General features: G+C 59.6%; 379 protein-coding genes, 3 tRNA genes, 1 other RNA gene, 4 pseudogenes and 1 riboswitch (1 of these 388 only partly in view). Of the genes and pseudogenes, 221 read left to right on the top strand and 166 right to left on the bottom strand.

Annotation, left to right across the window (positions count from 1 at the left end; all coding sequences use genetic code 11):
* A protein-coding gene (locus tag AA105894_RS06495; RefSeq protein ID WP_267311050.1) for an NtaA/DmoA family FMN-dependent monooxygenase crosses the window boundary here: on the bottom strand, nt 1-840 show its 5' portion. It extends 582 nt beyond the left edge of the window; only the first 840 of its 1,422 coding nucleotides appear in the window; the start codon lies at nt 838-840; its stop codon lies beyond the left edge, outside the window.
* 71 nt (nt 841-911) lie between these two features.
* A complete protein-coding gene (locus AA105894_RS06490) occupies nt 912-2,105 on the bottom strand; it encodes an acyl-CoA dehydrogenase family protein (protein ID WP_267310972.1) in 1,194 nt (397 codons plus the stop codon).
* Between the two features lie 270 nt (nt 2,106-2,375).
* On the opposite strand from AA105894_RS06490, the gene AA105894_RS06485 reads away from it, so the two are divergent.
* Nucleotides 2,376-3,779, top strand: coding sequence for an aminotransferase-like domain-containing protein (locus tag AA105894_RS06485; protein WP_267310971.1), 1,404 nt, complete (start codon nt 2,376-2,378; stop codon nt 3,777-3,779).
* Between the two features lie 399 nt (nt 3,780-4,178).
* Nucleotides 4,179-4,415 carry a hypothetical protein gene (locus AA105894_RS06480; RefSeq protein WP_188424577.1) on the top strand — a complete coding sequence of 79 codons (237 nt, stop codon included), beginning with the start codon at nt 4,179-4,181 and terminating at the stop codon, nt 4,413-4,415.
* 43 nt (nt 4,416-4,458) lie between these two features.
* On the opposite strand, the gene AA105894_RS06475 is transcribed toward AA105894_RS06480, so the two are convergent.
* The 8 genes from AA105894_RS06475 to glgA form a co-directional block, all read right to left on the bottom strand.
* Nucleotides 4,459-5,550 (bottom strand): glycosyltransferase, encoded by a 1,092-nt coding sequence (locus tag AA105894_RS06475; RefSeq protein ID WP_267310970.1) that lies wholly within the window; start codon nt 5,548-5,550, stop codon nt 4,459-4,461.
* Entirely contained in the window at nt 5,547-6,479 is a 933-nt protein-coding gene (locus tag AA105894_RS06470; protein WP_267310969.1) for a galactosyltransferase-related protein, read from the bottom strand. Before AA105894_RS06470 ends, AA105894_RS06475 begins: the two co-directional genes overlap by 4 nt.
* The gene (locus AA105894_RS06465; RefSeq protein WP_267310968.1) at nt 6,476-7,609 is read right to left on the bottom strand and encodes a hypothetical protein; all 1,134 of its coding nucleotides are present in this window, start codon (nt 7,607-7,609) and stop codon (nt 6,476-6,478) included. Before AA105894_RS06465 ends, AA105894_RS06470 begins: the two co-directional genes overlap by 4 nt.
* Nucleotides 7,606-8,982 (bottom strand): glycosyltransferase, encoded by a 1,377-nt coding sequence (locus tag AA105894_RS06460; protein WP_267310967.1) that lies wholly within the window; start codon nt 8,980-8,982, stop codon nt 7,606-7,608. The genes AA105894_RS06465 and AA105894_RS06460 overlap by 4 nt, the downstream gene beginning before the upstream one ends.
* Before the next feature lie 217 nt (nt 8,983-9,199).
* Nucleotides 9,200-11,833 carry a malto-oligosyltrehalose synthase gene (gene treY / locus AA105894_RS06455; RefSeq protein WP_267310966.1) on the bottom strand — a complete coding sequence of 878 codons (2,634 nt, stop codon included), beginning with the start codon at nt 11,831-11,833 and terminating at the stop codon, nt 9,200-9,202.
* Between the two features lie 5 nt (nt 11,834-11,838).
* Nucleotides 11,839-13,593 carry a malto-oligosyltrehalose trehalohydrolase gene (gene treZ, locus AA105894_RS06450; RefSeq protein ID WP_267310965.1) on the bottom strand — a complete coding sequence of 585 codons (1,755 nt, stop codon included), beginning with the start codon at nt 13,591-13,593 and terminating at the stop codon, nt 11,839-11,841.
* A 24-nt stretch (nt 13,594-13,617) separates the two neighbouring features.
* On the bottom strand, nt 13,618-15,834 hold the full coding sequence (gene glgB / locus AA105894_RS06445) for a 1,4-alpha-glucan branching protein GlgB (protein WP_267311049.1): 2,217 nt from the start codon (nt 15,832-15,834) through the stop codon (nt 13,618-13,620).
* A gap of 51 nt (nt 15,835-15,885) precedes the next feature.
* The gene (glgA, locus tag AA105894_RS06440) at nt 15,886-17,529 is read right to left on the bottom strand and encodes a glycogen synthase GlgA (protein WP_267310964.1); all 1,644 of its coding nucleotides are present in this window, start codon (nt 17,527-17,529) and stop codon (nt 15,886-15,888) included.
* Nucleotides 17,530-17,734: 205 nt separating this feature from the next.
* Here glgA and glgX point away from each other — a divergent pair, with 205 nt between their 5' ends.
* Nucleotides 17,735-19,867 (top strand): glycogen debranching protein GlgX, encoded by a 2,133-nt coding sequence (gene glgX / locus AA105894_RS06435; protein ID WP_267310963.1) that lies wholly within the window; start codon nt 17,735-17,737, stop codon nt 19,865-19,867.
* Nucleotides 19,868-19,907: 40 nt separating this feature from the next.
* Here the strand turns inward: glgX and AA105894_RS06430 are convergent, their stop codons facing one another.
* A complete protein-coding gene (locus AA105894_RS06430; RefSeq protein ID WP_267310962.1) occupies nt 19,908-20,357 on the bottom strand; it encodes an Lrp/AsnC family transcriptional regulator in 450 nt (149 codons plus the stop codon).
* A gap of 117 nt (nt 20,358-20,474) precedes the next feature.
* Here AA105894_RS06430 and AA105894_RS06425 point away from each other — a divergent pair, with 117 nt between their 5' ends.
* Nucleotides 20,475-21,932 carry an aminotransferase class V-fold PLP-dependent enzyme gene (locus tag AA105894_RS06425; protein ID WP_373316739.1) on the top strand — a complete coding sequence of 486 codons (1,458 nt, stop codon included), beginning with the start codon at nt 20,475-20,477 and terminating at the stop codon, nt 21,930-21,932.
* Nucleotides 21,933-21,938: 6 nt separating this feature from the next.
* Here AA105894_RS06425 and crcB read toward each other — a convergent pair whose 3' ends face one another.
* Both crcB and AA105894_RS06415 read right to left on the bottom strand, forming a co-directional pair.
* Nucleotides 21,939-22,373, bottom strand: a complete 435-nt coding sequence (gene crcB, locus AA105894_RS06420) for a fluoride efflux transporter CrcB (protein ID WP_188424596.1) — start codon at nt 22,371-22,373, stop codon at nt 21,939-21,941.
* A gap of 44 nt (nt 22,374-22,417) precedes the next feature.
* Nucleotides 22,418-24,124 carry a glycoside hydrolase family 32 protein gene (locus AA105894_RS06415; protein ID WP_267310961.1) on the bottom strand — a complete coding sequence of 569 codons (1,707 nt, stop codon included), beginning with the start codon at nt 24,122-24,124 and terminating at the stop codon, nt 22,418-22,420.
* A gap of 490 nt (nt 24,125-24,614) precedes the next feature.
* Here AA105894_RS06415 and AA105894_RS06410 point away from each other — a divergent pair, with 490 nt between their 5' ends.
* The 4 genes from AA105894_RS06410 (at nt 24,615) to AA105894_RS06395 (ending at nt 29,821) form a co-directional block, all read left to right on the top strand.
* On the top strand, nt 24,615-26,840 hold the full coding sequence (locus AA105894_RS06410) for a TonB-dependent receptor domain-containing protein (protein ID WP_267311047.1): 2,226 nt from the start codon (nt 24,615-24,617) through the stop codon (nt 26,838-26,840).
* 191 nt (nt 26,841-27,031) lie between these two features.
* Nucleotides 27,032-28,069, top strand: a complete 1,038-nt coding sequence (locus AA105894_RS06405; protein ID WP_267310960.1) for an NAD(P)-dependent alcohol dehydrogenase — start codon at nt 27,032-27,034, stop codon at nt 28,067-28,069.
* Nucleotides 28,070-28,094: 25 nt separating this feature from the next.
* Nucleotides 28,095-29,054: an AraC family transcriptional regulator gene (locus AA105894_RS06400; protein ID WP_267310959.1), complete on the top strand. Its 960-nt coding sequence runs from the start codon at nt 28,095-28,097 to the stop codon at nt 29,052-29,054.
* Nucleotides 29,051-29,821 (top strand): SDR family NAD(P)-dependent oxidoreductase, encoded by a 771-nt coding sequence (locus AA105894_RS06395; RefSeq protein WP_267310958.1) that lies wholly within the window; start codon nt 29,051-29,053, stop codon nt 29,819-29,821. The genes AA105894_RS06400 and AA105894_RS06395 overlap by 4 nt, the downstream gene beginning before the upstream one ends.
* A 123-nt stretch (nt 29,822-29,944) precedes the next feature.
* Here the strand turns inward: AA105894_RS06395 and AA105894_RS06390 are convergent, their stop codons facing one another.
* Nucleotides 29,945-31,732 (bottom strand): thiamine pyrophosphate-requiring protein, encoded by a 1,788-nt coding sequence (locus AA105894_RS06390; RefSeq protein ID WP_267311046.1) that lies wholly within the window; start codon nt 31,730-31,732, stop codon nt 29,945-29,947.
* 279 nt (nt 31,733-32,011) lie between these two features.
* Between AA105894_RS06390 and AA105894_RS06385 the strand changes: the two genes are divergently transcribed.
* The 4 genes from AA105894_RS06385 to AA105894_RS06370 all read left to right on the top strand — a co-directional run bounded on the left by AA105894_RS06385 (nt 32,012) and on the right by AA105894_RS06370 (nt 37,488).
* On the top strand, nt 32,012-33,214 hold the full coding sequence (locus tag AA105894_RS06385) for an alpha-hydroxy acid oxidase (RefSeq protein WP_267310957.1): 1,203 nt from the start codon (nt 32,012-32,014) through the stop codon (nt 33,212-33,214).
* A 113-nt stretch (nt 33,215-33,327) separates the two neighbouring features.
* Nucleotides 33,328-34,284 carry an SIS domain-containing protein gene (locus AA105894_RS06380; protein WP_267310956.1) on the top strand — a complete coding sequence of 319 codons (957 nt, stop codon included), beginning with the start codon at nt 33,328-33,330 and terminating at the stop codon, nt 34,282-34,284.
* A gap of 72 nt (nt 34,285-34,356) precedes the next feature.
* Complete coding sequence (locus AA105894_RS06375; RefSeq protein WP_267310955.1) at nt 34,357-35,442, top strand: catalase family protein; 1,086 nt, start codon at nt 34,357-34,359, stop codon at nt 35,440-35,442.
* 231 nt (nt 35,443-35,673) lie between these two features.
* Complete coding sequence (locus AA105894_RS06370; RefSeq protein WP_267310954.1) at nt 35,674-37,488, top strand: porin; 1,815 nt, start codon at nt 35,674-35,676, stop codon at nt 37,486-37,488.
* Between the two features lie 36 nt (nt 37,489-37,524).
* On the opposite strand, the gene AA105894_RS06365 is transcribed toward AA105894_RS06370, so the two are convergent.
* The 7 genes from AA105894_RS06365 to exbB all read right to left on the bottom strand — a co-directional run bounded on the left by AA105894_RS06365 (nt 37,525) and on the right by exbB (nt 43,262).
* Nucleotides 37,525-38,091: a PqiC family protein gene (locus tag AA105894_RS06365; RefSeq protein ID WP_267310953.1), complete on the bottom strand. Its 567-nt coding sequence runs from the start codon at nt 38,089-38,091 to the stop codon at nt 37,525-37,527.
* Nucleotides 38,088-39,050, bottom strand: coding sequence for an MlaD family protein (locus AA105894_RS06360; protein ID WP_267310952.1), 963 nt, complete (start codon nt 39,048-39,050; stop codon nt 38,088-38,090). The genes AA105894_RS06365 and AA105894_RS06360 overlap by 4 nt, the downstream gene beginning before the upstream one ends.
* Nucleotides 39,047-39,817, bottom strand: a complete 771-nt coding sequence (locus AA105894_RS06355; protein WP_188424628.1) for an ABC transporter ATP-binding protein — start codon at nt 39,815-39,817, stop codon at nt 39,047-39,049. Before AA105894_RS06355 ends, AA105894_RS06360 begins: the two co-directional genes overlap by 4 nt.
* A gap of 3 nt (nt 39,818-39,820) precedes the next feature.
* On the bottom strand, nt 39,821-40,978 hold the full coding sequence (locus tag AA105894_RS06350; protein ID WP_267310951.1) for an MlaE family ABC transporter permease: 1,158 nt from the start codon (nt 40,976-40,978) through the stop codon (nt 39,821-39,823).
* 198 nt (nt 40,979-41,176) lie between these two features.
* Nucleotides 41,177-42,076, bottom strand: a complete 900-nt coding sequence (locus tag AA105894_RS06345) for an energy transducer TonB (protein ID WP_267310950.1) — start codon at nt 42,074-42,076, stop codon at nt 41,177-41,179.
* Nucleotides 42,073-42,507 carry a TonB system transport protein ExbD gene (exbD, locus tag AA105894_RS06340; protein WP_188424630.1) on the bottom strand — a complete coding sequence of 145 codons (435 nt, stop codon included), beginning with the start codon at nt 42,505-42,507 and terminating at the stop codon, nt 42,073-42,075. Before exbD ends, AA105894_RS06345 begins: the two co-directional genes overlap by 4 nt.
* 2 nt (nt 42,508-42,509) lie before the next feature.
* Nucleotides 42,510-43,262 (bottom strand): tonB-system energizer ExbB, encoded by a 753-nt coding sequence (gene exbB, locus AA105894_RS06335; RefSeq protein WP_229719461.1) that lies wholly within the window; start codon nt 43,260-43,262, stop codon nt 42,510-42,512.
* Between the two features lie 140 nt (nt 43,263-43,402).
* Between exbB and AA105894_RS06330 the strand changes: the two genes are divergently transcribed.
* The 3 genes from AA105894_RS06330 (at nt 43,403) to AA105894_RS06320 (ending at nt 45,815) form a co-directional block, all read left to right on the top strand.
* Entirely contained in the window at nt 43,403-44,086 is a 684-nt protein-coding gene (locus AA105894_RS06330; protein ID WP_188424632.1) for a Fe2+-dependent dioxygenase, read from the top strand.
* Nucleotides 44,087-44,175: 89 nt separating this feature from the next.
* Complete coding sequence (locus AA105894_RS06325) at nt 44,176-44,388, top strand: DUF3311 domain-containing protein (RefSeq protein WP_188424634.1); 213 nt, start codon at nt 44,176-44,178, stop codon at nt 44,386-44,388.
* Complete coding sequence (locus AA105894_RS06320; RefSeq protein ID WP_267310949.1) at nt 44,385-45,815, top strand: sodium:solute symporter family protein; 1,431 nt, start codon at nt 44,385-44,387, stop codon at nt 45,813-45,815. Before AA105894_RS06325 ends, AA105894_RS06320 begins: the two co-directional genes overlap by 4 nt.
* Here the strand turns inward: AA105894_RS06320 and AA105894_RS06315 are convergent.
* Genes AA105894_RS06315 through AA105894_RS06300 form a run of 4 tightly spaced genes read right to left on the bottom strand, consistent with a single transcriptional unit; the run spans nt 45,759 to nt 52,696 of the window.
* Entirely contained in the window at nt 45,759-46,508 is a 750-nt protein-coding gene (locus AA105894_RS06315) for an ABC transporter permease (protein ID WP_267310948.1), read from the bottom strand. The genes AA105894_RS06320 and AA105894_RS06315 overlap by 57 nt on opposite strands.
* Entirely contained in the window at nt 46,505-47,287 is a 783-nt protein-coding gene (locus AA105894_RS06310) for an ABC transporter ATP-binding protein (RefSeq protein WP_267310947.1), read from the bottom strand. The genes AA105894_RS06315 and AA105894_RS06310 overlap by 4 nt, the downstream gene beginning before the upstream one ends.
* The gene (locus AA105894_RS06305) at nt 47,284-48,654 is read right to left on the bottom strand and encodes a glycosyltransferase (protein WP_267310946.1); all 1,371 of its coding nucleotides are present in this window, start codon (nt 48,652-48,654) and stop codon (nt 47,284-47,286) included. The genes AA105894_RS06310 and AA105894_RS06305 overlap by 4 nt, the downstream gene beginning before the upstream one ends.
* Complete coding sequence (locus AA105894_RS06300; RefSeq protein ID WP_267310945.1) at nt 48,617-52,696, bottom strand: amino acid adenylation domain-containing protein; 4,080 nt, start codon at nt 52,694-52,696, stop codon at nt 48,617-48,619. Before AA105894_RS06300 ends, AA105894_RS06305 begins: the two co-directional genes overlap by 38 nt.
* A 453-nt stretch (nt 52,697-53,149) precedes the next feature.
* On the opposite strand from AA105894_RS06300, the gene dhaL reads away from it, so the two are divergent.
* From dhaL to AA105894_RS06275, 5 genes are all read left to right on the top strand, one after another.
* A complete protein-coding gene (gene dhaL, locus AA105894_RS06295; RefSeq protein ID WP_267310944.1) occupies nt 53,150-54,982 on the top strand; it encodes a dihydroxyacetone kinase subunit DhaL in 1,833 nt (610 codons plus the stop codon).
* Between the two features lie 28 nt (nt 54,983-55,010).
* Nucleotides 55,011-56,138 carry an MDR/zinc-dependent alcohol dehydrogenase-like family protein gene (locus AA105894_RS06290; RefSeq protein ID WP_267310943.1) on the top strand — a complete coding sequence of 376 codons (1,128 nt, stop codon included), beginning with the start codon at nt 55,011-55,013 and terminating at the stop codon, nt 56,136-56,138.
* Between the two features lie 516 nt (nt 56,139-56,654).
* Nucleotides 56,655-57,986 (top strand): carbohydrate porin, encoded by a 1,332-nt coding sequence (locus AA105894_RS06285; RefSeq protein ID WP_267310942.1) that lies wholly within the window; start codon nt 56,655-56,657, stop codon nt 57,984-57,986.
* Nucleotides 57,987-58,302: 316 nt separating this feature from the next.
* Entirely contained in the window at nt 58,303-60,576 is a 2,274-nt protein-coding gene (locus AA105894_RS06280; protein WP_267310941.1) for a TonB-dependent receptor, read from the top strand.
* Nucleotides 60,577-60,721: 145 nt separating this feature from the next.
* A complete protein-coding gene (locus AA105894_RS06275) occupies nt 60,722-61,231 on the top strand; it encodes a tetratricopeptide repeat protein (RefSeq protein ID WP_267310940.1) in 510 nt (169 codons plus the stop codon).
* 42 nt (nt 61,232-61,273) lie between these two features.
* Here AA105894_RS06275 and AA105894_RS06270 read toward each other — a convergent pair whose 3' ends face one another.
* The 5 genes from AA105894_RS06270 to AA105894_RS06250 form a co-directional block, all read right to left on the bottom strand.
* Nucleotides 61,274-61,558, bottom strand: coding sequence for a hypothetical protein (locus tag AA105894_RS06270; RefSeq protein WP_025823789.1), 285 nt, complete (start codon nt 61,556-61,558; stop codon nt 61,274-61,276).
* Between the two features lie 236 nt (nt 61,559-61,794).
* Nucleotides 61,795-63,543 (bottom strand): AMP-binding protein, encoded by a 1,749-nt coding sequence (locus tag AA105894_RS06265; RefSeq protein ID WP_267310939.1) that lies wholly within the window; start codon nt 63,541-63,543, stop codon nt 61,795-61,797.
* Between the two features lie 38 nt (nt 63,544-63,581).
* Complete coding sequence (locus AA105894_RS06260; protein WP_267310938.1) at nt 63,582-64,940, bottom strand: autotransporter strand-loop-strand O-heptosyltransferase; 1,359 nt, start codon at nt 64,938-64,940, stop codon at nt 63,582-63,584.
* A gap of 1 nt (nt 64,941) precedes the next feature.
* Nucleotides 64,942-66,093: an autotransporter strand-loop-strand O-heptosyltransferase gene (locus tag AA105894_RS06255; RefSeq protein ID WP_267310937.1), complete on the bottom strand. Its 1,152-nt coding sequence runs from the start codon at nt 66,091-66,093 to the stop codon at nt 64,942-64,944.
* Between the two features lie 33 nt (nt 66,094-66,126).
* On the bottom strand, nt 66,127-67,092 hold the full coding sequence (locus tag AA105894_RS06250) for a glycosyltransferase family 4 protein (protein WP_267310936.1): 966 nt from the start codon (nt 67,090-67,092) through the stop codon (nt 66,127-66,129).
* Between the two features lie 641 nt (nt 67,093-67,733).
* Here AA105894_RS06250 and AA105894_RS06245 point away from each other — a divergent pair.
* The 4 genes from AA105894_RS06245 to AA105894_RS06230 all read left to right on the top strand — a co-directional run bounded on the left by AA105894_RS06245 (nt 67,734) and on the right by AA105894_RS06230 (nt 80,686).
* Nucleotides 67,734-69,980, top strand: a complete 2,247-nt coding sequence (locus AA105894_RS06245; protein WP_267310935.1) for a Hint domain-containing protein — start codon at nt 67,734-67,736, stop codon at nt 69,978-69,980.
* A 496-nt stretch (nt 69,981-70,476) separates the two neighbouring features.
* Nucleotides 70,477-72,690, top strand: coding sequence for a Hint domain-containing protein (locus AA105894_RS06240; RefSeq protein ID WP_267310934.1), 2,214 nt, complete (start codon nt 70,477-70,479; stop codon nt 72,688-72,690).
* An 87-nt stretch (nt 72,691-72,777) separates the two neighbouring features.
* Nucleotides 72,778-74,241 carry an AMP-binding protein gene (locus AA105894_RS06235; RefSeq protein ID WP_267310933.1) on the top strand — a complete coding sequence of 488 codons (1,464 nt, stop codon included), beginning with the start codon at nt 72,778-72,780 and terminating at the stop codon, nt 74,239-74,241.
* Between the two features lie 97 nt (nt 74,242-74,338).
* Entirely contained in the window at nt 74,339-80,686 is a 6,348-nt protein-coding gene (locus AA105894_RS06230) for a type I polyketide synthase (RefSeq protein WP_267310932.1), read from the top strand.
* A 77-nt stretch (nt 80,687-80,763) separates the two neighbouring features.
* Here the strand turns inward: AA105894_RS06230 and AA105894_RS06225 are convergent, their stop codons facing one another.
* Complete coding sequence (locus AA105894_RS06225) at nt 80,764-82,032, bottom strand: MFS transporter (protein WP_267310931.1); 1,269 nt, start codon at nt 82,030-82,032, stop codon at nt 80,764-80,766.
* Between the two features lie 442 nt (nt 82,033-82,474).
* Between AA105894_RS06225 and AA105894_RS06220 the strand changes: the two genes are divergently transcribed.
* The 3 genes from AA105894_RS06220 (at nt 82,475) to AA105894_RS06210 (ending at nt 87,252) form a co-directional block, all read left to right on the top strand.
* Nucleotides 82,475-83,242, top strand: coding sequence for an EAL domain-containing protein (locus AA105894_RS06220; protein ID WP_267310930.1), 768 nt, complete (start codon nt 82,475-82,477; stop codon nt 83,240-83,242).
* A 143-nt stretch (nt 83,243-83,385) separates the two neighbouring features.
* Nucleotides 83,386-84,606, top strand: a complete 1,221-nt coding sequence (hemA, locus tag AA105894_RS06215) for a 5-aminolevulinate synthase (RefSeq protein WP_267310929.1) — start codon at nt 83,386-83,388, stop codon at nt 84,604-84,606.
* A 207-nt stretch (nt 84,607-84,813) separates the two neighbouring features.
* A complete protein-coding gene (locus tag AA105894_RS06210) occupies nt 84,814-87,252 on the top strand; it encodes a mechanosensitive ion channel family protein (RefSeq protein WP_267310928.1) in 2,439 nt (812 codons plus the stop codon).
* Nucleotides 87,253-87,376: 124 nt separating this feature from the next.
* Here AA105894_RS06210 and AA105894_RS06205 read toward each other — a convergent pair whose 3' ends face one another.
* Complete coding sequence (locus tag AA105894_RS06205) at nt 87,377-90,931, bottom strand: PAS domain-containing protein (RefSeq protein WP_267310927.1); 3,555 nt, start codon at nt 90,929-90,931, stop codon at nt 87,377-87,379.
* Between the two features lie 141 nt (nt 90,932-91,072).
* Nucleotides 91,073-91,840: an SDR family oxidoreductase gene (locus tag AA105894_RS06200; protein WP_267310926.1), complete on the bottom strand. Its 768-nt coding sequence runs from the start codon at nt 91,838-91,840 to the stop codon at nt 91,073-91,075.
* 162 nt (nt 91,841-92,002) lie between these two features.
* Here AA105894_RS06200 and cysG point away from each other — a divergent pair, with 162 nt between their 5' ends.
* The 4 genes from cysG (at nt 92,003) to cysC (ending at nt 96,898) form a co-directional block, all read left to right on the top strand.
* Nucleotides 92,003-93,406: a siroheme synthase CysG gene (gene cysG / locus AA105894_RS06195; protein ID WP_373316738.1), complete on the top strand. Its 1,404-nt coding sequence runs from the start codon at nt 92,003-92,005 to the stop codon at nt 93,404-93,406.
* A 94-nt stretch (nt 93,407-93,500) separates the two neighbouring features.
* Nucleotides 93,501-94,184 carry a phosphoadenylyl-sulfate reductase gene (locus tag AA105894_RS06190; RefSeq protein WP_267311044.1) on the top strand — a complete coding sequence of 228 codons (684 nt, stop codon included), beginning with the start codon at nt 93,501-93,503 and terminating at the stop codon, nt 94,182-94,184.
* Between the two features lie 35 nt (nt 94,185-94,219).
* Nucleotides 94,220-95,014: a sulfate adenylyltransferase subunit CysD gene (cysD, locus tag AA105894_RS06185; protein ID WP_188425364.1), complete on the top strand. Its 795-nt coding sequence runs from the start codon at nt 94,220-94,222 to the stop codon at nt 95,012-95,014.
* Nucleotides 95,015-95,017: 3 nt separating this feature from the next.
* Entirely contained in the window at nt 95,018-96,898 is a 1,881-nt protein-coding gene (cysC, locus tag AA105894_RS06180; protein ID WP_267310925.1) for an adenylyl-sulfate kinase, read from the top strand.
* A 197-nt stretch (nt 96,899-97,095) separates the two neighbouring features.
* Here cysC and AA105894_RS06175 read toward each other — a convergent pair whose 3' ends face one another.
* Nucleotides 97,096-97,461: an ArsR/SmtB family transcription factor gene (locus AA105894_RS06175; protein WP_267310924.1), complete on the bottom strand. Its 366-nt coding sequence runs from the start codon at nt 97,459-97,461 to the stop codon at nt 97,096-97,098.
* Nucleotides 97,458-98,093 carry a peroxiredoxin gene (locus AA105894_RS06170; protein ID WP_267310923.1) on the bottom strand — a complete coding sequence of 212 codons (636 nt, stop codon included), beginning with the start codon at nt 98,091-98,093 and terminating at the stop codon, nt 97,458-97,460. Before AA105894_RS06170 ends, AA105894_RS06175 begins: the two co-directional genes overlap by 4 nt.
* Before the next feature lie 113 nt (nt 98,094-98,206).
* Between AA105894_RS06170 and AA105894_RS06165 the strand changes: the two genes are divergently transcribed.
* From AA105894_RS06165 to AA105894_RS06150, 4 genes are read left to right on the top strand one after another with little or no spacing between them, the layout of a single operon-like run.
* The gene (locus AA105894_RS06165) at nt 98,207-99,133 is read left to right on the top strand and encodes an MBL fold metallo-hydrolase (RefSeq protein ID WP_267310922.1); all 927 of its coding nucleotides are present in this window, start codon (nt 98,207-98,209) and stop codon (nt 99,131-99,133) included.
* 51 nt (nt 99,134-99,184) lie between these two features.
* Nucleotides 99,185-100,786: a bifunctional protein tyrosine phosphatase family protein/NAD(P)/FAD-dependent oxidoreductase gene (locus AA105894_RS06160; RefSeq protein WP_267310921.1), complete on the top strand. Its 1,602-nt coding sequence runs from the start codon at nt 99,185-99,187 to the stop codon at nt 100,784-100,786.
* A gap of 9 nt (nt 100,787-100,795) precedes the next feature.
* Nucleotides 100,796-101,566 (top strand): sulfite exporter TauE/SafE family protein, encoded by a 771-nt coding sequence (locus AA105894_RS06155; RefSeq protein ID WP_267310920.1) that lies wholly within the window; start codon nt 100,796-100,798, stop codon nt 101,564-101,566.
* A 12-nt stretch (nt 101,567-101,578) separates the two neighbouring features.
* The gene (locus tag AA105894_RS06150) at nt 101,579-102,040 is read left to right on the top strand and encodes a GAF domain-containing protein (RefSeq protein WP_267310919.1); all 462 of its coding nucleotides are present in this window, start codon (nt 101,579-101,581) and stop codon (nt 102,038-102,040) included.
* 270 nt (nt 102,041-102,310) lie between these two features.
* Here AA105894_RS06150 and AA105894_RS06145 read toward each other — a convergent pair whose 3' ends face one another.
* Nucleotides 102,311-103,072, bottom strand: coding sequence for a class I SAM-dependent methyltransferase (locus tag AA105894_RS06145; RefSeq protein ID WP_267310918.1), 762 nt, complete (start codon nt 103,070-103,072; stop codon nt 102,311-102,313).
* An 89-nt stretch (nt 103,073-103,161) separates the two neighbouring features.
* Here AA105894_RS06145 and AA105894_RS06140 point away from each other — a divergent pair, with 89 nt between their 5' ends.
* Complete coding sequence (locus tag AA105894_RS06140; protein WP_267310917.1) at nt 103,162-103,968, top strand: helix-turn-helix transcriptional regulator; 807 nt, start codon at nt 103,162-103,164, stop codon at nt 103,966-103,968.
* Between the two features lie 93 nt (nt 103,969-104,061).
* On the opposite strand, the gene AA105894_RS06135 is transcribed toward AA105894_RS06140, so the two are convergent.
* The 3 genes from AA105894_RS06135 to AA105894_RS06125 all read right to left on the bottom strand — a co-directional run bounded on the left by AA105894_RS06135 (nt 104,062) and on the right by AA105894_RS06125 (nt 107,187).
* On the bottom strand, nt 104,062-105,165 hold the full coding sequence (locus tag AA105894_RS06135; RefSeq protein ID WP_267311043.1) for a purine nucleoside permease: 1,104 nt from the start codon (nt 105,163-105,165) through the stop codon (nt 104,062-104,064).
* 11 nt (nt 105,166-105,176) lie between these two features.
* The gene (locus tag AA105894_RS06130; protein WP_267310916.1) at nt 105,177-106,724 is read right to left on the bottom strand and encodes an adenosine deaminase family protein; all 1,548 of its coding nucleotides are present in this window, start codon (nt 106,722-106,724) and stop codon (nt 105,177-105,179) included.
* 184 nt (nt 106,725-106,908) lie between these two features.
* The gene (locus AA105894_RS06125; protein WP_025840521.1) at nt 106,909-107,187 is read right to left on the bottom strand and encodes an HU family DNA-binding protein; all 279 of its coding nucleotides are present in this window, start codon (nt 107,185-107,187) and stop codon (nt 106,909-106,911) included.
* A gap of 187 nt (nt 107,188-107,374) precedes the next feature.
* Between AA105894_RS06125 and xdhA the strand changes: the two genes are divergently transcribed.
* The 4 genes from xdhA (at nt 107,375) to AA105894_RS06105 (ending at nt 112,750) form a co-directional block, all read left to right on the top strand.
* Nucleotides 107,375-108,832 carry a xanthine dehydrogenase small subunit gene (gene xdhA / locus AA105894_RS06120; protein WP_267310915.1) on the top strand — a complete coding sequence of 486 codons (1,458 nt, stop codon included), beginning with the start codon at nt 107,375-107,377 and terminating at the stop codon, nt 108,830-108,832.
* A 67-nt stretch (nt 108,833-108,899) separates the two neighbouring features.
* A complete protein-coding gene (xdhB, locus tag AA105894_RS06115) occupies nt 108,900-111,200 on the top strand; it encodes a xanthine dehydrogenase molybdopterin binding subunit (RefSeq protein WP_267311042.1) in 2,301 nt (766 codons plus the stop codon).
* Complete coding sequence (gene xdhC / locus AA105894_RS06110) at nt 111,197-112,000, top strand: xanthine dehydrogenase accessory protein XdhC (RefSeq protein WP_373316744.1); 804 nt, start codon at nt 111,197-111,199, stop codon at nt 111,998-112,000. Before xdhB ends, xdhC begins: the two co-directional genes overlap by 4 nt.
* Before the next feature lie 72 nt (nt 112,001-112,072).
* Nucleotides 112,073-112,750 (top strand): HAD family hydrolase, encoded by a 678-nt coding sequence (locus AA105894_RS06105; protein ID WP_267310914.1) that lies wholly within the window; start codon nt 112,073-112,075, stop codon nt 112,748-112,750.
* Between the two features lie 157 nt (nt 112,751-112,907).
* Here the strand turns inward: AA105894_RS06105 and AA105894_RS06100 are convergent, their stop codons facing one another.
* The 3 genes from AA105894_RS06100 to AA105894_RS06090 are packed head-to-tail and all read right to left on the bottom strand — an operon-like array spanning nt 112,908 to nt 115,246.
* Complete coding sequence (locus AA105894_RS06100) at nt 112,908-113,096, bottom strand: hypothetical protein (RefSeq protein WP_188424721.1); 189 nt, start codon at nt 113,094-113,096, stop codon at nt 112,908-112,910.
* Nucleotides 113,093-114,964, bottom strand: a complete 1,872-nt coding sequence (feoB, locus tag AA105894_RS06095) for a ferrous iron transporter B (protein ID WP_267310913.1) — start codon at nt 114,962-114,964, stop codon at nt 113,093-113,095. The genes AA105894_RS06100 and feoB overlap by 4 nt, the downstream gene beginning before the upstream one ends.
* Before the next feature lie 6 nt (nt 114,965-114,970).
* Nucleotides 114,971-115,246, bottom strand: coding sequence for a FeoA family protein (locus tag AA105894_RS06090; protein WP_267310912.1), 276 nt, complete (start codon nt 115,244-115,246; stop codon nt 114,971-114,973).
* A gap of 692 nt (nt 115,247-115,938) precedes the next feature.
* On the opposite strand from AA105894_RS06090, the gene AA105894_RS06085 reads away from it, so the two are divergent.
* Nucleotides 115,939-117,528 (top strand): NAD(P)/FAD-dependent oxidoreductase, encoded by a 1,590-nt coding sequence (locus AA105894_RS06085; RefSeq protein ID WP_267310911.1) that lies wholly within the window; start codon nt 115,939-115,941, stop codon nt 117,526-117,528.
* Nucleotides 117,529-117,598: 70 nt separating this feature from the next.
* Nucleotides 117,599-119,299, top strand: coding sequence for an adenine deaminase (ade, locus tag AA105894_RS06080; RefSeq protein WP_267311040.1), 1,701 nt, complete (start codon nt 117,599-117,601; stop codon nt 119,297-119,299).
* Nucleotides 119,300-119,336: 37 nt separating this feature from the next.
* Here the strand turns inward: ade and AA105894_RS06075 are convergent, their stop codons facing one another.
* The 4 genes from AA105894_RS06075 to AA105894_RS06060 form a co-directional block, all read right to left on the bottom strand.
* On the bottom strand, nt 119,337-120,740 hold the full coding sequence (locus AA105894_RS06075; RefSeq protein ID WP_267310910.1) for a carbohydrate porin: 1,404 nt from the start codon (nt 120,738-120,740) through the stop codon (nt 119,337-119,339).
* A 303-nt stretch (nt 120,741-121,043) separates the two neighbouring features.
* Nucleotides 121,044-122,162, bottom strand: a complete 1,119-nt coding sequence (gene nagA / locus AA105894_RS06070; RefSeq protein ID WP_267310909.1) for an N-acetylglucosamine-6-phosphate deacetylase — start codon at nt 122,160-122,162, stop codon at nt 121,044-121,046.
* A gap of 4 nt (nt 122,163-122,166) precedes the next feature.
* Complete coding sequence (gene gluP, locus AA105894_RS06065) at nt 122,167-123,447, bottom strand: glucose/galactose MFS transporter (protein ID WP_267310908.1); 1,281 nt, start codon at nt 123,445-123,447, stop codon at nt 122,167-122,169.
* 56 nt (nt 123,448-123,503) lie between these two features.
* The gene (locus AA105894_RS06060) at nt 123,504-124,412 is read right to left on the bottom strand and encodes an ROK family protein (protein WP_267310907.1); all 909 of its coding nucleotides are present in this window, start codon (nt 124,410-124,412) and stop codon (nt 123,504-123,506) included.
* Between the two features lie 291 nt (nt 124,413-124,703).
* Here AA105894_RS06060 and AA105894_RS06055 point away from each other — a divergent pair, with 291 nt between their 5' ends.
* The 3 genes from AA105894_RS06055 (at nt 124,704) to AA105894_RS06045 (ending at nt 128,833) form a co-directional block, all read left to right on the top strand.
* Entirely contained in the window at nt 124,704-125,840 is a 1,137-nt protein-coding gene (locus AA105894_RS06055; RefSeq protein ID WP_267310906.1) for an ROK family transcriptional regulator, read from the top strand.
* Between the two features lie 13 nt (nt 125,841-125,853).
* The gene (locus tag AA105894_RS06050; protein WP_267310905.1) at nt 125,854-126,603 is read left to right on the top strand and encodes a copper homeostasis protein CutC; all 750 of its coding nucleotides are present in this window, start codon (nt 125,854-125,856) and stop codon (nt 126,601-126,603) included.
* A 67-nt stretch (nt 126,604-126,670) separates the two neighbouring features.
* Nucleotides 126,671-128,833 carry a beta-N-acetylhexosaminidase gene (locus AA105894_RS06045; protein WP_267310904.1) on the top strand — a complete coding sequence of 721 codons (2,163 nt, stop codon included), beginning with the start codon at nt 126,671-126,673 and terminating at the stop codon, nt 128,831-128,833.
* Between the two features lie 79 nt (nt 128,834-128,912).
* On the opposite strand, the gene nagB is transcribed toward AA105894_RS06045, so the two are convergent.
* Nucleotides 128,913-129,680 (bottom strand): glucosamine-6-phosphate deaminase, encoded by a 768-nt coding sequence (gene nagB, locus AA105894_RS06040; protein ID WP_267310903.1) that lies wholly within the window; start codon nt 129,678-129,680, stop codon nt 128,913-128,915.
* A gap of 390 nt (nt 129,681-130,070) precedes the next feature.
* On the opposite strand from nagB, the gene AA105894_RS06035 reads away from it, so the two are divergent.
* Together AA105894_RS06035 and AA105894_RS06030 are read left to right on the top strand one after the other, a co-directional pair.
* Nucleotides 130,071-132,449 carry a TonB-dependent receptor gene (locus tag AA105894_RS06035; protein ID WP_267310902.1) on the top strand — a complete coding sequence of 793 codons (2,379 nt, stop codon included), beginning with the start codon at nt 130,071-130,073 and terminating at the stop codon, nt 132,447-132,449.
* Nucleotides 132,450-132,542: 93 nt separating this feature from the next.
* Nucleotides 132,543-133,496 carry an N-acetylglucosamine kinase gene (locus AA105894_RS06030; protein ID WP_267310901.1) on the top strand — a complete coding sequence of 318 codons (954 nt, stop codon included), beginning with the start codon at nt 132,543-132,545 and terminating at the stop codon, nt 133,494-133,496.
* Between the two features lie 114 nt (nt 133,497-133,610).
* Here the strand turns inward: AA105894_RS06030 and AA105894_RS06025 are convergent, their stop codons facing one another.
* Nucleotides 133,611-135,878 carry a glycoside hydrolase family 3 C-terminal domain-containing protein gene (locus tag AA105894_RS06025; protein ID WP_267310900.1) on the bottom strand — a complete coding sequence of 756 codons (2,268 nt, stop codon included), beginning with the start codon at nt 135,876-135,878 and terminating at the stop codon, nt 133,611-133,613.
* A gap of 323 nt (nt 135,879-136,201) precedes the next feature.
* Between AA105894_RS06025 and AA105894_RS06020 the strand changes: the two genes are divergently transcribed.
* Entirely contained in the window at nt 136,202-137,002 is an 801-nt protein-coding gene (locus AA105894_RS06020) for a deaminated glutathione amidase (RefSeq protein WP_267310899.1), read from the top strand.
* Nucleotides 137,003-137,449: 447 nt separating this feature from the next.
* On the top strand, nt 137,450-138,955 hold the full coding sequence (exaC, locus tag AA105894_RS06015; RefSeq protein ID WP_373316737.1) for an acetaldehyde dehydrogenase ExaC: 1,506 nt from the start codon (nt 137,450-137,452) through the stop codon (nt 138,953-138,955).
* Nucleotides 138,956-139,085: 130 nt separating this feature from the next.
* Here exaC and AA105894_RS06010 read toward each other — a convergent pair whose 3' ends face one another.
* The gene (locus AA105894_RS06010; RefSeq protein WP_267310897.1) at nt 139,086-141,038 is read right to left on the bottom strand and encodes a Hint domain-containing protein; all 1,953 of its coding nucleotides are present in this window, start codon (nt 141,036-141,038) and stop codon (nt 139,086-139,088) included.
* Between the two features lie 769 nt (nt 141,039-141,807).
* On the opposite strand from AA105894_RS06010, the pseudogene AA105894_RS15940 reads away from it, so the two are divergent.
* Together AA105894_RS15940 and AA105894_RS06005 are read left to right on the top strand one after the other, a co-directional pair.
* A pseudogene (locus tag AA105894_RS15940) lies at nt 141,808-142,005 on the top strand (helix-turn-helix domain-containing protein); the annotation flags it as partial.
* Between the two features lie 102 nt (nt 142,006-142,107).
* Entirely contained in the window at nt 142,108-142,731 is a 624-nt protein-coding gene (locus AA105894_RS06005) for a LysR substrate-binding domain-containing protein (RefSeq protein WP_267310896.1), read from the top strand.
* Between the two features lie 99 nt (nt 142,732-142,830).
* On the opposite strand, the gene AA105894_RS06000 is transcribed toward AA105894_RS06005, so the two are convergent.
* Nucleotides 142,831-144,330 (bottom strand): S10 family peptidase, encoded by a 1,500-nt coding sequence (locus tag AA105894_RS06000; protein ID WP_267310895.1) that lies wholly within the window; start codon nt 144,328-144,330, stop codon nt 142,831-142,833.
* Nucleotides 144,331-144,672: 342 nt separating this feature from the next.
* Between AA105894_RS06000 and AA105894_RS05995 the strand changes: the two genes are divergently transcribed.
* Nucleotides 144,673-146,271, top strand: coding sequence for a hypothetical protein (locus AA105894_RS05995; protein ID WP_267310894.1), 1,599 nt, complete (start codon nt 144,673-144,675; stop codon nt 146,269-146,271).
* Nucleotides 146,272-146,472: 201 nt separating this feature from the next.
* Here AA105894_RS05995 and AA105894_RS05990 read toward each other — a convergent pair whose 3' ends face one another.
* The 4 genes from AA105894_RS05990 to AA105894_RS05975 all read right to left on the bottom strand — a co-directional run bounded on the left by AA105894_RS05990 (nt 146,473) and on the right by AA105894_RS05975 (nt 152,429).
* Nucleotides 146,473-147,876 (bottom strand): class II fumarate hydratase, encoded by a 1,404-nt coding sequence (locus AA105894_RS05990; protein ID WP_267310893.1) that lies wholly within the window; start codon nt 147,874-147,876, stop codon nt 146,473-146,475.
* Between the two features lies 1 nt (nt 147,877).
* A complete protein-coding gene (locus AA105894_RS05985) occupies nt 147,878-149,530 on the bottom strand; it encodes an NAD-dependent malic enzyme (RefSeq protein ID WP_267310892.1) in 1,653 nt (550 codons plus the stop codon).
* Nucleotides 149,531-149,808: 278 nt separating this feature from the next.
* Complete coding sequence (locus tag AA105894_RS05980) at nt 149,809-150,918, bottom strand: P1 family peptidase (protein WP_267310891.1); 1,110 nt, start codon at nt 150,916-150,918, stop codon at nt 149,809-149,811.
* 377 nt (nt 150,919-151,295) lie between these two features.
* The gene (locus AA105894_RS05975; protein WP_267310890.1) at nt 151,296-152,429 is read right to left on the bottom strand and encodes a type III PLP-dependent enzyme; all 1,134 of its coding nucleotides are present in this window, start codon (nt 152,427-152,429) and stop codon (nt 151,296-151,298) included.
* Between the two features lie 624 nt (nt 152,430-153,053).
* On the opposite strand from AA105894_RS05975, the gene AA105894_RS05970 reads away from it, so the two are divergent.
* Nucleotides 153,054-154,025, top strand: a complete 972-nt coding sequence (locus tag AA105894_RS05970; RefSeq protein ID WP_267311039.1) for a YihY/virulence factor BrkB family protein — start codon at nt 153,054-153,056, stop codon at nt 154,023-154,025.
* Between the two features lie 111 nt (nt 154,026-154,136).
* Here AA105894_RS05970 and AA105894_RS05965 read toward each other — a convergent pair whose 3' ends face one another.
* Nucleotides 154,137-154,778, bottom strand: coding sequence for a septal ring lytic transglycosylase RlpA family protein (locus AA105894_RS05965; RefSeq protein WP_267310889.1), 642 nt, complete (start codon nt 154,776-154,778; stop codon nt 154,137-154,139).
* A 329-nt stretch (nt 154,779-155,107) separates the two neighbouring features.
* On the opposite strand from AA105894_RS05965, the gene aroQ reads away from it, so the two are divergent.
* From aroQ to AA105894_RS05945, 4 genes are read left to right on the top strand one after another with little or no spacing between them, the layout of a single operon-like run.
* The gene (gene aroQ / locus AA105894_RS05960; RefSeq protein WP_023979560.1) at nt 155,108-155,563 is read left to right on the top strand and encodes a type II 3-dehydroquinate dehydratase; all 456 of its coding nucleotides are present in this window, start codon (nt 155,108-155,110) and stop codon (nt 155,561-155,563) included.
* Nucleotides 155,560-156,009, top strand: coding sequence for an acetyl-CoA carboxylase biotin carboxyl carrier protein (locus tag AA105894_RS05955; protein WP_188424776.1), 450 nt, complete (start codon nt 155,560-155,562; stop codon nt 156,007-156,009). The genes aroQ and AA105894_RS05955 overlap by 4 nt, the downstream gene beginning before the upstream one ends.
* Before the next feature lie 26 nt (nt 156,010-156,035).
* The gene (accC, locus tag AA105894_RS05950; protein ID WP_188424778.1) at nt 156,036-157,382 is read left to right on the top strand and encodes an acetyl-CoA carboxylase biotin carboxylase subunit; all 1,347 of its coding nucleotides are present in this window, start codon (nt 156,036-156,038) and stop codon (nt 157,380-157,382) included.
* A 24-nt stretch (nt 157,383-157,406) separates the two neighbouring features.
* Complete coding sequence (locus tag AA105894_RS05945) at nt 157,407-157,976, top strand: NIPSNAP family protein (protein WP_267310888.1); 570 nt, start codon at nt 157,407-157,409, stop codon at nt 157,974-157,976.
* Between the two features lie 139 nt (nt 157,977-158,115).
* On the opposite strand, the gene AA105894_RS05940 is transcribed toward AA105894_RS05945, so the two are convergent.
* The 3 genes from AA105894_RS05940 to ccmA form a co-directional block, all read right to left on the bottom strand.
* Complete coding sequence (locus tag AA105894_RS05940) at nt 158,116-161,406, bottom strand: S41 family peptidase (RefSeq protein WP_267310887.1); 3,291 nt, start codon at nt 161,404-161,406, stop codon at nt 158,116-158,118.
* Nucleotides 161,407-161,478: 72 nt separating this feature from the next.
* Nucleotides 161,479-162,144 carry a heme exporter protein CcmB gene (gene ccmB, locus AA105894_RS05935; RefSeq protein WP_267311038.1) on the bottom strand — a complete coding sequence of 222 codons (666 nt, stop codon included), beginning with the start codon at nt 162,142-162,144 and terminating at the stop codon, nt 161,479-161,481.
* On the bottom strand, nt 162,141-162,782 hold the full coding sequence (gene ccmA / locus AA105894_RS05930) for a heme ABC exporter ATP-binding protein CcmA (RefSeq protein ID WP_267310886.1): 642 nt from the start codon (nt 162,780-162,782) through the stop codon (nt 162,141-162,143). Before ccmA ends, ccmB begins: the two co-directional genes overlap by 4 nt.
* Before the next feature lie 116 nt (nt 162,783-162,898).
* On the opposite strand from ccmA, the gene acnA reads away from it, so the two are divergent.
* The 3 genes from acnA (at nt 162,899) to AA105894_RS05915 (ending at nt 167,974) form a co-directional block, all read left to right on the top strand.
* Nucleotides 162,899-165,592 carry an aconitate hydratase AcnA gene (gene acnA, locus AA105894_RS05925; RefSeq protein WP_267310885.1) on the top strand — a complete coding sequence of 898 codons (2,694 nt, stop codon included), beginning with the start codon at nt 162,899-162,901 and terminating at the stop codon, nt 165,590-165,592.
* Nucleotides 165,593-165,662: 70 nt separating this feature from the next.
* Nucleotides 165,663-166,355, top strand: a complete 693-nt coding sequence (locus AA105894_RS05920; RefSeq protein ID WP_267310884.1) for an amino acid ABC transporter ATP-binding protein — start codon at nt 165,663-165,665, stop codon at nt 166,353-166,355.
* 176 nt (nt 166,356-166,531) lie between these two features.
* Entirely contained in the window at nt 166,532-167,974 is a 1,443-nt protein-coding gene (locus tag AA105894_RS05915) for an ABC transporter substrate-binding protein/permease (RefSeq protein ID WP_267311037.1), read from the top strand.
* A gap of 58 nt (nt 167,975-168,032) precedes the next feature.
* On the opposite strand, the gene AA105894_RS05910 is transcribed toward AA105894_RS05915, so the two are convergent.
* From AA105894_RS05910 to AA105894_RS05895, 4 genes are all read right to left on the bottom strand, one after another.
* Nucleotides 168,033-168,638, bottom strand: coding sequence for a DUF7010 family protein (locus AA105894_RS05910; RefSeq protein ID WP_267310883.1), 606 nt, complete (start codon nt 168,636-168,638; stop codon nt 168,033-168,035).
* 242 nt (nt 168,639-168,880) lie between these two features.
* On the bottom strand, nt 168,881-169,834 hold the full coding sequence (locus AA105894_RS05905; protein WP_267310882.1) for a hypothetical protein: 954 nt from the start codon (nt 169,832-169,834) through the stop codon (nt 168,881-168,883).
* 21 nt (nt 169,835-169,855) lie between these two features.
* Nucleotides 169,856-171,124 (bottom strand): AAA family ATPase, encoded by a 1,269-nt coding sequence (locus tag AA105894_RS05900; RefSeq protein ID WP_267310881.1) that lies wholly within the window; start codon nt 171,122-171,124, stop codon nt 169,856-169,858.
* Nucleotides 171,121-171,762, bottom strand: coding sequence for a hypothetical protein (locus AA105894_RS05895; protein WP_267310880.1), 642 nt, complete (start codon nt 171,760-171,762; stop codon nt 171,121-171,123). Before AA105894_RS05895 ends, AA105894_RS05900 begins: the two co-directional genes overlap by 4 nt.
* Nucleotides 171,763-172,011: 249 nt before the next feature.
* Here AA105894_RS05895 and rimP point away from each other — a divergent pair, with 249 nt between their 5' ends.
* From rimP to AA105894_RS05845, 11 genes and pseudogenes are all read left to right on the top strand, one after another.
* Nucleotides 172,012-172,638, top strand: a complete 627-nt coding sequence (gene rimP, locus AA105894_RS05890) for a ribosome maturation factor RimP (protein WP_267310879.1) — start codon at nt 172,012-172,014, stop codon at nt 172,636-172,638.
* 67 nt (nt 172,639-172,705) lie between these two features.
* A complete protein-coding gene (gene nusA / locus AA105894_RS05885) occupies nt 172,706-174,250 on the top strand; it encodes a transcription termination factor NusA (RefSeq protein ID WP_267310878.1) in 1,545 nt (514 codons plus the stop codon).
* Entirely contained in the window at nt 174,210-174,932 is a 723-nt protein-coding gene (locus AA105894_RS05880; protein WP_267310877.1) for an RNA-binding protein, read from the top strand. Before nusA ends, AA105894_RS05880 begins: the two co-directional genes overlap by 41 nt.
* Nucleotides 174,929-175,466: pseudogene (locus AA105894_RS15935) on the top strand (IF-2-associated domain-containing protein); the annotation flags it as partial. The gene AA105894_RS05880 and the pseudogene AA105894_RS15935, both read left to right, overlap by 4 nt.
* Nucleotides 175,467-175,573: 107 nt before the next feature.
* Nucleotides 175,574-177,727 (top strand): annotated as a pseudogene (gene infB / locus AA105894_RS05875) (translation initiation factor IF-2); the annotation flags it as partial.
* The gene (gene rbfA / locus AA105894_RS05870; RefSeq protein WP_188424804.1) at nt 177,724-178,152 is read left to right on the top strand and encodes a 30S ribosome-binding factor RbfA; all 429 of its coding nucleotides are present in this window, start codon (nt 177,724-177,726) and stop codon (nt 178,150-178,152) included. The pseudogene infB and the gene rbfA, both read left to right, overlap by 4 nt.
* Before the next feature lie 15 nt (nt 178,153-178,167).
* Nucleotides 178,168-179,121, top strand: coding sequence for a tRNA pseudouridine(55) synthase TruB (gene truB / locus AA105894_RS05865; RefSeq protein WP_267310876.1), 954 nt, complete (start codon nt 178,168-178,170; stop codon nt 179,119-179,121).
* Nucleotides 179,105-179,374 (top strand): 30S ribosomal protein S15, encoded by a 270-nt coding sequence (gene rpsO, locus AA105894_RS05860; RefSeq protein WP_127102740.1) that lies wholly within the window; start codon nt 179,105-179,107, stop codon nt 179,372-179,374. Before truB ends, rpsO begins: the two co-directional genes overlap by 17 nt.
* Before the next feature lie 247 nt (nt 179,375-179,621).
* On the top strand, nt 179,622-181,775 hold the full coding sequence (pnp, locus tag AA105894_RS05855) for a polyribonucleotide nucleotidyltransferase (RefSeq protein WP_188425376.1): 2,154 nt from the start codon (nt 179,622-179,624) through the stop codon (nt 181,773-181,775).
* Nucleotides 181,776-181,834: 59 nt separating this feature from the next.
* Nucleotides 181,835-183,265 (top strand): NAD(P)H-dependent flavin oxidoreductase, encoded by a 1,431-nt coding sequence (locus AA105894_RS05850; RefSeq protein WP_188424814.1) that lies wholly within the window; start codon nt 181,835-181,837, stop codon nt 183,263-183,265.
* 31 nt (nt 183,266-183,296) lie between these two features.
* A complete protein-coding gene (locus AA105894_RS05845; RefSeq protein ID WP_267310875.1) occupies nt 183,297-185,315 on the top strand; it encodes an FUSC family protein in 2,019 nt (672 codons plus the stop codon).
* Here AA105894_RS05845 and AA105894_RS05840 read toward each other — a convergent pair.
* From AA105894_RS05840 to AA105894_RS05820, 5 genes are all read right to left on the bottom strand, one after another.
* A complete protein-coding gene (locus AA105894_RS05840; protein ID WP_267310874.1) occupies nt 185,253-185,675 on the bottom strand; it encodes a DUF1489 family protein in 423 nt (140 codons plus the stop codon). The two genes, AA105894_RS05845 and AA105894_RS05840, sit on opposite strands and share 63 nt — an antisense overlap.
* Before the next feature lie 2 nt (nt 185,676-185,677).
* Nucleotides 185,678-186,763: a nucleoside hydrolase gene (locus AA105894_RS05835; protein ID WP_267310873.1), complete on the bottom strand. Its 1,086-nt coding sequence runs from the start codon at nt 186,761-186,763 to the stop codon at nt 185,678-185,680.
* A 146-nt stretch (nt 186,764-186,909) separates the two neighbouring features.
* Nucleotides 186,910-188,067: a radical SAM family heme chaperone HemW gene (hemW, locus tag AA105894_RS05830; RefSeq protein ID WP_267311035.1), complete on the bottom strand. Its 1,158-nt coding sequence runs from the start codon at nt 188,065-188,067 to the stop codon at nt 186,910-186,912.
* Entirely contained in the window at nt 188,064-190,052 is a 1,989-nt protein-coding gene (locus AA105894_RS05825) for a potassium transporter Kup (RefSeq protein WP_188424822.1), read from the bottom strand. The genes hemW and AA105894_RS05825 overlap by 4 nt, the downstream gene beginning before the upstream one ends.
* 128 nt (nt 190,053-190,180) lie before the next feature.
* A complete protein-coding gene (locus AA105894_RS05820; protein ID WP_267310872.1) occupies nt 190,181-190,858 on the bottom strand; it encodes a YggS family pyridoxal phosphate-dependent enzyme in 678 nt (225 codons plus the stop codon).
* 78 nt (nt 190,859-190,936) lie between these two features.
* Between AA105894_RS05820 and AA105894_RS05815 the strand changes: the two genes are divergently transcribed.
* From AA105894_RS05815 to AA105894_RS05800, 4 genes are read left to right on the top strand one after another with little or no spacing between them, the layout of a single operon-like run.
* Nucleotides 190,937-192,199 carry an RsmB/NOP family class I SAM-dependent RNA methyltransferase gene (locus tag AA105894_RS05815; protein WP_267310871.1) on the top strand — a complete coding sequence of 421 codons (1,263 nt, stop codon included), beginning with the start codon at nt 190,937-190,939 and terminating at the stop codon, nt 192,197-192,199.
* A gap of 31 nt (nt 192,200-192,230) precedes the next feature.
* Nucleotides 192,231-192,905, top strand: a complete 675-nt coding sequence (rpe, locus tag AA105894_RS05810) for a ribulose-phosphate 3-epimerase (RefSeq protein WP_188424828.1) — start codon at nt 192,231-192,233, stop codon at nt 192,903-192,905.
* A gap of 26 nt (nt 192,906-192,931) precedes the next feature.
* Nucleotides 192,932-194,743, top strand: coding sequence for a heparinase II/III family protein (locus AA105894_RS05805; protein WP_267310870.1), 1,812 nt, complete (start codon nt 192,932-192,934; stop codon nt 194,741-194,743).
* Nucleotides 194,740-195,897, top strand: a complete 1,158-nt coding sequence (locus tag AA105894_RS05800) for a glycosyltransferase family 4 protein (RefSeq protein WP_267310869.1) — start codon at nt 194,740-194,742, stop codon at nt 195,895-195,897. Before AA105894_RS05805 ends, AA105894_RS05800 begins: the two co-directional genes overlap by 4 nt.
* Here AA105894_RS05800 and AA105894_RS05795 read toward each other — a convergent pair whose 3' ends face one another.
* The 5 genes from AA105894_RS05795 to AA105894_RS05775 form a co-directional block, all read right to left on the bottom strand.
* Nucleotides 195,898-196,512 (bottom strand): response regulator transcription factor, encoded by a 615-nt coding sequence (locus AA105894_RS05795; RefSeq protein ID WP_267310868.1) that lies wholly within the window; start codon nt 196,510-196,512, stop codon nt 195,898-195,900.
* Complete coding sequence (locus tag AA105894_RS05790; RefSeq protein WP_267310867.1) at nt 196,509-197,603, bottom strand: sensor histidine kinase; 1,095 nt, start codon at nt 197,601-197,603, stop codon at nt 196,509-196,511. Before AA105894_RS05790 ends, AA105894_RS05795 begins: the two co-directional genes overlap by 4 nt.
* The gene (locus AA105894_RS05785) at nt 197,600-198,193 is read right to left on the bottom strand and encodes a hypothetical protein (protein ID WP_267310866.1); all 594 of its coding nucleotides are present in this window, start codon (nt 198,191-198,193) and stop codon (nt 197,600-197,602) included. The genes AA105894_RS05790 and AA105894_RS05785 overlap by 4 nt, the downstream gene beginning before the upstream one ends.
* A 187-nt stretch (nt 198,194-198,380) precedes the next feature.
* The gene (gene tyrS / locus AA105894_RS05780; protein ID WP_267310865.1) at nt 198,381-199,637 is read right to left on the bottom strand and encodes a tyrosine--tRNA ligase; all 1,257 of its coding nucleotides are present in this window, start codon (nt 199,635-199,637) and stop codon (nt 198,381-198,383) included.
* Between the two features lie 158 nt (nt 199,638-199,795).
* A complete protein-coding gene (locus tag AA105894_RS05775; protein WP_025841477.1) occupies nt 199,796-200,461 on the bottom strand; it encodes an alpha/beta hydrolase in 666 nt (221 codons plus the stop codon).
* 457 nt (nt 200,462-200,918) lie between these two features.
* On the opposite strand from AA105894_RS05775, the gene AA105894_RS05770 reads away from it, so the two are divergent.
* The 7 genes from AA105894_RS05770 to AA105894_RS05740 all read left to right on the top strand — a co-directional run bounded on the left by AA105894_RS05770 (nt 200,919) and on the right by AA105894_RS05740 (nt 206,344).
* A complete protein-coding gene (locus tag AA105894_RS05770; protein WP_267310864.1) occupies nt 200,919-202,022 on the top strand; it encodes a cysteine desulfurase family protein in 1,104 nt (367 codons plus the stop codon).
* Complete coding sequence (locus AA105894_RS05765; protein WP_267310863.1) at nt 202,019-203,167, top strand: cysteine desulfurase family protein; 1,149 nt, start codon at nt 202,019-202,021, stop codon at nt 203,165-203,167. The genes AA105894_RS05770 and AA105894_RS05765 overlap by 4 nt, the downstream gene beginning before the upstream one ends.
* Before the next feature lie 23 nt (nt 203,168-203,190).
* Nucleotides 203,191-203,505, top strand: coding sequence for a ferredoxin family 2Fe-2S iron-sulfur cluster binding protein (locus AA105894_RS05760; RefSeq protein WP_188424847.1), 315 nt, complete (start codon nt 203,191-203,193; stop codon nt 203,503-203,505).
* 56 nt (nt 203,506-203,561) lie between these two features.
* On the top strand, nt 203,562-204,626 hold the full coding sequence (gene mnmA / locus AA105894_RS05755; RefSeq protein WP_267310862.1) for a tRNA 2-thiouridine(34) synthase MnmA: 1,065 nt from the start codon (nt 203,562-203,564) through the stop codon (nt 204,624-204,626).
* 6 nt (nt 204,627-204,632) lie between these two features.
* Nucleotides 204,633-205,301: a glutathione S-transferase family protein gene (locus tag AA105894_RS05750; protein WP_267310861.1), complete on the top strand. Its 669-nt coding sequence runs from the start codon at nt 204,633-204,635 to the stop codon at nt 205,299-205,301.
* Nucleotides 205,302-205,787: 486 nt separating this feature from the next.
* Complete coding sequence (gene dksA / locus AA105894_RS05745) at nt 205,788-206,201, top strand: RNA polymerase-binding protein DksA (RefSeq protein ID WP_188424860.1); 414 nt, start codon at nt 205,788-205,790, stop codon at nt 206,199-206,201.
* A 68-nt stretch (nt 206,202-206,269) separates the two neighbouring features.
* A tRNA-Thr gene (locus tag AA105894_RS05740) sits at nt 206,270-206,344 on the top strand.
* Between the two features lie 130 nt (nt 206,345-206,474).
* On the opposite strand, the gene AA105894_RS05735 is transcribed toward AA105894_RS05740, so the two are convergent.
* The 3 genes and pseudogenes from AA105894_RS05735 to AA105894_RS05725 all read right to left on the bottom strand — a co-directional run bounded on the left by AA105894_RS05735 (nt 206,475) and on the right by AA105894_RS05725 (nt 207,520).
* The gene (locus AA105894_RS05735; RefSeq protein WP_267310860.1) at nt 206,475-206,870 is read right to left on the bottom strand and encodes a type II toxin-antitoxin system HicB family antitoxin; all 396 of its coding nucleotides are present in this window, start codon (nt 206,868-206,870) and stop codon (nt 206,475-206,477) included.
* A 20-nt stretch (nt 206,871-206,890) separates the two neighbouring features.
* Nucleotides 206,891-207,013: pseudogene (locus AA105894_RS05730) on the bottom strand (type II toxin-antitoxin system HicA family toxin); the annotation flags it as partial.
* Between the two features lie 378 nt (nt 207,014-207,391).
* Nucleotides 207,392-207,520 (bottom strand): hypothetical protein, encoded by a 129-nt coding sequence (locus tag AA105894_RS05725; protein ID WP_267310859.1) that lies wholly within the window; start codon nt 207,518-207,520, stop codon nt 207,392-207,394.
* A 417-nt stretch (nt 207,521-207,937) separates the two neighbouring features.
* Here AA105894_RS05725 and AA105894_RS05720 point away from each other — a divergent pair, with 417 nt between their 5' ends.
* Complete coding sequence (locus tag AA105894_RS05720) at nt 207,938-208,330, top strand: type II toxin-antitoxin system HicB family antitoxin (protein ID WP_267310858.1); 393 nt, start codon at nt 207,938-207,940, stop codon at nt 208,328-208,330.
* Between the two features lie 1,324 nt (nt 208,331-209,654).
* Here the strand turns inward: AA105894_RS05720 and AA105894_RS05715 are convergent.
* Together AA105894_RS05715 and AA105894_RS05710 are read right to left on the bottom strand one after the other, a co-directional pair.
* Entirely contained in the window at nt 209,655-210,455 is an 801-nt protein-coding gene (locus AA105894_RS05715; RefSeq protein ID WP_188424861.1) for an SDR family NAD(P)-dependent oxidoreductase, read from the bottom strand.
* 129 nt (nt 210,456-210,584) lie between these two features.
* On the bottom strand, nt 210,585-211,376 hold the full coding sequence (locus tag AA105894_RS05710) for an SDR family NAD(P)-dependent oxidoreductase (RefSeq protein WP_267310857.1): 792 nt from the start codon (nt 211,374-211,376) through the stop codon (nt 210,585-210,587).
* Between the two features lie 686 nt (nt 211,377-212,062).
* Here AA105894_RS05710 and AA105894_RS05705 point away from each other — a divergent pair.
* The 6 genes from AA105894_RS05705 to AA105894_RS05680 all read left to right on the top strand — a co-directional run bounded on the left by AA105894_RS05705 (nt 212,063) and on the right by AA105894_RS05680 (nt 216,485).
* Entirely contained in the window at nt 212,063-213,004 is a 942-nt protein-coding gene (locus AA105894_RS05705) for a methylenetetrahydrofolate reductase (protein ID WP_373316736.1), read from the top strand.
* A 60-nt stretch (nt 213,005-213,064) separates the two neighbouring features.
* Complete coding sequence (locus tag AA105894_RS05700) at nt 213,065-213,337, top strand: putative hemolysin (protein WP_267310856.1); 273 nt, start codon at nt 213,065-213,067, stop codon at nt 213,335-213,337.
* 234 nt (nt 213,338-213,571) lie between these two features.
* The gene (locus AA105894_RS05695; RefSeq protein ID WP_267310855.1) at nt 213,572-214,276 is read left to right on the top strand and encodes an HAD family hydrolase; all 705 of its coding nucleotides are present in this window, start codon (nt 213,572-213,574) and stop codon (nt 214,274-214,276) included.
* A 650-nt stretch (nt 214,277-214,926) separates the two neighbouring features.
* A complete protein-coding gene (locus AA105894_RS05690; protein WP_188424867.1) occupies nt 214,927-215,667 on the top strand; it encodes an HAD family hydrolase in 741 nt (246 codons plus the stop codon).
* A 129-nt stretch (nt 215,668-215,796) separates the two neighbouring features.
* Nucleotides 215,797-216,009, top strand: coding sequence for a hypervirulence associated TUDOR domain-containing protein (locus AA105894_RS05685; RefSeq protein WP_188424869.1), 213 nt, complete (start codon nt 215,797-215,799; stop codon nt 216,007-216,009).
* Nucleotides 216,006-216,485 (top strand): DUF3465 domain-containing protein, encoded by a 480-nt coding sequence (locus tag AA105894_RS05680; RefSeq protein ID WP_267310854.1) that lies wholly within the window; start codon nt 216,006-216,008, stop codon nt 216,483-216,485. The genes AA105894_RS05685 and AA105894_RS05680 overlap by 4 nt, the downstream gene beginning before the upstream one ends.
* Nucleotides 216,486-216,539: 54 nt before the next feature.
* On the opposite strand, the gene clpA is transcribed toward AA105894_RS05680, so the two are convergent.
* Together clpA and clpS are read right to left on the bottom strand one after the other, a co-directional pair.
* Entirely contained in the window at nt 216,540-218,876 is a 2,337-nt protein-coding gene (gene clpA, locus AA105894_RS05675) for an ATP-dependent Clp protease ATP-binding subunit ClpA (protein ID WP_267310853.1), read from the bottom strand.
* A gap of 120 nt (nt 218,877-218,996) precedes the next feature.
* Complete coding sequence (gene clpS / locus AA105894_RS05670) at nt 218,997-219,425, bottom strand: ATP-dependent Clp protease adapter ClpS (RefSeq protein WP_267310852.1); 429 nt, start codon at nt 219,423-219,425, stop codon at nt 218,997-218,999.
* A gap of 178 nt (nt 219,426-219,603) precedes the next feature.
* On the opposite strand from clpS, the gene AA105894_RS05665 reads away from it, so the two are divergent.
* From AA105894_RS05665 to AA105894_RS05625, 9 genes are all read left to right on the top strand, one after another.
* On the top strand, nt 219,604-220,722 hold the full coding sequence (locus AA105894_RS05665) for a D-alanyl-D-alanine carboxypeptidase family protein (protein WP_373316735.1): 1,119 nt from the start codon (nt 219,604-219,606) through the stop codon (nt 220,720-220,722).
* A gap of 122 nt (nt 220,723-220,844) precedes the next feature.
* Nucleotides 220,845-221,642, top strand: coding sequence for a type I methionyl aminopeptidase (gene map / locus AA105894_RS05660; protein ID WP_188425381.1), 798 nt, complete (start codon nt 220,845-220,847; stop codon nt 221,640-221,642).
* Nucleotides 221,643-221,751: 109 nt separating this feature from the next.
* On the top strand, nt 221,752-223,476 hold the full coding sequence (gene ggt, locus AA105894_RS05655; protein ID WP_267311032.1) for a gamma-glutamyltransferase: 1,725 nt from the start codon (nt 221,752-221,754) through the stop codon (nt 223,474-223,476).
* A 57-nt stretch (nt 223,477-223,533) separates the two neighbouring features.
* Nucleotides 223,534-223,630, top strand: an RNA gene (gene ffs / locus AA105894_RS05650) — signal recognition particle sRNA small type.
* A gap of 32 nt (nt 223,631-223,662) precedes the next feature.
* Nucleotides 223,663-225,717 (top strand): DNA polymerase III subunit gamma/tau, encoded by a 2,055-nt coding sequence (locus tag AA105894_RS05645; protein WP_267310851.1) that lies wholly within the window; start codon nt 223,663-223,665, stop codon nt 225,715-225,717.
* Between the two features lie 18 nt (nt 225,718-225,735).
* A complete protein-coding gene (locus AA105894_RS05640; RefSeq protein ID WP_188424879.1) occupies nt 225,736-226,059 on the top strand; it encodes a YbaB/EbfC family nucleoid-associated protein in 324 nt (107 codons plus the stop codon).
* 25 nt (nt 226,060-226,084) lie between these two features.
* On the top strand, nt 226,085-226,684 hold the full coding sequence (gene recR, locus AA105894_RS05635) for a recombination mediator RecR (protein WP_229719471.1): 600 nt from the start codon (nt 226,085-226,087) through the stop codon (nt 226,682-226,684).
* Nucleotides 226,681-227,442 carry an SDR family oxidoreductase gene (locus tag AA105894_RS05630; RefSeq protein WP_267310850.1) on the top strand — a complete coding sequence of 254 codons (762 nt, stop codon included), beginning with the start codon at nt 226,681-226,683 and terminating at the stop codon, nt 227,440-227,442. Before recR ends, AA105894_RS05630 begins: the two co-directional genes overlap by 4 nt.
* 22 nt (nt 227,443-227,464) lie before the next feature.
* Nucleotides 227,465-229,366 (top strand): glycosyltransferase family 2 protein, encoded by a 1,902-nt coding sequence (locus AA105894_RS05625; protein ID WP_267310849.1) that lies wholly within the window; start codon nt 227,465-227,467, stop codon nt 229,364-229,366.
* Nucleotides 229,367-229,391: 25 nt separating this feature from the next.
* Here AA105894_RS05625 and AA105894_RS05620 read toward each other — a convergent pair whose 3' ends face one another.
* Both AA105894_RS05620 and AA105894_RS05615 read right to left on the bottom strand, forming a co-directional pair.
* The gene (locus tag AA105894_RS05620) at nt 229,392-229,832 is read right to left on the bottom strand and encodes a hypothetical protein (protein ID WP_267310848.1); all 441 of its coding nucleotides are present in this window, start codon (nt 229,830-229,832) and stop codon (nt 229,392-229,394) included.
* Nucleotides 229,833-229,954: 122 nt separating this feature from the next.
* Nucleotides 229,955-230,281, bottom strand: coding sequence for an FYDLN acid domain-containing protein (locus AA105894_RS05615; protein ID WP_267310847.1), 327 nt, complete (start codon nt 230,279-230,281; stop codon nt 229,955-229,957).
* 183 nt (nt 230,282-230,464) lie between these two features.
* Between AA105894_RS05615 and aroA the strand changes: the two genes are divergently transcribed.
* From aroA to AA105894_RS05580, 7 genes are all read left to right on the top strand, one after another.
* On the top strand, nt 230,465-231,808 hold the full coding sequence (gene aroA, locus AA105894_RS05610; protein WP_229719472.1) for a 3-phosphoshikimate 1-carboxyvinyltransferase: 1,344 nt from the start codon (nt 230,465-230,467) through the stop codon (nt 231,806-231,808).
* Entirely contained in the window at nt 231,808-232,440 is a 633-nt protein-coding gene (gene cmk, locus AA105894_RS05605; protein ID WP_267310846.1) for a (d)CMP kinase, read from the top strand. Before aroA ends, cmk begins: the two co-directional genes overlap by 1 nt.
* A 344-nt stretch (nt 232,441-232,784) precedes the next feature.
* Nucleotides 232,785-234,479: a 30S ribosomal protein S1 gene (gene rpsA, locus AA105894_RS05600; protein ID WP_188424894.1), complete on the top strand. Its 1,695-nt coding sequence runs from the start codon at nt 232,785-232,787 to the stop codon at nt 234,477-234,479.
* 197 nt (nt 234,480-234,676) lie between these two features.
* A complete protein-coding gene (locus AA105894_RS05595) occupies nt 234,677-238,033 on the top strand; it encodes a glycosyltransferase family protein (RefSeq protein WP_267310845.1) in 3,357 nt (1,118 codons plus the stop codon).
* Between the two features lie 20 nt (nt 238,034-238,053).
* Nucleotides 238,054-241,020 (top strand): glycosyltransferase, encoded by a 2,967-nt coding sequence (locus AA105894_RS05590; protein ID WP_267310844.1) that lies wholly within the window; start codon nt 238,054-238,056, stop codon nt 241,018-241,020.
* A gap of 59 nt (nt 241,021-241,079) precedes the next feature.
* A complete protein-coding gene (locus tag AA105894_RS05585) occupies nt 241,080-242,093 on the top strand; it encodes a CgeB family protein (protein ID WP_267310843.1) in 1,014 nt (337 codons plus the stop codon).
* Between the two features lie 132 nt (nt 242,094-242,225).
* Nucleotides 242,226-243,122: a hypothetical protein gene (locus AA105894_RS05580; RefSeq protein ID WP_267310842.1), complete on the top strand. Its 897-nt coding sequence runs from the start codon at nt 242,226-242,228 to the stop codon at nt 243,120-243,122.
* Nucleotides 243,123-243,125: 3 nt separating this feature from the next.
* On the opposite strand, the gene AA105894_RS05575 is transcribed toward AA105894_RS05580, so the two are convergent.
* The 4 genes from AA105894_RS05575 to carA form a co-directional block, all read right to left on the bottom strand.
* Nucleotides 243,126-244,337: a threonine ammonia-lyase gene (locus AA105894_RS05575; RefSeq protein WP_267310841.1), complete on the bottom strand. Its 1,212-nt coding sequence runs from the start codon at nt 244,335-244,337 to the stop codon at nt 243,126-243,128.
* Nucleotides 244,338-244,392: 55 nt separating this feature from the next.
* Nucleotides 244,393-244,866: a transcription elongation factor GreA gene (gene greA / locus AA105894_RS05570; protein ID WP_025841509.1), complete on the bottom strand. Its 474-nt coding sequence runs from the start codon at nt 244,864-244,866 to the stop codon at nt 244,393-244,395.
* A gap of 443 nt (nt 244,867-245,309) precedes the next feature.
* Nucleotides 245,310-248,564 carry a carbamoyl-phosphate synthase large subunit gene (gene carB / locus AA105894_RS05565; RefSeq protein WP_267310840.1) on the bottom strand — a complete coding sequence of 1,085 codons (3,255 nt, stop codon included), beginning with the start codon at nt 248,562-248,564 and terminating at the stop codon, nt 245,310-245,312.
* A 3-nt stretch (nt 248,565-248,567) separates the two neighbouring features.
* Complete coding sequence (gene carA / locus AA105894_RS05560; protein WP_267310839.1) at nt 248,568-249,920, bottom strand: glutamine-hydrolyzing carbamoyl-phosphate synthase small subunit; 1,353 nt, start codon at nt 249,918-249,920, stop codon at nt 248,568-248,570.
* Between the two features lie 166 nt (nt 249,921-250,086).
* Here carA and AA105894_RS05555 point away from each other — a divergent pair, with 166 nt between their 5' ends.
* The 9 genes from AA105894_RS05555 to AA105894_RS05515 all read left to right on the top strand — a co-directional run bounded on the left by AA105894_RS05555 (nt 250,087) and on the right by AA105894_RS05515 (nt 260,468).
* Nucleotides 250,087-250,539: a GatB/YqeY domain-containing protein gene (locus AA105894_RS05555; protein ID WP_267310838.1), complete on the top strand. Its 453-nt coding sequence runs from the start codon at nt 250,087-250,089 to the stop codon at nt 250,537-250,539.
* A gap of 14 nt (nt 250,540-250,553) precedes the next feature.
* Entirely contained in the window at nt 250,554-252,362 is a 1,809-nt protein-coding gene (gene dnaG / locus AA105894_RS05550) for a DNA primase (RefSeq protein ID WP_267310837.1), read from the top strand.
* Nucleotides 252,363-252,610: 248 nt separating this feature from the next.
* The gene (rpoD, locus tag AA105894_RS05545; RefSeq protein ID WP_267310836.1) at nt 252,611-254,560 is read left to right on the top strand and encodes an RNA polymerase sigma factor RpoD; all 1,950 of its coding nucleotides are present in this window, start codon (nt 252,611-252,613) and stop codon (nt 254,558-254,560) included.
* 2 nt (nt 254,561-254,562) lie between these two features.
* Nucleotides 254,563-255,153 carry a GNAT family N-acetyltransferase gene (locus AA105894_RS05540; protein WP_267310835.1) on the top strand — a complete coding sequence of 197 codons (591 nt, stop codon included), beginning with the start codon at nt 254,563-254,565 and terminating at the stop codon, nt 255,151-255,153.
* Nucleotides 255,154-255,341: 188 nt separating this feature from the next.
* The gene (gene rpsF, locus AA105894_RS05535) at nt 255,342-255,806 is read left to right on the top strand and encodes a 30S ribosomal protein S6 (RefSeq protein ID WP_188424928.1); all 465 of its coding nucleotides are present in this window, start codon (nt 255,342-255,344) and stop codon (nt 255,804-255,806) included.
* Between the two features lie 5 nt (nt 255,807-255,811).
* On the top strand, nt 255,812-256,093 hold the full coding sequence (gene rpsR / locus AA105894_RS05530) for a 30S ribosomal protein S18 (protein WP_023977644.1): 282 nt from the start codon (nt 255,812-255,814) through the stop codon (nt 256,091-256,093).
* 10 nt (nt 256,094-256,103) lie between these two features.
* Nucleotides 256,104-256,682: a 50S ribosomal protein L9 gene (rplI, locus tag AA105894_RS05525; protein WP_267310834.1), complete on the top strand. Its 579-nt coding sequence runs from the start codon at nt 256,104-256,106 to the stop codon at nt 256,680-256,682.
* Nucleotides 256,683-256,819: 137 nt separating this feature from the next.
* Nucleotides 256,820-258,019, top strand: coding sequence for an SAM-dependent methyltransferase (locus AA105894_RS05520; protein WP_267310833.1), 1,200 nt, complete (start codon nt 256,820-256,822; stop codon nt 258,017-258,019).
* Nucleotides 258,020-258,383: 364 nt separating this feature from the next.
* Entirely contained in the window at nt 258,384-260,468 is a 2,085-nt protein-coding gene (locus AA105894_RS05515) for a TonB-dependent receptor (protein WP_267310832.1), read from the top strand.
* 294 nt (nt 260,469-260,762) lie between these two features.
* Here the strand turns inward: AA105894_RS05515 and AA105894_RS05510 are convergent, their stop codons facing one another.
* The 14 genes from AA105894_RS05510 to AA105894_RS05445 all read right to left on the bottom strand — a co-directional run bounded on the left by AA105894_RS05510 (nt 260,763) and on the right by AA105894_RS05445 (nt 273,891).
* The gene (locus tag AA105894_RS05510) at nt 260,763-260,969 is read right to left on the bottom strand and encodes a cold-shock protein (protein WP_188424936.1); all 207 of its coding nucleotides are present in this window, start codon (nt 260,967-260,969) and stop codon (nt 260,763-260,765) included.
* 165 nt (nt 260,970-261,134) lie between these two features.
* The gene (gene rsmA, locus AA105894_RS05505; protein WP_267310831.1) at nt 261,135-261,953 is read right to left on the bottom strand and encodes a 16S rRNA (adenine(1518)-N(6)/adenine(1519)-N(6))-dimethyltransferase RsmA; all 819 of its coding nucleotides are present in this window, start codon (nt 261,951-261,953) and stop codon (nt 261,135-261,137) included.
* A complete protein-coding gene (locus tag AA105894_RS05500) occupies nt 261,950-263,437 on the bottom strand; it encodes a peptidylprolyl isomerase (RefSeq protein ID WP_373316734.1) in 1,488 nt (495 codons plus the stop codon). The genes rsmA and AA105894_RS05500 overlap by 4 nt, the downstream gene beginning before the upstream one ends.
* A gap of 10 nt (nt 263,438-263,447) precedes the next feature.
* Nucleotides 263,448-265,760, bottom strand: a complete 2,313-nt coding sequence (locus AA105894_RS05495) for an LPS-assembly protein LptD (protein ID WP_188424940.1) — start codon at nt 265,758-265,760, stop codon at nt 263,448-263,450.
* Nucleotides 265,760-266,911, bottom strand: coding sequence for an LPS export ABC transporter permease LptG (gene lptG, locus AA105894_RS05490; protein ID WP_267310830.1), 1,152 nt, complete (start codon nt 266,909-266,911; stop codon nt 265,760-265,762). Before lptG ends, AA105894_RS05495 begins: the two co-directional genes overlap by 1 nt.
* Complete coding sequence (lptF, locus tag AA105894_RS05485; RefSeq protein ID WP_267311030.1) at nt 266,901-268,043, bottom strand: LPS export ABC transporter permease LptF; 1,143 nt, start codon at nt 268,041-268,043, stop codon at nt 266,901-266,903. The genes lptG and lptF overlap by 11 nt, the downstream gene beginning before the upstream one ends.
* 73 nt (nt 268,044-268,116) lie before the next feature.
* Nucleotides 268,117-268,470, bottom strand: coding sequence for a hypothetical protein (locus AA105894_RS05480; RefSeq protein WP_229719474.1), 354 nt, complete (start codon nt 268,468-268,470; stop codon nt 268,117-268,119).
* A 123-nt stretch (nt 268,471-268,593) separates the two neighbouring features.
* Nucleotides 268,594-269,328, bottom strand: a complete 735-nt coding sequence (gene ccmI, locus AA105894_RS05475) for a c-type cytochrome biogenesis protein CcmI (RefSeq protein WP_267310829.1) — start codon at nt 269,326-269,328, stop codon at nt 268,594-268,596.
* Complete coding sequence (locus AA105894_RS05470; protein ID WP_267310828.1) at nt 269,325-269,798, bottom strand: cytochrome c-type biogenesis protein; 474 nt, start codon at nt 269,796-269,798, stop codon at nt 269,325-269,327. The genes ccmI and AA105894_RS05470 overlap by 4 nt, the downstream gene beginning before the upstream one ends.
* Complete coding sequence (locus tag AA105894_RS05465; protein WP_267310827.1) at nt 269,795-270,355, bottom strand: redoxin family protein; 561 nt, start codon at nt 270,353-270,355, stop codon at nt 269,795-269,797. Before AA105894_RS05465 ends, AA105894_RS05470 begins: the two co-directional genes overlap by 4 nt.
* Nucleotides 270,352-272,358, bottom strand: a complete 2,007-nt coding sequence (locus AA105894_RS05460) for a heme lyase CcmF/NrfE family subunit (protein ID WP_267310826.1) — start codon at nt 272,356-272,358, stop codon at nt 270,352-270,354. Before AA105894_RS05460 ends, AA105894_RS05465 begins: the two co-directional genes overlap by 4 nt.
* The gene (gene ccmE, locus AA105894_RS05455) at nt 272,355-272,870 is read right to left on the bottom strand and encodes a cytochrome c maturation protein CcmE (RefSeq protein ID WP_267310825.1); all 516 of its coding nucleotides are present in this window, start codon (nt 272,868-272,870) and stop codon (nt 272,355-272,357) included. The genes AA105894_RS05460 and ccmE overlap by 4 nt, the downstream gene beginning before the upstream one ends.
* Before the next feature lie 68 nt (nt 272,871-272,938).
* Nucleotides 272,939-273,106, bottom strand: coding sequence for a hypothetical protein (locus AA105894_RS05450; RefSeq protein ID WP_267310824.1), 168 nt, complete (start codon nt 273,104-273,106; stop codon nt 272,939-272,941).
* Nucleotides 273,103-273,891 (bottom strand): heme ABC transporter permease, encoded by a 789-nt coding sequence (locus AA105894_RS05445; protein ID WP_267310823.1) that lies wholly within the window; start codon nt 273,889-273,891, stop codon nt 273,103-273,105. The genes AA105894_RS05450 and AA105894_RS05445 overlap by 4 nt, the downstream gene beginning before the upstream one ends.
* Before the next feature lie 178 nt (nt 273,892-274,069).
* Here AA105894_RS05445 and AA105894_RS05440 point away from each other — a divergent pair, with 178 nt between their 5' ends.
* The gene (locus tag AA105894_RS05440; protein WP_267310822.1) at nt 274,070-274,486 is read left to right on the top strand and encodes an EVE domain-containing protein; all 417 of its coding nucleotides are present in this window, start codon (nt 274,070-274,072) and stop codon (nt 274,484-274,486) included.
* A gap of 30 nt (nt 274,487-274,516) precedes the next feature.
* Here the strand turns inward: AA105894_RS05440 and pdxR are convergent, their stop codons facing one another.
* Nucleotides 274,517-275,953: a MocR-like pyridoxine biosynthesis transcription factor PdxR gene (pdxR, locus tag AA105894_RS05435; protein ID WP_267310821.1), complete on the bottom strand. Its 1,437-nt coding sequence runs from the start codon at nt 275,951-275,953 to the stop codon at nt 274,517-274,519.
* 100 nt (nt 275,954-276,053) lie between these two features.
* Between pdxR and AA105894_RS05430 the strand changes: the two genes are divergently transcribed.
* Nucleotides 276,054-276,692, top strand: coding sequence for a pyridoxamine 5'-phosphate oxidase family protein (locus AA105894_RS05430; RefSeq protein WP_267310820.1), 639 nt, complete (start codon nt 276,054-276,056; stop codon nt 276,690-276,692).
* A 5-nt stretch (nt 276,693-276,697) separates the two neighbouring features.
* On the opposite strand, the gene AA105894_RS05425 is transcribed toward AA105894_RS05430, so the two are convergent.
* Nucleotides 276,698-277,768, bottom strand: coding sequence for a LacI family DNA-binding transcriptional regulator (locus AA105894_RS05425; protein WP_267310819.1), 1,071 nt, complete (start codon nt 277,766-277,768; stop codon nt 276,698-276,700).
* Nucleotides 277,769-277,910: 142 nt separating this feature from the next.
* On the opposite strand from AA105894_RS05425, the gene AA105894_RS05420 reads away from it, so the two are divergent.
* Nucleotides 277,911-279,107 carry a phytanoyl-CoA dioxygenase family protein gene (locus AA105894_RS05420; RefSeq protein WP_267310818.1) on the top strand — a complete coding sequence of 399 codons (1,197 nt, stop codon included), beginning with the start codon at nt 277,911-277,913 and terminating at the stop codon, nt 279,105-279,107.
* 36 nt (nt 279,108-279,143) lie between these two features.
* Here AA105894_RS05420 and AA105894_RS05415 read toward each other — a convergent pair whose 3' ends face one another.
* The 4 genes from AA105894_RS05415 to AA105894_RS05400 all read right to left on the bottom strand — a co-directional run bounded on the left by AA105894_RS05415 (nt 279,144) and on the right by AA105894_RS05400 (nt 282,606).
* A complete protein-coding gene (locus AA105894_RS05415) occupies nt 279,144-279,965 on the bottom strand; it encodes a siderophore-interacting protein (protein WP_267310817.1) in 822 nt (273 codons plus the stop codon).
* Nucleotides 279,962-280,573 carry a PadR family transcriptional regulator gene (locus tag AA105894_RS05410; RefSeq protein WP_267310816.1) on the bottom strand — a complete coding sequence of 204 codons (612 nt, stop codon included), beginning with the start codon at nt 280,571-280,573 and terminating at the stop codon, nt 279,962-279,964. Before AA105894_RS05410 ends, AA105894_RS05415 begins: the two co-directional genes overlap by 4 nt.
* Before the next feature lie 162 nt (nt 280,574-280,735).
* Nucleotides 280,736-282,118, bottom strand: coding sequence for an NAD-dependent succinate-semialdehyde dehydrogenase (locus AA105894_RS05405; protein ID WP_267310815.1), 1,383 nt, complete (start codon nt 282,116-282,118; stop codon nt 280,736-280,738).
* A 5-nt stretch (nt 282,119-282,123) separates the two neighbouring features.
* Nucleotides 282,124-282,606: a hypothetical protein gene (locus AA105894_RS05400; RefSeq protein ID WP_267310814.1), complete on the bottom strand. Its 483-nt coding sequence runs from the start codon at nt 282,604-282,606 to the stop codon at nt 282,124-282,126.
* Between the two features lie 215 nt (nt 282,607-282,821).
* Between AA105894_RS05400 and AA105894_RS05395 the strand changes: the two genes are divergently transcribed.
* The gene (locus AA105894_RS05395) at nt 282,822-283,658 is read left to right on the top strand and encodes an EcsC family protein (protein WP_188424966.1); all 837 of its coding nucleotides are present in this window, start codon (nt 282,822-282,824) and stop codon (nt 283,656-283,658) included.
* A gap of 161 nt (nt 283,659-283,819) precedes the next feature.
* Here AA105894_RS05395 and AA105894_RS05390 read toward each other — a convergent pair whose 3' ends face one another.
* Nucleotides 283,820-283,984 (bottom strand): hypothetical protein, encoded by a 165-nt coding sequence (locus tag AA105894_RS05390; RefSeq protein ID WP_267310813.1) that lies wholly within the window; start codon nt 283,982-283,984, stop codon nt 283,820-283,822.
* A gap of 40 nt (nt 283,985-284,024) precedes the next feature.
* Here AA105894_RS05390 and aat point away from each other — a divergent pair, with 40 nt between their 5' ends.
* The 10 genes from aat to AA105894_RS05340 all read left to right on the top strand — a co-directional run bounded on the left by aat (nt 284,025) and on the right by AA105894_RS05340 (nt 295,945).
* Entirely contained in the window at nt 284,025-284,771 is a 747-nt protein-coding gene (gene aat / locus AA105894_RS05385) for a leucyl/phenylalanyl-tRNA--protein transferase (RefSeq protein ID WP_373316733.1), read from the top strand.
* Between the two features lie 20 nt (nt 284,772-284,791).
* Nucleotides 284,792-285,424 (top strand): DUF4412 domain-containing protein, encoded by a 633-nt coding sequence (locus AA105894_RS05380; protein WP_267310811.1) that lies wholly within the window; start codon nt 284,792-284,794, stop codon nt 285,422-285,424.
* Between the two features lie 2 nt (nt 285,425-285,426).
* Complete coding sequence (locus tag AA105894_RS05375; RefSeq protein WP_267310810.1) at nt 285,427-286,023, top strand: hypothetical protein; 597 nt, start codon at nt 285,427-285,429, stop codon at nt 286,021-286,023.
* 169 nt (nt 286,024-286,192) lie between these two features.
* Nucleotides 286,193-286,561 (top strand): hypothetical protein, encoded by a 369-nt coding sequence (locus AA105894_RS05370; protein ID WP_188424977.1) that lies wholly within the window; start codon nt 286,193-286,195, stop codon nt 286,559-286,561.
* Between the two features lie 21 nt (nt 286,562-286,582).
* Complete coding sequence (gene bcp, locus AA105894_RS05365; RefSeq protein WP_188424979.1) at nt 286,583-287,044, top strand: thioredoxin-dependent thiol peroxidase; 462 nt, start codon at nt 286,583-286,585, stop codon at nt 287,042-287,044.
* 15 nt (nt 287,045-287,059) lie between these two features.
* Nucleotides 287,060-290,272 (top strand): AsmA-like C-terminal region-containing protein, encoded by a 3,213-nt coding sequence (locus AA105894_RS05360; RefSeq protein WP_267310809.1) that lies wholly within the window; start codon nt 287,060-287,062, stop codon nt 290,270-290,272.
* A gap of 78 nt (nt 290,273-290,350) precedes the next feature.
* Nucleotides 290,351-291,736 carry a replication-associated recombination protein A gene (locus tag AA105894_RS05355; RefSeq protein ID WP_267310808.1) on the top strand — a complete coding sequence of 462 codons (1,386 nt, stop codon included), beginning with the start codon at nt 290,351-290,353 and terminating at the stop codon, nt 291,734-291,736.
* Nucleotides 291,733-292,728, top strand: coding sequence for an RluA family pseudouridine synthase (locus tag AA105894_RS05350; RefSeq protein ID WP_188424985.1), 996 nt, complete (start codon nt 291,733-291,735; stop codon nt 292,726-292,728). Before AA105894_RS05355 ends, AA105894_RS05350 begins: the two co-directional genes overlap by 4 nt.
* Complete coding sequence (locus AA105894_RS05345; RefSeq protein WP_267310807.1) at nt 292,725-295,217, top strand: AsmA family protein; 2,493 nt, start codon at nt 292,725-292,727, stop codon at nt 295,215-295,217. The genes AA105894_RS05350 and AA105894_RS05345 overlap by 4 nt, the downstream gene beginning before the upstream one ends.
* The gene (locus AA105894_RS05340; RefSeq protein WP_267310806.1) at nt 295,214-295,945 is read left to right on the top strand and encodes an ATP12 family chaperone protein; all 732 of its coding nucleotides are present in this window, start codon (nt 295,214-295,216) and stop codon (nt 295,943-295,945) included. The genes AA105894_RS05345 and AA105894_RS05340 overlap by 4 nt, the downstream gene beginning before the upstream one ends.
* A 410-nt stretch (nt 295,946-296,355) precedes the next feature.
* On the opposite strand, the gene AA105894_RS05335 is transcribed toward AA105894_RS05340, so the two are convergent.
* Nucleotides 296,356-297,519, bottom strand: coding sequence for a bifunctional 2-C-methyl-D-erythritol 4-phosphate cytidylyltransferase/2-C-methyl-D-erythritol 2,4-cyclodiphosphate synthase (locus AA105894_RS05335; RefSeq protein WP_267311029.1), 1,164 nt, complete (start codon nt 297,517-297,519; stop codon nt 296,356-296,358).
* Nucleotides 297,520-297,622: 103 nt separating this feature from the next.
* Nucleotides 297,623-298,969 carry a sugar porter family MFS transporter gene (locus AA105894_RS05330; protein WP_267310805.1) on the bottom strand — a complete coding sequence of 449 codons (1,347 nt, stop codon included), beginning with the start codon at nt 298,967-298,969 and terminating at the stop codon, nt 297,623-297,625.
* A gap of 536 nt (nt 298,970-299,505) precedes the next feature.
* Between AA105894_RS05330 and AA105894_RS05325 the strand changes: the two genes are divergently transcribed.
* Together AA105894_RS05325 and AA105894_RS05320 are read left to right on the top strand one after the other, a co-directional pair.
* Nucleotides 299,506-299,721, top strand: a complete 216-nt coding sequence (locus AA105894_RS05325) for a hypothetical protein (protein ID WP_267310804.1) — start codon at nt 299,506-299,508, stop codon at nt 299,719-299,721.
* Nucleotides 299,722-300,393: 672 nt separating this feature from the next.
* Nucleotides 300,394-302,772 (top strand): ligand-binding sensor domain-containing diguanylate cyclase, encoded by a 2,379-nt coding sequence (locus AA105894_RS05320; protein ID WP_267310803.1) that lies wholly within the window; start codon nt 300,394-300,396, stop codon nt 302,770-302,772.
* On the opposite strand, the gene apaG is transcribed toward AA105894_RS05320, so the two are convergent.
* Nucleotides 302,732-303,205, bottom strand: a complete 474-nt coding sequence (gene apaG / locus AA105894_RS05315) for a Co2+/Mg2+ efflux protein ApaG (protein WP_267310802.1) — start codon at nt 303,203-303,205, stop codon at nt 302,732-302,734. The genes AA105894_RS05320 and apaG overlap by 41 nt on opposite strands.
* 36 nt (nt 303,206-303,241) lie before the next feature.
* Nucleotides 303,242-304,429 (bottom strand): O-succinylhomoserine sulfhydrylase, encoded by a 1,188-nt coding sequence (metZ, locus tag AA105894_RS05310; protein WP_267310801.1) that lies wholly within the window; start codon nt 304,427-304,429, stop codon nt 303,242-303,244.
* Between the two features lie 64 nt (nt 304,430-304,493).
* Nucleotides 304,494-304,573, bottom strand: a riboswitch (SAM riboswitch).
* A gap of 102 nt (nt 304,574-304,675) precedes the next feature.
* On the opposite strand from metZ, the gene AA105894_RS05305 reads away from it, so the two are divergent.
* Nucleotides 304,676-304,749: transfer RNA gene (locus tag AA105894_RS05305), tRNA-Gly, on the top strand.
* 26 nt (nt 304,750-304,775) lie between these two features.
* Here AA105894_RS05305 and AA105894_RS05300 read toward each other — a convergent pair.
* The 5 genes from AA105894_RS05300 to AA105894_RS05280 form a co-directional block, all read right to left on the bottom strand.
* Nucleotides 304,776-305,339: a hypothetical protein gene (locus AA105894_RS05300; RefSeq protein WP_267310800.1), complete on the bottom strand. Its 564-nt coding sequence runs from the start codon at nt 305,337-305,339 to the stop codon at nt 304,776-304,778.
* 72 nt (nt 305,340-305,411) lie between these two features.
* Nucleotides 305,412-306,170: a 2OG-Fe dioxygenase family protein gene (locus tag AA105894_RS05295; protein ID WP_373316731.1), complete on the bottom strand. Its 759-nt coding sequence runs from the start codon at nt 306,168-306,170 to the stop codon at nt 305,412-305,414.
* Nucleotides 306,171-306,196: 26 nt separating this feature from the next.
* Nucleotides 306,197-307,432, bottom strand: a complete 1,236-nt coding sequence (locus AA105894_RS05290) for an NAD(P)/FAD-dependent oxidoreductase (RefSeq protein WP_267310799.1) — start codon at nt 307,430-307,432, stop codon at nt 306,197-306,199.
* 283 nt (nt 307,433-307,715) lie between these two features.
* Entirely contained in the window at nt 307,716-308,951 is a 1,236-nt protein-coding gene (argJ, locus tag AA105894_RS05285) for a bifunctional glutamate N-acetyltransferase/amino-acid acetyltransferase ArgJ (RefSeq protein ID WP_267310798.1), read from the bottom strand.
* A 121-nt stretch (nt 308,952-309,072) separates the two neighbouring features.
* Complete coding sequence (locus AA105894_RS05280; RefSeq protein ID WP_267310797.1) at nt 309,073-309,990, bottom strand: peptidylprolyl isomerase; 918 nt, start codon at nt 309,988-309,990, stop codon at nt 309,073-309,075.
* Nucleotides 309,991-310,352: 362 nt separating this feature from the next.
* Here AA105894_RS05280 and secA point away from each other — a divergent pair, with 362 nt between their 5' ends.
* From secA to thiD, 16 genes are all read left to right on the top strand, one after another.
* Nucleotides 310,353-313,079, top strand: a complete 2,727-nt coding sequence (gene secA / locus AA105894_RS05275; RefSeq protein WP_267311027.1) for a preprotein translocase subunit SecA — start codon at nt 310,353-310,355, stop codon at nt 313,077-313,079.
* Between the two features lie 31 nt (nt 313,080-313,110).
* On the top strand, nt 313,111-313,860 hold the full coding sequence (locus AA105894_RS05270) for a YebC/PmpR family DNA-binding transcriptional regulator (protein WP_267310796.1): 750 nt from the start codon (nt 313,111-313,113) through the stop codon (nt 313,858-313,860).
* Nucleotides 313,857-314,363 carry a crossover junction endodeoxyribonuclease RuvC gene (gene ruvC / locus AA105894_RS05265; RefSeq protein WP_025823960.1) on the top strand — a complete coding sequence of 169 codons (507 nt, stop codon included), beginning with the start codon at nt 313,857-313,859 and terminating at the stop codon, nt 314,361-314,363. The genes AA105894_RS05270 and ruvC overlap by 4 nt, the downstream gene beginning before the upstream one ends.
* On the top strand, nt 314,360-314,965 hold the full coding sequence (gene ruvA, locus AA105894_RS05260; protein ID WP_267310795.1) for a Holliday junction branch migration protein RuvA: 606 nt from the start codon (nt 314,360-314,362) through the stop codon (nt 314,963-314,965). The genes ruvC and ruvA overlap by 4 nt, the downstream gene beginning before the upstream one ends.
* An 88-nt stretch (nt 314,966-315,053) precedes the next feature.
* The gene (gene ruvB / locus AA105894_RS05255; protein ID WP_373316730.1) at nt 315,054-316,112 is read left to right on the top strand and encodes a Holliday junction branch migration DNA helicase RuvB; all 1,059 of its coding nucleotides are present in this window, start codon (nt 315,054-315,056) and stop codon (nt 316,110-316,112) included.
* A complete protein-coding gene (gene ybgC / locus AA105894_RS05250) occupies nt 316,099-316,512 on the top strand; it encodes a tol-pal system-associated acyl-CoA thioesterase (RefSeq protein ID WP_188425392.1) in 414 nt (137 codons plus the stop codon). Before ruvB ends, ybgC begins: the two co-directional genes overlap by 14 nt.
* A 146-nt stretch (nt 316,513-316,658) precedes the next feature.
* Nucleotides 316,659-317,327: a protein TolQ gene (gene tolQ / locus AA105894_RS05245; protein ID WP_371869809.1), complete on the top strand. Its 669-nt coding sequence runs from the start codon at nt 316,659-316,661 to the stop codon at nt 317,325-317,327.
* Nucleotides 317,328-317,332: 5 nt separating this feature from the next.
* Entirely contained in the window at nt 317,333-317,767 is a 435-nt protein-coding gene (tolR, locus tag AA105894_RS05240) for a protein TolR (RefSeq protein WP_188425012.1), read from the top strand.
* Nucleotides 317,768-317,784: 17 nt separating this feature from the next.
* Nucleotides 317,785-318,780, top strand: a complete 996-nt coding sequence (locus tag AA105894_RS05235; protein WP_267310794.1) for an energy transducer TonB — start codon at nt 317,785-317,787, stop codon at nt 318,778-318,780.
* A 29-nt stretch (nt 318,781-318,809) separates the two neighbouring features.
* Nucleotides 318,810-320,168 (top strand): Tol-Pal system beta propeller repeat protein TolB, encoded by a 1,359-nt coding sequence (gene tolB, locus AA105894_RS05230; protein WP_373316728.1) that lies wholly within the window; start codon nt 318,810-318,812, stop codon nt 320,166-320,168.
* A gap of 266 nt (nt 320,169-320,434) precedes the next feature.
* Entirely contained in the window at nt 320,435-320,911 is a 477-nt protein-coding gene (gene pal / locus AA105894_RS05225; RefSeq protein WP_267310793.1) for a peptidoglycan-associated lipoprotein Pal, read from the top strand.
* Between the two features lie 233 nt (nt 320,912-321,144).
* Nucleotides 321,145-321,999, top strand: coding sequence for a hypothetical protein (locus tag AA105894_RS05220; protein ID WP_267310792.1), 855 nt, complete (start codon nt 321,145-321,147; stop codon nt 321,997-321,999).
* A 41-nt stretch (nt 322,000-322,040) separates the two neighbouring features.
* Complete coding sequence (gene tilS, locus AA105894_RS05215) at nt 322,041-323,252, top strand: tRNA lysidine(34) synthetase TilS (protein WP_267310791.1); 1,212 nt, start codon at nt 322,041-322,043, stop codon at nt 323,250-323,252.
* A 144-nt stretch (nt 323,253-323,396) separates the two neighbouring features.
* Nucleotides 323,397-325,319 carry an ATP-dependent zinc metalloprotease FtsH gene (ftsH, locus tag AA105894_RS05210; RefSeq protein ID WP_267310790.1) on the top strand — a complete coding sequence of 641 codons (1,923 nt, stop codon included), beginning with the start codon at nt 323,397-323,399 and terminating at the stop codon, nt 325,317-325,319.
* 114 nt (nt 325,320-325,433) lie between these two features.
* Entirely contained in the window at nt 325,434-326,801 is a 1,368-nt protein-coding gene (glmM, locus tag AA105894_RS05205; protein ID WP_267310789.1) for a phosphoglucosamine mutase, read from the top strand.
* Nucleotides 326,801-327,595, top strand: coding sequence for a bifunctional hydroxymethylpyrimidine kinase/phosphomethylpyrimidine kinase (gene thiD / locus AA105894_RS05200; RefSeq protein WP_267310788.1), 795 nt, complete (start codon nt 326,801-326,803; stop codon nt 327,593-327,595). Before glmM ends, thiD begins: the two co-directional genes overlap by 1 nt.
* Here the strand turns inward: thiD and AA105894_RS05195 are convergent.
* Complete coding sequence (locus AA105894_RS05195; RefSeq protein ID WP_267310787.1) at nt 327,580-328,323, bottom strand: response regulator transcription factor; 744 nt, start codon at nt 328,321-328,323, stop codon at nt 327,580-327,582. The two genes, thiD and AA105894_RS05195, sit on opposite strands and share 16 nt — an antisense overlap.
* Nucleotides 328,324-328,767: 444 nt before the next feature.
* On the opposite strand from AA105894_RS05195, the gene AA105894_RS05190 reads away from it, so the two are divergent.
* Complete coding sequence (locus AA105894_RS05190) at nt 328,768-329,112, top strand: hypothetical protein (protein ID WP_267310786.1); 345 nt, start codon at nt 328,768-328,770, stop codon at nt 329,110-329,112.
* A gap of 57 nt (nt 329,113-329,169) precedes the next feature.
* Here the strand turns inward: AA105894_RS05190 and AA105894_RS05185 are convergent, their stop codons facing one another.
* From AA105894_RS05185 to AA105894_RS05155, 7 genes are all read right to left on the bottom strand, one after another.
* Nucleotides 329,170-329,586: a hypothetical protein gene (locus AA105894_RS05185; RefSeq protein WP_267310785.1), complete on the bottom strand. Its 417-nt coding sequence runs from the start codon at nt 329,584-329,586 to the stop codon at nt 329,170-329,172.
* A gap of 19 nt (nt 329,587-329,605) precedes the next feature.
* Nucleotides 329,606-330,109: a hypothetical protein gene (locus tag AA105894_RS05180; protein ID WP_267310784.1), complete on the bottom strand. Its 504-nt coding sequence runs from the start codon at nt 330,107-330,109 to the stop codon at nt 329,606-329,608.
* Nucleotides 330,109-331,350, bottom strand: a complete 1,242-nt coding sequence (locus AA105894_RS05175) for an aminopeptidase (protein ID WP_267310783.1) — start codon at nt 331,348-331,350, stop codon at nt 330,109-330,111. Before AA105894_RS05175 ends, AA105894_RS05180 begins: the two co-directional genes overlap by 1 nt.
* 59 nt (nt 331,351-331,409) lie before the next feature.
* Nucleotides 331,410-331,694, bottom strand: a complete 285-nt coding sequence (locus AA105894_RS05170; protein WP_267310782.1) for a hypothetical protein — start codon at nt 331,692-331,694, stop codon at nt 331,410-331,412.
* Nucleotides 331,695-331,823: 129 nt separating this feature from the next.
* A complete protein-coding gene (locus tag AA105894_RS05165) occupies nt 331,824-332,891 on the bottom strand; it encodes a pyridoxal phosphate-dependent aminotransferase (protein ID WP_267310781.1) in 1,068 nt (355 codons plus the stop codon).
* Nucleotides 332,888-333,403: an ankyrin repeat domain-containing protein gene (locus AA105894_RS05160; protein ID WP_188425049.1), complete on the bottom strand. Its 516-nt coding sequence runs from the start codon at nt 333,401-333,403 to the stop codon at nt 332,888-332,890. Before AA105894_RS05160 ends, AA105894_RS05165 begins: the two co-directional genes overlap by 4 nt.
* A gap of 111 nt (nt 333,404-333,514) precedes the next feature.
* Nucleotides 333,515-334,525, bottom strand: coding sequence for an MBL fold metallo-hydrolase (locus AA105894_RS05155; protein ID WP_267310780.1), 1,011 nt, complete (start codon nt 334,523-334,525; stop codon nt 333,515-333,517).
* A 387-nt stretch (nt 334,526-334,912) separates the two neighbouring features.
* On the opposite strand from AA105894_RS05155, the gene tkt reads away from it, so the two are divergent.
* The 10 genes from tkt (at nt 334,913) to AA105894_RS05105 (ending at nt 348,474) form a co-directional block, all read left to right on the top strand.
* Nucleotides 334,913-337,033 carry a transketolase gene (gene tkt / locus AA105894_RS05150; protein WP_267310779.1) on the top strand — a complete coding sequence of 707 codons (2,121 nt, stop codon included), beginning with the start codon at nt 334,913-334,915 and terminating at the stop codon, nt 337,031-337,033.
* Nucleotides 337,034-337,188: 155 nt separating this feature from the next.
* Complete coding sequence (locus AA105894_RS05145; RefSeq protein WP_267310778.1) at nt 337,189-340,056, top strand: bifunctional transaldolase/phosoglucose isomerase; 2,868 nt, start codon at nt 337,189-337,191, stop codon at nt 340,054-340,056.
* 91 nt (nt 340,057-340,147) lie between these two features.
* Nucleotides 340,148-341,143, top strand: coding sequence for a phosphogluconate dehydrogenase (NAD(+)-dependent, decarboxylating) (gene gnd / locus AA105894_RS05140; protein WP_188425057.1), 996 nt, complete (start codon nt 340,148-340,150; stop codon nt 341,141-341,143).
* Between the two features lie 132 nt (nt 341,144-341,275).
* Complete coding sequence (gene zwf, locus AA105894_RS05135; RefSeq protein WP_188425059.1) at nt 341,276-342,823, top strand: glucose-6-phosphate dehydrogenase; 1,548 nt, start codon at nt 341,276-341,278, stop codon at nt 342,821-342,823.
* A gap of 29 nt (nt 342,824-342,852) precedes the next feature.
* The gene (locus AA105894_RS05130; protein ID WP_267310777.1) at nt 342,853-343,716 is read left to right on the top strand and encodes an HAD family hydrolase; all 864 of its coding nucleotides are present in this window, start codon (nt 342,853-342,855) and stop codon (nt 343,714-343,716) included.
* A 17-nt stretch (nt 343,717-343,733) separates the two neighbouring features.
* Complete coding sequence (gene pgl / locus AA105894_RS05125) at nt 343,734-344,483, top strand: 6-phosphogluconolactonase (protein ID WP_267310776.1); 750 nt, start codon at nt 343,734-343,736, stop codon at nt 344,481-344,483.
* Nucleotides 344,476-345,192 carry a ribose-5-phosphate isomerase RpiA gene (rpiA, locus tag AA105894_RS05120; RefSeq protein WP_267310775.1) on the top strand — a complete coding sequence of 239 codons (717 nt, stop codon included), beginning with the start codon at nt 344,476-344,478 and terminating at the stop codon, nt 345,190-345,192. The genes pgl and rpiA overlap by 8 nt, the downstream gene beginning before the upstream one ends.
* Entirely contained in the window at nt 345,189-345,713 is a 525-nt protein-coding gene (locus tag AA105894_RS05115; RefSeq protein ID WP_188425068.1) for a gluconokinase, read from the top strand. Before rpiA ends, AA105894_RS05115 begins: the two co-directional genes overlap by 4 nt.
* A gap of 262 nt (nt 345,714-345,975) precedes the next feature.
* Nucleotides 345,976-346,878 (top strand): DUF4349 domain-containing protein, encoded by a 903-nt coding sequence (locus AA105894_RS05110; protein ID WP_267310774.1) that lies wholly within the window; start codon nt 345,976-345,978, stop codon nt 346,876-346,878.
* Between the two features lie 102 nt (nt 346,879-346,980).
* Nucleotides 346,981-348,474 carry an MFS transporter gene (locus AA105894_RS05105; protein WP_267310773.1) on the top strand — a complete coding sequence of 498 codons (1,494 nt, stop codon included), beginning with the start codon at nt 346,981-346,983 and terminating at the stop codon, nt 348,472-348,474.
* 43 nt (nt 348,475-348,517) lie between these two features.
* On the opposite strand, the gene gloA2 is transcribed toward AA105894_RS05105, so the two are convergent.
* The 3 genes from gloA2 to cysS are packed head-to-tail and all read right to left on the bottom strand — an operon-like array spanning nt 348,518 to nt 351,040.
* Entirely contained in the window at nt 348,518-348,898 is a 381-nt protein-coding gene (gene gloA2, locus AA105894_RS05100; RefSeq protein ID WP_188425072.1) for an SMU1112c/YaeR family gloxylase I-like metalloprotein, read from the bottom strand.
* A 10-nt stretch (nt 348,899-348,908) separates the two neighbouring features.
* Nucleotides 348,909-349,688, bottom strand: coding sequence for an RNA methyltransferase (locus AA105894_RS05095; RefSeq protein WP_267310772.1), 780 nt, complete (start codon nt 349,686-349,688; stop codon nt 348,909-348,911).
* On the bottom strand, nt 349,685-351,040 hold the full coding sequence (gene cysS / locus AA105894_RS05090) for a cysteine--tRNA ligase (protein ID WP_267310771.1): 1,356 nt from the start codon (nt 351,038-351,040) through the stop codon (nt 349,685-349,687). The genes AA105894_RS05095 and cysS overlap by 4 nt, the downstream gene beginning before the upstream one ends.
* Before the next feature lie 96 nt (nt 351,041-351,136).
* Here cysS and AA105894_RS05085 point away from each other — a divergent pair, with 96 nt between their 5' ends.
* Nucleotides 351,137-352,564: an MATE family efflux transporter gene (locus AA105894_RS05085; RefSeq protein WP_267310770.1), complete on the top strand. Its 1,428-nt coding sequence runs from the start codon at nt 351,137-351,139 to the stop codon at nt 352,562-352,564.
* A gap of 10 nt (nt 352,565-352,574) precedes the next feature.
* On the opposite strand, the gene AA105894_RS05080 is transcribed toward AA105894_RS05085, so the two are convergent.
* Entirely contained in the window at nt 352,575-353,045 is a 471-nt protein-coding gene (locus AA105894_RS05080; protein ID WP_188425081.1) for a LysM peptidoglycan-binding domain-containing protein, read from the bottom strand.
* A gap of 355 nt (nt 353,046-353,400) precedes the next feature.
* Between AA105894_RS05080 and rpsD the strand changes: the two genes are divergently transcribed.
* Together rpsD and AA105894_RS05070 are read left to right on the top strand one after the other, a co-directional pair.
* Nucleotides 353,401-354,018, top strand: a complete 618-nt coding sequence (gene rpsD / locus AA105894_RS05075; protein ID WP_023978552.1) for a 30S ribosomal protein S4 — start codon at nt 353,401-353,403, stop codon at nt 354,016-354,018.
* 107 nt (nt 354,019-354,125) lie between these two features.
* Nucleotides 354,126-355,688 carry a peptide chain release factor 3 gene (locus AA105894_RS05070; RefSeq protein WP_267310769.1) on the top strand — a complete coding sequence of 521 codons (1,563 nt, stop codon included), beginning with the start codon at nt 354,126-354,128 and terminating at the stop codon, nt 355,686-355,688.
* A gap of 154 nt (nt 355,689-355,842) precedes the next feature.
* On the opposite strand, the gene AA105894_RS05065 is transcribed toward AA105894_RS05070, so the two are convergent.
* The 3 genes from AA105894_RS05065 to aroB form a co-directional block, all read right to left on the bottom strand.
* The gene (locus tag AA105894_RS05065; RefSeq protein WP_188425085.1) at nt 355,843-355,986 is read right to left on the bottom strand and encodes a hypothetical protein; all 144 of its coding nucleotides are present in this window, start codon (nt 355,984-355,986) and stop codon (nt 355,843-355,845) included.
* Between the two features lie 183 nt (nt 355,987-356,169).
* On the bottom strand, nt 356,170-357,309 hold the full coding sequence (locus AA105894_RS05060) for an OmpA family protein (RefSeq protein WP_267310768.1): 1,140 nt from the start codon (nt 357,307-357,309) through the stop codon (nt 356,170-356,172).
* A 310-nt stretch (nt 357,310-357,619) separates the two neighbouring features.
* Complete coding sequence (aroB, locus tag AA105894_RS05055) at nt 357,620-359,302, bottom strand: 3-dehydroquinate synthase (protein ID WP_267310767.1); 1,683 nt, start codon at nt 359,300-359,302, stop codon at nt 357,620-357,622.
* Nucleotides 359,303-359,448: 146 nt separating this feature from the next.
* Here aroB and AA105894_RS05050 point away from each other — a divergent pair, with 146 nt between their 5' ends.
* The 3 genes from AA105894_RS05050 to AA105894_RS05040 are packed head-to-tail and all read left to right on the top strand — an operon-like array spanning nt 359,449 to nt 361,625.
* Nucleotides 359,449-359,685 (top strand): hypothetical protein, encoded by a 237-nt coding sequence (locus tag AA105894_RS05050; RefSeq protein WP_267310766.1) that lies wholly within the window; start codon nt 359,449-359,451, stop codon nt 359,683-359,685.
* Between the two features lie 32 nt (nt 359,686-359,717).
* The gene (locus AA105894_RS05045; RefSeq protein ID WP_267310765.1) at nt 359,718-360,623 is read left to right on the top strand and encodes a tyrosine recombinase; all 906 of its coding nucleotides are present in this window, start codon (nt 359,718-359,720) and stop codon (nt 360,621-360,623) included.
* 45 nt (nt 360,624-360,668) lie between these two features.
* A complete protein-coding gene (locus AA105894_RS05040) occupies nt 360,669-361,625 on the top strand; it encodes an acetyl-CoA carboxylase carboxyltransferase subunit alpha (protein ID WP_188425095.1) in 957 nt (318 codons plus the stop codon).
* 78 nt (nt 361,626-361,703) lie between these two features.
* On the opposite strand, the gene AA105894_RS05035 is transcribed toward AA105894_RS05040, so the two are convergent.
* Nucleotides 361,704-362,456: a competence/damage-inducible protein A gene (locus AA105894_RS05035; RefSeq protein ID WP_267310764.1), complete on the bottom strand. Its 753-nt coding sequence runs from the start codon at nt 362,454-362,456 to the stop codon at nt 361,704-361,706.
* Nucleotides 362,457-362,561: 105 nt separating this feature from the next.
* Between AA105894_RS05035 and AA105894_RS05030 the strand changes: the two genes are divergently transcribed.
* Nucleotides 362,562-363,464: an SMP-30/gluconolactonase/LRE family protein gene (locus tag AA105894_RS05030; RefSeq protein ID WP_267310763.1), complete on the top strand. Its 903-nt coding sequence runs from the start codon at nt 362,562-362,564 to the stop codon at nt 363,462-363,464.
* On the opposite strand, the gene AA105894_RS05025 is transcribed toward AA105894_RS05030, so the two are convergent.
* Together AA105894_RS05025 and AA105894_RS05020 are read right to left on the bottom strand one after the other, a co-directional pair.
* Nucleotides 363,456-364,418 carry a bifunctional GNAT family N-acetyltransferase/(deoxy)nucleoside triphosphate pyrophosphohydrolase gene (locus tag AA105894_RS05025; protein WP_267310762.1) on the bottom strand — a complete coding sequence of 321 codons (963 nt, stop codon included), beginning with the start codon at nt 364,416-364,418 and terminating at the stop codon, nt 363,456-363,458. The two genes, AA105894_RS05030 and AA105894_RS05025, sit on opposite strands and share 9 nt — an antisense overlap.
* Nucleotides 364,419-364,426: 8 nt before the next feature.
* Nucleotides 364,427-365,485, bottom strand: a complete 1,059-nt coding sequence (locus tag AA105894_RS05020) for a Rieske 2Fe-2S domain-containing protein (protein WP_371869820.1) — start codon at nt 365,483-365,485, stop codon at nt 364,427-364,429.
* A 427-nt stretch (nt 365,486-365,912) separates the two neighbouring features.
* Here AA105894_RS05020 and AA105894_RS05015 point away from each other — a divergent pair, with 427 nt between their 5' ends.
* Nucleotides 365,913-368,429, top strand: coding sequence for a TonB-dependent receptor plug domain-containing protein (locus AA105894_RS05015; protein WP_267310761.1), 2,517 nt, complete (start codon nt 365,913-365,915; stop codon nt 368,427-368,429).
* Nucleotides 368,430-368,544: 115 nt separating this feature from the next.
* Here AA105894_RS05015 and AA105894_RS05010 read toward each other — a convergent pair whose 3' ends face one another.
* Nucleotides 368,545-369,387, bottom strand: coding sequence for an ATP-binding protein (locus AA105894_RS05010; RefSeq protein WP_267310760.1), 843 nt, complete (start codon nt 369,385-369,387; stop codon nt 368,545-368,547).
* 122 nt (nt 369,388-369,509) lie between these two features.
* Between AA105894_RS05010 and yajC the strand changes: the two genes are divergently transcribed.
* Nucleotides 369,510-369,824, top strand: coding sequence for a preprotein translocase subunit YajC (gene yajC, locus AA105894_RS05005; RefSeq protein WP_267310759.1), 315 nt, complete (start codon nt 369,510-369,512; stop codon nt 369,822-369,824).
* A 75-nt stretch (nt 369,825-369,899) separates the two neighbouring features.
* Here the strand turns inward: yajC and AA105894_RS05000 are convergent, their stop codons facing one another.
* From AA105894_RS05000 to AA105894_RS04985, 4 genes are all read right to left on the bottom strand, one after another.
* A complete protein-coding gene (locus AA105894_RS05000; RefSeq protein WP_267310758.1) occupies nt 369,900-370,508 on the bottom strand; it encodes a superoxide dismutase in 609 nt (202 codons plus the stop codon).
* 108 nt (nt 370,509-370,616) lie between these two features.
* A complete protein-coding gene (locus tag AA105894_RS04995) occupies nt 370,617-371,507 on the bottom strand; it encodes an NAD(P)-dependent oxidoreductase (RefSeq protein WP_267310757.1) in 891 nt (296 codons plus the stop codon).
* A 73-nt stretch (nt 371,508-371,580) separates the two neighbouring features.
* The gene (locus AA105894_RS04990; protein WP_267310756.1) at nt 371,581-372,042 is read right to left on the bottom strand and encodes a uracil-DNA glycosylase family protein; all 462 of its coding nucleotides are present in this window, start codon (nt 372,040-372,042) and stop codon (nt 371,581-371,583) included.
* Between the two features lie 32 nt (nt 372,043-372,074).
* Nucleotides 372,075-372,680, bottom strand: a complete 606-nt coding sequence (locus tag AA105894_RS04985) for a LabA-like NYN domain-containing protein (RefSeq protein ID WP_267310755.1) — start codon at nt 372,678-372,680, stop codon at nt 372,075-372,077.
* Nucleotides 372,681-372,965: 285 nt separating this feature from the next.
* Between AA105894_RS04985 and rpoZ the strand changes: the two genes are divergently transcribed.
* The 19 genes from rpoZ to gloA all read left to right on the top strand — a co-directional run bounded on the left by rpoZ (nt 372,966) and on the right by gloA (nt 391,451).
* On the top strand, nt 372,966-373,364 hold the full coding sequence (gene rpoZ / locus AA105894_RS04980; protein ID WP_188425112.1) for a DNA-directed RNA polymerase subunit omega: 399 nt from the start codon (nt 372,966-372,968) through the stop codon (nt 373,362-373,364).
* Between the two features lie 91 nt (nt 373,365-373,455).
* A complete protein-coding gene (locus tag AA105894_RS04975) occupies nt 373,456-375,711 on the top strand; it encodes a RelA/SpoT family protein (RefSeq protein ID WP_267310754.1) in 2,256 nt (751 codons plus the stop codon).
* A gap of 9 nt (nt 375,712-375,720) precedes the next feature.
* Nucleotides 375,721-376,131: a holo-ACP synthase gene (acpS, locus tag AA105894_RS04970; RefSeq protein ID WP_267310753.1), complete on the top strand. Its 411-nt coding sequence runs from the start codon at nt 375,721-375,723 to the stop codon at nt 376,129-376,131.
* 43 nt (nt 376,132-376,174) lie between these two features.
* Nucleotides 376,175-376,969 (top strand): signal peptidase I, encoded by a 795-nt coding sequence (gene lepB, locus AA105894_RS04965; protein ID WP_188425115.1) that lies wholly within the window; start codon nt 376,175-376,177, stop codon nt 376,967-376,969.
* A 9-nt stretch (nt 376,970-376,978) separates the two neighbouring features.
* The gene (gene rnc / locus AA105894_RS04960) at nt 376,979-377,728 is read left to right on the top strand and encodes a ribonuclease III (protein WP_267310752.1); all 750 of its coding nucleotides are present in this window, start codon (nt 376,979-376,981) and stop codon (nt 377,726-377,728) included.
* Nucleotides 377,725-378,615 (top strand): GTPase Era, encoded by an 891-nt coding sequence (era, locus tag AA105894_RS04955; RefSeq protein WP_267310751.1) that lies wholly within the window; start codon nt 377,725-377,727, stop codon nt 378,613-378,615. Before rnc ends, era begins: the two co-directional genes overlap by 4 nt.
* A gap of 87 nt (nt 378,616-378,702) precedes the next feature.
* A complete protein-coding gene (gene pyrH / locus AA105894_RS04950) occupies nt 378,703-379,431 on the top strand; it encodes a UMP kinase (RefSeq protein ID WP_267310750.1) in 729 nt (242 codons plus the stop codon).
* Nucleotides 379,432-379,482: 51 nt separating this feature from the next.
* Nucleotides 379,483-380,049, top strand: coding sequence for a ribosome recycling factor (gene frr, locus AA105894_RS04945; protein ID WP_188425119.1), 567 nt, complete (start codon nt 379,483-379,485; stop codon nt 380,047-380,049).
* Between the two features lie 9 nt (nt 380,050-380,058).
* Entirely contained in the window at nt 380,059-380,826 is a 768-nt protein-coding gene (gene uppS, locus AA105894_RS04940; RefSeq protein ID WP_267310749.1) for a polyprenyl diphosphate synthase, read from the top strand.
* A complete protein-coding gene (locus AA105894_RS04935; protein ID WP_373316743.1) occupies nt 380,820-381,695 on the top strand; it encodes a phosphatidate cytidylyltransferase in 876 nt (291 codons plus the stop codon). Before uppS ends, AA105894_RS04935 begins: the two co-directional genes overlap by 7 nt.
* Before the next feature lie 19 nt (nt 381,696-381,714).
* The gene (gene dxr, locus AA105894_RS04930; RefSeq protein WP_267310747.1) at nt 381,715-382,917 is read left to right on the top strand and encodes a 1-deoxy-D-xylulose-5-phosphate reductoisomerase; all 1,203 of its coding nucleotides are present in this window, start codon (nt 381,715-381,717) and stop codon (nt 382,915-382,917) included.
* Nucleotides 382,910-383,995: an RIP metalloprotease RseP gene (gene rseP / locus AA105894_RS04925; RefSeq protein WP_267310746.1), complete on the top strand. Its 1,086-nt coding sequence runs from the start codon at nt 382,910-382,912 to the stop codon at nt 383,993-383,995. Before dxr ends, rseP begins: the two co-directional genes overlap by 8 nt.
* 233 nt (nt 383,996-384,228) lie before the next feature.
* Nucleotides 384,229-386,628, top strand: a complete 2,400-nt coding sequence (gene bamA, locus AA105894_RS04920) for an outer membrane protein assembly factor BamA (RefSeq protein WP_267311025.1) — start codon at nt 384,229-384,231, stop codon at nt 386,626-386,628.
* A gap of 72 nt (nt 386,629-386,700) precedes the next feature.
* Nucleotides 386,701-387,615: an OmpH family outer membrane protein gene (locus tag AA105894_RS04915; protein ID WP_267310745.1), complete on the top strand. Its 915-nt coding sequence runs from the start codon at nt 386,701-386,703 to the stop codon at nt 387,613-387,615.
* Between the two features lie 6 nt (nt 387,616-387,621).
* Nucleotides 387,622-388,683, top strand: a complete 1,062-nt coding sequence (gene lpxD / locus AA105894_RS04910) for a UDP-3-O-(3-hydroxymyristoyl)glucosamine N-acyltransferase (RefSeq protein WP_267310744.1) — start codon at nt 387,622-387,624, stop codon at nt 388,681-388,683.
* Between the two features lie 216 nt (nt 388,684-388,899).
* A complete protein-coding gene (gene fabZ, locus AA105894_RS04905; RefSeq protein ID WP_025841234.1) occupies nt 388,900-389,319 on the top strand; it encodes a 3-hydroxyacyl-ACP dehydratase FabZ in 420 nt (139 codons plus the stop codon).
* 22 nt (nt 389,320-389,341) lie between these two features.
* Nucleotides 389,342-390,193 (top strand): acyl-ACP--UDP-N-acetylglucosamine O-acyltransferase, encoded by an 852-nt coding sequence (lpxA, locus tag AA105894_RS04900; protein WP_267310743.1) that lies wholly within the window; start codon nt 389,342-389,344, stop codon nt 390,191-390,193.
* Nucleotides 390,190-391,032: an LpxI family protein gene (locus AA105894_RS04895; RefSeq protein WP_267310742.1), complete on the top strand. Its 843-nt coding sequence runs from the start codon at nt 390,190-390,192 to the stop codon at nt 391,030-391,032. The genes lpxA and AA105894_RS04895 overlap by 4 nt, the downstream gene beginning before the upstream one ends.
* Before the next feature lie 23 nt (nt 391,033-391,055).
* On the top strand, nt 391,056-391,451 hold the full coding sequence (gene gloA, locus AA105894_RS04890; RefSeq protein WP_267310741.1) for a lactoylglutathione lyase: 396 nt from the start codon (nt 391,056-391,058) through the stop codon (nt 391,449-391,451).
* A 40-nt stretch (nt 391,452-391,491) separates the two neighbouring features.
* Here gloA and AA105894_RS04885 read toward each other — a convergent pair whose 3' ends face one another.
* Nucleotides 391,492-391,707: a hypothetical protein gene (locus AA105894_RS04885; protein WP_267310740.1), complete on the bottom strand. Its 216-nt coding sequence runs from the start codon at nt 391,705-391,707 to the stop codon at nt 391,492-391,494.
* Between the two features lie 149 nt (nt 391,708-391,856).
* Between AA105894_RS04885 and rpmH the strand changes: the two genes are divergently transcribed.
* The 6 genes from rpmH to argB all read left to right on the top strand — a co-directional run bounded on the left by rpmH (nt 391,857) and on the right by argB (nt 396,075).
* On the top strand, nt 391,857-391,991 hold the full coding sequence (rpmH, locus tag AA105894_RS04880; protein WP_023978518.1) for a 50S ribosomal protein L34: 135 nt from the start codon (nt 391,857-391,859) through the stop codon (nt 391,989-391,991).
* Between the two features lie 8 nt (nt 391,992-391,999).
* Nucleotides 392,000-392,341, top strand: coding sequence for a ribonuclease P protein component (gene rnpA / locus AA105894_RS04875; RefSeq protein ID WP_267310739.1), 342 nt, complete (start codon nt 392,000-392,002; stop codon nt 392,339-392,341).
* A complete protein-coding gene (gene yidD / locus AA105894_RS04870) occupies nt 392,341-392,571 on the top strand; it encodes a membrane protein insertion efficiency factor YidD (RefSeq protein WP_267310738.1) in 231 nt (76 codons plus the stop codon). Before rnpA ends, yidD begins: the two co-directional genes overlap by 1 nt.
* Before the next feature lie 140 nt (nt 392,572-392,711).
* Nucleotides 392,712-394,481 (top strand): membrane protein insertase YidC, encoded by a 1,770-nt coding sequence (gene yidC, locus AA105894_RS04865; RefSeq protein WP_267310737.1) that lies wholly within the window; start codon nt 392,712-392,714, stop codon nt 394,479-394,481.
* Nucleotides 394,478-395,155, top strand: coding sequence for a ribosome biogenesis GTP-binding protein YihA/YsxC (yihA, locus tag AA105894_RS04860; RefSeq protein WP_267310736.1), 678 nt, complete (start codon nt 394,478-394,480; stop codon nt 395,153-395,155). Before yidC ends, yihA begins: the two co-directional genes overlap by 4 nt.
* Nucleotides 395,152-396,075, top strand: a complete 924-nt coding sequence (gene argB / locus AA105894_RS04855; protein WP_229719484.1) for an acetylglutamate kinase — start codon at nt 395,152-395,154, stop codon at nt 396,073-396,075. The genes yihA and argB overlap by 4 nt, the downstream gene beginning before the upstream one ends.
* Here argB and AA105894_RS04850 read toward each other — a convergent pair whose 3' ends face one another.
* The gene (locus AA105894_RS04850; protein ID WP_267310735.1) at nt 396,076-397,107 is read right to left on the bottom strand and encodes a diguanylate cyclase domain-containing protein; all 1,032 of its coding nucleotides are present in this window, start codon (nt 397,105-397,107) and stop codon (nt 396,076-396,078) included. It lies immediately after the preceding gene.
* 215 nt (nt 397,108-397,322) lie between these two features.
* Here AA105894_RS04850 and dapD point away from each other — a divergent pair, with 215 nt between their 5' ends.
* From dapD to AA105894_RS04835, 3 genes are read left to right on the top strand one after another with little or no spacing between them, the layout of a single operon-like run.
* The gene (dapD, locus tag AA105894_RS04845) at nt 397,323-398,153 is read left to right on the top strand and encodes a 2,3,4,5-tetrahydropyridine-2,6-dicarboxylate N-succinyltransferase (RefSeq protein ID WP_267310734.1); all 831 of its coding nucleotides are present in this window, start codon (nt 397,323-397,325) and stop codon (nt 398,151-398,153) included.
* A 2-nt stretch (nt 398,154-398,155) separates the two neighbouring features.
* Nucleotides 398,156-399,286 carry a succinyl-diaminopimelate desuccinylase gene (gene dapE, locus AA105894_RS04840; protein ID WP_267310733.1) on the top strand — a complete coding sequence of 377 codons (1,131 nt, stop codon included), beginning with the start codon at nt 398,156-398,158 and terminating at the stop codon, nt 399,284-399,286.
* Entirely contained in the window at nt 399,283-399,912 is a 630-nt protein-coding gene (locus AA105894_RS04835) for a hypothetical protein (RefSeq protein ID WP_267310732.1), read from the top strand. Before dapE ends, AA105894_RS04835 begins: the two co-directional genes overlap by 4 nt.
* 5 nt (nt 399,913-399,917) lie before the next feature.
* Here AA105894_RS04835 and truA read toward each other — a convergent pair whose 3' ends face one another.
* From truA to def, 3 genes are all read right to left on the bottom strand, one after another.
* Nucleotides 399,918-400,661, bottom strand: coding sequence for a tRNA pseudouridine(38-40) synthase TruA (gene truA / locus AA105894_RS04830; RefSeq protein WP_267311024.1), 744 nt, complete (start codon nt 400,659-400,661; stop codon nt 399,918-399,920).
* Between the two features lie 85 nt (nt 400,662-400,746).
* Nucleotides 400,747-401,661 (bottom strand): methionyl-tRNA formyltransferase, encoded by a 915-nt coding sequence (gene fmt, locus AA105894_RS04825; RefSeq protein WP_267310731.1) that lies wholly within the window; start codon nt 401,659-401,661, stop codon nt 400,747-400,749.
* 4 nt (nt 401,662-401,665) lie between these two features.
* Nucleotides 401,666-402,211 (bottom strand): peptide deformylase, encoded by a 546-nt coding sequence (def, locus tag AA105894_RS04820; RefSeq protein WP_267310730.1) that lies wholly within the window; start codon nt 402,209-402,211, stop codon nt 401,666-401,668.
* A 187-nt stretch (nt 402,212-402,398) separates the two neighbouring features.
* On the opposite strand from def, the gene AA105894_RS04815 reads away from it, so the two are divergent.
* From AA105894_RS04815 to AA105894_RS04805, 3 genes are all read left to right on the top strand, one after another.
* Entirely contained in the window at nt 402,399-402,896 is a 498-nt protein-coding gene (locus tag AA105894_RS04815) for an Hsp20 family protein (RefSeq protein WP_188425137.1), read from the top strand.
* A gap of 98 nt (nt 402,897-402,994) precedes the next feature.
* The gene (locus tag AA105894_RS04810) at nt 402,995-403,249 is read left to right on the top strand and encodes a DUF1150 family protein (protein WP_188425138.1); all 255 of its coding nucleotides are present in this window, start codon (nt 402,995-402,997) and stop codon (nt 403,247-403,249) included.
* Nucleotide 403,250: 1 nt separating this feature from the next.
* The gene (locus AA105894_RS04805) at nt 403,251-403,613 is read left to right on the top strand and encodes a RidA family protein (RefSeq protein ID WP_188425139.1); all 363 of its coding nucleotides are present in this window, start codon (nt 403,251-403,253) and stop codon (nt 403,611-403,613) included.
* 25 nt (nt 403,614-403,638) lie between these two features.
* Here AA105894_RS04805 and rpoN read toward each other — a convergent pair whose 3' ends face one another.
* The 7 genes from rpoN to AA105894_RS04770 all read right to left on the bottom strand — a co-directional run bounded on the left by rpoN (nt 403,639) and on the right by AA105894_RS04770 (nt 409,563).
* A complete protein-coding gene (gene rpoN, locus AA105894_RS04800) occupies nt 403,639-405,066 on the bottom strand; it encodes an RNA polymerase factor sigma-54 (RefSeq protein WP_267310729.1) in 1,428 nt (475 codons plus the stop codon).
* 6 nt (nt 405,067-405,072) lie between these two features.
* On the bottom strand, nt 405,073-405,849 hold the full coding sequence (gene lptB / locus AA105894_RS04795; protein WP_267310728.1) for an LPS export ABC transporter ATP-binding protein: 777 nt from the start codon (nt 405,847-405,849) through the stop codon (nt 405,073-405,075).
* Nucleotides 405,846-406,835 (bottom strand): LptA/OstA family protein, encoded by a 990-nt coding sequence (locus tag AA105894_RS04790; RefSeq protein WP_267311023.1) that lies wholly within the window; start codon nt 406,833-406,835, stop codon nt 405,846-405,848. Before AA105894_RS04790 ends, lptB begins: the two co-directional genes overlap by 4 nt.
* Nucleotides 406,835-407,602: an LPS export ABC transporter periplasmic protein LptC gene (gene lptC / locus AA105894_RS04785; protein ID WP_188425142.1), complete on the bottom strand. Its 768-nt coding sequence runs from the start codon at nt 407,600-407,602 to the stop codon at nt 406,835-406,837. The genes AA105894_RS04790 and lptC overlap by 1 nt, the downstream gene beginning before the upstream one ends.
* A complete protein-coding gene (locus AA105894_RS04780) occupies nt 407,599-408,600 on the bottom strand; it encodes a KpsF/GutQ family sugar-phosphate isomerase (protein WP_267311022.1) in 1,002 nt (333 codons plus the stop codon). Before AA105894_RS04780 ends, lptC begins: the two co-directional genes overlap by 4 nt.
* A gap of 159 nt (nt 408,601-408,759) precedes the next feature.
* The gene (locus AA105894_RS04775) at nt 408,760-409,407 is read right to left on the bottom strand and encodes a ribonuclease D (RefSeq protein ID WP_188425144.1); all 648 of its coding nucleotides are present in this window, start codon (nt 409,405-409,407) and stop codon (nt 408,760-408,762) included.
* 69 nt (nt 409,408-409,476) lie between these two features.
* Nucleotides 409,477-409,563, bottom strand: a tRNA-Leu gene (locus AA105894_RS04770).
* Nucleotides 409,564-409,676: 113 nt separating this feature from the next.
* Between AA105894_RS04770 and AA105894_RS04765 the strand changes: the two genes are divergently transcribed.
* From AA105894_RS04765 to AA105894_RS04740, 6 genes are all read left to right on the top strand, one after another.
* Entirely contained in the window at nt 409,677-410,624 is a 948-nt protein-coding gene (locus AA105894_RS04765) for a complex I NDUFA9 subunit family protein (RefSeq protein ID WP_267310727.1), read from the top strand.
* Between the two features lie 177 nt (nt 410,625-410,801).
* Nucleotides 410,802-412,262: an NAD(P)-dependent oxidoreductase gene (locus tag AA105894_RS04760; RefSeq protein WP_267310726.1), complete on the top strand. Its 1,461-nt coding sequence runs from the start codon at nt 410,802-410,804 to the stop codon at nt 412,260-412,262.
* 5 nt (nt 412,263-412,267) lie between these two features.
* Nucleotides 412,268-416,788, top strand: a complete 4,521-nt coding sequence (gene gltB / locus AA105894_RS04755; RefSeq protein WP_267310725.1) for a glutamate synthase large subunit — start codon at nt 412,268-412,270, stop codon at nt 416,786-416,788.
* A 223-nt stretch (nt 416,789-417,011) separates the two neighbouring features.
* The gene (locus tag AA105894_RS04750; RefSeq protein WP_267310724.1) at nt 417,012-417,947 is read left to right on the top strand and encodes a Gfo/Idh/MocA family protein; all 936 of its coding nucleotides are present in this window, start codon (nt 417,012-417,014) and stop codon (nt 417,945-417,947) included.
* A 158-nt stretch (nt 417,948-418,105) separates the two neighbouring features.
* A complete protein-coding gene (locus AA105894_RS04745; protein WP_267310723.1) occupies nt 418,106-423,121 on the top strand; it encodes an alpha-2-macroglobulin family protein in 5,016 nt (1,671 codons plus the stop codon).
* Between the two features lie 74 nt (nt 423,122-423,195).
* The gene (locus tag AA105894_RS04740; RefSeq protein ID WP_267310722.1) at nt 423,196-425,139 is read left to right on the top strand and encodes a transglycosylase domain-containing protein; all 1,944 of its coding nucleotides are present in this window, start codon (nt 423,196-423,198) and stop codon (nt 425,137-425,139) included.
* 8 nt (nt 425,140-425,147) lie between these two features.
* Here AA105894_RS04740 and AA105894_RS04735 read toward each other — a convergent pair whose 3' ends face one another.
* The 4 genes from AA105894_RS04735 to AA105894_RS04720 form a co-directional block, all read right to left on the bottom strand.
* Entirely contained in the window at nt 425,148-426,548 is a 1,401-nt protein-coding gene (locus tag AA105894_RS04735) for an efflux transporter outer membrane subunit (protein WP_267310721.1), read from the bottom strand.
* Entirely contained in the window at nt 426,545-427,705 is a 1,161-nt protein-coding gene (locus AA105894_RS04730) for an HlyD family secretion protein (RefSeq protein ID WP_267310720.1), read from the bottom strand. Before AA105894_RS04730 ends, AA105894_RS04735 begins: the two co-directional genes overlap by 4 nt.
* Nucleotides 427,702-429,156, bottom strand: coding sequence for a hypothetical protein (locus AA105894_RS04725; protein ID WP_267310719.1), 1,455 nt, complete (start codon nt 429,154-429,156; stop codon nt 427,702-427,704). The genes AA105894_RS04730 and AA105894_RS04725 overlap by 4 nt, the downstream gene beginning before the upstream one ends.
* 311 nt (nt 429,157-429,467) lie before the next feature.
* Nucleotides 429,468-429,830 carry a DUF6525 family protein gene (locus AA105894_RS04720; protein WP_267310718.1) on the bottom strand — a complete coding sequence of 121 codons (363 nt, stop codon included), beginning with the start codon at nt 429,828-429,830 and terminating at the stop codon, nt 429,468-429,470.
* A gap of 93 nt (nt 429,831-429,923) precedes the next feature.
* Between AA105894_RS04720 and AA105894_RS04715 the strand changes: the two genes are divergently transcribed.
* The 3 genes from AA105894_RS04715 to AA105894_RS04705 all read left to right on the top strand — a co-directional run bounded on the left by AA105894_RS04715 (nt 429,924) and on the right by AA105894_RS04705 (nt 434,663).
* A complete protein-coding gene (locus AA105894_RS04715; protein WP_267310717.1) occupies nt 429,924-431,372 on the top strand; it encodes an AMP nucleosidase in 1,449 nt (482 codons plus the stop codon).
* A 108-nt stretch (nt 431,373-431,480) separates the two neighbouring features.
* Nucleotides 431,481-433,292, top strand: coding sequence for a M3 family oligoendopeptidase (locus tag AA105894_RS04710; protein ID WP_267310716.1), 1,812 nt, complete (start codon nt 431,481-431,483; stop codon nt 433,290-433,292).
* A gap of 3 nt (nt 433,293-433,295) precedes the next feature.
* Nucleotides 433,296-434,663 carry an ABC1 kinase family protein gene (locus AA105894_RS04705; protein WP_267310715.1) on the top strand — a complete coding sequence of 456 codons (1,368 nt, stop codon included), beginning with the start codon at nt 433,296-433,298 and terminating at the stop codon, nt 434,661-434,663.
* Between the two features lie 202 nt (nt 434,664-434,865).
* On the opposite strand, the gene AA105894_RS04700 is transcribed toward AA105894_RS04705, so the two are convergent.
* Nucleotides 434,866-436,233, bottom strand: coding sequence for a cytochrome P450 (locus tag AA105894_RS04700; protein ID WP_267310714.1), 1,368 nt, complete (start codon nt 436,231-436,233; stop codon nt 434,866-434,868).
* A 75-nt stretch (nt 436,234-436,308) separates the two neighbouring features.
* Here AA105894_RS04700 and AA105894_RS04695 point away from each other — a divergent pair, with 75 nt between their 5' ends.
* Both AA105894_RS04695 and AA105894_RS04690 read left to right on the top strand, forming a co-directional pair.
* Entirely contained in the window at nt 436,309-436,980 is a 672-nt protein-coding gene (locus tag AA105894_RS04695; protein ID WP_267310713.1) for a TetR/AcrR family transcriptional regulator, read from the top strand.
* Nucleotides 436,981-437,201: 221 nt separating this feature from the next.
* A complete protein-coding gene (locus tag AA105894_RS04690; RefSeq protein WP_267310712.1) occupies nt 437,202-437,477 on the top strand; it encodes a hypothetical protein in 276 nt (91 codons plus the stop codon).
* 20 nt (nt 437,478-437,497) lie between these two features.
* Here the strand turns inward: AA105894_RS04690 and AA105894_RS04685 are convergent, their stop codons facing one another.
* Together AA105894_RS04685 and AA105894_RS04680 are read right to left on the bottom strand one after the other, a co-directional pair.
* Nucleotides 437,498-438,550, bottom strand: a complete 1,053-nt coding sequence (locus tag AA105894_RS04685) for a TlpA disulfide reductase family protein (RefSeq protein WP_267310711.1) — start codon at nt 438,548-438,550, stop codon at nt 437,498-437,500.
* 80 nt (nt 438,551-438,630) lie between these two features.
* The gene (locus tag AA105894_RS04680; RefSeq protein WP_267310710.1) at nt 438,631-440,253 is read right to left on the bottom strand and encodes an ABC-F family ATP-binding cassette domain-containing protein; all 1,623 of its coding nucleotides are present in this window, start codon (nt 440,251-440,253) and stop codon (nt 438,631-438,633) included.
* Nucleotides 440,254-440,420: 167 nt separating this feature from the next.
* Between AA105894_RS04680 and AA105894_RS04675 the strand changes: the two genes are divergently transcribed.
* The 3 genes from AA105894_RS04675 (at nt 440,421) to purU (ending at nt 443,067) form a co-directional block, all read left to right on the top strand.
* Nucleotides 440,421-441,494 carry a zinc ribbon domain-containing protein gene (locus AA105894_RS04675; RefSeq protein ID WP_267310709.1) on the top strand — a complete coding sequence of 358 codons (1,074 nt, stop codon included), beginning with the start codon at nt 440,421-440,423 and terminating at the stop codon, nt 441,492-441,494.
* A gap of 11 nt (nt 441,495-441,505) precedes the next feature.
* Nucleotides 441,506-441,925 (top strand): GNAT family N-acetyltransferase, encoded by a 420-nt coding sequence (locus AA105894_RS04670; protein WP_267310708.1) that lies wholly within the window; start codon nt 441,506-441,508, stop codon nt 441,923-441,925.
* Between the two features lie 257 nt (nt 441,926-442,182).
* Nucleotides 442,183-443,067, top strand: a complete 885-nt coding sequence (gene purU, locus AA105894_RS04665) for a formyltetrahydrofolate deformylase (RefSeq protein ID WP_188425164.1) — start codon at nt 442,183-442,185, stop codon at nt 443,065-443,067.
* A gap of 111 nt (nt 443,068-443,178) precedes the next feature.
* Here the strand turns inward: purU and AA105894_RS04660 are convergent, their stop codons facing one another.
* The 3 genes from AA105894_RS04660 to AA105894_RS04650 are packed head-to-tail and all read right to left on the bottom strand — an operon-like array spanning nt 443,179 to nt 446,110.
* Complete coding sequence (locus tag AA105894_RS04660) at nt 443,179-443,739, bottom strand: YagU family protein (protein ID WP_267310707.1); 561 nt, start codon at nt 443,737-443,739, stop codon at nt 443,179-443,181.
* Nucleotides 443,736-444,887, bottom strand: coding sequence for a major royal jelly family protein (locus AA105894_RS04655; protein ID WP_267310706.1), 1,152 nt, complete (start codon nt 444,885-444,887; stop codon nt 443,736-443,738). The genes AA105894_RS04660 and AA105894_RS04655 overlap by 4 nt, the downstream gene beginning before the upstream one ends.
* Entirely contained in the window at nt 444,884-446,110 is a 1,227-nt protein-coding gene (locus AA105894_RS04650) for an SMP-30/gluconolactonase/LRE family protein (RefSeq protein ID WP_267310705.1), read from the bottom strand. Before AA105894_RS04650 ends, AA105894_RS04655 begins: the two co-directional genes overlap by 4 nt.
* Nucleotides 446,111-446,536: 426 nt before the next feature.
* Between AA105894_RS04650 and AA105894_RS04645 the strand changes: the two genes are divergently transcribed.
* Complete coding sequence (locus AA105894_RS04645) at nt 446,537-447,076, top strand: RNA 2'-phosphotransferase (RefSeq protein WP_267310704.1); 540 nt, start codon at nt 446,537-446,539, stop codon at nt 447,074-447,076.
* 121 nt (nt 447,077-447,197) lie between these two features.
* Here AA105894_RS04645 and AA105894_RS04640 read toward each other — a convergent pair whose 3' ends face one another.
* Nucleotides 447,198-447,494, bottom strand: coding sequence for a putative quinol monooxygenase (locus AA105894_RS04640; protein WP_188425168.1), 297 nt, complete (start codon nt 447,492-447,494; stop codon nt 447,198-447,200).
* A gap of 115 nt (nt 447,495-447,609) precedes the next feature.
* Here AA105894_RS04640 and AA105894_RS04635 point away from each other — a divergent pair, with 115 nt between their 5' ends.
* Nucleotides 447,610-448,467, top strand: coding sequence for a LysR family transcriptional regulator (locus AA105894_RS04635; protein WP_267310703.1), 858 nt, complete (start codon nt 447,610-447,612; stop codon nt 448,465-448,467).
* A gap of 131 nt (nt 448,468-448,598) precedes the next feature.
* Here the strand turns inward: AA105894_RS04635 and glpK are convergent, their stop codons facing one another.
* The 4 genes from glpK to AA105894_RS04615 form a co-directional block, all read right to left on the bottom strand.
* Complete coding sequence (gene glpK, locus AA105894_RS04630; RefSeq protein ID WP_267310702.1) at nt 448,599-450,095, bottom strand: glycerol kinase GlpK; 1,497 nt, start codon at nt 450,093-450,095, stop codon at nt 448,599-448,601.
* Nucleotides 450,096-450,160: 65 nt separating this feature from the next.
* Entirely contained in the window at nt 450,161-451,057 is an 897-nt protein-coding gene (locus AA105894_RS04625) for an MIP/aquaporin family protein (protein ID WP_267310701.1), read from the bottom strand.
* Between the two features lie 47 nt (nt 451,058-451,104).
* Complete coding sequence (gene glpD / locus AA105894_RS04620) at nt 451,105-452,673, bottom strand: glycerol-3-phosphate dehydrogenase (RefSeq protein ID WP_267310700.1); 1,569 nt, start codon at nt 452,671-452,673, stop codon at nt 451,105-451,107.
* 108 nt (nt 452,674-452,781) lie between these two features.
* The gene (locus AA105894_RS04615) at nt 452,782-453,561 is read right to left on the bottom strand and encodes a DeoR/GlpR family DNA-binding transcription regulator (RefSeq protein WP_267310699.1); all 780 of its coding nucleotides are present in this window, start codon (nt 453,559-453,561) and stop codon (nt 452,782-452,784) included.
* Between the two features lie 79 nt (nt 453,562-453,640).
* Here AA105894_RS04615 and uvrB point away from each other — a divergent pair, with 79 nt between their 5' ends.
* From uvrB to gshB, 4 genes are all read left to right on the top strand, one after another.
* Entirely contained in the window at nt 453,641-455,857 is a 2,217-nt protein-coding gene (uvrB, locus tag AA105894_RS04610; protein WP_188425403.1) for an excinuclease ABC subunit UvrB, read from the top strand.
* Complete coding sequence (locus tag AA105894_RS04605; protein ID WP_267310698.1) at nt 455,854-456,747, top strand: aldose 1-epimerase; 894 nt, start codon at nt 455,854-455,856, stop codon at nt 456,745-456,747. Before uvrB ends, AA105894_RS04605 begins: the two co-directional genes overlap by 4 nt.
* Nucleotides 456,740-457,234, top strand: a complete 495-nt coding sequence (greB, locus tag AA105894_RS04600; protein ID WP_267310697.1) for a transcription elongation factor GreB — start codon at nt 456,740-456,742, stop codon at nt 457,232-457,234. Before AA105894_RS04605 ends, greB begins: the two co-directional genes overlap by 8 nt.
* A gap of 158 nt (nt 457,235-457,392) precedes the next feature.
* Nucleotides 457,393-458,373 carry a glutathione synthase gene (gene gshB / locus AA105894_RS04595; RefSeq protein WP_267310696.1) on the top strand — a complete coding sequence of 327 codons (981 nt, stop codon included), beginning with the start codon at nt 457,393-457,395 and terminating at the stop codon, nt 458,371-458,373.
* 12 nt (nt 458,374-458,385) lie between these two features.
* Here the strand turns inward: gshB and AA105894_RS04590 are convergent, their stop codons facing one another.
* Nucleotides 458,386-458,619 carry a hypothetical protein gene (locus tag AA105894_RS04590; RefSeq protein ID WP_267310695.1) on the bottom strand — a complete coding sequence of 78 codons (234 nt, stop codon included), beginning with the start codon at nt 458,617-458,619 and terminating at the stop codon, nt 458,386-458,388.
* Between the two features lie 252 nt (nt 458,620-458,871).
* Here AA105894_RS04590 and AA105894_RS04585 point away from each other — a divergent pair, with 252 nt between their 5' ends.
* The 3 genes from AA105894_RS04585 to AA105894_RS04575 form a co-directional block, all read left to right on the top strand.
* Nucleotides 458,872-459,594 carry a class I SAM-dependent methyltransferase gene (locus AA105894_RS04585; protein WP_229719488.1) on the top strand — a complete coding sequence of 241 codons (723 nt, stop codon included), beginning with the start codon at nt 458,872-458,874 and terminating at the stop codon, nt 459,592-459,594.
* A gap of 101 nt (nt 459,595-459,695) precedes the next feature.
* Nucleotides 459,696-460,904 carry a cbb3-type cytochrome c oxidase subunit I gene (locus tag AA105894_RS04580; RefSeq protein ID WP_267310694.1) on the top strand — a complete coding sequence of 403 codons (1,209 nt, stop codon included), beginning with the start codon at nt 459,696-459,698 and terminating at the stop codon, nt 460,902-460,904.
* A partial coding sequence (locus AA105894_RS04575; RefSeq protein ID WP_267310693.1) for a UbiA family prenyltransferase occupies nt 460,901-461,373 on the top strand: 473 nt, incomplete at its 3' end. The genes AA105894_RS04580 and AA105894_RS04575, both read left to right, overlap by 4 nt.

Below are 461,373 nucleotides of genomic sequence, written 5' to 3'. Positions count from 1 at the left end.
TGCCTCTTCTTCCGTACGGCCAGCGATCAGACCGGCCATCACATAGAATTTCAGCTCGGCAGGATCTCGGCCCTGGGCTGCGGCTTCTGCTCTTGTCCGGGCAATATGAGAGCGCACCTCTTCCTGTGTGCGTCCGCCTATGAAGATCGCTTCGGCATGGCGCGCAGCTGTCTTGAGGCCGCGTGATGAGCCGGTCGCCTGAAACAGAACCGGCGTACGCTGGGGGGTGGGCTGAACCAGATGCGGCCCCTCGACACGAAAATGCGCCCCCTCATGGTTGATATGACGGACACGCGAGGGATCGGTGTAGCGGTCTGACTCGCGGTCCTGAATCACCGCGTCTTCCTGCCAGCTCCCTTCCCAGAGCTTGTAGAGAACATCGAGATATTCATCGGCGCGATCATAACGGCTGTCATGCTCAAGCTCGCCATCGAGCCCGAAATTGCGGGCAGCGTTGGGGAGGTAGGAGGTGACGACATTCCACCCCACGCGCCCGTTGGTCAGCAGATCGAGCGTGCTCATCCTGCGGGCAAAGGCGAAAGGCGGCTCATAGGTGGTCGAAAATGTGGCGGCAAAGCCCAAAGTCTCGGTAACGGCAGCCATGGCCGGAATCAGGGAGAGCGGATCGAGATTCGGGATCTGCAGCCCAAGCCGTAAAGAGGCATCGAGCCCGCCAAAACGGTCATAGATTCCGATCACATCGGCCAGAAAGATCGCATCCATTCCGGCGGCTTCGGCGCGTCTGGCTGTATCGAGCCAATAGCCCATCTCGCCAAAGCGGTGACGGTTATTGCTTTCCTCGCGCCACATGCCATGCACGATATGGCTCACACAGGCCATTTCGAAGAGATTGACGTGCAGGGTCTTGAGGGTGCCGCTCTTGGAATGAGAGGGCTGGCGCGAGGAAGAGGTCATGCGGCTTCTCCGGCGCGACGGGTTTCGGCCAATCGGCGCAGACCGTCGCGATAGGGTGTCCAAAGTCGTGTGCCGTTCAGCGCCACATCGCCAAGCTCGCGCTGGCGCTGTGCGGCGGGGTTGTGCGAGGCAAGGGTGCGGGCATTGCGCCAGTGGCGGTCGAGATCGAGCGATTCAGACGTGGCAGAGGCGCCACCCACCTCGAAAAGCGTCGTTGCTGCCTCGAGTGTCTGCTGGGTGATGATCTGCTGCGCCTTGAAGATCTGCTCCTGCGCCTGCTCGATGGCATCGTCGTCATGCGCGCCCGCCAGAAAGAGCGGTTCGATGGCTTCGAGGGCTCTTGCGCCCTGATCGGCCAGAACAGCAGTGGAATAGGCGAGGGAAGACAGACGGCCGACCACGCTCTGAACGATAGGGTCATGTCTTTGGCTGACCTTGCCCGGCACGCCAAAAACGCGTTCGCGCGGGCGAACAAAAGCCAGAGCATCCTGCAACACAGCCTGGGCAATGCCTGCCAGGGTCGTGTTGTGGAATTGCTGATAATACGCACCCAGAAAAGGCTGGCTGGGGGGCGTATCGGCAGGGGCCCGCTCGACGATCTGGTCGGGGGTGAGGGCGACCTGATCGAACAGGGTCGTGCCGCTGCCGGTCAGGCGCTGGCCGAAACCATCCCAGTCATCCAGCCTCGTGACGCCGGTTGCCGTGGCGGGCACCAGAACACGCACTCTGTCGCCGCCCAATGTCGCCCAGACAATGATCCAGTCGGCATAAAGTGTGCCGGTCGAATAATATTTGCGGCCATTGAGCACGAGACCGTTCAGTCCGTGGGTCACCTCGGTCGTCACGCTGGTTTCGTTGGCACGCTCGGCCATGGCTGCGCCGAAGATTCTGTTGTCACGGACAAGGCCCTGCCAGGTTTCGGCCTGGGGCAGGCCGGCGCGCAGTGTTTCGACAAAGGCAAAATGGGCGCGGAAAATCTGGGGTAGATTCGAATCCGCACGCGCCAGTTCGCGCAGTTGCACGAAGCTTTCCGACAGGCTGAGCCCGTAACCGCCTTCGTTCCTGCCAAGGCGCAACCGGCCGAATCCTGCCTCAGCAAGGGCGGAAACGGCATCGTAGGGGCGTGTTCCCTTACGGTCACGATCTGAAGCGCTCTTGCCTATATCACTAAAAATATTGGTAAAACTCATCGGGCGACTTCCTTGCGAAATGTGGTGTGAAGACGATTCCACATCGTCCGAGCGTTGTTATTCTTTTATAACAAATCAATATGTGGGTGCATGTCAACGTGAAATGCGTTGATTTGAAAATACAACTATGAATTATAGTTAAATAAGGCATGACAACATTTCTGTCCCGGAGTGATCCTGGTTGCAGGAATGTCCGCAGACGGGGCCATTTCAGGCCGGGCCAAGGGGCGCTAGAAGAGCGGGATAGGCGCTAAGGGAGAGAGAAGCAGCATGGCGGCCGAAGCCTGTCTCGAAGGATGGAAAATCGCGATCAGCCGCGATACGGGCGCGCTTTATCTCGCGATTGTCGAAGCCATTGCTCAGTCCATACGCAAGGGCGAGTTGCAGGAAGGGGAAAAACTGCCGCCACAGCGTGTGATCGCCACCCGTCTTGGCACCAATCTCAGCACAGTCACGCGCGCCATTGCCGAGGCGCAGAAGCGCGGCCTGCTCGATGCCACTGTCGGTCGTGGTACTTTTGTCAGGATCAATGCAGGCGGTAGTTCCTGGCGCGTTGCGGGAGGAAGCGTTCTTGACCTGACCATGAATTCGCCGCCTCTGCCCCAGGATCCGGGCATTCAGGCCATGATCCAGGGTGAAATTGGCGCCATCTTCAAACAGCAGGATGCGCAGTCGCTCATGTCATATCGCGTGACGGGCGGTACGTTGCAGGACAGGCAACTGGGCATGCAGTGGCTGGCGCCGGTTCTGGGCAGGCGGCGTGCCAGTGAAATGCTGATCGTGCCCGGCGCGCAGGTGGCTCTTTCGGCCATCATGAGTTCGCTCATGAGACCGGGCGAGGCCATTGTAACCGATCTCTTCACCTATCCCGGCATGCGCTCGATCGCCGCCCAGTTCGGCTATGTGCTGCTGGGCGTAGAGCAGGATGAGGAAGGGATGATTCCCGAGGCGCTGGAAGAGCTTTGCGCCCGGCATCGCCCGCGTGTGCTCTACTGTACGCCAACACTGCAGAACCCCACGACGGCAACATGGTCGGTGCCTCGCCGTGAGGCCATTCTGGCCATTGCGCGACGCTTTCAGATGAGCGTCGTCGAGGATGATCCCTATAGTCTTCTGCTCAAGGCACCTCCACCGACGCTGGCGATGCTCGACCCGACAAGGGTGATCTATGTCGCCACCATGTCGAAGGTTCTGAGCCCTGGTCTGCGCACGGCCTATATCGTGCTGCCGGGGGCAGAAATGACCCGGCGCATCACCTCGGGAGTGAGAGCTATCTGTCTGGCCAAGGCCGGTATTCTCGACGCCATCGTTTCACGCTGGATCGAGACCGGCCTGGCACAGCACTGCCTGCGCAGCATTCGCGATGAGCTGACACAACGCCACATGGTCATGCGCCAGATACTTGGTACGCGGGCGCCCGACAAAACACCGAGCCCCCATGTCTGGCTGCCTTTGCCAGAATGGTGGAGCAGTGCCGATTTCGTGGCTTTCGCCCGCCGTCAGGGTCTGGCCCTTGTGCCCAGCTCGGTCTTTACCGTGAGTGGTGATCCCCCGGCTGCGGTGCGCATGGCGCTGGGTAGCGCGTCGGACCTCTCCGAATTGCGGGATTCGCTGACCAATCTGCGCTCTGTGCTGGAATATCGCCCGGCAGAAGGATTTTCGGACGTTGTCTGAGGGGGCCTGAGGCGAGGAACCGGCCTTTGAAAAGACTGGCTTACCGCGAATTCATCTGAAACATCCCGAGCAGACGATCACGAAAAAGAGAGAAAATAATAAAGCCAGAACAATAACTTACTTGGTTTCGTGGCGATTGTTTTTTCACATGGGTCATATTGTATGCATTTGTATGAGCTGAATTGATCGAGAATACGATAAAGATTTTTTTGTATGGTTTTTCGTATCCATACAATTTCTTGCGCCGAGGGTCAGAACTCCCCATAGAATAGGGCACCAGCCGCTTTTGCCCCAGCTGGATGTCTCTCATCGGACATGCAGGGCAGGCGGCGTTGCTTATCAAGCTTGGCGCCGCGGACGCACCATTCACCGCCGACGCCTCTCTCAAGGAGAGTCAGGATGAACGCAGAACTCGCTAATCCCTCGCTGGCCGCACAGGAAGAATCCGCCCAGCGGCGCCTGCGCTATCGCATGATCGCCATGGTGGTGGGTGTGCTCATGTTCCATGTCTGCCTTGCCTGGGCCGTTGCAGGAACGTCGGTCGATCTGGAAGATCATTTCCACACCAATTACTGGGCATTGGGCGGTACGCTCTTCTGGGCCATGTTTGCCGTCTATAACATGAGCGTTTCCTGAGCACAGAAGCCTCACCGGCGCTTTGAAATCTCAGGCTTGAAGGTCAGGCAGCAGCGTGCGTCCGTGTGTGGCACGCGATGACCTTCTCATAGAGTGCTTCATACCGGTCGACCATGCGTGAGAGGCTGAAATGCTCCTCCACGCGACGCCGGGGAATGATCCGGTCGATTTTGAGGGCCTCCAGGGTGGCCGCAGCCAGGGCAACAGGGTCATTGGGGGGCGCAAAACGTCCGGCTTCTTCGCCGATGATCTCACGTGCAGCCCCCTGGTCGAAAGCTGCAACGGGCAGGCCACTGGCCATGGCTTCAACCGCCACAAGCCCGAACGGCTCATCCCAGCATGGCGTGAAGAGCAGCAGGGCGGCCTCGCGCATCTGTACTGCCAGCCCTGCGCCGTCCAGCACGCCCCCATAGACGATCTTCTCGTCCAGTAGCGGGGCGATTTCCCTGTCAAAATAGGCGTCATCTTCCTTGACGCCGAAAAGCCTCAGCCCAATGCCGCATTGACGCGCAGCTCTTATCGCGTGGTGCGGGCCTTTATTTGGCGTGATCCGGCCACACCACAGAGCCTGATCCCCGCCTTTCCCTGACCATGGCCAAAGGGCGAGATCGATGCCGTTATGAACGATTTCGGCTGTGTCGGGCGTTCCCTCGGGCCACCAGCACAATGTCTGTCGCTGTGATGTGACCGTGGCCCGGTGGGTAGGGCTGAGACTGTCACGCACCACCCCGTGAATGGCTTCGAAAGGTGGCACATGCAGGGATGTGACGCAGGGAAGACCGCTCTTTTTGGCGCCCTGCATCACGAAACGATGGAGAGAATTATTGTGCACGACGTCGAAGGCATCGCTGAAAATGCGCGGACACGCCGAGGCGAAGGCCCTGTCGAGAACAGGATAGAGCCTGGGGTCAGGCCGGGCATTCTCCCAGGGGAAATCGCGATCGTAATGGACATCCAGAACAGGATCGATCGTAAAGCGCGCATCGCTGTCACCAGCCGCGAACAGGGTGACATCGTGCCCCCGTGCGATCAGCCCTTTGGCGAGATGAAAACTATGGGCTTCCATCCCGCCCTTGAAGGGTTCTGCGATCGGGTGACGCGGATGCGCGACGAGCGCAATGCGCAGAGGGCTCATTCTGCCGCAAGGCTCTGGGTGAGGGGGGCGGTGCGCTCTTCCAGGATGCGAATGACCGAAGCTGTATTGGCATAGGGCTGATGGCTCTGCTGCCCGGTCAGGGTAAAATCTGCCTCATCGGGTTGGCGCAGAATGCGGATAGGGCGCCCTGCAGTATCGTCTATCAGACCCATGAGACGGAAGGCATGCAGCCAGTGGCCCATAGTGCGATAGCCCCATTTGCCCTCGAAACGCTCTGCGTTTTTGACCACCGTCTCCAGATGATGCACCGGTGGCATGTGATGGGCATGGTGCTGGTGATAGACAAGCGCGCCTTTGAGCCAACCCAGCATCCCGCCGGAGAGGGTAAAGCCTTTGGCGTAGTCCGTATCCTCACCACCATAGCCGACATAGGTTTCGTCAAAGCCGCCCGACGCCATGAAGCTGTCCCGTCGTATGGCGAAATTCAATGACCAGAAACAGCGATAATCCGAGCAGATTTCAACGCCTTCTGCTGGCGGTCCGCGCCTGTCGGAGTGTCGGGCACAATTCTGTTCGAACCCGGCATATGTCCAGCCCGGCCGGGATGCGCCTGCCGGGAGGTACATGACTTCGCCCATCAGAAGCCCGTCACATTCTATGAGGCCTTTCTGATAGTCTCTCAGGCAATCAGGGGCCGGGATGCAATCGATATCCAGAAAAACCAGTGCCTCGCCGCTGGCGAGTGACGCGGCGCGGTTGCGGGCAGCCGATAGACGCAGGGCAAGAGGATCGATTTTCACCTGCCTTACCGGAAAAGGCATCTCGGGCAGATTGTCGTAGAGCGTGTCCTGCATGACCGCGATGATGAACTCGTGTGGCAGAACGCTCTGCCGTGCGAGCCCGAGCATCATGTTGACCAGATGCGCGGGCCGTCCTTTTGCGAGGGTCAGAACAGACAGGGTTTTCATGGAAGGAGAGTCTCACGGACAGGGGTGGGGTGGTCATTCCAGAAACGGGCGATCAGGCCTTCGATCCAGAGCGCGGTGCGTTCTGCAGGCTGGTCGTCGATGGCGGCGCGCTGGGTTTCAGGGGTGTGGCGGCTGTAGGTTTCGGTCAGCGCGCGCGACCAGGCCTGGGCGGAGCTGGGGAGATGCGGGCGAATGGTCGCCATCCCGGCGGCGGCGAGGCATTCCGCCTTGCGATGCTGCTCGTCGAAATACCGCCATTCCGGCACGGCGAGCCAGGGTTTGCCAGCCGCCAGGATTTGCTGGCAGGTTGTATTGCCTGTGCTGGCAATGATGCAGTCAGCTGCGGCGATATAGTCTGCGGCCTGCTCGACCCAACCATGATGGACCAGATTGCCCGGTTCCGTAGCGTGCCAGTCGCGCGCCATGGGGCCGATCGTTATCCAGAGCGCTTCAGGCCTTGTGCGCGCGCCGACGGCGATAGGGGCTGCGGTGAAGCCGGTGCCGCCTCCGCCTGCCATGACAAGAATGATTTCGCGCGTGTCATCGAGTCCAAGGCGTCGGCGGGCGACCTCCCTTTCCGGAAGGCTGTCCGCCTTGCCAAGACCGCCTGCAAAAAAAATCCGGTTGCGCAGCGCGCCACACCACTCAGGCTGGGCGAGCTTGCCGGAAAACGGTGCCAGCACGCCAATCGCGCCGTCATACGCTGCCTGATGCCCCTCATCATCGCGATCACCATGCTGGAGGATCTTGATATGAGGCACGCTGCATAATCTGCTGAGCTGAGCGATTTCGGCCGAAACGTCGCAGATCATTAGAGCGGGATTGGCCTCGACAAACCATGCGACGATCTGCCCCATTGCCTTGCGTATCCCCGGCCAGCCCAGAGGCGCGCAGTGAACGGTGCGCGGGGTCGGAATGTCTGCCAGCGCCTCATTTTCGTGTCCGTCTGCCTCGAAGAGCGACGGGATCCGTATCAGCTCGGCATGAGCCGGCAGCGCGGGGAAAAGATCATCGCGTGCGCAGAATATCGTGACCGGTCGCGACGACGGCAATGCGTTGATGATCGACAGGCATCTCTCGGCATGCCCGCGCCCCTGATGATGGACGAAATAACCGATAGGTCTGGTCATATGACGGTTCCTGAAAGGGCGGCGTGACCGGGTTCAATGAGGGGCAGGCCAGAACCGGTCGCAAAGCCGCGAGGCGCCAGATCGTGTTTTTTCCGGGCAAGCGAGCGGTAGACTGCGATCGAGGCGCGGGCATAAGCCTCCCAGTCAAGCAGAGGGGCTGCGCGTCTTGCCGCTGTGGCGAGGTGCTGTCGGAGTTCTGGCCTGTCCAGCAGACGATGAAGCGCCAGCCTCAGAGCGTCTGGCGAGTCAGGTGAAACAAGAAGGCCATGGCCAAGCCGGTTGAGAATATCCACCGGACCACCCTGGTTTGTGGCTATGACAGGAAGGCCTGCTGATGCGGCCTCCAGTAGGGTCAGACCGAAGGGTTCATGACGTGCGGGATTGACGAAAACACCCCCCGATGCGGCAGCATGCCGATAGAGCCCCGCGACATCATCGGGGCTATGGCTGGAGGGAAGCGCGAAGCAGCCATCGAGACTATAACGGGCCCGCATCTGCTTGAGCTTTGACACGACCCCGGCTTCTTCCGTTCCCGGATGGAGAAGCGTGTGTTGCCCGCTCAGAATAACGAGATTGGCCTTGCGCTGAAGGGCTGTGTCCTGCGCGTATAGCGTCGCAAGGGTAGCTAGATTTTTCTTCTCGACAGGGCGCGCAATGGCAAGGATGAGGGGCCGCTCCGGATGCGTCAGCTTCCCTTTTAGGAAGCCTGCGCCGTGTTCGGCATCCACGTCATTCAGAGCGGGAACCCCAGGGGAGATAATGTGTGTTTTTCCCCTCGCTGTTGAGACGCCGTAGCGTGGGATCTGGCAATCGGCCTCATCTCGTGTCGAGACAATCAGGGCGTCAGTGTCACGAATGGCGCATGTCTCAAGGGCAATCCTGTCATACAGTGCCGGAGATGCCGCCCCGCCAGAGTGGAGCTTGTCGATACCGAGCGCATGAGGCGTATAGACGACCGGAATGCGCTCGCTTTTCGGCACGGAGAGCGCAAGAGACGCGGCATCTGCAAAATGCACATGAGCGACGTCAGGGCGGTAGTCGGGTCGGGCCAGAAGCCGCCGCAGGGCATATGAAAGCGCAGGGAGCTGGGCGGAGAGCGCCTCCTTTTCGCAATAGGGACCACCCGGCGCACCTAATCTGACAATCGTGATCTTGTCGGAAACAGGTTCGATTTCCTGATCATGAACCGCGCCAAGACGCTCATTGCTGAACCGTCTTGTTACGATAGTAATCCGATCGACCTCGGGGCAGCGCTCCTGAGCGAGAGCTGCCCCGAGCACATACGCAATATGGCCGCCGGTATCGGGGGTGATGCCATAGGTGATAGGAGGAGCGCGGAGGCAGCCGCCAAGCGCAATATGGAGAATATGCACGCGTCACCTCATCTATGGGGCGATAGAACGCCACCTTATGAGAGGCAGTTTCTAATGCGGGTGATCGAAAATCGCATTGATGCAAAATGATGCTGAAATGGAACAGATGGCCGATTGTGGGCCATTCTTCACCCGGCCTCGGGAACCGGACCGGACTCATCAAAAAAGGGGAGAGGGTTGCCCCATCTCCCCTTTTCTCTCGCGGGTGATTTGTTGTCTATTTTTTGAAGAGAACATCGATTGGTACGGCACGATCAAGATAGGCGAGAGAGAATGCCTCGCCCTTCGTGCTCGTGTATTGGTGGAGCAGACTCTCCCATTCGCCCTCAACCGCAAGATGAGTCTCCGCCCAGCCGGAATGGACGGTGCTCAGATCATTATTGGGGGAGAGGGCCATGGTCAGGCGCGGTGCGATGACCAGATAAGCCCCCTCGGGGCTTTCACGTTCAAAGGCTATCACATGCTCTGAAAGCGGTCCCGTGACAGCCACAGGCAGATACCGCCCGGCTTCGAACAGATTTGGCTGCCTTAGCCGTAGGCCCAGAACTGTCTCGATAAGGGCCTGCTTGGCGCGTCCCGTTTTCCAGTGATGGCAACTCTCAGCGAAACCTTCGCCCTTCTCCAGATCCTGCGACAGTTTTGCGTAATCGACCGGGCGGCGGTTATCGGGGTCGACGAGGCTGAAATCCCACCCCTCTCGACCCTGATACAGATCCGGCACCCCTGGGCTGGTCATGCGCAGCAATGTCTGGGAGAGGCTGTTGAGGGCAGCGCTGTTTTCCAGCCGATTGATATAGGTGGTGAGTTCCTCGCTGAACTCACCCCCCACGCACGCCTTGGCAAAGGTCAGACAGGCCTCTTCATAGGCCTCGTCGGGCGTACTCCATCCCGTGCGCTCGCCTGCTTCCCGCAGTGCCTTGGTGAGATAGGCCTCCAGTCGCTCCGGGTAGGCAGCCATCTCGCTCTTTTCCAGCGGCCACGAGGAAATCAGCGTCTGGAAAATGAAATAGGCATCTGCCGGAACCGGTGACGGACCGTGAGAGGTCTTTTCGAGAAGGGATTCTGTGTGGGCCAGCCAGTGTCGTGCTGTATGCGGCCATTCGGCCTCAGGCTCGCTCAGCACCATCAGTCTCGCACGGCCATCCTCACCCCGTTTGTGGTCATGGGTTGCTGTCGTCAGCAATGCCTGAGGATGAGTGGCAAGGCGCTCCTTGTTCGATGTGTGAAACTGGAGCACTGAGGCGGCAAACCGGTCAGGGCTACAACCGACATCATTACGGGAGAGCAGACGGGCATAGCGATAAAATGCCGTGTCTTCGCCTGCCTTTGCGGTGAGCGGTGCTGTCAGATGTTCGAAACGCTCGAGAATGTCCTGACGCTCTGCTGTATCGATGCGTGCATCGGCAAGATACTGACAGATCTGGTCGAGAATATTGTGCTGATAGGCGGGCAGCATGTGCTGGGCCGCAAGGCGCGCCCGATCGATTGCGCGGAAATCGGCGCCTGAATCGCCCCCATCGGCAAAATAGCTGCGATAGACCGGAAAGGCGGTCAGAACCGCACGCAACGCTGCGCCAAGGGCATGGGGTGTGAGGTCGCGCTCCTGCGGAAATTCCTTTGCAAGCAATGCGACCAGGGTTTCGAATTCGCCGACGAAAGAGGTGTCGAGCTTCTCGTGGCGTGCGGTCTGCTCGACTTCCTCGAAATCGGCCGGGCCGAATGCCGACCAGAGTTCGGTGATCGGTGTTTCACCTTTGGGATGGTGCAGCAGGAGATCGACCTGCTCGAGAAAATCATAGCCGGTCGTTCCTGTGACGGGCCATTCGAGGGGGAGGATCTCGTTTCGCTGCAGTATTTTCTCGACGAAGAACGGCGCCTGCTCCTGCAAGGATTCAGGGCGTTCGCGACGCAATGTATCCAGCCGTGCGCGCAGGCGTGTGCAATATTCGGCCGGACGGGCAAGACCATCGACATGATCGACGCGCAATCCGTCGATCAGCCCCTCGCGATACAGATCGAACACCAGACGATGCGCGTCATCGAAAACGACACGCTGGTCCATACGCAACGCGACGAGGGAGGTCACATCGAAAAAGCGCCGCCAGTTGATGAGATCACCGGCAACGCGCCACCAGGCAAGGCGGTAATGCTGGGCATCGAGGAGTGTACGCAGACGCGCCCGCCCGGCCTTGGTGTGATGGTCCAGCAATGTCTTGAGGCGGTCCAGAACGGCTTCGCCTGCAGCGGAATTCGGAAAATCTGCGTCGACAGGACGGCCATTGTCGTGACCGGCCTCTTCGAGCAGTGTTTTCTCGCTTTCCGGCGAGAGCGGAAAACGCTGATCGCTGTAATGCAGTACCGCGTGATGGCTGGCTGCGTCGAAGCCGAGCGTCAGCTCGCCTGAATGGATAACGTCACCGAGGGGCGCCCCCAGGAAAGGGAGAAGCACCTTGTGATGCAGGCTCACATCCGCCGGGCGCCAGTCGATGTCGAAATGCTGGGCATAAGCGCTGCGCTGGCCGAGACGCAGAACATCCATCCACCAGCCATTATCGGGGCCGACACCCATATGATTGGGAACGATGTCGAGAATCAGCCCCATGCCTTCCTGACGCAGCCTTGCCACCAGTCGGCGCAGCCCCTCTATGCCGCCGCGGTCGGGGTCGATGCGATGGCAGTCGATCGTATCATAGCCATGCATTGAGCCAGGTGTGGAAGCGAGAAGCGGTGAAGCATAGATATGACTTATCCCCAGCTTCCTGAAATACGGAACGAGAGGGATGGCCTGATCGAAAGTGAACTCGCGATGAAATTGCAGTCGAAGTGTAGCGGTAAGGGGGAGGGGGTTCATGTGCATTACTCCAGACCGGCGACGAGACTGCCAGGAGGAAGTTCTTCTACTGCTCGTCTGGTTGCAGAGCTATAGAGAAGCTTGCCCGGCTCACTGATCCTGCATGTTTCGTGATCGGAGAGATTGAGGGCGATGGTCAGGATGGCACCGTTGTCGAGTTTCCACCGGGCAAGCACGGATTTGTCGCCTATGACAGTCGCATTCAGGCTATGTGCCTGGGTCAGATACGGTGCGAGCCAGCGTTGGCGCAATGCCAGCAGGCTGCGCGTACGATCGAGCCAGATACGGCCTTCAAGCGTATTTCTCTCTTCCCGATCGGGCCGTGACGTGTCGAAGGTCGAAAGCGCATTGGGGTCAGGGATGGTCTTACGCTTTTCCGGATCCTGAAACGCCGAGAACTTCGCAAATTCCTTGCGTCTGCCTTCGCGAACGGCATCTGCGAGATCATCATGAAAATCGCAGAAGAAGAGAAAGGGCGAACGACATCCCCATTCTTCTCCCATGAACAGCATGGGTACCATCGGGCTCAGAAGCAAAAGCGCAAAGGCAGCGTGCAGCGCATCGGGCGAGGCAAGCGAAATCAGGCGCTCACCCAGAGCGCGATTGCCCGTCTGATCGTGGTTCTGCAGGAAGAGGATGAATTTCGATGCGGGCAGATCACCGCTCGGCATGCCACGCTTTTTGCCGGAATAGGGGTTGATCTCGCCCTGATAGGCGAAACCCTCATGCAGGACCCGGGCCAGTATGCGTGTTGGGTGTTCGGCAAACATCTCGTAATAGCCCTCGGTCTCACCCGTGAGCATGACATGCAGCACATTATGCCCGTCATCATTCCACTGGGCGGTAAAGCCGTCGCGCAGCAGGCCCGCATCGTTGTTCTCGTTTTCGAGAATCAGATGGACATGGCGCCCCTGTTCGACTTGCGAGGCAACGCGCTCGCGCAGTTTGCCGAACCAGGCATGGTCGGTGATCGCCGAGGCGGCGTCGATACGAACCCCGTCGAAGCGGAATTCCATCAGCCAGTAGAGCACATTATCGATGAAAAAATCGGCCACCTGTGGTTTGGCAAAAGCGATGCCTGTGCCCCAGGTGGAATTATTCTCGTGGTCGAAAAAATCCTTTGCGTAGTCGTGCAGGAAATTACCGTCAGGGCCGAAATGGTTGTAGACCACGTCGAGAATGACCATCAGGCCTTTATGATGCGCGGTATCGATAAGTCGCTTGAGGTCATCGGGCTCGCCATAGGCATTGGTGGGGGCGTAGGGCAGAACGCCATCGTACCCCCAGTTCCGTGTGCCGCCGAAGCTGTTGATCGGCATGATCTCTATGGCAGTAATGCCAAGTGTCTTGAGCTCGTCCAGCCGGTTGCGCACGCCCTCGAAGCCACCGAGCAGCCCTGCATGAAGTTCGTAAATGACAGCTTCACACCAAGGGCGTCCCTGCCATTGTGGCGTCTGCCAGGCATACTCTGCGGGTGCGGTGACGACGCTCGGGCCGTGAACGCCCTCCGGCTGGCTTTTGCTGGCGGGGTCCGGGACGGCTAGATCATCGCGCACCCGATAGCGGTAGCGCGCGCCTGACGGGCACTCTGTCACAAGAGTGAAAGTGCCTTCCTCGTCGCGCGCCATGGCACGCGGCGTGTCATTTTCGATTTCAAGAGAGACCGCCTGGCACGAAGGCGCCCAGAGCGAGAAACGTGTCGTTCCGTCGCTCTGAAGATTGGCACCGAACCGGGTCTGGTAGAAGAAATCTTTCTGCATCGGTGCCTTCCTGCTGAGGGAAACTCAGCGTCGCTTGGGGGTAAGATAGAGCACTGCGAGGGGAGGAAGTGTCAGAACGAGAGAATGTTCCATCCCATGAGCAGATTCCTGCTTTGCAAAGATGGGTTTTTCGAGGCCGATGCCCGAACCGCCGAACTCCGTGCGGTCTGTATTGAGGCGCTCTTCCCACTCACCGCCAAAAGGTACACCAATGCGGTATTCGTGGTGCACCACTGGCGTCATGTTGCACACGACGAGAACAGGGGGGGCGTCGGGCGCTTCACGCAGCCACGCGAAAACAGTGTTTTCGGTGTCGTCAGCAATGATCCAGCGGAAACCATCGTGATCGAAATCACGGGCGGAAAGCGCAGGTTCATGCTGATAAAGCGCGTTGAGCGTGCGCACCGTGTCGTACACGCCGCGCCCCAGCGTGTCGTGCATTCTGTGCCAGGCCAGCTCGCGGTCATTATGCCATTCTTCCCACTGGGCGAACTCGCCGCCCATGAAAAGCAGCTTCTTGCCGGGATAGGCCCACATCAACGCATAATAGGCGCGCAGATTCGCATGACGACGCCAGTCATCGCCCGGCATGCGTGACAAAAGGGAGCCTTTGCCATGCACCACCTCGTCATGAGACAGGGGAAGTACGAAATGCTCGGAATAGGCGTAGACCATCCCGAAGGTGATGTCCGAGCCATGATAGCGCCGCCAGAGCGGGTCCTGCTGCATGTAGCGCAGCGTGTCATGCATCCAGCCCATGTTCCATTTGAAACGGAAGCCAAGCCCCCCCACTTCGGGAGGAGATGTGACGCCCGGCCAGGCTGTGGATTCCTCAGCGATGAGAGCAGCATCCCGACAATAATCCCGGACGATGCCCGATAGCTCGCGCATGAAGCTAACCGCTTCAAGATTTTCACGCCCGCCATAGATATTGGGGCACCACTCGCCATCCTTGCGGCTGTAATCCCGATACAGCATCGAGGCGACGGCATCGACACGCAGTCCATCCAGATGGAAGTTTCTTAGCCAGTAGAGTGCGCTGCCCGTGAGGAAATTGCGCACTTCGGTACGACCGAAATTATAGATCAGGGTGTGCCAGTCCTGATGATAGCCTTCTTTCGGATCTGAATGTTCGTAGAGATGGGTCCCGTCAAAAAGAGCCAGCCCGTGGGCGTCGGACGGAAAATGGGCAGGCACCCAGTCCATGATCACACCGATATTGGCCTGATGGCAGCGATCGACAAAACGGGCGAACTCGGCGGGCGTGCCGTGGCGTGAGGTGGGCGCGTACATGCTGAGCGGCTGATAACCCCAGGACCCCGAAAAAGGATATTCGGTGATGGGCATCAGCTCGATATGGGTGAAACCCAGCTCGGTGATATAGGGGATGAGCTGATCGCCCAGATCGTTCCAGCTGATATAGCCTGTCGGGCTGTTGCGGCGCTGCCATGAGGGCACATGCAACTCATAGATCGAGATTGGCGCCCCCAGGGCCTGTCTCTCAGCGCGTTTCGCCATCCATTCCTGATCATGCCAGTCATGTTCCAGCGGTGGTGCAACGATAGATGCAGTCGCCGGTGGCAGTTCGGCATAACGGGCATAGGGGTCGGCCTTGGCAGGCAGGATCACGCCCCCCTGCGCCATGATCTCGAACTTGTAGCGTTCGCCGGAGCCGATGCCTGGCACGAATAATTCCCAGATACCGGCGCTGTGCCGCAGGCGCATCGGATGACGACGCCCGTCCCAGATATTGAAGTCACCGACGACCGAAACACGGTGGGCATTAGGCGCCCAGACGCTAAATCGTACTCCTGAAACCCCGTCGATCTCGCAGATATGCGCGCCCATGATCTGATCGATATCGCGATGGTTTCCTTCGGCGAAAAGATACAGATCAAGATCGCCGATCAGTGTGCCAAAGCTGTACGGGTCGTATGTCTCCTGCCAACCATCGGCCCATAAAATCCGCAGGCTGTAGCGCGTCGACTGAGCGCTTATCGAGGCGGTATAAATGCCGCGCTCGTCGATGCGGTCCATTTTCTTCTCGAGCGAAGGCTTGCCTTTGCGCTCAGCGACGAGACGCACTTCGACGGCATCAGGATAGAAGACACGCACGACGCCGCTGCGTCCTGCGCGGTGTCGGCCGAGATAGGAAAAGGGGTCATGAATGCGCCCTTCGACGATCTCGTCGATCAGAACTCTCTCCTGAGGCTTGAGAGCTTTTTGTGGCGTCAAAGCCATGTCGGTTTCGGTCATGGAGAACTGCGTTTCGCCTCAGAGTGAGAAATCGTGTCAGGACGTTGTGCCAAAACGGGGCAGATCCGTTTTGCCGAGGCCGGGATTGCGCGGGCGGCTTTGAGGCATTCTTGCCGTCCGCGTGAAGGAGGCATTCGGAGAGAGAGGCATACCCATATCGCTCAGTCTTGGGGCAATTTCGCCTTCACCGATGCTCCAGGCCGGGGCGCGCCCTGCCATTTCCAGAAGAAGCCGCGCGTAATGCGCCGCCTTTCCGTGCCAGGAGACATCATGCAGCGAGCCATTGCGCTGCAAACGAGCCCAGATCGACTTCTGTTTGAATAGTTTCTTGCCGTGCTTGATCGCCCGATAGAGAGCGTCGCCCTGCGTCGGGGCGAAGAGGATGCCATTGGCGACACCCTCCTCGATGGCTGCGGTATTGGCATCGACGATCGTATCGGTCAGGCCGCCAACACGGGCGGCGATGGGAACCGAGCCATAGCGCAGTGCGTGAAGCTGGGTCAGACCGCACGGTTCGAAGCGCGACGGAATGAGTGAGGCATCCACGGCGGAGTGGAGGCGATGACCGAGAAGCTCGTCATAGCGCAGATGGCAGACCAGATTACGTGGATAGGCAAGCTGCAGCGCACGGAATGACTGCATGATGTCGGCATCGCCCACCCCCACCACGGCAAGCTGGATATTGGTCTTGAAAAGGCGCGGGGCGATTTCGGCAAGGATATCGACCCCTTTCTGTCGGGTCAGGCGGCTGACGATCCCCAGCAGCATGGCATTCGGGTCCTGAGGTAGACCGAACTCAGCCTGAAAGACCCTCTTATTGGCTCGCCGCCCCGCGATATCGCCTATGGCATAGGGGAAAATAACCGCAGGGTCTGTCAATGAGTTCCAGTCATGCAAATCAATCCCGTTGAGAATGCCGTGTAGATCGGCAGCACGGCTGCTCAATAGGCCTTCAAGGCCCATGCCGTTTTCCGCGGTCTGGATCTCTTCAGCATAGGTTGGAGAGACGGTGATCAGGCGGTCGGCAATCTGCAGCCCCGCCTTGAGGTATCCGATTTTGCCGTAGAATTCGACGCCATCGAGGGTGAAAGCATGCTCGGGCAGCCCGATGCGGGATAGAATTTCACGTGGAAACAGACCCTGGAACGCCATGTTGTGAATCACGTGAGCCACAGGCGGCGCCGGACGCTCGTCATAACGAAGATAGGCAGAAACCAGCCCAGCTTGCCAGTCATGGGTCATGACGACATCAGGGCACCATTGAGCAAGACAACCCTGTGCGATGCAGGCCGCTACTCTTGAGAGTACGGCGAAACGCATGTCGTTATCGGCCCAGTCGCGGCCATCCGGCCCCAGATAAGGGCCGCCAGACCGTTCATAGAGTTCGGGTACGTCGACAACATAAAGATGGTGACCATGGGCTGCGCCTTCCCACACCGTAGCGCGATAACCAAGCATGTCCTGAAAGACATAGGCCTGCGTTTTGTTGGTGAGGGCCGACAACACAGACGGATAGCCAGGCAGGATGGTGCGCGTACGCACACCATGATGGCGCAGCGCCGTCGGGAGTGAGGCCGCGACATCACCCAGCCCGCCCGTTTTCACGAACGGAAACATTTCCGCCGTGACTGAAAGGAGCTGCAGATCCGTTGGAAGTGCAACGATCTGGTCTGTAGGCATGGCGGGCCTCGTTTTTTACAGGAAGCCGCAAGAAATGACGGCACCGAGATAATGGTATTACTTGTGAAACGCCGGGAAGCTAAAATCGTTATCACCTCGCGTTTATGTTATCAGCCCTTTCTCCTGCCTGCGCCGTTAGGCGTCTCGTTATCCCAGCCAGGATTGCGAAAACGCTGGGATATCGGGTCAGGATGGAAAGAAACCTATGAGTGATTCTTTTGAAAAACGCCTGAAAGAGGGAAGCCCGACGGAACGCGGCGCAGTCTATGATGGCAAGGGCGTCAATTTCGCGGTTTTCTCTGCCAATGCCGAGGCGGTCGAGATCTGTTTGTTCGACCAGAACGGAGAGAAGGAAACCGACCGGATCAGATTGCCGGAATACACCGATCAGGTTTTCCATGGCTGGGTTCCCGACCTGCGCCCGGGGCAGCTCTATGGTTACCGCGTGCATGGTCCCTATGAGCCGAATGAGGGGCATCGCTTCAACCCCAACAAGCTGCTGCTTGACCCGTATGCGCGCGAGCATTTCGGCGAAATCACCTGGAATCCTGCGCTTTTCGGCTATCAGCTCGGTCATGCCGACAAGGATCTGAGCTTCGATGATCGTGACAGCGCGGCTTTTATGCCCAAATGCGTCATCACCGATCCGGCCGCGCAGAATCTCCGCCCGCTTAAGACGCGCTGGACCGACACTGTGGTCTATGAGACCCATGTGCGCGGCTACACCCTCAACCATCCGCGCGTGCCTCGCAGGCTGCGGGGTACCTATGCCGGACTGGGCAACCGTCACGTCATCGAGCACCTGAAATCGCTTGGTGTCACCACCATCGAACTGCTGCCGATCCAGAGCTTCGTGGCTGACGAATATCTCGTGGATAAGGGCCTGACCAATTACTGGGGCTATAACACGATCGGCTATTTCTCGCCTGATACGCGCTATGCGGCTGATCAGGATGATGCGCTCTCAGAGGTGCGCCGCATGGTGGCGGCCTATCATGAGGCGGGCATCGAAGTGATCATGGACGTTGTCTATAACCACACGGCAGAGGGCAACGAGCTTGGCCCGACCCTGTCGTTCAAGGGACTCGACAATGCTTCCTATTACCGGCTCATGCCGGAAAATAAACGATTCTATATTAATGATACCGGCACGGGTAATACGTTTAACCTGACCAAACTGGCGCCAATACAGTTCGTTGCAGACAGCCTTCGTTACTGGGCGAACGAGATCGGTGTTGACGGGTTCCGGTTCGACCTCGGCACGATTCTGGCGCGCGAGCTCGATGGCTTTGACAGTGAGTCAGGCTTTCTCAGGATCTGCCGTCAGGATCCGACCCTGACGCATCTGAAGATGATCGCCGAGCCATGGGATATCGGCCCTGGCGGATATCAGGTGGGGCATTTCCCGCCGGGCTGGGCAGAGTGGAATGACAAGTTCCGCGATACGGTGCGCGATTTCTGGCGTGGCGAGGCCAAGGCCGATGTGCTCGCGCCCCGTCTGCTGGGCAGCCCGGACATGTTCAACCATTCGGGTCGGCAGGCCTGGGCGAGTGTGAACTTCATCACGGCGCATGACGGGTTCACTCTGCTCGATTGCGTCTCCTATAACGAGAAGCACAACGAGGCGAATGGCGAGGATAACAAGGACGGTACCTCTGATAATCGGTCCTATAATTACGGCGTCGAAGGGCAGACAGACGACGCAGAGATCAATGCGGTACGCTGGCGTCAGTGCCGGAACATGCTCGCCACCCTGATCTTCTCGCAGGGAACGCCGATGATTCTGGCCGGTGACGAGTTCGGTCGTACCCAGGGGGGCAATAACAATGCCTATTGCCAGAACAACGACATTTCATGGGTCAACTGGAGCATTAGTGAAGAGGGTGCACGGCTCTCCAAATTCACCACGCGGCTTCTGGCCCTGCGTCGGCGTTTCCCCATTCTGCGCCGCTCGCGTTTCCTGACCGAGGCTTACAACCCCGATCTCGATGTAAAGGAATTGAGCTGGATCAGCGCCTCGGGTGGCGTGATGCAGCAGGATGAATGGTCACAGGCCCAGTGTTTCGGTCTTATGCTCGACGGGCGCGCCCAGCCGAGCGGCATCATGCGCCGTGGCGCCGATGCGACCCTGCTGCTCATTCTCAACAGCTGGCATGACGTGGTGCAGTTCACCCTGCCCAAGGCGGAAGGGGAGGAGTGGAAGCTGCTTCTCGATACCAACCGGCCGGATGACGGCGACACGCTCGAGCAGGAGCTTTTCGCGCAGGAGAAGGTCTATACGGTTACAGGCCGATCGGTTCTGCTGTTCGAACTGATCACCCAGCCCGAGGCCAACTGATCAAATAAGGGCGGCGGCCATGTGTGGCCGCCCTTGAGTTTCAGACAGGCATATCCCTGTTATTGGCGATGGCCTCCATCGAGAGATAGGAGGTCACTGTATCGAGTTCGACCTTGCCGATCAGGGTCTGATAGATCGTGTCAAAGGCATTCATGTCCTTTGCGACGATCTTGAGCATATAGTCGTAATCCCCCGCCAGTCGGTGGAAATCGACGATATGCGGAATCGAGAGAATGGCCTCGCGAAACTGGCCGAGCCATTCGCGCGAATGATAGCGCGTGCGCACCATCACGAACACCGTCACGCCAAGACCGATCGCCTCCTGGGAGAGGCGTATCGTCTCGCCCTGAATGACCCCTTCAGCCCTTAGCTGGTTGAGGCGGCGCCAGCAGGCATTTTGCGACAGCCCAACCTTGTCGGCCAGTTCGCGCTGCGAGAGCGAGGCATCGTTCTGCAGCGTGCGCAGGATCGCCTTATCGATTTGATCCATAAAACCTCTGAAAACAGATCATTTGATAGAAAGATACCGCGTATCGTGAGGAAATAGGAGGAGTTTTCGCAGGGGAGTCGCAGTAATCTTTCCGCACTGCCACTTGGAGCCGCGTTCATGTTCACTCCCGAGACCTGTCTTGCCGATTTCGCCCATTCCCTGAGCATGCCCGAGGGGTTCGAGGCGCTGCGCAAGGGCGTGATTGGTGAGGGGGTGCCGGTGCCCGGACCGTTCGGCGATCATCCTTTGCTCTATGCCGATTACGTCGCATCGGGGCGGGCCCTTCTGCAGGTCGAGAACTTCATGCTCACGCAGGTGCTGCCCTATTACGCCAATAGTCACACCCAGGCGTCCTATTGCGGCCGCATGATGACCCGTCTGCGCGCTTCGGCGCGCGCCCAGATCGCCCGGCTCTGTCAGGCGCCTGCAGGCTTCAGCGTGGTCTTCACGGGCTCGGGCGCCACATCCGGAATCAACCGTCTGGTCAGTCTCATGGGCATCGGCGCAGCGATCGCAGCGGGTGAAACCCCGCTCGTGCTGATCGGCCCCTATGAGCATCATTCCAATATCCTGCCCTGGCGTGAGAGCGGGGCCGAGATCATCGAGATCGAGGAAGGACCAAAAGGCGGTCCCGATCTTGAAAGCCTTGAAAGGGTTCTGGCAGCGGTCAAGCCGGGGCGTCTCGTCGTCGGCGCTTTTTCGGCTGCCTCGAATGTGACGGGCATCCTGACAGACGTGGAGGCCGTGACGCGTCTGCTCAATGCTCATGGCGCCCGCTCGGTCTGGGATTATGCCGGAGGCGCCCCCTATCTCGCCATCGACATGAAGGCTGGAACCGAGGCTCAGAAAGACGCGGTTGTCATTTCGCCTCATAAATTCATCGGCGGGCCGGGCGCTTCGGGTGTGATGATCGTACGAGATGCGGCAGTAGCCATCACGCGCCCCAGCCTGCCGGGGGGCGGAACGGTGCGTTTCGTCTCGCCATGGGGGCATGACTATTCTGCCTGCATCAGCGATCGTGAAGAAGCCGGGACACCCAATGTCGTGGGCGATATCCGCGCCGCTCTGGCGTTTCTGGTCAAAGAGGCCATCGGGCAGGATTTCATGGATGCCCGTCACGCCACCCTGCGTCAGCGTGCGCTTGATGCGTGGCGCTCTGTCCCTGAAATCGAGCTGATCGGTACGGCGAAAGATGCGCCGGCACTCCCGATCTTCTCAATGCGCATTCGCGATCGCCAGCGTGGTGGCTATGTGCATCAGCAGCTCTTCACGCGGCTCCTGTCTGATTGCTACGGCATTCAGGCGCGAGGCGGCTGCGCCTGCGCCGGGCCTTATGCCCATCGCCTGCTTTCGATCGATGCCCCTGCTTCAGCCCTGCTGCGTCAGGCCATTCTCTCGGGGCAGGAAATCGAAAAGCCGGGCTGGACGCGACTGAATTTCAGCGTGCTGATGAGCGATGAAAAGGTCGATCGCGTCATCAATGCCGTCACGACACTTGCGCGCCAGCCTTACCCGATGGCCGATTTCTATCGCTGCGATGAGCAGACGGCGCGTTTCGAGGCGCTCTCGGCCTGACAGAACTCAGGCGTCTTCTTCGGTTTCGTTCTGCGCGATCTGGAAGGCGCCTGCATTGAGTTTCGAGGCGGCCTGATGGCCGAGCGAAACGGCACCGAGGCAAAGCAGAGCAGAGAGCGCGATATTGAGCATCGCCCGCCCCCAGGCATCAGCACGCAACAGATCGAGGGTCTGCAGGCTGAACGACGAAAACGTCGTATAACCGCCGCAGATACCAACCATCACGAACAGGCGCATGTTTTCAGAGACAGGAAAGCGCCCATGCGCCAGGGTCAGTGTTCCAAAAAACCCGATGATGAATGACCCGACCGTATTGATGGCAAGGATCGTTCCCCAAGGCATGGCGCGGCTATAGGGTGCTGTTGCGAGCGTCACCAGATAGCGTCCCAGCGTGCCCAGCGCACCACCGAGCATGACAAAAAGGCAGGTCGTAAAAGACATCAGGTCAGGATACTCCGCTTGGAACCATCAGGATTGCGGCCTTATCACAACGCTGTCTCACGCGGCATGACTTTCTTGAGGCGATAGAAGCTCAGGGTCTCGATCGTCGCCCCGGCGCCCGTCGCTTCGAGCTTGAGAAAGCTCAGCGGGTTGGCGGGGAAGAGCAGGGCGGTGCCAACCGAAAGACCGCCATTGGCAAAAACTTCGAGCGTGCAGGCGTCCAGCACGATCCTGACATCGAAATTGCGGTCATCGGGGTTGAGGGCGGTTGAAAACTGACCGGTAAAGAAAGGCTGCTTGAAGCCATTGAGGTCGCCTCTGTCTATCCAGAGCTGCCCGCTGAAAGCATCGAAGCCGATGGTCAGATTCTCACTCAGATCATTGCCGAACACGATGACAAAGCGCCCGGTACGTCCCTTGTCGCCCAGCGGCAGATCGGGGGTCATCTGATCGACCGTGACACTGAGCGTCAGTTCCAGCGCGGTGCCAAGCGGTAGCGGCACAGAGGCGCTCGCCCCGGCAGCCAGTTTCGGGCAGGCGAAGGGGATAGGCGCCTCGCGCAGGGCTTCGAGCCCTCTCGGTGCTTGCGCCAGACGCAGCCACCCTGCTGAGTCGTGCCGTAATGTCATGAGCCGTGGCAGTGTCATGCAGCCGCGCCAGCTCTGGGTCGGCAGTTCCTGGCAATATTGCCAGTTGCCCAGCCAGGCGATGGAGACAGCCTCATTGCCCGGCATGTTCTCATAGCACTGAAGGGCATAGGCATCCTTGGCGAAATCGGTCAGGCCGATCACCGTGTCGTCCGGCGTGAAGCGACTGCCATCGAAAGTACCCACAAAATACTGGGTCGTGCTGCCACCCGTCGGAGCGCCGGGATTGACCGAGATGAACAGAACCCAGCGCGACCCGCCACCCTCAATGGGGATCTCGATCAGGTTGGGGCATTCATAATCGACACCGAACAGTCCCGAAGGGCCAAAATCGCTGGTGTGGGTCCAATGCTGCAGGTCGGTCGAGGCGTAGAACGCGATCTGATGCAGGCGAGCCTTGGCCACGACCATGACCCATTGGCCGGTGGGCTTGTGAAAGATCACCTTGGGGTCACGAAAGGAATTGCTGCCGATGTCGAGCACCGGGTTATGCGCGATATCCTTGAAGCTCTTGCCCTGGTCATCGCTGATCGCGAGAAACTGCGTCTGTTTTTTCGGGGTTGCCCGCGTATAGAGCGCTACGAGACCGCCTTTGCCTGAAGGAAAGAGGCTGGATGTGTTCTGGGCGTCCAGCACGGCGCAACCCGTGAAAGCCTCGCCCTCTGGCGTTTCGCTCAGGGCTATGGGCTGATCTTCCCATCCCAGAAGATCGGTGCTCGTCGCATGGCCCCAGTGAACGCGCCCGGCATAGGGGGCAAAGGGGTCATATTGATAATAGAGATGATAGACCGTGCCGTCATGGATCAGTCCATTCGGGTCATTCATGAAGCCGCGTTCGGGCGAGTAATGGATAGTAGGGCGATAAAGCGCGTCGGCCTGTGTGCGAATGACCGGATGCGAGGTCACATCCGGCTGGTCAGCGGGTGAGGGGTGAGAGGCATTGGGCTCTGACTTGCGCTCGCCCTCGGGTGCGCGCGGCGGAGCCTGGGGGCCGGGCTCAGACGCCTGCGCGATCGACAGACCCACGACGCCTCCACCAGTGGCGAGCAGCGAAGCAAGTGCCGTGCGTCGGCTCAAACCGGGGGCGGTGGGGCGCTTGGCCATGCAGATCTTCCTTATCTCTCTTCAGGAAGGGGCAGCATAGGCTTGAGATTGCAGCAGCGCCAAATCGGTCTTTGCCCGTTTTGGGCAGTTCAATGCCTTCAATCCGATTACAGGCCCCTCTCAGCCGGGATATGTAACGGTTCTTGCATCCATACTTTGTCATATTTAGCGTAATGATAACGATACGGCATCATTCCTGTATCGGAACAAAATGTGCGGAGGTCAGCTCGATATGCATCATGATGGCAAGGGGCGACGAGCCCCGAACGCAAGGCAGATCCTGATCTGTGCTTCTGCCCTTTACTGCGTTTTTCAGCTTGCCTTGTCGCGATCTGCAGCAGCTGAGGCGAAACCAGTCGGCAAACAGAACTCAGTTTCGGCAGATACTGCAAAAAAGGCGCGTCACCACACCGCCCCCAGAGGGAGTGAACCGGGAACGCATACCCGTCATGTGCCGAGGCACGATGTCGAGGCCCGCTCTGGCGAGGCCATGGTGATCTCTGCCCATCGCATTGCCTCTCACGGTGCGACAGAAATGGTCACACGCCAGACGATGGATCATTTTACCGCTGGCACGAGCCCCATGCAGATCCTGGCGCTTACGACACCGGGCGCCAATTTTGCGTCGGACGATGCGTTCGGTCTCGATACAGTCGCGAACACGCTCTATATCCGTGGCTTCAACCAGTCGCAGCTTGGCGTTTCCATGGACGGTATTCCGATGGGTACGCAGGGCTTTCATAACTGGAACGGTCTGGGCGTCGACCAGATGGCGATTCAGGAAAACATCGCCGGCATGACGCTCACGCAAGGCGCAGGCGCGGTGGAAATGCCCTCTGCCCAGACGCTCGGGGGTGCGATTACCTTCACGACGGATGATCCGCAGGACAAGGCGGGCGGGCGAGTCAGCCAGACCTTCGGCAGCTTCGACCTGTTTCGCACCTTTGCCCGCGCCGACAGCGGCATCCTGAATGCGACCGGCACGAAATTCTACGCCTCCTATGCACGTACGGCTCAGGATCTTTGGAAAGGTTTTGGTGACCAGCAGGAGCATCAGGCCAATTTCAAGCTTGTGCAGCCCGTTGGAGAGCACGGGAAAATCACGGCGATCTTCGATTATTCCAATTTCGACCAGTATAATTTCATGAGCCTTACCAAAAACATGTGGCGCCTGCTGGGGCGCAACACGACCTATCTCAAGCCCGATTATGAAAAGGCCAAGCAATACGCCTATTATGCCCAGAACGGCGGTATCCCGCCCGGACTACCCGCCGGGATCACCAATGACGAGGTGGGGGATTTTGCCTATGACGGCACGCAGGAGCAGCGCAATTATCTCTCGGCGGTTCGGGGTGATTTCGATCTGGCTTCCAATATCACCTCGCACACATTGGCCTATGGCCATATTTCCAACGGCGTCTATCAGGGCACCAACCCCTTCCTGATTTCACCAAATTCGGGCGTGTTGATGGCCGATCAGGCGGGGCACCCTGATGTGCGTCGGCTTGGCATGACCCAGAGCTTCGACATCAAGCTGCGTCACCACACCATCCAGACCGGCCTCTGGTATGAGAATGACCGCTTCAATTATCCGATGCGTTTGTACGAGGACGGGCAGGATGCGGCGCATAATTCTAAGAGCGATTATTATGCCTATCAGGCGACCACCTGGTATGCCGATTCATTCAATACCAACACGTTCCAGTTCTATATCCAGGATGTCTGGCACCTCACCAAAGGCATGACCCTTACGGGCGGATTCAAATCGCTCACCCAGACGACGCATGGCGGGACGAGCTTCGACCAGACCGGCGCGCTCGCCGATAGCTGGGGCACCTATTACAGCCATCCGGCCTCAGGCAGCCTTACCGCGTCGAATGCGTTTCTGCCGCATTTCAACTGGGACTGGCATTTCGGGAATCATCATGAGCTTTATTGGGATATCGCCGAAAACATGCGCGCCTATGATTTCGGGGCGCAATCGGGATCTGGCAATCCCTGGGGTGGGCTGGGCTCGTCAGCCAACCCGGCACAATCGGTGTTTGATGCCAGCAAGAAAACACTCAAGCCCGAGCGCACCTGGAATTACGTGATTGGCTATCGCTTCAATTCGGAATTTTTTTCCGGCAGCGCCGATTTCTATCACACGGATTATATCAATCGCCTTGCGGCGATCACCAGCGGCCCGACCAATAATGTCTATGCCGCCTTTCTCAATGTCGGGCACGAGACCATGAACGGTGCCGATGTTCTGGGCACGATACGTCCGTTCAAGGGGCTAGAAATCACGAACAGCTTCAGCTGGAATAACGCAACCTATGAGGATTCAGCCCTGCCTTATAATGGCACGACAATCAGCATAAAGGGAAAGCACCAAGTCTATTATCCGAAATTCATGTACAAGGCGAACTTGACCTATACATGGCGTCACGCCAGCTTCAATTTCAACACGACCTATACCAGCCGTCGTGCCATGACCTATACGAATGATGAATATATTCCGGCCTATTGGACGTCCAATATCAATGCCAGCTACGATTTCGGCAAGATCCTGTTCGCGCGTGGCATGAAATTGTCGGTTGGCGTCACCAACCTGTTCAACAGCGACTATATCGGTGGCGTCTATGGCGCCGCCTCCGTTTCCGGAGACGATAATGCCAATCTCTTTGTGGCGGCCCCACGGGAGTTTTTCGGCACGATAGCCGCGCAGTTCTGACAAGGTCGGGTGGGGGATGCGTCCGCCGCCCGACAATCCGGACCCACATTCACATAGTAGTGTTCTGCGAACGCAAAAAATCATCGGTTTTTGTTAAGAACCAACCTATTTTATGAGATATAGTCGTTATATCTAACAGAAGTCGCTTGAAGAGAGGGTTCTTCAGGCGTCTCTGAAAGGGAAACGGCACAATGGCACAGGCCCTGGTTCTTGAAGAGCGCGGTGTTCTGTCACTGCGGGAAATCGCGCTCGACGAGGCGCTGGGCCCGGATGATGTGCGTATTGCCATCCATACGGTCGGTATCTGTGGCAGCGACGTGCATTATTTCACCCATGGTGCCATAGGCCCTTTTGTCGTGCGTGAGCCCATGGTCCTGGGTCATGAGGCTTCAGGGACGATCACCGAGATCGGTTCTGCCGTGACGGATCTCAGAGTCGGTGATCGTGTCTGCATGGAGCCGGGTATTCCCGACCCGCATTCACGTGCCACACGCATCGGTCATTATAATATCGATCCTGCCGTGCGCTTCTGGGCAACACCCCCTGTGCATGGCTGTCTGACCCCCTCGGTCGTTCATCCGGCGGCCTACACTTTCAAACTGCCCGATCAGGTAAGCTTTGCCGAAGGGGCGATGGTGGAGCCTCTCGCCGTCGGGGTTCATGCCTGCGTCAAGGCCCGTTTGCAGCCGGGGGATGTCTGTCTTGTAACCGGGGCAGGGCCGATCGGTATCATGACGGCGCTTGCCGCTCTGGCCTCAGGGGCAAGCCGCGTTTTCATCAGCGATTATTCTGCCCCGAAACTGGCCATAGCCGGAGCATATCCCAATATCGTGCCCATCAATCTTGGCGAAGGCAGTCCTGCTGCAATGATCGGCGCGTATTGTGGGGCAGGTTGGGGAGTGGATGTCACATTCGAGGCGAGCGGCTTCGAAGGCGCCTATCAGGATGCGCTCGACTGCACCCGCCCCGGTGGGCGTCTGGTTCTGGTCGGTATGCCGCCAAAGAAGGTCGCGTTCGATATCGTGGCAGCCCAGGCCAAGGAACTGACGATAGAGACGATCTTCCGCTACGCCCATGTCTATGACCGGGCGATTGCGCTGATCGCGTCAGGCAGTATCGATCTCAAACCACTCGTTTCGGCCAGTTTTCCTTTTCAGGAAGGCGTGGCGGCGTTCGAAAGAGCGGCTGAGGGGCGTCCTGATGACGTGAAAATCCAGATCACGCTCTGACGCACTGCGGGGAGGGGCAGCATCTATGGTGGCGACCCGTGAACACAGGAATGACAGGCGACGTGGCGGGCGCATTCCCGCCATTCTGGAGCTGTTTCCCGAACAGAAGGTCGAGAGTTTTCGTTGGCATCGCCATAATTATCCCGCGCCGATTGCCCGCTGGAATTATCATCCGGAATACGAACTTCACCTGATCACGCATGGCGCAGGTCGTGTCATGATTGGTGATCATATCGGCCCGTTTGAGGCGCGACAGCTGGTTCTCGTCGGGCCGGATCTGCCCCATGCCTGGTTCAGCCCGCTCGGTGAGGGAGAGGTGATGGCAGGCCGTGATGTCGTGCTGCAATTCAGCCAAAGCTGGATTGACGGTCTGATCGGTCTTTGTCCTGAGCTGGCCGGGCTAACGCGGCTGCTTGCAGAGTCCCGTCACGGTCTCGAATTTTTGGGCGAGCAGGCATTGCGCTTTGGCGCCATGCTGGAAGAGCTGGGTGAAAGAACTGGCGGCGCGCGTCTTGCCGGAGCGATTGCCCTTCTGGCTGATCTCACAAGCTGTTCCTGGCGCCGTCTTGCCACGCGGCATGATCCGGAGACGCCGGAGACGACAAAGGGAGGGCAGATCGCGCGTCTGGTGCGTCAGCTGCTTACGGCAGATCCGGCGGAGATCCGCCACCAGAGGATTGCCGCATCGCTCGGCATGACCGCATCGACCTTCTCGCGCCAGTTCCGCGCGCTCACTGGCGAAAGTTTCATGGGCTTTCTTCAGAGGCTGCGCATCGGTCACGCCTGCCATCTGCTGACAACCACTCCTCTGGCCGTGACGGATATCTGTCGCGCCTCCGGGTTTGGCAATCTCTCCAATTTCAACCGGGCATTTCTCAGCCTGCGCGGTTGCACGCCCCGTCAGTTTCGTCAGCAGGCCCGGCAGATCGCGATGGCTGAAACGTGTGCTGCTGTCGTCCCATCAGGAGGTTTGGTTCTCTCATGACCCGTCTTTCCGAACGCTTTTCCCTTTCCGGTAAAACAGCCGTCGTTACAGGTGCCTCTCGCGGCCTTGGCGTCACGCTATGTGATGTCCTGAGCCAGGCCGGCGCGGATATCGTGGCTGTAGCGCGCGATGAAGCCTTGCTGGCCGAGACACAGTTGATCGTCTCGAAGAATGGGCGCCGTTGTCTTTCCATCGCTGCCGATCTGCTCGACGCCAGCGCTGCTGACACGGTGAAAGTGCGCATCGAGTCCGCATTCGGCACTCCCACTATTCTCGTCAATAATGCCGGGATGAGCATTCCCAAAACCCTGATCGATCAAAGCGTCGAGGAGTGGGATTCCATACTTGCCCTCAATCTGCGGGCTCCATGGCTGATGGCCCGCGCCCTGGCACCGGGCATGATCGAGGCGGGGGGCGGCAAGATCATCAATATCAGTTCGATGGCCAGTTCTGTCGCCCTGACGGAGCATGGTCCCTATGTCGCGTCGAAAGCCGGATTGAACGGGCTCACCAAGGTGATGACGGCGGAATGGGGGCCCCATAACATTCAGGCCAATGCCGTATGCCCGACAATTGTCTGGACCCCCATGGGCGAGCGCGTCTGGGGCGTTGGCGACAAGCTGACCCGTTTTCTGGAGAAAATTCCTTCGGGTCGCGTCGCAACCCCCGAAGAAGTTGCCGATCTCGTGCTCTATCTCGCCTCTCCTGCCTCGGGGATGGTGAACGGGCAGGAGATCTTTGTTGACGGGGGCTACACAGCGCTCTGAGACGACAGATCGCGCGCCCTTGTCGGGCGCTCTTCTTCTGTACGAGGCGCGCGACCACCAACGAGGCCCTTATTGGCGAGATCGGCGGTCAGACGCATCGACAGGGCGATGAGAGTGCCTTGATCAGGATTTCTTCGAAGGCAGGAAAGTCGCAAGCATTTCCTTCGCCGATCCCCGGATCACATCGAGCAGTTCCGGCTCGTTGCGCAAGGATGAGAGAAAAGCCTTTGCCTGTTGCAGGGTGATATGCGGCGGGAGGGGTGGCACATCGGGGTCGGTACGTGCTTCCAGAATGACCGGGCGATCGGCACTGAGCGCTTCTTCCCACGCCGCACCAATCTGATCAGGATGGTCGACCAGAATACCCTTCAGATCGAGCAGTTCGGCATATTTATGATAGGGGAAGTCCGGGATGGATTGCGTGGCGGTCGTCTTGCCCTCACCGAGCTGAACGCGCTCTTCCCAGGTCACCTGATTCAGATCCCGGTTGTTCAGAACCAGCACGATCAACTTTGGATTATCCCATTGCTTCCAGTATTTGGAGATGGTGATCATCACGTTCAGCCCGTTCATCTGCATCGCCCCATCGCCCATGCAGGCGATGACGGTACGCTCGGGAAAGGCCATCTTGGCAGCAACGGCGTATGGCGTTCCTGCACCGAGCGAGGCAAGCCCACCCGAGAGCGAGGCCTTCATGCCGCGACGGATTTTCAGATCGCGGGCAAACCAGTTGGCGACCGAGCCTGAGTCAGCGGTAATGATCGCATTGTCTGGCAGGCGCGGTGACAGTTCCCAGAACACGCGCTGCGGGTTGACCGGGTTGGCGTCGGTCATGGCACGGGCTTCGAGCACCTTCCACCATGTTGCGACTTCCTTTTCGATCTGCTCACGCCAGCTGCGGTCTTCCTTGCGCTTGAGCAGCGGGATGAGCGCGCGCAGGGTCGCGGCACTATCGCCCTGAAGACAGAGCTCCATCGGATAACGCAGCGACAGATTGGCTGTGTTGATGTCGATCTGGACACCACGCGCCTGACCGGGGTCGGGCAGGAATTCGCTGTAGGGGTAGGCAGAGCCGACCATCAGGAAGGTATCGCATTCCTTCATCAGATCCCATGAGGGCTTTGTGCCGAGCAGACCGAGCGATCCTGTGACATAGGGCAGCTCGTCAGGCACGGCGGCCTTTCCCAGCAGGGCCTTGGCGATGCCGGCGCCAAGCAGATCGGCAATGGCGATCAGCTCATCCGTTACATCCAGTGCCCCTGCACCGGCGAGAATGGCGACCTTCTTGCCGGAATTGAGGATATCTGCTGCAGCCTGAAGCCCATGAGCTTCAGGCACTGGACTGATAATGGTCTCGCCGATGCCGGTATGGGTAAAGCCATGGGCGACGGGGCCATCCTTGTAGGGAAGTTCCTGAAGATCGTTCGGCACGATGACAACCGTCGGCGCGCGCTTGTCTCTGGCAATGCGCACGGCACGATCGATGGCGTGGCGCATCTGGGAAGGCTCGGTGACGGTCACGATATATTCCGACCCGACATCCTTGCAGAGCGATTGCAGATCGACTTCCTGCTGGTAGTTCGAACCGAGGCAGCTGCGCGCCTGCTGACCCATGATCGCAACCACGCCCATATGGTCGAGCTTGGCGTCATAAAGCCCGTTCAGAAGATGAATGGCGCCCGGTCCGGAGGTGGCAAAGCAAAGCCCAACCTGACCCGTGAACTTGGCATGGGCCGATGCCATGAAGGCGGCCATCTCTTCATGGCGCACCTGCACATATTCCATGCGCCCACTATCGATCTCGCGCTGAAGCGCCACGTCGATGCCACCGGCCCCGTCGCCGGGGTAGCCATAGGCCCGTTTCAGCCCCCATTCCTGAAGGCGTTTCCACATGAATTCACTGACATTCATGGACATGGCGTCGATGCTCCGGTGGGTGGCTTTGTGCTTCAGCAACGTCGCGTCAACCGGATCTGTTCAGCCCATTCTCCGATAAAATTATTTTATGTTCATAAATCAGAATGATTATTTCATAGTTTGTCGAGGTTTTTCAGTGGCTGATGCGGCGGTTCCCATAAGGGGGAGTTCTTCACATTAACGTGAATGACATGATTGCCGAAAAAAGCCCCGTCTGGCTCGTTCTGTTGGCGTTGGCATCTGGCCTGCATTTTTCAGCCCCGGAGTTTCTCGATGTCCATGACGGCAAAGCGGCGTTTGCACGATATCTATCAGCTCACCGATTTTGAAAAAGCCGTGAAGCGCTATTTGCCCAAGGCGGTATATGAATATGTCCGCAACGGTGCCGGGGCGGAACTCAGCCTGCGGCGCAACAGGGCGATCTTCCAGCGTTATCTCTGGCGTCCCTATCGCCTGCGCGACGTCTCATCCCTGAATACGAAAATCACCCTGTTCGGTGAGGAATATGCCCAGCCTTTCGGTCTGGCACCGACAGGGGGGGCGGCCATGACGCGCTACGATGCCGACCGCATCGAGGCGGCTGCCGCACGGCGACATAATCTGTTCTATGCGCTCTCGGCCAATTCGCTGACACCGCTTGAAGAGATTATCCGCATTAACCCGCGCGCCTGGTTTGCGGCCTATCTGCCGAGCGATCTCGGCGTGATCGATGGCATGATCGACCGCGTGCAGAAGGCCGGATATCCCGTATTGCTGATTACCTGCGATGTGCCGGTTCCGGCGCAGCGCATTGCCGAGACCCGTGCGGGCTATTCCATGCCCATACGCCCCAATCTGAGGGCGACGATCGGTGGCATTCTCAACCCGGGCTGGACATTCGGCACGCTGGGCCGCACCATTCTGCGCGACCGCAATCCGAAAATCGTGAATATCAGGCCCAAGGGCGGGCCGGGTCTTTTCTCGAACGAGATCGCAGCAGTCGGTGGCTCGCCCCATTTCACCTGGGATCATATCCGCCATATCCGCAGACGCTGGAAAGGCAAGCTGATCCTCAAGGGTATCCTGCGTCCCGAGGATGCCGAGGAAGCGGCAAGGATCGGTGTCGATGGTATTGGCATTTCCGATCACGGGGCCCGTCTGCTCGATTCAACCGTCTCTCCGCTCGAGGTGCTGCCCGAAATCAGGAAAGCGGCAAGGGATATGAGTGTCGTGATCGATAGCGGCTTTCGCTGTGGTGGCGACGTACTCAAGGCCATGGCGCTCGGGGCCGATGCCGTCATGCTCGGGCGGCCTTTCCTTCAGGCCTGTGCGCTGGCGGGTAGCGCCGGGCTCGACAAGGCCGTCTCCATTCTCAGCACCGAAGTCAATCGTGACCTCGCCCTGCTTGGCGTGACAGATCTGGCATCGCTCGATGCCTCCCTGCTCAGAGATCTGGGGACGATGTCATTTGCAGAGCGCGCACCCGAGACCACCTGACAGGAGCGAACCTGACCGAAGAGAGGAGATTTTACCGCTCTCCTCTCGGAAGCAGGGAAAGCTTGTGTCATGATCGAACGAATAATGCCCATCTGCAGAGGAAAGCCAGGCTGATGAATGCGACCGAACGGGGAATACGAGAGCAGTTTTCGTTCTGGAGGGCGCTGACCAGACCGCAATCCAGCCCGCAGAAAGGGCAGATGCACGCCATTATCGGTTGTGGCACCTCCGTTCATATTGCCGACAGCATTGCCTGTGCCCTGAATGAAGCGGGTTTTCTGGCGCGCGCTGTTCCGGGGAATGAATGGACACGTCGTGCCTCATCCTACGTGCCTTCGGGTACGAAGACGCAGCTTGTGGCGCTTTCCCGCAGTGGGGAATCAACCGAGACGGTTGCCGCTGCCGCAGCGGGGCTTGAGGCCGGTCACGAGGTTCTGGGCGTTACCTGCGCTGCCGGCAGTGCATTGACGAAAATGTCTTCTGAAGTGTTCGAGGCGGAGACCCACCCCGAGGAAGGCATCGTGATGACGGCATCGGCCAGTCTGATGCTTCTGGCGGGGCTTCGTTATGCCGGTCGCATGATCGGTCCGGCCAGTATTGCTGCGGCAGAGGCCCTGCTTGAAGAGGCGGATACGCATCTGGTTGCCCTGTTGCGTGGGCGTTCGCATTTCGTGTTTCTGGGCGGTGGCGCGCTTTACGGTGTCGCTCGTGAGGGCGCTCTGAAAATGCAGGAAATGAGCCTCAGTCAGAGCGAGGCCCATCATCCACTCGAATATCGCCATGGCCCCATCAGCCTGATCGACGAGCGGTCATTCGTCGTCATGCTCTATCATCCTGACACGCGTGAGGAAGAGGCCCTCGTGGCGCGCGACGTGATGGAGAAAGGCGCTGTCGTGCTGGGGCTCGGCGGTCCAGGCACAGTCTCGCTGCCTGTCGAGGGCGATCACGGAGCAGAGCCTCTGATCTGTCTGCCTGTGTTGCAATTGCTTGGTGAGTATGTGGCACGCGCCCATGGGCTCGACACACTCGCCCCGCGTCATCTCACGAAAGTCGTGACGCTCAAGGGCTGAGCGGAAACTCTCGCAGCGGGGGCGGGTTGGAGGGGATCGAAAAATCGTCTTTCCCCTTCCTGGAGCAGCGTGATGCGTCCCCCTGTCGCCTATGATGACTCACTCGAAAAGCTGCGTTCCGACGAAGAGGCTGTGAAGGCGGGGCTCAGGAAGACCTTCCGCAAGATCATTACCGCAACAAGGCGCGATCTCGGCCATGCCTCCCGAGGGGTTCACGCGAAAAGCCATGCCCTGCTTGAAGGCACGCTTCATGTCAGGTCGGGTCTGCCGCCCGAACTCGCCCAGGGGCTCTTTGCCAGACCGGGTTCATACCGCATCACGGCCCGGCTTTCGGCCATTCCAGGCGATCCGCTGCGCGATGGCGTTTCAGGGCCACGCGGGTTTGCGCTCAAGATCCATGACGTGCCCGGCGATCTGCTTGACGATACGCAGAGTGTTGCGGTGCAGGATTTCCTGTTTGCCAACGGCCCGGCCTTCGGGGCCCCCCATGCAGGGGTGTTTCTGAAAATGCTGCGCCTGCTCGCTCTGACGACCGATAGGGCAGAAGGGGCCAAGGCGCTGCTCTCGCGTGTCCTGCGGTTCGTGCAGGACGGCCTTGCGCGCTTTGCCCGGCGTAGCGCGGCGCTTGATGCGCTGGGCGGTTTTGCGCCGACTCATCCTCTTGGCGATCGCTTTCACTCCCAGGTGCCCTCGCGCTACGGCGATTACGTCGCAAAATTCGACATTGTTCCGGAGTCGGAAAGTTTTCGTCGTCTGACAGGGCGTCGCATCGATATTGATCATGACCCGATCGCGATACGGCGCGCTGTGGGGCGTGTTCTGGCTCAGGAGGGGGGAAGCATGAGCCTGCGCGTGCAGCTGTGTCGCGATCTTGCCACCCAGCCCATCGAGAATGCCCAGCTTGCGTGGAGCGAGGAGACAAGCCCGTTCCAATGCGTGGCCAGTCTCGATTTCCCTCCCCAGAAAAGCTGGAGTGAGGAAAAGTCACGGCAAGTCGATGACAGCCTGTCTTTTTCCCCCTGGCATGGTCTGGTCGCGCATCGGCCCCTCGGAAACATCATGCGTGCCCGTCGTGTCGCCTATCCATTTTCCGCAGCATTACGTGCCGGATTGAATGGCTGCCCGATGCGCCTTCTGCCCGAGAAGAACCGTCTTTAGAAGATGCAGGGGCTGCTCTGGCATTCTGTGCCGGGTAGCCCCGCTGCATCCCGCCATATAGAAGGGCGTGGCAAAGAATTCGAAAAGTAACCGCCCATCATGACAAAACATTTCATTCCCCCAAGGCTGAGAAACTGCACTGAGGTCATAAATTGTCATATGATTGACTTATACGCTCGTTTATAGCAGCGCGCAGTTAGTTCAGATCAGAGTTTTGTCGAACCTATGCGCGTGCGCCATTTCACGACCATGCTGCTGCTTTGCGGCACCACGATTCCTGCTTCGGCCTTCGCTGCCAGCCAGTCGGACGACATCGCCGCCCTGCGTCGGGAAATGCTGGAAATGCGCGCACAGATGCAGGGGCAGATTACCGATCTCAGGCACGAACTGGCGAAAGAGCGCGCCTTGCGCCGCAAATCGGAGCTGGCACAGGCGCAGCCCGCCCGTGAGGCGACAGAGGGCGCAGCAGGCAGAACGCATGCGTCCCGTCATGCTGCCCCCACACCGGCCCATGCAACGCGTAGCGAGCCTGCAACCGCTGTTGCAAGCACCGTGTCGGCACCCGGAGGAAAGCCTGCGACTGACGTGACACCGGTTCAGCCGCACACGGTGCCCTCGACATCGGGACCGGTGCAGTTGGCGTCGGCCTCGGTCAGGGACGCAGGCAAGCCGTCGAACCCGCAAGTCGCCTATGACACCCATCTCATCCCGCCGCCTGATCATGGTCTGAACATGTCCCTGGCCGACTTCCGTCGCGCCTCACGTACGGCCGAGACGGTTGATATTGGCGGGATCAGAATTGGTTTTCCGGCCGGACGTCCGACCATCGCGTCAAGTGACGGGCTCTATGCCTTCTCGGTCGGTCTCGTCATGCATCTCGATCTTGGCGGGTTTCCGTCTTCGGGTGGCGCGGCACAGGGGCAGACGGGTCGTTTTCCGAAAATGAACGAGAATGCCCGTCGCCTGCGTCTGCCGCTGACATGGCGCTATGGCAATCTTCTGGCCAACCTCACCCCGGAATGGGGCCGTACAGTCGATGGAACGGCAGGGCTGTATGAGGCGAATATCGTCTATAGCGGCATCCATAATTCGCAATTCACAGTAGGCTATTATCAGCCGCGCGTGACCATGCAGGATTCTGAATCCTCCAACGGCTTCATCCTGATGGAACGCGCGTCGATTTCAGAAGTCGTGCGTCAGATCGCTGCGGGCGATACGAGACTGAGTGTGGGAGGGCGCACGCATCAGAAACGCTGGTATCTGGGGGCTTATCTGACCGGCCAGACCTATGGCGACCGAACAGCCGACCCGACTGTCTCGGACAGCCAGATGGGCGGGCTTCTGCGCGTTGCCGGGCGGCCTGTCGCGACGGAGAATGTGGATCTGCATCTGGGCATGTCCTCCACGATGTCCTTCAAGCGTAACCAGACCGCGCAGGGGCGTGTGCTGTCGATCAGCGACCGCCCTGAAATCCGCCTGACCAATGAGCGTCTCGTGTCGAGCGGCACGATTGCTGATGTCGGCAAGGTCTGGGCTGTCGGGCCGGAACTAGCCCTGCGCTACGACAAGGCGGTGCTTCAGGCCGAATATTATCATATCGGAGTAGACCGGAATGCCGACGCCCGCAGCAAAGGCCCGGCACCTAATCTCGGGTTCGACGGCTACTACGTCGCTGGCAGCTATACGCTGTTCGGCCAGCCACGCCGCTACAGCCCCAAGGATGCGGCGTTTTCCGCGCCAGCGCCAAAGGAAGATGTCGATTTCTGGAACAACCAGTGGGGTGCGCTCGAGCTGGTTGGACGCTGGAGCGTCATGGATTTCAACAGCGATATCATCAAGGATATGCCGGCCTCTGCCACGGGAGGCGTACGCGGAGGCGTGCAGACCGTCTGGGCAGGTGGGTTGAACTGGTACATCAACCGCCATTTCCGCATTCAGCTGCAATACAGCCATATCAACGCCACACGTTCGCAGACGGTAGGCAGCGTCAATACCAAGGGCCGTTCGATCGATGCGCTGGGCAGCCGTATTCAGGCTGCCTTCTAAGCCGGGGCATCGCGGAATTGATCCCGCGATGCAGTTTTAGCGCGTGGCGAGACTTGCTGCGATCTTGTCAGCCAGCTGCTCGAAAAGCTTCTGCAGCAGTGCTGCCTTGGCGGCATCGTCTGTTACGCTACCCTGCACGCTGACAGAAGCGCGGCCCTGACGCGGCGGGCTGTTTTCGTCTCGGGGCAATTCGGTCCATGAAGCGATCAGTGTTGCCTGACCCTGCTGAAGCAGGTCCATACGCTCAATGGTGATCCCAAGGCGTGACTCGGGCGTGTCGAGCGGCGGATAGGCCGTGACCATGCGTTGGGGCCAATCCTGCGACAGTCGTGCCACGATCAGATCGGTCGCGGATTGCGACAGGCGGCTCGCCCAGCGTCCATTGCTGCTGCGAACGAGACGACTGCCATCACGCACCAGGATATCCTGCGTATCGAGATAATCGGGCATCGACACAGGCGGCACGTAGGTGACAGGCGCGTTTCTGGGGGCGAGCGTGATGTCGCTCGCAGTCGGGGCGATTGTGTAGAACTGGACCGGTGCCGAGGCGCAGCCCGAGAGCAGCCCCAGAGCGAGCACGAAGAGAAGGGGGCGCGGGCTCATTGGCGGCGTCCTGTCAGCAGAAGTTGCGGATTGCGCTCGACGTCATTGGCAAAACCACGCAGCGCAGCGGCGGCAGCGGCGATATCGCGCAGGCTCGACTCCAGATTGGCGCGGTCGATCGAGCGCGGAGACGTCATGCCCTGCAGATTGGCCATGGTCTTGTTGGCGTTGGCCATGGTGTCACGGCTCGTTTGAAGCAGGGTGTGCAGCTCTTGACCGCGCGCCGAAAGCTGATCGCTGCCGGTGGAGGCCAGGCGATCAACACTTTGCAGCGTGTGCAGCAATTGCGGTTGCAGGGCCACGATCATGTCGTGAGCGGCATCAACCGTGGCGCGGCTGTGGTCCGATGTCTGCTGCACGCTGTCGACAAGCGCCGGCAGGCGCTGGTCGAGCGTATCGGCAAGGTGATGAATGACTGCCAGCGTGGCAGCAGCATCATCGCTGATCTGGCGCAGTGGCAGATGGGTCAGCGTATTGGTGATGGCCTGAATTGACGACTGACGCGTCGGAATCTCGATTTCGTTGGTCAGATTGGGATGAAGCACGGCCGGTGTATTTGGAGAGACATCGAGATCGATCTGGGATGTGCCGGTCACGAAGCTCTTCAGATTCATTTCACCGCGCAGTCCGTGCGCAACGAGATCGCGCAGATCGGGCACATGGGCGTGTTTCTGCCCAGCGACCAGAATATCGTCACGGCGTACGGTCACATAAACCGGGATAAAGGCTTCGCGTGTTTTGGGGTCGTATTCGATGGCGATGCGATCCACGGCCCCGACCTGAACCCCGCGGAAATTGACAGGGGCGCCGACCGAAAGCCCGTTTGTAGAGCCGCGGAAGATCAGCACGGCCCGATCTGTATGGGTGAAGGGGTGAAAATTACCGAAAAAGACGAAGGCGCCGACCATGAGCGTCAGCCCCCCCAGAACGAACGCACCGACAAGCGCCTGTCTGTTCATGATGCAGTTCCTTCTTCGTTTCGTTGTCTGTTCATGAAGGCATGAACCTGAGGGTCGGTGCAGTGATCGCGCAATTCGCGCGGTGAGCCAGAGGCGATGGGACGCTTGGTGATGGCATCGAGAAAAATACCGTCATCGGCAATGGTGAACAGGCTGGGCAATTCATGACTGACAATCACAATGGTCGCACCGAGCCCGTCGCGCAGATTGAGAATAAGGTCATCCAGCCTTGCAGAGGTAATGGGGTCGAGCCCTGCGGAAGGCTCATCGAAGAACAGGATATCCGGGTCGAGTGCCAGCGCGCGCGCGAGGCCGGCGCGCTTGCGCATGCCACCGCTGATTTCGGACGGGGTAAGGTCGATTGCATCCAGAAGCCCGACAAGCGCCAGCTTGAGTTCGACCAATCGCCTGATGGCGCGCGGGCCGAGATTGGTGAACATCTGCAGTGGCAGGGCGACATTCTCGCCAACGGTCATCGAACTCCACAGCGCGCCACTCTGGAACAGCACGCCGAAACGATGATTGAGTTCGGTGCGCTGTGCATCGGTGCCTGCCCAGTAATCCTGGGTGCCGACATGAAAACTGCCTGTTCTGGGGCGCAGCAGGCCGATCATACTTTTGAGCAGGGTCGATTTGCCGCAGCCCGACCCGCCCATGACGGCAAAAATACTGCCACGTTTGACCGAGAGCGAGATGTCGGACTGGATCACTTTTGGCCCGAAAGCCAGAGTGACATCCTGCATGGTCATGATGGAATCCTGCGCCATGGCTCAGATCCCCACGCTATTGGCAATAATGGCAAACAGGGCATCGAGTGCAATCACACCCACGATGCCGATCACGACGGCATGTGTGGCGGCAATGCCGACATCAGCGGCAGAGCGTCCAGCCTTGATGCCAATGCGGCAGCTGGTCAGCCCGATGAAGGCGCCAAAAACGATGCTCTTGATGAAGCCGAAGATGAACTGGCCGATACCGAAGGCAATGATGGTCTGATGGAAATAGCCCAGGCTCGTGATGTCGAGCATCGAGATGGCCACGATATAGCCGCCCAGCATGCCTATCAGACAGCCATAGAGATAGAGAAACGGCATGGTGAACACGAGCGACAAAACGGCAGGCAGAATGAGATAGGACGAGACCGATATGCCGAAAACCTTCAGGGCGTCGATTTCCTCATTGCCCTGCATGGTCGAGATGCGGGCGGCATAGGCCCCACCCGTGCGGCCTGCCATGATGATGGCGGTCATGACCGCAGCCATCTCACGCACCGTGGCAATGCCGACAAGGCTTGCCACATAGATACCTGCGGCAAATTTCTGCAGTTGTACCGCGCCGACGAAAGCCAGAATGGCCCCGACCAGAAAATTCACGACCCCGACAATCACGAGGGCGGACGGCCCGGCATTGTAGAGATCGCTCAGCAGATCACTGCGTCTGAGGCCGGCCTTGCCGAAAAGCGAACGATAGGCAGCCAGGCAGGTACGGCCGGCGAGTCCTGCCACGATGCCGATCTCTGCAAGGGTGGCGATGGATCTGACGCCCACTCTCTCGAGAAAGGGAAGCTTCTTGCTGCGTGTCGGCAGAGCCGGGGCTGCCTTGTCTGGCAGAAGGTTGAGCAATTGCTGCATCGGATGCGGCAACGAGCCGATATCGAAGACCTTGCCTGCCTCGTCGCAGGCGCGTCTGACATCCCACAGGAAGGCAATCAGCCCCGTATCCCAGTTGGACACATTCCGCGTATCGCAGGTGAGCGTGGTGCCGACGCTGGCGATATCACCGGAGAACTGGGGAAGTGCTGCGTCATGGCTCAGCCATGATCCGGACAGGACAAGGCAAGAAATGCCTTCGCTGGCATCGATACGCCAGTCCGGCGGCGTGTCAGAGGCCGCGGCGCCATGAGAAGCTGGGGTCTCTGTCAGGACCATGAAGGAGGCTTTGCGTGCGATGCGGTCATGTTTGTGTATTCTGATCGCATGCGCGGGGTCTGGCAAGAATGAGCCCCCTCAACAGGGGGTATTCACGCAAGCTTTGATCGCAACAGCTCGGAATGTCGTCCAGATCGAGCCCGCTTGCAGTCAATGGTGCCAGTCTGTGTGCCTCGCTCTAGGTCAGAAGGCGCGCGATCAGTGTGTTTCGAGATAGAACTCGACTGGCACAGTCAGGGTAAGCGTGGCTCCCTCGATCGTATCGGGTGGCTCGGGCAGGGGCTCGGCGCGGCGGACGAGAGCCAGTGTCTCCTCATCGAGAAGCGTATAGCCCGTGGGGCGCACGATAGAGGCGGCCAGAACATGGCCCTTGCGGTCCATGGTAAAGCGCAGCATCGGCGTCCCTTCCTGATGCTCGGCCTGTGCCTGGGGCGGGTAGCGCTTGAACCGCTCCAGACGCGCCAGAAGCTTGCCTTGCCAGCTTTCCTTGGCCTGAGAGGCCTCGCGCGACGACGGTGCTCCCTTGGCATTGGTGGCCGAAACGGTTGAGGGCGGCGCCTCCGAAGGCGAGGGTGCCGTGTCGGCAGTCGACTGGGTAGGGATTGGCGGCGGCAGATGCTTTGGCATCGGCGGCGAGGGAGCCACCTTGCGATGCACCGGCACGACCTTGATCTTTTGTGGGACCGGTACGGGCGGCAGAGGTGTAGGGGAAGGCGGGGCCATCACCTCGGGTGGTTTCTCCGGTGCCGGGGGCTCGGGGGTTGCCATCTGCGGGGGGCCGGGCGGGCGTTCCTGCGGTGGGGCAGGCACACTGGCGGGTTCAGGCGCGAGATCGATCGCAATGGCTGCGGGTGGTGGCGAGTAAGGGGGGGGAGAACTTGACGGGACCATTGCCACCAGACCCAGCGCCAGCCCCGCCACCAGAACGACAGTGGCAGCCGAATAGCCTCCGCAGCGACGGCGCAATGCGGCCTCGCGTTGCAGATGCATTTGATAGGCCTGCCGGAACGGCATGAAGGCTGCCTGCCCTGAGGCGGTCAGGGCAGGGGAAGGGGCAGGGCTTGCAGGCAGGGAGGGACGCAGGTCGCGAGCCGTCACGGTTCGTCACCCTCCTCCTGGCCTTGCAGATTGACCAGTGCGACCTTGAGAAAACCGGATTTGCGCAGGAGATCCATGGCCTTCATGAGCGTCTCGTAATCGACGGTCTTGTCGGCGCGCAGGAAGATGCGCTCATCCTTGTGGCCGTTGGTGAGAGCCATGAGTCTGGCGGGCAGCGCGTCATTGCTGACATCGTCTTCACCCAGGGCAAGGCTGTGATCGGCCTTGACGGTCACGAAGATCGGATTGGCCGGTCGCGGGGCGGGCTTCTGCGTGGAAGAAGGCAGATCGACCGGCACGTTCACGGTGCTGAGGGGCGCCGTCACCATGAAAATGACCAGTAGCACGAGCATGACGTCAATCAGAGGCGTGACGTTCAGCTCGTGGGCATCGAGTGCGGTGTCATCCGCATGGCGCATACGCAGGGCCATGATCAGCGACCGGCCTGCTCGGCGCGCGGCGTGGCAAAGCGCAGCACCTGTGCGCCATGGCTCTGCACATGAAGCCGGCTCAGATCGCGGGAGACAAGGCGCAGGATGAGCGCGGTAAGGTCACCCACCTGGGCCTTGCAGCCAAGGCACTGGCGGGAGAGATAATTATAGATGACGACGGCCGGAATGGCTGCGACGAGTCCGAGCGCTGTCGCCAGAAGGGCCTCTGCGATGCCCGGAGCCACCACGGCAAGGCTCGTGGCCTTGGTGGCCGCAATGCCGGTGAAGGAGGTCATGATGCCCCAGACTGTGCCGAACAGACCGATGAACGGTGCCGTCGCACCGATCGTGGCCAGAATGCCCGTGCCGCGCATGAGGCGTCGGCCCTCGGCGGATTCCAGACGTTCGAGATGCAGCATGATGCGCTCTTTCAGACCTTCGCGATCCTCGAGCACATCGGCAGAACGCGTCCACTCATTCGACGCCGCGCTCAGCAGCGCCTTGGCAATGCCGATATCGGGGCAGAGCGTATGGGCGGCTTCAAGCGATGAGGCGTCTTCGAGCGTGATTTCGGTTCTGGTGAGCGCCGCCCTGACGCGGATCATCTCGACAACCTTGGCCGCAAAAACCGCCCAACTGACCACGCAGGCCGCAATCAGCAGCAGCATCACACAGCGCACGACGAGACCGGCACCGAGAAACATCTCCCACGGCGTGAACGGAAGTGAGGCGAGATCGCCGACGGGCGTAGCCATGGGGCTCTCCTGTTTTTTCTGGTGCCGCAACCCGCGTGCGGGCGCTTTCAGTTCTTGTTACCGGGTGTAACCGTGCGGCCCTGATGTGTTAATCAGATTCATTCTCAATTACAAGAACTCGATTCCAAAGGAGAGCGCCCATGCTGGTTCATATTCCCAACGTCCTGACCGCAGATGAACTGCGCTATTGCCGTGAGACGCTCGAACGGGCGGCATGGCTCGATGGCAAGGTTACGGCGGGCCAGCAATCGGCAAAGGCAAAGAACAACCTGCAGGTGCCGCAGGATTCGGCGGAGTCTCGCGAACTGGGTGAAATTGTCCTGCGTGCGCTGGGTCGTAACCCGACCTTCAACAGTGCGGCCCTGCCGCTGCGCGTTTTCCCGCCGCTCTTCAACCGCTATGACATCGGCATGAAGTTCGGCGCTCATGTCGACAATGCGATCCGTCCTATCCCCGATAGCGGTTTTCGTATTCGCACCGATGTTTCTTCGACGCTCTTCATCACCGGTCCGGATGAATATGATGGCGGCGAACTGGTCATTCAGGACACGTATGGCGAGCAGAGGGTCAAGCTGCCTGCGGGCGACATGGTCGTTTACCCCTCGACCAGCCTGCACAGCGTAAGCGAGGTGACACGAGGCAGCCGCTGGGCGTCGTTCTTCTGGAGCCAGTCCATGGTGCGTGACGACACGAAGCGCGCGCTGCTTTATGATTTCGATCGCTCGATCATCGAAACACGCAAGACCCTGCCTGACGATCATCCCGGCGTTCTGGGGCTGACCTCGACCTATCATAACCTGCTTCGTCAATGGGCCGAGCTGTAAGGCTCAAGATTAATCCATTCCAGGCTGGCATCGTGGCGGGGCTTGGCTCTATGCCGGGGCTCTGACTTTCCGATTTCAGAGTGCCTGCCATGTCTGTCTCCTGTTCTGGCATCCGGCTTCGGCACGGTTTTCTGGCCCTGCCATTCTGCCTGGTGCTTCTGCCACTGCCGTTTCTCTACGGCGCGTCCCTGCGTGTCATGGGTGTGCCGCTTGCGCTGGTCTGGCTTTTCGCCTGCCTGCCCCTGACGACACTCTGTCTCGCTCTGGCCGTCAGGCCGGGTGAGCGAGAGACCGATCGATGATGCTGGGTGCCTTTCTGGCCGTTCTGGTGCTTGCGCTCGCCCTCTCTCTCATTTCGGGACGGGGGGAGGCGGGTCAGGACCCGAAGCGTTTTTTTGCGGCACGCGGACAGTTCGGGGCGGTCCTGTTCTTTCTGCTGTCGGTTGGCGAGACCTATTCCATCGGCTCGGTTCTCGGATTTCCGGGGGGTATTGCTGCCAGTGGCTCGATCGACGTCGCGCTATGGTTTGTCGGCTATATCCTGCTCGCCTTTCCTGTCGGCACGATACTTTATCCAAGGCTCTGGCAGCTCGGGCAGCGTTTTGGCGCGATTACCCTGCCCGATCTTCTGGGGGGATATTTCGACAGTCGTCTGGTCTCCTGTGTGAGCGGATGCGTTCTGGTGGTTCTGATGCTTCCGCTCGGTACCATGCAGTTCATCGGGCTTGGTGCCGTGTTTTCCGCGCTCGCCCTGCCGGTCTCGACAGTCGTTCTGTCTTCTCTGGCGGCCCTGCTGGCTTTTCTGTTTGTCGCAAGTGCCGGGTTGCGCGGTGCGGCGCTGACGGCAGCGCTCAAGGACTCACTGATCCTGATTGCCATATTCTGCGTTGCGCTGGGGGCTGTGTTCCACTGGTCGGAAGGGGCAAGGATGCCGCTCGCTGCAGTGCTTCATGGCGCAGGCGCGCGCCCCTTATCCTCTTGCACCATGATCATCACGACCATTCTGACACAGGCGGTCGGTTTCTGCATTGCACCGCAGACAGCGGCAGCGGTCTTTTCGGCACGCAGTATTGCGACGATCAGACGTGCCCAGATCTGGATGCCGCTTTACATGGTGCTGTTTCCCCTGCTCGCGGTCGTGGCCTTTTACGGGCTGACCCATCCTTCTGTCATGACGCACCCTGACAGGGTGTTTCTCTCTGTGGCCGCAGCCCTGCTTCCTCCCTGGATGGCCGGTCTGGTTGCCGGGGCCGTTGCCCTCACGGCCCTTGTCTGGCTTGGCGCTGTCTGCCTGAGCCTCGCCGCCATCGTGACACGCTCGATCGTGCCGCATGTGCCGCCCGCTGCCCAGAAACGAATGGGGCTCGGCATCATCATCGCCTATCTTGCCCTGTCGGTGGCCATTGCCGCCGTGCAGACGACGCTGATCGTCACACTCAACCGACTGTTCTATGTCGGGCTGGTGCAGCTCCTGCCTGCGGTGCTGCTCTGTGTTTGCGGCTATCGCGTCACACCCACCCGTCTGCTGACGGGGCTCGCTGCCGGTCTGGTGACAGGGGCAGGATTGTTTCTGTCAGGCGTGTCTCTGGGTGGCGTCAGCCCCGCTCTGCCAGGACTTGCCGTCAATCTTCTGGTTCTGCTTCAGGGCGGAAGACCTGTCAGAGACAGCGTCTCAGGGGCGAATACGCGAGAAGGCGATTTGCGCCACGCCAGCAGCGAAGAGCGTTGAGAGAGACAGCACGAAAAACGAGAGTGTCGGGGGAATGACGTAGTGCCCGCTGAGCGCGCCTCTCATGCCGTCAATGCCGTAGGTAAGCGGATTGCAGAAGGCCATCACCCTAATCGCGCCTGATTGCCCTTCGAGAGGAAAGACCGCGCCCGAGAGGTAGAAAACAGGTGTGATAATGAAATTCACGATCTGCGAGAAGCTCTGGGCATCGCTCATTACCGACCCCAGAATCGAGCCGAAAAAAGCGCAGAGCACCGCGATCAGCAAGGCGAAGAGAAGAAAAAGGGCAAGGGCTCCGGGGGAGGGTAGAGAGGCGCTGAAAATGAGGCAGATTGCCCCGACGATTATCGCCTGAATCATCGCCACGCTTGCAACGCCCAGTGCCCGCCCCAGCAGGATCCAGTGTCTTGAAACAGGGGCGACAAGCGTCTCCTTGATGAAGCCGAATTGTCGGTCCCAGAGCAGGTCGGCGCCTGAGTAGACAGCATTGAACAAGATTCCCGCTCCAATGACGCCCGGCGCGAGAAAGGCGAAATAATCGCCTTCTCCTGCCTTGCGGAAAACCGGGGCAAAGCCCAGCCCAAGGGCAATCAGGAACAGGAAAGGCTGTGACAGGGCGGAAAACACCCGACCGCGCGCGCGCAGGAAACCCCTGACCTGTCTCAGCCAGAGAGAGAAGAGGACATCGATCATTTGGCTGCCCCGTCTTCGGCTGCCCCGTCTTCGGCTGTGAGTGACAGGAAACTGTCTTCCAGAGAGGCATGTGCGGTGTGGCTGATAATTGCAGCGACAGCGCCCTGCGTCACGATCCGTCCTTTCTTGATGACGGCAACGGTCTGGGCGTAACGCTCGACCTCATCCAGATAATGGCTCGTCAGAAAAATGGTCGTGCCATGGCGCGCTTGCAAAAGCTGAAGATGGTCCCACAGAGTGCGTCGGCTTTGTGGATCGAGCCCCAGTGTCGGCTCGTCCAGAAAGATCAGGGCCGGTTGATGAAGCAGAGCGCGCGCGATTTCGACCCGTCTTTTCAGCCCGCCGCTCAGCGTGCTGACGATGCTGTCACGTCGATCCGTAAGTGCGAACAGCGCTAGCGCATGGGCGATGCGTTCCGGCCTTCGGGCGCGCGGAATGCAATAGAACGCACAATGCATCCAGAAATTCTCCCGAACCGTCATGGCCGGGTCGAGCGTGCAATCCTGAAACACCACGCCAAAATGGCGACGGGCCTCCATCGGGTCGGTGGCCAGATCGATGCCATTCATGAGGATGCGCCCCTCATCGGGCGGAAGCAGGGTCGTCAGCATCTTGATGGTGGTGGTTTTGCCAGCGCCATTGGGGCCAAGAAAGGCGAAGATCTCTCCTGGGCTGACCGAGAATGAGAGACCATCGACCACATGCTTGCCAGCATATTTCTTGGCCAGATCCTGTACGGCAATGACGGGGCAGGGCGCTTGTGGCGATGTCTGGTTCACGCTGCTCCTTCTGCCTCCGCAGACCTGCCCGAAGGGTTTTTCTCACCGAGAAGGCCCCAGTCCGAGAGCGTCTCTATCGCACGATCAACGCCATGTTCGGCGTTGATCAGCGAGCCGAGCGCATGGGCGGCTGTGGTAATCCTGAGCGTGCCTGCCCGCCCGATAGCCAGCGCGAGCGTCTCTGGTGTGAGGTGTTTGCGGGAAAGGATCGTCGGGCTGATGCCAATCTCATGCAGGCGCCAGCTCCAGTAAAACTGATCCGCCAGAAACGGAATCACGATCTGCGGTAGACCTGCGCGTGCCGCTGCGGCCACCGTGCCCGCGCCGCCATGATGAACGACCATGGACATGCGTGGAAAGAGCCAGTCATGGGGTGCATGGTCGATGAAGAAGAGGCCGTCTTCCTCGTGACTGGCCTGATTTTTCAGCGCGCCCCACCCTGTTGCTATGACGGCGCGTCTGCCCGTCAGCCGCAGGGCCTTGAGGATGAGTTGGGTAAAAGCCTCGGGATTGCCGCACATCATGCTCCCGAAACCGACATAAAGGGGCTTTGGCCCCGCAGCGAGAAAGGCTTCCAGCGCGGGCGGGGGTACCCAGTCATTTTTTTGGTCGTAGAACCAGTTTCCCGTCACGGCGATCCGGTCTTTCGGCCAGTCCGGGGGCTGCGGTTGCAGGTGGCGGCTAAAGGCGTAGAGTAGATAGCGCTTGGATCCGTTGACGTCTTTTTCCGACCAGGGGCCAGTCCATGCTATTGGTGGTAAAGAGAGTTCACGCCGCATGATTGCGACAGGTGAGGACATGAATCGCCAGATCAGCACCCTTGCGCAATGGGTCAGGGCGAGATTGAGCACTCCCGGCAGCCGCAGCCGCGGGTTGGGCCAGAGCGGCGGTACGCTTCGTGACGGGGTCATGGGCATGAACTGCGCCTGCACGAAGGGCAGGCCGCGCTTCTCGGCAATCGAGGCGCCAAGCACCGTTCCTGAACCCGAGCCGATAATCAGATCGGCATCTTTCGTCGCTTCGAGTGCCTGCGTCACCCAGAGGGGCATCCAGTCGCAGAGCGCCTTGCTCATCTGACGCCCGACACGCAACTGGTTGCCCTTGTCCATAGCGGCATGTTCCTGCGCCATGAGATCTGCAAAATCGGACTCGATCGGGGCGAAGGAGAGCCCACCGCCTAGAATGAGCGGTTTGTGCCGTTCCGATGTGACGATGCAAACGTCATGGCCATGGGCGACGAGCCCTTGGCCAAGCGCGACAAACGGGCGGGCATCGCCCTGGGTGCCGATGGTGAAGATCACGATTTTCATGGGCTGGCTCGGTACAATTTCAGGCGGCAGACAGGTCGGCACAAACAGGCTGGCCAAAGGCAGGGTGGCTCCTGATCAGGCGCGCTACCATTTCAACATGACCGGGTAGCAGCATATCGCCATGGCGACAGGGCAGATCATGAATCGTGATGCGGCCAGAACTATGATTGGCCCAGGACCGAGGGTCGTCAGTCACGCTGATCTGGCCCGTCATGTCGCCCTTGTCTGCAGCGCGCAGGAACAGGATATCCGTCTCTCCATGGGTTGGGCGGTGAGTTATGAGCATCTCGATATTGCGTCTGGTGACGAGGCGCAGCTTTTCAGCGAGCCCCATCAGATCGCCGAGATCCTGTGTCGGCAAGTCAGGGAGCAGGGTCGTATCGAGTGTTGCCAGAAAAAGATCGGCCAGTGCCTCCAATGTCTGGGGGAGAGGCGTCTCATTATCCAGTGGCATCTTCAGAAAACCCAGAGCCGCCCTTATGGCCTGCGGGCTGTCAGGGTCATCAAGCAGCCCTTCCGATGCGCCAGAAGGGGAGCAACCGGGTTCCGTCAGGGTTGGATAGGAATCCAGCATCGCCAGCAAGGCGACGTCTTGACCCTCACGGCGGAAAGCGGCGGCAATTTCATGAGCAATGACTCCGCCCATTGACCATCCAAGCAGGTGATACGGCCCGTGCGGCTGGATGGCCCGGATCTCCTGCACATAATTGGCTGTCAGCTCGTTGAGCGTGCGTGGTGGATTGGCGCCGAGCAGCAGCCCGGCATCCTGAAGGCCGTAGACCGGGCGTGTGTCAGGCAGGAGCGGTGCAAGCGTGTTGAAACTCCAGCTCATGCCAATGACCGGATGCACGCAGAAGAGAGGCGCTTCGTTTCCGTGGGGCCTGATGGCAAGACGTGTGGCGAGCGGATCGCAGGTGATCGGACCGCCTTCGAAAAGCGGCGCGAGAAGGGCGATGGTCGGGGCCGCGAATATCTGCCCGACCGGTAAGGCGTATCCCTGTTCGGAAAGGAGAGAGATCATTTGCACGACCATGATGCTGTCGCCGCCCAGATCGAAGAAACTAGCATGGATGTCGATTTTTTCGACTCCGAGCAGGTCACTCCAGAGTGCCGCAAGCATTTTCTCTGCTGGGGTGCTGGCATAAACAGCGTCGGTTGCGATCGTCTCTTCTTTCATGGCGCGCAGGGCGGCGCGGTCGAGCTTGCCACTTGTCAGGCGCGGAAGGGCGTCGACACACACGATACGGACCGGGATCATCTGTGGGGGGAGCAGCCCTAGCAGGGTGCGCCTTATCTGGGCGGCGTCGAGTCTGAAACCTTCTGTTGCGGGTACGAGATAGGCCGCCAGAAGAGGCTGATCCCGTGTCGCTGCTTCTTCGATCATGACGGCAGCCTGCAGGATCTCCGGCAGACTGAGCAAAGTGCTCTCTATCTCGCCGGGTTCGATCCGCATGCCGCGTATCTTGATCTGACAATCGGCACGACCGCAAATGCTGAGCACGCCCGCTGAATCGATGGCAGCACGATCGCCCGTGCGATAAGCCAGAGCTCCGTCTATGCCCTCCGGATCGGGTGTGAAGCGGCTTTCGGTCAGCTCAGGGCGATTGAGATAGCCGCTCGCCACACCGTCACCGGCAATGACCAGCTCACCGACAACGCCATCCGGCAATGTCTGGCCGAACGGGTCGACCACATAAAGGCGTGTATTGGCCAGAGGCAATCCTGCTGGCGGAGAGTCGGGCTCGTATGCCGTCAGGCGGCTGGCCGTTGACCAGATCGTGGTTTCGGTTGGGCCATAGAGATTATAGACCGCCCGTCCGAGATGGCCCATCTGCCGCGCCATATGGGCGGGCATGGCCTCACCGCCGCTCAGGAGTAGCAGACCGCGCAGGCTGCTGCTTTCTGCCGTGCCGAGCAAGGTCTGCCATAAAGTGGGGGTGGCCTGCAGGACCGTCACGTCATGCTGGCGGATCAGCGCGCAAAGGCGCCCGGGATCTCGCACGTCTTCCGGTGTCGCAATGACGCAGCGACCGCCCGAGACGAGCGGCAGGAGCATCTCAAGCACGGCGATATCGAAAGTCCAGGCGGTGACAGCGAGGAGCGTTTCCCGTTCTGAAAAATCCAGAATGTCGCGAATGCTGTGCAGAAAATTCAGAAGGGCCTTTCGGGGGATGATGACCCCCTTGGGGCGTCCCGTCGTGCCCGAAGTATAGGTGACATAGGCTGTATTCTCAGGGAGACGTGACGCCGATAGGGGGGCAGTTCCGGTGCGCGGCGCAGCAGGAGCGAGCGGTCGAAGCACCAGTGTTGCCGCGTCCATCTGCCAGGCCTCGTGGCCGCAGGCCCAGGCGATATGATCAGCGTCAGGCAGGATCACCAGGGTCGGACAGGCGTCTTCGAGGATCAGCCGGGCGCGAGGCTGAGGGGCATCGACATCGATCGGCAGCCACGCCGCGCCGGTAGCGGCCACCGCAGCCACGCAGAGAAGCATGCGTCTGTCTCTGGGCAGGGCAAGGGCGACAAGCGTGCCAGGTCGCGCGCCTGCCGCACGGAGTTGCGTCGTCAGTTGATGCTGATGCCTCTGGAAGTCGTCTCGTGTCAGAGCGCCTCTATGGTCCTGCACCACCTTATCCGGTCCGGTCCCTATGCCTGCGGTGATGAGTGACGACAGGGAGATATCGGGCCAGCTTCGCTTTGTTGCAGCGTTGCGCGCGCCCTGAGCTTGCCGGGCTTCCTTAGTAAGGAGTGGAATAGAGCGGAGCGGCGTTTCCGGCGAGGCAAGAAGCTGATCGGTCAGAGTCAGGATGCGCGCCAGATGGGCGTCAAGTTCATCCTCTGTGTAGAGCGCCGGATTGGCATCGCATTGGATACAGAGACCGCCTCCGTCGCATCGGTCGAACACGAAGAGGGTCAGATCTTCCATGGCGCCGTTGCTGAGATTTTCATTGCGTGAATGGGCTGGCCCAAAAGAGAGATTATAGTCGAAAGGCTCTATATTGATCCCAATCCGGCTGATCTGGGTGGTATTGCTGAACATACCCAGATCGCGGCGCATGTCCTCATAACGATATTGCTGGTGACGCAGGGCGCTGCGCATGGCGCGGCGGGATTTGACGATCAGCTCGGCAAAGCTCGTTTCGGGCGACATCGTGAAACGCAGCGCAACGGCATTGGCGACCATGCCCGGCGTCTGGCGCAGAATGCGGTTGGCTCTTGCACTGACCGGCATGCCTACAACGAGATCCGACTGTCCGGTGAGACGATGCAGATAGCTGACGAGAAGGGCAGTCAGGGTCTGGGGAAGGCTCGACTCATGCGTGCGACCGAGCGCCCTGAGTGCCTCAGCGCGCGCTTCGCAAAGTGTGGTCGCACGCGTTATCGCGCCGCCAAAATCACCGGTGGTTACCCGGTGGGGCCTGAGCGAGAGTGATACCGGCTCGGGCGCATCCTGAAGGGTTTCGCGCCAGTACGCCTTGTCGATCTTGAAACGGGGCGAGGCCCGATAGGCTTCCTCCTGCTCGTGAAGGGTTGCCAGGGGGAGAAAACCGGGGGCTGGCGCGTCGCGTCCCTCGGTCAGGGCCGTATAAAGCGCAGAAACACGAGCAACGATCATGCCGCCGGAAAAACCATCGAGAACGGCGTGATGGCAGCAGTGAAACCATATCCAGTGCGTGGAGGTGACACGGAGAAGGGCATTCTGCCAGAGTGGGTCCCGCTCCAGATCGAGAGGAGCCTGAATGCGTTCCCGCATCCATTTGCGGGCGACAAGAGATGGATCGGCCTCGTCGCGACAGTCAAGAACGGGACAGTCGGGCGTTGATGGCGGTCGGATTGCGTACACCGGTCCGTCATCTGTTCTGATAATGGCTGTGCGCAGTGTCTCGGCTTCGGCCTGCACAGAGGCCAGAGCTTTCCTGAAGAGAGACTCATCCACGATCCCGTGCAGATGGATCGCCTCGGCAATATTCAGGCTCGACCCCTTGGGGGCAAGAAACTGGGTCATCCAGAGGCCGCGTTGGGCGGTGGTCAATGGCAGCGTCACAGCGCGGTTTTCCTGCAGGCTGTATTCGGAGGCGGCGCCTGTTATGTGGTGCGGCATGCCGAATTGTTTCTTTGTTTTTATATTCAGTGACGATTTTGCATAACAGAAATTTACTAATCAATGTGATAAACTATACGAAATTATTGTTTATATATATTCTTTTTTCTTTGTTGTTCTTTTTATTCTAGATGGCACCGTTTTGGGTGGCCACGCAGTCCCGCGAAAGGGAGACATAAAATATAACATTTGTTCAGTTTGGGCTCAGAAGCGCTCCAAATATATTTTTTAAGATATGGAAGAGGAGGTATTAATTTAGATCGTTGTTTGTAATGGATTTTATCAAGGGTGTTTCCTCGTGGGAGGGGTATCCCGTGAAACAGGAGCGCTCAAATCCTACATATTAGGTCACGAATATCACTCTCGTTAGTGTGATTTTACGCATAATGCCTGTTACGGTTAAGACGATTGGGCACACAGGGTGTTTTCCCGGCATTCAGTATGGGGCCCATTATGGATCGTTCTCTCGTTTACGCAGCGCATACCGGCCACGGCGATGGCGCTTCGTCCCAGTCTCCCGCATCACGTCCCAAGCTGGACCGTATCTTCAACGACCCCGATGGCGTGGTTGAAGACGGCGTGCGCGGCGCGCTTCTTGCTCATCCCGATATCATCGTTGAGACCGCCAACCCGCGTGTCGTCAAGCGCGCCAAGACCACGGGCCGTCGCAAGGTCGGTGTGATCACGGGTGGTGGTTCGGGTCACGAGCCTGCTTTCCTTGGCTATGTCGGTACGGGTCTGCTGGATTCTGTTGCGATCGGTGAGATCTTCTCTTCGCCGACAGCCGTGAGCTTCCTCGACGCCATGAAGGAAGCCGATATGGGCGCAGGCGTTGCCTGCCTCTTTGGCAACTACGCCGGTGACACGATGAATGTCCGCATGGCAGCGCGCGATGCGCAGCAGGCAGGCATCAAGGTCGAGACGGTAGTGGCGACCGATGATGTGGCCTCTGCTCCGGCCAGCGAAGCCGAGCGTCGTCGTGGCGTTGCCGGTGAAATCCTGATGTGGAAAGCCGCTGGTGCCCGCGCTGAAGAAGGCGGATCGCTGGATGAGGTGATTGCTGTGGCCCGCAAGGCTATTGCCAATACCCGTTCCATCGGTGTCGGTCTCACGCCCTGCACCATTGTTGCCAATGGTCATCCGAATTTCTCGATCGAGCTCGGCACCATGGAAGTCGGCATCGGCCATCATGGCGAGCCCGGCGTCTCGGTTCAGGAGCTTGGCCGCTCGCGCGATATCGCCAAGCTGATGCTCGAGCATATCCTGCCCGATCTGCCCTTCACGAAGGGTGATCGCGTGACGGTGCTGCTCTCGGGGCTTGGTGCAACACCGATCATCGAACTCTATGTGCTTTATGCCGATGTGGCCGATCTCCTGAAGGAGAAGGGCATCGAGGTGGCGCATCGCTTCGTTGGCAACCTCTTCACCTCGCTTGAGATGAAGGGTGCGACCCTCACCATCATGAAGACCGATGAAGAGCTGGACCGCCTGATGGGCGCCCCGGCTGAGTCCATTGGTCTCGTGCGTGTCGGTGTCGGTGCCGCCGCTGCTCCTGCCGCTGAAGCGCCAGCTGCAAAGGCTGATCCGGTCGAGGCTCTGGTCAAGACGCCGACAGGTGAGAAATACGTGCCCAAAAGCGGCGTGCCTGTTGGCGAAACCACCAAGGTCATCCCGGCTCTGGTCGATGCCATCGTCAAGGCACGCGACTGGCTCAGCGAGATCGACGGCAAGATCGGCGATGGCGATCATGGTATCAACATGGCCAAGGGCTTTGCCCGCTGCGGTGAGGCTCTGGGCGCCAACCCGCCGGTCATGGAGAAGGGCCTCGACGCGCTGTCAGACTCCCTGATGGCCGGTATCGGTGGCTCGATGGGTCCGCTTTATGGCCGTTTCTTCGAAGGCATGGCGATCCCGCTGCGCAATGTCGAATTCCTCGACGGCAAGCTTTTCGCCCAGATGCTTGACGGAGCGCTGGCGGGTATCAACAGCCTTGGCAATGCCCGTGTTGGCGACAAGACCCTGGTCGATACGCTGCAGCCTTCGGTTGAGGCCTTCCACAAGGCTCTGGATGACGGCAAGTCGTTCGAGCAGGCCCTGATTGCGATGTCCGAAGCGGCGGAGCGCGGTCGTGACTCCACGATCGACCTGGTGGCCCGTATCGGCCGTGCCAGCCGACTGGGTGAGCGTTCACGCGGCGTGCTCGATGCCGGTGCAACCTCCTGCTGCCTGATCCTGCAGACCATCGCGAAAGAACTTGAGGCCCCGGCGCGCAAGTACAACGCCTGAACTGCCTCAATCCTGAAAGATCAAGACCATGAACAAGATCGTCACCCCTGATCTGGGCGCCCTGCAGAAAGAAGCAGCCAGCGTTGCCCTCCCGGCAAAGATGAATGCCGTTGTTGCCTACGAACCCGGCGATTATCGCTGGGAAGAGGTGGACGTGCCTCGCGCTGGCCCCGATGACATCATCATCGAAGTCGAGGCAGTCGGCATCTGCGCCGGTGATATCAAGTGCTTCCTGGGTGCACCGTCCTTCTGGGGCGACAAGGAGCAGCCGCGCTACGTCAAGCCGCCGATGATCCCGGGCCATGAATTCGTTGGCCGTGCCGTTGAGGTGGGTGAAAACCTGCGCAGCCAGTACAAGATCGGCGATCGCCTGATCAGCGAGCAGATCGTCCCTTGTGATGATTGCCGCTACTGCAAGGGTGGTCAGTACTGGATGTGCGAACGTCACGACCTGTACGGCTTCCAGAACAACACCAATGGCGCCATGGCGAAGTATATGCGCTTCCCCAAGACGTCGCGCACCCATCGTGTTCCCGAGAACATGCCGCTTGATGCAGCCGCTCTGATCGAGCCCTATGCCTGCTCGGTTCATGCCGTCAACCGCGCCAATATCCAACTGGATGACGTGGTGGTTCTGGCCGGTGCCGGTACGCTGGGTCTGGGCATGGTGGGCGCTGCCCGCCTGAAGAACCCGAGCAAGCTGATCGTGCTCGACACCAAGCAAGACCGTCTGGACCTGGCCAAGAAGTTCGGCGCGGATATCGTCATGAACCCGCTCGAAGAGGATGTGGTCGCCAGGATCAAGGAACTGACCGGCGGCTATGGTTGTGACGTCTACATCGAAGCAACCGGCCATCCTTCCAGCGTCCGTCAGGGCCTGCACATGATCCGCAAGCTTGGCCGTTTCGTTGAGTTCAGCGTGTTCGGCGATGAAGTGACCTGTGACTGGTCGATCATTTCCGACCGCAAGGAACTGGACGTTCTGGGCTCGCATCTCGGACCGTATTGCTATCCCTTCACCATTGCAGCCATCGCCGATGGTCGTCTGCCGGTCGAAGGCGTGGTGACCCACACCCTGCCGCTGGACCAGTGGAAGGAAGGTTTCGACCTGATGAAGAAGGGCGACAAATCCATCAAGACGGTTCTTATTCCGTAAGATCTGTCGGCTTTCTGCTTGAAAAGGCGGCTCCGGGAGGAGCCGCCTTTTTTCGTTCAGAGCGGGGTCGTGTTCGCGATGCCACAGGAACGATGTCAGCAATTCAGATCGCGGCATGGGCGCCAGCACTGCGCCTTACATGCCTTAGGCGCCGCACAAACAGGGAGTCACCTGGCGGGCAAAAGAGACGCCGCAACAGGAGGCGCCCGGCGTCATCGGGAGCAGCAGGACGGGTCGCTTTTCCCAGATTTATGCCAAAGGCGCTGTGCATCATGACGCCATGGCTCATGTGATCAGCGTTGGTGGGTATAGCTGAGGCGCGAGTGCTGGGCGCCTTATGCTGCCAGAAAGGCGTGGAAGCAGAGTGCCTTGTCGCACCACTAATCTGCCGCCAGTCGGTTAAAAATTCCGGGGTCGAAACAGACAAAACGTTTCAGGACTTTCCAGCGCTGAAAAATGCCACAAACCGTCGCGATAGCCCCTGCAACGCCGGAAAACGGGAGGAAATCAGACGCAATGACATGTCATGCCCGTATCGAGCTGAAAATGTTCTGGTTGACCCTTCTGGCTGTTGCTCTGTCGACGCCATCCGCGGTTGCGGGCAAGATGCTGACAGGCCTTCCGGCCCTGCGCGATAAAGGTGTGGCCTTTCACGTGCAGAATACCAACGAGATGCAGGCCATGCTGAACGATCCCGCGCCGTCGCATGAAAAAGGCGTCGGGAATGTCGGGATTGTGACTTATGGCAGCGATATCGATTGGGAGCGTCTGGCCGGGCTTTCCGGCGTCTCGACCCATATCGTCCTTGCGAGCGGCTATGGTTCGCCCACAAGCCGTAAATTCGGCGATCATCTGACTCCAAGCCAGGCAACCTATGGCGGGGTGGGCAATGTCGTGATCCACCTTGTTTCCGCCTATATCGAGCGGTCGATGTTTTATGACCGTCTCAATGCGGCTGTCGGGCGGATGACGTTTCTATCTGATTTCTCTGCCAATCCGCTCTACTGCAATTTCATGAACGCGGCGTTCTGCGGCAACCCAAGGGCGGCAAGCGATAATACGGCTCACGCGGCATTTCCTACTGCAACCTGGGGCGCGCGGTTTCGTGTGCAGATCAGTGAGGCATTGCAGCTCCAGTCAGGCGTCTATTTCACGCAGGCCGCATCGCAATATGCGCTGGCGCAGATGCGTAGCGGCTTCAAGTTCAATGGCGCGACAATTGACGGCGAAGCCATTCCACTCGAACTCGCCTGGGAGCCGCATGCGGGCAGAGGCGGCACTCTGCCGGGGCATTACAAGCTGGGCGCTGTTTACGACACAGCGCCGCATAGCAGCCTGTTCGAAGATCATGATGGTGAAGTTCTCGGGCTGACAGGTGCCCCGGCGCGCGTGGTCAATGGCTCCTGGTCGGCCTGGGTGCTGGCCGACCAGCAACTGCTCCCCTTTGCGGGTCGTGGTCCTGATGCGGGTCTCACGATACTGGCAAGCGCCTATTGGAATAACCCGCGCACAGCACTCAGGGCGGCTCAATATTCTGTCGGTTTCATGATTCGGGGTCTGATGCGACAGCGCCCTCAGGACATGATTGCTATCAATCTGGCGTACACCCGCATCGCCCATCATGTAACCCGTGCGCAGCGACTCCGGGCGGCGCTGCAGAAACCCGGTGATGGCTCACCGCTTCCGGTCCAGCGAGACGCCTTGATCATCGAGGCGCTTTACCAGATCCATCTGATACGCGGCGTCACGGTGGCGCCCGATGTGCAATATTACATTCACCCCAACGCGCAGCATGATTTGCGCAATCAGTGGATGCTTGGGGTCAAGACTCAGATCGAATTCATCTGAGCGCCGCCCCAATTTCTCCCTGGGCATCGCGCTGCGTGACACAAAAGGCACAGTTCTGGTCCGAGTTAAGAAAGATTTTAAGAATCGTTTGCATCTTCTCGTAACATGACGGTAACACGGCCGGCGAAGACACGCCCGATCTCTTGAAGGTAATGATTGGTCATTTCTCTCTTTTGAAAAAAGGAGTCTTAATGATGACAAAACATTTCAAAGTTATCGGACGGAGATCTTTCGATTTGAAACCGAAAAAGTGGTGAAATCTATGCCAGAAGATTACGGATGCCGTTCTGAACATCAGCCATCTCATGAAGAAACAGTGTTTTCGTCTCGTGACGTGGCGAAGAAACAGAAACGTCTTCTTCTTCTGGCGCTCACGGCTGGGGTTGGTCTGGGTGGTGTTGAAGAGGCCGATGCCCAGGAAAAGGCTTCGGGAGACGCAAAGACGACCGAAAGCTCGGCCATGCAGCTTCCTGCGGTCAAGGTGCGCGCCGCGACGCCGGTCAACACCATGAACACCAATACGACCACGCTCGATATCGGTCGTATGCCCGCGACCGTGCGTGAAACACCACAGACGATCAGCGTCGTGCCCAAGCAGCTCATTGAAGAGCAGCGCGTCTTTACCCTCGATCAGGCTCTGTCCAACGTGCCCGGCATCACGATGTCGGCCGGTGAGGGCAATGGCGGGATGAGCGGCGACCAGTTCCGTATTCGTGGTCAGCAGGCGCGTGGCGATATCTATGAAGACGGTCTGCGCGATTTCGGCAATTATGTGCGCGATGTCTACAACACCGAGAGCGTCGAGGTCGTCAAAGGCCCGTCAGGTCAGTATTTCGGCGCGGGCAATGTGGGCGGTGTGATCAACCAGACGCTCAAGAAGGCGCATCTGGGCAAGTCTTTCGGTGCCGATCAGTCTTTCGGTAGCGGCATGCAATATCGCGGCTCGGCCGATGCGAATTACGAGATCAATTCCCGTACCGCGCTGCGCATGAACGGCATGTACAACCAGCAGATGGTCGCCGATCGCAACAACGTACGCACCGACCGTTATGGCGCTGCTGCCGATCTCGGCGTGGGGCTAGGCACGAAGAATACCTGGCATCTGAATTATCAGTGGCTCGGCAGCCGTGGCCGCCCTGATTATGGCGTGCCTATGATTCAGACCGGCACGACATTCCGTCCGATCACCGAGCGCGGCCTGGCGCGTGACACCAACTACTCGCGCAATTTCGATCGCGACCGTGGCAATGTGCATATGGTGACGTCCAAATTCTCGTCGCAAATTGCAAAATGGCTGACCCTGTCAAACGACACGCGCTATTCGCATTACACGCGTAATTTCGCAGCGACGACACCGGCTGCCTGCTCTGGCGCGTGCGCAACCGCGTTTCTGGCTGGTAGAAATCCGTCCCTCACTTATGGCGCCGGTGGTGGCATGGCCTATGATCAGGCGGGTTGGGGCGTGCAGAACGTCACCATGGGCCACTCGAATTTCAAGACGGGTTTCCTGCGTCATGATGTGCGCGCCGGTGTGGATATCAACTATACCAAGGACGACCGTATCTATGGCACTTACATAAACCGTGTAAACAATCAGCTGATCCGTACGCCGCAATTCGAATATCCAGGCACGCAGGTGACCTTCCCGGCAACGGGTGGACGGACGTCCGATTTCCGCGATCTCGGCCTCTTTTTGGCTGACAAGATCAACCTGACCAAGCAGCTCTCTGTCTATGGTACGGTGCGTTGGGACAGCTATCGCTCGACCTATTGGAGCGCCGCTGCTGCCGCGCAGGGTCTGCAGAAGCAGAGTTCGAACAAGTTCAGCCCGTCTGCCAGCCTCATGTATGATCCGCTGGACAACATGACGTTCTACTTCACCTTCGCCCAGTCCTATAAGCCGGTCGGAACCGACGTCTCGTCTCTGACGGCCAGCTCGACAAGCATCAGCGACGTTGCGACCAACGGCCGCGATCTCAAGCCGCAGCGCAGTGATCTCTACGAACTCGGCGGCAAGGCCGATTTCCTGAACAAGAAGCTGGGTGTCACGGCTGCGATCTTCCAGATCGAGCAGAACAATTCGTTCACCTATGATGATTTTGGTCAGATCATCACCGGTTTCTCCGATGCCGGTTCGGGCCGACGCATTCGTGGTCTTGAAGTAAGTGCGACAGGCAAGATCACCAATGAGTGGGAAATCTTTGCCTCATACTCCTATATGGGCGGCAAGGTGACGCACAGCACCGCCTATCGTGGCAACAAGGCACCGCAGCTGCCCAATAACAGCCTGTCAGTGTGGAGCACCTACAACCTGTCGCGTTTCCTGCTGAAGCCCAGCCAGGGCAAGCTTTCTGCAGGTGGTGGCGTTCAGTATTCCTCGGGCTACTGGTCCAACGAGGCGAATACGGGTCGTATGCCTGACAATGTGTCGCTCAACGCCATGCTGTCTTATGACTACGAGCGTTATCATGTGCAGTTCAATGCGAATAACCTGACCAACCATCTCAACTACGCCTCTGCCTTCTCGTCATCCCGCGCTGTGCCGCTTTCGGGCCGCACCTTCCTCGGGTCGATCGGGCTGCGCTTCTGAGACACCGGGCGCGGTTCGAAACGTGCCCGGGCATGGCACGGAAGGGGAAAAAGGCTCCCTTTCCGTGCCTTTTCTGTTGTCCCGGCTGTTTTCATGTCTGAAGCCGGGCGTCTGAGCCTTGTGAGATCTGCGGAGTTCTCTCCCGATGCCGATGCCTCCCGCAATGCCCGCACTTGATGAACGTCTCAAGGCAGAGCTCTATCTGGCGCAGTGGCATCTCGATCGTGGCGCCGTTCAGGAAGCCTGTCGTCTGTTCACCCAGGCGGCTCAGTCACGGCACCCGACGGCTCTCAACATGCTGGGTCGCGTTTATGAGCGGGGCTGGGGCGTGGCGCGCGACGTCGAACTGGCACGTACCCTGTTCGAGACGGCCGCAGACGGCGGCGAGGGATGGGCTTTCTATAATCTCGCCGATTTCTATCTGACAGGCGACGGCGTGCGATGTGACAAGGCCTATGCCCACGCCCTCTATGTCGAGGCGGCAAGGCGTGGGGTCAGCAAGGCCTTCAACATGCTGGGCCTGCTGCATGAAGAAGGCTATGGCGGGGGTGCTGCCAACCTCGATTACGCCCGCCATTACTTTGAAGCCGGAAGCGCCTGCGATGACGCCGACGCCACGGCCAATCTTGCCAGAATGCAGCAAACCATCCGCTGATGGGCGATTGACTGACGAGATCGCTGCCGCAACCGGTTTCGTCTAGTTGACGGAAGCTTCCTTGCGTTCACCCATGGCAAAAGCCTTCAGAATGGATTCCGCGAGCAGTTTGGCGGCCTTGGGTGTCAGGCGCAGATGCGCCGTTGGCGCAATGACGATCTCATTGCCATGAGGTCGCTCGGCTGCGAGCGTCACCGTGATAATGCCGCCGACATGGCCATAGACCGGGACGTTATCGGCGAAAATGATCGGCGCTGATTCGGCGTTGAGTGATGCTATGCCCTGTGCAATCTGGTGCAGGATCTTGTCTGAATTATTGTCTGCCATTTGCAGAATGCCTCTGGATATTTGAAAGGTGCAGCCTGATCGAGCCGAAGATGTCACAACGAGGCGAGGCTCACAAGTTTTGCGGTTGTTTAACGGATTTCAGGAATTTCCTCCGCAGCCTTGCTCATTGTGCATACGTGACTGGTCCGGTGTCCGACAAGACCAAGTTGGAGGAGTATCCATAATGTGAGCATGTCGGACCATTATGGTCCGCTAGGTTGAGTGTCTCGTGCTGCCTAGATTATCAGGCTTGCGCTTGTCGCGACGGGGGAATGGGTATCTCCGGACAGAAGAATGGATGTCTTTTCTGTCAGAATATTCGCGAGTGTCAGATCGGCGCGCTGCTTGCCACTCGGAGTGCGAATCACGAATCCTTTGCGAATGGCGTAGTATTCGAAGAGCTGGATTCTGTAGCGCTTCATTGTCTCGACTATGGCCGCGCGTAACGCCAACGCGTCTGGCGTATTCTCGCATTCGATGATCAGGACCGGAAGGGCGCGTTCGGGCAAGGAGGGGGGAACCACCATGCAAAGAGCGCCTGAAAGAGCCTGGCTGAGCGAAAGGGCGATGTCGTTTGTATAATAGACATTGCCGTCATAGCTGAATTTCTCGCTCAGACGACCGACATGAAACAGTTCCTGCTTGTAGAGAAAGCCGAAATCCTGTGTCCGCAGATAGCGCCTGTCTTCAATCGTGATAAAACTGCGCGCGTTGCGGAGCGGGTTGTTCAGATAGCCGATGCTGACACTTGGGCTGTCGATCCAGATTTCGCCGATGCAGCCTTCCGGCAGGAAGGCGTGTGTTTCGGGGTCGACGATATGAACGTGCTGGTCTTCATGGGTGGTTCCGCAGCTTGCGAGGGTCGTCGTGTCCTGAGACGAGCCTGCGGTCGCGGGCAGGGCTTTGCCCTGGGTGAGGGCAAGGCGGTCGAATGTCCAGAGCTTCACTCCTGCCCCTTTGACCCCTGACGTCACGAGAAGGGCATTTTCGGCAAGGCCGTAGCAGGAATAGAAAGCCTCTTTTTTGAAGCCGTGACTTTTGAAAGTGTTGAAAAAAGCGTCCAGCGTCTCGGGGTTGATGCTCTCCGAGCCGTTGAAGGCTATTTTCCAGCGGGAAAAATCCCAGCCTGGTGCGATATCTCCCGGTGAAAGACGGGCAGCGTAGCGATAGGCAAAATCAGGGCCACCAGAGATGGTTGCGCCGTAGCGATGGATCGCCTCGAGCCAGCGCGAGGGCTTTTCGATGAATTTGTCGGGGGCCATGAAATAGAAGGGGTTACCGGCTGCGAGGGCCGGAAGAACGGCACCGACAAGGCCCATGTCATGGGTGAAAGGCAGCCAGCTGAGGCCGGTATCATCATCCTGATATTGAAACGAAATGAGCTGCGCATGAATGTTGTGGCAGATATTCCGATGCGACAGGCAGACCCCTTTGGGCTCTTCTGTCGATCCGGATGTATATTGCACCAGAGCAAGCTGTTCCGAGGCAGAGGCGACAGGTTCGATTTCGCGTGACGATTTGAGCGCGCTCTCCAGTGGAATCCATTTGACGGGGCGGGTCGTATCGCCATCTGCATGGAAAAGATGGAGCGTTTCCTTTTTGCCGAGCACCGCCTGCGCCTGGCTGTCTTCCAGAATGTAGATGAAGCGCTCACGTGCGCCGATTGCGCTCGGATAGACCCCCGAGACGGGCACATGACCTGCATAGAGGCAGGCAAAAAAGCCGATGATATATTCCAGCCCGTTTTCGAACAGCAGAACGACGCGCGATCCGGCGGGCAGGGTGCGTGCGAGATGGGCGGCGCCGCGTGACGCCTGGCGATGCAAGGAATCGGCACTCAGGCTGCTTGTAACGCTTTCCCCATCACCGAGAAAAAGGAAGATCGGATTGTCGCCTTTGGTCAGGCGTCTGAAATGCAGCAGATCAATGAGACTGCGCTCTTTCCAGGCCTGCGCGCCGACCAGCGCCTGTTCTTCTTCATACATTTGGCAAGACCTGTGATGTGACGGCTTGGGGAGAAACTTCAGCCCTCAGGAGAAGGGCTGGGCTGCAGGTGCTGATGCAGGGCATCGCAATAGGAGATGACGTGCTCGGCTGTAATCAGGCGCGTGCATTCGAAATGGCGCGGTGTGTTGGCGTGACGCGGGCAGAAAAGCATGTTCCCGTGCTCGAATGGCGTGCGCACATCGTGCCAGCAGCTATTGCAGACATGGGGATTGAAGACGCGATAGGGTGTCTCGAACTCATTCGAAGGATGCGTGAACCCGCTGATCAGAACCACAGGGGTGTGTGCGGCCCAAGCCAGCCAGGAAAGGCCGCTCGACAGGCCAATGAAAAAAGCCGCATGGCGCAGCCAGTGTGCCCGTTCCGAAAGCGGGCGATCGCCCGTTTCGTCGCGTGTCCCGTGCGGAATGAAATTCCAGTGGTTGCGATGGCCTGCGACGGGGCTCTTGTCGATGCATACCACTTCATAACCGAGCGTATTCAGATGTCTGATGACGCTCGACCAGCCGTAAGGGTTGTTCCAGTATTTGCACTGGCTTGATGCCTGCGTGGCGATGACGACATAGGGGCCTTCGATCGGACGCTTCTCATCGGGCCATGAGACCATGCGTGGCGGGATTTCTTGGGCGTTGACGTCCAGAATGCAGGCAGCCGTGCGGTGCAGCCCGACGAGACGAAAATCGGAGGGCTGCCAGTCATGGGATTCGTCGTGGAAAAAAAGGCCGATATGATAGGTCGCATAAGAGAGGTGCTTGATCTCTTCATATTCGGCGAAAGTGCAGCATCTGACGCCGGGATACTGGCCTGCAAAGAGCTTGCAGGCATCGGGATTCATGGCGACCGTCAGATGGCATTGATGCTTCTGCTGGAATTTGACGGCGTAGGAAAACCAGCCGATCGCATCGCCCAGTGTTCCCCCGGGGAGGAGAATGGCGACATTGCGCTCCCGGCAATCATAGTCGTGAATGAAATGCACGGTATCCGTATCAAGCGAGCGTACCTCAAGGCGCGTACGGATATAGTATTTCTTGGAGCCAAGAACCGTGCAAGCGCCGGTTTCTGAAGCATACAGGCAGACATTGCGGTCGAGATCGGTCAGGCTGACGTGCCAGCGTCCTTCCGGCAGGGTGATGCGGGCCCCGTAATTGAAGTCATAGCCTATGCCAAAATCCCCGCTCTGGGTTGCAAAGAGCGAGGGGGCTGGAAAGGCCCCGGTATCAGCCGTCGTGGCCACGGCCGAAGTGGCTGATACCGCTGTTTGCAGAACAGTATCGTCGCCCGATGCGGCACTCGTCTCAGCAGGGGGGGGCTGATTGTCGGTATTGGCCGTACCTGAAAAATTCAGGATTGAGTCGATGATGGAATTGATATCGCTCATTCTAGACGCCACCCTGCCCATCGCTGATCAATTGCCGGATGGTTTGCTCGACATGGCTTGGCGAGATCAGCTTGGTGCATTCGAAGTCACGCTCTGTTTCAGCGTGGCGAGGGCACCACATATAGTTCGTTCGCTCGAAATCGAGCGTTACATCGTTTGAGCAGCCATTGCAGACATTGCGATTGATCACCCGATAGGGGGTCGCAAACTCGTTATAAGGCTCTGTAAATCCGCTTATCAGCACGACCGGACATTCTGCCGCCCAGGCAAGCCATGACAGGCCACTCGACAAGCCAATGAAAAACGAGGCATGGCGCAGCCATCGGGCACGCTCACTGAGCGGTATCTGACCGGTCATATCCTCTGCGCCATGAGGGATATGATGCCAGATTGTGCCGCTGCCCGAAACGCGGTCGCGGTCGATGCAGATCACGCGATACCCCTGTTCCTTGAGAAAAGGGATGATTGTCTGCCAGCCTGACGGGTTGTTCCAGTATTTGTTATGCCCTGTCGCCTGGGTGGCGATGCAGACATATTTATCTGCGATCGGTCTTCCGCCTTCGGCAATTCTGATCGCGGGGCGTCGGTCCTGGGGCGAAAGGCCAAGAATATAGGCACCTGACACCCCAAGACCGACCTGCCTGTAATCGGTCGGTTGAAAGTCGCGATTGATATCGTTGAAGAAGATCAGCACCTTGTAACGTGCGTAATAATTGCGTTCCAGAAGGGCAGGGTCGTCGCTGACCGTCACACTGTCATTTCCGGTCTGGAAAAGCTCTGCCAGACCCGGTCGTACAACACAGGTGATCTGGCAGCCATGCAGCGTGGCAAAGGCCTCGACATGACCCATCCAGGCAATATGGTCGCCCACACCACCCAAATGCATGTCGATGAGCACCTCCTGGTCACGCAGGGTCATGACATGGTCGAGAATGACCCGGTCGCCACTTTTGACGCGAAGCGAAAAGGGAACAAAATACTTCTTGGTGCTGGCGATGAAGCCGCCCTTGCTCTCTGCTGCAAACAGAACGCTCTGGGTAAGCAGATCCTTGATTTCCAGGTGCCACGCCCCATCGGGAAGGCTGACGCGGCAGCCATCCTGAAAATCAAACCTGATCCCTTCGGGGCCGATCTGGCTCGGCGTGCTGTCCATGGGTTCGTGCTCTTCGTGACTATACCTGGCGGGTCAGGCAGCAGTTCGCGCAAGTATATCGCCATAGACCTGCGCTACGGCCTGAAAGGTGCCATTAACAGAATATTGCTTTGCTGTCTTCTCTGCCGCGTCGAGCATTCTGTCAACGTGCGGCGCCCCGTGAGATATGTCGAAAAGTAGCGTTGCAATACAATCGACAATTTCTTCGCATTGTTCCGGCGAAAACCAGTGGCCGTTGAAGGGGGTGGCGTAGTCCTTGCCGCCTGTTCCCTGCAGGCCCACGACCGCACAGCGCGATGCCATGGCTTCCAGCGGTGTCAGGGGAAAGGCTTCCTGGCGTGATAGGGCCAGAAATACAGGCGCTATCCCCATGGTTTCGGCAACCTCGTACTGCGGTCTGTCCTCCAGCGCGATCCAGGGCACATCTTTCGTATGGGGATATTTAAGATGGAGCATCGTCGCTATCAGATTTGCGAGGGCTGAATTCCCTTTTGCTGCAGGCCATTTGCCGGGGTTGGTTGCAATGCAGAGCTGCTTGGTGCGTGGGTAGAACAGATTGGTGTCGACCGAGTTCGGAATGACATGGATGTTGTCCAGGCCCAGAACCGAAGAGAGAGAACGTGCTGTTTCGGGGCCGGGGACGATGAAATGCTCGAACCCCATTTCCTTCAGCTCATTTCCGTTCAGCCTGAAGCTGTAGAGGTAGAACTGATTCTGGCAGAACATGATTTTGGTGCCGGGGAGTGGCGTACGCGCCAGATCGAGCATGAAGTCTTTCAGCGTCTCAGGAAAGACAATGAGACCTCCTTCTACGGGCTCAAACTGATCGCAGACCGTGACACGATTTGAAACGTCTAGCCAATCCGGTTTGCCGGCTGGCTGAAAGACTGAAACATCATGTCCCAGTTTCGCCAACATCCCCGCATGTTGATACGTGACCTTGATCCCGCCCGAGATGGCTTTGGGGTCGTAGGGGTTGAGAAACACAATTCTGCTCATGATGCGTTGGTCCACCAAGGGGAATGTCCTGATCTGCTATCATGGCTTCAATAGTCTCTCGGATCAACTATACACGCGCAAAGCTCGCTATATTTCGGCGTCCATCAGGGATCGAGAAAATTTATTCAATATAAAAATGTAAAACTTCAAATTTTCTTATCTAGTATTTTGTGGACGCTTTCTTTGGTGCGCTGGATATATCCTGCATCGTGAGATTTCTTCCCCTGCGGGTTATTGACGTTTACTTAATGAAAACGTCAATAACCCGCAGGGGAAGGCGTTTGCGTTGAAAACGTCAGCGAAACCAAATGATCGATCGTCTTCGGATGAGGGAAAGGTCAAGTTTTTGTCTGGAAAAATCTCGATATATTCAATGTGTTACATTGGGAGGGGGAGATAATCATGTCTGATCGTTGCTGTATGACGATCTATACCGAAAACGTGATCCACCTTCGTCAATGAGTGGTCATTGTATTGTGTGGCGTGATATGCGAGGAGTGTTAGCTAATAGATAACAGGAGTCGACGATGTGGCGGCTTCATATGAAGATTCGGCTGATTGCGCGATAAATCATGTAACGATTCTGCTGGGACTCTTGGTGGAAAAGTAATCGTGCCGGTCCGGTAATTTGGGGGTGATAAATGGCAATCAATTCATCGGGCTCGGCGAGCGGTGCAACGATCGTCAGCAGTGGCGGTAAATACTCGATTCTGAGTGGTGCAACGCTTGTTGTACAAGGCGCGGGAACGTCCATAACGGGCGCGCTCGTCTCTGGGTTTGGTAACGGCCCTAACAACTCGGGCTCCATTCCGGGACAGTCAGGCGGCACGAACTACCCTGCGCTGCTCATCGCTTCCGGTGGCGGTGTGGCTTCTGGCGCAACGGTGGGCTTCGGTGGCGTTGTGATGGGGGCCGATGGCGGTATCGTCTCGGGCGGTTCGGCATTTAACAGTGGTTCCTTTGTTGCGGCCAATAACGGGTTTGTTAATGGCGTGACAGTTGGATCCAATGGTGGTGTGCTCGCCTCAATGATGCCCGGTTACGGTGGTAATGCCGGAATCGTTAGTAACGTTCATGTAGAGGCTGGTGGTTATGGGCTCGCTGGTGGTGGTTTCACCATCAAGGGCCAGGTATTCGCAGGGTCGGGGGTTATTTCCGCCAGCCAATTCGATGTTGGCTCGACTGAAATGATTGTTTCGGCAGGTACAGATGTCGGCAGCCTTATTGGCGGTACGCAGATTGTAAGTTCGGCCGGCCTGTCCATGCGGTCGATCTTCAGCGCAGGAACGCAGATTATTATGTCGGGGGGCGTGGCGAGTGGGGCCACGGCTTCGGCGGGTGGCTTGATTTCAGTCAGTGGCGGTGTGGCCTCTGCTGTTGTGCTTGGGTCGGGTGGCAGCTTGCAGGCGACGGCGGGCGCCCGGGTCAACGGGCTGCAAATTCAGGCGGCAGCAGCAGCCTCTGCGGATTCAGCTGCGGTATTGAGTAGTGTTGTCATTTCAGGTGGTGGGACGCTGACGCTCAACTCAGGGGCGACGCTCATCAATGCCGTCGTCTCTGGGATTACATCCAGTGGTGGCGCTGGTGGTCTTCTCGTACTTCATTCCGGAGCTGTGCTCAGCGGCGTAACGTCCATGGGCTTCAAAAGCCGGCTTGATATCGATAGTATTCAGTATGTTTCCGGTGCGAAGACATCCTATAATGGCACAACACTGACGATCAGTGATGCGTCGGGAAATGTTATCTGGTCTGGGTCTATTGCTGGTATTCCCACTGGCGCGACGAGTAGTGACTTCCATGTCGAGCGTGATTCAACCGATGGAAGCATGATCATCGTTTACGACAAATGCTTCCTGCGCGGGACGATGATTCGCATGGAGCATGGTGAGTGTGCTGTTGAGGATATCCAGGTCGGTGACAATGTCGTTGCCTGCGTGGACGGTGCGGACGTGCTGCGTCAGGTTATCTGGGTCGGTCGTCGTACGGCAACAGTGCGGTCTGCGCACTATGATGATGAGGCTGGCTTCCCTGTACGTATCCTTCAGGGCGCACTTGGAGACAACGTTCCATACAAAGACCTTCTCGTAACTCCCGAACACGCGTTGTTTCTTGATGGAGCGTTTGTACCTGCGCGTATGCTGGTCAATGGGCGAAGCATTTTCTTTGACCGCACCATGACGCAATTCGACTACTATCATATCGAGACAGATGAACATTCTGTTCTCTGGTCGGATGGAGCGCTGAGCGAAAGCTATCTGGATACCGGAGATCGAACCGCGTTTTCCCAGGGCGGTCCGGTTGTTCGTCTGATGAACGCGCCTGCCAAGACATGGGCGGACCATGCGGCAGCCCCTCTGCGGGTGGAGCGCAGTTTTGTCGAGCCCCTGTTCGCAGCACTTTTGGAGAGAGCTACGACGCTCGGGCTTGGGGCCGAAATGTCTCCGCAGGTCGTGACAGAGGATGCCGATCTTCATCTGATTGATGATAGCGGCAGGGAAATCCGTCCGCTGCGGACCATCGGACAAGCGTTTATTTTCATGATCCCGACCGGGGTGAGGAGTCTTTTTCTTGCTTCCCGTTCTGCGCGCCCCACGGATATCATAGGGCCGTATCATGATGACCGTCGTCAACTCGGGGTGTTGGTAGGTGAGATTCAGGTCTGGGAAGCAGGTCAGACGCGCCAGATTGATGCGCATCTGACTTCCTCCACACTCGCCGGGTGGTCGAATTGCGAAGAGGGCCGTTGTCGCTGGACGACCGGTCATGCTGAACTCCCCCTGCACGACATGACGCCCGATGCTATTGCCATGCTATCAGTCGAAGTGCTGGCTGGTGGCCCTTACGAGGTGGAAATTCCCAGCGATGTGGGAGCTCTCGACGTCGGGTGAGTTTCTCTCAAGCGCGCGTGCAATTCTATGAGTCTTTGACCCCGGAAGAGCAGGCGCGCGGTTTTCCAGATAAGTGTCGACATGCGGGTATATAAATGAATCTTCTTCAAAACTATTTTTTCAAATAAATATTGCTTCCTAAATTCATAAATTTTGCAAAAAAAATCAGAGGCTATGCTCGATAGGGGGCGTGTAGGAACGAATGCCCTAGCACAAAAAAAAGATGCATTGACAATAGGTTAATGTATTTTGGAGTAGTTGTTTTCAATGTAAAAACAACTAACAGATACTATCTATAGAAATTATCTATACAAATAGCGATTGATGGTAGAACCTCTATGTGTCAGTAAAAATCGTATTAACCAATTGTAAGCGAGTATAGTCTGCATTTTGAGGTTTGAGTGCTGTGTTCAGGCGTAATGTGGCATGCCATTGCTTCATTGCCAGCTCCGCAGTGCCTCGGTGCGTGCTCGTATATCCTTGCGGGAGCTGGCATATGGGTATTACTTCTGACGGTATGAGCGGTGCAGCGTCTATCAAGAAGACGGGCCCCAATAGCTACAATATCCTGAGTGGCGCCACGCTGATTACCACAGGTCTGGATTCAACAACCATTGGCAGCTACATCGCGGGCCTTGGCGCAGGCGGGACGAATAATCCTGCCATGCTTATCGCCTCTGGTGCCGCCGTGGCGTCCGGAGCGACGGCGGTCTCCGGTGGTGTTGTGTTGGCAGGTGGTAACGGCTCGGCAGTTGGCGGCACAGCCTTCAATAGCGGCGGGTTTGCGGCCATCAATGATGGTGTTGTCAGTGGTGTGACGGTCGGCGCTCTCGGTGGGGTCCTGGCGAGCAAGATGCCCAGCTATGGCGGGGGCCCGGGTATTGTCATGGATGCCCATGTCCAGACCGGTGGTTATGGCGTCGCGGGTGGCGGGTTTACGCTCAAAGGGCAGACCTTTGCTGGTGCCGGCGTGATTTCCGGTAGCAAGTTCGATGTGGGGTCGACCGAAATTCTGGCGAGCGCCGGAACGGACCATGGCAGTCTTATCGGTGGTCTGCAGATTGTAAGCTCAGGCGGTACGGCGTTGAGCACCATCTTCAGTGCAGGGACGCAGCTGCTCGGCGCGGGGGCTCAGGCGATCAGCTGTGTGGTCTCCTCGGGCGGTCTTACGGAGATTGCGAGCGCAGCTGTCACCTCCCGTCTGACTGTTGGTGCTGGTGGCAGCGCCCATGCACAGGCAGGAGGCAAGATCAATCTGGCGAGTATCGCAGCCAATGGTCATATCTCCCTTGATGCGCAGGCTTACGCCAGTGGTGTGACGGTTGAGCGCGGCGGCACTCTGACCGTCAATTCCGGCGCAACCCTGACGGGTGTCATGATTTCAGGCATCAAGGAGGGAAGCGAGGGGGCTGGCGGTCTGCTCGTCGTGCAGTCGGGCGCAGTGCTGGATGGGGTGCGTATCGGTTGGAAGGGGCGTATCGACGTCGATACGCTTGGATGGACCGAAGGGCAGCGTATCGTTTACAGCAGCACCCAGATCAGCATCGTCGATGCTTATAACCGGGTTCTCTGGACGGCGCCGGTCAGAGGGACGGAAGCCATGTCGACCGCTGATTATCATCTTGAAAAAGATCCAGTCGATGGCAGCACGGTCATCGTTTATGACAAGTGCTTCCTGAAAGGCACCATGATCCGCACGGATCTGGGGGAGATCGCAGTTGAGGCACTCAAAGTGGGTGACCGGGTTGCGGCTTATGTCAATGGCGATGAGGTTTTCCGCGAGATCATCTGGCTCGGTCATCGCACCACCATCGTGCGTACCTGGCTTGATGATGATGAGGCCGGTTATCCTGTTCGCATTCTGCGCAACGCACTGGGCGAGAATATTCCGCACAAGGATCTCCTGGTTACCCCAGAGCACGCTATGTTCCTGAACGGTGCATTCGTGCCGGCCCGCATGCTCGTGAATGGACGGAGCATTTTCTATGACCGGACAATCACGCATTTCGATTACTACCATATCGAAACAAATGAGCATTCGGTTCTCTGGTCTGATGGCGCGTTGAGCGAAAGCTATCTCGATACGGGTGATCGCAAGCGTTTTGCCCAAGCCAATTCCGTTGTGCATATCCTGAATGCGGCTGATCGGACCTGGGAGAGCGATGGTGCAGCGCCTCTCTGCGTCGAGCGTCGTTTCGTCGAGCCGCTGCATGCGTCTCTTGCGCACCGCGCCGCTGCGCTTGGGCTTGGTGAAGTGAAACACGAACCTGCGATTACAGAAGATCCTGACCTGCATCTCGTTGACGACCGGGGTCGTATCATGCGCAAGATGCGTACGGTTAATCGCTCCAGCGTGTTCATGTTGCCGCCGGATGCAAAGCGTGTCCGTATTGTTTCACGTGTTTCGCGTCCTGCTGACGTTATCGGGCCGTTCCATGACGATCGCCGTCATCTCGGTGTTCTCGTGGGTGACATTCAGATCTGGGAGTCCGACAAGACCCGTCATATCGGGGCTCATCTGACCGATGACACACTCGAGGGTTGGGCCAATATCGAGGATGGGCGTCAGCGCTGGACAACGGGTGCTGCGGTTCTCGACCTGAGTGACCGCCAGTCGGACGCGGTTTGCATTCTCGCCATCGAAATTCTCGCTGGCGGGCCGTATCTGGCAGAGTCTTCGACGACGCTGCTGGGAGCCCAGGCGGGGTAGGGTTGGGGCTTCATTCTCGACCCGTATTTTGTGGGTAAACAGGGCGGCTGTCATGGCCGCCCCATTTTCGTTTGGGGATTGATCTGAATGTTTCACGTTATGGCGTTGCGTCACGCACGACAGAACCCGCAATCCCTTGCCTTTGACAGTCTCTCGCAGGATTGGACCTTTGTTCAACTCGACCGCGACGTCATGGCGGTGGTGGCTGCACTCAGCAAGCTGCGTGAGGCAAAGCCGAAACTTGTCGGTATCCACTGCGGTAATCTTTACTGGCATTGGGTCTTTATTCTGTCGCTTGCATCGCTGGGTCTGGCGAGCGCATCTCTTCCCGAAAGCTCGAATCCTTCGTTCCTGCGCGATGTTCAGCTACTCGGCCCAGATGTCGTTCTGTCCCTGGGTGGGCTGTCACTTCAGGATCTCCAGGTGCTGGAGGTCAACGGGGCCTGGTTGAGCCGTGTGCGTGAAACGGAGCCGCAGCCGATCGATGTCGTCATCGATTGCGACGCGATCTGCCGTTATGCCATCGCGGCAGGTACGGATGCCGAGCGTCGCCCTCTGGCAATGACCTATCGTCAGGCTGAGATGGCGATCATGCATATGATTTTTCAGGAGCAGATCATGGGCGGGGTTACCACCGAGACGCCCCATGTCCTCTCGACGATCGGCGTCATTTCGCTCACCGGGTTTATCGTCGGGTGCAGCGCCCTGTGCGGCGGCTCACCGCTGAATTTTGTCAGTCATACCGATATCGGCATTCTGATTGCCCGTAGGATTCCGACAGTGGCTGTCGTTACGCCCGGTCATCTGGCCCATATCATCGAGGTGCTTCCGCCGGGCATGCAGCCGCTCGATACGCTGAAGCTGATCGTGACAGGTGGCAAGCTGAGCCGTACGCTTCGAGACAAGACACTCGCGAAGCTGACCCGCCGTGTCACAGCCGCCTATGGTACGGACGAGGCGGGCGCCATTGCCCTTGGCGATGCCGCGACTTTCGAAGACGACCAGACTGTTGGAACGGCTCTGCCCTGGGTCACCCTGCAGATTGTAGACGCTCAGGGGAAGAAGCTGGCCGCAGGCGAAGAAGGCGTGGTGCGTATCAGAAGCACAGGTCTGCTCGACGGCTACGCCGATATCCAGGAAAAGCAGTCCCGTCATTTTGCGGAGGGATGGTTCTATCCGGGCGATCGCGGCCTGCTCGATGCCGGGCAGCGCCTGCATATCACGGGACGTGTTGATGATCTTGTCTCACTGGGTGGAGATAAATTCGATCTCGGCATCGTGGATGATATCGCGCGCAATATGCTCGGACAACGCGAGCTTGGCAGTTTCCTCTCGCTTGATGAAGCAGGCCGGGAGAGGCTGAATATCGCGCTCGCATCAGACAAGGGGTTCAATGCCGATCATCTGGCTCAGGCGCTTCGGGCTTTTTATCCAACCTTGCCCCCGGTCTGTGTGATGACGGTTGATCATATCCCCTGGTCGCTGGATGGTCGCGTTGACCGCGAAAGGCTCTCCAGAGCATTCCAACGCTCTGAAACCAGTGCTCACTGAAGTCGAAAAAGGGTAGGCAAGAAATTGTCACGCGTATTATGCGGATTATTTCTATAGTCTTCCCAGATGCTGATTATAATAAGGTTCGGTTGTCGTTATGTCGCGCAAGAAAACTGCTGATATCGCCATCATTGGGATCGGTTGCCGCCTGGCACCCAATATCAGAAATGTCGATGAACTCTGGTCGTTTCTCTGTGCGGAGGGTGAAGCGGTCACGGATATTCCCGAGGAGCGCTGGAGCGTCAAACGCTTCTACGCCGAGGAAATCGAAGCCCCTTCGAAAACCTATATGCGCAGGGGCAGTTTTCTTAAGAGGAACATCCACGAATTCGAGCCGCTCTTTTTCGGAATTTCTCCGAGAGAAGCGCAGATCATGGATCCGCAGCAGAAATTGCTGCTCGAAGTCACGTGGGAGGCGATGGAGAATGCCCGTGTTGTGCCTGCGAGGCTGGCAGGACACAAAACCGGTGTCTTTATCGGCATCTTCGCCGTCGATGCGCATGCCCATACGTCGAGCCCCTATAATCTTCCGACGGTGCGCGACCATTTTGCGGCGACGGCAACACCGTCAACCATGCTCTCTGCCCGACTGGCGCATGTCTATGACTTGCAGGGCCCTTGCATGTCGATCGACACGGCCTGTTCCTCATCGCTTGTGGCACTGCATCAGGCCTGCCGCAGCCTGAATGAGGGCGAGACGGATGTAGCCATCACGGGTGGCGTCAGTCTCATGATCTGCCCCCAGACCTCGATTTTCATGTCCAAGGGGCACTTCATCGCCCGTGACGGACGCTCGAAGAGTTTCGATGCTGCTGCAGACGGCTATGGCCGAGGCGAAGGCAGTGTGGTCTTCATCCTCAAGCGCCTTGAGGATGCAGAGCGCGATGGCGATACCATCCACGCCATTGTCAGTTCCACTGGCGTGAATTCGGATGGCCGTACGCAGTTTCTGACCTCACCCGATGCCGGGGCTCAGTCGCGTCTCATGACCGAGGTTCTGGAGGCGGCGCAGGTTGATCCCGGCGACGTCGCCTATGTCGAAACCCACGGCACCGGCACGCCCGCCGGCGATCCGATCGAAACCTATGCGCTGGCGCAATCCATAGCCCGTTTCAAGGATGAGAAGCTGGTTATCGGGGCGATCAAGGCCAATCTGGGTCATACCGAAGCAGCAGCAGGCGCGCTCGGCACGCTCAAGGCGGCCTTGTGCCTGCGCCATCAGGAAGCGCCCCCGCAGCCGCGGCTACAGAACATCAACCCGTCCATCCACCTCGATGAATGGAATCTCGATGTGGCACGTGGAGGCATGCGGTCGCTCGCGACCACGAAGCCCGCGCGCTATGCTGGCGTCAATTCTTTCGGCTATGGCGGAACGAATGCGATTGCCCTGCTGCGTCGTCCCGAGACGAAAAAGAAGGCCACGGGCCGTAAAGGCGCAGCGCAGCGGATCAACGGCAAAATCCCTTTTCTGCTGACGGCCTTTTCCAAAACGTCATTGCCTCTCATGGCGGCAGCCTATCGTGAGCGTCTGGACGCCAGCCCGGCACCTGCCCTGGGTGATCTGGCTTTCAGCCTGGCGACATCGCGTACGCTGTTTCGCAACCGTCTTCTCATCATGGCGCGCGATGAAAAGGATCTGGGTGCAAAGCTCGATTCCTATCTGCAGGATCAGCGTCAGGACGATGTGTTCCAAGCCAGTGTCGAAGCACAATCCGGGCGTGGTATTGTCTTTGTCTATTCTGGCGTGGGGCCGCAATGGTGGGGTATGGGGCGCTATCTGCTGCACCACGCGCCAGAGGCGGTTCTTGCCAAGGCACGACGCTGCGATACGATTTTCAAGGCGATTTCAGGCTTTTCGATTATCGATGAAATCCTGAAAGAAGCAGAATTCACACGTATCGATAATACGGCCATCCTGCAGCCTGCCATCTTCGTGATTCAGGTTCTGGTGACCGAATATCTTGCCCAGCAGGGTATTCTGCCAGATGCGGTTCTGGGTCACAGCATGGGCGAGGTAGCCGCTGCCTATGTGGCCGGTGCATTGAGCCTCGATGACGCCGTCACCGTCATCTATTATCGCAGCACGTTGCAGGGCACGCTTGATGGTACGGGACGCATGCTTGCTGTGGGTCTGTCTGCCGAAGCTGCGCAGGAAGTCATTGCCGAACAGGCGCCCGAACTCTGTGTGGCGGCAATCAATGCGCCCAACACCTGCACCCTTGCCGGACCGGAAGAAGCAATCAGGACGCTTTCTGCCCATCTGTCGCAGAAGGGGCTGTTCAATCGCATTCTGAATGTCGACGTGCCATTTCATAGTGCCGTCATGGATCGTATCGAAACCGATCTGAAAACGGCACTGAGCGATCTTTCGCCCAAAGCGGCGACCACGCCATTCTATTCCACCGTTCATGGCGCACTTACAGTAGGCGAGCATCGCGTCGATTCCGACTACTGGTTCAAAAATGCCAGACAGCCGGTTCTTTTCGCGTCTGCTGTCGAGGCCTGTCTCGCTGACGGCTTCACGCAATTTGTCGAAATAGGCCCGCATCCGGTCATCGGGCGGTCTCTCAAGTCGGTGGCAGACAAGCAGCAGGCCAAGCTGAGCGTCATCAGCACTCTCAATCGTCAGGAAGACGAGGCCAAATGCCTCGAAAATGCCGTCGCGAACATTATCCTTCAGACGGCGCGTCTCGACTGGCAGGCCATCACGGCGGGTGCGCTGATCGATCTGCCATCCTATCGCTGGTCGCGTGAGGAGTGCTGGATCGAAAACGAGCGCGAGAAGCGTTTTCGACAGGGCGGCAACGGTCATCCGCTGATCGGCTTTGGCGCCATGACACCGGGAAAATCCTGGGTGGTCGATCTGACAGAGCTTGGCGTACCCTGGCTCAAGGACCACTGCATCGACAATGTGATCCTGCTGCCTGCGGCCGGGTTCATCGAATCCGCCCTCGCGGTGGGTCATGAGGTCGAGGGTCAGACCGGCATTGTGCTCGCGAATTTCGAGATCCTCGCGCCTCTGGTCGTGCAGACTGGCGATAACCCGGTCATGCATCTTGTCTATGACGAGTTAAAAAATACCCTGCGCTTTTTCAGTGCCAAGGAAGAATACAGCGAGATGTGGCTCGACCATGGACAGGTCGATATCCTCTCTGCTGCGCCCTGGCCCATGCCGGTCATCGACAGGGAGGAAGCGCGTGAATGCCTTGCCCAGGGTCATGACGGGGCGGCCCTGTATGAGAAGATCCGCGCGCATGGTTTTCATTACGGGCCGAGCTTCCAGACGCTGCAGCGGTTTGCCGTGCAGGGACGTGTTGCCTATGCAAGGATAGGGTTGAACGAGGCAGAGCAGGGAGATGCTGAGGCCTATCATCTGCATCCGGCCTTGCTCGATGGCGCCATGCATGCCCTGATCGGTCTGGTGCCTGAAAGCTTCTCTGACCACATGTATGTGCCGGTCGGTTTCGAGCGTCTGAGTTGTTTCGCCAAGGGGCTGAGTGAGATCGTGGCCCGGGTCGAGATCACGACCATCAGTCAGAGCCTGATCGAGGCGACACTGCGGCTTTACACGACCGAAGGGATGCCCGCTGCCGAAATCAGGGGGCTGCGCCTGGCCGAGGTGCCCCGTGTACGCAAGGAAGCCGCCAAAGCGGTTGAGACCCAGCAGTATTTCACCAAGTGGACCGAGACAGAGGCCTCGATCCTCTTCGCGGAACCCAAGACCCTCCTCATTGCCGGGCATAAAACGGCCGCAGTCAAGAAACTTGCTGCGCTGCTCGAGGAGAATGGTGTCACTGTACTGTCGGTGCCACGGTCGGGTGCCATCACAGCAGAGACGATCGGACTTGAACCCGGTCTGACGCTCGATGCCGTTCTCTATAGTGCAGACACTGCGCGGGATAACGCGTTCGATGCGATCATCGATCAGATCAATGCGCTGGTGAAGTTCGGCAACCGTCTTTCGCTCGAAAATGGCGAAAAGCAGCCAAGACTGATTTTTGTGTCGGAAAACTCCCTGTTTTTCGATCCTGAGGACGTGCTTGCCAAAACGGCCCGTGTGAATGCCGATGGCGCGGCGCTTGTGGGTTTCTTCAAGGGGCTGGTCGATGAGCGTCCCGATTTCCGGGGCAAGGTGATCGATGTCGACACACTGTCCACGCCCGATGCATTGACCGCTCTGGCCGCTGAAATCCTGAATGAGGATTCAGAAGCCGAAGTGGCCCTGCGCGAAGGGCGGCGTTTCGTGCCGCGTTTCATGCCGGTTGAGGGGCAGCCTGACAGAAATCTGGCCCAGCTGCCCGGTACCCCCGGCATCAAGCTGCAAAAGAGCCGGACGGGCACACTGGATGGTCTTTATTACAAGGCTTTCGACGTGCGTCCTCCGGGGCGTGGCGAGATCACGATCCGCATCCTGGCGACCTCCCTCAATTTCAAGGACATGCTCAAGGGCATTTCGGTTCTGCCCGAGAAATTCCTGCTCGACACCTATCATACGGTCGAAATGGGCATGGAATGCTGCTTCGAGGTTGTGGCGGTCGGCAAGGGGGTCAAGCGCTTTGAAGTCGGCAAGCGCTATCTGACCTGCCATCCGGGTTGCTTTGCCTCGCACATGACGCTGCCGGTCAAGGGCTTTCGTGTCATGCCGCTCGACCTGTTCGAAACGGCTGGGCGCCCCCTTACCGTTGCCGAAGCGACGGGTCTGCCCATTGCGATCGCAACCGCACTTTACTGCCTGCACGATCTTGCCCATCTCAAGAAGGGTGAGATCCTGCTTGTGCATTCCGCAGCAGGCGGGGTCGGGCTTGCCGCAATCGAAATCGCTAAGATTATCGGTGCCCGCATCTTTGCCACGGCGAGCAATGACGAAAAGCGTCAGATCCTGCTCGATCGTGGCTGCGAGGCCGTATGGGATTCACGCAGTCTCGCTTTCTATGAGGGCATTCTGGATGTGACCGGCGGCAAGGGTGTCGATGTCGTGCTCAACAGCCTGCCTGGTGAGATGCAGGCTCATAGCCTTGCGCTGCTGTGCAATACCGGGCGTTTCGTTGAAATCGGCAAGAAGGATATCTGGGAAAAGCGCGATCTTTCCCAGTTCAGCTTCAACGGCAATGTCTCGTTCCACAGCTTCGATCTCGATCTGATGATGGCCAATGACCATCGCAAGGCCGTGTCGATTTTCGATCGTATCCCCTATCTCTCGCGCAAGTTCGACACGGTCATATTGCCTCACAAGGTCTATCCGGCATCCGAAGTGCGCGAGGCCTTCAAGTTCATGTCGTCGGCAAAGCATATCGGCAAGATCCTCGTTTCCTACGAGGATCTTGCTGATGTCCGTGCCCAGCGTCAGCCTGTCAGGCCGATCGATCCTGAAGGGGCTTATTTCGTGACGGGTGGACAGGGCGGGCTGGGTCTTGCAACTGCCGCCTGGCTTGCCGCCCATGGTGCGCGCCATCTCCATCTGATGGGGCGCAGCAAACGTGATGACGCTGAGACACTGGCAAAGATCAAGGCGCTGAAAAAGGCTGGTGCCCGTGTCACGCTGCATTATGGCGATGTCGCCATTCTGGAGGACCTGACGCGCATCAAGGCCGCCATTCTGGAGGCAGGTCATCCGCTGAAGGGCGTTTTCCATGCAGCCGGTGTGCTCGATGACAGGCTGGTGTCGAAATATAGCGAAGAGAGCCTACGTCGGGTGCTCGCCCCCAAAATTCTCGGCGGCCGTCATCTCGACGAACTGACGCGCGACTGCCCGCTCGATTATTTTGTGCTGTATTCATCCATTGTCACCGTGACGGGCAATATCGGTCAGAGCAGCTATCTTGCCGCCAATACCTGGCTCGATGCGCTGGCCAGCGCGCGACGCAAGGCGGGATATCCTGCGCTCTCGGTGCAATGGGGGCCAATTGCCGAAATCGGCATGCTGGCGCAGGAAGGCAGCGTCGTGCAGTTCTTTGAAACTGCGGGCTTCCGTCTCCTTCAGGGCGAAGAGGCCTTGTCGCTTCTGCCGGATCTGCTCAATCGCGACCGCGATACTGTGGCGGCGCTCGCAATCGATTGGGAGACCTGCTTTACCCAGCACGGGGGCATTGAGCGCAACCCGAAATTCGCGCTCATCCGCCGTGAAAAGAATGATCGCAATTCCTCAGCACAGAAACTCGCCCATCTTCAGGCACTTTCACCGGAAGAGCGGTATGATTTCGTTCTGGAGAATGTGAAGACCATTCTGGGCAGTGTGCTGAAAATGGCGCCTGACAGCATTGATCCAGGGGCTCGTCCCAATGAGCTGGGGGTGGATTCCCTTGCCGGCGTCGAGATTCAGACGGCCATCAAGACCGAGTTCAATGTCGAGATTTCCCTGCTGGTGCTTTCACGCAATGAACCCATCCGGGAAATCGCGAAAAACGTGTTGCGTCAGATCAGTCTGAACGCTCTGGCCTCTGCCTGAACTCATCGAGCCAGGTACGCAAAAAGCCGGGAGGATCTCCTCCCGGCTTTTGTTGTTTTCGACGATGGCTGCTGATGTCAGTCGTGCTCGATTTCCATCGTCTCGCCGGGCAATTCCTTGGGTTCGATCCACGCGATTGCGCCAACCACGACGCTCGATCCGATGACGAAAAGCTGGGCCGAGAGAGGCAGGCCAAGCGAACGCCCGCAGACAGGCACGAGCTTGCCCGCCAGACCTTGCCCGAGCGACCCGATGGCATAGCTCAGCCCCATGCCGAAGCTGCGCGTATCTGAAGGAAAACGCTTTGCCAGATAATGCGGCACAAGAGCGAAAACGCCTGAAGCCGCAAGCCCCATGATAACGGCGGATATCAGCAGCACCGGATAGGCACTGGCGCTCAGGAATGGATAGATCGTCAGCACGACCACGATCAATGTGCCGATAATGACGCGCAGATCGCCAAAACGGCTGGCAAGCGCCCCGCAGCCGAGCTTGCCGACAAGCGAACCGATGCAAAAGCAGCCGATGGGCCAGAAGACCATGGCCGGGCTCAGATGGTGAACACTCCGCAGGATGGTGGGGTAAAGGCTGTAGATCGCCGCTTTCTGGAACTCCAGAAACGACATGAGGGCGATGGCCTGTACTGCCGCCATGGTCAGGACGAATTTCACCTTTGGCGCAGGCGCAGCCTCGGTGGCGTTGAGACGCTGTTCCTGCTTCAGTTTCCAGACCGGGCTCTCCTGCACGCCGATACGGATAAAGAGGGCGAGCAGGGCAGGGGCGAGGCCGATGAAGAAAAGCAGACGCCACGAGTAATGTGGCAGGATGATCGCCTGTGCCGCGGTTGCTGCGAGAAAGCCCAGTTCATAGCCCGACATCATGATGGCCGATGCCATGGCGCGGCTTCGACCCGGCACGCTCTCCATCAGCAGGGCAGCTGAAGCCGTCCACTCGCCGCCAAAGCCGATACCGAACAGAAACTGGATGACGATCATGCTGATCAGGCCGTTGGAAAAGCCGGTCGCAGCCGAGAACACGCCAAACCAGAGCACCCCCAGAAGGAAGGCGAGCCGACGTCCGTAGCGATCAGCCAGCCAGCCCCATCCCGTATTGCCTATGGCCCGACCGAAACTCTGCGCCAGCAGGACCGACCCCAGAGCGCTGATCGTCACCCCGAAATCATGAGAGATGTCAGGCAGTGTCAGAAGCAGGGCCGTCTGGTCGAAAGCGTCGAGAAACCAGCCGAGAAAAGCCGCAATCGTGACGCGCCAATAGGGCTTGAGGGCGACGAGTGGCGGGTAGGCAAGAAGATGTGACAGGGGCGAAGGGCGGGCGGAGGCCGACATGGTCTCGTCCTTGAACAGAAAGGAAAACGAAGGGAGAGCGACGTAAGCGCGTCAGATAGCGGACCGTTTCACTCCCTATTCTGCATTGCCGTTTCTGAAAAATCGAGTCCTGATCTCACGAGCGCGTGTGCTGCGGGTGGTAATGGCAGTATGTTTGGTGATGGTTAACAGCTTGTTAGAGGTCTGCTGTTAGCGTCTTTCCCTGTGCCATAATGGGGAAGAGCAGATGCATGACACGGGGCAGTCCGGATTTGTCCCGGGTTCAGGCGAACGGGACTCCGATCGGGTGGGTCCTGTGTCTTTCTCGCATGAAAACCATACTCCGTTGCCCAGCGCCCCTCCTGCCCCTGCAAAGGGAGTGGCAGGAAAAGGCGCACGGGGCCCAAATGCCTCCGGCTCTCGTCGAATCCGCACCGGGGCAAAAACCAGGGCACGCCTGCAGGTGCCTGAAACGCGCTGGATAAGTCGTTTCGGCCTGCGCGACGACGCCGTTCATCAGATCGGATGGGAAGCAGAGCCTGATATTTCTGCCATTGTCAGGCATAGACGCCAGGGCGAGATGCGACCGCGCCCTCAGGGTTCAGGCGTTGCCGAAACGGATCTGACGCGACTGCATGAGATCTGTCGACAAACGGCCCCACTCGTGACCTCCGCAAAGACGGCACACTCAATCACCATGACACTCGCCGACCCGATGGCACCTGACAATGATTTCGTTTCGGCATTGCAGAAAATCTTCGCAGAGACGGCGTTTCCTCCCGGAGCGTTGCGACTCACGCTTCATGAGCAGCGTCTCGCTGCCGATAATCGTGATCAGGCTCTGGCTCTTGCCATTCTCATTGACTGGGGGGTCGAAATCTGGGTGACGCGCTTTGGGCAGGATCCTTCCAGTCTGAGTCTGCTTCGAGAGCGCGCCGCATCTGGTCTTGTCTCAGGCATCAGCATGGATGCCGCTCTTGTCATGACACCCACCGGGTTGTGGCGCCCCCTCGATCCCAATCCCCCTCCCGACAGGCTCGACCCGGTGGCGACGCGGTTTTTCGCTGCAAGCTGCGAGGCAATGCATGCTCTGGGTATCAAGACCCATCTGGGCCGGATCACCTCTTCGGCGCAGTTCGCCTTTGCGCTTTCCGCCGGGTTTGACGAGATGGGGGGACATTGCCGCGAGCTTGACCGTATTGCGTCTCGTGAGGCACTGCCCTGTCCCTGACGCAGGGCTCACGGGCCTGATTGCAGGGCATGTCTGGCGTGGGGTGTCGTCCTCTCTTCGGGGGAGCGCCCATAACGTGAGTTTAACTTGCCCTGCAACGACTTAACCTGTTCTGCGCTAGGTGCTGAAGAGAAGGAGAAGAGATGGCGCAGGCAGATGCGGTCTATGACCGGTATTTCCAGACAGCCCTTGATGGGCTCAAGGCAGATGGCAGCTATCGGCATTTCGCCGAGCTCGAGCGTCATGCAGGCCAGTTTCCTCATGCCTATCATCATGGGTTGAAACGCGACATCACGGTCTGGTGCTCCAACGATTATCTCGGCATGGGTCAGCATCCTGAGGTGCTCAAGGCCATGCATGAGAGCCTCGAGCGCAGCGGCGCCGGGGCTGGTGGCACACGCAACATCTCCGGCACCAATCATGAGCATGTGGCGCTCGAAGCCGAACTGGCCTCGCTGCATGGCAAGGAAGCGGCGCTGCTGTTCAATTCCGGCTATCTGTCGAACTGGGCGACGCTCGGGACGATTGCTGCCCGTCTTAAGGGCTGCGTCGTGCTCTCCGATGCTGCCAACCATGCGTCGATGATCGAAGGCATACGCCATTCCCGTGCGGAAAAAATGATCTTCCGCCATAACAACGTGGCCGATCTCGAGGAAAAGCTGAAGGCGATTCCTCTGGAGACACCCAAGATCGTGGCATTTGAGTCGGTCTATTCGATGGATGGCGATATCGCGCCTATCGAAGAGATCTGCGATCTGGCCGACCGGTACAACGCCCTGACCTATCTCGACGAGGTCCACGCTGTAGGCCTGTATGGCCATCAGGGTGGTGGCGTAGCCGAAGAGCGGGGCATAGCGCATCGGCTCTCGGTCATCGAGGGGACGCTCGGCAAGGGCTTCGGCGTTGTCGGTGGGTATATCACCGGCACAGCGGCACTTTGCGATTTCGTGCGCTCTTTTGCCTCAGGGTTTATCTTCTCCACGGCGTTGCCGCCGATGGTGGCCGCAGGCGCGCTCGCCAGCATCCGCCATCTGCGCCAGAGTCAGGCCGAGCGTTCGGCGCACCGTCAGGCCGTCGCCTGGCTACGCGAGAGCCTTGATCGCGCCAATATCCCCCATCTGGCCAATCCGTCTCATATCGTGCCGGTCATGGTAGGAGATGCCACGCGCTGCCGGGCGCTTTCCGACGCGTTGCTGCAGCGCTTTGGTCATTACATCCAGCCGATCAATTATCCGACCGTTCCCCGTGGAACAGAGCGCCTGCGCATCACGCCGGGCCCGCTGCACAGTCGCGAGGATATCGACTCTCTCGTATCGGCGCTTTCGGTTCTGTGGCGTGAACATCGTCTGACCGAAGCGGCCTGAGTGGCATCGGGGGTGTCCTGCACCCCCGCTCCCGCTCTCGCCTGAGATACTGACAGCGCTGGTGCTGCAACGATCGCGGCGGTGCCCGCGTTCCGCCTGGTGCCATGTCGATGCGTGCAGCTTGCGCTTCTGCGCATTGCCCGGCCTGCCTGTCCTGTTATAGGCAAAGGCCTTCATCCCGATCCGTCTCCCGCAAGGAAGTCTCCGATGCTGCCCATTTCACGAGCACCATCGTGCCGCGCCCTGTTCGCGGCGCTCATGATTCTGATGTCCGGTCTCTTCGCCGGTATGGTGCACCCTGTCCAGGCGCAGACGGCGCCCGCGACCACGGCGGCGCCCCATATTACTGCCGAACAGGCCAGACAACTCGCCTCGGTTCTCAATGACGAGACCAGACGCAAGGAATTTCTCACCACCTTGCAGAATCTGACCCAGGCGCAGCAGGGCGGAACCCAGGGAGCGAATGGCCCCTCGAAACTGAAGCCGGACGGGTTGGGCGCCGAGATACTTGGCAGCGCGACCGACTGGAGCCGCCTTGCCAGTGCGCAGGCACATTCGCTGTTGCGGACGGTTGTCGATGTCCGTGCGATTGGCCCCTGGTGGCGCCATATGCGCAACAGCGAAGCCGATCGCAAGGAGTCCCTGAAGCTTCTCCTGCGGGCGCTGGGGCTCGCTTTTGTCAGTACGGGCCTGTTCTATGCGCTACGTTTCCTGCTGCGTGGTCCTCGCGGGCGGATCGAGGCCATGGCCCGTATCAAGGGGCGCGCAGCCCTGATCAAGGGAGAGGATGATCGTCAGGCGGCCGAGGAAGCGGTTGAACGTGAGGCCGCCTCGACACCCTCCGAAGCCACCGGAGAGACAGAAGAAGGGCAGGACAAGGAGCGTCTGTCGCGCTTGCGTCACCAGGGGGCACTGGCCCGCCTCATGCTGGTGCTCAAACGTCTTCCCTATAGTCTGCTCTGCCTGATTCTCGACAGCCTGCGTGTGCTTGTTGTGCCGTTCATTGCGCTGCTGATCATCGTGGTCGACCCCGATGCCGATGAAGCAACCACGGCACTGCTGCGTGCGCTCAGCATAACGGCCCTGATCGCCGGTGGGCTGATCGTGGCCGTCAGGACTGTTCTGGCGCCCAGGCGCCCCTGGCTGCGCCTTGCCCTGCTTTCTGACTCCGCTGCTGTCTTTCTGTTCGACTGGACGCGGCTCCTCGTGATCACCACGGGCATCTCGGCGGCAGCGCTCGAGACGCTCGATGATTGCGGCCTACCGGATCGTGTCGTCGAGGCCCTGCTCAAGATCGTGACGCTGGTGCTGCATCTGATGGTTGCCGTCATGATCATGCGCAGCCGTCCACGCGTTATGCGTCTGTGTGACCGGGGCGACAGGCGCGGCGTCGGCGCCAGCGCACTCCATCTGTTCGGCCGCGTCTGGTGGGTTGTCGCGTTGTTCTTCGACATGGGGCTTTGGCTGGTCTGGGCAGCCGAGATCCATCATGGCTATGCTGCGATCTGGAAGCTCTTTCTGCGCAGTGCGGCAGCGCTGGTTCTCATGCGCTTTGTCAGCATCATCCTTTATGGCGTGCTCGAGCGCGTGTTCCGTACCGCACCGGGTTGGGTGGCGCTCAGCGAGGATACCCAGACCCGTTTCAGCCGTTATTATGCACCTGCCCAGCGTGTAACCTCTGTCGTAATCGTTGTGCTGACGGTTCTGGCTCTCGCCAGCGCCTGGGGGGCTCCGGTCAAGGCATTGTTCGGCGTCGGAGGGCTCGGCTACAGGCTGATCTCGTCTTCCATGACTGTTCTGATCGCGCTGTTTCTTGGCGTGCTGGTATGGGAAGCGACAAACCTCACGCTTGAGCGCTATGCCCGCAAGGTCGGGGCGCTTGAAGGAGGGGCTGCCCGTCTTGCCCGTGTGCGGACGCTGCAACCGATGATCCGTATCGTGCTTCTGGTCCTGCTGGTGGCTGTCATTGGCCTGACGATTCTGAGCGAAATCGGTGTGAACGTGGCACCGCTTCTGGCAGGGGCCTCGATTTTCGGTGTGGCGCTCGGTTTCGGATCGCAGAAACTGGTGCAGGATTTCATCAACGGCATTTTCCTTCTGATGGAAAACGCCCTGACGGTTGGCGATGCCGTTACCCTCAATGGCACTTATGGCGTGGTCGAGCATCTGTCGCTGCGTACTGTGCATGTGCGCGCCAATGATGGCTCGATGAATATCTTTCCCTTCAGTTCACTCGGCCAGATCATCAACTACAATCGCGATTTTGCCAGAGCGATCATCATTGCCGAGACGGGCTATGAGACCGATACGGATGACGTGGTGGCAGCCATCAATGAGATCACAGCAGAGATGCGTGCAGATGAGCGTTTTGGTGCGCTCATCATCGATGATTTCCAGATGTGGGGGGTGGACGCGCTCAACCAGACCTCTGTGACCGTGCGCGGTACCCTGCCGACTACGACGGCGGGGCGGTGGCCTGTTCAGCGCGAGTTCTATCGCCGCATGAAAAAGACCTTCGAGGCGCATGGCATTCATCTGCCTTATCCGACCCGCTTTGTTGAGGTGAAGGGGCTCGGTCCCGTGCCGCAGAAAGAAGAGACGGCCGAGCTATCACCGGGCCAGAACACGCAGGAGGCAGGCGCCTGATAGCGCCGCCTCTGGTCAGACAGGAAAAGCCCTGGGGCCCCAGACAGATTGAGACTTGTGCTGGTGCCTTAAACGGCGAGCAAGGCTGAAAAGCATCTGGATTATCGTCAGCGAAAGGGAAGGCTCAGGCGTCGCGCAGGGCGCTTCTGAGCTTTTCCTCAAGCACTGCCGAGGTGAAGGGCTTGGGCAGGATGTTAATTTTTTCGTCGGTTTCCTGTCGGCTGAAGAGTGCCTGCTCGGCATAGCCGGTAATGAACAGCACCGTCAGACCGGGGCGCAGGACACGCGCGGCATCGGCAAGCTGACGGCCATTCAGGCCCCCCGGAAGCCCGACATCGGTGATCAGCACATCGAACAGGCGCTCCTGATCGTTGAGCAGGGCAAGGGCCGCCGTGCCATCGCCAGCTTCCTGAACGAGGGCTCCCCAGTCTTCAAGCGTCTCGCGCATGGTGAAACGCAGCGTTTCCTCATCATCGACAAGCAGCACCCGCAAGTGACGGAGAGTTTCATCGCCACGCGAATGTTCCGGCTGTTTGGCCACTGCGGGAAGCGTGGTCGCATGGCTCGGAAGCCAGATATGCACGGATGTGCCGGAATTGGGTGTCGAGGCAATGCTGACGCGACCGCCTGATTGCCGGGCAAAACCATAGATCATGCTCAGCCCAAGCCCCGTTCCCTTGCCGATCGGCTTGGTGGTGAAAAACGGGTCGAAGGCACGGGCCATGACATCGGCGCTCATGCCTACACCGGTATCCGTGACCGAAAGCACGAGGTAGCGGCCGGGGCGCAGTCCCCATTCTTCTGCCTGGAGAATGCCGAGCTTTGCATAGGAGGTTGCGATGCGCAGTGTGCCGCCATCGGGCATGGCGTCTCTGGCATTGATCGCCAGATTGAGCAGGGCATTTTCAAGCTGGTTCGTATCGACCAGAGCCGGGCCTATGGCCTGATCCAGTTTCAGTTCGAGTACGGCACCGGGGCCGATCGTGCCGCTGATCAGGTCCTGCATGCCCAGAATGAGCGCATTGATATCGGCGGGCTGCGGGTCAAGCGTCTGACGGCGCGAGAAGGCAAGCAGACGATGGGTCAGGGCAGCGGCCCGATCGGTCGCGCCTCTGGCGGCCACAATATAGCGATCCAGCCCGTCGGTACGCCCCTGCTCAAGCCTGCGGCCCAGCAGGTCGAGGGCGCCGCCGATGCCAGCCAGAATATTGTTGAAATCATGGGCAAGGCCTCCGGTCAGCTGACCGACGGCTTCCATTTTCTGCGACTGGCGCAGCTGGTCTTCAAGCGCGATACGGTCATTGACGTCACGCCCGATCAGATAGATGTCGTCACCCTCGGTGGAGCCGGACCAGTTGAATGTGTGCCATTCTCCATCCTGATGCAGAAAGCGCAGATCAATCCCGTGTTCGAGCTGCCCGGCGCGCAACATGGTGAGGGCTTCAGCAGCGCGTGCCATATCGGCCGGATGCACGAGTTGCTCGATCTTGCTGCCCATCCAGCTCAGCGCCTTGGGGCCGAAGCAACGCTCCCAGCTGGGATTGAGATAGCGCAGCTTGCCATCACGATCTGTCAGTGCGAGCAGATCGGCGCTGATGGCCCAGAGACGGTCACGCTCACGGGTGCGACGCAGAACCTGCTCTTCGAGCGTCTCGTTCATGCGGCGCAGGGCTTCCTGAGCGCGTACCTGCCTGATGGCTGCCCAGCTTCGGTCAGCGACGGTTCTGACGAATGAGAGTGTGATTTCGTCCCAGCAATGGGGGTGGGCGAAATGCACGATGATTACGGCACGCAGCGTCTCGTTTTCCATGATCGGAACATTGAGAAGCGCACTGATCCTGAGGGGCGCGAAAGCCTCGGCCTGTTCGGCAGTCAGCGGGTCGGTGCGCACGTCGTCGATTGCGACGCATTCGCCGCGTTGCAGCAATTCGATATAGGAGCCGTAGGCCCGGAAAGCATAGAGCCCGGAAACATCGGGAAAACTGGCATTCCGACGCCAGCTATCGGTCACATGCGCCAGTTCGCGCTCCCGATCGACATCGGCGAACCCGGCGCGATCGGCCTCTATGGTGAGGCCCAGCGTGCGCGACGTCAGTTCGACAATCTCTGCCTCGCTGGTCAGCGCGCGTAGTTCATCACCAAAAACGACAAGGGCTTCGCGCTTGAGCGTCTGCCGCTTGGGGCCGTCGATATCAAGCAGGATACCAGGGAAATTGCTGATCTCCCCCTGCGGATCATAGGTGCACGAGCCGTTCGCCTCAAGCCAGCGTGCAGGGCGTGTGCCGTCATCGAGCAATCTGAATTCACAGCGAAACTGCTTGTTCTCGCGCAGGGCGACGTCGAGCGCTGCCTCGATATCAGGTCTGTTTTCCGGAGCGGCATGCTGGAGCAGGCGCTCGAAACTGACGCCTTCGGCCAGCTCGTCGGGCGGCAGGCCGAGTGTTTCGGCCATACGAAAATCGCCGCTCACCAGCTTTCTCTTGGCGTCCCACAGCCACATACCGACAATCGTACCAGCGGCGAGAGCAAGCTCTAGGCGTTCATGCTCCTGATTGGCGAGAGTCATGTCGCGCGAGATGCCAAGAATGCGCTCGGGCTTGCCATCGGGCCCCAGAATGGGCGCTACAACGACGTCCCACAGGCGTTTTCGCCCGTCGGCGGTTTCGACGTAATCCTGAAAGTGGCTGGTTCGGCCGGCGCGCGCGGCCTCAATGACCTCAAGCGCCAGAGCGCGGCCGCGCTCCTGCCAGACATCGGGCCAGTAAACGCCGATCATATCTGATGGTGCACACAGATTGAGCACGAGAACGGCGCCATGATTGACGAAGGTAATGACGCCATCGAGGTCGAGAATTTTTACGCAGTCATTCGCACTGACCAGCATCGCATTGATGAAAGCCTGGCTTGTTCTCAGGGCGAGTCTGTCGTCATGGCCGATATCGATCAGCGTGCCGGTGCAATCCTGACCATGGGGTTGTGCACTGATATGGACACGGATCGTCTCATTATCAGCGCCCCGCAGGCGCACGCCCGCCTGCGGGGCGCTGAAAAGCCATTCGACCGGTGACAGATGAGGAGATGGGCGATCATCCTCATGAATGCAGGCAATGAAATCAGGCCAGGTCACACCCAGCCGCAATGCCTCGCGGGACAGACCGCAAAGAGAGGCCATGCGCGGATCGCCTGTGAGCTTGCCGGTCTCGGCACTCCACAGAAAGAAGCCCAGCTGTGCCAGGGGGCTCTTTTCAACATGCGAGGCGGGGTGCGTCTGCACGGTGGTGACTGTCCGGGCAGGGAGGGCATGGTCCCCCCCATAAAGGGCGCCGAGCAGCAGCGCATGGGCGTGGATCGTGCGATCATGACGGCGCTCCATCTGTGAGCGTCGGGCATTGATGGCGATCGCTCCCGAAACCGGGACGCCAAAAGGATAAAAGGACCAGCCGGAAAAGGACTGCACGCCCTCTGAGGGGGTATTGCGCGCCCAGTCATGCTCCTGCCAGAACGCAAGATCGGGATAGCCATGCCTGTTGGGATCGACATGGACAGGTTGCCCCTCACCAATCCGGAGAAGCGAAAAACAGATATCTGGAAAGGCCTCGCGCAGAGGCTGAAGGGCGTGATGGTGGAGCCCGCCGTCGCCGCTCGACGGGTCTGCCCCTGCGTGCTCCATAAGCATCATGATGATCGCCCCCCGCTTTCAGGCACCCCGGCATTCAGGGGGAGGGAGGGCGTCTTCGGAAGGAATGCCGACGGGCCCGCTCAACCAAGACGAGTCATAGCGTCAGAAGCATCAATACGTAAACACGGAATTAAGGACGGCTCAGACTGACGCCGTCAATCCACCGTCAACTGTCAGTATATGGCCGTTGACGAAGCTGGAAGCATCCGACGACAGGAAAACTGCCGCGCCAACCAGTTCTTCTGCCTTGCCCCAGCGCGCGGCAGGGGTGCGCTGACAGAGCCAGGACGAGAATTTCTCATCGGCAACCAGAGCTGCATTCATCTCGGTTTCGAAATACCCCGGTGCAAGGCCGTTGATCTGAAGGCCGTGGCGGGCCCAGTCTGTTGCCATGCCTTTGGTCAGCATCTTCACCGCGCCTTTTGTGGCCGTATAGGGGGCGATGCCGGGACGGGCGAGTTCGCTCTGGACCGAGCAGATATTGATGATCTTGCCACGATTGCGGGCAATCATGTGACGTGAGACCGCCTGGGCAACGAAAAAGACCGAGCTGAGATTGGTCGAGATCAGGCGGTCCCATTCATTGCGCGGAAACTGGTCGAGCGGCGCGCGGAACTGGATACCTGCATTATTGATCAGGATATCGATCGGTCCTTGCTTTTCGACCGCTTCGATACCGGCAATGACCTGATCCTGATCGGTCACGTCGAACACGGCGCCCCGTGTTGCGATTCCTTCCTGCTCGAGCTTGGCGCGGGCGGTGTCCAGCGCGTCAGCCTTGCGCCCGTTGAGAATGATCTCGGCCCCAAAACTGCCCAGACCTTGCGCCAGGGTAAAGCCGATCCCGCGTGAAGCGCCGGTAATCAGGGCGCGTCGACCCTTGAGGGAAAACAGAACAGGGTCGGACATCGCGAATTCCTTCAGGTCGGGGCTCATCTTGTGGGTATGCTAACAGGCTTGCCGAACCTGCCCAGCCGACATTTTCGTGTGGTTTCTTACAAGACAGGGCCCCACGTCGTTTTGTTGCCGCCCCGGCATCTTGGCGATTGTCCGAGCGCACGCCATACAGGGATGATGACCAAGGAAGCGACCTATCTCCCCATTGCCATGCGTCTGGACGATGCACGCGCACTCGTGATTGGGGGCGGGCAGGTGGCCGCCAACAAGCTGCGGCTTTTGCTGGGCCGCTGCTCTGACATCGCGGTGCTGGGAAGGGTGGATGACCCTGAGATCGCACAGGCTGTCGCATCTGGACGGGTGACCCATCTTGGTGATTCCATCACCCTGGAGGCCTTGCCAGCGCTCCTGCCGGAAATGCGGCTGGTTTTTGCCGCGACCGATGATTTTGCGCTCAATCGGGCCATTGCCGCTGCGGCAAGAGAATGGCGCGTGGCGATCTGCGTGGTCGATGATCCTGATCCCTCGACCTTCATAACTCCTGCCATCATCGACCGGACGCCGGTCCAGATTGCGATATCGACCAATGGCGCGGCGCCGGTTCTGGCGCGTAGGCTGCGTATGCAGATCGAGGCGCTTCTGCCCGAGGGGCTGTCTCGTCTCTCCCGTTTCATGCAGGCCCAGCGTAACTGGATCAAACAGGCTCAGCCTGACACGCTCATCCGTCGTCGCGCCTGGGAGAACTTTGTCGATGGTCCCGGTGCCGAGCAGGCGTTGCGTGGTGAGGACGAGGCCGCACGGCGCAGCCTTGAGGAAGCGCTCAGCGGCGTGCCCCGGCAGGGCGAGGTGTGGCTTGTGGGGGCAGGGCCTGGCGATCCGGATCTGCTGACGCTGGCGGCGTTGCGCCTCATGTCAAACGCCGATTCCGTCCTGTACGATCAGCTTATTCCGCCTGCGATCATGGATCGCGTACGCCGCGATGCCGAGCGTGTTTTCGTCGGCAAGAAACGCAGCAAGCACAGTCTGCCACAGGATGGCATCAATGAAGAGCTGATCCGGCGCGCCAGGGCAGGCGAGCGTGTGCTGCGCCTGAAGGGGGGCGATCCCTTCATTTTCGGTCGTGGTGGTGAGGAAATGGAGGCGCTGGTCGATGCGGGCGTAACCGTTCGCGTCATACCGGGCATCACGGCGGCCAGTGGCTGCGGAGCCGCAGCGGGTATTCCACTGACCCATCGCGACTGCGCCCAGAGCTGCGTTTTCGTGACAGGTCATGCGCGCGCGGACGGCACGCTCAATCTCGACTGGGCGAGCCTTGCGAAAAAAGGTCAGACGCTTGCCATCTATATGGGACTCGCGCCCATGGCCGATCTCTGCGCGCAGTTGATGGCTCATGGCCTGCCGCCCGAATGGCCTGCGGCGGTCATCGAGCATGGCACAAGGCATGACCAGCGCGTGCATGTCGCAACATTGGCCACCCTGCCTGCGTTGGTGATCGAACGACAGGTTGTCAGTCCTGCCTTGACCCTGGTGGGTGAGGTGGTCAATCACCGCCGCATAATTCACCATCAAGAAACGTGAAGTTCGTAGATTACCCATTGCACGACGCAGTCTGAGCCATTATGTCGGGCATATTGTCGCAATGAGCGATCAATTGGTGTGGATTTATTCAGTCATGGCCCTGACCCAGACAGAACGGCAGATCCTCGAAAAGACCCCTGAAGACAGGCTGCTGGCACATGCCATGGAACTGCTTCACGGGCGCGTTGCGCTCGTCTCGTCTTTCGGTGCCGAATCCGCCCTGCTGCTGGCCATGATTGCCGAGATTGACGCCGATTTTCCGGTCTTTTTTCTGGAAACGCGCCGTCATTTTCCCGAAACGCTGGCCTATCGTGATGAGCTTGCGGGGTTTCTGGGCCTGACCAATCTGCGTTCGGTCGGGCCGAGCGACAAGGCGCTGCATGACCGTGACCCTCAGGACATGCTGGCCGATTTCGACCCCGATGCCTGCTGCGCCCTGCGCAAGGTCGAGCCGATGGATGCGGCTTTAAACGACTTTGATGCGTGGATTACCGGACGCAAACGCGGACAGGCTGCGACCCGCGCTGCCATGCCGGTATTCGAGCCGCTTGATGACGGGCGCGCCAAGATCAACCCTCTGGCTGCCTGGACCGGCGAGCGCATCGAGGCGGAAATGACCCGCCGTGCGCTGCCTCGCCATCCTTTGACCGCCCTCGGCTTTCGTTCCATCGGCTGTGCTCCATGCACGCGTGCCGTGGCGGAAGGCGAAGACCCGAGAGCCGGTCGCTGGGCCGGTCAGACCAAAACAGAATGCGGCATTCACCTGCCTGCGCGATAACGGAGCATAACATGAGTTTGGCGTCCCCCCGCGTCATGGACGATCTCGATCAGCTCGAGGCGCAGAGCATTTTCGTGCTGCGTGAAGCCTATCGCAAGCTTCGTCCGCTTTCGCTGCTCTGGTCTCTGGGCAAGGACAGCAATGTCATGGTCTGGCTGGCACGCAAGGCCTTCATGGGCCGCGTTCCCTTTCCGGTCATGCATGTCGATACCGGCAAGAAGTTTCCCGAGATGTACGCCTTTCGCGAAGAGTACACGAAGAAATGGAATCTCGACCTGATGCTGGGCGATTGCCCGCCGGTTGAGGAAATCGATCCCTCCCTGCCTCCCGCTGCACGTTCTGCCGCCCGCAAGACGGCCGGTCTGGCGAGTCTGATCGAAAAGCACAAGCTGCGCGGCGTGATTGCCGGCATCCGTCGCGACGAGCAGGCAACGCGCGCCAAGGAGCGTGTGTTCAGTCCTCGCGGTGCAGGTCATCGCTGGGACGTACGCAACCAGCCCCCCGAATTCTGGGACCAGTATGCGACGCCTTATGAAGACGGCATGCATATTCGTGTGCATCCGCTGCTTTCCTGGCGTGAGATCGATATCTGGCGTTATATCGAGCGCGAGAACATTCCGCTGGTCGATCTGTATTTTGCCAAGAACGGCAAGCGCTACCGGTCGCTTGGCGATCAGGACATCACAAGCCCCATCGACAGCAATGCCTCGACCTTGGCCGAAGTCATTGCCGAGCTGGAAAACAGCAAGACCTCCGAGCGCGCCGGTCGCGCCATGGACCATGAATCCGAAGACGCTTTCGAGCGTCTGCGCGTTGCGGGCTATCTCTGAGCTATGGGCGATACCATGACCACCAACGACCTTCCCGCCTCGCTGCGGGCCGCCGCCACGCCGATCGTCATTGTCGGCCATGTCGATCACGGCAAGTCCACGCTGATCGGGCGTCTGCTCTACGACACAGACAGCCTTCAGGATGGCAAGCTCGCGCAGATAGTCGAGAGCAGCCGCAAGCGCGGTCTCGCTGTTGAATGGAGCTTCCTGCTCGACTCCCTTCAGATCGAGCGCGATCAGGGCGTGACTGTCGATTCCACGCGTATTCCGTTCCATCTGGGCGGGCGTGAATTCGTGATTGTCGATGCGCCAGGCCACCGTCAGTTCCTGCGCAACATGATCACGGGTGCCGCCGACGCCGAGGCCGCCGTGCTTGTGGTCGATGCGCTCGAGGGCGCTCAGGAGCAGACGCGTCGTCACGCCATGCTGCTGCGCCTGATCGGTATTCGCCACGTCATCGTGTTGCTGAACAAGTCGGATCTGCTCGATTTCGATCAGGCGAAGATCGCCCAGGCCGAGATCGATGTGCGCGATCTGCTCGGTCGTCTCGAAATCACGGTCGAGGCTTTTGTTCCCGCTTCGGCACGCGATGGCGATAATATTGCCAGCCGTTCTGAGCGTGCACCCTGGTATACTGGCCCGACCCTGGTTGAGGCTTTGGCAGCCGTCCCGGCGCCTGCGTCACGCCTTGCGCTGGATTTCCGTATGCCGGTGCAGGACGTCTATCGCTTCGACGATGTGCGCTATGTTGCCGGGCGTATCGAGCGCGGTGTGGTCCGCGCCGGCGATCGCATCATGATCGGCTCGCAGGGACAGCAGGCAACGGTCGCTGAAATCTGCCGTTGGCATGCACCGGCAAATCCGGTGGCCGGGGCAGGTGAATCGATTGCCCTGCGTCTGGAGCCCGATCTGGTGCCAGATCGCGGCGATCTGCTTTTCCCGGCCCATGAGACCGGAAACGCTCCGATCCGTGCGGCCCGCATCCGCACCCGTCTGTTCTGGCTGCGCGGCGAGCCTTTGCGCGTGGGTGAGAGCTTTACCCTGCGATTGGCAACCGCCGAGCATGATGTCACTGTGGCCTCGATCGACGCCGTGGTGAACCTTGATGATCTGACGCTGTCAGCAGCAGACGAGGTGCCGCCGGACGGCTTTGCCGAAATCACGCTGGCAACATCCCATGCCATTCTGTTCGATCCGTTCTCACCGGGTTACAGCGATGGTCGCGGTGTTCTGGTCGATCGCTTCCAGCGTATTGTCGGTGGTGCGCCGCTGCTTGGTGCGGCTGAACTGCCGGATGGCACGCATGCCATCCATCCGACAGCAAGCAAGGTGAGTGCAGGCGAGCGTCGTGCGTTGCATGGTCATGAAGGGGCCGTGTTCTGGCTGACCGGCTTGCCCGGTTCGGGCAAGAGCACCATCGCACGGGCCGCCGAGGCCGAACTCGTGGCTCAGGGGCTTCGCACAACGGTTCTCGATGGCGATACGCTACGGGCGGGTCTGTGCAGCGATCTCGGCTTCTCGCCGGAAGATCGTCGCGAGAACATTCGTCGCGCCGCACATGTCGCGCGCATTCTGGCCGAAAGCGGTCAGGTGGTGATCGTGGCGCTGGTGTCACCGCTGGCTGAAGATCGTGCTCAGGCAGCGCAGATCATCGGGCAGGGCTTCCATGAAGTTCATGTGGATGCGGCTCTCGAGCTATGCGAGCAGCGTGATCCCAAGGGGCTTTATGCGGCGGCACGGGCAGGAAAAATCCCGGAATTCACGGGTGTTTCCGCGCCTTACGAAGCGCCTGATGCGCCAGCACTCCGCCTGGCGACCGAAGACGAACTCAACGGTACGGTACTCGTTTTCCGTAACTTCGTTCAGGGCGTGGTGACACGCTGAATTCTGCCGGGTTCCGGCGCGATAATTCGTCGTGCCGGAACCTGTCCGAATTTTCCTTCAGGACCTGTTGAGGGCGTATTATTTCCCTTTGGCATATGAACCGCCAAAGGGGCGGGGCCGTATCTGGCCGATCCCTGGATGGCCCTGCTTTCTCACAACAGTCTTCAGGGCGATCAACGAAACACCCTTCGGTGGGCTCAGTCGTCCAGAATGGATGCGAACTGGGCGCCAACATGTCCGGCGGATGGAGCCGGGTGCTGTCGTGGTTCCGGGTGAGTGATGAGCAGGGAGAGGATCGTCTCCGCCCTCAGTTTTTCAGTGGGTGTCGCGAAATCATAGGTGACTTCGCGGGACTCGCGTCGGGCAGCGATCATGCCTGCCCGTCTCAATTCGCCGAGTTGCTGTGACAGGGCCGGTTGGCCGATCGCTGTTTCCCGTTCGATCTCGGAAACCGAACGGGCCCCTTCGCAGAGACAGGAGAGGATCAGCAGGCGCTGAACCTGATTATAGAGGCGCAGGCGCTCGAGCAGAGGGGCAAGGCTTTCTCTGGCTTCGGGTATCATGCCTCATCCTCCCTCAGGCGATAGAACCATAAGGGCGAATTCTGCTCGGACACGCTTTCGGTCGTCAGGGATGCCGGGTCAAAAACGGCCTGGCCCGGCTGCCAGCCTTCAGGAGTCAGAGCGCCGCCCTTCGCGGTGCGCTGCAGGGCCTTGAGCGTGCGCATTATCTCACTCACCGAGCGTCCCACTGAGAGCGGGTAGGTCAGAATGGCCTGCACGATACCCTCCGGGTCGATAATGAAGGTCGAGCGGACCGTGCTGCTGTTTTCTGCGGTCTGGTCGAGCATGCCGTAGGCACGGGCAATGGTCATTGAAGGGTCTTCGATGACGGGGAACCCGATCGTGACGTTCAGCTCTCTTCTGATCGCATCGAGCCATGCCAGATGCGAGGGCAGGCTATCGACCGAAAGCCCAAGCAACTGGCAGCCGAGCGCGTCAAAATCACCCTGTGCCTGAGCGAAAGCCACGAACTCACTCGTGCAGACGGGGGTGAAATCGGCCGGATGAGAAAAAAGCACGATCCAGCGTCCGCGATAATCGCCCAGAGTCATCATGCCCTGCGTGGTGCGCGCACGAAAATTGGGGGCTTTCGATCCGAGTTGAGGGGGCAAGCTGGGCGACGCGTCCTGCACGAAAAATCCTCACCTATCTTTAAGAAAGCGTTTCTTGACGCCATCACCTATCATAGTTACACAAACGACGAAATATCATATTCATGAAATATGAAATAATCAGGAGTGGCACCATGAATGACGTGCACATCGCCCATGCGACGAAGCTTGTAAGAGAGACGCATGAGGGCGCGCTGCCCCGGCCGGTCGTCAAAAGCTTCTTTGATGAGCCGACCTATACAGCGTCACACGTGGTGTATGATCCCAAAACCAGAGAAGCTGCCATTATCGACAGCGTGCTCAATTACGATCCTGCTTCCGGTCGCACGTCCTGCGAGAGCGCACAGGCTGTTCTCGATTTCATTAAAAATGAAAATCTCACGATCGTCTGGCAGCTGGAGACCCATGCCCACGCCGATCATCTCTCGGCGGCGCCCTGGTTGCAGGAGCAGCTGGGTGGCAAGCTGGCCATTGGTGCCGAGATTACCCGTGTGCAGGAGGTCTTTGGCAAGATCTTCAACGCAGGTACGCGTTTCGCGCGGGATGGATCGCAGTTCGACCATCTTTTCAGGGATGGTGATCGTTTCATGATTGGTGAAATCGAGGCCGTGGCCCTGCATGTGCCGGGACACACGCCTGCCGATATGGCCTTCGTGATCGGTGATGCCGCGTTCATCGGGGATACGCTGTTCATGCCCGATTTCGGCACGGCGCGCGCCGACTTTCCCGGTGGTGACGCAAGGCAGCTTTATCGCTCGATCCGGCGCCTGCTGTCGCTTCCTTCCGAAACACGGCTTTTTCTCTGTCACGACTACAAGGCACCGGGGCGCGATTTCTATGCGTGGGAAACCACGATCGGTGCTCAGCGCGAGAGCAATCTGCATGTGCATGACGGAGTGAGCGAAGACGAATTCGTCGAGATGCGCACGAAACGTGATGCGACATTGTCGCTGCCCAATCTCATCATGCCATCGGTCCAGATCAATATGCGCGGTGGGCGCCTGCCGGAACCCGAAGAGAACGGAACGCGCTACATCAAGATACCACTCGACACGCTCTGAACGCTCAAGACCCTGGCAAACAAGACAGTCTGACAAGAGAAAGGCACGCTCATGTCCCTTCGTTTTCTTACAGCGCATTTCGCCGTATCGCCCCAGATCCGCGTAGAGGATCTGCCCGCCCTCAAGGAGCAGGGCTTTACGGCCATTATCTCGACCCGTCCCGATGGCGAAGAGAAAGACCAGCCGAGCGTTGCCGATCTCGGTGTCGCCGCCGAGAAATGCGGCCTGGCCTTTGCCTATATTCCTGTCCGCATGGGCGCCACGCCCGATGCGCACAGCGTGACGGTCATGCGTCGCACCCTGGCCGAGATGATCGGGCCGGATAACACGGGCAAGGTTCTGGCCTATTGCCGTTCAGGCCGCCGCGCATCCGATCTGTTCGAACTGGCGTCGGCCCAGACGGAAGAGCCCGCACCGAAGAGCCAGCGTTTCGATGTTGTGGTGGTGGGCGGCGGCGCGGGTGGTCTCTCCTGCGCGGCAAGCTTGCTGCGCCGTAGGCCCGAACTGCTTGTGGCCGTCATCGAACCTTCGACCGAGCATTATTATCAGCCTGGCTGGACGCTGGTCGGTGGTGGCGTGTTCAAGGCAAGAGACACGCAGCGCTCTGAAGTGGGGCTGATCCCGGCACGGGCGAACTGGATCCGTCAGGCCGTGACAGGCTTCAAGCCCGAGCAGAACCGTGTCGAACTCGGCGATGGCAGCGAGATCCTGTATGACGCGATGATCGTCGCAACCGGCATCAAGCTCGACTGGGCGGCCATTCCCGGCCTGAGCGAGACACTGGGCAAGAATGGCGTCACGTCGAACTATCGCTACGATCTGGCTCCTTACACCTGGGAGCTGGTGAGCAAGCTAGAAGAAGGTACGGCGCTCTTTACTCAGCCGCCCATGCCTATCAAATGCGCTGGCGCACCTCAGAAGGCGATGTATCTGGCCTGCGATGCGTGGCGTCGCAAAGGCGTACTGGGTCGCGTTCAGGTCGCCTTCGACACGGCAACGCCCAGCCTGTTCGGCGTGGCTGATTTCGTGCCTGCTCTCATGGATTACATCAAGGGCTACAGCATCGACCTGACGCTCAAATCGCGTCTCGTTGCGGTTGATGGCGAGAAGAAGATTGCGACTTTCGAGCGCACGACCGACAAGGGCACAGAGCGCGTCGAGCGCAAATTCGATATGCTGCATGTGGTGCCGCCCCAGACCGCGCCGGATGTCATCAAATCTTCCCCCCTGGCCGGTCAGGATGGTTTTGTCTCCGTCCATCCCGACACGATGCAGCATACTGTCTTTCCGAATGTTTTCGCGGTGGGCGATGTGGCGGGCACGAGCAATGCCAAGACGGCAGCCGCCGCTCGCAAGCATGCGCCAGTCGTGGTCGAAAACCTCATTGCACAGCTTTCGGGCCGCAAGCTCGATTACGCCTATGATGGCTATGGTGGCTGCCCGCTGACGGTCGAGCGCGGCAAGATCGTGCTCGCCGAGTTCGGCTATGGTGGCAAGCTGCTCCCCACCCTGCCGGGCTGGATACTGGACGGCAAGAAGCCCACGCGCCTGGCCTGGTTCCTCAAGGAAAAGATCATGCCGCGGCTTTACTGGGATTTCATGCTGCGCGGTCGTGAGCTGTTTGTGCGTCCTGCCAAGAAGCACGAAGGCTGATCCACAATCATGGTTGCGACCCCTTTTCTGCCTGCCCTTGCGTCAGGCAGCCTTGTCGGGCTGGTTCTGGGCCTGATTGGTGGGGGTGGCTCCATCCTCGCCGTACCGCTCCTGATTTACGCGGTAGGGGTGCGCAACCCGCATATCGCCATTGGCACGAGTGCCTTCGCTGTGGCGGTGAATGCGCTGGCCGGTCTGGTGAGCCACGCGAAGGAACATACCGTCAAATGGCGCTGCGCGGGGTTCTTCGCCCCAGCCGGTATGCTGGGTGCCGCGCTCGGGGCACAGCTTGGCAAGGCCGTCGATGGCCAGCGTCTGCTGTTGCTCTTTGCTTTCCTCATGGTTCTGGTTGGCGTGGCCATGATCAGGGGGCGTCACGACGAGGGTATCCCGGGGGCGGCCTGCAATCGCGATAATGTCTGGAAGGTAGGGCTGTTCGGCCTGTGCACAGGCGGATTATCCGGTTTTTTCGGCATTGGTGGCGGTTTTCTGATCGTGCCCGCCCTCATGGCGGCCACGCATATGCCGGTGCTCAATGCGGTCGGGACCTCTCTGGTCGCGGTTGCCGCTTTTGGCGTCACGACAGCCATCAGCTACGCGCTGTCGGGTCTTGTCGACTGGCCGCTCGCCGGATGGTTCATCGCAGGGGGAATCATCGGCTCTCTGGCTGGCACGTCTCTGGCACGCAGACTGGGCAAAGGCTCAGGGGCCACGTTGAAACTGGTTTTTGCGGGTCTCATTTTCGTCGTGGCGGGGTATATCGTCTTTCGGAACTTCTGAAAGTGAAACCCCATGAGCGCCCCTGACCAGAAACTGACCCAGGACGATATTCTTTCTGCGGTCGAAGGCCTTGTTGCCGCCGAACGCGATCTCATCGCGAATATGGCCAATATCTCTGCAGTTCTGTTCGAGGCGCTGCCGCGCATCAACTGGGCCGGTTTCTATCTGCACAAGGAAGGCGAACTGGTGCTTGGTCCCTTTCAGGGGCGCGTCGCATGCACCCGTATTGCGATAGGGCGTGGCGTCTGTGGCACCGCAGCCGCAGAGCGTCGTACCCAGCGTATAGACGATGTGCACAGCTTTCCGGGCCATATCGCCTGCGATGCGGCCTCTGCCTCCGAAATCGTCCTTCCCCTGATCCGTAACGGTGAACTTCTCGGCGTGCTCGATATCGACAGCCCCGACCCCGCCCGTTTTGGCCCCGAGGAAGAAGCCATGCTGACAAAGCTGGTAGGTCTTCTCCTCAACGCCTGAAGCTGCACGCTCGAGCAGGGAGCTGGCGTCCGGCGGCGCCTGATCTCCGGGCGGAAGCGGTATTGTACCACCCCCGTTCTGTTGCATCCCGTTTGCTCAGGACCAGCCCGGAGCCCGGATTGATCGGTAAGCTCACGCCCGGTCCGGACTGTCCTGTCGAGGCAGACCGATCTGCAATTGCCGGTCGCGTTCTCACACGCGGGACGGAGCTGTGCGCTATCGTGGCGCCTGCGCCGGGCTGCCTTATACCCACATAAAGAGGGAGGACCATCAGGCGCTGTTTTTGCGCCAGACAATGATCGAGATCGGGAAGAAGAATCCTATGCCGTCATCGGCGTGGAAGGCCCCCATGCCGAGGCGATCTGTGCCACTGGTGATGTCCTCGGTGAAAAGGGCCTCAAGGCTGGCGCGGTCTTCAGGAGCAACCTGATCGTTGAGTCGCGATTCCAGGCGATAGGCGTGGGTCAGGATCGGGACAAGCCCTGCCTTTGCTCCGAGGTCCAGAAGCTGCGCCCGTGTCAGAGCAGAGGTGTGGGACGGATCTCGCAGTTTCTCAGCCTGATCATAGCCCTGCTGACATGCCGGGTCGGGGGTAGCGTCGATGACAATGAGGCGCCCATCGGGGCGGCAAACGCGCGCCATCTCGATCAGACAATCCAGCGGATTCTGCATGTGATGGAAGCTGTAGCGTGTCACGACCCTGTCGAACCCTCCCTCTTTAAAGGGCAGATCAAAAGCATTGCCGCAGCCGAAGGTGACGGAAAGCCCGCGCTGCGCGGCCAGCTGGCGCGCCTGATCGATCATGGCTGGGGTCAGGTCGAGACCCGTCACGTCTGCGCCCTGCGCCGCCAGAGCGCATGAGACAATGCCCGGACCGCAGGCGACATCAAGCACGCGCATCCCGGGACTGACATCGCAGGCAGCGAGGGTCTGTGCCATGCTCGTGGCCTCGGCATGGAGAGGCAGGGCAGCGAAGCTGGCCGCCCAGCGCGTGAATTGCTCGATGATTCTGGTGTCATGCGAGATCGACATCCTCATTCCTTTCCTGTTTCAGGCAGGATAGGAGGGGAGAGGCTGGCCGTCTGACGCGGTGCGGTCAAAAAAAGGCGGATATCGGCCAGATGAAGATCCTGACTGTCGAGGAAACACAGGCTGTCCTGAAAGAGAACCATCTTGATCAGGTGCAAGCTGTCGGGCTGGCGCGAAAGGAAGCGAGCGAGGCCCTGTTCTATGCCTGGCACGCGCACCCCACACATCAGATCCTGTTTGCCAGAAAAGGGACGACGCAGGTTGAGGGGGAAGCGGGTCGCCATCTTCTTCCGGCGGGACACGCCTTGTGGATTCCCGCGCAGATGCGTCACCGCACGATGATCCGTAATCTGGATGGTGTTTCGCTCTTTCTTGCCCCCGAGGAGGTGGAGACAGATTGCCGGTCCATTCGAGCTTTTCCGGTATCGCCGCTGATTCAGGAAATGCTGTTTTACGCCCTCCGCTGGTCAGAGGGTGTGGGTGATCGCGAACCATTGGCAAAGAGCTTTTTGCAGACACTCGTCCTGCTGTTGCAGGAGGCGATCCAGGCAGCCGGAAAGCAGGACTTCGTATTGCCGAAAGCACGGCATCCTTCGCTTCAGCGCGCTATGGACGCTGCCCTGCTGGACCCCGGAGCCGCCAGCCTGGCCATAGTGCTACGTGAAGCGGGTATGTCTGAGCGGAGCTTTCGACGGTATTTCGACAAGGAGACCGGTATGAACTGGCAGCAATGGATCACCCAAGCCCGGCTTTTTCACGCTGCTACGTCACTGGCCCGGGGAGAAAGCGTAACGCAGGTAGCTGCCGAGAGCGGCTATGCGTCCCAGAGTGCTTTTGCCAAGGCTTTCACGCGATTGCTCGGCTGCTCTCCGGCACGATTTCGCAGCCAGTCAGGCTAGTACTTGCTCCGTCACGGGTTCACGAGGGGCGACTGGCTTTCTGCGAGGCAGTCGACAGCGCCCCGCATTGTGAGTCAGTCCCCCTCACGCGCCTTATTTGCCGGTAGCGGGGATCGTGTTCTCATACCGGTCCCAATGCGAGGCGAGCTCGCGTACCACCACGCTGCCAACCTGATAGGCCGCGTTGACTGATGGAATGAAGGCTGAATAGCCCTTCTCATTGGCTTCATCGGCAAGAAGCTGGGCTGCGGTCTGGCCCGGTGGCGGCATGTCGAAATTGCTCGATGTGCGAAGCACGAGGGCGCGCTCGGGATCGACGCGACCGGCTTTGGCCTGAAGGGCGAGCGCCTGACAGAAGGCAACATCTTCTTCGGCGGTGGTGGCCATGACGCCCTGATTATCGGTCCAGTAGCGCACCCAGCGTTCGGCCCAGCGATTCATGAGTTTGCCGACCCAGAAGGTCTCCCCCGAGATGGTGTCACCCATCATGACCGAAGGTGGTTTCTGGGCGGGGGCATAGCCATGATAGCGGGCCCGGCTCTGCTTCATGCCGTCGCTGTCGGGCAGGGAGATCGCCTTGGTGAGGTCGAAGGCCCATCGGGTCAGGCCGGGGTTGAGGGTGTACATCATGTCGCCCGAGAGCGAGTGCAGCGGCGGGCGGGGCGTTTCGTCCGGGCGGCTGCCCTGAACGGGGGTGAAGCCGTCGGGCCAGTCCCTGGGGATTTCACGCGGGTCGACCAGATGGGCGAGGCCGCCATTGATGACGCGCGGTGCCCAGACGGCCGCCCCGATCGTGCCGAAATTGGGATCGATGCCGGCAATGCCCGCAAGCACGAAATAGCTGTGACGCAGATCGAAACGTGGGTCGAGAATAAGCGCAGTCATGGCGGAGGCCATATGCTCAGGCCCTTCACCGCTGGCGATAGCCAGAACCTGCAGATCGGGGTTGTAATGCATGACGCCATGATCGGTGCCGGGTGCTGGCAGGGTCTGGGCGAGCGGAAATTTCTCGATCCAGTTCTGATACTCGCCCGGTGTGTCGCCTGTATCCTTGCCGATTTCGAAGGTCGTCACGACGACCACACGCACCGGAATCTTCGCTGTGGCTGGGGCGGTTTCGGCTGCCAGAACGGGGGCTGGAGCAGAAACGGCCGCGCCGGTGAAAGAGAGCGCGGTGAGGGCAAGAAGGCGTTTCATCATGGGAGACTTCACTGGAAGAGGGGGGCGTGGCTGATCGTGTTTTCGAAGGTCGCGAAATTCTGCTCGAGCTGAAGCTGCAGACGGGCCTTTTCGCTTTTCCTGAGGAAATCGGCGCAGGCAAAGCTCTGGGGGGCCTTGCAGAGCGTGGTGATATGATCCCCGTCCCACAGGCTGGTGCCGGGGATGAAGGCATAGGTCAGGCTGTTGCGAGACAGGGTCTTGAGATCGGCATAGCTCAGACTCGTCGTTGAGAGGGCCCTGAGATAATCGAGTGTCAGATTGCTGCGCGACACGCCCTCATCATCGGTCGAGAGCACGACAGGCACATGGGCGCGGCGGTAGAGATTGAGGGGATGGGCGCTGCCGCTCACATCCAGAATTTCAGCATTGCTCGTCAGGTTGATTTCCACCGCGACGCGTCGCTCGGCCATTTCATTGAGCAGGCGGATGGGATCTTTCTCCCACAGGATATCGACGCCGTGGCCAATACGCTCTGCCCCCGCAATCTCGACCGCGTCGCGTATATGACTTTGCAGCCCGCTCGCCGGGACAAGGGCGGGGGTGAGCTCGCCCGCATGCAGGCTCAGCCGCACATCGGGATAGAGCGCGCCAAGCTTGGCGAACATCTGCATATGCAGGCTGTAATCCGCCATGGCGACAGCATTGTCTTCGGGGGCCACGAAATTCAGCCCGACGAAACGCTTGTCGTCATGGGCGAGCTGATAGCCCGCATCGAGCTGGGTAAAGACCTGCGCGGGCGTCATGGTGCGTATGGCCTGAAACAGATAGCGCACGGTCACGGCGCAGCCCGGATGGGCGGCGGGGGTGTCGCATTGCATGATATCGCGCGCGTCATGCTCCATCTCGTCCGTGTCATGGCGGGCTTCTGCGACAAGGCGGGGGCGTTCTTCTGCAAGCGCTTCGTGAGCCGCCGCGAGGTCGAGATCATGCAGCGGATGCTGGTCTCCAGCCTTCACCATGGCGCCCAGTCCTGGCGAGATCATGAGCTCGAGATAGACAACATGATCGGCGGCGGCCTGGTCGCGCGCCTGGGCCAGCATGGCTCCCTGATGGGTTGCGAGAACCGGTGCGAAGCGTCCGAAAGTCGAGAAAAAGTGATCGTGTCCGGAGCGATCTGTGGCGGAAGGCACGAAATCATGCATCGACAGGGAATCGATCATGACGGCGCGAGCCTCGTCATGCGCCTTGAGCTGGGCTGCCGGAATATCGCCCGGTGTGGCAAGGCGGCATTTGGTCGGAAGGATGCGCCCCTGCGACAATGACACGCACAGACCATCTTCGCTGGCCCAGTCCAGAAAGCTCTCTGCCGGTATGGCGCCTGCAAGATGGTTATGCAGATCGCCCCCTTTCGGGAAGCTGCGCATGAACAGGGTCAGGCGTGTCGGATCGCTGCGGATATGATCGAAAACGCGCGCGGTCGCCTGAGCCTCGGGCGTTTCGGCCTGGGCAGACAGGATCGGGAAAGCGACGAGAAGAGCGGGTAAAAAGCGGGGCACCATGTCGCGGAACGTGACGAAACCCGGTCGCTTTTGCAAGCATCCCTGCGGGGATATGGATGCTTTTTACAGGTATTTCCTGTTTGTGCCGCAACGGGTTGGCGAACCGTGCCGTGGCGGGTCGAAAAGGCAGTCCCAGCCTCCCGTAAGAAGCCGGGGCGCTGCCTGATCCTGAGGCGTTGCGGCGCGGCTGATCGCTGCTGCCCACAACGCCTCGATCGGCTTACTTGCCGGTCAGAGCGTCCTTGACGTTCTTGGCCGGGGAGTAGCTGAGCTTCTTGGAAGCTGCGATCTCGATCGTCTCACCCGTCTTCGGGTTGCGGCCCTGACGTGCTGCGGTCGAACGGACCTGGAACTTGCCGAAGCCCGGAATGGAAACTTCGTCGCCCTTTGTGGCGGCGTCGATGATGCTGGCCCAGACCGTGTCGAGGGCGGTCTTGGCGTCGGCCTTGGTGCCACCGGTTGCGGCGGCGATGCGGTCGATCAGATCAGTGGATTTCATTGTGATCCTCTTGCGTTTGGAATGGCCGTGGAGCCTTAGGCGCAGTTCGAAGCGAGAACAAGGCAGGAAATGCAATATTCCTGATTGTTCTCTGCCGTCGAATCTCCCAATCATACAAGAGTTTCGGGAAATGGCGAAGGGGCCGCCCCCTCTCATTCCTCTGTTTCCACTTTTTGAAGGGGGCTTCATGCGTCAGTCGGTACGGTTCTATCTGGGGGAGCGCCTTGTCAGTCTGGACGATGTTGCCCCTGAACAGACCCTGCTCGACTGGCTGCGTCACGAAGGCCGCACAGGCACGAAAGAGGGATGCAACGAAGGTGATTGCGGTGCCTGCACGGTCGTAGTCGCGCGGCTGCGCGGTGATCGCGTGGTTTTGAGGGCTGTAAACGCCTGCATCCAGCTTCTGCCGATGCTCGATGGCGCTGCCTTGTTCACCATTGAGGATGTCGGCAGCGCCGGGGCGCTTCACCCCGTTCAGGAGGCGATGGTCACTTTCAATGGTGCGCAATGCGGCTTCTGTACGCCGGGTTTTGTGATGTCGATGGTCGCCTATCGCAATGCGGATGAGCGCCCGGACGATGACGCGGCGATTGATTCGGCTCTTTCGGGTAATCTCTGCCGTTGCACCGGCTATGCGCCCATCGTGCGCGCCATGAAGCAGGCCCTTGCCGCTCCGGATAGCCCCTTTGAAACGGCGCTTCCAGCGCTGGGAGCAAAGCTCGAAGCGTTGCAGGACGGCGAGGATGTCGCGATTGAGACCTCACATGGCGCGATCTTCCTGCCTGCCAGCGCGGCCTCGCTGGCACGCTATCTGCAGGAGCATCCTGAAACATTGATCGTGGCAGGGGCCACCGATGTGGGGCTCTGGGTTACCAAAGCCATGCGCCCCCTGCCGCGCGTGGCCTTCATCGGACAATGCCCGGATCTGATGCGGCTCGAGTGCGATGATGAGGGGCTCCATATCGGGGCAGCGGTCACCTACGATGCTGCACGTGAAGCATTGGCTGCGCTGCTGCCTGATTTTGGCGCGCTGGTCGGGCGCATCGGCTCGACGCCCATACGCAACAGCGCGACGCTCTGTGGCAACATCGCCAACGGCTCGCCCATCGGTGACGGACCTCCGGCACTGATAGCCGCAGGGGCGATGCTTCACCTGCGCCGTGGGGCGGAAAAACGTGTAATTCCCCTTGAGCGGTATTTTCTGGCCTATGGCAAGCAGGACCGGCAGGCAGGCGAGTTCGTGGAAGCTGTCACCATTCCGCCGCTCGCCGAGGGGACGTTCTATCGCAGCTACAAGATCTCGAAACGCTTCGATCAGGATATCTCGGCCGTGCTCGCTGCCTTTGCGCTGCGTGTCGACAAGGAGGGGATCGTGCAGGAGGCACGTCTGGCGTTTGGTGGCATGGCGGCAACGCCGTGTCGGGCCGAGCGTGCCGAGGCGGTCCTGATCGGTGCGAAGTGGCATGAGGCCACGCTCGAGGCCGCACGTCTGGCGCTGGCCGAGGATTTCACCCCGCTGAACGATATGCGCGCGAGTGCCTGGTATCGTCAGACCGTCGCGGCCAATCTGCTGACGCGTTTCTTCGAGGAAAGCCAGGGCGAGACCATGCGCCTCGCCAAGGCCGGAGGGCTCGCTCATGTCTGATACCATTGCGTCACCCGTTGCGCCGGATGGTCTGTCGCCCTCCGCTTTGGCGGAGCCGACCCGCAACATGAAGCATGAAAGTGCCGTACTGCATGTCACCGGACGGGCGCTCTACATTGATGATCTGCCAGAGCCCAAGGGGCTTTTGCATGTGGTGCCGGGGCTGAGCGAAAAGGCGCATGCGCGCATCGTCTCGATCGATCTTGCTGCTGTACGTGCCCTGCCGGGTGTGGTGCGCGTGCTCACCGCACAGGATATTCCCGGCGAGAACCAGACCAGCCCTGTTCATGCCAATGACGAGCCGCTTCTGGCACAGGATCTGGTGCAGCATGTCGGCCAGCCGATCTTTGCGGTGGTCGCAACAGAGCGCGCCATCGCCAGACGGGCGGTGAAGCTGGCGCGTATCGTCTATGAAGAACTGCCTGCCATTCTCGATATCGACAGCGCAAAAGCCAATGGCAGTGCCGTGGTCTGGCGCCCGCTCACCATGGCGCGTGGCGATGTGGAGCCCGCGCTTGCGAAGGCGCCAAGGCGGCTCCAGGGCACGCTCACCATCGGCGGTCAGGAGCATTTCTATCTCGAGGGGCAGGTGGCGCTGGCGCAGCCCGGCGAAGCAGGCGAGATGCGTCTGTGGTCTTCCACGCAGCATCCTTCCGAAACGCAGCACCTCGTGGCCAGTGTGCTGGGCCTGCCCCATCACCTTGTGACCACCGAGATCAGGCGTATGGGGGGTGGGTTCGGCGGCAAGGAGTCACAGGCCAATGGATGTGCCTGTCTTGCAGCGCTCGCGGCCTCACTGACCGGGCAGGCCGCCAAGATGCGCCTCGATCGTGATGACGACATGGTCATCACCGGCAAGCGTCATGACTTCAAGGTGAGCTATGAGGTCGGCTTTACCGATCAGGGTGATATCCTGGCTGTTGACATGGAGCTTGCGGCTCGATGCGGCTGGTCGGCCGATCTCTCCGGCCCTGTAACCGATCGCGCGCTTTTTCATGCCGATAACGCCTATTTCTATCCTGATGTGCGGTTTCGCTCTTTGGCCCTGAAGACCAATACGCAGTCCAACACGGCGTTTCGCGGGTTTGGCGGGCCTCAGGGCATCATTGCCGCCGAGCGCCTCATCGAGGAAATTGCCCATGCCACGGGTATGGACCCGCTGGATGTGCGTCTGCGCAATGTCTATGGCACGGGCGAACGCGATGTGACGCCCTATCACATGGTGGTCGAGGATTCGATCACCGATCTGGTCATGACACAGCTTGCCGAGCGCTGCGATTATCGCAGGCGCCGTCAGGCTCTGCGGGATTTCAACAGCACGAGCCGGACCCTGCGCAAGGGCATTGCTCTTGTGCCCGTCAAATTCGGCATCTCCTTTACGGCCACCCATTACAATCAGGCCGGGGCGCTGGTGCATGTCTATACCGATGGTTCCGTGCAGGTGAATCATGGCGGCACGGAAATGGGGCAGGGGCTGCACACCAAGATGGTGCAGATCGTGCGGCACGAATTTGCCCTGCCTGCCGAGAGTGTCCGCATTACCGCGACCACAACGGGCAAGGTGCCCAATACCTCTGCCACGGCTGCCTCTTCGGGGGCCGATCTAAACGGCATGGCGGTGCTCGATGCTGTCAACCAGATCAAGGGGCGTATGGTCGCCTTTGCTGCAGAGAAATGGCAGGTCCCGCCGGAGCAGATCGCTTTCACGCAGGAAGGCGTGCGCATTGGTGATGAGATCGTCTCTTTCCGCGATCTCGTCTGGCAGGTCTATTTTGCCCGCATCTCGCTCTCGGCCAGCGGGTTCTACAAGACACCGAAGATTTCGTGGGATGCGGCAACAGGAAGGGGGCGACCCTTCTATTATTTCGCCTATGGCGCTGCCTGTGCCGAGGTGACGCTCGATCTGCTGACCGGTGAGAATACGATTGATCGCGTCGATATTCTTCACGATGCGGGAGAGTCGCTCAATCCGGCAATCGATATCGGACAGATCGAGGGTGCCTTTGTTCAGGGGGCTGGCTGGCTGACCACAGAAGAGCTGGTCTGGGATGGTCAGGGTCGTCTGCGCACCCACGCCCCAAGCACGTATAAAATTCCCGCCTGCTCGGATCGGCCGCGCATTTTCAACGTCACATTGCTTGAAGATGCCCCCAATCGCGAGGCAACGATCTATCGCTCGAAAGCCGTGGGTGAGCCCCCGCTCTGTCATGGCGTGGCCGTGCTTCATGCGCTGTCTGACGCCATTGCGAGCCTTGACGCCTATCGTTCCTGCCCGTCGCTCGATGCCCCGGCGACGCCTGAGACCTTGCTTCGAACGATCATGCGTGTGCAGGAGCGCGTGCGGCGTAGTGATGGAGCCTCCGCCTGATCGATTTCGATCTGATCCGCAGCTGGCAGCGCCAGGCTGTGGCTGTGCTTCGCGTGGTGGTTGCCGATGCAAAAGGCTCGACCCCGCGCGAGTCGGGCGCCTTCATGCTCGTCACCGAGACAGCCCAGACCGGTACGATTGGCGGCGGTCAGCTCGAGTGGGATTCGCTGGCGCGGGCGCGCCAGATCCTGCGTGGCGAGGCCGGGCGGGAGGAGAGCCGTTTCGTTCTGGGGCCGCAGGCCAATCAATGCTGTGGCGGTGTGGTGGTCATCCGCTACGAGCCGGTTTTCGATCTCGATGCCGAACTGCGTGCGATCAGGGCGCATCGCCTGTCCTGGCCGGTTCTGGCGGTGTTCGGGGCCGGCCATGTCGGGCGTGCGCTCATTCAGGCGGCATCGCTCCTCCCGCTATCCCTGCGCTGGATCGACCCTCGAGCAGATGAGTTCGGTACCGTGCCCGAAGGGGTAAGGGTCTGCGTTACCGATGATTGGGAGCGCGAAATCGCCAGTCTGAAACCCGGAGACGGGGCGCTGGTCATGACGCCCAGCCATACGCTTGATGCGCTGATCGTGGCCGCAGCCCTCGAGCGGGGGGATCTGGCCTATGTCGGGTTGATCGGCTCCCGCAGCAAACGGCGGCGCTTTGAGGCGGGTTTTCGGGATATCGGGCTCAGCCAGGCGCAGATTGATACGCTGGTTTGCCCCATCGGGGCACAGGGGCTGCGTGACAAGCGCCCCCAGATCATTGCCGCCTTCGTTGCCGCAGAACTGGCTGCACGGTTGGTCTCTCGGTCCGATTAGGGCAAGGTGAGGGGCGGTCGGAGGGCAGTCGCATTTCTGCGGCGGCATTCCGACGGCGCAAGGAGAAATTGAATGACCGGACCCGGGCCGATAAGCGGTATCCTGTTCGATATGGATGGTGTGCTGCTCGATAGTGAGTCGCTCTCGCTCGAGGCGTTTGTCATGGCGGCGCGTGATCTGGGCCATGACATGCCTCTCGCGTTTGCCCGCCAGATGATCGGCCTGCCCGGCGATGCCTGCGCGCGTCTCGTGGTCGAAACCTACGGGCCTGAGGTCGATCTCGGGGCACTCTTTCGTGCACAGGACAAACGCCTGCACGATCTTGTCGAGGCGGGCGGGCTGATCCTGAAGCGGGGCGTTGAGCCGCTTCTCGATTATCTCGATGCGCGCAAATTGCCGCGCGCCATCGCCACCTCATCGAGCCGGGTGCGCACGGAGACCCATCTGCGCCATGTCGGCATCTATGAGCGCTTCGATGCAATCATCACACGGGACGACGTGACACGTGGCAAGCCGGACCCCGAACCCTATCTGCGCGCTGCGGCCGCGATCGGTATAGAGCCTGCCTATTGTCTGGCGATTGAAGATTCCCATAACGGCGCCCGCGCCGCGCACGCAGCGGGTATCAGGGTGATCGTCGTGCCTGATCTCATGGCGCCGAATGAGGAAATCATTTGCAAGGCGCATGCGATCATGGACGATTTGCATGAAGTCCGCGACTTCATTGAGCGCGCCGATAGCGCAGCCTGACCTGACGAAGGGCTGGTTTTGTGCGGCTGCCCTTGCAAACACGGGGCAGCAAGAGTGCTCGATACCGATCAGGCATTTTGCGCCGCCTTGTCAGCAGCACGCTGGATAAACGACTGCCTTTTGAAACGCCCGGCGTGATCCGTGGCTTTCAGAGGGCCTAGTGGCAGCCGCCGCCCTTGCAGCCGTCACAGCCAGCACAGCCCTTCTTGGGAGCTCCACCGGGCGCGGTCTGCCGGGCAATCCCGAGCTGGGCCTTGAGGCGCGCCGCGTGAACAGGGAAGAGCCTGTTCAGCCAGAAAAGCAGGGCGACCACGACGAGGGCAATGACAATCAGGCTCTGGATCATGAGGGGGCTCCTGTGAGGGCGCGTGTCACATGATAGGTAAGCAGCGCAGCCACGTAAGCAAGACCGAACAGATAGGTGGCGGCGCCCAGAACGACCTTGAGCGAGCGCGTCTCGCGGCGCATGACCGCCAGGGTCGAGATGCATTGCGGCGCATAGACATACCAGGCCAGCAGGGAAAACGCGGTGGCCATGCTCCAGTGGGCGCTGAGCAGGGGCATGAGCTGGCTGGCGGCCGTGTCGTCATTGGCGCCCAGAGCGTAAACGGTAGCGAGCGCACTGACAGCGACTTCGCGCGCGGCGAGGCCAGGAATCAGCGAAACACAGATCTGCCAGTTGAAGCCGATAGGGGCGAAGATCGGCAGCATCCAGTGGCCGATCATGCCCGCAAGGCTGTAATCGATGGCGGCCCCTGTGGCATTGGCCGGTGGCGAGGGGAAGCTCGAGAGCGCCCAGAGCAATACATTCAGCGAGACGATGATGGTACCGACACGCGACAGGAACATCACTGCGCGCTGCCATAGCCCGAGCGCGACGCTCTTGAGATTGGGCGTGCGATAGGGGGGGAGTTCCAGCATCAGGGGATGCTCTTCTGACTCCACACCGCGCGTCATGAGGCGCGCCGCGATAATGCCGCTCACGATGGCCACGAAATAGAGACCAAACAGCACCAGTCCCTGCAGCCCCAGAAAGCCCAGCACAGTGCGATGCGGCACGAAGGCCGCTATCAGAAGCGTATAGACAGGCAACCGTGCCGAGCAGGTCATGAGCGGCGCGATCAGGATCGTGACCAGACGGTCGCGCGGGTTCTGGATGGTACGCGCCGCCATGATGCCGGGAATGGCACAGGCAAAGCTCGATAGCAGCGGGATGAAAGAGCGCCCGCTCAACCCGGCCAGCGCCATGATCCTGTCGAGCAGAAAGGCGGCGCGTGGCAGATAGCCGGTTTCCTCAAGGGTCAGGATCCAGAGGAACAGGATCAGGATTTGAGGCAGGAAGACGATCACCGTGCCTGCGCCCGCAATCACCCCATCTGCCAGCAGGCTGCGCAGCAGCCCCTCAGGCAGAGGCGAGACGAGCATCTGGCCAAGAGAGGTGATCCCGGCTTCAAGCGCATCCATGATCGGCTGTGCCCAGGCGAAAACCGTCTGGAACATGAAGAACAGCACGACCAGAAGAATGATCGGCCCCCATACCGGGTGCAGAAACCACCTATCGAGCTTGTCGGCCATTCTGTCGCTCTTGAGCGACGATTCATTGGTAAAGCGTGCGATCAGCGACCCGACCAGAGCGTGCAGATCGACGCCCTCCGGCAAGGCCGGGGGGAAAGGGAATTCGGGCTTTTCGAGCGCTTCGAGCAGATGGGTCACGCCGCTCTTGCGCAGGCTGATGGTCGGTATGATCGGCACACCAATAGCGGCGGCAAGGCCGGGCACGTCGATCTTGAGGCCAATACGGGCGGCCTCGTCCATCATGTTGAGCACGACGAGCATCGGGCGGCCGAGCTGCACCAGTTCCAGCAGGAAGCGCAGATGCAGGCGCAGATTGCTGGCCGAGACGACGCAGATGATCAGATCGGGCTGCTTCTCGACCGTATGGCGCCCCATGCAGACATCGCGCGTGACATCCTCATCGGGGCTGGTGGCGCTCAGGCTATAGGCACCCGGCAGATCGAGCAGCCGAACCGCCCGGCCTTGTGGGGTGGTGAACCGCCCCTCCTTGCGTTCGACCGTCACACCGGCATAGTTGGCGACTTTCTGCCTGCTGCCGGTCATCTGGTTGAAAAGCGAGGTCTTGCCGCAGTTCGGATTGCCGACAAGCGCAGCCCTCAAAGGCCTTGTGGCCGTTTCCGGCGGGGTGATCGCATTCATCAGGCGTCAGAGATCGTGTTCGAGCGTAATACGCGAAGCTTCACCGCGGCGCAGGGCAAAGCAGGTGGACCCTAGACGGACAGCTATCGGATCATGGCCGACCGGGCCTGTCGCCACGATTTCGACCGGCGCACCAGGAATGAAGCCTAATTCGCCAAGGCGCATCGCAATCGGATCATCTTTCATGCGCGCGACGACCTGGCTGATGATCGCGTGAGCCCCTTTAGGCAAGGTGTCGAGTGTCATGGGTAGGCCCACCTGAGCAAGATCATGGCGTTCCATGAGAACGCTTCTCACTTGCCAAGATAGGGCTTCACGAATTCTTAGGGAAGAGGGACGGGTATGAAACCTCGGCAAGCACGCTTCATGTCATCGGCTTTTGTGCGGACCGGCGTTGTGCCCATATAGGCAGGAGCGATCTTGGCTGGTTGGATGAAGGCTGCGCTTGTCTGGGGGTTGTTTTGCCGGCAGGAGGCACCAGTTTATGTCACGACAGGACCGCCCGCTAACTGCGCCTCTTGCAATGTTCGACCCGTGAAGCGTCGGAGAAGGCTCTGTAGGGCCCTATCCCGAATAATTCGGTTGCCCCTCTGCTGTTGAGAAGAAACTGACTGGGTGACCCTGTGAGGGCCATGAGTCTGGCAGTCTTGTCGTCTGCCAGCGCAGGCGCGTCTGACGGAAGAAGCAATCCGGGTGATCGCGGCGGGAGAGTGAGCTCAGCCGTTTGGCCCTTTCGATGTGACTGTCAGCGCTGGAGACTGAAGTGTCAGGAACATACGAGCGGCTGTTATGTGACGTAATTTTTCAGTTTCGTTTCTCTCTGTTTGAATTAACGAAAATTATTTTTTGTAATCAATCTATAACGTGGTTGTGATTTTGCCTATGTGAGGGAGCGGGAATAGGTAATCGACCCCCGTCTGTTATCCATTCGGCTGATTTCCTGCAAAATAATGACCTCAATAGAGGGCGGTGTCTTGTCTGATAACGTATCGAATACATCCCATGATGTGCTGATCATAGGAGCAGGCCTGGCTGGCCTCACCTTGGCGCAGCAATTGCTGATGGCAGATCCGGGCCTCGATATCTGCATCGTGCATAACCGCAGATTTCCCAATCCCGAACGTATTCACAAGGTTGGTGAGTCAACGGTCGAGATCGGCGCGTATTATCTTGCCGAGACGATTGGCTGTGCGCAGCATTTGCAGGACCATCACATACGCAAGATGGGGCTTCGGATCATCCAGACTGAAGGTGTCGCCGAAGATGATCCCTATCGCGAACTGGGTCTGAGCTTCTATCCGCGGCACGCCACTTATCAGATCGACCGGGGCAAGCTCGAAAATTACCTGCTCGGACTGGTAAGGCCGTCGATTACGCTGCTCGAAAACAATCGGGTTCTCGATTTCGAGCGCAAGGATGGGGTCAACGCTGTGGCTGTCAGAGACCATGACGGCTGTATCAAAAAGCGGAATGCCCGCTGGGTGGTCGATGCTTCCGGCCGTGGCCGCGTTCTGATGAAGAAGTTCGGACTGCAGAAGGACTCAGGCATCAATCATTCTTCTGTCTGGTTTCGTGTCGGTGGCAACGTCAACATCAACGAATTTCTGGCGTCGCGTGACCCTGCCAACTCGTTTCTCGACTCAAGCGAGAGATGGCACAGCACCACCCATCTCGTGGGGCGTGGTTACTGGGTGTGGATCATCCCGATCAATGAGGAAACAACCAGTATCGGGATCGTTTTCGACAATGCGGTGCATAAACTCTCTTCCATGAGTTCGCACCCGCTCGCCATGTCCTGGCTGCAGCAGCATGAGCCGCGTCTTCAGTCCTATCTGGAGGCAAAAAATTTCGACGTGATCGATTTCGTCATGCTGCGGAATTACTCCTATCTTTCGGAGCAGTATATCTCGGCCGATGGCTGGGCGCTTACCGGAGAGGCCGCCGGTTTCGTCGACCCGATGTATTCGAACGGCACGGACGTGATCGGTCTGGCGAACACGATGATCACAAACCTTGTCACCAAACCTGAAGGGCCTCTCTTCATCAATCAGATGAACGGCTTGCTCAGTGAGGCCTATGCGGGCTTCGTCGATACGCATCGTCATTCCTATGACGGTTTCGGCGACTGGAACTACATGTTCGTCAAGACGAACTGGGACACGACTTTCTATTTCCTGTTCATGTGCGTTCTCTTCATGAACGGAAAATTCGATAGCGTGGCCTATATTGAGTCGATCCACGGCAAAATTGCCGCCTTTTATGGCCTTCATCACAAGGTTCTGGAGTATCTCAAGCAACCCGGATCGGTCGCGAAGGACTACGAACTGGCGGATTTCATCAATCTCGCCGGCTCGATTCAGGAATATGCGAACGGCGCCATCATGGCTGACGACAAGAGCGATGAGGGTATTTCAGCCCTGCTCGATTATCATATGAAAATTCTGGAAGAGCTGGCTGCGTCGATCATGGAAACGAAGACGTTCGACAGAAATTTCTATGGAATGAGAGAGCGCCTGATGGCTGAAGAGGCCATGGCCCGTGCCGAGTGCCTGTGCCCGGCCTGAGTCCGGTGTCTGTTTGAAAGCCATGATCGCTCCGCCTATATAGTGGGATCAAACCGGCGGGGAGATCATGATGCGCCAGCTTATCGAACAGCGAATTCAGCAGGGTGGTGGCAAGGCGCCTGCGGATCTTGTCATACGCAATGTCGGGCTGTTCGATCTGGTCACGGGGGAAATCCTGCCGGGCGATATCGCTATCTGCGGTGATCGTATCGTTGGCACGCTGGATCGTTACGAAGGCAGGCGTGAGATAGATGGCACGGGCAAGATTGCCGTGCCCGGCTTTATCGACACGCATCTTCATGTCGAATCCTCTCTGATCACCCCGTTCGAGTTTGATCGCTGCGTCTTGCCGCATGGTGTGACCACCGCCATTTGCGACCCGCATGAAATGGCCAACGTGCTTGGCGGGGAAGCCTTCGATTATTTTCTGGGCTGCGCCAGCCGCACGATCATGGATCTGCGGGTCAATCTGTCGAGCTGCGTGCCCGCGACGCCGGTCGAGACATCGGGCGCCATTCTCGATGCGGCGTCACTCATCGCCTATCGCGATCGTCCCAAGGTCATCGGTCTGGCCGAATTCATGAATTTTCCGGGGGTGCTTTCCGGTCAGCCCGATTGTCTCGATAAGCTGGCGGCTTTCGCCGGGGGGCATATCGACGGTCATGCGCCGTTGCTGCGTGGCAAGAAACTGAATGGCTATCTGTCTGCCGGTATCTCGACCGATCATGAGGCGACCGCCGCTGAAGAAGCGCTGGAAAAAATCCGCAAGGGCATGACGATCCTTATCCGTGAAGGGTCCGTCTGCAAGGATCTTGAGGCACTTGCCCCTCTTCTGACGCCTGAGACCTCCCAGTTTTTTGCTTTCTGCACCGATGATCGTAATCCGCTCGAAATTGCGCATGAAGGCCATATCGATTTTCTCATTCGCAAGGCGATCGGTCTCGGCGTGAAGCCATTGGCAGCCTATCGCGCGGCCTCGCTCTCGGCCGCACGGGCTTTCGGGCTGCGCGACCGTGGCCAGATCGCGCCGGGAATGCGCGCCGATATCGTTCTGCTGGATGATCTTGAGACCTGCCAGGTCGCACAGGTCTTTTCAGCAGGGCGTCTGGTTGATGACGCTCTTTTTGACAGTCGCGACCTTGTCCAGCCCACCGGATACGGCTCTGTCAGACTGGCGGCGCCCATCACAGAGCAGGATTTCGTGGTAGCGGGCTCGGGCGAGCAGCGCGCGGTGATCGGTATTATCCCGGGGCAGATCATCACGGCATTCAGGCGTTTCGATCTGCCGAGCGTCGATGGTCGGGTCTTGCCAGATGTGGCGCAGGATGTTGCGAAGATCTGTGTCATTGCGCGCCATGGCAAGAACGCCAATATCGGGCGCGGTTTCGTGCAGGGTTTCGGTTTGAAGGAAGGCGCGCTGGCCTCTTCAGTCGGGCATGACAGCCATAATCTTTGCGTTGTCGGCATGAGCGATGCCGATATGGCGCTGGCCGTGTCACGGTTGACTGAACTGGGGGGCGGTTTCGTGGCGGTCGATGGCGGCCGGGTGATTGCCGAACTTAGTCTGCCGATTGCAGGCCTGATGAGCGATCAGCCCTTCGAGACGGTACGCGACGATCTTGAAGCCCTGCGCCGTGCGGTAGGCGGCATGGGCGGCACACTGGAAGAGCCATTCCTGCAACTGGCGTTTCTGCCTCTGCCCGTCATCCCCCATCTCAAGATCACCGATCTTGGTCTGATTGATGTCGATACCATGACCCTGGTGCCCTAGGCGCCCGGTTCCGCCCCGGTTGGGGCGGGAAGGGGGGTTAGAAATTCGTTGTCAGCTGGCCACCCAGAATGGCGGCGTCCTTGAATGTCGTCGTGGCGCCGGGATGCTGCAGATACTGGAAGTCGAATTGCAGCGAGGTCGCGGGCAGGACATGCAGGCTGTAGAAGGCCTCATAGACCTGCTCCCAGTTCTGCACGCCATAGACATTGCCCCACTGGTTGGAAACGAAGGGCAGGCCGAGCGCTACGGAAGATTGTTGCTGAAGGCGGATCGAGCGGCTCATGTTCATATGCTGGAACATGATGCCGACTTCATCGAGCGGACGATGCCAGGGTGAGCCACTTTGCAGCAGGCCGATCCATTCATGGTCGCGCATGGCAACGACATTGCCTTGCGCATAGCCAACGCCACCGATCACGATCAGACCATCTGCAATGCCCTTGCCGCTTCTGACCAACATCTGGTCGAACATGAACCAGCTCGACCACATGCCGGATTCCTTGCGGGCGGCCAGTCCGCTTGCCTGATAGGACCCGCCATACCGGTCTTCATAAAGATTGGGATAGCGCGAATTGTCGTAATAGAAGCCGATCTTGTAGTGGCCGAGCAGCTTGTCCTTGCCAAAGGCTGGGTCCCAGCCGGTCTCGAACTGCGAGCTGAGTTTGCCCAGCCCGTCCTGAGCCAGTGCCCAGCCTGAAACGCCGCCATTGAAGGCATGCGGGCTGACGGCAAAAAGACCGCCCATGATATAGGTGCGCTCGGTCGGTCGCACGCGCAGCACCGCGCCGATATTGGCAGAAGGCCAGTCGCGACCGCCGGGTGCATATTTGCCCGGTGCGAAATTGCCGCAGACACTGACATTCATGAAATTACAGGCGAGCGCGTCAAAATCGAAAAACGTGCCCGTGGGAATGACACCAGCCGAGAGAATCACGCGGTCATGCAGAAAGGTCTTGTCGGCATACATCGAGACGAGATGCGCCACGACATTGCCGCGCGAGCCGTAGATCTGCTCAGGATTGGAGACGTAATCGCCCAGTGTCGAACTGAAGTTACGGCCATGACCGTTCACGACCAGAAGATGGGTCCAGAAGCCCTGAAAACCCGCGAGCTTCTGCCAGTCGATGTCGAGTTCAGCGGCGACCTGACCCGCCAGCACGTTATCGCGTGTGCGGCCGCCCGTCACATTGCCCATATATTCTTCGTTGAGCGCGATATTGAGGAAGATGCCGCGTTTCTGCATCCAGCTTTGTGCGCCGCCCCAATCACCGAAAAGATGCGGATTACCATACAGGGAAGGGACTAGCGGTCCGATCGGCACTGCCCCCTGTCCTGCGATGGGGAAGCCGATGGCAGTGTATTGATCGGTGTCGAGTGTTCTGGCCGTTTCTGACTGTGCCCTGGCGATTGAGGGTATTTGCGGGGCCGCCAGAAGTGCCATTGTAAAAGCGACCCCGAGGCCACGTCGTGTCTTTGGTCGTTGCCTGGCCGGGTTTGCCGGAGAAGAGGCATTGTCTCGGAGGGACATCAGGTCGGGTTTGCTCGTCACGTTTCTCAATCCAAATAACCATCGGGCAAATTAATCATCGGGTCGACGCCTCTTCGGTAGATTTTCTGAAAGCGACGTCGATAATGGTGATGGCATTAACAGAAAGTCATGACGGGAGCACACGGAAGACGACTACAAAATTTCGTGTTATTTTGTTATAAACCAGTGATTAATTTGATCATAATGTAACGGGCATCAGGCATGCGCGAAGGTTTTGCGTCCTCCTACCCAGACTTCCTTGATGGCCAGATGACGGTCCAGCACGACCATGTCAGCCAGCTTGCCCGTCTCGATGGCGCCACGATCGGTGAGGCCCAGATAGGAAGCCGCGTTGCCGCTGACCAATCGGCTTGCCTCGCTGAGTGAGGCCCCATGAGTCACCGCATTACGCAAAGCCTGATCGAGGTTCAGCACACTCCCTGCGAGCGAGCCATTGGGCAGACGGACGACTCCCCCCTCGATCATGACATCCTGTCCGCCCAGCGTGCTCGGGCCGTCAGGTTGACCCGCACCACGCATGGCATCGGTCACGAAAAGCAGACGGTTGCGCATGACACGCGAAGCAAGACGGAAACTGGCGGGGTGGACGTGATGGGTGTCGAAAATCATTTCGGCATAGCTCGCGTCATGACACATCAGAGCCGTGACAGGGCCAGGTTTGCGTCCCTCTATCGGAGACATGGCGTTGAAGAGATGCGTGCCACCGGCGATGCCTCCACAGGTGCAGATGGTGGCAATCGTGTCCATGGCTGTCTCGTAATCGGCGGTGGTGTGGCCGATGCTGATACGTACCCCGGCTTCTGCCAGACTCGCAATGGCAGTTCTGGCGTGCTCGAGTTCCGGGGCGAGGGTGACGACCCTTACGCAGCCAAGAGAGAGAACTTCCGAAATCTTCTCAGGCGAGGGAGCGATCGCGAAAGGGGGCTGGGCACCAAGCTTGTGAGGACTGACGAACGGCCCTTCGAGATGCGCGCCGTGAATGCGCGGCCCGTCGGGATCTGGGCTCTGCATGACCTCCGCAACGGCCTTCAGGGCGGTGATGACATCTTCCCACGGGCGGGTGATGGTGGTCGGCAGAATGGTCGTCGTCCCATGGCGCATATGATAATGCGCCAGACGCCTTATCGCTGCAGCGCCATCCATCGTATCTGCGCCGTCACCTCCATGCACATGGCCATCAATAAAGCCCGGCAGAATGTAATCGTGCGGCGCGGCGCCTCCCGTTTCGATTTCCCGAATATGCGTGTCGAAGCGTACCGTGCCGGCAAGAAGGCGGTCAGCCAGAACAATCTGGCCTGTCAGTGTCTGTGTCATGAAATCAGTCCTGTTCGGTCAGTCCGACGCGGCCATAACGGCGTGAATAGGCCAGGATGACCAGATAGGCGGGAATGACGATCATGGCGAACATGCCCTGAAACCCGAAGACGGGTTTGAGCCAGACATAGAACTGCGGCACGACCGCGCCGCCACTATAGGACATGACCATGACGGCTGAGGCCATGGCTGTCATGTGGCCAGCGCCGCGAATGGCAATGGGGAAGATGGTCGGCATGATCATGGCATTGGTAACGCCCAGCAGGGCCACACAGAACACCGAATGATACCCTTGGGTCAGAACGGCCAGAACGGTCAGAACGCAGCCCACCGCGCAGGAAAGCTGCATATAGACTTCCTGCTTCATGAAGCGCGGTACGATGATGAACCCCATGATGTAGCCCAGAAGCATGCCAGTCAGGGTGAGCGCGGTGAAGAATTTGGTTTCGTCCAGCGGCAAACCGAAACCTTGGCCATAAGTGCCGATGGCATCGCCTGCCATCACCTCAATGCCGACATACAGGAACATGGCGATAAAGCCGAAAACGAGATGAGGCTTGAAAAAGCGATGCTGTGAGCCCTCACCGGAAGAAATGACGGGTGCTTCGAGATTGGGCAGAGGCGCGAAGGCTACCACGATGGCGATCAGGACCAGTATGCCAGCCATGCCGAGATAGGGGGCATAAAGCGCCTGAACAAAATTATTGAGCAGCGCTTCGCGTACGGCCGGGTCGGTTGCCGATTGCGCCTTTTCAGCAACGGCACCGATATTGCGCATGACCAGAAGCCCCAGAACGATAGGCGCGAGAATGCCTGCAGCCTTGTTGCAGATGCCCATGATCGAGATACGCTGGGCGGCACGTTCTGGCGGGCCAAGCAGGCTGACGAGCGGGTTGATGACGACCTGCATGAGAGAAATACCGGCGCCAAGAATCAGCAATCCTGTGAGGGCTCCAGGATAGATACGCCAGGCGACGAATTGTCCGAAGACAGCAACGCCCAGTGCCGAAACCAGAACAGACAGGGTGAGACCCGTTTTCAGCCCCAGTCGTCGCGCGATCAGAGAGGTCGGAATGGAAAAAAGGAAAAACGAGAAATAAAACGCAAGCGGAATGAAGAAAGCGCTGAACTCGCTGAGCGAGAATGCGACGCGCACGAAGGAAATAAGCGGGCCGTTTAGCCAGGTGACAAAGCCCATGGCAAAGAAGATCAATGCAGAGACGGCCAGCGCGGAATAGCCGTAAGGGCCGACCAGTCTGTTCTGGGTACAGGGGACCTTGAGCATGGTAAACACGTCCTCAGGCAAACGGGGAATTTATTTTAATAAATAAACTATGTGGATTATAGGTAAGACGCCCCGATCAGGCCAGCATCATTTCCAAGTTTCGCTTTCACAATAATCGGAGTGGCCGTTTCGCAGAGACATTTCTTGCGTACCGCCCGATCCAATGCCTCGATAAGGTCATCGACTGCGCTCAATCCGCCACCAGCGGGAACGCAGCTTGCACCCGTGACATTGATCATGATCGCCAGAGCATCCGAAAGAAGGTCTATATAGCGCTCCATCGTCCGTTGGCAGGATGGCTCGCCCGACAGCCAGCCTGTCATGATCTCGCGGCTGCTGCGCGTTTCTTCGCAACGCCAGAAATGGAATTTTTCCAATCCTCGCGCGCCGCCGATCGTATCCAGACAGCCGGACTGGCCACATCCGCAGGCAAGATAGGGATAATCCCTGTCGCCACGTCGCAGCAGAGGGCCATGCCCCCATTCGCCGGTAAGCCCCTGCCTTCCAACGATAAGTCTGCCGTTCTGCACAAGGCCGCCCCCGACGCCTGTTCCGAGAATCATCCCGAACACATTGTCATGGCCCATTCCTGCGCCTGCTCTGGCTTCGGCCAGCGCAAAGCAATCTGCGTCATTGGCGATCCGCACTGTCATGCCGAGTTTCTGGCTCAGAAGGGGGGCGAGAGCGATGCCGCTGATGCAGGGAATATTGGCAGCCTTGCACTCGGCAGTTTCAGGGTCCTGCAGACCGGCGAGGGAGAGGTGGATTGCCTTGATACCAACCGGGGATTGGTGGACCATCTGTGAGAAGGCGTCGACAAAAAGCGTCAAATCATGCCCGGGAGTAGCAATCTGGCTGCGCTCAACGAGATGCAGGTCCGGGGTGACCCGGGCAATACGCATGTGAGAGCCGCCGATATCGGCGCAAAGGAGCGTTGGGGCGCGCGTGTTCATCTGCTTTGCCATTGAGTGCCTTCAGTATGTTTTTGTTTTTTATTTTAGGTCGTTTAGCCGGTTTTTGAGGGATGACTTAATCATTTCATAATCTTGCCTGATCATATTATGGTCGCCAGATGTATTGGGCGATACAGCATTATAATTTTTTACTGTCGCTTATGGACAGTTTAACGCGTGTGTCGCTACTATGAAATCTGACTCCTGAGCCAAACAATGGCGGGCCGGTGTTGGTGCTGCTCTTCGAGAGCACGGGATGAGACCGTAAGGTGGGTTTAATTAATTTAGCAAATGAAATAATTCATGTTCTCTACAGGTCATCATCGTATACTGAGCGTGCTCAGCCGTTCCGGTCCGCAGAGCCGTACCGATCTTGCCCGTATCCTCAACCTCAGCAAGGCCAGTGTCACGGCACTGGTGAGGGAGTTGATCGAGCAGAATATTCTCGATGAGCGCGAGCGTGTGTTCGGTTTCGGGCGGCCAGCTGTCATGCTGGGGCTTCGACAGGATGCCGCGAGTTTCATCGGTATTTCGTTGCAGGCCGATCCGGCGCATATCGTTCTGACCGATCCGCATGGCAAGATTCACAGGCAGTTCACCATGCCTCTTGTCACCGATGTCGAGGCCTGTCTTGCTGCCATGGCGGGTGCCGTGCAGGATATCAGAGATACCTATCCCGACAGTATTGGGGCATTGGCCGGGATCGGCGTGGTGATTGCCGGAATTGTTTCAGGGAACAGTCAGATATGTCTGGCCTCAGCCACGCTGGGGTGGACTGATGTCGATATCGGCCCGCGTCTTGCCGAGATGACAGGCTTGCCGGTTTTCGTCGAGAATGATGCCAATGCTCTGATCATTGGTGAGCAGCTTTTCGGCAATTCCGGAGAACTGGACGACTTCAGCCTCGTCTTCGTCAGCGAGGGTATTGGCGGTGCTCATATCATCAACCGGCATTTGCACCGGGGTCATCACGGCGGGGCGGGCGAAATCTCCCATTCTCCGATCGCGATCGATCTGGAGGCCCTGCCGTGCCGATGCGGCAATCGTGGTTGTCTTGAAACCGTTGCCGCCCTGCCTGCCATATTGGGGGCTGCGCGTCGCTCAGGGTTGCCGGGCGATATCGGGCAGATTGTCGAGCTCGCGACTGAGGGGCAACCCGAGGCGCTGGCTATTCTGCACCGCGCTGGCACGGCGCTGGGGGTGTCTCTCTCTCAGGTCATCCAGTTCATAGACCCGTTACGCATCGTCGTCAGGCTTGATCCGCATCTTGTCGAGAGCGTGTTTGCGAGGGCGTTGAAGCAGGCTGTCGAGGCGCATGTGTTGCGTCGTGAAAGCTATCAGACTGAACTCGTTCTCGGGCCGCTCTATCCGAACGATTTCGCGACAGGTGCGGCAAGTCTGGCGGCGCAGCGTTTTCTGTTCGGCAATACCAGTCTCTGAAACGAGGCGCGTCATGAATGCTGCCGATACGCGCGACGACATCAGTCTGGAAATCTGCGTCGATGACGCGCAGGGGCTCTTTGCGGCCCAACTCGATTGTGTGTCGCGTATAGAATTATGCGGGGCTCTGGATCTGGGCGGTCTGACGCCAACGCCGGGACTGATCGCCCTGGCCCGACAATCGCAAATTCCTGTTTTTGCTATGGTCAGGCCTCGCTCCGGGCATTTTGTCTTTTCTCCGAATGAGGAAGCACAGATGCTCGGCGATATCGCGGCCATACGCCAGGCAGGTCTCGCCGGTGTCGTGCTGGGGGCGGCCTTGTCTGATTCACGGCTCGATGTGGCGATGCTGGCACGCTTGTCTGAGGCATGCGGTCCTTTGCGCCGTCAGTTGCATCGCGTTTTCGATCTCGTGCCAGATCCTTTCGAAGCACTTGAACAGGCGATCGCGATGGGTTTCGAGCGTATTCTGACGTCTGGTCTGACGCCCAGGGCGCCCGATGGCGCCGATATGTTGCGGCAATTGCGTGAACGAGCCGCCGGACGCATCGATATCATGGCGGGTGGCTTTGTTCGTGCTGATAAAGTTACTACACTTTCTAAAATATCTGGGGTGAAATCCTTCCACGCCTCTTGTCGTCAGAAAACAGCAGTGCAGGATGAACGTCTGCTTCAATTCGGATTCGCGGCGGATCATGCCGTGACATGCCCGGTGGAGATCGTGCGGTTGTACCAGGCAGCCTGCGCGGCACAGCACGGCTAACCGTTTCAGGAAAAGAAGGTCGAACGCCATGGTCCTTTCCCGCCTGTCAATTCGTTCCGGTTTGGCATTGAGTGCGTTATTGCTCTCCTGTGCTGCGACCGACAGGGCGCACGCGGCCCCCCTGACGCCTGTTTTCATGCCAGAGCCGGCGCAGGCTTCGTTGCACGGGCAGGCTATTGCCCTGTCCGCGCTGCCAGAGGTGGTGTGGACTCACGCACCTTCGCCCCTGCTCAAACGCGCGCTGGCCCGTTTCGAGTCAAGGCTGGGCCAGCTTGGCATCGCGTCGGGGAAAAAAGGCGCAAAATCCGGCGTTCTGCTCAAAATCTCGGTGGGAAAAGACCCTGCCTATCTCTCGCTTGATGCTCGCGAGGGATATACGCTCGATGTGTCGTCGAAAGAGATCGTGCTCAACGCAGATGGTCCTGCCGGGGTGATACACGGCTTTGCCACGATCTTGCAGATGATCGATACGCATGGCGCTGTGCCGGTCCTGTCGCAGGGGCATATTGTCGATGCGCCGCGCTTCAAGTGGCGTGGGCTGATGATGGATGTTTCGCGCCATTTCCAGTCGCTCGATACGCTCAAGCGCCAGCTTGATGCGATGGAACTGACCAAGCTCAATGTGATGCACTGGCATCTGAGCGACGGCACGGGTTTTCGGGTGGAAAGCAAGCGCCTGCCACTTCTGCAGCAACTCGGCGGGCACAGCAGATATTACACGCAGGAACAGGTAAAAGAGCTCATTGCCTATGCAGCCGATCGCGGCATACGAATCGTGCCCGAATTTGATGTGCCCGGGCACACGCTGGCTATTCTCACGGCCTATCCCGATCTGGCGGCACAGCATCCTGTGCCAACGGTTCAGGACTGGCAGCAGGATTGCCGGGTCGCCTCTAGCAATGACGAGGTGACAACCCATTGCACGAAACATCCAGATCTCAATATGGCGGCCATGGACCCCACCAGCGACAAGGTGCTGGGTTTTGCCCGAACGCTGTTCGGTGAAATGGCCGCGCTTTTCCCGGATCGCTATTTCCACACCGGTGGCGATGAAGTCGTGGCAGGGCAGTGGAACGATAATCCGCTGATTGCGGCCTATATGAAGGCCCACGGTTTCGCCGATGCCCCTGCGCTTCAGGCGGCCTTTACGGCGGAGATCGAGAAGATCCTGAGTGCCGATGGCAAGATCATGATGGGGTGGGACGAGGTCAGTGAGGCGCCCATCCCGAAAAATGTCGTGGTCGAGGCCTGGCGTGGCTCCAAATGGGTCGGAACGGCAACCAGGCTTGGTCATCCGGTTGTGGTGTCCTCGGGCTATTATCTCGATCTGTTGACACCCTCATCGACGCATTATGCCGTCGATCCTTATGATACGCGCGCCGATGGTCTGGCGTTCAGGGCGCCAGCGAAGAATGAAAAGCCGCTGCATGAAGCGTTCATGCGCGATCCGAATGCGCCGCCTCTCGACGAAGCGCAGAAAAAACTCGTGCTGGGTGGCGAGGCGCCGCTCTGGACCGAAATCGTCTCGGATGAAATGGTCGATGAGCGGCTCTGGCCGCGCTCGGCGGCCATTGCAGAACGGTTCTGGTCGCCCCAGTCAGTTACTGACAAGGATGCACTCAACCGACGCCTGCCCGAGGTGCTGAACACACTCGAGCATTTCGGTCTTGAGGCATCTGACCACCAGGCGCGCATGATCGCGCGTCTGACGCCGCAGAATATTGTGCCTCTGACCCAGCTTGTCGCCCTGACCGTGCCTGTGCGCAATTACGCCATCAATCGACTAGCGGATCGTAAGGGCGAGGCCATACTCCTATCGCCAGCCGCCATCGCGTCTGCCGATAGTTTCGAGGGCAATGCGTTCAATGCGCTGGCGGCGCGCTATGCAGGGGGTGATCGCAGTGTCGTTGTGTCACTGCAGGAAAAACTGGCGCGTTATGAAGCCAATAATATCGCGTTCCAGGCGCTACCGGGCCCCGACTGCGTGAATGAAGCCAAGCCCGTGTCGAGCCAGATCGCGGCTCTGTCGAGGCTGGGTCTCGAGGCCCTGCAACCAGGGGAAAAGAGCCGCGAATGGCATGATCATGCCAATGCGCTTCTGGCAGAGCAGGACAAGGCCTACGCGGCGAGCGCTGATCATGAGGCATCGAGCGTTCAGCCGCAGCCGCCAAGCGGGCTGCTTATCGCGATCGTGCCCGGCATCCGGTCACTGGTCTCCGCAGCGAAATGAGGGTCGTTCATCGGGGAGTATTTGCTCCCCGATGAGGTTCATCTCCGCAGGTTAGATAAAAAATCGGCCGTCTTCAGCGTCAGTTCGCTTGGAAAAGTGCCTGTCCGCGCGTCTCGGCGCTGAGTGCTGAAGCGCTCGCTTCATCGAGAATGACCGTGCATTGCCTGTGCAGGCGGATCGCCGAGGCGCTGACCTGCGGCCCGACCGGGCCTTCCAGCGCCTTGGCGATGATGGCGGCTTTCGATTGCCCGAGGGCCAGAAGCAGTAACTGGCGGGCTTCCAGAATGGTGCCGACACCCATGGTGAGGGCGCGTGTCGGCACGGCGTCGGGGTTGCCTCCGAACATCGCTGCATTCTGGATGCGTGTCTTCTGGTTGAGCGTGACGCAGCGTGTGCGGCTGTCAAACGGCGAGGGGGGCTCGTTGAAACCGATATGCCCTGTATCGCCAATACCGAGCAGTTGCAGATCGATGCCGCCACTGGCCCTGATGGACTCCTCATAGGCCGTGCATTCGGCGTCGAGATCGGGGGCATCTCCTGCGGGGAGATGGATGGCGTCGGGCCTGCTGTTCACATGGTTGAAAAGCAGGGCATTCATGTAATGATGATAGGAGCACGGGTCGGCTGCGCTCAGTCCGACATACTCATCCAGATTGAAGCTGGTCGTGGTTGAAAAATCGAGACCTTCTTCGCGATGCATTCCGCACAGGGCGCGATAAACCCCTTCCATCGTCCGCCCTGTCGCCAGGCCAAGCACGGGATTCGGGCGCTCTATCATCAGGCTGGCTATCTCATTCGCAGCGAATCGTGTGGCGGAATGCGGGTCTGGCATGATGAAGAGGCGCATGAAACTGCATGATCCTGTCAAAAAGAGCGGTAGGAAACCGTCAGGGAATATGGGGCTCTGCCCTCCCTTTAAAAAGGCTCACTTAGTTTATCGAGACAAATTAAACTGTAAGGCATGGTCATCACGCAAAATCGTTATTGGGCATGCTTTAAATCAGGAAAATTTCCAGATTCTCGGGAAAAATACTTAATTCTAATAATAAACAATTGCAGGGCGGAAATTTGCCGTCTAACGTTTTCTGATACAGTGGAACAATGCGGTAAAGAAACGAATTCTCCTGCAAATTCCACGTCACTTCAAAATCAAGAGCCCAACCGGCGGGAGTTGACCATGCGGCATATGAGACGCGATCTACTTCTTTTTTGTTCCGCAATCGGAATAAACTATGCAATGGGAAATCTGTCGGCATTTGCGGCACCTGCGGCAGGCGAAGAGCACAAGCCTGTTTCATCCCGGCACAAATCCGGCAGTGCTACTGAGGGCTCGGTCCTGGGGGCGAACCCTCAGGCCGAGGAAATTTCCGTCAAGGCTGCGGGCCGACATGCCGATGGCACCAGCAACACCACGCCGGGCGGCGGTCTTATGCCAAAACAGACCGCGCCGCGCTCGCAAAGCGGTGTGACGCGTGATTTCATCGCCAAGCAGGCGCCAACGGGCAATATCTCTTCAATGATCGCCAATCTGCCGGGCGTCGTTTATGCCAATCAGAGCCCTCTTGCGACGGCGGGCGATAACATCACCATGCGCGGCATGAACCAGAGCCAGATCGGGTATCTGTTCGAGGGCGCGCCTTTGGCCGACCCCATCAATTATGAACCCTATACGGCCATGCTGGTCGATACCGAAAATCTCGGTTCGGTCACGGTATCTCAGGGATCACCCGATCTGAACGCGCCGACATTCAATGCTGTCGGCGGGCAGATCTCGGCAACGGCCATGAATCCGTCTCACAAATATGGCGGCTTCATCAATCTGATGGGCGGCAATAAAAGCGCCAACAAGGAATTTCTGCGTCTCGACACGGGCGATATCGGTAAAACGGGCATTCGCGGCTTCATGTCGTTTTCGCATCAATCGAATAATAACTGGCGTGGCCCCGGCGGGCTCAAGCGTTACCATGTCGATGCGAAATTCCTGAAGGAATGGGGTGATGGCAATTCGGTCACGGCCGTGTTCGGCTATAACCGTCAGGAGCAGACGCCCTTTCGCTCGCCGACCGCCGCACAATGGAAGCAATGGGGTGAGGGTCTGAGCTACAGCGACCATTATACGCCGGGTGATGCCAATTATTACAAGCTGCAGCTAAGCAACCTGAACTCGCTCGACGTGGTGGTACCGACGCATTTCACGCTGGCGCACGGTCTCAAGCTCAGGGTCACCCCCTATTTCGTGCATCAATATGGTCCGGCTGTGGGCGGTGAGAATATTCCCGCATCGGGCGGCACATTCGGCACTCAGGTCTATGGCGATCTGAACCAGCCTTATGTCACGAATGGAAAGATCACGACGGTGGCCGTTGACCCGTGGAACCAGAAAGTGGGCGCGGTCAATACGTCGCTGGACTGGACATCGGGGCATAACACGTTGTCGGGCGGCTACTGGTATTCCTACGCCATGCATGAGGAGCATTCGACCTTTGCGACGGTCGATTTCTCGGGGAAGGCAGCCAATTCCTACGGGGCCTATGGTATCAGGGTACCGGGAGGGGCGCTTCTGAGCGGCTATAATCTGAACTTCATGCAGCAGACCAATGCGCTTTACATCGCCGATACGCTCAAGCTGCTGAATGACAGGCTGACGCTCAGCGCGGGTTTCCGCACCGTCATGGTGTCGCGTCAGGGCACGAATGACGTGCCGGGGGCCGATCCCTACAAGACGGTACGCAATTATTTTGCGCCACTGCCCCAGGTGGCAATCAGTTATTCACTGACCTCCAAAGACCAGATCTATATCAATGGCACGACCTCGTTTCGCGCTCCCGCCTCGGTGCAGGCCTATAGCCAGATATTCGATCCCAACTCGGTGGGCGCGACCTCCCAGCCGGGGAATCTGAAGGGAGAATACGGCATTGGAGAGGAAATCGGCTATCGCCATAATGGCACGCTGATTCATTTTCAGGTTTCGGCCTTCAATATGAACCTGACCAATCATCAGGTCAGCTCGACCTCTTATATTCCTGGCACCAATACGCTTGTCTCCATGCCGATCAATGTCGGTGGCGAGACCATACGCGGCATTCAGGGCGAGTTCGGTCTCAAGCCCTGGCATCATGTGAGCCCTTATGTCTCGGCGCAGTATCTGCATGCGACAACCGATAACAACCTTCCGGTCTCGGCAACCAATGCAGCCGGTCAGTCAGTTATCGATTATCTTCCTACCGCAGGCAAAACCATGGTGGCCACGCCTCATGTGACGGCGTCGGTCGGGCTTGCCTATGACGATAACAAGCGGTTTTTCGGCAATTTCAGCCTGCGTTACATCAGTTCGCAGTTTTCGAGCTTCATGAATGACCAGCGCATGCCTGGTTATGTGTTGTCAGATATCACTCTGGGCTACAGACTGCCGCATGTGCCCCATCTGAATGGACCGAAGATCCAGCTCAATCTCGTGAATGTCGGCAATAATCTCTATCGCTCCGCACCGGCGAGTTTTGTCACCAGCACCCAATCGCGAACGGGAATCTACGGGAATACAACCAAGGCAGGATCGCCGATCTATCTTGTGGGCGGCAATTTTGCGGCACTGGTCTCACTCTCGACGGGATTTTGACACTGGTGTGAGTCCAGGCATCCCCTGCTTGACTCGATACGCGCGCCCGGAGAAGTTCCGGGCGCGTTTCAACGGTTTAAAGACGGAACCAACGTGCAGAAAACCGAGATAGTCGCCATTGATGGCGGCGGTACGAAAACACTGCTCCTGCGCGTGCGTCAGGATGGGACCATAGCAGCGTGGCGCAAGGCAGGTGGGTCGAACCCGTTCGACGTGCCCGAATGGCGCGCAGTCCTGACGGGTCTCATGATGGGGCAGCAGCAGAATCTTGCCGCAGCCGCTTTCGGTATGGCTGGATTTGGCGAAAGTGGCCGGTTGAGCCGTGAACTGACCGAGACGCTCGCAACCCTTTGCCCGGCGCCTCACAGTATCCACAACGATGTCGATATGGCCTGTCGTGGTGCTTTTCTGAACGGGCCAGGCATTTTGCTGCTGTCTGGCACCGGATCGATGGCCTGGGGCATGGGCGAGGATGGGCAGACCGCCCGTGTCGGTGGCTGGGGCAGTCTTTTTGGCGATGAAGGTAGTGCCTACTGGATTGGTCGTCTTGCGCTGGCGCGCCTATCTCAATGTCTGGATGGTCGCGTGGAAGATAAATCCGGCTTTGTCTCGCGCTTTGCCGCTCTGCAGGGATGGCCGGAAGATGCAGCGCTTTGTGGCAGCGCCCTTCAGGAATGGTATGCCAATCTCGTTGAGATACGCCCCTCGGTAGCCGCCCTCGCTGTCGAGATCGGGAGATTTGCCGAACAGGGCTGCGAGATCGCGCGTGAGATTTTTGCCGAGGCAGCAGAGGCGCTCGCCTGTCATGTGCACGGTTTGCGTCACCGGCTGAGTGGTGAAACCCTTCGCTGGAGTTATGCGGGGGGCACCATGCGGAGCGCGATCCTGCGTGAGGCGCTGTCTCGGGAATGTGGCGCGCCTCTGGCTCCCGGTCTGCCGCCTATCGGTGGCGCTGTTCTTGTTGCAGCCTCGCTTGCGGGCTGGCAGACCGATGAGCGTTTTATCGCGCAGCTTGCCGTTTCGCTCGAGGCCGAGGGGCTTTCCTGAAAGGCGCTGACGGTTTTTGGGTACCCACCGCCTCAAGGAGGCGGGTACCAAAGGGCATAGCTTGTTGGCACTCTTTGCCGGTAGAAGTCACCGGCAAAGAATAGGCCGCAGACATCACTCAGAGCGCGGTTCGGTGCCAGCAATCGTGGTGCCCTTGAGCAGGATCGCGCTGGTCAGGCCTTCCTCTGCGGCGGAATGGGCAACACGCAGCTGATAGCTGCCCGGTGTGACATGCCAGCGATTATCGCTCTGGGAGAAGCGGGCAATGGTCTGAAGATCGACCGGTATTGTCACGTCCCGGCTTTGATGGGCAGGCACGGAGACGCGCTGCCAGCCAACGAGACGGCGCCCGATGCCCTGACCTTCGGCATAAAGCTGCACAACGTCGCAGCCATCGCGGTCTCCGTCATTGCGTATCGTCACCGATGCGGAAGGCGCGCGCTCTGCCTTGACGACGAAATGGTCGTAAGTGAAGCGGGTGTAGGACAGGCCGTGGCCGAACGGGAACAGCACTTTCCTGTCTGTGCGGGCGAACCAGCGATAACCGACATCCGCACCTTCATCATAGGCGATCTGGAAACTGGCCGGGCGCCCCTCGGTGAGAGGCGGTGCAACCGGCAAAGCCGGACGCGGCAGGTCGTTCTCCGAAAGCGGGAAGCTGAGCGGCAGATGGCCCGACGGATTGACATCACCAAACAGGATTTGCGCGATGGCTTCGCCCCCGGCACTGCCGGGATACCAGGCCTGAACGACGGCGCGCACCTGATCCAGCCAGGGCATTAGCACCGGCCCCTCGGTTTCAAGCACGACGGTCACATTCGGATTGGCACGCGCAATGGCTGCGATCAGCTTGTTCTGGGCATCGGTAAGTGACAGCGTGGCGCGGTCACGCCCTTCTGTTGACCATTGGGCGATGAAAAGCACCACGGCATCGGCGCTCTTTGCCGCCTGCTCGGCCTTCGGCAGGTCGGTTTCTTCAGTAAAGGAGATGGCAGCCTGCGGTGCCAGACGGCGCATGTAGGTGAGGGGCGCAGAGGGGTCCCAGACCTGCTGCGACATGATCTGCTCGCCTTTTTGCGGGATCGCATTGCCGCCAAAGGGCAGAACCGTGGGAGAGCCGCCTCCTGAGATCACCCCCTTGTCAGCATGGCCACCAATCACGGCAATCGATCTGATCGATTTTGACAGAGGGAGGGCAGATTTCTCGTTCCTGAGCAGAACGATCCCTTGCTGGGCGGCCTCAAGGGCTGTCTTGTAGCCCTCAGCCCGATCGACTGGCTTTTTCTCAATGGGTTGTTCGGCACCTGTGGCGAAGAGACCGTAGAGGATGGGGCGCGCCATGGCGCGCAGGGATTCGTCAGACACGACAGAAGCGAGCTGTCCGGGGGCGTAGAACGCCTGAGCGAACAAGGTGCCATTCTTTATGGCCGCGGCGATGCGGCTGGTAGTCTCTGCCGAGAGGGGCGTGTCCTGCAGCATTCCCGTGCCGCCAAGCCCGATTGCCGTGTCGATCTCAGCGCCGGATTCCTGGTTGAGACCGGCTTCGGCCGACTTCTCTGTGCTGTGAACGGCGCCCCAGTCGGACATGACATAGCCGGGATAATGCCACTGACGACGCAGGATGTCGGTCAGGAGCGGTTTGCTCTCGCAGCTATAGGCACCCCAGACCATGTTATAGGCACACATGACGGCGCCTGGCTTGCCGATGCGCAAGGCGATGTTGAAGGCGAGCAGATCGGATTCCATTGCCGCCTCACGCGGGATCGACACGTCATATTGCGTGCGGCCTGTCTCGTAATCGTTCAGGGCGAAGTGCTTGATGGTGGCAAGGATATGGTTCGACTGAGCGCCTCTGGCATAAAACCCGGCAAGACGTCCAACCAGAAGCGGATCTTCACCCAGATATTCGAAATTGCGCCCGCCACGCGGGTCGCGTGTAAGATTGGTTCCTCCCGAGAGCAGGATATTGAAACCGCGATCACGCGCATCACGCCCGACCGAACGGCCAAGGGCCTCGAGCAGGGCGGGGTTCCATGAGGCGGCGCTGGCGAGGGCCGCCGGATAGGCCGTGCTCTCATAGCGTGAATCCTGGATGCGGGCACCTACGCCAATCGTGCCGTCTGTCTCGGTAATGGCGGGAATGCCGTGCTCGGGCATGGCGGGTGACCACGCGGCTGCATGTTGCGCATCACCGGCAGCGGCAGGGTTTTGCATCATTTCGGGAATATGGGTGACGATCAGCGCTTCGAGCTGCGCGCGGTCGAGTTTGGCGAGTGTGGCATCAACACGCTCATCGAGCGCAGATCTGGCTTCGGCAGAACTCAGCAGCGGAAGCGCACAGAGCGCTGTTGCGAGCAGGCCAGCTTTCAGACGGGAGGACATGATCTTTTTCTCCTCAGGCATGGAGAGATAAAATCTCTCTCATCCTGTCAAACCAGATCCCCTCGCGTTATGTGGAAAAGGTGAAGAAGAGAACTGGTGGTCAACCAGATATTTCTATCGACCCGCAGCGAGGAATGGTTGCCGAGATCACGGTTATTTTTGTCTCTTCTGTCTCTAGGAACGGGATGGCGCGTAAGTTCTTACTGGTTGTTTCAGATCTGCCCGCAGGTCCGGTAGGTACTTGTTACGAATGGAAAATGATTTGACCGTGATAAGGCAGGGGTTAGTCTTGCGGGCAGCAGGATGAAGAGGGGAGGACACTCATGCGCGTGGCGCTCGGGCAATTTGCGGTATCGCCTTCATGGGAAGACAATCTGGCGCTCTGTCTTGCGCAGATTGCCGAGGCGAAAGCCGGTGGGGCGCGGCTCGTCGTGCTGCCGGAAGGAATACTGGCGCGTGATCCGTCAGACCCCGACCACGTGCTGCGCACCGCGCAGCCATTGGATGGCCCTTTTGTATCGGGGCTTCTCCCTGCGAGCGAAGGCATCATGCTCGTCTTTTGCGTCAACGTGCCCGATGGGGCAGGGCGGTTTCATAATACGCTGGTCGTGATGCATGATGGCCTCTGCGTTGCGCTTTATCAGAAGCTGCATCTCTATGACGCCTTTGCCATGCAGGAATCGCGGCTGATCGCACCGGGTCATGAGTTGCCTCCTGTCCTGACTCTGGATGGCATGAAGATCGGGTTCATGACCTGCTACGATGTGCGCTTTCCCGAAATGGCGCGTTATCTGGCGCTGGCGGGGGCTGACATTATCGTGGTTCCGGCGGCCTGGCTGCGCGGGCCAGCCAAGGAGCGCCATTGGGAGATCATGCTTGCGGCGCGGGCGCTTGAAAATACCTGTTTCGTGCTGGGGGCCGGGGAATGTGGCCCGCAGAATATCGGCAACAGCATGATCATCGACCCACTAGGCGTAGTCATCGCGGCACGCGGCGCCACGCCTGGTCTGGTATTCGAGACACTTGACCCTGCCAGCTTGCAGAAGGCGCGTCAGACTCTGCCGGTTTTGCAAAACCGTCGTTTCGCTGCTCCTGTGCTGAGCCCATCCTCTGGTAAGACATGATGGCGGGGCGTTCAGCCGCCTTTCGTGACCTGTTCCCAGTCCAGACCGAAACGGGCGAGATATTTTCGCAACCTGTCTGAGTCGTTCTGGCTGGTCTTCCCCTGTCGCGAGACGGCGAATAACTGCCGCCCTGCGATAGTAAGAGGAGCACAGGTTTAGTCTCTGCTCTGCTTTACGCAGATGACTCAGAAAATTTCCGCTCCACTTGTTTTGCGACATTGGCGCTTTACGCGCCAACGTCCCCCTCTTCAGGCGGGACCTGTTTTTCACGAAGCAGTGACCTCGCGCGAGGGTGAGTAACCCTGTTCCGGTATTCGTGGTTCTCTCACAACCGATGTTAACTGTAACGTCAGTTTGTTTCGAGGCGGTGCTTGCGGGGTCTTTCCTGGCGCTCATGCGCTACAAGCCCCCTGAATCGGTATCGCCATCAGCAAGAGGATTATGGTCATGTCCGGCTTGAAGGCTGCGCCCCCTTTCCGCGAACGCTATGGCAATTTCATTGGAGGGCAGTGGCGCGAGCCGATCGCCGGCCAGTATGTCGATAATCACTCTCCTGTTGATGGCCGTGTGCTTTGTCAGGTGCCGCAATCGACCCCGGCAGATATCGACCAGGCGCTGGATGCCGCCGAGCAGGCGCGCGCGGCCTGGGGGAAGACTTCCGTTGCTGATCGCGCCCTGCTTCTGCTCAAGGCCGCTGATCGGATGGAGGCCAGTCTCGATCTGATTGCCCGCGCTGAAACCTGGGATAATGGCAAGCCGATACGTGAGACGCTCAACGCCGATATTCCGCTCGCCATCGATCATTTCCGTTATTTCGCCGGCTGTATCCGCGCTCAGGAAGGCAGTCTGGGTGAAATCAACGACACGACTGTTGCCTATCATTTTCATGAGCCGCTCGGTGTTGTCGCACAGATTATTCCGTGGAATTTTCCCATCCTGATGGCCGCGTGGAAGCTCGCCCCGGCGCTGGCGGCGGGTAATTGCGTGGTCATGAAGCCCGCCCAGACCACGCCAGCCAGTATTCTGGTGGTGATGGATATTATTGGCGATCTCTTCCCACCCGGTGTGCTGAATATCGTCAATGGCACCGGTCGTGAGGTGGGCGATTATCTCGCCAGGAGCCCGCGCATTGCCAAGGTGGCGTTTACGGGTTCGACGGGTGTGGGCAAGACCATCGCCCATGCGGCGGCAGAAAGCCTTATTCCGGCGACGCTCGAACTCGGGGGCAAATCGCCGAATATCTTCTTTGCCGATGTGATGGATCGAGATGATTCCTATCTCGACAAGGCGATAGAGGGTTTTGCCATGTTTGCGCTCAATCAGGGGCAGATCTGCTCCTGCCCGAGCCGCGCACTGGTGCATGAATCCATTTTTGACCGCTTCATGGAAAAGGTTCTGCCCCGCGTCCGGGCCATCAAACAGGGTGACCCGCTTGATCCCTCAACCATGATGGGCGCGCAGAATTCGCAGATGCAGCAGGATAAGATCCTGTCTTACATCCAGATCGGCAAGGGGGAAGGTGCCGAGGTGCTGACGGGTGGCAATGCGGCGAAACTGGGTAATGGTCTCGAGAAAGGCTTTTATATCGAGCCGACGGTTTTCAAGGGCCATAACAGCATGCGGATTTTCCAGGAGGAAATCTTCGGCCCCGTTCTGGCTGTGACCACGTTCAAGACGGAAGAAGAAGCGCTCGCTATTGCCAATGATACCGAGTTCGGGCTCGGTGCGGGCGTGTGGAGCCGGGATGCGAATATTTGTTATCGCATGGGGCGTGGCCTGCAAGCCGGTCGTGTCTGGATTAATTGCTATCACGCCTATCCCGCCCATGCGGCCTTCGGCGGCTACAAGAAATCAGGCATCGGCCGCGAGACGCACAAGATGCTGCTCGACCATTATCAGCAGACAAAAAACCTGCTTGTCAGCTACAGCGAAACAAAGCTCGGTTTCTTCTGATACACAGGAGACGGAAAGCGCTCGATACCCGTCCGCCCTGTATCTGGTGTGGTGCGCGCTCCGCTCTATCTTCAGGTCAAGCTAGGTTTAGGGCATGTTGAGAGGGACGGTCCCTCTCAACATGAAAAATCTAGAGAGCGTGCCTGTTTTGTGTCTGGAGTGCTCGGCCTGTCGTGGCTGAGATAAATACGACAACGGGCCCGTTAAGCTCGGCCTTGCCCAGCGGAATAAGTGCTTTGCTTTTCGTCCAACGCTGCGTCTGAGCTTCGATTTCGTGCCAGCCCGTCCTGGTCCCGCTGATACTGTTCGGATGGATATCGAGACAGTTTTCTGGCGTAAAGACTTGAATTCCTTTCACCAGAATCCCTAATTCGCGGCGATCGTCCAGAAAAGGGCCGATCGTGTCACAGGGCCTGCGTGTCCGAGCTCGTAGATAGACAGCCTGCCCTTTAGGATGAAAGCGGAACACCCAGCCATCCTCGTGCTCGCGGGAGGGCAGAATAGTCCGTCCATCCAACGTCTCGAGAGCGATTTCCTCAGACGGACAAGGGGGGTGATCATTACCCGCCGAGGTGCCACAAAGCGCCGCTAACCTGCGCCAGACGGGCTCGACAGAACTCTGATCCGTGGTTAGCGGCGCTGCGGCATCCTGCTGCCATGATTGGGTTCTGCCCTTCGAAGGGGCAAGAAACGGTAATGTCGTCTGGAAACCGAAAATGATGCGGTTGCCGGTATCGAGAAAGCTCTCGCTCAGCGCGCCATTGGCGAAGATCAGGCCGTGGCGTTCCAGTTCGATATGATGATAGCTGTAAGTGGAGAGAGTCTCCTCATAGGTAATTGAGTGCCCATTTACCAGCATTCGGGCGGGAATGAGCCCGCCATCGAGATAGAGGCAATGCTCGGAGGTTACGAGTAGGTCTTCATGGGGCAGCGCATCGCCGAGCGCACCGGCCTTGATGCGGACAGGAAAACCTGCCAAATCTTTATGGGGAGTCATGCGTGTTGTGCAGACACCAGATCCGGACCAGATGATCTTTTCAGAAACGATGGCGCCCTTGCGCAGAACGAAAATTTCATCACCTGCGTTCAGGGTTTCAATCGCTCTATGTCCTTGCGGTGTAGCGATGAGTGTGCCGGGAAGATAGCAGACCTCGCTGACGGACGTGCCGTATTTACGTGCATCGTACCAGAGATCCGTCGTATTCTTGCCCGAGGTCTGAACGGTGGCGTTACCGCTCGCGGTTTTAGTCACGAGGTTCAGGATGTCTCCCGACGATGTCGGGATATAGTTCCAGCGCGCATTTGCCCCGGGCGGATTTTGCGTGAAGATCCAGAGTTGGCCTTGGTCATCGGTAAAGGCCAGTGTTGGAACACCGATCGACATGGAAGAACCGCCATCGACCAGAAAGGTCTGATTGATTGTCCCCGTGGTCTGGGTGCCGTCAGTGGCCTGATAGGTATAGCGCCGATTGGGATAATCGATAAAGAGCGTGCCGCCATCGGTATTCACGAGAGGCCCGGTCTGCGATGTGCCATTGAGCTGAATCGGACCACCACTCATATAGCCGGTCCATTTGATGATTCCGACCGGAGGTGGCTGAACCGCGTATTTCTGCTCGCTATACCAGAGATCGGATGAGGCTGAACCACTTAATTGCAGGCTTCCGCTACCCGGATTGGTCGCGACGACAACCAGTATACCGCCGCTCGTGGCGTAATAAGTCCAGCGCGAATTGGCTGCTGCGGCGTTTTGGGAAAAAATCCAGAGTTTTCCCTGTTCGTCGGTAAAGGCGAGGGTGCCCCCTCCCAGAGAAGTATTGGCAGCGCCGCCGAGGGGGAAGGTTTTGTCGATCGTACCGGTCGTGATGGTTCCGTCAGCAGCCTTGTAAGTAAAGCTCCGATCGTCATAATTGACGGTGAGGCTCCCTTTATCCCCGCTGTAAAGTCCGCCGGACTGAGTGCCGCTCGCGGGCAAGTCCGTAGGACCTGACGAAAGGTACCCTTCCCACACACCGATATTATTGCCGGTGGTTCCGCTGCTCGTGGTGTCGTCTGCCGTTTTTTGAACTGTATCGACCTGCATAATATCCCTGCCTTTCCGGGCGCAATGCATAGACGATGACTTGAGGCGAATCTGATCAGTACATTCACGAATAAATAAACATATGTCTATTTTTTATTCATGGTTGTTCATGATTTCTTTTGTCAAAGCCTTAACTGCGCATATTTTTATTATTTTGAATTTGTCGGCTTCCAAGGTTTGTCTACCGATAACTCAGCGTTTCTCCTCTGGAGCAAAAAAAAAGCGTTAGAAACCGAAATCTGCTTCACGGGATTCAACGAAAAGTTAAAGCTCCTTCGGTCGAATAAAGCGGGAAATAATGTGTCACGAACGGGCGGGTCTTATGGAGCACGTCCGGTGTCTCCCTGCGCTGCAAGCCCTCTGGTTACTGCGATCCATACGCGTATGTCTGCGAGCGTCTTGTGACAGGAAAAATATCGGAAAGCAGTAAATACGCCCGCCAAATGGCTATTTCCCCGATTGCGGGTGGTGTCGATGCCCTGAGCGCATCGGCGCATCTGACGGCTGGCACAAGGACGAAAAATGAAGGGGGCATTTTGCAGTCACGGGTAAGTGATCTGCGTTTGACGCAGAGGTGCTCTGAGCAAAACGCCTGAACGCGATGGGTGGGTTCTATGGAGCGATGAGGATGAACTGGCGCGTTTGTGAACAGAGCAGTCGGGATGCTGATGGTGCCACGAAGAGCCATGGGGCTGAGCGAAATCTGTGCGCGGCAATTCCTATCCTCATCAAGCATGAAGCCAGCTCATGATTTTGAAGGAAGCAATGTGTGAAGAGTTTGAACGAGCAGGTGATCAGGAAGATCAAGCTCAGATATCTCCATTTCATCGATGTTATTTGTGAGACGCAGTCTCTCGTGGGGGCTGCGGCGAAGCTCAATGTGACACCGGCAGCGCTTTCGAAATCCTGCCTGGAGATCGAACGCATACTGGGAGTGCAGCTTTTCGTGCGGTCCCATCAAGGTATGCAGCCGACGGAGATATGCTCCCTTATTGTGGAATCCAGCCGCTCTATTGGCCACGAGCTGGATAAACTCGTTAAAACAGTCAATGAATATAAAGAAATCGAGTTGGGTCCATTGACGATCGGTATGCAGGCAATGGGGCTCGAAACCCGCATCATGCACGGCATCGCGAAGATCAAGAAGGGCGACCCGGATCGAACCATTCGCATCATTCACCGCGAGCGCGATCATCTGATCGATATGCTCAATCGGCGAGAGCTTGATCTGATTTTTATCGATTCATTCCAGATGGACAGGCAGAGCCATGTCTCGTTTCATCCCATGTTGCACGCCGGATGTGTGGCCGTGTCGCCGCATGGCGTCAGGACGATGAGGGAGGTCGTCGAAGGGTGGGCTGGATATTGCGACGATATCTGGATATTGCCGCAGAAGGGCATCGCCATTCGCGACAGGTTCGACGCAGTGCTTTATGCGCGCGATCTTGAGCCCCCTGCGCGCCTGATAGAATATAATGCATCGATCGGCCTGAGCGCGCTTTTTCTGCAATGTGAGGGCTGGGGCATCATCCCGACATATGCGCTATCTGCCGCTACGGCGTATATCGAAGTCGCGCCGAGCTATGAAACCATGGACGAGATGCAGCTGGAAAGCGGGCTCGCATGGCTGGGTGCCTTTCCGCAGAAAAAATATGTCGAGGACGCGATTGAGGTCTTTAAGACGGCCACTTGAGAAAAGCAGTGCGAAAGACTCTGTCGGATTGCTAATTTATGCGTTCGTTCACAAGACTTTCATGGCGTGGCAGGAGCACTGCCACGCCATGGAGCATCGTTATTTCGACGTGTCGTTGTAAAAGGCGCTGACGTCACGCGTGAGCGCGGCGCGGCTGGCGGGGCGGGTATAGAGCATATGGCCGCCTTCATAGAGATGCAGCGCGATACGATCGGCGCCGACCGGTATATGGTCCTTGGTCCAGCGCGTGGTGCCGAACGGGCAGGCCATGTCGAAATAGCCATTGGCGATGAAGATATGCAGGCTGGGGTCGAGCGCCAGCATCTTGCGCAGGATACCGACCTGATCGGTCAGCTGTGAGCCGGAGCTGGTGAATTTCCAGGCGCCGTTCACTTCCATGCTCAGCAGATCATAGGTGAGGTCGGTCTTGTAGCCGAGCTCATTGGCCAGATAGCCGCTATAGGCATTGCCATAGGCGCGGCCGAAACCGGAGAGCGTCATTTCCGGGCTCTGGCCGTTCTCGATGCCATCGGCATAGGGATCGGGGATCGACTGGGTGAAGTCGTAAATGCCGTACAGGCGGCCATCGCGGCTGCGCACGTCATGCGCAAACGGGTTGGGCTCGCCCATTTCCTTGGTAATGACATCCACCGGCAGGCCCGTGCGGGCGGCGAGATCGGTATAGAACTTCTTCGCGTCATCGCCCTTGGGCGGGGCATTGGCGATGGTGGTCAGATACGGCCCGAGCGCATAGTGATAGGCCTCATCCACCGCCTGCGGCGTCAGCTTGCCGGTTTGCGACAGATGCGAGGCGATGAAGGTGGGCAACGCCATGGCCGAGGCCATCGGGTTGTTCGTGTTGTCCAGAAACTGCATCTGGATGGCGGGTGAGATCATCACGATGCCATTCACGATAAGGTTCTGCTGCTGCTGCAGCGCATCAGCCACCTGTGCCGAGCGAATGCCGCCATAACTCTCGCCCACCAGATAATGCGGCGAGCCCTGACGTCCGTTTTCACCTACCCAAAGCGCAATGGCCTTGGCGAAAGCCTCGCCATCCTTGGTCACGCTATAGAACTGCTCGGCAGCCTTTTTCGGGTCGGTCGGCTGCGAATACCCCGTGCCCACGGCATCAATGAACACCATGTCGGTGGCGGGCAGCCAGCTATCCGGGTTGTCGGCCAGATGGGCGCGCGCGCCATCTTCCGGATGATCCGCCGGGAATCGCAGCACGCGCGGGCCTGCCGCACCGAGATTCAGATAGGCCGTGCCCGCACCGGGGCCGCCATTGAAGAAGAACGACACCGGGCGCGTCTGGGCATTCGCCCCGTCCTTCGTATAGGCCACATAAAAGACCTTGGCGGAGGGCTTGCCCTCCTTGTCACGCAGCGTGACCGTGCCCGCATGGGCGGTATAGGCAATGCTCTGGCCGCCTGCGGTCAGATGATGTTTGGTGATGGAATCCGCAGGCAGCAGCGCCGCCAATCCTTCCTTCGGCACCTCGCTCTTGGCAGGCTCTGCCGCGTGGGCGGCGGGGAGAAGGGGCAGGGCGCAGCAGGCCGAAGCCAGCAACGCCGCAACAAGAGTCTTGCGCGACATGCAAAGTCCTTTCGAGTTTGGAACAGTATAACAATCTCGGAAGGGGGTGCAATGAGGGGAGGGTCGGGGCGTTGCCCTGAAACCCGTTAAAGGGCCGTCGCCCTTTGGAAGTCTGTGCGGAGGGTGGCTATCAGACATCTATTTTCGCCTCATACTAGGCCTTCACAATGTCAATGTTACTCCCACAAAGCAGGCGCGCTCCGCCGTATAAAGATCGAACGCTGCACTTCGTGGAGTGGATATAGAAACTTCATTTCGGTAATAAATGAGGTTTTGTACTTTCCAATCTGATTAAGGAGATATACAGATAATAAAAATAACGTCTTATCAGAGGTGATCGTAGTGGAATACAATAGAATCGTCTACCCTGAGCGCGCAGAATATCTGAATGAAGATATCTTCCAATCATATAAAGTATTTCTAAATCACTGGAATGATTTGGCCTCAAAATTTAAATCAAACTTCGAGGAATCAATTCTCAGAAGGGTGAGTAAAACTCTTATAGTTGTTGGAGAGCAGAGTAGTGGGAAAACATTATTAGCCAATAAAATTGATCAAGATTTTCGGGCAACGAAGGAAAAATGCCGAGAAAATACTATTGAATACGACAGAAGTAATATTTGGCATAGGATTGTATCTGGAGTTGGAAAAAATAATGATCTAATAAAGTCTAATACTGATAAAAGCGTTCTACTTCATATAGAAAACAATGCTGAATGGGTTGAGCGGGTAAAATCATTTTGTGGTGCTAATTCGGATAGAACCTGCGTTATTATTGCGGATAACTGCGAAAATCATTATTTTATCCAAGGTATAATGGGAATGACAGACACGGAATTCCTTCAGTTCGGCTATACAGAGACTTTGTTAACATCAGCGGCTCAGCGTTTTGTAACATTATGTCGCACTGATTTGCGTGGTGCAATGTTTGCAATGTTCACAAACAACTCTTCCTTTGCCGAGAGTTTTTACGAAAAAGTTAACAAGTTACATAATAGATTGGTTGAAACTATACCTCTTCCAATCCCGAGCCCTCAAGATAAAGAAACTATTATCAGAGTAAATACAAACAGATTAAACCCGTTTTCATACTGGTATTGTCTAGATCGGGCAGGAGTAGAGGAAAAACTCAACGTTTTAGAAAAAATAAAAAGTGAAGCCGGATTCAAAGATGTGTTTGAAGCTGTTGATAATGCCATACAAAAAGCGTCGCCAAGCAGAGTTGGGCGCCCGCCCAAAAAATGTCTCCTAACGCTTTTCGCATTTACGGACCAAAATGATATCACGGGAAAAGTCGAGGAATTAGGTATCGCTGAGATAGAAAAAAATATAAACAATAATGAATTCGTTGATATAGCAACTTTTAAAAATAATTGGCAGGACTTTCTTTCCTTTGGTGATGTTAGAAAAGGAAAACTACTTCAGTCAGAATGGAATCTGAGAATTGTTTTGGCTGGAAATCAATTTACCTCCCTTCTTTTATCTCAAAAATATAGGAGCGAAACAAAAAAAATTATTGAATCATGCCTCAAATACCATGGTCCAGGTACCCAGACTGAAACCATTCGAAACCACAAAGACGCGTTGGAGAATGATCTATCTATTTTAAGTACTATTCCGCAAATCGACTTAAGCGCTTTCTGGGCAAGTGGTCAGGTACGTTCGCATCAGTATGAAAAAGAACTACTCGAATTATTTCCTAACTATAATAAATCAGATGAAGGATTCTTGTCCTATCGCCCAGATTGGGTTGTCGAACCGTACAGCGTTTGTAAATTAGCATCGAGCCGGGATAGTAATATTGCTTCAGTCAACGATGCAATCCGGCGAGAAGCTATCGTATGCGAATTTACAGCCTTGAAAGACTTCAACAAAACAACTGTCCAGACCTATCTGAATAGGAAAATTTCAAACTATGTGAATATATTGCAAGATCAGTAGAGGGGTGGGGCGCATACGGTAAGCGGAGCATCCAACGCATGGTCTGACCATGTTTCAGTGGCATCGGAAAGAGCGCTTTGGATGCTTTAAGATAAGTATCGTATTCTCCCTTGCCAAGGCAGATGCAGTGTGATGCTGGGTTTCTTATTATACGTGAGGCTCTTTTACTTTTCCGTGGGCGGGGCAGAGCCCCGCTTTCCCTTACTTCCCCTTCAAATTCGGTGCCAGCATGGTGCGCGGGTCAACCAGACGGTCGAAATCGGCTTCGCTGACCGCGTTCAGAGCCAGGGCGGCCTCTTTCAGTGTGCAGTCATGGTCCATGGCATGATGCGCGACTTTTGAGGCTGTGTCGTAGCCAATGGTGGGAGCGAGGGCCGTCACCAGCATGACGGACTCCGCCACATAGCGCTCGATGCGGGCGAGGTTCGGTTTGGTGCCTTCAATCAGGAAGGTGCGGAAGTTCTCGCTGCCGTCATGCAGCAGGGTGATGCTCTGCATGATGTTCTGGATGATGAGCGGCTTGTAAACGTTCATTTCCAGCAGGCCACCGGCGCCGCCAAAACCTACCGCCACGTCATTGGCCATCACCTGCACGGCCAGCATGGCCAGTGCCTCGGCCTGGGTCGGGTTGACCTTGCCGGGCATGATGGACGAGCCGGGCTCGTTCTCAGGCAGGTGCAGCTCGGCAAAACCGGCGCGCGGGCCGCAGGAGAGCAGGCGGATATCGTTCGCGATCTTGTAAAGCGCGCCTGCCGTGGTGCGCAGCGCGCTCGAGAAATGCACGAGCGCATCATGCGCGCCCTGCAGGGCGAACTTGTTCTCACCGCTGATAAAGGCGGCGTCGCTCAGGCGGGCGATTTCGGCGCAGGCGCGACCGGCAAAGGGGGCATCGGTATTGATGCCGGTGCCGAGCGCGGTGCCGCCAAGGGCGAGGGGGTAGAGACCCTTCTCGGCTTCCTGAATACGGGCGATGTTCTCGCGCAGCATTCCGGCGTAGCCGTGGAATTCCTGACCCAGCGTAACCGGCACGGCATCCTGCATATGGGTGCGGCCAATCTTGACGATGTCCTTCCACTCTTCGGCCTTGGCCTCGATGGATTCCGCCAGACGGGTCAGGGCCGGAATCAGCCTGCGACGGCTGCCCAGCACGACGGCCACATGCATGGCAGTGGGGAAGTTGTCGTTGGAAGACTGCGACATGTTGACGTGGTCATTGGGATGAACCGGGCGCTTGCTGCCCAAAGCCTCGCCGGAAAGCTGGCAGGCGCGGTTCGAGATGACCTCGTTGATGTTCATGTTGAACTGGGTGCCTGAGCCGGTCATCCAGACATGAAGCGGGAACATGTCGGCGTGCTGACCGGCCAGGATTTCGTCGCAGACCGTGGTAATCAGCTTGTATTGCGTCTCGCCCAGACGACCGCTTTGGTGGTTGGCCCTGGCGCAGGCGCGCTTGACGATGGCATAGGCCTCGATCATCTCGCGCGGCATCAGCTCGCGGCCGATGCTGAAATAGTGAAGCGAGCGCTGCGTTTGCGCGCCCCAGAGCTTGTCGGCCTGAATTTCGATTTCGCCGAGGCCGTCGCTCTCGATCCGTGTGTCGGTCATGTCAGATCTTCTCATAAGCACAATAATCGGGCGTCCAGACGAGAGACTGGATGCGCTCATGCAGTTCCTCGTCGCTGAAAGCAGGACATACGCCATCTTCGCGCGCCTGTCTGGCGGAAGCTTCTGCCACGGCCAGTGCGACTTTTCGCATTTGCGTGACCGGGGGCAGCAGATTGCCGTCCGGATTGCTGCGCAGCGGCGAGAGCGAGGCAAGCCCGCGTGCGGCGGCCATGAACATGGAATCGGTTACGCGTGTGGCGCCGGTTGCCAGCAGGCAGAGCCCGAGACCGGGAAAGATATAGGCGTTGTTCGTCTGGTCGACGCGATGGGTGCGTCCATGCAGATCGAGCGGCGGGAAGGGGCTGCCGGTGCTGACCAGCGCACGCTCGTCAGACCACGCCATGATATCTTCCGGTGTGGCCTCAGAATGCGAGGTCGGGTTCGAAAGCGGAAAGATGATCGGGCGTTTGCAGTTCCTGGCCATCTCGCGCACGACGGACTCGGTAAACAGGCCCTTCACCCCCGATACGCCAATCAGAATGCTGGCCTTGGTCTCGCGGATGACGGTCTCCAGGTCGATGTCACGATCGCCCCAGTCCTTGCGGGCAAAGAGTTCCTGACCGGCATTGCTGCCCTTGCGCCCCTCAACCAGCAGCCCCTTGCGGTCGAGCAGGTAGAAGCGTGCGAGTGCCTCTTCTTCCGTGGCACCTTCATCACGCATGACCTGCAGCAGCAGATTGGCAATGCCGACACCCGCCGAACCAGCGCCGAGCATGACGATGGTTTCGTCTTTCAGCTTGCCGTCATGGGCGGCATTGGCGCTCAGAATAGCAGCGGTGGTGACGGCAGCCGTACCCTGAATGTCGTCATTGAACGTGCAGAGCCGGTCGCGATAGCGCTCAAGAATGGGGGCCGCGTTGACGCCGCTGAAATCTTCCCAATGCAGGGCGATATGGGGCCAGCGTGTCTGCACGGCGGTCACGAAACGCTCGATGAAGGCGTCGTATTCCGCCCCGCGTATGCGCTCATGGCGCCAGCCAATATAGGCGGGGTTCTGCAGCAGGTCTTCGTTATTGGTGCCGGTGTCGAGCAGGATCGGCAGGGTCTGGTCGGGCGAGATGCCTGCGCAGGTGGTATAAAGCGAGAGCTTGCCAATGGGGATGCCCATGCCCCCTGCGCCCTGGTCGCCAAGGCCGAGAATACGCTCGCCATCGGTCACGACAATCACGCGCACATCGTCATAATCCGGGTTCGCGAGAATATCTTCCATCGACTCGCGCTCGGGATAGCTCAGAAACAGCCCGCGCGGACGTTGCCAGATTTCGGAAAAACGCTGACAGGCCTCGCCAACGGTGGGCGTATAGACCAGCGGCAGCATGGTATCGATCTTGCGGGTCAGCAGGGCGTAGAACAGTGTTTCGTTCGTATCCTGCAATTCGCGCAGATGCACATGGCGGGCGAAGGGCGAGGGCAGGGCATCGAGAAATTTGAGGGCTGCCTCTACCTGCTCATCCAGCGACTGCACGGCGCGGGGCAGGAGGCCATGGAGTTCGAAGGCGTCACGTTCTTCCGCGCTGAAGGCCAGGCCCTTGTTCAGAAAGGGATGATTGAGCAGATCCTGCCCCGAAAGGGCTATGGTGAGCGTTTTGGTCATTGGCCTGTCTCCAGACATGAGGCTGCGTTTTCACGGGAAAGCGCGGGCCGGGAAGTGAACCACAAGCCCCCCGAAGACGCGAGATCCCCTGAACCTAACGTGATCAGCCGCAAGCGCCGCGGGCCGTATCTGCTGCCGGGGCGTCATGCGGGCATGGCTGCCAGCAATGCGCACCGGAGCGCAGGTTCAGCATGGCGGGTGTCGCCATGGATTGATATAAAAAGACACAAAACGCGCCCGGGTTGCGTCAGGCCTCGCTGACATGGCCGAGAGACAGGTCAGCCCGGCAGGGCCGACCAGAGTGGCGCGTTCATGCCGGGGGGCTGTGTCGCGCTATAGACGCCGCGCGCGACGGCACGGGCCAGTACATCGGCGGCGATGCTGCCGAGATGCGTAACGAGCAGTTCCCGCCCTGCATCCGGCACAGATTTGTGTCCTGTCGCGAGGGCGAAAATAGTGTCGCCATCGAAGGGGGAGTGGACCGGATGGATGGCGCGCGCCAGCCCGTCCTGCGCCATCATGGCAATGCGTTTCAGCTCTTCCTGTGTCAGGGCGGCATCGGTTGCGATACAGGCCAGCGTCGTGTTTGCTCGCGGTGCGGGGGCGAGTTTGGTGCCGCTCCAGTCTTCAGGCGCGATATGTGAGGCAGACACACCGAGCCCGCCAAATTCACGCCCCTGCTCGAACGGGGCTGCCCAGAAATGCTTCTCATGCGGCAGGGTGACGGAACCCAGACTGTTGGTCGCGACAATAGCCGCGACAGTAAAGCCGTCATGGCTGACCCAGGAGGCGCTCCCGATACCGCCCTTGAGCTGCCCGGCCATGGCGCCATAGCCGGCGCCCACTGTTCCGAGCGTCATGCTTCGCTGCGCCTGGCTGGCGGCTTCGATGCCGAGTGCGCGATAGGGCGGGGTTTCACCCCATGACTTGTCGCCCCCGTTATCAAGGTCATAGAGAATGGCCGCCGGGACAATCGGGGAAACCGGTATGTCCTTCACCCGGCGCATGGCGAATCCTCGCCCTCTGGCGCCAAGCCACGCTGCCACGCCATCGGCTGCGGCAAGCCCGTAGACCGAGCCGCCGGAGAGAGTGAGCGCATCGACTCGATGGACCAGATTCCAGCCATTCAGGGCGTCGGTCTCACGCGTGCCGGGGCCGCCGCCGCGCACATCGACGGCGCAAGGGGCTGGGCTGTCAGGCAGAATGACCGTCACCCCGGTGCGGGCGCCGGGGCTTTGCGCCTGTCCGACGCTCAGCCCTGTTACGTCGGTCAGGCTGTTTGTGGCCCCAACATGTCCTTCGGCCTGGGGCGGTGTGTCTGCCCGCGCGACCCCGGAGAGAGGAATGCCAGCCGCCAGGCCGGAGAGCAGAAAATGACGACGCTTCATGAGAGATCAGACTGAAATGAGGGGAGCGGGAAAATTGGCTGCGACGAGTGCCTGCTCCCTATCATGCCTTGTAAAAGCCCTGAGGAGAAAGGGCTTCGGGTGAGGAATGAAGCAGTCTGTGTCTCGGGTGGGGTGACGTGTCTGACCAGGACACCCAGGAGAGGGTCGCTCGTAATAACGGTTACGGGCATGCGGCTGCCGGTTTCATGAGGGGGGGGGGATGCGCGAACTTGTCGCTCGCAGGCTCTCCATCATGTGTCCGGGCGAAAGGGTCAGGCTGCACGTATAGTAAAGGCGCCTCGCGACAGGGTGATCCGTCGGCGGGCGCCTTTTGGGGGTCTTCGCAACGCCTCGGGAAAGAGGCTGCCCTTGCGGGCTTAGATGTAGTGTTCGCTCAGCGGCGCAAAGCCATTGAAGCCGGTGGAGCAATAGGTGGTGACATAAGCACCGGTGGTCAGCAATTCGATGCGGTCGCCGGAATTCAGCGCATGGGGCAGCTGAACGCGGTTCTTTTCATACATGATGTCCACGCCATCGCAGCTCGGTCCGGCGACAACGGTTTCACCCGTGGGCAGGCCATCATGCGGCGTGCGGAAACGATAGCGGATCGCCTCGCCTTCCGTCTCTGCCAGACCGCCAAAGCGACCGATATCGAGATAGACCCAGCGCGGGTCGCTTTCCTTGCCGCCGCGACGGCTGACAAGCACGACTTCCGTCGATACCACACCGGCTTCAGCAACCATGAAGCGGCCCGGCTCGATCAGCATCTGCGGCAGGGCATTGCCGAAATGCTCGGTCATGGCGCGGCCGATAGCGAGGCCGAACTGCTCGATCTCGGGGATGTCGTCGCGATAGCGCACCGGGAAACCGCCGCCGAGATTGACCATCTTGAGGTCAATGCCAGCTGCCGACAGGTCGGTGAAAAGCATGGCGACCTTGGCAATGGCGGCTTCATAAGCCGCCGTGCTGGTCTGCTGGCTGCCGACATGGAAGGAGAGACCATAAGGCTCAAGCCCGAGGCCGACGGCCTGAAGCAGAAGATCCTTCGCATGAGCGATGGTCGTGCCGAACTTGCGCGAAAGCGGCCAGTCGGCACCCTCGTTCTCGACTGCCAGACGGCAGAAGACGCGCGCGCCCGGGGCGTGTTCGGCAAGCTTGGCCAGCTCTTCTTCGCTGTCGAAAACGAAAAGATCGACGCCCAGGCCGAAGGCCTCGCGAATGGCGGAGACCTTCTTGACGGTATTGCCGAAAGAGATCTGGCTGGCCTGCGCACCGGCAGCCATGCACTGGTGAATTTCACCAATGGAGGCCGCGTCGAAAGACGAGCCGAGGCGCACCAGACGCTCCAGAATAGGCGCAGCCGGATTGGCTTTTACGGCATAATAGATCTGTGCCAGCGGAAGGGCATCGCGCAGGGCGTGATAGCGCTCTTCGACGTGGTCGACATCAACGACCAGGCAAGGGGTAGCCGGCTGCTGCTCGGCAAGATAGCGGACGATTTTCGGAGTCATGAGTCACTCCTCCCGAAATCCGCCCGAATCTCCACGGGCGGAATTGTTGCGAAACGGTCGAACGGACCGGCGATCAGGACGAGGCTGGTTGCTCGAAAGAGAGCAGGATCAGCCCGATTGCCAGAACGCTTGACGTCGTTGCGTAACCTACAGAGGGCCAGTGGCACGTGCGTTGCTGCGTGGGGCGCATATGGGACCAAACCCCCCCTCATGCAACTAAAAAATGGACCCCGATTTCTTTTTCTGCACTGGATGCATGGTCACGTCCCCCCAACGCGAAACGCGGTGCAACGTTTCCGCCGCCAGAGCGTCATGCTGGTATCAATTGCCTCGCGTAACTATAGAGGGGCTGCGACAGATCGTGCGTCTCGGGGTGCAGCGTCAATGCATGGCGGGGGCAGGGATCAGGCCAATAAGAGGAAGGAACACTGCGTGGACGAAACCTCCACCCCACGAAGCCAGATGTCACAGGAAGCGGCAGAATCGGGCGGCGCGGTCGAAGCGCAGAAAGTCTCCGACGATCACGCGGCGCATGGTAGCAACGCTGCGGCCACGTCAGAGGGTGATACTGTCGAGGCGCTCGGTCGTGAGGCACCGGGCACAGGGGCCAGAAGTCCCATCCACATGCCTTTCGGCGGGTGGAAGCTGGTTCTGCGCCAGACGCTGAGCAATCTCGGGTCGAGCCAGACGAGTCTCTCTGCCGCAGGCTGCGCCTTTTACGCCACGCTCTCGCTCTTTCCGGCCATTACGTCGCTGATTTCAGTCTACGGGCTGGTTTTTGACCTTCAGACGGTCGAACCTCAGCTCAATGTGCTGCGCAGCCTGCTGCCCCCAACGGCTTTCGAGCTGATCGCATCGCAAATTCATACCCTTATCGGACAGCCTCATGCCTCGCTGACGATGGGGCTGATCTTTTCCATCTCGATTGCGCTCTGGTCTGCTTCGGCCAGCACCAAATCAGTGCTGTCGGCCCTTAATCTCGCTTATGATGTGCTTGAGACGCGCGGTTTTTTCCGCTTCCAGTTTCTGGCACTGGGCGTCACGTTCGGGGCGGTGATTGGTGCGTGCCTCACGCTGGCACTGATGGTCGCCTTCCCGGCACTGGTTGATTACCTGCCCGATCTGCTGAATCGCTTCGGCCTGCGCAATCTGCCACCCGAGATCCTGTATCTCACCGATTATCTCATGAGCTACAGCACGCGCTATATCGTGCATTTCGGCGCCCCCGCCCTGATGCTGCTTTTCGTCTTCGTGGCGGTTACGCTGCTCTTCCGCTACGGCCCCTGCCGCGACAAGCCCGACTGGCGCTGGATCGTTCCCGGTTCGCTTGTCTCGACCCTGCTATGGGTCCTGACCTCGCTGGCTTTCTCCTATTATGTCAGCCACTTCGCGAGCTATGGCTCAACCTATGGGCCCCTTGGTGCGGTGGCAGCCATCATGATGTGGTTCTTCGTCGGAACCTATGTCGTGCTTTTTGGCGCCGAATTGAATGCCGGCCTCGAAGACCGTATAAAAGGCTTCAACCCCAAAGTTCCCGGGCTGACGCGCGTCCAGGCAGCTCCCGAACCTGCCGAGGCCGCAACCTCCGAGGTCTAAGGCATAGAGTAGAGGCTGCAAAACACGAAAAGGGCGTGAGACCAAGAGGTCCACGCCCTTTTTGATGTTCAGACGAAAGCGACCTCTTCGTTCGAGGCGCCGTAGTCGCTTTTATTTGTGGTGACGGGGGTGGCGCGTTGCCCGGGCCTTGCTGGCATGGGGGGTAACAACGGGCGTGACCGCATCAAGAGCCTGCTCGTTGGTATCCTCAGCCTCGGCTTCGGCCACTTCGAGCGGCTGGTCTTCTGCAATGGTCGTATCGGACGGAATGGGTGCGAGCTTCACATGCGCCGTGCCACTGCCCAGCATGCCGATCTCGGCGGCCGCAGCGTGAGACAGATCGATGATGCGGCTGTTGAACGGCCCGCGATCATTGACGGTTACGATGACAGACTGCCCCGTATCTTCGTTCTGTACCAGAACCTTCGAGCCCAATGGCAGGGTGGGGTGCGCTGCGGTCAGGGCGTGGCTGTCGAGCCTCTCGCCGCTGCTGGTGCGATGTCCGACAAGGCGTTTGCCATACCAGCTGGCAACACCGTGCTCTGACCACGCCAGCACATTATGGCTGGCAAGGGCGATACTATGGGCGCGACGGGCGAGGGCCATCTTGACCGAAGAGGCCCAGGGCGCGTGTTCCGAAGAGGGGGCGGTGACCGTGGTCACATCGGTCTTGCTGGCCGCATGGGCGCTGTGCTTCGGCGCAAATGCCGTGCAAAGCAGTGCCAGACCTCCGATTCGGGCGCGGATACGCATTTTTTTGCGTTCCGTGGATCTGAAAGTAAGCATTCTGCTTTTAGACGACTTCACGACAGCTGACAGCCTTTTGCTCAGTAACTCCGAACGATCGAATGCCCTGACAAGCCAGGACGGCGAAATGCGACCCTAACACGATAAGCCCTGAACGCGAAATCGTGAGGTGAGACAGGGTTAATCGTTATGGATCCATCCCCGCTGACGGGAGTGCCCTGCCTCATGGTCAATCACGATAAAAACGGAGAAACGCGGCAGGAATGAGGCGTAATCTGCCTGACACAAGCAGGAAGGCTTTTACGCCCCAAGCGAAAGTGCTACGGGCTGCACTCATGATTCGCCCGATGATTGCCGTGCTAAACGGCCCCAACCTCAACATGCTCGGTATGCGCCAGCCGGAGATATACGGCCATGCGACCCTGGACGACCTTGAACAGGTCTGCATCCAGGCTGCCGAGCAGCTCGACGTCGCCATCGATTTTCGCCAGACGAATATCGAAGGCGAGCTCGTTTCCTGGATTCAGGAATGCCGGGGGCGGGCGCGTGGTATCGTGATCAATCCGGCGGCTTATGGGCATACGTCCATCGCACTTCTGGATGCGCTTCTCGCAACAGGACTGCCGACGGTCGAGGTCCATATCTCCAATATCCATCGCCGCGATGCCTTTCGCCATCACACCTATACCTCTCAGGCCGCTATTGGCGTAATCTGCGGGTTTGGTGTGCGAGGCTATGCCATGGCATTGCGCGCACTTTATGACATGATCGAAGACGAGGACGAACGATGAGCCGTATGCTCGTGGACGCAGATGCCATCCGGGCATTGGCTGACATTCTGACCGAAACCGGTCTGACCGAAATCGAGGTTGCCGAGAAGGACAACCGCATCCGCGTGGTGCGTAGCGCTGGCGGTCAGATCGTTCATGCCGCCGCTCCGGCGCCCGTCGCCGCAGCGCCTGTTGCCGCTGCCGCTCCGGCACCAGTCGATGCCGCCAACCACCCCGGCGCTGTCAGCAGCCCGATGGTCGGCATTGCCTATCTGACGCCAGATCCGTCGGCCCCGCCTTTCGTGCATGAAGGCCAGGTCGTGACGGCCGGTCAGACCATCATGCTGATCGAGGCCATGAAGACCTTCAACCAGATCAAGGCGCCCCGAAGCGGTACGCTGACGCGCTTCTTGGTGGCCAGCGGTGACCCGGTTGAATTCGGCGAAGCTCTCGCCATCATTGAATAAGCATTACTGACTGAGTCTGGGGCCAGATGTTTTCCAAGATCCTGATCGCCAATCGCGGCGAAATCGCGCTTCGCATCCTGCGCGCCTGCCGTGAACTGGGCATCGCAACGGTTGCCGTGCACTCCACGGCAGATGCCGACGCCATGCATGTCCGACTGGCGGATGAGGCGGTCTGCATCGGGCCGCCATCCTCGCGTGAATCCTATCTCAACGTTGCGGCCATTCTTTCGGCCGCCACGATTACCGGCGCAGAGGCCATTCATCCCGGTTACGGCTTCCTGTCGGAAAACGCCGATTTTGCCGAGACAGTCGAAGAACATGGCTTCGTGTTCATCGGTCCGACCGCTCATCATATCCGCACGATGGGCGACAAGATCATGGCCAAGACGACCATGCGCGAGCTGGGCGTGCCCCTCGTGCCGGGTTCTGACGGCGCTCTGCGCGATCTCGCCGCTGCTCGTGAAGTGGCAGCGAAGGTCGGTTATCCGGTGCTGATCAAGGCTGCCGCTGGCGGCGGTGGTCGCGGTATGAAGGTGGCCCAGAGCGAAGCCGAGATCGAGGAAGCCTGGACGGTCGCCCGTACCGAGGCCCGCGCGGCGTTCGGTAATGACGAGGTCTATCTCGAGAAATATCTCGACAAGCCGCGTCATATCGAACTGCAGATCATGGCCGACACACATGGCAATGTCGTGCATTTCGGCGAGCGCGATTGCTCATTGCAGCGTCGTCACCAGAAGCTGCTCGAAGAGGCTGGTTCACCTGTGCTGACCGCTGAAGAGCGCGATGCGATCGGTGAGACCGCGACGTCGGCGCTCAAGAAGATGGGTTATCGCAATGCGGGGACGCTGGAGTTCCTGTATCAGGATGGCCAGTTCTGCTTCATCGAGATGAACACCCGTCTTCAGGTCGAGCATCCAGTGACCGAGATGGTCTGCGATGTCGATCTGGTGCGCGAGCAGATCCGTGTCGCAGCCGGTGAGGCCCTGGGCTACGAGCAGTCGGATGTGACCTTCAGCGGTCACGCCATCGAGTGCCGTATCAACGCGGAAGATCCCGAAACCTTCATGCCGAACCCCGGCACGATCAAGGTTTTCCATGCACCGGGCGGTCTGGGTGTGCGTATCGACAGCGCCATCTACGCTGGATATCGCGTGCCGCCCTATTACGACAGCATGATTGCCAAGCTGATCGTTCACGCGCCTACGCGTGCCGAGGCGATTGCCCGTATGCAGCGCGCGCTGGATGAATGCGTGGTCGATGGAGTGAAGACCGTCATTCCGCTTCATCGCAAAATCCTGGCTGACCCGCAGTTCCAGAAGGGTGACTACACGATTCACTGGCTGGAAAAATTCGTCGACTCGCTTAAGAGTTAAGAAAAACAACAAGGAAAAGTCCCGATGTCCGCCAGCGTTGAAACCTTTGTTCTCACCTGCCGATCGGGCAGCGTTCCCCAGGTCGTAGCGGCGCTTGAAGCGCATCTCGTGGGGCGCGCAGGTTTTCTGGGATGCTGGACGACCGAGCTCGGCAATCTCAATGAGGTTGTCGTGATGTTCAGCCCCACCCCGGCCGATCTGGTCTGGCCGGGTAATGAGGTCGGCGTAGAGCGTATCGACCGTCATGGCTGGACCCTGATTGCCGATACAAAGCCGGCTCCCGGCACCTATGGCGGCGCCTATGAGTTCCGCATCTATGATGTTCTCCCCGGCCATGAGGCCGATGTGGCGGCCCTTATGGAAGCCGCCGTCCCGGCCCGCGCGACGATCTCTCCTGCCTATGCTGTCATGATGTCCAGTGACGGACCGTCGCGTCTTGCCCATTTCTGGCCTTATGGCGATCTCGCCGAGCGTGCCGAGAAAAGAAAGGAAGCCGTGGCCTCTGGTGCCTGGCCGCCGAAAGGCATCCTGCCTATGTTGGGAACGATGCGTAACGCCATTCTGACCCCGGTTGCTTATTCGCCGAGTATCTGAGTTTCGTTCCGGGGAAAGAGGCCCTTGCCCCGAGCAGAGCGGCCTTTTTCTCAGGCATACTCGTCCGAAAGGATGAAAGGGGAAGGCCCCTTTCCGGGGTTCGGAGCAGAGCCCCAAGGGGCGCTGCCTTCTGCGTGTTTTACTCGGGTCTGGCTTCAGCCTGTCCAGAGAATGGCTCGGGCACGAGGGGAGTGACCGGCTGTTTTTCGAGCAGGGTCTGTAATGTCTCCAGTGCCTTGTCGAGCTGCTGGTCCTGCCCATTGAAGGTGGCGACCGGCATGTTCTCAACCGTGACGTCAGGCTCGACGCCATGGTTCTCGACCAGCCAATGGCCTTTCATATCGAAATAGGGGCGTTCTGCCGTACGGGGCAGGCCGTTATCGACAAGGCGGTCGCTATCGGAGAGCCATACACCGGCACCGGCCGTGCGGGCGCCAATAAGCGGGCCGATCCCGAGAGATTTTATGCCTTGCGAGAAGGTCTCGCCATCCGAATAGGTGAATTCGTCGCAAAGCACGACGACATGGCCCCGGAATGTCTGCTGCATGTTGCCCTGAGGCGTTCTGCCGTGGTCGGACCAGAACATCCAGACCTTGCGCAGCAATTCCGACAAGACCCATGAATCGATGTTGCCGCCCAGATTGCGCCGGACATCGATCACGAGCCCGTCTTTTTCGGTCTGGGCAAAGAAGTCTCGCGTGAAGCGGGCCATGTCATCCTTGCCCATGGCGCGCAGATGCACATAGCCGATATGGCCATGGCTTGCGGTCGCGACATAACGAGCGCGTTCGCTTTCCCAGGCGCGAAGACGAAGCGCCGCATCCTGTTTGGCACCGATCGGAGAAACCACGATCTGAAAGACACGGTCCTTGCGCTTGAGGGTAAGGAGCACCTGACGGTTGGCCTGATTGGCCAGAAGGGCGGACAGATCAGGCTGATCGGCAAGGTTCTGCCCGTTGAGCGCGGTAATGAGATCGCCCGGCTGCACATCGAGATCGGGCGCAGCGAGGGGCGAGCGGTCTTCGGGCAGATTGGGATCGCCCTCATAGAGGCGATCGATCAGAAAGCCGCCGGGCTGGCGCGTGAGATGCGCACCAAGACTGGCGATCAGCACGGCATTATCGCGTGCAAGGGGCTCCGCCGGGCGGAACTGGGAGTGCAGGGCGTTGAGTTCGCCCATCATCTGGCCCAGCAGATCATCCAGATCGGAGCGGTCGCCCAGTCGTGAGAGCAACGGGCGATAGCGGTCGCGCATGGCAGGCCAGTCAACGCCATGCAGCGACGGATCGTAGAAATGATCGCGATGCAGGCGCCAGGCATCGTTGAACAGACCCTGCCACTCGGCACCCGGATCGACACGCAGGCGCAAGCCGTCGAGCGCGATCGTCGTGTCCGTGCTGTTCACGCCGGAAAGACTGGCTGCAGCAGGGACGAGCTGAATTTTTGGAGCGCGCTTTTCCTTGCCTGAGACGAGCATGAGCGTCTTGCCGTCAGGGGTAAGAGCCACATCGCGCAGACCGGAAGCAAAGTCGTTGAGCTTGGCTTCGCCGGGCCCGATCTTGAGCACTTTCAGGACCAGATCGTCGTCCTTGCTGGCAAGCTGATCGGGCTTATGGGCGAGGAGGTAGAGAAACTCCGGCCCGATTTCGATCCTGCTGAAATCACCCGCCGGGATCGGCAGTTGATAAAGCCGGGTGACAAGGCCAGCAGCCTCCAGGGTCAGAGGCTTTTTTGCAGGCGCGGTCGCCGTCTTGTCGGCGGGTTGGGCCGGCGCGGGCTGATCGAGTTCGGTGCGCGGCGCGAAGGGGAAATGCGCGTCTTTCTGCAAGGCGAGGGCGAAGACACCGGTGCGTGGCGCATAAACCGGCGCCGGATTGCGGTCCCCCCAGGGGCCGCCATTATTGAGGGTGAAAAGCCGGTCTGACAAAAACCACAGGAACTTGCCATCCGGGCTGAAACGCGGCGCATAGGATTCGTAGTCGGGGGTGGTCGCCCAGATGATCTCGCCCGTATCAAGCGGATAGAGCGCGATCTGCCGCCTTGTGGTCTCGCCGCGTGCTCTGGCGAAGGCCAGGATACGCCCGTCTTTCGACCAGGTAAGGGAGTCGTATTCGCTGCGCCCGTCCAGACGGGCATCGTCGATCATCTTGTCGGTATGTGCTGCGACATCATAGAGAAACAGCCGCCCGGCAATATCGGTGTGAGCCAGATGGGTGCCATCAGGCGAAACCCATAGCCCCATCGGCTCGCTTTTCGATCCATGGGTGAGCTGCGTGCCCTCAATGCTTCCTGAACTCGGGAACACCCATAGCTCGGACTCCCCGCCCTTATCGCTGAACGCATAAAGACTCTTGCCATCGGGCGAGAGGGTTGCGTGACGCAGGCGCGTGCTTGCGGCGCTGGCCAGGGTCACGCGCCGCAGCGGGCCGGGTGAGGCAAGGGCGACATGGCCGCGCAGGGTCAGCGCAACCTGTTTGCCGTTCGCGGCGAGGCTGGTTTCGGTGAGATAGGCGAAGGGATTATCCAGCCAGAGCGGGCGTCTCGCAGCACGGTCGCTGGCGATGTCGATCGGAAGGATGGCGTCGCTATTGTTCTGCAAATCGAAATGACAGAGATCGGCGCCAAGTTGATAGACGATGTCGTTGCCGCTCAGGCTGGCCTGTCTGACGTTGAAATCGTCATGATGGGTGAGTTGATGCCCGTCACTTCCGTCGAGTGCGAAGCTCCAGAGATTGTCGCGACCATCCTTGTCGCTCACGACGATCAGACGGTCATTCCAGAGCATGGGGCGACGCAGATTGGCATCCTGCGGGCCGATACGTTCTGCCTCCACACCGCCCTTGAGGTGGTACCGCCAGAGCTGTGCCATGGCGCCACCCCGGTAGAGCCGCAGATGGTCGTGGCTGACAGCCGTGCCAAAGCGAATGAAATAGAGCCACTGCCCATCTGCGCTCAGAACTGCATCATTGGCATCGGCCAGGGGATAAATGTGCCGTGTGCCACTGACCGGATGGATGGCAACGACAATGCGGCTCAGACCCGGACCGGTAGCAGGCGCCGTGCTGTAGAGAATTCCCGCTTTCTTGTCCCAGCCGATGGGCATCACGTTCTGGTTTTCAAACGTCACGCGCCGCGGTGTGCCCCCTTCGATCGGCATGACGTAGATTTCTGTCGGGCCATCGTAATCGGCCAGAAATGCAACCTGCCTGCCATCGGGCGACAGAATGGGGTGCGGGTCCGTGCCGATGGGCGCCGTCAGCCGGCTCGCGCTCCCGCCTTTCAGCGGAACCTGCCAGACAGATTGTTCGTCGTCGAAGACAATCGTCGTTCCTGCAAGGGAAGGGTCACGCAGATAGCCCGGCGCGGCGTGGGCGGAGAATGGCGCAAGGCTCAGCAGGGCAACGCCGGCGAGAAGCGGGGAAAAACGCATGAACATCTTCCGTAGCGAATGGGAGCCTTGTTAGAGAACGTGAACGGGCTGAAAATTCAAGCCCTTATCCCCTCACGAACTTGCTGCTTTCAGGCCGCTTCCGGCTGCAAAGGGGCAGAGCACGAGCGCCAGCGCGAGGAATGCACCGAGAAAATCGAGTTCGGGGCCGAAGCTGCGCCCGTTCGTTGCCGCATCGGCAGAAGCTGCCCCGAAGATCAGAACCGGGGTCGCGAGCGGCAGGATGAGCAAGGGCAGAAGCACGCTACCACGACGGGCGCCAAGCACCAGTGCGGCGGCCATGCCACCCAGAAGAGAGAGAAGCGGCGTGCCAAGTGCCAGCCCTGCGAGAAGGGGTGGGATATCCCCAGGGGAACTGCCGAGCATCAGACTGAGTGGTATGGCGGCAAAGAGCAACGGGAGCCCGGTGGTCAGCCAGTGGGAGATGATCTTGGCCAAGGCGACGAAAGCGGGAGAGAGGCCAAGGAGAAGGAGATGGTCGAGCCCGCCATCTTCCAGATCGGCGCTGAAAAGCCGGTCGAGCGGCAGCAGCGTGGCGAGCAGGGCACAAACCCAGATGACGCCGGGCGCCATGCGGTGCAGCAAGGCAGGTGAGGGGCCGAGTGCCAGTGGGAAGAGACTGCCGCACAGCACGAAAAACAGCAGCGCAGCCAAGGTATCGGCCCCATGTCGCAGGGCAAGGCGCAGCTCGCGCCCTATGAGGGCAAGAAACAGGCTCATATCCATGTCGAGCCCTCCTGCGGTGTCAGCACGAAGCGACGTGACTCTGGCAGAGGCAGCACCACATGGGTGGTTGCGATAATCATGCCGCCAGCTGCGCGATGGGCAGCCATCAGGGTGCCGAGCGTTGCGATGGCGTTGTCATCGAGGCCAAGACTGGGCTCATCGAGCAGCCAGAGCGAGGCCTGACGCACCATCACGCGCGCGAAGGCCCCGCGTCGTTTCTGCCCGGCAGAGAGAAGCCGGGTTGGCAGATCGGCCAGTGCCAGCAGATCGAGCGCCTCAAGAGCCTCGTCACAGGCGCCGCCACCGATGCCTGCCTCAAGAGCAAGATTTTCCCGCAGGGTCAGGCCGGATTTGAGTGCATCAAGATGGCCGAGATAGGCGATATCCAGCGCCTGTTCCGGCGTGCCCCCCTTGCGCCCCTCAAAGGTGAAGCTTCCCCCCTGAAAAGGGCAGAGCCCGGCAAGCACGCGGAGCAGGGTCGACTTGCCAGCACCATTGGGGCCGGTCAGGAGAAGTGCCTCGCCACGGTCCAGCGAAAGGCTGACCTGATCGAGCACCAGCCGCCCTCCGCGGATCACGGTTATGTCATGAGCGAGCAGCCAAGGCGCTGGAGACGAGGGAAAACCTGACATTGTGCAGAAATAACATCTTCCTGAGAGAGTTTCATTCGACTCTGTGCGAATAAGGGTCGAGACTGTATAGAAGGGCCAGCCCTGAGGGGCCAGTTGACAAGGCAGGAGGACAAGCCATGAGAACCGTCGGACGGGATTCCCTGGGCGTGATGCGGGATCTGGAGGTTGATGGCCGAAAGTACCACATATTCTCTCTGCCGGATGCGGCGGCCAGGCTGGGCAATCTGTCCCGACTGCCGGTCAGCCTCAAGGTTCTGCTCGAAAACGTGCTGCGTTTCGAAGACGGGCTGAGCTACCGCACGGAAGATGCCCAGGCGATCGTCGATTGGGCCGCAAAAGGTCATTCCGATCAGGAAGTGCCGTTCAAACCGGCGCGTATCCTCATGCAGGATTTCACGGGTGTTCCCGCTGTAGTCGATCTGGCTGCCATGCGTGACGGCATCATCGCGCTCGATGGCGACCCGGAGAAGGTGAACCCGCTGGTGCCGGTCGATCTCGTGATCGATCACTCGGTCATGGTCGATGTGGCAGGCAGCGCCGATGCGCTGGAACGCAATGTCGAGATCGAGTTCGAGCGCAATGGCGAGCGTTATGCCTTCCTGCGCTGGGGACAGACCGCTTTCGAGAATTTCCGTGTCGTGCCGCCGGGTGCCGGTATCTGTCACCAGGTGAACCTCGAATATCTGGCGCAGGCCGTCTGGACCGGCAAGGTCGATGGCAAGGAATACGCCTATCCCGACACGCTTTATGGCACAGACAGCCACACCACCATGGTGAATGGCATGGGTGTGCTTGGCTGGGGTGTGGGCGGAATCGAGGCCGAGGCTGCCATGCTTGGCCAGCCTATCGCCATGCTTATCCCTGACGTGATCGGTGTGCGCCTTGACGGTGTGCTGCCAGAGGGCGCAACCGCGACCGATCTGGTGCTGACCATCACCGAAATGCTGCGCGCCGAGGGCGTGGTTGGCAAGTTCGTCGAGTTCTTCGGCCCTGCCCTCGATCATCTGCCGGTGGCCGATCGTTCGACCATCGCCAACATGGCACCGGAATATGGCGCAACCTGCGGCTTCTTCCCGGTCGATGCGCTGACGCTGGATTATCTGCATCAGACAGGCCGCGACGAGCATCGCATCCGCCTGACCGAAGCCTATCTGCGTGCCCAGGGCATGTTCCGCGATGCAGACACCCCCGAGCCTGTGTTCTCGAAGGTGCTGTCGCTTGATCTGTCGACCATCATTCCTTCGCTGGCAGGCCCGAAGCGTCCGCAGGATCGCGTCGCGCTGACCAATGCGACCTCGGCTTTCGAGGAAGCTCTGACCACCACGCTGGGCGTCAAGCCTGATGATGTGCGCAAGCGCGCCATCGTGGCCGGTTCGGATTACGATATTGGCCATGGTGATGTGGTGATTGCTGCCATCACCTCCTGCACCAATACCTCGAACCCGGCGGTTCTCGTGGCTGCCGGTCTGGTGGCCCGCAAGGCGCGTGCGCTTGGTCTCAAGCCCAAGCCCTGGGTCAAGACATCGCTCGCCCCCGGTTCGCAGGTGGTGACGGATTATCTCGACAAGGCCGGGCTCAGCGCCGATCTCGACGCGCTTGGCTTTGAGACGGTCGGTTATGGCTGCACGACCTGCATCGGCAATTCCGGCCCCATCGCCCAGCCGATCGTGGATGCGATCGAGGGGAATGGCCTTGTCGCCACGTCGGTACTGTCGGGTAATCGTAACTTCGAAGGGCGTATCTCGCCCAACGTGCGTGCCAATTATCTCGCCAGCCCGCCGCTCGTGGTGGCCTATGCCCTTCTCGGGACACTGCGCAAGGACATCACGAAAGAGCCGCTTGGTGTCTCGAAGGATGGCAAGGAAATCTTCCTGCGCGATATCTGGCCGACCAATGAGGAGATTGCTGCGCTCATCAAGTCTTCCGTCACCCGCGAAAGCTTTGTCGAGCGTTATGGCAGCATCTCGAAGGGAACCAGCCAGTGGCAGGCTCTCGCCGTGGCCAGTGATGCCCGTACCTTCGCCTGGTCGGACAGCTCGACCTACATCCAGAAGCCGCCTTATTTCGAGGGGCTGACCAAGGAGCCGGGCGAGACGCATGACATCGAGAATGCCCGCATTCTCGCGCTGCTGGGCGACAATATCACCACCGACCATATCTCTCCGGCTGGCGCCATCAAGCCGTCTTCACCGGCAGGCAAGTTCCTGAGCGAGCATCAGGTAGCGGTTGCAGATTACAACTCCTACGGGTCGCGCCGTGGCAATGACCGCGTGATGGTGCGCGGTACTTTTGCCAATATCCGTATCCGCAACGAGATGCTCCCGGGTGTCGAGGGCGGCATGTCGAAATACCTGCCCGATGGCACTGTCGCTTCGATCTATGATGTGGCGCATCGCTATCAGCAGGATGGTACGCCGCTGGTGGTGTTCGGTGGCCGTGAATACGGCATGGGTTCGTCGCGCGACTGGGCCGCGAAGGGTACCAAGCTGCTGGGCATCAAGGCGGTAATCGCCGAGAGCTTCGAGCGTATCCATCGTTCCAATCTGGTGGGCATGGGCGTGTTGCCGCTGACCTTCCAGGAAGGCACGACGCGCAAGACACTCGGCCTCGACGGCTCCGAAACGATTTCGCTGGGTGGGCTCGAGTCCATCACCCCGCGCATGACCGTTCCCATGACGATCACGCGTTCCGGTGGTGAAACGGAGCAGGTCGAGCTTCTTTGCCGAATCGATACGCTTGATGAAGTCGCCTATTACAGGCATGGAGGAATTCTTCCTTATGTCCTGCGTGGGATGACCGACACTGACTGACAACGCCGAGCCCGTTCTCGACGCCAGAAACATCACCAAAAGCTTTGGGCGACATGTCGTGCTTCACGACATGTCGCTTTGCGTTGAGCGAGGGGAGCTGGTCTCGATCATCGGTCCTTCGGGCTGCGGAAAGTCGACTTTTCTCCGCTGCCTCAATTTTCTGGAAATTCCGGATTCCGGCGTGCTTCGCATCGAAGACGTCGAAATCACCAAACAGACCGGCCACGGCTGGAATCGTGCCCAGGAGCGGCGCGCCCATGCGCTGCGTGCGCATGTCGGCATGGTGTTTCAGTCTTTCAATCTGTTCGCCCATCGCACGGTGCTGGACAACGTGATGATGGCGCCCCGTTCGGTGAAGGGGCTCTCGCAGCCGGAAATCGAACCGCTGGCGCGGGCGCTTCTGGCAAAAGTGGGGCTTGAAGGGATGGCAGACCGATACCCTTCGACCCTTTCGGGTGGTCAGCAGCAGCGCGCGGCCATTGCACGCGCTCTGGCCATGAAGCCGGCAGTGATGCTTTATGACGAGCCCACTTCCGCGCTCGATCCTGAACTGGCGGAAGAGGTGCTGCAGGTCATGCGCCGTCTCGATGACGAGGGCATGACCCAGATCGTCGTGACCCACGACATGCGTTTTGCCCGCGCGGCATCGGATCGCGTTCTTTATGTCGAGGCTGGCCATATCGTTGAGAGTGGCGACCCGGACGTGCTTTTTGCAGATCCGCAGGATCCCAGAACACGTCGTTTCCTGAGGACGCTGCTGTGACTTTCCGCCTTTCTGCCGGAGCCGTGGCGCGGTGGAGCGCCTCGGGCCTTGTCCCGCGTGCTGTTCTTGCACTCTGTCTCGCTGTTCTGTGCTTCTTGGCCCCCGTTGGAGCTGTCGCGGCGCCGGATGCCGCAGCATCAGCGCCTTCTGCCAGTGCCACGGGCCCAAATGCAGGGCTGCCCGAGCTGAGCTGGGCATCGGACGGCGAAGCCAATGTGCCGTATGTCTTTCATGATCCTGCAGATCTGAACCATCTGGAAGGGTTCGAATATGACATGGTGCAGGAGATTGCGCGTCGCCTGCATCGCAAGGCCCGCTTTGTGCAGAATGACTGGGATGGTCTGATCCCCGGGCTGCAGCGCGGCATGTATCAGATGGTGGTCGATGGCATCGAAATGACGCCCGATCACCTCCAGGCCGCTCTGTTTTCACGCCCCTATTACGTGACGGGTGACCGCATCGTGGTGCGGCGCGACCGCATGGATCTGAACAGTTTTGCGGCTCTGCGCGGCCATGTCGTCGGGACCATCAAGGAGACTCTGGCGGAGCGTCTGCTTCAGCGCGAATCCAGCATCACCGTGCGCTCCTATGAGGAAGAGACCTACGCTTTTTCGGATCTGCGTAATGGCAGGCTCGATGCCCTTCTGCTCGATGGGCCGATCGCGCTCTATTACGCCGGCATCACCGATGACCTCGAAATTGTCGGCCCGCCTGTGGGCCAGACCCGTTATGGCATCGCCTTCAAACAGGGCAGTACCGCGCTTCACGACGAGGTTGACCGCGCTCTCGGTGCGATGATGCAGGACGGGACATTGCAGATCCTGCTGGCACGCTGGAATCTCTGGACGCCGGAAATGGCAGAGATGACGGGCGACCATGTCCAGCGCGACGTGAAACCGGATGAGTGGCTGCGCTACCGAAATGCCATGCGTGCCCAGACGGGCTGGCTTGGCCAGTTGAAGCGTTATATCGGCTTCCTGCCCGATATTGGCGAGGCCGCGATCCTGACGCTTGTCGTCTCGGCCCTGTCGATGGTTATTGCGGTGAGTCTCGGGTTGGCGCTGGCGCTCGGGCGTCATTATGGTCCCGGCTGGCTGCGCTGGATCACCGGGCTTTATATCGAGATCGTGCGCGGCACGCCGCTTCTGATCCAGATCCTGTTCATCTTCTATGGCCTGCCAGGGATGGGCATCAAGCTCTCGCCTTTTTTCGCAGGTGTGCTGGCGCTGGGGCTGAATTACGCTGCGTATGAGGCCGAGAATTACAGGGCAGGCCTGTCTTCCGTGCCGCGTGGCCAGATGGAAGCCGCCATCGCGCTCAACATGACGCATCGTCAGGCATTGCGTCTGGTCATTATTCCTCAGGCTTTCCGCACGGTCCTGCCGGTAATGACCAATGACTTCATCGCACTTCTGAAGGATTCGTCGCTTGTGAGCGTGATCACGCTCACCGAACTGACAAAGACCTATATCCGGCTTTCCTCGACCTATTATGACTATATCGGCACAGGCCTTCTGATTGGTGGCGCTTATCTGCTTCTCGGTCTGCCTTTCGTCCGTTTTGCCCGTCATGTCGAACGCAGGCTGGGACGTAGCCTGATGCGCTCGGGGCATCACTAGGAAATTCTGTTACAAAAGGGCGCGTAAAAAGTACCCTGATTGCGGTGCCGGGTTGGCGTCAGAGAGGCCTCTGTCCCGTGGTCCCCCTGCTTGTAAGTAGCAGGAAACCGAGTCGGCAGCGTGGGTGGCGTCTCCCGGCTTTTTCATCGCGGCGATGGCATAGAGATGTCGCTGCCGCGATTGCACAGACCCGCAATCCGGGTGGTGTAAAGAGGTAGGCGAGGTAGCAAAGGACAGTGCGCAGGATGAAGTGAATGAATCCTGCCCTGTCATCGGCGCCCCAGCCATGGGGGACCCATACCATTCCGGCCAGAATGGCAAGGCCCAGCACGAGCAAGGCAGGGTCATGTGCCGCACGGGCTGCCAGGATGACAAAGGGGAACAACAGCCCCGCGACGGTCATGAAGAGCTGCAGGATCGGATTATGCCGATTGTCTGGCTTGAGACCGGTATTCCCACGCATTCTGTCTATGAGCAGGGCAAGGGGCACTGGGATTGCCGGGACAAAAAACACGGCGATCAGAGGCAGTCTCGCCCCCATGAGAAAGCTCGCAACCGCGAGCGTTGCCCATAAAATCAGCCCTGCAACCGGCATGGCCGTCGCGCATCCTTGCAGATACTCTCTGCGCAACGTGGAAAGAGGTCTCTCTGATTCGTCTGACATGAAATGAACCCCGCGCTGCAAGGGTACCATTCTGCCTCTCAGGACGAGGGCGTCGAAGAGCGTTTCGCTATGAAAACGAGGGAGAGGAGATCACAATATCCCGATCATACAGGCTGCGGCCTGCCGGTAATGATCGCCCTTCCTAGCCGCCGGGACGAATCCGGGCGGGCAGGGAAAGGCAAGGGGCGAGAGATCAGGAAAGCTGAGGGGATCTCCAGCCCTCGAAGAGCCGGGGGATGATCTCAGGGGGCGGAAGGGTCGCGCGCCAGATCCGGGGAGACCGCCATATTGCCGACATCGCGCATCATGCTCTGGCGCAGGAGGGGGACCCAGCGCGCCAGCCAGCGATCCGTCTTGCGGATAAACTCATCAGCCGCAGGGACCTGGGTGAGCGCGGCCTTATCCCAATAAGGCAGAGGCGCCAGAAGCTGGATCGTGCCCGGCTTTGTCGGAGCAAGCAGATAGGTGACGGCAGAGCTTCCCTTTGTGGCATCGGTTGCACCGCTGCTCAGTATCCAGTTGGCGACGACAAACAGTGAGGGCATCGGGAAGCCAAGGGCACTCAGGCGCTTGAAGGCGATCTGGATCAACTCGTCAGACGAAATTGCGCCGTTTGGCCCCATCACGGCATTGGCGACAAAGGCGCATTCGTTCCGCCCATCCGGGCGGTCGGAGTAGATATGGGAGGCGTAATTCCGGTCGTCATGGCAATGCGACGTGGCAGCCTGAACGACATCCAGAGGAAGCTGCTCGGTTGCCGTGCGGGCAATCATGACTCCGGTGACTACGCCGCGATCGGTCCGTACCAGTATATTGATCAGCATAAGGCCGCCCGGGCCGAACTGCCCCGTCAGCACCGGGTGCCATATACCAGCAGGCAAGGGCAGGGTGTGTCCGCCAAATGGAATCGTGCCGGTCAGTGCCGTCGTGATGTCAGGCGTTATCAGACGATTGGTGTTATCAACCGGGGCATCCGGTGCTGGTGCGCCCGGACCAGGAGCGGCGGACTGATTATCAGCCGAGCTCGCACTCGACGCGCCCGGGCGTTGCATTCCGGGGATGCGCTGCAGCCACGGAGCGTGTGACAGCATCCACGGCATCGGGAAAAACAGACTCATGATCGTGAAGAAGACCATGAAGTAGATCATGGAACGCCAGACAGGAGCGCGGCGCCAGAGGCGGGTAAAGGCTGACACTGGTGATAATTCCGCCTGGGCTCAGGGTGCTAGACGCGCATTGAGGGATACGGAATCATCCGCGATCTCGGCCTTGACGCCATCGCTTTCCATGACAAGGCGCACGAGTTTGGCGTTGTTCTGCCGTGCAAGAATCAGGCTTTCGCTCACCATATCCTCAATCGAGCGGACAAGATCGCGTGCTGACGCGCCTGCACCCAGCTTCTGCTGACGCTGCATCAACTGGAAGAGCAGATGGGCGTCGATACCGCCTGCCTCGACGTTGAGGCCATAGCCTTTGATCATTGCCTCGATTTCCAGGGCAGCAACGCGGGCAAGATCCAGATCGCGCAGCTGGCGGAATACGAAGATCCGGTCGAGGCGGTTGAGCACCTCAGGGGCAAACCCGGCCTTGCGAAGGGCCTCTGTCGATTCTGCGCGCATTTTATCGGCATCGTCATGAAGGCGATCCGCGATCTCGGTCAGGGCTTCGGTCGCGATATTGGACGTCAGCATGAAGATGGCGCGCGTGGTCGAAATCTGGGCGCCAGTCGATGCCTCGGTTACGTGACCGTCGTTCCACGCCGTCAGGAATTTCTTGAAGACGTCAGGATGAGCTTTTTCGATCTCGTCCAGAAGCACGATCGCATCGGGCTTCTCCTGCAATCCGCCTGTCAGCTTGCCGAAACTGTCCGACCCGACATAGCCCTTTGGCGAGCCGAAAAGCATGGTGGCTGCGTGAGGGCTCGACATCTGCGTCATATCGAAATGAAGGAGCGGGCGATCCATCTGTCGGGCAATCTGCTTGGCAAGGTAGGTTTTGCCAGTGCCTGGCGGCCCTGCGAGAAGAAAGATACCAACGGGCTTGTTGCGGACGGTAAGCGCAAGCCTGCGTCGAAGCTGCTGGGCGATATCCTCGCAGACCTGGTCCTGCCCGACCACTTTTGCCCTCAGCCCGGCCGCAAGCTCTTCTGCATTGATGGCGACCTCTTTCTGCTCCTGTGCGAGCAGATCCTCAAGGGCGACGCGGTTTGTCAGGCGGGCCAGAATATCCATAACGAAACCTTTGCGACGGCGGAGCCCCTTGCGGGCAAGTTTTGCGGAACGAACTTCGTAAAGAAGCCCGGAAATGGTGAGGAGAGCGGTCAGACCGACTATGGGAGGATACGCGTCACGCGCCCAGGAAAGGAAGTGAATCAGCATCCCGCCCGAAAGATGCAACGACACGGCCGCCTGGATGCTGGCGAGGATGAGAAAGATCACCATCATGACGGGCATGAGGCGATTGAGGGCGGGCATCAGCGCTTTCATTGTACGATAACGTCCAGAACGATCTGCTGGTCAAGGCGGGCCAGAGTGGGAAGAACCTGGGGGCCGAGCGCGGTCAGAATTCCCGTTTGCAGGCCGCCTGCCGGGGGTGGGGTTATGGGGGTGATTGTGACTTCACCTGCAAGATAGATCGGCAGGACAACCGCCTGAAGTTCGGGTTTCAGCATCAGTTTTTGCGTTATGCCCCCTGAAGTAATCGCCACTGTCTGTCCCGGTATCCCGGCAATCTGGGCAATCGGCATCCTGACGAGACGCATGCGCCGGTTTTTGACTGCGGCAAGAATCTCGGTTTTCTGCTGGCCGTCGAAACCCGAATGGCCGAGCGCCGCAGGAGCCTGTCCCGCTCCAATGAGCGCGAACTGCGCCCCAAGATGCATGGCATCGGCCCGTATCTGGGGTTCCGCAGCTTCAACGGGGGCCGCTGCACGCGAAGGCTGAAGTCCGGCAGCTGAGCCTGAAGATGCGTTATGCCAGTAGGCGCCGCCCATACACGCCATCACGATTGCCGAAGCCATGACGAGCTTGGGCACCATGCTGCCGCGCTCGTGGGCATGCTGATGGCGTCCGCCATCATTGCCGTGAGTGAGCGGTTTGAGTTGTGGCTCGGGCGTATCGTTCATCGATGCGACTGTGGCAGGATCGAAACCTCCCCCGCAAGAGGGGTGTTACATGGCGAGTGTAATCAAAAGTTACGAGGCTCTGGGTCTGCGGCTGCTTCTCCGGAGAGGTGGCGTCAATCACGTGGCGCGGCGATCTGGCGCCTGCACGGGACGAGTCTTGCATTGAGCTCTGGATTGGCCTAGACAGGCGTAATTCCTTTCATCTTTCGTCTTATCGGGGGGTGGCCTTGACGGGCCGCCTTTTTTGTCTTGGCTAATGAAATTCCCAGCCTGAACGGTCTTGAAGCGCGTATCGCGCAGCAGATCGAGCCGACTCTGACCGATCTCGGGTATGAGATCGTGCGTCTGAGCGTCCTGGGGCGTGAGACCCCGACCATCCAGATCATGGCCGACCGTGCTGACGGCTCGCTGATCGGGATCGAGGATTGCGAGCAGATCAGCCACGCCGTGGGTGCTGTGCTCGACGTCGATGATCCGATCCCCGGCGCTTGGACACTTGAAGTGTCCTCCGCTGGCATCGATCGTCCGCTGACGCGCCTCAAGGACTGGGACCGCTTTGCCGGGCATCTCGTCAAGGCCGAACTCGATCTGCCGCTCAATGGCCGCAAGCGTTTTTCCGGAATCATTACCGGCACGCGTGAAAATGCCGCAGTGATCCGTCTGGATGATGGCGAAGAGGCCGTCCTGTCGATCGAGACCATCCGCAAGGCGCGTCTGGTGCTCACCGATGCCCTGATCGAGGCCAGTGCGGCCATGATGGGCATTGCGTCGGAAGACGAAGGGGCAGAAGAAGATGATGCCACGCGTCGCAAGACGCCGAAGCTCAACCCTGCCAAGCCGGGCAAAGGTTCCAGACCCGGACGCAAGACGCACTGAGTTTTTCGCCTATTCCGTTTCTGCCGTTCCGCGCGGTTTCGCGCTCCGTATTTGAGGATTTCGTCTGATGGACACCTCCGTTACCCGTCCTGAGCTGCTTCTGGTGGCAGACGCTGTTTCGCGTGAAAAGAATATCGATCGTGAAGAAGTTCTGGAGGCGATGGAACAGGCCATCCAGAAGGCCGGACGTGCGAAATACGGTCATGAAAAGGACATTCGCGCGACCATCGACCGTCGCTCCGGTGAAGTGCGCCTGTCGCGCTGGACCGAAGTTGTCGAGACCGTCGAAAACGAAGATACGCAGATTCCTCACGCCATCGCGCTGAAGTTCCAGCCCGAGATCAAGATTGGTGAGCATCTGGTCGATCCGCTGCCGCCGATCGATTTCGGACGCATTGCGGCCCAGACGGCCAAGCAGGTTATTGTTCAGCGCGTGCGCGAATATGAGCGCAAGAAGCAGTACAACGAATTCAAGGACCGCGTAGGCGAGATCGTCAACGGTACCGTCAAGCGCACCGAATACGGCAACCTCATGGTCGAGATCGGCCATACCGAGGCTCTGCTGCGTCGCGATGAACTGATTCCCCGCGAGTCGTTCCGCAACTCGGATCGCGTGCGTGCCTATATCTATGATGTGCGCGACGAGACGCGTGGCCCTCAGATCTTCCTGAGCCGCACGCATCCGGCCTTCCTTGCCAAGCTGTTCGCGCAGGAAGTCCCCGAGATCTATGACGGCATCATCGAGATCAAGGCGGTTGCCCGTGATCCGGGTTCGCGCGCCAAGATGGCCGTCATCTCCAAGGACGCCTCGATCGATCCTGTCGGCGCCTGCGTTGGTATGCGCGGCTCGCGCGTGCAGGCCGTTGTTGCCGAGCTGCAGGGCGAAAAGATCGATATCATCCCCTGGAGCCCGCAGGCTGCGACTTTTGTCGTGAATGCTCTGGCACCTGCCGAAGTGACCAAGGTGGTCATGGATGAGGAAGCTGGTCGCGTTGAGGTCGTCGTGCCGAACGAGCAGCTTTCGCTGGCTATCGGTCGTCGCGGCCAGAACGTGCGCCTGGCAAGCCAGCTGACGCGCTGGGACATCGACATTCTGACCGAGGCTGAAGAATCGGAGCGTCGCCAGGAAGAGTTCCGCAAGCGTACGCAGCTCTTTGTCGATGCGCTTGATGTCGATGACGTGATCGCCGGTCTGCTGGTGACCGAAGGGTTCCACACCATCGAAGAGCTGGCTTACGCCGATCCCGATGAGCTGCATGCCATCGAAGGTTTCGACGAGAGTGTGGCCGAAGAGCTGATGCGCCGTGCCGAGGAATTCCTCGTGCAGAAGGAGCAGGAGCTGGACGACAAGCGTCGCGGCCTCGGCGTTGAAGACTCGATTGCCGAGCTGGGCGTGTTTACCAATGCCATGCTGGTGACGCTGGGCGAGAAGGGCGTGAAAAGCCTTGATGATCTGGCCGATCTTGCCGGTGACGAGCTTGTCGAAATGCTCGGCGATGACAATATAGATGAAGACGCTGCCAATGAAATCATCATGGCGGCACGCGCTCACTGGTTCGATGGAGAAGCGGATGCCGAGTCCCCCAAGGAAGGGGAGGCTTCCGACGTCTGAGTTTCACGAAACAGGGGCGCAGGATATACTCTCGTCAGACAATCTCGATCCGATCGAGCTGGATGACGAGAAAGGCCCGCAGCGACGCTGCATCGTCACTCGAGAGAGTGGAAATCCCGATGTCATGCTGCGTTTTGTCATCTCGCCCGATGGCCTGGTGGTTCCCGATCTGGCAGCGAAGCTGCCGGGGCGGGGAATCTGGTTGAGTGCCAAGCGGGATGTGCTAGAAACCGCGCGGACGCGTCATGTCTTTTCAAGGGCAGCGCGTCAGCCGGTAAAGGTACCTGAGGATATTGCGCAGGTACTGGTTTCAGGAATAGAAGCGCGGCTGGTGCAGGGGCTCGGTCTCGCGCGCCGGGCCGGTCAGGCTCTCTGTGGGTTTGTTAAGTGTCGCGAATGGATTGCCGGCGGCAAGGCTGGTCTGGTGATCCAGGGATCGGGCGGAAGCCCGGATGAGTTGCGGCGTCTGATATCGGGAAATAACAAGCTTCCGATGCTGACGTTACCGGCCCAGATGCTTGCGACGGCATTCGGACGGGAACATGCGGTCTATGTTGTGATAGCGCCTGGGGCGCTCGCGCAGCGTCTGATGGCTGAGCATGAACGATTTTTGGGGCTGACCGATGGGTTGGTTCCTGAGCCGCTTGCAGAGCGGCTCGCACGGGAACAGGCAGGTATATGAGCGAAGGCAACGAACGGAACCAGGGCACTCAGGCTCAGGGCGGCCAGACAGAGGGCCAGAATGTCCAGGATCAGGGCGCCCAGGCTCAGGGTGACCAGGGTAAGGGACGTCTGTCCCTGCGTCCGGGCGGGCGCATGGAACTCGGGCGGACGGTAGACGCAGGATCGGTGCGTCAGAGCTTCAGCCATGGCCGCTCGAAGGTGGTCCAGGTCGAAGTGCGCAAGAAGCGCGAGACAAATGAGCGCAAGGATGGCCGCGGGGCAGCGGGTGGTCGTGGCGGCCGCGCCGGAGCTGGTCGCGCCCTGACGCCGGCTGAACTCGCGATTCGTCAGCGCGTGCTCGAAGAGCAGCGCAAGGAAGCCGCTCGTGAAGCGGCCCGCGCTGAAGAAGAAAAGATCCGCATTCTCTCCGCTGCTGAAGAAGCGAAGCGTGAGGAAGAGGCGCGTGCCGAAGCTGCAGCGCGTGAGGCCGAACTGGCCCGCGAGGCGGAAGAGCATGAGCGCCAGATGGCAGCAGCAGCCGAAGATCGCGCCAAGCAGGAAGCTCTTGAAGAGCAGCGCAAGGCGCGTGTGGCTGAGCGTGAGCGCGAAGAAGCCGCTCGCCGCGCCCCGCTCGATGCCGCCGAGACGGCACGTCGCTCCGGTGGTGTGCAGCTGGCTGCACCGATGGAGCGTCTGCGTCCGCTGGCCGAGCGTGCTGTCATGGCCCCGCGCCCTGTCACACCCAAGCCGGCTCCTGCCGCCAGCCCTGCAGTGGCTGCGGCACCGCGTAACGAGACGCTGCACCTTCGTCGTGGTGGCGAGACGGAAGATGACCGTCGCGCTGGCCCGCGTCGTGCTCCGGCAGTGCCGCCGCGTCGTGGAGCACCGGCTGCACCCAAGAAGAGCGGTGACTCTCGTCGTTCGGGCCGCATCGACGTGCGTGCCGCTATTGAAGGCGATGACGACAAGACGCGTTCGCTCGCTTCGGTTCGTCGTCAGCGCGACCGCGAGCGCCGCCAGGCCGAACTCGAGCGTCTGCGTGCCGATCAGGTCCGCGTTGTGCGTGACGTGATCCTGCCCGAGTCCATTTCGGTTGCCGAGCTGGCCAATCGTATGGCGCTGCGTCAGGCTGAAGTCGTCAAGGCTCTCATGAAAATGGGCGTCATGGCGACCGCAACCCAGCTGATCGATGCCGATACGGCCGAACTGGTCATCAGTGAATTTGGCCACCGTGTCCGTCGTGTCGCCGAGAGCGATGTCGAACTGGGCATCGAGGGTGTGGACGACCGCGAAGACGAACTGCAGCCCCGCGCTCCGGTTGTTACGGTCATGGGCCATGTCGATCACGGCAAGACCTCGCTGCTCGACGCGCTGCGCACCACCGATGTGGCTGCTGGCGAAGCCGGTGGCATCACCCAGCATATCGGCGCCTATCAGGTGACGGTGCCGAGCGGTGCGAAGATCACCTTCGTCGATACGCCAGGCCATGAAGCGTTTACCTCCATGCGTGCCCGTGGTGCCTCTGTCACCGACGTGGTCGTTCTGGTCGTTGCAGCAGATGACGGCGTGATGCCGCAGACGATTGAAGCCATCAAGCATGCCAAGGCTGCTGATGCGCCGATCATCGTTGCCATCAACAAGATCGACAAGCCGGGTGCGAACCCCGATCGTGTCCGTCAGGCGCTCCTCAGCCACGAGATCGTGGTCGAAGCCCTGGGCGGTGACGTGCAGGATGTTGAGGTTTCGGCGCTGAAGCGTACGGGTCTGGACAAGCTGGAAGAAGCCATTCTGCTTCAGGCAGAAGTGCTCGACCTCAAGGCGAACCCGAACCGTGTGGCCGAAGGGTCCGTCATCGAAAGCCGTCTCGACCGTGGTCGCGGTCCGGTGGCGACTGTGCTGGTCCAGAAGGGCACGCTCAACCGCTCCGATATCGTGGTGGCTGGCGCCGAGTGGGGCCGCGTGCGCGCCATGCTCGACGACAAGGGCCGTCAGCTCAAGGAAGCCGGCCCCTCCATGCCGGTCGAACTGCTTGGCATCACCGGTGTTCCGGGTGCTGGCGAGCCGTTCGTTGTGGTCGAAAACGAGAACCGTGCCCGCGAGATCTGCGAGTTCCGTCAGCGTCGCCAGCGTGACAAGATGGCCGCCGGTCGTGCCGCAGCCCGTGGCACGCTCGACCAGATGCTGGCCCGCATCCAGGCTGGTGAGCAGAAGGAAGTGGCTCTGCTCATCAAGGCTGACGTGCAGGGCTCTGCCGAGGCGATCGAGGCTTCCGTGCTCAAGCTCGAGCATGAGGAAGTGCGCATCCGCGTGCTGAACGCTTCTGTCGGTCAGATCACGGAAAGCGACATCCAGCTTGCCAAGGCATCCAACGCCATCATCGTCGCCTTCAACGTGCGTGCAACGACGCAGGCACGTGAGATGGCGCAGCGTGAAGACGTGGATATCCGCTACTACTCGATCATCTATCAGGTGACCGACGATGTGGAGCAGCTGGTCAAGGGCAAGGTTGCGCCCAAGCATCGCGAGAAGTTCCTGGGCTACGCCGAGATCCGCCAGGTGTTCAACATCACCAAGGTTGGCAAGGTCGCGGGCTGCTATGTTACGGAAGGCGTGGTCAAGCGCGGCTGTGGCGTGCGTCTGCTGCGTGACAACGTGGTGATCCATGAAGGCGATCTGAGCCAGCTCAAGCGCTTCAAGGACGACGTCAAGGAAGTGGCTCGCAACTACGAATGCGGTCTGTCCTTTGCCGGTTATAACGACCTGCGCGAAGGCGATGTCGTCGAGTGCTTCGAAATGGAAGTGATCCCTGCATGAGGGGATCGCGTTCCAAGGTTCCGGGGTTCTCAGGCCCCGGCGACGCCGCCGGCGGACCGTCGCAGCGTCAGTTGAGAATGTCCGAAGAGGTCCGTCGTGTCCTCTCGGAGATTTTTGCGCGCACTGAGTTCCGCGACCCTGAACTGGTCGACGTGCGTGTGACGGTGACAGAGGTGCGTATTTCGCCCGACTTCCGTCACGCTACAGCCTTCGTGTGCCGTCTGGGTCGGAGCGACGTCGAGGAAATCCTTCCTGCGCTGAAGCGTGTCGCCCCTTTCCTGCGGACGGGGCTGTCCAAGACACTGCGTTCCCGCATGGTGCCAGAGATCCATTTCCAGCCCGATACGGCTCTGGAACATGCAATGGACATGGACGCGCTCATGCGCACACCCGAGGTCAAGCGTGACCTCGAATCAAAAGACTGAACGGAGCGACCCATCATGGGACGCAAGAAAGGGCAGGATATCGACGGCTGGCTAGTCGTCGATAAGGGCCTGCATATCGGCTCCACTGATGTCGTGAACAAGGCCCGTCGCCTGTTCGATGCGAAGAAGGCCGGTCATGGTGGCACACTCGACCCCCTCGCGACGGGTATTCTACCTGTCGCTTTCGGTCAGGCCACCAAGACAATTCCCTACATCATGGATGCGACCAAGCGTTATCGCTTCACGCTTTTCCTGGGCGAATCCCGCACGACGGACGATCGTGAAGGGGAGGTGGTTGCCACGAGCACACACCGTCCATCGGATGAGGAACTACGTGGGGCGCTCCCGGCTCTGACGGGTGATATCATGCAGGTCCCGCCTGTCTATTCGGCGTTGAAGGTCGATGGTGAACGCTCCTATGATCTCGCCCGTGCTGGCAAACCGCCTGAACTGCCCCCGCGCCCGGCACGTGTTGACTCCATCGTTCTAGTCGAACGCCCTGATCGCGATCACGCGATTTTCGAGGTTCAGTCGGGCAAGGGCGTCTATATGCGCAGCCTCGCCCGAGATATTGCCCTGGCCTGTGGAACTGTCGGGCATATCGCTGTCCTGCGTCGGACCAAATGCGGTCCGTTCGAGGAGAAACATGCGATAACACTGGACAAGCTGATCCAAAATGACGACAAGGCCGATGCACTTTCAGCGTTTCTGCGCCCGGTCTCGACCGCGCTGGCCGACATCCCGGCTCTGGCCGTGACCGACGCAGAAGCACAGGCCTTGCGCTTCGGTCAGAGCCTCGCTCTGACAGACCACCTCGATCTGATGCTGACAATGCAGGATGGCGACATTCTGCAGGCCCAGGAGGGGGGGTGTCTTGTCGGGTTGTGCCGCGTCCAGGAGGGCCGTCTCAAGCCGATACGGATATTCGAGTCGTTTAAATACGGAGACAGAGATGTCGATTACAGCTGAACGCCGCACGGCGCTTATCGAAGAATACAAGACCAATCCGACCGATACCGGGTCACCGGAAGTCCAGGTTGCCCTGCTGAGCGAGCGTATCGTCAACCTGACGGGCCATCTGCAGACGCACAAGAAGGACTTCCACTCCCGTCGTGGTCTCCTGATGCTCGTCGGTCAGCGTCGTGGCCTGCTTGACTACCTCAAGCGCAAGGACCAGGGCCGCTACCAGACCCTTATCGAGCGTCTCGGCCTGCGCCGCTAACATGCTCGGGCGGAGCGCCTCGTCTCCGCCACTGCCCGCCGTCCTTCTGGCGGCGGGCCAACAGGCTGCGCCTTTGAACGTTGAAGCTGGAGACAGAACCGGCCTTCGGCGTTTCAGGCCACATGGTGACATGCCGGTCCGATCCCGGTCGTTCTTGCCATGCCGTCCGAAACGCTGCCAGCCAGTCAGGGCCCGTTCCCTCCTTCTCCCCGTTCCCGGTGCCAAGCCGCATTCTCAGGACTGAATGATGTTCAACTACTTCCGCAAGGAAATCGACTGGGCAGGCCGCCCGCTCGTCATCGAAACCGGCAAGATTGCCCGTCAGGCTGACGGTGCTGTTGTCGTGACCTACGGCGACACGGTTGTGCTCTGCACGGCCGTTGGCGCAAAGAGCGTCAAGCCGGGTCAGGACTTCTTCCCGCTGACGGTCAATTATCAGGAAAAGGCTTATGCAGCCGGCCGTATCCCGGGTGGCTTCTTCAAGCGCGAAGGGCGTCCTTCCGAGAGCGAAACCCTGATTTCACGTCTGATCGACCGTCCGATCCGTCCGCTCTTCCCGGATAACTTCCGCAACGAAGTGCAGGTCACGGCGACTGTTCTCAGCCATGACATGGAGAACGACCCCGGTCTGGTCGCGCTCATCGGCTGCTCGGCTGCCCTGACGCTTTCCGGCATTCCTTTCTATGGTCCGGTCGGCGTTGCGCGCGTTGGCATCATCGACGGTCGTACGGTCATCAACCCGACCGTTGCCGAGATGAAGGAAAGCGCCCTCGACCTGGTTGTTGCCGGGACGACCGAAGGCGTGCTGATGGTTGAATCCGAGGCTTCCGAGCTTTCGGAAGAGGTAATGCTCGACGCAGTCACCGCCGGTCATGCCGCATTCCAGCCGGTTATCGATGCGATCATCGATCTTGCCGAGCATGCTGCCAAGCAGCCCTGGAATCTCGAAGGCCCGACCAAGGAGCAGATCGCTCTGCGCAAGCGCGTGGAAAAGATCGGCACCAAGCTCATGGCCGATGCCTACAAGGAAAAGGCAAAGCAGGCGCGCTACGAGAAGATCGCCATCGCCAAGGGACGCATCATCGAAGGGCTTCTTGAAGAAGGTCTCGACGTCGATTCAGCCAAGCCGATGCTCAAGGAGCTCGAGGCTCAGGTCGTTCGCGGCGCCATTCTGAAGACCGGCCAGCGTATCGATGGTCGCGACACCAAGACGGTCCGTCCGATCGTGTCCGAAGTCGGCATCCTGCCGCGCGCTCATGGTTCCGCGCTGTTCACCCGTGGTGAGACGCAGGCTCTGGTCGTTGCCACGCTCGGCACGACGCAGGACGAGCAGATCATTGATGCGCTTGAGGGCGAATACCGCTCCAACTTCATGCTGCACTACAACTTCCCTCCCTATTCGGTCGGTGAGTGTGGTCGCATGGGCAGCCCGGGCCGTCGTGAAATCGGTCATGGCAAGCTGGCCTGGCGCGCTCTTCACCCGCTGCTGCCGGGCAAGGACCGTTTCCCGTACACCGTGCGTATCGTGTCTGAAATCACCGAGAGCAACGGCTCTTCGTCGATGGCAACCGTCTGCGGCTCGTCTCTGGCTCTCATGGATGCCGGCGTGCCGCTGCCGCGCCCTGTTGCCGGTATCGCCATGGGTCTGATCAAGGAAGATCGCGGCTACGCCGTTCTTTCCGACATTCTCGGCGACGAAGATCACCTTGGCGACATGGATTTCAAGGTGGCCGGTACGGAAGCGGGCATCACCGCACTCCAGATGGACATCAAGATCACCTCGATCACGCCTGAAATCATGAAGGTTGCGCTCGAGCAGGCCCGTGATGGCCGTCTGCACATCCTCGGCGAGATGGCGAAGGCTATCGACGAAGGCCGTGAGGGCGTGTCGCGCAATGCGCCGAAGATCACGACCATGACCATCGCCAAGGAAAAGATCCGCGATGTGATCGGTTCGGGTGGCAAGGTCATTCGCGAGATCGTCGAGTTCTCGGGCGCCAAGGTCGATATCAACGATGAAGGCGTGATCACCATCGCTGCCTCCAATGACGAGCAGGCCCAGAAGGCCATCTCGCGCATCGAGGGCATCGTGGCAGAGCCGGAAATCGGCCGTATCTACGATGGCAAGGTCGTCAAGACCGCCGATTTCGGCGCCTTCGTGAACTTCCTCGGCCCGCGCGACGGTCTGGTGCATATCTCCGAGCTGAGCGATGCCCGCGTGGCCAAGACCACGGATGTCGTCAAGCAGGGTGACGCCGTGAAGGTGAAGGTTGTCGGCTTCGACGACCGCGGCAAGGTGAAGCTCTCGATGCGTGTCGTCGACCAGCAGACGGGCGCCGATATCTCGGAAAGCGTCGGTGCAAAGCCGTCCCGTCCGTCCAGACAGCGTGACGCTGACTGACCTGCCGTTTCATGAGGGGGCGGTGCGAAAGCCGCCCCGCTCGGAGTACAACATAGATTATGATGTCGATTGATACCGTCCGCATGGCTGGCCGGGATGTTCTTCCCCTTGTTGAAGGTGGGAAGGGTGTTTCGGTCTCGACTGGTATTTCTGCCGGGCATTGGGCTGCCGCTGGTGGCGTAGGCACTGTTTCTGCCGTCAATGCCGACAGTTATGATAAAGATGGCAACCGCATTCCGCAGACCTATTCAGGCCGCACGCGGCGCGAACGGCATGAAGAGCTGATTCGCTACGCCATCGAAGGCGGTATCACACAGGTCAGGATTGCCCGCGAGATCGCTGGCAGCAACGGCATGATCAACGCCAATCTTCTTTGGGAGATGGGGGGCGCCGAGCTGGTGATCGAGGGCATTCTCGAACAGGCTCCCGGACTGATCGACGGTCTCACCTGCGGCGCAGGCATGCCCTATCGTCTTTCCGAAATCGCGGCGCGTCATAACGTTCATTACTATCCGATCGTCTCCTCCGCGCGTGCCTTCAACGCGCTGTGGAAGCGCGCCTATCACAAGACCGCTGAGCTCTTGGGTGCGGTCGTTTATGAAGACCCGTGGCGTGCCGGTGGGCATAACGGGTTGTCGAACACCGAAAACCCGCTACACCCGGAAGATCCGTATCCGCGCGTTGCGGCGCTGCGCAAGGCGATGAACCAGTTCGGTCTCGAAACCGTGCCGATCATCATGGCCGGCGGCGTGTGGTGGCTCGAGGAATGGGCGCACTGGTTCAATAATCCGGAAATCGGCCCGATCGTGTTCCAGTTCGGCACACGACCGCTTCTGACGCAGGAAAGCCCGATTCCGGATGCCTGGAAACGCCGCCTGCGCCAGCTGCATGAAGGCGATGTCTATCTCAATCGCTTCTCGCCAACGGGGTTCTATTCCTCGGCGGTGAATAACAGCTTCATGATGAATCTGCGTGGCCGCTCGGAACGCCAAGTGGCGTATAGTAGCGAGCCGGTGGGTGAGCACGACACGCCTCATGGCATCGGTGCGCGCAAGCGCGAGGTGTTCATGACCGCAGCCGATCGCGCCCATGTTCTGGCCTGGGAGGCAGCAGGTTATACCGAGGCCATGCGCACGCCGGACTCGACCCTGGTGTTCGTGACCCCGGAAGAGAGCCGCGTGATCGTGGCCGAACAGGTTGCCTGCATGGGCTGCCTGTCTGAATGCCGCTTCTCCAACTGGAGCCAGCGTGGGCCGAATTACACCAATGGTGCCAAAGCTGACCCGCGCTCCTTCTGTATTCAGAAGAGCCTGCAGGACATCGCGCATGTCGATGACAGTGCCGGTCAGGCACTGGCTGATCAGGTTGTTGATAATAACCTGATGTTTGGTGGTACCAATGCATGGCGTTTCGGAAGCGATCCGTTTTATGCTGCTGGCTTCACGCCGACAGTCAGACAACTGGTCGAGCAGATCATGACGGGGCGCTGAGCGCCCCCTTTTTGCAAAGGAGCGTTGCGGCATGATGAAGACGCATTCCCGTCTTTCTGCCTCCCGCCCTTTCGCTTCTCTGATTACCTCCTCTACCAATCATCTTGCGCGTTATGCCATCACGCTCTCCCCCGAACAGCTCAGCCTGTATGAGGGAGGACGTGCCGCGCTTGTTACGGCGCTGGCGCTGGCGCCGTCACTGTTCTTCGACCAGCCCGTTCTGGCCTGGATCGCCTTCGCCTGTTTCTGGGCCTGTCTGATCGATCCAGGTGGTCCCGACTGCGAACGTTTTCAGGTTCTCGGCGGGTTCACACTTGCCGGGACGGCGCTGGTTTTCATCGTTTCCGCCCTGAGCGTCTTCGGCTCTCTTGCGACCTTGCCCCTGGTGGCTCTGATTGGTCTGGGCTGTGGGCTGGCGCGCGTCTTTTCTCCTGCCGTCATGCAGCTCTGGGTGCTGGCAGGCTGTGCAGCTGTCGCGGCGACGGGGTTCCCCTCTGCGCCGGTAAGGGCTGCCGCGATAGCTGGTCTGTTCTTCGCAGGCGGCGCTCTTGCCACGCTGTTCTGTCTCGTGCTGTGGCGGCAGCAGCCCTATGCGCCTGCACGGCGCAGCATTGCCGCAACCTATTATATCCTCGACCTGATGGCGCGTGAGCTTGCAGCCGGGCGGCTGCGTGAAACGGTGCATCGCCAGGCAGCACGCAACGCCATCGAGCGTGCCCGTGGATTGCTGACAGTGCTCGATGCACGACACGGCAATTTCCGGCTCAGGCGCCGCATGGAGGCGGCTCTTACAGCCGCCGAGCGTGTCTTTACGGCGCTTCTGGCGCTGGAACACCAGGCAGAGGCCGGGCCTCTCGCGCCTGAGTTGCGCAATCTGCTCGCCCGTCTCGGGATGGCCTGCCATGAATGTATGCGTCAGGCGGCCCGACCCGAACCCGATTTCAGAATTCTCGGCCAGCTGGCCCAGACATTGGATCGCAAGGCGCGTATCGGGGGCGTGGTACATGCCATGCCGATCATTGCCTGCGCCGAGGCGTTCGAGCGCATGATCGCAGCATTCTCGCGCCGCCATCTGGAGGCGGAGGCAGCGCAGGGCGCTGCACTGAGGGTGCTTACACCTGCGATATGGCGTCATGCCTGCCGTCTTTCCCTCGCCCTGACACTGACGCAGATCGTCTGTCTCTATGGGGGGGAGGGATTTTCCTACTGGGCGTTGATCGCCGCCCTGCTCGTGATGCAGCCCGCAGGCAATGTCACGCTGGTGCGCAGCGTCGAGCGTGTGATCGGCAGTGTCGGCGGCAGTCTTCTGGCTGCGCTTTGTGCGCTGGTCCTGCCAGGTAAACCGGCCCTTCTGGTCGTCGCAGTCTTCATGTCGCTCGCCGCCATTGCCACGAGGGCGGTCAATTACACCATGCTGGTGTTTTTCCTGACCGGCCTTGTCGTGGTGATTGCCGAGGCCGTGATGCCGGGGGGCGGTATTATCTGGGCGAGAGTGCTGGATAATCTGATCGGCAGCGGTATCGCCCTGTTCTGTGTGCTGCTGCTCTGGCCTCAGCGCAGCGATGCCGATCGTGACGGGCTGGTGAAGCGCGCCATTGAGGCGAATTTCCGCTATGCGAGCCTTGTTCTGCGCGGCGACCTTCTGCCGGGTGAGACGGACAAGGCGCAGCGTGAGGCAGGCATGACCACGATTGCGGCCGAATTCTCACGCGGGGGGCTGCCGCTTTTCGGCGGGCTGGCCGTGCAGTTGCACGACGGCGATTTTCTGATCCGTCAGGAAACGCTGAGAGCGTTGCGTCGGCTGAGTGGCGAGATGACGCTCTACCGCTTCGATATGCAGAATGGCCTTCGGGATCAGAATGCAGACGAGGCGGCCCGTTTCGAAGGATGGAACGAGGCGCTCGCCAGAGGCGAGGCCCTGCCGGAAATCATCTCTCTGTTGCGTGACGAGGCGCTGCTTCTTCGTCTGGCGCGCCGCCACCCCGCCTCAGATCAGGCAGAGTTCGGAGAGGCTGCGACGCAGGGCGGGCGGCAGATCCTCGATACCTGAGACGGCGCTTCCACCGCCCAGATCGGGTGGGGCGTCCTCAGACTTGAGGTAGCGCCAGCCCTGAAACGGACGCATGGCCCGTGGATGCACGGGGATGATGTCGTCTGTCACCAGGATATGCGTGCCGAGCTGCCCGTCGGGTCTGGTGAAGGGGCGAAACCCGACGATAGGCTGACGGCACAGAACCAACCCGCCCATGACACGATAGAGCGAGCCCTGTCCGCTGATCTCATCTGCCTGTTTCGGCATGGTGCGGGTGCGGATCACACCATATCCCTCGACGCGCTCGCCGCGCTGCATCCAGGCAGCGAGTTCATCGAGTGTGGTGCATCCAACCACCAGTTTGATCATGTTGAGCAAGATCAGTGCTTACCCATGAAGCCCTGCGCCCAGTCGGCATAGTCTTTCTTGAACCGGGCGGTGTCGATGGCCTGGATGATACGCACCTTGCGCACGCCCATCCCCCTGGGGGCGAGAGAGTCGGGCCAGACATAGGCGTGGCCATAGCCAATGCCCTTGCTGATCTCGACATCCATATAGGCATCCTGTGCCTTGGTCACGAGTGCCGGATCGGCCACAATCGCGCTCGTGACCTCGTCCCACATCGCAAGCGGCACGTTGTATTTCACCAGATAATCTGTGACCGGCGTCTTGTGGTTATGTGCGATAGCGGCGACTTCGTCTTTCGACAGCACCACATCGTTGGAGACATTGGCCACCGAGGTGATGCGCGGCCAGGGTGCGGTGAGGGTGATATGCGCCGCTTCCGGATCGAAGATCAGGTTGAAATCCGAACCGTTATCGGCATTGCCCGTGACGGACATCATTGACAGATCAAGGTACCCGCCCATGAAGACGAGCTGCTTGGCCGTGCTGGCAAAGCTCGGGTCGAGCCTGATGGCGAGTGCGAGATTGGTCATCGGCCCCGCTTCGATGATCGTCACCTCATGCGGGTGGGCATGAACCTGCTGGATCATGAACAGGGCGGCCGGAATACCCTGTGGCTGGAGCGTGGGGGCACCATCGGGCGTTGTGGCGACGGCCGGTTGCGTGTCAGGCGTCTTGCTCATCGAACCCAGGCCGCCCCAGGCGCCTTTCCAGGGGAGGGTGCCGAATTGCTGCTCTCGCAGGCGGGTAAGGGCCACTGTGTTGACCAGAGGCTGCGTTGCCCCGTCGAATACCGGCACATCACGATGGCCGGAAATCTCGAGGAAGCGACGGATGCGCGCGCTCTCGGCATTTTCCCAGTCATCGCCCGCCACCACTGTCAGGCCGAGCACCCGGAGTTTCGGGTTGTTCAGCAGCGGGATGACGGACTGGATGTTTGAGCCACCCGGGCCGAGATAGTCATTATCGGCAATGACGAGTTCCGGTCCTGAGGAAGCCCCGGCATGGGCTGAACCGATCGTAAGGGCGGCAAGAGCCAGACTGGCAAGGAAACGACGCATGGAAAGCTCTTACTCCGAGAAGGGGGAAGGGTTCCCCCGTTACTCGTTTCTAGCTGATCGGTGTCGCAAGGGAAGCAGGCGTTTGCGCCTTTGGGCCGCAGCCTTGCGGAAAAACAAACGCTGCGCCGTTCAGGGTTGTCGTAGCCCTAGAGGACGAGTGCCCCGAGCAGGGCTTCAAGCCTGATACGCCCCTCATCGGTCGCAATCAGGCGCTGTTCGGTGAGCGTCAGATAGTCTTCCTCGAGCGCGCCTTCGAGAATGCGTGCGTCGACGCAATCCTCCATCCTGCGGCCAGTACGCTCTTCAAACCAGTCAAGCGCGATGCCTTCACGCAGGCGCAGGCCCATCAGCAGGGATTCGCGTCCGCGCTCTTCGGAGGAAAGCGGGGTTTCGTCGGTTGAGCCGCTCCCGCGCTGCTCGACACGATCCGCCCAGATCTCCGGCGCTCTGTGGCGGCGTGTGGCCATGAGCGCGCCGTCGAGTGTCAGGCGCCCATGGGCACCCGGGCCGATGCCGATATAATCCTGATAGCGCCAGTAGGTCAGGTTGTGACGACTCTCCGCGCCGGGGCGAGCGTAGTTCGAGATCTCGTAATCCTGCAGCCCGTAGAAACCGGCAATCTCGGCGGTCTTTTCGTAAAGAAGGGCTGCATCGTCTTCTTCAGGCAGAACGAAACGCCCTTGCCGGTAAAGCCCTTCAAACTTCGTTCCCTGCTCGATGGTCAGCTGATAGAGCGAGAGATGATCGGAGGCGAGATCGAGCGCCCGACGCAATTCAGCCTCCCATGCGCTCAGGGTCTGGCCGGGGCGCGCATAGATGAGGTCAAAAGACAGCCGGGGAAACAGGTTGCGTGCGGTTTCGAGCGCGGCAATGGCCTGGGAAGCCGAATGCTCACGCCCCAGAAAACGCAGATCTGTCTCGTCCAGACTTTGTATGCCCAGAGAGACACGATTGACGCCGGCCTCACGAAACGCGGCGAGCTTGCCGCGCTCGACACTGGTGGGATTGGCCTCGAGCGTGATTTCAAGATCTTCAGGCGCGTCGAAATGCCTGCGTGCATCCTCGATCAGCGACGCGACGGTCTCGGGCTGCATCAGGGAGGGGGTACCCCCGCCGAAAAAGATCGAGCGCAAGGCCCGCCGTCCCGTGCGGGCAGCGTCAGAGGCGAGCTCCTGCCTCAGCGCGGTCGTGAAACGCTGGTGGGGAATTTCGTCCCGCACATGGGAGTTGAAATCGCAATAGGGGCATTTCGCCAGACAGAATGGCCAATGCACGTAAAGCGAGAGCGGGGTGGGGTCGCTCAGATTGCGATCCTCACGCCCAGCTCGACCACGCGGTCTGGCGGAATGCGGAAGAACTCGGTGCTGGGGGTGGCATTACGCACCATCAGCAGGAACAGCCACATGCGCCAGATCGAGAGTTTGGACAGGGTAGAGCGCACCACCAGCTCACGGGAGACGAAATAGGAGGCTTGTATCGCGTCGAACTCGACCCCGGCGGCATTCAGCTCTTCGAGTGCCTTGGGCAGATTAGGCATTTCCATGAAGCCGTAGCGTACGATCACCCGATAGATGTTCGGCGCGAGTTCCTGCACCATGGCGCGGTGGCCGCGCTCTGCTTCCGGCTGATCGAGGTTCTGCACGGTAACGAACAGCACATGATCATGCAGCACCTTGTTATGCTTGAGATTATGCAGCAGGCAGGTCGGCACCGTGTCGGGATTGGCGGTCAGGAACACGGCCATTCCAGGCACGCGCACGGTGCGCGATTGCGGCAGGCGTGCGAGGAACGACGCCATGGGCAGCGAGTCCGCAGCCTGACGCGCGCGGATAAGGCTGCGGCCACGTGCCCATGTTGTCATGAGGATCGTTGCCGACACACCGATCGCGAGGGGCACCCAGCCCCCATCGGGAATTTTCAGGACATTGGCTGCAAAGAACGTGCCGTCACTGATCAGGAAGAACCCGAACACGAGACCGGCCAGCGGCACGCTCCAGTTGAACACGCGGCGGAACACGACCATCGCCAGCACGGCGGTGCACATGAAGGTGCCGGTCACGGCAATGCCGTAAGCCGCGGCCAGAGCCGAGGACGAGCGGAAGGAGAGAACGAGCAGGATCGAACCCAGAGCCAGCACCCAGTTGAAGACGGGCAGATAGATCTGCGCTTCTTCTTCTGCATTGGTGTGCATGATGCGCATGCGCGGCAGATAACCGAGCTGAATGAGCTGGCGGCAGAGAGAGAACCCGCCGGAGATACCGGCCTGGCTCGCAATGACTGTCGCCATGGTGGCAAGCAGCAGAAGCGGGATCTGCGCCCAGCCGGGGGCCAGATGATAGAACGGGTTCTGCAGCGCGGCCGGGTTGCGCAGCAGCAATGCGCCCTGACCGAGATAGTTGAGCGTCAGCGAAGGCAGAACGAAGAACAGCCAGGCATAACGGATCGGGGCACGGCCAAAATGCCCCATATCGGCATAAAGCGCCTCGGCACCTGTCACGGAGAGCACGACCGAGCCAAGCGCGATAAAGGCAAGCCAGCCGTGATAGAAGACAAACTGCGCGGCATAATAGGGCGAGAGCGCCATGAGAATGCCGGGCGTCTGCATGATGGAGTGAATGCCCATCACTGCCAGCGTCAGGAACCACACCATCATGATAGGGCCAAAGGCACGGCCGATCTTGCCCGTGCCAAGAGCCTGCGCGCTGAAAAGCGCAATCAGGATGATGATCGCCACCGGGATGATGATATGCGAGGCCGAGGGGACAGAGACCTCAATGCCTTCAATGGCTGAAAGCACCGAAACGGCAGGGGTGATGATGCCGTCACCGAAGAAAAGGCAGGCGCCGCCAATGCCAACAATGCCAAAGATCCATCGGAATTTCGGTGATTTGCAGACGCGCTGGGCCAGCGACATGAGGGCGATGATCCCGCCCTCGCCATCATGATCCGCCCGCATCACCAGCATGACGTATTTGATCGTCACGACCAGCATTAACGCCCAGAAGATCAGGCTTTCAATGCCCATGATCTCCCAGCTTTCTGCCGGGTGACGAATGGAACCGACAATCTGGACCGAGGCCTGAAAGGCGTAGAGCGGGCTCGTGCCGATATCGCCATAGACGACGCCCAGCACACCCAGAAGCCCCGCGAGGCCGACCGGTGCCTTCTTGTGCAAATCTTCAGTCGCGCCGAACTCACGGATTGAGCCGTGTCCGTCGGTCGCCGTCTTCGCACTGGCTGGTGCTGCGGCGTTTGTCGAACCTGGCAATCCGTCAGGCCTGTCTGTCATTTCTGTTCCAACTCATGGCAAGCACGCTGCGTCGCACACATAGATGTGAGCGATCACTGACATAAAGCCTGCCATACGATGGTTTTTCCGGCGACCGCAAGCACGCTATCGCAGTGGCTCTTGTGAAATCAGGGTCTGGGACGGCTGCCGAAGATGGCGGTGCCGACACGGACGAGCGTGGCCCCGTGCGCGATGGCCGTTTCGAAGTCGGCAGACATCCCCATCGAACATTCGATTAATTCATGTTCATGTGCGAGCCGCGCCAGAAAAGCGAAATGGGGCGCCGGGTCTTCCTCTTCAGGCGGAATGCACATCATGCCTTTGAGGGAGTCGCCGAAACGGGTCTTGCAGAGGGTGATGAACTGTGAGGCCTCGTCGCGAGGCACGCCAGATTTCTGCGGCTCGTCGCCCGTATTCACCTGAACGAACAGATCAGGCAGCTGCCCGAGGCGGTCAGCAGCGCGTGACAGCGCATCGACCAGGCCGGGGCGATCGACGGACTCGATGACATCCGCGAGACGGCAGGCCTCCAGCGCCTTGTTCGTTTGCAAGCTGCCGATGATATGCAGCTTCAGATCGGGCCAGCGTTCACGCAGGGCCGGAAATTTCTCTTTGGCTTCCTGCACACGGTTTTCGCCAAAGATCCTCTGCCCCGCGTTCAGGGCTTCCTCGACGGCAGAGGCCGGGTGAAACTTGCTGACCGCGACCAGTCTGACAGCTTCTGCCGGGCGTCCGACGCGCACGCATTCATGCCCGATACGGGCGCGGATCTGATCGAGACGGGAAGAAAGCGTGTCGTTTGACATGGCCGGTTCCGTAAGTTGTTGCTGTTCGGATGCAGGAAGGGGTAGCGCGCCGCTTCGCGAAATGCCATTGGCAAGGCAATGTCCAAAGCACCTTCACAGATTCCCGCCGATCCGACACGCGATCTGGCCTTCGATATTCTCTGCGGTGTCGTCGAGCATCGACGCATGCTGGAGACGACGCTCGACCGCAGCGCGCTGACCGATCCGCGCGACCGCGCCAGTGCGCATCGTCTGGCGGCAACCGTTCTGCGCCATATGGGCAGCATGACCGAGCTGCTTCAGCCGCTGCTGCGACGTGAGCCGCCTGCTCCCGTACGCTGCGCGTTGCTCATGGGGGTGGCACAGCTTCGTCATCTCGAAACCCCGCCTCATGCCGCTGTCGGCACCATCGTCTCGCTGCTGCGCCGTCGCGGGCTGGCGCCCTTTGCAGGGCTTGCCAATGCTGTGCTGCGCCGTGTCGCGCGTGATGGCGATGAGCTGGCGGAAGGACTTGATGCCGATCGTCTGGACGTGCCTGCCTGGCTCTGGACCGCATGGGACAAGCGCGCGCGCGATATCGCGGCAGGCCTGCACCGTGAGGCACCCATCGATCTGACCCTGCGCCCCGGCGCTGCCGCTCCCGAGGGCGGTGAGGTCATGCCCAATGGCAGCCTGCGTTTCGCGCCAGGTACGCGCGTGACCGAACTGGAGGGCTTCGACGAGGGCGCTTTCTGGGTGCAGGACGCAGCTGCCACCATGCCGGCGCGTCTGCTGAACATTCAGCCCGGCCAGAGCGTGATCGATCTCTGTGCGGCACCGGGCGGCAAGACCGCCCAGCTTGCTGTGGCAGGCGCCGAGGTTATTGCGGTCGAACGCGAGGAGACGCGGGCGAAGCGTCTTAAACAGAATCTCGACCGGCTGGGGCTGGACGCGAAGGTCGTTATCGCCGATGCGCTCGTCTGGCAGCCTGAAGAAAAGGTCGATGCCGTCCTGCTTGATGCGCCGTGCTCTGCTACCGGCACGCTGCGCCGTCACCCCGATGTGCTCTGGGTCAAGCGCCCGCGTGATGTGCTGGCTCTGGCCAAGGATCAGGACCGTCTGATCGACGCGGCTGGAGCCATGCTCAAGCCCGGCGGTGTGCTGCTTTATGCCGTCTGTTCGCTTCAGGATGAGGAAGGCCCGCAGCGCGTCGCCGCAGCCCTCAAGCGTGGCTGGGTGCTGGAGCCTTTCACAGCCGAAGACCTCGCCTCCATGCCCGAAGCCCTGACGAAACAGGGAACATTCCGTACACATCCCGGCATGTGGGCCGAGCATGGCGGGATGGATGGATTTTTCGCGGCAAGGCTGCGCAAAAGCACCTGAAACAGATCTGCGTTAGAGAAAAGGTAGGATAATGCCCCAGCTGAAAACCCCCCTGATTGCCCCGAGCATTCTCAGTGCCGATTTTGCGTGTATGGGTGCGGAGGTCGAGGCCGTGGTGCGTGATGGGGCCGACTGGCTGCATCTCGATGTCATGGATGGGCATTTCGTACCGAACATGACCTTCGGCCCCGGCATGGTTGCCGCCCTGCGCAACCGAACGGACAAGCCCTTTGACGTGCATCTCATGATCGAGCCCGCCGATGCGTTCATCGAAGCCTTTGCCAAGGCTGGGGCGGACCATATCCATGTTCATGTGGAAAACAATCCGCATGTGCATCGCACGCTTCAGCATATCCGTGCGCTCGGCAAGAAGCCGGGTATTGCCATCTGCCCCGGCACGCCGCCCGAGGCGCTCGAATATGTGCTCGATCTGGTCGACATCATTCTGGTGATGACGGTCAATCCGGGCTTTGGCGGGCAGAAATTCCTCGAGAGCCAGGTGCCCAAGATCCGCAAGCTACGCCAGATGGCCGATGCGACGGGCCGTGATATCCGCATCGGCGTGGATGGGGGGATCGACCTCACCACCGCGTCGCTCGCAACGGGCGCTGGTGCCGATATGATGGTCGCAGGGACTTCCATCTACGGTCAGGATGATTATGCTGCTGCAATCAACTCTTTGAGACAGGCGGGGAGCCTGTCCTGATCTTCTGACCGAGGGAACCTACCGGCATGTTCGGACGCTGGGCGCGTGAAGCTCGTCTTTCATTAGCCCGGCTTCCATCGAGCGTGCCGGGCATCGCCCGTGCGCCCGATCGTCCCGTTCATGCGATACGCGATATCTGGCCGGGCAATCCTGACCATGGTGCGCTGCTGGTGAGCGGTGCGGCCCGTTTCGAAGGCCGCAACATCCCCTTGCGCGCGCATGACTGGGAATATGCCGATCTGGCCCCGGTCACGCGCGAATGGCTTCAGGGCTTCACCTGGCTGCGCGATTTGCGCGCACTTGGCAGCGACGAAGCCCGTCTCTATGCCCGCTCGATTGTCGGCAGCTGGCTCGATCAGCCACCCATCGATCCGCTGGTGCTCAACGCCCCTGCAACCGGAGCGCGACTGGCCTCCTGGCTTGGTCATTTCGATTTCTTTGCATCTTCCGCAAGCGAGGCGTTTCGTCAGAAAGTGATGGATCGCCTTCTGGTCGAGGGACGCCTGATTTCCATCATGCTGCCGCTGGCCGAGCAGGGATGGCGCAATCTGACCGCTCTCAAGGGGCTGCTCGCGGTCGCGGTGGCGATCCCGTCGCAGACCGGGTTTCTGCACCGCTTTCATCGCTATCTCGAGCAGGAACTGGATCGTCTGACGCTGCCCGATGGTACGCTGCGCGAACGGAGTCCGCAGGCGCAGATGGAAGCCGCGCGCGAACTGGCCGAAATCAGCGTGTTCATGCGTATGGCGCAGCTTTCACCTTCTGAGAAAGTACAGAACGCGCTCGCCCGTATCTGCCCGGTTCTGCGAGCCCTGCGTCATGGCGATGGCAGTCTGGCGTTGTTTCACGGCAGCAAGGAGCAGGATGACCGTCAGATAGACCGGATCATCCAGTACGGGGCACGTCAGCGCCTTCTGGCGTCATCGATGCCCGATGGCGGGTTCTGGCGTATTTCAGCAGGCAAGGCGCTTCTTTTCGTCGATGGCGCGCCTCCTGCAGGCGCCCCCCATGACGGCAATGCTCATGCCGCGCCGCTTGCGCTGGAGTTCTCGCATGGCAGGCAGCGTCTTTTCGTCAATTGTGGTGCTGCCTCGACCGGTATGTGGAAACAGGCGCTGCGCGAGACCGCCGCGCATAGCTCGCTTGTGGTTGAGGAAACCTCCTGCTGCGACTTTACCCCGGCGGGCACGATCGCCCGTCGCCCCGCCCATGTAACACTTACCCATCAGAGTCAGGATGGCGCGCACTGGGTCGATGGTCAGCATGATGGCTGGTATCCCGGTTTTGGGGCCAGCTGGCGCCGTCGGCTCTATCTCGGTCCCACAGGAGAGGATCTTCGTGGCGAGGAATGTGTCGATGGCGAACGTCGGGTGGCCTTTGCCCTGCGCTTTCATCTCCATCCCTCGGTTCAGGCCGAACTCGCCCCTGATGGGGACGAAGTACTGATGCATGCAGGCGGGATGATCTGGCGCTTTCGACAGGAGGGGGGCGTGCTCTCTCTGGAACGGAGTGTCTATGCAGGGGGTGAAAAGCCGGTAGCAAGCCACCAGATCGTCATTCGCCCGCCTGCGGCTGAGGTGGCGCCGGTGTCGACCGATAGCGATGCGGTGACAACCCCGGCTTCGCGGGAGCCCGGGGAGGCCGAAGCGGCTCCTGAGGGCGAGACAATGCCTCCCTCCCAGCCGGGAGAGCCAGGCGAAACCGGGGCTGATGCGACTGCGGATACGCAGTCTTCGACGACTGCTGGCGCGCCTGCATTGCCGGAGCTCCCTCACAGAAGTGAGCCTCTGCCTGCAAGGCAGGTCGTGCAATGGGTCATGGAGCGCGTACCGGAATGATCTGGCGCCGCAAGCGGCCTCCGAGCCGTGCCGGGGGAGAGGGCAGCAAACGTATTCTCGAAATCGCGAATGTCGATTTTGCCATGAAGCAGTTTCTGCATCCACTCATGCAGGCGCTGCGTGACGCCGGGCATCATGTGGAAGGTGGCTGTGCAGACGGGCCGCATCTCGCGACACTGCGTGAGGACGGGTTCGTGGTGCATGCGCTGCCAATGGCGCGTTCCTATTCACCCATTGCCCAGTTCCGGGCGCTTCGGGCTCTCATCCGATTGATCCGGCGCATGCAGCCGGATCTCGTTCATGGCCATATGCCCATCAGCGGGCTGCTGGCGCGTGTGGCGGCGTGGTGGTGCGGCGTCCCCTGCATCGCCTATACCTGCCACGGCTTTCTGTTCAATCAGCCAGGCTCCCTCAAGCGTCGCGCCCTGTCTTTTGTTCTCGAATGGGCCGCCGGGCAGATTACCGATCGCTACATGACCGTCTCGCATGCAGAGGCGCGCGATGCACGAAGACTGTATATTCATCGTGGGGCTCAAGGCATTGGCAATGGGCGCGATCCGGCGCGCTACAAGCCAGATGCCCAGGCGCGCGCGGAGATACGTCAGGCGCTCGGTCTGGGTGACGATCAGGTCGTGATCATCGCCGTGTCGCGTATCGTCCGGCACAAGGGCTACCCCGAATTGCTGCGCGCCATGGAGAGCGTTCCTGACGCGGTGCTCGTGATCGTCGGTGAGCGTCTGCCTTCAGATCATGGAGACATGATGGAGCAGGAATTCGCGCGTGCGACGGAAATTCTGGGGTCCCGCCTCAGATTGCTGGGCTATCGCGACGATACGCAGCGCGTGCTGGCGGCTGCCGATATCTTCACCCTGCCGAGCCATTTCGAGGGGCTGCCGATGTCGGTTATCGAGGCCATGCTGACCGGCCTGCCTGTGGTGGCAACCGATATCCGTGGCCCTGCCGAACAGATTGTGCCGGGAGAGTCCGGGCTTCTCGTGCCGCCGGGTCTCGCCGCGCCTCTGGCGGAGGCCTTGACGGAGCTGGTTCGCAATCCGTCGCGCCGTCACGCGATGGGGGAGGCTGCCCGTGCGCGTGCTGTCGCGCTCTATGACCAGAAGCGCGTGCTTGAGCGCGTGGTCGCCATTCTGAGCTGATCAGAGCCAGCCATTCTGGCGGGCGATGCGGCTGGCCTCCACACGGTTTCTGGCCCCGATCTTCTGAATGATGTCTGAAAAACAGTTGCGAAGCGTGCCGGGCGACAGGTCGAACAGCGTTGCGATCTGTTCGCTCGAACGCCCTGACTCGACCAGTCGCAGAATGGCCCGATCGCGGGAATTGAGCGGATCATGGGCCGCGTCCCAGACCTGTTGCGCGAGGGTGGGGTCTATGGCGCGCCCGCCGCGGCCGACATTGCGCAAGGCTTCGGCAAGTTGGGCAAGAGGCGCGTCTTTCAGGAGATAGCCTCTGACACCTGCATTGAGCGCCCGCTTCATATAGCCCGCCCGCGCGAAGGTGGTGACGATCACAACGACCGTATGGGCCTTGGTTGTATAAAGCTTTTCCGCCAGTTCGATGCCGCCGAGTTCAGGCATTTCGATATCGGTGAGAAGAATATCCGGGCGGAGTGTCTGCACAAGCGCGAGTGCGTCGCGCCCGTTGGTGGCTTTGCCGACGATCTCGAAATCGGGTTCCAGGGAGAGCAGGGAGACAAAGGCCTCCAGAAGCATGACCTGATCTTCAGCCAGAACAAGCCGCAGCTTCTGTCTCATGGAGCATTCCCTAGCGTGACAAGGAGCGTCGTTCCATCGCGTCGAGGGGTGATGACAAGGCTGCCGTCAAGCTCGACCAGGCGCGCACGCATGCCCGTTATACCATTCCCCTCCCGGAATGAAAGGGTGATTTCCTCCTCCGTCTCCCGCGAACGGGTGTCGCGTATTTCGAGTTCTGCCTGATCGCGGGCATTGCGCCGGAAGGTGATGCCGCATGTCTCTGCCCCGGCATGACGCAGGATATTGGTCAAGGCTTCGCGCAGCACCATGATCAGCACCGCTTCCGATCGGGGAGGCATCAATGTGGTGTCACCATTCACGGCGACAGAAATGCCAGCGTCCTGGAGCGCAAGACAGCCGTCGGCCAGTTCCTGCTTCAGGCTGGTCAGGCGTATGGCCGAGACAGCGAGCCTCGTCTCGGCAAGCGCCTGACGCGTTTTCTCGCCGATCTCATGGAGTTCGCAGGCGGCCCCCTGCGGATTATCCGGGAGGTGACGCAGGGCGAGGTCTGCCTTGAGGGCAATCAGGGTCAGGGAGTGTCCGAGCGTATCATGCAGATCACGGGCGAAACGCTTGCGCTCTGTCATGAGCGTCAGCGCCCTGATCTCCTCCTGCGCAGCCGCCAGAGCTTCGTTCTGTCTATGGAGATCCATCGACAGTCTGGTCGTGGTCAGAACGCCAAGCGCCACGACGAGAGTGATCAGACTGCCGATCAGTCCCTCATCGAGACGCCAGCTCAGGAAGCCATAAGCGGCAAGAATAGGGGCGAGGGCGCAAAAACGGGAAACGCGCGAGCGTATGGCCCCGCAGGTAGCTGCCGCCGAGATAAAGAAGATTCCCCAATATCCCCCGAACGGAATAAGCGCTGCGCCGATCAGGGCATAGACACCAGCCCGCAGACCGACCGTGAGAGCAAAGCGCCCCGGCAGGAAAGGCAGGACCAGAAAGAGCCCGGCGCCGCAGAGAAAAGCGATGACAGCGAGCGGTGTCGTGCCTCGTGCGAGCCAGGGCAGGGGATAAAGCAGAAGATAGAAGGCAAAGCTGAAGCGGCGAACCAGCGCGGCGCGGGTAAGGCGTTGCGTCTCGCTCATGAAAGCACCTGTACGTCAGGTGCTCCGGCGCGGACGGGCTCAGGCGCTGTTTCCCGAACCGCCTGGGGCGGAAGGCTTTTCATGAGACGCAGGGCTGCGCCCAGCCAGCAGGATGTCGCGGTACCGAGTCCGGCAACCAGCATGTGCCAGGGCTGAGGGAGCGCCAGAGAAAAAAGTGTGACGAGCAGAATGGCGAGGCCTGTACCGATATGGACAGGCTCTTTCATTGCCCGCCCCAATGGCAGGTAGGAGGCTCCGATCACGAGACCCGCGACGAGCAGCATGAGATCGGGTCTATGCAGGATCGACAACATTGTTCCCGCAACCATTAGCAGTATGACACGCGCGCGTCTGGTGCGGGCCGCAAGAACACGATCAATCACAAATTCCGGCCGGCCGAGAGCGAGATCGCGTGTCAGAAAACCCCAGGCAAGGGGAAGGGTGATGGCGGCAAGAAGGGTGCCACATATCCAGAGAGGCCAATTCAGCACAGCAAGGCCCCGCATCCCCCAGGCAGCAGCGAAGGCAAGCCCGCCCAGATCGGTCAGGGCATAGCGCCAGTAACGCGGGCGTTTGAAGAAGGCACCCATTTTTCGGTCTCCCATGATCGTCGTGTCACGCAGGCGATCATGGGAGAAGTTTCGATTCGGCAATAGTGTGCTGCGTCACTCCCGTGGCGTGACGCAGCATGACAGGAGGTTCATGCGCTGTGGCATCAACCCAAGCGGGCGCGAAAACAGCGTGTTACCTGTATAGGTCTGACCCTACGGGTAGACGTCAGGCCGGACGCAGCAGAAGATGGCGTTTCTTGCCTGAAGAAAGCTTGAGTACGCCCTCAACCAGATCATCAGAGGTGATGACGCGGTTCTCATCCTGTATGGGCTCGTCGTTCAGACGTGCGCCGCCACCACGGATCAGCCGTCGTGCTTCGCTGTTTGTCGCAACGAGACCAGACTCACCAAAGAGGCGGAAAGCCGGAATTCCTGTTTCCAGATCGGCTTTTGGCAGATCGCGCGAGGGCAGATCGGTCGCCAGACCGCCTGTCTCGAAAGCCTGACGCGCCGTTTCTGCCGCGGCAAGAGCGGCTTCGCGCCCGTGGCAGATTGCCGTTGCTTCTGTGGCCAGGATTTTCTTGGCTTCGTTGATCGCAGCCCCTTCCAGGGCGCCAAGGCGCTCGCATTCCTCAACCGGCAGATCCGTGAAGAATTTGAGGAAGCGCCCGACATCGGCGTCTTCTGTGTTGCGCCAGAACTGCCAGTATTCGAACACCGGAAGCTTTTCCGCGCTTAGCCAGGTAGCGCCATTGGCCGATTTGCCCATTTTCGCGCCGGATGACGTGGTGACCAGCGGCGTCGTCAGACCAAAGACCTGTTTCGAATCCGTGCGGCGTGCCAGATCGATACCGGCAACGATATTGCCCCATTGATCAGAGCCGCCCATTTGCAGAACTGCGCCATGACGACGGTTCAACTCGCGGAAATCGTAGGATTGCAGGATCGAATAGTTGAATTCGAGAAAGGTCAGGCCCTGTTCACGGTCAAGGCGCTGCCTGACGCTTTCAAAGGAAAGCATGCGGCTGATCGAGAAGTGCACGCCGACATCCTGCAGCAGCTCGATATAGGAAAGGCGATCGAGCCACTCGGCATTATTGGCCAGCATCGCATCGCTTGGGCCCGAGCCGAAGCTCAGAAACTGGCGCAGACTGACCTCGATGCCAGCCAGATTATGCGCGAGCTTTTCGGGGCTCATCAGGGCGCGTGCTTCGTCGCGAAAGGACGGATCGCCGATCTTGGCCGTGCCACCGCCCATCAGGGCAATAGGGCGATGGCCGTGGCGCTGCATCAGGCGCAGCATCATGATGGAGAGGGCGTTGCCGACATGAAGCGAGTCGGCTGTCGGGTCAAAACCGATATAGCCCGTGACCGGACCAGCGCACAGGGCGTCATCAAGAGCGGCAAGGTCGGTGCATTGGAAAATATAGCCCCGAGCGTCAGCCTCTTTCAGAAAAGGACTTTTCAGCGCGTGCTCTGCCATATCGGTCTATCCACTATCATGAGGCGGGTTGAGGCTGGGGGTCGTAGCATGAAAAGAGCGCAAAGCCGACCGTGACCACCATCAAGCGGTACGAAACCTCAATAAAAAAGGCGGGGAAAGCCCCCGCCTTTTGAAATATCTGCGCCATTGGGTGCAGATCAGTCTGCGGCAATCGCCAGAACGCGGCGGTTGCGCATCACCGTCACATGGTCTTCGAGCGCAGAAGCGACTTTTTCGGCCTCGCTTGCGAAGATATGGTTGGCGCCCTCGAAGATGCGATAATCGACCTCGACATTCTTCTGGGTGTTCAGCTTGTCGACCAGCTTGCGAATGCCTGGCTCGGGGGCCATGTCATCCTTGTCGCCCGCGATCATCAGCCCGCCGCAGGGACAGGGCGCCAGAAAGCCGAAATCATAGTCATTGGCCGGAGGGGCAACGCTGATCCAGCCGCTGATTTCCGGACGACGCATCAGAAGCTGCATGCCCACGAAGGCACCGAAGGAATACCCCGCAATCCAGAGCTCGCTGGAATTGGGATTGACCATCTGCATCCAGTCGAGAGCAGCGGCGGCATCTGAAATTTCGCCGATCCCGCCATCATAGCGCCCCTGCGAACGACCTACGCCGCGCGAGTTGTAGCGCATGACCGAAAAACCCATTTTCTCGAACGACCGATACATCGTGTAGGTGATGCGGTTGTTCATGGTGCCGCCGTGAAGCGGATGTGGATGCAAGACCAGTGCGAGCGGCGCATTCGGCTCGTCAGAATGGTGGTAGCGACCCTCCAACCGGCCATCAGGGCCGGCGAACATGACTTCAGGCATCAAAATGCTTCCGAATTGACCTCTTGCCGGCCATTTGAAGCCGGCAGAGGAATGTGTTTTTATTGTGAGAAATGAACCTGATCGCGCGAGGCTTGCACGAGAAGGGGCAAAAGACCCTCTGCGAAGCGGCTCATGATGAACGGCGCGGAAGCGTCAGCCGTACTGTACCGTGTGAACGGCTGGTCGAGGGTGAAAGCCACGAAGGGATTCGACAGGCGTTGAAACGCACATGGACAAGCTCCTCGACGGTGAGAGAATACCAGGCCGATATTCCCTGACGCGGCGCGGGCATTTTTCGGGGGGTAGAACGCCCACCGCAAACGACCGCCACGCCATCATTGGCGCAGTGTATAACGAGGCTGTAGGGTAAAATTCCACAGAAATCGTCAAGGGGCACGATTTCACCTGCGTGAGGTTTTGACTTGCACTTGCCCGGCCCAAACCGATTTATAGGCGCATGACCGTTTATCTTGACGCGAATGCTACCGAAATTCTGCGTGATGGCGCCATGGCTGCCATGCTCGATGCTGTGCGCCTTACAGGTAATCCGTCATCGGTACATGGGCCGGGCCGCGAGGCGCGCCGCCTGCTGGAATCTGCCAGGGAAACGATTGGCCGTTTCTGGAATGCCGGGCCGGAACAGGTGGTTTTCACCTCTGGCGGTACCGAGGCCAATGCACTGGCAATTCATGCTTTCGGTGAGGGCAGGCGTCTGCTGATCGGCGCAACCGAGCATGATGCCGTGCGTATGGCCTCGCCCGATCATGAAGTTCTGCCAGTATTGTCCGATGGCAGTTTGTGCCTTCAGGCGCTCGAGACGGCGCTCCAGCGCGGTGGTCCGGCACTTGTCTGCGCCATGGCTGCCAATAATGAGACGGGCATCCTGCACCCCATCGAGCCCATCAGGATGTTGTGCACGCGATATGGCGCGCTGCTTCATGTCGATGCCGTGCAATTGGCGGGGCGCCATGTCGAGGGCGAGTCAAGATTGACCGTCGAGGGGCTGGCCAGCCTCGGGATTTCCGGACACAAGGCGGGAGGCATCAAGGGGGCAGGGGCTCTTGTTCTCGGCGCCGAGGGACATGTTGCGCCCATGCTGCGTGGTGGCGGTCAGGAACGGGGGCGGCGTGGTGGCACACAGGCCCTGCCAGCCATTGCTTCCATGGCCGCTGCCTTCGAACTGGCTGCGGCGCAGGACTGGGCACCGATTGCCGCTTTGCGCGACCGTGTCGATGAGGCGGCATTATCCTGCGGGGCGATGATAACCGGAGGGGGCGGCCGTCCGCGCCTGCCCAATACGACATCGCTGATCTTGCACGGGGTTTCGGCCCAGACGCAGCTCATGATGCTCGATCTGGCAGGCTATGCGGTCTCGACCGGCTCGGCATGCTCATCAGGCAAGGTAACGGCGTCCCACGTGCTTCAGGCCATGGGGCTGGGTGACGATGCCGCCTGTGCCATCAGGGTATCGCTTCCCTGGAATGCGACAGAAAGCCAGATTGACGGGTTTATTCTGGCCTATCGGGACATGGCGGGCCGTCTGGGGAAAAAAGCGGCATGATCTATCTCGATAATCAGGCCACGACGCGCTGCGACCCGGAAGTGGTATCGGCGATGTTGCCCTGGTTCAGCGAGCATTACGGGAACCCGCATAGCGAGGGCCACAAGGCGGGTGATCTGGCTGCCGAGGCGGTTGAAAACGCCCGTGCGGCCGTGGCGTCGCTGATCGGGGCCACACCGAGAGAGATTGTCTTCACCTCCGGAGCGACCGAAGCCAATAATCTCGCCATCAAGGGCGCCGCACGCCATCTCGCACGTCAGGGCAGCGAACGTCGCCGGGTGATCACGGTCGCCACCGAGCATAAATGCGTGCTCGAATCCGTGCGAGATCTTGCTGCCGAGGGTTTCGAGCCAGTCATCCTGCCTGTCTCTCGTGACGGGCTCGTGAACGCACGGGATCTCTCTGTGGCGCTTGAGGTGCCGACGGCGCTTGTCAGTATCATGAGCGTCAATAACGAGACCGGCGTTATTCAGGATATTGAAACCCTCTCGGCCCTGACCCGTCAGGCTGGCGCGCTGTTTCATACCGATGCAGCCCAGGCTGCCGGGAAAATGAGCCTTACCTGTGCCTCGAGCGATCTGATGTCGCTTTCGGCTCATAAATTCTACGGGCCGAAAGGCATTGGCGCACTTTATGTCAGACACAAGCCACGCACGCGCTTGCAGCCGCTTTTTTCTGGCGGTGGTCAGGAGCGGGGTCTCCGTTCCGGAACGCTGCCAACGCCGTTGATCGTGGGCTTCGGTGAGGCAGCCCGGCTGGCCCAGAAAGCCCTGTCCGGGGAAGGGCCACGGCTTGAAGGCCTGCGCGCGCAGTTGCTCAAGGGGCTCGAGCGTCTGTTTCCCGGCCTCGTGGTGAATGGTGTGCAGGCGCCGCGCATAGCGGGGGCGCTCAATCTGATGTTTCCGCCCGGCTATGCAGCGCGTGACATCATGGCGGCGTTGCCTGATATCGCCCTTTCAACGGGCTCGGCGTGCAGTTCGGCCGAGATCACGCCGTCTTATGTGCTGACAGCCATGGGGCTGGATGCAAAAGACGCTGCACGATGCTTGCGTCTGTCGGTCGGACGCTTTACCTCCACGCCCGAGATCGTGCAGGCCCTCGAGGAATTCGGGGTGGCGGCACGCGAGGCCCGTCGTGCCTCGTAACGAAGAAGCAGGGTGACAAGAACATGCCTCATATGATTTTCGTCGAGCAGGACGGCAGCCGCAAGGAAGTCGATGCCCCTATCGGCCTGTCCGTGCTCGAAATCGCGCATAAGCACGATATCGAACTCGAAGGCGCCTGCGAAGGCTCGCTGGCCTGCGCTACCTGTCACGTTGTGGTCGACCCGGAATGGGCGGACAAGCTCTCTGCGCCGACGGATGACGAAGAAGACATGCTCGATCTGGCTTTCGGGCTCGAAAAGACTTCCCGTCTGGGCTGCCAGATCGTTATGACGGAAGCTCTGGACGGTCTGGTCGTGCGTCTGCCCAAGGCATCCTGAACACTGGCGGATCCCATATCGGGGTTCGCCCCTTTTTCAGACAATAGAGAGATCTCATGCGTATCCTAGTTGCCATGTCGGGAGGCGTGGACAGTTCCGTAGTGGCCGCGACCCTGAAACAGGAGGGGCATGAGGTCATTGGCGCCACGCTGCAGCTTTACGATCACGGCCAGGCTGTCTCCAAGCCGGGCGCCTGCTGTGCAGGGCGTGATATCCTCGACGCACGCGCCGTGGCAGACAGGCTCGACATCCCACATTACGTGATCGATGCCGAGGAGCGTTTCCGCAGCAGTGTGATGGCGAGCTTTGCCGACAGCTATGCGCGTGGCGAGACGCCTGTGCCCTGTGTTGCCTGCAATCAGGGCGTGAAATTTACCGATCTGCTTAGCATGGCGCGCGATCTGGGCTGCGAGGCCATGGCAACCGGCCATTATGTGCGTCGTGTCGAGGGCGAGGGGCGTGCCGAACTCCATCGCCCGGCCGATCTGTCACGCGACCAGTCATGGTTTCTGTTTGCGACCACGCAGGATCAGCTCGATTATCTTCGCTTCCCGCTTGGCGATATGCCCAACAAGGAAGCAGTGCGCCAGAAGGCGCAGGAATTCGGTCTGGCCATTGCAGCCAAGCCCGACAGTCAGGATATCTGCTTCGTGCCCTCAGGCACCTATGCGTCGGTGGTCGAGAAGCTGCGTCCCGAGACCAATGGCGCAGGCGAGATTGTCGATGAGACAGGGCGCGTGCTTGGCCAGCATGAGGGCATCGCCCGCTACACGGTCGGGCAGAGCAAGCGCCTGGGTGATATCCACACCAAGGATGGGCGACGCCAGATCGTGAAGCGTATCGACGCCACGACACGTCGTATCATCGTCGGGCCCAAGGAAAGTGCTGGTCGCATCGAGTTCGCGCTGCGCGACATGAACTGGCTGATCGAGCCGCCGCCTGAGGGCGTGCGCTGTCATGTGCAGATCAGGGCGCGCGAAGTCTCGCGTGAGGCCTGGGTCTATCCGCTTGCCGATGGCGCAAAGGTGGTGTTGGATGAACCGGCCATGCCCGCGCCGGGTCAGGCCTGCGTGCTCTATCAGGGGAGCAGGGTGCTGGGCGGGGGCTTCATTCTTTCCTGAGAGGAAGTGCCTGCCTTGGATCGTCTCGTCATCGGTACGCGCCGCTATTCTTCCTGGTCTCTCCGTGGCTGGCTGGCGGTGCGTTGTGCCGGGCTGGATGTACCCGATGAGGTGATTGCCCTGCGCGGCGCCGGACAGACGAGCGAGATCCATGCCATCTCGCCCAATGCCCTGGTACCCTATCTCGAACATCGGGGTGCGAAGGTCTGGGAAAGCCTCGCGATCTGCGAATATTGTGCTGAAATCGCGCCTTCACTCTGGCCGAGCGAACGCGTGGCCCGTGCGGCGGCACGCAGCATTGCCTCTGAGATGCATGCTGGCTTCAGGGCGTTACGTCAGGCCCTGCCCATGAATCTGGGCCGCGAGGGGCGTGTGCTGGCCGTCATGCCGGATGAGGCGCAGCGTGATATCGAGACAATCGACCGTCTGTGGAGCGTAACGCGTGGACAATTCGGCGCTTCCGGCCCGTATCTGTTCGGGGCCGATTTCACCAATGCCGACATCATGTTTGCGCCGGTCGTATCGCGCTTCACCTCCTACGGGATCGTGCTGTCACCCGTTGCCGATGCGTATCGCACCGCCGTGCTTGATCATCCACTGATGCAGGAATGGCATCGCCTTGCCGCGCTCGAGCCCATCGAGTGGCAGCTCGATCGCTATGAAAGCATTGCCTGAGGCGCTGCGGAACCCGGAGTAGTTCCCGGGTTCCCGTTGTGTCTAACCGGGAGAAGCGGGGTCATCGTTTCTCCCCCCGACCGATCGGTCTGGCATTGCGGTATTACCAGATCAGGACTGCATGGTCCTTCATCGAGTATCGTGAAAATCAGATCAATAAAACGCGGCTGTCAGCATTCTGTTGTGCACGCAACAGAGACTTGCCGGTTACGATGTGGGATTATTATTTCGTCGAGAAATAAATCCTGTTCGAAATTTATATGATATTTTTATTTCACTCGCTTGTTTGCGGGATTTCTTTATTCAGTCAGAGACGGCGAACGCTATTTTTTCAATTCAGACTTGGCGAACGTTGCGCGTCCAGTTATAAGCCGCGCCAAACGAGCCATGCCGACATGCTCAGGATACGGGTTCGGCCCAAGTTCCCATCCAGAAGGCAATGCGGGGCGGCGCGGCCCAAGCGACTTGCGTTAAGGACAGACGTGCATGATCACGCTCCCACCGGATTATCGGCCCTCTGACGAAGAAGAATTCATGAATCCGCTTCATGTGGAGTTCTTCAAACAGAAGTTGCTCCGCTGGCGCAATGATCTGCTCAAGGAAGCCAATCTGACGCTTGCCAGTCTTTCCGAAGGCGGCATTCATGAAGCCGATGTGACCGACCGTGCGAGCGTCGAAACCGATCGCGCCCTCGAGTTGCGCACCCGTGACCGCGCCCGCAAGCTGATTGGCAAGATCAATCTGGCCCTTCAGCGCGTCGAGAACGGGTCTTACGGCTATTGTGAGGAAACCGGTGAGCCGATCGGCCTGAAGCGCCTTGAAGCACGTCCCATCGCGACCATGACAATTGAAGCGCAGGAGCGTCATGAGCGTATGGAAAAAATTCACCGCGACGACTGATTCTTTTGAAAAAAAGCGCTTTCGGGGCTTGCGGCTTTCGGGCTGAGAAGCTACGAAGCGCTCCAGTTGCTGCTGTAGCTCAGTGGTAGAGCACTCCCTTGGTAAGGGAGAGGTCGCGAGTTCAATCCTCGCTAGCAGCACCATGATTTTTCTGATAATTTGATAAAAGCGTATGAGCAGTCTCTCGTCCAATCGGACGAGAAAACGTTGCACCTCCGCTGCTCAGCCCGGCAGATCTAACATGCCGGGCTCGCTTAACACCTCCCCATACCATCATGCTGTCAGAGCAAGCCGGGCGATCATGCCCGAGCGGGTCTTGTTTTCTTCTTTTGCGCGGCGGTCCAGGCGGGCCAGAATGCGGCGTGGCAAGGTGATATTGATCTGCTCGGCTGAGTCATCGAACAACGCCGGGTTGATGGCCGCAAAGCCCCAAACCCATTCCGGCCCGCGCCACCCGCTGCCAGCGCGAAGCTCGTCGAGCGACGAAGGGCGGGGCACGTTCTGGCCATTCTCGATGGCGTCCTCAATCCATAATGTGATGGCCTCCGCAGCGCCGCTCACGGCTTCATCGAAGGTATCGCCTGCCGAGAAGCAGCCCGGCAGATCAGGCACAATCACGCCGAACGCCTGGGTTTCCGAGCCTGTCTCGATAACGATGGGGTAATTCACTGGTCTTCTCCGTTGCCGGGCTATTTCAGCTCGGTCTGCTTTCGTATTGCGTGGACGAGGCCCTTGCCGAGTGCCTTTTTAGGGTGGGGGACCGTGATCGAAAGCCTGTGGTCCTTGTGTCGGAATATGTGATGTGAACCTCGGCATCTTGTTTCTTCTTATCCTGCTTTCTCCAGCTCTCGGATCAGTTGGGCGCTATTCATGAATTCTCCATGCGCACGATGTGTATGAAGCGTAAAAGAGAAACTGCGTATTCTATGTATCGAACAAAAACGCCGCCTCGGCTGGCATTACCCGTTGCTGATCAGAACTTCGCCGACCCTTCGTCGACCGATCGCACATGATGTGACGGAATAAGACGTTTTGAATGAGTCGATCTGGAAGGCGGCGAAGGTTTCGCGCATTTCCGGGCGATCATTCGACGAGAGGATAAAGCGGCCCTTAACGCCTGCCAAGATGCCCGCGAAGCCCTCGAAATTAGAGCGCGCGAAGGGCGCCACGTAATAGCGTTTACAGCCCCATTAAGGCGGATCGAGATAAAAGAGCGTTTCGGGCCGGTCATACCGCGAGAGGATCTCGCTATAGGGCAGGCATTCGATCACAACGCGGCTCAATCGCTGATGCCCGTTAGCCAAGGAACTGCCACGCATCTGCACGTCGAACCTCGACAGACCGAGGGAAATCCCCAATCTTGGACGCCTGACCTTGCCGCCTAGATAGGGGGCGACAGGTTTGACGGCCGGAGATCGGACCCCATCAGATTGTTACTCGATAAGAGCCCCGCCGCTGCAGCGGTTGGCTGGGCAGGTTTTCCTGTGGATGTTTTCGTCACCTAGCTTTTTCTCCCATACCCAAAATCCCAAATGTGTATATTAATACACATTTGGGATCGGAAAATCATAAGGAGGATCGAGGCTGAACGATGGGTTTTCGTCGTAGTCTAGGGGAGTCATTGTCAGTTCGAGCATCCCATCCACTCCAGACGCGCCACCGTAGTTCGTCTCAAGAGAGATACCCCTCTCGGAACCTTAGAAAAGCATAGAGAAGCACCCCGGAGTGACACGGAAATGACCGCCTATACGGCCCTCATCCACAAAGACCCCGAAAGCGATTTCGGGGTGAGTTTCCCCGATTTTCCGGGCTGCACCACGGTCGGACGATCTTTGGAAGAAGCCCGCACCCTCGCGCAGGAGGCTCTCGAATTTCATATTGAAGAGATGAACAAAGACGGCGCTGCTCTCCCCGCGCCTTTGTCGCTGGATACCATCATGCAAAAACCTGATTTTGCCGATGGCGTCGCCTTTCTCGTGACGGTCCGCACGCCCGGCCGCACGGTGCGAGTCAACGTGACCCTTGACGAAACCCTTCTCGAAGCGATCGCCTCAGTAAGCCGCAACCGCTCCAGATTTCTCGCCGAGGCGGCGTGGGAAAAGATCGAACGACAGAGGGGCGCTGAGTAAAATCTGTGGTCCTGCGTTCTTTCTTTTGATGGACTCGTTGCGAATGTTCCCGTTCTGTTCGCAACGTGACGCAGCCTCGATCACATCATCCTGCCCTAGGTTCAAAACTCGTGGCGATGCCCTCCCGGCTCGCTGCAAAGTGGAATTAATGGATGCATTCAGGCTGCAGCTGCGGGGCCTGCAGCACTTCGCCGGTGAAACGCGATATCGAGACGCGTCCCGATATCGCGCATGGCAGGGTCAAAGATATTGCCGAGCGCCTGAGGTGCGAATTCTGCGCAAGGCCGCTCAGCGATGTGTCACTCTCTGACGTGCCAGAACGTGGCCCGTTTGTGGGGAGATGGCGCTTTCCCTTAGTGCTTTGTAAGCGCACCGAACTGTGATCACGACGGATTACAAGGTCTATTGGCACTAAAACAAAAAGAGAACCCCTTCACGTCTCATGCAACGAATCGACCTACAAATTGGGTAAAGATCAACTCAATCAGCTGCTTGAGTTGGTTGACACCCAGATGTCGAGTTGGTTGACACCCGGAATTTGGAGCGGGCGCCCCGTCTGTGATATTTCATCAATTGATCAGCGAAGGGGCCGGATTGCAGTCCAACCCCTTCGTCCACCAAAGCGGATGCAACCGCTCGGGTGGGATACGCTTGACCTAACGCGGGCGGTCTACGCCCGTGAAGTGATATCAGTCAATGGGCGGTTGCGAATTTCATAGGATATGAACTCGTGAACCGAAACTCCAGTGCGCGAAAACCATCGCGCGCCCTCTCACAAGATGACGCTATCATCATCATAAAGCGCTTGAAAGCGGGAGAATTCCAAAATCGCATCGCAGCGGGTTTCGACGTAAACCAAGGCAGGATAAGTCAAATCAAGACTGGTATCCTGTTTCCGAATCTCGAACGCCCTACTGAATGGCGAAAAACTGACGACTGACGGAAGGGCGCTTAGGCGCCCTTTCTATTGATACCTGCACTTGCTTGCGATGCGCCCTCACTTGGTCCCGCAGGCCGTTCCAGCGGGTTGTCTGGGGTTACGAGTTGGGTCGGATCTCGGCAGCGAGTGCTGCTTGATCTGCCATCGGATAAGGCACGAGGGCCGGGTACGGCACATATTGCACCGGCGAGCAGCCGGTGAGCGCCATAATGGCCAGGGGAACGAGCCGCATCACGCTGGTCCATCCCTGAGCTTGGCAGTACCATTTTCCTTGAAAGGAAAAGCACTCAGACAACCAGCCCCACCGGCTTGGTTGTTTTTTGTCGTTTGTGCTGCTTGCGGCAGGTTATGCCTTGCCGGAGCAAGACATAACCCATTGTCAGCTCAGAGAATGCCGCCCGAGATCGGCAGGGTCACGCCCGTGATATAGCTCGAATCCTCGCTCAGCAGGAATGCGACTGTTCCGGGAATTTCCTCGATATCGCCAAGGCGACGCATCGGCACGCCAGCCACCATTTCAACCTTCACCTTCTCGGGGTCGGTCGAGAAATACTGGGTGTTGGTTGCGGCCTGAAGTTCGGTCTGGCGGTCCCACATGAAGCCGGGGCCCATAAGGGCAGGGGCAATTCCGTTGACACGGATATTATGCGGGGCGAGATCCTTTGAGGCCACCTGCGTGAGGCCGACCACACCGAATTTCGATGAGCCGTAGGCAGCCATGTTGGGCGGTCCCTGCAGGCCAGCCATGCTGGCCGTATTCACGATGCTGCCCGAGCGGCGCTCGACCATGCGGCGCGACACGGCGCGCAACACGTGAAAGGCGCCCACGAGATCGATATTCACGACGCGCTGGAAATCTTCGACCGGATAATCCTGAACCGGCGCGAAGGCCCCCTGATAACCGGCATTGTTGAACAGGAAATCGATCGGTCCGACCGTTTTCTCGGCGTATTCCACGGCTTCTTCGACGCTGGCGTAGTTCGTGACATCGCAGACAACCGTCTTCACCTTCACGCCGTGCTCGGCAAAGCCCTTGGCCACGTCATCGAGCTTGGCCTGATCGAGATCAAGCAGCACTACATGGCTGCCTTCCTTTGCAAGGCGTCGGGCGACGGCCAGGCCGATATTCCCTGCGGCACCAGTCACAAGGGCGGTCTTGCCTGCGAAGCGTTTCGTATCACTCATTGATTGTTTTTCCTTCGAGGCCTGCGCCAGATCGACGATCCCGCGCAAGCGAAACGACGCCGCCCCGCAAGGAGGCGGCGGACATTATCTGTTAACTATCCAGAAGCCTTTCGGTCGCATCGGCCTGGATCAAAGTGTCTTGAGCATGCCGCCATCGACGAAATAGGACGATCCTACGCTGTACGAGGCCTTGTCCGAGCACAGAAATACAAAGAAATTGGCCAGTTCTTCCGGTGAGCCGAAGCGCTTGATGGGGGCATGTTCGTCAGCCACTGACTGCAGATAGCCTTCCCAGTCGCCGCCTCTCTCGCTTGTGAGTTGCTTTGCAGTCTTTACCCAGTCGGGCGTCAGGATCAGGCCCGGATTGACGCAATTCACCCGGATATTGTCTTTGATCACTTCGGTCGCGAGCGTTTTCGAGAACATCATCAATGCGGCCTTGGTGACGTTATAGATCGGCTCGTACCACAGAGGCTGCGCGGCACAGATCGAGGCGTTGTGGATGATGGCACCACCACCTCGTTTTTTCATGCCTGGCACGAGACCGCGTGCCAGGCGCACCGCCGCCATCACATGCAGCTCCCAGTAAAACTGCCATTTGTCATCGGGCGCTTCCATGATCGTCTCGTTCGAGCCGGTGCCTGCATTGTTGATCAGGATATCCGCACCACCAAAGGCCTCGTCGATCTGGCGAACCACGCTCTCGACACCCTCGGCCGTTGCGACATCGGCAGAAACGGGCAGGCAGCGCACGCCATGGGTTTCGGCCAGCTGGCGGGCGGCGCTTTCCAGCCTACCCTTGTCGCGGGCGACCATGACGATATGGGCGCCCTCACGGGCTAGGCCCTCGGCCACAGCCAGACCAATTCCGACGCTACCGCCTGTTACGACCGCTACCTTGTTTTTCAGGCCCAGATCCATCTTGTCGCTCCTTTGTGAGACTGAGGTGGCCCGAAACGGTCCACCGGATGGCTGCGACTGAACGGGGATATTCGTCTTTGCAAAAGGGGGGAGGGCGAACACGATGAAGTGTCATCGAACACGCCACAGTGAGGTGGCCAGAAAGCGTTCCTGATCGAGGTGTCAAAAAGTGTTTTTGCGCTGAAACAGCGAATTTTACCTAGCGCACCATCGGAGAGCCCCTTGGTGGGCTGATGGGACTCATTTGCCTTCTGGGGGCAGTGGCACGGCCGGGCGGCGGGCGATGCAGAGTCAGAAAGAGCATGCTTTCGGGGAAGGCTTCCATTGGTCCAACGATCGGGCGTGCTCTGTCAGCGGAGGCCCATGGTGTCTGGGCAGCGGCGGGATGGGTTGTCCCGCCTCGTATATGGCTGTCAGGAAGATGGCCAAGGCGTCCTTCAAGCACACGCTCTCGGAAAGAGAGTGTCTCTTGCTGCGGTGCCGATGGCAGAGGGAAGGGATGCCCTCTGTCGCTGACAGCCGGTCGCTGGGGTGCGACGGCACGAAATGTCGCGATTGCTCCCGCTCGCGTTTACCTGCCCAGCCTTGAAGGCAAGCGGCTTGCCGGTGTGGGCTTGCTGAGCAGCTTCTGGATCGCGCAAACAGCAGAAAACAGGGTCTGACAAACAGACTCGCAGGCAAGGTGTATGATGGCTGAAATAGACGCCGCGATTTCCGGAATGATCAGCGAGCCGATATCGGATTGGACAGCGCGGAGTACCGGAAGTCCTCCTCGGGTTTCTTTTGAGTTCTTTCCGCCCAGGAGCGGTCAGGCTACTGAAAATCTCATCGACGTCGCCATGCGGCTTGCCCGCTACACGCCGGAATTCATGTCCATAACCTATGGCGCTGGCGGCGCGGCTCAGGAGCGCACCCGTGTTGTTGCGTCAGCGCTGCGGGCGCGGGTTGCCACACCCATTGCCGCGCATCTGACCTGTGTCGGGGCAACACGCCGCGAAATTGACGCGGTTGCCGAGGCGTTCTGGCAGGACGGCATATGTTCCATCGTGGCGCTACGTGGCGACGTACCTGATGGAGGTGCCTATATCCCTCACGACGAGGGGTATCGAGATGCAGCAGAACTGGTGGCGGGGTTGCGGCAGGCGCATGATTTCGAGATTTCGGTTGCGGCCTATCCGGAGCCTCATCCCGACAGCCGGGGCGAAAAAGAGGATCTCGCTTATCTGCGTCGGAAATGGGAAGCTGGCGCGACACGTGCCCTGACGCAGTTCTTCTTCGAGCCTGAGCCTTTTCTGCGTCTGCGCGACCGTGTTGCTGCAGCGGGTATCGGTATTGACCTCGTGCCCGGTATTCTGCCTGTTGGGACTATGGCCCAGACGCGCAAATTTGCCGCGCAATGCGGCACGACCCTGCCGCCCTGGCTTGAGCGCCGCTTTGTCGGGCTCGATAAAGACCCCGTGACGACAGGGATGGTCAGCACGGCGCTTGCCGCTTCTCTGTGTTTCGAGCTTCAACGCGAAGGGGTGGCCGATTTTCATTTCTATACACTCAACCGTGCTGAACCGAGCATCGCGCTCTGCGCGCTTCTGGGTAGAGTTCCGGTTGCAGTGGAAGAGGCGCAAGCCTGAAATGTCATCGACGCGTGGCAGAGTGCTCATTACACAAACTCAAGGCAGGAGATCGTGATCATGACCCTCATTTCAACGCGCGCTACCAGTGCCGGAACCTTGCTGCTGGTTTGTCTTGCCCTTGCCGGGTGTGGAGGAAAGCCTCCCAGACAGGAGCGAGCAGGTATGGCCAATCCGGCATCGGTCTATTGCAAGGAGCAGGGTGGCAAGCTCGAGATCAGACATGAGAAAGAGGGAGAGGTGGGTTATTGTCACCTTCCTTATGGACGCATTGTCGAAGAATGGGTGTTGTGGCGGGCCGGTCATCATGGAGCGCACGCGCCTGTGCCATGAAGCCTGACGCGCCATATAACGTCGGGCGGGTGAAGTGCCGAGGATGTGAAGAGCAGCGTTGAACAGCAGCGCGCGGCAATCGTTAAAGACATGGGAGCAGGCGCTCCCGCGCCGTGAATGTTTTAGCTTACGGGCTTTTCAAGCCTTAGAGCAGTCAATTGCCCAGACCCGCTCCGGTGTCTGGCCATGTGACGGAGGCGTTTCGGCAGGTTTTTTGACGTTATGAGGGAATGAATGCCCGCCCCCAACTTGCCCGGCCATCTGGTTACCACCCCGCAGATTTCTGTACGCGGTGTCATTTTCGATATGGATGGACTGCTTCTCGACAGTGAGACACTGGCGATGGAGGCCTTGATCTGTGCCGGTCGTGATCTCGGTTACGATCTGACACTCGCTTTCTGCAAGCGCATGATCGGGGTGCCTGAAGATGGCTGTGCCGCTCTGTTGCGTGACGCCTTTGGAAATGCCTTTCCGTCAGAGCAGTTTTTCGCCCTGCAGGCGGAGCATCTGCGCCGGTTCATCAGTGACGGACGCCTCGCGGTCAAGCCTGGCGTTGTTGCGCTGCTTGACCTTCTGGATGCGCGGCATATTCCCCGGGCTATCGCCACGTCTTCGGGGCGCGATCGCACTGAAGACCAGTTGCGTCGGGTTGCGCTTATCGATCGGTTTGACGCTATCGTAAGCCGTGACGATGTCACACGCGGCAAGCCTGCGCCCGACCCCTATCTTGTCGCGGCCTCGCGCATCGGTGTGGCTCCCGAGCTCTGTCTGGCTCTGGAAGATTCGACGAATGGCGCTCATGCCGCCCTTGCGGCGGGAATGCGCGTCATTGTGGTGCCCGATATGATTGAGCCAACCGAAGAGATAAGGGAAAAAGCCCTTGCAATCGTGAGTGATCTCGCTGTCGTGCAGGACTATCTCATGCGCTACGCCCGCTGACGCATCGGGCGAGATCCCTGATTTTTCCTGCAATGCACCAGCGCCGATTATCCGGAGCAGCTTCGCGCTGCGGAATGAGCGCTTCAGCTGAGGCCAATCACTGCAATCCGCGGCATTTTGCTAGCGACGCCCCTTTTTTCGTTCTGTCGATGCGGGGCAAGGCTATTGGGGCGGCATGACAAAGTACGACAAAAATTTCACCTGATCGTTGCGAAACTGCAAAGCTGAGCGAGCGCTTTTCTCGCAATGTCGGTGTTACGGCGAACACTTGAAGAGCGACCGCGTGGTTGCTTGAACTGGCAGATTTGCGTCGACTAAAAATCGACGTTCATCTGCGCGTCGATGTAGAAATGTAGTAAATACAAATAAAAACCAGAATTATGTCGAACGCGCGATTTCATAAAAAAGTAACATTTAAAAAGTCAGTATCACAACGCGTGTGGTGCGTCTGAATGCGCGTGGCAGGCGCCTAGAATGACAGGAAAAATTTCTGGAAAATTCATATTTTCGACATTGTTTGACATTTTTTCCTTGAATTATGCTTTCTGGTGACTATCTTAAGGTCATACACACGATTTCGTGATTGCCCCCAAACCTGAATGCAGGCTGTTTCCGATGACACGCATGCATGCCTCGAAAAGGACAATGCCATGACCGTAGCCCCCGCCCATGCCACCGATATTCCTGCCGCCATTCGCGAAGACGGCTCCCTGAAGCTCGTCATTTTCGACTGTGACGGTGTGCTTGTTGATGGTGAGCATCTCTCAACCGCCAAGATGGCCGAAGAAGCCCGTCACCATGGCTGGGATCTCTCGAATGAAGAGGCCCACAAGATTTTCACCGGCGGTGAACTGGTAAAGATCGGTGAACGCATCGGTCGTGAGACCGGCAAGGAAATGCCTGCAGACTGGGACATGATGATGCAGGACCGCATCGTCAAAATGATGGAGACAGAGGCCGAAACCATCGATGGCGCGCATGAAATGCTGCAGAGCGTTCATGATCTCGGCTTGCCCATCCGCATTGGCTCCAACTCCTCGGGCGCTGAGATGGAGGCCAAGTTCTCCAGCACGGGCCTCGACGAATTGCTTGAGGAAGAGCGTATCCATTCGGGTCGTGACCTTGATATGCCCAAGCCCCGCCCGGACCTCTATCTCCATGCTGCTGAACTCGAAGGCGTTGGCCCCGAGCATTGTATCGTGCTGGAAGATTCAGACACGGGCGCCGAAGCGGCCCGTCGTGCCGGAATGGCCTGCGTGCTGCTGCGCGATCTGGACAAGCCTGCCCCGAGCTGGCCGGGCCTGCTGCGTATTGGTCATCTTTCGGAGTTCCCGCAGATCCTCCGTCAGATCCTTGACGCACAGACCAGCGATCGTCCCATCGCTGCCTGAGTCCTCACAGGATAGTCTCTGGAAAAGCCGCCCGCCTTGGGCGGCTTTTTTTTTATGAGGGCCTTACTCCGTCTGGAAACATCGGTGCCGTTACGAGCGTTCGCGCCATACACAGCAAGGATCTGGCTCATGTCGGCAAAAGACTTCAAAAAAGGTGACGATGTCACCTGGAAGACCAGCAATGGCGAAACCGAAGGTCATGTGGTCAAAACAGTGACCAAGCCCATGAAGATCAAGAAGAACGAGATCAAGGCATCGAAAGATGATCCCAAAATTCTCGTCGAGAGCGACAAGACGGGCGCGAAGGCGGCACACAAGCCGGAGACATTGCACAAGAAATGATTATCTCGCCTCTTTCCGTCCGCCATGGACGTGCGCTGCTGGCCGCAGGGCTTCTGGCCACATTGTTGTCTGGTGTGGCGCAGGCACAGATCGCTCCGGTGCAATGCGACAACCAGAAATTCCTCTCCGATCAGGCGGGGTTTTTGCAAACCGGGCCGACGCGCGTTGACCTTCCCGAGCATGTTTGTGGCGAGGTGGTTTCTGTTACGCAGCGATCGCGCCGAACGCGAAGCGGGGTGCACGGCTATTTCATCATGCAGGTGGCACCAGGCCGTCAGATACGCATCGTGTCTGATCTTGATCGCATGCAGGCGCCAGACTGGCCCTGGGTCAGGCCGGGTGATCCGGTTGAAGTTGTCGGGCGCTATTATTTCGATTCAGTCCGTAGTCAGGGTATCGACTGGACCCATCATGGCACAGGGCGGCATTGGGCCAGCCCCGGCTATGTTCAGGTCAATGGAAAACGATACGAATGAAAAAAGCGGTGGGTCTCCCCACCGCTTTTTTATTAAGGTCCGGGTTATCCGGTCTCAGTTATTGCTGGCTGCTTCCGACCGCTCATCGGAATCCTCTTCGCCTGTCTTGCTCGCTGCGGGCGTGGCCTCGAGGAATTCGAAATTGAGCGCATTGTCCTTCAGGCCAATACGCACCGCGCCGCCATTGACCAGCGCACCGAAGAGCAGCTCTTCTGCAAGAGGCTTCTTGATATTGTCCTGAATGACACGTCCAAGCGGTCTGGCGCCATAGTGACGGTCATAACCACGCTCAGCCAGCCACTCCTTGGCAGCAGAGGTGATTTCGATCGTGACGTGGCGGTCAGCAAGCTGCGCCTCAAGCTGCAACACGAACTTCTCCACCACGCGCCCGACAGTCTCGGGGGTGAGATTGGCGAACGGGATGATTGCATCCAGACGATTGCGGAACTCGGGGGTGAAGAGCCGCTTGATGGCGTCCTCGTCCTCACCCACGCGATCGGTACGTCCGAACCCAACGGCCTCCTTGCTCAGATCGGCAGCGCCTGCATTGGTCGTCATGATCAGGATGACATTGCGGAAATCGATCGTCTTGCCGTTATGATCGGTCAGACGGCCATGATCCATGACCTGCAGCAGGATATTATAGAGTTCGGGATGCGCCTTTTCGATCTCGTCGAGCAGCAGCACGGCATGGGGATGCTGGTCGATGGCATCTGTCAGCAGACCACCCTGATCGAAGCCCACATAGCCCGGTGGCGCGCCGATCAGGCGGGAAATGGAGTGGCGCTCCATATATTCCGACATGTCGAAACGGATCAGTTCGATGCCAAGTGACGAGGCGAGCTGCTTGGCAACCTCCGTCTTGCCGACACCGGTCGGGCCGGAGAACAGGTAATTGCCGATCGGCTTCTCAGGATCACGCAGACCGGCGCGCGCCAGCTTGATGGCCGAGGTAAGGGCCTCGATGGCGCGATCCTGACCGAACACCATGTTCTTGAGATCGCGTGACAGCAGGCGCAGCGTCTCGCGGTCATCGGTCGAGACCGATTTGGGCGGGATGCGGGCAATCTTGGCCACGATCTCTTCGATGTCCTTGAGCGTGACCGTCTTGCGACGCTTGCTTTCGGGCAGAAGCATGCGTGAAGCGCCAGCCTCATCGATGATATCGATCGCCTTGTCCGGCAGCTTGCGGTCATGCATGTATTTTGCCGAAAGCTCTACCGCCGCCTTGAGGGCGTCATCGGTGTAACGCACCTTGTGATGACGCTCGTAATTGCCCTTCAGCCCGCGCAGGATCTTGATGGTGTCGCTGATCGAGGGCTCCGGCACATCGATTTTCTGGAAGCGACGCACAAGGGCGCGATCCTTCTCGAAATGCTGGCGATATTCCTTGTAGGTGGTCGATCCGATGCAACGCAGCGTACCAGCGGCGAGGGCTGGCTTGAGCAGGTTCGAGGCATCCATTGCCCCGCCCGATGTCGCGCCCGCGCCGATAACCGTGTGGATCTCGTCGATGAAGAGAATGCCGCCCGGTGTCTGGTCCAGTTCGGTGACCACTGCCTTGAGGCGTTCTTCGAAGTCGCCACGATAGCGCGTGCCAGCCAGCAGTGCGCCCATGTCGAGCGAGAAGATCGTCGCATCCAGCAGAACTTCAGGCACGTCACCCTCGACAATGCGCTTGGCCAAACCTTCGGCAATGGCCGTCTTGCCGACACCTGGATCGCCTACATAAAGCGGATTGTTCTTGGTGCGACGGCACAGGATCTGGATGGTGCGTTCGACCTCATTGTCGCGTCCGATCAGCGGATCGATCTTGCCGTCTTCAGCGCGCTTGTTGAGGTCGACGCAATAGGCGGCCAGCGCTTCCTGCGGTTTGGCAGCCTTGCCCTGTTTTTCCTCCCGCTCGCCCTCTTCCTTGTCGCGCGACCCGGTGGGGGTGCGACGGCTCGATTTATCGGGGGCCTTGGCAATGCCATGCGAGATGAAATTGACCGCGTCGAGACGCGTCATGTCCTGAAGCTGCAGGAAATACACGGCATGGCTCTCACGCTCGGCAAAAAGAGCAACCAGCACATTGGCGCCGGTTACTTCATCACGGCCGGTCGATTGCACATGAATGGCCGCGCGCTGAATTACACGCTGGAAAGCGGCAGTGGGTTTAGGCTCGGTGGGGCGCTCGGAAGCAAGGCCCGCGAGGTCCTTGTCGAGGAATTCCGTGAGGTCGGTGCGCAGCTTTTCGAGGTCGATACCGCAGGCCTTGAAGACGGTTACCGAGTCGGTGTCTTCGGTCAGGGCTAGAAGAAGATGTTCGAGGGTCGCATATTCATGTCGCCGTTCTCCGGCGAGGGTGAGGGCGCGATGGAGCGTCTGTTCGAGCATACGAGACAACATGGGGGCGCTCCTTTGGGTCAGGCGTGACGGGCCAACAGGACTGGATGTAGGCTTATCTTGGTTTAGAAAAAGAATACTCTCTATGTGGTTTCAGGGACTGATGGCCGACAAGGGGCGCGATCAGGCCTTTTCGATCATACATTGCAGCGGGTGCTGGTTCTGCCGGGCGAGATCCATCACCTGTGTCACCTTGCTCTCGGCCACTTCAAAGGTGAAGACACCGCAGATGCCGACGCCCTTCTTGTGAACATTGAGCATGATATTCGTCGCTTCTTCGCGCGATTTGGAAAAAAAGCGTTCCAGAACGTGCACAACGAATTCCATCGGTGTGTAATCGTCATTCAGCATCAAAACCTTGTACATCGCCGGACGGCGTGTCTCGGGTCGTGCCTGGATGACGACGCTGATATGCGATTCGTCGTTGCTTCCATCCTTGCCGGGCGGCTCGTCCGGGGTGGAGGCGCAGACAAGCGCAGGCGCGCCGGAAGTAAAGCCGGGCGAGATAAAGGTCTCGGTGGTCGTGGCGCGGTAGTGCATGGTCAGGAGCATATGGGATGAAAACGTCGATCGCAAAGATCTAACACGGAACAAACAGCCAGATTTCCGCTGGAGGCGCCGTTTACCTTATTTTTCCCGCAATTGGGGCAGATGATCGTGGACGACAGGAAAGGCGTCTGTCTATGATGGGAAAACCGCCAGTGAACCGGGGGCACAAGTGACCTACTGCATGCAATCCGCAAAGAAGAAACGCCTTCAGAAGGTTGAGAATGCGGGTAAGACGCGCAAATGGGTCGTGTTCACGCGCACTGCGCTGGGCATGTGCCTGAGTGCCGGTGTGGTTGCCGTGCCAAAAGTGGCGCACGCCCAGTATGCCGGTCACATCAGTTCCTATGTCGTCGACGTCAATAGCGGTGCCGTGCTGTCGCAGGTCGATCCCGATCTCCAGCGCTATCCGGCGTCGCTGACCAAGCTCATGACGCTCTATATGGCGTTTCGTGCCTTGAAGGCTGGTGAAATCACGCCTGACACCACGGTGCCCGTCTCGATCCATGCCTCGACCCAGGCACCGTCGAAGCTCGGTCTTGTGCCTGGCACGCGTTTTGTTGTGCAGCAGGCGATTCTCGGGCTTGTCACGAAATCGGCCAATGATGCTGCCTGCGCTCTGGGCGAACTGCTTGGTGGCGGCGATGAAGTGCGTTTTGCCAATATGATGACGCAGCAGGCGCGCGCGCTCGGCATGTCCAACACGACGTTCCGTAATGCGTCAGGCCTGCCTGACCCCGATCAGGTGACGACGGCTCGCGATTTGTCGATGCTGGCGCAGCATCTCGTTCAGGATTTTCCTGAATATTACCATTACTTCTCGACGCCGATGTTCGCCTTTCACGGGCGCATGATCCCCAACCATAATCCCATGCTCAAGACCTATGCAGGGGCAGATGGCATGAAGACGGGATATACGGATCTGGCAGGTCATAACCTCATCACCTCGGCGCAGCGCAGCAATGTCCGTCTGGTAGGCGTGGTGCTGGGCGCGCGCTCCAATCCGCAGCGCAACGCCATGATGGCGAATATTCTCGACCAGGGTTTCGCCTCGGAAGGCGTGGCGCCCATGGCACCGTTGCACCCGCGCACAGTGCTGGCACGCAATGTGCGCCGCCGTGGTCATGCCTCGGGTGGGTCGAGCGCCGTCTTCGAGGTGGCCGAAGCGCCGACGGGTCCGCGCCGCTACCAGCCGGTTGCGCATGGTGCCAGGCATCACACTGTCGCCAGTGCCAATGTACGCATGGCGACCTCACGCCATGTCGTTGCGACGAAGAAAAAATCCCGTCACCAGAAGGGCTGAACCCGGAAGCCGCGAAAAAACGCGGCGTTGATCTTGCCCCTGACGCTTCGGGCGCGCATTTTCTCTGAATTCTTTGCAAGATGACAGAATTCAGCAGGAGGTGAAATCAGCGCATGGACAGTATGGAGTCGTATCATGGGGTTCCCATCCACACCGAGGAAGATTTTGTCGGTCTGAGAAAGGCGGGGCAGCTGGCAGCTGCGACGCTCGACATGATCACGCCCTATGTGGTGCCGGGTGCCAAGACCGACGATCTCAACCGGCTGATCCATGAGTACACGCTCGATCACGGTGCGATCCCGGCGCCGCTGAACTATCGCGGCTTTCCCAAATCCTGCTGCATCTCGATTAATCACGTTGTCTGTCACGGCATTCCTGGTGAACGCCTTCTGAAGGATGGTGATATCGTCAATATTGACGTCACCTCGATTCTTGATGGCTGGTATGGTGACACGTCACGCATGTATCTGGTCGGGGCCGTGCCGCGTAAGGCTGTCAATCTCGTCGATGCGACCTACAAGGCGCTGATGCTCGGTATTGCCGAAGTCGCCCCGGGCAAGACGCTGGGTGATGTCGGCCATGCTATACAGAGCTTCGCCGAAGGGCTGCGTCTCTCGGTCGTGCGCGATTTCTGCGGCCATGGCATCGGGCGCGAATTTCACGCAGAACCGCAGGTCGTTCATTACGGCAAGCCCGGCAAGGGGCTGAAACTGCAGGAAGGTATGGTCTTTACCATCGAGCCCATGCTCAATCTCGGCAAAGAAGGTACAAAGACGCTTGAGGATGGCTGGACAGCTGTTACGCGTGACCGCTCCCTCTCAGCGCAGTTCGAGCACATGCTTGCCGTCACACGCGATGGATGCGAGATTTTCACACTTTCACCCGCTGGTTACACCAAGCCCCCGTACAAGCTGGGCTGAACGGTAAGGAACGATCTACGTGAAGCGTGTCTGCACCCGGACGGCAGTTCTGTCGTTCCTTCTCGCCGGTATTTCCCTGCCGAGCCTGTCCCTCGCAGCTCCGGCTGCCATGCCCTACGACCCGCTGGCCTTCGGGACAGTCAATCCCGAGCTGAAACCGGCCAGGCCGGTCGAGGGGACACGGGGCATGGTGGTGTCGGCGCAACATCTTGCTTCCGAGGCCGGGCGCCAGATTCTCGCCGCTGGCGGGAACGCAGCTGACGCAGCGGTCGCTGTCGGCTATGCGCTGGCTGTTGTTTACCCGGCTGCGGGTAATATCGGCGGCGGCGGGTTCATGACCCTGCGCCTGCCGGATGGCAAGACGACGTTCATCGATTTTCGCGAACGTGCGCCGGGCGCAGCGACGCCCACCATGTATCAGGATGCCCAGGGTAAGGTGGACCAGAAGGCGTCGATTGAGGGCTGGCGTGCCATAGGCGTGCCCGGCACCGTCGCAGGACTTGAGGAAATTCACCACCGATGGGGCAAGCTCAGCCGTGCGAAGGTCATGGCACCGGCGATCGCTCTGGCCGAGAAGGGGTTCGTGCTGGGGCAGGGTGATGCCGATCTGCTCCATACCAGCACGGAGGCCTTTCAGAAGGATGCCCATGCGCGTGGCATTTTCCTGCGCCCCGATGGCACCCCGCTCCAGAAAGGCGACCGCCTGGTTCAGAAGGCGCTCGCAAGGACGCTGCGCAGTATCGCGCAATCGGGTGCCGATGTTTTCTACAAGGGCGAGATCGCCCGGCAGGTCGTCGCGGCGAGCAAGGAAAACGGGGGTATTCTGACCCTTGCCGATTTTGCAGCCTATCACCCGCGCGAGTTTGCGCCGATCCATTGCAGCTATCGCGGTTATGACATCGACACGGCGCCCCCTCCGAGCGGTGGTGGTGTCGCGCTTTGCGAGATGCTCGATATCCTCTCCGGCTATGACATGAAGGCGCTCGGCCTGCGCAGCGTGGCCGGTGTGCAGCGTCAGGTCGAAGCCATGCGTCATGCCTATTCGGATCGCCGTGACCTGGGTGACCCTGATTTCGTGAAAAACCCGGTCGCCCATCTGATTGACCCGGCTTATGCCGCAGAAATCCGCAAGGGAATTCCCCTCGATCATGCGCTAAATTCCGACGCTCTGGTGGCCGGGGCTGCAATGCCCATGGCGGCGCAGCCCTCCGCAGGCGACACCCATGAAAAGCACGAGACGACGCAGTTTTCTGTCGCCGATCGCTCGGGCTTTGCCATTTCGGCAACCTACACGCTCAATGGCTGGTTCGGTGCCGGTGTGATCGGTGGCGATACAGGCTTCTTCCTCAATGACGAGATGGATGATTTCTCGGCCAAGCCCGGCAGCGCCAACATGTTCGGCATTGTCGGCTCCGAGGCCAATGCCATCGCGCCGGGCAAGACGCCTCTTTCTTCCATGGCGCCCACAATCATCTCTCATGAGGGCAAGCCTTTCATGGTGATCGGCAGTCCCGGCGGGTCGCGCATTCCGACCATCGTGCTGTCGGTTGTGCTCGGGGTGATCGATGGCGGGCTGGATATCCAGCAGGCAGTCGATCTGCCGCGTATTCATGAGCAGTGGAAGCCGGTGGCCATCGAACTGGAGCCGCGTGCGCTCAGCCCGGACGTCATGCAGGCCCTGCAACTTGAAGGCTATTCGCTGTCTCCGCACCGTCCATGGGGTGTCGCAGAGGGTATCCTTTTCGGGCGCCCCTCAGTCGCTGCAGCGCAGACCGGCAAGCTTTATGGCGGCTGGGATCGTCGTCATGAGGGTGGCGGCGCGAGCGGGTTGTAAAAAAACCTGCACCTGCCTCTTGCGCAAGAGAGGCAGAATGGTGTTAACCCTGCACCGGGAGGTCGGCCTTGGACGGACGGCTTGCGAACCCGGTCAGGTCCGGAAGGAAGCAGCCGCAGTGAGTTTTGTTCGGGTCATGTGTTCGGCCTCCCACCCTCTGAAGCAGCCGGTCTCGCTTTTCCGCGCATGACCCCTTCAGACGATACCCCTACATCAGAAGAAATTCCGCTCCCCCCGATGGAGGAGGGCGGTTTTTTCGATGCGCCTTCTGCGCCGACACCGGTTGCGACTCCCGAGCCGCAGAAGCAGGCAGAGCGCAGCGGGCCCTATCGTGTTCTGGCGCGCAAATATCGCCCCCAGCATTTCGACGATCTGATCGGTCAGGACGCCACGGTACGTATCCTGCGCCGGGCCTTCCAGCTGGGCCGCGTGGCGCATGCCTTCATGCTCACCGGGGTGCGTGGCGTCGGCAAGACTACGACCGCGCGTATCATCGCGCGGGCTCTGAACTGTATTGGCGTGGACGGTCAGGGCGGCCCCACAGCCGATCCATGCGGCGTGTGCGCCAATTGCACCGCCATCCTCGCCGATCGCCATCCCGACGTTCTGGAAATGGATGCGGCCTCACGCACTGGCGTGGACGATATCCGCGAGATCATCGAGGCAACGCGTTTCCGGCCCATGCAGGGGCGTATGAAGGTCTTCATCATCGATGAGGTCCACATGCTCTCGCGCAATGCATTCAATGCATTGCTGAAGACGCTTGAAGAGCCTCCCGAGCAGGTAACGTTCATTTTTGCGACGACAGAGCTGCGCAAGGTGCCTGTCACCGTGCTGTCGCGCTGTCAGCGTTTCGACCTGCGTCGCGTGCCGCAGGAAATGCTGATGCAGCATTTCGCCGGTATTGCAGAAAAGGAGTCGGTCGCGTTTGCCGATGAGGCGCTCTCGCTCATTGCGCGTGCTGCCGATGGTTCGGTACGCGATGGCCTGTCCTTGCTCGATCAGGCGATTGCCCAGGGCGAGGGGGAAGGTGCCGCGCGCATCGAAGCGCCCATGGTCAGCGCCATGCTGGGGCTTGCAGACCGCCAGCTTGTCTTCGACCTGTTTGAAGTGCTGATGCAGGGCAAGGCCGATCAGGCGCTTTCGATCAGTGGCCAGGCCTATGCTCAGGGTGCCGATCTCGGTATTCTGCTGACCGATCTGCTCGATCTGATTCATATCATTTCGCGTCTCAAGGCGATCCCGAGCCTTCGCCATAGTCGTGAACTGCCCGAGGCTGAGCGTGATCGTGGCGCGTCTCTTGCCGATCGTCTGCCTAATGCAGAGCTTGGGCGCGCCTGGCAGATCCTGCTCAAGGGCATCCAGGAAGTCGAACAGGCGCCAGACCGCCGTGCGGCAGCCGAGATGGTGCTGATCCGTCTTTGCTATGCCAGCACACTCCCGACTCCCGATCGTCTGGCTCGGCTGGTCATGCAGATGCCCGCAGATGGACAGGAGGGCGGCGCCTCTGGCCTGCCCTCAGGCCAGACATCTGAGGACGGAGCGGGGCTGACGGCTCGCGGGACAATGGCAGGGCCAGCGGGTGAGGGTGGCGATGACCGCCCGCGTGCCGCCCTGCGTCTCGTGGCCAATGGCGGTGTGGCCTATGAAACGCCAGACCTCGCGCCCGCGCCGATCCTGACACCAGTGCCGTCGCCACCAGAGAGCGAGCGCGCCGATCCACCGCCGCCACCTCTGCGTTCCTGGCGTGAGATCGTCGCTTTCGTGGCGCGTGAGTCAGAGGCGATGCTGCACGGTATTCTGCGCCATTCCGCGCATCTGGTGCGTTTTGAGCCACCGCGCGTCGTGCTGCGCATGGCGCGTGGAACGCCGCCGCGTATCGAAACGCGGCTTCAGGCCCTGCTCGAGCGCGTTTACCCGGGTCAGTGGCAGATCGAGACCTCGCAGGAAGAGGGCGAGCCGACGCTTGATGAGCAGGGTGCCGAGATTGTGGCTCTGCATCGTGAGGAATTGCATGCTCATCCATTGCTGCGCGCCATTCTCGATGTCTTTCCCGATGCCCGTGTCGGTGAACCCAAGGATCTGTCGCTCGATGAATACGGGTTGCCGCCCGAAGAGCTTGAGGCGCCCGAAAGCTGGGCGACAGAGCCGGTGGCCCCCGATCTGGACTTTGCCCCGATCGATGCCGATCTGATGGATGATGATGACTGGCACGATTTCGGCGGCGGGTCCTCTTTCTAGTCTCAAGGAGCAAACACCATGAAGAATCTCGCAGGGCTGATGAAGCAGGCTTCCCAGATGCAGTCGCGCATGGAAGACGTTCAGAACACACTCAATGCGCTGACGGTTGAGGGCGTTTCGGGTGCGGGTCTGGTCAGTGTCACGCTGAGCGGCAAGGGTGACATGCGCGCGCTCAGGATCGACCCCAAGCTTGCTGACCCGAATGAGGTCGAGATGCTGCAGGATCTGATCATTGCTGCCTTTGCCGATGCACGCACCAAGGTCGAAGCGGCCAATGCGGAAGAAATGCGCAAGGTCACTGGCGGCATCGACCTGCCTGCCGGTCTGAAATTCCCTTTCTGATCAACCCTATAGGGAGCGCAGGGTCATGATGGGTGGTGGCGATGTCGAAAGGCTGATCCAGCTGTTATCGCGCCTGCCTGGTCTCGGGCCGCGTTCCGCAAGGCGGGCCGCGCTGGTGCTGCTGCGCTCGCCCCAGACTAGGCTGCTACCGCTCGCTCAGGCCATGGAAGCAGCCGCGCATTCAGTGCGAAGCTGCCATATCTGTGGCACCCTCGACAGCAGTGACCCCTGCAGCATCTGCGCCGACCCGTCACGCGATCATGGATTGATCTGTGTGGTCGAGACGGTGGGCGATCTCTGGGCGCTGGAACGCTCGCGTCTGCATCCCGGCACGTATCAGGTGCTCGGTGGCGTGCTTTCCGCGCTCTCGGGCACGGGGCCGGAAGATCTCAATACGGCCTCTCTCCTGTCGCGTGTGGCTTCAGGTGAGGTGCGCGAGGTCATTCTGGCGCTCGGGGCAACAGTCGAGGGCGCCAGTACTGCCCATTGGTTGCAGGAGAAGCTCTCTGCCCACAAGGTCGCTGTGACACGCGTTGGTCACGGTGTGCCAATCGGTGGCGCGCTGGATGTGCTCGATGACGGCACGCTTGCAGCGGCCCTTTCAGCAAGGCGGCCTGCGCAATGAAACATGTCGCACCACGCGCCGATATTGCGCCCTTGATCCCGCGGGCCGCTCTGGTGACGGGAGGCGTCAGGCGCATTGGCAGGGCACTGGTCGAGGCTCTGGCTCAGGAAGGTTTCGCCATCGCCGTTCATTGTCGCAGTCATGCCGATGAAGCGCGTGCGCTTCTGGCGACGCTCGACGTCACGGGCTGTGTGCTCGAAGCGGATCTCTCGAAAGAGGCCGACGTCGCCTCGCTGATGAGCGACGCTACAAAGGCTCTCGGGCCGATTGGTGTGCTGATCAATAATGCGTCGGTTTTCGAACGTGACGAATGGCATGATGCGACCCGTGAGTCGTGGGATCGTCACATGGAGACCAATCTGCGCGCGCCCTTCGTGCTGATGCAGGATTTCGCCCGCGCTTTGCCCGAGACGGCCCAGGGCATGGTGCTCAATCTGCTCGATCAGCGTGTCTGGAATCTGACGCCGCATTTCGTCAGTTATACGCTTTCGAAAGCAGGGCTCTGGACTCTGACCCAGAGCATGGCGCTTGCGCTTGCGCCGCGTATTCGCGTCAATGCGATCGGCCCGGGTCCCGTGCTGCCGGCTATCGGACAAAGTGACGAGCATTTTGCCCGGATGCGTCAAAATGCGCCTCTGCAAACGGGTGCCGATCCGCAAGAAATTGTCACGGCCATGACCGCATTACTGCGCATGCCATCAGTAACCGGGCAGATGATTGCGCTGGATGGCGGTCAGCATCTACAGTGGCGCGCTTGATATAAAAGGTGGACCCGTCGAGATGACCTCATTTCAGTGTCGTATGACCAATGGTGAGCGTGTCATCTGCACGATTTCCAGGGTGGTTACAGAGCATCAGACAATGCTTTGTCTCGATCCCGCAAACCTGACCTTGTCGCACCATGCATCTCAGGACGCATCGCGTCAGACATTGGCCATGAGATGGTTCTGCGCGCCTGGTCTGCTGTTGCTTGTCACCACCAATGGCGAGTGGCCTGAGGCGGGCGCCGCATTCCAGCGCGGTGGCTGGGCACCGGAATTTGCCTTGCTTTCCGCCATCAGGCAGCAGGGCGATAAGGTGGCTCTCAAATACTACGGGCACCCCAATTTCCTCACAGCGGAAATTGATACAGGGCGCATTTTTACAGATCGTACGGCCGCTTCAGACTGGGAGCGTTTTACTCTTGCGCCTGTGGAACTGCCCGCAAACGCGCGATGGGATGATTTTGCGACGCAGTTTGCGGCCATCTTGCAGGGGAGGAAGAGTTCCGAGCAGCTCCTTGATGCGCTTCTCGAGTGTCCACCGTCATTTCACCCGGCTCTTCTCGATCTGTTGGGCGATCTTCTGACTGCCGAGGCGCTTCAGGCATTTGCGGCGCTCTTCGTCTCTGACCTGACGCGGCAGGACAACCCCATTACTCAGAAATGCGCGCGGCTTCTTGTTTCCCTGCCGACGGCCAAATGGCTCGCAGAGGGGTTCAGCCGCCTTAACGACTTCCGGCAAGGCCGTCGTCTAGCCATACAGCGCGCCGATGCCTCCTTTGATTTCATGGGTTTCAAGGAGAATATGCGCGGCAAGAGCGTCTATTGCCGAGGGGCGGAATTACTTAGCGCTGCCAGGCGCGCGATCGCACCGACCAGAACGCTGGCCCTTCTGGCGACTGCCCGTGACGAGGGGCTCTATCTTCTTGAGTGGATCGCCCATCACCGGCGTATCGGTGTTGAGCAGTTCTTCATCTATACCAACGACCTGACTGATGGCTCCGATGCCATGCTGCGCGCCCTTGCCGCTGCTGGCGAGATCATCTGGATCGATAATAGCGGGGCGGCCCCCGAGCGCATCAACATGCAGGACAAGGCTTATGACCATGCCCTGATGATTCTGCCCGAGATACTCGATTATCGCTGGTGTCTCGTGGTCGATCTCGACGAGGTCGTCCTCCCGGGCGCGGATGTCGATTACTGTCTGCCCCCTCTGCTGGCTGATCGAGAGCGTGAGGGAGCCGAGGCCATTGCAATGTCATGGCGTGTACTGACGCCAAACGGCCATTTGACCTGGGCGCCGGGTCTCTCGGCAGAGCGCTTTGTCGAGACAGAGACGCACCCGCTCATCAAAACCGTCTTTCGGACAAATCTTTTTTCCGGTGCGTCAGCCCATCATCCCACATCTCGTGATCGTACGTTCGTACCCTATATGACGATCGACGGCGAGCGTCAGAAGAATGGCGATCTGACCGATCACGACGTCAATTTTGCGGCGAAGCCGACAATCAACGCTGCTATTTGTCATTATCACGTGCGGTCTCTGGAAGAATATGTCTGGAAATTCGCCCGGGGCGAAAATGACAATACCGGCGTCCTGAAAGAGAAGCATTTCCGCTACAACAACCCCGGTATCTTCGACCTTTTCACGACACGGTTCAGTCTGGATGGCCCCAAGCCTGGGCGTGTATTGGCTGATGATATTCACCGGGGCATGAGACGTCTTCTTGCCATACCGGGGGTCGCTGCGGCTCAGGCTGAAATTGAACGCCGTTTCCTGTCCCAGTCTGTAGCCTTCGTTGAGCAGAGTGCGCGGATCATGCAGAATGATGACCGGATAGCGGCAGATGTGCGCGAGCGGTGGTGCGCGCTTGTCGATGAATGGCGAGAACTGCGTGGCCATAAGAGAGAGATGATCTGAAGTTTCCCGCCCTTCAGACCGGACGTCACTCGGGCGGGAGGGCCTTATGGCTGAACCCTGCGGCCAGATAGCTTTCTTCAACCAGAGAGAAGGGCAGCCTGTCTCCGCCTCGCTGAAGTAAGGCCCGATTGCGTAACAGAACACCCGTAGGCAGATTTTCGGTCTCGCTGGAAAGGGTCAGGCGGGTGAAGTGCAGACTGGCGACGACATGGCCGAACGGCTCTGTCGAATTGTCGAGCGCTTTATTCATTTCTGACGTCAGACGTTCTGGTACGTACCAGTTCCAGGCATCGGAAAGCACCAGCGCGCCGCAGCGCAGGCTGACATGCCGTGTGCGCAGTGTCTCCCCTTTTCGCAGGGTAAAACGCTCAGGTTCCGGGGGAGGGGGCGCGTCAGGGCCGGGCGGTAGTGCAACGGCCTGAAGCGCAAGGCCGGGAAAACGACCCTGGCAATAATGTTGCAGCACCCTGGTCGCGCTTGGTTGGGCGTTCAGGGCTTGCTGTAACTGATGCGCGGTCTCTGCCAAAGAAGGGGGAGGGGCCATGCATAAAAGAAAAAAGCCGGTCAGACCGGCTTTTCTCAATAGCATCAATTCTCGTTGTCGTCGTTGTCTGTGGTGACTTCGATTTCCGATCCGAGATCGTCGTCGTCGTCATCCAGATCAGACGCGTCTTCCATGACGTCATCATCATCGTCATCATCTGCATCCAGATCGACGTCGATGTCTTCTTCGTCGTTCTTGGGGGAGTCTTTCGTCTGATCGGCGGGGATATCGCCGCCGCGCTTGGGCTGGGGCAGATCGCTGGGCTGCTCTGCACCACATTTCGGGCAAATCGCGGGAGCGCGATTCAGGTCGTAGAAACGCGCGCCACAAGAGACGCACACGCGCTTCAGACCGAGTTCTGGTTTTGCCATGATGACTACCTGTCGATCCTGAACCGGTTGAAAAAAGAAGAGCGGCTTGAGCCGCGAAGCACGGGGCCATGCCAGCTTGCGCTCGCCATGTCAAATGCAACCTCGGTTTTTCATGCTAAAACCACTTGGAAAACAGATCGCGGCAATTGACAGCCGCGGCGCTGCATCGGAATGAACGCTATCATGGAACATCATCCTTCTGCCCCCGTCATTCCTCTCTCCGTTGCACGCAATCCCGGCCCGCTTCGTGGCACGATTCGCGTTCCTGGCGACAAATCCATCAGCCACAGGGCGCTGATGCTGGCCTCTCTTGCAGAGGGGCGCACCGTCGTGACGGGGCTGCTCGAAGGGGAAGACGTCCTGCGCACGGCCGACGCGATGCGCGCGCTCGGTGCGACCATCACACGTGAAGCCGACCAGTGGGTGATCGATGGCAAGGGCGTCGGTGCCCTCCAGGAGCCGGCCGATGTGCTCGATATGGGTAATTCCGGCACCGCGGCCCGCCTGCTTTCCGGCATTCTGTCGAGCCATGCCATCACCAGCTTCATGACAGGCGATGCAAGTCTGCGCGGTCGCCCCATGCGCCGCGTGACCCAGCCTCTTGCTGGTAATGGTGCCTGTTTTGCCACCCGCCTTGGCGAAAAGCTGCCCATGGCCATTATCGGCACGGGCGAGGCGACGCCGCTCTCCTATTGTCTGCCGGTCGCTTCGGCTCAGGTGAAATCCGCCATTCTGCTCGCCGGTCTGAATGCCGAAGGCAGGACACGGGTTGAAGAGCCGGTTGCGACGCGCGACCACACCGAAAACATGCTGCGTCATTTCGGTGTCGGTGTGGATGTCGGGCTGACCCCCACAGGCGGGCGCATCATCACACTCGAAGGTCGTGCGCGTCTCGTGGCCCGCGATGTGGTGGTGCCCGCCGATCCGTCATCGGCTGCATTCCCCATCGTTGCGGCAAGCCTCGTGCCGGGCTCGGAAATCCGTCTGCCGGGTGTCGGGCTCAACCCGCTGCGCACGGGTCTTTTCACGACGCTGCGTGAAATGGGGGCTGTGCTCGACATCGAAAACGAGCGCGTCGAAGGGGGAGAGCCCGTTGGCGATCTGGTGGTGCGCAGCGCCGCCCTGCGTGGTGTCGATGTGCCGGCAGATCGTGCCCCGTCGATGATCGATGAATATCCTGTTCTGGCGGTGGCCTGCGCTTTTGCCAGCGGCACGTCGCGTCTGCGCGGTCTTGAGGAGCTTCGCGTCAAGGAGAGTGATCGTCTTTCTGCGACTGTCGCGCTGCTCAAGGCCAATGGTGCCGATGTGCGCGTCGAGGGCGATGACATGATCATTGAGGGGCGTGGCAGCGCAGAAGGTCTGGGTGGCGGCCTTGTCGAGACACAGATGGATCATCGTCTGGCCATGAGTGCGATTGTCTTCGGGCTGGCTGCTGAAAAGCCGGTGCTCGTCGACGATACAGGCTTCATCAATACAAGCTTCCCTGGCTTCGTATCACTGATGGCTGCGCTCGGGGCCGTTCTCTGATGCGCCTCATTATCGCTGTCGACGGGCCTGCCGCTGCAGGCAAAGGCACGCTTGCAAAGGCGCTTGCCGCCGCTCTTGACCTGCCTCACCTCGATACGGGGCTTCTCTATCGTGCGGTCGCGCGGCAGATGATTCTCGCTGGGCTGGATCCTGCGGCAGATAGCGGCGAGCAGACAGCTCATGCGCTGCAGCCTGAAGACCTCCAGCGTAACGATCTGCGTGTTCCGGAAATCGATCGTGGCGCGAGTGCCGTCGCGACACAGCCCCCCGTCCGTGCGGCGTTGCTGAAGCGCCAGCGGGAATTCGCCATGGCGAGTGGCGCCGTGATTGACGGGCGTGATATCGGAACCGTTGTGTTTCCCGATGCCGATCTCAAGTTCTTTGTTACGGCCAGCGCCGCGGTGAGAGCGCTGCGTCGCTACCAGCAGATGCACGGTATGGCCGATCCGGTTCAGGCGGAGCTTGAGGAACTGGCGGCAGAGATCGAGGCGCGCGACCGCAAGGATGCCGAGCGTCCCGTCTCGCCACTGCGCAAGGCCGATGACGCTGTTCTGGTCGAGACAGATCATCTCGATGCGAAGGCCGTGCTCGCTCATGCGCTGTCAGTTGTCAGGTCGCGCTTTTCTGCCTGATTGATCTGCCGTCAGGAGACTCCCTCTGCCTCCGGCAGATCTGCTCCTGAGAGCTCCTTGCCCTGTTTGCAGGGCGGGGGGTGATCAGGGTGTTTCCGGGGCGGGAATTGGCGAAAACGGCCAGAATCCCGAGGTTTTCATTGACAAGCACCCGGCTGCGGGTGTCTGACGTCATGCAGCGTAACGTCCCCTGCGCTTGCTCGCTCCGTAAAACTGAACGGGCGTCCTTTCTCTTTCCCGAAGGCTCATGGGTGGACCGATGTTCATGAGCACGCCGTCCGGCCAAGGTGTCGGGCGCAGACATTGGCCCGATCGTCACGATCGGCCCAGGATTACGAAAACACATGGCTTCAGCCACCAACACCGTCGAAGACTTTGCAGCTCTTCTTGACGAGACCCTCGGCCAGGACACGGGCTTTGACGGCTCCGTCGTTACCGGTCGCGTTATCCGCCTGACGGATGAGTTCGCGATCGTTGATGTCGGCCTCAAGAGCGAAGGCCGCGTTTCGCTCAAGGAATTCGGACCGCCGGGCACCGCGCCTGACGTTCGTCCGGGCGACGTGATCGAGCTTTATGTCGAGCGCTACGAAGACCGTGACGGCTCCATCGTGCTGTCGCGCGAGAAGGCCCGTCGTGAAGAGGCATGGACCTCGCTCGAGCGCGCATTCGCGAACAACCAGCGCGTCAACGGCACGATCTATGGTCGCGTCAAGGGCGGCTTCACGGTTGATCTCGGCGGCGCCATGGCGTTCCTTCCGGGCAGCCAGGTCGATATCCGCCCCGTGCGCGATGTCGCTCCGCTCATGGGTCAGCCCCAGCCTTTCCAGATCCTCAAGATGGATCGCGCCCGTGGCAACATCGTTGTCTCGCGTCGTGCCGTTCTTGAAGAGACCCGTGCAGAGCAGCGTTCCGAGCTGATCCAGGGCCTGAAGGAAGGCATGATCCTCGATGGCGTGGTCAAGAACATCACCGATTATGGTGCGTTCGTTGATCTCGGCGGCGTCGATGGCCTCCTGCATGTCACAGACATTGCCTGGAAGCGCATCAACCACCCGTCCGAAGCCCTGCAGATCGGCATGCCGGTTCGCGTTCAGGTCATCCGCTTCAACTCCGACACGCAGCGTATCTCGCTGGGCATGAAGCAGCTTGAAGCTGATCCGTGGGAGAACGTGGCGATCAAGTATCCGCCGGGTGCTCGTTACTCGGGTCGCGTCACGAACATCACCGATTACGGTGCATTCGTTGAACTCGAGCCGGGCGTCGAAGGTCTGGTGCACGTTTCCGAGATGTCCTGGACGAAGAAGAACGTCCATCCGGGCAAGCTTGTCGCGACCTCGCAGGAAGTCGACGTCATGGTTCTCGACGTGGACAGCGCCAAGCGTCGTATCTCGCTCGGCCTGAAGCAGGTTCAGCGCAACCCGTGGGAGCAGTTCGCCGAAGAGCACAAGGTCGGTTCGACCATCGAAGGCGAAATCCGCAACATCACCGAATTCGGTCTGTTCGTGGGTCTCTCTGCCGATATCGACGGCATGGTGCACATGTCCGATCTTTCCTGGGACGAAGCCGGCGAAGCAGCCATGGCCAAGTTCGAGAAGGGTCAGGTTGTTCAGGCCAAGGTGCTCGACGTTGACGCCGAAAAGGAGCGCATCTCGCTCGGCATCAAGCAGCTGCAGGAAGATCCGGCAGCCGATACCCTGTCGCGCGTCCACAAGGGCGACATCGTGACCTGCCTCGTGACGTCGGTTCAGACCAACGGTATCGAAGTGAAGGTCGATGACGTTCTGACCGGCTTCATCCGTCGTGCCGAACTGGCTCGCGACAAGGCTGAGCAGCGCCCCGAGCGCTTCGCAGTTGGCGAGAAGGTCGATGCGAAGGTTGTTTCCGTTGATCGCGCCTCGCGCAAGCTGGCTCTGACCATCCGTGGCCGTGAGGTCGAGGAAGACAAGGCAGCCATCAACGAATACGGCTCGTCCGACAGCGGTGCATCGCTTGGTGACATCCTCGGTGCGGCGATCCGTCGTCGTAATACCGAAGTGTAATCTGCAGTCATTTTGCTGAAACACTATGAAAGGGCTGCTTCGGCAGCCCTTTTATTTTTTCTTGTGAACGAGATAGTAAACGTCATCTAAAATCTTCTGTTGAAGACTTTTGCAGTTCCTGTCTTTGGGTTAGACACGATCTTATCGGCAAGAGGGAATTGCCCCACTTGTTGCGAGGATGCGGTGGCGGGGGCTTCATGGCTGTTATCTACAATACTAACTACACCCATAATCCCAACTCCTATCTGACCCTCGCGGTTGAGCGTGCAGCGCGCGCCCTTTTTGGCGCCGATCAGGTCCTGCTGGCCGATAACATGACGCTGGCGCAGGCAGCAGCTTCGGGTGAACATGATACGCTGATCTGTATTGACGGGCAGCGGATCAATACTCAGCTGATGCGGCGTATCCGCCCGGCCTTCAAGACAATGATTCTCTGGACGTTCGAAGATCCTTTCATGCGGGATTTCAATGTCGAGAATTCACATCTCTTCGATTTCGTTTTCACGAATGACCCTTCCTGCGCGGATCACTACCGCGGCAAGGGGCATTATCTGCCGCTCGGTGCCAGCCGGACCATTCACCAGCGTGAGGTGAAAGACGGCGAAGCTCTAGATTACGATATCTTTTTCGCAGGCACGATGTGGCCGAATCGCGTCGAGACGCTGCGTCGTATCATTGCGGCTTTTCCGAAGGCCCGTCTCAAGCTCATCTGCCCCGGCAACGAATATCTTCCGCCGCTGCCTGCCGATCTGGCCGAGCTGGCGATCCAGCGTCCGGTCAGCCATGAGGCCTTTATCGATTTCGCGAATGCTAGCGCCGTGACGCTGACCATGTTCCGCGACTATGCGAGCCATGGCGATGTCAGTCAGGCGACGGCCCCGGGGCCTCGTTTCTACGAGTTGGCTCTTGCCGGTGCGGCTCAGGTGGTCGAAGCCCCTGAGAGCATGGATACGAAATACTTTGCCGAGATCGAAGGCACGTTCCTCGCGCGTGATGTCGATGGTGTGGTGAGCGCCGTCGCGGCTTTGCTCAATGACCGCACCCTGCGCCGCAACATGGCGCTTTCCGGCCAGAATTCGGTTCTGGAAGGGCATCTCTACGAGCATCGCCTCCGCAGGATGGCCGAGATCACCGGTGCGAATTTCGGTCGTACCCTGCCCGGTATTGAACTGGCGCCCCGCCGTCGTCGCCTTCGCGTGCTGATGTGCACCCACTCGACCATTCATGAGGCGGCCTGGGGTGGTGTCGAGGTCTATCAGCAGACACTCTGCTCCATGCTCGGCCGTGAAATTGAATTTTTCTACTGGTTGCGTCGTGGTACACATTGCCGTCTGACCACAGCCAACGGGCAGGAAGTCGAGCGTTACGACGTGCCTGAAGTGGGCTGGATGGACGCGATGTGTGACGGGCCGGAAGAAATGGCCTTCTCCAATGCGATCAGCCAGTACAATTTCGATATTGTCCACTTCCAGCATCTCGGCCATCACGCCCTGTCGCTGCCAATTATTGCGAAGGCCTGCGGCGCCGGTGTGGTCTTCTCGGCGCATGATTTCTGGCTGATCTCGTCCCGCTACAACCTGCTCAACCAGGATCTGCGTTATATCGAAGACGAGGTGAAATCGGTCGTTGCGAGCGATATCATCCTGAAGGTCGCAGAAAACATCGAATATGGTGGTGAGCAGACCCGTCGTGCCTTCATCGCCAAGATGCTGCACTCGGTCGATCTGATCCTGTTCGGGACCAAGCATTCGCGTAATCTGACACATGAGATCTATCCGATCCTTGATCAGAAGCGCAGCCTGACGCTCGGTATTCCGTCACCCGAGAACACGATCCCGATCGTGCCTAAGGCTTATGAACCGCTTGGCGAGCGCCCGCTCAAGGTCGCGATCGTGGGTAATTTCCTGCGCACCAAGGGGGCGGACACCATTCTGAACCTGATCGAGATCGCGCATCCCGATCACTTCGAATTCCATATCTTCGGCTATATTCACCCTGAGTATGACGCTGTCATCAATGGCAAGCCGCGCCCGAATGTGAAGGTCTATGGTCGTTATACGGCTGGTGATATCGCCGCTCTTCAGGTTGCCGATGTCGCGCTCAACCTGTCTATCTGGCCCGAGACCTATTGCATCTCGCTGTCAGAAGCCTGGCAGAATGGCCTCATTCCCATCGTGACCGATGTCGGTGCTCTTGGCGATCGTGTGGAAGACGGCGTCAATGGCTTCAAGGTGCCGATCGGTCGCGCCAACATGGTGCTTGAGCGCCTCGAATTGCTGCGTTCGTCAGAAGGCATTCGTCGTTCGATTATGGGCAACATCTCCCCTGCACTCTGGACGCAGGCCGAAACCTACGCGAATGACATGAGGGAGGTCTATCGTGAGGCCGCCCCGGTTCGTGAACTCGGCACGGCCGAAATGCAGATCGACGCCGGGCAGGTCCATCTGCTTCCGCATGCGTCGTGGCGTCATCAGGCCCCGCCGCGCCACATCTTCGATCCGCCGACCATTCGCGACCTTTCTGTCGAGATGCCTGAGCCTGTTTCTGACTGGTTCTCGATCCAGGGTGCCGAATATTATATCGACGATGTCTGTCACTTCGTCCTGGCAGAAAACGAGCCGGAAGATTTTGCTGGTGCCTACGAGTTCCATATTCGTGGCTGGCACGTTCTGCCCGGTGTCAGTTCTGCAGGCTCAATGTATGCCGTATTGATCGGCGACGACACGTCACCTCTCGTATTCCTGCCCTGCATTCGCGAAGCGCGTGGCGACGTCGTGTCCATTTATCCCAATGCGCCTCGCCGCTCCGGTTTTGCCGGTCAGGCAGCGCTGCGTGGCAAATGGTGTGAGGGCACGTTCCGCGTTGGCCTGATCAATGTCGTCAATGGCGCCGGTGCGTTCATGGTCACCTCGGTCGAAATCACGGTCAAGGATGGCAAGATCAACGAGATCCAGGTCGAGCGCCCCTCGAATGACCAGATCATGCGCGATTTCGATCGTATCTCGCATGCAGACGGGCATCTGCGTGGCATCAAGCTGAGCCGTCTGCATCGTCATGCGCAGTATCATCGCGCCGAAAACGACTTCCAGCACTATATCGACTCGTTGAGCGGGCTGATTGGTGATCCGGCGCCGCTTCTGACCGATGACGGCAATCTGTTCATCCGTGGCTGGGGCTTCCTGCGTCAGCTCGAGCGTGCAGGGACGATGTCGGTGGCGCTCATCGGGGGCACGACCAATGAGGCGTTCTTCTTCGCACTCAATCGTTTCCTGCGTCACGATGTGAAGACCATTTTCCCGGATGCGCCGCTCTGCGTCGGGTTCGAGGGATGGCTGTCGATCGCTTCTGGCTATGCGAGCGATATGGATGGCGCCTACAGGCTGTGCCTCGTCAATACGGTGGGTGAGCAGATAGGGGTCAAACCGCTCGATGTGGTGGTAACTGTCTCGAACGGTATCATTGTCTCTGTCACGCGGGCGGAGGTGACCGAGGTTATCGTTGATCATGTCAATCGGGCGATCGAGGCGAGTCTTGCTTCGGCATTGACTGCCTGAGTCGCGCGCGAGACGCCTCCATGACGAGCGAGCGCAAGCCCAGATGGCAGATTGTCGATGAGGAATGGTACCTCGCGCAATACCCGCAGGCGGCTGATGAAATCACCGCCAGCGAGTGTCGTGACGCGGCCGAGCATTATGAGGCCATAGGCAAGTCGTTCGGATTTTCACCCAACAGGTATTTCGACGAGACCTGGTACCGACAGGCCTACCCAGAGCTTTACGCGGAAATCTGCCGTGGCGAGCTGAGCTCGGGTTTCGATCATTATTGCGCGAAGGGCTACGCCACCCACGCCCCTCACTGGCTTTTTTCCGAAAGCTACTACCGCGCTCGTCAGGGCGCCCTTGTGTCTGACGTTATCGCAGATGGGTTATACCTCAACGGGTACGATCATTTTCTCGAAACGGGCGATGCACAAGGGCTGGCCGGGCACTGGTTTCTCGACCCCTCCTGTTTCGCGATACTTGCAGAGCAATCCCAAGTTGAGGCGATTGCGGGAAAAGGCGCGTTTCATGCCATCATCGAACGCGCTCCATCTCTCGCCAATCAGGGCCGTCTTTCCTGGTATTTCGATCCGATCTGGTATCGCGAGACCTATCCCGATGTGACGCGCGAGATCGAGGCGGGGCGTTACAGCTCCGTTCTGCATCACTATCTGACCAATCAGACGCCACGTCATTTCAACCCTCAGCAATTTTTCGATGAGGGTTACTACGCCCGCGTCCATGGCGATGTGCTGCCCAGCATCGAAAGCGGCAGTTTTCGGAACGCGTATGATCATTTCGTACGCTTCGGGGCAGAAGAGGGGCGCAGCCCGGCTGAATGCGTTGCCTTGAAGCCCTTTGGCGCACGTCCGGAAATTGGCGCCCTCATCAAGGCAGGACTCTATGACAGTCTCTACGCCTGCTGGATTGCGCTGCGGACGCGCTATGGGGAGAGCGTCGATCTGCCTCCGGCGGATGAAAACCAGACACGGCGCTATTTTCAGGCAGAGGCATCGCTACAGCAGAAGATCATCGGTCGAAAAGGCCCTGATTTCAGCTTCGAGGGCGTGCCTGAGCTTTCGGTCATCATGGTGCTTCATGACAAATATGCCTTGTCGATCCAGGCCCTAGCCTCGCTTCGTGCCAATTACCCCGGTGTAATCCAGCTTATTCTCGTTGATTCGGCCTCGAGCGATGAGACCACCCGGATCGAGCATGTCGTGCGCGGCGCGCAGGTTCTGCGCTTTCGCTACAATATCGGCTATCTCGATGGGTGTAACGAAGCGCTCAGCCATGTTCGTGCGCCCGCGCTGCTTTATCTGAACAACGATCTGCGTCTTTATCCGAATGCCCTGCGCAATGCGCTGGCGCGTCTCTACAAGTCGGAAGATATCGCAGCCGTCGGTGCCAAGCTGATACGCAGTAATATGTGGCTACAGGAAGCAGGGTCGATCATCTGGCGCGATGGCGCGACCTACGGATATCGCCGCCAGGATAACCCGAATATTCCCGAAGCCAGTTTCGTACGTGACGTCGATTACTGCTCGGCCGCCTTTCTGCTCGTGCGCAGCGCCATGGCGCGTGCGCTCGGCGGTTTTGACCCGCTTTATCGTCCGGCTTATTTCGAAGATACGGATTTCTGCCTGCGCATGATCCGTGCAGGTAAGCGCATTGTCTATGACCCGACCGTGATGGTCGAACATCTCGAGTTCGGTAGTTCCGGCACTGTGGGTTCGCAGGCGCAGATTGCCATCAATCATCGCGTTTTCGGTCGGCAGCATCAGGAATATCTGCGCAAGCAGTTTCCGGCACATGTTCGTAATGCAGTTCTGGCACGGTCGCAGCGCAGCGCGCGCCGCAAGGTACTGTTCATCGAAGATCGTATTCCCCTGCGTTCGCTCGGTTCGGGCTATGTCCGCTCGAATGATCTCGTCTGGGCAATGAGTCAGCTGGGCTTGCAGGTAACGGTTTTCCCGGTTCTGCCACGCGCAGCCAGCCATGCCGATCTTGCTGCGGACTTCCCCGACGATGTGGAGTTGATGGCCGGGAGCGACCTTTCAGGCCTCGATCCGTTCATTGAGGAGCGCGCCGGATATTACGATCTCATCTGGATAGGACGGACGCATAATCTGACCCGGTTGCTGCCGGTGCTGACCGAGCAGAGCCGTCATCTGCCGGTGGGCAGCGTCATTCTCGATACGGAGGTCATCGCCGCACCGAGAACCATCGAGAAAGCCCGGTTTCATCCTCCGGCCGAAAAGCTCGCGCCCCTGGAAAAGATGGTCGCGAGCGAGCTGGAGTCAGCGCATTACTGCCAGCAGATTGTTGTCGTCTCGAAGCATGACGCAGGCCTTGTTCGGGATGCTGGCTATGAGAATGTTTCCATTCTCGGGCATTGCCTGCCACTGCGCGCCGGGGAGGCGTTGTTTGCCGAGCGGCGTGATTTTCTGTTTGTAGGCGCGCTGCATGATGAGGACGCCCCTAATTTCGACAGTCTCTTCTGGCTTATCCATGACGTGTTGCCTGAGCTTGATGAGCACCTGCCTGAAGATGTGAAACTGACCGTCGCGGGCTTCGTCCATCCCTCGGTGGATGTGTCGGCCCTTCGTGCCTCGAAACGCGTGAACTGGCTCGGTCCGGTTGATGACCTGACGGCGCTTTATGCGACACACCGCTTGTTTGTGGCACCGACGCGTTACGCCGGTGGGTTGCCATACAAGGTGCATGAGGCGGCTTCATACGGCTTGCCTGTGATCGCAACCCGCCTGCTCGCCCGTCAGATGGGCTGGGTGGATGGGCATGACCTTGTCAGCGCCTCATCTGAAGATCCCATCGCTTTTGCGCTGGCGATGGCAGAGACTTACGAAAACGAAGAAAAATGGACCATGATCCGCTCGGGAGGCCTTCGCGCTGTCGCGCGTGATTGTGATCCCGCACGGTTCAAGGCAACGCTGGGCAAAATCATCGATAAGAGCGTGGCCCATCCCGGCGGCCATATCTGATATCAAGGTCGGCAGGCCTTTGGGTCGGCCGATCGGAACGTGAAACGGATTGAGAGATCATGTCAGCAGCAAAGAAGAATGCAAAATCCCGAGCCGCTGGCACCACGCAGCGCGTGCTCGTCTGTAGCGGCGGTCGCTACGAGTCACAGGCCAATGCCCAGATCCGTGAATCGATCATGGATGGCTGGGCAGAATGCTTTGGCGAAGAAAATGTCATTGCCGTGCATATCAGCGGCGCGGCAGCATCAATCGAGCGTCTGAAGCCGACTATCGTTTTCGCAATCGGATCGTATCTGCCCGAAAGCACCTATTTTGGTGAGGTCTGCCGTGAAGCCAAGAAGATCGGTGCCATTACCGTGTTTTGGGCGACAGAAGATCCCTATGAGCAGGATGCGAATTACCGCATCACCGATGATTTCGATGTGATCTTCTCCTGCGACCGCTGGGGTCACAATTTCTATCAGCGCGACCGGGTCTTCCATCTGCCTCTCGCGGCAAGCCGCAAGCTGCATTATGCGCCGCTGGAGGCCGAGGTGGAGAAATCTATCGACGTGCTTTTCTGTGGTGTGGCGTTCACGAGCCGCAAGGATATCGTGCGCAACCTGATGCCGACCCTGCGCAATCTGAACGTCAAGATCATCGGTCCGGGCTGGGGCGAGTTCGGCATCGGCTTTTCGGATGCCCGCATTGAAAAGGCACAGCTCATCGAATTGTATCGCCGTTCGAAGCTGGTGCTGAATCTGGGACGCTCGCTGCATTTCGAAAACAAGCGTTTCATGATCGCCCCTTCGACGCCTGGTCCGCGTACATTCGAGGCCGCAGCGGCCGGAGCGTTTCAGGTCTTCCATGAAGACACCTATGAACTGCGTCGCTATTTCACGGCGGAGGAAATCCCGACCTTCTCCAACAAGATCGATTTCGATCGCATCGTCGCGCGTTATATCGATGATACGGCGCTTTGCATCGAAATGGCCCGTCGCGCACAGGCGCGCACCATGAACGAGCATACCTACGGGCATCGTATTCGTGCCGCTATCGAGGTGCTCAAGAGTGAAGGCTTCCTAGAGGGCTGAACCTCGAGGCCGCTTCATTCCTGTCGGCAAAGATTTCCTGCCGACAGGAATGAAGCGATGATTTCAAATAATTTAGACCCGACATTCGTAACTGCGCAGTAACGTTGACCTTCCTGTTCGAGGAGGATCGACATGACGCGACTGGTGAGGCGTTTGTTTGTCGGCGTGACGGCCGTTGTGACTCTGTGTTCCGGTGCGTCTCGATCCGTGGCGCAGGAAAACTACACGGTCCATGGCATGAGCCGTGACGCGCTTGAGCACCATATCGATGCTGAGCTGGGTGAACGTCAGTTCGACACCATGCCGCGCTGGCACGGGGGTGTCTGCGTGGATATTCACGGCATTCAGGATCAGTTCGCCTCGACAGTTTTTGAGCATTTGCAGTCGGTTGGCAAAAGCCTTGGGCTACAGGTCAGCAGGAACTGCAGAGACCCTCGGCTATTCGTTTTCTTCACAGATCAGTCCGACGCGCTCGCAGCGAAGATCAAGCAGCTCAACCCGACTCTCTTTGTCGGTCTCGACACCTCGGATGTCTTCCATGAAAACAAGGTCGCGGCGACGCCGGACGAAATCCGCGAATTTCTCAGACCACGAGCTGTACGCTGGCTGACCTCTTCGGCCATGCGTATTGCTGACGATGCGCCGCCGCTCGTCATGCCAGCGACTAACGGCACTGGCTTTGCCACGCAGGGTTACGCCTCTTTTCTCTCCAATGAACAGACACGACGGGATATCCAGATCGTTCTGATTATTGTCGATATCAACCGGCTGAATAACGAGCCCTGGGGTATGCTGAACGAGTTGCTGTCTGTCGTCGCTTTTGCTGGGCCCCATCTGCGGACCGGTTATGACGGAGCGAGTCTGCTGCGTTTTACCGAACGGCCTGTTCTGCAAGGCCCGACCGGGCCCATGACACCCTATGACAAATCCCTGCTGAGCGCTCTCTACGCCTTGCCCGAGGGGTACAGCCGATCGGACGCCGTCGACTGGATGGCTGATAATTTTCCAGCCGCGAGCCGCTCGCGCTGAGGGTCAGCCGCGTGTCAGGTGATAATGGCTGCGCAGATCGGCTTCGATTTCATCGGCATGGGCTCCGTCGCGCGCCTCGATCATGATTTCGAGTTCGGCAGTCTGGACCGAAGGCGCTGCAAAGAGGCGCTGATGGGAGACTTCGATGATGTTGCCGCCAGCATTGCCGATACGCGTCGAGATATCTGCCAGAACGCCCGGGCGATCTGGGATCTGCAGGGTGAGGGAGAGGAGTCGCCCATCCCGGCGTAGGGCGCGCAGCAGCGTATTGGCGAAAATCCGCGTGCCGATATTCCCGCCTGTGATCGGCAGTGCCACACGCTTGCCGGCAAAGATTTCGGGATAGGCCATGACGGCGGCCAGCGCCGCAGCGCCGGCGCCTTCCGAAACCTGCTTGGCCTGCTCTGCCAGATGCGCGATGGCAGACTCGACCTGAAGCTCCGTTACGACCAGAACACGGTCCAGAAGCGGGCCGACAGCCTCCAGACACTGATTGCCGATCTGCATCACGGCAATGCCCTCGGCAATGGTCGAGCCTCCTCGTGCCGCCACGGCAGCCTCAGGGAAGGCAGAAAGCGAGGCATGGCTCTCGACCTGAACACCGATGATCCTGGTCGTGGGGCTGAGGGCTGCCGCAGCAATGGCGGAGCCGCTGATCAACCCACCGCCGCCGATGGGAAGAACCAGAATATCTAGCGCAGGGCTGTCTTCGATCAGTTCAACGGCAAAAGTGCCTTGCCCCGCCATAACGGCAATATCGTTGAAAGGATGGACCAGAACCAGGCCTTCCTGCTCGCGCAGCACTTCGGCAACCTTCGAGGCCTCGGCGAAATCCTCTCCCTCGGTCACCACCCGGGCGCTCCAGCCACGTGTCCGCTCTACCTTGGCTGAAGGTGTGTGACGCGGCATGACGATCGTTGCGTCAATGCCAAGCAGGCTGGCATGACGGGCAACGCCCTGCGAGTGATTGCCTGCCGAGACCGCAATCACACCACGCTTTTTCTCTTCTTCGCTCAGCAGCGCCAGCTTGTTGGCAGCACCGCGCTCCTTGAACGAGGCGACGGCCTGAAGATTCTCCAGCTTCAGCCAGATATCCGCACCCGTCATTTTCGAAAGCGCGGCGCATCGAATGCTTGGCGTGCGAACGATATGCGGCGCGATCCGCTCATGAGCGGCAAGGATATCGGCGAAGGTAAGAGAATGAACTTCGGACACGTTCTTCTTTTCGTGTTAGCGGGCCTTGTCGGCCCGCCCGGTTTCAGGACGCGATTTACTTGTAGGTGACAGTCAGGATTTCGTAGCTCTTGTCGCCTCCCGGCGTAGGCACGGTAACGCTGTCACCGACCGATTTGCCGATCAGCGCCTTTGCAAGTGGCGAGGAAACGGAGAGGCGACCCAGCTTGATATCGGCTTCGTGCATGCCGACGATCTGATAGCCGCTTTCCTTGTCGGTTTCTTCATCCACCAGTTCGATATGCGCGCCAAACTTCACCATGTCGCCCGAGAGCTGCGAGGGGTCGATGACCTCGGCGGTGGAGATGATCTCCTCAAGCTCGAGAACGCGCCCTTCAATGAACGACTGACGATCGCGCGCTGCGTGATATTCGGCGTTTTCGGACAGATCGCCATGAGCGCGGGCTTCCGCGATGGCGCGGATGACAGCCGGGCGGTCTTCGCTCTTCAGCCGACGCAGTTCATCTTCTAGACGGGTCAAACCTTCACCGGTCATCGGAATCTTCTGCACAGCGCATTCCCCAAAACGAGTTCAGCCCGCGCGCAAAGCCTCTGGAACACAGCGTCCCGAGGCCCTGCACGGGGCATAGCCGGGCATGAGACAATCCCAGCCCGCAAATTGATCATCTAAGCTAGGTCTTCCGAGGGGCAAGTTCAAGGCAAGCCGAGGGTTCTGCCCTGGTTTTATGCAGAGTTGATCGGCGATTACCTGATAGTGCGCAGGGTGTCGTTCTGAAACGCAAGGGCGGAAAGGTTCTCTTCGTCTGACCGCAAGCGGAAATGAGGAGCGGGCTTCTTTTCGTCATGCAAAGGCATGGATTCGGAAAGAGGTCTGAGGGAAAGCGCCTTGTGCTCACCCCTCAAAACGGCAGAAGCCGGTTCCCCGACAATCCTCATAAGAGGATCGAAGGAGTAACCGGCTTCCACGGGAAGCGGGGGCGAGCCCCGCCGTTTTCAGAATTCCCGCTTGAAGTATGACTGAAGCGGCGCAACGTCCAGCCCGCCATCCTTGATGGCAGAGATGGCGTAGATAGCCGCACGAGCGCCCGCGAGGGTGGTGAAATGCGGAACGCCTCCGAGCAGGGAGGAGCGACGGATATCAAAGCTGTCGCGCACGGCCTGCGCACCCTGCGCCGTGTTGATGACAAGCTGAACATCACCAGAGCGGATGGCATCCACGCAGTTCGGGCGGCCCTCGAGCACCTTGTTCACGCGCTTGACGGGAATGCCTGCCTCTTCAAGGCGGGCTGCCGTGCCGCGTGTGGCAAGAATGCTGAAGCCCATCTCGATCAGCTTGCGACCGAGTGCCTGGACCTGGGTCTTGTGACCATCGCGCACCGAAAGCAGCACGGCGCCCGACTGGGGCAGCACCACGCCTGCAGCAAGCTGTGACTTGGCAAAGGCACGCTCGAAGCTGCTGTCGAGCCCGATGACTTCACCCGTCGAGCGCATTTCCGGCCCGAGGATGGTATCGGTATCGGCAAAGCGATGGAACGGGAAGACAGCTTCCTTCACCGCCACATGCGGCGCGATGGCATCGCCATCGAGCTTGAAGCTCGAAAGCTTGGCGCCTGCCATCACGCAGGCGCCGATCTTGGCTACCGGCACACCGGTCGCCTTGGCGACGAAGGGTACCGTACGCGAGGCGCGCGGGTTCACCTCGAGCACGAAGACTTCGTGGTCCTTGATGGCGTATTGCACGTTCATCAGACCGACAATGCCCAGCTCACGCGCCATGGCTTCGGTCTGGGCCTTCAGCTCGGTCACGATGGCGGGCGACAGGGTATAGGGCGGCAGCGAGCAGGCAGAGTCACCGGAATGGATGCCAGCTTCCTCGATATGCTCCATCACGCCCGCCACATACACATCCTGACCGTCGCAGATGCAGTCTACATCGGCTTCGATGGCGTCGTTCAGATAGCGGTCGAGCAGGATCGGGCCGGACGAGACCTCGGCACCGGCCAGAACGAGCGTATTGCGCAGATAGCGCTGCAGCCCTGCGGGATCATAGACGATCTCCATCGCGCGGCCGCCCAGCACATAGGACGGACGAACCACAACCGGGTAGCCAACCTTCTCGGCCACGGCTTCGGCTTCACCCGGCGTGCGGGCAATGCCATTTTCGGGCTGACGCAGGCCGAGCTTGCGCAGGAGTGCCTGGAAACGCTCGCGGTCTTCTGCTCGGTCGATGGCGTCAGCCGGGGTGCCGAGCAGCGGAATGCCAGCGGCCTCCAGCGCACGGGACAGCTTCAGTGGGGTCTGGCCACCATATTGCACGATGCAGCCCAGAATTTCGCCGCCAGCCTGCTCGGTGCGGATGAGAGAGATCACATCCTCATCGGTCAGCGGCTCGAAATAGAGACGGTCCGAGGTGTCATAATCGGTCGAGACCGTTTCGGGGTTGCAGTTGACCATGATGGTCTCGAACCCGGCCTCGCGCAGTGCATAGGCGGCATGCACACAGCAATAGTCGAACTCGATACCCTGCCCGATACGGTTCGGGCCACCGCCGAGGATGATGATCTTCTTGCGGTCGGTCGGACGGCTTTCGCATTCCGGCACGCCGAACCCGCCCTCATAGGTCGAATAGAGATAGGGTGTGTCGGAAGCGAACTCGCCTGCGCAGGTGTCGATGCGCTTATAGGCCGGGGTCACCGCAAGCTTGAGGCGGAATGCGGCCACATCCTCGACGCTCTGGCCCGTCAGGCGGGCAAGCTGGCGGTCGGAGAAGCCCTGCGCCTTGATGCGGCGCAGATTGCGTGCATCCTTGGGCAGGCCGTTGGCGGCGATCTCGTTTTCAGTAACGATGATATCGTGCAGCTGACGCAGGAACCAGGGCTCGAAGCGGCAGGCTGCGTTGATGTCTTCAAGAGACAGCCCGGCGCGCATGGCCTGGGCAGCCATGAGAATACGCTCGGGGCGCGGCTCGGAGAGCGCGGCGCGATAGGCATCGAGCGAGCCGTCGCCTGGGGATTCGACGGGGTCGAGGCCTGTCAGACCCGTTTCCATCGAACGCAGACCCTTCTGCAGGGCTTCGGCGAAGGAGCGACCGACCGACATGGCCTCACCCACCGACTTCATCGAGGTCGAGAGCAGGGCAGGGGCGCCGGGGAATTTCTCGAAGGTAAAGCGCGGAATCTTCACCACGACATAATCGATGGTCGGCTCGAAGCTGGCAGGCGTCGTGCCGGTAATGTCGTTGGCGAGCTCGTCCAGCGTGTAGCCCACGGCCAGCTTGGCCGCGATCTTGGCAATGGGGAATCCCGTCGCCTTGGAGGCAAGTGCCGAAGAGCGCGAGACGCGCGGATTCATCTCGATGACGACGATACGGCCATCATCGGGGTTGATGCCGAACTGCACGTTCGACCCGCCGGTCTCGACACCGATCTTGCGCAGGCACGCGATCGAGATGTCGCGAAGCTTTTGGAATTCCTTGTCGGTCAGGGTGAGTGCAGGGGCGACGGTAATGGAGTCACCTGTATGCACGCCCATCGGGTCGATGTTCTCGATGGAGCAGACGATAATGCAGTTATCCGCCTTGTCGCGGACGACTTCCATCTCGAATTCCTTCCAGCCCAGCACGGATTCCTCGATGAGAACCTCGGTGGTGGGGGAGGCATCGAGACCGCCAGCCACGATCTGGTCGAACTCCTCACGGTTATAGGCAATGCCGCCACCGGCGCCGCCCATGGTGAAGGAGGGGCGGATGATGGCGGGCAGGCCGACCGATTCCAGCGCCGCACGGGCTTCTTCCAGCGTGTGGGCGATGGTGCTGCGCGGGGATTCCACGCCAATCTCGTCCATGGCCTCGCGGAATTTCTGACGGTCTTCCGCACGGTCGATGACTTCGGCATTGGCGCCGATCAGTTCGACATTATGCTTCTTGAGGAAGCCCGACTTGTCGAGCGCCATGGCGGCGTTCAGCGCCGTCTGGCCACCCATCGTCGGCAGAACCGCGTCGGGCTTCTCCTTGAGAATGATGCGCTCGACGAATTCCGGGGTGATCGGCTCGACATAGGTCGCATCGGCCAGACCCGGATCGGTCATGATGGTGGCCGGGTTGGAGTTGATGAGGATGACGCGATAGCCTTCCTCTTTTAGCGCCTTGCAGGCCTGGGTGCCGGAATAGTCGAATTCACAGGCCTGACCGATCACGATGGGGCCGGCGCCGATGATGAGGATCGACGAGATATCTGTACGTTTCGGCATGGGTCAGGCTGCCTTCTTGTCCATGAGGGCGACGAAGCGCTCGAAGAGATAGAATGAATCGGACGGTCCCGGGCTGGCCTCGGGATGATACTGAACCGAGAACGCATCGAGCTTGGTGCTGCGAATGCCCTCATTCGAGCCGTCGAACAGGCTGGTATGGGTGATGATCACGTCTTCGGGCAGCGACTTGTCATCAACCGCAAAGCCGTGATTCTGGCTGGTGATTTCGACGCGGCCCGAAGCGAGGTCCTTGACCGGCTGGTTGGCGCCACGATGGCCGCGTTCCAGCTTGTAGGTCCTGGCTCCAAGGGCCTGCGCCAGAAGCTGATGGCCGAGGCAGATGCCAAAGACCGGCACATTGGCAGCAAGCACTCCCTTGATGGCGGGCACGGCATAAACGCCGGTCGCAGCCGGGTCGCCGGGGCCATTGGAGAGGAACACGCCTTCGGGATTATGGCGCAGGATCTCTTCAGCCGTTGCCGTGGCAGGCACCACGGTCACGTCACAACCTGCGGTCACGAGGCAGCGCAGGATGTTGCGCTTGGCACCGTAATCGACTGCCACCACGCGGCGACGCGTGCTGCGTTCTGCTGCGGGCTTTTGCCAGACGCCGAGTTCCCAGGAATAGCTCTGGGTGCAGGTCACGTCCTTGGCCAGATCCATGCCTTCAAGGCCGGGCCAGGAAACAGCCTGGGCGCGCAGCGCGGCAATGTCGAACTGGCGATCCTTCGGGAAGGCGAGCACGGCTGTCTGCGGGCCGCCATCGCGCAGGCGGCGCGTGATCAGGCGCGTATCGATGCCAGCGATGCCGGGCAGGTTCTGGCCGATCATCCACTGGGCGAATTTCTGGGTCGAGCGCCAGTTGGCAGGCAGGGTGACGTCTTCCTTCACGACAACGCCACGTGCGGCAACGCGCTGTGCCTCGTCATCTTCGGCATTGGTGCCGACATTGCCGATATGCGGGAAAGTGAAGGTCACGATCTGACCGGCGAAGGACGGATCGGTGAGTGTTTCCTGATAGCCGGTCATGCCGGTGTTGAAGCAGAGCTCGCCAATGGCTGCGCCATCCGTATGGGCGCCGAAACCGACACCCCACAGAACGGTCCCGTCGGCAAGAACGAGGGCGGCATTGGCGCCTTCAGGGCAGGTGTCGGTCATGGTCGGGGTCTCCTCCTGAGGCGTCTGCGGATCGAGGTCCGCAAGAGTGATGCCGGGCAGGCGCAGCAGCGCCCCCCAGTGCTTGCCGGGAATGGCGCGTGACTGGCGCCATTTGCGAATGGCTTCGGTGCCGACGCCGGTCAGGCTGGCCAGCGCCTCTGCGCCTCCTGCCTTCTCGATGATCTCTTCGATATCCATACCCGTCTCCCTTGCGTCCTTTTCCACTCGGACGCTCGCGTGGTTGGTGCTAGATAAGCCTTTGAGATGAGATTGGGAAGTTTTTTCCCACTCTCAACCGCCTCTCGGTATGTGGGAAAAATATTCCCGCACTCGTGTGGCGCAGGTCAGGAAAAGGAAAAAGACAATGTCCCTGAGAGAACAGATCTCGGCCGATCTCAAGACCGCCATGAAGGCGAAGGAAATGGATCGTGTGGCGCAGATCCGCGGCATCACGGCCCGTATCAAGGACCTTGATGTTGCAGCGCGCGCCAATGGCAAGGAGATCGGGGATGAAGATATTCTCCCGATGCTGCGCAGCATGATCAAGTCGCGCACCGAATCAGCCACGATGTATCGCGAGGGTGGCCGCCCCGAACTGGCGGAGAAGGAAGAGGCAGAGATCGCAACGATCAAGACCTATCTCCCGCCCGAGATGGACGAGGCCGCGCTGGCCGCTGAAATCGACGCTGCCATCGCCGAGTCCGGTGCCACCAGCATGAAGGAAATGGGCAAGGTCATGGCCGTGCTCAAGGCCAAGTTCGGCAGCGCGCTCGATATGGGGCGTGTGAATCCGGTCGTCAAAGCCCGCCTGTCCTGATTTCGGGCTGAGAGATGGCGTTCGACCCCGGCTTTCTCGACGAACTGCGTGCCCGTACCCCGATCGCTGCGGTGATCGGGCGTCGGACAAAGCTCAGCCGCTCGGGCCGCAACTGGAAGGCCTGCTGCCCCTTCCATGGGGAAAAAACGCCTTCTTTCTATGTCTATGACGATCACTTCCACTGCTTTGGCTGTGGTGTGCATGGCGATGTCATTTCCTTCGTCATGCAGAGCGAAGGTCGCAGCTTTCCCGAAGCGGTCGAGCAACTCGCCAATGAGGCGGGGCTCGACATGCCCCGTCAGGACCCCCGTCAGGAGGCCCGTGCGCAGGAGGCGCGTTCGCTTGGCGATGTGCTCGAGGCTGTGCAGGCTGTCTATCGTCAGGCGCTTCATCAGCCCGGCGGGCGTCAGGCGCTGGCTTATCTGCGCCGACGCGGCCTGTCCGACGCAACGATCGAGCGTTTCGGTCTGGGCTGGGCGGGCGAGGGACGTGGTGCGCTTCTTGAAGCCCTGCGTGGGCAGGATATCGGGGCCGAGCAACTGGTTCAGGCCGGGCTCATGCGCGTGGATGAACGTGGTGCCCCGAGGGGCGAGCTGTTTTTCTCGCGTGTCATGTTTCCCATACGCGATCGACGCGGCAGGCTCATTTCCTTCGGTGGGCGCACGCTTGGCGATGCTCAGCCCAAATATGTGAACGGGCCTGAAACGGCGCTCTTTTCCAAGCGTCGGGCGCTTTACAATCTTGATCTTGCCCGCGCTGCCCTGCGCGATCCGGCGCAGAAGCTGATCGTCGTCGAAGGCTATATGGATGTTATCGCTCTGGCCCAGGCGGGTTTCGAGGCGGCGGTAGCGCCGCTTGGGACAGCGATGGGGGCCGAGCAGCTCGAACTGCTCTGGCGCGAAGCCTCGCACCCGATCCTGTGTCTCGATGGTGACGCGGCTGGTGCGCGTGCAGCATTGCGCGTGGCTGAATTGGCCATGCCTCTGCTCACTCACGAGCGCAGTCTGAATTTCTGCCGTCTCGACCCCAAGGACGACCCGGATAGTTTGATCCGCCGTGAAGGCCCCCAGGCCATGCAGCGCGTTCTTGATTGCGCGTCGTCCCTGGCACAAGAGTTGTTTCAGCTCATGATGGCGGGCGTTCAGCAGGACGTGCCCGAGCAACGCGCCGCATTGAAGAAGCGTCTCGAGGCCGCTGCGGCCCTGATTGCGGACAAGGATCTCGCATCGGAATATCGCCGTGCGCTGATGGAGCGGTTTTTCGCCTCCTCACGCCGCGGCGGTCGGACCGGGGGCGCGAAACCCGGCGCTGCGAAGCCTCCCGTACGAAGTGCGGCTATCGATACCGGCGCGCTTGAGCGCCTGCGTCTTCTGACTGTGCTTGTCCTGCGTTCACCCGCGTTATTACCTGAGATTGAAGACCAGTTCGGGCGTCTCGATCTGCCGTCGCCTCTTGATGAGATACGGGACACGGTTCTGGACTGGTTTGCCGAGCTTCCTTCAGAAGAAGGGCTGACAGCCGAGGCCTGTCTCGAGGCGCTTGAGCAGCAGGGGCTGGGCGATGAGGCACGCAGCCTGCTTCATAACGGCCTCGTGCCAGCATCTCAGGGTGAGAGAAACGGCCTTTTTTCTCTCGAACCCATTCAGCAATGGTGGCATTTCTTCGGCCTGGTGAATTTTCCGGCTTTCGTGCGGGAGGTCGAGCAGGACATGCAGGCGGCGCTTGCCAACCCCTCGTTGCAAGGCTTGCCGGAAGCTCTTGTAGTTCGTCTGCGCACGCTGGACCGTCTTCGACGTGGTGAGGAGAACGATGACGAAGATTGACGCAGCGCGTCGATCCGGGATGAAAAGACAGTGCTGGCCCTTGACTTCGGGCGTTGGATCGCCCACCTGCACGCTGCCGAAATTGCTAGCGCTGACGCTGGTGGATCGCAGTTGGAAGAAGGGCGACCGGTGGGTCTGCCGTGTCGGACGGCGCATTGCTCTTGCAGTGCGCTGGGTTGACGCGTTTCTTTCATGGCTGGTTTTTAGCGTCGCGCTCGACAGGGCGTGCGGGGAGCAGGGAGTAAGGTATGGCGACGAAAGCGGCCACGGGAACGGAGCGGAACGCGCAGGACCAGGACGGCGATACCAATGTCCTCGACACGCAGTCCGGTGCGGTCAAGCGGCTTATCGCCAAGGGACGTGAGCGCGGCCATATCACCTTCGATGAGCTGAACGCGGTTCTTCCTCAGGACCAGATGTCTTCCGAGCAGATCGAAGACATCATGGCCATCTTCTCCGAAATGGGCATCCAGGTTGTCGAGAACGAAGACAATGAGGAAGCCGACGACTCCGAGGAAAAAACCGAGGAGAAGGAAGAGACTGAAGAGTCCGAAGAATCGCCTACCGGCAATGTGAGCGAAAGCGCAGGCCGTACCGATGATCCGGTGCGCATGTATCTGCGTGAGATGGGCTCGGTCGAATTGCTGTCGCGCGAAGGCGAAATCGCCATTGCCAAGCGAATCGAAGCGGGTCGCGACGAGATGATCGGAGGGCTCTGCGAGAGCCCGCTGACATTCCGCGCCATCATCTCCTGGCATGACAAGCTGAAGGAAGGCGAGATGTTGCTGCGCGACATCGTCGATCTTGAGGCCATGCAGGGCGGTCCTTCCGAGGAAGAGACGGCCGAAAACGAGAACGGCGAAGAGAACGAGGATAACCTCGACGAAGAGCCCGCAAACGAGGAAGGCGGCGACCCGGAAAGCTCTGGTCTGTCGCTCTCTGCGCTTGAGGAAAAGCTCAAGCCCGAAATTCTTGCCCATTTCGAAGCCATCGAGCCGCTTTACGACACGCTGCGCGCCCTTCAGGTGCGTCGCATCGAAACGCTGACCAGCGGCTCTGAAGCGACAGGCGCCTCGGAAGCAGAGTACGAAAAGCTCCGCACCGAACTGGTGAAGATGGTCGAGCAGGTGCATCTGCACAATAACCGGATTGAAGAGCTGGTGACCCAGCTCAAGGTCCAGTTCCAGCGCCTGAACACGCTCGAAGGCCGTATGCTGCGTATGGCGGAAAGCTGCCGCGTGTCGCGTGACGACTTCCTGCAGAAATATCGTGGCTACGAGCTCGACCCCAACTGGCTGGCTTCGGTTTCTGCCCTGACCGGCAAGTCGTGGAAGAATTTCACCACGCGTTATGCCGAGCAGATCATCGATCTGCGCAATCAGGTCGCTGATCTGGCACACAGCACGGGTCTGCCGGTTGGCGAGTTCCGTCGTGTCTATGCGGTCGTTTCGCGTGGCGAGCGCGATACGACGCGCGCCAAGAAGGAAATGATCGAGGCCAATCTGCGTCTAGTGATTTCGATCGCCAAGAAATACACCAATCGCGGCCTGCAATTCCTGGATCTGATTCAGGAAGGCAATATCGGTCTGATGAAGGCGGTCGATAAGTTCGAATACCGTCGCGGCTACAAGTTCTCGACCTATGCTACGTGGTGGATCCGTCAGGCCATCACGCGGTCGATTGCCGATCAGGCGCGCACCATTCGTATTCCGGTGCACATGATCGAGACGATCAACAAGCTGGTGCGTACCTCGCGTCAGATGCTGCACGAAATCGGTCGCGAGCCTGCGCCTGAAGAATTGGCCGAGAAGCTTGGCATGCCGCTTGAAAAAGTGCGCAAGGTGCTCAAGATCGCCAAGGAGCCGATCTCGCTCGAAACCCCGATCGGTGACGAGGAAGACAGCCATCTTGGTGACTTCATCGAAGACAAGACGGCGGTTATTCCGCTCGATGCCGCGATCCAGACCAATCTGCGTGAAGCCACAACGCGTGTTCTGGCCTCGCTCACCCCTCGTGAAGAGCGCGTGCTGCGTATGCGCTTTGGTATCGGCATGAATACCGACCATACGCTTGAGGAAGTCGGTCAGCAGTTCAACGTGACCCGCGAGCGTATCCGTCAGATCGAGGCCAAGGCGTTGCGCAAGCTCAAGCACCCGAGCCGCAGCCGCAAGCTGCGTTCGTTCCTCGACGATAACTGATCATGGAGAAGTGGCTTGAGGTGGCTCCGGAGCGTCCGACAACCGATATAACGGTTGATGTGACCTTCCTCGAGCGCCTCAGGCCGCCTCTGCCACGCCGGGTCGTCTGGCCCGAAGGCTACCGTCTGGAACGGTGGCACCCGAACACCACCGATTATCTCGCGCTCTATCGCCTTGTCGGCGCCCCCCATTGCTGGTGGATGCGCTACCTGATGCCCAGCGCGACACTGCATCGCATCATTGCATCATCCCATACGTATATCTGCCGTCTGCTGGGGCCCGAAGGGGTGGCCGGTTTTTTCGAACTCGACCTCGAAAAGCCCGAGACACCCTATCTCTCCTATCTCGGTCTCGTGCCTGAGGCTCAGGGCAAGGGGTTGGGCAAGAGGCTGCTGAATGCCGCGATCCAACAGGGCTGGCAGAAAGAAACACGTGTGCTGCGCGTCAATACCTGCACAGCCGATCACCCCAATGCTCTGCCCACCTACAAGGCCGCGGGCTTTGTGCCGATCATGGTCGAGCAGGAGCACTGGAGCATCCCCGACGATCTGGGGCTCGTCCCGCCCGAACATCTGCGTCAGAAGGTGAACTGAGGAAACAGGCGCATATTCAGCCGGCGATGGTGCTTTTATCTTGCCCCTGTGCGGCAGAATGTGCTCTATGCCGCCTTCCCCTGCCGGACGAAGGCATCGTCCCGGCTATACCCGAGCCTTGTGGAAGAGGCGCTGTTCTGACCGGTTGCGGTCGGCAGTTGGGTTGAAGCAATCCGAAGGGAGCACATATGCCTTTGTATGAAAGCGTGCTTATCGCACGTAATGACATCTCGCAGGCGCAGGTCGAAACCCTCGTCGAGCAGATTGAAACCCTCCTCACCCAGGATGGCGGTTCGATCGAGAAGCGCGAATTCTGGGGTCTGCGTTCGCTCGCATACCGCATCAAGAAGAACCGCAAGGGCCATTACGTCCTTCTCGGCCTGAATGCCCGCCCGGACCAGATCCGCGAGCTGGAGCGTCAGCTGAGCCTGAACGAAGACGTTCTGCGCGTTCTCACGCTGCGCGTTGAAGAAATCACCCAGGACCCGTCTCCGATCCTGTCCCGCAAGGGCGATGATCGTGGCGATCGTGGCAATTTCCGTGGTGGCAACGCCAAGCCGGCTGGTCGTTTCGACAGCGGCCGTGGTGGCCGTCGTGGCGACGATCGTGAAGAATACCGCGCCCGTGAGGGTGCCGAGATGGATGCGGAGTGATCGCGATGTCTGACGAGAACACCAACGAAATCAACCCGGCCGCCCGTCGCATTGCCGTCGGCGCCCGTCGTCCGTTCTATCGCCGCCGCAAGTCCTGCCCGTTCTCCGGCCCCAACGCGCCGAAGATCGACTACAAGGACGTGCGTCTGCTGAGCCGCTTCCTTTCCGAGCGCGGCAAGATCGTTCCGAGCCGCATCACGGCGGTTTCGGCCAAGAAGCAGCGTGAGCTGGCGCAGGCGATCAAGCGCGCCCGCTTCCTTGCCCTGCTCCCCTACGTGATGAACTGAGGAGACAGGCATGTCACAGACTGAAGTCATCCTGTTGCAGCGCGTTGAGCATCTGGGCCAGATGGGCGAAATCGTCCGCGTCAAGCCCGGCTATGCGCGCAACTTCCTGCTGCCGCAGGGCAAGGCGCTTCGCGCCAATGCCCAGAACCGTCAGCGTTTCGAAACCGAGCGCGCACAGCTCGAGGCTCAGAACCTCAAGCGTCGTGAAGAGGCCGAGCGTCTTGCCGAGCGTATGCACGGCCTGAGCGTCGTCATCATCCGTCAGGCTGGTGACAGCGGCAGCCTCTACGGCTCCGTCACCACGCGTGACATCGCGCTTGCCGTGACCGCAGCTGGCCTCACGATCGGTCGCAACCAGGTTGTCCTGGCTGAGCCGATCAAGATGCTGGGTCTGGTTGAGGCACGCGTCGATCTTCACCCGGAAGTGTCGATCCCGGTGACCGTCAACGTTGCCCGTTCGGAAGAAGAAGCCGAGCGTCAGGCACGTGGCGAAGCCATCGTTGCTGAAGAGGACGAATATGTCCTCGAGACCGAAGTCGAGGGTGACGAATCCGAGGCTGAAGGTGAAGTTGAAGGCGCCGCCGTCTAATAGACGTCGCGTTTGAAGACTGATTACAAAACCCGGCTGCCTCTGGCAGTCGGGTTTTGTTTTATATGGCTGTGTTGACGACCGTGCGTTTTAGACGTTCAAATACTTGAACTGTCTGGGAATGATCGGGGTCTATCATGGTATTTCTGCTTGATCAGGTATTGAAGCGTTTCATCAAGGCCGGCGCTCTTGATGTCATCCTGCCCGATGGCAGGAAGCGTCACTACCAGGGCAGACTGCCCGGACCCGCTGCCACTATTCACGTCAGGACCGAGAAGGCGCTCAAAAGCCTCCTGCTGAATTCTGGGCTCGCTTTTGGCGAAGGCTGGATGGACGGCGAGATCGTCGCTGTCGGCTGTACGCTCGAGGACGTCCTGAACGTGCTGATGCTCAACATCCATGACAGTCACCATCTCCTGAGCAAGCTGGAAGAAAAGGCGCGTTTCGTTACCCGTTTCTTCAGGCAATGGAACAATCAGCGACGCTCCCGCAGCAATGTTGCCCATCATTATGATTTGAATGGTGCGCTCTACGACCTGTTTCTCGATGAAGACCGTCAGTATTCCTGCGCCTATTTCACGTCCGACGACATGACGCTGGAAGAGGCGCAACTGGCCAAGAAGCGCCATATCGCCGCCAAACTGCGCCTTGATCGGCCTGGGCTGGAAGTGCTCGATATCGGCTGTGGCTGGGGAGGCATGGCGCTCACCCTGGCGAAGGAATACGGGGCGAAGGTGACAGGCATCACTCTCTCGCGCGAGCAATTGCAGGTGGCCCAGCAGCGTGCGCGTGAGGCGGGACTTGAAGGGCAGGTGCAGTTCCTTCTGCTGGATTATCGCAAGCTGAACCGCAAATTTGATCGTATCGTCTCGGTCGGCATGTTCGAGCATGTCGGCATTGGCCAGTACGATGTCTTTTTCCGCACCGTACGGAAGGCATTGAAATCCGATGGTATCGCCCTGATCCACTCGATCGGCCGCATGGACTGCCCCGGATCGACCAATCCCTGGCTGGATAAATATATTTTCCCGGGTGGTTATTCCCCTGCGTTGAGCGAGGTTCTGCCCTCGATCGAGCGCGCGGGACTGTGGATGACGGATTGCGAAATCCTGAGGCTGCATTACGCCAAAACGATCAAGATCTGGCGTGAGCGCTTTGCGGCCAATCGGGACAAGATCCTGGCACTTTATGATGAACGCTTCTGCCGGATGTTCGAGTTCTATCTGACCGGGGCAGAGCTTTCCTTCCGCCTTCAGGGACATATGAACTTTCAGATCCAGCTTTCGCCTGACCTGAATGCCGTGCCACTGACGCGCGACTATCTTTATCAAAAATAGGCCACCCGACCTCGTTCCCGTGATTTCGGCGTCATCCCTGGGTAGCTCTGGCGCCAGATTTTCACGAGTGTAGAACGGTAGTAACGATAAGTAACAGTTCAGGCTCTCGGAATCGTGATTTCGTGTTTCGTTCTGTCACGATCTGTGTCGTAATTGGCGAATGAGACCTATTCGCAATAAAAGGATGGTGGGGGGATTTCGCCCCTCATCGTCGCTCCTCATTGCCTCCTGCGTCACGTCGCTGGGATTGGCGGTTTCCTCTGAAACTCTGGCGCAGCCCGGCGCAACAGGAGGAGAGGCAGGTGTCACATCAGGCGATAGCGGTGCAGGCGGGGAAACAGGGCGCGCTCGCTATGCACGAAGCATGGCTTCGCGAACGGAGCGTCAGGAAAAGCGGGAGGGTCAGGCGGCCCGCAAGAAAGCGCGTCGCGAACTGATTACCGTACGGGGTGAGCGCGGGTCTTATGCGGCTACCGAGAGCGGATTGGGTGATAAGAGAGCGACGCCCTTCCTTGAGCAGACCCAGACGACCAACGTCGTGACGCACCAGACGATCGTCGATTTTGCGCCGCAAACCATGGAAGACATGACCAAATATGTGCCTGGCATGGTGGTCGGCAATAATTTTGGCGGAACACAGGACGCCCTGATCAAGCGCGGATTTGGTGCCATCGATGACGGGTCGATCCTGCGCGACGGCGTGAGAATGCCGATTGGCCGTAATTATCAGGGCGACACGACCGAGCGTGTGGAAGTGCTCAAGGGACCCGCTTCCCTTTTCTACGGCATGCAGGAGCCGGGGGGCGTGATCAATGTCGTGACCAGAGCCCCCGATTTTCATCGCTGGGGTGCGGGATTCGGCACGCAATGGAGTTCGCTGGGCGGCGGTAATGGCCATCTCGATTTCACCGGGCCGCTTGGCAAGGATTTCGCCTTTCGTCTGATCGGCAGTTATCGCAACGAGAATTACTGGCGTAATTTTGGCGCCAACAAGCAGGTGCTGGTGGCGCCGACGCTCAACTGGCGTCATGACCGCTGGGATGGTGCCCTGTCCTATGAATTCGTCGATTATGACAACGTGCTCGATCGTGGTGCCGTGTTCGTCGGCAATAATCCGGTTTCAGGCCCGCAGAAGCGTCTGGATGAAGCCTGGACGGCCTCTTTCGGCGCGCGTCATCTGATCGCGTCGCATCTTGGCTATCGCCTGAGCGCACATGACCGGCTACGTCTGTCAGGCGGCTATAACCGCGATGATTATCATGACCGCCAGGCTGATCCATCCAGCTATAATGTACGCACCGGCATTCTGATGCGCCGTTATCGTGCCAATACCGGCACGTTGCGTGCCAATGGCAGCGTGGCTCTCGATTATCTTGGTACGCATGAACTCTGGCATATGAAGCATGAGATTACTGCCGGTGCGGATTATGAAAACCGTAATCAGGACCAGGGTGATTTCGTTCAATCGGCTAATCAGGGTGGGTTCAACCCGACCAGGCCTGTCTATGGCGGGCTGGCCCCTGTCGGGCGCGTCAATCCGTCCAACAGCAATCTGCAGCAGAATATCAATAGCGCCTCAGGCTATTTGAAGGATAACATCCATCTCACGAAGAGCCTGATTGCGAGCGGTGGTGTGCGCTATCAGTGGTTCTCACTGCGCTATGGCAGCGGCATTCCCTTCGTGCAGACGACAAATGCTTCCTATACGAAAGCATTGCCCTTTGCGGCTCTGGTCTGGCAGCCATTCAAGACCGTCTCGTTCTATGGCGACTATTCACAATCCTTTGGTGCCAATCTGCTTTCCGCCGGTACTGTGCTTCAGGGCGGCTACAAGCCGACGACGGGGCGCGAGTTCGAGGTGGGCGCCCGCTACGAAAACCATGGGCTGACGGCTGATGTGGCGCTGTACCATATTCGCAAGAAGAACGTGCTGCAGAGCGCGGGCCTCGATCCCAATGGCAACATGATCCAGCGCCTGACCGGGCTTGCCGGGTCCAAGGGGCTTGAAGCGAGCCTGACCGGTGCGCTGACCCGTCATTGGAGCGCGATCCTGTCTTATGCCTGGACCGATGCCCGTACCCTGCGGGACACCCCCCAGACAGAGGGACATCAGCTGATCGGTGTGCCGAAAAACAGTGGCAGCTTCTTCCTGACCTGGAATGGCACCTTGCCCTGGTACAGAATTGCGATGCGTGCGGGCGGCGGTGTCCATCTTGTCGGCACGCGCGCGGCGACGCTGGATAACAGCTTTCAGGTGCCCGGCTATGGCACGATCGACGGCTTTGCCTCCTGGACGGTGCCCAATCTGCTGTCGCATCAGGTCCGTCTACAGCTCAATGCCGTCAATCTCCTGAACCAGGGCTATATCATTGCCCCAACGGGCTCGGCTTTCCGCAATAGCTGGGGGCAGGGGCGCAGTTTCGCTGTCGCCACGAATATCGCTTTCTGAGTCTTTCGAAGAATGCGCTGAGGAATGAGCGTACTGGTTACGCTCGTTTCAGCAGCGGGATAGCTGCTTCCGGCTGGAACTGCCTGCATCCCGGCAGTTAAGGACAGGGTTGCGATTGCGCGATCCTGCGACCGCTGTGCACTGACATTCCGGATCTGCAGAAGGCATTGGAACCCGAAATTCTCGTGGAGAATCGGGTCCCTGAAATGCCGAAAGCGCGTTGCGACACCCCAAGGGGTACCGATCCGCGCTTTCCAAAGCTTTCTCGTTCTCCCCTCGAGAGGGGAGGCGATCTCAGCTCAGCTTGAGCGAGACAGCAGAGGTCTTGCCGTTACGGCCGACTTCGGTCTCATAGGAGAGAGCCTGGCCATCGGCGAGGGTGGAGAGGTTGGCTTTCTCAACAGCAGAGATATGGACGAACACGTCATCACCACCGGCATCCGGTTTGATGAAGCCGAAGCCCTTGGTTGAGTTGAACCACTTGACGGTGCCTGTTGCCATAACGAGGCTCCTTGATAGTACGACGGGCACGCAGAAAAATTTTACGTGCAGACATGCTCCTGCGAAACGACCCGATATGCCACATGCATTCGAAGTTTCGGGCAAGTGCACCCGCCTAGGTCCTGTATGGGCGCTCGCAGGGGCGAGTGCAAGCGCCTCGCGCTCTCAGTTCTCTGTGCAGACAAGTTTTGCCAGTGTGGCAAACTCGTCAATCGAGAGTGTTTCCGCGCGGCGTGTCGCAATAATTCCAGCCTTTTCAAGCAGGGCTTCCCCCCCGATCGGCCTGAGCGAGGCACGCAGCATTTTGCGTCTCTGACCAAAAGCCAGATTCGTGACATGCTCCATTGCCTTGAACAACGCGGCTGAGGGTTGCTCTGCCTTGGGTACGATATCGACAACAGCCGAGTCGACTTTTGGCGGGGGCGAGAAGGCGCCGGGAGGCACCTTCATGACGATATTGCAGGTTGCGCACCACTGGGCGATCACACCAAGCCGGCCATAGGCCGACGTATCGGGGGCGGCGCAGATGCGCTCGGCGACTTCAAGCTGGAACATCAGCGTCATGCGCTCCCAGAGAGCTGCCTGACGAAGCCAGCCAATCAGAAGGGGGGTGCCGACATTGTAAGGCAGATTGGCAACGATCTTGCGAGGCGCCGGGCAGAGTGTCGCCGTGTCGAGGGCGGTCGCATCTGCCTTGACCAGAATCAGCCTGCCATCGGCATGGGCCACAAGCTCATCGAGCAGAGGCCAGGCACGCTGATCGATCTCGACGGCATGAACGGCATCGGCCTTCGTGTCGAGCAGGGCCCGTGTGAGCCCACCCGGCCCCGGGCCGATTTCGACCACATGTCGCCCGGCCATGTCACCCGCGAGAGCGGCAATCCGGGCGACGATACCCGGATCGAGAAGAAAGTGCTGGCCGAAGGATTTCTTGGCGTCGAGACCATGAATACGGATGGCATCGCGCAGGCTGGGAAGGGTCATCCCTGACCCGGCGCAGGCTTGCCGTGCGGCTTCTTGGCGGGGGGCTCGTCGTTCTGCGTGTCGTCAGCCGGTTTGGCAGAGGCGGTCTTGTCATCCTTGCGCATTTCGATGACCGAACGGCGCTCCAGATCACGTTCGAGCTGACGCGAGGCCTGCTCGACGCGCTCATTCATCAGGCTGTCGGCGATTTCGCTCGGGCTCTGCTGGGCAATGTTCTTCTGCCCCTTCGAGCAGACCGTCAGCAGCGCGATGCCGTCCGTCGAGACCAGCGGACGGCTGGACTGACCGACAGGGAGATCGGACAGAACCTGTCGCATCTGAGGGTTGAGACGCTCAAGCACCAGCTGGCCACCCGGGTCGGAGGGATGCTTTTCCCCCAGGGAATGGTTGAGGGCTTCCATCGCGTCGCATCCATGCACCGACTGTGCGGCAGCAGAGGCCTTCTGCAGGGCCATCTTCTGCTGATCCGTCGGCTCCTGAGGGTTCAGGGGTGACGAGAAGGGGAAGAAAGCCTGACGCACGGTGACCATGGTGACGTTCTGATGGCCAATCGTCCGCTTGCCGTTGACGGTAACGATGACATAGCCACCCGCCACCTTGACCGGGTTGGAAATGGCGCCGATCGGCATCTGGCGTACGATCTCGACAACAGGCGGGTCGAGGCTGTCTTCCTGCACCCAGCCCATCGTTCCGCCGTCAAGCGCGGTCTGTGCCTGAGAGAACTGCGCCGCGACAATCGGGAAGGGCGCGCCGTTGCGCAGCTGCGTGATGATCGTCTTGGTGAATTCGAGCTCGGTTTCCGAATGGCGCGGATCGGCCACAGGAATGAAGATCTCGCTTACGTTGTACTGGGGGCGACCTTCCTCTGCGCGAAGCGCCTCCTCACGCTGCGCGATTTCGCGGGCCGTGATGCGGCCGCGCCCTGAAATCTCTTCGCGAAGCACCTGCATCCAGCCGATCTGCACGCGGATCTGGTCGATCAGTGTGGTGAGCGACACACCATCCTGCGCCAGACGGTCGCGCAATGCATTCTTGGGCATGCCATTGCGTGATTCGATGTTGTTGATCGCCTGGGCAATCTGCTGCGGCTCGACATTGATATGACGCTTGAGGATTTCCTGCGTCTTGATGCGTTCATCGACCAGCTGGCGGATGATCTGCGGGCGCAGGCGCTGCATCAGGTCGGGGCTGATATTCAGCCCGGTCGACAGGGCGAAGAGCTTGCCGCGGTTATCGACGTCACGCTCGGTCAGAACCTGACCGTTGATCGTGCCCAGAATGGCATCTTCAGGCGGTGTGACCGGCTCGACCACCGAGCCATGTCCGGGATGGGCGCGCTGCGCATGGACGTGATGGGCCGGGGCCGCCTGGGCACCGAGCACCGGAAGGGCCAGTAGGGCCGAAAAGCCGAGAAGCGTCTTGCGCATCGACAGGGAGCGGCCGGCAGGCAGGGCAGCCCGAAGGAAGGGGGCAGAAAAGCTCATTGCGCGTCCGTCAGCCATTGATTCCGAAGGTACCGATTGTCTTGAAGGTGAGATTGAACAGCACGGTCGTGTTGCGCTGCTGACCACCAATCGAGGTATATTGCTTGATCGCAAGGATGTCCAAGCCGAAGCAGTCATTCGAATAACCGATATCACCGCCGAGGCTGACGAACTCTTTGCGCGAGAGCGACCGGCGCCCATAAACCGACGCATGATACTGCTTGTACGAGGTCGAAACGCCCGCAGTCACTTCATTGGTCTTGGTATAATAGACCTGTGTCGGGCCGTTCAGGCGGTAATTCGTCGCGTAGAAGTAATAAGGCGTAACCGGCTCATAGATATACCCGGCATTCACGTGGAAGATCGGTACACCGACGCTGACAAGACCTTCACCGTAATCGAAGCTCTTGCGCCAGGGGTCGTAACGGCCACGGGCTGTCAGGTCGAGGTACTGGTTGGGGCTCACACGGACGCGGGCGACAGGCGATGAGAGATGATGGTCCAGCCCTGAATAGGCGATGCGATTATGGGTGATGTGCTGCTGGATGCTTTCGCCCACCAGGAAATCGACCACATGACCGCGCCATGTCCAGTTGCCATGCACGCCCACATTGCCACGCAACCCGCCATCAAGACGGTCGGTGCCGGTGTAGCGGTTGAGCGCAAACAGCGTGCTGTCGGTGAATTCGTATTGCAGGCTGTCTTCGTTCGGAATCATGCGTGCCGCGCTGTTGCCCATATTCGGAGCGGCAATAGCCTGCACGATCGGCTCCAGAATCTGGGAACCATGCCCGTGGGCGAAGCGGCGCATGAAGGGCCAGTTCATTTTCAGCGCGACTGTGGGCAGAACCCAGCCAGTCGTGTGCCGGCCCGTGGCAGTGTAATAAAGCGGCTGCTCGGTAAGATGGTTTGCACTATATACCGTAGCATCGAGACGCGCTGTCAGAAGCCAGATCTGCCCGAGAACGTTATGGAACGGGCGGTTCCAGTTCATTTGGATCTGTCCGCGCTGATCGCGGGTACCTTCCGGGCGATAAACGTTGAAGTCGTTTGTATTCAACGAGAATGTGCCGCCCAAGGGGTCGGTCTGCCCCTGAAAGGCGTAGTTGAAGCGCGGCAGAACGAATGGCAGATTCGAGTTGCGAATGACGCCCTGGTTCAGGCCCTGATAGAACTGCCCGTCCAGACGCGCATAGGAGCCTACCCCAAAACCATCGATATAGGCAGTCGATTGCAGGGTTTCGTTGCCATATCCGGTAATACGATAGTCACGCATGTAATTGGCGGACGAGGCAAGATTGATATTGGCACCGGCACGCCAGTGGTCATTGATATCAAACACGGCATTACCGCGCGCATAGCCCTGAATGCCGCTATCGTTTGTTCCGTCCACCGTATTGCCGAAGGTGTTGACGTAACTGCCTTCCTTGCGCGTGCTGTACGCCACACCGCCGGTGAAGTTGATCTTGCCGAAATTGAGCTGGTTTCGGTACTGCCCACTGATCTGCGGGCCTGTACGGGTGGAGACCAGCCCCTGAACCGTCAGATCCTGCTGGTTATCGATCGCCCAGAAATAGGGAATGGTGAAATACGTGCCGAGATAGCGGTCATGCGGGTTGATGCCCGGCATCAGAAAGCCGCTCTGACGTTTCACGCTCGGATCGGTCATCGAGAAAATCGGCAGATACATGATCGGCAGTCCGAACATGTCGAGATAGGCATGGCTGAAATTGATGCGTTTGTGCTCTGTGTCCTGCGTCGCGTTATAGGCGCGCAGCTGCCAGAAGGGCGCGCGTGAGGGGTCCTTGGCGCAGGTTTCGCAAGCCGTATAGACGGCCTTTGCCATATCATTGATCTTGCCATTCGTGCGGCGCATCCCGTTGGCCGCCATCTTGGCGTTATCTTCCATGCGCAGGAAAATTGCCCGTGCAATGCCGTCATGCATGCCATTGCTCAGCTCGACATAGCTGGCATAGCTGGTGCTGCCATCGGGCTCGACCATCGCAACATGGCCTGTTGCTGTCATGACGCCCGTATTGCGGTCATAGACGATCTTGTCGGCACGAAGGGCATGATCGCCCTGCCATACCTGAACATTACCCGTCCAGGTGGCGACACCCGCGCGGTCATAGCTTTCGTGATCGGCCAGATAGGTGACCGGGTCTGACTGCGAAGACGGCTTGCCGACGGCAACTTTCGGGCCGGTCTGGCGCTGCATCGTTGCATCGGCTTCCGGAATGGCGCCGAAAGTCGCGGTGCCAGCCAGCATGGACGCAGCCAGCCAGGACTTGCGCCTGTGATGCGCAACGCGCCGTTTCGACATCAACCATCCTCCAGATGCAGAAGCAAGGCTACCGCCAAGCAAAGACCTGCGCCAGTGGGCGCCCAGGCCGCCATGACGGGCGGCAGGGCACCGGATTCACCAAATTGCGCCGCCACCTTCGAGATGGTGAACAGCGCAAAACCCGCAGCGATCCCCGAGCCAAGCATGCGCGCCACACCGCCACGACGCGAGGGACGCATGGAGAACCCAGCCGAAACGAGTGCCATCGTACCGCACAGGATCGGAAGAGCTAACAGAGTCTGGAAGTGCAGTCGATGCCGGATGGACGAAAAACCCGAGCTTTCCAGCAAGTGTATGAAACCCGGCAGCGTCCAGACAGACAGCGTATCGGGTGAGGCAAAACTCTGTTCCACACGGGTCAGAGAGAGATTGGTCGGCAGAAGATAGTCGCCTATGCGCGTCGGCAGATGATTGGGACGCACTGTCGCCGCGTCTTCCAGTTTCCACGCACCGTCGACGAGTTCGCCGCGCGGGGCTTCGATGCGCACCACAAGCTGATCGCGCGCATCGAGACGGAAGATGCTGATATCGTTGATGCGCAGTTTCCGGTCATGCATGAAAACATGGCGTGCGTGCAGAATGGCGACGCCCTGGCCACCCTGCTCGTCATCGAGCTGGCGCAACCATAGCGCGCCGCCGTTGAGCGAGAGCGGTCCGCCGCCGGTTTTGAGATAGGCCTCATCCAGTAGTTCGGCCTTGCGGAACATCGTGGAGGAAAGCGGTGACAGGGCCATGGTGCCGAACATGCCCAGCATGATGGCGCAGGCGAGCGGCGCAGCGAGAAACTGCCACGCGGAGATGCCTGCAGCACGGGCGACAATCAGCTCGGAAGATCGCGTGAGACGCCAGAAACAGACGATGCCGCCCAGAAGGATGCCGAAAGGCATGATCATGATCATGAAAAACGGCACGTGCAATCCGGCGATCTCGGTGACGAGGCTCGTCGGCACGTCAGGCTTGGTCGCAACACGGCGAAGCAGATCGATGAAGTCGAAAAGCGAAACGAGCCCTGTCAGCGCAGCAATCATGGCCAGGGCGAAGAGCGTGAAAATGCGCGAAATATAAAGCGAGAGCGTGACCGAAACGCCGGCTGAACTCCCCCGGAGAAGGGCCAAAGGACTACGCGCCATGTTTCTTCTTTCGTGCTGCGGTCAGGCCTTTGGGTGAGAAGAGCCAGTAGCCGCATCCGATTGCTGGCACGACGGCAATAATCCAGAGCAAGGGCACAAGCCCCAGATTACGACCTGCCAGATTTTGCAGCATCAGCGACAGGGCCATAAGCCCGACGACCGACAGAATCGCGGCGAGAGGGCGCTTGATATTGCCATGACGCGAGAAGGCACCACTCAGGATGGCCACAAGCGCAATCATACTGAAAGAGAGTGTGGTGAGCGGGGCTGTGAGACGGCGCCAGCCCTCGACGGCAAACTTGCCCCAGTCGCGCTGGGAGACGAGGCGCGGATCAGGATGAAACAGTTCGGGCAGCGACATTTCCGAAGCATCACGCACTTCGGTTTCGGCCTGTTTGCTGCTTGAGAGATCGATCGAATTGCGCTGGAAAGTCAGGACATTGAGCCGCCCGGTGTGGTGATCGATTTCCTGTCGCGATCCGTTGAAAAGGACGACGCGCGGTTGGTTATCGACCACCATCATGGTGCCGCGCTCGGCAATGATCGTCGCTCTGGCTTCGGGCATGCGGTCGTCTTCGACGAAAACACCATGCATCTGGCCATCGCGGTCGCGCTTGCGCACATAAACGGTCATGTCTTTCGAGAGCTGCGCAAAGACGCCGTCCTGTAGAAGAAAGGCCGCCATGCGGTTGCGGATCTCGAATTCGTAGCGTCTGAACGCGTGATAAGAGACCGGTACGAGCCACAGATTGAGAATATAGCCCAGGATTGTGGTGATGAGGGCGCAGGCCATGGCCGGGCGCGCCAGCTGAAATGGAGACAGGCCAGCGGCCTGCATGACGGTCAGTTCGCGATCGCCGGACATGCGCTGATAGCCAAAAAGCACGACCAGAAATGTGGTGATGGGCAGGATAACCGCCAGAAAGGACGGGATCATCAGCGAGGTGAGCTGGATGAACACGCGAAGCGACAACCCGCGGTCAACCACCAGCGAGACAAAGCGCAGTGATTGCATCAGCCAGATAAGGGCGATGGCGCCGCTGGTAATCCCGACCAGCCCAAGAAAAAGCTGACGCAGGATGTAGCGTTCGCGCAAGAGCAGAAAGGAGCGACGTTGGGGGCGTGAAGCCATAGCAGACATAACTATTGCCCTTAGCGTTTCGCCAGACTTGTCGAAAGCCGCATCTTGTTACGAAATCTTCTGATCAGCGCGGATTACGCAGCCAGCGATCGCTCGCATGCCGGCTATGGGCAACGTAAAATCCGCCCAGCAATCCGACCACTGCAACGATGGCGGTCCAGTATGACGGACGGATGATCAGCAATGATATGGCCGGGGCGCCCGTTACCCCGATAAGGGCGCTTAGCACGGTCTCACGCCTTGTCGGGCCGAAATGGCGCACGGCATGGCAATTGGGGCATTCTTCATCGGTGCGCTGCATCTTGCCGCGACAGACAGGGCATAGCACCACCGTCTCCTGCGCGGGAGGGCGCGGCACGGGCAGATAATTCCCGGTCAGCACGGATCGCTGTCGGGGCAGGGGGGAGAGACGCACCATAGAACCGCTCTTGCCGTTATCGAGAACGTTTTTGCAACAGCAAAATGGCAGTATCGTGCCCATCATGTTTCGCTGACGTGTTTTCCAAAACCTGACGGGCTCTCCTGCATACCGCGCCAAAGATCAGGGATCCTGGTCGTGTTCCCCTGCGGCAATACGGGCTTCGACGGCAAGGCGCCAGGGCGCGTCGGGTGGCGCGGCATCGAGCGCCTTTCGATACAGTGCGAGGCTTTCCGCCGAGATATGCCCGTCCTGCTGTGTCTGAAGCTCGGCAATCTGCACTGCCAGTTCCGGAATGAACCGCGCAGACAGGGCCTGACGATAGGCGTGCAGTGCATCATCGGGGCGGTTGAGCGCCTCATCGACCTGACCCAGCAGAACAGACTGACGCACATACTCGGGATCGTCCGGCGTCATGCTGGCGACCTGTCTGTCGAGTTTCTCGAAAAGCGCCTGCATCGCTGGGGGTACGTTAATTCTGGTGCTCTTGTGAGGCTGGGCAGGCAGGGAGGGGTGACCATTGGCAAGATAGAGCGCAAAGCCAAAACAGGGGAGGGCCACCAGAAGCACGGCGAAGCGCAGTCTCTGATGAGACTGGACCCGGAGCGTGGTTTCCTGAAGACGATCTGCAGCCAGAATGCGTCGCTGTATCTCCAGTTCGGCGCGGGAAACTTCACCGGCATCCATCAACCCGTTTTCATGGTCCCGGTCGAGATCGCGCAGTTGGTGGCGATAGAGGGCCAGTGCGGAGGCTCTCGCGCTGACGGGTGATGCGACGTCCCGTCGTCTGGGCAGAAGCAGGCTCAGAAGGGGCAGCAGGATGACGAGCGTCGGGATGAGAAAGCCGGGCCAGTTCATCGCGTTATCTCCTGCTCGCGCAGGAGTTCGGCAAGCCGCTTCTTTTCCTGGTCATCAAGAGGCTCGGTTTTGCGCGGGCGGCGCAGCATCAGGGTGGCCAGAATGCCGCCAAGGGCAAGAGCAATAACCGGCATTGCCCATAGCAGCAGGGTCGAAGCGGCAAGCCGAGGCTTCAGCCTGATGAATTCGCCATAACGCTGCGTCATCCAGGCCATGATCTGCTGGTTGCTTTCTCCGGCAGCCACATGCTGGCGCACCACATGACGCAGATCGCGTGCCAGAGAGGCTGAGCTGTCTTCGATCGACTCATTCTGGCAGACGAGGCAGCGCAACTGCGCGCCGATTGCTTCGGCACGCTTTTCCTGAGCGGGGTTGGGCAGCATCTCTGACGGGTCATCGAGGGCGCGGGCAGGCAGGGCCATGACGCACAGACCAATGGCAAGAGAGGCAAGGACGGCCAGTTTCTTCATGGCGTGGCGTTTGCCAGCGGCAGGATTTCGCGACGGAAAAGCGTTTCATCGAGCGCCGAGGCGCCGTGCCAGGCGATGCGACCGCCAGGTACGATCAGAAAGCTCTCCGGTACGCCGCTGACCCCCCAATCAATGGCGGTCATGCCGCTTTGATCGAGTGCCACGCGCTCATAGGGCGAGCCGTCACGGGTGATGAAACGCCGGGCGTCTTCCGGCTTGTCCTTGTAGGCGATGCCCCAGAGCGGAATCTGACGGGCGATTTCCCTCAGCGCAGCCATTTCGGCAACGCAGGGGATGCACCAGGAGGCGAAGAAATTGACCAGAACCGGTTTCGCATTCTGACTGAGAGCAGCGGCATCGAAACCGTCATCCGGGCCCGACAGGCCGGGAAGGGCAAAATCGGGAATGAGAGCGTCACCCTTGTCCCGCCGAATGGCATGGGGGTCGAAAGAGCCATCCTGCATGGCCGAGAGCATTCTCCAGCAGCCAAAACCGGCCAGCCCGGCTCCCGCGACTGGAAGGGTCATGAGCAGGCGTCGCCTCGTCGAGATCGTCATGAGCGGCTTTCCTGAACGATGGGGGCGCGGGCGCTTCTGTCACGTGCCTTCCTGGGTGCGCCGAAGCGATGGCGCCTGTCGGCGAGGGAGAGGGAACCGCCGAAGGCCATGATGACGCCGCCCAGCCATATCCATGGGGCGAGGGGGTTGTTGTGCAGGCGCAGCACATAGCGGGCATCGGCACCGCTGCCCCGGTTCTCGCCAAGCGCGGCGTAAAGGTCACGCAGAAGATTGGTGCGAATGGCGACATCGGTCGTCACCTGATGCTGGCTCGTAAAGTCGCGTCGCGATGGATGGAGCGTGGCAATCACCCGTCCGTGGCGCGAGACGGTGAGATCGGCCACAAGGGCCTTGTAATTCGGTCCTGTCTCATGCCTGACCGAAACCAAACGCCAGTCGAGTGCGCCCTGATGGATCGTCTGGCCTATCCCGATCTCGACCACGGCGTGACGCGCCTGGGACATGCCGGTGATGCCCAGTACCGTTACCCCCACCCCGATATGGGCAATCGCACTTCCCCAGACCGCCCGCGGCAGTCGGGGCAGGCGTTGGCGCACCACGCTCAATCCGTCGCGCAGGCCGAGACGGGAAGCCAGATCGGTCAGGCTCGCCATGATCACCCACAGGGCAGCGGCAGCGCAGAGGATCGGCAGGATACCGTCGAGTAGGAAACAACCGGCTATCAGCGCCATCAGCGCGACCAGAGCCGCCACACGCAGGCGGCCCAGCAGCGGGCGGAGATTGCCGCGCTTCCAGGGGAGCATGGTTCCAAGCGCCATGGCGACCATCAGAGGCAAAGCCAGCGGAATGGTGGTCGCGTCGAAAAACGGCTTTCCGACAGAGAGGGTGCGCCCGGTCAGGATCTGCATGAAAGGCGGATACATGGTGCCGGTCACGACCACGGCGCAGAGTGCGCAGAGCAGGATGTTATTGAGCACCAGCCCGCCCTCTCGCGAGACAGGCGCAAAAATGCCTCCGGGGGCGAGGCCCGGCGCCCGCCAGGCAAAAAGAAGAAGCGACCCGCCGATGACCAGCGCCAGAAGGCCGAGAATGAAGACGCCCCGTGCGGGATCATTCGCAAAGGCATGAACCGAATTGAGAATGCCCGAGCGCACGAGAAAAGTGCCGGAAAGCGAAAACGAGAAGCTGGCGATGGCGAGCAGCACCGTCCAGATACGCAGCGCGTCGCGTTTTTCGACCACGATGGCGGAATGCACCAGCGCCGTGCCTGTCAGCCAGGGAATGAGCGAGGCATTTTCAACTGGGTCCCAGAACCAGTAGCCGCCCCAGCCGAGCACATAATACGACCACCATGACCCCATGGCGATGCCGCAGGTCAAAAAGCACCAGGCAGCCACCGCCCAGGGGCGCACCCAACGCCCCCAGGCCGCGTCGACCCGGCCCTCGATCAGCGCGGCTACGGCAAAGGCAAAGGGTACGGCAAAGCCGACATAGCCCGTGTAGAGAACAGGCGGATGAAAGGCGAGGCCGGGGTCCTGAAGCAGGGGGTTCATGCCTTGCCCATCGGCTGGGGCAGGCCAGATGCGGGCAAAGGGGTTAGAAGTCAGCAGGCAGAAAAGCTGAAACCCTGTCGAAACACCGCCAAGAATGGCCAGAACCCGCGCCTTCAGGATGAGCGGCAGGCCCCGCCCGAGCAGGGCGACAGCCCCGCCGCACAGGGCAAGAATAAGAGCCCAGAGCAGCACCGAGCCTTCGTGATTCCCCCAGATACCTGTGATTTTATACAGAAGCGGTTTGCTCAGGGCAGAGTTCGCGGCCACATTCTGCACCGAGAAATCATCCTGCACTGCACAGGCGATCAGGCTCAGGAACGAATAGGCCAGCGCCAGAAGCTGCGCAAAAGCCAGACGTGGCGCGAGATCGAGAAGAAAACGCTGCCCGCGCCACGCGCCCCACAGCGGCAGGATGCATTGAGTGAGCGCGAGAACGCAGGCGAAAGCGAGGGCATAATGCCCCTGTTCAGGTCCGGAAAAACTGCTCATCGACCGTTCGAGCCACCTGTTGCCCCACGGGCCATGCTGTTCAGGCTTTCGCTCGATGGCGGCTTGCCGAATCTCGGGTCCCACTTACCGCTGCGCTGCAGGACATCGGCGACTTCCTTGGGCATATAGGTCTCGTCATGTTTGGCCAGAACTTCTGACGCGATAAAGGCGGACCCGCGTCGATAGGTGCCCAGAGCCACAACGCTTTGTCCCTCGCGAAACAGATCTGGCAAGATACCTTCATAGCGCACGTCGATAGCGGCCTGTCCGTCCGTCACCTCGAACTGGTTGATCGGTGTCTGCCCCTCAAGGCTGCGCCGGAGCGATCCTGCGACAACCATCCCCCCGAGGCGGATCACCCGGTCAGAGGCAGGCGGTGCTTTCAGGACCTGCGATGGCGCCATGAAAAACACGATGCTGGATGAAAACGCGTTCAGCACCAGCCCGGCCGCCACGGCGAAACACCCCAGACAAGCCAGCACCAGCCACAGGCGGCGGCTCTTGCGTGTCATACGTCTTTTATGGCGGCTGCCTTGCTGTCCTGATGAATGACGTGACGTCCCGGTTGAGGAAGGAACTGTCATGCTGTCGGCTTTCTGCGTGCGTCATGGCGCTCGAGCAGGGCCAGTCGCGTTGTGGCGCGATGCAGGCGCAGGGCCAGTCCGATGCCAAGCCAGAGAGTGGCGAGCAGCGCACAGCCGTAAGAGGCGGCAATATAGGGCCAGTGGGTATAGGCGATATGGATCATACTGCCTCGCTCAGAGGGCGGGCGCGTCTGGTCAGCATCTGTTGCGCACGTGTCTCCATAATGGCGGCTCTCAGGCGTCCTGTTATGAGCGCGGCAAATCCGGTGGCAAAACCGATCATGCAAAGCGAGAGCGGCAGCAGCATCGATGACGGCATGGTGGGCGCATGGGTGAGGGTGATGCTGTCTGGCTGATGGAGCGTGTTCCACCAGGTCACGCTGAACTTGATGATCGGCAGATCGATAACACCGGCAATCGCCAGCACGGCGGCGGCGCGGTAGCCGCGCTGTGGGTCATCGAAGGCCTGAATGAGCGCAATATGGCCGAGATAGAGAAAAAAGAGCACGAGTACCGAGGTCAGTCTGGCGTCCCAGACCCACCAGGCGCCCCACATCGGCTTGCCCCAGAAGGCGCCTGTCAGCAGGCAGAGCGCCGTGACCACAGCGCCGACGGGACCGATTTCAACAGCAGCGAGATCGGCCAGGGGATGTTTCCAGACCAGGGACAGTACGCCGCAGACGGCCAGAGTGGCGTAGCCCGCTGAAGCCAGAATCGCCATCGGCACATGCAGATACATGATGCGCACAGCATCGCCCTGCTGCCAGTCTGCGGGCGAGAAGAGCAGAGCCCAGACCAGACCGATGGCAAGAAAAACGCCTGAAAAGGCGCATAGTGCAGGGAAGAGCCAGCGAGACAGGCGCAGGAAGCGACCGGGATTGGCGAAGCGATGCAGGAAGGCCCCCTGCGCGGTTCGCCCTGACAGGGGCTGATGCGTCGCTTTCGTCACTCTTGGCCTCTCTCCTGCGGCGTTCGGGCATGGTATAGCCCGAGAATGGCCCTATCCGATGAAGTTTTTTTGATCGGAATTCGTTTTGATAATGCAAAAAAATCTGCAGGGGGAGCGGGGCAGGGGCAATTAATTCAGGTATTTTCCACAGACCGAGCCGATGGAAGAGGGGGCGTTGATGCAGTACTGGTTGATCAAATCCGAGCCAGAAACATTTTCATGGCAGCAGCAGGTCCAAAACGGGGTCGAACCCTGGACCGGGGTGCGGAATTATCAGGCGCGCAACAATCTCTCGGCCATGCGCTGCGGCGATCTGGCTTTCTTCTACCACTCGGTCTCGGACAAGGAGATCGTTGGGGTCGTCGAAGTGGTGCGTGAGGCCTATCCCGACCCGACAGCAGAGGGAGAGAAATGGGTCTGCGTTGATGTGAAGGCACGCGGCGCTTTTGCCAATCCGGTATCGCTTGCGATGATCAAATCCGATCCAACCCTCTCGGAAATGGCGCTTCTGCGTCAGTCACGCCTTTCCGTCGCGCCAGTGCGTGAAAGCGAATGGACCTATCTCTGCCAGCTTGGGCAGTGGCAGGGGAAATAGCCTTTCGGGCCCCTGATCTCTCTTGGCGGGTCAGGCTTTTGCCGGGGCAGAGAGGCATTGTCCGAGCAGCGAGGCAATACGCTGTGGGTCATCCGGGCGCAGTGTCGCAAAACCGATAACAAGTCCTTCCTGTGTGGCTGCGTGGCAGAGGGCCGAAAGCCGGGCAACACGGTAGCCCGCTTTCGCAAGGGCTGTCTGACTGGTCAGTTCGAAGCCTTTTTCCACAAAGCGCAGACCCAGTTGCACGCCGCCGCGTGGCCGGGTGATCACAACGCCCTCGCAATTTTGCAGCGCCTCATAGAGGGCTTCACCACGACTTTGATAAAGTCGTGCGATATGGCGCAGATGTCTGCGGTAATGACCCGATTCCATCAGTTCCGACAAAGCCAGCTGGGCGTGAAGATTGGCGGCGCAGCCCATCGTGCGATGCGCGGCACGCATCGGGTCGATCAGGGTTTCGGGCACGACTATCCAGCCGAGTCGAAGGCCCGGTAGAAGCGCCTTCGAGGCCGACCCGAGATAGATGCATTCCGTAAAGCTGCCATGCGCGGCAAGGGCCGCGATTTCGCGCCCATGCCAGAGAAACTCGCTGTCGTAATCGTCTTCTATGATCAGCGCGCCCTGACTGCGCGCGCGCTCAAGCAGGTCGAGGCGACGCGCAAGCCCCATCCGTCCACCCAGCGGATACTGATTTGAGGGGGTGATGTAGATGAGGCGCGCTTCGGGTGGCAGGGCCTCGACCTGCATTCCGTCGCTATCGACCGGCACAGGGCAAAGCGTCGCGCCTGCAGCCAGAAAGCTCGCTTTCGCGCCGACATAGCCGGGGTCTTCCATGGCGATGACGTCCCCCGGATCTGTCATGATCTGGGTAACAAGGCTGAGAGAGGCCTGCGTGCCGGGCGTGATCAGTATCTGTTCTGGCCTGATGGCAAGGCCTCGATCGCTGGCCAGTCGCGCACAGAGGGTTTCCCGAAGGGCCTGCGTGCCGTGATAGCCGCCATATCCCGCTTCCTCTCCCCGTGCGGGTCGTGCCTGGCGGCGCAGGATCTGGGCCCAGAGATTCGCAGGAAATTCATGCTCGTCAGGCAGGCCAGGCGCCAGTCGCCCCGTCTCTGTGACATAGGTCGCCTTGCGCGGGTCATGTGCCAGACGGTGCCCGCGTGTCGAGAGCCGTGGCGTGATGCTTTCGACCCTGTCGGTCGCGGGGGAGGCGGGCAGGCATGCCCTTGGCCGACTGCCTGGACGCATCTCGATAATGCCTTCTGCGCGCAGCAGGTCATAGGCCGTGGTGATGGAGCTGCGCGAGAGACCGAGCATCTGAGCGGCATGACGTGTTGAGGGCAATACGGCCCCGTCGGCAATGCGTCCGGCGCGTATGGCTGCCCCAAGAGCGGCAAAGAGCTGGACAGGCAGCGGCTCGCTGCGTGTCGCATCGGGCATAAAAAAGGCGGGGAGAAAAACTGGCATGAAGAAATATCGATAAACCGGCTCTCGAATCAGTCCAGTTGGCGCGCTAGATCCGTTTCGGTCAAGCGATGATTGCTCAGGACAGATTCAGGAGGCGAGAATGGTTCCCGATTATGCGAAGGCCCGTCAGGGCAAGCGCGCGCATTATGACGAGGCGGCCATCCACGCCATTCTCGATACGGGGCTCGTCGGGCATGTGGGTTTTGTGGCTGATGGCAGGCCGATGGTCATGCCGATGGCCTATGCGCGTTGTGGCGGCACGCTTTATCTGCATGGCGCATCCAAGACGCGGCTGATGGGGCTGGATGGGCTCAAGCTCTGTGTGACAGTAACGCAGCTCACCGGCATCGTGGTGGCACGCTCGTCCTTTCATCACTCGGTCAATTATCGTTGCGCCGTGGTGCATGGGCAAGCGAGAAAAGTGACGGACGAGGAGCACGCACGGGCTCTCGATGCGATTACCGACCATCTTCTGCCCGGCCGCAGCAGCGAGTTGCGGGGCATGACCGCGCAGGAACTGAAGGCGACAGGAGTGATCGCGCTCGATATCGAGGCGGCTAGTGCCAAGATACGTACCGGCCCGCCGGTAGAAGATCCGGCAGATCTGCCCTCGACACTCTGGGGTGGTGTCGTGCCGGTTGTGACCGCCCTCGGTACGGGCATTCAGGATGCTCATACGCCAGAGGGGACATTACCCCCTGAGTCCCTGCGAAAGGCGCAGGCGAAATTCATCGCCTGACAAGCCTATTCCGGCTTCTGCGCCCTGCCCGGTGAGGAGAGGGCGCAGAAACCAGGAAGATTCAACGGGGTGATAATCTGTGCCGGGCTAGGGCGAACTTCTACCCTGGTGGGGCGCAGGCGATTGGTTTCGATGAGCAGCTGACAGGCCAGCAGCATATCGGCGTTCAGATCGTGATGGAGCACAGCGGTCAAGACGCGGTCGGCAAGCAAGGAAAGGTTGTCCCGGTCAAGGTCATGACCGATGAAGATGCGTGGCACACGCTTGCAACGGTTCAGCGCTGTCGCAATGGCGCGATTGCCGCCACCTATCGAATAGACTGCCTCGATTTCCGGGTGATTGACGAGCGCGTGCTCGACAAGACCGAGTGTCTGCCAGTCAAGGCCGTTGCCCTCCCCCAGAAAATGAATCCGCAGATGGGGCGCGTACCGGGCGAGATAATCCCGAAAGCCTAGTTCCCGCTCTTCCTCGCCCTTGAAGCGTGCACTCGAAATCACGACCAGAACCGACAGTCCCGTGCAGGTGGGGGGCGGCATCCACCCGGCAATCAGCCAGGCAGCGGTCTGACCGGCAGCATGATTGTCGAGACCGACATAGGCGAGCCGGCTGCATTCCTGCAGATCGGTGACAAGTGTGATGACGGGAATGCGCGCTCGCGCACAGGCATCGATCTCATCGCGGATTGCGAGGTGATCCGGGGCTTTCAGCAGGATCCCGTTCGACCCTCTCTTGCGTATGCGTGCCAATATGGCCGCAATCTCTTCATCGGTAGTGGTCTCGCCAAGATGGGCGCGCACACGCATGGCAATTGGCATGAGCTGCGGCAGCTGGGCTTCCAGAGCATTGCGCACAGCTGACGAGAAGCGGTCAGGCGCCGCCATGACCAGATCGATCGACAGGCGACTGCCCTGAAGCGATGTTTCGAGGGTTTGACGCGAAAGCTCCTCAATTGCCTGAACCACGCGGCGCTTCGTGCTGGCGCGTACGCCTGAGCGTCCGTGAATCACCCGATCGACGGTGGCGAGTCCAACTCCGGCCTGTCTGGCGATGTCCTTCAGCGAATGTCCCTCGCCCATGCCTGCCTCCTGAGGTGATTTTGAGGTGTTTGTGGGCTGTAGCAGCCAATTACCAAAAAGTAATCTTCTTCTGTCGTCCCGTCAGGACCGTTGGGCAAAGGGCTCAGGGTGGAGAGAGCGGGGCAGGACCGGAGGCTTCGAAGTGAACCATCATTCCCTTTCCGAAAACCGGGTAAAGCATAACTGGTATACGTCTGATTCAGCGATTCTGGACGATCTGACATCCCTGACGAAGCAGCGTGTCGGACTGGAGGATTATCCCCTTGCTGCCGATATAGGTGGGGGGCAGGTGCCGCTCTACGATTGTGCTGCCCTGCGCCGTCTCACAACCGAGGAGGCAGGCAGGAAGCTTGTCATGGCCGAATGGGTCGGCGTCCTGAAGGATGGTCCCGGCATTATCGTGCTCAAGAAGGCTTTCGACGATCTCGAGGTGCTGGATCATGCCACGGTCCAGTTCGAGAAGCTGATCGCCAGTGAAAAGCGCAACGGTATGGAGACGGGCGATCATTTTGCAAAAAGCGGGGCCAATGATCGTGTCTGGAATGCGCTCGAAAAGCTGTGTCTTCTCGATCCGGATGGCTTTGCCCGCTATTATGCCAATGACATGATTGCGCTTGTCAGCGAGGCCTGGCTTGGACCAGCCTACCAGATCACCTCACAGGTGAATGTGGTCAATCCTGGTGGTGCGGCTCAATGCGTGCATCGCGATTATCATCTCGGGTTCCAGTCCCCGGCACAGGTGAGCCGCTACCCGGTTCATGTCCACGGGTTTTCGCCCTTTCTCACTCTCCAGGGGGCGGTGGCCCATTGCGACATGCCGTTCGAGAGCGGGCCGACGCTCTATATGCCTTTCACCCAGAAATACGGTCCTGGCTATCTGGCCACACAGACCCGGGAAATCCGTGACTGGTTTGATGCCAATCATCTGCAACTTCCCTTGCAAAAGGGAGATGCCGTGTTTTTCAGTCCGGCGCTTTTTCACGCAGCCGGAAACAATCGGTCCAGCTCGATACGCCGCATGGCCAATCTGTTGCAGGTTTCCTCGCCTTTCGGACGGGCGATGGAAAGCATCGATCGCGCACGCATGGCGTGCGCGCTTTACCCGGTGCTGCAACGCAGGCTGCATGATGGGGCACTGAGCGAGGCGGCGGTACACCGCATTATTGCAGCGAGCGCCGAGGGCTATGCCTTTCCGACCAATCTCGACCGTGACCCGCCCATCGGGGGGCTGGCGCCGCAAAGCCAGCAGGATCTGTGCCGTCAGGCGCTGGGCGAGAACTGGGATGAAAGGCGTTTTGCCGCAGCGCTTGGCGCCCGCGTCGAAAGCGCGCGGAGCTGACACGCATTCAGAAAGCTGGTCGGGCCCCACTCATTTTCATGCCCGACCGTTTTTTGCCTCTGGATCCGTGATTCTCTCGCCTCCGGCAGCATCTCCCCGCCGCCAGTACCCAGCGGCGCGTATCTGCGTGCGAGGTACAGCTTCCTCATTGACCAGATGATCGCGCAGCGTGCGCGCGATCTCGATCTCGGCGGCAATCCAGACATTGAGCTTTTCGACCGAGGGCAGAACCACGTGGCGCAGCAGGTCTGGCAGCGTCTCATCGCCACCCTTTTCGCAACGATGCACCTCGATCCAGGCATGGCTGACCAGCGGATAGGCCTTTTCGGTCTCGCGCGTGTCCAGAAGGACGATGGCCCGATGGTTGGGCGCAAGGGTCTCCAGGGTGCGGGCGATGGCGGGCAGGGCGGTATCATCACCGATCAGCAGATGCGTCGTCAGCGTCTCAGGCGCGATATGCGAGGCTTTGGGGCCCCCCATCCCCAGGACATGGCCCGGCTTTGCCTGGGCAGCCCATTGCGTGGCGGGGCCTTCATCATGCAGCACGAAGTCGATGATGAGTTCGCGCGTCTCTTCATCGAAACGTCTTGGTGTGTAGTCACGCGCGATCAGGCGCGGGTCACGCGGTGCGCTTCGGTCGGCGCCCAGATCGGGCAGAACCGGCGTATCACTGCCTGGCTGCGGGAAGAACAGCTTGACGTGATCGTCCACGCCAGCGGTCACGAAGTCATGCAGATCCTCGCCGGTGAAGACGATACGGCGCATCGTATCGGAAAGCGGAATGATCCGCGCGACCGTGATGCGTCTGAGCCGCAGCGCATGACGGATCTTTGTGGGAGCCAGGCCGTCCTGCGTCATGCGCTCTCTCCTTCGGCAATCTCGGCAGCGGCACGGGACAGGATAGCCGCGATGCGACGCGCCTCGATCGGGCTGCATCCGCGACGTGCGTAAAGCGTGGTCTTGAGAAGATGCCGGGCCTTGTGGAGACCGTCGGCGGCTTCAGGGTCCAGATCGTGCAACCCGGCAAAAGCCTCGCGCACCTCGCTCATGCGGGCGCCGATACGCTCGAGGATATCGAGAATACGGTCGGCTTCTGCCTTGTTTTTGGCCAGATGCGCCCCGCCGGGTTCGGTAATCGTATAGAGCTTGCGTGTGCCTTCCTGCGTGACAGCGGCGAGGCCGATTTCCTCTAGATAGGTCAGGGCCGGGTAAACCATGCCGGGGCTCGGCTTGTAGAAGCCGTTCGACCGCTCCTCGAGCCTGCGGATGACTTCATAGCCATGGGCAGGGCTCTCCTGCAGCAAGGCGAGAATCACGAGTTGCAATTCCTCTGCGCTGAGCTTGCGACCGCTCGGAATATCGCCGCCGCGATGGCGACCGAACCGCCCGCCGAAACGATGGCCTGACCCGCCGCCGAAGCCGTCGTGACGGCTGAAGACATGGCGTAGATGATGACGAAAGGGCATTTGTATCTCCTGTTATATCTTAAGAGTGTATTATCTTAAGATATAAGGCAAGATGTTTTTGCGCGAGTTGCTGTCTGAGAGAGGTTCCGGCAGACGTCAGTCGGTGAAAGGGGCCTGCCTTCTGAAGCACCCCAGAAGGCAGGCTGAGGCTGGGCGAAGTCTTCAGCAGGCCCAGACGGTCTTGATGTTCATGAACTCGTAGAGGCCGAGTTCGGTCAGTTCGCGACCATAGCCGCTGGCCTTGATACCACCGATAGGCAGGGCCGGGTCAGACGCGGTAACCCGGTTGATGAAGACCCCACCCGCTTCGATACGCCGCGACAGCGCCTGACCGAGCGCCGCGTTCTGGGTCCAGAGGCTGGCGCCCAGCCCATAGGCGCTGTCATTGGCCAGAGCGATGGCGTGATCGGTATCGCGTGCTTCGATCAGACAGGCGACCGGGCCGAAAAGCTCTTCCCGGAAAGCCGTCATCTGAGGTGTGACACCGGCGAGCACGGTCGGTTCGTACCAGGCGCCGGGGCGATCGACCGGTTCGCCACCCACCACAAGCCGGGCCCCTTCAGCGACGCTGCGACGCACCTGCTCATGCAGCCCGTCGCGCAGGTCAGCGCGTGCCATGGGGCCAATGAAGGCGTTATCATCCAACGGGTTGGTGAGAGAGAGGGCACGCACTTTCGCAAGAAACTTCTCGCTGAAGGCTTCGGCAATCGGTGCCTCGAGAATGATGCGCTTGGCAGCAATGCAGACCTGACCGCAATTGGCAAAGCGGGCAGCCACGGCGGCATCGACGGCCTTGTCGAGATCGGCATCGGCAAGCACGATGAACGGGTCTGATCCGCCAAGCTCGAGCAGGGATTTCTTGCCATATTGTCCGGCGATACCGGCCAGTATGCGCCCGACACGCACGCTGCCTGTCACCGTCACGCCGCTGATGCGCGAATCCGCAATGACATGGGCAGTCTGTTCGCGAGAGAGATTGGCGCTCATGAAGACGTCGTCGAGGTCGCAATCGGCCGCGATCTCGTTGAGCAGCAGGCCACAGCCCAGCGTGTTTTCCGCCGGTTTGACGATGAAGCCGTTACCCCCGACCAGAATGGGCACGGCCGCCCTGATGATCTGCCAGTAGGGGAAATTCCAGGGCATCACGGCCAGAACGATGCCGGTCGGCGCATAGCTGAGATGGGCCTCGCCCATGGGCACGGGCATCGGCTTGTCACGCAGCAGGGCAGGAGCGTGCTCGCCATACCAGTCGATCACCGCAGCGCATTTCTCTATCTCAGCCCGCGCCGAGGTGATCGATTTGCCCATCTCGAGCGTGGCCAGACGCGCCAGCTCTTCCTTGCGTTCACGCAGGCGGGTGGCGAAGCGATGCAGAAGATCGAGGCGTGCGCCGAGCGATTTGGCCCGCCAGCCCTCGAAACCCCGCTCGACGCGTCGCAGCACGTCCTGCAGGGCGCCATCCGTCAGAAACGGATAATGCGCCAAGGTTTCACCACTGGCCGGATTGACTGTTGTGACACCGTCATCGGGGTGCGGGCTGGTCATGATCTCTACCTCTGGTTGTTGGTCCATAAAGCCGTGCCTGCGGCGTCAGATTGCGCGACCACGTCCGTCTGCCCGTTGCCCGGTGAACCGGCATAATTGTGATACGCCGAGTTTTCATAGGGTGGACGTACCGGCGCATTGAATTTCACCGGCCAGCCCAGAAACGAGAAATGCGACGGTGCATCATTCGGCAACTGGGTGGATTGATGCGCTTCCGACCCCGGCAGGCCGAGCGCCTGATGGGATCGGACGGTATAGGAATAGCCACGCAACGAATTGTCAAAATCATCTGTCACCTCATAGCCATGGGGCGGCGGCGGCGCGCCACCATCGGGCAGGGCGACTTTTTCGACCGGGGTGAGCGGGCGTTCCATGGCATGGAGTTGTGACGCGGGATCGGCAGCAGCGCTTCCGAGGCCCAGAGGCAATGAGGCGGCCAGTGCGGTCATGCAGAGGCCGAACCGGTAAAGGGGGAATGTCCTGAGCATCGGGGTGTCCTGTTTGCGATATCCATCCACCTAACAGGGGAGCCGCTGTTTCGTTTTCTTCTGACGTTGTAGGATGAAAAAAAAGCAGCCTCGCGACAAACTTTGGTGACTGCCGGGTGTGTCAGGCGTTGCGTCGGGTGCGACGGACCTTATGTCCACACACCCGTGCCAGGCCTCGCCGTGCAGGCGCGCTCAGTTCAGGGAGAACAGAATTCATGGCTTCAGCGACCGGATCGACAATCCCGGGAATCGGCGAAATCGCCCCGCTTTCCCTCGATAGCGAGTCTCTGGCGCAGCTTCAGTCTGCGCTGGCCAAGGTAGAGCACGGGCGCGGTGTGCTCGTGCGTCTGGCCGACCTGATGGGCGGCGCCGTCGGTCAGGCGACCCGTCTGGGTATGCAGGGCCTTGGCATGGCGCCCAATATCCAGGCCAAGTTGCAGGGGCTGGCCGAGGCATCGATCACGCGGGCTTTCGACATCGCCATTCTGGGTATGGCCCAGGAATCACCGGTCAAGGCGCCGAAATGGCGTGATCCCGCAGCTCAAGCCGCTGTCGCCGTATCGGGCGCGCTCGGTGGTTTTGGCGGTGTTGTCGGGCTCATGCCTGATATCGGGTTCACAACCCTGACGATCATGCGCGAAATTGCCCGTGTCGCACGCGAAGAAGGTGAGGATCTGAGCGATGAGGATACGCGTCGTGCCTGTCTCGAGGTCTTCGCGCTGAAGGGTTTCCTGGCTGGTCAGGCGGGTGACGAGAGTGAACTCGGGTTCTTCTCGGCGCGGGCCTTGATGCGCGGCAAGCCCATCGTGCTGCTGATTGCCGAAGTTGCCTCACATTATGGAATCGGCCTGTCGCGCAAATTCGCCCTGCAGATGGTGCCTGTGGCGGGCGCACTTTGCGGTGCATCGCTGAACGCAGCCTTCCTGTCCCATTATCGCGCTGTAGCGCGGGCGCAGTTCACCATCAGGCGTCTCGAGCGCCAGCACGGGCCCATCGTGCGCGATACCGCCCAGCACATGCGCCACACAGGGCCGTCCGACGCCACCTCGTGATGCCGCGCATTATGGGGTTCCCGCGTGAGATCTCACGGTCTGAACGCCATGGATCCGGAAAAGCCTGTGCGGGTTTGTCCCGCCAGATAAGGGTCCGATGTGGGTCGCGAGCGTCTTGTTGTCTGGGGGCAGGGGGGAAAACCCAGCCCTCAGCGGCAGACCTATTTCGGGTGCGATGCGCGAAAGGCCTCGAGCAGTCCGGCGGGAACAAGCTGGATGGAAAAGAGCGCTGTCATGACAAAAGCCAGCCCCTGATAATGCGGGGCGAAAAAGGCGAGAACACCACTAAGGGCCATACCGATCAGATAAACGAAGGTGAGGGGCATACAGAAAGTCCATCTCGCGGTGGGAGGGGGATGCCCTACCATGACGAGCCGGTCGGTGCCCATGATAAACCGCATTGGCGCCCGGGGTTCCATCGGACTGCGTTTTGGGAGAATGCCCGCCATGCCGCCTGATCCGATCACCCCGCAGCATCTTCTGGGCGCGTATCGGCAGGGAATTTTCCCAATGTCCGAATCACGCGATTCCGAGGAGATCAGCTGGCACCGCCCGTACGAGCGCGGCGTTCTCCCTCTCGATTCGCGCTTTCATCTTTCACGCAGGCTGGCCCGCACCGTGCTTCAGGGGCGTTTTGACGTCACAAGCAATCGCTGTTTCGATGAGGTGATCCGCTGCTGTGCCGAGACACCGGGGCGAGGCGGCACCTGGATCAGCCGGCGTCTGCAGGCGCAGTACGATCTTCTGCATCGCCTCGGCTACGCCCATTCGATCGAGACATGGTGTGACGGCCGGCTGGTTGGCGGGCTTTATGGCGTGAAGCTGGGTGCAGCCTTTTTCGGTGAGAGCATGTTTTCGCGCTGCACGGATGCCTCGAAAGTGGCGCTGGTCCATCTGGTTGCCTCACTGCGCTGTTCGGGATTCGCGCTGCTCGATACGCAGTTTCCAACGGCGCATCTGGAAACATTCGGTTGTCTTGCCGTTCCTGATGCAGCCTATCGGTTGATGCTGGACCACGCGGTCGCGATTGAGGCATCGTGGGATGAAGATGTCACGCTGGGCAGACTCCGGCAGGAGATCATCCGTCTTCGTGACGGTATCGACGCTCGCTAGGGCGTATTGGAGGGAATAAAATGTCGATGTTCCAAGTAAAGGGCGCCGCGGCGCTTTCGCTGGCCGCCCTTGTCACGGGTGGGGCTGGCACGGCTCTGGCGCAGCAGCATCCGCGACTTTCGCCCTCTCGCGACGTCACGGTTGTTTATTCGGTGCAGCCGGAAAAAATGCCCAAGCCTGTAGAGGCCATCGTCCAGTTCAAGGCCGAGGGCGACAAGCTGCGCATCGACGCACCGGACCACGCGGGTTCGACCATTCTCGACCGGCCTGCCCAGCGCGTTACGCTGATCATGCACAAGCAGCGCGTCTATACGAGCTTTGCGCCCAAACACGGCCTGCGCAACCCGTTCATGCTCGATATGTCGATGCAATATGCCCCCGATGGTACAGGCACGGTGGCAGGGCTTGCCTGTAATAAATGGACAATCACCTCCACCCACGGCAAGGCGGTGACCTGCGTCACGGAAGACGGGGTTATCCTGAGCGAAGAAGGCGTCGATGCGGACGGGCTGCATGGCAAGCTTGAAGCGCAGAAGGTCACATATGGGCCGATTCCCGAGACATTGTTCGTTCCCCCCTCCGATTATCAGCAGATCACCGCCCAGATGCCGATCCCGCATGGTGCCGGCCCGCAGAGCTCTGCCAAGCCGTGATCATGAAGGCTTCAGTCCTTTGCGGCCTTGCCCTTGCCGCGCTCTCTCCTGCGGTCTCATCGGCTCTCGCCGATGAGGCTGCCCCACCAGCCGCGACCACGCCTTATGTGACGCCTCAGGTCGATGTGGATGTCACCTATGAGGCCACCGGGCCGGACGGACACATCTATCCGCAGCGTATGCGCTGGAACGCGGCCCATTGGCAGCAGCGTCTCGACATGACGTCGACGGGGCTCATCATGCTGACCGATTATCGCGCCCATCGCCTGTCTGTGGTCGATACGCGCGAGAAAACCTACACGGTTTCGGGCGCACCGGATTCGCAATTTGCGCCACCCGGACAGCGGGCTTCGGGCCAATGGATCAGAGGGGTGGCGGATCGCGTGGCGAACCAGGCCTGCACCCACTGGACCACGACCGATACCGACGGTCGGACTGCCGATTTCTGTTACGCCGAGAACGGCGTGCTGCTTCTGGCAACGCATGATGGCGCGCCGCTCATTCGTGCTGTCGCTTATGCAGAGACACCCCAGGGGCCTGAAATCTTCAGGGAGCCGGAAGGCTTTCATGAAATCGATGCGATGAAACTGGCCCAGTAGGCTGTTTCATGCGCCTTGGGGACGGCAAACGGGCCGTTTTGCGCGATTATGTTACATTTCTGCCCGTTTTTCGTCCTGTTCGGTCCAAAATTCGACACCATATCGCGGGTATAACGTTCATGTCGGATCGGCCGCTCTGTTTGGCCCGATCTGTCGAGGAGGTTTCCAAATGCGTCATATCCTGAAAATTGGCCTCGCGGCTCTGCCTCTTGCAGGTCTTCTGGGAGGCGCTCCCCTGGCTCAGGCTCACCCCTATGGCTGGGGCGGTGGCCCGGGCTGGCACGGTGGTGGCCCCGGTTGGCGTGGTGATCGTGGCTGGCGTCGCGGTGGCGGTGGCAATGCCTTTGTCGGTGGGCTGGTCGGCGGTCTTGTCGGTGGTGCCGTGATTGGCGCAATTGCGCGTCCCTATGTGGCACCGCCCCCGCCGCCGGTCGTTTATGCACCGCCCCCGCCAGTCGTTTATCAGCCCCCGCCGCGGGTAGTTTACCCGCCGCCAGTTGCGGTCTATCCCTCCTACCCGGCATATCCCGCATATTGAGCACGAGGTCTCGATTTCATCATGGTAGCTATTGGCGATAGCGCGCCCGCTTTTTCCCTTCCCGCTGCCGGTGGTCAGACCATCGACAGCGAGGGTCTCAAGGGGCAGCCCTATCTGGTATATTTCTATCCCAAGGCCGACACGCCGGGATGCACGACCCAGGCCTGCGACCTGCGCGACCAAAAGCAGACACTTGGCACTCTGGGGCTGAAGGTCATCGGCATCAGCCCCGACCCGGTCGAAAAGCTGGAGCGTTTCGCCAAGAAATACGGGCTCGACTTTACGCTCGCCAGCGATGCCGAGCATGAGCTGGCCGATCGTTACGGCACTTGGGTAGAGAAGACCAATTACGGCAAGACCTATTTCGGCATGGAGCGCAGCTCTTTTCTGGTCGATGCCGATGGCGTCATCCGCGCCATATGGCGCAAGGTGAAACCTGCCGAGCATGTTGCGCTCGTGACAGAAGCCGCCTCCGAATTGTAGGTTTCTGAAAGAATAGTGCCGCACGATCTTTTCCATCGTGCGTCCTGGCGGGCGTTCCGTCTTGGGGCGCTTGTTCTGATCCTGCCGCTGGCTCTGGTGCTGGTGGCGGGCGCCGCACTTCTGTGGCGCCTCTCTGCCGGACCTCTGGATGTGACGGCCATCGCCCGTCATTTTGCCCCCGTGGCCATTCAGGCAGGGCAGCAGCCCGGTCACCCTGCGGGCAGGCTGATCTGGCAACAGGTTTTCCTGAGCTGGCAGCCCGGGCTGAGGCATATCCATCCTCTTCTGGTCATCGACGCGAAAGATCTCCGTATCCTTCGTCAGGATGGCAGGGCCACACTTGCTGCGCGGAATGCGCTTGTGGCCTTCAGAATGGCGCCGCTTCTGCGCGGTAGTCTGGAGCCAAGAACGATCGCGCTTGACGGGGCTCGAATCATCCTCAAGCGATCGTGGGACGGGTCGATCGACCTCGACTGGCCCGGCGCGGTGCACCGATCTTCCCATTCCGGCGGGTTTTCGATCGATTTCCTGCACGGGGTAGCGCTGCATGATGTCAGCATAACCCTGCGCGATGCCCTTCCTGATCATGCGCAGGGGGCGGGTGATCTGACGCTTCAGATTAGAAGGGCTGCGCTGTCCCGCCCACCTTCGGCAGATCTGTCGCAATGGCTTGGCACGGTCGAGGGGGCCTTCGGCCCGGCTTCGGCACCCCGGATGATTTTCGTGGCTCATGGTGCTGCAGGTGAGGGTGGTTCTACTGCCTGGGACCTGAAACTTGGCCCTGTATTGCCTGCGCTTTTTGCCGGGCTGCTGCCCCACGCTACATCATGGCGCCTGCCGGTTACGGTCGAGTCTCATGTTGTCATCCCGCCATCGGGTCATGTCCGCAATGGCAGCCTGCCCCTGTCTGAGGCACGGCTTTCAGTCACTTTCGGTGCCGGGCAGATCGATCAGAAAGAAGGCTCACCGCTGCAGGTTTCTGAAGCGGGTGTGGCGGCGCATCTTGCCCTGAGGGGCAAACAGGCTGTTCTTGACGATTTCCATGCAGGCATCACGCTTATCGATGATCAGGGCCACCCGACGCATTTCGCGGCAAGTGGAACCCTCGCTGTTGATTCCCTGATGCAGGCGAAACAGATCGATGGCCACGTCTCTGCTTCGGCAACGACGCTCGATGTGCCCCATCTCGCGTCTATCTGGCCAGCTATCGTGATGAAGGGCGCCCGTCGCTGGGTGACGCGTAACCTCACTGAGGGAACAGGCAGCAATCTCTCAATCGACGCGACGCTTCACAGCGACTCGGGCTGGGCGCATATACGGCCGATACAGACGGCGGCGACGCTGGATGTGAAAGATGCCGTCGTGAACTGGCTGAGGCCCATCCCCCCGGCGCGCAATGTCTCTGCACGTTTCAGTTTCGCCGGACCCGATACGCTCAGGATTGATTTTCTTGGGGGAATCCAGCCCAGCGGTGATGCGGCCAACGCGTCACTTCTGCATCTCGATAGCGGAAGCATGTTGATCAGCGATCTTCTGGCGCGCGATCAGATGGGTACGATCAATCTGGCCATGTCTGGCGATCTCGCCGCCCATATGGGGCTGCTGGCGCATCCGCGACTGCATCTTCTCTCGCGCCATCCGTTGCCTTTCACGCATCCCTCCGGCCCGGTGACAGTCACCGGACAGATCACGCTGCCTTTGTCGTCACATATCGAGAACGACCAGATTCATGTGAATGCCGAGGCGCGTTTCCGGAACGTTGGGCTGGGCAATGTCGTGCTCGGGCGCGATCTGACAAATGCCAGCGGTACGATGAAGGCGACAGAACGTCATCTGAGCCTCACAGGAGAGGGACTGCTTGATAATGTGCCGACGACGGCACGGCTCGAAGAGAATTTTCTGAGTCATGACGGCGGGTTGCGTGAAGATGTGCACGCTGTCTCGGTTTTCGACGAGGATGCGCTTCAGCGTTCCCATATTGGCAGCCAGTCCCTCTTTCATGGCACGGCCCAGCTTGTGGCCGATTACAAGGCGCGTTTCGACGGACGTGCCGATCTGCACTTATCGCTCGATCTTGCTGACTCGTCCCTGTCCATTCCGGTCTGGCGCAAGGCGCGTGGCGACAAGGCGACCGCCGCCGCACATATCGGGCTGAAACAGGGGCAGATCGTCGCTCTGGACCAGATTGCGGCAGAAGGGCCCGAACTGCATGTCGAGGGGCGAGGGCTGGTCAGCGACGGGAAGGTGAAAAGCCTTGCACTCGATAACTTCGTTGTCGGGCGGTCGAACGGGGATGCCGTGATCGAGCTGCCTGGTTTCGATAACGCGCCCGTCAATGTGCATGTGCATGCCCATGATCTCGATCTGGCGCCCCTGCTTCACGGGGATGACGCAAAGAAAACGACCGGCACAGACAAGGCCAGTCCTTCGGGGCCTGTGTCAGGCCCCAGGCCTGCCGGGGCTGAAGCCGCGGAGATGCGATGGAATGTCGATCTGGCGACGGATCGTCTCTTCTATAGCCAGACCGGGTCGTTCGGCGGTGTGGTGGCTCATCTCGAACATCGTAATCATCGCCTTGAGAAGGGGCATTTTTCTTTCAGGCAACCTGTCGCCGTACAGATGCAACTGACGCCCCATAAGGACGGGCGGTATCTGCAGCTCAATGTCGATAATCTCGGCACGCTGCTGAGCCAGACCGGCATGACGGAAAGGCTTGAGGGGGGAGAGGCCCAGATTGCCGGGTCTGTGGGGGATGGTGGCACAGGTCAGTTGCCGCCCTTCAAGGGGGTCATTTCGGTCTCCCCCTTCACCTTCAGGCAGCCACCGGCTGCGCTGACGGCAGCGACCCATCTTTCGGTGTTCAACTGGTCTCAGGCCAGCAGCGACCGTTTTGAGGTGCAGCATCTGCATCTGCCGGTCAAAATCACCAATGACGTCATGACCATCCATGATGGACATCTTGGCAATCCGGCGCTCGGGGCCACGCTCGAGGGCAAGATCGGTCTCGATCAGGGCAAGCTTGATCTTCAGGGCACGGTGGTACCTGTTTTCGGAATCAACGCGGCACCTGGTCGCCTGCCCAATGTAGGCAAGCTCTTCTCTCCCGAATCCGGGGGCGGGGTTCTTGCTGCGACATTTACGGTCAAGGGCACGGCGGGCAATCCGGCACTCTCGGTCAATCCCTTTGCCATGCTATTACCCGGTGTGATGCGTCAGCTCGCCAAATAACAGGCAGCAGGGCGCAAGGCCCGTCCGGGTGAGGCGCGTTTCAGCCAGTTTCCGGACAGCAGAACAGGGAGAGGCGCGATGCGCGACGACAGCAATGCAGATCTGTTTGGCGCACCGCCGCCCCGTCAGGGCAAGGCTCCCGTGCAGGCGCATCAACAGCGACCGACCGTATCGGCCGCGCCTGAGATGGCGCGTCAGACGCAGCCGCTGGCTGATCGCCTGCGCCCCAGACAGCTTTCGGAAGTCGTCGGGCAGGATCATCTGCTCGGCCCGACGGGTCTGCTTGCGCAGATGCTCAGGCGCAATACGCTGCCAAGCCTCATTCTCTGGGGTGGTCCAGGTTGCGGCAAGACAACCATCGCCCGTCTGCTGGCACGGGAGGCCAAGCTGCGTTTCGAGCAGATCTCTGCCGTTTTCTCTGGCGTCGCCGATCTGAAAAAAGCCTTCGAGACCGCCTCGCGTTTCCAGCAGGAGACGGGGCGGGGCACATTGCTCTTTGTCGACGAGATCCATCGTTTCAACCGCGCCCAGCAGGACGGGTTTCTGCCCTATGTCGAGCGCGGAACGGTCATTCTCTTAGGAGCGACAACCGAGAATCCGTCATTCGCCCTCAATGGCGCCCTGCTTTCGCGCTGTCAGGTTCTGGTGCTCAACCGTCTGGATGATGCCGGGCTCGAAAAACTGCTGCGGCGCGCCGAGCAGGAGGCAGGCAAGGCATTGCCGCTGACGGAAGACGGGCGGTCTTCACTCAGGGCCATGGCCGATGGTGACGGGCGCTATCTGCTTAATCTGGTCGAGCAGATCCAGGCTCTGCCCGAGGGCGAGCGCCTCGACACGGCAGGTCTGGCCACCGTGGTCGCGCGCCGGGCGGTGCTTTATGACAAGGATCGCGAAGAGCATTACAATCTCATCTCGGCGCTCCATAAATCGCTGCGCGGTTCTGACCCCGATGCAGGTCTCTACTGGTTTGCCCGTATGCTGGAAGGGGGGGAAGACCCTCGCTATATCGCCAGACGCCTGACGCGTTTTGCCGCTGAGGATGTGGGGATGGCCGATCCTTCGGCGCTCCCTCTGGCCGTGGCGGCGTGGGAAACCTATGAGCGCCTCGGCAGCCCGGAAGGGGAGCTGGCTCTGGCGCAGCTCGTCGTTCATCTCGCCACGGCGCCAAAGTCGAATGCGGTCTATCGGGCCTATAATCAGGCACGCAAACTGGCCCGCGAGACAGGCAGTCTTGGGCCGCCGCATCACATTCGCAATGCCCCGACCAAGCTGATGAAGAGCATCGGTTACGGCAAAGGCTATGAATACGACCATGATACGGAAGAGGGGTTTTCGGGTCAAAATTACTTTCCCGATGAGATGGAGCGCGTGGCGCTTTACCAGCCGACCGACCGCGGGCAGGAGCGGGAGATCAGAAAAAATCTGGACAGGCAGGCCGCAATACGGGCAAGCCGTCGCCCATGAGTGTCACAACCCGTATTGTCAGTGAAGACGAGGCCGATATGCGCCTCGATCGCTGGTTTCGCCGCCATTTCCCCGATCTCACCCAGGGTGCGCTGCAAAAGCTGTGTCGCACCGGGCAGGTGCGCCTTGATGGCAAGCGCGTGACCGGTGCCAGCCGTCTCGCCCCCGGTCAGAGCCTGCGTATTCCGCCGTTGCCTGCGCCGACAGCGCCCCAGTCCGATCGTCCCGCTCCTCTCGACCCGCAGCTGGCGCGCGAGATCGAGCGCATGGTGATCTATCGCGACGACCATGTGATCGTGCTCGACAAGCCCTCCGGCCTGGCCACCCAGGGTGGTCCTGGCATCACCAAGCATATCGACATGATGCTCGATGGTCTGCGTGGCGAATTGCATGACCGCCCGCGCCTGGTGCATCGCATCGACCGCGACACGTCGGGGTTGCTGCTTCTCGCCCGTACCCCGGGTGTTGCCGCCAAGCTCGCAGCAGCGTTTCGCGGGCGTGATGTGGACAAGACCTATTGGGCAATCGTCGTCGGTCGCCCGATGCCGGGCTCTGGTGTCATCGACCAGCCTCTGGCCAAGCTCGGGGCCGGTAACGGCTCGCTGATGATCGCCGCAACCCGTGAAGACGAAGACGCCATGGTCGCCAAGACCGATTATGAAGTCGTCGATGCGGCCGGCAAGAGACTGTCCTGGCTGGCGCTCAAGCCCCTGACCGGGCGCACGCATCAGCTGCGCGTGCATTGCGAGACACTTGGCACGCCTATTCTCGGCGACCCGAAATATGGCGGCAAGGCCGCGCATATGGAAGGTTTCGTCGATCGGCTGCATCTGCACGCCCGGTCTCTCGAATTTCCGCATCCGGCGGGTGGGCGCCTGCGTGTAGCGGCCCCCTTGCCGCCGCATATGCGCACGACATTCAAGGATCTCGGCTTTACTCCGGGCGATACGCCCAAACCTGAGCGTATCGGCTTCAAGGGAGTCAGAAAATGAAGCGTCTGGCTGCAGTACTGATCGTCCTTCTCGTGCTGGCGACCGGTCTGGCCGTTTCGGCCGATTTTCTGATCGATCGCTCGAATCTGAAATCCGACGTCATTGCTGCGGTCAAGCGCCAGACCGGACGCGATCTGACCATGGCGCGGTTCTCGGTGGGCATTCTGCCCTGGCCGAGCGTGAGCGCGCATGAGGTTGCCTTCTCTGATATCGGGGGGGCGGCAAACACACCCATGTTGCAGGCGCGCGATATTCGCGCCTCAGTGGCGCTCATCCCGCTTCTGTGGCGGGAGATCCGTCTGGAAAATGTGACCCTGCAACGTGGCGCGGTTGTCCTGCATCGTGATGAGGCAGGTCAGGCGAACTGGGATTTCCATGCTGAGCCAGCCGACAAGGCGACGGGTTCGGCCAGGCCCTCTCATCCGACCGCGCGTTGGAGCCTCAAAATCGGTTCGGCGAAGCTTGATCGCATGGCCTTCTCTCTGGACGATCGCTTTGCCCATCACGGCGGCTCGGTGACGATCACTCATGCAGAATTCGATGGTCTTGCTTCGAGCGCCCCCTATCTCGATATCCATGGCACGCATGGCGAGATGCCATTTCGGGTAAACGGCCATATCGGCCCGCTTTCCCTGTTTCAGGGCGCCAATCCCCCTTGGGCGCTCAGCCTGGGTGCCACTTTGGGCAAGGAAAGCAAGCCGCAGGACTGGCTTAATTTCGACGGCCAGATCAGCGATATGCGCCATATGCGCGGGTTTTCCGGTGTGTTGCGGGGCGAGATGGCCTCGCTCAAGGATGCCGAGATGCTCTTCCCCAATGCCAACCTGCCCGCAATCACGGGGCTGGGGGGTGAAATCGGGATTTTCGACGCAGATCCGCAGAGCGACGGGCAGAAGCTCGATCTCACGCGACTGGGCGTAAACCACGTTCATCTTCATCTCGAATCGGCCCCTCCCTCGCATGGTCTGTCGGTTTCGGCTCTTCATGCCGATGCCGAGACCCTCTCGTCTGCTCTGACCGTAACCGCCACCGTGCAGGGGCCGATGCCGGCGCTCGCGGTTCAGGGCGCATTCGGTACGCTGGCTCAGGCAGGGACTTCCTGGCAGACGGCGCTCGAAACGCCTCTCGCTGTTTCGCTCGATCTGCGTGAAGCCAATCGACTGGGCAAAGCCGAGGGCCTTCACGGCCATGTTGCGGGTCAGATCGGTGCCTCCCGGACCGCGCTGTCACTGGACGGTGGGGCTGATACCCTGCCATTGCGCCAGTCAGCCCTGCATGACGTCACGCTCAAAGGCGCCTTCGAGCGTGATGTATCGGGTCGGATGACGCTCAAGGCGTTCACGCTGAACAGTCATGAGGCGACTGCGGTTCTCGATGCCGCGGCACAGAACGAGGCTCAGCCCGAGATGGAGGGCAAGCTGCATTTCCAGCATCTCGATCTCGATGCACTGGCCGCGCTCTGGACCAGACCCAAGGCCGCGCAGCCTAGCACGCAGGCTCAGCCGGCTCTGCCTGGCCCCGTCGCTTCTCTAACCGCGCCGCAGCAGCAGGCTCCTTCAGCTGGCGCTTCCCCTCAGGCGAGCGCAGCGGCAGGGCAGGATTCAGTATCAGCTCCCCCTGCAACGGACGCATTTTCCTGGTCGCGGCTCGTGTCGACAGGGCGCGGGACGCTGGATATCTCCGCCGATACGGTGCGTTTCAATACTGCCGATTACAGCGGGATCTCTGCTCAGGCGCGTCTGGAATCGGGAAAACTGTCGCTCGATTCGGTCAAGGGGAGCGGGAATGGCATGACCCTCTCGGGGCGGGCGGTCTATGACATGAGCGTCAAGCCTGCATCATTGATCCTCTCTCTGACCCCCCTCCTGTTTCCTGCAACGCTGGCCCAGAATCTGCTCGCCATGCCCGGGTTTTTCCGTGGGCCGCTGATGCTCGTGGGGCAGCTGGAAGCCCATGGCGATACCAGATCGTCGCTGATCGCAACGCTTACGGGCCATCTGGGTCTCTCGATGGTGGGCGGTTCGATCGCGACCGGCCCGCTCGGCCCCTATCTTGGCGATTCGGTTAGGGCATTGCTGCCGCATGACAATCTCTCGGTGCGTTGCCTCGGGCTTCATGCCAGTTTCGTCGATGGTCGCGCGCAGTTCGATACGCTTGGTATGGAAGCAGGGGCTCTGAGCCTGTCCGGCCATGGCAGCTATGGTCTGGTCGACCAGACACTCGATCTGCATCTTCTGCCGCGTATCGGCATCGCTGGTACCGGCGCCTCAACGCCTGTGCTGGTGACGGGCACCCTCGATGCCCCCAAGGCGAAGCAGGAAACGAACACCGGTGGACGCTTCGAGCTGACAATTGGCGGTAGCGAGCCCGATACCTGTCCGGCTGTGCTTGAGGCCGCTCGTGAGAACCTGCCGGGCGAGGCTGCACCTGAACGCAAGAAGCATAACAAGGCTTCCGAACTTCTTCATGGGCTGGGGCTGCTGCATTGAGCCAGACAATCAAACGCTTCTGGAAAGAGGTTCACGTCGTACCGAGCGCGGTGCCTCCGGGTCACGAGATACGCCTCGATGGGCGCTCCTTTCGTTTGCCGGGGGGCAACCCGCTTATCGTGGCTTCAAGAGCGCTGGCTGACCGTATCGCAGAAGAGTGGCGCAGCATTGTGCCCGGCGCAGCGTTCAGAACCAGCGACCTGCCTCTGACGCAGATGGCAGGGACGCAGATCGAGCGTATTGCACCAGACCGTCAGCAGATCATTGGTGGGCTGATGGCCTATGGTGAGAGCGATCTGCTCTGCTATCGCGCGACTGGAACCCTCGGACGCGAGCAGGATGCACTTTTTGATCCGGTTCTCGATCTGTTCGAGGCCCGCTACGGCGTCAGGCCGCCGATCACGAGAAGTCTCCTGCCCAGTCATGCTGGAATCGAGGTGCAGGGTGCGTATGCGGCCGCTCTTGATGGACTCGATGATGCAGCGCTGACCTGTGCGGCAGTCTGTGCCCCGGCGACAGGGAGTCTCATCCTGGCGATCGGTCTGGCAGAGGGATGGATCGATGTGGTCTCGGCCTGTGCCATGGCGAGCGTTGAGGAGCGTCACCAGATGGCGCAATGGGGCGAAGATGACGCGCTTCTTCAGGAAATGGGGCGCAATGCCGACGATATGAGTGCGGCCTTGGACTTTGTTACCCTTTCGCATGAAAAAGCGTCAAACGAGGCATGATTTCGCCACGATTGCTGCCTAATTCCTGATCACGCCAGCCATCACATTAGGTGACCATTGGTTACTCGACTGGTCTTGGGGTGATGACTAGAACTGATCAGGTAACCAGGCGTTATCATGGAAGGATGATCGATGTCTTCTCGTATTCACGCTGTAATCGAAGACAACATCTCGGCAGAAGCTCTTATCCGCAGAATCCCTTTCAAGGTGAGATCCGCTCATTTCGTGGCGCGCTGCGTACAGAACGTATGGCTTCTCCTTGCTGCAACGCCGGTCATCGTTATCATCTGCGCCATCAAGGGATAGGACCGGGCGATTTCCGGGTTTGGTTGCAAGAGTCACCGCCAATGAAAAAGCCCGGCTGATACCGGGCTTTTTTTGCGCTCTGACTGTTCTGGAAGGGGCCTTTCTCAGGGCACCAGAACGGTCGCAACTGCGGTCGCAGCAATGCCTTCCTCGCGCCCTGTGAAGCCGAGGCGTTCGGACGTGGTGGCCTTGACCGAAATCCGCTCCACATCGACCTGAAGCAGGGCAGCAAGGCGCTCACGCATGGCCTGCGCGTGCGGGCCGATCTTCGGGCGCTCGCAGATGAGCGTGACATCGGCGTTGATCAGCATTCCGCCGCGCTGGCGGATACGCTCACCGGCATGGATCAGGAAGCGGGCCGAATCCATGTCCTTCCATTCATTGTCGGTAGGAGGAAAATGCCGCCCGATATCGCCCTCGGCCAGCGCGCCATAGATGGCGTCACACAGCGTATGAATGCCGACATCGGCATCCGAATGACCCGCAAGGCCGCGATCATGGGGGATGGTGATGCCACAAAGGATCAGGGGGCGCCCTGTCTCGAAGGCATGAACATCATAGCCCAGCCCGGTGCGCGGGAGTGGGGTCGAGCCGAGCAGTCGTTCCAGACGCACGAGGTCCTCCGGTAGGGTCAGTTTGATATTGTCTTCGGCTCCCTGAACCAGAGCGACGGGGTGGCCGGCCGCTTCGAGAAGGGCAGCATCATCCGTCACCGGACCCTGATGGGTGCGATGCAGGTCCAGCAGGAGCGGGAAGTGGAAGCCCTGTGGCGTCTGGGCACGCCATAGCGATTCGCGGCATACGGTTGTATCCACCAGGCCGTCGCGACCGCGCTTGAGCGTATCAGCAACGGCAACCGCCGGGATGGCGCCGGGATGGCGCTCAAGAGCCGACAGCACGTTGCGCACGACGTCTGCAGGGACATAGGGACGGGCGCCGTCATGAACCAGTACCAGATCGGGTGGTTCGGTGAGCTGCGCGAGGGCTTCGAGCCCGGCACGGACGCTGTCCTGACGCTCCCGCCCACCAGCGACCGGGGGCAGGGTCTCGAGGCCGTCGAGCGCCTGCAGAAGGAGCGGATCGTCTCCGACCGGCTGGATGAGGGTCACATGGTCGCGCAGCGCTTCGGCTGCATGACGAATGACTGTCTTGCCCCCGAGCAGCATATACTGCTTCGGCATGGCGGCGAGGCCGGCGGTGGCGGCGACGCTGGCATCAGCGAAGCGGCGACCGGAACCGGCGGCGAGGAGGATGGCGGCAATACGCATGGTGTTCAGGGAATGCGGATTTGTCACCTGCACGTCAAGCCAAGAAAAAGCCCCGCAGAAACTGCGGGGCCTCAACTTTGAAACAGGTCGTTTCAGTCGGCGGTCAGCGGCCGATATCGCGTAGTCTGACGCCCTGGTTGAGCTTGTGCTCGAGGGATTCGAGCGTAACACCGCGTGTCTCGGGCACGAAGGCGAGAGTCACGAGAATGAAGACGCCGTTAAGGGCGGCATAAAGCCAGAACGTATGCGACGGGCCCAGAGCGCCAAGCAGCGTCAGGAAGGTCGATCCGACCGCCATATTGGCGATCCAGTTGGTGAAGGTCGAGCAGGCGATACCGAAATCGCGGCCCTGAAGCGGCTGGACCTCGGCGCAGAGCACCCAGATCAGCGGACCTGCCGAGAAGGCGAAGCCGGTGATGAAGAGCAGCAGTACGGCAACCGAGAGGTAATGCATCAGCGTGCTCGAATCCTGTCCGAGCGAGAGAAGAACCGCAAGGGCACCCATGCCGATGGCCATGATGATGAAGCCGGCGATCAGCATCGGGCGACGGCCCCAGCGATCGACGAAGCCGATGGCGATGAAGGTGGCGAGCATGTTCACAAGACCAACGATGGCCGTACCCCACATCTGGCCGTCCTGACCAAACCCGGCCACTTCGAAGATACGCGGGGCGTAATACATGACGACGTTGATGCCGGTGAGCTGCTGCACGATCTGGAGGCCGATGCCGAGCATGACCGAGCGGCGGAAGTTCGGGTTTTCGAGGAACATCGAAAAGCCGCGCTGCTTCTGCTTCAGGCCTTCCTGAATATCCCTGATCTCGCCTTCGGCTTCTTCACGCGACGGACGGAGTGCCGTGAGGGTTTCAAGCGCCTCATCGTGACGGCCACGCAGCATCAGCCAGCGCGGGCTGTCCGGCAGGAACAGCGATCCGATCAGGAAGAAGGCGCCCGGAACGGCGACAATACCCAGCATCCAGCGCCAGGCGCCACGATAGGCGAAAATGGCGTCAGACACGAATGCCAGCAGAATCCCGATCGTGATCATGAGCTGGTAGACCGAAATCAGGCTTCCACGGTGCTGCTCGTCAGCAACCTCCGAAATATACAGAGGGGCAACGAAGCTCGCTATGCCGATCGCGAGGCCGAGAATGGCGCGAGCGACAATCAGCATCGTGGCCGAGTTCGCGCCGACGCAGCACAGGGCGCCGATCATGAACAACGCCGCGCTGAGAACCAGAGCGCGTTTGCGGCCGATGGAGTAGGACAGCCGACCGGCGCAGAGAGCGCCGAATGCGGCGCCGACCATCATTGAAGAGACGATCCATTCCTGCGCGGGAACGCTGGCGTTGAATTCCTTGGTGATGAAGCCGAGCGCTCCGGAAATCACACCGATATCGAGCCCGAACATCAATCCGGCCACAGCGGCCAGAATTGCTGCGAGCATCATTTTTCCTACCAGCGGAACTTTCGCTTCGCCTGGAGCAGAAGGAGAACCATGACTCATATGAAGGGACCTTAGACGAGAAAACCTGGGTGTGTGTCGTGTGAAAGCCCTTTTGCACAACACGGGAGGGCCCAGGATAGATGTGACATTCTAGCAGGCAAGACGTTATTTCAAACCAAATTCGTTGTGACCCATAACATGGGCCAGTGAGTGTGTCCGATAAATCGCAACATCGCGGTGCTCTCAGAAGCCGCTGTGAGGCCGGCTGAATAGTGAATTAATTTATCATAAAAAAGAGAAGTAACGTATTTATCTTTAATATAACCAAATGAATGAGTCTTATTTTGTCAAATATGACAGATCAAAAACGTAAATAAAATGATAACAAAAATTAAAACTTTTATTCTATAAATATATAGTATTTAATTTTTTCACAACTCTTACGTAGTGCCATTCGATAACTAGTCGAGACAGTGTTTGGTATCTCTCATATCTATGGGTCAAGCAATGATGCTTACTTGTTAGAAAGAAACGATATCATGAACATTTCCGCAATTGTTTCGCGTGGTCTTTCGGTTCTCGTTTTTGCTGGTTCTGTTGCCGCTGCCAGTCAGGTATTGCCTGCGAATGCTGTCGCAGTTCATGCCAACAAGAATGACGGTGCGCGTATCGCTCTGACCGGCCCGCGTCCCGAGAAGGGCACGAACACCGACCCCTGCACAATCAACGGTTACTGCGTCGCTCAAAACGGGTAAGATAGCGGGTTTTTAACGACCTTGGAGATGAGATCGCCTAACATGTCTATGGAATTGCACTGTCCATATGGTGAGGGTTAGGCGCTGATATCTCCGACGGTCGAGATCGGTGAAAAGGGAGCCAGTATCCCAGGATTACTGGCAGCCTTTTATCGCACGTTGCACCTGTTATGCGCGTTGGTTTCGACTGTGCCCTTCATCGAGCCAAGCCAGGCATCGCCGACAAGTTCTGGCGATATGGCGCTCGGAATGGCGCGGTTCTCACAGAAGAACGGTATCGAGAATTCCTACATCTTTGACATGTCGCAGGATTATCAGGGATATCTCTACTTATCGACGATTAGAGGGATTTATTTCTTTTCTGGGAGTCGTTTCTACCCGCTGCCATCAGCCAGCCTATCCTCGGATAGCATCCGTGCCGTGACGTTACGCTTGATCCCGGATGGTAGAATGATTGCCTTCGATGGGCGCCATCTTGGTGTTTCTACCGAGGCAACATCTTCTCGACGTTCTCCGTCGATGCTGTCATTCGCGGTTCTACCGTCGAATCATACCGGGCCCATATTTGATATTTTCATCGATGGCGGCCGAGTTTTTGTGCAGGATAAGGCCGGATTGCACGAATGTCGCTTTCAACAGAAACCAGACTTGCTGTCTTGCGATGAGCGAAGCGTGCCTGATACCGCGCAGGCGTCAATCTATCAGACTGGTGACAAGGTTCTTGTCATTCCAAAAGGCGCCGCGTCTATTCATGATCTGAGCGGGAAGGCCATACTGACTACAGCGCAGTCAGTAGGAGCTTCGGTCTGTCCAAATAAACCACCCGGATTGAACGTCTGTATGCTTCGCGGCAGGACGCTGATCTCTTCCGACAATCGCGGTATCTTCTCGCTAGCCCCTATTGACTGGGAATTTGATGTAGCACAGCTCGGCACGAAATCGACTTTTGCGGTGGGCTCGTCTGATGCAACTGTCTTTTTCGACGGTAACTGGTTGCGATCATTTGACGGTCGACATTGGAGTTTTCTCAATCACGATCTCAGCCGTGAGCAGGAGATTATTTTCGCCTATGTGGACCGGGACAAGCAGCTTTGGACGGCTGAGGACCTGGTCGAACTCGACAAGCTGATCGGCTGGGGCGACTGGGAAAACTTGGAACCGCAGGATATTCGTGCGGTCTGGTCTGTCCTGCCGACAAAAGATGATCAGTTGGTCTTCACGGGACAGGGTGTTTATGCCCTTTCCAGTGGTGAACTGGGTCGCAAGCTCATCGAGGGTAATTTTTTCTTCGGAGTGAATGATGGCGAGGGCGCATTCTGGGCGCCCGTCGATGACACGACGCTTCTCAGGTGCCGCTATGATGCTCCCGCGCTGAAATGTGACCGACATCTTGCGGTACAACGCGTGACAGGGCTCGCTTTTTCCCGCCGAACGAGCACGCTCTGGATCGCCTCGGACGACGGATTACTTTCTCTCGCTACTGGCGCGGAAGCGAAGCCGAATATTGCCAGAGATGAGCAGGGAAAGCCGCTTGCTGCTCCCGCCGCAACGGTAGCACTGAGAAAGGATGGTACCCCTTGGGCCGTAGAGGGGAATCTTCTCTATCGCAGAACCGGTGAGGGGCGATGGGTTCCTGTTGTCACGCATTGGCCGAATTCTGCTGATTTCAAGCCGATTGCCATGACCTTCTCATCGCAGAACGATCTGTGGATCGGAGGCTTGCGGGCTCGTAGCGGACTTCTGCATCTCACGCTCGAGGGCAATAATGTTCGCAAGATCGAGCAGATCGATCCCTCGCTGGTTGGCTCATCCATCGTTTTCAGTCTGCTCTGGGACTCAGGGAAGCGTCTGTGGGTCGGAACGGAGAATGGTCTGGCGGGGTTTGATGGGCATCAGTGGGTTCGCGCGACCAGAGATGACGGTCTGATCGCGGCGAACATCAACCAGCAGGGTCTTTCCGAGGACCGGGACGGAACAATCTGGATAACGGCGTCTCGCGGTGTCTCGCATCTCATGCACCCTGAGCATCTGTTTCAGAAACAGGATCTAAGGCCGGTTTTCGTCAAGGTGATGCTGGGTGAGAAGATGTTGCCGGAAAAAGCCGTGCCGTACTCGCGTGATCCGCTCATGGTCACTCTGGGTACGCTGAATACGGCACTCTCTTCCACGACCTATTTTCGCTATCGTCTCGACGGAGTGGACGGGAACTGGATCACGACGACGACCGGTGAAATCCGCTACAATTTCGTGCCGCCGGGACATTCCCGCCTGATTGTGCAGGCCCTGAATGACAATCGGAATCTGGTTTCAGAGCCTATCGTTCTCGAAATCCGTATGCAGCGGCCCTGGTGGAGCGCGTGGCCTTTCATCCTGCTCTATACGTTCTCGATCATTGCGCTGCCCTATGCATTGAACAAGCTGCGCTTTCGTTATCTGATGAAACGCCAGCGCCGTCTCGAGGCTCTGGTCGATGAGCGTACGATGGAAATGCGTGCAGCCCAGACGGCGCTCGAACAGCAGGCTCGTCAGGACGGTCTTACGAAGCTCATGAACCGGCGTACTGCCGAGGCCAGCGTCATGCGTCTGCTCGAGAGATTGTCACGCCCTGATGACACGGGGGTGATGCGCTCGGCTACTCTGGCGCTGTTTGATGTCGATTACTTCAAATCGATCAATGACAGTTTCGGCCATGCGATCGGCGACGAAATTCTAGCGGGGATTGGCGCAAGGCTGATTCAGGCGAAGCGTCAGGAAGAAATCATTGGCCGTCACGGCGGCGAGGAGTTCCTGATTGTCGTCCAAGGCGAGTTTGACGATGCGCAGGCGCGTATCGCGAGCCTGTTGTCTGGGTTGAGTGATGTCCCGTTTGAAACCAAGATCGGGCCGCTGACGATCGGTTGCAGCGTCGGGATAGCGCGCACAAGAGCAGAAGAAGCCTGGGCAGATGCGCTCGAGCGCGCCGACCGGGCTTTATATCAGGCCAAGCTTGAGGGGCGAGGCCGTATCGTCGTCAGTGTACAAGACCAAGACGATGAGGACTATCCAGACTGAAGGCCGGAATTGTCGCTTCGAAGCGTTCCGATGTCGCAGGCACGATCATGTGGAAAAGACCGCGCATGAATCCACATGGCGTCGGCAAGGCCGCGCCTGACGTGTATTCAAAAATCTCGTTCGCCACCAGGATTGGCTGCTCGCCGACAACTCCCTCGCCATGGATGTGATCGGTTTTGCCGCGTCCGTCTGTGATTTCCCAGGACCGGCTCAGGAGCTGGACCGTCTCGTCCCCGCCATTTTCGATACGGATATGATAAGCCCAGGCATAGTGATGGTCTTCAGGCAGAGACTGATCCTCAAGCCAAAACGTGCGCACGCAGATCGTGATGTCTCTGGTCACCGCTTCATAGCGGGGAGCGGCATCCATGGCTTCGGCAAGACTTGCTTCCGGGTCTGCTACAAGGCGGGGAGGGGCAGGCTTATGCGACATGCCCGCCTTGTAGGCCCATGGAGACGCTAAAAGCAATCAGGCTTTGAGCGCGGCGAGGCCCCTCTCGAGATCGGCAATCAGATCCTTGCTGTCTTCAAGTCCCACCGAAAGCCGTATGGCCCCGTCCGTGATTCCCAGCCGTGCGCGTTCCTGCACATCTACCTTTGAGTGGGTCGTTGTAGCCGGGTGTGTGGCCAGAGAGCGTGCATCGCCGAGATTGTTCGAAATGGCGATCAGCCTGAAGGCATTGAGGAAGCGGAAAGCGCCTTCCTTGCCGCCCTCAACTTCGAAGGCAACGAGTGAGCCGCCATTGCTCATCTGCTTTTCAACAAGCGCACGCTGCGGGTGAGAGGCCAGACCCGGGTAGGAAACGCGGGCAATACCGGGCGCATTTTCGAGGAAATGAGCCACCGCACTGGCATTTGCTGCCATGGCATTGACGCGCAATGGCAGGGTTTCAATCCCCTTGAGCAATACCCAGGCATTGAAAGGTGAGAGGGCGTTACCCGTGTTGCGGGTGAATGGCTGCAGTGTCTCTTCGATCCACTGCTTGCGCCCGAGGACAGCACCGCCAAGTACACGCCCCTGACCGTCGATATGCTTCGTGCAGGAATAAAGCACCACATCAGCACCCAGAGCGAGCGGCTTCTGGCCTACCGGTGAGGCGAAGACATTATCGACCATCAGCAATGCGCCTGCCTCATGGGCGAGTGTCGCAATGCGCTCGATATCGAGAATATCGAGCATCGGATTGGAGGGGCTCTCGATCAGAACTGCCCCTGTCGGCTGTGAGAGGGCAGCTTCCCAGCCAGCCCAGTCATCACCGTCGACCAATACAGTCTCGATGCCGTATTTCGGCAGCAGCGTGGTGACGATCCAGTAGCATGAGCCGAAAAGAGCGCGCGAGGCCACGACGCGATCGCCCTGCTTGAGGTGGGCGAGCAGGGCGGAAGAGACGGCGCCCATACCACTGGCTGTGACGATGCAGGCTTCAGCCCCTTCGAGCAGGGCCAGTCTGGCTTGCAGGGCATCGGTCGTCGGATTGCCGAAACGCGAATATTGATAATGGGCGACATCGCCCGTGAAAGTGGCGGCTGCCTGTTCGGCACTGTCATAGACAAAGCCGGAGGTCAGAAAAATCGCTTCACTGGTTTCGCCGTGCTCGGTGCGGCTGACATCCTGATGAAGCAGCTTGGTCGACGGGCCGTAGGATGTATCTGTCATGGAAAAGACGCTCCAAAATGCACCTAAAAGAAGTGGTGCGATTCTGGCCGTGGAAAACCTGGGATGGAGAACATCCCGGGCCTCTTTAGCGCTGTTGTTTAGCCTCGCCGCAATCCGGCCTTTCAAATCGCGAGGGACGCCCTCCTTCGAGAGGCGACGGCGGAACTATGCGCAAAGCGAGCCTGCTTCGTCAACCGATGCCCCGTGATTGCATCGTGACACAAGCTGCGATAGAAGGGGCGCCATGCGGGTGTAGTTCAATGGTAGAACGGCAGCTTCCCAAGCTGCATACGAGGGTTCGATTCCCTTCACCCGCTCCAGAATTCCCCTGAAAATTCGAAATAGTTCAGCCGCGCAGAAGTTTTTTCTTCGGCGTCTCGGGCGTCTTGTCTTTTGGGGCCGAGGGGGCAGCCGGGGCAGGAGCGCCGTCCTGATAGCCTGAACCATTCCAGGTCCAGCGATCATTCTTGTCGATCAGCAGATCATGCATGCCATTATGGCGGCTTGGCAAAACCGAAATAGCCCCGCTGACCGAATCCAGAACTAGCTTCCAGCCCCCTTTATGGCGCAGATAGACCGAGGTCGAGCATCCTGCGGAACCACAGAGGCGCGCTGATTGCAGCTGTACGAACAGCGCCATATCGCTGCGATCGGACGAAAGCGGGGCTGACGCAACGAGAACAACCGGATTGTCATCATGCTTGGCGGCATCGGCAAGATCGGCGCTGTTAAGCTGGCGGGCAACCTGATCGAGATTGGTACCGGGTTGCGCGCTCAGAATGACCGGCCGAGGCCCTGAGGCATCTTTTGCCTGGGCGGTATTTGTCGTGGCGTGATGCGTTCGGGCAAGGCTCGCTGGTGTGGCCAGCCCCATGACTGCGATACTCGCCACAGCAAGACCAAAACGCATCGGAATTTCTTTCATATTCAGTATCGGCTCGCTCTTTCGGCGAGTCGCGGGCAGATTGCCTTTGCTGCTCTTTTAGGCGTGACGCAGCGTCACGACCAGTACGTCACGATAGGCCGGACGCGCGGGATCGATCGGTTCGACAGGTGTTACACCATGATAGACTCGATGATCGTCGACAAGGGCCGTATCGAGCGGTGCCTCAAGAGTGAAAGAACCGATTTCCTCACGATGATCATTATGGATCGAGGTCACTCCGGAGGCCACGTTCTCGCGATTGACCATCAGCACAAAGACCCAGTCCACGCCGTCGCGATGCATGCCCTCGGGTGTGGGGCGGCCATTCTTTCCCGCCTGCGCCTCAATGCGGAACTGGTGAATTTCAGCATGCCAGCTATCGGGCTGCGTCGAGGCGGGTGTTATGCGCAGCGCCAGAAGATGAGCGGCATTCAGAATGGACAGCATGACGGGATGCGCGGCAATCGCATCCTCAATGGGGCCGAACCAGCGTTCTATGCCGCCATTGAGAAGATTGTAATCGCGGCTCTGATAATGTGGCTGGTGGCGTTTGCGCTCGATACGCCCGCCCGTCAGTGCGTAGGTAGCATAGCGTCTTTTACGGTAGCGCCCGCCATCGGCCATGTAACGGTCGAGGCCGAGGCGGTTCCAGCTTTCAGCGAAGTTCTCCCAGTCCTGAAAGCCGAAGGCTTCGAGGAAGGAACGCATTTCCTTGCCGCGTTCGAAAGCGAACCCCTTCTCCTGAAGGGTCGCGACCATCGTGTCGAGGCGCGCCGATTCGGCTGGGGGAAGGACTTGAGAACGCTGCAAGGGCATGACGTCAATCTACCGCTGATCGAAGGTTACTGGTCCAGACGCGGACGAGTCGGCAACAGATGCGCCTTCAGGAAAGCCGCCGTTCCGCGCGCGAGACCCATGACGCCGATCTGATGCTGACGGAAAATCAGATCATGCAACCATCGCGGTGCAAGCCCACGCAGAAGGCCACCTCCGAAACTCGTCGAGGAGCCGACCATACCCCAACCATTATAGTCACCTAGCGAGACCACGGCACCACGATCGCGGTAAACAAATGTCGAGGGCTCGCGTCCCTGCGCAATGACGGGAATGGCGCGGCCCAGATAGATGCCCTGCTGTCTGGCGACCTGTGCCGTGGCAGGAAGCGGTGCGTCGTTGATGCGCGCGCAGTCGCCGAGAGCGAAAATCGACGTATCGCGGGTCGATTGCATGTGATGGTTGACGACGATCTGTCCGCCACGGGCGATATCGAGCCCTTCGAACAATTCCGTTGCGGCACTTGCACGCACACCTGCCGCCCAGACGCGGAGCTCGGCGGGAACGACACGGCCGTCCTTGAGGTGAAAGCCTTCCTCATCCACCGAGGTCACCATCGCCTCGGTCAGAACGCTCACACCAAGCGCCTCGAGCTGCTTGCGGGCATCATTGGAAACGCGCTCGGGGAAAGCGGGAAGAATGCGCTTGCCTGTCTCGATCAGGGAGAGGCTGAGAATGTTCTTTCTGGCTTCCTTGCCATAGCCGGGGGCGAGGTCGATGGCGCTGCAGAGTTCAGCGGCCAATTGTGTGCCTGTGGCGCCGCCGCCGACAATGCCCACATCGAGCTTGCGATTGGCCGCAGCCGCCTCGCGAAAGGCGGCACGGAATTTTTCATGGAACAGGCTGGCATCGGGCAGGGAATCGATGAAGGTGCAATTGGCCATAACCCCTTCGATGCCGAAATCATTCGACCGGGAGCCGAGAGACACGATCAGCATGTCATAGGGAACGATCTCTTCATTTGCGAGGCGGATTTCGTGCTTCTCGCGATCAACGCTGCTCAGTGAGCTCTGCACGAAGCGAAAACCGAAGCGGCGACTCGCCTCGACGAAGGTCGTACAATCGCGCGATTCCTGGCCGGTGCCCGCGGCAAACTCATGCAGCATGGGTTTCCAGTAATGCACGGCACCCTTGTCGATCAGCGTGGTCTCGATCAGGCGATGACGCCCACGACCGAGGGTCATTGCCGTTTCCATCCCGGCAACGCCACCACCAATGATGACCACGCGAAATGCATTTGCCATGCCTGTTCCTCCTCAGCGTCGTTCGGGCGCGTATACGACGCTGATCTGATTGCGTTTTGGAGTAGCTCTCGGAGCTATCGACCCATAATGTGGGTGCAATCGATCCGTCCGTCCAGTCGCTGAAAGCCCTCGGACGATCAAAAATGGACAGACACGGTACTAAATCTGAACGTGATCAGATGCAAGCGGTTCTCAACAAAGAGAAGGCCCGGCTATGAGGGCAATCTAATGCAGCCCTGGTCGTCGCTGGGCGACCGACCTGAAAAGCCGGTCGCCGGAAAGCTCAGCTCCGGTAGGAGCCGTTGATGTCGATATAGCCATGGGTCAGGTCGCAGCTCCAGATCTGGGCATGACCATTGGCCAGCCCCAGGTCGATCTGGATCTCGATTTCCTGCCCCTTCATATGGGCGACAACCGGTGCTTCGTCATAGCCTTCGACGACAGTGCCCTGGCGGGCAATCCAGGTGCCTCCGATGGCGACCGAGAGGGTGTCGCGATTGGCTGGTTCGCCGCTCTTGCCGACTGCCATCACGACACGTCCCCAGTTCGCGTCTTCGCCAGCGATGGCGGTCTTGACCAGCGGCGAGTTGCCGATGGCAAGCGCGATCTTCTTGGCGGATTCGTCGGAAACAGCGCCGTTCACACGCACGGTGAAGAGCTTCGAGGCGCCTTCACCATCGCGCACGACCATCAGGGCCAGTTCGAGAAGCAGGGATTCGAAAGCCTCACGGAAAGCAGCCAGTTCCGGATCGGCCAGAGAGGTGATCGGGGGGTGTCCGGCTTTGCCAGTGGCAAAAACCAGCACCATGTCGGAGGTGGAGGTGTCGGAATCGACCGTAATGGCGTTGAAGCTGTGATCCGTGCCGACATGCAGCATGGCCTGCAGCACATCATGGGAAATAGCGGCGTCCGTCACCACAAAGCCGAGCATGGTCGCCATGTCGGGGGCGATCATGCCGCTCCCCTTGGCGATGCCCTGAATCGTGACATCTTTGCCTGCAATGGTGACCTTGCGTGTGGCCGCCTTGGGGAAGGTGTCGGTGGTCATGATGGCGCGTGCGGCGTCTTCCCAGCCGCTCGGTGTGAGCGTCTCATACAGACCCGGCATCGCGTTACTGATGCGTTCGGCGTCCAGCGGCTCGCCGATCACACCCGTCGAGGCGAGGAAGACTTCAGTGGCGGCGCAATGAACGGCGCGTGCGGCGGCGGCGGCAGAGATCTGGGTGGCCAGAACACCGGCACGCCCGGTGAAGACATTGGCATTGCCCGAATTGACAACCAGCGCCCGTGCCGTGCCCTGGGCCAGCGCAGCGCGGCTCCAGTCAATGGGAGCGCCGGGACATTTGCTGCGGGTGAAAACGCCTGCTGCCGTCGTGCCGGGCTCGAACTCCATCATCATGAGATCGGGGCGATCCTTGTAGCGGATCTGAGCGGCGACAGCGCCAAGCCGCACGCCTGCTACCGGCTCGAGGCGCGGCAAAGGCTGGGCGAGGGGGGAGAGGGGAAGGGCTTTGGCCATGATCTGTCTCCGAACTGGGAAGGTCGGAAGGAGGATGCACGGCTTGGGGCTCAGGTCCAGCCCCTCGCCCCTGAATGAGGCGAAAAGACCGGATTTCTGAGTAAAAAGTGAGCGTTAGCGCTTACTTTTTGGGGGCAGCAGGAGCGGCTGCAGGCGCGTCGGGAAGCGGCTTGCCCTGTGCGTCGTAACGCACGATCTTGACCTTGTCCTGAGCGGCCTTGACGATGTCGCGCACATTGTCGCGGATCAGCTGCTGGCGGATCTCGTCATGAACCTGCTCCAGCGGCGGCACGGGGGCTTCACGCGAGGCCAGAACCTGAATGACATGCCAGCCATACTGGGTCTTGACCGGGGTCTGGCTGATCGTGTTCGGCTTCATGGCGAAGGCTGCCTTGGAGAATTCCGGCAGCATATCGTCCTTCTTGAACCAGCCGAGATCGCCACCGCTTGCGCCCGACCCCTTGTCGGTCGAGAGCTTCTTGGCGAGATCTTCGAACTTCGCGCCGTGGTTCAGCTGCTTGATCACGTCCTTGGCCGTGGCCTCATCAGCAACCAGGATGTGGCGTGCATGGATTTCCTGCTCGCCCTTCTTGGAGGCGTAATTCGCCTGATAAGCCTGCTTGATGGCGTCTTCGGTGACCAGCGGTCCGACCTTCTCCTGCAGATAGGCATTCTGCAGCGCGTTATCGGCGGCTTCCTGCATCTGGGCCTTCACGTCAGGCTTCTTGTCGAGACCTTCCTTCAGGGCGTCGATCTGGATGGCCTTCTGGCTGACGATCTGGTTCAGCAGGATGTTGACCAGCGTGTTGGGCGGCAGCTGACGCGCCTGCGGGGGCAGGCCGGCTGCGGCCTTCTTGACGTCATCCAGATAGATCTTCTGGCCGTTGACCGAGGCGATCAGCGGGTTGGCGTCGGCAGGAGCAGCGGCCGGGGCCGCATTCGCCGGAGCGGCGGGAGCCGGGGCAGCGAAGGACGGCGCTACCAGAGTCGTGCCGGAGAGGAGAGCAGCGCAGAAAAGAGCCGGGCGGATAAGCCGCATGGAGAAACAACCTCGAAAAACTCGTGGAACTTCTGCCAGCATGGCGCAGGCTTTACCTCGCGGCAAGGCCGCTTGCCGGAACTTGGCGTGTTTTGATGGCACTCTTCATGAAGAAATCGTGCATTGCAGCCTGTTCAGACGGCCTGAACGCAGGGGGCTCGGTTGACCGGGGCAAGGGCGCGCCTTATCTCATTTCCCGCGTGGACGATCCTGATCCTGCTTCGGCGGGTGCGCCGCGCTTTCGCCGTATTCCGGGTTTCGACGCTTTCGGCTTCGGAACAGCCCGAAAGGGGCGGGTCGGGATAATCCGCCTCTCAGTTCGCGGTCCGTCTGTTTCGGACCAGGTCGCCAGAAGGACAGTCATGTTCGCTCGTATCGCCCGCGCCGTGTTCGGCACCGCCAATGATCGCTCACTGAAGGGCTATCAGAAGCGCCTGCCTGAAATCAACGCGCTCGAGCCTGCCGTCAAGGCGCTCGACGATGAGGCGCTGCGCGCGAAGACCCAGGAATTCAAGAGCCGTATTGCCGGGGGCGAAAGCCTCGACAAGATCATGCCCGAAGCATTTGCCGTCTGCCGTGAGGCCTCGCGTCGTGTGCTGGGCATGCGTCATTTCGATGTGCAGCTCGTGGGCGGCATGGTGCTGCATTCGGGTCGTATTGCCGAGATGCGCACAGGTGAGGGCAAGACGCTGGTGGCGACACTGGCGGTCTATCTCAGTGCGCTCGCAGGCAAGGGCGTGCATGTCGTGACGGTCAATGACTATCTGGCCAAGCGCGACGCCGAGGAAATGAGCAAGCTCTATACCTTCCTTGGCCTGACCACCGGTGTGATCATTCCCAATCTGTCGGATGACGAGCGTCGTGCGGCTTATGGTTCTGACATCACCTACGGCACGAATAACGAATTCGGCTTCGACTATCTGCGCGACAACATGAAATACACGCTGGAAGAAATGGTCCAGCGTCCGTTCTATCATGCGATCGTCGACGAGGTGGACTCGATCCTGATCGATGAAGCGCGTACCCCGCTCATCATCTCCGGCCCCGCCGATGACAGCTCGGACCTCTATCGTGCGGTCGATGACGTCGTCATCGAGCTTGTGAAGAACAAGGAAGCTTTCGAGCGTGACGAGAAGCTGCGCACGGTTATCCTGACCGAGCAGGGCTCAGACCAGGTCGAGGCGCTTTTGCATGAGGCAGGCGTTCTCAATGAAGGCGGCCTGTACGACGTGCATAATATCGCCGTCATGCATCATGTGCAGCAGTCGCTGCGCGCCCATACGCTCTTCGCGCGCGATGTCGAATATATTGTGCGTGGCGGCAAGGTGATCATCATCGACGAGTTCACCGGGCGCATGATGGATGGCCGTCGCTATTCCGATGGTCTGCATCAGGCGCTTGAAGCCAAGGAACATGTCGAGATCCAGCCTGAGAACCAGACACTGGCCTCGATCACCTTCCAGAATTATTTCCGTCTCTATCCCAAGCTTTCGGGCATGACCGGCACGGCCATGACCGAGGCAGACGAATTCGCCGAGATCTACAAGCTCGACGTGGTCGAGATTCCGACGAACCTCCCGGTCGCGCGCAAGGATACGGATGACGAAGTCTACATTACGGCGCGCGAGAAATTCGAGGCGGTAGCCAATCTGATTCAGGAAGTCTCGAAATCCGGCCAGCCTGTGCTGGTAGGCACGACATCCATCGAAAAGAGCGAGCATCTTTCGAACCTGCTCAGCTCCAAGAAAATTCCGCATAGCGTGCTGAATGCGCGTTTTCATGAAATGGAATCGCAGATCGTTGCGCAGGCCGGGGCGCCGGGTGCCATCACGATTGCCACGAACATGGCGGGGCGCGGCACCGACATCAAGCTTGGCGGCAATCTCGACATGCTGATCCGCCAGAGCCTCGAAAAGATCGAAGATGAGTCGGCGCATGAGGCCGAGACCCTCCGTCTGCGCGAGGAAATCGCGGTCAATCATGGCAAGGTCAAGGAGCTGGGTGGGCTCTATGTGATCGGCACCGAGCGTCACGAAAGCCGTCGTATCGACAACCAGCTGCGTGGTCGTTCCGGCCGTCAGGGCGATCCGGGCGCGTCGCGCTTCTTCCTCTCGCTCGAAGATGATCTGATGCGCATCTATGGTGGCGAGCGCATGGGGGCGTTCTGGACCAAGCTCGGCATGAAGGAAGGCGAGGCCATCGTTCACCCCTGGCTGAACAAGGCCCTGGAGCGCGCCCAGAAAAAGGTCGAGGCGCGCAATTTCGACATGCGCAAGAACGTCCTCAAATACGACGACGTCATGAACGACCAGCGTAAGGAAGTTTACGCCCAGCGCCGTGAATACATGGCGATGGAGGATGTTTCGAGCATCGTTCAGGATCTGCGCGAGCAGAGCATCGAGGAAGCGGTCCATGCACGCATTCCCGAAAAGGCTTTTGCAGAGCAGTGGGAGAGCGAGGCGCTCGAGGCCGATCTGCTGTCGCTTCTCAACCTGAACCTGCCGATCAGCGACTGGTCGAAGGAAGACGGTATGGATGCGGGGCTGGTCATCCAGCGCGTCGAGGAAGCCGCCAATCAGGCACAGGCAGCGCGTTCGGCCAATATCGGCCCGAATATCATGCGCCATATCGAAAAACAGGTTCTCCTGACCTCGTTCGACGCCGTGTGGAAAGAGCATCTGCATGCGCTCGACCAGCTGCGTCAGGGCATCGGCTTGCGTGCCTATGGCCAGCGCGACCCGTTGAACGAATACAAGCACGAGGCCTTCCAGCTCTTTACGGCCATGCTGGATGACATGCGTCTGCGCGTGACCACCACCATGTCACGTATCGAGGTGGTACAGCAGGCCGATCCGTTCCCCGGAACCGAGGCGCAGCAGATATTTGCGCCCAATGACGAGGGCTTCTCTTCTGCAGGGCTGGAGCCGCGCCAGGTCGGAATGCAGCCTTCAGGTCTGTTTCAGGCGCCTTCGGCCGATGGGCTGAACGTGTCAGAGGCCCAGACCTATGCGCAGGAAACGCCGCGCAACGCGCTCTGCCCCTGCGGGTCGGGCAAGAAATTCAAACATTGTCATGGCCGTCTGGCCTGAAGAAAAAAAGCAAGGTTGAGGAGAGGCTCTGATGGCCGGTCATTCGCAATTCAAGAACATCATGCACCGCAAAGGTGCGCAGGACGCGAAGCGCGCCAAGCAGTTTGCGAAGATCCTGCGTGAAATCACGGTCGCGGCCCGTTCGGGCCTGCCCGACCCCACCTCCAATCCCCGTCTGCGTGCTGCCATGATTGCGGCGCGTGAAGCCAACATGCCCAAGGACAATGTCGAGCGCGCCATCAAGAAAGCCAGCGGTGCCGGCGGTGGCGAGGACTATGTGGAAGTGCGCTATGAGGGCTATGGCCCGGCTGGCGTCGCCGTGATTGTCGAAGGCCTGACCGATAACCGTAACCGCACCGCCAGCGAAGTACGCGCCGCTTTCTCTAAGCATGGCGGATCGATGGGCGAGAGCAACTCGGTGTCGTTCATGTTCCAGCGTCTGGGCGTCGTGACCTATCCGGTCGCCGCCGCGTCTGAAGAGGACATGCTGGAGGCCGCCATCGAGGCGGGTGCCGATAATGCCGAGCTGACAGCAGACGGGCATGAGATCACCTGCGCCATGGAGAACCTCTTTGCCGTGCGTGACGCGCTCGAGGCGCGTTTTGGTGAACCCAGCTCGGCCAAGCTCGACTGGCGCCCTGAAAATACGGTGACTCTGGATGAGGAAAAGGCCCGCTCGGTCCTGAAGCTGATCGACGTGCTTGAAGACAATGACGACATCCAGGCCGTCTATGCCAATTTCGATATTCCCGACGACGTCGCCCAGGCACTGGCTGCTTGATCCGACTTCTCGGGATTGACCCCGGCCTGCGCTTCATGGGCTGGGGTCTGATCGATGTTGAAGGCAATCGCCTTCAACATGTAGCCTCAGGCGTTATCGCAACCGACGGGGCTGAATCGGTGCCGCTGCGCCTGTGCGAATTGCACGGCGCCTTGCAGAAGTTGATACGTGACTATCAGCCTGCCGAAGCTGCCGTCGAAGAAACCTATGTCAATCGTAACGGCTCCTCGACACTCAAGCTCGGCTATGCACGCGGCGTCGCTTTGCTGACCCCGGCCTATGAAGGCCTGCCTGTTGCCGAATATGGGGCGATGATGGTCAAGAAGTCGGTTGTGGGTACGGGCGCTGCGACGAAGGAGCAGGTCACGATGATGGTCAAACGCCTTCTGCCCGGTGCGGTAATCCACAAGGCCGATGCTTCCGATGCTCTCGCAGTGGCGATCTGTCATGCGCATCATCGAGAGACCTCGCGTCTCGTTCAGGCCGGAAAGCGCATGGCATGATCGGACTTCTGACCGGCATTATTGTCAGCACGGAAACGGATCGCTGCATTCTGGATGTAAATGGGGTGGGCTATCTCGTTTCTGCCTCCAGCCGAACACTCGCCAATCTGCCTTCCGCACCTGAAAAGACACGTCTTCTGATCGAGACCGTGGTGCGTGAGGATGCCATCCAGCTTTTCGGGTTTCTGGCCTCGGAAGAACAGGAATGGTTTCGTCTGCTGACGACGGTGCAGGGGGTGGGGGCCAAGGTGGCGCTTGCCATCCTCTCCGTTTCGACGCCGGGAGATCTCGTTCTGTCGATCAGTGCGGGAGATAAGGCGATGCTGACCAGAGCGGCAGGCGTCGGGGCACGCCTGGCCGAACGCATCGTGACCGAACTCAAGAACAAGGTGGGCAAGATGCCCGGCGGCGGCGCAGCCCCATTGGGGAAAGTTGCTGGGTCTGCGGTCGGGAGCGTCGAGGCGGATGCCTTGCAGGCTCTGGCCGGTCTGGGGTTCCGTCGTGCCGAGGCATGGCCGGTTCTCAGCCGTATTCTTGTTGACCATGAGGGGGCGAGCCTCGACAAGGTCATCCGGCTGGCTCTGAAGGATCTGGCCCGATGAGCCCGGCAGGGAGGTCTGAACAGCTCCGGCAGGATTCAGGTAAGCGTTCAACCACACGGTTAGGCCAGGGAGCGGGCGGAGCAGGATCATGAGTGAAACAGATCGGGGCGCCCTGAACCCCGAGCGCCGCATGGATGACAGTGATCACGGGCTGCGTCCGCAGACACTGGAAGACTTCACGGGGCAGCGTGCGAGTTGCGAAAACCTGTCCGTCTTCATTCAGGCGGCCCGCAGCCGCGGCGAGGCGCTCGATCATGTGTTGCTTCACGGTCCGCCAGGACTGGGCAAGACGACGCTTGCGCAGATCGTGGCGCGCGAACTCGGGGTGGGGTTTCGGGCCACATCTGGGCCGGTCATCCAGCGCGCGGGCGATCTCGCAGCCATTCTGACGAATCTGCAGCCTAATGACGTGCTGTTCATTGATGAGATTCATCGGCTGCAGCCTGCGATCGAGGAAGTGCTCTATCCCGCGATGGAGGATTTCCAGCTTGATCTGATTATCGGCGAGGGACCGGCGGCGCGCTCCGTTCGTATCGATCTCGCGCCCTTCACGCTCGTTGCCGCGACGACACGCGCCGGCCTGCTTGCAACGCCTCTTCGCGATCGCTTTGGCATTCCCCTGCGTCTCGTTTTCTATACGCCCGAGGAACTGCGTTCGATCGTCTCCCGTGGTGCCGCAAAGCTCGGCATGAACCTGACCGAAGAAGGCGCAGAGGAAATCGCCATGCGCTCGCGTGGCACGCCCCGCATCGCCGGTCGGCTGCTGCGTCGTGTTCGTGATTTCGCTGCGGTGGGTGCGCCGGAGGGGCGGGCGATTACACGCCCGATGGCCGATGCTGCACTGTCACGTCTGGAAGTCGATTCGGTCGGGCTGGATGCGATGGATCGCCGGTATCTGCTGCGTATCGCCGAGCATCATCATGGTGGGCCGGTTGGTGTCGAAACCCTGGCTGCGGCTCTGGCCGAAGCGCGGGACACGCTTGAAGATGTCATCGAGCCCTATCTGATCCAGGAAGGGCTCGTGCTGCGTACCTCGAGAGGGCGCATGCTCGGTGAGCGTGGCTGGGCCCATCTGGGCATGAAGGCGCCTGCCTCGGCCAGCGCTGCCCAGTTCGATCTGCTGAGAGAAAATGATGAAGGCGCATAAGACCGGTTTTCGCGTTTACTACGAAGACACGGATGCAGGCGGAATCGTCTATCACGCGCGTTACCTCGCCTTTGCCGAGCGGGCGCGCACCGAGGCGTTGCGGATGGCCGGAACGCCTGTTTCCGCCCTTCAGGAAGAAACAGGTCTCGTCTTTGTCGTAACGAAGCTGGGCATAGAGTATCACCAGCCCCTGCGTCTGGATGATTGGGCCGAGATCACAACTACAATTGATACGGTAGGGGCCGCACGTTGCCAGTTGCGTCAGATCGTGACGTGTGGCGACATGCGTGCCGCCACGCTGACAGTCGAGCTGGCATGCATCATGCAGAATTCCGGGCGGCCCGCCCGAATTCCGCCGCGATGGCGTGCTTCCCTGCAGGCGTTATCGAACCAGAGCTGAGGATCGGCGGGAACGATTGCGCGTAACGATTCGGGATAGGCGCCGGTATCGCTTGCACTGTATAGGCGTGACGCAGAACGAAGCCTCAGGAGGTTTTTTTGGATCGAGCGGTAAATGCGGCTGACCTAGGGGCCGCCGCTTCTGGTTTGTCACCGTTGGACTTGTTCCTTCATGCGTCCATCGTGGTGCAGCTGGTCATGCTGGGGCTGATCTTGTGCAGCGCCTTTGTCTGGGCCGTGATCATCGAGAAGATCATTCTGATGCGTCGCGTCAATCGCGAAGCGACGGAATTCGAGGACCGCTTCTGGTCCGGTGGCAGCCTTGAGGATCTTTACGACTCCGACGGCGCCAAGCCGCTTCATCCGATGGCTGCCGTATTTGGCGCAGCCATGGGCGAATGGCGCCGCTCGGCGCGTATCACCGGCATCGATCTTGCACGCGGTGGCGTGCGCGACCGTGTGGATCGCGCCATCAACATCACCGTCACGCGTGAGATGGACCGCCTCAGCCGTCGTGTCGTGGCCCTTGCCACCATCGGTCCTGTTGCGCCGTTCGTTGGTCTGTTCGGCACGGTCTGGGGCATCATGCATGCCTTTGGCTCGATTGCCGCCATGCACAACACCAATCTGTCGGTGGTGGCGCCGGGTATTTCCGAAGCGCTTTTCGCGACAGCCATTGGTCTCGTGACCGCCATTCCGGCCTATGTCGCCTATAACGTGACAAGCAGCGCGCTCGACCACTTCGCCGAGCGTATGGATGCATTCGGCACCGAGTTCGCGGCGATCCTGTCGCGCCAGTCGGAAGAGCGGAGCTAAGACCGATGGGCATGTCTGCAGGGGGCGGCCCCGCGCGCGGCCGCAGGCGACGCCCGGCGTCGGAAATCAACGTGACCCCGCTTGTGGACGTCATGCTGGTGCTGCTCATCATCTTCATGGTGACAGCCCCCATGATGACGAGTGGCGTCAATGTGGATCTGCCCAAGACCGATGCGAGCCCGCTCAACGCCGATACGAAGCCGATCACGGTGTCGATCAAGGCTGATGGCAGCATTTTCATGGGTGAAGATCCTGTCTCGGCCGACCAGCTGGTGGCGCAGCTTCAGCAGGCGGCACAGAACGACAAGGAGCATCGCATCTTCGTGCGTGCCGATGCTCATATCAATTACGGTCAGGTGATGGACATCATGGGGAAGATTACCTCGGGTGGCTTCACGCACGTGGCGCTGCTTGCCCAGCAGCCCGCCGCGGGCCAGTAACCAGAGGAGAAGCAGCCTTGCTGCGTCCCCGTCGGTCCGATGTCCGGCGCTTCCGTTATGCTTTGGGAGCGTCGGTTGCAGCGCATGCGCTGTTCATCGGCTTTCTTCTCGTGCGGCTGCCGATGAGCAAGCCGCCCGAGCCCCCCGAACCCCCGCCGATCGAAATGGCTTTCGAGGATTCCGGCCCGCCAGCGACGCCGCACAAAGCGGATACGCCTGCGCCCAAGCCCGCTCCCGCGCCTGCCCCGACACCGACAGATGCGCCGCCGGCGCCGACGCCGCCCACGCCTGAGCCTGTTGAAGAGCCTCAGCCGCCGCCGCCGCCGCCTCAGGCTGTTCCGCCACCGGCAGAGAGCAAGACGCCGCCTTTACCCGACGTGAAAACGCCGGAGAAGATGGTCGACGACTCGGCTGAGCCGATCAAGGCCGCGCCGCCCAAACCGTCACCGCCATCGACGTCGAAGCAGGTCGCGCCGCCTTCGCCGCAGACCCAGCCAGTCGACAAGCTGCCTGAGACGCCAAGTTTCTCGCATATCACGCAGCCCAATCCCGCGAAGAAGACGCAAACCGACTCGCATTCATTGCTGGCGACGCTGGATGCCTTCCGTGCCGATCAGAAGCAGACTCATCCGCCGAAAGCGCGCGCAAATCCAAAGCAGGGCGGAGCGCCAAACGGTGGCGGTTCTCCTAATGGCGACATCACGAGTGCATTGAGCGATGCCCAGCAAAAAGCGATCGGAAGCGGGGTGCGACCCTGTTATACGGAAGACACTGCTGCCCGTAATTATGCCTCATTTAGTGCTTACCTGATCGTAACTGTCGATCAGAATGGCGAGGCGAGAATCGTGCGTTTTACTCCAGCGACCCAGGCAAAAATGAATGCTGATCCGTCGTATCGCGCCCTCGCTGAGCGCGCACGGGAAGCTGTCTTGAGCCCTCGCTGTGCGAAACTTCCCGTACCTTCAGGCTTTCTGGGCAAATCTCACGACTTGATATTTGTGTTCCGTCCATGACCTCCCCTGAGACCAAGAGAAAATACCTCATGCCAGCCGATATGCCCGTTTTGACCGACGATCAGGCCCAACTCCTTTCTTCCCTGTTTTCTCGCAGATCGCTGCTCGGCACATCGATTGCAGCGGGAGGACTTCTGGCGACACCGCTCTCTGCATTCGCCCAGTCTGGCGATGCTCCGGGTGCGGCAGCCATTACGGTCGATCAGGCACGCACGGCGCCGATACCGATTTCGATTCCCTCGTTCGGGCCGGGGCTTGGTGAGCAGATTACCAGTGTGGTGTCCTCGGATCTCGATTCGACCGGTTTATTCACCGTCCTGCCTGGCACCTCTGGATCTCCCGATTTTGCAGCTTTGAAGGCTCAGGGCGCTCGTGCAGCGGTGACGGGTAGTGCGGCAGGCTCGTCTAGCACCCGCGTCGAGATGCGCCTCTGGAGCGTGCTTACCGGTGAACAGATTCAGGGAACGGCGTATACTGCGTCGTCTTCGAACTGGCGTCGCATTGCTCATACGATTGCTGACGTGATCTATGAGCGCATGTTGGGTGATAAGGGCTATTTCGATACCCGCCTTGCCTATATCGCCCGTACCGGCCCGCGCCATCACCAGATCACGCGTCTGGCCGTCATGGATCAGGACGGGGCAAACAATCACATCCTGACTTCAGGACAGTGGCTGACCCTCACGCCACGTTTCAATCCGGTGCGTGACCAGATTGCGTTCATGTCGTACGCGAATAACCGTCCGCGCGTTTATACGTTCGATCTGGGCTCAGGCAGCCAGCGTATGCTCGGTGAGTTCGACGGCATTTCCTTCGCGCCGCGCTTCTCTCCCAATGGCAGCCAGGTCGTTCTGTCGGCCACGCGTGGTGGTGGGTCAGATATCTTCGTTGTCGATCTGGGGTCGGGTGCCAAGCGTCAGATTACTAATTCGGGTGCGATCGACACCAGCCCGTGCTTTAGCCCGGATGGCAGCCAGATCGTGTTCAATTCCGATCGTGGCGGTTCCCCTCAGCTTTACATGATGAGCGCATCGGGCGGCGGGGCACGACGCATTTCCTACGGTCATGGCACTTACGGTTCGCCCGTCTGGTCGCCGCGTGGGGACCAGATTGCGTTTACCCGTCTCAGCGGCGGTCGATTCTCTCTGGGCGTGATGGGCCCCGATGGCTCGGGTGAGCGCATCCTGACAGAGGGCTTCACCGTAGAGAGCCCGACCTTCTGCCCCAATGGCCGCGTGATTGCCTTCTGCCGCCAGTCTGCGGCTGGTGCCGGTGGCGCCGGATTCTCGAGCGGAATCGGAACGATCGACATCACCGGTTTCCACGAGCGTCCGATCCGTACCGAAACCGGTGCATCCGATCCGGCCTGGTCGCCGCTGCAGGGCTGAGTTTCGTGTCCCCGGCGCCGCTTTTTGTGGCGTCGGAGACACTAGTTTCTGAATTTCTCATGAATTCCGCGCGACTTGGCTCGTGACGGTTATCATCCCGCTTGACCGCAGTTCTCAGGAATGAGTATGGCCGATCTTGGTCGTCGGGATCGGTGAGGCCCAATGGTTCTGGTAACCAGCAAGCAAAACGGGAACTCCGACCTTCGTAATTAGTTGTCGTCACGCTTCCTGGTCCCGGATGGGGACTATATTCAGGGTTGGCAAAAATGAATTTCAAGCTTCTCGGTGCGCTTGGTCTGGCAGTCGTTCTGGCTGCCTGCTCGGACGAATCAAACAAGGGTGCATCGACCGGTGCAGGCGCAACGGCTCAGGAAACCGGCGCTGCGCCCGGTAGCGAAGCCGATCTGGTCGCCAATGTCGGCGATCGCGTCTTCTTCGACCTGAACCGCAACACGCTCTCCAGCGATGCGCAGGCAACCCTCGACAAGCAGGCAGCCTGGCTCGCCCGCTACCCGCAGGTCAGCGTCCAGATCGCCGGCAACTGCGATGACCGCGGCACGGAAGAGTACAACATTGCTCTGGGTCAGCGTCGTGCAAACGCAGCGCGCGACTATCTGGTCGCCAAGGGCGTTGCTCCTTCGCGCATCTCGACGATCTCTTACGGTAAGGATCGTCCGACCGCCGATGGTGACGACGAGCAGGCATGGGCTCAGAACCGTAACGGGATCACCTCGGTCAAGTAATCGGTTCGACGCTCGAAAGGGCGTTTCTCCGACCGACCTCTGACGGCGGACCGTCCTGCGAAAGCGGGACGGGGAGAAGTTTCTGTGTCAGGCCTTCAACCGCCTGATACGGTACCCAGCGAGCAAAGCTTCGAAACCGGCTGGCGCTTATGCGTCAGCCGGTTTTGTTTTATGGTGAATGCAATCTTGCGTGGCATGCTGCCCGCTCCCACGATTTGACTGAAGGATGCGCCATGCGCGGTGCCCGAGTTTCCCGGTTCTTCATCCTCTCGACCGTTTCCCTGCTCTCCGTGCTAGGCGCTTCTGCCGCACAGGCTCAGGTCACGAGCCGCGAAGGCATCGCCCTTCAGAACCAGATCCAGCAGCTCAGCGAACAGCTTCAGCAGGTTCAGTCCAGCGCGCAGAGCGTTCCTGTTTCCAGTGGGAGTGCAGCGCCGTCTGTTCCGGCTGGCAGTGGCGATCTGGTTTCGCAGCTGCTGCAGCGTGTCTCGACCCTCGAAAACGAGAACCGGGAAATGCGCGGGGAGCTCGATCAGCTCACGAATCAGGTCCAGACGCAAAACGCGACTCTCACCAAGCAGATTGGCGACATGCAGTTTGCAGCGCAGAATGGCGGCGGTGGCAGTGCACCGGCGACGGCACCTGCGGCATCCGACGCGCCAGCCACGCCCCCCGCAGCCCCTGCCGCAGCCGACAAGCCGGTCACGGCGCTTGAACTGCTGAAGACCGGGCAGGCGGCACTCAAGAGCCGCGATTACGCGACAGCGCAAAGTGATGCCAGTCAGGCGCTGAAACTGGCCAAGACACCCAATGGCAAGCTCGAATCGCAGTTTCTGCTCGCTCAGTCTCTCGCCGGTCAAAAGCAGTATCGTGACTCGGCCGTCGCCTATTTCGATGCCTATAACCGCGCACCGAAATCGCCGCGTGCGCCTGAGGCGCTGCTTGGCGTTTCCGCGTCGATGCTGGCGCTTGGAGACAAGAATTCTGCCTGTCAGGCCCTGCAGAAGCTGGACGCTGAATTTCCCTCGGCCACGCCTCGCGTGAAGGCCGCTGTGACAACCTTCAAGGGCCGCGCAAGCTGCCATTGAGAAAAGCTCACCCGGTTGGCGAGAGTCAATTCGCCAGCCTGATGTCTGTTTTCGGGCCTTTCCTCCCTGATGAGGCCCGGTTTCCCATCGGTATTGCCGTGTCAGGCGGGGCAGATAGTCTGTGCCTTGCCTGGCTGATGCGGCGCTGGCGCCGTGCGGTTCTGGCGCTCATTGTCGACCATGGTCTGCGAGACAATTCTGCAGCCGAGGCGGAGGAGACGGCGTCCCGACTGCAGACGCTCGATATCCCCTCTGTCATTCTCAGGCTCGACTCCGTTATCCGCACGGGGAGCCTGCAGAAGAATGCCCGTATCGCTCGTTATGAGGCGCTCGAGGCAGCCTGTCTTTCCCGTGGTATTCTCGATCTGGCGCTTGGCCACCATGAGCGCGATCAGGTCGAGACTTTTCTGCTTCGAGAGGCCCATGGGAGTTCGACCCATGGTTTGGCCGCCATGGCGTTCGCGAGAGAGACGCCGCAATTGCGGTACCTCAGACCACTGCTCGAAGTCGCGCCGGAACGTCTGAGGGCGACCCTGCGGCAGCAAGGGATCCAGTGGGTTGAGGATCCCAGCAATCGCAATCCTGTGTTTGAGCGCGTTCGTATTCGTCTTTCCCTTGATCAATCCGGCCATAGGGCGGCTCGCGCGCAGCTTGCTCTTCATGCAGGACGACGAAACGAGGCCGCTCTGGTGAGCGCTGGGGCACTTTCTAAACTGCAGGCCGATCCACTGGGATTTGTGGTTATGGACTCTCTGCCCGGCGATCCAGCCCTCCTCGGGCGACTCTGGCAGAGTGTCTCCGGTGCCGTCTATCCACCGTCTCCTCAGGCTCTTGCCGCCCTGATCGCAGCGCCAAGGCCGGTAACACTGGGGGGCGCGCAGCTCTGCGCTGCCGGGCGACTAGGTAAAACCTGGCTGTTGGTGAGAGAGCCAGCCGCGATTGCCGGACGTATCGCCGCGCAGTCTGGCGTGACATGGGACGGACGGTTCACCCTTCGGGGCGAAGTGCCAGATCCGGGGACGAAAATCGGGGCTCTGGGCGCCGAGGCCCGTCACTTTCGAGACCATACGCTGCCGGCAAAAATCCTGAGCGGGCTGCCTGCGCTCTGGATCGGGACACGGTTGATGGCCGTGCCCCAACTGGGTGCCTTTGCTGCGCCTCATTGGGCGAGGCTGCGTTTCTCTTTCAGTCCGGCCATGCCCCTCAGCGATCCTTCATTCTGGCCGGAATACCGCGAAACAGTGAAAACTTGATCGCAAGGGGGTGGGAACATACTGCCGAATGCTTATGTTAGTTCGCAAAGTGTGGTTGCTGCCGGTCCCTGGCAGAGAACCAGGGACTGTCGTGTCATCGTCGAGCAGTCTTCGACCCAAAGTTTGGAAACAATAGAGACAGTGATGAACAATTTCGGCCGTAATCTGGCACTCTGGGTGATCATCATCGTTCTGGCGCTGCTGCTCTTCCTGGCGTTCCAGCCAAGTGGAAGCCAGCACGCCTCCCAGCAACTCGCCTATTCCGATTTCGTCACTGACGTCGATCAGGGCAAGGTGCGTTCGGTGGTGGTTCAGAACCAGAACATCACCGGTACGCTCAAGGATGGCACATCCTTCGAGACCTATGCCCCCGTCGACCCGGGCCTTGTGCCCCGTATGACTGGCAAGGGAATTGAGGTTGTCGCCAAGCCGCTCGACGCCGATGGCAGTCCCATCCTGCGGGCAGTCACAAGCTGGTTGCCGATGATCTTCCTGCTCGGGATTGGCATTCTGTTCTTCCGTCAGATGCAGTCCGGCAGCGGTCGTGCGATGGGGTTCGGCAAGTCCCGGGCCCGTCTGCTGACCGAAAAGCAGGGCCGCGTCACTTTCGATGATGTTGCTGGCATCGACGAGGCGAAGGCTGAGCTTGAAGAGATCGTCGAATTTCTGAAAGATCCCCAGAAGTTCACGCGCCTTGGCGGTAAGATCCCCAAGGGTGCGCTGCTTGTTGGTCCTCCAGGCACAGGCAAGACCCTTCTGGCGCGCGCCATTGCCGGCGAAGCCAACGTGCCGTTCTTCACGATTTCCGGTTCCGACTTTGTCGAGATGTTCGTAGGTGTTGGTGCGTCCCGCGTCCGCGACATGTTCGAGCAGGGCAAGAAATCAGCACCCTGCATTATCTTCATCGACGAAATCGACGCTGTGGGCCGCCATCGTGGCGCTGGTCTCGGCGGTGGTAACGACGAGCGAGAGCAGACCCTCAACCAGATGCTGGTCGAGATGGATGGTTTTGAGAGCAATGAAGGTGTGATCCTGATTGCCGCCACCAACCGCCCGGACGTGCTTGACCCCGCGCTGCTGCGTCCCGGCCGCTTCGATCGTCAGGTTGTGGTGCCTAACCCGGACGTCTCTGGTCGCGAGAAGATCCTGCGTGTGCATATGCGCAAGGTGCCGCTTGCCTCTGACGTCGATCCCAAGGTCATCGCCCGTGGCACGCCTGGTTTCTCGGGTGCCGATCTGTCGAACCTTGTGAACGAAGCGGCGCTGCTTGCCGCCCGTCTCGGCAAGCGTACGGTCGCCATGCTCGAGTTCGAGAATGCCAAGGATAAGGTGCTCATGGGGGCCGAGCGCCGCTCACTGGTGATGAGCGATTCAGAGAAGCGTAATACGGCCTATCACGAAGGTGGACACGCGATCTGCGCGATCCTGACTCCGGGTTGCGATCCTGTGCACAAGGCAACAATCATTCCGCGTGGTCGTGCGCTTGGCATGGTCATGAGCCTACCGGAGGGCGATCGCTATTCGAAGAGCAAGGCTCAGTGCAAGGCTGATCTGGTTCTGGCGATGGGCGGTCGTGTGGCTGAAGAGCTTATTTTCGGTGCCGAGAATGTCTGCACGGGCGCGTCGGGCGATATCAAGATGGCAACCAATCTGGCGCGCCGCATGGTTACCGAATGGGGCATGAGCGACAAGCTCGGCATGATTGCCTATGGCGATAACGGTCAGGAAGTGTTCCTCGGGCATTCGGTAACGCAGAACAAGAATGTCTCTGAACAGACGGCGCGTGAAATCGACCGTGAGGTGAAGGAACTCGTCGACGAGGCCTATCGCCGGGCTCATGCCCTGCTGCTGGAGCACATCGATGATCTGCATCGTCTCGCGAATGCGTTGCTCGAGTTTGAAACCCTCTCGGGTGACGAAGTCGGCAAGGTTATTCGTGGTGAGCCAGTGGAGCGCGTGGCTGTCGATGATTCCGCTCCGGATAACCGCCGCGCCTCGGTGCCGACGGTGAAGCCGGAACCTGTCGGTGAAACCGACGCCCTTGATCCTTCACCTCAGGCAGGGTGAGCCAAGATCAGGACTATGAGAGAAAGGGGGGCGAGAGCCCCCCTTTTTTCGTAATACAGGCTATGCTTGAAGAGGGTCGTGTCACGACACGGACAAGTGGGAAGAAGGACGGTCATGAATAAAGAGCGCAAGGCAGAGCGTAAGCTGTTCGGCACAGACGGTATTCGGGGGACGGCCAATAGTTTTCCGATGACGGTTGATGTGGCGCTGCGTCTCGGTCAGGCCGCAGGGCTCTATTTCCGTCGCGGTGCCCATCGCCATAGTGTCGTTTTGGGCAAGGATACACGGCTTTCTGGTTACATGATCGAAAGCGCTCTGGTCTCGGGATTTCTCTCTGCCGGGATGGACGTCATTCTCGTCGGTCCTCTGCCGACACCTGCCATTGCCATGCTGACCCGCTCGCTGCGCGCCGATCTGGGCGTGATGATCTCGGCGTCGCATAATCCGTTCGGTGATAACGGCATCAAGCTTTTCGGCCCTGATGGTTTCAAGCTGTCTGACGAGGTCGAGGCAGAAATCGAAGGTCTCATGGACCAGGATCTGACAGCCCAGATGGCGCCGCCGGAAGAGGTGGGACGTGCCTCGCGGCTGAATGATGCTGCCGGTCGCTATATCGAGGCGGCCAAGGCGTCTTTCCCGAAGGGGTCACGACTCGAAGGCCTGCGTATCGTGCTGGATTGCGCCAATGGCGCTGCCTATCGCGTGGCGCCGACAGCACTGTGGGAATTGGGGGCTGAGGTCATCAAGATCGGTTGTGAGCCGAACGGGGTGAACATCAACGCAAAATGCGGCTCCACCTGTCCGGAGCCCCTGCGCGAGGCTGTGATTGCTCATAAGGCGCATCTTGGCATCGCGCTCGATGGTGATGCCGATCGCGTCATTATTGTCGATGAAAAAGGACAGATCGTCGATGGCGATCAGATCCTCGGCCTGATTACCCTGTTCCTGCAGAAAAGCGACCGTCTCGGCAGCAATGATGCGGTTGCCACGATCATGTCCAACCTCGGTCTCGAAAAAAAGCTGGCCGAGCATGGCGTGACCCTTCATCGCACAGCGGTGGGCGATCGATATGTCGTCGAGAAAATGCGTGAGCATGGGTTCAAGCTCGGTGGCGAGCAGTCGGGGCACATGATCCTGTCCGATTTCGCGACAACGGGTGATGGGCTCATCGCAGCCCTTCAGGTGCTGGCTGTCCTCGTTGAGGAGGGGCGCCCCGCAAGCGAGATCCTGCGCGTTTTCGAGCCCTATCCGCAATTGCTGCGCAATGTTCGCTATCAGGGGGGCGATCCGCTCCAGACGGAAATCCTCGCCGAGGCACGACGTGCGGCAGAGGCACGGCTTGGCACGCAGGGGCGTCTTGTTCTGCGAAAGAGCGGTACCGAACCGTTGATTCGTGTCATGGCGGAGGCAGAAGATCCGGCCCTGGTTGAAGAGATCGTCTCTTCGATCTGCGATGCGGTCAAGAAGGCGGTTGCGGTCTGATGAAGGGCCGGGTGCTGATCGTTGCCGGAAGCGACTCTGGTGGTGGCGCGGGGATCCAGGCAGATATCAAGACGGTCAGCGCCTTCGGCGGCTTTGCGATGACGGCCATCACCGCTGTAACCGCGCAGAATACATGCGGGGTGACTGCAATCGCCTATCTGTCGCCCGGCATGGTGGCCGATCAGATGAGGGCGGTGCTCGAGGATATCGGGGCTGATGTCATCAAGCTCGGCATGCTGGGCAATGCCGAGATCATGGAGGCGGTGTGCGATACGCTTGCGCGTTATCCTTCGATACGCTGCGTGATCGATCCGGTGATGGTCGCGACCAGCGGGGCGCGGCTGATGACTGAAGACGGCGAGGCTGCGTTCCGACGTCTCTACGCCCATTGTTTCATGTTGACGCCCAATCTGCCTGAACTCGAAGTTCTGAGCGGGCATCCGCTCTCGACATCACAGGAGATGAGAGAAGCTGCGAGTGAGGTCATGAAAAGTCAGGATATTGCCTGGATCCTCGCGAAAGGCGGGCATCTGCCAGGAGAGGACGTGATCGATATCCTGCTTTCAAAGCGGCACGAACGACAGTTTCGGGACCGAAAGATCGACACGCTGCATACGCATGGGACAGGTTGCACCCTGGCGAGTGCTATCGCCGTGTGCCTTGCCCAAGGCGAGGAAGTAGAGCGGGCGGTGGAGAGGGGCAGGGCCTACGTCCGCCATGCAATCCTGCAGGCGCCACCTTTCGGAAAAGGAAGCGCCCGGCCGATGAATCATATGCATCAGAAGGAAGGCTGAAGGGACGATACCGTCAGCTTGCTCTGTTCCGTCGTTGTGTCAGGCACAATCGGTTTGCTGTCGTCGCGTAGCACATAGCCACGCCCCCAGACTGTGCCGATCAGATGCCCGGCGCCAAATTGCTGCAGTTTTCTGCGCAATTTGCAGATGAAGACATCGATGATCTTCATCTCCGGTTCATCAATGCCTCCGTAAAGATGGTTCAGAAAAGCATCCTTCGTAAGAACATTGCCCCTGCGCAATACGAGAAGCTCAAGAATGGCATATTCCTTGCCTGTAAGCTGCACGGGGTTGCCATCGACAGAAGCGCTCTTGGCATTCAGGTCGAGGGAGAGGGGGCCGACCGTCATGACCGTGGTGCTGAAGCCGCGCGAGCGGCGCAAGACCGCCTGCAGACGAGCCAGAAGCTCCTCTGAATCGAAGGGCTTTGTGATGTAGTCATCAGCTCCGGCATGGAACGCTTTTATTTTGGCCTGCGCCCGACTGAGCCCGCTAAGGACAATAATCGGTGTCTGTATTTGTGTTTTGCGAACACGCCTGATGACTTCGTACCCCTCGAGGTCTTCGAGAGTCAGTTCAGTCAGGGCAAGATCGTAATCGTAATGGCGGAGCATATCGATTGCTTCATGCCCTGTATGAGCATGATCAACAGTAATGCCGCCCTGTTTGAGGGTTTTGATCAGCGCATGAGCCGCAGCTTGATCGCTTTCCACAAGAAGGAGGCGCATCTCATCAATCTCCTGGGTTGATGATGGTTTGGTACTACCTAAGGTTGCTATCGGCAAGCAAAATACTTTCTTTCACTAAAAACATTTCCTTAAATTAGTAACGAGTTTTTAACGCATTGATCCTAAGGTTTTCTTGTGAATGCCAAAGTTTACATTAGAAAAAATCAGAACTTCTGAACGGGTTACGTCATTCCGCATTATTGACCGGTTGGGTGAATGCCCTTGTGGTTGACGGTTTTTGACGTCATCCCCTTTTTTCCGGTCTCGATACGATGGGTTCTGACACCCAATACTCGTATAGGTTGTATCGATATGAAGTTATCATAAAGCAAACTATGGAGAAGAAAAGAACGGGAGCGGTATAAGTTTCGTTCTTTTGTATCAATTATTCCAATTGGAAGTTGGGCATTACTGGATACGGATTGCGAGCGGAGAAATGGCACCGTGCGGGTCAAGCAAAACACGCAGATACAGAGGTGGCATGAGTTGCTTGACCGTGCCCAGGCGCTCGTCGAGGTCTTGCGCCGGGAAACCGGTGTCCGTCTTACGCGGAGAAACGCAGAGGCGAAGATCGTCAGCGCCGAGCGCGCGATACTTGCCTCCAATGACGGTGATCATGCTGTCGAGGGGTTTGTGAACTGGCTACCCAAGGCGAGAACCGCCATCGAAAAGGCCCGCAGCGCAGAGCGCGAGGTCGCGATCGACGTTGCTGTAGCCTATCATGTCTTTATACTGGCAAAGGGCGCCGAGACAGAGGCCGAAGAGGGCAGGGAGGGCCACGATCCTTGACGTGGTCTTGGCCCAAGGTTTGTGCCTCGGCGACGTCTGACGTCGCCATGACGACGATTACAGGCGGCGCTCAGCCTCGATAGCGCTCCAGGGGCGGGAGCCGACTATAACACAGGCTACCGGGTGTGTGCGATCGCGCACAAAAGAGAGGTAGGTTTCGCCATCATCTGAAAAAAGATCGGTTCGGGCGCTCATCGTTGCGCTGACCGAACCTGGCGTCTGCTTGCTTAACGTGGCTGCAGCGTGGCTCAGGAGGCGCCAGACGGCGCGCTCGACCGCCTCAATCAGGCGTTCGGGTGCTGCCGCCTCGCGCCCGAACCGCTCGGCAAGGCAATCCCAGTCCTGTCGAGTGACAAAAGCGGGAATACCCCCGGATGGGGTTTCCCGCTCGGCACGGCAAAGGAGCCCTGCCTGGGCCAGCTCAAGAATGTCGGTGGCGGGCAAGGTGGCTGGGTCGAGAGCGAATTCTTGCATTGGCAGATCGACTCCAGTCTCAGTTCTGTCCGGGCGGAGTGCCCATGGCCTGCATCAGTGCGGTCACCTGCTCCGGATGCGCGTGGAACAGGGCAACGTTGCCAGCGTTTGGCGCGGGCAGACCGGCGGGCAGCGCCTGGCCGTTTGTCGCTGCCAATGTCATGCCGAACGCGGTCATGCCCATGGTGAAGCTCTCGGGTGTGAAGCCGTGGGCGCTCAGGATCGCAGGTACACCGGGGGTTGCTGCAATCTGACCAATTGTCTGCTGCAGTGAGAGCTGTGTCGAGTTGGGCGGGCGAATATTGGCCGCCTGCAGCGCCTGCAGGGTTTCGGCGGCGCGTGGCATGAAGTCGGCTGGTAGCGGATAGCGCAGCCCCGCCTCGATATCCTGCTTCATGACAGGAGAGAGGGTTTGCTGCTGTGCCTGCGGGGCGGTCTGCTGTGCACTCTGGGCAAAGGCCGATGGGGTGAGTGTCCCCAGGATGCCGAGAGCGGCGGCGGCTATTGTGACGATTCTGGTCATCAGACCCATTCCCCCTTTCGCATGAGTGGCGTGCGTGCGCCGTCCTGATGAACGCCATCGAGATCGATTTCGTTCGAGCCGATCATCCAGTCGATGTGAATCATGCTCGTATTGGCACCGCGTGCTGCCAGCTCTTCCGGCGTCGCCCCTTCGGTATCAAACAGGCACTTTGTATAGGCCTGACCCAGAGCGATATGGCTTGACGCATTCTCGTCAAACAGGGTGTTACGAAACAGGATGCCCGTATCCGAAATGGGGGATGCGTGAGGAACGAGCGCCACTTCGCCCAGTCGTGCGGCACCGTCATCGGTTTCGAGAATACGTCTCAGGGCGTCTTCACCCTTGGCGGCGTGAGACTCGATGATCCGTCCATCGGCAAAGGTCACGCGGATATCGTCAATGAGCGTGCCCTGATGAAAAAGCGGTTTCGTGCTGGCGACATGGCCACTCACACGATGGCTATGGGGTGTTGTGAAGACTTCTTCTGTCGGGATGTTCGGATTGCATTCTATGCCGTTCGTGGTGTGCTCTGCGCCGCCAGCCCAGGCATGGCCATCGGCCAATCCCACTAGCAGATCCGTGCCCGGACCGGTGAAGTGCAGGGAGTCGAAACGGCGCTCATTCAGCATCGCGGCCTTGGCGTGAAGTGTCGCATTATGCTGCTTCCACGCAATAACCGGGTCAGGCGTGTCGAGGCGGGATGAGGCAAAGATCGCATCCCACAGACGTGCCTGAGCCTGATCCGGGGGCAGATCGGGAAAGACCTGCGCTGCCCAGTTGGCCGTGGCATAGGCCACGATGGTCCAGTTGGTATCGAAGCGGGTGATGATTTCCATCGCCTCACGATTCGCACGCGATGCGGCGCGGCTGGCGCGTGAGACCCTCTTGGGATCCTGACCGTTCAGCAGGGTCGGGTTGGCCCCCGTAATGGCCAGGCGGGCCGCGCCCTCGCGATAGGCGCGGGCGATACCGTCGGCCATCCAGGCAGCGCTTGTGTCGAGGCTTTCATCCGACGCGAAGCGATAGCGGGCGAGGGTTGTCTCGTCATCGCTGTACTGCGTCGTAACGAGGCTCGCCCCGGCGCGATAGGCGTGTTCGGTCAGGCGCCGCACCAGTGGCACGGCTTCGAGCGGGGCTGAAATGACCAGCTCCTGTCCGGGCTGAAGATTGAGGCCGATTCTGATCGCAACCTCGCCGAGTCTGTCGAGGCGTTCGGCGAAGGGCAGGGTGGTTTCAGACATCAGTTTTCTCCTGGCGGGCAACGCCCGTTCTGGCTCGATTGGGGCGCCTGATCGATTGTTTATTCGCCGAATGTCTCGGCGTGATGAGCGCGGCGCGGCGCGCGACGCGGGCGCTCCTGACGAGGTGCCTTGTCACGGTTGCCCGGCTTTTCGTCGCGCGGCGCCGTGCGGATTTCCACTTCCAGTTCGCGAATGCGGCGCTGGACGCTCTCCTTCAGGGAAGGGGAGGTATGCGGCTTCATTGTGGCCAGGGTTTCCTTGAGGTCGCGCAGTTGCTTCTGCTTTTCGGCCAGGTTGCGGCGGATCGGCTGGTTATCGGAAAGCTGTCCTGTGTAGGAGCGCATGGTCGAGTCTCTTTATTCTGCTCTGGTACAGGCCAGAGTGTGTCGTTGCCCGGAATCCGTCTGGCGCAGCTTGGCGCCAGGGCGGGTCCGGTTGCGGTCATGTTGGAAGGGCAGGACGCGCGCCTGATTTCAGCGCGACGTCAAACCCATGGAGGCAAGTGCCTCGATCAGCCGGTTCATTTCTTCATCCGTGCCGATCGTGATGCGAAGCCAGTCGCGAATGCGTGGCGCACTGAGCTGTCGCACGATGATGTGGCGCTCCCGCAGGCCTGCCAGCAAGGTGCTGGCCTGATGGGCAGGGTGATGCACAAGAACAAAATTGGCACAGGACGGCAGAATGTCAAAGCCCAACCCGGCCATGCGCTGCACAAAACGTCCGCGCGTCGCCATGACCTGCCCCGTTGTGTGCTCAAGCCATCCCTCGTCGGCGATGGCAGCGGCAGCGCCTGCCTGGGCAAGGCGGCTGAGCGGATAGGAGTTGAAACTGTCCTTGACGCGTATAAGGCCTTCAATCAGATCGGGATGGCCGATGGCGTAGCCTACCCGAAGCCCCGCCAGCGCACGTGATTTCGAGAGCGTCTGCACGACGAGAATATTGTCGTGTTCCTCAGTCAGTCGGATGGCGGATTCAGCGCCGAAATCGACATAGGCTTCATCGATGATGATTGTCCGGTCCGGCTGAAGCGTCGCAAGGCGTGACAAGGCATCAAGCGACACCGCGTGGCCGGTATTGGCATTCGGATTTGCGATGGCAATGCCGCCACAGGGAATGGTGTAGCTCTCGATATCGATCTCGAAGCGCTCATTAAGCGGGATTTCGCGATAGGGCTGGCCAAACAATCCGCAATAAACCGGATAAAAGCCATAGCTCACATCGGCGAAAAGCATGGGGGCGTCGGGCGAAATCAGGGCACGGAAGGCATGGGCCAGCACTTCGTCCGAGCCATTGCCAACGAATACCCGGTCTTCAGTCGTGCCATAGGTCGCGGCGATGACGCGCCTCAATTCCCGAGCCGTGGGGTCGGGATAAAGACGCAGCGCGTCATTGCAGCCGTTCTTCATCGCCTCTAGGGCGGCCGGGCTGGGGCCATAGGGAAGCTCGTTCGTGTTGAGCTTCAGAATATCGGTGAATTGCGGTTGCTCGCCCGGGATATACGGGTGCAAATCCGCTACGAGAGGGTTCCAGAAGCGGCTCATGAGGAACTCGCCATGTCAGAAGTGAAGAGATGTTTCTGGCCATGGGTTTCAGCGATGTCGCGAACAGACAGACCCTCGGCGTCACGCTGGTCGGGGTCTGCTCCATGAGAGAGAAGAAGGCTCACCATATCCTGTCGGCCGAACATGACGGCAAACATGAGGGGGGTGCGTCCGAGATGGCTCGGGATGTCGAGTTTGGCGCCAGCGCTGACGAGCAGTTCGGCCACGGCCAGATGGCCCTTGAAGGCGACACCCGAAAGGGCCGTTGCCCCCTTGGCATCCTGTCTGTTCGGATCGGCACCGCGCTCCAGAAGCAGAGCAGTAGCCGGCAGGACCCCGTTATAGGCGGCGACGATGAGCGCGGTATAGCCGCGGCTATCCTGCGCATCGACCGCCATTCCGGCATCGAGAAACTGGGTCAGCATATCGGTGTCGCCAATGCGTGCCGCATCGATGAAAAGCGCCGTTATCTGCTCGGGCGAAAAACTGCCTGCCGGCATCATTTCGGTCATGGAAAAGCCTGAAGCTGTCATATTTTTTTCAGAATAGCCGAGCGTCCATAGAACCGGAAGCGCAGGCATTTCTTTTCTTCATATGCGGCCTTTTCCCATGCCTGTGGCTGGTCAGGGCGCGCGCAGGCTCTGCCCTCGCTCCGGCAGGCTGAACCAGGAGAGGTCTCTGCCCATGGATTTGAGGCAGCGTTCCAGACGGCCTCCCGGCTCCCAGTATCCTTCATCTGTAAGCTGGAATGTGCCGAAATGCATGGCAACCGCATGACGGGCTTCAAGCAGCATGGCGGCTTCGACGGCCTGTTCGGGCGTCATATGCACCGGCTGCATGAGCGAGATCGGCTCGTAAGCGCCAATTGGAAGCAGGGCGAGATCCGGCGCACCCAGGCGTTGGCTAATCTCGGCCCAGTGGTGACCATGGGCCGTGTCCCCTGCAAAAATCAGGCGCTTCCGCCCTGTATCGATATGAAAGCCACTCCATAGCGCCCGATTCTGGTCGAATGGTGTGCGGGCCGAGCCGTGCAGGGCCGGAATTGCCGTTATTGTGATCGGGTCGAAACGAAATTCCTGCCACCAGTCGAGCGTGGCGACGGCGGAAAAGCCCAGACCACGCAGATGACGCCTGTTGCCAAGCGGTGCGAGGCAAAGCGGTCTGTCACGCCGGCCAAATCGTCTGAGTGTCGGGCGATCGAGATGATCGTAGTGACAGTGAGACACGAGAATGATGTCGATGGCCGGTATGGCGTCAAAAGCCAGCCCCGGAGGTACTACCCGTCTGGGGCCAAAATGTCGAAAGGGGGAACAGCGTTCGGACAGGATGGGGTCTGTCAGTATGGCAAGCGGGCGTTCTCCCGCCCGACCAATGCGGATCAGAAAGCTCGAATGGTTGATGAAGCTGGCAGAAATCTCGCCCGGCGCAAGTTCGGGAAAAGGCTCGGGAGAGAAAGTCGGGACATCGTTCGGCCATCGGAGCCGCAGGCTTCTTTGCCAGGAAAGGATACTCGTGAAGTCAGGTTCGACCGACGGGCGTTCCGGGGGAACCTGCAAGGGAGGGGAAAGGCGATAAGAGGCCGGGTTATGAAAACTCCGGCCGTCGCAATGATCGGATTCTGGAAAAGGCTTCACCGCAAATCCTGCAAATTTTCGTGTGGTCGAGCAGTCGTGAAGAGTTTGGCTCTAGCACAATGTGGGCAATAGGCGTCTTATGCGCAACGCAATGTATTGCCGGGCCGGTAGGTTTCAGTTTGGTGTCAATGCTGTCGGGATTTTGAGGCAATATGTGCGGCGCAGCGGAACATCGTCATCACGCAGGCGTATGTTCAGGGTGTTCTGGTGATCTTCTCCCCGTGGCCAGGCCATGAGAGGTGAGAGTGGTCGCCAATTCTGCGTGGTCGCCTATGCGAAAAGGATCCCTGGTGGGGTTGTCTCAGGCAGCAAACCGGTCTTGAACATTGATGTCTGTCCGGCGGATGGTTTTCCATCGCAGAGAGTTAATTCGGAGGTCGATTTTTGATGCGTTCTTTAAGCAACCCGTCCGCGTTTGGCGCGGAAACAGGTGGAGCGGCCGGCGCCAATGTCTCTGACATCGCGCAGCTGAGCATCAACACTATCCGCACCCTGTCGATGGATGGTGTGGAAAAGGCCGATTCAGGCCATCCGGGAACGGCGATGGCGCTGGCTCCTGTCATGTACACGCTCTGGCAGAACGACCTGAAATATGATCCGGCAGATCCGCTCTGGCCGGCACGCGACCGCTTCGTGCTGTCCGTTGGTCATGCTTCGATGCTGCTGTATTCGACGATCTATCTCACCGGCATCCGTGATGTGGTGAAGGACAAGGTTCTCGACAGCCCGTCGCTGACCCTTGAAGACCTCAAGCAGTTCCGTCAGCTGAATTCCAAGACCCCGGGTCACCCGGAATACCGCCACACGGCGGGCATCGAGACCACGACCGGCCCGTTGGGGCAGGGCTGTGGCAACTCGGTCGGTATGGCAATGGCTGAGAAATATCTCGCAGCTCATTACAACCGCCCTGGCTATGACCTGTTCGATTACCACACCTATGTGTTCTGTGGTGACGGCGACATGATGGAAGGCGTTTCGTCCGAAGCAGCTTCCATGGCCGGCCATCTGGGTCTGGGCAACCTGATCTGGCTGTATGACTCAAACCAGATCTCGATCGAAGGCTCGACCAACCTTGCCTTCACCGAGAACGTTGCCGAGCGCTTCCACGCCTACAAATGGCATGTTGTGACCGTCAACGACGTCAATGACATCGCCGCTGTCAGCAAGGCGCTTGAAGAAGCCCGTTCGGTCAAGGACCGTCCGAGCCTGATCATCATGCACACGATCATCGGTTTCGGTGCCCCCAAGAAGGCTGGCACGGCTTCGGCCCATGGTGAGCCCCTGGGTGAAGAAGAAATCGCCGGTGCCAAGAAGGCCTATCACTGGCCCTGGACCGACGCATTCCATGTGCCGGAAGGCGTTCTGGAGCATTTCCAGGAAGGTCTCGGCAAGCGTGGCGCAACGGCGCGTGCAGAATGGCATGCCCTGTTCGACCGCTACACGAACGAATATCCGAAGGAAGCCGCAGAGCTGCGCGCCATCTTCGAACGTCGCCTGCCGGAAGGCTGGGACAAGGATATTCCGAAGTGGGATGCAGACGCCAAGGGCATTGCCTCGCGCGCAAGCTCGGGCAAGGTCATCAACGCAGTTGCCAAGAACGTCCCCTGGATGCTCGGTGGTTCGGCTGACCTTTCGCCGTCGACCAAGACCAACCTCACCTTTGACGGTGCAGGGTCGTTCCAGCCGCCGCAGTGGGGTGGCACCTATGCTGGTCGCAATATCCATTTCGGTATTCGCGAACATGCCATGGGCTCGATCTGCAACGGTCTGGCGCTGGCCGGTCTGCATGCCTATGGTTCGGGCTTCCTGATCTTCTCTGATTACATGAAGGCTCCGATCCGTCTGTCGGCCCTCATGGAACTGCCGGTTACCTACATCTTCACGCATGACTCGATCGGCGTTGGTGAAGACGGTCCGACCCATCAGCCGATCGAACAGCTTGCCCAGCTGCGTGCAACACCTGGCATCATGACCATTCGTCCGGCTGACGCCAACGAAGTGTCTGAAGCCTGGCGCACCCTGATGCCGATGACGCACAAGCCCGCCGTGCTGATCCTGAGCCGCCAGAACCTGCCGACGCTGGATCGCAGCAAGTACGCCTGTGCTTCCAACCTCGCCAAGGGCGCCTATGTGCTCGCCAGCTGTGAAGGCAAGCCGGATGTGATCCTGATGGCTTCGGGCTCAGAGGTTTCTCTGGTGGTCGACGCCTATGAGAAGCTGACCGCAGAAGGCATCAAGGCGCGTGTCGTTTCCTTCCCGTCCTTCGATCTCTTCGAAGAGCAGGATCAGGCCTACAAGGACAGCGTGCTGCCGCCGGATGTCAAGGGACGTGTGGCCGTCGAGCAGGCTGCTGCCTTCGGCTGGGATCGTTACACCGGCATCGGCGGTTCGATCATTGCGATGAACAGCTTCGGTGCTTCGGCTCCGCTCAAGGCGCTGCTCACCAAGTTCGGCTTCACGCCGGAGAAGGTGTATGACGCAGCGCGCGAGCAGGCTGCTCGCAAGTAAGACGACTACCGGGGCCTGATCGCTTCCTCGGCGGTCGGGCCTCTGGGGCCACAGCGTGCTATGGCCCCCTCTCATGAGGTCAGGGTCGGAAGGCCGACCTGAGCTGAGACGGGTGTCCACAGGGAGCCCGTCAGGTGGACAGACAGGAGTACGTCATGGACGTCGAACAGAAGCAGGGTGCCGCTACGAGCGGGAACCCGCTGCGTGATCTTTCCAATTTTGGCCAGTCACCCTGGCTGGACTTCATCCAGAGATCCTACACTGCCGATGGCAGCCTCAAGAAGCTGGTGGACGAAGATGGCCTGCGTGGCGTGACGTCAAACCCGGCCATCTTCGAGAAGGCAATGGGCTACGGCACGGATTACGACGCCCAGATCAAGGATCTGCTGGCCGCGGAAACCCTTTCCCCCGGCGAACTCTACGAAAAGCTCGCCATCACCGACATTCAGGCTACCGCCAAGGTCATGCATCCGGTCTTCGTTCAGACCAAGGGTCTCGACGGCTATGTGAGCCTTGAAGTGTCGCCCTATCTCGCATTCGAGACCAAGGCTACGGCTGACGAAGCCCGTCGTCTGTGGGCTGCCGTCAACGAAGAAAACCTGATGATCAAGATCCCGGGCACGCCCGAAGGGATCCCGGCATTCCAGGAAGTCACGTCTGAAGGCATCAGCGTCAACGTCACGCTGCTGTTCTCGCTCGAAGCCTACAAGAATGTTCTCGAAGCCTATATCAAGGGCCTCGAAATCCGCCATGCAGCGGGCAAGGACATCAGCAAGATCGCAAGCGTTGCCTCGTTCTTCGTGTCGCGCATCGACGGCAAGATCGATGGCGCCATCGATCGTCGCGTCAAGGAAGGCGACAAGGACGCAGAAGCCCTCAAGGCCCTGCGCGGCAAGGTCGCTATCGCGAACGCCAAGGTTGCCTATCAGCATTACCTGGAAGTCACGGCTTCCGAGCGCTGGAAGAAGCTCGCCGCCGCTGGTGCCCAGCCGCAGCGTCTCCTTTGGGCCTCGACGGGCACCAAGGACAAGACCTTCTCCGATGTTCTTTATGTTGAAGAGCTGATCGGTGCCGACACGGTCAACACCATTCCGCCGGCAACTTTCGATGCCTTCCGCGATCACGGCAAGCTGCGCGCCAGCCTGACCGAAAACGTCGAAGACGCCTTCAAGGTGATCGAGCAGCAGGCCAAGCTGGGTCTCGACCTCGACGGTGTCACCAAGACTCTTGTAACAGAAGGCTGCGCTTCGTTCTGCGACGCTTTCGACCAGCTGCTTGGGGCGGTAGCAAACAAGCAGGCCACGTTTCTCGGGTCCAAACTGATTGAGCAGAAGGCCGAGCTTCCAGCCGACCTGAAAGCCGCAGCCGATGCGGTGCTCGAAGATTGGCGCAAGACCGGCAAGGGTCGCAAGCTCTGGGCCAAGGACGCGACGGTATGGACCGGCGGCGACGAAGCCAAATGGCTGAAGTGGCTCGACATCGTCGATGAGCGCCTGGCTCATGTGTCTGAACTTGAGGCGTTTGCGAGCGAGGTGAAGGCCAAGGGATTCAGCGACGTGCTGCTGCTCGGTATGGGCGGTTCGAGCCTCGGTCCGGAAGTGATTGCCGAGACCTTCGGTCACATCGCAGGCTTTCCGAAGCTGCATGTGCTCGACAGCACCGACCCGCAGCAGGTCAAGACGTACGAAAATGCCGTCGACCTCAAGAAGACCCTGTTTATCGTTTCGTCCAAGTCGGGCGGTACGCTTGAGCCGAACATTCTGAAGGCCTATTTCTTCGCTGCTGCCGAAAAGGCACTCGGTTCGGCTCCTGGCGCACATTTTGTTGCCGTGACCGATCCGGGCTCGCATATGGAAGAAGTGGCCAAGAAGGATGGCTTCTGGAAGATCTTCTACGGCGAAAAGCAGATTGGCGGCCGTTTCTCGGTTCTGTCCAATTTCGGTCTGGTTCCGGCCGCTGCTGCCGGTCTGGACGTGCGCGCATTCCTCGAATCAGCGCTGCGTTCGGTCAAAGAAGCTTCGGCCAGCACCCCGCCCGCGCAGAACACCGCGCTCCAGCTCGGTGCCATCCTCGGCGCTGCCGCAACCAAGTTCGGCCGCGACAAGGTGACGATCATCGCATCGCCTGCGATCTATGATCTCGGCGCCTGGCTCGAGCAGCTTCTGGCTGAATCGACCGGCAAGAAGGGCACGGGCCTGATCCCCATCGACGACGAGACCCTCGGGGCTCCTGCCGTCTATGGCAAGGATCGCGTTTTCGCCTATCTGCGTTTGAAGGGCGAAGCCTGCCCCAACCAGGAGAAGGCAATCGCCGCTCTCGTGGAAGCAGGTGAGCCGGTTGTGACGATCGATCTGGCCGACAAGCTCGATATCGCTCAGGCTTTCTTCCACTGGGAATATGCCACGGCAGTTGCCGGTTCGGTTCTCGCGATCGATCCGTTTGATCAGCCGGATGTGGAATTCAGCAAGATCGAGACCAAGAAGCTCACGACTGCCTTCAATGAGACGGGTAAGCTTCCGCCTGAGACACCGTTCGCAACCTCGGGTGCGTTCGAGTTCTTTGCTGACGATGCCAACGCCAAGGCGCTTGGCGGCGGTGATGCGCTGGCGATCCTCAAGGCCCATTTCGGCCGCGTGAAGGCGGGCGATTATGTGGGTGTTCTGGCTTATGTCGAGCGCGATCTGAAGACACGCGAGTGGATCCAGAACGTTCGCCTCGATCTGCGTGACCAGCTGAAGGTTGCAACGGCTGCCGAGTTCGGCCCGCGCTTCCTGCACTCGACCGGTCAGGCCTATAAGGGCGGCCCGGATAGCGGCGTGTTCCTGCAGATCACAGCTGACGATCATGCCGATCTGAGCGTCCCTGGTGAACGCTTCACCTTCAGTGTGGTGAAGGCTGCTCAGGCACGTGGCGATTTCGATGTGCTTTCCGAGCGTGGCCGCCGTGCCCTGCGCGTGCACATCAAGGGACCGCTCGAAGCTGGCCTTGCCGAACTGGCAGCGGTCATCAAGAAGGCCGTCTGAGACTGACGCAATCCGCCCCGCTCCAACGGGGCGGATTGTTTTTTGACGTGGTAGTTAGAGGGCACAGGAAGACTGTGCAGGAGTTTTGAAGATGCAAATCGGTATTGTTGGCCTTGGCCGTATGGGCGGCAACATTGCAGTGCGCCTGACCCGTCATGGTCATGACGTCGTGCTGTTCGATCGCACGCCTGAAGTTGTGACCAAGACGTTCGACCGTGCCGAAAAGGGCCGTGCGATCGCTTCGAACTCTGTCGCCGATCTGGTCAGCAAGCTGACGGCAGAGCGCAAGATCGTCTGGGTCATGCTTCCGGCTGGTGAGATCACCGAAGCCTGCGTGCAGGAACTGCGCGGCCTGCTTGGCAAGGACGATATCGTGATCGATGGTGGCAACAGCTACTACAAGGACGATGTCCGTCGCGCACACGAGCTGATGGAAAAGGGTATTCACTACATCGACGTCGGCACGTCGGGCGGCGTCTGGGGCCTCGATCGTGGCTATTGCATGATGTACGGCGGCACCAAGGACTCGGCCGATCATATCGACCCGATCCTCAAGGCACTGGCACCGGGCAAGGGTGACGTCGTGCGCACGATCGGTCGCGACCGTGAAGGCCTCGATCCCCGCGCTGAGGAAGGCTATCTGCATTGTGGTCCGGCCGGTTCGGGTCACTTCGTCAAGATGGTTCATAACGGCATCGAATACGGCATGATGCAGGCCTTCGCCGAAGGCTTCGACGTCATGAAGTCCAAGAACTCCCCCGTTCTGCAGGAAGACCAGCGCTTCGACCTGAACATGGCCGATATCGCTGAAGTCTGGCGTCGCGGCAGTGTCGTCTCGTCTTGGCTGCTCGACCTGACGGCCGATGCGCTCGCCAAGAACGAATCCCTCTCCGAGTTCTCGGGCGAAGTGGCTGATTCGGGTGAAGGTCGCTGGACGATCGAAGCTGCCATCGAAGAGTCGGTGCCGGTTCCGGTCATGACAGCATCGCTGTTCACGCGTTTCCGCTCGCGCAGCGGCAACAACTACGCAGAGAAGATCCTCTCTGCCATGCGCTTCGGCTTCGGCGGTCACGTCGAGAAGAAGTGACATTTCGGGCCGGGACCGCTCTGGTCCCGGCCCTTTTTTTATTCCTACACTCTTGGCCAGAATGTCAGCGGGAGCCGTGACGCTCCTGCTTGCACTCCGGCTTTCAGTTTATCGACTAAAAAGGTTTGGCATATGGTCGAGATTTCCGCTTCAGCGCGTGCGGCATTGTCCAATTCAGAGGCGCCGCGCGGCGTACGCCCGGCCCCTCCGGGCTCCATGGTCATTTTCGGCGGTGGCGGCGATCTGACGAAACGCCTTCTGGTTCCGGCTATCTATAATCTGGACGTGGCTGGTCTGCTCAGCGAGGATTTCTCCATCATCGTGGTCGACTGGGCCGAGATGACGACAGAAGGACTGCTGGAGCAACTCAGCGCTGCCCTTGATGACTTCGTCAGCAAGCGCGGGACCAGCGCCACAGTGCTGCGTCAGGATGTGTGGGATCGTCTCTCCAAGAGCATCACCTATCTGCGTGGCTCTTTCGAGGAAATCTCGACTTTCCAGGCATTGAAGGAAAAGCTGGGCGATCGCTCTGCTGTTTTCTATCTCGCTGTGGCCGCGCGTTTCTTTGGTCCCATTGTCGACCTTCTCGGGGAATCCGGTCTCGCCGAACAGACCGATACAGTCTCGCGTCGCGTCATCATCGAGAAGCCCTTCGGTGCAGATCTGGAATCGGCCAAGGCCCTCAATGCGCGTCTCCAGCGCTCGCTCGATGAAAACCAGATCTACCGCATCGACCATTATCTCGGCAAAGAGACGGTACAGAACATTCTGGCCCTGCGTTTCTCGAACGGCTTCTTCGAGCCGCTCTGGAACCGGCAGAACATTGACCACGTGCAGATTACGGCAGCAGAGACAGTCGGTGTCGAGCGTCGCGGGCGCTTTTACGAAAGCACCGGTGCCATTCGCGACATGGTGCCAAACCACCTGATGCAGCTGCTGTCGATGGTCGCCATGGAGGCGCCGACTTCGTTCGACGCCGAAGCCGTGCGTGACGAGAAGGCCAAGGTGCTGAGTGCCATCCAGCCCATCGATCTGAGCCAGGTGGTACGCGGGCAATATGTCAGCGGTTCGTTCGGCGTGGGCGACGAGGCCGAAGCCCTGCGAGGTTATCGCGAAGAGCCCGATGTCGGGATGGGCAGCCAGACCGAGACCTATGTCGCGATGAAGCTGCGTATCGATAACTGGCGTTGGGCTGGTGTGCCGTTCTATCTGCGTACGGGCAAGCGTCTGCGTCGTCGCAAGACCGAAATCGCGATCCACTTCAAGCAGGCGCCGTTCGCTCTGTTCCGTGACACGCCCGTCGACAAGCTCACGCCCAATATCATGGTGCTGCACATCCAGCCGACTGAAGGCGTGACCATGCAGTTCTCCGCCAAGGTGCCTGGCCCGTCAGTGCGTCTCGGCGGCGTGCGTATGAAATTCGACTATTCCGATTGGTTCAGCGAAGGGCCGAGCACGGGCTACGAGACGCTGATCTATGACTGCATGATCGGTGACCAGACGCTTTATCAGCGTGCCGATACCATTGAAGAGGGCTGGCGTATCGTCGAACCCGCCTTCAAGGAGAACATCGCCGATAAATCGCCGCTCTGCTTCTATCCGGGTGGTCTTGATGGCCCGCGTGAGGCCGATGAACTGCTGGCACGCAGCGGGCGTCGCTGGCTCGATCTGAATAACTGACGCACTTTCGCGCCAAGACAGGAGCCCCCATGACACATGATCTGGATGCCATCCACGCAGCCCTGCCGCCCATGGCATCCACCATTCGCATGGTTGTCTCGGATATCGACGGCACGCTGATCGGTCCTGACAAGAACCTGGCAGAATCGACGCAACAGGCGGCGAAGCAGCTCAGCGAGGCGGGCATCAAGCTTTGCCTCGTGAGTTCGCGCTCGGCTGAGGGCATGCTGCGTTATCATCGGGAGCTTGGTCTCAATACGCCATTCGGTGCGCTGAACGGCGGGCTGATCGTGGGCCCGGACGACGAGATTCTCTCGACCCTGTCGCTCCCCGCTTCCTGCGTCGATGCGGCGTGTGACACGCTTTCGGTACACCAGGTGGATACCTGGCTCTTCCGCGGTCACGAATGGCTCATTCGCGATCCCGGCGCCTATTATGTCGAGCATGAGCGCAGATCGGTCGGTATCGAGCCTGTCGTCGTGCCCGACTTCAAGCCGTTTCGCGAGGGCGTTGGCAAGATCATGGCCGCCAGCAGCAATTTCGCGTTGCTGCAGCGCATGGAAGTTGAGATCGGCGCCATGCTCAAGGGCGAGGCGAGCGTGCACCGGTCGTCGAATTATTATCTCGATATCACGCACAAGGATGCGAACAAGGGCTTTGCTGCGCGTGCCCTGGCCGAGCGTCTGGGCATCCCGATGAGTGAGGTTGCCTGCATTGGCGACATGTCCAATGATGTGCCGATGCTCAAAATCGCCGGGCTCGGGATTGCCATGGGCAATGCGACCGAAGAGGTCAGTGCACATGCCCATGTGACAACAGGGCACAACGATGCTGATGGATGGGCAGAGGCCATGCGGCGCTTCGTCCTTCCCAGGGCTCCCGGCGCGGCCTGACATAAAGGAATGATAAGATGAGTGGACACGATGTGACTTCAGCCCGCGTGGTCGTTCTGGAGGATGGCGAAGCCGTCGCCCAGAAGATGGCCCAGTGGCTGCTGGATCAGGCTCTGGCCAAGACTGAAGGGCCTTTCGTCGTGGCGCTGTCGGGCGGCTCGACGCCCAAGCGTCTGTTCAAGATCATGGCCGAGCCGGCTTATGCCTCGAAATTCCCGTGGCGCCGGACCCATATTTTCTTCGGCGACGATCGTCATGTGCCCTTCACGCATGAAGACAGCAATTATCGCATGACGGATGAGCTGCTGCTTGAGCATGTCGATCTGCCTGCCGAAAATGCACACCCCATTCCTGCCGATGGCACAGCCGAGCAGGATGCGATCTGGTATCAGAGCGCGCTGCAGGACCTGTACGGCAGCCATCATCTGACCCCGGGCAAGCCGCTTTTCGATGTCGTCATGCTGGGTATGGGCCCTGACGGTCATACGGCCTCGCTTTTCCCGCGTCAGCCGATCCTGCAGGAAAAGACAAAGTGGGTCGCTGCCTGCACGCCGGATAACGCGCCTCATGACCGTGTTTCACTGACCTATCCCGCCATCCATTCGAGCCGCAATGTCGTGTTCCTGATCGAGGGGGCAGGCAAGGCCGAGATGCTGGCGCGGGTTCGCAGCGGCGATGAATCGCTTCCGGCATCGCATATCACCTCCGAAGGTGAGGTTGTCTTCCTGGTCGACAAGGCCGCTGCAGGAGAGCTTCAGAATGGCTGAGATTGCTCAAGACGCCGCTGCTCGCGTCGCAGAACTAAAACGTGAAGCTGCTACCCATGCCATTTCCTATATCCAGGATGGCATGGCTGTGGGCCTCGGGACGGGCAGCACGGCGAAATTCATGATCGATGCGCTCGGTGAGCGCGTCCGTCGTGAAGGGCTCAAGATACGCGCTATCCCGACATCGGAGGCCAGCGCGGCTCAGGCACAGAGCCTGAATATCCCCATCACGAATTTTGCTGATGATCCGTATCTCGACGTCGCCATTGACGGCGCCGATGAGGTGCAGACGGGCTCGCTGTTCCTGATCAAGGGACGGGGCGGCGCGCTGTTGCGTGAGAAGATCGTGGCCGTCTCGGCACGCAAGTTCATCGTAATTGTCGATGAGAGCAAAATCGTCACCGATCTGGGCACGCATATGCCCGTGCCCGTCGAGATCATTCCCTGGGGTTGGGAGCGCGTCGAGAACCTGCTGCGCAAGACGGGTGCGAAAGCCTGCGTTCCGCGCCGGAATGAGGACGGCTCGCTTTACATGACCGATAATCACAACATCATCATCGATTGTGATTACGAGTGCATCAAGGATCCGCGCGGTCTGGCAGACCACATCATCTCCATTACAGGTGTTGTGGATCACGGTCTTTTCCTTGATATCACCTCGGAAGTTCTGGTGGCCGGAGCGGCCGGTCTGCAAAGGCTGAAAGCATGAGCGGGGCGACAAATCAGGCCGGTCCCGGCCTCTACGTCGTCATGGGTGTCTCTGGCTGCGGCAAGACGACCGTGGCCCAGGGGCTGGCTCAGCATTTTGGTACGCCTTTTCAGGAAGGAGACGACCTGCATCCGGCGGCAAATGTCGCCAAGATGCATAGCGGTATTCCGCTCGACGATGCCGACCGGGCACCCTGGCTTCAGATCTGTCATGAATGGCTGAAGATGCACGCGCAGACCGGGGGCGTGCTGACCTGCTCGGCGCTCAAACGCAAATACCGCGATACGCTGCGCAACGGGCTTGATGTGACATTCGTCTATCTCGAAACGAGCGAACGCACGATCGCCGAGCGACTGAAGCAGCGTATCGGTCATTTCATGCCCCCAAGCCTCCTGCCAAGCCAGCTTGCGACACTCGAGCCGCCGGGCAAGGATGAGAACGTCATCACTGTGGACAGTGCGGGCACTCCGGAGATTGTGATGGGCAAGCTTCTGGCGTCGCTGAAAGCCCGTGGCGCCTGAGTTTCGTCAGTTCGAGGATCGGTTCATAAGTAGTTTATGGATCGATCCAATCGCCTGTAGGCGTCGGATTATCCCCTGTCGTCAACAGCTTATACACAGGCTGATCCGCAGAGTTGTTCCTCGAATCTGGGGATAAGTTTCCCGTCTTGCGTCGTGCCCGAGGCACCGAGCGCTGTTCTGCAAACGCGTCATGCCGAGCGATGCCTTTCCAAAAGACCCCGGCCATGATCCTCTTTGTCTATATGGCAATTTGGAAAATCTGATGATGAAGCAAAAAATAAGGTACAGCCTGCGGCGACTGGCGGGACCGGTTGTGCTTGGCGTTGTTCTGGCCAGTCTTGCGGGCTGCAAGCATCGGCATGGTGATGCCCGTCAGGCAGACGGAAGTTACGGATCATACCCACCGCCACCGGCCCCCGTTGTGGTACCCGCTCCGATGAAATTCTCGATGAGGGGTAAGGTCGGTCAGGGCAATATTGCTTATGACCATAGCCTCGCCTTGCGCGTCTCGGCAGACAAGGTAGGCGCCCATCTGGCAACTTTGCGTGATTACTGCCTAGCGCAGCAGGGCTGCGAACTGGTCTCGGCATCGGAAGATGCAGAAGACCAGAATGAGGGGAGTGATAACCGCTTGGCAAGGCTCTCGGCGCGTTTGCCTCATGACAAGGTCGAGGATTTTCTCAAAATTGCTGCGGCGCCTCTGGCTGGGGAAACCGCAGGTGCTGTCGTCACCCAGCGACTGCGCACCAGCGAACGTGATCTCAATAGTGAAGTCACCGATGTCGATCGCCGTCTGGCCCAGATGACAGCCTATCGTGACCGTCTCGAAGTGCTCGAAGCCCAGAGTGCAGGTAAGACGGATGACCTCATCAAAGTGGCGAAAGAGCTTTCAGAGGCGCAGAGTACGCTGGAAAGCGCATTGAAAGAGAAGAAGGATCTCTCCCGTCAGGTGGATACGGAAGAGGTCGATGTCACCTATAGTTCTGCACGTGAGAATCTCGGGCCCCTGCGTCAGCGCTGGAAAGATAGCGCTGCGCTTTTCAGTGAGACACTGGCAGATCTGTGGGATTTCCTGATTCAGGCTGTGGTCTGGGCACCGCTGGTCGTTATCGGCCTGTTGATTGTCAGGCGCGCGATCCGTCGCGGCTGGTTCAGTCGCACATAGAGCGGTCCTGCTCAGGGTTTTGTGAGGCGGTGAACCTTGGCCGCCTCCATGCGTCATGAAAAGATGAGAGTGAATATTTTGTAATAGAAGAGAGGGCGCCCCTTGCAGCTTTCCACTGACCGAGACGCGCGGTCCGGCAAGAAGACCCATGGCCGGCCCATAGAGACGGATATTCCTGCGCGTCTTGACCGGCTGCCCTGGTCACGGTTCCACATGCTGATTGTTGTGGCGCTCGGCATCACCTGGATCCTCGACGGGCTTGAAGTCACCATTATCGGCTCGCTGGCGCCCTCGCTGCAGCGTGGCGACACGCTTGGGTTGTCAGCCGATGGCATTGGCTTTGCGTCTTCCTCCTATGTCGCCGGGGCAGTGTTAGGGGCGCTTGTGTTCGGCTGGATGACCGATCAGCTCGGGCGCAAGCAGATCTTCTTTCTCACTCTCGCTCTCTATGTCGTTGGTGTCGGCGCCTCGGCGCTGTCATGGAATCTGACGAGCTTCGCCGTGGCCCGCTTCCTGACTGGCATGGGTATCGGTGGCGAATACTCGGCGATCAATTCCGCAATTGACGAGCTTGTTCCGGCGCGACTACGCGGCCGTGTGGACGTGATGGTCAACGGGACATTCTGGGCTGGCGCTGCCTTTGGCGCCATCGGCTCGGTCTGGTTGCTCAACTCGGCGATCATTCCAGTCTGGCTCGCCTGGCGCGTGGCGTTCGCACTAGGGGCGCTCCTTGGTGTGGCGGTGCTTTTCCTCCGCACCTTCGTCCCTGAAAGCCCGCGCTGGCTCATGACCCATCGCCGCGTGGAAGAGGCTAATGCGATCGTCAGCCACGTAGAATCCCACTGTGTGGAGCCTGAAGGCGGCTGGGGGCAGAAGCTGCCAACCGTCCTTATCTACCCGGCAGGGGTATTCAGCCCGGCCGAAATGATCAGGATCATGGTGCAGCGCTATCGCGGGCGCTCGCTTTATGTGCTGGTCCTGATGATCTCCCAGGCATTTCTTTATAACGCCGTGTTCTTTACCTACGGCATGGTGCTGACGAAATATCATGGCGTCTCACCGCGCGCGGTTGGCTGGTACATTCTGCCCCTCGCCATCGGCAATCTCTTCGGCCCGCTCATTCTGGCACGCTGGTTCGATACCTGGGGTCGCAGACGGATGATTGGATTGAGCTATGCCATTTCGGGCGTACTCATGATGGCTGTAGCCTATGCCATGGGCGTTCATGCCCTGACTGCCGCCAGTCAAACGCTCTCCTGGTGCTGTATCTTCTTTTTCGCCTCGGCAGCGGCCTCGTCGGCCTATCTGACTGCAAGCGAGCTCTTCCCCCTCGAAATGCGGGCTTTTGCAATCGCGGTGTTTTACGCGGTTGGCACGCTTTTCGGCGGCGTTGCGGCACCCGTCATCTTCGGGCACCTGATTGGCACCGGACGGCTTTCCCTGCTCGTCATGGGCTATGTCGTCGCGGCGATCCTGATGCTGATCGCCAGCGCAGTGGCCTGGATCTGGGGCGTGGATGCGGAAAACCGCTCGCTGGAAGAGGTCGCGCCACCGCTTTCGGAGTATTACGCCCGGGAGGAGGAGCGCGCCGTCTGATTGCGGCCGGTTCTCTTCGTTACTCCCCGGCCCGGATAGACGATCAGCTCTGATAGAGCTCTAAAGGCAGACCGTCGGGATCGCTGAAGAAGGTGTAAAGCTTGCCGGTATAAGGGTCCGTTCGTACCGGCTCGCAGGTTACATTATGGCGCTCGAGATGCTCGACCGCTTCCTGCATGTTATCGACACCGAATGCCAGATGACGCAGTCCGGCAGCTTCTGGCTGTGTCGGGCGTGAAGGCGGGGTCGGGAAGGAGAACAGCTCAATCTGCGTATCGCCGATGGCAATGTCGCATTTCCATGACTGCCTCTGGGCTCGCCAGACTTCACGTATGATGCTCAGCCCAAGGATCTCGGTGTAGAAGCTACGGGATTTCTGATAATCGGATGTGATGATCGCGATGTGATGGACGCAGGTGAACATCGTCTGAGACCTATTGCTGACGGGCTTTGCGGCCATTGGACAATTCGGTGACGACACCATGCATGGTGCGCAGTTCCTGCTCTGTCACTTCACCACGCTGAAACAGGTGGCGCAGATTGCGCACCATGCCGGGGCGCTTCTGCTCATTACGCAGAAAACCGCATTCATCCAGATCGCGTGTCAGATGACCGAGGAAGTTCTCAAGCTCTCCCTTTGTCGCCACGTGGGTTTCGTTCGTCATGAGCGTACGCGGCGGGGTGGTCTCGCAGGCCATCCACCACTCATACGCCATGATCAATACGGCCTGGGCGAGGTTCAGCGACATGAAATCAGGGTTGAGCGGATAGCGTATCAGCACATCGGCGCGCGCCATGTCCTCGTTATCAAGCCCGGCGCGCTCGGGGCCAAAAAGCAGCCCGGCTTTCAGCCCCCGATCGGCAATGGCGCGAAGTTCCGACGCTGCGCCACGGGCGGTCATGACCGTCTTTACGATGTGACGCGGGCGCGGGCAGGTAGCCATGACGTGGTGCAGGTCTGCAACGGCCTCATCGACCGTATCGAAAACCTGCGCCGCATCGAGAATGCGATCGGCGCCTGATGACGCGTACCATGCGCGCTCCTGCGGCCATCCATCGCGCGGGGCGACCAGACGCAGATGAAACAACCCGCCATTGGCCATGGCGCGTGCCGTCGTGCCGACATTTTCGGCAAGCTGCGGACGGACGAGAATAACAACGGGGCTGAATTCCCCGATCGGCCCGATATCGGCGCCGCCATCACGACCGGTCATGCGCGCCTCCATGTCGTGCCATTGGCAGTGTCTTCAAGAATGATTCCCTGTTCGGCAAGCTGGCTGCGGATACTGTCGGCGAGGACGAAATCACGCGCTTTTTTTGCGGCAACACGCTGAGCAATCAGCGCATCAATGGCAGTATCGTCGGAGCCCGAGCGAAACCACTCATCCGGTGTGGCCTCCAGAAGGCCGATAAGGGCACCGCAGGCCTTGAGCGAGGCGGAGGCTTTTGCATCACCACCAAGGGCTGCATCGGCAAGCGGATGGAGGCAGGCAAGGGCGAGGGGGGTGTTCATGTCATCGCACAGCGCCAGCATGAAGGCATCGGGTATCGTGCCAGCGTCCGCAGGCGGGGTTTTTTCCAGGGCGCGGTAAAACCGGTCGAGAATGCGCTTGGCTTCCTCGAGTTTTTCCCAGGTGAAGTCGAGCACCGAACGATAATGCGTGCCCAGAATAAGCAGACGCAGAGCTTCTGCGGGTGCGCGTGTCAGAACCTCGCGAATGGAGAAGAAATTGCCCAGTGATTTGGACATTTTCTCGCCATTGGAGAGCAGCATGGCATTATGCAGCCAGTAGCGCGCAAAGCTGCTGCCGGGATGGCAGCATAGCGACTGGGCGCGCTCGTTTTCATGGTGCGGGAACATCAGATCGTCGCCGCCGCCATGAATGTCGAAGCTCTCGCCGAGATAGCGATGCGACATGGCCGAGCACTCGATATGCCAGCCCGGTCGGCCACGCCCATAGGGGCTGTCCCATCCGGGCTGCTCGGGTGTCGAGGGCTTCCACAGGACGAAATCGCCCGGATGGCGCTTGTAGGGAGCCACCTCGACGCGTGCGCCTGCCAGAAGATCGTCAGGGCTGCGGCCGGAGAGGCTGCCATAGCTGGCGCAGCGATCAACGGCAAAGAGCACATGCCCTTCGGCCTCATAGGCATGACCATTGGCGACAAGCTGGGCGATCATGCTCAACATGTCATCGATATGATGCGTGGCGCGCGGTTCGATATCGGGCGGCAGAATGCCGAGGGCCGCCACATCTTCATGAAAGGCAATGGTGGTGCGTGCCGTCAGGCTTGCAATATCCTCACCATTCTGTTGCGCACGCGCAGTAATCTTGTCGTCCACATCGGTAATGTTGCGCACGAAAGTAACCGTCGGATAGAGCCGACGCAGCAGCCGAACAAGGATGTCGGCGCTGAGCATGGCGCGCAGATTGCCGATATGCACGGCATCATACACTGTGGGCCCACAGTAATAGACGCGCACATTGGCAGGATCCAGCGGCACGAAAACCTGTTTCTGCCGGGTCTGGCTGTCATGAAGGGACAGGGAATGGGAAGGGCTGGCCATGATCCAGAGTAGATGCGTCAGCCCTGCGCCTAGCGCAACTCTATTTTACGGCTTTGAGCGCTGGTTTTCTGCCCCTCGTGGTATAAGCAGAACAATATGACAGAACTTCGCTCTTCCATCACGGTGCCGCATTGGGGCCAGCATTTGCGCGCGCTGGTCAAAATAGCCGCGCCGCTCAGTTTTTCGCAGCTGAGCGAGATGGCTATGAATGTGACCGATACGGTGCTGCTGGGCAGTCTCGGTGCGACGGCGCTTGCGGTTGGAGGCATGACCACCAATCTTTTCTTCTGCACCTTCATCACGTTTCAGGCGGCCCTTGGGGGTGCCAGCATCCTGATTTCCCGGGCGAGGGGACGGGCCTTTGCTGCGCAGAACACGGTGGAAGATCTTTCGGGCATCGTCTCTTCAGGCGTGGTCCTCGCGTTGCTGCTCTGCCTTCCGGTGCTGGTGATACTTCTGCCTGCGGGATCTCTGCTGGCCTTTTTCAATGAGCCGTCGCAGATCGTCACCCAGGGCAGCCGCTTCATGCATCTGCTACTCTGGGCGCTGCTCCCCAATCTGGTCATCATCGGCCTGTTACGCATCATTTTGCCTGCCTTCGGAAGCGAGCGGCTGCTTTTATGGACCATGCCGGGCATGGCCGTCATGAATGGCTTCCTCAATGCCGGGTTGATCCATGGTCGCTTCGGACTGCCCGAGATGGGGCTATGGGGCTCGGCTTGCGCCACAATCGTGACAGGATGGTCGATTGCGCTGCTTCTGGTGGTGCTGGCCCGTCGGCAGGCCCATCTGAAGCGCCATCTGCGTGTGGCGCGTCCTGACCCGCGTGCGATGGGCGAGATGCTGCGTCTGGGGCTGCCCATGATGGGGGCAACCGGCGCAGAGTTGCTGGCTTTCCAGATGACGGGGCTGCATGCGGGGGCTCTGGGTGCGGTCTCTTCTGCCGCGCACCAGATCGCGCTGAGCGTCACGAGTACAGCTTTCATGATCAGCCTCGCCGTTTCACAGGCGGTCAATATCCGTGTTGCCTATTGGCTGGGCGCCGGCTCACCCCGTGCCGCCTTGCGCTCGACGCTCGGGGCTCTTTTTCTGGTGCTGCTCTGGACCAGCTTCACAGCGACCGTGCTGCTTGTCTTCCCGGAATATATTGCCGGGTTCTATCTGCGCTCGGGAAGCGCAGATGCGGCGCAGGTCATGCCGATTGCGGTATCGCTGCTGAAGATTGCCGGTATTTTCCAGATTCTGGATGGCGTGCAATGCGTTTGCGCCGGTGCCCTGCGTGGCTGTCACGACACATTCATGCCGATGGTGCTGATGGTGCTGACCTACGTACCTGTCTCGATTTTCGGTGGCGACTGGCTTGCCTTTAAGGGGGGGTACGGCGCGATCGGTTTATGGATCGGTCTTGCGACGGGGCTCGGTATCCTGGCGTTTCTGCTGTCGATACGCCTTGCCATCACGTTCAGGCGCAAACTCGGCTCTGGCGAGCCCGTTCCGAGGGAAGGGCTCGCAGATCCGGCGTGAGAGGTATGATTCAGGCCTCGGGAATACGGATGGTCTGTCCGGGATAGACACCCTCACTATGCGCGAGTTCATCCTTGTTGGCCTCGTGCAGATCCTGAGCCGTGACGTCGGCATCCGTCTTTTCCGCGATGGCGGCCAGCGTTTCACCCGGCTTGACCTGATGGAAGACCGGCTCGGGTGTACCTTCCGGCACCGTGATATCCGCATGGACGGTATCGATACCGGCGATGTTGCCAGCGGCAAGAATGATGGCGTCACGCTCGGCAGCACTCTCGGCCTTGGCTTTGACCGCCACCGTCGTGTCTCTTACCGTGATATGCGATACGGAAAGCTGTGAAAGCCCGTATTGCTTGAAGGCACGCTTGATCAGGCTCTCATGGGGCGCACGCGGCGCCGGTGCCCCTGCGGGATTGATCGCTTCGATCTCCGCCTTGTCATTGAGCTTGCGACCCGCTGCCCGGTTGAATTTGAAAATAGCCATGAGAAGGCTCCCTTTTTCTTCGTCCTGCGCAGATGACTCGCTGTCGCAGGCTATGCCCATCGTATTTCTGCTGACGTATCAGTCCAGTGATTGTTCCCTCACTGGCCCGATTTGCCCTGGTGAGGTTTCCGACCGGAGGGTCGATTTAGATTGACAGCGTGGCGGGGGTCCTATACCTGCCGCCGCTATTGCCGGGAACGTGGACATGCCGGCCGTTACCAGACCGGGATCTGCATCCCGAGGTTGCGGTTCGAGGAATGCGCCCGTCTTTCCTAATTCGGGGGAAGGCCTACCGGCGCAACATGCGGTTGCCACGCAGCATAGGGCAGCCCGAAGTCGAAGCGAGTTCTTGCACATGAGCAAGCGCCAAGAGAGCAAGTACAAAATCAATCGCCGTCTGGGCGTAAACCTGTGGGGCCGCGCCAAGTCGCCGGTCAACAAGCGGGAATACGGCCCCGGTCAGCATGGCCAGCGCCGCAAGCAGAAGCCCTCCGACTTCTCGATCCAGCTGATGGCTAAGCAGAAGCTTAAGGGCTACTACGGCAACATCAGCGAGAAGCAGTTCCGCAAGTATTACGATGAGGCCGTGCGTCGCAAGGGCGATACGTCGGAGAACCTGATCGACCTGCTGGAGCGTCGCCTGGATGCGGTGATCTACCGCCTCAAGTTCGCGATCACCCCGTTCGCTGCCCGTCAGTTCGTGAGCCACGGCCACGTGACGGTCAATGGCCGCAAGGTGAACATCCCTTCGTATCTGGTTCGCGATGGCGACGTGATCGAAGTGCGCGAAAAGTCCAAGCAGCTTGCTGTTGTTCTTGACGCCGCACAGTCCGCTGAGCGTGACGTGCCGGAATACATCGAGGTCGATCATCGCCAGATGAAGGGCAAGTTCGTTCGCAGCCCGCGTCTGTCCGATGTGCCGTACCCCGTGCAGATGGAACCGAACCTCGTGGTCGAGTTCTACTCGCGCTAAACGCCGGTTTTTCTACCGGGTGTTTCTGGCCAATGCCGGATCGGGTTCACCCCCGGTCCGGCATTTGTCGTTTCAGGTAATTGCCGTTTTACCGAAGGTCTTTTTCGATGTCCGAAGCCGCATCCGCCCCCGTTTCTGCCACCGGCCTTGCCAGCGAGATCCGGCGTCGCCGGACCTTCGCCATCATTTCGCATCCTGACGCCGGCAAGACGACCCTGACAGAGCGCATCCTGCGCGCTGGTGGTGCCATCCAGCTTGCGGGCAACGTGCGCGCCAAGGGCGAGCGCCGCCGTACCAAATCCGACTGGATGGGTATCGAGCGCGATCGCGGCATTTCGGTCGTTACCTCGGTCATGACCTTCGAATATGGCGGCTGCGTTTTCAATCTGCTCGATACGCCGGGCCATGAAGACTTCTCCGAAGACACCTATCGTACCCTTACGGCTGTCGATTGCGCCGTGATGGTCATCGACGCTGCCAAGGGTATCGAGGACCGCACACGCAAACTGTTCGAGATCTGCCGCCTGCGCGACATTCCCATCGTGACCTTCATCAACAAGATGGATCGTGAGGCGCAGGATTGCTTCGGCCTGCTGGACGAGATCGCCTCGACACTGGCGCTCGATACATCTCCGGCGACCTGGCCTATCGGACGCGCCGGGCATTTCGCTGGCACGTATGACATGCGCACACGTGAGATACGCGGTGAAGCGGTCGATCTGCCCCAGTCGGATGCCCGTATGGTCGCGCTCTCGGAGGAGCTGGAACTGGCTGAAGCGGCTCTGCCGCTCTTTGATCGTGAGTCTTTTGACGCCGGTCATCTGACGCCGGTATTTTTCGGCAGTGCGATGAAGGAGATTGGCGTCACCGATCTTCTTGACGCACTGGTGGCTTATGGCCCCGAGCCACGTGCGCAACCCAGCGAGACGCGCGAAGTAAAGGCCGATGAAGAGCAGGTAACGGCACTGATCTTCAAGATCCAGGCCAATATGGACCCGAACCATCGTGACCGCATGGCCTTTGCCCGTATCTGCTCTGGCAAGCTGACGCGTGGCATGCGTTTGAAGCATGTCCGTACAGGCAAGCAATTTGCTCTGCACACGCCGCAATTCTTCTTTGCGCGTGACCGACAGCTTGCCGAGGAGGCTTTCGCGGGTGACGTTGTGGGACTTCCCAACCATGGGACCCTGCGTATTGGGGACACACTTTCAGAGAGTGAAGAGCTGCGCTTCACGGGCGTGCCGCATTTTGCGCCTGAAATCCTGCGGCGTGTGCGGCTGGACGATGCCATGAAAGCCAAGAAGCTGCGTCAGGCTCTGGTCGAACTGGCGGAAGAGGGGGTCGTGCAGCTTTTCCGTCCACAGGACGGTTTGCCGCCGATTGTAGGCGTCGTAGGCACCCTGCAGCTCGATGTGCTGCAGTCGCGTCTCCAAGGGGAGTACGGGGTTGCTATCGGTTTTGAGTCGACGCCCTATACGATTGCCCGGTGGGTAACGGGTGAGCGCGCCAAGATCGAGGCTTTCTCCATGGTCAATCGCTCGGCCATGGCTGATGATCTGGATGGAGACCCCGTGTTTCTCGCCAGTTCGAATTTCATGATGCGTCGCACGGTCGAAATGAACGCCGATCTCGGTTTTCACGATATCAAACAGATTGGCCTGAGCGTCTGATCCTGATCTCGGAACTGGGAAAGAGCCCCGGAATTACCGGGGCTTTTTTTTGCGCTGCGCCTAGGTGAAGAAGGCTCTTATCGGTCGGTCAGTATGGTCTTCCAGTCTGCAGGCCAAAGAGCGAGCCTCGAGACCGATGGTGGACAGACGCCCCTCACATCATGAGCAAGGCGATCGTGCCTAGAGCAATCAACCCGCCGAGAATGGCCCCCATGGTGAGGCCTATGCCTTCCTGACGATGATCCATTGAGGAACGGTGCAGGTTCGGCGCATCGCTGAAATGGGAAATCTGGGTCATGGCAAACCCCCTTTTTCCGGGATTGGTGACACGACTCTCTTATAACGGATTACACGCACGTAATGTACTGTGCTGATTGCATGGCAGATAGGCAAAGAAAAAGGCCCTTGGCATGACTGCCAAGGGCCTTTGTTCCTGAACCAACCTGAAAGCCGCCTGAGCAGCGATCAGATCAGGCCGAAATCAGCGCAGGATGATTTCGACGCGACGGTTCTGCGGCTCGCGGGTGTTCGGACCCGTCGGGACCAGCGGATGCTGCTCACCATAGCCGTGGATGTCGATCGCAGCGGCAGGAACGCCGTCACGGATCAGCTCAGCCTTGACCGACTGCGCACGACGGACCGAGAGGCCCTGGTTGTACTTCTGGCCGCGAGCACCGGGGTGTGCAGCAGAGTTGTCGGTGTAGCCGTTGACTTCGATGCGCGTCGTCTGGACGTGCGTGGAAGCCTGAGCTGCCTGGGCAACGATCTCACGAGCGCGACCCGTCAGGTTCGACTTGTCCCAATCGAAGAACACCAGGTAGGTGCGGGCAGGCTGCACTGCCGGCGGAACGACGACCGGAGCCGGCGGCGGCGGCGGGGGAGCCGTGTCGAATGCATAACGCAGGCCGACGATGAACTGGTGCTGGAAACGGTCACCGAAGTTCACGTTACCCTTGTGCACGCCCGTGCGGTTCCACGAGGTGGAGCGGTATGCGCCATCCGTGAAGGTCTGGCCGATCATGCGGTATTCACCGGTGAGGGCGAGGCCCGGAACGCCCGGGATGTCATAGGCTGCACCGACGATGCCCTGATAGGCGAAGCCACCCTGCGTGCCGCCAACGCGGTTGGTCGCGCCGTTGGTGTAGGACGTGGTGATCGGGTTGTAGTGCTGCCACAGGTAGCCTGCACCCACACCAACGAACGGCGTGACCGGCAGGTTGATGCCGAACTGGGCCAGATCGATGTCATATAGAACGTTGACGAAGCCGCCATAGGACTGGTCGGAACCGCTGGTCGAACCAGGCGTACCCGTCGGGTTACGGTGGTTGATCTGCGAGTAGTTGTAAACGCCTTCGACTTCAGCGCGCAGGCCGTTGCCGAAGCCCCAGCCGAACGAACCGAAGCTCGTGAAGCCGTCCTTGTGACGGAACTTGGAGCTGGAGCCGTTATTGCTGGTCGTGCCGTCAGCCTGCGTCGTCGGGGAGAAGTGCGCGTGCTGGGTCTGAGCCAGGTTATAGCCACCGCCGATATTGACATACGGGCCGGTGATGGTGCTCGCCATGGCGATCGTCGGGGCGGCTGCCATCGACGTCATGGCCAGAAGTGCCGTGCGGAGACGCATTAGTTTCGTCCTCATAAATTCATCCATTCAAGCCTGCCTCGTTGCCCCCGAAGAGGCGAAGCAACAACAAGCTCAGCGCGATGCATAAGTGCGTATAGAGCCGTCAGTTCCGGTTCAGGAAGTGAGTTCCATAGGTATTTGACGATTAGACGAAATAGCCGTGTCCAAACTGCAACACTTCATTCCGTCCGATTAACAATTTCTTATGCAGTGCCTCGTTCTAACGGGGTTTTTTCTGATTCGTGTCATCAACGGATCGTGAGGTGACTGACTGATTTGTAAGGAAAATCGCGAAACAGGTCCGGTTCCGTTACTCCCGGCATCCGGCCTGCACCAAAACGTCACGCACCGTGTCCATTTCAACATCGCGGCTGGTAAATGCCTTGCCGATTCCGCGCATAAGCACGAATGACAGCCGTCCGTCCTGCACCTTCTTGTCACGCGCCATCGAAGCAATGAGTTCCTCCGCGCTCAGGGTCTCGTCCAGCCAGTCGAGGCCGGCGGGCATGCCCAGACTGCGCAGATGGGCGTCCAGACGCTGCATGTCACTTTCCGGACAGTGACCAAGCGCCACTGAGAGAGCGACGGCCAGGTGAAGGCCTATTGAAACCCCCTCACCATGAAGCAGGCGGCCGTCATACTTGTAATGGGCCTCAAGAGCATGACCGAAGGAGTGGCCCAGATTGAGCAGGGCGCGTCCATCCTGGGCTGCGGTTTCCTTTTCGTCCTCCATGACGACCCGCGCCTTGAAACCGCAGGCGCGCTGCACGGCCTCGGCAAGTGCTGCAGGGTCGCCATCCAGGATGTCGGCCCCATGGGTCTCGCACCAGGCAAACAGTTCAGGGTCGGCAATAAGCCCGGCCTTGACGATTTCGGCGTAGCCCGCGACCCGTTCGCGTCGCGAGAGGGTTGCCAGCGCAGAACTGTCAGCCAGTACGATCTGTGGCTGATAGAAGGCGCCAACGAGATTTTTGCCTGCGCGTGCGTTCAGCCCCGTCTTGCCGCCAACGGAACTATCGACCTGCGACAGCAGAGTGGTCGGAATCTGGACGAAAGGAACACCGCGCAGAATGCTTGAAGCAACGAAACCGGAGAGATCACCAACCACACCGCCGCCAAGTCCGATGACGGTCGTACGGCGTTCCATGCCGTGGTCGAGAATGTCGTTGATGAGATGCGCATAACGCGTGAGCGACTTCGACTCCTCGCCCACTGGCACGACAAAGGATTTTGCCTCGATGCCGGTTTCGGCGAGCGCTGCCATCAATCGGGGAAGATGCAGCACGGCAACATTTTCGTCTGTCACCACAACGGCGCGCTTCTGCGGCAGGATCGGTGCCAGGTAAGCGCCCGCGCGGCTGATCAGATCCGACCCGATGAGCACTTCATAATGATGGGATTCCAGCGTGACCGGCACCTTGAGGGGATGCGCATAGGAATCAAGGGCTTCGATTATACGTTGGGCGCCGTGATCGACGCTGTCATCTCCACAATCCACGATGATATCGGCCTCTGCATAAATAGGGTGACGCTGTGCCTGAAGCGTCGCCAGAGTTGTCTCGACATTACCCTTGTCGAGAAGCGGGCGCCCGGTGCGTCCTGAAACACGCTTGACCAGAATGGGCAGGGGGCAGCGCAACCAGATCGAGCGGGCGTGTTTTTTGACGAGTCCACGCGTCTGGGCGTCAATGAAGGCGCCACCGCCCGTCGCCAGCACCTTGGGCGCGCCTTGCAGCAGGCGCTGGATCACCCGTCGCTCACCATCGCGGAACGCGGGTTCACCATGGCGCGCGAAAATTTCAGCAATTGTGCACCCCGCAGCCCGTTCGATTTCGTGATCGGCATCGACGAAATCGAGACCGAGTCGAGAGGCGAGGCGCCGACCGATTGTCGTCTTTCCTGCCCCCATCAACCCGACAAGAACAATAATTCCGTGCGAGGAGGCGGTCAGGGAGGAGACCGATCCCGGGACGGGATCAGGCAGGTCGGTCATCGTTCGGTTTCGATCAGAAAAAAAGGTGGGGCGTGACATTCATGCAAGGCTAACATACAGGAAAGCCGCTCGCCACCGACCTGACCCCGTGTGGGTTGCGCGACGTGTCGAAAATCCCGTTTTCGCGCCTATGTTCAGGAGCCCTCATGTCCACGTTGAGCTTTCCGAGGATCGCCCTCGCCCTTCTCGTTCTGCTCGTTCTGGGTCTGGGCGGCGCCTTTCTGAAGCTGGGCATGAACCCGCCGCTACCGGTTCAGACGATCGTGCATAAAGAGCTTCCAGGTACACAATTCGCGGCGACCCAGACACAGGCGATGCCCCAGGCTGGCCAGCCGCTGCCTGCCATGCCCGAGCCAGTCGCCGCGCCGACGCTCCAGCACTGAAGCCCCGCTCTCATACGAAACGGGAGAGTGCCTTGCCGCCAGCGGCCGAGGCCTTTCTCGAAATGCTTCTCGCAGAGCGCAACGCCGCTTCGCGTACGCGTCAGGCCTATGCGGCGGATCTGGAAGATTTCGTGGCCTTTCTGCGCCATGCCTCACCGGGTGGCGCCCTTCTGAATGCCGATCGTGCGGCGATAGCGGCCTATACGGCTGTGCAGGGCAAGGTGGGGCTTTCGTCCCGCACCACGGCGCGTCGGCTCTCCTGCCTCAGGCAGTTCTTTCGCTTTGCGCTGAGGGAGGGGTGGTGTGCTGTCGACCCCACCGAAACGGTTGCCATGCCACGGCACCAGAGTGCCTTGCCCAGATTGCTCTCGCAGGATCAGGTGACAGTTCTGATCGATCAGGGCTGCAACGGACATGACGATCCCAGGCGCGACCTTGTGAGCCGCGCCGCGCTTGAACTGCTCTACACAACCGGGCTGCGTATTTCCGAGCTACTCGGCTTGCCAGGTAGGGTGTTCATGCGCGACGCCCCCATGGTGCTGATCAGGGGCAAGGGGGGGCGTGAACGGCTCATTCCTGTGTCTCATGCGGCAAGAGAGGCTGCGCTCGCCCTGCTGCATCACGACCGGGACATCGACAGCCCTTATCTCTTCCCCGGGCGCAACCCCTCAAAACCCCTGACGCGTCAGGGCTTCGACAAGATTCTTCTGCAGGTTGCGCTCAGGGCTGGCATCGACCCCGATCTGGTCTCGCCGCATGTGCTGCGTCATTCCTTTGCGACCCATCTGCTCGAGCGCGGCGCCGATCTGCGGGCACTGCAGATGCTGCTGGGTCATGCGGATATCGGTACGACCCAGATATATACCCATGTGATGCAGGAACGGCTCAGGCAGGTGCTTACCCAGCATCATCCGCTCTCTGATGAGACGGTCTCGTGACGCAACGGATTGTTGTCGGGATGGAAGCCGTGCTATCGGCGGGTCATGCGTCAGTATCTCGATTTCGAAAAGCCGGTTGCCGAGCTTGAAAACAAGATTGCCGAACTCCGTCAGATGGCGAAGGACGGCGAAGGCATCAACATTGCCGACGAAATCGGCAAGCTCTCCGACAAGGCGGAAAAGCAGCTTCGGGCAGCTTATACCAAGCTGACGCCCTGGCAGAAGGTGATGGTCGCGCGTCATGCGCAGCGTCCTCGCGCCCTCGATTACTTCAAGGGGCTGCTTGAGGAATATACGCCGCTTGCCGGTGATCGCCTCGGCCATGATGATCAGGCCATCGTCGGCGGTCTGGCCCGTTTCCGCGGTCAGGCCGTGATGGTGATCGGCACCGAACGTGGCTTCGACATGGAGTCGCGCCTGCGTCACAATTTTGGCATGCCCAAGCCTGAAGGCTATCGCAAGGCACAGCGCCTTGTCGAAATGGCCGGACGTTTCGGGCTGCCGATTCTGACTTTCATCGACACGTCTGGCGCCTGGCCGGGTATCGATGCCGAAGAGCGTGGTCAGGCTCAGGCGATCGCCCGTTCGACCGATTGCTGTCTGCGTGCCCCTGTGCCGCTGATTGCCATCATCATTGGTGAGGGTGGTTCTGGCGGTGCTGTGGCTCTGGGCGCGGGCGATCGCGTGCTCATGCTCGAGCATTCGATCTATTCGGTCATTGCCCCTGAAGGTGCAGCGTCGATTCTCTGGCGCGACCCGAAGCAGGCTTCGACTGCTGCCGAAGCACTCAAACTGACGGCTCAGGATCTGCTGAAGCTGCGTCTTATCGACCGGATCATCCCCGAGCCGATCGGCGGTGCCCAGCGGTTCCCGGATGAGGCAATTGCGTCGGTGGGTGATGCTATCGGCGATATGCTTGGCGAGCTTCTGCCGTTTGAAAGCGAAAACCTGGTTGCCAAACGTCGCGAGAAGTTTCTCGCCATGGGGCGCGAGGCGCTCTAGGCGCGCGCGAGCGAAGCAATCCACGCATTAAGATAAAGCATACAGACGCCCGACCGAGAGGTCGGGCGTTTTGTCGTTTCAGGGGGCGGGTTCACCGGCGATCGGAGTGACGCCCAGCGATTCGATCAGCGCCTTGATACGCTCACCGGCGGCTTCGACCTTTTCCTCGTCATATCCCTTGGCCACAAGAGACACGCCCCTGCGCCCGTCGGGTCTTTCGAAAGGATAGGAGCCGAGATCGAGCTCGGGGAAATCGTGCTGTATGGCTTCCAGCCCCTCGGCCAGGGTCCCTTCGCGCAGATCGGCATGCCAGGCGACCGAGCAGAGCGGCGCGCCACCTTCTAGTGTGGGGAGCAACGCGGTGAACATCGATTGCATGATCGAGGGGACACCGGCCATGACATGAACATTGGCTATGCTGAAGCCCGGTGCGATCGACACCGTATTGCGTATCGGAACGGCCCCTCGTGGCAGCCACGCCATACGCTGGCGGGCCTTGTTGAATTTCTCCTTGCCGAGATAGGCCTCGAGTTCACGATAGCTTTCTTCATGACATTCGAGCGGAACGCCGACGGCTTCAGCGACGCACCCGGCCGTGATATCGTCATGGGTCGGGCCGATGCCCCCCGTCGTGAAGACGTGATCGAACTGGACGCGACAAGTCGCAACAGTTTCGACGATTCTTCTGGCTTTGTCGGGGATGACGCGCACTTCCTCAAGGGCGATCCCGGCCTGAGCGAGGCCAGTTGCGATAAAGCGGATATTGGCGTCCTGCGTGCGGCCCGAGAGAATCTCGTTGCCGATAACCAGGAGGCAGGCGGTAGGAGTCATGACTGGGTCCCTCAGAGTGACGAGGAATGGAAACATCGACAACCATACAGTGTCGTTTTGCGTTAAACCTCGAGTAATCGATGACTTTTTCGCGGGAGAACAGAAATGGCCGAACCCAATGTCGAGGCCTGCGCGTCATGCGCTTACGACGTGCGTGCCGAACTCGGTGAAGGCCCCGTCTGGATCTCCGGCGAAAACGCCGTCTATTTCGTCGATATCAACGACTGCAAGGTGCACCGGTTCAGCCCGGTTCAGGGCGAGGCCTGTCATTGGGCAGCGCCGGGCAAGGTTGCGTTTCTCATGCCGGTTGATGATGGCAGCTTTCTCGCGGGGCTTCCGGACGGGCTCTATCGCTTCGACCCCACAGACGGAAGCTTTGTGAAAGCGCTGGAGGTCGAGGCTGAATTGCCAGGCAATCGTCTGAACGATGGCTGCGTCGATCTGCACGGGCGAGGCTGGTTCGGGACGATGGATGATTCTGAAGAGGCACCCTCAGGCTCGCTTTACAGCGTGACGCATGAGGCAGGCGGCTTTGTGCTCAGAAAACACGATACGGGCTATGTGGTATCGAATGGCCCCACCGTCTCACCTGACGGCAAGCATCTCTACGCTTGCGATACGCCGAATGGCGTCATCTATCGCTTCGATATCACGGACGAAGGGGAGCTTGAAAACAAGCAGGTCTTCCTTCGTCTTCCCGAAGAGGAAGGCTATCCCGATGGCGTAGTGGCCGATTGCGAGGGGAATGTCTGGTGCTCGACATGGAGCGGCGGGCATGTGCGCTGTTTCACACCGGAAGGTGCAGAGCGTTTCTCCATCCGTATTCCTGCAGCCAATGTGACAAAGGTCTGTTTTGGTGGCGATGATCGCAAGACAGCCTATGTGACGACTGCCCGCAAGGATGTTTCAGAAGAGGCGCTTGCTGCCCAGCCGCAATCGGGCAGCCTTTTCACCTTCCGTTCTGACAAGGCGGGCTTGCCGCAGCATCGTATCGCCCTGTCAGCCTAGAAGAAGTTCCTTGAGTAAAGGAATAAGTGGTCGGTCAGGAGCTGGCATCGGGTAGGCGTCAAGCTGGTCTGCGGTAACCCAGGCCAGAGCCTGTCCTTCTTTGCCAACGGGCTGACCACGCCAGCGTCGGCACAAATAGAGCGGCATCAGGAGATGGCGCGAGCCGACATTCTCCGAGACGAAGGTGAAAGGCGCAAGGCAGCCAGACGCGATGTCGATGCCGAGCTCTTCATACATCTCGCGTATAAGCGCCTGTTCCGGTGCCTCATGCGGCTCGACCTTTCCGCCAGGAAACTCCCACAGCCCCGCAAGCGGTTTGCCCGGAGGGCGTTGCGCCAGAAGGATGCGACCTTCGCCGTCTATCAGGACGCCAGCAACGACAAGCAGAATGCGTGAAGCAGCTTTGTCGTTCCGGGTAGTATCCATCCTGATGTCGCGTTCCCTGCAATAGGTCAGTACGGGATAGGGATCCGGCCCGCGTGAAAGAAACGGCACGCGCGTCGTGCCAGAGCGCTGGAATTCCATTTTTTCCAGCAAGGCGATCGATGCCAGATTGTCCTCTGCCACATCAGCCAGGATATGGGAGATGGGCAGGGTCTCGAAGGCCCATTCCACAACCGGGCGCACACAGGCTGTTGCGACGCCTTTTTGCCAATAGGGGCGCCCGACCCAGTAGCCGATCTTGGCGCCCTGATTGGGATGGCCAAGAGAGAGGCCAATGCAGCCAATCAGCATTTCGCCCTCGCAGATCGCGAAATGCCAGGCTGTGCCCGCTGTCTGGCGATCAATCGTGCTCAGAATCCATTGATCGGCCAACTCCCTCGGGTAGGGAAAAGGGAGGTGGCTGAGCATGCGCACCACGCTCCAGTCATTGACCAGACGATGCACCGCTGCACCGTCACCAGTGCAGAGCGGGCGAAGCGTATAGGGGGCGACGTCGAGCGAAAGACTCATTCAGAGCGTCACTCCGCTGCTGCGCTGTCCGGCTGGATACCCGCGCGCCGCAGAAGGTCGCGCAGTGCATTGATGACCGGAAAGACTTCCTGATTGCGGTCACCGCCCAGTTCGCGCCAGGCATTCTGTTCGAGTTCCACGATTTCGCGGTCTTCGGCGAAGATGCGGTTTGTAAAGCCGACCAGAAGCGGCCAGGCGAGTTCGAGCGCGCCCTTCAGCTTCGGGCGACGAATCGAGAGCAGGCCGAACACCCGGCAGGTGAGGTGATCCTCATCCTGTGGCACGTAGACGATCCAGAGATCCATGACCGGCGGTTCGTCTTCGGTGCGGATATGCAGTGTCTGGTAGGGGTATACGGTGCGGATGGTCATGACATCGCGGTGAGCGAATTTGGCACTCGCATCACGTCGCTCGCCGAAGATCAGCGCCTCACCCCAGGGTTGCTTGCCGCCAACACGCGCAAAGCTGTAGCGCGCCTCAACCATGCGGGGTTCGTTTTCGCCGCCCAGATAGCGGGGCTTCATCTTGCCCATCTGCTTCGAGTGCATGAACTGATGATTCATGTCCATCAGATTCTCATGCATGAAGCTGTAATGGCATTTCACCTTCTCGCCGAAGCGCCGTGTCTTGTAAGCCGGATCGGCCACTGAACCGAGCTTGGGGAAGGGGGTGGTCTCTGCTTTTTCGGCATCGCCGGGGAAGACGAAAATCAGCCCCTCGACTTCACGGCAGGGATAGGTGCGCACGCCATTGGGCAGTTTGCCCTTGCCGAGATAGGGCACGTCGATGCAGCGTCCCGAGCGGCCATAGGCCCAGCCATGATAGCAGCACTGCACGGCCTCGCCTTCGACGCGACCCTTGCTGAGTGGCACCTGACGATGGGCGCAGCGATCTTCAAGCGCGAAAACACTGCCTTCCTGCGGGCGGACGAGGGCAATGGGCTGACCCGCAAAGCGGGTAGCGATGGTCTTGCCCTTCTTGAGTTCATGTGACCAGGCGACAGGATACCAGTAATTCGGATCGCATTTGACCCGCCTCAGATCGACCGTGTCCTTGCCAAGGCGCATGGCGTCCGAACAGCGTTGTTCGGCCAGTTTGTGGGGGGCGGTGTCGAGAGTAAGGCTTTCCGTCATGGGTATTCCTGTCGTGACCTCCTCCTGACCGGTGACTTCAGAAGGACATGCCCTCGAAAGTCTGGGTCCTGAGATTGAGCATGATGATGCGCAGCCAGACACTAGCAGGCTTGCCGTATAGGGGAACAGCGCCTTTCTGGCGCAGGTCGTGCGAGGGTAAGTTTCATGCGTGCGCCGAGATTCGAGAGAAAGAATCTTGCGTTTTTCGGGCGTTCTGCGCTGGCCTTGTGCAACAAACTGTGTTTTTTTTGTCGCATTCAATCCGATACCGAAAGAAAAATCCTTTCCGCTGTTGTAACGATTTTTCATTACTGCATAGACTGTCTCCTGTTGAAGTTCCCATGGAGAGACAGCTCGAACGATGTTCACAAAACGAAGAATACTTGCGGCAGCGACCCTTCTCTCCTTTCCTTTCGGGTTCACCTATGCTCAGGCTGCCACCCAGCCAGCTGCACAGACCGCGCCCAAAGCGAAAAAAGCCGCCTCTGCCCATAGCAGGACGTCGATCGGCTCGACGCAGGCGCTCGCCTCCGTCCCCAAAATCCGCACACGCAAGGCCCGCGATGCGAGTGGCGATAGCGGTGAATCTGTCATTGTAACCGGCACGCATGCCTTCAATCGCAAGGCGCGTGACAGCGCGGTGCCGGTAACAGTCGTTTCCTCGGCGACCCTGCGTCGTTCCGGCCAGCTCAATCTTGCAGACGCCATCACCCGCGTTGATCCGTCCATCACGGTTACGGCCAATGGTGCCGATGCCGGTGCGTTGACCTCAGCCATCCGTATGCGTGGTCTCAACCCGAACGAAGTGCTGGTGCTCGTTGACGGGAAGCGCCGCAACACGACGGCCAATATCTATGCCGATAACGGTCCGCAGCAGGGCTCGACGCCCGTCGATCTGAACATGATCCCGGCAGGGGCCATCGATCACATCGAAATCCTGCGTGATGGCGCGGCCGCGCTTTATGGCTCGGATGCCATTGCGGGCGTCGTGAACATCATCACCAAGAAGACCAGTCATGGCATCAATACTGTCGCCCAGACCGGCGCCAATGCCTATAATGGCGATGGCTGGCAATATCTGATCGGCGCCGATGGCGGTCTTAAATGGGGTAATGACGGCTTCGTCCATCTGAGCGGTCAGGTCTATCACACCGATCACTGGGTCTCGAACCTCAAGAGCACCAACGACCATCGCTGGACCCCGACCTCAAGCTGGCCCGCAAACTCCAACAAGATCCTCTCCAACCCTGAGGAGACGCGTGAAAATCTCTCCATCGAATGGGGTAAGGGCATCACGGAGGGGATCGAGACCTATGGTCTGATCACCTATGCTCATCGTCACTCCGAGGCCTACGAGAACTACCGTACCCCCACCGTCGCACCGAGCGCCTTTCCTTACGGGTTCTCGCCGCTCGAGACCATTGAAGAGAACGATTTTCAGGCGAATCTCGGAATCAAGGGCGATAATCTTTTCGGCTTCAGCTGGGATCTGAGCACGCTTTACGGGCAAGACGACGACGATATCGGGAACAAGAACACCTTCAACCCGAATTATTACAAGGCGTATGGCTTCTCGCCTACCACCGTGCGCGCGCAGAGCTATTCGCTCGCCCAGTGGACTAGCAATTTTGACGCGCGACGCAATTTCCGCATTGCCGATGTCGTGCCGATGACGCTGGCATTTGGTGCGGAGCATCGTCTGGAGATGTACAAGATCAAGGCGGGCGAGCCGGCTTCGTATGAGCTGGGCGGTACGCAGGGCTTCGCCGGTCTGACACCTCAGAACGCGGGCCAGTGGCAGCGTAATATCTGGGCAGGCTATCTGGATGGCGACTTCCACCCACTGCCGCATTGGGATCTCGATTTCGCCGGACGCTTCGAGCACTACACCGATATGGGTAACACCGAAAACGGCAAGGTTACGACGCGCTATGACATCACCAGCAAGCTGGCGATCCGAGGCACGATCAGCAACGGTTTCCGTGCGCCGACCATGCCCGAGCAATATTACTCGGCGCTTAACGTGTCGCCGACCGGTGCTTCGGGGCTGCTCCAGACGGTTGGCGCTGCTGGCAAGACCATTGGTGCGCAACGTCTGAAGCCTGAGAGATCGACCAGCGCTGAAGGTGGCATCATCGCCGAGCCGCTTAAGGACTGGCACGTCTCGGTTGACGTCTATCAGATCAACATCCGTGACAGAATCATTGGCTCGGCGACAGTCAATGGTCAGCAGGCGCTTGATGCTATCGCTCTAACGGGCGTGAACCTGCCGAGCGGGATTGAACTAGACAACGTGACCGCCAATTACTTCGCAAACGTGGCCAGCACGCGTACGCAGGGTCTCGACCTGCAATCCGATTACCTGTTGCATCTGCATCGCTTTGGCACGCTCAACCTGAGCGCAATGCTCAACCTTAATCGGACCCGCATCAGCCATATCAACACCAATGCGTTTGGCGACCCCGCGGCCAATGCGCAGACGGTGGGCTACCTCACCACGGGTTCACCGCGCAGCAAGCTGATCCTGAATGCGTACTGGACATATCACCAGTGGGATGTGAACCTGCGTCAGACCCGCTATGGCGAGACGAAGTCGCTGCTCACCTATGAAGATCTGGCGCCGACTGCAATCAAGTATTCCAACACCGAATGGGCCGAGTTCAAGAATACCCCGGCATGGCTGACCGATCTTGAAGTGGGGTATCGCTTCACCGAACATTGGCACTTCGCTATTGGCGCCAACAACATCTTCAACCAGCGTCCGCGTCACGTGAATCCAATCACCAATTATCTGGGACCGAAGATCTACGACACCGATTCCTCCGGTATTCCGATCTACGGCGCCTATTACTACGGTCGCCTGAACGCGACCTTCTGATCCGTGCCTGACATGCGGGGCCCACTGACCGGACCCCGTATGACGCTATCGTTTCAGAATACTTTTCCAGGCCTGACTGACATTTTGTCAGTCAGGTTTTTTTGTCTGCCATGCTTCAGCCGAGCGTCGCACTCAGATGATCAATGAACTGGGCGGCGACACGCCCCGAGCGACCACCGCGCTCCATGGCCCATTCGAGCGCATGACGGTGCAGGGTCTCTTTCGAGATTTCCAGCTTGCGGTGCGTCGCATAGCCATCGACGATGGCCAGATAGGTTTCCTGGTTGCAGCCATGAACGCCGATCCAGAGGCCGAAGCGGTCTGAGAGCGAGACCTTCTCTTCGACCGCTTCCTGAGGATTGATGGCGCTGCCGCTCTCGTTTTCCATCATGTCACGCGGCATCAGATGGCGACGGTTCGACGTGGCGTAGAACAGCACATTCTCCGGTCGGCCCATGATGCCGCCATCGAGCACCGATTTGAGCGATTTATAGTCTGCATCCTGTGTCTCAAAGGAGAGATCGTCACAGAACACGATGCAGCGTCTTGGCTGGGCACGCAGGATATCGAGAAGGCGGGGCAGGGTGGAGAGGTCGTCGCGCTGTATCTCGATCAGCACGAGAGCATGAGGAAGATCGCGATTGGCCTCGGCAAAGCAGGCCTTGACCAATGAGGATTTCCCCATTCCGCGCGCACCCCAGAGCATGACATTATTGCCGCTGCGACCTTGGGCGAAATGACGTGTGTTTTCTAGCACGAGGCGCGTCTGGCGGTCTATGCCGCGCAGCAGGGACAGATCGACGCCCTGAACGCGGGCTACGGCGCGCAGTGTCGCAGAGCTTCCCTGCCACATGAAGGCATCGCTGCCTTCGAGTGTTGCCGGGCTGGCCGGTGCGGGTGAGAGGCGCTCGAGCGCACTGGCGATGCGTTCGAGTTTTTCGATCAGAACGGCGTCCATGGGTATGTCCCTTGCTCCGTGGCTATGCTTGACGAGCGGGCGCGACCCATTATGGTCCGGGCCAATCGGGCTGGCTTTCGGGCGCGTCCGTTCCCTGACCTATCGACATATGGAAGAAACGCATGCTCGCCAACAGCGGGATTATCTCATTCCTCCCGATGATCCTCGTGTTCGTCGTGTTCTATTTCGTGCTCATTCGCCCGCAGCAGGCGCGTCAGAAGGAGCTCAAGGCTCAGCTCAACGCGCTGCGTCGTGGTGATCGTATCGTGACCAGCGGTGGTATCATCGGCACGGTGCAGCTCGCACGCGAAGGAACCAAGGAAGTCGAAGTCGAGATCGCTCCCGGCGTAAAGGTTCAGCTGATGCGTGAAAACGTGTCGCAGGTGCTGACCAGCTCTGCCAAGCCTGCCAATGACGGCGCCAAGCCCGCCAAGTAAATCCGGTTCAGAAACTGGGCATAAAAAAACCGGCTCCCTTGAGGAAGCCGGTTTTTTTGTTCGACCTGACAGTGATCAGGCAGAGAGCAGCTCTGCTTCGGCAAACTCGTAGTTGGCGAGTTTGTCGAGATAGTTCGTGATGTAGTCCGGACGACGGTTACGGAAGTCCAGGTAATAGGCGTGTTCCCACACATCCAGACCCAGAAGGGCGCGACCCTGGCCCTCTGCCAGCGGGTTGGAGCCATTGGCGGTCTTGGTCACGGCGAGCTTGCCATCGGTGCCCAGAACCAGCCATGCCCAGCCCGAACCGAACTGCGAGATAGCTGCCTGCTTGAAGGCGGCCTTGAAGGCATCGAGACCACCGAGATCGGAGTCGATCTTGGCGGCGAGCTTTGAAGGCACCTGACCGCCATTCGGGGCAAGGTTCTTCCAGAACAGGATGTGATTCCAGTGCTGGCCAGCATTGTTGAAAACGGGCGCCTGAGCAGCGTCGCCCTTAACGGCGAGAATGATTTCCTCAAGGCTCTTGCCCTGAAGCTCCGGCTTGGCTTCGACAAAGCCATTCAGCGCCGTGACATAGGCCTGATGATGCTTGCCGTGGTGCAGCTCAAGAGTCTCCTGGCACATGCCCGAAGCGGCGAGCGCGCTGGTCTGGTAGGGAAGGGACGGCAGTTCGAAAGCCATGGTGCGTCTCCTGGACTATCATGGTGAGGACAAAGCGGAGCTGCTTGGTCTTCCAAGGCAGCTATGGTGCCGGACGGGTTTCGTCAACCCGTCGGCCTTTCTGTGAGCTCAGGCTTTTTCTGACGACTCTGGCGAATGGACGACGCTCTTTTCAATGGCAGAGAGCAGCGCAGAATAATCATCATTCGCGTGGCGCTTGTTGGCGAGGGCAAGGGCCTGATCAGCGATGGCAATGGCCGGGCAGAAGCTGTGGGTGCTGCGTGCTGCGGAGATGAGCAATCCCATATCCTTGGACATCAGGCGCGTCGGAAACTGCGCGCTGAAATCACCACGTTCGGCGTAGGCCAGCTTGCGCTTGTGATGCGGGGAAATCACCGCCACCTGACCGAGGGCTTCATAGAGCATCGAGCGATCGAGTCCGCTCGACAGGCCATAGCCGACAGCTTCTGCGATGACATTGAGTGTGGCACCCATGATGCCGTTAATGACAAGCTTCAGGCGCGTTCCGGCCCCGACGGGACCAGCATGGATGCTGAGCTTGCCGATGGTGCTGAGCACAGGGCGTGCGGCTTCGAGGTCGTCATGTGACGCCCCCACCAGCATGACGAGTTCGCCTTTTTCGGCCTCGGGTGTGCTGCCCGACATGGGCGCATCGACAAAGCGCAGCCCCTTTGCGTTGGCGAGATCGTGAAGCTTCTCCGTGGCCTCAGGCGAGATTGTGCTGGTGTTGATGATGATGGTTCCGGCGCGGGCTCCGGCCAGAAACCCTTCCGCACCCTCGGCAGAGGCGAAGACAGCAGAATCATTGGGTACGCAGAGAACCAGAATGTCGGACTGCGCAGCGAGCGCAAAGGCCGTTTTCACGACGGGGGTGTCAGCATCCTGCTGTTTGCCCGACGGTGTGTAGGCACTGACGCCATAGCCGGCTTTTCTGAGATTTTGCCCCATGAGCGCGCCCATGGCGCCATAGCCTACAAAGCCGATCGTCTGTTGAGTCATTCCCGTTACATCCTCTATGCGCATGATGTACCTGATTAAAGCGCCGACATGACACCGGTTGCGCTCCCGGTGCCTAGCTTGTCCGATCTGCAGTGAGAGCCGGAACTGTCTGGGTAAGAAGTGGCGCTATGGTCTCAATATGCCTGCCGCAACTGGCGTGGAAGTTTGCTAGGGCCAATCCGTCGGGTAGGGCGGTGATCTGGCCGGGGCGGAAAGGCACCCTGGCCCAGCCCATGCCGTAAGCATCGATTGTCGAGAGATGGGCCGCGACCCCGAAGGTGATGACCAGCTTGAGGTTGGTCAGTGTGTCGAGCAGTTCGGCCAGAACAGCGACATTTGCTGGCTGCATGGGGGAGGGATCTGCGTCGTGCAGATATGTCCCGCCTAGATGGTGGAAGGCCAGGCTCGCCCCTATCGTCTCGGGTATCTCGTCATGCAGGAGTTCTTCAACCGCCAGACGCTGATCGGACGCGAAAGGTGCGAGGCTGACAATGAGGATGCAGGCATCCTGGGAGGGAGAGAATTTTCTGGCCATGTCGAGAAGGTCATCAAGCCTCTGTCATCATATCAGTCGTCGAGATCGTCGTCAGAGACGATATCGGCCGGATGTCTGACGGGAGCCGAGCGTGTCCGGACCGGAGCGTCTCCCTGGCGTCGGGTGAATTCGCCCGCGATATCGGCCAGTTCGATGAACTGATCGACCTGACGGCGCAGATCGTCACCGATCAGAGAGGGAGAAGAGCGCAGCGACGATACGGCTGTTACCCTTACGCCGCGTCTCTGTATTGCCTCGACCGCGCGTCGCAGATCGGCATCCCCGCTGAAGATAATGGCATGGTCGATGCGGTCAGCGAGCTCCAGCAGGTCGACGGCAAGCTCGACATCCATGTTGCCCTTGAGACGGCGACGCCCGGACTGATCAGTGAATTCGCGTGCATTTTTGGTGACAAGCATGAAGCCATTATAAGCAAGCCAGTCGGTGAGCGGCTTGAGCGGCGAATATTCTTCAGTCTCTGGTATTGCGGCGTAATAGTGGGCACGCAGGAGTTTTGTATTGCTTTTAAAATACCGTAGGAGCCTTCTGTAATCTACTTCGAAGCCGATTGTCTTTGCGGTATAATAGAGGCTCGAACCATCTATAAATACGGCAGTTCTCTCGTTTTTATCGAGCATCTCTTACTCATTTCAGAAAAACTGCAACACTTTACGATGTCGCAGCAGGAATAATCTCAAACTGTGGTTTAACGAATTCTGAATTCAGAATATAGTGATATCATTGCTTTATAGCCATTTCTCATCATATTGCTGCGTTCATTGCATTTGTGATGCTGCTTTAAGCCTGTTCGCAGCAGCGATGTCTGCGATAGTGCTGGTGCGAAGGAATGTTTGCCCGGGGAGGGCATTTGTGCTAGCCGATCCAATTCTCGTGGATTTGCGGATATTGGTTGGGAAGAGTCTATGGCACGCGTAACCGTTGAAGATTGCATCGAAAAGGTTCCGAACCGCTTCGACCTCGTTCTCCTTGCTGCCCAGCGCGCCCGCGGCCTTTCGCGCGGTGAGGAAATGACCCTTGATCGCGATAACGACAAGAATCCCGTCGTTGCCCTGCGCGAGATTGCTGAAGAGAAGGTCAATCTGAGCGCGCTCAAGGACGGTATCGTTCGTTCTCTGGCCCGCGCTCCCGAGCCCGAGCCTGTTGACGAAGAAGTCATGGATCTCATCCCGACCGATCAGAATATCTTCGGTCTGCAGGATGTCTCCACTGAAGAAGAACACGCCCATATGGCCGAGACGATGTCTCCTGCCGAGCTCGAGGCTTCCTTCGAGGCGGAATTCGGAGGACGCGGTCGCCGCTAATCTCTTGCGATGCCGGACCTTTTTGTGGTCCGGTATTGTTTCCGGGTCTGATGGGGCCCGGATGTGATCAGGATTGGGAGAGAGTACCGGCATGTCTGACACCCTTCTCCCCGGCGCCGAAATGGCAGCTTCGGTCCCCTCGATCTCCGGTCTCCTGCGCCGCATAGCGGGCTATGACCCGCATGCGGATCTGGCCCGCGTCGAGGAAGCCTATGCCGTCGCCGAAAAGGCGCATCGCGAGCAAAAGCGCGATAATGGCGAGCCCTACATCATTCATCCGATTGCAGTGGCCAATATCCTCGCGGGTTTCCGCATGGATGTGCCGTCGATCATGGTGGGGCTGCTGCATGATACGGTCGAAGATACCGGCATCACCCAGGCCTTTCTGAAAGAGCGTTTCGGCGAAACGGTCGCAAGCCTTGTCGATGGCGTGACCAAGCTGACGAGGCTTGAGCTTCAGTCAGATCGCACCAAGCAGGCCGAGAATTTCCGCAAGCTTGTTCTGGCAATGTCACGCGACATCCGCGTGCTGATCGTCAAGCTGGCCGACCGTCTCCACAACATGCGCACGCTGCATTATGTCCAGCGGCAGGACCGCCGCTTGCGTATCGCGCGCGAGACCATGGACATCTACGCGCCGCTTGCCGAGCGCATCGGTATGGACCGGGTCAAGACGGAACTGCAGAATCTCTCCTTTGAGCAACTCGAGCCCGAAGCCGACGCCACGATCAGGGCACGTCTGAACTTTCTGCGTGGCCATGGCGCCGATATCATCGAGCAGATCCGTACCGAGCTGAAAGAGCTTTGTGCAGAAGTTGGCCTTGAGCATGTCGATGTGACAGGGCGTGAGAAATCGCCCTTTTCGATCTGGGCGAAAATGCAAAAGCGCAATGTCGCTTTTGAGCAGCTTTCAGACATCATGGCATTTCGCGTGATCGTGCCGACACGTGATGCCTGCTATGCCGCTCTGGGTGCCATTCATGGCGCCTATCCCATGATTGCCGGGCGGTTCAAGGATTACATCTCGACGCCCAAGGCGAACGGATATCAGAGCCTCCATACCGGGGTCACGCTTCGTCAGCCGCGCAATCAGAAGATCGAAGTCCAGATCCGCACCGCTGATATGCATGACTTCGCCGAAAACGGTGTGGCCGCTCACTGGGCGTACAAGGAACGTGACGCTGCGCAGGCCTCGAACAGCGAAGTTGCAGCGCTGGGACTCAACAAGCTGCGCTGGGTGCAGGATCTTCTCGAAATTCTCGAGGATTCCGAGGCGCCGGACGAGTTTCTCGAAAACACGAAGCTCGAGCTGTACCAGGATCAGGTTTTCTGCTTCACCCCCAAGGGGCAGCTTATCTCCCTGCCACGCCGCGCGACGCCGGTCGATTTTGCCTATGCCGTACATAGCCAGGTCGGTGATGCCTGCGTGGGGGCGAAGATCAATGGTCGCCTGATGCCGCTGCGGCATGAATTGCAGAATGGCGATCAGGTCGAGATCATGACCGCGCGTGGCGGCACGCCGTCGGCCTCCTGGGAGCGTTTTGTCGTTACCGGCAAGGCGCGTGCGCGTATTCGCCGCTACGTTGCCCTGCAACAGCGCCAGGTCAATCTCGACACGGGACGGACCGCACTGGCCAAGGCTTTCCGTCAGGAAGGTGCCGATGGCAGCGAAAAAGTGCTTGAGACCCTGCTGCGCGATCTGCGCCAGCCGAGCATTGAGGATCTCTATGTTGCCGTTGGTACGGGGCAGATCGGCCCCCGTGACGTTGTTAACGCGGCTTACCCCGAGTTGCGTCAGACCCATCGTGCGCCGCGCATGGTGCCGGGCCTGTCGGGTCGCCTTGGCGGCGGTCTGGGTGCGCCCGCGCGCTATGGGGCGAAGAGCGGTTCGATCATCAACGGTGTTGGCTCAGGCATTGCGACACATTTCGCCGGATGCTGTCACCCGCTGCCGGGTGATCCCATTGTCGGGATCATCGCGCAGGGCAAGGGCGTGACCATCCACCAGCGTCATTGCCAGAATCTCAGTGCGTTCTCGTCTACGCCTGAGCGTTTCCTCGAGATCGACTGGGACTACGAGGCCCTGGCGCAGGGCGAACGTGGCGCACCACATATCGGACGTGTGAGTGTCATTGCGGCCAATGAATCCTCTGTTTTGACGACGCTTACCAACACGGCCTCGAAGCATAATGGCAGTGTGGTCAATCTGCGCATTCTCAACCGCCAGCTCGATTTCATGGAAGTCCTCGTCGATCTGGAAGTGCGCGATGTGCGGCATCTTTCTGCAATGATCGCCGCGCTGCGCTCAGCGCAGGGGGTTATGCAGGTCGAGCGTACGAAGAACTGACCTGACCTCATGATACGCGGTATCGGCACGGATCTTTGCGACATGCGGCGTATTGCGCGCGCGCTGGAGCGTTTGGGAGATCGTTTTCTGGAGCGCAGCTTTACGCCTGCCGAGATCGCCTATGCCAATACACGCAAGGGCGACGGGCGTCTGGGCATTCTGGCCAAACGCTGGGCGGCCAAGGAAGCCTGCGCAAAGGCTCTCGGGACCGGATTTCGTGATGGTCTGCACTTTACCGATATCGAGGTACGCAACGATCCGCTCGGCAAGCCGCTGCTGCATCTTACTGGCAAGGCAGCCGAATGCCTGTATGCGATGGCCCTGCCGGGCGAGCGTGCCGATATTCAGGTCAGTCTCAGCGACGAGACTCCTTATGCAATTGCCTATGTGATCGTGCAGTCAGTCTCGCAGCATTTGTGATAGGCTGTCGCCAAATCCCCCATATCTGCGCTAAGAACCGGAAATGACCGAAATGAATCCGGAGGCTTCGCCCTCCAAGCGAAAAGAAGACACCCCTCTGGAAATCGTTCGCTTCGTCGCGATCTGGATCATCGTGTTGATGGTGATACGAACGGTGCTGGTCGAGCCCTTCAATATTCCGAGCGCGTCGATGATTCCGACCCTTCAGGTCGGTGACTATATTATCGTCACCAAGTTCGATTATGGCTGGTCACGTTTTTCGATGCCATTCTCGCCGCATCTTTTCGATGGCCGTATCTGGGGCACGACACCGCATCGCGGCGATGTGGCGGTGTTTCGCTATACCCAGAACAACTCCATCGATTATATCAAGCGCATTATCGGTCTGCCTGGCGATCACATTCAGATGCGTGCGGGTGAGCTTTATCTGAACGGCACTCTGGTGCCGCGCCAGTCGCTTGGGCCCTATTCGGTCATGGATGAAAATCGCATGCCCCAGACGGGCATACGCTATCTCGAATCCCTGCCCGGCAGCGGTGGCGCGGCGACCGTGACCCATCAGATCCTGAAGCAGACCGATGAGGGTGAGCAGAACGACACCCGCGAATATGTCGTGCCCGAGGGATATTTCTTCGCGATGGGCGATAATCGGGACAATAGCGGCGACAGCCGCTTCCAACGCGATAATGGGCAGGATCTCGGGTACGTGCCGATGGTCAATCTGGTCGGAAAGGCGCGCTTCGTGTTTTTCTCCTATGAGGCCGTGCATCCGCTCTGGCAGTTCTGGCAATGGCCGTTCGAGATACGGTGGAGCCATCTTTTTGCGACCATGCATTGAGGCTCTGTCATGACTGGTCATGACGACACTCTCGACGCGCTGCAGAAGGCTCTCGGTCATCGCTTTGCTGATCAGGGTCTGCTGCGTCAGGCCCTGACCCACCGCTCTGCCGTATCGTCGCGACAGGGACGGCGCGCGCCTCGCGGCGGAACAAAACCGGTCGAAGCGATTTCGAACGAGCGGCTCGAATTCATGGGTGACCGCGTTCTCGGGTTGCTCATGGCCGAGTGGCTGCTTGAGCAATTCCCCAATGAGCCCGAAGGGGCACTGGGGCCGCGTCATGCGTCTCTCGTGTCCCGTAACGCGCTGGCTCCTATTGCCGAGAGTATCGGTGTGGCCGGGGCGTTGCGCATTGCCGAGCATGAGGAGCAGGCCAATATCCGCAGCCTCGCCAATGTGCAGGCCGACGCGATGGAGGCCCTGCTGGGCGCCATCTATCTTGATGGCGGGCTCGAACCCGCGCGCCGTCTCGTGCGCGAAAAATGGAAAGATCTGCTCCTGTCGCAGATAACCCCGCCCAAGGACCCAAAGACGGCCTTGCAGGAATTTGTGCTTGCGCGCGGCTCTGCCTTGCCGGAATACGAGACCCTGTCGATGGAAGGCCCATCGCATGCGCCGCGCTTTACCGTTGCGGTTTCTGCTATGGGTGAGGCAGGTGAGGGTGTTGCAGGGAGCAAACGCCAGGCCGAGAGCGAAGCGGCGACAGCCCTCCTCCGGCGATTGAACCGTAGCCGTAAAGGCACGAAGGATAAGAAATGACGACACGTTGTGGTTTCGTCGCCCTTGTGGGGGCACCGAATGCCGGAAAATCAACCCTGATCAACCGCATGACCGGCACGAAGCTGTCGATCGTGAGCCCGAAGGCGCAGACAACACGCTTCAGGGTTCTCGGTATTTTGATGCGCCAGACAACGCAGATTCTGCTTGTCGACACACCTGGCATTTTCAAGCCAAGGCGCAAGCTGGATCGCGCGATGGTCGCCGCAGCCTGGACCGGCTCGCAGGACGCCGATATCTCGCTTCTGCTGATCGATGCGAAGGCGGGTATCCGCGAAGAATCGCAGGCTGTCATTGAGACGCTCGCCAAGCAGAAGCGTCGCGTCTGGCTGGTGCTGAACAAGACCGACCTGATCGGGGCCCAGCAGCTTCTGCCTCTCACCAAGGCCATCACAGATCAGCTGGCTGTCGAGCATGTCTTCATGCTCAGCGCGCGATCCGGCGGTGGTGTGGACGATCTGCTTGATCATCTCGCGGCAGAGCTGCCCGAGGGGCCCTATCTCTATCCTGAAGATGATCTGACCGATCTGCCCGACCGTCTGCTGGCGGCAGAACTGGTGCGCGAACAGATCTTCATGCAGACGCATGAGGAAATACCCTACCAGGCAACGGTCGAGACCGAGAGCTTCAAGGAGCGGCCTGATGGCTCGGTGCGTATCGATGCAACGATCTACGTGTCGCGTCCGGGGCACAAGGCCATTCTCATCGGCGAGGGCGGTCGCAAGATTCGCAGCATAGGCGAGCGGGCGCGTCTCGATCTGGGGCGTCTGCTTGAAAGGCCCTGCCATCTTTTCCTCAACGTGCGCGAGCGCGCTGGCTGGGATGAGGAAAAGGCCAGACTGCGGGCTATTGGTCTGGATGACGCCTGAGAAGTTCTTGTGAGGACAGGCCGCGCCCTATAAGAGGGGCGCGGGTTGTAAAATGGCCTTCATGAGGCTGCAACGAAAGAGGATGCGATGACCGAAACTACTGCACGCTACAAGCGCGTTCTTCTCAAGGTTTCGGGCGAGGCCCTCATGGGCAAGGGCTCTTTCGGCATCGAGCCGCAGGTCGTCGAAGAAATCGCGAATGATGTCGCCCTGGTCTCGCGTAGTGGCGTGCAGGTCTGTCTCGTTATCGGCGGCGGCAATATCTTCCGTGGTGTCGCAGCGGCGGCCAAGGGCATGGATCGTGCCCAGGGCGACTATGCCGGTATGCTGGCGACGGTCATCAATGCATTGATGATGCAGAACGCGCTCGAAAAAGCCGGGATCGACACACGCGTCATGTCGGCCATTCAGATGTCCTCGATCGCCGAGCCCTATATCCGTCGTCGTGCCGTGCGCCATATGGAAAAGGGGCGCGTGGTCATCTTTGCAGCCGGAACGGGCAATCCGTTCTTCACAACAGACACGGCGGCAGCGTTGCGTGCCAACGAGATGGAATGCGATGTCCTGCTCAAGGGAACGCAGGTTGATGGCGTCTATTCTGCCGATCCGCGCCGCGTGCCAGATGCCGAGCGCTATGATGAACTGTCCTATATGGATGTGCTCTCGCGCGATCTGAGCGTGATGGATGCAACGGCCATTTCACTCGCTCGCGAAAATCGTCTGCCGATCATCGTGTTCAATATTCATGCACCGGGAGCCTTTGCCAGCGTGATGCGCGGCGAAGGGCGTTTTACCCGGATTATCGAAACGGCTTGAACTGGGCGCCATCAGACGCCCCCCTTTTGAATATCCGTAAAGGAGAGAACAATGCCTGCTGAGCTGAATGATCTGCTCGAAGATCTGACCCGCCGCATGGACGGCGCCATGGAAAGCCTGCGCCGCGACCTGTCCGGTCTGCGTTCGGGCCGTGCGAGCCCAAACCTGCTCGAGCCGGTTCGTGTCGAGGCCTATGGCAGCGATGTGCCGCTGTCTCAGGTCGGGTCGATTGCGGTTCCCGAAGCCCGTATGCTGACCGTCTCGGTCTGGGATCGCGGGCTCGTTGGTGCCGTCGAGCGCGCCATTCGTGATTCCGGTCTGGGCCTCAATCCTGCGGCAGACGGGCAGACGGTACGCGTGCCGATTCCCCAGCTGACCGAAGAGCGTCGCAATGAGCTGGCCCGCGCTGCCGGTCGCTATGCCGAGAACGGCAAGATTGCCGTGCGTAACGTGCGCCGCGATGGCATGGACCAGATCAAGACCCATGAGAAGAAAAGTGAAATCAGCCAGGACGACATGAAGGTCTGGTCTGATGGTGTGCAGAAGCTGACGGATCAATACGTCAAGAAGGTCGACGACATGCTCGCGGACAAGGAACGCGAAATCAAGCAGGTCTGATCAGGCACCGTGTCCTCCTCACGCACCCTTCCTGCCGCAGCAGCGGACCTTGCGCCCGGCATTGTGCCGCGTCACGTTGCCGTCATCATGGATGGCAACGGGCGCTGGGCACGCGCACGTGGCAAGCCGGTAATGGCTGGTCATCGCGCCGGGGCTGAGGCCGTCAAACGTTGCGTGAAGGCAGCCATCCTCTCGGGTGTGCGCTATCTGACGCTTTATGCGTTTTCTTCCGAGAACTGGCAGCGGACGACAGAAGAGGTCTCTGACCTCACCTCCCTGCTGAGGTTCTATCTGCGCCACAAGGTTGCGGAACTGCATGAGCAGAATGTCCGGCTCGAATTCATCGGCGATCTGTCACGGTTCGATGCGGGGCTGCGGGCGGAGATCGATCGCGCCAGAAATCTTACCGCCCGTAATGGGCGTCTGACGCTCATTCTGGCGCTTTCCTACGGCGCCCGACATGACATGCTTGCCGCTGCGCAGCGTCTTGCGCTGGCCTCGGTCCGGGGGGAAATCGATCCCGCATCGCTTACAGAGCAGGATTTCAGGGATCATCTGCAGACCTCTTCTTTCCCTGATCCTGATCTCATAGTGCGCACCAGCGGCGAGCGGCGTCTCTCCAATTTTCTGCTCTGGGAATCGGCCTACGCCGAGTTGTCTTTTCTCGACGTCATGTGGCCAGATTTCGACGAGACCCATTTCGCTGCGCTTCTGACCGATTTCGCCGGACGTGAGCGCCGGTTCGGCAGGCGTCTGCAGCCGGATCCTGCATTGTGACATCCAGCAGCGCCAATCCGCGCTGGTCCGATCTGCGCCTGCGCCTGATTTCCGCAAGCGTGATCGTTCCTGTTGCGCTTCTGTGTATCTGGGCAGGCGGTAGCGCCTATCGCCTCATGATCCTGCTCGTGAGTATCGGCCTCGTTTATGAGGGCGCGGCAATGGCCGGGCTGAGCTGGCAGAAAGGTGCGCGCAGTTGGCGAGGCGCTCTGCTTCTGCTCTGGCCGCCCCTCGGATTGCTGGTAGCCATGAAGGGCGAGTGGCGCGCCGCTCTTGGGCTGGCGCTTTCCGCCGCGATTTTCGGCGCTGCCCAATGGGCGTGCGTTGCTGTTGCTAGTCTTGGTGGACTGTCTCTACTGTGGTTGCGTGAGCAGCCCGGTACGGGTGCCTTGCCCGTGCTTTTTATCATCCTTGTCGTGATTGCCAGCGATAGCGGGGCCTATATGGCCGGGCGCATTATCGGTGGGCCAAAACTGGCCCCGAGCATTTCGCCAGGCAAGACACGCTCCGGCGCGGCAGGCGGGCTTGTGGCGGCAGGGCTGGCAGGGCTGGCAGTTGCCGGTTGCTCGGGGCAGGGCGGTCTTGCGGGCGGGGCAGTCTGGGGAATGATCCTGGGCTGCGCCGCGCAATGCGGCGATCTTGCCGAGAGTGCTGCCAAGCGTCGTGTCGGCATCAAGGATTCCGGCTGGCTCATTCCCGGCCATGGGGGGCTTCTTGACCGCTTTGACGGGCTTCTGGCGGCGGCACCTTTGGCCGCTCTGGTTTCTCTTGCCGTGCCGGGGCGGGTTTTCTGGACCGCTCTCCCAGTCGATATCCTCGGCGCCCTTCTGCATCCGTTCTTTCCGTCTTTCTCTGCTTTCTCGCATTGATCTGGAGTATCCTGAGATCATGACCTCCTCACCGCGCAGCGTTACCGTTCTGGGCAGCACCGGCAGCATCGGCTGCTCCACAATCGATCTTCTGCTGGCCGAGCCGGAGCGTTTTCAGGTTCGTGCGCTTGTGGGTGGCCGCAATGTGGCCCTGCTCGCCGAGCAGGCACGTGCCCTTCATGCAGAGATTGCCGTGATCAATGACGAGACGCTGCTCGATGATCTGCGTGGCAGATTGCAGGGGAGCGGTGTGAAGGTTGCAGCCGGGCGTCAGGCGGTCATCGAGGCCGCAGCCATGGAAGCTGACTGGACGATGGCCGCCATAACCGGAGCAGCCGGGCTGGAGCCCACCCTGGCCGCGACCCGCAATGGTCATTCCATCGCCCTGGCGAACAAGGAGGCGCTGGTTAGCGCGGGTGACGTCATGCTGCGCGAGGTTGCCGCGGCGAAGGCGACCCTGCTTCCGGTTGATTCCGAGCATAACGCCATCTTTCAGAGCCTGACGGGCAGCCCGATCGAGAGCATCGAGAAGATTATTCTCACCGCATCGGGCGGTCCATTCCGCTGCGCGTCACTCGAGACCATGCGTGAGGCAACACCGGAACACGCGCTCAAGCATCCGACATGGAGCATGGGCGCCAAGATCACCATCGATTCGGCCTCCATGGCCAATAAAGGGCTCGAGGTCATCGAGGCTGCGCGCATCTTCGGTCTGAGCAACGAGCAGATCGACGTGCTGGTTCATCCGCAATCTGCGGTGCATGGTCTGGTGCAATTCCGCGATGGCAGTCTGATCGCCCAACTCGGCGCGCCCGATATGCGCGTGCCGATCGCCAATACGCTGGCATGGCCGGATCGCATGCAGACCAATGCCCCGCGTCTCGACCTCGCGGCACTCGCGCGCCTCGATTTCGAAGCGCCCGACGAGGTTCGGTTCCCCGCGCTGCGCCTGGCGCGTGAGGCACTCATCGCCGGATCTGCCTCGCCGACAATTTTCTCGGCAGCCAATGAGATTGCTGTCGAGGCGTTCCTGAACCGTCGTATCGGCTTTCTGGGTATTGGCGATACCATTGCCTATGCCATGGAGACGCTTGGCGCGCCGAAGCTCGATACGCTTGACGATGTGCTGCATTGGGATGCGGAAGCGCGTCGCGTTGCAGAAATCTTTGTTTCGCGTGAGCGCAGCAACTCTCTCAATAGCGCGGTGTCTCTCCATGCATGAGTTTGCGGTAACGATTCTGGCCTTCGCCCTGATTCTGGGTGTGCTCGTTTTCGTGCATGAAATGGGTCACTATCTTGCGGCACGCTGGCGTGGTGTGAAGGTGGACACTTTTTCTATCGGCTTCGGCCCGGCGCTTTACCGCTGGCGCGATCGTACCGGCACGGAGTGGCGTATCTCGGCCATCCCTCTCGGGGGCTTCGTCAAGCCGCATGGTTTCGAGGACCCTGAAGACGCTACGCCCGAGCAGAAAGCGGCCTGGGTTCCGGGGCAGACCTTTCATGACAAGCCTGTCGGCTCGCGCATGCTGGTCATTGTCATGGGACCGGTTTTCAATTTCATCTTCGCGATCCTGCTCTTTACCGTGCTGTATGTCTCGGTAGGCAAGCCGGAACTCAAGAACGAGATCGCGCAGGTTGTGCCGCATAGCGCTGCCGAGCGCGCCGGGCTGCAGAAGGGCGATATCATTACGCGTCTTGGTACGCTCGATGTGTTCAATTTCGCCGACATCCAGGCACACGCCGTTGCCATGCCTGGCGTGCAGACCACTCTGGGCATCACGCGCGGTGACCAGAAACTGAACGTACCGATTACGCTCGACCGTGTCCCAGGCAAGAAGGGCGCCGCCGATACTGGCAGCATTGGCGTCTTCGCTGAGCTCGTTCCAGGCAAGCCAATGTCTTTTGGCAAGGCCGTGGGGGCCGGGCTGCAGGAAACCTGGCATGTTTCGGTGCAGACATTGCAGGGCGTGTGGCAGATCCTCTCCGGCCATCGTAGTCCGAAGGAGCTTGGAGGCACGATCCGTATCGCCCAGCTCTCAGGGCAGGTCGCCCATTACGGCTTTGCCAGCATCCTGTCTTTCATGGCGCTGCTCTCGATCAATCTCGGCCTGATCAATCTGTTTCCGATTCCATTGCTCGATGGCGGCAGGCTGGTGTTTTACGTGGCGGAAGCTGTGCGTGGAAAGCCGGTGTCACGCCGCGTTCAGGAAGTCAGCTATCAGGCCGGTTTTGCAATTATTGCGGCGCTGTTCCTGTTTTCGACATTCAACGATCTGTCGAATCTGGGCCTCTTCCATTAGAATAAGCCAAGCGCCCTGCGAACTGACACAGAGTGTTACGACACTTCATGTGGTGGGGTGCTTGCCTCGCAGGGCATAAGTCGGATACGTCCGATTTAAACAAACGCGGTCGACGGTTCCGGCTTCGTTGCGTAAAGTTAAATTGTCTGAAATAAACCTTCACGCTGGGTTGATGAAGTTAAGGAACGTCCGTCTTGTCAGGTAAACGTCTCGTTCTCCTTGCGTCTGTTTGCATGCTCCCGATATGGGCAGGCACGGCCGAGGCTCAGAAGACCCGTCGTGCCCCATCGCATCATGGCGCGCATCAGCGCCCTGCCGATGGGCAAGTGATCGAAACGATCGATGTGAAGGGCAATACGCGCATCGAAACCAGCACCATCCTTTCCTATATGGTGGTGCAGCCTGGTAACCGTTTCAACCAGGACGACCTCGATCGTTCGCTGAAGACGCTTTACGCGACCGGCCTGTTCAAGGACGTCACGATGCGTCGCTCCGGCGGCACGCTGATTGTGGATCTGGTAGAGAACCCGATCGTCAATCGTATCGCCTTCGAAGGCAATCACGCGGTCAAGGATGAGGATCTTCGCAAGGAGATCAGCATGCGTCCCCGCGCCGTATTCTCGTCGCAGGCCGCAGCCGCAGACCGCCAGAAGCTGCTTGATCTTTACGCGTCCAAGGCACGTTTCGGCGCAACCGTAACGCCGCAGATCATCAAGTTGTCGCATAACCGTGTCGATGTGATCTTCAAGATCAACGAAGCGCGTCAGACACTGATCAACAAGATTGTCTTCGTCGGCAACAAGGCTTTCAACGAAGCGCGTCTCGCCTCTGTCGTCTCGTCGAAGGAGACGGAATGGTATCGTTTCTTCTCGTCGTCTGACGAATACAACCCCGAGCGTATCAAGTACGACGCCGAGTTGCTGCGTCGTTTCTACCTGCATAACGGGTATGTGGATTTTCACATGATCAATGCGACGGGTGAATTGTCGCCTGATCGCAAGAACTTCATCATTACCTTCACGCTCGACGAAGGCCCGCGCTATCGTATCGGCAAGATGGATGTGCGCTCGAGCCTGCGTCACGTCGAGTCCAAGGATCTGAAGAAGTATATCGATCTGTTCCCGCACCAGTGGTACGACGGCACAGCGATCCAGAACAACGTGACGGGCATGCAGGAGCGCCTTCAGGCAACGGGTCATCCCTTCGCCATGGTGCGCTCCGAGATCGCGCGTAACCCCGAGAAGCATATTGTCGACCTGCTGTTCGACGTGAATGAAGGGCCGCATGTCTATGTCGAGCGCATCGACATCAACGGCAACACGGTAACCAAGGACAAGGTTATCCGTCGTGCGCTGCCCATGGCAGAGGGCGACCCATATACCCCGTTCGATCGTAAATATTCGAAGGCCGCATTGCAGGATCTCGGGTATTTCAGCACGGTCTCTGTCGACCAGACGCAGGGCTCAGCCCCCGACAAGGTCAACGTGGCAGCCAATGTGGTCGAAAAGCCGACGGGCGAATTCTCGCTTGGTGGTGGTTATTCGACCGACGTTGGTATTCTGGGTAACGGCTCGGTCAAGCAGCACAATCTGCTCGGCACGGGTATGGATGCCGGTATCTCCGGAACGGTGGCGTATTACCAGAAGCAGGTCGATCTCTCTCTGACCGATCCCTACTTCCTGAACCGCAACATCGTGGCAGGTATCGATATCTTCGGTATCGAAAACAATTACCAGACCTACCAGTCCTATAAGGAAGGGCGGTATGGTGCGACGCTGCGTATGGGGTATTCGTATAATAACTACCTGTCGCAGTCCTGGAGTTACTCGCTGATCGACCGTCATGTGGGCAATATCTTCAGCCAGAGCGACATTGACACTTACGGTTATCAGTATGTCCCGTCCTATTACGTGCAGGACTCCGCCGGCTGGTCGCTTCTTTCCCAGTTGAGCACCACGCTGACCTATGACCGTCGCGACAACCGCATGCGTCCGCGCAAGGGCTTCGTCATCAATGTGAGCGGCGATTTCGCCGGTCTCGGTGGCAACGTGAAATATCTGCGCGCCAAGGTTGACGCCCAGTATTACGTGCCGCTGGACTCCCTCACAGGCAATCACGACTGGGGTCTCCAGTTCAAGGGCGGCGCTGGCTATATGGGCGACTGGTCCAAGAACAGCAATGTCAGCATCATCGACAATTTCTATCTCGGTGGTGAAAACCTGCGCGGCTTCCTGCAGGGTGGTGCGGGCCCCCGTTCTGGCCATCTAAACTCGTCTACGCCTTTGCCGGGTCAGGAAGATCTTATCGGTGGCCGTTTCATCTATACCGCTTCAGCGCAGCTCAATTTCCCGCTGCCTATGGGCGACGATGTCGGTATTTCCGGTCGATACTTCGTCGATGCCGGTAGTCTTGACGGTTTGCGTGTAAAGCATCTTTACACCAACGCCGCGCAGGATGGTTCGCGTTATACGCCAGTCACGGGTAATACGCTTGTTCCCCGTGTCACAACGGGTCTTGGTATTTCCTGGAAGAGCCCATTCGGCCTCGTCAATATCGACGGCGCCGTGCCTATCCGCAAATCGCGTAATGACCGTCTCTATCCGCTCCGTTTCGGTTTCGGACAGCAATTCTGAACGCAGCCTAATCCGGTCGGGTCATAGCCTCTCGCAGGCATTCTGGCCCGACGGTTTTGAACAGAGGTTTCCATGTCCTTTTTCTCGGCAGCCCGTTTCATGGCTGCTTCGGCACTGCTTGCTTCCGTCAGCCTTCCGAGCCTCGCTCAGGCACAGTCCGCGCAGCCCTCTTCCGGTAATGGTGGCTGGTTCGTTCCCAAAACGGCGCAGCCAGCACCGGCTCCGGCACCGCATGCCGTGCGTCGTGTGCCCGTCGCCCAGCCGATGCCGCAGCAGGATGGCGATGAGCCCATGCAGCAGCCGGAAGCGCCGCCTGTCCTGCCGCAACCGCCGATCCCTGACTCACCAGATCTGCCCAAGGCCGCGCCGCCACCGGCAGCGTTGCTTGGTGTGATCAGCATCCCGACAGTCATGCGTCTCTCCAGTGCGGCTGCCGAGGCTCAGCGCGTTCTGGGTGAGCGCCGTGACAAGCTGGCAGCCGCGGCCCAGAAGGAGCAGGCAGGCTGGCGTGTCGAACAGCAGAAGCTGCAGGAAAGCGCCCGCACGCTGACTTCGGACCAGATCCAGCTGCGCGAGCGTCATCTGCAGGAACGCCGCGCCAAGGCACAGCGTGATTTCGCAAATCGCGCCCGCATCATTCAGGAAGCGGCCAATGTATCGCTCAACCAGATCGAGCGTGAACTTGTGCGCATCGTGCGTCAGGTTGCGGCCTCGCACAGCATGAACCTTGTTTTGCATAGCGAGCAGGTTGCCCTGCATGTTGATGGTCAGGACATCACCGAAGAGACCGCCAAGGTTCTGAACAAGATCCTGCCGCACGTCTTCATTCCGGCTGAGGATGTCGACCCGGAAGTGCTTGCCAAGTCCGGCAAGATGCCCACCACGGCCGATGAGGACACAACCTCGCAGGTTGGTCCGGGGCCCGCTGCCGATGCAGCCGCACCACAGGCTCCTGCTGCGCCTGCCTCGATCCTCCGGAAGCACTGATCTGCCATGACGCCCTCTTTGCCCGATGCTCTTCCTGGCGATCCGCGTTTTTTCGATCGTCAGGGACCATTTTCCATCGATGCGCTCGCTGCCTGTGCGGAAGCCGAGATCGTCGGTCAGGAGGGGGCAGGCGAGATCACGCTGCGTGGTGTGGCGCCTCTTCAGGCGGCCACCAGCCAGGAAATCAGCTTTCTGGATAACAGACGGTATCTGCCCCTTCTGGCGGAGACGAAGGCCGGCGCAGTCATTCTGGGGCCGGCTTTCAAGGACAAGCTGCCTCCCGGTGTGATCGGTCTCGTCAGCAAGGCGCCTTATCTTGCCTGGGCGCGTATTGCTGCGCAGTTTCACCCTGTCACACCGTCTCGTCCGGGTGTACATCCCACCGCGCTGGTCGACGACACGGCCAGGCTGGGTGAGGGGGTCGAAATTGGTCCATTTGTCACCATCGGGGCCAATGCGGAAATCGGCGCCAATAGTGTCATTGCGGCCCATGCCGCAATCGGCGACGGTGTCGTGATCGGTGCGCATAACCGCATCGGTGCGCATGTCTCGTTATCTCATGCGATACTCGGTGATCGTGTGACGCTCTACGCCGGTGCCCGTATCGGTCAGGACGGGTTCGGTTTTGCCGTGGGGCCAGCCGGTTTTGAAACGGTGCCGCAACTTGGTCGCGTCGTGCTGGGTCATGATGTCGAGATCGGCGCCAACTCGACCATCGACCGTGGCTCCATGCGTGACACCATCATCGGGGCGGGCACACGGATCGATAATCTGGTGCAGATCGGTCATAATGCCCAGCTCGGACGCTGCTGCATTGTTGTGTCACAGGCAGGAATTTCCGGCTCGACCGAGCTTGGCGATTTCGTCACCATCGCCGCTCAGGCGGGGCTGATCGGCCATATCAAGATCGGTGACAAGGCTCGTGTCGGCGCGCAATGCGGCGTGATGTCCGATGTCGAGGCCGGTGCCGATGTGATCGGCAGCCCGGCCATGCCTTTCCGGGAGTTCTTCCGCAATGTGGCCTTCCTCCGTCGTCTGGCGAAGAGGGACGGCAAGAGCGAGGCGTGAGCCTTGCACGCCTGCCTGTGGCCACGAAGACAGAGTTTTGCTAGAAGCAGGCCGACACGTTAAACCTGCCGTCATGTTTGTGACGGATGAACGCTGCGGCATATCCGTTTCGTTCAGGAACAAGAAGTGAGCAGAACATTGGACGCCTCTGCGAAAGAGAAGAACAAGGAAGTGACGGCCGAGACCGCAGCAATCGGTATCGAGGCAATCGATATCATGCGCATCATGTCGGCCATTCCGCATCGCTATCCTTTCCTGATGATCGACAAGATGGTCGATATCAAGCTCGGTGAGTCGGCGACCGGCATCAAGAATGTCACCATCAACGAGCCGTTCTTCACGGGGCATTTCCCTGCGCAGCCGGTCATGCCGGGCGTGCTGATTGTCGAGGCCATGGCCCAGACCGCAGCGACGCTGGTGGTGCTGACGCTGGGTGATGCGTTTGAAGGCAAGCTGGTCTATTTCATGACCATTGAGGGCGCGAAGTTCCGCCGCCCTGTTGGCCCCGGTGACCAATTGCATATTACGGTCGTCAAGGAGCGTGCCCGCGCCAATGTCTGGCGTTTCAAGGGCGTTGCACGCGTCGATGGTGTGTCGGTTGCCGAGGCGACCTTCAGCGCCATGATCATGGGTTAAGAACAGCTTCGTGGATCGTTCCGTGTCAAAATGGCCCAGCACTGTCAGCATTCATCCAAGCGCTCTGGTCGCCCCTGAGGCGGTCCTTGGCGAGAATGTCACTATCGGGCCCTGGTGCTCTGTCGGTCCCGAGGTTTCGCTCGGTAAGGGCGTCAGGCTTCATGCCAGTGTCATCATCGACGGCGTGACCGATATCGGCGCTCAGGTCGAGATCTATCCTTTCGTCACGGTTGGGCTTGCACCGCAGGATCTCAAATATCGCGGCGAGCCGACACGATGCAGCATCGGCGCTCACACGGTGATCCGCGAGAACGTCACCATTCACCGTGGCACGGCACAGGGAACTGCCCTCACACGGGTAGGGTCTCATTGTCTGATCATGGCCAATGCCCATGTGGCGCATGATTGCGACATCGGAGACGGTGTGATCATCGTCAATAATGTCGTCATGGGTGGCCATGTCGAAATCGGCGATGGCGCACGGATCATGGGTGCTGCGGCACTTCATCAGTTCGTGCGCATAGGTCGCGGGGCGCTGGTCGGGGGCGTTTGTGGCGTCGAGGCCGATGTCATTCCCTATGGCAGCGTGCTTGGCAATCGTGCACGTCTGGTGGGTCTGCACTGGATCTGGCTCCGCCGTCAGGGTGTCAGTGCTGAAGAGATCCAGCAGATGCGCCGGGCCTTTCGCATTCTCTACCCGCGTACGGGACGTAACGAGGCGGTGCTTGAGTCACGTTTGGCTGCGGTCAAGCGTGACTTCCCCGAAAGCGCTCGTGTGCAGGAAATCATTGCCTTCATGGAAGTGCAGAGCCGCCGCGGTCTCGTCCGTGCGGCGAGCCCGGCCCAGCTTTCGGCAGAAACCGAGGGCGCGTGACGGGGAGCGCGGTCGGCATTCTGGCGGGTGGCGGGCCGCTACCGTTTCAGGTTGCCGAATCAGCGCGTCGTCAGGGTCGCGACGTTTTCATTATCGGGTTTCAGGATTTCGTCGATCTCGACCAGATCCGTCACTGGCCCCATCGCATCATCCGTTTGGCAGCGGCTGGCGAAATTCTCTCATCACTACGTCAGGCCAATTGCGGCGACATCGTGCTTATCGGCCCGGTGCGACGTCCTGCCCTGCGTGATCTGCGCCCCGATGCCGAAGGCGCCAGGTTGCTGGCGCGGGTCGGTCGGGCGCTTTTCTCCGGCGATGACGGATTGCTGGGCGCGCTGGTCCGTATTTTCGGTGAGGAAGGGTTTCGCGTCCGTGGGGCGCATGAATTTCTGACGCAGTCGCTTGGCAGGGTTGGCGCTCTTGGGCGTTTCCAGCCTGATGCGCAGGCCAGAGCCGATATCGACAGAGGCATTGCAGTCGTGCGGGCGATCGGCGCGCTTGATATCGGGCAGGGCTGCATTGTGCAGGACGGGCTCGTCCTTGCTGTAGAGGCGATAGAAGGCACGGATCAGATGCTGGAGCGGGCAGCCCGCTTGTTGCAGCCCGGGCCGGGTGGGGTTCTGGTCAAGATGCTCAAGCCCGGACAGGAAGCGCGGGCGGATATGCCGACGGTCGGGCCAAGAACCATTGTCAACGCGCATGCGGCAGGGTTGCGGGGCATCGCCTTTGAAACGGGCTTCACCCTGCTGACCGATCCTGTGGAATGCGAAGCAACCGCCGACAGGTTGGAACTGTTTCTCTATGGCTTGAGCCGCGCCGAGAGTCAGGGTGCAGGCTGAGCCTTATTTTCGGGAGTAAAACCATGGCAACCTATTTGCACACGATGATCCGCGTGTTCTCTCTCGATAAGAGCGTGGCCTATTACCAGATGCTCGGCATGCGCGAGATCCGTCGTCGGGAAGTGCCTGACGGGCGCTATACGCTTGTCTATCTCGGTTTCAACGACAATGCGCATGGCGAAGCGGAAGTCGAACTCACCTATAACTGGGATCAGGCTACGCCCTATGACCTGGGGAATGGTTTTGGTCACTTCGCTATCGGCGTTCCCGATGCGGCGGCAACTGTCGAACGGATCCGCGCCGGTGGCGGCAAGGTAACGCGTGAGGCGGGGCCGGTGAAGTTCGGCACGACGATCATCGCATTCGTTGAAGATCCCGATGGCTACAAGATCGAGATCATTCAGAAAGACACGTTCTGATTGTCCGGTCTGCCCGGAATTGTGATGCCGGGCAGATCTTTCAGCTAACCGGCTTCCTGGAGCGTTTCAGGCGCTCGGTCGCTTTTTCCAGCGCGTTCACGATGCTTGTGGCATGGCGCTGAACGCTCTCATCGGCATGGTTCGTGAGAAGGTCTGCTGCGAGCAGGGCTGTTGCAAGATCGTTGCGCAGATCATGCCGAAGCGTAGAGAGGCGCTTTTCCGCATCATCGCCTGATGAATCCTTTGTCTGCGTCATGCTCAGATTCCTTGATTTGATTGACAGGGCTGTTCTGGGCTCGTAAAAGCCCGCGCACAGAGGAAGATGGCGTCAGCCTTGTGTCGTCTTCTTGTCAGGGTGGGCCTTCACCGGCTTCGCCGTTAATCATTGCCTTGAGGAATGACGCCATGAAGCGTACTTACCAACCGTCCAAGCTCGTCCGCAAGCGTCGCCACGGCTTCCGCGCCCGTATGGAAACCGTCGGTGGCCGTCGCGTCATCAACAACCGTCGCGCCAAGGGCCGCAAGAAGCTTTCGGCCTGATACCCGACTTGGCAGGCCAGCCCCAAAAACTTCGGAAAAGACCCGAATTTCTTCGGGTTGCCAGCCGGGGGCGCAAGGTCGCCACATCCGGACTCGTGCTTCAGGTTCTGAAAACAGACGAAGAAGCACCGGCCCGCGTCGGATTTACAGTGACCAAGAAAGTCGGGAACGCCGTTGTGCGTAACCGTACGCGCCGCCGCCTTCGGGCGGCGTTGCGCCATGTGGCCTCCGGGAACGACCTTTCTGCAGTCGACCTTGTCCTTATCGGACGCGATTCGACCAGGGGTCGTCCTTTCGGCAAGTTGATTGCCGATCTGGAACATGCCCTGAAAAAGGGCCAGGCCCTGTGATGGAATCGGGCAGAAAGCTGGTTCTCTCCTCTCTTCTGGCCCTTTTGCATGTCTATCGCCGCTATATAAGCCCGCAGCTCGGCACGAATTGCCGGTTTTACCCGCCATGCAGCGTCTACGCCCAGGAAGCCCTGCGTCGACACGGCGTATTGCGTGGCCTCTGGCTGACGACAAGACGGCTGGCTCGGTGTCACCCCTATTGCAGCGGGGGCATCGATCCTGTGCCCTGACGGGCATAAAATACCGAATTCACCCTGCGGCTATTGTTTTGTGACCGGAATTCGGCCACTTGAACCGCTACGGACGCGGCCCTGGGCCTGCTTCTCTCGTTATTCGTTTCATTCTCATTGGAAAGACCGGTATTCGGCTGATGGATATCAAGCGCATCATCGTGGCAACCAGTCTCTCGGCCGCGATTGTGGTCGGCTTCGATTATTTCGTGCCTCAGCACGCGAAGAAAGACGTCGAGACCCAGACAACCCAGCAGGCCCAGGGCAAGACGCCCGAAGCGGGCGGCAAGGTCTCCGCTCTCCCTGTGGCAGTGCCAGGCGGCGCCCCGGCCAATGGCCCGGCTGCTGCTGCAGGCCCTGCCGGTCGCATTGCGATTGAGGGGCCCGATGCTACGGGTTCTTTCAGCCTGCGCGGCGCCCGTTTCGATAATCTGGTGCTTACGCATTATCGCGAGACACTGGACAAGAATTCGCCGCTGGTGCGTCTGCTTGAGAATGGCGATGGTCCGCAGCCGAGCTTTGTCGAGCTGGGCTGGCAGGCACCTGCAGGGTCGACCCTGCGTCTGCCGGACGCCACGACCGACTGGACCAGTGACGACAAGACGCTTTCTCCCGATCATCCTGTGACCATGCAGTGGGATAACGGGCAGGGGCTGATTTTCAGAATCGAGATCAAACTCGATCGTCGCTATCTGTTTGCCATCACCCAGAGCGTTCAGAACCAGGCTGGTGCGCCTGTTTCCCTGACACCGTTCCAGCGTGTCGAGCGTGACTATAAGCCGCTCGAGACCGGTGGCATGATCGTGCAGGAAGGCCCGCTTTCGGTCGTGAATGACCGTCTGGACGAGGAATCCTACAAGACCATGCGCAAGGGCGCGACCAAGCCCGATAACTCGGCGTGGTCTGCCGATGGCGTAGGCGGCTGGGCAGGCATCACCGACAAATACTGGCTTACGGCGGTCATCCCCGACCAGAAGGCTGCGGTCTCGGTGCATTACCGGTTTGTCCCGAATGCCAAGGAAGGGTCGTATATCGTCGACACGCAGTCCAGCCAGCCAATCCAGATTGCGCCAGGCTCGACAGTCCAGACGACCAGCATGGTCTTTGCGGGCGCGAAGGAGGTCAATCTCCTCGACCAGTACACGAATGACCTGCATATTCCTTATTTCTACAAGGCAGTGGATTTCGGCTGGTTCGCGTTCCTGACGCGCCCGATGTTCCATGTGCTGCACTGGCTTTATGACAAGGTCGGCAATTTCGGCATCGCACTGCTGATCATGACGCTGATCATCAAGCTGATCCTCTACCCGCTCGCCACCAAGTCCTTCGCCTCGATGGCGCGCATGCGGACGCTTTCGCCGCGCATCCAGGCCATCCGTGAGCATAACAAGGGTGATCAGCTGGCCCAGAACCAGCAGATCATGGCGCTTTACAAGGAAGAGGGCGTCAATCCGGCTGGGGGCTGTCTGCCGCTTCTGGTTCAGGCACCGGTTGCGTTCTGCCTCTACAAGGTGCTGAACATCACCATCGAGATGCGTCATGCCCCGTTCTATGGCTGGATCCGCGATCTTTCGGCGCCCGATCCGACGACCATCTTCAACCTTTTCGGCCTGCTGCCGTTCAACCCGAGCTTCATGCCCGAAATGCTGCATGTCGGCATCTGGCCTATCCTGTTCGGCATCACCATCTGGCTGATGCAGCGTCAGAGCATGGTCAGCATGGACCCGGCGCAGCAGAAAATCATGCAGTTCATGCCGGTCATCTATACGATCTTCCTGGGTCGTCTCTCGGCAGGCATCGTCATCTACTACACCTGGAACAATATCCTCAGCTATGCACAGCAGAAGCTTATCCAGGTGCAGATCGACAGTAAGGTAAAGAAGGGCGGCAAGGCCGTCAGCAAGTCGTGACCCGCAAAGAAGACCCGACCGTTTTCACCGAAGAGCAGATCGAAAACGGTCGTCTGCTTTTCGCTGCGGAATGCGAGTTTTTCTTTGGGGCCCAGAAGCTCGATCAGCTTCCTCCGCTCGCCGGACCGGAAGTGGCTTTTGCAGGGCGCTCCAATGTCGGCAAGTCCAGCCTGATCAATGCCCTGACGGGGCGGAACCGGCTGGCGCGTGCGTCTTCCGAGCCAGGCCGTACCAAGCAGCTGAATTTCTTCGATCTCGGCGGCAGGCTGGCTCTGGTCGATATGCCGGGCTACGGCTTCGCGAAGGCGGCCAAGTCGGTGAAGGAAGAATGGCAGACGATGATGTTTGCCTATCTCCGCGGTCGCCCCACCCTGACGCGCGTCTTTTTGCTGCTGGATGCCCGCATCGAGCTGAAACAGGCCGATCGTGATGTCATGGAGATGCTCGATCGCGCTGCCGTGCTTTTTCAGGTTGTGCTGACCAAGGCCGATGGCATGGGGCCGAACAAGCTCAAGGCCAAGATTGCCGAGGTTGAGGCCGTGCTGGCCAAGCATGCGGCAGCCTATCCGCATATCGTGATAACCAGTAGCGAAACCGGACTGGGCATCGAGACTTTGCGTGCCGAGATCGCCCGCTCCTGTGCGGGCTCAGGGTCGGAAGGGGAGCAGAGATGAAGAAGGACGCAGCGGAGTTCACGCTCCCTGACATGAATGACGAGGGACAGCAGCAGGCGGCCCTGCTTGCCAGTGCCCTGCCTTTTCTGCGTCGTTATGCCGGTGACACGATCGTGGTCAAATACGGCGGCAACGCAATGGGCAAGGATCATCTGTCGAGTGCGTTCGGTCGCGACATTGCCCTGCTGAAGCTGGTCGGTATCAACCCGATCGTTGTGCATGGCGGCGGTCCGCAGATCAGCGCCATGCTCAAGCGTCTTGAAATCGAGTCCCGCTTCGTCGACGGGCTGCGCGTGACCGATCAGGCGGCGATCGAAGTGATCGAGATGGTGCTGTCGGGCAGTGTCAACAAGCAGGTAGCCGATCTCATCAATCGCGCCGGGGCGCTGGCTGTCGGCATTTCCGGCAAGGATGGCGGGCTGCTGCAGGCGCGCAAGCTGATGCATCGCAGCCGCGATGCGCGCTCGGGGCAGGAAGAAGTGCAGGATCTCGGCTTCGTCGGCGAACCGACCAAGATCGATCCGCGTGTTCTTTATTCCCTGCTCGGGTCTGGACTCATCCCCGTGATTGCACCGGTCGGTGTGGGCGAGAAGGGCGAGACCTACAACATCAACGCAGACACCGCTGCAGGAGCGATTGCTGGCAGCGTCAATGCGTCGCGTCTGCTGATGCTGACAGATGTGGCTGGGGTGCTTGACGAGAACGGCAAGCTCATTCCCGAGCTGACAGCCGAAGAGGCCCAGCGCCGTATCGCCGATGGCTCGATCTCGGGCGGGATGATCCCGAAAGTCGAGACCTGCCTTGCCGCCGTCAAGGCAGGTGCCAGCGCAGCGGTCATCCTGGACGGGCGTGTGCCCCATGCCTGCCTGCTGGAGCTGTTCACCCACAAGGGATCAGGCACGCTTATTCGCGCTGCCTGATCAGGCATTCTCGTGGGCGAAGTACCAGTCAACCTTTTCTTCATGGGCAATCGAGAGAGCGAGGCGCGCTCTCTCGAAAAATACATCCAGCATGTCGGTAGAATGCGGCTCGCGTGTCACGAGGCCGATCTTGACCGAGACCAGAGGATTGGCCCCGGCTGAGCACATATAGCGCCGCTTGCAGATCAGATCGGCGCGCTCCACCGAGGCAAACCGGTCCCCTCCATCGAGCCAGAGGACGAAACTTTCACGGTCCAGCTGCCCGATCAGATCGGTCGGGCGAATGGCGCGTTGCAGGAAACTGATGGCATCGCGTACATGCGCAATCTGCTCGATGGCATCATCTGCCTTGACCAGACCTTCGGGCGTGTTCAGCAGGCCCGAGAAGCAGACCAGCATCAGCGTGGCAGGAAGTTGCTCGCGATCAAGGCGCGGAAAGCGACGCTCCACCTTTTCGCGAAACAGGGACCAGATGGGCAGATGGGTCAGAGGGTCATAGGGCAGGGCACGCATCAGCACACGATAACGATGATCGACTTCGATCATCGCGGCTGCCGTCTGGACCAGCGTACCGAGCACGCGTTGGCAGGCTTCTGCGGCGCGCGCCGGAAAGCGGCGCGGATAATAGGCGAAAATGCCGATCTCGCCCTGATGCCTGACCTCGGTAATCGCACTCAGGCAGAGATTGGTGCAGCTGCGCTGTCCGCCGAGCGACTCTTGTGGCGTCGGGTCCCGCTGAGGCCAGGAATGAAGAATATGCAATTGCGGCTCGGAGGGCGGCGGAATGACGAGAGCCCCCGCGCTCATGAGAATGCCGCGATCAGGTCTCGTCTCGACACAGAACTGCTCGAACGCCATGCGCAACCCCTCTGAAACAGAGATGGCGGCGCGCAGGGTTTCAAGAAGTGCCGCCTGCAATTCGGCTTCGCGCTTTTTCCAGTCGTGACTTCTTGTTGGCGGTGCCTTCTCACCCGCTCCGGGAAGGAAAGGGGAAATCGTCGAACGCACGGTGTTCAACAAAAATGCGTTCATCTGGCATGTTCCCGGGGGTAGAGAGGCAAGGTCTGCGACGCTCTCGATAACAGAGGTTCCTGAGGGTAATAACCCGTTTCCTGACTCGCTGAAGAGTATAGCTGGCGGTATTTAATTCATCCTTAACGCCTGTTTGGCGCAAGATTCGTTGACTTCCTGATGCGTCCTGAGCATGGTCCGCTCACTTGAGTAACCCCGCCAAAGGACGCCTGAAGATGCCCGTCTCCGATCTGCGCACCGTGATCGACTCTCTGTGGGAGCGTCGTGACACGCTCAACGCCCATACGGAAGGCGAGGCGCGCGAAGCAATCGAGCACGCACTGACGGCTCTCGACGAAGGCAAGCTGCGTGTCGCCGAGCCCGGTGAGAATGGCTGGGTCGTGCATGAATGGCTGAAGAAGGCTGTTCTGCTCTCCTTCCGTATTACCGACAGCCGTGTCGCCGAGCGCGCCTGCGGTGGTGTTCCCGGCTTCGACAAGGTGCCGCTGAAATTCGATGGCTGGGACCAGTTCCGCTTTGCCGAAGCGGGCTTCCGTGCAGTCCCCGGTGCGATCGTGCGTCGCTCTGCCTATATCGCGCCGGGCGTGGTGTTGATGCCGAGCTTCGTCAATGTGGGCGCACGCGTCGATAGCGGCACCATGGTTGATACCTGGGCGACCGTCGGTTCGTGTGCCCAGATCGGCAAGAACGTGCATATCAGCGGCGGCGCCGGTATCGGTGGTGTGCTCGAACCCCTGCAGGCCGCCCCGGTCATCATCGAGGACGACTGCTTTATCGGCGCACGCTCGGAAGTTGCCGAAGGTGTTGTGGTCGAGCGCGGGTCGGTGCTCTCGATGGGGGTGTTTATCGGCGCGTCCACCAAGATCGTCGATCGTGCAACGGGCGAGATTTTCATGGGCCGCGTTCCCGCCTATTCCGTGGTCGTGCCCGGTACGCTTCCCGGTCGCACGCCGGATGCGCCGCATCTCGCCTGTGCCGTGATCGTCAAGCGTGTCGATGAGCGTACGCGCTCCAAGACCTCGATCAACGAATTGCTGCGCGACTGATCGTGTCTCTCGATGTCGTTGCCCTTGCCGCTCAGCTGATCGGCTGTCGTTCCGTCACGCCGGCCGATGACGGGGCGATGGCCCTTCTTGCCGACACGCTGACGGGTCTCGGGTTCAGCACCGACCTTATCGATTGCGGGCCTGACGGTAGTCAGACCCCCAATCTTTTCGCGCGTCTGGGCGATAAGGGGCCGCATCTCTGCTTTGCCGGCCATACCGATGTCGTGCCGCCCGGTGACGGCTGGGTGCATGATCCATTCGGGGCCCAGTGCGCCGATGGCAAGCTTTACGGTCGTGGCATTGCTGACATGAAGGGCGGTATTGCCGCTTTCGTGGCAGCCGTGGCGTTGCTCAAGGCCGAGCGGCCGCTTAAAGGCTCGGTCAGCCTGCTGATTACGGGTGATGAAGAGGGGCCCGCCCTTCACGGTACGAAAGAGGTTCTCCCCTGGATGATGGAAAACGGGCATCGCCCGGATTTCTGTCTGCTTGGCGAACCGACCAACCCCGATCGACTTGGCGATGTCATCAAGATCGGCCGTCGTGGCAGTCTCAATGCCTGGATCACGATCGATGGCGTACAGGGGCATGTTGCCTATCCGCACCTTGCCGATAATCCGGTCCATCGTCTGCTGCCGATTTTGAGCGGCTTGACCGCTCGCGTGCTCGATGAGGGCAACGCCCATTTTGCGCCTTCATCGCTGCAGGTGGTGAGCGTCGATGTGGGCAATGCGGCCACCAACGTGATACCGGGCAAGGCGACAGCCCTGCTCAATATCCGGTTCAACACCGAGCATCGCGGCGATGATCTGGTGCAGTGGATCCGTGACACCGTGTCGACTCATGCACCCTGTGCGCAGGTCGAGGCGAGTATCAGCGGAGAAGCGTTTCTGACCGAACCAGGGGCGGCTGTCGCAGCCCTTTCTGAGGTCGTGCTTCGTCATACGGGCCAGGTTCCCAGGCTCGATACGGGTGGTGGCACATCTGATGCACGCTTCATTGCCCAGTATTGCCCTGTTGCCGAATTCGGTCTTGTTGGCGCGACCATGCACAAGGCAGATGAATGCGTCGCCATCGCCGACCTGCAGGCGCTGGTCCTGATCTATCGTGATTATCTCGAGGCATTCGGATTGTGAAAAGCGGCTCTATCCCCCCAGGCGAGACCCCGGCAGGGGCCGCCTCGCGCATCATAACCGGCACCTTGCAGCTTGCCCGCGGCGATGCTCAGGGTATCGAGGCCTTTCGTAACACGCCCGAGGCGCTTCTTTCTGCTCTCGCACCGAGTGTCGCGCTTTTTGTGGTGATGGGGCTTTCCCAGCTCACGCAGCGTTTCGACGCGATGCAGGTCACGAAGGTGCTCATTCTCATCGCGGCCCTACTTACAAGGCTGGTGATTTCCCAGCTTGCTGCGGCGTTCTGGGGACGTGAGTCGCTCTGGACGCGCTATGCCACGGCGCTTCTCTGGTGTGGCTGGCTGCCGGTTGTGGTATCGCTTTTCGCACTCACGATCGTCCAGCTCATCCTGCCAGGCATCGGGTCTCTTCCTGCCGCACTGGGTGTCATCATGCTGGGGGTCGAGCTCTACGAGCTCTGGCTCGGCTGGTTCATTGCGCGCAAGGGGCTGCAGATCAGCGGTGGCAAGGCGGCTGGGCTTGTTGTGCTGATGAATGTGTCGGTTGCGGCGCTCTATCTCATCGCCGCGCTCTTTCCGCCACATTACAACGCGCTGCATGAACTCGTGGCGCCGCTGCCGAAATCCTGAGTCGGTCAGCCAAACGGGTCCTGGGCATAGCCTACCCCGACGAGACATAGCCCCTCAGACGGGGCTGTAGGGCCGGCCTTGCGGCGGTCGCAGGAATCCAGCACCTCACGCAGCTTCGACACAGGCCATTGTCCGCTGCCGACGAGGTGCAGTGAGCCTGCAAGATTGCGCACCTGATGATGCAGGAAGGAGCGCGCCTCGACATCAATGTGGATATGCATCCCGCAACGTGTGACATCGAGACGATCAAGCGTGCGTATGGGGCTGTTGGCCTGACAGGCCGCCGCGCGGAATGATGAGAAATCATGCCGGCCAAGCAGGGTCTGGGCTGCCTCATGCATTGCGCAGGCATCGAGCGGGCGTCTGACATGCCAGACATGATCGGCATCCATAACCGGTCGTGTCGGCCGGTTCAGTATCGTATAGCGATAGCGGCGCGAAAGCGCTGAAAAACGGGCATGCCAGCCTTCGGCAGCTGCGGCCGCTTCAAGCACGGCAACGCGATGCGGCTTGAGGTGGAAACTGATACCGTCGCGTATCTGACGGGCATCGAGGCGCTCATGGCAAGGCAGATCGAGCTGCACAACCATGGCGGAAGCGTGTACCCCGGCATCGGTGCGTCCTGCCGTGGCGCTCATGACGGGGGCATCACCCACGAGGCGCGACGCGGCCTCTTCCAGCAATTCCTGCACGGACAGGCCATTATTCTGCTTCTGCCAGCCTACCAGACCGGTGCCGTCATACTCGATCTTGAGCGCCCAGCGGGTATAGCCTGAAGCGGGGCCTTCGCGCCCCTGCGTCTGTGCTTCCTCCGGAGCGCTCTCAATGGCGCTGTCACGCACCAAGGATCGTCCCCTCAGGCACTGGCGTTCCCCTCAGGAAATCGGAGGCCGCCATCATGGCCTTGCCGGGACGCTGGAGCGTCAGGATCTGAAGGGCGCCCTCACCGCAGGCAATGGTCAGGGCATCGTCCAGAGCAATGCCTGGTGCGGCATCATGCGCGCGCGCCACGATACGCGCCTGCCCGATCTTGAGTACCGTGCCGTCCTGCGTCGTGAAAGCGCCGGGCCAGGGTGTGAGCCCCCTGATCTGCCGATCCAGGATGGTGGCCGGGTTTCGCCAGTCGATCCGGCCTGTCTCGCGGGTCAACCGCTCGGCATAGGTCACGCCCTGGCCGGATTGCGGTACCGGCGCGAAGGGGCGACGCAGGGTTTCGATCAGTAATTCAGCACCAAGAAAAGACAGGCGGTCATGGAGGGTCGATGCGGTCTCGTCAGGGGCCAGATCTATGGCTGCCTCAGCCAGAACATCGCCTGTATCGAGCCCGGCATCCATTTGCATGATGGAGATGCCGCTGCGGGCGTCACCGGCGAGCAGTGCAGACTGGATCGGTGACGCCCCACGCCAGCGTGGCAGAAGGCTGGCATGCACATTCAGGCAGCCGCGCCTTGGGGCATCCAGCATCCGCTGCGGCAGGATCAGCCCATAGGCAACCACGATGCCCAGATCGGCGTCGAGCGACTCGAAAAAAGCCTGCTCTTCCTCGTTGTTCCTGATCCTGATGGGGCTTCGTACCGTGATGCCAGCCCGCTCGGCGGCATTCTGCACCGGCGAGGGGCGCAGCGCCTTGCCGCGCCCGGCCGGGCGTGGAGGCTGGGTATAGACATGAACGATCTCGTGCCCGTCAGCCCTGAGAGCATCGAATACCGGCACCGCGAAATCCGGTGTGCCCATGAAGACCAGACGCATGGTGTCAGCGTCCTTTCTGTTCCTTGGCGAGGCGACGCATGATCATGTTGCGCTTGAGCTTCGAGAGATGATCGACAAAAAGAATGCCGTCGAGATGATCGATCTCATGCTGGATGCAGGTTGCCAGAAGGTCGTCTGCCTCCATTTCCTCAATGGCGCCGTCGAGCGTGCGGTAACGCAGGCGAACGCTGAGCGGGCGAATAACCTCGGCATATTGATTGGGCAGAGAAAGGCAGCCCTCTTCACGAGCAGCAAGCTGTTCGGACTCGTCGATGATTTCCGGGTTGATCAGCACCAGAGGATTGCGCTCACCTTCATCGGCGACGTCGACCAGCGCAAAGCGCAGGCCAAGGCCGATCTGCGGGGCGGCAAGGCCGATGCCGGGGGCCTTGTACATGGCCGAGAACATGCCGGGCAGATGCGATTTGACCAGCGCCATGTCGTCTGCCGTTACCTCGCGCGCCACGGCGCGAAGAACGGGCTGGGGGGCAACCAGAATCGGAGTGGGGGCGATGGACTCGATGTCCGTCAGGAAAGAGAGCGCTGTCATGATGCTGGGGATTTAACGACTCGCAGAAGAGAAAACCAGTTCTAAACCGTCGGACGCTGATGGTCACAAGGTCATGGAAACGTGGCTGCGGCTTGCACCTGGGGCGAAACATGCCCATATCGGAAACGTGATCTGGCGCCGCTTATGGGCCTGATCGTATTACCGTCTCGCTCATGGAGGAGGCTGCATGTCAGGCCGTCTGTTTACATCGCCCATGTTTCTGGGTTTCGACCATCTGGAACAGATGCTCGAACGTGCGTCGAAAACGGCGTCTGATGGATATCCGCCCTATAATATCGAGCAACTGAACCAGACCACACTGCGCATCACGCTCGCGGTCGCCGGTTTTGTGATGGACGATCTGCATATTACTCAGGAAGACAACCAGCTCGTCATTCGCGGTCGTCAGACCGATGACAGTCAGGGCAGGGTGTTCCTGCATCGCGGCATTGCGGCGCGTCAGTTTCAGAAGGCTTTCGTGCTCGCAGAGAATATAGAGATCGGCGAGGCGTGGCTTGATAACGGGTTGCTGCATATCGATCTGCTGCGGCCCCAGCCGGAAGTGCGGGTCAAGCGTATCGAGATCAGCGCCGGACGTCGCGATCATCCTGTGCCGCGGGCGACTCATATCGAGATGCCAAAGCCGCGACGCAGCCGCGCCATACGCGATCTCGACGACGAGTGAGACGCATGGCAGGGCGCGTGCAGGCGCTGCTGGAGAGTAAGGGCTGAAGGCCCAGTCGGTCCGTGTTTTTCGGGTCGAACCGAAAGAAAGAAGTCAAGATGAGCAAGATTGTCCACGACGAAGAAGCGGGCAAGGTTCAGGCACCGGTGTCAGATCTGCGTCGCATGACGCATCAGGATCTCAAGGAGTTCGGCATGAGCCACGTCGCTTATGTCAAACCGGTGGTTTACGAAGGTGAGGCGGCTTTTGCCATCCATGCTGCGGACGGCACACCGATGGCGCTGGCCGAAGATCGCTCAAGCGCGTTCGAGGCCATTGTCGACCATGAAATGATCCCTGCCTGGGTGCACTGAAATGAGCCAGACCAATAGCGACATCACGCGCTTTGCTGAAGAGAACCGTCTGAGCGGCGCTGTGCGTCACGGCAACACGCTTTATCTGGCGGGACAAGTCGCCGATGATCCGTCTCTCGACACAGAGGGGCAGACGGCGGACATCCTGCGCCAGATCGACGCGCTGCTGGCCGAGGCAGGCACGGACAAGACGCGTCTGCTTTCCGTTCAGATCTTCATGACGGATATCTCCGAGATCGATTCCATGAATCGGGCCTGGGATGCCTGGCTTGATCACGCGCATAAACCGGCACGCGCCACGGTCGAGGCACGGCTGGTCAATGCAGAATGGTCGGTAGAAATCACCGCTATTGCGGCGATCTGACCCATAACGCTGGGGTGTCGCTGCCTTACGCCGTTGCAGCCCCCGCAAGATGGGCTTTCAGCTTCTGGTCGCGGCGGCGCTGCGCCGATCCGGCGATACCCAATGCTTCCCGATATTTGGCAACCGTGCGTCTCTGGATGGCCAGTCCGGCCTCTTGAAGCTTCTGCGTGATGGCGTCGTCGGAGAGGATTGAGTCGGGGGCTTCGTCACCAATAATCTGTTTGATACGGGCCTTGATGGCATCCGCACTGGTCTGTTCGCCGTCGTCACCCAGCCCGGTCGAGAAAAAGCTGCGCAGGGGCAGGACGCCCCTCGGTGTGCCGACCAGTCGAGACGCGGTTACGCGGCTCACCGTACTTTCATGCAGCCCTGTTTTTTCGGCAATCTGCGACAGGGTGAGCGGTTTGAGAGCCGCGATACCTTCCTTCAGATAAGTCGTCTGCACGCGGGCGATTTCCAGACAGATGAGCATCAGAGACCGGGCGCGTTGCTCGACGGCGCGCAGGAGCGTTGTCGCCTCACTCTGCTTCTCCTGTGCATAGTGACGGGCGTCTTCCCGACCGGATAGCAGCCGCCGATAGAGGGCGTCATCGATTGTAAGCCGCGGCCAGGTTGCCGGGTTCAGCGATACAAGAGGGCCGTTCGGGGCCAGCGTGATAAATAGATCGGGCTCGGCCTCGGGCTCAGGCGTACTGAAGCTACTGCCAGGGCGTGGCTTACAGGCTCTGAGCTCCTGAAGCAGCTCTGCGTAATCCTGTGCGTCCAGCGCGCAGGCTTTTCTCAGCCTGTCATGCTCACCGCGAGCGAGCCAGTCGAGATGATCGAGCAGGGTCGCGACAGAAGGATCGTAGCGATTGCGAGCCTGAAACTGAGCAGCGAGACATTCGGCAAGCGAGAGTGCAAAGCACCCTACAGGCTCGAAAAACAGCATGGCCAGACGCACCTGTTCGATTGCGTCGGGCGAGGTGCCGAGGGATGTCGCGAGTTGTCCGATCGGCGTCTCGATCCGCCCGGATTCGTCGAGTGCCTCAATCAGGGCAAGCGCGATGGCCTGCTCTTGCTGGGTGTCGAAGCGCAGCCGGATCTGGCTCAGGAACTGATCCAGCCGTGTCGGGCGCGGGGCCATCGGCTCATGATGAGACTCATCTTCGCTGTCATAGGCGCCATGGTGCAGAAGTGGTTCGTCTTCCCATGTCTCGCCACTCAGCCCGGGCGTTTCCGGCTCCAGATCACGCGGCAGATCGCCGTCGCGCAGATCCAGCGCAGACTCGGTGAATGACGGAGCGTCGTCTTCTGGGGGGGAGACGATCAGGAGCGGGTTGGATTCTGCGAGCATCGTCAGCTCGGCAAGCAGCTCCTGATTCGAGAGCTGCAACAGACCGATCGCCTGTTGCAGCGCACCGGTCATGACAAGGCCGGTCGTCTGGCGCGCCTGAAGAGAAAGGCGCGCCATCAGAAATCAGAGGGAGAAATTCTCTCCCAGATAGACGCGGCGTACATCTTCATTCGCGACGATCTCCTCGGGGATGCCTTCCATCAGCACCTGACCCGAATGCATGATATAGGCCCGGTCGATGACCTCAAGGGTTTCGCGAACGTTATGATCGGTAATCAGCACGCCGATGCCGCGGTCCTTGAGGTGAGAGACCAGATCGCGGATTTCACCGACAGCAATCGGGTCAATGCCAGCCAGAGGCTCATCGAGCAGGATGTAATTGGGCTGGCTTGCCAAAGCGCGTGCAATTTCGAGACGACGACGCTCGCCGCCCGAGAGCGCGAGCGAGGGCGAGTGACGCAGATGCGAAATGCCGAACTCAGCCAGCAGGCCATCGAGCATGGTCTGGCGACGGTCATAATCAGGCTCGACTACTTCAAGGGCAGCCAGAATATTCTGCTCGACATTCAGCCCGCGGAAAATGCTGGCTTCCTGCGGCAGATAGCCGATGCCGAGTCGCGCCCGACGATACATGGGCAATTGCGTGATATCGGCGCCATCCAGTGTGATTGTGCCGGTGTCTGGCTGAACCAGACCGACGATCATGTAAAAACTCGTCGTCTTGCCAGCACCGTTAGGCCCAAGCAGACCGACGGCTTCGCCGCGCTGCACCTGAAGCGAGACATTGCGCACGACCTGACGCTTTTTATAGCTCTTGCCGATGCCATGGGCGATCAGCCCCGTCTGCACCTGTGGATCATCCAGGACGTCGCGCAGGAGAACGGTCTCGTTATCGCTCATGGATGTGTGTCTCCGGGCTTGCTGCTCGAGGCTTCATTGGGAATGACCATACCCTCGACGCGCTGACCCGGCGCCGGATTCATGATCGCGACGCCTGTCTTCATGTTCACGATGGCCGAGGCGCCATTATTCTGGTTCTGGCCGCTGGTGACATGCACATGACCGATCAGGCGTGCCATCTGCGTATCGAATACATAGACACCACGGTCGCCGGTCGCTGTCTCGTTGGGCGTGCGCAGCATGACATGGCCCCATGCATAGGCGCGATCGAGTTTAGACGAGCGCTGTGCCGTGCTGTCGCCGCCATTCTGGCCGGGGGCGGGCTTGGCCTGAGCCGGTGCTGCGTTGTCGGGCTTGCTGAAAGCCACCAGAACATCGGCCTTGATGCGCTTGCCGTCATTGGTGGTGACAGTGGCATCGCCACGACCGACCGACATGCGCGTATTGGCGTGATATTCCATCACGTCGCGCGCCGTCATCACATCCTGAGGGGTGGTGAGTTTGAGCGCCTTGCCGGTCATGACCAGAACGGCCTGGTCGATATCGTAGAGCGCCTTGTCACCCCAAGCCTGATCGGTTGTCGTATAGATGTGGACATGGCCGATGGCCTCCATCCGGTAGAGCTCCATCGAGCCCCCCATGGCACCATCGCCGTCACTCTTCTGGCCATCGGCCTTTGCATCGCCTGGCGGCTGGGGCGGGGCGTTCGGGTCCGGCGCCTTCTTGCGCAGAAAACCGATAAGCTGATCGGCGTCGATGGTCACATCGCCACGTACGGCACGAGCCTGATCGACGAAAGTGACCGTCTGGGCGTCGTGGTCATAGGTCTGAGGGCCTGCCGAGCTAATATTCACCTGCTCGCCGTGAGACATGTCGATGGCCTGGGCCAGAGCCTGCGAGCCGGCAAGGCCGAGAAGCGCGGCACCGGGAAGCGGCAGGCCCATCAGAAGCGAACTCAGGGTCAAAGCAGGGATGAGGCGACGCATCATGGGGCCTTGTGTGCGGGTGAAGTAAGGGCGGGCATGGCATCCTGACGGTCATCATTGCGGATGACGCGTTGCGGTCCGACGAATTGCAGCAGATTGTCGTGCTGGTCGATAAAATAGCCTTGAGCGTCGAGGATGCCAAATGGCCCTTCGGCATGCACCCAGTCATTCGATGAAATGACGCTGCGATGCAGGTCGATATCGGCGGTCAGGCCGTTGAGCAGCGTGCCGTCATCGCGATAAAGTACCACATGGTCAGTCAGATTGAGCGTCTGCTCATGCTGCATGTAGACGCCCTTGTCTGCCTTGATCTGCGCCCAGCCGCCCCCTGCCATATGGGTGTCGGCCACCGGGTCGATCAGATCGATGCGGTCGGGGCCGTTCTGATGGGCGATCCGCGCCGTGACCATATAGGGTCGGTTATGGGCATCGAGTCCGCGATAGATCGCGCCTTCCAGATTGCCGCTCTCGACGCGCATCTGCGCCATTTCCTGCATGACGGCACGATTGGCGCTGAGCCAGCGGGCGATTTCGGGCCAGACGGCGATCGACCCCAGAAGAAGGGCGGCAAGCAAGGGCAGCGCCCATTTTGCGGTGTCGAGCAGACGACGACGTGACGCCAGATCGGACGAGGTAGGAATGGCGCGTTGCCTCTGCTGCCCCTGTTCGCGCATAGCTTCGCGCAGCGCGGCAAGCTTGGCAGCATCACGCGCAAAATCGTCGCGTTGCGGTTTCTTGCGGTCGTCGGGGGAGGAACTCTGCGTCATGCAATCCCCATGCGAAGCAGGTCGTGAAGCCGGACGATTCCAGCCGGGCGTCCGGCCTCGTCGAGAATGAACAGACTATTGATTGCCTTGCGCCGAGCCGTCATCAGATGAATGACTTCCTGGGCAAGAACGTCTCCCTTTGTCGTTATGGGGTTGCGGTTCATGATCTCCCCGGCGGTCGTCGTATCCAGATTGCGTGTCAGGGCAGGGCGCAGATCGCCATCGCTCACAAGCCCGACCAGTGTTCCAGCGTCATCTGTAATGCCAATGCAGCCAAATGCCTTGCGTGTCATCTCGATGATGACATTCGATAGTGTCATGTCAGGCGTGCCCAGCGGCATGGCGTCGCCATCATGCATCAGCCGACTGACCGGCTTGAGCAGGGCTCCAAGTTTGCCGCCCGGATGAAATGCCCTGAAATCAGTCGCCGTAAATCCCCGGCGTTCCAGCAGGGCGATGGCCAGCGCGTCACCAAGGGCAAGCTGCATGATCGTGCTGGTTGTCGGGGCGAGCCCCATAGGGCAGGCCTCGCGGGCGTGTGGCAGGTTCAGAATGATCGTGCTCGCACGAGCGAGCGTGGAGTCTTGTGACGAGGTCATGCCGATGACCGGCAGGGCGTGCAGGGCGGCATGCTCGAGTAAGGCTGCGAGTTCGCTTGTCTCACCCGACTGCGAGAGCAGGAGCAGCACGTCATCCGTGTCGATCATGCCCAGATCGCCATGGGCGGCTTCGGCGGGATGGACAAAAAAGGACGGGGTTCCGGTCGATGCGAAAGTGGCCTGGATCTTACGGCCGATATGGCCGGATTTGCCGATTCCGGAAACGACGATGCGCCCTTTCGTGCTGGCGATCAGTTTAACGGCATCGATGAAGGCGCGTCCAAGCGCATGAGAACGCCCGAGAACGGCATGCAGGGCGGAAAGCCCCGTGATTTCGGCGGAGAGGGTGGCGCAGGCGCTATCGAGCGCGGAACTGGGGCCGTTCTCCGGATTGTTCATTGTGCGAGAGCCGGAAGGGGGAAGCTCGGTCATGCGTTCTCTTCCCGCTTTGCTGGTCTGAGGTCAATCGCCGAGTTTCCATCCGAGCAAGGCCTTTCTATGGCGCTGCCCCAGAGAGGGAACAACCGGGCCGGTCCTGAGGACGGCCCGACCGGATAATCAGGCGCGGTGAGAGAAGATATCGGGCTCTTCATAACCGAGAATATCGAGACGTCCCCGAGCAGGGAGGAAGTCGTAGCAGGCCTGCGCGAGTTCGCGACGACCTTCACGGATAAGGAGGGATTCGAGCTTTGCCCAGAGAGCATGCAGATGAAGCACGTCTGATGCAGCGTAGCTGAGCTGCTCGGGTGTGAGGGTTTCGGCGCCCCAGTCTGACGTCTGCTGCTGCTTGGCCAGATCGACACCGAGAAGTTCGCGGCAGAGATGGGCGAGGCCATGACGGTCTGTGAAAGTACGGACCAGACGCGCTGCAATCTTGGTGCAGATCACAGGGGCCACGGTGATGCCGAGCGCATGCTGAAGAAGCGCGACATCAAAACGGGCGAAATGCATCAGCTTGGTGACGCTGTCATCTGCCATCAGGGCCTTTAGGTTCGGGCAATCCTCATAGCGCCCACCCAGGGATTTGGGGCGGATCTGAACCAGATGCGCCTCGCCATCACCGGCGGAAAGCTGCACGAGGCAGAGACGGTCGCGATGCGGGTTGAGGCCCATGGCTTCGGTATCAACGGCAACAACCGGGCCGAGATCGAAATCATCGGGGAGATCACCATCATAGAGATGGATCGAAGCGCTCGGTGCGGCCATGTTTTGAGAACCCTGGGGCTAGAAAAAACGGAAGCCGACGATTTCTCGTCGGCTTTTCCGTTTTTCGTATGGTGCCCAGAAGAAGACTCGAACTTCCACGTCCTTGCGGACACAGGTACCTGAAACCTGCGCGTCTACCAATTCCGCCATCTGGGCTCAGAGGCTGTCCGGGGCGCCGCTTTTTTCGGCATCCCGTTCGGTGAAGAGGCGTTTACCGGGCTGTGCGGGGGGCGTCAACACCCCCCTTTGAAAAAAAGAGGAAATTTTTCATGCAAGGCTCTGTCGTCACCGTATTCGGCGGGAATGGCTTCATCGGAAGGTCACTGGTGCGCCAGCTTGCAGCGAGGGGACATCTCGTTCGCGTGGCGTCGCGTGCGCCACACAAGGCGGTTCGATTGGTGGCCGAGGGCCCCGCGGGGGCCATCCTGCCGGTCTATGCCAGCGTCACCGATTCTGCGTCAGTGGCTGCTGCGCTGAATGGCGCCGAGGCGGCGATCAATCTGGTGTCGATCCTGACAGAAAACGGCAAGGCCAGCTTCAGGGCGATCAATGCCGAGGCTCCCGGCAGGGTGGCGCAACGCGCGCGAGAAGCAGGGGTGGACCGCTTCGTCCAGGTTTCGGCCATCGGCGCGGCACTGGATGCGCCTTCACAATACGGGAGAAGCAAGGACGAGGGCGAGAGACGCGTGCGTGAGGCGTTTCCCGAGGCTACGATCCTGCGCCCGAGTGTTGTCTTCGGCCCGCAGGACAGTTTCCTGAACATGTTCGGCCTTATGGCGAAGCTGCTGCCAATCCTGCCTGTCTATTATCCGCAAACCCGCCTGCAGCCGGTGTTTGTGGAAGATGTGGCGGAGGCAGCGCGTCTCTGCCTGACCGGTGAGGCAGAGACATCTGAAACGAGCGGCGGCATTTTCGAGCTGGGTGGCCCCGATCAGATGAGCATGGAGGAGATCATGGCGTTCGTCGCGCAGGCGGTCGGTCGCAAACCGCGTCTGCTTCCCGTGCCAAAGGCTCTTGCGATGGCGCAGGCGCGCGTTTTCGAAAATCTGCCGGGCAAGCTGCTGACGCGTGATCAACTCGCCATGCTTGGACAAGACAATATCGTGACAAGCGGCGCGTTGACGCTGCAAACGCTGGGAGTCGCGCCTCAGAGTGTCTATGATCGGGCGCCGGAATATCTGAACCAAATCAGCGTGTTGAGAACGCTTCTCAACTAAATGGTCCGTTTCGGACCTATTTTTGGGGCTTGGGTAAAATTTAATCGAAAAAAAGCTCCGTTTGCTGGGTGATGGGTCAGCATTAATGACTTATCGCCCAATTGGCCTTGTCTTACCTCTGCGTCATGTTTTCGAGGGGCGCTTGTCGCGCCTGCTCGCTCATGGGGAGAACGTGACGTGGCCGAACGGATGCTGCAGTTTGTCTCATTGCCGCAGGAGATGCCTGAGAAGCGCGCGGCCGCCGAACGACGTGAGGATTTCGGCGAAATTTACCGAGCCTTTGCGGTTGATCGCGCCGAGCAGCAGGCGAGCCGCTGCTCGCAATGCGGCGTGCCGTTCTGCTCGGTTCATTGCCCGCTCGGCAATAACATCCCCGACTGGCTGAAGCTCACCGCCGAGAACCGTCTGGAAGAGGCGTATCGCCTGTCATCGGCGACCAACACCTTTCCGGAAATCTGCGGTCGTATCTGCCCGCAGGACCGTCTGTGTGAAGGCAATTGTGTCATCCAGAAGGATTTCGAGAGCGTCACGATCGGCGCAGTCGAGAAATTTGTCACTGAAACCGCGTTCGAGGAGGGGTGGGTCAAACCGCGCCTCCCGTCCCGTGAGCGCGCTCAGAGCGTGGGTATCGTTGGCGCTGGTCCGGCCGGTCTGGCCGCTGCGGAATGGCTGCGCGCCCTGGGCTACCAGGTTCACGTCTATGATCGTCACGACCGTATTGGCGGCCTGATGGTCTATGGCATTCCCAGCTTCAAGCTTGAAAAGCACGTGATCGCCCGCCGCCACGAGCTGCTTGAGGCGCAGGGAATCGTGTTCCACCTCTCCACACCCATCGGCAGCGCTGCGGGCGAGACCTCGTTCGAGAGCCTGCGCGAGAAACACGACGCGGTCTTTCTGGGCACTGGCGTCTACCGTTCGCGTGAAGTTTCGGTGCCGGGCAGCGGTCTGGGTGGTGTTGTTCAGGCGCTCGATTTCCTCACGGCCTCCAATCGTCGCGGCTATGACGAGACGCCGGGCGATGATGCCGTTCTTCATGCCAGAGGCAAGCATGTTGTCGTGATCGGTGGTGGCGATACCGCCATGGATTGCGTACGCACCTCCATCCGTCAGGGGGCCGAGAAGGTGACCTGCCTCTATCGCCGTGACCGCGCCAATATGCCGGGCTCGGTGCAGGAAGTGAAAAACGCCGAGGAAGAAGGCGTGAATTTCGCCTGGCTGGCTGCGCCGGAAGCCTTTCTCGGTGACGACATTGTCACTGCGGTGCGCGCTCATAAAATGCGCCTGAGCCTGCCTGACGCCTCTGGCCGTCAATCGGTCGAGGCAATGCCCGATAGCAGCTTTGCCATTCAGGCCGATCTCGTCATCAAGGCGCTCGGGTTCGATCCTGAAGACCTGCCCGGTGAGTGGAAGGCCCCCGAACTGGCCGTCACCAAATGGGGCACGCTCAAGGTCACGCCGGGTCGCTTCGAGACCAGTGTGCCGGGCGTATTTGCAGGCGGCGATATCGTGCGCGGCGCGTCGCTTGTTGTCTGGGCCATCCGGGACGGGCGTGAAGCCGCAGCAGAAATGTACCAATTCCTCTCTGCAAAAGAGAACGCGACAGCAGATCAGGCCGCACGACTGGTGGCGGCGGAGTAAGGGCCATGACCGAGAAGAGCTATATCGAGTCCTATCAGGACAATGTTCGCGCCCTCGAAGGCCTTTACGATCCGACCATGGAGCGTGATGCCTGCGGTGTGGGTCTTGTGGCTACTCTTGATGGCAAGCGCCGTCGCGACGTGGTGCTGGCCGGTATCGCCGCATTGAAGGCACTGTGGCATCGCGGTGCGGTCGATGCCGATGGCAAGACCGGTGACGGTGCCGGCATCCATGTCGAGATCCCGCAGGACTTTTTTGCCGAAGCCATCCACAGCGCGGGTGACGATCATATCGAAGGGCGCATTGCCGTTGGCATGATCTTCCTGCCCAAGACCGATCTTGCGTCGCAGGAAGAAGGTCGTGCCATCATCGAGAGCGAAATTCTCGATTTCGGTTACGGCATCTATGGCTGGCGCCAGGTGCCGATCGATACGGCCTGCATCGGCGAGAAGGCCAATGCGACGCGTCCCGAGATCGAACAGATCATGGTGCGCAACCGCCTCAACCGCTCCGAGGCCGAGTTCGAGCGCGATCTCTACGTCATTCGTCGCCGCATCGAGAAGGCAGCCGCCAAGGCGCATGTCGATCTCTACGTGTGCTCGCTCTCCTGCCGCTCGCTCATCTACAAGGGCATGTTCCTTGCCGAGAACCTGACGGATTTCTATCCCGATCTTCTCGACGAGCGTTTCGTGTCGCGCTTCGCGATCTATCATCAGCGCTATTCGACCAATACCTTCCCGACCTGGAAGCTGGCCCAGCCTTTCCGCCGTCTGGCGCATAACGGCGAGATCAACACGCTTTCCGGTAACGTGAACTGGATGCGCAGCCACGAGACCCGTCTCGCGAATGCCGAACTCGACCCGTACATGAACGACCTCAAACCTGTGGTGCAGGCTGCGGGCTCGGATACGGCGATGTTCGACAACGTGTTCGAGCTGCTCACCCACGCGGGTCGTGACGCCCCCATGGCCAAGACGCTCATGGTGCCGGCCAGCGCCGGTGGCAGCGCGTCCATGACGGACAAGCATCGTGCGCTGTTCTCCTATTGCAATGCCGTGATGGAGCCCTGGGACGGCCCGGCAGCTATCTGTGCGACTGATGGTCGCTGGGTTGTCGCTGGTCTGGACCGCGCCGGTCTGCGCCCGCTACGCTACACCATCACGCAGGACGATCTGCTGATCGTGGGTTCCGAAGCCGGTATGGTGCGCGTGCAGGACGCCAATACCCGCATGAAGGGGCGCCTCGGGCCGGGGGAAACGCTCGGTCTGGATCTGCAGGAAGCCAAGCTCTACGCGCCGCAGGAACTGCTCGACCTTCTGGCTGAACGTCAGGATTTCACAGCCTGGACGAAGCATATCCGCAATATCAGCTCGGTTGTGCGTGGCGATGTGGCTGAGCCTGTCCTGTTCACCGCCGACCAGCTGCGTCGTCGCCAGCTGGCCATGAGCCTGACCCATGAGGAGATGGAGACCATTCTCCACCCCATGGTCGAGACCTCGGCAGAGGCCATTGGCTCGATGGGTGACGACACCCCGCTTCAGGTGCTGTCGAGCACCTATCGCGGGCTGGCGCATTATTTCCGCCAGGGCTTCAGTCAGGTCACCAATCCGCCGATCGATTCCCTGCGCGAAATGAACGTGATGAGCCTCGTCACGCGTCTGGGAAATCTGGGCAATATTCTTGACCAGTCGCCCGAGCAATGCGACCTGCTTCAGCTTCCGAGCCCGGTTCTGACCACGGGTGAATTCGAGGCGCTGCGCAATTTCTGCGGCAAGGATGGTGCGACGGTCGACTGTACCTTCCGTGCAGCCGATGGTGAGGCCGGGCTGCGCGATGCCATCGCCCGTATCCGCCATGAGGCGGAAGATTATGTGCGTGGCGGTTGCACCCATCTCTTCCTCTCCGATGAGGGGCAGAATGAAGAGCGCGTTGCGATCCCGATGATCCTCGCGACCGCAGCCGTGCATATCCATCTCGTGCGTCAGTCGCTGCGTACCTTCACCTCGCTCAATGTCCGTTCCTCCGATGTGATGGACGTACATGGCATGGCGGTGACGGTGGGCGTGGGCGCCACAACTGTGAACCCCTATCTGGCGCAGGAATGCATTGCCGATCGTCTGCAGCGCGGACTATTCGGCGATCTCTCGCTGCGTGAGGCGGTTGAGCGTTATCGCAAGGCTCTCGACAAGGGCCTGCTGAAGATCATGTCGAAATCCGGCATCTCGATCGTTTCGGCCTATCGTGGCGGCTATAATTTCGAAGCCATCGGTCTGTCGCGCGCTCTCGTGGCCGAGTTCTTCCCCGGTATGCCGTCGCGCATCTCGGGCATCGGCCTTCCGGGTCTGGCGCGCAATGCGCTCAAGGCTCATGAAACCGCCTATGCCGGTGGCGTCGATGCGCTGCCCATCGGTGGTCTCTACAAGCTGCGTCGCAAGGGCGAGGTGCATGCATTCAGCGGGCAGCTCATCCATATGCTGCAGACCGCAGTCTCGACAGACAGCTTCTCGCTGTTCAAGCGCTATGCGGATGCCGTGCGTCGCCAGCCGCCGACCGCCCTTCGCGACCTGCTCGATTTCCGCCGTGTGCGTGAGTCGATCCCAGTTGAGGATGTCGAGAGCATCACGGCGATCCGTCGTCGTCTCGTGGCCCCCGGTATCTCGCTGGGCGCACTGAGCCCGGAAGCGCATGAGACGCTGGCCATTGCCATGAACCGCATTGGTGCCAAGTCGGATTCGGGTGAGGGTGGCGAAGATGCGTCGCGCTTCACGCCGCGTGCGAATGGCGATAATGCCAGCTCCAAGATCAAGCAGGTGGCGTCTGGCCGTTTCGGCGTCACGGCTGAATATCTGAATAATTGCAGCGAGATCGAGATCAAGGTCGCCCAGGGCGCCAAGCCGGGTGAGGGCGGGCAGTTGCCCGGCTTCAAGGTGACGGAACTCATCGGCAAGCTGCGCCACGCCACGCCCGGCGTGACGCTGATTTCGCCGCCGCCGCATCATGACATCTACTCGATCGAGGATCTGGCGCAGCTCATCTACGATCTGAAGCAGATCAACCCGGAAGCGACCGTGACGGTCAAGCTGGTCGCCCGTACCGGCATCGGCACCATCGCCGCCGGTGTGGCCAAGGCCAAGGCGGACGCGATCATGATCTCGGGTCATTGCGGCGGCACGGGTGCCAGCCCGCAATCCTCGATCAAATATGCGGGTCTGCCCTGGGAGATGGGGCTGACCGAGGCCAATCAGGTGCTGACCCTCAACCGTCTGCGCCATCGCGTGACACTGCGCACCGATGGCGGTCTCAAGACCGGTCGTGACGTGGTGATGGCAGCCATGCTGGGCGCCGAGGAATTCGGCATCGGTACGGCAGCACTCGTTGCCATGGGTTGCATCATGGTGCGCCAGTGCCACTCCAATACTTGCCCGGTGGGTGTGTGCGTTCAGGACGAAGCGCTGCGCGCCAAGTTCGAAGGCACACCCGAGAAGGTCATCAATCTCTTCTCCTTCATCGCCGAAGACGTACGCAACATCCTTGCAGAGCTCGGCTTCAAGAGCATGGAAGAGATCATCGGGCGGACCGATCTGCTGCGTCAGGTCTCCCGTGGCGCCGATTATCTCGACGATCTGGATCTGAACTCCCTTCTGGTTCAAGCCGATCCGGGACCGGATGCGCGTTATTGCACCCGTGAGGGACGCAATGAGGTGCCGGAAACGCTCGATGCGCAGGTCATTGCCGATGCGACGCCGCTTTTCGATCATCGCGAGAAGCTGCATTTGCACTACACGGTGCAGAACACGCATCGTGCCATCGGCACTCGTGTATCATCGCTGATCACGCGCAAATTCGGCATGAAGACCCTGCCCGAGGGTCATCTGACCCTGCGCCTGCGTGGGTCTGCCGGTCAGTCGCTCGGCGCCTTTGCCGTGCAGGGACTCAAGCTCGATGTCGTTGGCGATGCCAATGACTATGTCGGCAAGGGGCTTTCTGGCGGTACGATTGTTGTCAGGCCGTCTCCGACAGCGCCGTGGCGCTCGGAAGAGAATGCCATCATCGGCAATACCGTGCTTTACGGGGCGACCGCAGGCACGTTGTTCGCGGCAGGTCAGGCGGGTGAGCGTTTCGCTGTGCGTAACTCGGGCGCCACGGCTGTCGTCGAAGGCTGCGGTTCGAATGGTTGCGAATACATGACCGGCGGCACGATCGTGATCCTGGGGCAGATCGGCGATAATTTCGGCGCAGGCTTTACCGGTGGCATGGCGTTCGTGCTCGACAAGAATGAGGCGTTCGAGGCGCGGGTAAATCCGGAAACCCTGCTCTGGGGCCGTGTCGAGGCAGGCAGTGCATGGGAAGAGACGCTGCGCTCGCTCGTGCAGCGCCATGCTGATGAGACCGGCAGCGCCTATGCGGCAGAGTTGCTGCATCGCTGGGATCGTGTTCTGCCGCATTTCTGGCAGGTCGTGCCGCGTGATTACGCGCGCATCATCGGTTACGAAGTTCCGCAGGAGCCGCGGGCGCTCTCGGCCTGACAAGTTTATCTCACGACATAAAAAGGGCCGGTATCGCAGGATACCGGCCTTTTTTAATGCGGTTCGCCCCCCCCCTGTCATACCGAGCCTCTGCTGCGGATCGATAATCATTTGCCCATGAATTGGGTTTGTTTCCTTATTATTCACCCCCCATCCTTCTGGGTTACGTTCCCCCCACACTCCGATGATGGTCATCGCGGAGACGATCGGGAATGAAGCGCGGATGATCCGTATAGCCGTTATCGGGGTAGGGCAGATTGCCCGGCAGCAGCATCTTCCCGCACTGGAAAACGACCCGGATTTCACGATCGTGGCTGCCGTCTCACCTGTGCCGGTGGCCCTCAATGTGCCGATTTTCGCGACACTTGCAGAGCTCAGGCAAAGCGATCTGGTGCTTGATGCCGTGGCGCTTTGTACACCTCCCGCTCTGCGCTATGGCCTTGCCCATGAGGCTCTGGCTTCGGGGTGGCATGTGCTGCTTGAAAAGCCACCGACCGTTACCCGATCTCAGGCAGAGTCATTGTCCCGTCTGGCTGATGAGCGTGGACTGACGATTTTCGCAGCCTGGCATTCTGTCTATGCGGCCTCCATCCCGGCACTCCGGGAGATACTCCCCACACTGTCAATCGAGCGCGTGACAATCGCCTGGAAGGAAAATGCCGAGAAATGGCATCCCGGCGCCGACTGGTTGTGGCGAGACGGAGCGCTGGGTGTTTTCGATGCCGGGATCAACGCGCTTTCGATACTCTGCACCTTGTCGTCCGAAGCTATTCTCTACGATGCGGCCCTCCTGTCTTTTCACGGTAATCAGCGCGCGCCCTCTCACGTCAGGCTTGCGATGCGTGGCAGCGAGACCGGTCTGCCGATCACGGCAGAATTCGACTGGCGGCATGTGGCGGCAAGCGAGATATGGGAAATCGTCTGGCATGCCGGAAATGGGGAGAGAGTGATCCTGTCAGAAGGGGGCGCGCGGCTTCATCGCGGCTCCCTCGAGATCGTTCTGGCAGAAGCGCACGAATATGCAGGGGTCTACCGTCATTTTGCGGCGCTGATCCGTGAGGGGCGATCTTCTCTCGACCTGCGTGCGCTCGATCTGGTTACCGATGCCCTGGCATTCGGGACAAGGCAGAACCCAGATGGATACTTACGAATAATTTGAAACCATTACATTCTTTATCTGTCATTATTATTTCAAATCATCAAATAACGATCACATCCATGGGTGTAGTGGCCAAAACCCCGCTTGGGGAGACTTGCCGATTTTCTGAATGATTGTCATCAAGAAGCAACGGTGTTTTGTGGTTCTGGATGAAATTGATGAAAAAATCGGCGCAGAAACGATCGCTCGGCATGGTCACCATCGGCCTGCCTCTTGCAGCCATGCTGCTGTGCAGTACCGCGGCTCTGGCAGAGCCCATGCAGTTTCGACGCACGCTGCTCAACACGGGCGGCAAGAGTCCTGAATTGTGCCTGCGTTTCGCCAAGTCGCTCGATAGCAAGGCCGGGCCGCACTATGCCGATCATGTCAAGATAACGCCCAGCCTGCGCCCGGATATCAGGGTAAGCGATCACGATCTCTGCCTGGGTGGCCTGGCCTGGAGTACGCGCTACAAGATCAGCCTCAGCAGCGGTATTCACGACGCCCAGGGGCGTATTCTTGCCGATCCGATCTCGGTGAGCATAGCCACGGGAGATCGTAAGCCCAGTCTCAGCCTTGCGGGAGAGGGTTTCATCCTGCCGCGTCGCAGCGCTGCGGGTCTCGATGTCCAGACGGTCAATATGGAGCGGGTGAGGCTCAGCGTCTGGCGTCTGTCTCCCGTTGCGGCCCAGAACATGACGAGCATGGATACTTATCCGAGGGTCGATACAACCCAGACGTCGCTCGAGACCTATGAGTTTGAAAGATTGCGCAGCAGGCGTCTGAGCCAGGTCTGGTCAGGCACGATGGAGACGCGGGGCGCCCGCAATGCAGGCGTCGTCACCGCTTTTCCGATCGCCAAGCTGATCGAGGGCCAGAAGCCGGGCCTTTATCTTGTGACTGCCGAGAATGCCCTGACGCCCAAAGGCGACAGCCGCATTGCAGCGCCATTGCCGAAAGCGTCGGATGGATCAGACGATAGCGACGATTATGGTCTGCCTATTGCTGCTCACTGGGTGAATGTGAGCGACACCGCCCTGACCACGATGCGCGGCACGGATGGTCTGCATGTCTATGCGCGCGCCCTGTCGACCGCGCTTCCGCTCAAGAATGTCACTGTACGCCTTGTGTCCCAGGGTGGAGACGATCTGGGCAAGGCGGTCAGCGACAGCGAAGGGCAGGTTGTTTTCCCTGTCGGGCTGATCAAGGGCAAGGGCGCCGATCAGCCGGTTACGCTTCTGGCGACAGGACCGAATGGCGACTTCACGAGCGTTTCACTGACACAGGCCTGGTTCGATTTCTCCGATCGGGGGGCAGAGGGCCATGTAGCACCGGGGCCGCAGCAGGCGGTGATCGTGACCGATCGCGGTATCTATCGTCCCGGTGAGAGCGTGAATACGACCATTCTGCTGCGTGACGCCCAGGGCAAGGCGCTCGACACCCTGCCGTTGACCGTCATTCTGCGTCGTCCAGACGGCGTGAAGGCTCAGACGCTCGTGCTCAAGCCGCAGGAAGGCGGCGGTTTCCTCAACAGCTTTGCTCTATCGCCCAGCGCTGCTGCAGGAAGCTGGTCGCTTGAGGCCTATGTCGATCCGACATCGCCGCCGATCGGCCGCGCTTCTGTTCTCGTGCAGGATTTCGTGCCGCAGACCATCGCTGTCGAGGCAAAGCCCGGCAAGAACGAGCTGGCCGAAGGTCAGGGGCTGCCGATCACGATTGAGGGGCGCTATCTTTATGGCGCACCTGCCGCGCATCTTCACGGCGAGGGGCTGGTGCGCATCCTGCGCGATGAAGAGCCGGTGCCGGGCCTGAAAGGCTTTGTGTTCGGTCTGGCAACCCAGAATTTCAGCCCCGACCAGCAATCCGTCACGGTGCCGGACACAGATGATGCCGGGCAGTCAAAAGTTTTGGTGTCCCCCGATCTTCCTGGCGGTCTTACTCTGCCGATCAAGGCGGAAATCAGGGTGAGCCTGTTCGATCCCTCGGGACGTAGCGTTACCAAGACCCTTTCGGTGCCAGTCAAACGGGATCGCCTGCTTATCGGGATGCGGGTCACGACGCCGCCAATGGGCAGCGATAACGCGACCCAGCCCGTGCCGGTCGAAGCGATTGCCCTGACCCCTGACAACAAGCCCATTGCATCGCGCGCCCTGACCTGGACGCTGGTGCGCGAGAACGAGACCTATGACTGGATTTCGGAATCGCGCGGCTGGCATTTCGTTCGCCATGTGATCGACGAGCCGCTTCAGCACGGCACGGTTACGACCGATGCGCAGGGCCGCGTGCATTTTGCACCTGAGCTCGATGGCGGCCGTTATCGGATGATCCTGACGGACCCGACGACAAATGCGGCAACGTCTCAGCGTTTCACCACGGGATGGTGGTCTGACAGCAGGGAAAGGCCCAACGCTCCCGACCGCCTGAGCGTCTCCGTGCGTGACAAGGTGCTGCCCGTCGGTGGTCAGACAATCGTGCATGTTCAGGCGCCCTTCGCCGGTGAGGCGCAGATCGTGATTGCGACCGATCGCGTCCAAAGCGCCAAGACGGTCATCCTGCCCAAGGGTGGGCTCGATATTCCGGTCACGGCGCAGGCTGACTGGCCCGGTGGGGCTTATGTGCTGATCACGGCATTCCGCCCGCTCGACACACCCGCTCGCGCCCATGAACCCTCGCGGGCCGTGGGGCTGGCCTATATCGGGCTCGATCAGGCGGCGCATCGGCTGAAGATTGCCGTTGAGACGCCACAGGTCATCCGGCCCCAGACGAAGGCCACGCTGCCCGTGACCATTCAGGGTGGCAAGCGTGTGCATTTTGTGGTGTCGGCTGTCGATCAGGGTATTCTCGCCCTTACGCAGTGGAAGCTCCCCGATGTGTTCGACCTGGTCTACGGGCGCAGGGCGTTCGGTCTGGATGTGAAGGACAGCTATGCTCATCTCATGACGCCGGTCGGGCAGGCAGGATTGCTGCGTGAAGGCGGAGATGAAGGCGGCGAGGGTGGAGGGCTCTCCGTCACCTCGACCCGCATCGTCTCGCTTTTCACGGGCGTCATCACGCCTGATGAAAGCGGTCATGCCCGCATACCGCTCGATGTGCCCGATTTTGAAGGCACGTTGCATCTGATGGTAACCGCCTGGTCCGATGACGCGCTCGGTTCGGCAGAATCCGATCTTCTGGTCAGGGACCCCGTCTTTGCCGATCTGACCCTGCCGCGCTTTCTCGCGCCGGGCGATGTGGCGACCAATCTGGTCTCGCTGGTCAATACGGAAGGGGCGGCTGGCCGTTATGCGGTTACGCTCAGCAGCAGCGGCCCCGTTCACCTGACCGGTGCAGCCAAATTCGATGCCGATCTGCAAAAGGGGGGGCGTCAGTCGTTTTCGACATCCATGCAGGCCGATCAATCCGGTATCGCCCATCTGACGGCGAAGCTGGCTGACAGGCAGGGCCGGACCATTCTCACCCGCAACTGGGATCTCGAGGTTCGTCCGGGTCATTTGCCGATCACGCAATCGACCGAGCAGAAGCAGGACCCAGGCCAGAGCTATCAGGCCTCTGCCTCTCTGCTCGCCCAGTTCGAACCGGGCAGTTCGGCCGTGACACTCGGCTATTCGGGTGTGCATGGGCTCAATACGATTGCCCTGCTTCAGAATCTCGAGGCTGGCTATGGCAATGATACGACCAGCCTTGCAGCCTCCGCACGCGGTCTTCTGGCCTTCAAGGGGCATGAGGCTCTTGCGCGCCTGACTGTGCCTGAGGGGGCAAAGAAACGGATCGACACGGCTATATCCATGCTGGTCGATCGCGAAGATGCCGGGGGGCGTTTTGGTTCCTGGCGACTGAACGATGGCAGGCTTCTCCCATGGGAGCAGATCTATGCCGTCGATTTTCTGGTCCACGCGAAAGAGGCGGGATATGCGGTGCCTCAGGACTCGCTGGATCATGCTCTTGACTGGCTCGTGACATCACAGGCGCAGAGCCCCGGCATTGACGATCGTCATGCAGATAATTCCGAAAACGCTGTCACGCCCGAAACAAGGGCCTATGCGCTTTATGTTCTGGCGCGTGCTGGCCGTCTTGATGCGCCGGCCCTGCGTGCTCTGGGCGATAGCGCCTCGGCACGTGGCATGGGCGGATCGAGCCGCGTTTTCTGGGGAGACACCGTGGCAAATGCGACCTTTGCCGATGCGCTGGCCCTTGGTCATATTGCGGGCGGTCTGGCGCTTGCCAACGAGCGTCCGTCAAGCAACGCGCTTTTCGCTATGGCTGTCGATGCTCTTGGCCCGACCCTGTCCGGGCGTCCTTCGATGCTCGACCCCTATTACTGGGTCTATCTGCGTGATCTCGGCGGATTGGTGTCGCTGGCTGCAGAGAGCGGCAATAACGGTCTTGCCCAGAAACTGACGGATCGCTTCGGTCTGCTCGACGTGCCGGTGCCCTGGATCAGCAACGCGACCACCACCGCCCTGCTTGAAGCGGCTTCTGCCATGAACAAGCCCGATTCGGCGCGCGGTATTGCCATCAACGGTGTCGAACAACCCCGTCCGATTGCCCTGCCGCTGGCCGTTTCTCCCGATGCTGACAAGCTTGATGGCACAAAACTGAGCAATACCGGCACCGTACCGCTCTGGATGACAGTCACGGTTACCGGAACACCCAAGGAGGCGCCCGACGCAATCAGCAACGGCTTTACGGTGAAGGTCTCGACCGTCACGATGGATGGCGCGCCTTATGACCCCGCTAAGGGCAGTCAGAATGACCGTTTCCTGGTGGTGATCGAGGGCAAGTCGCAGGATCGTAACGCGCATCACTGTGTCCTGACCCAGCTCCTGCCCGCAGGATGGGAGATCGAAAGCGTCCTGCGCGGCCGGGAGGCAGAGATTGTTCGAGACGGGGAAGAAGGGAGTGATTCAGACGCGCCCGATCCCAAGGCTGGTCCGTCTTTCCTTGGCGAGACGACGCAAACAAGTGCTGTGGCGCTCAAGGATGACCGCTTCTTTGCCGCTTTCGATTTGCGAGGGGGCACCTACAGCCCGTCTTCGAGCCGTCTTCTGGGGAGTAATGACTTCAGGCTTGCCTATATCGTGCGCGCCGTCACGCCGGGTCAGTTCCTGCTGCCTGAAACAGTCGTGCGTGATCGCTTCAGCCCGGCCCTGATGGGGCGCAATGCGGCTGGCCGGATCGTCATCGCACCGCGATGACGGGCCTCGACCAGCGAGCCGGCTCGAGGCGCAGAAGATTTCTGCGACGCGGACTGGCAGGCGCCTCTCTGGCAGTGTTGTGTCTCGCTGGCGGTCTTCTGGCCGCTGACCGGCTTCTGCCGCCGGATATGAGCCGGGCCGAAAAACAGGCCCTGTTGATGCAGGACATGCGCGGCGAGGTGCTTGACGGGCGCGTCAGCCCGGATGGCGCCTGGCGGTTCGCCACAAAGCGCGAGGCGGTCGACCCGCGCTATCTGGCGCTGCTGCTTCAGGTTGAGGATCGTCGGTTCTGGGTTCATCCGGGGGTCGATCCGCTATCGCTTCTGCGGGCGAGCTTCCAGCTGGTCACGCGTGGCCATATCGTTTCTGGCGGGTCGACACTGGCCATGCAGACGGCGCGTCTGCTCACCCCGCACAGGCACAGCCTGCGCGGCAAGATCTTCGACATGCTACGCGGTGTGCAGCTTGAGTGGCGCTATGGCCGGCGTGGTGTGCTCGATCTCTATCTCACCCTCGCGCCCGAAAGCCGTAACATCGAGGGAATCCGGGCGGCCTCCCTGTTGTGGTTCGGGCACGAACCGCTGCATCTGGGCTCGGAGGAATCGGCCCTTCTGATCGTGATGGCGCGTCACCCCGAAAGCCTGCGCCCCGACAGGCATCCGCAGGCTGCGCGGGCAGCGGTGGCGCGTCTTCTTGCAACACAGCCCGCCGAAGGGTGGGTGCGTCGTGGGGCAATGCCCTATACGCTGCATATCGGTCATGCCGTTCATGAAGCGCCCGGACCCCTCCTCTGGCAGTGGCGCAAGGGCGTGCGCGGCGTTTTTCAGACCTCTATCGACCGGCGGCTCCAGGGCAGTATCGCGGGTATTCTGCGTGACACGCCCCCACCAGCTGGCGGAACCTGGGCAGTGCTGGTCGCGCGCCGCGATGGCAGCATCGCTGCCTGGCAGGGCAATGCGGGCAATGACTGCTCGGGCTGTGCTGCCGACATGATCACCGCCTGGCGCTCGCCCGGTTCGGCGCTCAAACCCGCCATTTACGGCATGGCCTTCCAGCTCGGTCTGCTGGCGCCCGATACGATCATTCAGGACCGTGCCAGCCATTTCGGTGGCTACGCGCCACGCAATTACGACCGTATCTTCCACGGCACCACGACCGTGCGTACGGCTTTGCAGCGCTCCTATAACCTGCCAGCCGTGCGGGCACTGGATATGATCGGGGCGGGCTATTTTGCCGGTACGCTCGATGCTGCGGGTATCGGGCTCAAACTACCGCCCAATACCTCGCCGAGCCTGGCTCTGGCACTGGGTGGTGTCGGCATTACCCCGCTCGATCTGGGCAGGCTCTATGTTGCTTTTGCCAATCAGGGCGTCTCGCGCCCGCTCAGTCTCGACTGGCCTGTCGAGCCCGCACCCGGCGCGCGTCTGATCGGCGCGAGGGCGAGCCGACAGATCCTGTCGATTCTGGGCGGCGCTCCCTTGCCCAAAGGCCGGGTGGTCACAGGTGAAGACAGGGTGGCTTTCAAGACCGGCACCTCCTATGGCCAGCGCGATGCCTGGGCAGCGGGGCTGCGTGGTGACTGGACTGTCGTTGTCTGGGGCGGGCGCCCCGATGGCACGGCAGTGCCCGGTATCACAGGGCTCGGTACGAGTGCCCCCCTGATGATGCATGTTTTCGATATCCTGCCTGAAAGCGGCACCCTGCCAACCGATACGATGCCGGTTCAGGCAACGCTTTCTCCCGCCTTGCAGAAACTTGGCGAAAAGCACGGCCCCCAGATCGTGCAGCCGGTCAATGGCGGCAGGGTGGAGTGCTTTGCCGAAGATGGTCATGTCACGCCGCTTGGCCTGGTTGCGAGCGGTGGTGTCGAGCCCTATCGCTGGCTGGTCAATGGTGTGCCGCTTGATACGCCCATAGGGATTACGCCTTCATGGACACCTGACGGCCCCGGCTTTGCTCATATCGCTCTTGTTGACGCGACCGGCGCCGGGAGCAGCGTGGATATTCGTGTTCAGTAGGCGAGGGCTTACGGCTTGCTGGCTGGTGCCGTGTAGCCGCCTCCGACCGCCTGATAGAGTGTAGCGAGTTCGGCCAGGCGTGAGGCCCTGATCTGCACCGTCAGCAGTTCAGCAGAAAGGGCCGCGCTTTCTGCATTGGCGACGTCGAAATAATTGACATAGCCTGTGCTCAGTTCCTTACGCGCATCCTCAAGCGTGTGCTGCCTGCTGCTCAGGCTGCGCTTGAGACTGACTTCCTGCGCTGCGAGAAGCGTGGTTCCGGAAAGCGCATCCTGCACCTCACGAAAAGCCTGCACGGCGGTCTTGCGATAGGTCCAGGCGGCCTGATTGCGCTGCGAAACAGCAATGCTTTCCCTGGCACGCAGGGCGCCACCCTCGAAGATCGGCGCAAGCAGACTGCCGCCCAGGGCCCAGATCGTTCCGGAAATCGGTCCACCCCCACCGGCTGTGCCGATACCGGGATTGATCACGATATCGGGCAGGAAGGCCGCACGCGCCGATTTGAGACTGTGATCTGCCGCGACAATCTGGTCGGCAGCAGAAATGAGATCGGGCCGGTTTGACAAGAGCCGGGCAGGGACCGGAGCGATGACAGGCGGCAGGCGCAGGGCTTCGAGAGGGAGTCCCGCTGTAAGGGTGGCGATCTGGTCTCCAGGCATGTCACCGAGCAGCACGCCCAGAGCGTCTTCCTGCTGGGCAATCTGCAACCGTGTCGACGCAATCTGTGCTTCCGCATCGCTGACCAGCGCGTCGGCCTGATCAAGGGAACTGGTTTTTTCATACCCCGCCCTGAGCTGATGGGTCACTCGGGTCTGTTCGGCCTGTCTTACGGCCAGATTGCGTTCGAGAATGGCGAGCGCGCTGCGTGACGCCTGAAGCGAGACATAGGCCCGCACCGTGTCGCTGATCAGAGCGAGCCTGACTGTCTCGCGGTCGGCCTCGCTCGACAGGGTCTGCACCCGTGCCGACCGCGTCTGTTCGCGCAGCTTGCCGAACAGATCGAAATCGAAGGTCAGTGTGCCACCCAGAATGTACTGGCTGAAATTCTGTCCGATCAGATGGCCGTTGCCAACACCAAGCCCCTGTCCATCGATATGCGGCAACTGGGCACTGAGGGCGAGCCGCATCTGCCCGCGCGACTGGAGCACGCGCTCTGCAGCAAGGGCGAGGTCAGGGTTGTTTTCAAGCGCGCGGGAAACGAGTGCCACCAGAACCGGATCGCCGAACTGGCTCCACCATTGCGGGTCGAGCGTCGTCCCGGGCTGGGCCGCATTGCCTTGCCGCCATGTTGCGGGGGCTGTCACCGCAGAGCCCCGGGGCATGATGAAATCGCCTTTCTGGCAGGCGCTCAGAAACAGCGGCAGCACTGCCAGCCCTGCCATGAGCGAGGCACGATAACGGGCGCTCACGGTGTTGCTTCCCCGGAGTGTTTATGGTCGTGGCCGGTATCGGCTGGCGTCGCGACATAGCTCTCGACCGACATGCCCGGCGCGAGGCGCTCGGCATTGGGCTGGTTGGGATCTATGGCGATATAGATACCGATACGCTGAGGGATTTTCACGAAGTTGCCAGTCGCATTATCGGGCTTGACCACGGCAAATTCGGAACCTGTGGCGGGCGCGATACGAAAGACACGGCCGGTGAATTTCTGTCCGTTGAGGCCATCGACCGTGAAGGACGCAGCCTGACCAACCCGAATATTGCCCGTCTGGGCCTCCTTGTATTCGGCTACCACCCAGCGTTCGTTGGGAACGAGCGAGAAAAGCGCCGTGCCTGCACCGACATAGGCGCCGATATGGGTGCCACCGGTGCGGCCGATCACTCCGTCGCTTTCTGCATGGATATGGGTGCGGTTGAGATCGATCTGTGCCGAGAGCAGGCTGGCTTCTGCCTGACGCACATCCGCACTCAGGACCTGCTCCTGGATATCGGCCGCTTTCACGTCTGCTTCTGCGGCGCGCACATCGGCCAGGGCCTGCCGCAGCGAGGCTTCGTCCGAACGCCAGCTATCGAGCCCGGCATCATATTCCTTCTGTGAGACGCTCTGATCGCCAACAAGCGCGGCCTGCCGACGATGATCGGCGCTGCTGCGTGTCAGATGGGCGCGCGCAGTCATGAGCGCCGCCTGTCGCTGGTCGAGCCGCGCGCGGGCAGAGGCCTGATTCTGCCTGTTGTTGATCAACGCAGCCTGCTTGCTGCCCAGATCGGCCTGCGTCTGCGCCACGCGTGCCTTGTAGGTGCTTTCATCGATCTGCACGAGAAGCTGTCCCTTATGCACGGTGGCATAATCGGTGACGAATACCCCCTCTATATAGCCGGGTACCTGCGGGGACACGATCATCACATGGCCCTGCATATAGGCGTCATCAGTGCGCACCCCCTGCTCGCCGAAGGGCGCAAGGTCGAAAGCGGCCAGAATGCAGGCAATGGCGATGACGGCCAGAAACGAGACGATTGCAAGCACGAGAAGAGTGCGCCTGGGCGGATGCCAGACCGGCGCCGGAGAGGCAGACGGGGCTGTGCGGGTATCATGCGCGTCGGCAGGGGCGTTGGGCGTTTGGGTCATGACGGGTGTTTTGCCGAAATCTCTAGAAGGTGTTTGCAGAGCATCACGAGCGCGATCAGTGCCACCGCGCAGAGAGCAAGAACGCTGACAAAGCCGAAGACATTGAGATAGCCCATGACGGCGGACTGATCGGACAGTGTCTGCGCTATCGAGGACAGGCCCTGATGGGCTGCGGCGAGGGAAAGCGAGGCCGTGTCGGCCATGCGCGACGAGAACCCGACCATCGCGTAGTTCTGGTAGTAATATTGCATACTGCCCAGAAGTGCTGCGCCCGTGGCGCTGCCGATACTCTGCGTGATGGCGAAGACATAGATGGTCGAGATGAAGTGGCTCGTATCCGATCTCAGGACCAGGATGATGCCATAGAGCAGGGCAGGGCCGACAAAGAGCGTCGTGCCGAAGCCAAGCAGGGTCTGCGAGACATAGACATCGCTCGGTCGTGTCAGGCCGTTACTGCCTGAATCGAGCCAGGAAGCCAGGGCGATCGCCAGCAGGGCGACAATGCATTGTACGGGAATGAGCCGTGGGGAAAGGGAGAAAGCCATGGCCGTAATGCCCGCAATCATCCCCATGATCACGAAGAGATAGAGCGTGTGATACTGGTCATTGATCAGCCCGGCGTGGGAGAACAGGCCGATCACACCCGTGCTCTGCTCTGAAAGCAGCAGGCGTTCCATGATGGCGACAAGCCCGAAGCGCAGAATGGTTCCTGTGCTGAGCCAGTTGATCTGTAGCAGCGGGCGCGTGCGACAGAACTCTACGCACAGGGCGCACGCGCCGGAAACGACCAGCCCGACCAGAAGCCAGCCGATCCAGGGGGTATCTGTCCACCACATCGTGCGACCGAGCGTGAGTACGGCAGCCAGGCAGATCGACACTCCCAGCAGGAGCACACCAGACAACCAGTCCATGGGCTCGAAGACTTTTCCCATGTTCGTGGTGGGGAGAGGCAACAGCAGGACGAGGGCGAGCTGCAGGGCGCCCAGCGCCGTGGCGATGCAGGCAAAGCCGAAATTGCCGGAGCCGGTCAGCAGGTCTACCGGAACGAGCGCTGCGATCGGGTTGGCCAGTTGCAGGCTGGCGATGGCAATGGCGATGGCTTCCACCCGGCGCGACTTCGGCAGGGCCTGAATGAGATAGTAAACGCCCGCTGCGACATTGGTCGAGACCATGAGACCGTTGCTGACGCGGTTGATCATGAGTGTTGTAAAACAAGGGAAGAAGATCAGCAGGAGGCCTGTGGCGATATTCACACCCAGCAGGCTGGTAAGGAAAAACATGATTCCATATTGCTGACGCCCCTTGATCACCACGAGATTGGCGAAGGCGGCGGCGGCTACAAAACCTGCGACCAGCCAGGTGGCCTCTGCCGTGCTGAGCCCGGCCTCACCAGCGGCATTGCTCAGATTGCCGGAGAACAGAGAGTTCTGGGTCGAGGCTGCGATGGGCATGAAGATGCCCATCAGCGCATACAAAACCCGTCGCCACATTGGATGATGAGCGATATAGGGCGCACCAAGGAGTGGTGGCCGCTCCATGCCGGAAGTTGAACTTCCAGTAGTCAGAGGAAAACGCCTAAATGTTCTGAATTTCTCACAGTATCTCGAGGCATTCTATGCCATGCGTTCTGCGTGGTTTTGGAACGAAATCCGTCGAAGGAGAAAATATTTACAAGTATGTAATGCATGGCTTCTGCTCAGTATGGCAGAGAGTACTGGAATCAGGGTGTGACAAATGAGTGATGACCGGTGAGTCCTGGTTTTCACTCGGCGGCGGGCAGGGCGCCATAGCGCATGGGCGTTGCCCCGGCATCAAGATGGGCAAGGGCGCCGTGACGTTCGGTGAAGGCCTCCTGCTCGAGGCGCTCGCAATAATCAAGATAGCGTATCATGGCGCGCTCGGCGCGTGGCGTCGCGCCATGCACCTTCTTGTAATGTCGCCAGAGAATAAGCGCATTGACCGACCAGGCGTCATAGACATGTTCGGCCAGACGACGGCGTATCGAAACCGGCAAGGCGTCGAAAGCAGCCCAGGGGTCACCCTCATAGCGGCGCCACAGCGCCTTGCGGCAGGTGACGTCATTGGTGATGGAAGCAGGAGAATTTCGTGAGGCAGAGTGCAGCATATAGTTATGTTATAACATAACTATATCGACGTCTATCACTGACCTGAACAACAGGCTAGCCTGTCGCAAGACGGTGACACCCGGAGGTGCAGGATGAGCGCAGCAGGACAGGACAGGTTATTCGATCAGGTAGGATCGGGCTTCATGCCGTTTCATGACGCTGAAGCTGCGCTCGATCGTATCGAGGCCCTTTACGAAGAAGGGGTGAAGCGTCTGCGTGATGCCTTTGCGTCCCGTCAGCCCGCTGAATCGTTCTATCCCTATCTCGCGTTTCCGCTTCAGCGCGGGTCTATTCCTCATGACGTCAAGCCGCGCTTCGGCGTGCTGCTCGAACCGGGTTTCTATGGCACGACGCTTACCCGGCCGTCGCTGTTTCGCAGCTACTGGCGCGCACAGATCGAGAATCTGATCGAGTGCTATCGGCAGCCTGTGCATGTGGGTCTGTCCAGACGCCCCATGCCGCTGCCTTATGTGATGGAAGATGCAGTGACCGGTCTGACCGAGGCCGATCTGAAATTGCTGCAGGACAATTACGCCCTGCCTGATCTGCACGCGACAGATGACAGTATCGCCAATTGCGAGATCATTCCCGACCCGGCCGCGCCTCGTGCCCTTGCACTCTTTACCGCCGAGCGCACGGATTATTCGCTCGCGAGACTGCATCATTATACCGGCACGGCGCCGCGTCATTTTCAGCGTTTCATCCTGCTGACCAATTACCAGCGCTATGTCGACGGGTTTCGCGATTTTGCCCGCACGCAGATCGATGCCGGGGGCGAATATCACGCCTTCGTCGAGCCGGGTGATGCGGTCTATACGCGTGATGGGCAGGAGGGGCAGCCTGTCGATTCATTGCCGCAGATGCCGGCATATCATCTGTGCCGCAAGGATGGTGACGGCATCACGCTGATCAATATCGGTGTCGGCCCGTCCAACGCAAAAACCATCACCGATCACCTGGCCGTTCTGCGGCCCCATTGCTGGCTGATGGTCGGCCATTGCGCCGGACTGCGCCGCACGCAGGTACTGGGTGATTATGTGCTGGCCCATGGCTATGTGCGTGATGATCATGTGCTCGATGACGATCTGCCAACCTGGGTTCCCGTGCCGCCCATCGCGGAAGTACAAGTCGCGCTGCAGGAAGCCATGCAACGCGTGACGGGTCTGGAAGACCGCGACATCAAGACCCGGCTGCGCACCGGCACTGTGCTGACGACCGACAACCGCAACTGGGAGTTGCGCCTGCGGGCCCTCTTCACCCAGATCAACATGAGCCGTTCGATCGCCGTCGATATGGAATCTGCGACCATTGCGGCGAATGGTTTTCGTTTTCGCGTGCCCTACGGCACATTGCTTTGCGTTTCCGACAAGCCGCTTCATGGGGAACTCAAGCTGCGCGGCATGGCCAATGCCTTTTATCGCGAGCGCGTCAGCCAGCATCTGATGGTTGGCATAGAGACCATGAGGCTTCTGCGTGAGCGCGGTGTCGACAGCCTGCATTCGCGCAAGCTGCGCGGCTTCGACGAGCCCGCTTTCCGCTGATCCAGTACAGCCCCTTACCAGAGAGGGGCGCTTCCCTCCTGCCGCCCCGGCGAGTATTCGCGGCGCAGGAGGGTCTTTGCCCAATCAAGAAGACAAGGACATCGTTTCATGGCTCAAGCCGACAGCGCCTCACTGCCCCGCTGGGATCTCTCTGATCTCTATGCCGGGCTGACCGATCCGGCGATAGAGCGCGACCTTGCCGCATGCGATGAGGAAGCGCGTCTCTTTGCCGAGAGATGGAAGGGCAAGCTGGGCACGGCAACCGGAGCAGCTTTGGCCGAAGCAATTGCCGAATATGAACGCATCGACCAGCGCATGGGGCGTCTTGGGGCTTTTGCGCAGCTCAGCTTTGCTGCTCATACCAGCGACCCCGAGACCGGGCGTTTCTCGCAAGGCATGACCGAGCGCCTGACGGCCATCTCGTCGCATATGCTGTTCTTCACGCTCGAGCTGAACCGCATCGAGGAAGACGATCTGGCGCAGCGTCTGACAACGCCCGAACTCGCACGCTGGGCACCGTTCCTGCGCGATCTGCGCGTGTGGCGTCCCTATCAGCTGTCAGACGAGGTCGAGCAGGTGCTGGTCGAGAAATCGGTCACGGGGCGAGCCTCCTGGAACCGTCTGTTCGACGAGACGATGGCGTCTCTCACCGTCACGCTCGATGGCGAGACGCGCCCACTGGGTATGGCGCTCAACCAGCTTTCCAGCCCCGATCGTGAAAAGCGCCGTCTCGCAGCGGAAGAAGTCAGTCGCGCGCTTGGGGCCAATCAGCGTCTTCTCGTGCTGATTACCAACACACTGGCCAAGGACAAGGCGATCGAGGACGGGTTGCGTGGTTTCCCGCGCCCGTCTTCGAGCCGTAATCGCGCCAATATGGTCGAGGATGAGGTCGTCGAGGCTCTGGTCTCTGCTGTCGATGCCGATTATGCGCGTCTGGCCCATCGTTATTACAGCCTCAAGGCGGGCTGGCTCGGCCTCGACAAGCTGCAGCACTGGGACCGTAATGCGCCGCTCCCCGGTGATGAGGATCGCCTGATTCCGTGGGAAGAGGCCAAGTCGATCGTGCGCGACGCCTATACGCGCTTCGACCCGCGCCTTGGCGCGCTTGTCGGCCAGTTCATGGATAATGACTGGATCGATGTGGCGCCGGTGCCGGGCAAGTCATCGGGGGCGTTCGCTCACCCGGTAACGCCTGACACGCATCCTTATGTCCTGCTCAATTACCATGGCCGTAGCCGCGATGTGATGACGCTGGCGCATGAGCTGGGCCATGGCGCGCATCAGCTTCTGGCGGCGCGTCAGGGCTATCTTCAGTCGTCAACGCCTCTGACCCTTGCCGAAACCGCGTCTGTGTTTGGTGAGATGCTGACATTTCAGGCCCTGCTCGATGCTGAGACCGACCCGGCACGACGCCGACGCATGCTGGCAGGCAAGGTAGAGGACATGCTGAACACGGTAGTGCGTCAGATTGCGTTCTATCAGTTCGAGGTCAGGCTGCATGACGAGCGCCGCAAGGGCGAGCTGTCACCCGAGCGACTGGGTGAAATCTGGCGCGAGGTGCAGACACGAAGCCTTGGCCCGGCATTCGAGTTCACCCCCGATTACGACACCTACTGGTCCTATGTGCCACATTTCGTGCATTCGCCCTTTTACGTCTATGCCTATGCGTTCGGCGATTGTCTGGTGAACGCGCTTTATGGCGTCTATCAGGGCGAGACACAGGGGCAGGGGGGAACAGCTGCGTTTCAGGATCGTTATGTCGCGATGCTGGAAGCGGGCGGGACCAGGCGTCATGCTGAGCTTCTGGCGCCTTTCGGGCTGGATGCCACCGATCCGGGCTTCTGGCGCAAGGGGCTGGATGTGATTTCAGGCTTCATCGATGAGCTCGAAGCTCAGGACAAACAGGACAAGAGCGCATAAGCGATGAGTAACTCCAAAGATCTGGACCAGACTGGCCTGTTCGGTGAATTCAAGCGCATGGCGCGGGCCTCGAGCACGGTTGGCGGCATCGCAACACGCGTGATCGGCAACAAGCTCGGGTTCAAATCCAATCAGGCGATCCATGCCAATGATCTTCGTGCGGCGCTGGGCGGGTTGAAAGGCCCACTCATGAAGGGCGCGCAGATCCTCTCGACTATCCCCGGTGCCCTGCCGGAGGAATATGCCAACCAGCTTGCTGAATTGCAGGCCAACGCACCGCCCATGGCCTGGAGCTTCGTGCGTCGTCGCATGATGACCGAGCTTGGCGCGAACTGGGAGCGGCAGTTCCGCTCCTTTTCCCATCAGGCTATCGCGGCAGCGAGCCTCGGGCAGGTGCATCGTGCTGTCACCGCAGAGGGGCAGGAAGTGGCCTGCAAGCTGCAATATCCCGATATGAACGCGGCTGTGGAATCCGATCTGCGTCAGTTCCGCGTTGTCGTGGGGCTGGTCCAGCAATTCCTGCCTGCCATCAAGCAGGATGAAGTCGTGCGCGAGCTTGAGGAACGCCTGCGCGAAGAACTGGATTACGAGCGCGAAGCCTCGCATATGCGGCTCTATCGCGACATGCTCCAGCATATCCCCGAGGTGACGGTGCCCCTGCCAGTCGAACCGCTTTCGACCAGGCGATTGCTGACCATGGAATGGGTGTCCGGGCGCGGCATCCAGAAAATTCTCGACACCAATCCCAGCCAGGAAGAGCGAAACGCCATTGCGACGGCCCTTTTCAAGGCCTGGTATACCCCGGTCTATCGCTACGGCATCATCCATGGCGACCCGCATATGGGCAATTTTACTATTCGCCCGGACTGGGGCCTGAACCTGCTCGATTTTGGCGCCATTCGGATTTTCCCGCCCCATTTCATCAAGGGCATCATCGACCTCTTCAATGCCCTGCGGGATAATGACGAGGAGATGGCGTTTGCCGCCTATGAGGCCTGGGGCTTCAAGGGAATTTCACGCGATACCGCATCGGTTCTGAATGAATGGGCGCGATTCATCTACGGTCCGCTCATGGATGATCGGGAACGTTTCATTCAGGAGAGTGACGACCCCAATTTCGGACGTGATATTGCCGAGAAAGTCTATGAGGGACTCAAGCGTACGGGGGGTGTAAGACCCTCTCGGGAATTCGTGCTGGTGGATCGCTCGGCGATTGGCCTCGGCAGTGTCTTCCTGCGCCTCAAGGCCAAGCTCAACTGGCATCGCCTGTTTCAGGAACTGATTGCCGATTTCGATGAGGTCGCTCTGGCTGAACGTCAGAAGACCGCTCTGGCCGCCGCTCGCGTCCCGCCGCCGCTGAACGGTCTGTAATTCGCTTTCGAACGGGGTGGCGGTATTACTGCGTGCAGGATCCGGCTACCCTCTGTTTACCGAGCGTTATGTCCCAAGTCGTCAACGCGCGCGGCTAACAGCCGCCGCGTTGACGATAAAAGACAGAGTTGCGTAGGGCCGAAAACGGCAACAGCCGGATCGCCTCAGTAGTCTTCGATGTCGCGCCGCTGTGCTCGCGCTGTCAGTTTCTCTTCCTGACAGACATGAGCAGAGGCTTTGCCGGGCGAAGGGTGATTTCCATCTTGCCGGGTGGGGTGACGCTGAGCTCCGGCGTCAGGGTGAGCGCCTTCAGCGTCATGGCAAGCACAGTGAGGGCTTCTGTTTCTGCAAAGCGGGCGCCGATGCAGATACGGGGGCCAGCCCCGAAAGGCATATAGGCGTAGCGATCGTCGTGAGGGCGAGACTGACCGGCACTGGCGACGAAGCGTGACGGATCGAAAATTTCCGGAGCCTCCCACAGGGTCCGATGCCTGTGCAGGGCATAGATCGGCACGACAAGGCGCGTACCTTTCTCTAGCTTCACGCCTTCAAGCGCAAAGGCCTCCGTCACTTCGCGTACGATGATGGGAGCCGGTGGTGTCAAACGCATCGACTCACGCAGCACGTTGCGGGTGAGAGAGAGGCTGTCGAGTTGTTCCAGTGTCGGCCCGTCATCCGTCAGGGTAGCGTCGATTTCGGCCTGCACCTCGCGCAGGATTTCGGGGTGCCTGCCCAGCCTGTCGAAGGTCCAGGCCAGCGCAAGAGCCGTTGTTTCGTGGCCGGCGGTGAGAAAGGTCAGGAGATTGTCCACGATCTCACTGTCATGCATGGCACGGCCCGTTTCCGGGTCCTTCGCTGCCAGTAGCCGTGCGAGAAGATCGTCCGGTGTTTTTTCGGGGGCGTTGCCGAGCAGTGCCCTGCGTGCGGCAATCTGAACCATTGCTTCTTCACGAAGGGCCTGCGCTGCGGCGAGACCGCGTGCCTTGCCAGGGTGAGGAAGCCATTCCGGCGTTCCCAGAAGATCGCCCAGAATGCTCCAGCGCGTCTGATGCAGAAAGACGCCAAGGTTGCGGGCCATGGCATCGGCATCGACCGCATCCGGCGCCGAGAGCATGGTCTCGACGATGATGCGTCCAGTCAGGCGCATCATGACGTCATCGATCGCCACGATGCCCCCCTCTGCCGAGAGCGTTTCCACGCAGCGACGTGTCGCGCTGGTCATGGCAGGCAAAAAGGCCCCGACGCCGCTTGCACGAAAGACGGGGGCCAGCGCCTGTCTCTGCCAGCGCCAATGCGCTCCTTCGGCAGTCAGCAGGCCCTCGCCAAGGCCGGGGCCGATGGCACGGCGCAGGCCTTCTCCCTTGTCGAGACGATCGCTGTTTGTCACCAGCGCTTCGCGCACCAGATCGGGGGCGCAGACATAGACGATATGCTGACGCGCCAAATGACGCTCTACCAGACGCTCGTGAAACACGGCCCTGGGCAACGCATCGACCGGGTTGCGTATCGTGGCGCGCATCATCTGGAACTGGGCTGGAAGGGTGGCGACTTTGTTCAGAAGGGCTGACATCGCGGGATGACTCCGATATCTAAGGCTTACACCTTAGACGATATAAGGTGAACACCTTAGAATGCGACCGGAAAAATGGCCCGACCTGACTCGACTCGATCACGAATTCTTGAGCAAGCGCGGCTGTTTGCGAATGAGGTGGGGTTCGATCGCCTGACCACGCGTGAGCTGGCGGCACGATGCGCGATCAATGAGGGCAATCTCTATTATTATTTCAAGACCAAGGCGCAGCTGATCGAAGCGATGTTCGTGCAGTTCGACTCAGAGGCGCGCGCGCTCTTTGACGCGCTGCCGCAGGCGGGGAGAGGCGTTTCCCGTGCCGAGTTGTTGCGAAGCGTGATGGAAGCGGTTGCCCTCCTGCGCGACTGGTGTGCCTTGAGCTGGCACCATCGTGCGCTGCTGCGTGACGGCAATGCCCTTTTTCGCCTCGCCCCGGCTCTTCAGGCCGATGCCACGGCCCTGAGTGACGTTCTTGGCGGCCATGTCACGGCTCTGATCGAGCATATGAAGCGCATGAGAGCCCTTTCGATAAGTGACGAGGCGATACCGGGGCTGGTTGCGAATATCATGATCGTATCGACCCATTGGCTTGGCTACGTCATCTATCAGACGGGTGTGAGCGACCCTGATGACAGTTATCTCGAATGGGGGTTCGGGCAGATTTTGTCGCTCGTTGCCCCATACCGCACCTGGCTGACGCGCCTGGCCATGCGGGTCTATCCGCAGGCTTTTAGACTGCGCGCCTGATGGCTGCCGACGTTCGGCAAGGCAGAAAATCCGGATATCGCCGAAGGCTGGTCTCGCACTTGGCACCGAATGACGATCATGTGTTGGTGGGAAATCTTCAGCAGCGCGGCCATCGTCATGCTAGTCTGAACGCTTCCGGGTCGGGCGCGGGCTTGTGGCCATTCAGGAAGCGTCGGCCTGGTATCGCGAGCAAGACCAGTATCGCCGGGAGAACGCGCAACATGCTGCAGAAAAACAACAATCCCTGGTTCAGGCCCAAACGCTATGGCTACGGCGCCGGGCTGCCGATCAGCTGGCAGGGATGGGTCTCCTTCCTGTCGATTATCGTCATCATTGTAGCGCCAGGCTTTCTCGTGCCCCTGCTTCCGCCAGCTTACAGAACTGCGGCGTCGGTCGGTTCCCTGATTGTTGCTCTATGCGCCATAGGCTTTTTCGTGGTCCTGTGCCGCGCGCATACGAAAGGCGGGTTCAAATGGCGCTGGGGCGATCGGGATTAGGTCCCGACCGCCATACCGGGTCAGGGTGCCTTTGTGAAAGCCGTTAGCCTGCGCTCGGCCTGCGAATCATCCGCGTCGATCATGTCCTGAAGGCGGCCATTTGCGTCGATCAGGGCGATAGCAGGGATCTGCCGCACGCCGAAGCGTGCGAAGACCGAGGCATTTCTGTCGAGAACGAGATTGATATCGGGGCCAAGCTGCTTCTGGAAAGGGGCGAGATCGCTTTCTTCAGTCCAGAGGCGGCTCGCGACAGCGGTCCAGCGCAGAGCGTGGGTCGAAACGCTGCGCTGAGCGATGGCGCGAAACATGGCACAATGCCGAGCCGTGCGCGGTTCAAGTTCCTTCAGATAGGACTCGCACCATGGCGCCGTGAAAAGCACGGCGTGTTTCTGATGTGCCGGTGCTAAATACAGAGGGCCTGACGCTTTTGATTTGGCAAAAGACGCGACGTTCTCGCCAATCCTGAAGACGGCTTGCTGGCCCACATCCGAGGGGGCGATACGCCCCGTTGACGGGGCTGGTCTCGTGAGACGGTCGAGCGCCGCCTGAAGGGCCGGGCCGTCCTGATGCCCCGCATAGGCCACACGACCCGTGCTATCGATCAGCACATGCAAAGGCGTTGCCTTGATCTGCAACCAGTTGCTCAATCTGCCATCATCAATCACGACCGGCATGGTCAGTCCGGCGCGCGCGACAAAAGCGGCGACTTTTTCCGGCTTTTCGCCAAAGCCGATATCGACCGCCAAAAAGGCGATGCGATCGGCATATTTCCGATAAAGCGCCTCATATTCGGGCATCTGGGCGCGACAGGGGATGCAATAGGTCGCCCAGAGCTTCAGATAGATCGGCTTGTGACCGTAGAGCGCCCCAAGATCGACCGTGTGATTATCGAGCGTGGTGTATCGCAAGTCAGGCGCTGCCCGACCGATCAACGCGGAAAGAGCAGGATCTTCCGCGATGAAAGCGAGGCTGTCGGGGGCTGGTTGAGGCGGGGGCGCTTCAGCGGCGAGAGCCTGTGAGATGCTGAAAACTGCGGAACCGGTGGCGATGAGCCTGCAAAGAGAACGGTACAAGAAAACCCCGTCGAAATAGTCTTTGGGAATACCGGCCGGTGCGCCAGAGGGCAGCGCAGTCAGCCGATCAGATGCGGAGGTCAGACGTGCAGACCGGGGGCTTCCTGACCGGTTGCAGCTACATATTCGTGGTAGCCGCCTTCATAGCGATGCAAGCCTTCTGGTGTAACTTCCAGCACGCGGTTCGAGAGTGCCCCGAGGAAATGACGGTCATGCGAGACGAAAAGCATCGTGCCCTCATAATCGCCGAGAGCGCGAATGAGCATCTCCTTCGTGTCGATATCCAGATGGTTGGTCGGCTCGTCGAGTACCAGGAAATTCGGCGGGTTATAGAGCATCAGCGCCATCACCAGACGGGCCTTTTCGCCGCCTGAAAGCACGCTGACATATTTATCGACATCATCGCCTGAAAAGCCGAACCCACCGGCCAGGGCACGTAGCGAGCCCTGAGGCGCCAGCGGAAATTCATGCTCCAGCGTCTCGAAAATCGTGCGGCTGCCATCGAGCAGATCCATGGCGTGCTGGGCGAAGTAACCCATCTTCACACTCGCGCCGATAGTGACGCTGCCCTCATCGGGCTCGCTCACCCCGGCGATCAGTTTGAGCAGGGTGGATTTGCCCGCGCCATTGACGCCCAGAATGCAGCAGCGCTCCTGTCGGCGAATCTGCAGATCGAGCCCGTTATAAATGGTGCGCGACCCGTAGGCCTTGCTGACCTGCTTGAGCAGCGCCACGGAATCTCCCGAACGTGGTGCTGGGGCAAAATCGAATGACAGGGTCTGGCGGCGGCGCGGCGGCTCGACGCGGTCGATCTTGTCGAGCTTCTTGACGCGGCTCTGCACCTGCGCCGCATGCGAGGCGCGCGCCTTGAAGCGTTCGATGAAGGCGATTTCCTTGGCGAGCATCGCCTGCTGGCGGTCGAACTGGGCCTGCTGCTGCTTTTCGTTCAGCGCGCGCTGCTGCTCGTAGAATTCATAATCACCCGAGAAGCTCGTCAGCGTGCCGCCATCGATTTCCAGGATCTTGTTGACCACACGATTCATGAAGGCGCGATCATGCGATGTCATGAGCAGGGCGCCATCATAGTTCTTGAGGAACTGCTCCAGCCAGATCAGGCTCTCGAGGTCGAGATGGTTGCTCGGTTCATCGAGCAGCATCACATCCGGCTGCATGAGCAGGATACGAGCCAGCGCCACGCGCATTTTCCATCCGCCCGAGAGCAGCCCGACATCACCCGACATCATTTCCTGCGAAAAGCCCAGACCGTGCAGCACTTCACGAGCCTTGCTGTCGAGCCCATAGCCGCCAAGCTCTTCAAAGCGTGCCTGAACATCGCCAAAGCGCTCGAGAATGGCCTCCATCTGGTCCATTTTCTCCGGGTCGCAGAGATCGGCTTCGAGCTGCGCGAGTTCGCCTGCAATCTCGGCGACTTCACCCGCTCCGTTCATGACTTCTGCGACGACGGAACGTCCGTCCATCTCGCCTACATCCTGGCTGAAGAAGCCGATTGTGATGCCGCGATCCTGGAAGACCTGTCCCTCATCCGGGGTTTCCTGCCTGGTGATCAGCCGGAACAGCGTCGTCTTGCCCGCGCCATTGGGGCCGACAAGACCGATCTTTTCGCCTTTCTGGATGGCCGCGCTCGTCTCGATGAAAATGACGCGCTGGCCGTTCTGCTTGCTGATCGAATCAAGACGGATCATGGAACCTCTGGAACATCGGGAGAAGGGGCGTTGATACGGGGTCGCTTCGTGATGTGCAATGTCGTGTTACCGAGTTCACGGCTCTGGAATTTGACGCGTCATACAGATCGCGCTTCCCTCTTTCCTGCGGCGGAACCCCGCTGTTGTTTATCCCCGGGGCAGAGTTAATGAAAAAAGGAAATAGACTGCCGGAGCGGCTCTACACATTGGTGATGTGGGGTGTCTCGGCAGTCTTTGCGGTCTTTCTGGTAGGGCTCGGCGGGCTCGTCATCGACGATCTGCCACGTGATCGGGAAGTCGTCGCCTTCGAACCGCACTATCCCGCCGAGCTGCAACAGCAAGGCGCTGCGCTCGAGCAGGCGCAGCGGGCGATAGAGTCGGAACGCGATCTCGACGGGATCAGACTGGATGCGGCGCGCAGTGCGGCTCGCAACGCCAAAGAGAGTTTGGAGGCCTGGGTCGATACGCGCAAGGCAACCACAGACCCGCGTCAGGATACGGAATTGCTGACGCGCACCCGGGCACTCGAGAACCTGCAGAATGCCGCTCATGAAGCCGAGCATCGTCTGGAGCAACTCGATCAGAAAGAGCTTGAGAACGAGCGGGCGCGCAACGCGCTGGTCGATCGGCGTGAGGCGGTAAAGGACGCCTACAGACCGATCCATGGCCGTCTTGTTTTCAGGGCGCAACTCCATGTTTTCCTGCTGCGTCTCGCCTTTACCCTGCCGCTTTTGCTGATTTCGACCTGGCTCGTCATGCGTCAGCGCCAGAGCGCGTACTGGCCGCTTTATCGTGGCTTCGTTCTGGCGTCGCTTTACGCATTCTTTGTCGAACTTGTGCCCTATCTGCCGAGCTATGGCGGTTATATCCGCTACGGGGTCGGGGCACTTCTGACCGTGCTCGTCTGTGTCGTGCTCATAAGGAACATGCAGTCCTATCTGGCTCGACGCCGCGCAGCTGAGGCGGATTCAGAGAAAGAGCGGCGCCAGCGCGTCGATCGAGCGCAGGCCTATGCCAAGCTCGACCGCAAGACCTGCCCCGATTGCGATCGACCTCTGGTTCTTGTCGAAGGGCAGGACACCAATTTCTGCGTTCACTGCGGCCTGACGCTCTATGAGCATTGCGGTGTCTGTCAGACGAGAAACATCGCCTTCAACCGTTTCTGCATGAGCTGCGGCAGTGAGGATATCGGTCATGCGGAAGACAGGTCTTCTGCCCCATCAGCAGCTCCGGTGCTCTAGGAGGAAAAACCATGGAAGACCCCATCCACATAACCCGGATCACAACCGAAGCCTGCCTTCCGCTGCGTCGCTCTGTCCTGTGGCCCAGCCTGACCGAAGACGAATGCCGCGTTCCGCAGGATCCCGAGGCGACGCATCTTGGTGCGTTCAGCGGCGAGCAGCTGATCGGCTGTCTCTCACTCTGCCCGATCGGCCCCGATCTGATCCAGCTGCGCAAATTTGCGGTGGCGGCTGGGCATCAGGGGAAAGGGATCGGCACGCAGCTGATGGACCAGGCGATCAGGACCTGCCGGGAACTCGGTGCCAAACGCCTCGAACTCGACGCCCGCAGCAGCGCGCTCGGTTTTTACAGAAAATTCGGCATGAGCCCGATGGGCGCTGTCTTCTTCAAGGGGCCTATCGAGCATCAGCGTATGGCTCTCGACCTTTAAGGCGGCTCCTCCGCTCCACGGGGAAAATGAGTGAGGGCCCCCAAAGATTTGTGCCGAAAATGAGATAGAGCTTTTCGTATCTGGTGGGTTCTATTTCGATTTTGCAATCAATTCTGGTCGTTGCCTGCCACAGAGCGGAAACAACGTGCGGGTAGATAGGGAAGAATATGGCGCGCTGGTCTTGCCCGGGCTTCGCCGTCGAGCAATGTATGAGGTGCTGAACGCAAGAGTTGTTGATCGATACGAGAGGAACTGGGATGAGCCGTTACTGCGTCACGGTAACCTGTGAGGCACGGCGCGGGGTCGTTGCCGTGATTTCCGGCTATCTCGCCGGTAAGGGCTGCAACATCAGCGATAGCGCCCAGTTTGACGATAGCGAGACCAATCGGTTCTTCATGCGTACGAGCTTCGTCGCTGAAACCGGGGCATCGCTCGAAGAACTCCGGCGTGATTTCGCGCCGCTGGCGGCAGAATATGGCATGGAAGCCACTTTTTACGATGAGGCAGAACGACTCAATGTCGTCGTCATGGTCTCACGCTTCGGGCACTGCCTGAATGATCTTCTCTATCGGGTCCGTCTCGGTGCGTTGCCGATCAATATCGTGGCCGTCATTTCGAACCATCTGGATTTCCAGAAGCTCGTCGTCAACCACGATATCCCGTTTCACTACATACGCGTGACAAAAGAGAACAAGGCAGAGGCAGAAGCGCAGCAACTTCGCATCATCCGAGAGACGGGTGCCGATCTCGTCGTGCTTGCCCGCTACATGCAGGTTCTTTCCGATGATCTGTGCCAGCAGCTTTCGGGTCGCACGATCAATATCCATCACTCCTTTCTTCCAAGCTTCAAGGGTGCACATCCCTATCATCAGGCGCATGCGAGGGGCGTAAAGCTCATCGGGGCGACCGCTCATTATGTTACGGCCGATCTGGATGAAGGGCCGATCATTGAGCAGGATATCATCCGGGTGTCGCATAATCAGTCACCGGAAGACTATGTGGCTCTGGGGCGCGATGTCGAAAGTCAGGTCCTTGCGCGAGCCATTCATGCCCATGCGCATCGGCGTGTCTTCCTGAGCGGCAGGAAGACGATTGTCTTTCCGGCCAGCCCCGGCTCCTACGCTTCCTCCTTGCGAGGCTGATCAGGTATCGGGCGTTTGCGAGAGGCAGTATTGACCAGAGGTTAGCACTGCCTCACCGACGAGAATTCTGCTGCAAGCAAGTAGATCCCTTACTTAAAACACAGCTGCCATTCAGGCGGCTTGCTGATCCGCAGCTGGTGCAGCCGGTTCGCGATCTGTGATGTGTCTGACACCCGGGAAAGGGCTCGGCATCAATTCCCTGCGCATCAGTTCAATGACCCAGGCCCAGAGCATGTGGCCGATTGTTTCGGAAAAAATCTCGGCGCGCGGGAGGTTCCATAACGCTGGCGCCCAGTGTCCTGCGGGCAGCACCATGCCGTGGAAGACGAGTGTCACGACCAGGCCAAATACCACGCCCTGTCCCATGGCGATGCGCGGAAAACGGATCCAGAGCACGCAATAGAGGAGGGCAAAGAAAATCGAGAACAGGTGGTGCACCATCAGGACGCCGCCGGGCACGATATGCCCGGAATAGACATAGGTGAGATGGTCGACATTCACGCCGAGATCGCGAAGCATTTCGGCAGGTGGGCTGGCGCGATCAGGCGTGCGGGGTGGCAGGGGGACTTCCGTGCCCCATTTCACGAAGCTGGAGAGATTTCCCCCGACAAATCCCGCCCATACGGCGGGAAGCAGCAAGGCCTTGCCTGTCGTGTGGTTGGTGAGCGTCATTTTTTCTGAGTCGGGCAGGGTGGAAGAGACAGGCGATAGATCGTGGTCGCGCCGCGCAGAGGGCGACTGTTCTTGAAGGCGATCTCGTCGAGGCGAGAGTCTGAGATGTAGAGCCAGTTATTGGCGATTGCGAAGCCGTCTGCCCAGTCGAGCACGTCAGGATTGTCGTAAACCTTCCGCGTCTGGGGTGTCTTTGCCCCTTCCGGGAAAGTCAGGGCATAGAGCCCGTGATTTTCGATATCGCCAACCCAGAGCCGGTTGCAGGCATCCATCTCTATCCCGCCGCTCATGACCGACTGGCCGAGATATTGGGCTTTCTTGTCCAGCTCGGCATCGCTCAGATGGGCGTTGCGCAGATCGGCGGTCGCAATGCGCCAGTAATGATGGTCGGTCAGCGGGCGGTAATACAGCCAGGCGCGGTCAGGTGAGAGGGCAATGCCATCATCCTGTGTGACAGGCAGGCTGCCGTCTTTCTTGCGGGCGAGTTCACTATAGATATGCAGATGCTGTTCCGGGTCTGCGATGCCAGAGCGTGTGTTGGCCAGTACCAGACGATAGGCCCCCGTATCGAGATCCATCACCACCAGCCCGCCGCGGCCCCATTCATTGGTAATATAGGCGGTACGTGTGCGTGTATCCACGCGCACATCGTTCAGTGAATCGGCGGGGGTGATATCCGACCCGAAATGGTAGATCTGGATCAGTCTTCCTGTCTCGGCGTCAAATTCAGCGAGCTTTGGCGGCAGTACTTTCTGATCGACCGAGGGGAGAGACGAGTCCAGCACCCAGAGATGATTCTGATCATCGACCCACAGAGCAGGAACCGATACCCAGAGTTCGCGATCGGTCGGGTTGTTCTCGAAGCGGTTCCAGTTTTTGTCGGGGAAGGGGATCAGCGCGCCGGTTTTCGGATCGATACGCACCACGCTGGCGCTATACCGCTTCATAGTCGCTGGTGCCGATGCATAGACGATGCCCGAGCGGGAGACGCCGACGCCTATCATGTTGCAATCCGTCGGGAAGCGTTTGACGATTTCAAGCGTCGGCTGCGTCGCAACGTTGTCAGAATCTGGCTGGGGCAGCTCGGCGGCAAAAGACGGGGTTGCGAGGCTCGCAGAGGCGAGAAGGACAGCAAGCAGTTTTTTCATGACAATCCGGCCCCTTGGGTGGCGACATCGAGAGTGAAGATCGTATTTTCGGCGCACATGAACAGGCGATCGCGCTGGGTGCCCCCAAAAGTCAGGTTGGATACGCTGCGTGGCAGGCGCAGCCGCCCGATCATCTTGCCTGCCGGATTATAGACGAACACGCCGCAGAGCCCGAGTGGACCATTGGCCGCCACCCAGAGATTGCCGAGCCTGTCTGCCTTGATTCCATCAGGCATGAGTTTGTGGCCGCCAAGGGTCATGTCGGCAAAGACCCGCTGGTTCGTCAGCGCGCCATTACGCACGTCAAACGCATAGATATTGCGATAGCCGCCCCCTTTGGGGCTGGCCGCCCCTTTCTCGCTTGAGACAATATAAAGTGTTTTCTGGTCGGGCGAAAAACACAGCCCGTTCGGACCGGCAAGATCGGCCCCCGTCAGAACGCTGGTGAGCTTGAGTGTCTGTGGGTCGAGATGGAAGACATGCGTCTCCTGATGATGCAGTCCCCCAATTTGCTCGGTGGCCTCAAGATTGAGATTCCATGTCAGATTTCCTTTGCCCGGATCGCCGTTGACCGGCGCATCGGGGTGCCCCTCCCAAAGACGGTCACCATAAGGCGGATCGGTAAACCAGATCCCGCCCTGCGCATCGACCACGATATCGTTTGGCGAGTTGAGACGCTTGCCCTCGAAGCTTTCGGCAAGGATCGTGCATCGCCCGTCATGCTCCCAGCGGATCACGCGCCTCATACCGTGCTCGCAGGTAATGAGGCGCCCGTCATGGTCGAATGTATTGCCGTTGGAATGATAGCTTTCCTTGCGGAACACCGTCATCGAACGCTCTTCCGGCAGATAGCGATATTGCGTGCTCCCCATGACGTCGCTGACGATCAGGAAACGCCCGTCGCTCGACCATGCGGGGCCTTCGAACCACAGCGTTCTGCCTTTCCAGGCCTGAACCAGCGGGGCGTTATCGAGAATGACGGCCGAGAAGGACGGGTCGTAGAAAATGATATCCGGGTCGGGCGTGAACGAGACCGGCGCGTCAGGCCCCCAGATTCTTGGCGGAGTGCTGATAACGCTCGGTGGGGCAATCGCCTCATCCTGACCGGCGGCTCGGGCTTTGCCCGTCAAAAGCGCCCCACCCAGGGCCGCGGCTCCAAGGCCAAGGGCGGATCGGCGCGATAGCGGACCGGAGGGGAATAGAGAGTTTTCTGGAAGGCTCATGGTCTGGCTCGTCTTTGAAACGGGGCGCCCGCTATAGAAAAACGGCGCGTGGCGAGAGAGAAAACGATTCAGTCTGGGATCTCGTCAGGGCGAGTCGCATTAAAAATAAGTAATCGCGCCTGGAGCATGAGCAAAAGAGCGAAGAAAGAATTCCCCGATCAGAAAAACGGATCGTGCCTTTGAGGATTCACGGGGGCTACGTGCCTGATAAGCGCGTCTTCAAGGCCAGTTACACTGGCGCATCTGCCTTGCGTTGCGCGCGTGGCGTTTGTCTGGGGTGCATCTCGTGGAATGAAGATATAGGTTGCAGGAGCCGTATCTTGTGTCTTGTTCCATATCGAATAATTGAATGCGTTGGTCGTACTGCTCTGCGGCGATCATGGTATCTGACCAGGTTCCATCAGAGCGATAAGCATAAAAGTAATCATGAAAGACAATCAGGTTTCGAGACTGCTTTCTCTGGTTCTGCGTCATGAACCGGGAAAGATAGGCATTGTGCTCGATAATCAGGGGTGGACCGATATTGCTGATCTGCTGCGATTGGCGAACAATGCTGGCTATGTCTTTGATCGCGACACGCTGTTTCGGGTCGTAGCCACGAGTGACAAGCAGCGCTTCACCATTTCTCCGGATGGGAAGCTGATCAGGGCGGCACAGGGGCATTCGGTTCAGGTCGATCTGAACCTGCCCGTCAGCCAGCCCCCTGCCAGATTGTGGCACGGCACGGCCCATAAGAATATTGAATCGATTTTGCGCGAGGGTCTCAACCCGGGGCGGCGGCAGATGGTCCATCTGTCGAGCGATGTGGATACTGCAAAACGCGTTGGCGCAAGACACGGCGAAGCCATCGTCCTGATCGTCGATACGGCGTCGATGTACGAAGAAGGGATGGCGTTTTACCAGGCTGAAAACGGCGTCTGGCTCGTTGCTTCTGTTCCTGCGGCCTATCTCGCGGTCGAGGAATAAACCGGTTTTTTGACGCTTTGATTTTTGCGGTGCTGAAACGCCTTCTTCCGGCACCCGCCCAGGCCGGGTGCCGGAAGTCGGACTGACGTCTCGATTGGCGCTGTTTGATCTGCTGGGCAGATCAGCCCTCTACGCGATATCCCTTGAACAGGAAAACCGGGCCGAAGGCATAGCTGTCGACCAGCTCGTAGAAACGGGCGACGGTCTCGTTTTTCGAATGCTGAATGAAGGCTTCTTCATTCGTATAGACTTCGTCCAGATAGAAACGATTGCGGTTGTTCTCATCGCGGATGAGCTCGAAGCGCAGCGTGTCCGGCTCTTTCTTCAAAGAGTCATTGGCATCGAACAGACCGGCGCTGATGAACGCATCGCGCTTGTCAGAAGGAACGTCGAACTGCACTACAACATGATAGGTCATGTTTATCTCCTCAGGGTTAAATCGCTCGCTGCGATCTCGAGAGGCACGCTAGGACGCTATTTCGATCATTAAAAGTGATTGTTAATGACTCCATCGTTCATAAAAAGAGAAGATATTGAAGCTTTCCCAACTCGCTTTTTTCTGTGCCGTGGTCGAGCAGGGCACGGTCGCCGCAGCGGCAGCCCAGCTGAACTGTGTCTCGTCCAACATCACCACGCGTGTGCGCGAACTGGAGGATCTCCTCGGGGTCTCGCTGTTCAGCCGTGAGAAAAACCGCTTGCTCGTTACGCCGGAAGGAAGGCTTTTCTATCAAAAGGCCAAACAGGTGCTGGCAATGGCGCAGGAAGCCCGCGCGCTTTTCAAGGACGATGCGGAGCGGGGAGTTATACGGGTAGGCGCGCTGGATGTAGCCCTGATGAATCACCTACCTGAGCGTATAGCGCGTTACAGGGCCAATACGCCTCATGTAGAGCTGCATATTCGCCCCGAACCGTCGCTCATGCTCGAGCAATTGCTGATGGATGGTGAGCTGGATCTGATTTTGACTGACGGGCCGATCGTTCATCCGCTTCTGGTCAGTCGTCTGGCCTTTCGCGAGCGGCTTGTGCTGGTGACGCCAAAGGCCCTGAGCGCGCCGACAGTCGACGACCTGTCCAGAATGGAGCTCTATGTATTTGGTCAGACCTGTCACTACCGGCGACAGGTGGATGGTTATCTTGAGACCAGCAAGATCAAACCGAGAGCGGTTATGGAGATCGAGTCATTCTCCAGCATCTTTGCCTGCATCGAGGCGGGGGTCGGGTTTTCGTGCCTGCCGGAGAGCGTTGTCGAACAGGCGGTCACGAGGCACGGAAAATTCCATTTCGAGCGCGCAGACAGTCTGGAATCGAGTGATATCTATTATGTCTGGCGCAAGAATTACACTTCGCCCTTGATACACAGGCTTATCGAAAGCCTTGAGCAGGATCTCTGACAGATCCGGAACCCTTGCAGAAACAAGAGGGTAGCAGGGCGAAAAGGGCCGGAAACAGCTCCGGCCCCGGCTTTTGAAGCAGAGAGAAACCGACACGATAAAAGGGTTTCCTCGCGTCGGTTTCAGATTTTTCAATGGGCTTGTGGGGTCAGTGTGCGGCGTACCGCATCCTGCCAGCCGCGCAGAAGTTCAAGGCGAAGCGCGGGCTCGATTTTGGGCTCAAAAAGCCTTTCCTGCGTCCAGATGGTGGTGATTTCCTCAAGCGAGTTCCAGACGCCGGTTGCCAGACCGGCCAGAAAGGCGGCGCCCAGAGCCGTGGTTTCGAGGTCGGACGGCCGCTGGACCTTTGTGTCGAGAATATTGGCGAGAAACTGCGAGAACCAGTCATTGGCCGACATGCCCCCGTCGATACGCAGGGTCTGGGCTTGCATGGCACCATCTTCACGCATTGCATGGGCCAGATCGAAAGTCTGATACGCAACGGATTCCAATGCGGCGCGGGCTATATGGGCCTCGGTCGAGCCCAGGGTGAGCCCGCAGATGAGCCCGCGCGCATCGGGGTCCCAATGAGGCGCGCCAAGGCCCACGAAGCCCGGGACCATATATACCCCATGACTGTCAGGCACGCGGGTTGCCATGTCATCTGTCTGAGAGGCGTGGGTGATCAGATGCAGCCCGTCACGCAGCCATTTGATGGCTGCACCTGCCACGAAAATCGAGCCTTCCAGCGCGTAGGTCGTCTTGCCGTTGATGCGATAACCAATGGTTGTGAGCAGGCGATGATGCGAGGTGACCGGTTTGTCGCCCGTATTGAGCAGCATGAAGCAGCCCGTGCCATAGGTTGCTTTCGCCATGCCGGGTTCGAAACAGGCCTGCCCCACGAGGGCGGCATGCTGATCGCCCGCCATGCCGCCGATGGGAATGGAAACGCCAAAGAGATCAGGCGCCGTCATGCCGAGTTGCCCGCTATTGTCGCACAGCTTCGGCAGAAGGGCCGCCGGGACACGGAACAGGGCCAGCAGATCGGCGTCCCAGTCCTGCGTGTGGATATTGAACAGGGCCGTGCGGCTGGCATTGGTCACGTCGGTTGCGTGAACGGCGCCGCCGGTCAGGCGCCAGAGCAGAAAACTGTCGATCGTGCCCATGGCCAGTTCGCCAGCTTCGGCTCGGTCGCGCAGCCCTGAAATGTTGTCGAGCAGCCAGGTGATCTTGCTGGCAGAAAAATAGGGGTCAAGCAGCAGGCCGGTCTTGGCGCGAACGATTTCTTCTGCCCCATCGCGCTTGAGTTCGGCACAGAACGGGGCCGTCCGGCGGTCCTGCCAGACGATGGCGCGATGCACCGGTTTGCCGGTGGCGCGCTCCCACAAGACGATGGTCTCGCGCTGGCTCGTGATGCCCAGGCCAGCGATTTTCTCAACCCCGCCGGAGGCAGCAATGGCCTCGCGCGCTGTTTCGAGCGCATCGCGCCAGATATCCTCGACATCATGCTCTACCCAGCCGGGAGCCGGATAATGCTGGGCAAATTCGCGGCGCGACAGGGAGAGGGCTTTTGCCTTGTTGTCGAAAACGATGCTGCGCGTCGAGGTCGTGCCCTGGTCGATGGCAAGGATATGGGTCTTCTGGGTCATGGGGGGAAACTCCTCCTGGCATCCGTGGGATGCGCAGTGAATATGAGGCGGCAGAGGGGTGTGGTTCAGGGTGCAGGCGTTACGCTGTTGGGCGCCATATAGACTGGCTCGGCACGGGGCGGGGCGGCGGTTGTCGGCACCCGATCGGGCACAGGGGGCGCCGGGAGATCGGCCGTGTAATTCGGCATGAAGGGGCGAAGGGTGAACTGATAGATGCCCGCGCCGACAACGCCACCGACAAGCGGGCCTGCAATCGGCACCCACCAGTAATGTTGCGGAGACGGAAAGGCTGAGGCACCCCAGCCGGCGAAAAAGGCGAAGGTGCGCGGGCCGAAGTCACGCGCCGGGTTGATGGCCCAGGCATCGAGAAAACCGGATGAGGCGCCAATGGCCGCAACCAGTAGTCCGATAATGAGCGCGCCGGAATTCGCCTGTGGGGCCATGGTGTTATACTGGCAGGTAATGGCGAAAATGCCGAAGACCAGCACACCTGTCAGCACGATCTGCACCACGAAGGAATGCATGGCGGTCACGGCGAGGCCGGGATGGGTGAAGAACACGCCCGCTGCACCCCCATCGCCCTCACGGGTGAAATGATGGGTCAGGTTGTAATGGTCTATGACAGGATGGAAATTGAGATAGACCACGGCGGCACCGGCAATGCCGCCCAGCACCTGTGCGGCGCAGTAGGGCAGAACCTTTTTCCATGAGAAACCGCGATAGAGTGCGAGGGCCAGAGTGACGGCGGGGTTGGCATGGGTGCCACTGACAGCCCCAGTTGCATAAATCGCAAAGGTGACGCCAAGCCCCCACACAATGGCCACGCCCCAATAGGCGTTCTGATAAGGGTTGGGATCGTAAAGCACGATCATCGCCGCGACGCTGTCGCCGAAAATGATGATGATCATGACGGCGATGAATTCGGCGATCAGCTCGCCGAGATAGCGTTTTCTTTCTGACATGAGAGTCGGTCCGTCAGCCAGAGTGAAGGGGGAGCGGGTGGAAGAGGTCAGGCGACCTCTTTGTCATCGGTTTCCTGGCCTGCAGCGTTCTGCTGAAGGCGGCAGGCCATGTAATCCTGCAATTTCGTGATGTCTTCGGAACTGAAGCGCAGGCCGAGTTTCGAGCGTCGCCAGAGAATGTCTTCGGCGCTTCGGGCCCATTCATGCGTCATGAGGTAATCGACTTCACCCTCATGCAGATCGGCCCCTATGCGTGCGCCCAGAGATGCGCCCCCGGTTTCAATGGGCAGCATGACGGTTTCGACCAGCGTGCCGTAATTGCGCACCAGTCTTGTTGCTGTCTGCTGCGAAAGGCCAGCCACCCGGCGCTGGAGGGAGGCGACGTATCTGTCGAAATCCGTGCGCTGGAAATCACCGCCGGGCAGCGGCGCGTCAGCCGTCCAGGAAATGGTTGTCAGTCCCTTGAGATGGGGGGCGAGTTTCTCGAGGGCGTGCTCAGCGAGTTTGCGATAGGTCGTGATCTTGCCGCCAAAGACCGACAGGACGGGGGCGGCACTGTGGTCGATATCGAGACGATAATCTCGTGTGACGGCAGAAGCGCTGCCTGAATGGTCGTCATAGAGCGGCCGCACACCGGCATAGCTCCAGACGACATCCTGGGGGGTGATCGCGCGTTTGAAGTAACGGTTCACGCTCTCGCAGAGATAGGCAATCTCATCCGCACTGATGGTGACCGAGCCGGGGTCCTGATCCCAGGGGATGTCGGTTGTGCCGATGAGGGTGAAATCTTTCTCGTAGGGGATGGCAAAGACGATACGCTTGTCCGGGTTCTGCAAAATATAGGCCTGCTCTGTATTGAACTGCCTTGGCACGACAATGTGGCTGCCTTTCACGAGGCGCACATGATGGCGGCTTTCGATCGAGAGCCTGTCCTGCAGCAATTCCGCCACCCAGGGGCCTGCGGCATTGATCAGGGCACGTGCGGTGACCTGACGTGTTTCACCCGTCAGCGTGTCTTCCAGAATGGCGACCCAATGGCTCTGATGGCGCTCGGCGCTGATCAGTCTGGTACGCGTGCAGATTGTGGCGCCGCGACGGGCAGCATCCTGTGCATTCAGCACCACGAGACGGCTGTCCTGTACCCAGCCATCCGAATATTCGAAGCCGCGCACATAGTCAGGGCGAAGTACACGGCCCGCTGCTTCGTCCTGCAGACGGAGGCTGCGTGTTTTTGGCAGTGTCATGGTGCGGCACAGATTGTCGTAGAGAAAAAGCCCGGTGCGCAGCAGCCAGGCGGGGCGGAGCATGGCGGAGTGCGGCAGAATGAAGCGCATCGGCCAGATGATATGCGGCGCAATTTTCAGGAGGCGTTCGCGCTCGTTCAGGGCCTCGCGCACGAGACGAAACTCGTAATATTCAAGATAACGCAAACCGCCATGGATGAGCTTGGTACTGGCCGAGGAGGTATGGCTGGCGAGATCGTCTTTTTCGACCAGCATGACCTTCAGACCGCGCCCGGCGGCGTCGCGCGCGATGCCTGCTCCATTGATGCCGCCGCCTATGATCAGAAGATCATGGATGGTTTCGGTATGGGAGAAGTCAGCGTGAGTCGTCATGAAAGGGAACCTTCGTTAAAAGCGACTGCGAAGGTCCTGATAGAGCAAAAACGAAAGAAAACGAACATAAAACGTTAGGGATAACGTTATTGTGTTATATTTTGCTCTTCAAACGTTATCTGTCACGTGAAGCGTCACGTTTGCCGCCTCCAGCTGTGTTCGGAATTCTGCGGATGGTATCCGGTCTGTCACGAAATCGTCGATCATCGTCAGGTCGCCGACACGACCTACCGGCTTGCGGGTGAATTTCGTATGGTCGGCCAGAAGGATGACGCGTCTCGCATGCCGCATGATCGCACGCGCGCACTGGATTTCGTCGAGGTCGAAATCGAGAAGCGTGCCGTCTTCTTCCACGCCGCTGATGCCGATCACACCAAAGTCGGCCCGAAATCCTGACAGCGATTCAGTGGCCCCGGCGCCGATGATGCCCCCATCCTGAGGGCGGACGAGCCCCCCGGCGAGGACCGTGCGAAAATCACGCCTCGGAGAGAGCGCTACAGCCACATGGAGGTTATTGGTGATGATATGCAAATCGCGATGGCCGGTCAGGGCGCGCGCAAAGGCTTCGGTCGTGGTGCCGATATTGATGAAAAGCGAGCTGCCGTCAGGGATGAGTGCTGCAGCGCAGGCGCCTATGGCGTCCTTGGCGCGTGAATGCAGTGTCTGGCGCTCGCCATAGGCGATGTTCTCTGTCGATGATGTCGGGCTTGCGCCGCCATGATAGCGGGCGACATGGCCGGTTTCGGCCAGTGCATTGAGGTCGCGCCGTATTGTCTGCACCGTTACGCCAAGGCGCTGGGCAAGATCCTCATTGGACATGAAGCCATGCGCCTGAACGAGCGCAACGATCTGTCGATGGCGGGGCGTGTTGAGCGTGTCATGCATCATGAACCCCTGTCTGTCATGCTGCGTTGAAGCCTACAATCCTGCACTTGCGACGACGCTCTTGAAAGCCCATTTCCCAGCCATGGCGACAGCATCACGATCCACTATGGAAGCAATCCCCGAACACAGGCTCGTGGGGTTCAGGCCCGAGCGGCAGCCTGTCAAGGAGAAGCTGCGCCGTATGGTGGTCAAATCCGATTATGACCCGGCCGGCGATCAGCCAACCGCGATTGCGGAACTGGTGCGCGGCGTTGACGATGGCGAGGTCGATCAGGTGCTGCTGGGTGTGACCGGATCGGGCAAGACCTTCACCATGGCGAAAGTCATCGAGGCGACGCAGAAGCCGACACTCATTCTTGCACCGAACAAGACCCTGGCGGCCCAGCTCTACGGGGAAATGAAGCAGTTCTTCCCGGATAACGCGGTGGAATACTTCGTTTCCTACTATGATTATTACCAGCCAGAAGCCTATGTGCCGCGTTCTGACACCTATATTGAAAAAGACAGTCAGATCAACGAGCAGATCGACCGTATGCGCCACGCGGCGACGCAGGCGCTGCTTGAGCGCAATGATGTCATCATTGTTGCCTCTGTATCTTGCATCTACGGTATCGGTTCGGTCGAGACCTACTCACGCATGGTGGTCAGGCTCGAAGCCGGGGGGAGTATCGATCGTGATCGCCTTATCAAGGCACTGGTCGAGCTTCAGTATCGTCGTAACGATGCGGCCTTCGAGCGCGGCACATTTCGCGTGCGTGGGGAGCAGATCGATATTTTCCCGGTGCAGAATGAAGACCGCGCCTGGCGCGTCTCGCTGTTCGGGGACGAGATCGAGGCGATTATAGAATTCGACCCGCTGACCGGCAACAAGACGGCTGAGCTTTCCGAAATTAGTGTCTATGCCAACTCGCATTATGTGACGCCGCGCCCTACGCTCAATCAGGCCATGATCGGCATCAAGGCCGAGTTGCGCCAGCGCCTCGACGAGCTGAATGCTGCCGGAAAGCTGCTGGAGGCCGAAAGACTGCAGCAGCGTACCATTTTCGATCTCGAAATGATCGAGACGACAGGCGCCTGCAAAGGCATCGAAAACTATTCGCGCTATCTCTCGGGGCGTGGGCCTGGTGACCCACCGCCGACGCTGTTCGAATATCTTCCCGAAGATGCACTGCTGATCGTCGATGAGAGCCATGTTACCGTGCCGCAGATCGGCGGCATGGCGCGTGGTGACCATGCGCGCAAATCCGTCTTGTCTGAATATGGCTTTCGTCTGCCCTCCTGCCTCGATAACCGCCCCCTGAAATTTGAGGAATGGGAGGCCCTGCGTCCGCAGAGCGTGTTCGTTTCCGCAACGCCCGGCCCTTGGGAGATGGAGCGGACGAGCGGCGTGTTTGCCGAGCAGATCATCCGACCGACAGGCCTGATCGACCCGGTGACCATCGTTCGTCCGGTCGAAGGGCAGGTGGACGATCTCCTGGCCGAGGCACGTGACACCATCGCCGCTGGTGGGCGTGTTCTGGTGACCACGCTTACCAAGCGCATGGCTGAGGATCTGACGGAATATCTCGGTGAGGCCGGGATCAAGGTGCGTTATCTGCATTCTGACGTCGACACGCTCGAGCGTATCGAGATCATCCGTGATCTGCGTCTTGGCGCTTTCGACGTGCTGGTCGGGATCAATCTGCTTCGAGAAGGGCTCGATATCCCGGAATGCGCTCTGGTTGCCATTCTCGATGCTGACAAGGAAGGGTTCCTGCGTAGCCGCACCTCGCTGATCCAGACTATCGGGCGTGCCGCACGTAACGTCGACGGGCGCGTGCTGCTCTATGCCGACAAGATGACCGGCTCGCTCGAATTTGCAATCGACGAGACGGCGCGACGCCGTGCGCGCCAGATTGCCTATAACGAGGCCCATGGCATAACCCCGCAGACCGTGCGTTCGCGTATCGGCGACGCGCTTTCTTCCGTGTTCGAGCAGGATTATGTCACCGTTGGCCCCGATGCTGCGGGCGACACGCAGGAATTTGTCGGCAAATCGCTTGGCGCCTCCATTCAGGATCTGGAAAAGCGCATGCGCGCGGCGGCTGCCGATCTCGACTTCGAGCAGGCCGCACGGCTGCGTGATGAAATCAAGCGTCTTGAGGCAATCGATCTCGGGCTCGAGCCGCCCCCCTTGCCGAGTTCGACGGCGGGGCGTAGCTCTTTCAAAAGCAAGGATAAAACGCCGCGACCGCTCGGCCCGGGCGGCGGTGGCTACGACCCGGCGAAAAAGCGGGGCGGCAGGAGGAAAGCAGGATGATCGAGCTCAAACTGGGCGAGGCCCATCTCGGATTATTGCCTGGCCTTGGCGGCAGCCTTGCTTTCTGGCGCCTGCGCGGTCGTGATCTGCTCGTGCCGACAGCCGATCCCAATCTCGCGGCTCAGAAGAATACGCCGGTGGCGGGGTATCCTCTCGTGCCATTTTCGAACCGCATCGGCGACGGGAAATTCAGCTTCGAGGGCGTTGATTATACGCTTGCCAAGAATTTTGGCGCCGAGTCCAATGCCATTCACGGCAATGGCTGGGAGCGTGAGTGGCAGGTAGCGCAACATGATTCGGAACGGGCCATTCTGTTCCTCGACCACAACCCTGCAAAGGGAGACGACCCGGCGGAATGGCCTTTTGCCTATCGCGCCGTACTGTCTTTTGTTCTGCACCGTGACGGGCTGAGTGTGGAAATGCTCATCGCGAACCGCGACACGCGCGCCCAGCCTGTGGGAATGGGCTTCCATCCCTTTTTCGCGCGCAGCGATGACATGACCATGCAGTTTGCAGCCTCCGGTGTCTGGGAGAACGGGCCGGACATGCTTCCGACCGGGCAGACGGCCTGCGAGGGAACATGGAGTTTCGCCGCAGCCCGCACTATTGGCGAGACGCGGCTCGATAACTGCTTCGCCGGGTGGGGAGGCAAGACAGTTCTAGGTTATCCCTCCGCTGGCTACGAGCTGACCATAGAGGCTGACCCCCTATTCCAGCATCTGGTCGTCTTCACCGCGCCGGAAAAGCCCTTTGTTGCTGTCGAGGCCGTCAGCAACATGAATAACGGGCTCAACCATCCCGACCTGCTGGAAAACGGCGTGCATGTTCTTGCTCCGGGCGCGAATATCTCAGGCGTGATCCGTTACAAGCTGCGAGAATTGCGTGGCTGATCATTCCAAGACGCCTCTGGCGCTCTATCTTACCCCGCAGGGGGCGGTACGAATGCGCGAGGAATTGCGCGAACTCATGCAGGTCGAGCGCCCGAAAATTGTCGAGATTGTCTCTTGGGCGGCGGGAAATGGCGATCGGAGCGAAAACGGAGACTATCTCTACGGCAAACGCCGTCTGCGTGAGATCGACCGACGGGCGCGATTTCTCAGCAAGAGGCTCGAGCATGCGCTCGTTATAGATCCGGCCTCACAGACGACCCGCGACCGTGTCTTTTTCGGCGCCAGCGTGTCTTACGTCGATGAAGAAGACGTGACGCATGACGTCACGATTGTCGGCTGCGACGAGGCAGATCTGACACGCCGTGAGATCAGTCTGGTCTCGCCTGTGGCCCGTGCGCTCATGCGTAGCCGGGTGGGAGATGAGGTCAGTCTTCAGACCCCGAGCGGGCCGGTGACGCTGGAAGTGCTTTCCATTACCTATCCCTGAGGAGCCTCGCGGGCGAGCGGGGCCGGGTGAGGCTGTATGGATCCGTCATAGGAAACGACCAGACGCTCTGCTAGAGCTTGGACAATGATGGGCCCAGATCATGGGTCATGGGGGCAGGTGACCCCAGTGAGTTTTTCAGGACCGAAAGGACTAGGTTGATGGCGCTCAGAATAGCCGTTCAGATGGACCCGCTCGAACACGTCAATATCAACGGAGATTCGACTTTCGCCCTTATGCTCGAGGCCCAGCGTCGGGGGCATGAACTCTTCGTCTATCCCGTCGAGTCTCTTTGCCTGGGTGAGGGGGGTGCTGAAGCGACCATGGGCCGTCTGTCTGCGCGCGCGCGCGCGGTCAGGGTGCAGCGTGTTCAGGGCGGGCATGCAAGCTTCGGTGAAGAGATGCGGCTCGACCTTGGCGCGACCGATGCTGTGTTGATGCGGCAGGACCCGCCTTTCGACATGGGCTATATCACGGCTACTCATATGCTCGAGCATGTGCATGGTGTCGGCGAAGGGAAGACGCTGGTCGTCAACGATCCGAAATCCGTCCGTGACGCGCCTGAAAAGCTTCTGGTCACGCATTATCCCGATCTGATGCCGCCCACTCTCGTGACCTGGGACCGTGAGGCGCTGACCCAGTTCCGTGCCCGCTATGGCGATGTGATTCTCAAGCCACTTTATGGCAACGGGGGCGCCGGTATCTTCCGTATTCGCGAAGGGGATGAGAATTTCGCGTCGCTTCTCGAACTGCATTTCAGCCGTTCGCGTGAGCCGCTCATGATCCAGCGCTACGAACCGCTGGTGCGCAAGGGGGACAAGCGTATCATTCTGGTCGATGGCAAGCCGATCGGCGCAATAAATCGTGTGCCTGCAACGGGCGAGGCACGGTCGAACATGCATGTGGGTGGCAGGGCAGAAGCCGTGGCGCTGACCAGGCGCGATGAAGAGATCTGCGAGCGTATTGGGTCACATCTGCGTGACAACGGGCTGATTTTCGTCGGTATCGACGTGATTGGCGAGTGGCTGACCGAAATCAATGTGACATCACCCACCGGGCTTCAGGAACTCGATCGCTTTAATGACATGAACAGCGCCGGGCTGGTCTGGGATGCCATCGAACAGCGGATCGGCGGTAACTGAGTCGAGCAGACTTTACTCTTCTTTTTTGTTGGGTTCCTGTGGTGGTGTCTCGAAGATCGAAGAGGCGGCGGTATAGCGAAACGGTAGGGTCACCTTCGGTGGTCCACCTTCTGGTATCTCGGGAGGCTTGTCACGGCCAAAGCGATTGACGAGCCATTTGGTTAAGTCTTCCTTGAAACGCACGACATAGATCGATGCCCACAAACCTAATGCCAGAAGGAAGAGGCTTATATTCATGAGCGACATGTGTTGCCTCTCTCCATTTCTTTCTGTTCGACCCGCTTGTCTGTATCATTTCCTTTAGACGGCGAACGTGACGAAATGCAAACCGCCTCTCGCCAGTTCTGGCGAGATGGTCTAAGAGCGATCAGGCAAGACGATGCCTGTCATGCTGTCTGATCATCAGGCGAAATGTCGAATGCCCTGGCCGAAGGCTCGGGTTTCAAACAGGTATCAGGACGGAATTATGATTTTGCGCGACCAGACGAACGAAGCCTGATGACACGACCGGACCCCTTGATCGACCCGACCGCCTCCATGGACGACGCCCATCCCCGGCCACGTTCTGCTCTCGACGCTGATGCCGTGCGTGCGGCCTATCGGCGCTGGGCAAAGGTTTATGACTCGGTGTTCGGTGGCATTTCCGCCTTCGGCCGTCGTCGTGCCGTCGCAGCAGTCAACGCCCTGCCGGGAGAGCGCGTTCTAGAGGTCGGTGTCGGCACCGGTCTGGCGCTGCCTCACTATAATCGCGACAAGCACATCACGGGTATCGATCTGTCCGAAGCGATGCTGGAGCGTGCCCGTCATCGCGTGATCAACCAGCAGCTCGGCAATGTCGACGATCTGCTGGAAATGGACGCCGAGGCAACCACCTTCGAGGCTGGTAGCTTCGACATTGCGGTTGCGATGTTCGTGGCGTCTGTTGTGCCGAGCCCGCGCCGCTTGCTTGGCGAGCTCAAGCGCGTGGTCAAGCCGGGCGGACATATCCTGTTCGTCAATCATTTTCTGGCGACGGGCGGTGTGCGCCTAGCCGTCGAACGCGGCATGGCACGTGCCTCGCGCTCTCTGGGCTGGCATCCCGATTTCGCTATGGAATCGCTCCTGCCTCCCGAGGATCTGAGCCGCGCCCTGATCACGCCGGTGCCGCCAGCCGGTCTGTTTACACTCGTGACATTGCCGCTCGAGATGGATAATAAGGAAGAGACGGCCCTGGTTGCCTGACACGTACGTGCCCGACAGTTCACACCAGACTGGCCTTGACGACAGGGTCCCCCAAGACCGTCTTTCGGTCGGGACCTTCAGGACTGCATGAGGAACCGGGCTTGTTAAACCAGTCGATTACCAAGGGCTTTTACGGCGCGCAGTTTCGAGCCGATGGCGCCGCTTTTCTCGGTCTTGCTCTCCTTTGCGGTCTTGCTGGCGGATTTCTGGGGGCCGTATCGCATAATGCCGGGCCCTTCCATGCTCTGAGCCACGGCCTGCTTCTTGACCTCTTCGTACTCATTCCTGCCTTCCTCGGAGGGATGGGACGTCTGGTTCTGCCGGGCGAGTTGACGACGCTTCCAGGCCTAATGGTCCGCTTTGATCGTCTTGCTTTTCTGATTCTTTTTACTGGTGCCCTGAGCGCCATTTATGGCGCGCGCGAGCCGGCGGCTTTTGTCTTCTCCCTCGCCTTGTGGGGGTTCGGCACGACTTTCCTGGCTCTTTCTACCATCGTCAAATGCCTCGAATGCCGTGTCGTGCGGTTTCGCGATCTTTCGCCTTTTGCCTGGTCGCAACTTCTTGCTTCTCTGGGGCTGATTGTCATGGCGCCGGTTTTCATGGCTGGCTTGCTCCATGATCTTGTCGCAGGGCACACATCGTTTGCCAGCGTGCAGTTCTGGCTGGGTAAGTTGCAGGTGCCTGTGCTGGCGCTAGTCGTGCAGCTCGCTCTGGGTGCGATTGCCAATCTGGTCGCTTTCCATTCCACGCGTCTCAAGATCACCCTGCCTTTGCTGATGGCCATACCGAGCCTTCTGGTGCCGGTGGTCTGGGCCCATGGCGTCACGGTGCCAGGGCTTTCAGACGACTGGCTTCTGGGGATGGGCGTCGCTGCGCCCTCCTTCGGCATCATGGCCCTCATCTGTGCTTCGCTCTGGGGCCGCAGCTTCGCCCTGACGGCAGCTCTCTCCTGGAGCTTTCCCGCGCTGCTCTTGCTCTCCGCTGGATGGGTTCTGAGCCTTTTTCCGATGAGGCCCGAGGCTTTCCATTCGGCGATGCTGTTCGGTGCCGTCTTAGCGTTGTTTGGATGCTATTATCGCTGGCAGGAGCAGATCCCGTCGATTGCTGCGCCTCATTGGCTCTGTCGCGTGCATCTGGTTGCCATGGGCGTGTCGGCTCTGGCCATGACGCCACTCCTGCCGGTGCTTCAGCGCTGTGGCGAGATCGGCATGATCGTCTCGCTTTTTTGCGTCGCGGTTCTTGGTGCCAGAGCGTTGTTGCCACGGCAGCCCCATTCTGAACCTTCAGCCGTAAAGGCTGATTTTTCATGAGCGCTTCCCAGAGCCTTTCCGAGGCGCAGCACAGCTTCGACAGGGAAGAGGGTGCCACCCTCAAGGACTGGCTTGCCCTGCTCAAGCCACGTGTCATCTCGCTGGTGGTCTTCACCGGTGTCGCCGGTATGGCAGTTGCCCCTGTCTGGCCATCCGTCCCGCTGGGACTGATTGACATGCTGTGCATCTGCGTCGGGGCCGGGGCGGCTGGCGCCATCAATATGTGGTACGATCGCGATATCGACGCGATCATGAAGCGGACCGCAGTGCGACCCATCCCGGACTCGCGCATGGATGCTGATGGCGCGCTGATTTACGGCATCGTGCTTTCTCTGGCCTCGGTTGCGCTGCTCTGGCTTGCCAGCAACGCGCTGGCAGCGGGCATTCTGGCCTTTTCGATCTTTTTCTATGCCGTGATTTACACGATGTGGCTAAAGCGCAGCACGCCGCAGAACATCGTAATCGGTGG

Source organism: Asaia spathodeae NBRC 105894 (genome assembly GCF_025994195.1).
Lineage (GTDB): Bacteria > Pseudomonadota > Alphaproteobacteria > Acetobacterales > Acetobacteraceae > Asaia > Asaia siamensis.
The sequence above is the reverse complement of the archived record's forward strand: the minus strand, read 5'-3'. Positions and strand labels throughout refer to the sequence as shown.

Bases quoted from the DNA above. Each gene is read 5' to 3' on its own strand.
- AA105894_RS06490 (WP_267310972.1), bottom strand. From the start codon at position 2,105: ATGAGTTTTACCAATATTTTTAGTGATATAGGCAAGAGCGCTTCAGAT.
- AA105894_RS06485 (WP_267310971.1), top strand. From the start codon at position 2,376: ATGGCGGCCGAAGCCTGTCTCGAAGGATGGAAAATCGCGATCAGCCGC.
- AA105894_RS06480 (WP_188424577.1), top strand. From the start codon at position 4,179: ATGAACGCAGAACTCGCTAATCCCTCGCTGGCCGCACAGGAAGAATCC.
- AA105894_RS06475 (WP_267310970.1), bottom strand. From the start codon at position 5,550: ATGAGCCCTCTGCGCATTGCGCTCGTCGCGCATCCGCGTCACCCGATC.
- AA105894_RS06470 (WP_267310969.1), bottom strand. From the start codon at position 6,479: ATGAAAACCCTGTCTGTTCTGACCCTCGCAAAAGGACGGCCCGCGCAT.
- AA105894_RS06465 (WP_267310968.1), bottom strand. From the start codon at position 7,609: ATGACCAGACCTATCGGTTATTTCGTCCATCATCAGGGGCGCGGGCAT.
- treY (WP_267310966.1), bottom strand. From the start codon at position 11,833: ATGAACCCCCTCCCCCTTACCGCTACACTTCGACTGCAATTTCATCGC.
- treZ (WP_267310965.1), bottom strand. From the start codon at position 13,593: ATGCAGAAAGATTTCTTCTACCAGACCCGGTTCGGTGCCAATCTTCAG.
- glgB (WP_267311049.1), bottom strand. From the start codon at position 15,834: ATGGCTTTGACGCCACAAAAAGCTCTCAAGCCTCAGGAGAGAGTTCTG.
- glgA (WP_267310964.1), bottom strand. From the start codon at position 17,529: ATGCCTACAGACCAGATCGTTGCACTTCCAACGGATCTGCAGCTCCTT.
- glgX (WP_267310963.1), top strand. From the start codon at position 17,735: ATGAGTGATTCTTTTGAAAAACGCCTGAAAGAGGGAAGCCCGACGGAA.
- AA105894_RS06430 (WP_267310962.1), bottom strand. From the start codon at position 20,357: ATGGATCAAATCGATAAGGCGATCCTGCGCACGCTGCAGAACGATGCC.
- AA105894_RS06425 (WP_373316739.1), top strand. From the start codon at position 20,475: ATGTTCACTCCCGAGACCTGTCTTGCCGATTTCGCCCATTCCCTGAGC.
- crcB (WP_188424596.1), bottom strand. From the start codon at position 22,373: ATGTCTTTTACGACCTGCCTTTTTGTCATGCTCGGTGGTGCGCTGGGC.
- AA105894_RS06415 (WP_267310961.1), bottom strand. From the start codon at position 24,124: ATGGCCAAGCGCCCCACCGCCCCCGGTTTGAGCCGACGCACGGCACTT.
- AA105894_RS06410 (WP_267311047.1), top strand. From the start codon at position 24,615: ATGGTGATCTCTGCCCATCGCATTGCCTCTCACGGTGCGACAGAAATG.
- AA105894_RS06405 (WP_267310960.1), top strand. From the start codon at position 27,032: ATGGCACAGGCCCTGGTTCTTGAAGAGCGCGGTGTTCTGTCACTGCGG.
- AA105894_RS06400 (WP_267310959.1), top strand. From the start codon at position 28,095: ATGGTGGCGACCCGTGAACACAGGAATGACAGGCGACGTGGCGGGCGC.
- AA105894_RS06395 (WP_267310958.1), top strand. From the start codon at position 29,051: ATGACCCGTCTTTCCGAACGCTTTTCCCTTTCCGGTAAAACAGCCGTC.
- AA105894_RS06390 (WP_267311046.1), bottom strand. From the start codon at position 31,732: ATGAATGTCAGTGAATTCATGTGGAAACGCCTTCAGGAATGGGGGCTG.
- AA105894_RS06385 (WP_267310957.1), top strand. From the start codon at position 32,012: ATGTCCATGACGGCAAAGCGGCGTTTGCACGATATCTATCAGCTCACC.
- AA105894_RS06380 (WP_267310956.1), top strand. From the start codon at position 33,328: ATGAATGCGACCGAACGGGGAATACGAGAGCAGTTTTCGTTCTGGAGG.
- AA105894_RS06375 (WP_267310955.1), top strand. From the start codon at position 34,357: ATGCGTCCCCCTGTCGCCTATGATGACTCACTCGAAAAGCTGCGTTCC.
- AA105894_RS06365 (WP_267310953.1), bottom strand. From the start codon at position 38,091: ATGAGCCCGCGCCCCCTTCTCTTCGTGCTCGCTCTGGGGCTGCTCTCG.
- AA105894_RS06360 (WP_267310952.1), bottom strand. From the start codon at position 39,050: ATGAACAGACAGGCGCTTGTCGGTGCGTTCGTTCTGGGGGGGCTGACG.
- AA105894_RS06355 (WP_188424628.1), bottom strand. From the start codon at position 39,817: ATGGCGCAGGATTCCATCATGACCATGCAGGATGTCACTCTGGCTTTC.
- AA105894_RS06350 (WP_267310951.1), bottom strand. From the start codon at position 40,978: ATGGTCCTGACAGAGACCCCAGCTTCTCATGGCGCCGCGGCCTCTGAC.
- exbD (WP_188424630.1), bottom strand. From the start codon at position 42,507: ATGGCCCTGCGTATGCGCCATGCGGATGACACCGCACTCGATGCCCAC.
- exbB (WP_229719461.1), bottom strand. From the start codon at position 43,262: ATGGCTACGCCCGTCGGCGATCTCGCCTCACTTCCGTTCACGCCGTGG.
- AA105894_RS06330 (WP_188424632.1), top strand. From the start codon at position 43,403: ATGCTGGTTCATATTCCCAACGTCCTGACCGCAGATGAACTGCGCTAT.
- AA105894_RS06325 (WP_188424634.1), top strand. From the start codon at position 44,176: ATGTCTGTCTCCTGTTCTGGCATCCGGCTTCGGCACGGTTTTCTGGCC.
- AA105894_RS06320 (WP_267310949.1), top strand. From the start codon at position 44,385: ATGATGCTGGGTGCCTTTCTGGCCGTTCTGGTGCTTGCGCTCGCCCTC.
- AA105894_RS06315 (WP_267310948.1), bottom strand. From the start codon at position 46,508: ATGATCGATGTCCTCTTCTCTCTCTGGCTGAGACAGGTCAGGGGTTTC.
- AA105894_RS06300 (WP_267310945.1), bottom strand. From the start codon at position 52,696: ATGCCGCACCACATAACAGGCGCCGCCTCCGAATACAGCCTGCAGGAA.
- dhaL (WP_267310944.1), top strand. From the start codon at position 53,150: ATGGATCGTTCTCTCGTTTACGCAGCGCATACCGGCCACGGCGATGGC.
- AA105894_RS06290 (WP_267310943.1), top strand. From the start codon at position 55,011: ATGAACAAGATCGTCACCCCTGATCTGGGCGCCCTGCAGAAAGAAGCA.
- AA105894_RS06285 (WP_267310942.1), top strand. From the start codon at position 56,655: ATGACATGTCATGCCCGTATCGAGCTGAAAATGTTCTGGTTGACCCTT.
- AA105894_RS06275 (WP_267310940.1), top strand. From the start codon at position 60,722: ATGCCGATGCCTCCCGCAATGCCCGCACTTGATGAACGTCTCAAGGCA.
- AA105894_RS06270 (WP_025823789.1), bottom strand. From the start codon at position 61,558: ATGGCAGACAATAATTCAGACAAGATCCTGCACCAGATTGCACAGGGC.
- AA105894_RS06265 (WP_267310939.1), bottom strand. From the start codon at position 63,543: ATGTATGAAGAAGAACAGGCGCTGGTCGGCGCGCAGGCCTGGAAAGAG.
- AA105894_RS06260 (WP_267310938.1), bottom strand. From the start codon at position 64,940: ATGAGCGATATCAATTCCATCATCGACTCAATCCTGAATTTTTCAGGT.
- AA105894_RS06255 (WP_267310937.1), bottom strand. From the start codon at position 66,093: ATGGACAGCACGCCGAGCCAGATCGGCCCCGAAGGGATCAGGTTTGAT.
- AA105894_RS06250 (WP_267310936.1), bottom strand. From the start codon at position 67,092: ATGAGCAGAATTGTGTTTCTCAACCCCTACGACCCCAAAGCCATCTCG.
- AA105894_RS06245 (WP_267310935.1), top strand. From the start codon at position 67,734: ATGGCAATCAATTCATCGGGCTCGGCGAGCGGTGCAACGATCGTCAGC.
- AA105894_RS06240 (WP_267310934.1), top strand. From the start codon at position 70,477: ATGGGTATTACTTCTGACGGTATGAGCGGTGCAGCGTCTATCAAGAAG.
- AA105894_RS06235 (WP_267310933.1), top strand. From the start codon at position 72,778: ATGTTTCACGTTATGGCGTTGCGTCACGCACGACAGAACCCGCAATCC.
- AA105894_RS06230 (WP_267310932.1), top strand. From the start codon at position 74,339: ATGTCGCGCAAGAAAACTGCTGATATCGCCATCATTGGGATCGGTTGC.
- AA105894_RS06225 (WP_267310931.1), bottom strand. From the start codon at position 82,032: ATGTCGGCCTCCGCCCGCCCTTCGCCCCTGTCACATCTTCTTGCCTAC.
- hemA (WP_267310929.1), top strand. From the start codon at position 83,386: ATGGCGCAGGCAGATGCGGTCTATGACCGGTATTTCCAGACAGCCCTT.
- AA105894_RS06210 (WP_267310928.1), top strand. From the start codon at position 84,814: ATGCTGCCCATTTCACGAGCACCATCGTGCCGCGCCCTGTTCGCGGCG.
- AA105894_RS06205 (WP_267310927.1), bottom strand. From the start codon at position 90,931: ATGATGCTTATGGAGCACGCAGGGGCAGACCCGTCGAGCGGCGACGGC.
- AA105894_RS06200 (WP_267310926.1), bottom strand. From the start codon at position 91,840: ATGTCCGACCCTGTTCTGTTTTCCCTCAAGGGTCGACGCGCCCTGATT.
- cysG (WP_373316738.1), top strand. From the start codon at position 92,003: ATGATGACCAAGGAAGCGACCTATCTCCCCATTGCCATGCGTCTGGAC.
- AA105894_RS06190 (WP_267311044.1), top strand. From the start codon at position 93,501: ATGGCCCTGACCCAGACAGAACGGCAGATCCTCGAAAAGACCCCTGAA.
- cysD (WP_188425364.1), top strand. From the start codon at position 94,220: ATGGACGATCTCGATCAGCTCGAGGCGCAGAGCATTTTCGTGCTGCGT.
- cysC (WP_267310925.1), top strand. From the start codon at position 95,018: ATGGGCGATACCATGACCACCAACGACCTTCCCGCCTCGCTGCGGGCC.
- AA105894_RS06175 (WP_267310924.1), bottom strand. From the start codon at position 97,461: ATGATACCCGAAGCCAGAGAAAGCCTTGCCCCTCTGCTCGAGCGCCTG.
- AA105894_RS06165 (WP_267310922.1), top strand. From the start codon at position 98,207: ATGAATGACGTGCACATCGCCCATGCGACGAAGCTTGTAAGAGAGACG.
- AA105894_RS06160 (WP_267310921.1), top strand. From the start codon at position 99,185: ATGTCCCTTCGTTTTCTTACAGCGCATTTCGCCGTATCGCCCCAGATC.
- AA105894_RS06155 (WP_267310920.1), top strand. From the start codon at position 100,796: ATGGTTGCGACCCCTTTTCTGCCTGCCCTTGCGTCAGGCAGCCTTGTC.
- AA105894_RS06150 (WP_267310919.1), top strand. From the start codon at position 101,579: ATGAGCGCCCCTGACCAGAAACTGACCCAGGACGATATTCTTTCTGCG.
- AA105894_RS06145 (WP_267310918.1), bottom strand. From the start codon at position 103,072: ATGTCGATCTCGCATGACACCAGAATCATCGAGCAATTCACGCGCTGG.
- AA105894_RS06140 (WP_267310917.1), top strand. From the start codon at position 103,162: ATGAAGATCCTGACTGTCGAGGAAACACAGGCTGTCCTGAAAGAGAAC.
- AA105894_RS06135 (WP_267311043.1), bottom strand. From the start codon at position 105,165: ATGAAACGCCTTCTTGCCCTCACCGCGCTCTCTTTCACCGGCGCGGCC.
- AA105894_RS06125 (WP_025840521.1), bottom strand. From the start codon at position 107,187: ATGAAATCCACTGATCTGATCGACCGCATCGCCGCCGCAACCGGTGGC.
- xdhA (WP_267310915.1), top strand. From the start codon at position 107,375: ATGCGTCAGTCGGTACGGTTCTATCTGGGGGAGCGCCTTGTCAGTCTG.
- xdhB (WP_267311042.1), top strand. From the start codon at position 108,900: ATGAAGCATGAAAGTGCCGTACTGCATGTCACCGGACGGGCGCTCTAC.
- AA105894_RS06105 (WP_267310914.1), top strand. From the start codon at position 112,073: ATGACCGGACCCGGGCCGATAAGCGGTATCCTGTTCGATATGGATGGT.
- AA105894_RS06100 (WP_188424721.1), bottom strand. From the start codon at position 113,096: ATGATCCAGAGCCTGATTGTCATTGCCCTCGTCGTGGTCGCCCTGCTT.
- feoB (WP_267310913.1), bottom strand. From the start codon at position 114,964: ATGAATGCGATCACCCCGCCGGAAACGGCCACAAGGCCTTTGAGGGCT.
- AA105894_RS06090 (WP_267310912.1), bottom strand. From the start codon at position 115,246: ATGGAACGCCATGATCTTGCTCAGGTGGGCCTACCCATGACACTCGAC.
- ade (WP_267311040.1), top strand. From the start codon at position 117,599: ATGCGCCAGCTTATCGAACAGCGAATTCAGCAGGGTGGTGGCAAGGCG.
- AA105894_RS06075 (WP_267310910.1), bottom strand. From the start codon at position 120,740: ATGGCACTTCTGGCGGCCCCGCAAATACCCTCAATCGCCAGGGCACAG.
- nagA (WP_267310909.1), bottom strand. From the start codon at position 122,162: ATGACACAGACACTGACAGGCCAGATTGTTCTGGCTGACCGCCTTCTT.
- gluP (WP_267310908.1), bottom strand. From the start codon at position 123,447: ATGCTCAAGGTCCCCTGTACCCAGAACAGACTGGTCGGCCCTTACGGC.
- AA105894_RS06060 (WP_267310907.1), bottom strand. From the start codon at position 124,412: ATGGCAAAGCAGATGAACACGCGCGCCCCAACGCTCCTTTGCGCCGAT.
- AA105894_RS06055 (WP_267310906.1), top strand. From the start codon at position 124,704: ATGTTCTCTACAGGTCATCATCGTATACTGAGCGTGCTCAGCCGTTCC.
- AA105894_RS06050 (WP_267310905.1), top strand. From the start codon at position 125,854: ATGAATGCTGCCGATACGCGCGACGACATCAGTCTGGAAATCTGCGTC.
- nagB (WP_267310903.1), bottom strand. From the start codon at position 129,680: ATGCGCCTCTTCATCATGCCAGACCCGCATTCCGCCACACGATTCGCT.
- AA105894_RS06035 (WP_267310902.1), top strand. From the start codon at position 130,071: ATGGGAAATCTGTCGGCATTTGCGGCACCTGCGGCAGGCGAAGAGCAC.
- AA105894_RS06025 (WP_267310900.1), bottom strand. From the start codon at position 135,878: ATGTCCTCCCGTCTGAAAGCTGGCCTGCTCGCAACAGCGCTCTGTGCG.
- AA105894_RS06020 (WP_267310899.1), top strand. From the start codon at position 136,202: ATGCGCGTGGCGCTCGGGCAATTTGCGGTATCGCCTTCATGGGAAGAC.
- exaC (WP_373316737.1), top strand. From the start codon at position 137,450: ATGTCCGGCTTGAAGGCTGCGCCCCCTTTCCGCGAACGCTATGGCAAT.
- AA105894_RS06010 (WP_267310897.1), bottom strand. From the start codon at position 141,038: ATGCAGGTCGATACAGTTCAAAAAACGGCAGACGACACCACGAGCAGC.
- AA105894_RS06000 (WP_267310895.1), bottom strand. From the start codon at position 144,330: ATGTCGCGCAAGACTCTTGTTGCGGCGTTGCTGGCTTCGGCCTGCTGC.
- AA105894_RS05990 (WP_267310893.1), bottom strand. From the start codon at position 147,876: ATGACCGACACACGGATCGAGAGCGACGGCCTCGGCGAAATCGAAATT.
- AA105894_RS05985 (WP_267310892.1), bottom strand. From the start codon at position 149,530: ATGACCAAAACGCTCACCATAGCCCTTTCGGGGCAGGATCTGCTCAAT.
- AA105894_RS05980 (WP_267310891.1), bottom strand. From the start codon at position 150,918: ATGAAGCGTCGTCATTTTCTGCTCTCCGGCCTGGCGGCTGGCATTCCT.
- AA105894_RS05975 (WP_267310890.1), bottom strand. From the start codon at position 152,429: ATGACTCCGAAAATCGTCCGCTATCTTGCCGAGCAGCAGCCGGCTACC.
- AA105894_RS05970 (WP_267311039.1), top strand. From the start codon at position 153,054: ATGCCTTTCGGCGGGTGGAAGCTGGTTCTGCGCCAGACGCTGAGCAAT.
- AA105894_RS05965 (WP_267310889.1), bottom strand. From the start codon at position 154,778: ATGCGTATCCGCGCCCGAATCGGAGGTCTGGCACTGCTTTGCACGGCA.
- aroQ (WP_023979560.1), top strand. From the start codon at position 155,108: ATGATTCGCCCGATGATTGCCGTGCTAAACGGCCCCAACCTCAACATG.
- AA105894_RS05955 (WP_188424776.1), top strand. From the start codon at position 155,560: ATGAGCCGTATGCTCGTGGACGCAGATGCCATCCGGGCATTGGCTGAC.
- accC (WP_188424778.1), top strand. From the start codon at position 156,036: ATGTTTTCCAAGATCCTGATCGCCAATCGCGGCGAAATCGCGCTTCGC.
- AA105894_RS05945 (WP_267310888.1), top strand. From the start codon at position 157,407: ATGTCCGCCAGCGTTGAAACCTTTGTTCTCACCTGCCGATCGGGCAGC.
- AA105894_RS05940 (WP_267310887.1), bottom strand. From the start codon at position 161,406: ATGCGTTTTTCCCCGCTTCTCGCCGGCGTTGCCCTGCTGAGCCTTGCG.
- ccmB (WP_267311038.1), bottom strand. From the start codon at position 162,144: ATGAGCCTGTTTCTTGCCCTCATAGGGCGCGAGCTGCGCCTTGCCCTG.
- ccmA (WP_267310886.1), bottom strand. From the start codon at position 162,782: ATGTCAGGTTTTCCCTCGTCTCCAGCGCCTTGGCTGCTCGCTCATGAC.
- acnA (WP_267310885.1), top strand. From the start codon at position 162,899: ATGAGAACCGTCGGACGGGATTCCCTGGGCGTGATGCGGGATCTGGAG.
- AA105894_RS05920 (WP_267310884.1), top strand. From the start codon at position 165,663: ATGTCGCTTTGCGTTGAGCGAGGGGAGCTGGTCTCGATCATCGGTCCT.
- AA105894_RS05910 (WP_267310883.1), bottom strand. From the start codon at position 168,638: ATGTCAGACGAATCAGAGAGACCTCTTTCCACGTTGCGCAGAGAGTAT.
- AA105894_RS05900 (WP_267310881.1), bottom strand. From the start codon at position 171,124: ATGAAAGCGCTGATGCCCGCCCTCAATCGCCTCATGCCCGTCATGATG.
- AA105894_RS05895 (WP_267310880.1), bottom strand. From the start codon at position 171,762: ATGAACGATACGCCCGAGCCACAACTCAAACCGCTCACTCACGGCAAT.
- nusA (WP_267310878.1), top strand. From the start codon at position 172,706: ATGGACACCTCCGTTACCCGTCCTGAGCTGCTTCTGGTGGCAGACGCT.
- AA105894_RS05880 (WP_267310877.1), top strand. From the start codon at position 174,210: ATGCCGAGTCCCCCAAGGAAGGGGAGGCTTCCGACGTCTGAGTTTCAC.
- rbfA (WP_188424804.1), top strand. From the start codon at position 177,724: ATGAGGGGATCGCGTTCCAAGGTTCCGGGGTTCTCAGGCCCCGGCGAC.
- truB (WP_267310876.1), top strand. From the start codon at position 178,168: ATGGGACGCAAGAAAGGGCAGGATATCGACGGCTGGCTAGTCGTCGAT.
- rpsO (WP_127102740.1), top strand. From the start codon at position 179,105: ATGTCGATTACAGCTGAACGCCGCACGGCGCTTATCGAAGAATACAAG.
- pnp (WP_188425376.1), top strand. From the start codon at position 179,622: ATGTTCAACTACTTCCGCAAGGAAATCGACTGGGCAGGCCGCCCGCTC.
- AA105894_RS05850 (WP_188424814.1), top strand. From the start codon at position 181,835: ATGATGTCGATTGATACCGTCCGCATGGCTGGCCGGGATGTTCTTCCC.
- AA105894_RS05845 (WP_267310875.1), top strand. From the start codon at position 183,297: ATGATGAAGACGCATTCCCGTCTTTCTGCCTCCCGCCCTTTCGCTTCT.
- AA105894_RS05835 (WP_267310873.1), bottom strand. From the start codon at position 186,763: ATGCGTCGTTTCCTTGCCAGTCTGGCTCTTGCCGCCCTTACGATCGGT.
- AA105894_RS05825 (WP_188424822.1), bottom strand. From the start codon at position 190,052: ATGACAGACAGGCCTGACGGATTGCCAGGTTCGACAAACGCCGCAGCA.
- AA105894_RS05820 (WP_267310872.1), bottom strand. From the start codon at position 190,858: ATGTCAAACGACACGCTTTCTTCCCGTCTCGATCAGATCCGCGCCCGT.
- AA105894_RS05815 (WP_267310871.1), top strand. From the start codon at position 190,937: ATGTCCAAAGCACCTTCACAGATTCCCGCCGATCCGACACGCGATCTG.
- rpe (WP_188424828.1), top strand. From the start codon at position 192,231: ATGCCCCAGCTGAAAACCCCCCTGATTGCCCCGAGCATTCTCAGTGCC.
- AA105894_RS05805 (WP_267310870.1), top strand. From the start codon at position 192,932: ATGTTCGGACGCTGGGCGCGTGAAGCTCGTCTTTCATTAGCCCGGCTT.
- AA105894_RS05800 (WP_267310869.1), top strand. From the start codon at position 194,740: ATGATCTGGCGCCGCAAGCGGCCTCCGAGCCGTGCCGGGGGAGAGGGC.
- AA105894_RS05795 (WP_267310868.1), bottom strand. From the start codon at position 196,512: ATGAGACAGAAGCTGCGGCTTGTTCTGGCTGAAGATCAGGTCATGCTT.
- AA105894_RS05790 (WP_267310867.1), bottom strand. From the start codon at position 197,603: ATGAGCGAGACGCAACGCCTTACCCGCGCCGCGCTGGTTCGCCGCTTC.
- AA105894_RS05785 (WP_267310866.1), bottom strand. From the start codon at position 198,193: ATGGGTGCCTTCTTCAAACGCCCGCGTTACTGGCGCTATGCCCTGACC.
- tyrS (WP_267310865.1), bottom strand. From the start codon at position 199,637: ATGGCAGAGCACGCGCTGAAAAGTCCTTTTCTGAAAGAGGCTGACGCT.
- AA105894_RS05775 (WP_025841477.1), bottom strand. From the start codon at position 200,461: ATGCCTGAAGTCATGTTCGCCGGCCCTGATGGCCGGTTGGAGGGTCGC.
- AA105894_RS05770 (WP_267310864.1), top strand. From the start codon at position 200,919: ATGACCGTTTATCTTGACGCGAATGCTACCGAAATTCTGCGTGATGGC.
- AA105894_RS05765 (WP_267310863.1), top strand. From the start codon at position 202,019: ATGATCTATCTCGATAATCAGGCCACGACGCGCTGCGACCCGGAAGTG.
- AA105894_RS05760 (WP_188424847.1), top strand. From the start codon at position 203,191: ATGCCTCATATGATTTTCGTCGAGCAGGACGGCAGCCGCAAGGAAGTC.
- mnmA (WP_267310862.1), top strand. From the start codon at position 203,562: ATGCGTATCCTAGTTGCCATGTCGGGAGGCGTGGACAGTTCCGTAGTG.
- dksA (WP_188424860.1), top strand. From the start codon at position 205,788: ATGATCACGCTCCCACCGGATTATCGGCCCTCTGACGAAGAAGAATTC.
- AA105894_RS05725 (WP_267310859.1), bottom strand. From the start codon at position 207,520: ATGCGTGGCAGTTCCTTGGCTAACGGGCATCAGCGATTGAGCCGCGTT.
- AA105894_RS05720 (WP_267310858.1), top strand. From the start codon at position 207,938: ATGACCGCCTATACGGCCCTCATCCACAAAGACCCCGAAAGCGATTTC.
- AA105894_RS05715 (WP_188424861.1), bottom strand. From the start codon at position 210,455: ATGAGTGATACGAAACGCTTCGCAGGCAAGACCGCCCTTGTGACTGGT.
- AA105894_RS05710 (WP_267310857.1), bottom strand. From the start codon at position 211,376: ATGGATCTGGGCCTGAAAAACAAGGTAGCGGTCGTAACAGGCGGTAGC.
- AA105894_RS05705 (WP_373316736.1), top strand. From the start codon at position 212,063: ATGATGGCTGAAATAGACGCCGCGATTTCCGGAATGATCAGCGAGCCG.
- AA105894_RS05700 (WP_267310856.1), top strand. From the start codon at position 213,065: ATGACCCTCATTTCAACGCGCGCTACCAGTGCCGGAACCTTGCTGCTG.
- AA105894_RS05695 (WP_267310855.1), top strand. From the start codon at position 213,572: ATGCCCGCCCCCAACTTGCCCGGCCATCTGGTTACCACCCCGCAGATT.
- AA105894_RS05690 (WP_188424867.1), top strand. From the start codon at position 214,927: ATGACCGTAGCCCCCGCCCATGCCACCGATATTCCTGCCGCCATTCGC.
- AA105894_RS05685 (WP_188424869.1), top strand. From the start codon at position 215,797: ATGTCGGCAAAAGACTTCAAAAAAGGTGACGATGTCACCTGGAAGACC.
- AA105894_RS05680 (WP_267310854.1), top strand. From the start codon at position 216,006: ATGATTATCTCGCCTCTTTCCGTCCGCCATGGACGTGCGCTGCTGGCC.
- clpA (WP_267310853.1), bottom strand. From the start codon at position 218,876: ATGTTGTCTCGTATGCTCGAACAGACGCTCCATCGCGCCCTCACCCTC.
- clpS (WP_267310852.1), bottom strand. From the start codon at position 219,425: ATGCTCCTGACCATGCACTACCGCGCCACGACCACCGAGACCTTTATC.
- AA105894_RS05665 (WP_373316735.1), top strand. From the start codon at position 219,604: ATGCAATCCGCAAAGAAGAAACGCCTTCAGAAGGTTGAGAATGCGGGT.
- map (WP_188425381.1), top strand. From the start codon at position 220,845: ATGGAGTCGTATCATGGGGTTCCCATCCACACCGAGGAAGATTTTGTC.
- ggt (WP_267311032.1), top strand. From the start codon at position 221,752: ATGCCCTACGACCCGCTGGCCTTCGGGACAGTCAATCCCGAGCTGAAA.
- AA105894_RS05645 (WP_267310851.1), top strand. From the start codon at position 223,663: ATGACCCCTTCAGACGATACCCCTACATCAGAAGAAATTCCGCTCCCC.
- AA105894_RS05640 (WP_188424879.1), top strand. From the start codon at position 225,736: ATGAAGAATCTCGCAGGGCTGATGAAGCAGGCTTCCCAGATGCAGTCG.
- recR (WP_229719471.1), top strand. From the start codon at position 226,085: ATGATGGGTGGTGGCGATGTCGAAAGGCTGATCCAGCTGTTATCGCGC.
- AA105894_RS05630 (WP_267310850.1), top strand. From the start codon at position 226,681: ATGAAACATGTCGCACCACGCGCCGATATTGCGCCCTTGATCCCGCGG.
- AA105894_RS05625 (WP_267310849.1), top strand. From the start codon at position 227,465: ATGACCTCATTTCAGTGTCGTATGACCAATGGTGAGCGTGTCATCTGC.
- AA105894_RS05615 (WP_267310847.1), bottom strand. From the start codon at position 230,281: ATGGCAAAACCAGAACTCGGTCTGAAGCGCGTGTGCGTCTCTTGTGGC.
- aroA (WP_229719472.1), top strand. From the start codon at position 230,465: ATGGAACATCATCCTTCTGCCCCCGTCATTCCTCTCTCCGTTGCACGC.
- cmk (WP_267310846.1), top strand. From the start codon at position 231,808: ATGCGCCTCATTATCGCTGTCGACGGGCCTGCCGCTGCAGGCAAAGGC.
- rpsA (WP_188424894.1), top strand. From the start codon at position 232,785: ATGGCTTCAGCCACCAACACCGTCGAAGACTTTGCAGCTCTTCTTGAC.
- AA105894_RS05595 (WP_267310845.1), top strand. From the start codon at position 234,677: ATGGCTGTTATCTACAATACTAACTACACCCATAATCCCAACTCCTAT.
- AA105894_RS05590 (WP_267310844.1), top strand. From the start codon at position 238,054: ATGACGAGCGAGCGCAAGCCCAGATGGCAGATTGTCGATGAGGAATGG.
- AA105894_RS05585 (WP_267310843.1), top strand. From the start codon at position 241,080: ATGTCAGCAGCAAAGAAGAATGCAAAATCCCGAGCCGCTGGCACCACG.
- AA105894_RS05580 (WP_267310842.1), top strand. From the start codon at position 242,226: ATGACGCGACTGGTGAGGCGTTTGTTTGTCGGCGTGACGGCCGTTGTG.
- carB (WP_267310840.1), bottom strand. From the start codon at position 248,564: ATGCCGAAACGTACAGATATCTCGTCGATCCTCATCATCGGCGCCGGC.
- carA (WP_267310839.1), bottom strand. From the start codon at position 249,920: ATGGATATCGAAGAGATCATCGAGAAGGCAGGAGGCGCAGAGGCGCTG.
- AA105894_RS05555 (WP_267310838.1), top strand. From the start codon at position 250,087: ATGTCCCTGAGAGAACAGATCTCGGCCGATCTCAAGACCGCCATGAAG.
- dnaG (WP_267310837.1), top strand. From the start codon at position 250,554: ATGGCGTTCGACCCCGGCTTTCTCGACGAACTGCGTGCCCGTACCCCG.
- rpoD (WP_267310836.1), top strand. From the start codon at position 252,611: ATGGCGACGAAAGCGGCCACGGGAACGGAGCGGAACGCGCAGGACCAG.
- AA105894_RS05540 (WP_267310835.1), top strand. From the start codon at position 254,563: ATGGAGAAGTGGCTTGAGGTGGCTCCGGAGCGTCCGACAACCGATATA.
- rpsF (WP_188424928.1), top strand. From the start codon at position 255,342: ATGCCTTTGTATGAAAGCGTGCTTATCGCACGTAATGACATCTCGCAG.
- rpsR (WP_023977644.1), top strand. From the start codon at position 255,812: ATGTCTGACGAGAACACCAACGAAATCAACCCGGCCGCCCGTCGCATT.
- rplI (WP_267310834.1), top strand. From the start codon at position 256,104: ATGTCACAGACTGAAGTCATCCTGTTGCAGCGCGTTGAGCATCTGGGC.
- AA105894_RS05520 (WP_267310833.1), top strand. From the start codon at position 256,820: ATGGTATTTCTGCTTGATCAGGTATTGAAGCGTTTCATCAAGGCCGGC.
- AA105894_RS05515 (WP_267310832.1), top strand. From the start codon at position 258,384: ATGGCTTCGCGAACGGAGCGTCAGGAAAAGCGGGAGGGTCAGGCGGCC.
- AA105894_RS05510 (WP_188424936.1), bottom strand. From the start codon at position 260,969: ATGGCAACAGGCACCGTCAAGTGGTTCAACTCAACCAAGGGCTTCGGC.
- rsmA (WP_267310831.1), bottom strand. From the start codon at position 261,953: ATGACCCTTCCCAGCCTGCGCGATGCCATCCGTATTCATGGTCTCGAC.
- AA105894_RS05500 (WP_373316734.1), bottom strand. From the start codon at position 263,437: ATGAGCTTTTCTGCCCCCTTCCTTCGGGCTGCCCTGCCTGCCGGCCGC.
- AA105894_RS05495 (WP_188424940.1), bottom strand. From the start codon at position 265,760: ATGTCGAAACGGCGCGTTGCGCATCACAGGCGCAAGTCCTGGCTGGCT.
- lptG (WP_267310830.1), bottom strand. From the start codon at position 266,911: ATGGCGCGTAGTCCTTTGGCCCTTCTCCGGGGGAGTTCAGCCGGCGTT.
- lptF (WP_267311030.1), bottom strand. From the start codon at position 268,043: ATGGCTTCACGCCCCCAACGTCGCTCCTTTCTGCTCTTGCGCGAACGC.
- AA105894_RS05480 (WP_229719474.1), bottom strand. From the start codon at position 268,470: ATGGTGCGTCTCTCCCCCCTGCCCCGACAGCGATCCGTGCTGACCGGG.
- ccmI (WP_267310829.1), bottom strand. From the start codon at position 269,328: ATGAACTGGCCCGGCTTTCTCATCCCGACGCTCGTCATCCTGCTGCCC.
- AA105894_RS05470 (WP_267310828.1), bottom strand. From the start codon at position 269,798: ATGAAGAAACTGGCCGTCCTTGCCTCTCTTGCCATTGGTCTGTGCGTC.
- AA105894_RS05465 (WP_267310827.1), bottom strand. From the start codon at position 270,355: ATGACGATCTCGACGAGGCGACGCCTGCTCATGACCCTTCCAGTCGCG.
- AA105894_RS05460 (WP_267310826.1), bottom strand. From the start codon at position 272,358: ATGAGCAGTTTTTCCGGACCTGAACAGGGGCATTATGCCCTCGCTTTC.
- ccmE (WP_267310825.1), bottom strand. From the start codon at position 272,870: ATGACACGCAAGAGCCGCCGCCTGTGGCTGGTGCTGGCTTGTCTGGGG.
- AA105894_RS05450 (WP_267310824.1), bottom strand. From the start codon at position 273,106: ATGATCCATATCGCCTATACCCACTGGCCCTATATTGCCGCCTCTTAC.
- AA105894_RS05440 (WP_267310822.1), top strand. From the start codon at position 274,070: ATGCAGTACTGGTTGATCAAATCCGAGCCAGAAACATTTTCATGGCAG.
- pdxR (WP_267310821.1), bottom strand. From the start codon at position 275,953: ATGCCAGTTTTTCTCCCCGCCTTTTTTATGCCCGATGCGACACGCAGC.
- AA105894_RS05430 (WP_267310820.1), top strand. From the start codon at position 276,054: ATGGTTCCCGATTATGCGAAGGCCCGTCAGGGCAAGCGCGCGCATTAT.
- AA105894_RS05425 (WP_267310819.1), bottom strand. From the start codon at position 277,768: ATGGGCGAGGGACATTCGCTGAAGGACATCGCCAGACAGGCCGGAGTT.
- AA105894_RS05415 (WP_267310817.1), bottom strand. From the start codon at position 279,965: ATGACGCAGGACGGCCTGGCTCCCACAAAGATCCGTCATGCGCTGCGG.
- AA105894_RS05410 (WP_267310816.1), bottom strand. From the start codon at position 280,573: ATGCCCTTTCGTCATCATCTACGCCATGTCTTCAGCCGTCACGACGGC.
- AA105894_RS05405 (WP_267310815.1), bottom strand. From the start codon at position 282,118: ATGACCAGCCCGCACCCCGATGACGGTGTCACAACAGTCAATCCGGCC.
- AA105894_RS05400 (WP_267310814.1), bottom strand. From the start codon at position 282,606: ATGCTCAGGACATTCCCCCTTTACCGGTTCGGCCTCTGCATGACCGCA.
- AA105894_RS05395 (WP_188424966.1), top strand. From the start codon at position 282,822: ATGGCTTCAGCGACCGGATCGACAATCCCGGGAATCGGCGAAATCGCC.
- AA105894_RS05390 (WP_267310813.1), bottom strand. From the start codon at position 283,984: ATGCCCCTCACCTTCGTTTATCTGATCGGTATGGCCCTTAGTGGTGTT.
- aat (WP_373316733.1), top strand. From the start codon at position 284,025: ATGACGAGCCGGTCGGTGCCCATGATAAACCGCATTGGCGCCCGGGGT.
- AA105894_RS05380 (WP_267310811.1), top strand. From the start codon at position 284,792: ATGTCGATGTTCCAAGTAAAGGGCGCCGCGGCGCTTTCGCTGGCCGCC.
- AA105894_RS05375 (WP_267310810.1), top strand. From the start codon at position 285,427: ATGAAGGCTTCAGTCCTTTGCGGCCTTGCCCTTGCCGCGCTCTCTCCT.
- AA105894_RS05370 (WP_188424977.1), top strand. From the start codon at position 286,193: ATGCGTCATATCCTGAAAATTGGCCTCGCGGCTCTGCCTCTTGCAGGT.
- bcp (WP_188424979.1), top strand. From the start codon at position 286,583: ATGGTAGCTATTGGCGATAGCGCGCCCGCTTTTTCCCTTCCCGCTGCC.
- AA105894_RS05355 (WP_267310808.1), top strand. From the start codon at position 290,351: ATGCGCGACGACAGCAATGCAGATCTGTTTGGCGCACCGCCGCCCCGT.
- AA105894_RS05350 (WP_188424985.1), top strand. From the start codon at position 291,733: ATGAGTGTCACAACCCGTATTGTCAGTGAAGACGAGGCCGATATGCGC.
- AA105894_RS05345 (WP_267310807.1), top strand. From the start codon at position 292,725: ATGAAGCGTCTGGCTGCAGTACTGATCGTCCTTCTCGTGCTGGCGACC.
- AA105894_RS05335 (WP_267311029.1), bottom strand. From the start codon at position 297,519: ATGCGTATTGCCGCCATCCTCCTCGCCGCCGGTTCCGGTCGCCGCTTC.
- AA105894_RS05330 (WP_267310805.1), bottom strand. From the start codon at position 298,969: ATGATGCTCGCAGCAATTCTGGCCGCTGTGGCCGGATTGATGTTCGGG.
- AA105894_RS05325 (WP_267310804.1), top strand. From the start codon at position 299,506: ATGAACATTTCCGCAATTGTTTCGCGTGGTCTTTCGGTTCTCGTTTTT.
- apaG (WP_267310802.1), bottom strand. From the start codon at position 303,205: ATGTCGCATAAGCCTGCCCCTCCCCGCCTTGTAGCAGACCCGGAAGCA.
- metZ (WP_267310801.1), bottom strand. From the start codon at position 304,429: ATGACAGATACATCCTACGGCCCGTCGACCAAGCTGCTTCATCAGGAT.
- AA105894_RS05300 (WP_267310800.1), bottom strand. From the start codon at position 305,339: ATGCGTTTTGGTCTTGCTGTGGCGAGTATCGCAGTCATGGGGCTGGCC.
- AA105894_RS05295 (WP_373316731.1), bottom strand. From the start codon at position 306,170: ATGCCCTTGCAGCGTTCTCAAGTCCTTCCCCCAGCCGAATCGGCGCGC.
- AA105894_RS05290 (WP_267310799.1), bottom strand. From the start codon at position 307,432: ATGGCAAATGCATTTCGCGTGGTCATCATTGGTGGTGGCGTTGCCGGG.
- argJ (WP_267310798.1), bottom strand. From the start codon at position 308,951: ATGGCCAAAGCCCTTCCCCTCTCCCCCCTCGCCCAGCCTTTGCCGCGC.
- AA105894_RS05280 (WP_267310797.1), bottom strand. From the start codon at position 309,990: ATGCGGCTTATCCGCCCGGCTCTTTTCTGCGCTGCTCTCCTCTCCGGC.
- secA (WP_267311027.1), top strand. From the start codon at position 310,353: ATGTTCGCTCGTATCGCCCGCGCCGTGTTCGGCACCGCCAATGATCGC.
- AA105894_RS05270 (WP_267310796.1), top strand. From the start codon at position 313,111: ATGGCCGGTCATTCGCAATTCAAGAACATCATGCACCGCAAAGGTGCG.
- ruvA (WP_267310795.1), top strand. From the start codon at position 314,360: ATGATCGGACTTCTGACCGGCATTATTGTCAGCACGGAAACGGATCGC.
- ruvB (WP_373316730.1), top strand. From the start codon at position 315,054: ATGAGTGAAACAGATCGGGGCGCCCTGAACCCCGAGCGCCGCATGGAT.
- ybgC (WP_188425392.1), top strand. From the start codon at position 316,099: ATGAAGGCGCATAAGACCGGTTTTCGCGTTTACTACGAAGACACGGAT.
- tolR (WP_188425012.1), top strand. From the start codon at position 317,333: ATGGGCATGTCTGCAGGGGGCGGCCCCGCGCGCGGCCGCAGGCGACGC.
- tolB (WP_373316728.1), top strand. From the start codon at position 318,810: ATGCCAGCCGATATGCCCGTTTTGACCGACGATCAGGCCCAACTCCTT.
- pal (WP_267310793.1), top strand. From the start codon at position 320,435: ATGAATTTCAAGCTTCTCGGTGCGCTTGGTCTGGCAGTCGTTCTGGCT.
- AA105894_RS05220 (WP_267310792.1), top strand. From the start codon at position 321,145: ATGCGCGGTGCCCGAGTTTCCCGGTTCTTCATCCTCTCGACCGTTTCC.
- tilS (WP_267310791.1), top strand. From the start codon at position 322,041: ATGTCTGTTTTCGGGCCTTTCCTCCCTGATGAGGCCCGGTTTCCCATC.
- ftsH (WP_267310790.1), top strand. From the start codon at position 323,397: ATGAACAATTTCGGCCGTAATCTGGCACTCTGGGTGATCATCATCGTT.
- glmM (WP_267310789.1), top strand. From the start codon at position 325,434: ATGAATAAAGAGCGCAAGGCAGAGCGTAAGCTGTTCGGCACAGACGGT.
- thiD (WP_267310788.1), top strand. From the start codon at position 326,801: ATGAAGGGCCGGGTGCTGATCGTTGCCGGAAGCGACTCTGGTGGTGGC.
- AA105894_RS05195 (WP_267310787.1), bottom strand. From the start codon at position 328,323: ATGCGCCTCCTTCTTGTGGAAAGCGATCAAGCTGCGGCTCATGCGCTG.
- AA105894_RS05185 (WP_267310785.1), bottom strand. From the start codon at position 329,586: ATGCAAGAATTCGCTCTCGACCCAGCCACCTTGCCCGCCACCGACATT.
- AA105894_RS05180 (WP_267310784.1), bottom strand. From the start codon at position 330,109: ATGACCAGAATCGTCACAATAGCCGCCGCCGCTCTCGGCATCCTGGGG.
- AA105894_RS05175 (WP_267310783.1), bottom strand. From the start codon at position 331,350: ATGTCTGAAACCACCCTGCCCTTCGCCGAACGCCTCGACAGACTCGGC.
- AA105894_RS05170 (WP_267310782.1), bottom strand. From the start codon at position 331,694: ATGCGCTCCTACACAGGACAGCTTTCCGATAACCAGCCGATCCGCCGC.
- AA105894_RS05165 (WP_267310781.1), bottom strand. From the start codon at position 332,891: ATGAGCCGCTTCTGGAACCCTCTCGTAGCGGATTTGCACCCGTATATC.
- AA105894_RS05160 (WP_188425049.1), bottom strand. From the start codon at position 333,403: ATGACCGAAATGATGCCGGCAGGCAGTTTTTCGCCCGAGCAGATAACG.
- tkt (WP_267310779.1), top strand. From the start codon at position 334,913: ATGCGTTCTTTAAGCAACCCGTCCGCGTTTGGCGCGGAAACAGGTGGA.
- AA105894_RS05145 (WP_267310778.1), top strand. From the start codon at position 337,189: ATGGACGTCGAACAGAAGCAGGGTGCCGCTACGAGCGGGAACCCGCTG.
- gnd (WP_188425057.1), top strand. From the start codon at position 340,148: ATGCAAATCGGTATTGTTGGCCTTGGCCGTATGGGCGGCAACATTGCA.
- zwf (WP_188425059.1), top strand. From the start codon at position 341,276: ATGGTCGAGATTTCCGCTTCAGCGCGTGCGGCATTGTCCAATTCAGAG.
- AA105894_RS05130 (WP_267310777.1), top strand. From the start codon at position 342,853: ATGACACATGATCTGGATGCCATCCACGCAGCCCTGCCGCCCATGGCA.
- pgl (WP_267310776.1), top strand. From the start codon at position 343,734: ATGAGTGGACACGATGTGACTTCAGCCCGCGTGGTCGTTCTGGAGGAT.
- rpiA (WP_267310775.1), top strand. From the start codon at position 344,476: ATGGCTGAGATTGCTCAAGACGCCGCTGCTCGCGTCGCAGAACTAAAA.
- AA105894_RS05115 (WP_188425068.1), top strand. From the start codon at position 345,189: ATGAGCGGGGCGACAAATCAGGCCGGTCCCGGCCTCTACGTCGTCATG.
- AA105894_RS05110 (WP_267310774.1), top strand. From the start codon at position 345,976: ATGATGAAGCAAAAAATAAGGTACAGCCTGCGGCGACTGGCGGGACCG.
- gloA2 (WP_188425072.1), bottom strand. From the start codon at position 348,898: ATGTTCACCTGCGTCCATCACATCGCGATCATCACATCCGATTATCAG.
- AA105894_RS05095 (WP_267310772.1), bottom strand. From the start codon at position 349,688: ATGACCGGTCGTGATGGCGGCGCCGATATCGGGCCGATCGGGGAATTC.
- cysS (WP_267310771.1), bottom strand. From the start codon at position 351,040: ATGGCCAGCCCTTCCCATTCCCTGTCCCTTCATGACAGCCAGACCCGG.
- AA105894_RS05085 (WP_267310770.1), top strand. From the start codon at position 351,137: ATGACAGAACTTCGCTCTTCCATCACGGTGCCGCATTGGGGCCAGCAT.
- AA105894_RS05080 (WP_188425081.1), bottom strand. From the start codon at position 353,045: ATGGCTATTTTCAAATTCAACCGGGCAGCGGGTCGCAAGCTCAATGAC.
- rpsD (WP_023978552.1), top strand. From the start codon at position 353,401: ATGAGCAAGCGCCAAGAGAGCAAGTACAAAATCAATCGCCGTCTGGGC.
- AA105894_RS05070 (WP_267310769.1), top strand. From the start codon at position 354,126: ATGTCCGAAGCCGCATCCGCCCCCGTTTCTGCCACCGGCCTTGCCAGC.
- AA105894_RS05065 (WP_188425085.1), bottom strand. From the start codon at position 355,986: ATGACCCAGATTTCCCATTTCAGCGATGCGCCGAACCTGCACCGTTCC.
- AA105894_RS05060 (WP_267310768.1), bottom strand. From the start codon at position 357,309: ATGCGTCTCCGCACGGCACTTCTGGCCATGACGTCGATGGCAGCCGCC.
- aroB (WP_267310767.1), bottom strand. From the start codon at position 359,302: ATGACCGACCTGCCTGATCCCGTCCCGGGATCGGTCTCCTCCCTGACC.
- AA105894_RS05050 (WP_267310766.1), top strand. From the start codon at position 359,449: ATGTCCACGTTGAGCTTTCCGAGGATCGCCCTCGCCCTTCTCGTTCTG.
- AA105894_RS05040 (WP_188425095.1), top strand. From the start codon at position 360,669: ATGCGTCAGTATCTCGATTTCGAAAAGCCGGTTGCCGAGCTTGAAAAC.
- AA105894_RS05035 (WP_267310764.1), bottom strand. From the start codon at position 362,456: ATGACTCCTACCGCCTGCCTCCTGGTTATCGGCAACGAGATTCTCTCG.
- AA105894_RS05030 (WP_267310763.1), top strand. From the start codon at position 362,562: ATGGCCGAACCCAATGTCGAGGCCTGCGCGTCATGCGCTTACGACGTG.
- AA105894_RS05025 (WP_267310762.1), bottom strand. From the start codon at position 364,418: ATGAGTCTTTCGCTCGACGTCGCCCCCTATACGCTTCGCCCGCTCTGC.
- AA105894_RS05020 (WP_371869820.1), bottom strand. From the start codon at position 365,485: ATGCGCCTTGGCAAGGACACGGTCGATCTGAGGCGGGTCAAATGCGAT.
- AA105894_RS05015 (WP_267310761.1), top strand. From the start codon at position 365,913: ATGTTCACAAAACGAAGAATACTTGCGGCAGCGACCCTTCTCTCCTTT.
- AA105894_RS05010 (WP_267310760.1), bottom strand. From the start codon at position 369,387: ATGGACGCCGTTCTGATCGAAAAACTCGAACGCATCGCCAGTGCGCTC.
- yajC (WP_267310759.1), top strand. From the start codon at position 369,510: ATGCTCGCCAACAGCGGGATTATCTCATTCCTCCCGATGATCCTCGTG.
- AA105894_RS05000 (WP_267310758.1), bottom strand. From the start codon at position 370,508: ATGGCTTTCGAACTGCCGTCCCTTCCCTACCAGACCAGCGCGCTCGCC.
- AA105894_RS04995 (WP_267310757.1), bottom strand. From the start codon at position 371,507: ATGACTCAACAGACGATCGGCTTTGTAGGCTATGGCGCCATGGGCGCG.
- AA105894_RS04990 (WP_267310756.1), bottom strand. From the start codon at position 372,042: ATGGCCAGAAAATTCTCTCCCTCCCAGGATGCCTGCATCCTCATTGTC.
- AA105894_RS04985 (WP_267310755.1), bottom strand. From the start codon at position 372,680: ATGCTCGATAAAAACGAGAGAACTGCCGTATTTATAGATGGTTCGAGC.
- rpoZ (WP_188425112.1), top strand. From the start codon at position 372,966: ATGGCACGCGTAACCGTTGAAGATTGCATCGAAAAGGTTCCGAACCGC.
- AA105894_RS04975 (WP_267310754.1), top strand. From the start codon at position 373,456: ATGTCTGACACCCTTCTCCCCGGCGCCGAAATGGCAGCTTCGGTCCCC.
- acpS (WP_267310753.1), top strand. From the start codon at position 375,721: ATGATACGCGGTATCGGCACGGATCTTTGCGACATGCGGCGTATTGCG.
- lepB (WP_188425115.1), top strand. From the start codon at position 376,175: ATGACCGAAATGAATCCGGAGGCTTCGCCCTCCAAGCGAAAAGAAGAC.
- rnc (WP_267310752.1), top strand. From the start codon at position 376,979: ATGACTGGTCATGACGACACTCTCGACGCGCTGCAGAAGGCTCTCGGT.
- era (WP_267310751.1), top strand. From the start codon at position 377,725: ATGACGACACGTTGTGGTTTCGTCGCCCTTGTGGGGGCACCGAATGCC.
- pyrH (WP_267310750.1), top strand. From the start codon at position 378,703: ATGACCGAAACTACTGCACGCTACAAGCGCGTTCTTCTCAAGGTTTCG.
- frr (WP_188425119.1), top strand. From the start codon at position 379,483: ATGCCTGCTGAGCTGAATGATCTGCTCGAAGATCTGACCCGCCGCATG.
- dxr (WP_267310747.1), top strand. From the start codon at position 381,715: ATGACCTCCTCACCGCGCAGCGTTACCGTTCTGGGCAGCACCGGCAGC.
- rseP (WP_267310746.1), top strand. From the start codon at position 382,910: ATGCATGAGTTTGCGGTAACGATTCTGGCCTTCGCCCTGATTCTGGGT.
- bamA (WP_267311025.1), top strand. From the start codon at position 384,229: ATGCTCCCGATATGGGCAGGCACGGCCGAGGCTCAGAAGACCCGTCGT.
- AA105894_RS04915 (WP_267310745.1), top strand. From the start codon at position 386,701: ATGTCCTTTTTCTCGGCAGCCCGTTTCATGGCTGCTTCGGCACTGCTT.
- lpxD (WP_267310744.1), top strand. From the start codon at position 387,622: ATGACGCCCTCTTTGCCCGATGCTCTTCCTGGCGATCCGCGTTTTTTC.
- fabZ (WP_025841234.1), top strand. From the start codon at position 388,900: ATGCGCATCATGTCGGCCATTCCGCATCGCTATCCTTTCCTGATGATC.
- gloA (WP_267310741.1), top strand. From the start codon at position 391,056: ATGGCAACCTATTTGCACACGATGATCCGCGTGTTCTCTCTCGATAAG.
- AA105894_RS04885 (WP_267310740.1), bottom strand. From the start codon at position 391,707: ATGACGCAGACAAAGGATTCATCAGGCGATGATGCGGAAAAGCGCCTC.
- rpmH (WP_023978518.1), top strand. From the start codon at position 391,857: ATGAAGCGTACTTACCAACCGTCCAAGCTCGTCCGCAAGCGTCGCCAC.
- yidD (WP_267310738.1), top strand. From the start codon at position 392,341: ATGGAATCGGGCAGAAAGCTGGTTCTCTCCTCTCTTCTGGCCCTTTTG.
- yidC (WP_267310737.1), top strand. From the start codon at position 392,712: ATGGATATCAAGCGCATCATCGTGGCAACCAGTCTCTCGGCCGCGATT.
- argB (WP_229719484.1), top strand. From the start codon at position 395,152: ATGAAGAAGGACGCAGCGGAGTTCACGCTCCCTGACATGAATGACGAG.
- AA105894_RS04850 (WP_267310735.1), bottom strand. From the start codon at position 397,107: ATGAACGCATTTTTGTTGAACACCGTGCGTTCGACGATTTCCCCTTTC.
- dapD (WP_267310734.1), top strand. From the start codon at position 397,323: ATGCCCGTCTCCGATCTGCGCACCGTGATCGACTCTCTGTGGGAGCGT.
- fmt (WP_267310731.1), bottom strand. From the start codon at position 401,661: ATGCGTCTGGTCTTCATGGGCACACCGGATTTCGCGGTGCCGGTATTC.
- def (WP_267310730.1), bottom strand. From the start codon at position 402,211: ATGACAGCGCTCTCTTTCCTGACGGACATCGAGTCCATCGCCCCCACT.
- AA105894_RS04815 (WP_188425137.1), top strand. From the start codon at position 402,399: ATGTCAGGCCGTCTGTTTACATCGCCCATGTTTCTGGGTTTCGACCAT.
- AA105894_RS04810 (WP_188425138.1), top strand. From the start codon at position 402,995: ATGAGCAAGATTGTCCACGACGAAGAAGCGGGCAAGGTTCAGGCACCG.
- AA105894_RS04805 (WP_188425139.1), top strand. From the start codon at position 403,251: ATGAGCCAGACCAATAGCGACATCACGCGCTTTGCTGAAGAGAACCGT.
- rpoN (WP_267310729.1), bottom strand. From the start codon at position 405,066: ATGGCGCGCCTTTCTCTTCAGGCGCGCCAGACGACCGGCCTTGTCATG.
- lptB (WP_267310728.1), bottom strand. From the start codon at position 405,849: ATGAGCGATAACGAGACCGTTCTCCTGCGCGACGTCCTGGATGATCCA.
- AA105894_RS04790 (WP_267311023.1), bottom strand. From the start codon at position 406,835: ATGCGTCGCCTCATCCCTGCTTTGACCCTGAGTTCGCTTCTGATGGGC.
- lptC (WP_188425142.1), bottom strand. From the start codon at position 407,602: ATGACGCAGAGTTCCTCCCCCGACGACCGCAAGAAACCGCAACGCGAC.
- AA105894_RS04780 (WP_267311022.1), bottom strand. From the start codon at position 408,600: ATGAACAATCCGGAGAACGGCCCCAGTTCCGCGCTCGATAGCGCCTGC.
- AA105894_RS04775 (WP_188425144.1), bottom strand. From the start codon at position 409,407: ATGGCCGCACCGAGCGCTTCGATCCATCTCTATGATGGTGATCTCCCC.
- AA105894_RS04765 (WP_267310727.1), top strand. From the start codon at position 409,677: ATGCAAGGCTCTGTCGTCACCGTATTCGGCGGGAATGGCTTCATCGGA.
- gltB (WP_267310725.1), top strand. From the start codon at position 412,268: ATGACCGAGAAGAGCTATATCGAGTCCTATCAGGACAATGTTCGCGCC.
- AA105894_RS04750 (WP_267310724.1), top strand. From the start codon at position 417,012: ATGATCCGTATAGCCGTTATCGGGGTAGGGCAGATTGCCCGGCAGCAG.
- AA105894_RS04745 (WP_267310723.1), top strand. From the start codon at position 418,106: ATGAAAAAATCGGCGCAGAAACGATCGCTCGGCATGGTCACCATCGGC.
- AA105894_RS04730 (WP_267310720.1), bottom strand. From the start codon at position 427,705: ATGACCCAAACGCCCAACGCCCCTGCCGACGCGCATGATACCCGCACA.
- AA105894_RS04725 (WP_267310719.1), bottom strand. From the start codon at position 429,156: ATGCCCATCGCAGCCTCGACCCAGAACTCTCTGTTCTCCGGCAATCTG.
- AA105894_RS04720 (WP_267310718.1), bottom strand. From the start codon at position 429,830: ATGCTGCACTCTGCCTCACGAAATTCTCCTGCTTCCATCACCAATGAC.
- AA105894_RS04715 (WP_267310717.1), top strand. From the start codon at position 429,924: ATGAGCGCAGCAGGACAGGACAGGTTATTCGATCAGGTAGGATCGGGC.
- AA105894_RS04710 (WP_267310716.1), top strand. From the start codon at position 431,481: ATGGCTCAAGCCGACAGCGCCTCACTGCCCCGCTGGGATCTCTCTGAT.
- AA105894_RS04705 (WP_267310715.1), top strand. From the start codon at position 433,296: ATGAGTAACTCCAAAGATCTGGACCAGACTGGCCTGTTCGGTGAATTC.
- AA105894_RS04700 (WP_267310714.1), bottom strand. From the start codon at position 436,233: ATGTCAGCCCTTCTGAACAAAGTCGCCACCCTTCCAGCCCAGTTCCAG.
- AA105894_RS04695 (WP_267310713.1), top strand. From the start codon at position 436,309: ATGGCCCGACCTGACTCGACTCGATCACGAATTCTTGAGCAAGCGCGG.
- AA105894_RS04690 (WP_267310712.1), top strand. From the start codon at position 437,202: ATGCTGCAGAAAAACAACAATCCCTGGTTCAGGCCCAAACGCTATGGC.
- AA105894_RS04680 (WP_267310710.1), bottom strand. From the start codon at position 440,253: ATGATCCGTCTTGATTCGATCAGCAAGCAGAACGGCCAGCGCGTCATT.
- AA105894_RS04675 (WP_267310709.1), top strand. From the start codon at position 440,421: ATGAAAAAAGGAAATAGACTGCCGGAGCGGCTCTACACATTGGTGATG.
- AA105894_RS04670 (WP_267310708.1), top strand. From the start codon at position 441,506: ATGGAAGACCCCATCCACATAACCCGGATCACAACCGAAGCCTGCCTT.
- purU (WP_188425164.1), top strand. From the start codon at position 442,183: ATGAGCCGTTACTGCGTCACGGTAACCTGTGAGGCACGGCGCGGGGTC.
- AA105894_RS04660 (WP_267310707.1), bottom strand. From the start codon at position 443,739: ATGACGCTCACCAACCACACGACAGGCAAGGCCTTGCTGCTTCCCGCC.
- AA105894_RS04655 (WP_267310706.1), bottom strand. From the start codon at position 444,887: ATGAAAAAACTGCTTGCTGTCCTTCTCGCCTCTGCGAGCCTCGCAACC.
- AA105894_RS04650 (WP_267310705.1), bottom strand. From the start codon at position 446,110: ATGAGCCTTCCAGAAAACTCTCTATTCCCCTCCGGTCCGCTATCGCGC.
- AA105894_RS04645 (WP_267310704.1), top strand. From the start codon at position 446,537: ATGAAAGACAATCAGGTTTCGAGACTGCTTTCTCTGGTTCTGCGTCAT.
- AA105894_RS04640 (WP_188425168.1), bottom strand. From the start codon at position 447,494: ATGACCTATCATGTTGTAGTGCAGTTCGACGTTCCTTCTGACAAGCGC.
- glpK (WP_267310702.1), bottom strand. From the start codon at position 450,095: ATGACCCAGAAGACCCATATCCTTGCCATCGACCAGGGCACGACCTCG.
- AA105894_RS04625 (WP_267310701.1), bottom strand. From the start codon at position 451,057: ATGTCAGAAAGAAAACGCTATCTCGGCGAGCTGATCGCCGAATTCATC.
- glpD (WP_267310700.1), bottom strand. From the start codon at position 452,673: ATGACGACTCACGCTGACTTCTCCCATACCGAAACCATCCATGATCTT.
- AA105894_RS04615 (WP_267310699.1), bottom strand. From the start codon at position 453,561: ATGATGCATGACACGCTCAACACGCCCCGCCATCGACAGATCGTTGCG.
- uvrB (WP_188425403.1), top strand. From the start codon at position 453,641: ATGGCGACAGCATCACGATCCACTATGGAAGCAATCCCCGAACACAGG.
- AA105894_RS04605 (WP_267310698.1), top strand. From the start codon at position 455,854: ATGATCGAGCTCAAACTGGGCGAGGCCCATCTCGGATTATTGCCTGGC.
- gshB (WP_267310696.1), top strand. From the start codon at position 457,393: ATGGCGCTCAGAATAGCCGTTCAGATGGACCCGCTCGAACACGTCAAT.
- AA105894_RS04590 (WP_267310695.1), bottom strand. From the start codon at position 458,619: ATGTCGCTCATGAATATAAGCCTCTTCCTTCTGGCATTAGGTTTGTGG.
- AA105894_RS04585 (WP_229719488.1), top strand. From the start codon at position 458,872: ATGACACGACCGGACCCCTTGATCGACCCGACCGCCTCCATGGACGAC.